Origin of the sequence: Enterobacter vonholyi, assembly GCF_040834095.1 — a bacterium.
GTDB lineage: Bacteria > Pseudomonadota > Gammaproteobacteria > Enterobacterales > Enterobacteriaceae > Enterobacter > Enterobacter vonholyi.
On sequence record NZ_CP162152.1, the window covers coordinates 3714475 to 4168942 of the forward strand.

Here is a 454468-nt window from a genome sequence, read left to right on the forward strand (position 1 = left end):
GAATGCTGATGGACGCTATCGAAAAACGTTTACAGAAATAACCTAACAATACTATTAGTGACAGCGCCTGTGTTTGTCCCCATACTGGGCGCTGTCGCTTTTTAAACCAGGAAACAGTACCTCTGACAATGAATTTACAGCATCACTTTCTTATTGCCATGCCTGCTCTCCAGGACCCGATTTTTCGCCGCGCCGTGGTTTATATTTGTGAATACAATGAAGACGGCGCGATGGGTATTATCATTAATAAACCGCTGGAAAATCTTCAGGTTGAAGGAATTCTGGACAAGCTGAAAATCTCGGCTGAAGAGCGCCTGCCGGAAATACGGCTTGATAAACCTGTGATGCTGGGCGGACCTCTTGCAGAAGATCGCGGTTTTATCCTGCATACGCCGCCGGTGTTCTCTTCCAGTATTCGAATTTCGGATAACACCGTCATCACCACCTCGCGTGACGTGCTCGAAACGCTGGGTACCGCAGAGCAGCCTTCTGAAGTGCTGGTGGCGTTGGGCTATTCGTCCTGGGAGAAAGGCCAGCTTGAGCAGGAGATCCTCGATAACGCATGGCTTACTGCGCCTGCGGACATGAATATCCTGTTTAAAACCCCCATCGCCGATCGCTGGCGTGACGCGGCGAAGCTGATTGGTATTGATATCCTGACCATGCCTGGCGTAGCGGGGCACGCCTGATGAGCGGAACGCTTCTGGCCTTCGATTTTGGCACCAAAAGCATTGGCGTCGCCGTGGGGCAGCGCATCACCGGTACCGCGCGTCCGCTTACTGCCCTGAAGGCCAACGACGGTACGCCGGACTGGAATCTTATTGAGCGTCTGCTCAAGGAGTGGCAGCCGGATGACGTTATTGTTGGGCTGCCGCTGAACATGGACGGTACCGAACAGCCGCTTACCGCACGGGCGCGAAAGTTCGCCAATAAAATCCATGGCCGCTTTGGCGTCTCCGTGAAGCTTCACGACGAGCGTCTTAGCACCGTCGAAGCGCGTGCGGGTCTGTTTGAGCACGGCGGCTTCCGGGCGCTCAACAAAGGCAGCGTGGACTCCGCTTCTGCCGTGATTATCCTCGAAAGCTATTTCGAACAGGGTTTTTAAGCACGGGGCCTACAGCCGCCCCTGCGCCCGTCTCTCCGCCAGGCTCTGGTCAAAGTTCTGCATTCCTGCCTGCAGACCGGTTTGGATGATGCCGGGCAGTTGCCACGTTTTCCCTTCACGAATAAGGTTTGCCGCCGCAGCGGTGTTCACCAGCAGTTCATACAGCGCGACGCGGCCGTCCTGCAGATCGGGAAGCAGCTTCTGCGCCAGCACTGCCCGGAGGCTGCCGGCCAGCTGGTTACGCACCGGATCTTTCTCCTGCGCCGGGAACGTATCGACCAGCCGTTCAATCGCCTGCGATGCCCCGCGCGTATGCAGCGTCGCCAGCACCAGATGTCCGGTTTCCGCCGCCGTTAGCGCCAGGCGGATCGTTTCGCTGTCGCGCAGCTCCCCCAGCAAAATAACGTCCGGATCCTGGCGTAAGGCGCTGCGCAGCGCGTCGGCAAATGACGGACTATGCTGGCCAATCTCCCGCTGCTGGATCAGGCAACGCTCGCTCTGGTAGATAAACTCCACCGGATCTTCAAGCGTGAGGATATGGCCGTCAGTATGGTGGTTGAGAAAATCGACCATCGCCGCCAGCGTCGTAGATTTGCCGCTGCCGGTCGCCCCCGTGACCAGAATCAGCCCGGCGTCATTGGATAACAGTTCCGGGATTGCCCGCGGCGCGCCCAGCGTAGCGAGCTGCGGACAGGTACGCGGCAACAGCCGCAGCGTCACAGAGACACCGCGCATCTGCTTAAAGGCACTCCCGCGCAGACGCTGGCCTCCCGTTACCGTCGCGGCAAAATCCACCTGTCCATTTGCCCACCATGTTCCCTGCTGCTCATCGTTGAGCCACGCTTTTAACAACGCCCCGACGTCAGGAGGAGGAAACGGTGCCGGTTCAAGGCGGCCCGTTCTGCGCCAGCGGGGTGGCGAATCACTGCACAGGTGTAGATCGGAGACGTTATGCTTTACACTAAGGGCCACAATTTCTTCCACATCCATAGACTACTCCTCGGAAAATGAACGACATTGCGCATAACCTGGCACAGGTCCGGGACAAAATCTCAGCCGCCGCAACGCGTTGCGGCCGGGCTTCAGAAGAAATTACGCTGCTTGCAGTCAGCAAAACCAAGCCTGCGAGCGCCATCGCAGAAGCTATTGACGCAGGCCAACGCGCGTTTGGTGAAAACTACGTCCAGGAAGGCGTGGATAAAATTCGTTCCTTCCAGGAACAGGGGAATACGGATCTGCAGTGGCACTTTATTGGTCCACTGCAGTCGAACAAAAGCCGTCTGGTGGCGGAGCACTTTGACTGGTGCCATACCGTTGACCGTCTGCGCATTGCGACACGCCTGAACGACCAGCGTCCGTCAGAGATGCAAGCGCTTAACGTGCTGATTCAAATCAACATCAGCGATGAAAACAGCAAGTCCGGCATTGCGCTGAGCGAGCTGGATGCGCTGGCAGCCGAAGTGGCCGCCCTGCCGCGCCTAACCCTGCGCGGGCTGATGGCAATTCCGGCGCCTGAGTCAAGTTATGAAAGGCAGTTTGCCGTGGCACAGCAAATGGCTGTAGCATTTGAGGCGCTTAAAGCGCGCTATAACACGGTAGACACGCTTTCTCTGGGCATGTCGGACGATATGGAAGCCGCCATCGCGGCAGGCAGCACTATGGTGCGCATCGGCACGGCAATTTTCGGTGCGCGCGACTACTCAAAATAATAAGGAAACCTGAGGAACGCCATGAAGACGTTGACTTTCCTGCTCTCAACTGTGCTTGAGCTGTATACGATGGCGCTTTTGCTGCGCGTCTGGATGCAGTGGGCCCGCTGTGATTTTTACAATCCGTTCTCGCAGTTTGTCGTGAAAATCACGCAGCCTGTTGTCGGACCGCTGCGTCGTATTATCCCGGCGATGGGCCCCATCGACAGTTCGTCTCTGCTGGTGGCGTTTATTCTGAGCGTTATCAAAGCGATCGTGCTGTTTATGGTCATCACCTTCCAGCCGATTATCTGGATTGCTGCGGTCCTGATTTTAATCAAGACCGTCGGTCTGCTGATTTTTTGGGTGCTGCTGGTCATGGCCATCATGAGCTGGGTAAGCCAGGGCCGTAGTCCGGTAGAATATGCGCTGATCCAACTGGCCGAACCGCTGCTGCGCCCGATTCGCAACCTGCTGCCTTCGATGGGCGGTATTGATTTCTCGCCGATGATCCTGGTACTGCTGCTCTATGTGGTCAACATGGGGATCGCTGAGCTGCTGCAGTCCACGGGCAATATGCTGCTGCCGGGGCTGTGGATGGCGCTATGAGTGCAGTAAGCACCTGCGCTGACGGGCTGGTTTTGCGGCTGTATATTCAGCCCAAAGCCAGCCGTGACGGTATTGTTGGGCTGCATGGCGACGAGTTAAAAGTCGCCATCACCGCCCCGCCGGTTGACGGCCAGGCGAACGCGCATCTGACCAAATATCTGGCAAAACAGTTTCGCGTCGCCAAAAGCCAGGTCATCATTGAAAAAGGCGAACTTGGGCGACATAAACAGGTAAAAATCCTTAATCCGCAATCTATCCCGACGGAAGTCGCGGCTCTGAAAGAACAGGACTAAACCATGCAGAAAGTTGTTCTCGCGACCGGCAACGCCGGTAAAGTGCGCGAGCTGGCCTCGCTATTAAATGATTTTGGTCTGGACGTGGTCGCCCAGACCGATCTTGGCGTGGATTCCGCCGAAGAGACGGGGCTGACGTTTATCGAAAACGCGATCCTCAAAGCACGCCATGCCGCGCAGATTACGGGCCTGCCCGCGATTGCCGACGACTCCGGCCTGGCCGTGGATTTTCTCGGCGGCGCACCGGGGATTTACTCCGCGCGCTATTCCGGCGTTGACGCCACCGACCAGCAGAATCTGGAAAAGCTGCTTGTCGCCCTTAAAGACGTACCGGACGAACAGCGCTCCGCGCAGTTCCACTGCGTACTGGTCTATATGCGTCACGCGGAAGACCCGACGCCGATCGTCTGCCACGGCAGCTGGCCGGGCGTGATTACTCGTGAAGCGGCTGGCAACGGCGGCTTTGGCTACGATCCGATTTTCTTTGTCCCGACCGAGGGCAAAACCGCTGCGGAACTGACCCGCGAAGAGAAAAGCGCGATATCCCACCGTGGACGCGCGCTGAAACTGTTACTGGAAGCACTGCGTAATGGCTAATTTGCCGCCTCTGAGTCTTTATATTCACATCCCGTGGTGCGTGCAGAAATGCCCGTATTGCGATTTCAACTCGCACGCGCTGAAGGGCGAAGTGCCGCACGATGACTATGTTGCGCATCTGCTGGCCGACCTGGACGCCGATGTACCTTACGCACAGGGACGTGAAGTTAAGACCATTTTCATAGGTGGCGGTACGCCGAGCCTGCTGTCAGGCCCGGCGATGCAAACGCTGCTGGACGGCGTGCGTGCGCGCCTGAACCTGGCAGCGGATGCTGAAATCACGATGGAAGCCAACCCCGGTACCGTTGAGGCCGACCGTTTTGTCGACTATCAGCGCGCGGGCGTGAACCGCATCTCCATCGGCGTGCAGAGCTTTAGCGAGCCGAAACTGAAGCGCCTGGGGCGTATTCACGGCCCGGAAGAGGCGAAGCGCGCGGCAAACCTGGCGACCGATCTTAATCTTCGCAGCTTTAACCTGGATTTGATGCACGGCCTGCCGGATCAATCGCTGGAAGAGGCGCTGGACGACCTGCGCCAGGCGATCGAACTGAACCCGCCGCACCTGTCGTGGTACCAGCTCACCATCGAGCCCAACACCCTGTTTGGCTCGCGTCCGCCGGTGCTGCCGGATGACGACGCGCTGTGGGATATCTTCGAGCAGGGTCACAGGCTTTTAACCGCTGCGGGCTATCAGCAGTACGAAACGTCGGCGTATGCAAAGCCGGGCTACCAGTGTCAGCACAACCTGAACTACTGGCGTTTTGGTGACTATCTCGGGATTGGCTGCGGCGCGCACGGCAAGGTGACCTTCCCGGACGGGCGGATTCTGCGTACTGCCAAAACCCGCCACCCGCGCGGGTATATGGAAGGCCGCTACCTGGAGCGCCAGCACGACGTCGAAGCGGCGGATAAGCCGTTTGAGTTCTTTATGAACCGCTTCCGTCTGCTGGAAGCCGCGCCGCGCGCGGAGTTTGCGCTGTACACAGGGCTGGCGGAATCGGTGATTCGCCCGCAGATTGACGAAGCGCTGGCGCAGGGGTATCTCACCGAGAGTGAGGAATACTGGCAGATCACCGAGCACGGCAAGCTGTTCTTAAACTCCCTTCTTGAGCTGTTCCTCGCCGAAGAAACCTGAAGGCGGATTCAGGATTTTGCATCCCGTTCTGCCGGCTGAGGGAAAGGTTGGCAGAGTGTGGGGATGATCGACCTGAAGAGATAGGCGATCACCATGGGTAAAGGATGTTAAAAATTGTTCGCCATGTCCCCGGGCCGTACACCCTGAAAGGGAGAGGTTAGGGTTAGGGGACCTTACTTCAGCGTCCCCACCAGCGCCTTCCGGCTGTCTTCCAGCGACACCACGCGTTTACACACGTCTTTGCCGAACTGCTGGAAATCATCTTCCTGGTTCTTCCACTCGTTCTGAATGGAGGTCTGCAGGCCGCCCAGACTGCCCAGCACGCCCTGCAGCGGGTTACCGCCGCCTTTCAGCACCGCTTTGGCGCCCATCTCGTTGATGCTGTCCTGCAGGATGCCGCCCATCGCCTGGTTCACCAGCTGCTGCCCGTCGGCACGGACCTGATCGATCGCCTTATAGTGGAACGTCAGGCCGTCGGAGCGCGTCTCGATAATACGGTTCATCTGCTCTTTAAGCTGCTTGTCCAGCTTCGTCAGGCGGGTGCGCATGTTGCTGCTCTCCCCCACCTCTTTGGTGATGATCTTATCCAGCGCCACGCGGCTCTTTTCGACGCGCGTCAGGGCACCTTCATTAATCCACGGCAGCGCGGTACGCAATTCGGACTGGTAGTCTTTCGCCTGCTCGCGCTGTGCGGCAGTCAGGTTGTACTGCTTGCCGTTATAGGTGACGTTCCCTTCTGGCGTAATCACCAGATTGCCGTTCTCGCCTTTGACCTGCACGGTTTGCGGGCTTAACACCACGTCATCACGCGGGGTGACGCTACATTGATAATCCGCATGGGCGGTGAATCCGGTTGCCATCAAAGCAACTGCCAGCAACGTTTTGCGCATCTTAAACACTCCCTCAGACAAAACGGGCCAGCTAATGCTGGCCCCTTACTGCTTAATTAGTCCCACCAAACGTCGAAAAGTTCGCTGACGCGGACATCTTCGAGCTTGTGGTCTTCAAGCCACTTACGTACCAGAGCCTGATGTTCTTCGGTGCATTTACCCACTTCCTGGGTGCAGATCAGACCTTCCCAGGCCAGATAGCCGCTACCGTCGAAGGCCAGTTTGTTTGGCTCGATCACCTCGTTGATGAACGCATCCACGTCCTGATCGATCTGCTCAACGCTGGTGCCTTCCGGGAAACGCCACGCAACGGAGAAGCCCACTTCCTGGAATTCTTCGATGTGCATCTTTTTACGCAGACGACGGCTACGATTCTTTGCCATTATTTCACCCTCTCGAACATTAAGTCCCATACACCGTGACCAAGACGATGGCCACGCTGTTCAAATTTCGTTACCGGACGCGATTCCGGACGCGGTACATAGTCGTTGCTCGCAGACTGGTTTTTGTAACCGTCCAGCGACGACATCACTTCCAGCATATGTTCCGCATACGGTTCCCAGTCGGTCGCCATATGGAAGACACCGCCCAGCTTAAGCTTACTTTTAACCAGCTCGGCAAACGGCGCCTGAACGATACGGCGTTTATTATGACGCGCTTTGTGCCACGGGTCAGGGAAAAAGAGCTGAACCATGGTTAAAGAATTGTCAGGAATCATTTTGTACAGCACTTCCACCGCGTCGTGACACATCACGCGCAGGTTCTCAACGCCCTCTTCATGGGCCGTTGCCAGACACGCACCGACGCCCGGGGAGTGGACTTCGATACCGAGGAAGTTCTGCTCCGGGCGAGCTTTCGCCATGGTCACCAGCGAGGCGCCCATACCGAAGCCGATCTCCAGCGTGACGGGTGCTTCGCGGCCGAACAGTTCAGTAAAGTCCAGAGGCTGCTCGCTGAACTCAACGCCCATCACCGGCCAGTAGTTGTCCAGCGCGTGTTGCTGACCTTTTGTCAGGCGGCCCTGACGACGGACAAAGCTGCGAATACGGCGCAGCGGGCGACCGTTTTCATCAAATTCCGGTGAAATGACGTCGTTTTTCATAAAAGAGTTGTCTGCTTGTGAGAATGTTCGGGAAACGGGCATTATCCAAAGTTAAGGCTTCTATGCAAGCATGGGAAAGATCCGGTTTACAGCAGATTGACGCTGTGCTGCAATCTGCGTCCCTGATTATGCGAATCGATGACCATGCAAGCCTCTCAATTTTCAGCCCAGGTGCTGGACTGGTACGACAAATACGGGCGTAAAACCCTGCCCTGGCAAATTGAAAAAACGCCTTACAAAGTATGGCTCTCCGAGGTGATGTTGCAACAAACGCAGGTCGCCACGGTGATCCCTTACTTCGAGCGTTTTATGGCGCGCTTCCCGACGGTGACCGATCTGGCCAACGCGCCGCTGGACGAGGTCCTGCACCTGTGGACCGGTCTTGGCTATTACGCCCGCGCGCGTAACCTTCACAAGGCCGCACAGCAGGTCGCCACGCGCCACAGCGGGAAGTTCCCGGAAACCTTCGATGAGGTGGCCGATCTCCCCGGCGTCGGACGTTCAACCGCAGGCGCTATTCTCTCCCTGTCTTTAGGCAAGCATTTCCCGATCCTCGACGGCAACGTGAAGCGCGTGCTGGCGCGCTGCTATGCCGTCGACGGCTGGCCGGGGAAGAAGGACGTTGAAAAACGTCTTTGGGAAATTAGTGAAGAGGTCACCCCGGCCAACGGCGTCGAGCGTTTCAACCAGGCGATGATGGATCTCGGCGCAATGGTCTGCACGCGCTCAAAACCAAAATGCGAACTCTGCCCGGTGAATAATCTCTGCGTGGCGTATGCCAACCATTCATGGGCGCAGTATCCGGGTAAGAAACCCAAGCAGACGCTGCCGGAGCGCACCGGCTATATGCTGCTGATGCAGCACGGTGACGAGGTCTTCCTCGCCCAGCGTCCGCCGAGCGGTCTGTGGGGTGGTCTATACTGCTTCCCACAGTTTGAAGATGAAGACTTGCTGCGTGAATGGCTTAAAAAGCGCGGGATTGCTGCCGATAACCTGACGCAGTTGACCGCGTTTCGCCACACCTTCAGCCATTTCCATCTGGATATTGTGCCGATGTGGCTTCCCGTGTCCTCCTTCGCCTCGTGCATGGATGAAGGCACCGCTCTCTGGTATAACTTAGCGCAACCGCCATCAGTCGGACTGGCGGCTCCCGTGGAGCGCCTGTTACAGCAATTACGTGCCGGTGCAATGGTTTAGCATCGACAAGAAAAAGAGGAATGAGTATGGCCAGAACGATTTTTTGTACTTTCCTGCAGCGTGACGCTGAAGGCCAGGATTTCCAGCTTTATCCGGGCGATCTGGGTAAACGCATCTACAATGAAATCTCCAAAGAAGCCTGGGGACAGTGGCAGAAAAAGCAGACCATGCTGATCAATGAGAAGAAACTCAGCATGATGAACCCGGAACACCGCAAGCTGCTTGAGCAGGAGATGGTGAGCTTCCTGTTCGAAGGTAAAGACGTGCACATCGAAGGCTATACGCCACCGGAAAAATAACAGCGTGCGGGGGAAACCCCGCCGTTAAAGCAAACACAACACGCACTCCCGGAATGATGAAAAAACTTTTAGCGCTAGCCCTTGTTGCGCCGTTGCTGGTCTCGTGTTCGTCGAAAAAAGGCGAAGATTACAACGAAGCCTGGATCAAGGACACCAACGGTTTTGACATTTTGATGGGGCAGTTTGCCCACAACATCGAGAACATTTGGGGATTTAACGAAGTTCTTATTGCCGGACCTAAGGACTACGTTAAGTACACCGACGCCTATCTGACCCGTAGCCACATCAACTTTGATGAGGGGACGATCACGATTGAGACCATCGCAGGCACGGACCCTGCGGCTCGGCTCCGTCAGGCGATAATCAAAACCCTGCTGATGGGTGACGATCCTGGCTCTATCGATCTCTACTCCGATGCCGACGATATCACCATCTCGAAAGAGCCGTTCCTGTACGGTCAGGTTGTCGATCAGACCGGTCAGCCGATCCGCTGGGAAGGTCGCGCCACGAAATTTGCCGACTACCTGCTGCAGACGCGCCTGAAGAGCCGCTCTAACGGTCTGAAGATTATCTACAGCATCACCATCAACCTCGTCCCGAACCACCTCGACAAGCGTGCGCATAAGTATCTGGGCATGGTTCGTCAGGCCTCGCGTAAATACGGCGTGGATGAGTCGCTGATCCTGGCCATTATGCAGACCGAATCCTCGTTTAACCCGTATGCGGTAAGCCGTTCCGATGCCCTGGGGCTGATGCAGGTTGTGCAGCACAGCGCCGGTAAAGACGTCTTCCGCGCGCAGGGTAAATCCGGCACGCCGAGCCGCAGCTATCTGTTCGACCCGCAGAGCAACATTGATACCGGCACGGCCTATCTGGCGATGCTGAACAATGTCTACCTCGGCGGCATAGACAACCCGACGTCACGCCGCTATGCGGTGATCACCGCCTATAACGGCGGCGCGGGCAGCGTGCTGCGCGTCTTCTCAAATGACAAAGTGCAGGCCGCGAACATCATCAACAGCATGGCGCCGGGGGATGTCTACTCTACCCTCACCACCCGCCACCCGTCTGCGGAATCCCGTCGCTATCTGTATAAGGTGAATACGGCGCAGAAGAACTACCGTCGTCGCTAAAAAACGGCCACTCACCCTGCCCTCTCCCCTTTGGGGTGAGGGCATCAGGCCGCCCCCATCTCCCACCCATACGAAAATGTTATTTGCATCACAATCCAAACTGCAAATTAATGTGGATTGCATTTTTTTGCGGGAGGTAACAAAACATATCGTTGCCAACTGATAGAATTGCATCAAATAACAACCCTGAATGTTCCCAAAACAACATATCTCCCGCTCACTTGTGAGGAAAGTAACATGAACCTTAAGCTGCAGCTTAAAATATTGTCGTTTCTGCAGTTCTGCCTGTGGGGTAGCTGGCTGACTACACTCGGCTCCTATATGTTTGTGACGCTCAAGTTTGATGGTGCGTCAATCGGTGCCGTCTACAGCTCGCTCGGTATTGCGGCTGTCTTCATGCCAACGCTGCTGGGCATCGTGGCGGATAAATGGCTAAGCGCCAAATGGCTGTACATGCTTTGCCATCTGGTGGGTGCGGGGACGCTGTTTATGGCAGCCCAGGTGACCACGCCGGGGGCAATGTTCATGGTGATCCTGCTTAACTCGCTGGCCTATATGCCAACGCTTGGGCTGATCAACACCATCTCCTACTACCGCCTGAAGTCTGCGGATATGGATATCGTGACCGATTTCCCGCCAATCCGTATCTGGGGCACCATCGGCTTTATCATGGCGATGTGGGGCGTGAGCTTCGCGGGCTTCGAACTGAGCCATATGCAGCTCTATATCGGTGCGGCGCTCTCCGTGGTGTTGGCGATCTTCACCCTGACGTTGCCGACCATTCCGGTTTCTAACCAGCAGAAAAACCAGAGCTGGAGCACCATGCTCGGCCTGGACGCCTTCGCGCTGTTCAAAAACAAACGCATGGCGATCTTCTTTATCTTCTCCATGCTGCTAGGCGCGGAGCTGCAGATCACCAACATGTTCGGCAACACCTTCCTGCACAGCTTCGATAACAACCCGCTGTTCTCCGGCAGTTTTATCGTTGAACATGCGTCGGTCATGATGTCCATCTCTCAGATCTCTGAGACGCTGTTCATCCTGACCATCCCGTTCTTCCTGAGCCGCTACGGCATCAAGAACGTCATGCTGATCAGTATCGCGGCGTGGATGTTGCGCTTCGGCCTGTTCGCCTACGGCGATCCAAGCCCATTCGGCACCGTGCTGCTGGTGCTGTCGATGATTGTCTACGGTTGCGCCTTCGATTTCTTCAACATCTCCGGTTCGGTGTTTGTGGAAAAAGAAGTGAAGCCTGAAATCCGCGCCAGCGCGCAGGGTATGTTCCTGATGATGACCAACGGCTTCGGCTGTATTCTGGGCGGCGTGGTGAGCGGTAAAGTGGTTGAGATGTACACCACTAACGGCATCACCAACTGGCAGCCGGTGTGGCTGATCTTCGCGGCGTACTCGCTGGTGCTGTTCTTCGCGTTCATCGCGCTGTTCAAGTACAAGCACGTGCGCGAGCCGCACGGTGCGCAGCCGATCGCGCATTGATTGTTGTGCCCGGTGGCGCTGCGCTTGCCGGGCCTACAAAACAAGACCGTAGGCCGGGTAAGGCGAAGCCGCCACCCGGCTATTTTATTCCAGACAGCACCCAACCCACCGACAGCAAATCCGCGCTACCGCCCGGGCTCAGGTTCCGTTCAATCAGTGCGTTATCCATCTTAAACAACGCCTCGCGGTCCCAGCCAGTGGCCAGTAATTCCCGCGCATAGCCCTGAACGTAGCGCAGCCCTTCCATGCCGCCGCGTGAAACCAGATTACTGTCCTGATTAACCGCCATCAGGCGTAACAGCAGGCCGTGAAGTGAATGTCCGTTCCACTGCGCCAGCGCCTTACGGACCGTCGCAAAGCCGCTCTCAGCCTCGCCGCGCGCCCCGGTTAAGCCGTACTGCTGAAACTGCCGCTCGCCCGCCGTCGCCTGCCCGCTGCGTGCGGCCAGCTCCCGCGACACCAGCCCGCGGCAGATGTTACTCACCTCACAGCAGAGGCTATCTGCGGAGATCTTTTTCATACGACCGGCGGCGAAGCACAGTAAACCCAGGGCAAAAATCCCGCCCTTGTGGGTATTCACTCCGTTCGTCGCGGCGTACATCGCCTGCTCGCAGGCCATCCCCATCGGGCGGAGAAGGCGTAGCTGTTCGCCAGCGGGTTTATCCGCATGCGCGCTGCCCAACTCGGCAAAGCGCGTAAACCACGGCGTAATCGCCATAATGCTGCGAACGAACAGCGCATGGTCCATATCGCGATGGGAACCGTTATTGAGCTTGTCCACCAGCCCCGGCTTGGGCGTCAGCTCCAGCTCCTGCCACAGCGCCGCTACGGCAAGCGCAGGCACGTCAACCGGGCGCGGTTTAGTCGCGAGCAAACCAGTCATCGATCATTTTCTCCACGCGGGAAACCACCCGCTCCACAGGATGAGCGCGCGAACGGGAACAGGCATGAGCGGGCTCGTCGCAGATCAGACAACGCCTTAGATTTGCGCCCAGCGACTGACGCCCGACGTGGCCGTGCTGAGGGCAGATCACGTCCAGGTCCCACAGTCTGCCGAGCGGGTGCGTCTGCTCCAGATCCGCACAGTGCGCTTTGATTTCCGCCGCCGGATGGGCCACGCACCACAGGGCTTCTGGCCCGGTCGGGAGCCATAGAACCTGGCGGTCCAGCACCTGCCAGCGGTTTTCCCACAGCAGCTGGTCGCACATCTGCAGCGCCACGCCCATGGTATTGCGATAGCGCAGGCTGTCCTTGATTTCCCCTGGCGTGACCAGCGTGAGGGAAATCACCGGTTGTTGATAGTGCTCGAGCATGTCAGCCTGGCGCGCTGCGCGGCGCTCTTTCGCCGCCAGCAGTTCGTCCAGGCTGACACCCGTCCGCACGGGTGTCGCTGAAATCATACTTACTCCTTCACCTGTCGCACGGTGTCGATCACGCTGCCGTCGCGGTAGCGGATCACCCCGACGATTTTGTCGGTAAACTCTATCGGTTTAGGGTCGCCGGTCAGGGAGATCGCCCGCTCGTACAGCGCGTTGATATCCACAACCTTCAGCCCGGCTTCCAGCAGCCGCTCGCGGATTTCCGGACGCGCCGGGTTAACCGCGATGCCGTGGTCGGTGACCAGCACGTCGATGCTTTCGCCCGGCGTGAGGCGCGTGGTAACCCGCTTCACGACCGTGGGAATGCGGCTGCGCAGCAGCGGCGCGACGACGATGGTCAGATTCGCCGCGGCGGCCACGTCGCAGTGCCCGCCGGACGCGCCTCGCATCACCCCGTCGGAGCCGGTGATGACGTTGACGTTGAAATCAACGTCGATTTCAAGCGCGCTGAGGATCACCACGTCGAGCTGGTCACAGCTTGCCGCCTTGCTGCCGGGGTTGGCGTAGACGTTGGTGGAGATCTCCACGTGGTTCGGGTTGCGCACCAGCGAAGCCGCAGCCTGACCGTCAAAGCACTGGGTATCGAGCAGCTTTTCGATCAGCCCCTTCTCGTGCAGGTCCACCAGGCTGCCGGTGATGCCGCCGAGCGCAAAGCGCGCCTTCACGCCGCTGCGCTCCATCTTCTCTTCCATAAAGCGGGTGCAGGCCGTGGCCGCCGCGCCGGAGCCGGTCTGCATCGAGAAGCCCGGTTTGAAATAGCCGGAGTGCTCGATCACATCCGCCGCATAGCGGGCGATCATCAGCTCGCGCGGGTTGCTGGTGACGCGCGCCGCGCCGACGCTGATTTTCGCCGGGTCACCCACGCTTTCAACCTGCACGATGTAGTCCACCTGGTCCTGCACCAGGCTGGCGGGCATATTGGGGAACGGCACCAGTTCTTCAGTCAGCAGCACCACCTTACGGGCAAAGTGCGCGTCCACCATGGCGTACCCCAGCGAGCCGCAGCACGATTTGCCGTGCGTGCCGTTGGCGTTGCCAAACTCATCGCTGCACGGCACGCCGAGAAACGCCACGTCGATATTAAGCTCGCCGTCCTGGAGCAGCTTCACGCGACCGCCGTGGGAGTGGATTTGCACCGGCTCGTCCATCAGCCCGTGGGAGATGGCATCTGCCAGCCTGCCGCGCATGCCCGAGGTGTAAATCCGGGTGATGACGCCGCTTTCGATATGCTCGATCAGCGCGTCGTTGCAGGTCATCAGCGAGCTGGAGGCCAGCGTCAGGTTTTTAAAGCCCATGCGCGCCAGCAGCGCCACAACGGTGTTGATCACCCGGTCGCCTTCGCGAAACGCGTGGTGGAAGGAGATGGTCATGCCGTCCTGCAGGCTGCAGCGCTTAACCGCCTCTTCAACAGAGGCGCAGAGCTTGCGGCTGTGTTTCGCGTCGCTGTCCGCCAGCCACGGCGTGGCGCTGTGGGCGGTATCAAACGGTTTTAGGTCCCGCAGATGGGGAAAATTCACGTGAAGAAGTTCTGTCTGATTCATTATTTCATCCTTACCGACGCACGCCGGAGGCCGCCGCGCGCTCCAGCACCACCTGCGCGTGGTTAATAATCGGTGCATCCACCATTTTGCCGTTAAGCGACACCACGCCCAGGCCGTTACGCTCGCCCTCTTCTGCCGCCTCAATCACCCTTCTGGCGTGATCCACCTCCTCCTGCGTCGGGGCGTAGGCGTTGTGCAGCAGGTCAATCTGGCGCGGGTTGATCAGCGATTTGCCGTTAAAGCCCATCTTGCGGATCAGATCGACCTCGCGCAGGAACCCGGCCTCGTCGTTTACGTCTGACCACACCACGTCGAAGGCGTCGATGCCCGCCGCGCGGGCGGCGTGCAGCACGGCGCAGCGGGCGTAGAACAGCTCGGTGCCGTCGCCGCGCTCGGTCTGCATGTCCATCACGTAGTCAAAGGCGGCCAGCGCAATGCCGATGAGGCGCGGAGAGCTGCGGGCAATCGCCACGGCGTTGATGACGCCAATGGCCGACTCAATCGCCGCCATTACGCGGGTGGAGCCGACCTCGCGGCCACACTCCTGCTCGATGCGCTCAAGGTGGCCCTCCAGCTCGTAGATGTCGTCCGGCGTGTCGGTTTTCGGCAGTCGGATCACGTCCACGCCTGCCCGCACGGCGGCTTCCAGATCCAGCAGGCCAAACGGCGTGCTCAGCGGGTTAATGCGCACCACGGTTTCGATATCCTGATACATCGGGTGCTGCAGGGCATGGAACACCAGCATGCGCGCGGTATCCTTCTCGCGCAGGGCAACGGCGTCCTCAAGGTCAAACATGATGGAGTCGGGACGGTAGATAAAGGCTGTGGAGAGCATGGCGGCATTAGCGCCCGGCAGGAACAGCATACTGCGGCGGAGTTTGCTCATTTCAGCGCCCCCCAGTTGATGGCCTGTTCATCGGCGGCACGCATCAGCGCGCTTTGCAGGCGGGCGCGGATCACACAGTCCAGCGCCCCTTTGTCTTCAATAATAATTAATCCCTGGTGCACGTTCATGGCGCGCAATGTGTCGTTGACCACCTGGCGAATTTGCTCGCCAAACTGCTTAATCACTTCACTGTGGATGACTATCTCCAGCTCGCCGTGAGCGGGAGCGATTTTCACCATCAGGTCGCTGGACTCCTGCGTTCCGGCCAGCGCCTCCCTTACAATTTTCATGATAAATTCCTGGTAGTTAAGCGACTTCCGCACTCGCACGGTAATGCGTTTCGAGATGCGCGAAGGTGGAGTCCGGGACAATCTCCCGGATCCTGGAAAACTGCTGTGTCTTCAGTAATCGACGCACTTCGGACGCCGATATGGCGTTACCGGTGGCCTTGATGCGCGGCATTTCCACCACCTCAATATGTGAGGCCAGCAGGTCGTGCAGCGTCTGGTTGTACTGGCGGGTGATATCGCAGAACGGCTCCGAGCCGATGAAGCGGTGCGTGATGCCCAGCGCCGGGGCGATAAAGTCCCGAAAGATCAGCACGTCGATCTCACTCCACGCCTGCTGCACTTTGCCGGTCTCCTTCAGGAAGTAGGCCGGAAAGGTGGCTCGAGAGATGATGTACTGCGAGCCTTCATGCACCACGACGTTCGGCAGATGCGCCACGCCCGCGCGCACCATCTCAAGACGGGCGCTGAACGGAAAGAACGAGGCGTCTTCACGCACCACGAACAGATGCAGGGCATCGCACCGCTGCGCCGCCTGCTCCACCAGATGGCGGTGGCCGAGGGTGAACGGATTGGCGTTCATCACGATGGCGCCAATGTTCTCCCCGCACTTGCGCTTCGCGCTCAGGGAACGGCAGTAGCGCTCGATCCCCTGCGGGGTGTTCTCCATCAGCACCGCGTTGTTCCCGCTCTGGGCAATCGGCCAGAAGCCGCTGCGGGCAAAGCGCTCCCGGTTGCACGGACGGGTGCAGAGGAAGAGGTGAAAATGGCCGCACTCCAGCGCCGCATTTTCCACCTCTGCCAGCAGCCGCGCGCTGAGGTTCTCGCCGCGAAGCTGCTCGTTGACCGCCACGCATTTGATGACGTTGGCAGCAAGCCCTGCGCAACCCACCAGCTGCGGGCCGGACCAGGCTTCGACGAACAGCGTGATGTCGTTGTCCAGGCCAAGGCCGCTGTCTGCCAGCAGGTAACGGATCTGGCTTAAGCGTTCCGGGTGTTTCGCCACGAGGGTGTGGCGAAAATCGATGGGTTGCGAGTGCATGCTGCCGCCTTACTTAATGTGCTGCCGCAAGCCCGACGGCTGGCGCTTCCACGATTACGTTGCTCAGATGACCGATATGCTCGATCTCCACCTCAATGCGATCGCCCTCTTTCATAAACAGCGGCGGATTGCGCTTTTTACCCACCCCGCCCGGGGATCCGGTGATGATCACGTCGCCCGGGCTGAGGCGGGTGAAGGTGCTGATGTACTCGATCAGCTCCGCAACTTTGTGGATCATGCTGCTGGTGTTGTCTTCCTGCACCATGCGGCCGTTCAGCCAGGTGCGGATTGCAAGCCTGTGCGGATCGGGGATCTCATCTGCCGTCGCCATCCACGGGCCAAACGCGCCGGTTTTGCGCCAGTTTTTACCGGCGGTAAACCAGGTGTGCTGCCAGTCGCGGGCGGAGCCGTCCATGTAGCAGCTGTAGCCCGCCACGTGACGCAGGGCGTCGTCACGGCTGATGTTCTCCCCGCCTTTACCGATGATCACCGCCAGCTCTCCTTCGTAGTCGAATTCGCTGGAGTGGCGCGGCTTCAGCACCGGTTCGTTGTGGCCGGTCTGTGAATCCGGAAAACGGACAAACAGGGTTGGGGCCGGGTTGTGCTGGTCAAACTCCTTGCGCTTGTCGGCGTAGTTCATGCCCACGCAGAGGATTTTTTCCGGCTGCTCAATCACCGGTAAGAAGGTGATGGCGCTCATCGGCACGTCCACGGCATCGTTCAGGTAGCGGGTGGCCTGTGCCAGCCCGTTACCCTGCAGCAGCGCTTTAAGATCGCTGTAGCGGTCGCCAAGACGGCGGCCTAAATCAATCACGCCGTCGGCCTGGACGATGCCGTAGCTGCGTTTTCCCTGGTATAAAAAGCTTGCGAGTTTCATTGTTCTTTCCTGAAAACTTAAACGAGGAAGTTGCCCAGAATCAGCAGTGAGACAGAGACGTTAATCGCCCCGCCGATACGGGTAGCAATCTGGGCGAATGGCATCAGGCTCATGCGGTTGCCTGCGGTCAGGATCGCCACGTCGCCGGTACCGCCCTGACCGCTCTGGCAGCAGGAGACGATGGCGACATCAATCGGGTGCATACCAATCTTTTTGCCGACGAAGAACCCGGTCGCCACGAGCGCGGAGACGGTGCTGATAATCACCAGCAGGTTGGTCAGCGTGAAGGCGGCCACCAGTTCATGCCACGGGGTGATAGCCACGCCAACGGCAAAGAGAATCGGATAGGTCACAGAGGTCTGGAAGAATTTGTACACCACCTGAGAGCCTTCCAGCAGGCGCGGAGAGGCACCGTTACAGAGCTTCACCAGAACCGCCATAAACAGCATGCCGACCGGAGCAGGCAGGCCAATCAGCTTGTGGCCGAGCATGCCCAGCATGTAGAGCAGCACCGCCAGCAGCGCGCCGGAGGCGATAGTGGTCACGTCCGCCTTGCCGGAGAATGCAGGCTGAGAGACGGTGGCATCGGCATTGGCGCGGTTAGGCATCAGCTGGCCTTCACCGGTCAGGTGTGGATAACGCTTGCCCAGCTGGTTCAGGCAGCCGGAGATGATGATCGCCGTCAGACCGCCGAGCATGACCATCGGCAGCACGCGACCGAGCGCCACGCCCTGGTCCATATGCAGCAGGGTGGCATAGCCGATGGAAAGCGGGATTGCCCCTTCGCCCACGCCGCCCGCCATAATCGGCAGAATGATAAAGAAGAAGATCTGGAATGGCTCAAGACCCAGCGCCAGGCCGACGCCCATCCCTACCAGCATGCCGACGATTTCGCCGCACAGCATCGGGAAGAAAATGCGCAAGAAGCCCTGGATCAGCACCGTGCGGTTCATGCTCATGATGCTGCCGACGATAATGCAGCAGATATAGAGGTAGAGGATGTTGGTGGATTTGTAGAACTTGGTGGTGGACTCGACCACCACGTCCGGCAGCAGGCCGTAATAGACCAGCGCGGAAGGGATAAAGGTGGCGCAAATCGCCGCCGCGCCGAGCTTGCCGACAATCGGCAGGCGTTTGCCAAACTCGCCGCAGGCAAAGCCGAAGAAGGCCAGCGTGGCCACCATGACCACGATATCGCTCGGCAGTTTTCCGCCCAGGCAATCAATGGCAATCAGCACGCCCGCCAGAACGAACAGCGGCAGAGGAATAATCCCGATTTTCCAGGTATCCATAATATGCCACCAGCGCTCTTTGAGCGAAGGTCGCTGAATTTCAATCGGGTCGTGGGTAACAGAGAAAGAATCGTCAGTTGTGCTCATAATAAGCCCCTTGGTTATTTTGTGCGTTCAGCTTAGAGTCACAAAGGCTTACTTTATGTGAGGGATGGCATATTAAAAGCGAAGTTTTAATGGCAGCTATGGTTTTAATGGTTTCTTTTATTTAATGTGATTTATACCTTATTTATTGCCGTGGTTTTTATGGTTTCTTTTCTAAATTGAACAAACAAATAACATTTGTTGATGCAGCCCAAAGCACGTTAGCCTTTTGGATAACGCTTTTACAGCGCCCGCTGTGCAAGGGATCACAAGTTTTCGGCAAAGCGGGCGTACGCGCAAAAAAAGATGATATATTGGCGATCTTTGTCGCTACCTTGCGTGATAGTTATGAAAGTCTCTTTCCAGATCAAGCTGTTTATTTCGCTGGTTGCCTTTTTCTCAGTGCTTTTTGCGTTACTGGGCGGATATTATTATGCCGACGTAGGGAAACAGCTTTATCAGGAAATGAGTACGCGAGCCAAAATACAGGCTGAAGAGATTGCGCTTATTCCGACATTGCGTAATGAAGTTGAACAAAAGAATATCAACGCCATCCATGATTTTATGCAGAAGATTTCTGCGCACAGCGACGCCAGCTTTATTGTGATTGGTGATAATAAAGGCCAGCATCTTTTTCACTCCGTCTTTGCCGACAGAGTGGGCACCACGCTGGTAGGCGGTGACAACGAAGCCGTATTGCAGGGTAAAAGCATCACCACCATCCGCAAAGGCGGGCTGGGCATTTCGCTGCGCAGTAAAGCCCCCATCTTCAACGCTGCAGGACAGGTGGTCGGCATCGTTTCGGTCGGCTATCTCACCAGCTACCTGGACACCATTACCGTCAGTAAGGTGGTCAACATTCTGATTGCCGCCGTGCTGCTGCTGATTGCTCTCTTTATCTTCTCCTGGTTCTTTACCCGCAGTATTAAGAAGCAGATCTTCTCCCTTGAGCCGCGCGAGATCGGCCTGCTGGTGCGTCAGCAGAAGGCCATGATGGAGTCTATTTATGAAGGGGTGATTGCCATTGACGATCAAAGGCGGATTGAAGTCATCAACCAGGCGGCGCGCAAGCTGCTGGGCCTGAGCCAGCCGGCCCGTGAACTGCGCGGACAGCTGATAAGCCAGGTAATCGATCCGGTCCCGTTCTTCGGCACGCAGACGATGCTGGCGAAAGATACCCATGACGAGATTTGCCGTTTTAACGATCTCACGGTGATTGCCAGCCGGGTACACATCATGCTTGAGGGATCGCTGCAGGGCTGGGTGATCACCTTCCGCGATCGCAACGAGATCGACTCTCTGAGCGCCCAGCTCAGCCAGGTCAAACGCTATGTCGATAACCTCCGCATTATGCGCCACGAGCAGTTAAACCGGATGACCACCCTCTCCGGCCTGCTGCATATGGGCCGCTATGAGGAGGCGATTGGCTACATTCAGGCGCAGTCTGAACACGCCCAGGAGCTGCTGGACTTTATCTCTTCGCGCTTCAGCTCACCGACCCTGTGCGGTCTGCTGCTGGGGAAAGCCGCCCGCGCGCGGGAGAAAGGCGTTGAATTGTGCTTCGATCCGGCCTGTCGGCTGGATAAATCATTCCTTCCCCTCGGGGAGCAGGAACTGATTTCGATTATTGGTAACCTGCTGGATAACGCCATCGAAGCGACGCAGCGGTCGCCGCTTCCCCACGCGCCGGTGGAGGTGCTGATAAAGCTCAGCGACCAGGAGCTGATTATTGAAGTCGCCGACCAGGGCGTTGGCATTACACCGGAGATCCGTGAGCGGATCTTTGAACGCGGCATCACCACCAAGACGCGCGGCGATCATGGGATTGGTCTGTATCTGATCGAAAGCTATGTCACACAGGCTGGCGGCGCAATAGAAGTTGCCGATAATACCCCGCGCGGCGCCATTTTCTCCCTGTTTATCCCGGCCACGGGAACCGCCCGGCAACTGGAAGACACCGACTATGCAACATGAACTTATCGACGTACTGATTGTTGAAGACGAGAACGAACTGGCGCAACTGCACGCGGAGCTGATAGGCAAACATCCGCGTCTGAGGCTGGTGGGCATTGCCTCGTCGCTGGCTGCGGCCCAGGCAGAACTTGCAAATAAACAGCCGCAGCTGGTGCTGCTGGATAACTACCTGCCGGACGGCAAAGGGATCTCGCTTATCAATAACCCCATGCTGGCCCGCGCCAACTGCTCGGTGATTTTTATTACTGCCGCCAGCGATATGGACACCTGCAGCCAGGCCATCCGCAACGGCGCGTTCGACTACATCCTCAAACCCGTCTCCTGGAAGCGGCTCAGCCAGTCGCTGGAGCGGTTTGTGCAGTTTGCCGAACAGCAGCGGGTCTGGAAGATTGTCGACCAGCAAAACGTCGATTCTCTGTATCAGCTGCAGGCGAAAAACTACCGCCAGGACAACGGCAGCAAAGGCATTGAGGAAAATACGCTGGCGCGGGTGCAGTCGCTGTTTAACGACAAGGCAACGCACTGCTTTACCGTGGATGAGGTGGTGAGCGAGACGGGGTTGAGTAAAACCACCACCCGTCGCTATCTGGAACACTGCGTCGAGTCGGGTTTTCTGACGGTGGAGATGCTGTACGGCAAGATCGGGCATCCGAGGAGGATGTACAAGCGTAGTGCGGTTTGATGAGACGTTCCCTCTCCCAGGGGGAGAGGGTTAGGGTGAGGGCAGCAGCCCGCACTATCTCAGCACATACCCATACAGCCGCTTAATCCCGTCGGCATCCTTCTCGCTGTAAACGCCCTGCAGTTCCGGCGAGAAGCCCGGCAGCAGGTTGATGCCCTCCTCCAGCGCCAGGAAGTAACGCTGTACCGCCCCGCCCCAGACTTCACCCGGCACCACGCACAGCACGCCTGGCGGATAGGGCAGCGCCCCTTCGGCAGCAATTCGCCCTTCGGCATCCCGTATGCGAACCAGCTCCACGTCGCCTCGAATATAGGCCCGGTTCGCATCCTGCGGGTTCATCACCACCTCAGGCAGGCTCTCCTTGCGGAACATCGCCTTCTGCAAATCCTTCACGTCGAAGCTGACGTAGAGATCGTGCATCTCCTGACACAGCTGGCGAAGGGTGTAATCCCGGTAGCGCACCGGGTATTTCTGAAAAATCGTCGGCAGCACGTCCGCCAGCGGCGTGTCGTCTTCAATATGCTGTTCAAACTGGCCCAGCATCGCCACAAGCTGTGCCAGCTTCTCGCTGCTTTCGGCAGGGGTCAGCAGGAACAGGATCGAGTTAAGGTCGCATTTCTCCGGCACGATGCCGTTTTCGCGCAGGTAGTGCGCCAGAATCGTCGCCGGGATCCCGAAATCCGTGTACTCGCCGGTTTCGGCATCGATGCCCGGCGTGGTCAGCAGGAGCTTGCACGGGTCGACAAAGTACTGCTCGCTTGCATAGCCCTCAAAGCCGTGCCATTTGGCCCCCGGCTCGAAGCTGAAGAAGCGCAGCTCGCTGGCAATGGCGTGCGTCGGATGATCCTGCCACGGCCGCCCCGCTACCACCGGTGGGATAAACGGTTTGATCATATGACAGTTGGCAATGATTGCCTTGCGCGCTTCAATCCCCAGCTCGACGCACTCCGCCCACAGCCTGCGTCCGCTTTCCCCTTCGTGGATCTTGGCATTCACATCCAGCGCTGCGAACAGCGGATAAAACGGGCTGGTGGAGGCATGCAGCATAAACGCGTTGTTCAGCCGCTTGTGAGGGCAAAAACGCGCCTGACCGCGAATGTGGTTATCCTTTTTATGGATCTGCGAGGTTTGCGAGAACCCGGCCTGCTGTTTGTGCACCGACTGGGTCACGAAAATCCCCGGATCGTTCTCGTTCAGCTCCAGCAACAGCGGGGACGTTTCCGCCATCATCGGAATAAACTGCTCGTAGCCCACCCAGGCGGAGTCAAAGAGAATGTAGTCGCACAGATGGCCGATCTTATCGATCACCTGACGGGCGTTGTAGATCGTCCCGTCGTAGGTGCCAAGCTGAATGATCGCCAGGCGGAACGGACGTGCCTCATCGGCCTTCTCCGGTGCCGCCTCGCGGATAAGATCCCGCAGATACGCATCGTCAAAGCAGTGGTCGTCAATTCCGCCAATAAAGCCAAACGGATTACGCGCGGCCTCAAGGTAAACCGGCGTCGCACCCGCCTGGATCAGCGCCCCGTGGTGGTTAGACTTATGGTTATTGCGGTCGAACAGCACCAGGTCGCCGCGGGTCAGCAGCGCGTTGGTCACTACCTTGTTGGCCGCTGACGTGCCGTTCAGCACGAAGTAGGTTTTATCCGCGTTAAACACTTTCGCCGCGAACTTTTGCGCGTGCTTAGCGGAGCCTTCGTGGATCAGCAGATCGCCCAGCTTCACGTCGGCGTTGCACATGTCGGCGCGAAACACGTTCTCACCGAAGAAATCATAGAACTGTCGCCCTGCCGGGTGCTTTTTGAAAAAGGCCCCGTGCTGGTGGCCCGGACAGGCGAAAGTGCTGTTGCCCATCTCCACATACTGGCTCAGGGTGTCGAAAAAAGGCGGCAGCAGATTCTCTTCATAACGGCTGGCAGCGCTCTCCAGTTCCAGAAACTCCTGAGCTTTGCCCGAGATGACCGCGGTGGCGCCGTCGGGCACCTCCATTGGCTCTGGAGAAAAAATAAACACCGGCAGCTGAAAGCCCGTGCGTTTCAGCAGTGCAAGGATACCGCTGCGGCTTTCAGCCGTTGTGATGACGACGGCCGCCACATCGGTAAAATCAGTGCTGTCCAGCGTCACCTTTTCGCGGTGCGTAGACACAGTGGAGAGCAGCTCGCGGCTGACGGCAATTTTCATGGTTTTCATAGGCGCAGTTACCCTCACCGGACGGTGAGACAGGGAGGAGAAAATTCGCGCAATAATGTCACCTTTTATTTTGAGGTGCAAGAAGGAATCAGTATGCACGAAATCAGCCAAAGCTAAGGCCCGCGAAGCCCTGCCGTGCCATAATAATGCAATATCAATGATTAAATAACAGGAGTTAACTTTGGTTATCGGGCCATTTATTAACGCAGGAGCCGTATTGCTGGGCGGCGTACTCGGCGCCGTGCTGAGCCAGCGGCTGCCGGAGCGGATTCGCACCTCCATGCCCTCAATATTCGGCCTGGCATCGTTAGGGATTGGTATTCTTCTGGTGATCAAATGCGCCAACCTGCCGGTGATGGTGTTGGCCACCCTGCTCGGCGCGCTGATTGGCGAATTTTGCTATCTGGAAAAAGGCATTAACAGCGCGGTGAGTAAAGCCAAAAACCTGATTGCCCGACCGGGCAAGGCGAAACACGGCACGCACGAGACGTTTATTCAGAACTATGTCGCCATCATTATTCTGTTTTGCGCCAGCGGCACCGGGATTTTCGGTTCGATGCAGGAAGGGATGACGGGCGACCCGAGCATTTTGATTGCAAAAGCGTTTCTTGATTTCTTCACCGCCACTATTTTTGCCACCACGCTCGGCATTGCCGTGGCGGCGATTTGCGTCCCGATGCTGCTTATCCAGCTGGCACTGGCTACCTGCGCCACGCTAATTCTCCCGCTAACCACGCCCGCAATGATGGCAGACTTTACCGCCGTCGGCGGCCTGCTGCTGCTGGCTACCGGGCTGCGCATCTGTGGGATCAAGATGTTTGCCGTGGTGAATATGCTGCCCGCACTGCTGCTCGCCATGCCGCTCTCCGCGCTCTGGACGCACTTTTTCGCTTAAGGATGCGGCGAAATGGTGAGAGATTGCGCAGTCTGTAACGAAAACAACATTTTTCGTTGACGCCACCGGGCAGATCGGGTTTAATGCGCCCCGTTGCCCGGATAGCTCAGTCGGTAGAGCAGGGGATTGAAAATCCCCGTGTCCTTGGTTCGATTCCGAGTCCGGGCACCACTATTTAAAGAACCCGCCCAAAAGGCGGGTTTTTGCTATATGGCTACGGCCGATTTCTGGGCGCTGATAAGCGTGGCTTTAATGCAGGCACGCTTACGATAATAGTCCGGTAAGTTAATACAGGCGGTGGCTCTTTTTTATCACTTAATTTTGCCGGATAAATTGCTGACCTGATTTGAAAGGTTGTCGTTGCTCCGCTTCATGTCATCAAGGCTTCTTTGCAATCGCTCGATCTTACTCTCCTGCTCAGAATTCTTTCTCTCAAGCTGTAAAACCTTCTGAGTTAGCTCATCGACTTTGCGGTTGTCGGACTTCATCTTCCTCAGGCTATCCTGCATCTCCTTTAGATCCTCCCCCCTGAAATTAGAAGGCTCGATTTCATCTGCACCATAAATTACCGGGATATATCCACTATTAAAGTTGCTGGGTTCGATACTAACCTGAACTTTATTTTGCCCCGTAGAGTGCGCGTAACATATTGAAGAAAAATAAAAAAAAGAAACAACACACAGACCAGACAGATATTTATTCATTTCTAACGTCCTTTTAAATTTTTCAATCACTTCCAGGAGTCTCCTTCTGGTATCACCCGCTCAGGATAAAACACTTGGCTTAGCCTCTGGCATTTCATAAACGGGGTTAAAGAGCAGAAGATACTTTTCGTTTTTCATTATAATACGCGTTTCCTCTCCCCCAAAATCCAACCGCCACCCGCTCATTTTCTGCCACCTTACATCCGCCGGCATCGAGAAAAGTGCGTTACCACGCACCTTATTAACGAACCCGCCCTCGTGGCGGTTTTTTGCTTTTGAATTCCTGACAACTTTAGGGATCGTTCCCACCTGTGCCCAGCAGTTTATTTTTGAAGATAAACAGACACGCCTCATTGAAGTTCTCCGCCCCCAGGCGTTCCGAGAGCGCCGTACGTTTGCGGTAGAGACTTTTCACTGACGTATTCAGTTCGCCTGCAATCTCCTCCATTGACATGCCTGCCCTCAGCAACCGCAACATGATCGTTTCATGCGTGCTCAGCCGTAAATTCAGCAGCCACTTCGTGGTCAGGCGCCTGCCCTTCATATTGAGCACCAGATTAAACAGCGAGGCCATGTCCGGCTCCGTCAGCGACGTATTCATAAACAGCTTCATACTGAGCAGATTCTCCTCGCGATGGCGCATATCAAGCATAACGCAGCAAATCGTTTTTCTCGTTCTGGCCGGATGGCGTATCAGGTAATCATATAAACGAAGCGGCGCACGACTATCAATCAATACAGAATATTCATCTGCACCGTTATCAAATATGTTTCTGTCAATCGAATCGAGCAGGATAATATCCGGAAAAAATATCCGCATGCCCCTGACAAGGTAGCGATCCTGAGTCACTAACACTATTGAAGTTGCCACTAACCATCCCTTTTAGATTAAAGCAAGAACGATCCTGCGAAAAGAAGACCGCCTTCGTTTTATAGCGCTGTTATATTAACGATAAATGTATTCTGGCTTTGGACATCCCTCAATACACACATTGATGAGTAAGACTTCCTGTAGACTATCATTCAATGTCTGCCTTTAATTATAAATAAAAAACAACCCCAGAAAAGTCACTTCTCTAAACATTAAGAATTTTTGTCATGAAACTTCCCAAACATGCACCAGAAAGTACTTTAATTGAGGCAAATATGCGTCATTTAAAATATATACAAAACTGTCACAATAAAAATAAAACCACTATATTTCAATGCATTACAATTAATGACTCAATTCAAAATAAACACAAAAAACTGCTCATTACAGAATTATCTCAAAACTACACAGCAGCTTTTCAGCATATTTATCCGGCAACATATCAGGTGTACATTACCTCCCATCAAGACCACTGAGATGAGGTTTCATAATTACCTTTAAGTAAGTACCCTATAACGTTACTGCATTCAGATTTAATGTTCCCATTTATGGCCTTTAACGCAGAGTTAAAAGGCGGCCGTGTTATGCAATGGATTCATGATAAACAAATGGCAAATAGATATGGAAAGATCGCTTCGCTTAAGTACATTATTCTTTTATCGCACCCCAACATTATTGTTTCTGTTATTACTCTTTCCTGTTCTGGTTCAGGGTTCGGAATCCGTTTATGAGCAACAGATTCAACAGGCGCGTAACGGTAATTACACGTCGTTTCTCGATTATCTTCAGCGTTATCAGCAGCAGCATGCCCTGACGCCTGAACACGTTGCGGACTGGTTACAGGTGGCGGCCTGGGCAGGTCATGATGACGAGGTTATTCAGGTCTGGCAGCGCTACAGCATTTATATGCCGCTGCCCGCCCGTGGCGTTGCGGCTGTCGCACAGGCCAGGAGAAATCAGAAAGCGTGGCAGCCAGCTCTGGCGCTCTGGAAAGAAGCGCTGAGCCTTGCGCCGGATAACGACGATTATCGTATCGGCTATATCAAAACCCTGGCCGATGCCCGTAAAGATACGCTTGCCCTCAAGGAAGCCCGACAGCTGGTGGCGGAGGATCCCTCTCAGGCGCATCTTCAGACGCTGGGGTATGTCTGGTTACGCCAGGGAAAAAGCTGGGATCGGCTTTTAGCAGACACGCGCGCGCTGAATATCGCGCCAGAAAATCACGCGCTTCTTCGCGAGCTGATCGACGCGCTAACGGATAACCGGGTCAATACTCCCGCTCTCCAGCTTTCAAAAAAGGTGGCGCTGTCCCCAGCGGAGCGTCGTCGTCTAGAGCTGAATGCCGCAGCCGAAAGCGTTCGCCTTGCAGATGTGCCTGGCAGAACAGAAAAGGAGCGCCTGCAGCTTGCGCAATCTGCGCTGAATCGTTACGACGCGCTGCTGTCTCGCTGGAAAAGCGAGCCGCAGGCGGCCGAAGACATTATCCTTGCGCGTATCGACCGACTCGGCGCGCTGTATGCCCATGCTGAGTACCCGCGGGTCATCAGTGAATATCAGGATCTGACGGCAGCCCGGCATCCGGTGCCGGGCTGGGCAATCGGCTGGGTGATCTCGTCCTACCTCCAGGAGAAAAATACCGCTGCCGCCTTCGCGCTTCTGCAGCGCTATCCGCAATACGCTTCCGATCCGCAGGACGAGGAACACGCGCTTTTCTACGCCTGGCTGGATACGGGAGAGTATCAGGCCGCCCGCCAGTACGTTGAGCGCCAGACCCGCTACGTTCCCTGGACCCGTTACGATTTCGGCTCCCCTACCCCTCAGCCGAACGATCGGTGGCTTGCCGGCCAGTCGCTCCGTTTTAACTATTTGCTGGCGACGAATGCACTGCCGGAAGCCGAAAAGCTGGCGCGACGTCTGGCGACAACCGCGCCGGGCAATCAGGGATTGCAGATTGACTACGCCACGCTGCTTCAGGCGCGAGGCCTGCCGCGCGCGGCCGAGCAAACGCTGAAAATGGCGGAGGCGCTGGAGCCCTCGAATCTGGAGCTTGAGCAGCAGCAGGCTTACGTCGCCATGGATCTGCAGGAATGGCGGCAGATGGATTTACTGGCTGACGACGTTATCGCCCGCGCGCCGCGCGATCGCAGCGCAAGGCGTCTGGACAGGCTCCGCACCGTCCACCATATGTCCGAGCTGCGCCTCAACGCGAGCAAGGGTTTGCACTCCGATAACCCCGTCAGCGGGACGCACGACCTCAACTGGGACGCCACGCTCTATGGCCCGCCCGTGGCGGATAGCTGGCGGCTGTTTGCCGGCACCCGCTATGCCGAAGGTAATTCCGATGAAGGCAAAGGCTCCAGCCGTCACCTGTTGGGCGGCGTCGAATGGCGGCCACGCAACCTCCAGCTCGAAGCCGAACTCTCCAGCAACCGCTATCACGGGGCAAACAAGCCGGGCGCTCGACTCTCAACTACGTACGTTCTGACAGATAACTGGCAGGTCAGCGGCAGCCTTGAACGCCTGTCGCGCACCACGCCCCTGCGGGCGTTACGCAACGGGATCAACGCCAACCGGGGGGAAGGCGGCGTGCGCTGGTATCAAAACGAGCGTCGTGAGTACCAGTTCAGCGCCGCCCTCAGCCGCTTCTCGGATCATAACCGCCGCCAGGAATACACCCTCACGGGCAAGGAGCGTCTCTGGCAGACCCCGTCACTGACGCTGGATCTCGAACCGGGGATCGCCGCCAGTAAAAATAGCCTGCGGGACACGCTCTACTACAACCCGGCGCGGGATCTCTCCGTGACGGCGGCCCTGGCCGTTGACCATGAGATGTACCGCCATTACGACACCCTCTGGAGCCAGCAGTTCGTGGCGGGAGGCGGCAGCTACTGGCAGAAAAATCAGTCCGCTGGCGCCATCGCCCTGCTGGGTTACGGACAGCGCGTTCAGTGGAACAACGTTATTGATACCGGCGTGATGCTGAACTGGGATAAACGCCCTTACGACGGCAAACGCGAGAGCAACCTCTCCGTCACGTTAGACGCGACTTTACGCTTTTAAGGATGATTATGCTTAACACACGTTTTTCCGCGAGCCTGATACTTCTCGGCTGGCTCTGCCTCAGCGCGAGCGTCTGCGCGCATGCATTTTCATTTATTGCGCCCAAAGCGCGGCCACAGCTGGAGGCGAGCAAACCCTGGCCGCAGAACCAGTTTCTGGTGCTGGCCTACCACGATGTAGAAGACGATGCCGCCGATCAGCGCTACCTCTCCGTGCGTACCAGCGCACTAAACGAGCAGATAAGCTGGCTGCTGCACAACGGTTATCACATCATCAGCGTGCAGGACATTCTGGATGCCCATGACGCAAAAAAAACGCTGCCGCCGAAAGCCGTTCTGCTCAGCTTTGACGACGGCTACAGCAGCTTTTACACCCGCGTCTGGCCGCTGCTTCAGGCGTGGAACGTCCCTGCGCTCTGGGCGCCGGTGGGCAGCTGGGTGGATACGCCGGAAAATCAAAAAGTTAACTTCGGCGGTTTGATGACGCCCCGCGATCGCTTCGCGACGTGGGACATGGTGCGCGAGCTCAGCCGGTCCCCGCTGATTGAGATCGGATCGCACACCTGGGCCTCGCATTACGGCATTCCGGCCAACCCGCAGGGCAGCCGCGAACCTGCCATCGCCAACCGCTTTTATGATAAAGCCACGGGCCGCTATGAAACCGATCGGCAGTTCAACCAGCGGATCGGAGATGACGTTCGTAAAGTGACTGAAAAAATCACGCAGGTAACGGGCAAGGCACCGCGCGCCTGGGTCTGGCCCTACGGCGCCGCCAACGGCACGTCGCTCGCGATCGCCAGACAGCAGGGTTATCAGCTGGCCTTTACCCTTGAGGACGGGCTGGGGAACGTGCAGGAGCTGGGGAACATCCCTCGTCTGCTGATCTCAGGAAACCCCTCGCTCAAGGCGTTTGCCAGTACGGTAAGCCAGGTTCAGGAGCACGATCCCGTTCGCGTCATGCACGTCGATCTCGACTACGTTTACGATCCCGATCCGGCCCAGCAGACCCAAAACATCAACAAGCTGATCCAGCGGGTCTACGACATGAAAATCAGCCATGTTTTTCTGCAGGCGTTTGCCGACCCGCAGGGCGACGGCAGGATCAAGGCGCTCTATTTCCCCAACCGTCGTCTGCCGGTCCGGGCCGATCTCTTTAATTTTGTCTCCTGGCAGCTGCAAACCCGCGCGGGGGTGAAAGTCTTCGCGTGGATGCCGGTGCTCTCGTTCGATCTCGATCCTGCCCTGCCGCGCGTGCAGCGCCGGGATCATCAAACCGGCCAGCTGCGCGAAGCCACCGAGCCCTATATCCGGCTCTCCCCGTGGGACCCGCAGGTGCGCCAGCAGATAACGGACATCTACGAAGATCTGGCCCGCTATGCCAGCTTCAACGGGATTTTGTTCCATGACGATGCGGTGCTGACGGACGTGGACGATGGCGCTCAGAGCACAACACGTCAGAAAAGCCAGCTGCTGATTGGGTTTACCCATGCCCTGAGCCTGGCGGTGAAGCATATCCGTGGCCCGCAGATAAAAACCGCGCGCAACATGTTCGCCTTACCCATTCTTCAGCCGGAAAGCGAAGCGTGGTTCGCGCAGAATCTTGACGATTTTCTGGCGGAGTATGACTGGACGGTGCCGATGGCCATGCCGCTGATGGAGTCCATTTCGGCTGACGAGAGCGATGACTGGCTGACGCGTCTGGTTAAAGCGGTCGCCACACGTCCCGGCGCGATCGATAAAACCATTTTTGAACTGCAGGCCAGGGACTGGGATAAGAAACCGCAGCGCGCCGTTTCTGATAGCCAGCTTGCGCAGTGGATGCGCGTGCTCCAGCTGAACGGCGTCAAAAACTACGGTTACTACCCCGATGATTTCATCAACAACCAACCTGATATCTCACGCATCAGGCCTGTATTTTCTTCGTACTGGTACCCTGACAATGACTGATCGCATTATCGCCTTTTCTATTTTATGTCTGGTATTCGGGTTGCCGTTAGGCGTGGCCGCCCTCTTTACCGGCGAGCTGATTCTGGATTTTGTGTTCTTCTGGCCGCTGTTCATGTCCGTGCTCTGGATAACCGGCGGGCTCTATTTCTGGTTTCAGCTTGAACGCCACTGGTCGTGGGATAAAGACACGCCCGCCCCGACGCTCGCCGGTGAGCCGCTCATCTCTATTCTGATCCCCTGCTTTAACGAGGGACGAAATGCCCGGGAGACCATCTGCGCCGCGCTGGATCAGCGGTATGAAAATATAGAAGTTATCGCCATCAACGACGGCTCGTCTGACAACACGGCGCAGGTGCTGCAGGCGCTGGCGATGGAACAGCCGCGCCTGCGGGTGATTAATCTCGCGGAAAATCAGGGGAAAGCGCTGGCGCTCAAAGCCGGCGCGGCGGCGGCCCGGGGCGATCTGCTGGTCTGCATTGACGGTGACGCCCTGCTCGATCGCGATACGGCAGCGTATCTGGTGGCACCGCTGATTCAGTATCCCCACGTCGGGGCGGTCACCGGGAACCCGCGTATTCGCACGCGCTCCACGCTGATCGGCCGCATTCAGGTGGGCGAGTTCTCATCGATTATCGGGCTCATCAAGCGGACGCAGCGGATCTATGGCCGGGTCTTTACCGTCTCGGGCGTCATCGCCGCCTTTCGTCGACAGGCGCTGGCGGACGTCGGGTACTGGAGCCCGGACATGATCACCGAAGACATCGACATCAGCTGGAAGCTCCAGCTGCGCCACTGGGATATCTTTTTCGAGCCGCGGGCGCTGTGCTGGATCCTGATGCCGGAGACGCTCAAGGGCCTGTGGAAACAGCGTTTGCGCTGGGCTCAGGGCGGCGCGGAGGTGTTTCTGGTCAACCTTCGCAGGATTGTGCGCTGGGAGCATCACCGCATGTGGCCCCTTTTTATCGAGTACGCCCTGTCAACGCTGTGGGCCTTCGCGTACGCCATGACGGTGCTGTTATTTATTCTCAGCCATATCGCCCCTGTTCCTGCCAGGCTGACAGTGGAGAGCCTCTTTCCACCGGAGTTTACCGGGCTACTGCTGGGCGTGATGTGCCTCCTGCAGTTCCTGGTCAGCCTGTTCATCGAGCGGCGCTATGAACGTAAGGTGGCCAGCTCGCTTTTCTGGGTGATCTGGTTCCCGATGGTGTACTGGATGATCGGCCTGTTCACCACCCTCGTCGCCTTTCCAAAAGTCATGCTTAAACGCCAGCGCGCCCGCGCGCGCTGGATCAGTCCGGACCGGGGAAAAGGAAGCCTTCAATGAACGAAAATACCTTAATACTGACCGAACATCGGCTGTTGCCACGTCTTTTCGATGCCGCGTTAACGCTGGTGGCGTGGGGAGGCTTTTTGTTTTTCCTGTATGCCCGGCTCTGGATGCAGCTAACAGAGGAGAGCGACCAAAGCTGGGGCGTGATTATTGCGTCCTTTAATACGGTGTTGCTCTACCTGCTGTTCGCCGCGCTCAACGGCTGGCTGCTGATTTTGTGGTATCAGTACAATCGCCGCCGCGCCCACGTCAGGCGGCGTCAGCCGGGTTATTTGCAGGAGGAGGAGCTGGCCCGCAGCTTTAATGTCTCACCGCAGATCATCTCCGAGATGAGCCAGTACAACCTGCTGACGGTCTATCATGACCAGATTGGCCGCATCATCGATCTGAAGATCAACGGGCAGGAAGAGGAAGAACAGTAACGAAAAGCCCCCGCAGGATGCCCTGCGGGGGCTTTTTTAAAGCGGCTAAGAACTACTTATCTTTAACCACGATCAGCGGCTCGATATCGCTCTCTTTCTTCACCACCAGCGAGTCATCGCCGCGCAGACAGGTCCCACCGTAGTTCCCGCCCACGGTAAAGGTACAGACCTGAATGTACTTCCCGTCGACCTTCGGCAGGCACCATAGCTGCTGGTAGATGTTTTTACGGTCGACAAACTTGCCGCTGGATTTATCCAGAAGCTCGTCCTGGGCGCTGATCAGGTCGATATTGCTGCCGCAGCGTCCGGCAATCGGCTTAACGGCGTATCCGGTCTGCTTCAGCAGATCGTTGACCTCAAAATCGGTGTCGAGCAGGTAACGGTGATTGGGGAACAGTTGCCACAGCACCGGAAGAATCGCCTTGTTGCCTGGAATAACGGTCCACAAAGGTTCAAAGACCAGCACCTCCGGGCGCAGCAGAACGTCAATCAGGCGCACTTCGCCTTCAGGATGCCCGGTGCGGATCGGCACGGCGGCATATTCGGTTTCGCTGACCTCGCGGATCTGCTCTATCGCCGTCTCCCACGCCCAGGTTTTCCACACGCAGTTGACGTGGCGACCCTCGTCGTCAATCAGCTGTCCGGCGGTATCCCAGCTGAGCGCCCCCAGCCCGTGGAGGATTTTGGTCTCAAACCCGGCCTGCATCAGCGAACGCTGAATAAAGAGCGCGTGATAGTCCTCTTCGACATCGTTGTCCTGCATGATGTGGACGAACGGCCGCGCGTGGCTGTGCTTCCAGGCGCCGGTCAGCTCTTCCAGCAGGCCTTCCGCCGGGTTATGCCCGTTGCCGCGATAGCCGTTTTTCACCCACTCTTCGAGAATCAGCCCGCCCTCGGTATGGCAGGAGGCGGAGTCGGCGTTGTACTCGTAGACCTTGATGCCGCGCTCATCCATGCAGAAATCCATACGACCGGTGATCATATGGTGACGACGCCACTGCCAGGAGAGGCGCAGGCGCGGCCAGAGGATTTTCGGGATGTCGAAAAGCGCCAGCAGGCTGTCGTCTTTCAGCACCTTGTCCGTGGCGTGCAGGTACATCAGATGCAGTTCGTTGGTGGCCTTGATCAGCTCCTGTTCGGCGCTTTCGGTAATGGTGAAGTACTGGCAGGGATCTTTGTTGATCACGTGGCCGTTGGCGCGGATATACGCCTGCTGCAGCGCGTCATTTTCGTTGAGCCACTTGCCGTCGAACTGACGTTTGTTTTTCAGCCGCGCGCCGCTGATTTTCAGCAGTTCACCGTCGATTTCCGGCTGGGGAATGCTGTGTTCCGTATCCTCGGTCTGGATCATCCAGCCGAGAATTTCCGTGTCGCTGAAGGTGTCGTGGAGGGTGTAACACCCGTTCTCCACGCTCAGGCGCAGCTCGCGCGTCCACTGCTGCCCGAGCGGCAGCGGGGAGTGAATCACGTTCTGCTCCGCAATACGCACCCTATCGTCCAGAAGCTGGGTGATCACCGCCACGTGGCCGGTCTCGTGAAACTCGCCGCCCTTTTGCCAGATCAGCAGCGCTCCGGCGCGCGGGGCGCGTTTTGAACCGTTGGCAAAGGCCTGAAGGGGCAGAATGTTATCGTTCACCACCTGACGCAAAAAGCGCAGAGAGAAGATCTCCCACGCCATACCGACGTCGGTAAACACAAAGCCATAGTTGAGGAACAGGAAACGGCGGGCAAACTCAACGCACTGCCACTTGTGGCCCATGTATTCGTTGCCGATGTAGCTGCGAAAATCCGCGTCTTCCGGGTATTTTCGCGGGTCCAGACTGCCGTAATTTGAAGAGTAAATCGCCACGCCACCGGGCGCATAGCCTAACAATGTCCCGAATGGCGCATCACTGCTTAACTTTCCTTTACGCATGTATCCAACCTAAAACAGGCAGGCGGCAATTTTTTATGGGTTGTCGTCGTCTGCACGTTGTAATTAACCTGACAGAGGGACATTTATCATACACCTGCGCGGCGCATTAACTACATGTTAAACAGCCAGCACGCCGCGAAATGCCCTGGCGCGATCTCCTGCATCGCAGGCTCCTGCGTCTGGCAAACCGGCATGGCGTGCGGGCATCGGCTGCAAAACTTACAGCCCGGCAGCGCGGACGTAGGGCCGGGCATTTCACCGCGCAGGGTAGCGTCTTCAAGGTTGCGAATCCGCGGGTCGGGCTGGGGAACCGCCGCCAGCAGCGCGCGGGTATAAGGGTGCGCCGGACGCTGATACAGCTCATTCGCCGGGGCCACCTCCACCAGCTTACCGAGATACATCACCCCAATGCGGCTGGAGATATGGCGCACCATGGAGAGATCGTGGGCGATAAACAGATAGGTTAGCCCCAGCTCCTGCTGTAGATCCTGCAGAATATTCACCACCTGCGCCTGCACCGAAACGTCCAGCGCCGAGAGCGGCTCATCGCACAGCACAAATTCGGGACGCACGGACAACGCGCGGGCAATACTGATGCGCTGACGCTGCCCGCCGCTAAACTCATGCGGGAACCGATCAAGGTGTTCCTGCTTCAGCCCCACTTTGTAGAGCAGCGTTTCCGTCCGTTCCCGCTGTTCTTCACGGCTGTAGCCGTGGATCTGCATCGGCTCGGCCACCAGCTGTCGCACCGTCATGCCTGGGTTAAGCGAGGAGTAAGGATCCTGAAAAATCGCCTGCATCCGCTTGCGCAGCGGCTTGAGTTCTTTTTCGCGGGCGTGGGCAATCGCCTGCCCGGCGAAGTGGATCTCGCCCGCGGTAATATCGAAAAGGCGCAGAATGGCGCGTCCGAGCGTCGATTTCCCGCAGCCGGACTCCCCCACCAGGCCAAACGTCTCGCCGGGCTGGATATCAAAGCTCACGCCATCAACCGCCTTCACGGCCGCGCCTTTACGCAGCAGACCGCCGTTAAGCTGATAGTGCTTGCGCAGATCGCGGACGCTCACTAATGGTGCCTGTTGTTCACTCATGCATGAGTCTCCTTATCGGCCCATAGCCAGCAGGCGGTGCGATGGCCCTCTCCGGCGGTGTAAAATGCGGGTTGCCGTTCACACTGGGGCATGCGTTTTGGGCAGCGTTCGGCGAACGGGCAGCCCGGCGGCGGGTTAAGCAGGCCGGGCGGCGAACCTTCGATCGGCGATAGACGCTGATTGACCTCATCCGGGCGCGGCAGCGAGGCCAGCAGCCCCTGGGTGTAAGGATGCGCGGGGCGATAAAAGATGTCCTCTACGCTGCCCTCCTCCATCACCAGCCCGCCGTACATCACCACTACGCGGCTGCAGACCTGCGCCACCACGCCGAGATCGTGGGTGATCAGCAGAATCGCGGTTTGGGTCTGCTGCTGCAGGCTTTTCAGCAAACGCAGGATCTGCGCCTGAATGGTGACGTCCAGCGCGGTGGTCGGCTCATCGGCAATAAGCAGCTTCGGGTTGCAGGAGAGCGCAATGGCGATCATCACCCGCTGGCGCATCCCACCGCTGAACTCGTGAGGATACTGGTCGTATCGCCGTTCCGCCTCGGCAATCCCCACCTGTTCCAGCATGGCGATCGCCACCGCTTTGGCCGCTTTTTTCGACAGCTTTTTATTTCGCACCAGGATCTCAGACATCTGCTTGCCGATAGTGAGCACCGGGTTCAGGGCGGTCATCGGATCCTGAAAAATCATCGCGATCTCGTTGCCGCGAATAGCGCGCATCTGCGCAGGGGTTTTCTGCGCCAGATCGTCATTCTGGAAGCGAATGCTGCCGCCGGTGATCCGTCCGTTGCTCCCCAGAAGCTGGATAATCGACTTACAGGTGACGCTTTTTCCGCAGCCCGACTCGCCAACAATGCCGACAAGTTCTCCCGGCTGCACCTGAAAGCTTACGCCGCGCACCGCGTGAACTTCACCCTCGCGGGTGCGGAAAGTAGTTTGCAGGTTATCAAGCGCTAATAAGCTACTCATCGCGATTCGCTCCCGGCTCAAAGGAGGTACGGAAGACATCGCCGAGCACGTTAAAGCTGAACACCGTCAGCAGGATCAGGATGCCGGGGAACATCGCCAGCCACGACGCTTCGCCAATATAAGACTGGGCGTTGTTGAGCATGCTTCCCCACGACGCCGCCGGCGCCTGCACACCCAGCCCTAAGAAGCTGAGCGTCGACTCCATCAGAATGGCCGAGGCGATATTGAGCGTGGCGGCCACGATAATGGTCGGCAGCACGCCGGGAATAATGTGGCGCACGATAATACGCAGCGGGTTTTCCCCCGATGCGCGGGCATAAAGCACGTACTCGCGCTCTTTCACCGACAGGGTTTCTGCGCGCACCAGCCGCGACATGTTCATCCACGTCAGCAGGCTGATGATCAGAATGATGTTATCCACGCCCGGCTTGAGGTAAGCATTCACCACCAGCAGCAGGAAGAAGGCCGGAATGGCCATCAGGATATCCACGGCGCGCATCATCAGGTTATCCAGCCAGCCGCCAAAATAGCCGCTCACCGTGCCCACCACCGTGCCGATAAGCGTGGAAAAGAGCATGGCGAGAAAACCGACCATCAGGGAGATCTGGCCGCCATAAAGCGCGCGGGTGAAGTAGTCGCGTCCGTACTCGTCGGTGCCGAACCAGTGTGCGGCATCCGGCGGTAACGTGCGTGCGCCGAGCGCCATCCGATCCGGATCGTACGGACTTAACCCCGCACAGAGCGCGGCGACAATGAAAATAAAAAGCACAAACAGGGAGAACTGCGCCGGACGGTTGCGGCGCAGCTGGTGACGAACCTGCTGCCAGCGTCTGCTCATCCGGGTTACCTCAGCGTACGAATGCGTGGATCGGCGAAGCGATAAAGCAGATCGGCGATCAGGTTACCGACGATCAGCATCATCGACGAGAGCATGACGATCGCCATGATCAGCGGGTAGTCCAGCGAGGCGATCGACTGGATCCCGAGCAGCCCCATCCCCGGCCAGGAGAAGACGCTTTCCGTCACGTAGGCCCCCACAATCAGCTCACCGAACGACAGCCCAAACAGGGTGATCACCGGCAGCAGCACGTTTTTCAGCACGTGCCTAAACAGAATGCTGGAACGCGTGGCGCCGTAGGCAAGCTGGGTTTGCACGTAGTCGGCCGAGAGCTGCGAGATGGTGTTGGAGCGGATGTAGCGCACATAGCTGGAGAGGTTGTAGAACGTGAGGGCAATACACGGCAGTACGCCGTGACGCAGCACGTCCAGCGCGTTATCTTGCATGCCGATGGTGCGCATCCCCATGCTGGGGAACCAGCTAAGCTGCACGGCAAAGACCGTAATGAGCAAGATGCCGAACCAGAAAATCGGCACCGAGATGCCGATATAGGCGAACAGGTTAAGCAGGTGATCCAACCAGCGATGCTTGAATGCCCCCGCCAGCAGGCCCAGCGGGATCGCCAGCACGATCGCCAGCAGCAGCGACGCGCCCATCAGCCCCAGCGTGGCCGGAATGCGTTCGCCGATCATCTCCAGCACCGGGCGGTGGTAAATCAGCGAATAGCCGAGATCGCCCTGCAGGACATTTTTCAGCCACAGGACGTACTGCGTGACCAGCGGCTTATCCAGCCCCAGGCTCTGGCGGATACGTTCGATATCTTCCGGAGCCATACGCGGCGTAATGTACGCCGCCACCGGATCGCCGGGCGCCAGTTTGACCAGCAAAAACGCCACCAGCGAAATAAAGAACAGCATCGGCAGCAGCTGCAGCAGCCGACGCGTGAGAAGTGTGTTCACGACGTGCCCTTACCAAGGCCCCGACCCGACGGCCGGGGCAATTACTTATTTCTGATAGATTTTTGACAGATCCTGGAACAGATAGACCGGTTTCGGCTCCGCTTCCTGGGTACCGCCGAAACGCTTGTCTACCGCGACGGTCGCATTGGTATAGGCGATTGGGTAGTACGTCATGTCGTTCGCCACGGTCTGCTGAATTTGCTTGTAGATATCAGCACGTTTTGCGGCGTCGGTTTCCACAGCGCCTTTATCCCACAGGGCATCAAACTGCGGATTTTTGTAGTGCGCGTAGTTATAGGCTTCGTTGCTCATGAACAGCGATTTGTAGCCGTCCGGCTCTGAGCCCATGATGTAGCCGCCCAGGTTCAGCTCCCACGCGGTGTTGTTCATATCGAGGCTGCGCTGGGACATGGCGTTGGAGTCCAGCGGCATCAGCTCCACGTTCACCCCAATGCCCTTCAGCGCCTGCTGAATGTAGAGCGCCATGCTCTCCTGGGTTTTGTTGGTATTCACATACGCCAGGCGCAGCTTGAGGTTGTCCGGCGCGCCGGACGCTTTAAGCAGCTCTTTGGCTTTTTGCACGTCGAATTTGTACTGCTCGACGTCATCCGTCTTGTAAAGCGTATCGGGCGTCAGGAAGGACGTCGCCGGTTTGGCGTAGTCCAGCGAGGTAAAGGCGGTCTGGGTCAGCTCGTCTTTGTTGATGGCGTAAGCAATGGCCTGACGCAATTCTTTGCTCTTCATTACCGGCACGTTCTGGTTGAACGTCATATAGGCCAGACGGCCTTCCGGATAGACCACGAAGTCAAACTTACCGGTATTTTTCAGGCGGTTTACGTCCTGCGGGTCAACCATCTTGAGGTTGATTTCACCGTTTTGCAGCGCCAGGTTGGCGGCGTTACTGTCTTTGGCGAAACGGTAGGTGACTGAATCAAGCTTCGCTTTGCCGTTCCAGTAATCGTCAAAACGGGTCAGGGCGTAATATTGTCCGGCGCGGTACTCTTTAAATTTGAACGGCCCGGAGCCGACCGGCGCATCGTTTTTGCTGCTCTTTTCCAGGTCGCCTTCGCCGGCGAACACGTGCTGCGGGATCGGGTAGATCTGTACCAGGGTGCCGGTAAAGGCCGCGCTAACCTGCGGTAAGGTGAACTTAACGGTGCGGTCGTCAACCTTGCTTACCTGTACCGGCTTATCGCCCCAGGTAAACATGCTGCGGAAGAAGCTGTGCTGTTTGGCATCGAGCAGCTTGTTGAACGTAAAGACCACGTCGTCCGCCGTCAGCGGCTGACCGTCCTGCCATTTCAGGTTCGGTTTTAACGTCAGGGTGTAGCTCAGGTTGTCGGCGGAGGGCGTGAGGCTTTCCGCCAGGCCCCACTCGATCTTGCCGTTATTAAAGCTGTACAGCGGGGCATACAACGCCTGCATGATGGTTAACGTTGTGCGGTCGCTGGCATAGAGTGGATTAACGGCTAACGGGTCGCCGGAGGTAATACCGATAATCAGCGAACCGCCCTCTTTTGGCGCGTCGCTTTTTGACGCCGCGGCCGTATTTGTCTCTTTATTTTTCGCATCATCACAGCCCGCCAGGCCTAACGCGAGCGAAACGACCACTGCCGATAACAGAAGCTTGCGCATCTCACTAACTCCTTGCCTAATAAAGTGTTTATGACTGCATCTTTTATTTATGTTGAAGCATCATATTCAGCTTTATCGTTTTACGCATTAATTATGAAAATGCGATTTTCGATTAAGCTTATGCCGGATTTGTTATATATAAGCGCCGGAAGGAATAGCGGTTAATTGATTGCGCTCGCAACGTTAAACGGTTCACAAATCTCCTGCTACACTGCCTCAACACATCACTCAAAAGGCAGGCCAACATGTCAGACAACACGTATCAGCCACCCAAAGTGTGGGAATGGAAAAAGAACAACGGCGGCGCGTTCGCCAACATTAACCGTCCGATTTCCGGCGCAACGCATGAGAAAGATCTGCCCGTGGGCTCCCACCCGCTGCAGCTTTACTCTCTCGGGACACCGAACGGCCAGAAAGTGACGATCATGCTCGAAGAGCTGCTGGCGCTGGGCGTGACGGGCGCGGAGTACGACGCGTGGTTGATCCGCATCGGCGAGGGAGATCAGTTCTCCAGCGGCTTCGTTGAGGTGAACCCGAACTCGAAAATACCGGCGCTGCGTGATCACTCTACGAACCCGCCAACCCGCGTATTTGAATCCGGCAATATCCTGCTCTATCTCGCAGAGAAATTCGGCCACTTCCTGCCGAAAGATCCGGCGGGGCGCACCGAGACGCTGAACTGGCTGTTCTGGCTGCAGGGCGCGGCGCCGTTCCTCGGCGGCGGTTTTGGCCACTTCTACAACTACGCGCCGGTAAAAATTGAGTACGCAATTGACCGCTTTACCATGGAAGCCAAACGCCTGTTCGACGTGCTGGATAAACAGCTGGCGCGCGGTCGCTACGTGGCGGGTGAGGAGTACACCATCGCGGATATGGCAATCTGGCCGTGGTTCGGCTGCGTGGCGCTGGGCAGCGTGTACAACGCCGCCGAGTTCCTGGATGCAGAGAAGTACACCAACGTCCAGCGCTGGGCGAAAGACGTGGCGAATCGCCATGCCGTTAAGCGCGGACGTATCGTTAACCGCACCAGCGGCGAGCTGAACGAGCAGCTCCACGAGCGCCATGCGGCAAGCGACTTCGAGACCAATACGGAAGATAAGCGTCAGGCGTAATGTTCTGCCGGGCGGATCCCCGCCCGGCAGCTGAGATCCTTGACCAGGGCATGATTAGCTTAAAGGTTGAACCGGTATTGCTGGCACTATCTGGACGTTTTTCTCGCGTCAGAGAGTGAGAAATGACGTATCAACCGACAGCAGTCACAAAGGATCTGTTATGAAACTTATTAAAACAACGCTGGTTATCAGCGCCCTCATTTTCTCCGCCTCGGGAATGGCCATCGACAAAACTGCAGCTGGCGCGGTAGCAGGCGCGGCGATTGGCGCAGCGACTGGCAAAGATCTGAAATCAACCGTTGGCGGCGCCGTTGTTGGCGCAGGCACGGGTGCTATGTTCAAAAACGGCGGCAAAGGTAAAGCCGCGCGTAAAGGCGGTGCGGTAGGTGCTGCCGTGGGCGCAGGTGCCGCGGCGGTGACCGGCAAGAGCGTGCTGAAAGGTGCAGCCGTTGGTGCGGGCACGGGTGCGCTGATTGGTGAGGCGACGCACTGATACATACAGCCGGGCAGCGCTGCGTTTGCCCGGTATTAATCACATCCCCGATGACGCTTTCCGCTTATTGTCCGTGTCTCATTCCTAATATTTTTCATTACCACATTAATACTTAATATCCCGCGCTTTTTGCCGTCCGGCCTGTTTCATCTGACGTTTATCCTGGCGGCAGTCGTGATTACTCTGGTTATTGTTCGCCACGCAGGTCTGCTTCACCTGCCGTGACGCGTCGCGGGTTTCCTGCCTGACATCACGCGCCACGCGCCGCTCCTGCGCCTGCTGGGTCGCACTGGCAGAAACCGAGAACAGCATCAGAAGAATGAAAGAAAGGACAGGAATGACAGATAACGATCTGTTCATAGCAACACCTCACAGAAGAGAGCCCAGAACGTCAGGGGGGTTAGCAAAAGAATAGCAGTTTCAACGCGAGCTGAATGGGGAAGGCGTTAATAATACAAGGCCGCATCCGGCGGCCTTGAAACGTTGCGTTATGCCGTCAGGCGGAACTTTTGCACCGAGCGCTGAAGCTCTTCGGTCTGACGCTCCAGCGCCGCCGCCGCCGCGGAAACTTCTTCAACCAGCGAGGCGTTTTGCTGGGTAACGCCGTCCATCTGGGTAATGGCAATTCCGACCTGCGAAATGCCCTTACTCTGCTCCTCTGAGGCCGAGGCAATTTGCTTCATAATGGTCGTCACTTCCGTTACGTCCCGCAAAATCGCATCCATGGTGGTGCCGGTGTCGCTCACCAGCTGCGCCCCCTGCTCTACGCGGGAAACGGAGTCGGTAATCAGCCCTTCAATCTCTTTTGCCGCGTTGGCGCTGCGGCTTGCCAGATTGCGAACTTCTCCTGCCACTACCGCGAAACCACGCCCCTGTTCGCCCGCGCGCGCTGCTTCAACCGCCGCATTGAGCGCCAGAATATTGGTCTGGAAGGCAATGCTGTTGATAACGTTAGTGATTTCAGCGATTTTCTTCGAGCTTTCCGAAATACCGCTCATGGTGGTCACCACCTCTTCCACCAGCGAACCGCCGCGGCTGGCGGTAGTTGAGGCCACATCGGCCAGCTGGCTGGCCTGACGCGCGCTTTCCGCATTTAGTTTCACCGTGGCGGTCAGCTGTTCCATGCTGGCTGCCGTCTCTTCCAGCGCAGCCGCCTGCTCTTCGGTACGGGAAGAGAGATCGTTGTTACCGCTGGAGATTTCCGTCGCGCCGCGCCAGATATTTTCACTGCCGGAGCGGATCGTGCTGACCGCTTCGCGCAGGCTGTCCTGCATGGCGCTCAGCAGCGGCACCAGCTGGCCCACGCAGTTGCGGCCGAACGGCTCAATGGGCTGGCTGAGATCGCCCTGGGCAATCTGGCGGAACTGCTGGCGAATTCGATCCAGCGGTTTGACCAGCATCGCCACCAGGTAACGGTCGGTGAAGAGCAGGATCAGCAGGCCGATAATCGTGGCAACGATAATCACCGTGCGGGTCATGCTTGTCAGGCCGTCCACCACCACGCGGGTGCTGTCGAGCGACTTCGCGGCGGCATTGTTGAACTCCTCAGCGGCCGCACCAAACGCGCGGCTCAGCGGCGGCGTGACGTTGTTGGCCTGCTGGCGATACCCCTCCAGAGCCCCCTGCTTCGCCTGCTGCATTTGCGGCGTTACGCCCTGTTCAAGCAGCGCCTGCCAGGTGCCAATCACCCTGGAAGAGATCTGCTCATCCATCGGGCCTGGGGAGATCGCCTTCATCTCGGCCAGTTTCTTGCCCATGTTATCCAGCGCCTGTTGGGCAGAGGACAGATCCGGCGTGCCGCCTGCGGCTTTGACTTCCATTGCGCGGCTCAGACGGGTCACAAAGCGAAAATATTGATCGTTACCCTGGCTGAGTACCGTCATCTGTTTAACCAGCTGGCGATCGACTTCGTTGCCATCTGAAACGCGAGAAAGGGACCAGGTGCTGTACAAGCCAACACCCGCCCACATTAAACAAAAGATCCCGAGAATCGTCAGCATGACGAAGCGGATCGTGAAATTACGGAGCATATTCATAAGTCTTCCTTGCCGTGAGGGTGAGTTCGCCCAGAGGCGAGTACTACTCTCGTTATCGGCAGGAAAGAGGGAAATTATAACGTTTTGTGATCATTTTTAATTAGCATGGCTTCACTGGTCACACAGCAGTTGTTAACCATCAGGCTCGAGCTTAGTGATGTAATTTGTGATGTGATAAGTTCAGGATGAAAACGTTGTTTCGAAAATTTCATCAATAAGAAAGGAGACATCATGTCCTGGCACCCTTACCCCGGCCGCTATGAGAATATGCAATACCGTTATTGCGGCAAAAGTGGCCTGCGCCTGCCCGCGCTGTCGCTGGGACTGTGGCATAGCTTCGGCCACGTCCAGCCTCTTGATGCCCAACGCGCGCTGCTGCGAAAAGCCTTCGACCTCGGCATCACTCATTTCGATCTTGCCAATAACTACGGACCACCGCCGGGTAGCGCGGAAGAAAATTTCGGCCGCCTGCTGCAGGAAGATTTTGCCGCATACCGCGACGAACTGATTATCTCCACCAAGGCGGGTTATGACATGTGGCCTGGGCCTTACGGTTCCGGCGGTTCACGCAAATATCTGCTCGCCAGCCTCGACCAGAGCCTGAAGCGTCTGGGCGTCGAGTACGTCGATATTTTCTACTCCCACCGCGTGGATGAAAACACCCCGATGGAAGAGACGGCATCCGCGCTGGCCCATGCCGTGCAGAGCGGAAAAGCGCTGTATGTGGGGATTTCCTCCTACTCGACAGATCGCACACAAAAAATGGCCGAGCTGCTGCGCGAGTGGAAGATCCCCCTGCTGATCCATCAGCCGTCCTATAACCTGCTTAACCGCTGGGTCGATAAGACCGGCTTGCTGGATGCGCTGGAAGCAAACGGTACGGGCTGTATTGCCTTCACCCCGCTGGCGCAGGGGCTGCTGACCGGGAAATACCTGAACGGTATCCCTGAAGGATCACGCATGCAGCGCGAAGGGAATAAAGTGCGCGGCCTGACGCAAAAGATGCTCACCGACGCCAACCTGAGCAGCCTTCGCCTGCTGAATGAGATGGCGCAGGCGCGCGGACAAACCATGGCGCAGATGGCGTTGAGCTGGCTGCTGAAAGATGCGCGCGTGACGTCCGTGCTGATTGGCGCAAGCCGCCCGGAACAGCTGGAAGAGAATGTACAGGCGCTGGAAAACCTGCGCTTTACGGAGGACGAACTCAAGCGGATTGACCAGCATGTTGCGGATGGGGAGTTGAATCTGTGGCAGGCGTCGTCTGATAAATAATGCCGCACCGAGCAGTCCCCTCTCCCCTTTGGGGAGAGGGTTAGGGTGAGGGGTAAGGCGTACTTTACTTCTTACTGATCTTATCCAGATACCCCATCACAAACGCAGACAGCACAAACGTCAGATGGATAATGACGTACCACATCAGTTTGTTATCCGGCACGTTCTTCGCGTCCATAAATACGCGTAGCAGGTGGATAGAAGAGATCGCCACAATCGACGCGGCCACTTTATTCTTCAGCGACGAGGCATCCATTTTGCCCAGCCAGCTGAGCTTCTCTTTACGCTCGTCGATATCAAGCTGGGAGACGAAATTCTCGTAGCCGGAGAACATCACCATCACCAGCAGCCCACCCACCAGGGTCATATCCACCAGCGAGAGCAGAACCAGAATCAAATCCGCTTCGGCAATGGAAAAGATATTCGGCAGAACGTGCAGGATTTCCTGAAAGAACTTAATCGTCAGCGCGATAAGCGCCAGCGAAAGGCCAAAATAGACGGGGGCCAGTATCCAGCGAGAGGCGTACATGGCATTTTCAAAAAAGCGTTCCATAGAGTCCTGTTTGCAAAAGAAACCAGCGCCCAGTATATCTCAACGGCGCTGACTGTTTGCAATAACTCAACGGTACGTCACTCAGACGTTGTCTGGATTAACTTCCGGACGTGCGTACTCCGGCCAGACAAGCGCCACCAGTTCAGGATAGGCTTCCAGACTGAACTCGCGAAAACACTGCCGCAAATTCAATACGTCCAGATCGGAATAAGATACCTTTTCTCCGTTAAGACAGCGCTTTTTGATATTGTCATAATATTTATAGACTGCTGAATTCAGATCGCTACAGCGACGCTGCGCCTCAAACAGTCCGGGCGTGTCATTAATTTCCGACATTTTCATGCGCTTAATTGTCGCATGTAAAAAGTCGATATATTCGTGGTTCACCCGCCAGTACCAGACAGGCGTAACGGAGTTCATCAATACAGAGAAATGGTCTTCACCTTCCTCTTTTGTCATCAGTTCAGGTTGTGGGGGCTCACTGGCGTCTTTCGACACTTTCGTTTTATTGAACTCTTGCATCAATAAAAGCACACCAGCGGTCAATAATAGTAATGTGATGACCGTAAAAAAGATGCTGTTCATGGGTAGGCTCCATTTTTTTTGATTTTAAATTTGCCTCATGATATTGTCAACGAATCTCACGCCTTTACCAACCCCACCCTGTTGAAATTAAAGGAAATTAAAAATGCTGCCCGACTATCTCGTCCCGGCTAAGTACCACATTACGCCTGTGGAACAGCAACCGACGGAAGCAGAAAAAGAGGCCAGTTTCACTCAGGGGAAAAGAAAGCTCTCTGATTTCGAGCCCGATATATTAATTGGTGTTTCCCGAACTGGCAAATCGCGAAATATGTTGCTGGAAGAGCACGATCGTCATATAAAAGACCGCTTATTTCGCGCTATAAAAATTGAAGCCTTTGTCCACCTGCTGAATGACCTGCAGGCCGAGGGAGAAATAGATGCCCAGAAACTAAGTCAAATAATAGCCGAGAAAACCGAAGAAATTAATGAAGCGGGCAATGAAATTTGGCTTAATTTAATTACGCGCGAAAAAAACAACCCAATTTTTTATAGCCTGGGGGAAGATTAACGTGAAAGAAGTTAAAAATAACGACGTTTATTTGACTTTAGATGATAAAAAAAGTGATGAATTTATCTTAAAGCAAAATCTCGACGCACTACGAAACACAAAAAATGACGAGATGACGCGCATTACACAAGACCTGGTATCGATCCCGGCGACGCTGGTGCGGCTTAAATGGCAGAATCGCCGTGAAATTTATCCGCTGCAGGTCAAAGAAGAAATTTACGGTGCCGTGATGAATGCCATCATTGAACAGCGGCCAGAGCTGAAAGAGAAGCTTCTGGGGCGCCTCGAGGCCAATTATCAGTATCTGCTCGCCAGAGAAATCGCCACCCTGCGTCTGACGCGCAAGCTGTCAGACGGTGAGTACCGTACCTCAAACGTCACCTGCGTTGCGCTTGATGAGGACGCGCTGGCAAATCCTTCTGCCGCACCAACGAATAACAAAAGCGCATAACCGACAGGCATAAAAAAAGCCGGCTTTCGCCAGCTTCTTTATCACTTCGAGGCCGCCTTTTCTTCGCCGACCAGTCCAATCTTCAGGTAACCCGCCTGATGCAGCGTGTCCATTACCTTCATCATGGTTTCATAATCCACGGTTTTATCCGCACGGAAGAAGACCGTAGTGTCTTTCTTTCCGCCCGTAAGCTGCTCCAGCGCCGGGATGACTGAGTCGGCCGTCACCGGGTCGTTCCCGAGGAACATGGATTTATCCGCTTTCACCGACAGGTAAATAGGCTTCTCCGGGCGCGGCTGGGGCTGGCTGGAAGATGCCGGCAGATTCACCTTCACATCCACCGTCGCCAGCGGTGCAGCTACCATGAAGATAATCAGCAGAACCAGCATGACGTCGATAAACGGCGTCACGTTGATTTCATGCATTTCGCCGTTATCGTCCAGATTTTCGTTTAGACGCATCGCCATACTATTAACCTGCGCGCAGTTTAGACGCCGCATGCACCGGCTTAACCGAGCTGGCATTCAGATCGAGATCGCGACTTTGCAGCAGCAGAACCTGCGCGGCAACGTCTCCGAGAGTCGCTTTATAGCTGCCAATCATACGCGCGAAGATATTGTAGATGACCACCGCCGGGATAGCGGCAACCAGACCGATTGCAGTCGCCAGCAGCGCTTCTGCGATACCCGGCGCCACGACCGCCAGGTTGGTAGTTTGGGTCTGCGCGATACCGATAAAGCTGTTCATGATGCCCCAGACCGTGCCGAAAAGACCGATGAACGGTGAGATCGCGCCGATGGTAGCCAGATAACCATTGCCGCGCCCCATGTGTCGGCCAACGGCCGCAACGCGACGCTCCAGGCGGAAACCGGTACGCTCTTTGATACCTTCGTTATCTTCACTGCCAGCGGAGAGTTCCAGCTCGTTCTGCGCTTCATTCACGAGCAGGGTGGTCAGGCTTTTCGCGTGGAAAGATGATGTCATATCTGAAGCCTGATCCAGAGAGCGGGCTTCAGCCAGCTGCTGCTGTTCCCGCTTCAGGCGACGCTTCTGCGAAAGCAACTCGGCACTTTTGCTGAAGAAGATAGCCCAGGTGACAACGGACGCCAGAATCAGGCCGATCATCACAATCTTAACCACGATGTCAGCATGCTGATACATGCCCCAAACGGAGAGATCCGTCTGCATCAAATTATTACCCACTCTGTATCTCCAGGACGCAAATCACAAAATCTGAGCGTAATAATATCAAAACGTCGTCGAATTGATAGTAGTTCTCATTAGTATTTGCATGGTGCCGTAATTTTCGCTCACTTTCCTTGCGCTTACGCAGTAAAAATTTCTTATGCGGTTTTTTGCTAATATTTTCTGCTTATTCGATAAGCCTCGGGGTGCAGTTTTTTCCAATCGTGGTAGTCTGGACGTCCAGACGTATAAAAACAGGGTTAGCGAACATGACAAAGAAGCATCTTGATACCACGCTGGTACAGGCAGGACGCAGCAAAAAATATACTCAGGGATCGGTCAACAGCGTGATTCAACGAGCCTCCTCGCTGGTGTTTGACACCGTTGAGGAGAAAAAAAACGCCACGCGTAACCGCGCGAAAGGCGGGCTGTTTTATGGCCGTCGCGGCACGCTAACCCATTTTTCTCTGCAGGAAGCGATGTGCGAGCTGGAAGGCGGCGCGGGCTGTGCGCTCTTCCCGTGCGGGGCGGCGGCGGTCGCCAACACCATTCTGGCGTTTGTGGAACAGGGCGACCATATCCTGATGACCAACACCGCCTATGAACCCAGCCAGGACTTCTGCACCAAAATCCTCAGCAAGCTCGGGGTAACGACCGGCTGGTTCGACCCGCTGATTGGTGAAGGCATTGCCGAACTTATTCAGCCAAACACGCGCATTGTGTTCCTGGAATCTCCGGGGTCGCTCACCATGGAAGTTCACGACGTGCCGGCTATCGTGAAGGCCGTACGCAACAAAGCGCCAGAGGCGATCGTTATGATCGACAACACCTGGGCGGCAGGCGTGCTGTTCAAAGCGCTGGAATTCGACATTGATATTTCGATTCAGGCGGCAACGAAATACCTGATAGGCCACTCTGACGGTATGATTGGTACTGCGGTCTCCAACGCGCGCTGCTGGGATCAGCTGCGTGAAAATGCCTACCTGATGGGCCAGATGGTGGATGCCGACACGGCCTACATGACCAGCCGCGGTATCCGCACGCTGGGCGTTCGTCTGCGTCAGCACCATGAAAGCAGCCTGAAGGTCGCCGAATGGCTGGCGCAGCATACGCTGGTTGAGCGCGTGAATCATCCCGCATTACCGGGTAGTAAAGGCCATGAGTTCTGGCAACGTGACTTTACGGGCAGCAGCGGGTTGTTCTCATTCGTACTGAAAAAGCGGCTGAATAACGACGAGCTGGCGAGCTATCTGGATAATTTTACCCTTTTCAGCATGGCCTACTCCTGGGGCGGTTTTGAATCCCTGATCCTGGCTAACCAGCCGGAACAGATCGCGGCCCTTCGCCCCGGGGGTGAAGTAGACTTCAGCGGTACCCTGATACGACTGCATATCGGTTTAGAAAATGTTGACGATCTGATTGCCGATTTAGCAGCAGGGTTCGAGCGTATCGTGTAGAGTGCTGGCTGAAAATGTACTCTCTGGACGCTTTTGTGGACACGGCAATGAGAAAAGTCTGCATGAGTTGCGCCCGGGATCAAACCCGACGGGCGAATAAGGGAGTACAATAGCGCTATATCTGCTGTTCCACAGGAAAGTCCATGGCTGTTATTCAAGATATTATCGCGGCGCTCTGGCACCACGATTTTGCCGCGCTGGCGGATCCTCACGTCGTCGGTATCGTCTATTTCGTGATGTTCGCAACTCTGTTTCTGGAAAATGGATTACTGCCAGCCTCGTTTTTACCCGGTGATAGCCTGCTTTTACTTGCCGGGGCGTTAATCGGGAAAGGCGTCATGGACTTCACGCCAACGATGGTTATTCTCACCTCCGCAGCCAGCCTGGGCTGCTGGCTGAGCTATCTTCAGGGCCGCTGGCTCGGGAATACCCGCGTCGTAAAAGGCTGGCTGGCGCAGTTACCGCATAAATATCATCAGCGTGCGACCTGCATGTTCGATCGCCACGGCCTGCTGGCATTGCTGGCGGGGCGTTTCCTGGCGTTTGTTCGCACCCTTCTGCCGACGATGGCGGGCATTTCCGGTCTGTCGAACCGCCGCTTCCAGTTCTTCAACTGGCTGAGCGCCCTGCTGTGGGTGGGTGTAGTCACCACGCTTGGCTATGCGCTGAATATGATCCCTTTTGTGAAACACCACGAAGATCAGGTGATGACCTTCCTGATGGTGCTGCCGATGTTCCTGCTGGTGGCGGGTCTGGTGGGAACCATCGCGGTGGTGATTAAGAAGAAGTACTGCAGCGCATAATTCAACAAAGCCGGGTGGCGCTGTCGCTTACCCGGCCTGTGTTTCACCTCAGGCTCCCTGCATCGTTCTGATACGTGACGCATCTTCTCCCGGCGTAACGCCGAAATAGCGCTTAAACTCCCGACTGAACTGCGACGCACTTTCATAGCCCACCCGCATCGCCGCCGCGCTGGCCTTCATGCCGTCGTGGATCATCAACATCCGCGCCTTATGCAGCCGGTAGGTTTTGAGGTACTGCAGCGGAGAGGTGCTGGTCACCGACTTAAAGTTATGGTGAAACGCCGAAACGCTCATATTGGCTTCCGCCGCCAGCTGGTCGACGCTGAGGTTTTCCGTGTACTGGCTTTCGATACGCTTGAGCACGCGGCTTATCAGGCTGAAGTGGGTCTGTCGGCTCACCAGGGCCAGTAACGCTCCGCCCCCCGGGCCCAGCAGCACGTGGTAGAGAATTTCGCGGACGATCTGCTTGCCCAGAATACGCGCGTCCAGCGGCCTCTCCATTACGTCCAGCAGACGCTCAATGGCGCAGAGGATCTCTTCAGACAGCGTCGCCGAATTAATCCCGCTCGAGGCCATCGAAGGCTGGAAGAGTTCATCTTCGCCAATCTCCATCAGCAGCTCCTGCAGCTGGAGGATGTCGACATTGACGCGGATCCCCGCCAGCGGAACCGCCTCTGTCGCGAAGGTTTCACATTCAAAGGGTAAAGGTACCGTCAGGAGAAGATATTCATTGGTGTCGTAGCGGAACACGCGCTCGTTGATATAGCCAATTTTATGGCCTGAAAAGAGAAAAACGATGCCCGGCTGGTACATGACCGGCGTGCGCGTCCCCGGCTGCGTGCCATAGAGCAGGCGAATATCCGGCAGCAGATCGCTGGCACGATTATCATTATCTATCAATCTCTTAATCTTCACAGTGAGCTGCTGGCAGATAGCCTCACGGTTCATCTTGCTTTACTCCGGGTACGGTTTTCGACGCTAACAGTGTGCGTCGTTTTCCGCGCTTTCTCCAGCGCTTTGTAGAAATGGGCAAGACATCGGCAGGAATGTGCATTGAGGGGATAGCCCCGGACGGCCACAATGTGCAGCATCAGGTCGCCCTCTGCGCACCACGGTTTTTCACCCACAAAGGGAACGAGCAATGAACAACTTTAATCTTCACACCCCAACCCGCATTCTGTTTGGTAAAGACGCTATCGCTGACCTGCGCGCGCAGATCCCTGCTGACGCCCGCGTACTGATCACCTACGGTGGCGGCAGCGTGAAAAAAACCGGCGTACTGGATCAGGTTTATAGCGCGCTGGACGGTCTGGACGTGCGTGAGTTCGGCGGTATCGAACCAAACCCGTCTTACGAAACGCTGATGAACGCGGTGAAAATCGCCCGCGAAGAAAACGTCACCTTCCTGCTGGCCGTCGGCGGCGGCTCCGTACTGGACGGCACCAAATTCATCGCTGCGGCAGCGCACTACGCTGACGGCATCGATCCGTGGCACATTCTGGAAACCCGCGGCAGCGACATTAAAAGCGCCATCCCGATGGGCTCCGTGCTGACCCTGCCAGCCACCGGTTCTGAATCCAACAAGGGCGCGGTGATCTCCCGTAAAACCACCGGTGACAAGCAGGCCTTCATGAACGAACACGTTCAGCCTGTGTTCGCTATCCTGGACCCGGTTTACACCTACACCCTGCCTGCGCGTCAGGTGGCGAACGGCGTGGTCGATGCCTTTGTTCATACCGTTGAGCAGTACGTCACGTACCCGGTGAATGCCAAAATTCAGGATCGCTTCGCGGAAGGCATTCTTCTGACGCTGATTGAAGAAGGTCCGAAAGCGCTGAAAGAGCCTGAAAACTACGACGTTCGTGCCAACGTGATGTGGGCCGCCACACAGGCGCTGAATGGCCTGATCGGCGCTGGCGTGCCGCAGGACTGGGCGACCCACATGCTGGGCCACGAGCTGACGGCGATGCACGGTCTGGATCATGCTCAGACGCTGGCCGTTGTGCTGCCTGCGCTGTGGAATGAAAAACGTGATACCAAACGCGCCAAACTGCTGCAGTACGCTGAGCGCGTGTGGAACATCACCGAGGGTTCTGACGACGCGCGCATTGATGCCGCCATCGAAGCGACCCGCAGCTTCTTTGAAGGTCTGGGCGTGCCAACGCGTCTGTCCGGCTACGGGCTGGACGGCAGCTCCATCCCTGCCCTGCTGGCGAAACTCGAAGAGCACGGCATGACCCATCTGGGCGAGCACGGCGATATTACCCTGGACGTCAGCCGTCGTATTTACGAGGCGGCACGCTAAGCGTTTTTGTCCCCCCGACTTTCGTTTTTTGACATTTCGTCCAGACTTAATGCACACCCCATCGCCGGAGTCTCCCTCCGGCGATGCGCACCTTAAGGAGGAAAAATGGCAAACCAAACCGTAATCAAGCTGCAGGACGGCAACGTGATGCCCCAGCTGGGGCTAGGTGTATGGAAAGCCGGTAACGACGAGGTCGTCTCCGCCATTCATAAAGCCCTGGAAGTCGGCTATCGGTCGATTGACACCGCCGCCGCGTACAAAAACGAGGACGGCGTGGGGACCGCACTGGCCAGCGCCGGTGTCCCCCGCGATGAGTTATTCATCACCACGAAACTGTGGAATGACGATCAAAAGCGTCCCCGCGAGGCCCTGCAGGAGAGCCTGGAGAAGCTCCAGCTCGACTTCGTCGATCTTTATCTGATGCACTGGCCGGTCCCGGCTATCGACCATTACGTTGATGCCTGGAAAGGAATGATTGAACTGCAGAAAGAGGGGCTGGTGAAAAGTATCGGCGTCTGCAACTTCCAGGTTCATCACCTGCAGCGGCTGATTGACGAGACGGGCGTCGCGCCTGTCATTAACCAGATCGAACTGCATCCGCTGCTGCAGCAGCGTCAGCTTCACGCCTGGAACGCCACGCATAAAATCCAGACCGAGTCCTGGAGCCCGCTGGCACAGGGTGGCGAAGGCGTGTTCGATCAGAAAATTATTCGCGACCTGGCGGATAAATACGGCAAAACCCCGGCGCAGATCGTCATTCGCTGGCATCTGGACAACGGCCTGGTGGTGATCCCGAAATCGGTCACGCCATCGCGCATCGCCGAGAACTTCGACGTCTGGGATTTCCGTCTGGACAAAGATGAGCTGGGGGAAATTGCGAAGCTGGATAAGGGCAAGCGGCTTGGGCCGGACCCGGATCAGTTTGGCGGGTAATTGCGTAAAAAAGCCGGGTGGCGGCTTCGCCTTACCCGGCCTGCGTTTCTACATAAAAACCCCGGCTTGCCGGGGTTTTTTATTTACGCTTTGCGCTTCACGGGCTTCTTAACACTCGAATTACCATTCGAACGCTGATGCACAATCGGTGTGTGCTTGGTCAGAGCCGGGCGCGTATTGCGGTTCTGGCGACGCGCTTCGCGCATCTCATCCAGCGTCGGGGCCGGTACCAGGCAGTCGCGGCGGGAGCCGATCAGGTGTTTTTTACCCATCTCTTCCAGCGCCTGGCGGATCAGCGACCAGTTTTTCGGATCGTGGTAACGCAGCAGCGCCTTGTGCAGACGACGCTGTTTGTCCCCTTTAGGCACCACCACCTCTTCACTCTTGTAGCCAATCTTACTCAGCGGGTTCTTGCCGGTGTAATACATGGTCGTCGAGTTGGCGAGCGGTGACGGATAGAAGTTCTGCACCTGATCCAGGCGGAAGCGGCGCTGCTTCAGCCACAGCGCCAGGTTCACCATGTCCTCATCACGCGTGCCCGGGTGCGCAGAGATGAAGTACGGGATCAGATACTGCTCTTTGCCCGCCTGCTTCGAGTAGGTGTCGAACAGCTCTTTAAAGCGATCGTAGCTACCCATGCCCGGCTTCATCATCTTCGACAGCGGACCTTCTTCGGTATGCTCCGGCGCAATCTTCAGATAGCCGCCGACGTGGTGCGTCGCCAGCTCTTTGATGTAGCGCGGATCTTCCACGGCGATGTCATAACGTACCCCGGACGCGATGAGGATCTTCTTGATGCCTTTCAGGTCACGCGCGCGTCGGTAGAGGTTAATCGTCGGCTCATGGTTAGTGTCCATGTGCTCGCAAATGCTTGGATAGACGCAGGAGAGGCGACGACAGGTTTGCTCTGCGCGCGGCGACTTGCAGCGCAGCATGTACATGTTCGCGGTTGGACCGCCGAGGTCGGAAATCACGCCGGTAAATCCAGGTACCGAGTCGCGAATCGCTTCGATCTCATTGATGATCGAATCTTCAGAGCGGCTCTGAATAATGCGCCCTTCGTGCTCGGTAATCGAGCAGAAAGAACAGCCGCCGAAGCAGCCGCGCATGATGTTGATCGAGAAGCGAATCATCTCATACGCCGGGATACGGGCGTTGCCGTAAGCAGGGTGCGGCACGCGCTTGTACGGCAGCGCAAAGACGCTGTCCATCTCTTCGGTGGAAAGCGGGATCGCCGGCGGGTTGATCCAGATAAAGCGCTCGCCGTGCTTCTGCATCAACGCGCGGGCGCAGCCAGGGTTGGTTTCATGGTGCAAAATACGGGACGCGTGCGCGTAGAGCACCTTGTCGGCTTTCACCTTCTCATAGGAGGGCAGCAGCACGTAGGTCTTTTCCCACGGCTTCGGGCGCGGAGGCTGCACGACGATAGCCTTCGCTTCCGCTTTCTTTGGCTCTACCGGCTTGTTATCGGCACACGGCAGATCTTCGCCGTACGGGTGCGGGATCGGGTCGATTTTGCCCGGCATATCAATGATGCGGGAATCCACCCCGCTCCAGCCCGGCAGCGCCTCTTTCACCATAATGGCGGTATTGCGCACGTCGCGGATGCTGCTCACCGGCTCACCCTGCGACAGACGGTGCGCCACTTCCACCAGCGGACGCTCGCCGTTACCGTAAATCAGCATATCGGCTTTGGAATCCACCAGCACCGAGCGGCGTACGGTATCTGACCAGTAGTCGTAGTGGGCGGTGCGGCGCAGGCTCGCCTCGATGCCGCCCAGGATCACCGGCACGTCTTTCCAGGCTTCTTTACAGCGCTGGGTATAGACCAGGGTTGCGCGGTCGGGGCGTTTGCCCGCCACGTTATCCGGCGTGTAGGCATCGTCATGGCGCAGCTTACGGTCGGCGGTGTAGCGGTTGATCATCGAATCCATGTTGCCTGCGGTCACGCCGAAGAACAGGTTCGGTTTACCCAGACGCATAAAGTCGTCTTTGCTGTTCCAGTCAGGCTGGGAGATGATCCCCACGCGGAAGCCCTGCGCCTCAAGCATACGGCCACAGATGGCCATGCCGAAGCTCGGATGGTCAACGTAGGCATCACCCGTGACCAGAATGATGTCGCAGCTGTCCCAGCCCAGTTGGTCCATCTCTTCCCGGGACATCGGCAGGAATGGCGCCGGTCCAAAGCAGGCCGCCCAGTACTGGGGCCAGGAGAAGAGGTCACGATCCGGCTGGATCAGGGAAATTGCGCTCATAATGCTTCCGAAGAAAAAATAAACAAAAGGAGCGGGATTATACGCTGTTCATCCGCCGGATTTGAAGAAAAGGATGCAGGAAGCAGGCAGATATTCACGGAACTCGTTAAAATACAGCGCTCTGATAATTTTGGATCATAATATTCACTATATTTTCCGGTGATTTGTCCCGGAATGCGTGTTTGTGCGGAGCTCAGTTGTGAAGCCCAACGATTCGTTACATGTCTCCCAACTGCGGGTTGTCCTTCACCTCTGCGGTTTTCTGGTTCTGCTGTACAGCCTTTCTATGCTGCCGCCGATGGTTATCGCCCTGCTGAATAAAGAGCGGACCTACTTTGCCTTTCTGACCACCTTTTTAACCTTTTTTACTCTCGGAGGGCTAACCTGGCGGGCAACCCGTCACGCGGGCATACAGCTGCGCACCCGCGACGGTTTCGTGATCATCGTGCTGTTCTGGCTGCTGTTTTCATTGATTAGCGCCATGCCGCTCTGGATGGATGACGGGCTACAGCTCTCTTTTGCCGACTCGCTCTTTGAAGGGGTTTCCGGGATCACCACCACCGGGGCAACGGTGATCGGGGACGTCAGCGCCCTGCCTAAATCGTACCTTTATTACCGCGCTCAGCTGAATTTCATTGGCGGGTTAGGCGTCATCGTGCTGGCCGTCGCGGTCCTGCCGCTGCTGGGCATTGGCGGCATGAAGCTCTATCAGTCAGAGATGCCGGGGCCGTTCAAGGAGGAGCGTCTGACTCCCCGCCTTGCCGATACCGCGCGCACGCTGTGGGTGACCTACTTCGCGCTGGGCGTGGCCTGCACCCTGGCCTACTGGCTGGCGGGAATGTCATTTTTTGACGCCCTCTGTCACGGGCTGTCGACCGTGTCGCTGGGCGGGTTCTCCACCCGCAGCGAGAGCATTGGGTTTTATGACAGCCACGCGATTGAGCTGGTCGCCGGGGCGTTTTCACTGCTCTCCGCGTTCAACTTCACCCTCTGGTACGTCGCCATTGTCAGACGCACCCTGAAACCGATTCGCCGCAGCCCGGAGGTTAAATTCTTTCTGAGCGCCGCCGCGGTGATTATCGTCATCACCGCCTGGCAGGTCTGGCATGCCGGGATGTACAACGCCACTGATAGCCTGGTGCATGCCTTCTTCCTTGCCAGTTCGATGATGACCGATAACGGCCTTTCGACAGCCGACTATGCCCAGTGGCCTGCACACACCATCTTCCTGCTGTTGAGCGCCAGCTTTTTTGGCGGCTGCGTAGGCTCGACCTGCGGCGGGATCAAAGCGCTGCGTTTTCTCATTATGTTCAAGCAGAGTATTCAGGAGATGAACCAGCTGGCGCATCCGAGAGCGCTGCTGAGCATTAAGGTGGGCAAAAGCGTGGTGAATGAACGCGTCCTGCGGTCGGTCTGGAGCTTCTTTTTTCTCTACGTGATGATTACGGGCTTTTTTGTCTGGTCGCTCAATCTGATGGGCTACGACCTGTTTACTTCATTCGCAACGGTTGCCGCCTGCATCAACAACATGGGGCTGGGGTTTGGCGAGACGGCGTCGACGTTCGGCACGTTAACAGAGGGGGCAAAACTGCTGATGTGCGCGGCGATGATCTTAGGGCGTCTGGAAATTTATCCGGTGCTGATACTGTTCTCGCGCTTTTTCTGGCGGGCATAAAACATTCCCGGCGAACCGGGAATGTCAGGATTATGGGGCAGGGTTGATCAGCATCTGCCCTACGGAGCCCCTGTCCATCATCTCCAGCGTCTGGCTGTGGAACAGGAACGGGAAGTGCGGCCACGAAGGCTGACCGTAGTAGACAAGCAGCTCAACCTGGCCGTCCACCCAGACGGTATCTTTCCAGCCGCGGTCTTCCGGGAACGGCATGGCACCGTTGACGTTGCGGATCAGGAACGACACCCCTTCAATATGGAACGACTGCGGCATATCTGAACGCACCGTCCAGCGCTCCCAGGTACCCTGCTGCGCGGTAATGTCGATGCGGTTGACGTCCCACAGCGCGCCGTTGATGCCCGGGTCGTCGCCGAGGCTGATATCACGGCTGCGCACCGGCGAGCCGCTCATGATCTCCTGCGGCAGCAGGCGCATGGGCAGGCTATCGGTCACCAGCGGCAGCAGACCGGTTGGACGCAGGGTCAGCACCAGGGTCGAGACCAGAATGCTCGACGGTTCAAAGAACCCGCGAATACGGTCGACAATGCTGGCCGCTTCACCGCAGGTGACAGATACTTCATCCCCATTGGTCATATCAATGAGAACTTCGCGACGTTCGCCCGGCGAGAGCGCAAGCTGTTTGACGGACACCGGCGCCGGTAAAAAGCCCTGATCGCCGGAGATCACGTGCAGCGGACGGCCATCGCTCATTTGCAGCTGATAGCGGCGCGAGTTAGACGCGTTGAGCAGGCGCAGGCGCACCCAGCCGCGAGAAACTTCGACATACGGGCTCTGCGCGCCGTTAACCAGCAGCGTATCGCCGACGAAGCCACCGCTGCCCGGCTCGCTGTATTCAGGCGTGCCGAAGTTATCCAGACGTTTGTCCTGGATGATAATCGGGAAGTCATCCACGCCGTAGTGATTCGGGATCGGCAGAGATTTGCTGACTTCATCTTCCACAAGCCACATGCCGGCCAGGCCGTTATAGACCTGCTGCGCCGTGCGGTTAGGCGTGTTGGCGTGATACCACAGGGTTGCCGCGCTCTGGCGAATCGGCAGAACGGGCGCCCAGTCTGCGCTGGGTGACATCATTCGCGCCGCGCCGCCAATCAGCGGGCCAGGCACCTGCAGGCCGCTGATGGTCATAGCGACATTTTCAGAGGTACGGTTACTGTAGATGAGCTTTACGTCATCGCCATTCCACACGCGTATTGTCGGCCCGAGGTAACGTCCGTTAATGCCCCAGACGGGCGCACGCGTCCCCTGGGTAAAGGACCAGTGGCTACGCTGCAGCGTCAGGAAAAGCGGCTGACCGCGACGGGATTCAATGAGTGGCGGTATAGGCAGCGGCTGTTGCTGCCCGGCGGCGCTGGCTGTCAGCGGCATCGCACCCGCACAAAGGGCGATCCCCGAAGCCTGAATAAACTGACGCCGACTGAGTGACATATAAGCTCCATCTGAAACGACTAACAACGCGGGAATTCGTTTTCCCTTCAACGCCGGGTTAAATCTTACCGGCGGCTTCTCTCTCTGCGACTTCTTTGTCGAGCTGCGCAATATGCTGAGCCATCAGCTCACGGCAGTGTGCTGCCAATTCGCGCACCTGATCTTTACCGTATTTGCTGGTATCGACAGGTGGCAGCATTTCGACAATCACCAGCCCGTTATTCAGGCGGTTAAGATTAATCTTATTCGAAGTATTGGAAACGCACACAGGAATAATTGGAACACCTGCCGCAATTGCAGCATGAAACGCACCGGTTTTAAACGGCAGCAGGCCGCGACCGCGGCTGCGCGTTCCTTCCGGGAACATCCAGATTGAGATTTTGCGCTTTTTAAAATGATTCACCACTTCCGCAATGGTGCTGTGCGCTTTTGCACGATTATTACGGTCAATCAGCAGGTTACCGGTAAGCCAGTACAGCTGACCAAAAAACGGGATCCACAGCAGGCTTTTTTTGCCCACCGTCACGGTCGGTGGAAGCACGATATTAGAGGCCGTCACCATATCGTAGTTGTTCTGATGGTTGGCAATATAGATGGCGTTACCGAAATTCTCCGCCCCTTCCGGCAGACGTTTTTCAACCTTCAGGCCAAACAGCGGAGCAAGGCGCCCGAACATATGGCCAAAGGTGGCGACATGCTTCGGATTACGCGGGCTGAACAGGCAATAAATAGAGCCGAAAATACAGACCAGAATACAGTAGATGACGGTAAGAATAAGACGAACAATATATAGCATAGCGACCTCTGAAGCCCCAACAGCTGACAATTATACTTCACCTGTGGCCAGGTAAGGACTTTATTACGAGCGCGTATTGTTAATCGCAACGCACGAATTAACAACGATTTTACGGGAAATTTTATTGAAATTCCCCCTCCGGACAGAGGGGGATATCACGACATTACTCTTCGCTGTCACCCGCCGCGCTGCGTGCAGGAGAGTCAATCTCCACGCGATCGATACGCTGCAGACCGCGCATCAGCGAGCCGCGGCGACCGCGCTCACCCACCACCTTCTGCAGCTCTTCCGGACGAAGCTTGATTTTGCGCTTGCCGACGTGAATGGTCAGCGTGCTCTGCGGCGGCAGAAGGAAGAGGTGCGCCAGGCCATCTTCGCCTTTCGCGGCCTCCGCCGACGGGATGTTGATGATCTTGTTGCCCTTGCCTTTTGACAGCTCCGGCAGATCGCTGACCGGGAACATCAGCATACGTCCGGCGGTAGTGATCGCCAGCAGCATGTCGCTTTCGTTCTCAATCACCAGCGGTGCCATCACGTGAGCGTTGTCCGGCAGGCTAATCAGCGCCTTACCGGCACGGTTGCGGGAAACCAGATCGTTGAAGGTACAGATAAAGCCGTAGCCCGCATCGGACGCCAGCAGCAGCTTCTGGTCATCGGCTTCCATCAGCATATGGTCAACCGTCGCGCCCGGCGGCAGCGTCAGCTTGCCGGTTAGCGGCTCGCCCTGCCCGCGCGCGGAAGGCAGCGTAATCGGGTCGATGGCGTAGCTGCGGCCGGTGGAGTCGATAAACGCCACCGGCTGGTTGCTCTTGCCTTTCACCGCCGCTTTGAAGCTGTCGCCCGCTTTGTAGCTCAGGCCCGGCGCGTCGATATCGTGGCCTTTGGCGCTGCGCACCCAGCCGCTCTGTGACAGGACAATGGTTACCGGCTCGGACGGCTGCATGTCGTGCTCGTTCATCGCCTTCGCTTCTTCGCGCTCGTGCAGCGGAGAACGACGGTCGTCGCCGAAGGCATCGGCATCGGCCTGCAGCTCTTTTTTCAGCAGGTTATTCATCTTGCGTTCGGACGCGAGGATCGCCTGCAGCTGATCGCGCTCTTTTTCAAGCTCGTTCTGCTCGCCGCGGATCTTCATCTCTTCCAGCTTGGCGAGATGGCGCAGCTTCAGCTCGAGGATCGCTTCGGCCTGGGTTTCGCTGATGCCAAAGCGCGACATCAGCGCCGGCTTCGGCTCGTCCTCGGTGCGGATGATCTCAATCACCTCGTCGATATTGAGGAACGCCACCAGCAAACCTTCAAGGATATGCAGGCGCTTAAGCACTTTCTCGAGACGATGGTTCAGACGACGGCGTACCGTATCGCGGCGGAACGTCAGCCATTCGGTGAGGATCTCCAGCAGGTTTTTCACCGCCGGGCGTCCGTCGAGGCCGATCATGTTCAGGTTGATGCGGTAGCTTTTTTCCAGATCGGTGGTGGCAAACAGGTGGTTCATCACCTGCTCCATGTCCACGCGGTTGGAGCGCGGCACGATCACCAGACGGGTCGGGTTCTCGTGGTCCGATTCATCGCGCAGGTCGTCGACCATCGGCAGCTTTTTATTGCGCATCTGGGAGGCGATCTGCTCCAGCACTTTGGCGCCGGAAACCTGATGCGGCAGCGCGGTGATCACCACGGCGCCGTCCTCTTTATTCCACACCGCGCGCATGCGCACGGAGCCGCGCCCGTTCTGGTAGATTTTGCGAATTTCCGCGCGCGAGGTGATGATCTCAGCTTCGGTTGGGAAATCTGGCCCCTGCACGATATCCAGCAGATCGTCGAGCGAGGCTTTAGGCTGCTCGATCAGGGTAATGGCGGCTTTCGCCACTTCACGCAGGTTGTGCGGCGGAATGTCCGTCGCCATACCGACCGCAATCCCGGTGGTGCCATTCAGCAGGATGTTCGGCAGACGCGCAGGCAGCATCTTCGGCTCCTGCAGCGTACCGTCGAAGTTCGGTACCCAGTCAACGGTCCCCTGCCCCAGCTCGCCCAGCAGCACTTCGGCATATTTAGAGAGGCGGGATTCGGTATAACGCATCGCCGCGAAGGATTTCGGATCGTCCGGCGCCCCCCAGTTCCCCTGACCATCCACCAGCGGGTAGCGGTAAGAGAACGGCTGGGCCATCAGCACCATCGCTTCATAACAGGCGCTGTCGCCGTGCGGATGGTATTTACCCAGTACGTCACCGACGGTACGGGCGGATTTCTTGAACTTGGCGGTGGCGTTCAGCCCCAGTTCGGACATCGCATACACGATGCGGCGCTGAACGGGCTTCAGGCCATCCCCGATAAACGGCAACGCCCTGTCCATGATGACGTACATGGAATAGTTCAGGTATGCGTTTTCCGTGAATTCATGTAGCGCGAGGCGCTCTGCCATATCGCTCATTACGTGTGATTCCTCAACTCAGAAACCGAAGGGTTTCAGGCAATATTGCCGCAGATACTACCCTATCTGACGAGTTGAGTCACAAAGAAAAAGGGCCGCTTATGCGGCCCTTTCCGGGTTATTTGTTCAGCTTAATGACCTGCTTCACGTCGATTTCAAAATCGTTCCACTCTTTATCGACCTTGCCCTGGATTTCCACTTTATCCTGAGGGGTGACGGTCACGCCGTTCCAGCGCTTGTGGTCAATCTCCACGTTGACCGTGCCGGTCTCATCACGGAAGGTGTAGCGGTCATCGGACAGGCGCTGGGTAATGTTCCCGCGCAGCTTCACCCAGCTGTCGTCCTTCATCTCTTTCACCTTCACCGCGGTGGTGAGGTTAGCGTCGTTATCAACAAAACCTCCCGTCTGCGTCTGGGTCTGGGTTTGGGTTTGCGTGGCCGACGGGCCGTTAAATCCGCCCTGCGCGGCAAAAACGGGGGCAGTGGTCATCATCATGATGGCGGCAATGGCAGCGAATTTTTTCATATTAACTCTCCCTTTAATCTGGTTTCGCAGTCCATTAAACAGGGTAATCCTTAACAACTTCTTAAGGGAAAAATTTATTTATTATTGCTGTACAGCAGGCGCTTACAGAGGGTTTACTGACGGCATCAAGGAGGGAATATGCGCATTTTACTGGTAGAAGACGACACGTTAATCGGCGACGGTATCAGGGCGGGTTTAAGCAAAATGGGCTTTAGCGTGGACTGGTTTACCGACGGTAAAACCGGTCAGGCCGCGCTTGCTTCTGCGCCCTATGATGCCGTGGTGCTGGATCTGACGCTGCCGGAAATCGACGGTCTGGACATCCTGCGCGCGTGGCGCGAAAGCGGGCGCAGCGAGCCGGTATTGATCCTGACCGCGCGGGATGCGCTCAACCAGCGCGTGGAAGGGCTACGTCTTGGCGCGGATGATTATCTCTGCAAGCCGTTCGCGCTGATTGAAGTGGGCGCCCGCCTCGAGGCGCTGGTCCGCCGCAGTCACGGCCAGACGCATAGCGAGCTACGCCACGGCAAGGTCACGCTCGATCCGACCCGTCTCGTCGCCACGCTGGACGGTGAACCGCTGACGCTGAAGCCGAAAGAGTTTGCGCTGCTGGAACTGCTGATGCGCAATGCAGGCCGCGTGCTCCCTCGTAAGACGATTGAGGAAAAACTGTATACCTGGGATGACGACGTCTCCAGCAACGCGGTAGAAGTCCACGTTCATCACCTGCGCCGCAAGCTTGGCAGCGAGTTTATCCGCACCGTGCACGGCATCGGCTATACCCTGGGTGACGCATGAAGCTGACGCAACGCCTGAGCCTGAAGCTGCGCCTGACGCTCCTCTTTTTAGCGCTCTCCCTGACGGCATGGTTTGCCGCCAGCCTGGTGGCCTGGCAGCAGACCACCCACAAGCTGGATAAGCTCTTCGACACGCAGCAGATGCTGTTTGCCAAACGGCTGCTGACGATGGATCTTGACGAGATCCGCGCCCCCGAACGGATGCGCGAGATCCCGAAAAAAGTGAAGCATGGCCGTCTCGATGACGACGCGCTGGCTTTCGCCATTTACGCCGTTGACGGCAAAATGCTGCTGAACGATGGCGAGAACGGGCGCGATATTCCGTACCACTATCGCCGCGACGGGTTTGCTAACGGGCAGCTCCAGGACGACAACGACGAATGGCGTTTCCTGTGGCTGACCTCACCCGACGGGAAGTACCGCGTGGTGGTCGGCCAGGAGTGGGAGTATCGCCAGGAGATGGCGCTGGACGTGGTCAGCTCGCAGCTCACGCCCTGGCTGGTGGCGCTGCCCGTCATGCTGCTGTTGCTGGTTCTGCTCCTGAGTCGGGAGCTAAAGCCGCTGAAAAAGCTGGCGCAGACCCTGCGCTCCCGCTCGCCGGATGCTACCGATAAACTGCCGACGGAGGGCGTCCCTACGGAAGTGCGCCCCCTTCTTGATTCGCTGAATCATCTCTTCGCGCGTACCCAGGAAATGATGACCCGCGAGCGGCGCTTTACGTCCGACGCCGCCCACGAGCTGCGCAGCCCGCTGGCGGCCCTGAAGGTGCAAACTGACGTGGCGCAGCTCTCGCAGGACGATCCGCAGGCGAGGGAAAAAGCGCTGGCGCAGCTGCATGCGGGCATCGACCGCGCTTCCCGGCTGGTGGACCAGCTCCTCACGCTCTCGCGTCTGGACTCGCTGGATAATCTTGACGACGTCGAACCGATAACGCTTGCCGATTTACTTCAGTCGGCGGTGCTGGATATCTGGCATCCGGCGCAGCAGGCAGGGATTGATATTCGCCTCAACAACCACGCCCCGCAGATCAAACGTCAGGGACAGCCCCTGCTGCTAGGCCTGCTGGTGCGCAACCTGCTGGACAACGCCATCCGCTACAGCCCGCGCGGCAGCGTGGTGGACGTCACCCTGGACGCGCGTAATTTTACCGTGCGCGACAACGGCCCAGGCATTTCACCTGACGCGCTGGCGCGCATCGGCGAGCGCTTTTATCGTCCGCCGGGTCAGGATGCCACGGGCAGCGGGCTGGGGTTATCCATCGTAAAACGCATCGCCGCGCTGCACGGTATGCGCGTCTCGTTGAGCAATGCGCCTGAAGGCGGTTTTGAAGTGAAGGTCAGCTGGTAGAGATTATTGCGTTTAATGCAAAAGACTTTGCACATTTTGCTCATTTTTCCGCTCCGTCCTCGCGCGTAGAATACTCGCCATACTCTCATCGTCGAGGACAAATAATGAGCAACATCCTGATTATCAACGGTGCAAAAGAATTTGCGCACTCTAAAGGCCAGCTGAATGACACCCTGACCGAGGTCGCGGACGGTTTCCTGCGCGACGCCGGGCATGATGTTAAGGTCGTACGCGCGGACAGCAACTACGACGTGAAAGCCGAAGTACAGAACTTCCTGTGGGCTGACGTGGTGATCTGGCAGATGCCAGGCTGGTGGATGGGCGCGCCGTGGACCGTAAAAAAATACATGGACGACGTGTTCACCGAAGGTCATGGCTCACTGTATGCCAGCGATGGCCGCACCCGCGCTGATGCGTCCAAAAAATACGGGTCAGGCGGTCTGATTCAGGGCAAAAAATATATGCTCTCTCTGACCTGGAACGCCCCGCTGGAAGCCTTCACCGAGAAAGATCAGTTCTTCGAAGGCGTGGGCGTTGACGGCGCGTACCTGCCGTTCCACAAGGCTAACCAGTTCCTGGGCATGGATCCTCTGCCGACGTTTATCGTCAACGACGTGATTAAAATGCCTGATGTCCCGAGCTATATCGCAGAATATCGCAAGCATCTCGCGGAAATTTTTGCTTAACTGGTAGCCTGGAATTAAAGGAGTAGTAAACATGCTTACCGTTATTGCAGAAATCCGTACTCGTCCAGGTCAACATCACCGTCAGGCGGTGCTGGATCAGTTCGCGAAAATTATCCCGACCGTACTGAAAGAAGAAGGCTGCCACGGCTACGCGCCGATGGTGGATGCCGCCACTGACGCCAGCTTCCAGGCGACCGCGCCGGACTCGATCATCATGGTTGAGCAGTGGGAAACCGTCGCGCACCTCGAAGCACACCTGCAGACCGCGCACATGAAAGCGTGGAGTGACGCGGTGAAGGGTGACGTGCTGGAAACCCACATCCGCATTCTGGAGCAAGGGGTTTAAGTTTTCCCTCACCCCAGCCCTCTCCTGACGGGAGAGGGAGAACAGGTCCAGGCCCGGTGAGCGTCAGCGCAACCGGGCTTTGTTGTTTTTAGCTGCTTTTCTTCCCCGGTTTTAACCCGCGATGTAGCTCGTTGATGCGCTTCATCGACTTGATAGTGCGCTGCGGCTCGGTGGAGGCTACGGATAAAATAATCATCTCCAGACACAGCAGCACCGTGCCGTGGAGCGGGATTTTGCCCTTTTCGCCGCCGCGCGGAACGTGGATCACCACGCTGGCCTCCTTGCTGAAGCGCGAATCAAGGGCATTGGTCAGCAGGATGGTGGGAATGCCCAGACGTTTTGCTTCACGCAGGGTGGTTTGTCCCTCCCGGTGCGCGGACTTCTGCGCCATCATCACCAGCACGTCGCCGCGCTGAAGCGCAATCAGCTGCTCGGCAAGTCCTATTCCGGTACGGTTAAGCGGCGTGGCGGGTAACCCCATGCGGCTGAACAGCCTGGCGGTATACTCGGCCAGAATGCCGGAGGCGCCAATGCCAAATATGGCGACCTGCCTCGCCTGCGCCAGCAGAGAGACCGCCTGGGCCATCGCGTATCGGTTGTGGGGCTCGGACAACACCTCGCAGGTGTGTTGATGCCCCTCCAGCACAAAATCAATGCTCGCGTTGACGTCGCTGGCAAGCGTGTTCACCGTAGTGGACATCTTTTCGCTGGAGGTGACCACCGGACCAAACCACTGCTCAAGCGTTTGCTTGAGATCGCGCAGCCCGGCGAAACCCAGCGCCTGGATGGCGCGGACCACCGTGGCATCGGAGGTTTTCACTACGGCAGCAATCTCCATGGCGGTCTGTTCCATCACCGCTTCGCGATTGTCATGAATATAGCGTGCAACCTGCAGCAGACGCGGCGTCAGCTGATGCGCCCGCGCGCGAAAACGGTCGCCATAGACATCCACGCGCCCTTTCTCTTTGCGGATCACCGTGACGCCTCCGGCAGCGGTCGCCCGGCAATCTGAGACTGCACCTGCGCGACCATCAGCCCTAAAGACGCGAACGAATTCGAGATCGCCTCTTCACGCGAGATCAGCACGTAATGCCCGGTTCGGCAGGCATTGAGGAACTGACACCAGCCCGGCATGACCGCATCCATCGCCGCCAGCTCGTCCTGCGGTTTACCGCCCGTATCCCCGCGCCAGGTGGCGAAGACGAAATCGCCATCCAGCTCCGGCAGGCGCTCGGCGCTGACGTCAATCCGTCCCCCTTCCGGGATGGACTCAATCAGCGGCGGGAACTTGAATCCTGCGTCGCGCAGCACGCGGCCCAGCGAGTGGTAGCTGTGCATAGCGTTGATTTTCCCCTGATTAGCCTGAATCACCGACACGGTGATTTTGCGCGTGTCGATGGTCGCCTTCAGCGCCTTGATTTGTTCCTGATAGCGGCGTTCCAGAATGTTTAGCCTTGCCTGCGTGCCCGTGAGCTGCGCCAGCTTGCGGTAGATTTCCGGCGCGCCGCCGTCGAGATGATCGATGCTCACCGTCGGGGCAATTTTCGCCAGCTGTTCCACCGGGGTGTTGCGGGTCGGCTCGGTAACGATCAGGTCAGGTTTTGCGGCGGCGATGGCTTCGATGTCGATATCGGCCGTGCCGATAAATTTGATATCGGAATTATCGAAGTCGACGCCGGTTAACATGCCGCTGGAGCGCAGAAAGTGGCTGTCGTCCGGCCGCGTGCGGCCATGGCTCGCCACCGGCGGCACGCCAAGCTCAATCAGCGGAATGGTGATATCCAGATCGTGTAAGGAAACAATCCGCTTCGGATGAACCGGCACAACCACCTTGCGTCCCAAATCGTCGGTAAAGACCTGCGTCGGCTCCGCCGCGCTCACCGCGAACCCCACCAGCAACAGCATCGAAAACAGTACGCGCATCATAGTCCCCTAAAATCTGTCCCGACGCTGCCAGAGCAGCAGCAGGAAAAACGGTCCGCCAATCAATGAAATCACAATTCCCGCCGGCAGCTGCAGCGGGAGGAATGCCAGACGGCCGACGTTATCCGCCAGCAGCACCAGCAGCGCCCCCAGCACGGCGCTTCCCGTCAGGAGCGCGGTTTGCCCGCCGCGCAGCAGCAGGCGCGCCATGTGCGGGGCAATCAGCCCCACGAAGCCAATGCTGCCCACGCAGGAGACGCAGGCCGCCGTCAGCACCACCGGAGCGAGAACCCGCAGCAGCGCCAGCCGGGTTGTGCGCACGCCAAGGCCCGTAGCGGCCTGATTGCCGAGCAACGCCACGTCCGCGGCCCGGGCGGTAAACAGCAGCAGCGCAAACGCGGGGGCGGCCCAGAGCGCAGCCAGGCCTACCAGCGTCCAGTTTGCCGCATGCAGGCTTCCCGCCAGCCACAGCATCGCCGTCTGTACGTCACGCACGTCGGCGGTGGTCATAAAGACGCCCATCGCCGCGGCAAACGCCCACGACACGCCGATGCCGATCAGGATGAACCGCGGGCGCGAGATATCGCGCGCCAGGACGATCACCAGCAGCGCGGTAAGCAGCCCACCGGCCATGCCGACCAGCGGACGCCAGGCCAGGCTCAGCGCCGGGAACTGAAAAATCAGCAGCAGTACCGCCGCGCTACAGCCCTCCTTCACGCCGATAAGCCCCGGGTCAGCCAGACCGTTGCGGGTGATGGACTGCATCGCCGCCCCCGCCATGCCGAGCATCGCGCCGCACAGCACCGCCATCATCAGGCGCGGCAGGCGGATATCCATCACGACGTAACGCGTCTCCGCCGTCAGACTTTCAGGCGAAAACAGCGCGCGCCCGATGGCGGAGGTTGGAATGGGCAGAGAACCGTGCGTCAGGCCAAAGCCCAGCAGGCTTAGCGCCGCCAGCACGAAAAGCGACAGGTACGCCAGCGCTTTCGGGCGAACCAGCGCCGATATACGGCCAATTCGGATCGCGCGGAATCCGGCCCGGTTCATTTGAACATCCTCGACGCCATAAAGATGAATACGGGCGCGCCGACCAGGGCCGTCATGATGCCGGTTGCCAGCTCCCAGGGGGTAAACAGCGTGCGGGCGGCGATATCCGCCAGCAGCAGCACCAGCGCGCCGCACAGGGCCGACAGCGGCACCATCACGCGCAAATCGACCGACACCAGACGGCGGATGAGCTGCGGCACGACCAGGCCGATAAAGCCAATCGGTCCGGCGATAGAGACGGCCGCGCCGCAGAGTAGCGCGATGGCCAGCAGGGCGAGCAGGCGGGTTTTCAGCAGGGACACGCCAAGCCCCTGCGCCATTCTGTCGCCCAGCGCCAGCATGTTGAGCGAGGGCGACAGCCCGATAGCAAGAACAAAACCAGCGGCTGCAGCCCACAGGGCACTCTGGAGCATCTGCGCGTTGACTCCGGCGATATCACCTGCCAGCCAGGTGCGCAGAGAGAGCAGCGTCTGTTCATCCAGGATTAACACCGCGGCGGTAATCGACGAGGCAAACGCCGACATCGCCACGCCGCACAGGGTGACCTTCATCGGCGTGAGCCCGGTACGACCGGACGAGGAGAACATCAGCACCAGCAGAAACAGCGCGGCGGCACCGACGGCGGCAATCAGCGGGCGACCAAACGGCAGCGAAAGCCCAAGCGCGCTGGCGATCACCACCGCCAGCGCTGCCCCGGCGTTGAGCCCCAGAATATGCGGCTCGCCGAGCGGGTTGCGGATCACGGACTGCAGCAGCACGCCCGCCACGCCGAGCGCGGCGCCCGTCACCATCGCGGCGCAGAGGCGCAGCAGTCGTAATTTGATAATGACGTTATGGTCGAAATTGCGCGGGTCGAAGTGGATGAACGCCTCCACTACCGTCTGCGGGGCGATAAAGCGTGCACCGATGCCAAGATGCGTAATCGCACCCAGCGCCAGCAGCAATATAAAAATCAGGAAGGCCAGAGAAGCGCGTATCATGGCTGTTCAAGGCTCTGGCGAAACGGCATAAAGAACGGTTTGCCGGTCAGGGGGTTGATGGACATATGCACGTCCACATCAAACACCGCTTTGATCAACTCCGGCGTGCAGGCGTCGCCTTCATGTAACACCCCCTCGACTTTTCCCTGGCGTAAAAAGACCAGTGAATCACCGTAGTTCACAGCAAAGTTGAGATCGTGCAGCACCACCACCACGGTACGCCCGTGCTGGCGGGTCAGGGCGTGCAGCAGTTCCAGGATCTCCACCTGATAGCGGAGATCGAGATACGTCGTCGGCTCGTCAAGCAGGATATACGGCGTTTGCTGCGCCAGCGCCATGGCGATCCAGCAGCGCTGACGCTGGCCGCCGGATAAGCTTTCCACCGGCATATGGGCAAACTCTGCCGTGCCGGTCAGCCGCAGGGCCTCTTCCACCGCCCGCTCGTCCTCGTCGCTCCACTGGCGCATAACGTTTTGCCAGGGAAAGCGCCCGCGCGAGACCAGCTCAAAAACGGTTAACCCTTCCGGCAGCAGCGGCGACTGAGGGAGAATGCCAAGCTGACGGGCGACCGCTTTGGTGGGCTGCTCATGAATGGCTTTACCGTCCAGCAGCGCGGTTCCCCCAAGCGGCTGCAGCAGCCGCGCGATAGTGCTCAACAGCGTGGATTTTCCACAGCCGTTCGCCCCGACCAGCACCGTCATTTTCTGCTGAGGGATCGCAAGGGAGATATCATCAACGATGATTTTTTTCTGATAGCCCGCAGAGAGGTTCTCCAGAACCAGACCCGGTTTGTGTGTGTTGTGAGCCACGTGAACGCCAACGTAATGAAAAAACAATAAATAAAAATAAAACTCATTCTCTTTTGAGAGTTTGACGCCGCGCCATGTAGTAGTCAAGCGAAGAAACACCCTGGAAAAACCAGGGGTAAGCCTGAGTAAAAGTGAAAACTGGACGGCTTGTAAAAACATCTATTTCAATGACTTAATTATTATCCCGCTGCGCTTGTACGCACGGTTAAACGCTGTAGTCGATTTTTTCTTTTTTCCATTTACTACTACATTCACGCATGATTGAATGATTCTCAATTACATGTCCGATGCCACTTCCGGCTAACGGACAGACCGTAAAGGGCAATGACTCACACAGTTTGCCGCGAAACGTCATTCGCGGGATATTTCGGGATAACAGATGTAATGGCTACGTTCACACCTTCACTCTCTGGGGTAAAAGGGCGCGCGCTCTTTTCCCTGCTGTTTATGGCGCCGCTGGTTCAGGCAGCAGACAACACCGCGGCTAAAGACGGCGAAACGCTTACCGTCACCGCCGATCCAACTACTGCGGCGGAGGCCACCAACGGCTATCAGCCGCTGAACACCTCCACCGCGACGTTAACCACCATGCCGATGCTGGATATACCGCAGGTGGTCAATACCGTCAGCGATAAAGTGCTGGAGGATCAGCACGCCACCACGCTGGATGAAGCGCTGTACAACGTCAGCAACGTGGTGCAAACCAACACCCTGGGCGGTACGCAGGATGCTTTCGTGCGCCGCGGGTTTGGCGCGAACCGCGACGGCTCGATCATGACTAACGGCCTGCGCACCGTCCTGCCGCGCAGCTTTAATGCCGCAACCGAGCGCGTGGAGGTGTTGAAAGGCCCGGCCTCCACGCTGTACGGCATTCTCGATCCGGGCGGCCTGATTAACGTCGTCACCAAACGCCCTGAGAAGACCTTCGGCGGTTCAATTTCTGCCACCTCTTCCAGCTTTGGCGGCGGTACCGGACAGATCGATGTTACTGGCCCAATTGACGGCACGCGTCTGGCGTATCGCCTCACGGGTGAGTATCAGGACGAGGATTACTGGCGTAATTTTGGCAACGAACGCAGCACCTTTATCGCCCCGTCCCTCACTTGGTTCGGCGACGACGCCACCGTGACCGTGCTCTATTCGCATCGCGACTATAAAACGCCGTTCGATCGCGGAACGATCTTCGATCTCAACACCAAAAAGGCCGTCGACGTCGATCGCAAAACCCGCTTTGATGAGCCGTTTAACGTGACCGACGGCCAGTCCGATCTCGCTCAGCTCAATGCGGAATATCGCCTCAACAGCCAGTGGACCGCGAAGTTTGACTACAGCTACAGCCAGGATAAATACAGCGATAACCAGGCACGCGTGATGGCCTACGATTCAAAAACCGGCAACCTGACCCGCCGAGTGGATGCGACCCAGGGCTCGACACAGCGTATGCACTCGACGCGCGCGGATCTGCAGGGGAACGTGGACATCGCGGGCTTTTACAATGAGATCCTGACCGGCGTGTCGTATGAGAATTACGATCTGCTGCGCACGGACATGATCCGCTGTAAGAACGTTAAGGATTTCAATATCTATCATCCGACGTATGGCAAACTCGGCAAATGCACCACCGTGTCGGCGTCCGACAGCGACCAGACGCTGAAGCAGGAAAGCTACTCTGCCTATGCGCAGGACGCGCTGTACCTGACCGATAAGTGGATCGCCGTCGCAGGCATGCGCTACCAGTATTACACCCAGTACGCGGGGAAAGGCCGCCCGTTCAACGTCAACACCGACAGCCGCGACGAACAGTGGACGCCGAAGCTGGGGCTGGTTTATAAGCTCACGCCAGCGGTCTCGCTGTTTGCCAACTACTCGCAAACGTTTATGCCGCAGTCGTCCATTGCGAGCTACATCGGCGATCTGCTGCCGGAAACGTCGAATGCTTACGAAGTGGGCGCAAAGTTCGACCTGTTCGACGGCGTTACCGCCAATATCGCGCTGTTTGATATCCACAAACGCAACGTGCTGTACAACGAAAGCGTGGGGGGGGAAACCATCGCCAAAACGGCGGGCCGCGTGCGCTCCCAGGGCGTGGAGGTGGATCTGGCCGGTTCACTGACCGAGAACACCAGTATTATCGCCAGCTATGGCTATACCGACGCGAAGGTGCTGGAAGATCCGGACTACGCGGGCAAACCGCTGCCGAACGTGCCGCGCCATACCGGCTCCCTGTTCCTGACCTACGATATTCACAATGCGTTTGCCGGGAATACCCTGACGCTGGGCGGCGGCGGGCACGGCGTAAGCCGTCGTTCAGCAACCAACGGTGCGGATTATTATCTGCCGGGGTATTTCGTGGCGGATGCGTTTGCGGCGTACAAGATGAAGCTACAGTATCCGGTGACGCTGCAGGTGAACGTGAAGAACCTGTTTGATAAAACCTACTACACCTCATCTATCGCCACCAACAATCTGGGTAATCAGATTGGCGACCCGCGCGAAGTGCAGTTTACGGTGAAGATGGAGTTTTGATGTAAAAAAGCCCGGTGGCGCTAACGCTTACCGGGCCTACGATCCATTCCCTCTCGCTGTGGGAGAGGGTTAGGGTGAGGGCATCAGGCCTCAATATCCGCCATATCGCCTTTCTCCTGCAGCCAGTTACGACGGTCTTCCGAACGTTTCTTGGCAAGGAGCATATCCATCATGGCGTTGGTCTGCTGTTCGTCTTCGTCGCTGATCGTCAGCTGCACCAGACGGCGCGTGTTCGGATCCAGCGTCGTTTCGCGCAGCTGCATCGGGTTCATCTCGCCCAGCCCTTTAAAGCGCTGAACGTTAGGTTTGCCCTTCTTGCGCTTCAGCTGTTCCAGCACGCCCGCTTTTTCTTCTTCCGTCAGCGCGTAGTAAACCTCTTTGCCGAGGTCGATACGATAAAGCGGCGGCAGCGCCACGTGGACGTGACCATTCTTAACCAGCGTGCGGAAGTGCTTCACAAACAGCGCGCACAGCAGAGTGGCGATGTGCAGACCATCGGAATCCGCATCCGCGAGGATACAGATCTTGCCGTAGCGCAGCTGGCTCAAATCGTCGCTATCCGGATCGATACCGATCGCCACCGAGATATCGTGGACTTCCTGCGAGGCCAGCACTTCATCTGAAGAGACCTCCCAGGTGTTCAGGATTTTCCCCTTGAGCGGCATGATCGCCTGATATTCACGGTCGCGCGCCTGCTTGGCCGATCCACCCGCCGAGTCCCCTTCCACGAGGAATAGCTCGGTACGGTTGAGATCCTGCGCGGTACAGTCCGCCAGCTTGCCCGGCAGCGCAGGGCCGCTGGTCAGCTTTTTACGCACCACTTTCTTCGCGGCACGCAGACGACGCTGGGCGCTGGAAATCGCCATTTCAGCCAGCATCTCTGCTGCCTGAACGTTCTGGTTCAGCCACAGGGTAAACGCATCTTTCACCACGCCGGAGACAAACGCCGCGCACTGGCGTGACGACAGACGCTCTTTGGTCTGACCGGCAAACTGCGGATCCTGCATCTTCACGGAGAGCACGTAGGCGCAGCGGTCCCAGATATCTTCCGCCGACAGCTTCACGCCGCGCGGCAGGATATTGCGGTATTCGCAAAATTCGCGCATCGCGTCCAGCAGTCCCTGACGCAGCCCGTTGACGTGGGTACCGCCGAGCATGGTTGGGATCAGGTTGACGTAGCTTTCGGTCAGCAGTTCGCCGCCTTCCGGCAGCCACAGCAGCGCCCAGTCGACCGCTTCGGTATCGCCGCTAAAGTTACCGACGAACGGTTTTTCCGGCAGCGTCGGCAGGCCGTTTACCGCTTCGCACAGGTAGTCGTTCAGGCCATCGGCGTAGCACCAGGTCTGCTCGGTATTGTTGACGTTATCCTTAAAGGTAATTTCCACACCCGGACACAGCACCGCTTTGGCTTTCAGCAGGTGCGTCAGGCGGGATACGGAAAAGCGCGGGCTGTCGAAGAAGCTTTCGTCAGGCCAGAAGTGGACGCTGGTGCCGGTGTTGCGTTTGCCGCACGTGCCGACAACCTGCAGATCCTGCACCTTCTCGCCGTTTTCAAACGCGATGTTATAAATCTGGCCGTCGCGACGGACGTTTACTTCCACGCGCTTGGACAGGGCGTTCACGACGGAAATCCCCACGCCATGCAGGCCGCCGGAGAACTGGTAGTTCTTGTTGGAGAACTTACCGCCCGCGTGCAGACGACAGAGGATCAGCTCAACGGCAGGCACGCCCTCTTCCGGATGGATATCCACCGGCATGCCGCGCCCGTCGTCGATGACTTCCAGCGACTGATCGGCATGCAGGATAACGTCAACGCGTTTGGCATGGCCCGCCAGCGCTTCGTCCACACTGTTATCAATAACTTCCTGGCCCAGATGGTTTGGGCGCGTTGTATCGGTGTACATCCCCGGGCGGCGGCGAACCGGCTCAAGCCCGGTGAGGACCTCAATGGCATCAGCGTTATAGGTTTGCGTCATGATTTAAACTAGCAATTCGCATTGATTGTCAGTGGCTGTGCAGTCCAAGAAAATCGACAATCTGGGTGAAATGATTCTCAAAGCCCGTGAAAGCATGGTTTCCGCCCTCTTCTATAGTCTGGCGGCAGGAGGCGTAATACGCCACTGCCTGGCGGTAATCCAGCACTTCATCACCCGTCTGCTGCAACAGCCAGATGAGATCCGGCGCCTCAAGCGGGTCGACCTGCATAACTTTGAGATCGTAAATATGGCGTGACTCTAGCACATATTGCTGCCCGGTGTAGGGGTTCTCGTTTTCGCCAAGAAAGTCCCTCAGCAACTCAAATGGCCGAACCGCCGGATTAACCACAACGGCAGGTAGCATGAAGCATTGTGAGAGCCAGGTGGCGTAATACCCGCCCAGCGAGGAACCGACCACACCGAAGGTTTCGCCGCCGTGCGCAAGCACAATCGATTCCAGCATCTCCGCGGCCTCTGCCGGGTAAGGCGGCAGCTGAGGGATAATCATCTCAACGTCGGGGTGATGCTCGCTCAGCCACTGGCGAAACAGTGTCGCTTTTGCGGAGCGCGGCGAGCTGTTGAATCCGTGCAGATAAAGGAGCGTAGACATCAATAGCCTTCTGAAGCGGTATCCGGGCGGAATTTTGCACCGGTCAAACGGCAGACTTCCGTGGTCAGCGTGCCGTCGGCATGCAGTTCCAGCCAGCGCCAGCCTGGCGCAATGGTATCCAGCGTAAAGTTGGCGCAGTGCGGCTTAAACTGAACGCAGGTCGACGGCGTCGCCAGCATGCGGCGCCCGTTCCAGTCGAGATCCTGTTCCTGGTGAATATGTCCACACAGCAGGTTTTTCACTCGCGGGAACTTCGCCAGCACGCGATCCAACGCTGCGGAGTTGCGCAGACTGTGCTGATCGAGCCAGCTACAGCCCGCCGGCAGAGGGTGATGATGAAGCAACAGCAGCGTGTGACGTTCAGGTTCAGCAGCCAGTTTGGTCTCCAGCCAGTCGAGCTGAAACTCGCTTAACTCACCGTGCGGGACGCCAAACACCTGGCTGTCCAGCAGCAGGATCTGCCACTGGTCACCCGCAAAAACACATTTCGCCGGAGAAATACCCGCATCCTGGAGAGAACTGTACATAGCGGGCTGGAAGTCATGATTTCCTGGCAGCCAGACGCAAGGCACGCTAAAGCTCGCGATGCCTTCAGCAAAATGCTGGTAGGCCGCGGAAGATTGGTCCTGCGCCAGATCGCCCGTTGCGACAATCAGATCGCATGCACGGTTTTCGGCGTGAATCGCGCTAAGTACCGCCTGATAACTCTCCCAGGTATTCACCCCCAGCAGCGTTTCATGCTTTTCGGCAAAAAGGTGGGTATCGGTGATTTGTAATATCCTGACTGGCGCCCCACCAGCAACAGTCAGGTTCAACAGGCTTTCCAAATGGTGTCCTTAGGTAGGTTTATGACGCTAACAAACCGGAATCGCCATTGCTCCATGTGCTAAACAATATCTTAGCCAGTCGGCTAAAAACTGGTTAATTTGATGCTTTTCGTCGCGTTGATGCAACTTTTTATTCGGGTAATCATACCGCGCCTTGAAGCGAAAGATCTGCTGGCTTGAACACACTTCAGCGACCATCGCGTCGTGATAGAGGCGTACCGTCATTGACGGCAGGCTCCAGTAGCTAATGCTGGGTGCCGTTTGCTCAATTTCCACCAGCGTAGTGTAGCGCGTTGATTCTGTTATCGTTAAACGATACTGCGCGTTGCTCACCTGATAGCTTACCGTTTCGCCGGGTGCGTCGTTTTTCGGCAGCAGGCGGCGCAATTGTGCGAAATTGGTTTCGCACAGGCGCATCATTTCTGGGAAGTCAGGCGTATAGCGCTTCATTTTTTCCACTCGTTTCGTAATGTCTGATAATGCAGCTGCAGCCATTGCAGGGCGATGACAGACGCTGCGTTGTCGATTTTCCCCTCTTCTACCCACTGATAAGCCTGTTCCCGGCTCACCACATGAACCCGAATATCTTCGTTTTCATCTGCCAGACCGTGGATCCCTTCCGCCGTCGTGGCGTCCACTTCACCCACCATAATGGACAAGCGCTCGCTGGTACCTCCCGGGCTTGCCAGATAGCTCAGCACCGGTTTTGTGCGGCCCACCACCAGCCCGGCCTCTTCCAGCGCCTCGCGTCGGGCGACGTCTTCAACCGTCTCACCCTCTTCGATCATCCCGGCCACCATTTCCAGCAGCCACGGGCTCTCACTGACGTCGTAAGCGGCGATGCGGATCTGCTCCACCAGCACAACTTCGTCACGCACTGGGTCAAAGGGTAGCAAGACTGCCGCATGCCCGCGCTCAAAAATTTCGCGTCTGATTTCGCCGCTCATTTCCCCGTTAAACAGACGATGCCTGAAACGGTAAAGATCCATTGAAAAAAAACCGCTATAAAGCGTTTCTCGTGCAATAATTTCTACATCGTTTTTGGCGAATGTCACGGGCAACTTTTCTGGTTTTTGCATGAGTCGAGTCCTGGTAGCAATGGTGATGAAATTGTGAATTTCAAGGCTGTTTGGCTGCCGTTTGTAAGGCTATATGGTAGATTGGTGCAAATTACCGCCAGATGGCACGTAACGCCAACCTTTTGGTGTGGATGATTCTGTTAGAATCGGCAATTATTTTTTAATTAGATCAGCGCTAATACTGCTTCACAACAAGGAATGCAAATGAAGAAATTGCTCCCCATCCTTATCGGCCTGAGCCTGACGGGCTTCAGTGCAATGAGCCAGGCGGAAAACCTGTTACAGGTCTACCAGCAGGCACGTCTGGGCAACCCTGATTTACGTAAATCAGCGGCCGATCGTGATGCTGCGTTTGAAAAGATTAACGAAGCTCGTAGCCCCTTGCTGCCACAGTTAGGTTTAGGTGCAGATTATACCTACAGCAACGGTTTCCGCGACGCTAACGGCGTAAACTCCAATGCTACCAGCGCCTCACTGCAATTAACACAGACGCTGTTTGATATGTCCAAATGGCGTGCCCTGACCCTGCAGGAAAAGAGCGCAGGCATCCAGGATGTGACCTATCAGACCGACCAGCAGACGCTGATCCTGAATACTGCCACGGCGTACTTCAACGTGCTGAGCGCGATTGACGCACTCTCCTACACCGAAGCGCAGAAACAGGCCATTTACCGTCAGTTAGATCAAACCACTCAGCGCTTCAACGTGGGTCTGGTCGCGATCACCGACGTGCAGAACGCCCGTTCACAGTACGACACCGTGCTGGCTAACGAAGTGACCGCGCGTAACAACCTCGACAACGCGCTGGAATCCCTGCGTCAGGTCACCGGCAATTACTATCCTGAGCTGGCCTCCCTGAACGTCGACAGCTTCAAAACGGATAAGCCGCAGGCTGTTAACGCCCTGCTGAAAGAGGCGGAAAACCGCAACCTGACGCTGCTGCAGGCGCGTTTGAGCCAGGACCTGGCCCGCGAGCAAATTCGTCAGGCGCAGGACGGCCATCTGCCAACCCTGAGCCTGAGCGCGTCTACCGGTGTCTCTGATACAACCTACAGCGGCTCTAAAACCAATACGTCCCAGTATGACGACAGCAATATGGGCCAGAACAAGGTGGGCCTGAGCTTCTCCCTGCCGCTGTATCAGGGCGGTCAGGTCAACTCCCAGGTGAAACAGGCGCAGTACAACTTTGTTGGCGCGAGCGAGCAGCTGGAAAGCGCCCACCGCAACGTGGTGCAGACCGTGCGTTCCTCCTTCAACAACGTGAACGCCTCAATCAGCAGCATCAACGCCTATAAACAGGCCGTTGTGTCTGCACAGAGCTCCCTGGACGCGATGGAAGCAGGTTACTCGGTCGGTACACGTACTATTGTGGACGTGCTCGATGCGACCACCACGCTGTACAACGCGAAACAGCAGCTCTCCAGCGCGCGTTACCAGTACCTGATTAACCAGCTGAACATCAAACAGGCTCTGGGTACGCTGAACGAGCAAGACCTGCAGATGCTGAACAGCGCGTTGGGCAAACCGGTCTCCACCTCTCCGGACAGCGTTGCACCGGAGAACCCGGAGCAGGTTGCCGCGGTTGATAACTTCAACGCTAACGGCACTACCCCTACTGCACAGCCTGCTGCCTCGCGAACCACAGCGCCTGCCAGCAAGAGCAATAATCCGTTCCGTAACTAAGAGTGTCATCAGGCCTACTGCGGCCTGATGCCTTCACTCCAGCCCTCTTCCACAGGGAGAGGGCGCATCTGAATCACATCCGAACGTAAGTCAACGTAAAGATCCCCCTGATTCCGCCCCTCTTCGCTTCATTTTCAACCACTCATCCTCTATCCTGAGCGTTATTACCACTGGGTCCTGGAAGACAAAGATGAAACGGACAAAAACGATCAATCACGCGTCGTTCCGCAAGAGCTGGAACGCACGTCACCTCACCCCTGTTGCGCTGGCGGTCACGGCTGTCTTTATGCTGGCAGGCTGTGAGAAAAATGACGAAACGGTTTCGCTGTATCAAAACGCGGACGACTGCTCTGCCGCAACCGGCAAAGCCGCCGAATGTAAAACGGCTTATACTAGCGCGCTGAAAGAAGCGGAACGTACCGCGCCGAAATATGCCTCACGCGAAGACTGCGTGGCGGAGTTTGGTGAAGGTCAGTGCCAACAGGCACCGGCTCAGGCAAGCACCGCACCTGAAAATCAGGCGCAGGCGCAGTCCAGCGGCAGCTTCTGGATGCCACTGATGGCAGGCTATATGATGGGCCGCCTTATGGGCGGTGGTGCAGGCTACCAGCAGCAGCCGCTGTTTAGCTCGAAAAACCCGGCCAGCCCGGCTTACGGTCAATATACCGATGCCAGCGGCAAAGGCTACGGCGCAGCGACCCCTGGCCGCACCATGACCGTACCGAAAACGGCGATGGCGCCGAAGCCTGCGACCACCAGCACCATCACCCGTGGCGGGTTCGGTGAGTCTGTGGCGAAGCAGACCAGCATGCAGCGCAGCGCGACAGGCACCTCATCTACTCGCTCTATGGGCGGCTGATCATGGAACGAGTCAGTATCACCGAGCGCCCGGACTGGCGCGAAAAAGCCACCGAGTACGGTTTTAACTTCCACACCATGTACGGCGAGCCGTACTGGTGTGAAGACGCCTATTACAAGCTCACGCTGGCCCAGGTTGAGAAGCTGGAAGAGGTAACGGCCGAGCTGCACCAGATGTGCCTGAAGGTGGTGGAAAAAGTCATCGACAGCGACGAGCTGATGGCAAAGTTCCGCATTCCAAAGCACACCTGGAGCTTTGTCCGCCAGTCGTGGAAAACGAATCAGCCTTCGCTTTACTCTCGCCTGGATCTGGCGTGGGACGGCAAAGGTGAACCGAAGCTGCTGGAAAACAACGCCGATACCCCAACGTCCCTGTACGAAGCGGCGTTCTTTCAGTGGATCTGGCTGGAAGACCAGGCCAATGCCGGAAACCTGCCGGAAGGCAGCGACCAGTTCAACAGCCTGCAGGAAAAGCTGATCGAGCGCTTCGCCGAGCTGCGCGAGCAGTTTGGCTTCAACCTGCTGCATCTCGCCTGCTGCCGCGACACGGAAGAAGACCGTGGCACGGTTCAGTATCTGCAGGATTGCGCCGCTGAAGCGGAGGTCGCGACCGAGTTCCTCTATATCGAGGATATCGGCCTGGGTGAAAAAGGTCAGTTCACGGACATGCAGGACCAGGTGATCAGCAACCTGTTCAAGCTCTACCCGTGGGAATACATGCTGCGCGAGATGTTCTCCACCAAGCTGGAAGATGCTGGCGTGCGCTGGCTTGAGCCGGCCTGGAAGAGCATTATCTCCAACAAAGCCCTGCTGCCGATGCTGTGGGAGATGTTCCCGAACCATCCGAACCTGCTGCCGGCGTACTTTGCAGAAGATGATTACCCGCAAATGGAGAAGTACGTCGTCAAGCCGATCTTCTCACGCGAAGGCGCAAACGTGTCGATTATCGAAAACGGCAAGACGCTGGAAGCGGTTGAAGGGCCGTACGGCGAAGAAGGGATGATCGTCCAGGAGTTCTATCAACTTCCAAAATTTGGCGACAGCTATACGCTGATTGGCAGCTGGCTCATCAACGATCAGCCTGCCGGAATTGGAATTCGCGAAGATCGCGCGCTGATCACGCAGGATCTGTCGCGGTTCTATCCGCACATTTTTGTGGAGTAAGACTGCGGCCTGATGCCCTCACCCCAGCCCTCTCCCACAGGGAGAGGGTGGAAAGACTAAAAACGGCAACCTGACGTTGCCGTTTTGCTTTTATTATCCCACCTGCACCGATAGCATACTCAAACTGCCCATCTCAATACCGTCGACCGGGATCGTAACCGGCTCCTGACCATCCCACGCGCCAAGTACGTACAGCAGCGGCAGGAAGTGCTCCGGCGTCGGGTTAGAAAGCGAACCGCCCTCATGATCCAGATAGTTCACCAGCGGATGCGCCTCAGCCGGCCCCTGCCAGGTCAGGTTCGCTTTAACGTAGTCGTTAAAGGCGGTCGCCCACGGGTACGGCGTGTTCTCACCGTGCCAGCGTGCGGTACGCAGGTTATGCACCACGTTGCCGCTCGCCACCAGCATGATGCCTTCATCACGCAGGGTCGCCAGCTTACGCCCCATCTCAAGATGCCAGGCGGCCGGTTTGGTGCTGTCGATGCTCAACTGCACCATCGGGATATCCGCATCAGGATACATTTTAATAAGCACGCCCCAGGAGCCGTGGTCAAAGCCCCAGGCTTCTTTATCCAGCGTCACAGGGACAGGTGCCAGCAAATCCACCAGCCTTTGTGCCAGCTCGGGCGAGCCGGGGGCCGGATAATGCGTGTCGTATAGCGCCTGCGGGAAGCCGCCAAAATCATGAATGGTTTTTGGCGCTTCCATGGCGGTCACGCCCGTCCCACGGGTAAACCAGTGCGCAGATACCACCACGATCGCTTTCGGACGCGGTAGCGTCTCGCCCAGATGACGCCAGGCGCGGGTATAGACGTTGTCTTCCAGAACGTTCATAGGGCTACCGTGGCCTAAAAACAGGGCTGGCATACGTGAAGAAGTCATGGTGATATCCTTACGGAAGGTGTCAATTTAATGGTGCTACATTACGCGCAATCCGGCAAAGATGAACGCAGATAAGCGTGAAGATCATCATCAGGAAATTTGAATGTAAGGAATGTGTAAAGCCGGGTTTTCCCCCTCGCTTTGCCAGAAATGAATCATTTATATTAATGAGAATCATTATCATAAGGAGCAATGCATGTCAGTCCCTCTGATCCTGACCATACTGGCGGGCGCCGCGACCTTCATCGGCGCGATCCTCGGCGTGCTCGGCCAAAAGCCCTCTAACCGCGTACTGGCCTTCTCACTGGGCTTTGCTGCCGGGATCATGTTGCTCATCTCCCTGATGGAAATGCTCCCTGCCGCGCTGGGCACGGAAGGCATGTCTCCGCTGCTGGGCTACGGCATGTTTGTCTTTGGCCTGCTGGGGTACTTTGCCCTCGATCGAATGCTGCCGCACGCCCATCCGCAGGATTTAATGCAGAAAAACGTGACGCCCATGCCGCGCAATATCAAGCGTACCGCCGTGCTGTTAACGCTTGGCATCAGCCTGCATAACTTCCCGGAAGGGGTCGCCACCTACGTGACGGCCAGCAGCAATCTTGAGATGGGCTTTGGCATCGCGCTGGCGGTCGCCTTACACAATATTCCTGAAGGACTGGCCGTCGCTGGACCCGTGTATGCCGCAACGGGATCGAAACGCACCGCTGTGTTCTGGGCGGGTATTTCCGGGATGGCCGAAATCCTTGGCGGCGTGCTGGCCTGGCTCATCCTCGGTAGCCTGGTCTCTCCGGTAGTGATGGCAGCGATTATGGCAGCGGTAGCCGGGATCATGGTTGCGCTTTCGGTGGATGAACTGATGCCGCTGGCGAAGGAGATCGATCCTAACAACAACCCCAGCTATGGCGTGCTGTGCGGAATGTCGGTGATGGGATTAAGTCTGGTTCTGCTGCAGACCGCAGGAATCGGGTAAAAAAACGCCGGGACATCCCGGCGTTTTTATTATCAGCTGGCTTTGCGCTCGTGCGCCTGGCGATACTCGACCAGATCTTCAATCGTGACCACCGGCATGTTGTGCAGACGGGCAAAGGTGATGCACTCCGGCGCGCGCGCCATGGTGCCGTCATCGTTAGTCAGCTCACACAGCACACCGGCAGGTTTGAAGCCCGCCAGCGTCACCAGGTCGATCGTCGCTTCGGTGTGACCGCCGCGGGTCAACACGCCGCCCGCCTGCGCGCGCAGCGGGAAGACGTGGCCTGGACGGTGCAGATCGGATGGCTTCGCATCATCAGCAATGGCGGCACGTACGGTAGTCAGACGGTCAGCCGCAGACACACCGGTGGTCACGCCATGCGCCGCTTCAATGGTCACGGTAAAACCGGTACCAAAGGCGCTGGTGTTGTTTTCGACCATCATCGGCAGCTCGAGCTGCTTACGACGATCTTCGGTAATACACAGGCATACGATGCCGCTGCCGTGACGGATGGTCAGCGCCATCTGTTCAACGGTCATGTTTTCGGCGGCGAAAATCATGTCGCCTTCGTTTTCACGGTTTTCATCGTCAAGCACCATCACACCGCGGCCTTCGCGCAGTGCATCCAGTGCATGTTCAACACGTTGAGTTGAAGTGCCAAAAGAGGAAAGTAGCGTCTGATTCATGGTAAAAAAACCTCATTAACATTATGGTTACCAGAATCAGGGCAGTCTTAGGAGCGCCGTATAAGCGGCAAAAAGATAACGTGAGCGGGCCCATGCCCGACTTGATCGTTACTCTCTCCCATCCGGACTCTAACCGTCGGCCCCGGAATTACACCGGATCTGCTGACCTTTGAGTTTTCACCCAAAGCGCTCGCGGGCTTTCAGCGTCACGCTGATTTACCGCCGGTGGGGAATTTCGCCCCGCCCTGAGAATAAGCGAGATAACTATAACGCTATTGATTATCCTGGGCAATGCATAAGCATCAAACAATTTTGTTTACCCCGGGCATGACGCGCTACAATGGACACTAACACCTTTCCATCAAGGGAAACGACAATGATTGACCCGAAAAAAATTGAGCAGATCGCGCGTCAGGTTCATGAATCTATGCCAAAAGGCATTCGTGAATTTGGTGATGACGTAGAAAAGAAAATCCGCCAGACGCTGCAGGCGCAGTTGGTTCGCCTTGATTTAGTCAGTCGCGAAGAGTTTGACGTGCAGACCCAGGTTCTGCTGCGCACCCGCGAGAAGCTGGCGCTGCTGGAACAGCGTCTGACCGAGCTGGAAAACCGCAATGCGCCGGAAGAAGTGAAGCCGGCACCGGCCATTCCGCCGGTGGATGACCAGGAGTAAGTGCGGCCTGATGCCCTCACCCACAGGGAGAGGGTGAAAAAAAACGGGCCAACTGGCCCGTTTTTTTACTGACTGTCTTTCTGGATCTTCTTGATGATGTTGGTGGTGGAACACCCGTCCTCAAAGTTGAGCACCATCACCTCGCCGCCGTTGGCCCAAACCTCTTCGCTGCCCGCGATTTGCTCCGGCTTGTAATCCCCGCCTTTTACCAGCAGGTCCGGCAGAATACCGGCAATCAGGCGCTGCGGGGTATCTTCTTCAAACGACACCACCCAGTCCACCGCTTCCAGCGCGCCGAGCACAATCATACGCTGCTCGAGCGGGTTCACCGGACGCGTTTCACCCTTCAGGCGTTTCGTCGAGGCATCGCTGTTGACCGCCACAATCAGGCGATCGCCCAGCTTGCGCGCATTCGCCAGATAAGAAACGTGCCCAGCGTGCAGAATGTCGAACACGCCGTTGGTCATCACCACCTTTTCCCCACGCTTGCGCGCGGCGGCGACGGCTACCTTCAGCTCGTCTTCGGTCATGACGCCAAAACCGGTATCCGCGCGACCACGCACCGCGTTTTCCAGCTCGATTGGCGAAACGGTTGAGGTCCCGAGTTTACCCACGACCACGCCCGCCGCGGCGTTAGCGAAGTAGCACGCCTCTTCCAGAGAATTACCCGCTGCCAGCGTCGCCGCCAGCACGCCGATCACCGTGTCGCCGGCACCGGTCACGTCGTACACTTCCTGCGCCTGGGTTGGCATATGCAGCGGCGCTTTGCCCGGCTGCAGCAGCGTCATCCCCTGCTCGGAGCGGGTCACCAGAAGCGCAGATAATTCGAAGTCAGCGATGATCTTCATGCCGCGCTCAACCAGCTCTTCCTCGGTTTTGCATTTGCCCGCCACCGCTTCAAATTCGGAGAGGTTTGGCGTCAGCAGGGTTGCGCCGCGATAGCGCTCAAAATCGGTCCCTTTCGGGTCGATCAGCACCGGTACGTTGGCTTTACGCGCCAGCTGAATCATCGTCTGCACGCTCGCCAGCGCGCCTTTGGCGTAATCGGACAGCACCAGCGCGCCGATATTGCCCAGCGCCTGGTTGATACGCTCGTGCAGCGGCTCGGGATCAACGCCTTCGAACCCTTCTTCAAAGTCGAGGCGGATCAGCTGCTGGTTGCGCGACAGCACGCGCAGTTTCGTAATCGTTGGGTGGGTCGGAACAGAAACGAAGTCGCACTTCACGTTCACGTCCGCCAGCGACTTGCTCAGGGCGCGCGCCGCATCGTCGATACCGGTCAGGCCAACCAGACGCGAGTGCGCGCCCAGAGAGGCTATGTTCATCGCCACGTTTGCCGCGCCGCCGGGACGCTCTTCAATGGTGTCGACCTTAACCACCGGTACCGGTGCTTCCGGAGAGATGCGGCTGGTCGGTCCATACCAGTAGCGATCCAGCATCACATCCCCAACAACCATAACTCCAGCACGTTCAAACTCTGGCAGTGTTACTTTCATTCCTGACTCCAGAAAGATTCACAATTTGCGCGCGATAATATCACACTTGATTTGTTACGCACGGTTCCACCAGCCACTTCTGCCAGCTGGCCGTTACCTGAGCGCGTTCTGCGACAAAACAGTCCAGCGCCACGTGCCCCGGCTGCTCCTGCAGCGCCAGGTGATGAAGCTCGTCGCGAAGCGTCGTGTAGGCGCGGGTTAAGGCCTGCGCCTCCTGCTCGTCCATGATGTCGTTTTGCGCCAGCAGTTCCAGAATGCGCACGTTATCCGACCAGCGGGTCAGCTTAGGCTTGTCGTGCGCGTGCAGCAGCACCAGATACTGGGTAATGAATTCAATATCGGTGATCCCGCCCTCGTCGGCTTTGATATCAAAGCGATCGCGATGTTTATTACCCAGATGCGCGCGCATTTTCTCGCGCATCTCGCGCACTTCGGTCTGCAGCGTACTGCCCTCGCGCACGGTGGTCATAACCTCCTTACGGATGGCATCGAACTGCGTTTTGAGCTGCGGATCGCCATATACCACGCGAGCGCGCACCAGCGCCTGATGCTCCCACGTCCAGGCTTCATTCTTCTGGTAATCGGCGAAGGATTCCGTTGAAGTGACCAGCATGCCCGCCGCGCCGGACGGACGCAGGCGCGCATCGACTTCATACAAAATGCCCGACGAGGTGCGGGTGCTGAACAGGTGCATGATGCGCTGCGCCAGGCGCAGGTAGAACTGACGCCCGTCAATCTCGCGCTCGCCGTCGGTCATCACGTCAACCGGGCAGTCGTGCAGGAAGATTAAATCCAGATCGGAGCTGTATCCCAGCTCCCAGCCGCCGAGCTTGCCGTAACCCACCACGGCAAACCCTCGCCCCTCACGGTCAGCAAGGTGCTTCGGCTGGCCGTAGCGGGCCACCATCTGCACCCACGCCTGCTGCACTACCGCGTCGATGATCGCCTCCGCGAGCCAGGTTAAGTGATCGCTCACTTTCATCACCGGCAGCGTTCCGGCGATATCCGCCGCCGCCACGCGCAGCATCTGCGCCTGCTTAAACTGGCGCAGCGCCTCCAGCTGTTGCTCTTCGTCTTCTTCCGGCACGCGCAGCAGATACTGACGCAGCTCGTCACGGTAGGCATCCGTCGCCGTGGGTTGATACAGGGTGTTCGGATCGAGCAGTTCATCCAGCAGCAGCGGGTAGCGCGCCAGCTTGTTGGCCACCATCGGCGACGCGGCGCAGAGCGTAATCAGGTGCTTCAGCGCGCCGGGGAACTCGCTCAGGAGTTCAAGATACGTGGTGCGCGTGATGATCCCGCTCAGCAGCGGCATCATGCGCGACAGCGGCACCGGCGCATCCGCTCGCGAGCAGACCTCGCTCAGCAGGTGCGGCATCAGGTGATCCAGCACCTGACGGCCGCGCGGGCCAATGGCACGCTTGTTCAGCTCAAGACGGAAATCGGCAATCAGCGCCACCACGCGATGGCGCGCGTCGTCGGTTAAATGCGTCAGCACCGGCGTGGTGTCATCTTCCTGGAGCGCGTCCTGCCACAGCTCGCGCCAGTGCTCGGAAAGCGCATCGTCCTGCGATTCGCTTTCGTCATCACCAATCAGTTCGTTAAAGATGCGGCGCACGCCTGCCATATGGGCATCGAGCCGTTCGGTTAGCGTTGACCAGTCATCCACGCGCATGCCCCAGGCCAGACGCGCCCGGTTAAGGTCATCCCCCGGCAGGGTCTGGGTCTGTTCGTCGTTGATGCTTTGCAGCAGGTTTTCCAGACGACGCAGGAAAAGATAGGCCTCGCGCAGGGTTTGCGCGTCGCCGTCCGGCAGCAGGTGAAGCTGCTCAATGGCGCTCAGCGCCGGCAATAGCGAGCGGGACTGTAACGACGGCTCACGCCCGCCGCGAATAAGCTGGAAGACCTGAACGATAAATTCGATTTCGCGAATGCCGCCCGCGCCGAGCTTGATGTTGTCCTTCAGCCCACGACGGCGAACCTCACGGGCAATCATCCCTTTCATATTGCGCAGGGACTGGATGACGCTGAAGTCGATATAGCGACGGAACACGAACGGGCGCAGCATGGCACGCAGCTCGTTGGCGTAGGCGTCATCGCTGTCGCCCATGATCCGCGCTTTGACCATCGCATAACGCTCCCAGTCGCGCCCCTGCTCCTGGTAGTAATCCTCCAGCGCGGCAAAGCTCAGCACCAGCGGCCCGCTGTCGCCGAACGGACGCAGGCGCATGTCCACGCGGTAGACAAAACCATCCTGCGTCGGCTGATCCAGCGCCTTAATCAGACGCTGACCGAGACGGGTAAAGAACTGGGCGTTGTCCAGCTCGCGACGGCCGCCGCGCGTGGAGCCGTTCTCAGGCCAGGCGAAAATCAGGTCGATATCGGAGGAAAAGTTCAGCTCGCAACCGCCCAGCTTGCCCATCCCCAGAATCAGCAGCGGCTGAGGAACCCCTTCCTCGCTGCACGGCGTGCCCCACTCTTTACAGCAGGCGGCGTAGAGCCAGTCGCGCGCCGCGACAATCAGCGTCTGCGCCAGTTCGCTTAACTGCTGCAGCGTGCTCTCTTCGCCCACCAGCTCCAGCGCCTGAGCCCAGGCAATGCGCACCATCACCCGACGGCGGAACTGACGAAGGACGCGCATCAGCGTCGCTTCATCCGCTACGTCTTTGAGTGCGGCCTGCAGCCAGCCGGCATAGTGCCGCCACTCGTCCGCCTGCGGCGGTGCGTTCTCAAGCTCCGCCAGCCAGTCCGGGTAGACGGCGATGCTTTCCTGCACAAAATCACTGAAGGCGAGCACGCTCTTCGCCTGCTCGCTTAACGATGACGCCGGTAATGACTCAGGCAGACGTTCGCAAACGGTCTGCCACTGCTGCTGTAACGCTGAAGAAAGCGGCATTATAGGGGTTCCTTGCCAGAGTTAACGTTTTCCGCTGTGCAGCCAGTACGGATCCTGCGAAATGGCCTCGTTACGGAAATGCTCTACCTCGATATGCTGACGGGTTTCAATGGCATGCTTCAGCCCCTGCCAGTTTTCCAGCCACGCCTGCGCCTGTGGCCCGTCGTAGGCTCCGGAAAGGAGCAGCATGCTGTCGATGTTGCGCGAAAGACGGGGAAGCTGATCGCCATACTTATCGCCGAGCGGATACGCAAAGGTGCTCTTCAGTTCAGCGGCATGACGGGAAAGATGAATGTCCGCGAAACGCTTAAAGTTTTCCGCGATTTTGGCCTCGGCTTTCGCATCCAGGAAGGCGCGCCAGCCGCGCGTCACCAGAAACTCGGTCAGCGCCAGTTTTGCCGAAGCGGCCTGCGGGCTGTAGATCGCCGTTTGCGCCGAGACGTCCGAGAGCATCAGCGTTTCGGTTTGCGTCAGCAGATCGCGTAAGTGAGCGCTCGCTTTGCGAGGCACGATGCCGCCGAACAGCGCCAGGGTATGGCGCACCAGGGCAATCGCCGCGAGCACGTGGGATTTGGCGTTTTTCACATTTCGCACCCACAGCTCTTCGTGGTACTGCCACTGAGAAAGCGCCAGCTCCAGCGCGGCTTCCAGACCCTGTTCAACGCTGGCTTTCGGCGCAACGTGCAAAATGGTCGTCTCTTTCAGCACGCGCGGCGCATTTCCGGCGGCCAGATGGTAACCCCGCGCGGCTTTACTCAGGCTTCCCTGACGCAGTCCGGACTGACTCACCAGCCTGCGCGCCAGCTTCAGCACGTCATTTGCGTCCCCATCCAGCAGCTCAAGCTCCAGTTCGCAAATCGGTTCCTGGAATTCCCCTGCCTTCACCTCACCCAGATCGAGGGCGATTTCGATGCGGCTTTTGCCTTCCGTCACCAGCCATTTCTCGCGCCAGAAATCGGTGCTGAACAGCGGCTGTACCTGTTCCGCCAGCGCGGAAGGCAGCTCGCCTTCCGGCCAGACTTCCGCCGGGAAACGTTCCAGCTCAAGTTCTGGCTTACTGATGTCGATATTGTATTCCGGGCGCTGATGTAAACCGCCGACCACGCGGCCGGCAATTTTCATCGTCATCTCGTAGCGCCCGCTCGCGCCACGGATGCGCAGCCCCATATCGTGGCGGCGCAGCCAGTTGTCTGGCGTTTCGTAATAAATATTAAGCAGTTGTACCGGTGCATGGTGTTCGCCGGAAAGCGTATGCAGATGCTGGCGGAGTGCGTCAACGCTGTCTTTTTCGACGATAAATTTTAATTCGATTTCCTGAGCCATAGCCTTGTACTTTTGCGGGCGTCACAGACGCGTCAATGAGGGCGAACTTCCTCGCCATTTGTTTGTCAGTACATAGTATTTTGCGCCAAATTGCCATGCAATGAGCAATTTGTCGGGCGTAAATGTGTAGAGTCGTGACACAGATGATTCTGATTGCTGACGAATGCTTTGCGTAGAGACACTGTTGCCACTACTATCGTTCCACTATTTATGAAAATAACGACTAATGATGCTTAAATTACGCCTGATTGGACTTACTTTACTCGCTTTTAGCGCCGCAACCGCAGTGCACGCTGAAGAAAAGCGTTACGTTTCTGACGAACTGAACACCTGGGTACGCAGTGGCCCCGGAGATAATTATCGCCTCGTGGGTACGGTAAATGCCGGCGAGGAAGTCACCCTGTTACAGACCAACGCGGACACCAATTACGGTCAGGTTCGCGACAGTACCGGCCGTACGTCCTGGATCCCGCTGAAAGAGCTGAGCACCGTGCCAAGCCTGCGCACGCGCGTTCCCGATCTGGAAAACCAGGTGAAGACCCTGACCGACAAGCTGAACAACATCGACGGCACCTGGAACCAGCGCACCGCTGAAATGCAGCAGAAAGTAGCGCAAAGCGACGGTGTGATTAACGGTCTGAAAGAAGAGAACCAGAAACTGAAAAACGAGCTGATTGTCGCGCAGAAGAAAGTGAATGCCGCCAATCTGCAGCTCGACGATAAACAGCGCACCATCATCATGCAGTGGTTTATGTATGGCGGCGGCGTACTGGGCGTCGGTCTGGTGCTGGGCCTGGTTCTGCCGCACCTGATCCCGAGCCGTAAGCGTAAAGACCGCTGGATGAACTAATTCGTCTTCTCTGCCAGACTTACGTATCATTCTGGAAAAGAGAAAACGGGAGAGTTGGGCGTGAAAAGTTATCTGGTCGGTGGTGCGGTACGTGATGCGTTGTTAGGTCTGCCGGTCAAAGATAAAGACTGGGTGGTGGTTGGCGCCACCCCGGAAGAGATGCTCGACGCGGGCTACCAGCAGGTAGGCCGCGATTTTCCCGTCTTCCTCCACCCGAAAAGTCGTGAAGAGTATGCCCTGGCGCGTACCGAGCGGAAATCAGGTTCGGGCTATACGGGCTTCACCTGCTATGCCGCGCCGGACGTGACGCTGGAGGAAGATCTTCTGCGCCGCGATCTCACCATCAACGCGCTGGCGCAGGACGAGAACGGCCAGATCGTTGACGCTTATGGCGGCCAGGACGATCTGCGCAACCGTCTTTTACGTCACGTCTCCCCGGCGTTTTCTGAAGATCCGCTCCGCGTCCTGCGCGTGGCGCGCTTTGCCGCACGCTACGCCCATCTCAGCTTCCGTATTGCCGATGAAACCATGGCGCTGATGACCGCCATGACCGAGGCGGGCGAGCTTGAACACCTGACGCCAGAGCGCGTCTGGAAAGAAACGGAAAATGCTCTCACAACGCGCAACCCGCAGGTCTTTTTCCAGGTCCTTCGCGACTGCGGCGCGCTGAAGGTGCTCTTCCCGGAAATAGACGCGCTGTTTGGCGTGCCTGCTCCGGCGAAATGGCACCCGGAAATTGATACCGGCGTGCACACGCTGATGACCCTGAGCATGGCGGCCATGCTCAGCCCTGACGTGGACGTGCGCTTTTCCACCCTGTGCCACGATCTCGGCAAAGGCCTAACGCCAAAAGAATTCTGGCCTCGCCACCACGGGCACGGCCCGGCAGGGGTGAAGCTAGTCGAGGGGCTGTGCCAGCGTCTGCGCGTGCCGAACGAAATCCGCGATCTGGCGAAACTGGTGGCGGAATTCCACGATTTGATCCACACCTTCCCCATCCTCAAACCGGCCACCATCGTTAAGCTTTTCGATAACATCGACGCCTGGCGTAAACCGCAGCGCGTGGAGCAAATCGCGCTGACCAGCGAAGCTGACGTGCGCGGGCGTACCGGGTTTGAGGCGTGCGATTATCCGCAGGGGCGTTTACTGCGTAAAGCCTGGGAGGTAGCAAAAGCGGTGCCGACGAAGGACGTTGTCGAGGCGGGATTCAAAGGTCCGGAAATTCGCGAAGAACTCACGAAACGGCGAATTCAGGCGGTGTCTGACTGGAAGGAAAAACACTGCCCTCAGCCAAAAGACTGAGGGCTATCGGTTAGAAGAAGACTACGTACACCGCAGCGGCAACGATAAAGCGATAGATCGCGAACGGAATGAACGAGATACGCTTAATCAACTGCAGGAAGGTTTTGATGGCAATCAGCGCCACGATAAACGCGGTGATGAAGCCAACGGCGAACATTGGAATATCGCCAGTCGTCAGGAAGTGATAGCTCTTATAGACGTCGAGTACAGTGGCGCCCATCATCATTGGCACCGCCAGCAGGAATGAGAACTCTGACGCGGCGTAACGGCTTACGCCCATCAGCATCCCGCCGGAGATGGTAGCGCCTGAACGCGAGAAGCCCGGCCACAGCGCCAGACACTGGAAGCAGCCAATGATAAACGCCTGACGATACGTCATATCGTCCAGCCCTTCCGCGCGCGGCGTTTTCGGCTTCAGCACTTCCGCGGCGATCAGCAGGAAGCCGCCCACCACCAGCGCGTACATCACGTTAATCGGGTTAAACAGCGATTTGATGGCGTCGTGGAAAACCAGACCCAGCACCACCGCCGGGATCATTCCGAGCAAAATATGGATCAGCGACAGGCGACCTTTACTCATCCCTTCGTGCTGCGGCGGACGGCCAAAATGGATACCGATCAGGCCAAACAGACGGCGCCAGAACATCACCACCACCGCCAGAATCGAACCCAGCTGGATAACCACTTCAAACGTTTTGGCGGTATCGCCTTCAAAGCCCAGCAGATGGCCAACGATAATCATATGGCCGGTACTGGAAACCGGTAAAAACTCCGTCAATCCTTCGACCACACCCAATATTGCCGCCACCAGCAGCGAGTGCATATCGCTCATCTATAAACCCCTAAAAAGATATAAAAAAACGGTCGCCCCAACGGCTACCGTGAAAGATACAGCTTTAAGACCGGTATAACCTAAATTGGTTTAGCAATTATGACGTTAATTCTTGCCTTTCAGATTTGTGCCACGCTCAATGATGACGCCAACGTTGGCGGCTCGCGCCACCGCGCCCGGCTTGCTCAGCTTGATGCGTACCCACGGTGAGTTGAATTTTTTCAGCAGCAATTCTGCGACTTCTTCCGCCACCCGTTCGACCAGCGCAAAACGTTGCCCTTCAACGTGGGCAATGACCGTTTCACTGATGTCGGCATAGCTGAGACAGTCGTTCACGTCATCGCTTTTTGCCGATTTGCGGTTATCCCATCCCATTTCGATATCGAACACCAGCTTCTGCTCGATGGTCTGTTCCCAGTCGTAAACACCAATTGTGGTGATTACCGAAAGTTGCTCTATAAATACAATATCCATCACGACCTGCCTGCTTTTTGGCTAAACCGGATACCACTTCCGGCGAATTATGCGTATTATCCACAGATGCTGAGAATACAGATACATTTTCAAAACGGAACAGCGTTATGAGTGCAATCGCGCCTGGAATGATCCTCCTCGCCTATCTTTGCGGCTCAATCTCCAGCGCCATTCTGGTCTGCCGCATTGCCGGGTTACCCGACCCGCGTGAAAATGGTTCCGGGAATCCGGGGGCGACCAACGTACTACGAATTGGTGGCAAGGGAGCAGCCGTAGCGGTTTTGATTTTTGATGTTCTGAAAGGGATGCTGCCCGTCTGGGGCGCGTATGCGCTGGGCGTCACGCCGTTCTGGCTGGGGCTTATTGCTATTGCGGCCTGTGTCGGCCACATCTGGCCCGTATTCTTCGGTTTTAAAGGTGGCAAAGGTGTGGCGACCGCCTTTGGTGCCATTGCGCCTATCGGCTGGGACCTAACCGGCGTGATGGCCGGGACCTGGCTACTGACCATTCTGCTGAGCGGCTATTCCTCGCTGGGCGCCATCGTCAGCGCGCTGATCGCCCCGTTCTACGTCTGGTGGTTTAAACCTCAGTTCACCTTCCCGGTGTCGATGCTCTCCTGCCTTATCCTGCTGCGTCATCACGATAATATTCAGCGCCTGTGGCGTCGTCAGGAGACCAAAATCTGGACGAAGCTCAAGAGGAAGAAAAAAGACGCGCCGTAAGGGTTAGTTATGCCTTATAGCCAAATGTGATTTTGGTCACCTTCTGCCTGTGGTAACTGTTAATGACACAACACAACCACATTAGAAGAAAATGGCTGAAATCACAGAAACAACTCCCCTTTCAACGGCAGAAAAACACCCCGATGGCGACATCAAGTGGGTGCGCAGCGCTTCGGATGTATCACGCCTCGTTAATGACGGCTCACAGGGCCGGGCCAATGCCCGCATCGTGGTCGGTATCGCGCTGGGCGGGATTTTCCTCGATGCTTACGATCTGGGCGCGCTGGCCTTCGGCATAAAAGATATCACCCGCGAATTTAACCTGACGCCCGCCGGGACCGGTATGGTGGCCTCGGCAATTACCTTTGGCGCGATTGTCGGAGCGCTGCTCGGCGGTTACCTCACGGATAAAATCGGGCGCTACCGCGTTTTTATGGCTGATATGGTGTTCTTCGTGGTGGCCGCCATCGCCTGTGCGCTGGCCCCGAACGAATATGTGCTGGCGGGTGCCCGCTTTGTGATGGGGCTTGGGGTCGGGATCGACCTTCCCGTGGCGATGGCGTTTTTAAGCGAGTTCGCCAGGCTGAAAGGTCCGGGAAACAAAGCCTCCAGCGTCGCGATGTGGTGCCCCACCTGGTATGCCGCCATCAGCGTCTCCTACCTGCTGGTGCTGTTCTTCTACGCCGTGCTGCCGGAAAGCCACAGCGACTGGCTGTGGCGTTTAATTCTCGGCTTTGGTGCAGTGCCAGCGCTGGTGATTATCGCCATCCGCAGCCGCTATATGAGCGAATCGCCGGTATGGGCGGCGAATCAGGGCAATCTGAAGGAGGCGGCGTCGATTTTGCGGCAGTCGTACAATATTAACGCCCACGTCCCGCAGGATGCGCTCGGCCAGCCTGCACCCGTCGTGAATAAAGCGAAATGGTCAAACTATCTGAATCTGTTTCGCGGCGTCTACTTACGCCGCACGACGCTCGCCACGCTGCTGTCCGTCGTCTCCTCGTTCGCCTACAACGCCGTGGCGTTTGGTCTGCCGGTGATCATCTCCAGCTTCTTTGTCCAGTCGATGCTCACCACCATTCTCATTTCTCTGGTGCTTAACCTGCTGTTTGCCTTCGTCGGCGGACTGCTGGCGGTACGCTACGTGCCGCGCTTCGGCGCATGGCGAATGTCGCTTGCGGGTTATGCCTGCCAGCTTGTCGCGCTGCTGGGCCTGGCGCTGATTGGCCGACCGGAAGGTGCCTCTGAAGGCGTGCTTGCCGTGGCGATGCTGGCGCTATTCCTTTTCGGTCAGGGCTTTGGCCCGGGCGCGCATACCATGACGTTTGCCTCGCTGAGCTACCCCACCTCGCTGCGCGGCGTAGGCGTGGGTCTCAACCAGACGCTGATGCGCAGTAGTTCCACGCTGTCGCTGTTCCTGTTCCCGCTGCTGGTGGCGTCGCTCGACACCGCCGTGTTCTGGGTGATTGCGCTGGCGCCGTTTATCGGCCTGGCATCGCTGCTGGCGATCCGCTGGGAGCCCTCCGGGTATGATGTGGATGCGGAGGACTATCGGTAACGACACATCGCTTCGGTGGGTTCCCCCCCACCGAAGGGTTCTTACAAATCGTCCAGCAGCGTTCGGGAGAGTTTTTTTAGCATATCAAGCTCATCATCGTTCATCCGCATGCTGCAGCGAATCTGGTCCGGCAATGCCATCACCCGTTTTTTCAGTTCTTTCGCCTTATCGGTCAGCACGACATTTTTCATCCTTTCATCCCCTACAACCGCGATACGGTTGAGGAATCCTTTTGCCTCAAGCTTTTGTACAAGCGGCGTCAATGTGCCCGAATCAAAAAACGTCTTATCGCTGAGATCGCGAAGTGGAATGTTGTCTTTCTCATAAAGCGCCATCAAAACAACGAATTGCGGGTAGGTCAAATCCATCTCTTGTAGTAGGGGACGATACTGGCGAACAAACGCATTGGTGACCGAGTACAGCGAGAAGCAAAGTAAATCATCTAGCGTTTTGTTTTCTTTCATTTTTCTATCAACTCCGAATCTGTTGCCTAAAAAAATTATAAATAATGTTTGACTAAAAGTATCTTGCGCGCAAGTATTATACCAGCAACTAAGTAGCACGCTATTTAGTTATCTCATCCGATCAAATGCGCTTAAAGAGGTACCACCATGAAAACACTAACCACCATCCTGGTTTCTTCCGTCTTCGCGTCAGCTGCTGCATCCGCTCAAACCACCAATACCCCAGCTCCGACCGCAGGCGTACAGGCGTTTCTTAATATTCTGAATTCCAGCAAGGGTAAGCCAATGGAACAGATGACCCCGCAGGAGGCCCGGCAGGTACTGATCGGCGCGCAGCAAGGCGCAAAACTGCCGCCCGCTCAAGTTTCAGAAAAAACGATCCAGGTAAATGGTCAGGCGATCAAACTGAAAATAGTGAAACCTGAAAACGCGACCGGCACGCTCCCGGCATTTATGTTCTTCCACGGCGGCGGTTGGGTGCTGGGCGATTACCCAACCCATGAACGCTTAATCCGCGATCTGGTTCGCGCATCAGGCGCCGCAGCGGTTTACGTTGATTACACGCCGTCACCTGAGGCCCATTTCCCGGTGGCCATCAATCAGGCCTATGAAGCGACAAAATGGGTAGCCGAACACGGTCAGGAAATTGGCGTGGACGGTAGCCGTCTGGGTCTGGTCGGTAACAGCGTGGGCGGCAATATGGTGGCTTCCGTGGCGCTGCAGGCAAAACAGTTCAATGGGCCAAAAATTCGCTACAACGTGATGCTCTGGCCTGTGACCGATGCGAATTTTGATACTGCCTCGTATAACCGGTTCGAGAACGGCTATTTCCTGTCGAAAAACATGATGAAATGGTTCTGGGATAACTACACCACCAGCGCTGCCGACCGCAACAATATCCTTGCCTCTCCGCTTCGCGCCAGCGCCGCGCAGTTGAAAGGTTTCCCCGAGACGCTGATTCAGACAGCAGAGCTGGACGTTCTGCGGGATGAAGGTGAAGCATTCGGGCGTAAGCTGGATGCGGCTGGCGTCCCGGTGACCGTCACGCGCTATAACGGCATGATCCACGATTACGGCCTGCTTAACCCGCTGAGCCAGGAGCCAACGGTTAAAGTTGCCCTGGAGCAGGCAGGCGCAGCGCTGCATGAGCACCTGAAATAACGGCATCGCGATGTTTGTCAGACAGCACGTCCCCCGGGGCGTGCTTTTTTGTTTCGTCTTAACCGCCATCCATAAGCGACTCATATGACAGCCTTCATTTCTGCCAGGGCATACTGAAACGACCCCGATGATGAGCAGATGGATGTAGTATGTTAGCAGCTCAGGTCACTGATAATTCGTACAAAGGCTGGCAGGCGTCGCTTGCCCTGCAGTTTTGTCACACCCCTGAGAAAACCCTCCTGCACTCCGCTCATCACGTCGGGCCGCTTACCGTTCAGCGTCCATTTTATCCCGAAGGGGAAACCTGCCACCTTTATCTGCTGCACCCGCCCGGCGGAATTGTGGGCGGCGATACGCTGGACATTTCCGTTCGGCTGGACGCCAAAAGCCATGTGCTAATCACGATGCCCGGCGCCAGCAAGTTCTATCGCAGCAGCGGCCCGCAGGCTCGCCTGAATCAGCACTTTTATCTCGATGATGAATCCACGCTGGAGTGGCTACCGCAGGACACTATTATCTTCCCGGGTGCGAACGCCGCGCTGCGCTCCGTCTTCCACCTGAAGACCTCCAGCACGCTGCTGGCGTGGGAGCTGTACTGCCTGGGGCGCCCGGTGATCAATGAGACCTTCAGCCACGGCACGCTGGAGAGCCGCCTTGAAGTCTGGGTTGAGGATGAACCGCGCCTGATTGAGCGTCAGCACCTTGCCGACGGCGATCTCACGCCCGTCGCCGGATATCCATGGCTCGGCACGCTGCTGTTCTATCCGGCCAAAGAAGAACATCTCGACACGGTACGCGAACGGCTCGCGCCGCTGGAACACTTTGCGGGCGCCACGCTCGCGGACGATCTCATGTCGGTGCGTTTTCTCTCCCACGATAACCTGATTTGTCAGCGGGTGATGCGCGACGTCTGGCAGTCGCTTCGCCCGCTTCTCACCACCAAAACCGCCTGTTCGCCGCGTATCTGGCAGACATAAGAGAAACGTTATGGAACTGACCCCCAGAGAAAAAGACAAGCTGTTGCTGTTCACCGCCGCGCTGGTTGCCGAACGCCGCCTTGCGCGCGGGGTAAAGCTTAATTACCCGGAATCGGTCGCGCTGATCAGCGCCTTCATCATGGAGGGCGCGCGCGATGGCGAAACCGTCGCCTCGCTGATGGAGGCGGGCCGCCACGTCCTGACGCGCGATCAGGTGATGGAGGGCGTACCGGAGATGATCCCGGACATTCAGGTGGAAGCCACCTTCCCGGACGGATCCAAGCTCGTCACCGTCCACAACCCGATCGTCTAAGGAGCGCATGATGATCCCAGGCGAATACCAGATCCAGCCCGGCACGATTGCGATCAACATCGGGCGCGAAACCCAAAGCGTGATTGTCGAAAATCACGGCGACAGGCCGATCCAGGTCGGATCGCACTATCACTTTTACGAGGTCAACCCGGCCCTGAAGTTCGAGCGGGAAGCCACCAAAGGCTACCGGCTAAATATCCCGGCGGGCACCGCCGTGCGCTTCGAGCCCGGCCAGAAGCGTGAGGTGACGCTGGTTCAGGTCACGGGCGCGCAGCGCATTTTCGGCTTTCGCGGCGAGGTGATGGGCGAGGTGAAACATGGCTGAGATTTCACGCCGGGCATATGCCGATATGTTCGGCCCCACCACCGGCGATAAAGTGCGGCTGGCCGACAGCGAGCTGTGGATCGAAGTGGAAGACGATCTCACGGTCTACGGCGAAGAGGTCAAATTCGGCGGCGGAAAGGTGATCCGCGACGGCATGGGTCAGGGGCAGATGACCGCAGACGACTGCGTGGATCTGGTTCTCACCAACGCGCTGATCGTCGATCACTGGGGGATCGTAAAAGCCGATATCGGCGTAAAGAACGGGCGGATCTTCGCCGTCGGCAAAGCCGGTAATCCGGACATTCAGCCCGGCGTGACGATCCCGATTGGCGCGGCAACGGAAGTGATTGCCGCCGAGGGGAAGATCGTCACCGCGGGCGGGATCGACACCCACATCCACTGGATCTGCCCGCAGCAGGCTGAAGAGGCGCTGGTCTCCGGCGTCACCACCATGATCGGCGGCGGCACCGGCCCCGCAGCGGGCACCAACGCCACCACCTGCACGCCGGGGCCGTGGTATATCGCCCGCATGCTGCAGGCTGCGGATACGCTGCCGGTGAATATCGGCCTGCTCGGCAAAGGTAACGGCTCCAACCCGGACGCCCTGCGCGAGCAGATTGCCGCCGGTGCTATCGGGCTGAAGATCCACGAAGACTGGGGCGCGACGCCTGCGGCGATCAACTGCTCGCTGGAGGTGGCGGAAGAGATGGATATTCAGGTGGCGCTGCACAGCGACACGCTGAACGAGTCCGGGTTTGTCGAAGACACGCTGGCGGCCATCGCAGGGCGCACCATCCACACTTTCCATACCGAAGGCGCAGGCGGCGGCCACGCGCCGGATATCATCACCGCCTGCGCGCACCCGAATATTCTGCCCTCCTCCACCAACCCGACGCTGCCCTACACGGTCAATACCATCGACGAGCATCTCGACATGCTGATGGTCTGCCACCACCTTGACCCGGATATCGCCGAGGACGTGGCGTTTGCGGAATCCCGCATTCGTCGTGAAACCATCGCCGCTGAAGACGTGCTGCACGACATCGGCGCATTCTCGCTCACCTCGTCAGATTCGCAGGCCATGGGCCGCGTCGGAGAAGTGATTATCCGCACCTGGCAGGTGGCGCACCGCATGAAGGTCCAGCGCGGCGCGCTGCCGGAAGAGACCGGCGATAACGACAACTTCCGCGTGAAGCGCTACGTCGCCAAATACACCATTAACCCGGCGCTCACCCACGGCATTGCCCACGAAGTCGGTTCGATTGAGGCGGGCAAGATGGCGGATCTGGTGGTCTGGTCCCCGGCGTTCTTCGGCGTCAAGCCCGCCACCATCGTCAAGGGCGGGATGATTGCCTGCGCGCCGATGGGCGATATCAACGCCTCGATCCCCACGCCGCAGCCGGTGCATTACCGCCCGATGTTTGGATCGCTGGGTGCCGCGCGCCACGCCACCCGGCTGACGTTTATCTCGCAGGCCGCCAGTGCCAACGGCATCCCGCAGCAGCTCAACCTGCAGAGCGCTACCGCGGTGGTGAAAGGCTGCCGGACGGTGAAAAAGGCGGACATGATCCACAACGGCCTGCAGCCGAATATCACCGTCGACTCACAAACCTACGAGGTGCGCGTCGACGGTGAACTGATAACCAGCGAACCGGCTGACGTTCTGCCGATGGCGCAACGCTATTTCCTGTTTTGAGGAGTGATGATGATCTATTTAACCCAACGCCTGGACCATGCCCACCCCGCCACCGCCAGCGTCACGCTGCCGATTGACGTACGGGTGAAAAGCCGCGCCCGCGTATCGCTGAACGACGGGCGCGAGGCCGGGCTAATGCTGCCGCGCGGCCTGCTGCTGCGCGGGGGCGACCTGCTGACTACCGACGACGGCAGCGAGGTTGTCGAGGTGATCGCCGCGCCGGAGTCGGTCTCCGTGGTGCGCTGTGCCGATCCGTTCCTGCTCGCCCGCGCCTGCTACCACCTGGGCAACCGCCACGTGCCGCTGCAGGTCATGCCCGGCGAGCTGCGCTATCACCACGATCACGTTCTCGACGACATGCTGCGCCAGTTCGGGCTGGACGTGACCTACGCCAGCCTGCCGTTTGAACCGGAAGCGGGCGCTTACACCAGCGATGCCCACAGCCATTCTCACGCTCATTCACATTAAGGATTAATCATGCGCAAGTTACTCCCACTGTTACTGCTGGCTTTTTCCGTTCCCGCGCTCGCGCATCCCGGCCACGGCGCCGACAGCTTCCAGGCCGGTTTTCTCCATCCGCTGACCGGACTCGATCACCTGCTGATGCTGGCGGGTGCAGGCGTGCTCTCGGCGCTGAGCGGCCGCAAGCTCCTGCTGCCGTTTGCCACCCTCGGCATGATGCTCGTTGGCGCTATTGCGGGCAGCCTGCTCGGCGGCTTTAGCGGCATGGAGATGCTGATTATCGCCTCGCTGGCGGTCTGCGGCGTGATGATGTTTAAAACTGAAAATCGCTTGCTGCTGGCAGTGCCTGTCCTGGCGATGTTCCACGGCTGGGCGCACGGCGTGGAGATGTCCGGCCACAGCTTCTGGCTCTTCACCAGCGGCTTTATGCTCGCCAGCGCCACGGTGCTGTGCGCCAGCTTTGCCGCAGGGCTGCTGCTGCGCCGTCACGACGGCCTGCGTAAAACCTTCGGCGGCGGGCTGATCGTCTCCGCCCTGCTGGCGCTGATGAGCTGATGGAGCACGCCCGCCAGAGGCTGCGCCTGATGCAGCTCTCCAGCAGCAGCCTGCCGGTCGGGTCGTTTACCTGGTCACAGGGGCTGGAGTGGGCCGTTGAGGCGGGCTGGGTCACGGACGCCAACGCCTTTAAACGCTGGCAAATCCAGCAGATGGAGCAGAGCTTTTTCTGCGTCGACCTGCCGCTGTTTATCCGTCTTTATCAGGCCTGTGAGCAACGCTCGCTTACAAATGCAAAACGCTGGACGGCATACCTGCTCGCCTGTCGGGAAACGCGCGAGCTACGAGAAGAAGAGCGCAACCGCGGGGCGGCCTTTACGCGGCTGATTAAGAGCTGGGAACCTGACTGTCTGCCCGAATGGCTGCCGCTGTTTATGCAAAGCCAGCTCTGCGGCATGGCGTGGCTCGGCGTTCGCTGGGGCATTAGCGCGCGCGAACTGGCGCTGAGTCTGGGCTACAGCTGGATGGAGAGCGCGGTCATGGCGGGCGTCAAGCTGGTGCCGTTTGGGCAACAGGCCGCGCAGCAGCTGATTATCGAACTGAGCGACCACTACGCCGCCGGGTTTGAACAGGCATTTTTACATAGCGACGACGCTCTGGGGGCAGCAACGCCGCTGTCCGCCATCGCCTCGGCGCGCCACGAAACCCAATATTCACGACTATTCCGTTCCTGAGGAGTCAACATGGCTGATTACAAACATCCCCTGCGCGTGGGCGTGGGCGGCCCGGTAGGGTCGGGCAAAACCGCGCTGCTGGAAGCGCTCTGCAAGGCGATGCGCGATACCTATCATCTTGCGGTGGTCACCAACGATATCTACACCAAAGAGGATCAGCGCATCCTGACCGAAGCGGGCGCGCTGGAGCCAGAGCGCATCGTGGGCGTGGAGACGGGCGGCTGCCCGCATACCGCTATCCGGGAAGATGCTTCGATGAACCTGGCGGCGGTGGAAGCGTTGAGCGAGAAGTTCGGCAATCTGGACCTGATCTTCGTTGAAAGCGGCGGAGACAACCTCAGCGCGACGTTCAGCCCTGAGCTGGCGGATCTGACCATTTACGTGATCGACGTGGCCGAAGGGGAAAAAATCCCGCGCAAGGGCGGGCCGGGGATCACCAAATCCGATTTTCTGGTCATCAACAAAACCGATCTCGCGCCGTACGTGGGTGCCTCGCTGGAGGTGATGGAGCGCGATACCAACCGCATGCGCGGCGAGCGTCCATGGACCTTTACCAACCTGAAGGCGGGTGACGGTCTTGCGACGATTATTGCATTTCTGGAAGAGAAAGGGATGTTGCGGGTGTAGTCAAACGATCCCCTCTCCCTGTGGGAGAGGGTTAGGGTGAGGGATTACGCCTCCGGCAGTTCCGCCAGCGGCCAGCGCGGACGCACGGACACGCTCAGGTCGGACGTTGCCCCCGCATTAAGGCGCACCATCCCGGCGTAGGCGATCATCGCCCCGTTATCGGTACAGAATTCCGGACGGGCATAGAACACTTCCCCGCGACGCTTTTGCATCATCTCGGCGAGCTTCGCGCGAAGCGTGCGGTTAGCGCTCACGCCGCCCGCCATCACCAGACGCTTAAAGCCGGTCTGTTCCAGCGCGCGCTTGCACTTGATCATCAGCGTGTCCACTACCGCATCTTCGAACGCGCGGGCGATATCGGCGCGGGTTTGCTCGCTGTCATCGTTATTACGGATCGTATTCGCCGCGAAGGTTTTCAGCCCGGAGAAGCTGAAGTCCAGCCCCGGACGGTCGGTCATTGGGCGCGGGAAGACAAAGCGCCCTTCCGTTCCCTGCGACGCCATTTTTGACAGCATCGGGCCGCCCGGGTAATCCAGACCCAGCAGCTTGGCGGTTTTATCGAACGCTTCACCGGCGGCGTCGTCGATCGACTCGCCCAGCAGCTCGTACTTGCCAATGCCCGTGACGCTAATCAGCTGCGTATGGCCGCCGGAGACCAGCAGCGCCACAAACGGGAATTCAGGCGGATTCTCTTCCAGCATCGGCGCCAGAAGATGCCCTTCCATATGGTGAACCGGGATGGCCGGCACGTCCCACGCGAAGGCCAGCGAACGACCAACGGTTGCGCCAACCAGAAGCGCACCGACCAGGCCCGGGCCTGCGGTATAGGCCACGGCATCAATATCGGTTGAGCTCAACCCGGCCTCTTTCAGCGCCGCCTGAATCAGGGGAACCGTTTTACGCACGTGGTCACGAGAGGCCAGTTCAGGGACGACGCCGCCGTAGTCAGCGTGCAATTTCACCTGACTATACAGCTGGTTGGCCAGAAGTCCTTTTTCGTCGTCGTAAATGGCGATGCCGGTTTCATCGCAGGATGTTTCAATACCCAGTACACGCATGACTTGTTTTACCTCGTTTCAATACCGCGCAGTGTAGAGCCTGGGCGGGTTGATGTAAAACTTTGTTCGCCCCAGGAAGAAGGCTCGTGTATACTCCTCACCCTTATTAAAGTCCCTTTCAAAATCGCATCGGTGCTTTACAAAGCAGCAGCATTTGCAGTAAAATTCCGCACCATTTTGAAATAAGCTGGCGTTGATGCCAGCGGCAAACCGAATTTATTAAAGGTGAGAGTTACATGCCGGTAATTAAAGTACGTGAAAACGAGCCGTTCGACGTAGCACTGCGTCGCTTCAAACGTTCATGCGAGAAAGCAGGTGTTCTGGCTGAAGTTCGTCGTCGTGAGTTTTATGAAAAACCAACGACTGAACGTAAGCGCGCTAAAGCTTCCGCTGTGAAACGTCACGCGAAGAAACTGGCTCGCGAAAACGCACGCCGTACTCGTCTGTACTAATTGGTTGAGGGCCTCAGCCCTCAATTGACAGACAGAGTAATAGTCGTAAGGCCGTGCTTCCGGAAGGAATGCGCGGCTTGTTTTCGTTTATAAGTCGCTTAAATTTTTGGGGCATATGGCCGGAAGAATCCCACGCGTTTTCATCAATGACCTGCTTGCCAGAACCGACATCGTCGATCTCATCGACGCGCGGGTAAAGCTGAAAAAACAGGGCAAGAATTACCATGCGTGCTGTCCGTTCCATAACGAAAAAACCCCCTCCTTCACCGTAAACGGTGAAAAGCAGTTTTACCATTGCTTCGGCTGTGGTGCTCACGGTAATGCCGTTGATTTTTTAATGAACTACGACAAGCTCGAGTTCGTTGAAACCGTCGAAGAGCTGGCGGCAATGCATAACCTTGAAGTGCCGTATGAAGCAGGCAGTGGGCCAAGTCAGATCGAGCGCCATCAACGGCAAACGCTGTATCAACTGATGGATGGCCTGAATTCGTTTTACCAACAGTCTCTTAAGCACTCTGCGGCTGAGCCTGCGCGTCAGTATCTGAACAAGCGCGGACTGAGCGACGATGTCATTGCGCGTTTCGCTATTGGTTACGCCCCGCCCGGCTGGGACAACGTGTTAAAGCGTTTTGGCGGCAATAGCGAAGATCGTAAATCTCTCATCGATGCAGGCATGCTGGTCACCAACGACCAGGGACGAAGCTACGACCGCTTCCGCGAACGGGTGATGTTTCCGATCCGCGACAAGCGAGGCCGGGTAATTGGTTTTGGTGGTCGCGTGCTGGGTGATGCCCTGCCGAAATACCTTAACTCCCCGGAAACCGATATTTTCCATAAGGGCCGCCAGCTTTACGGTCTTTATGAGGCGCAGCAGGATAACGCGGAACCTCCGCGTCTTCTGGTCGTCGAAGGCTATATGGACGTCGTTGCGCTGGCGCAGTACGACATTAACTACGCGGTTGCGTCGTTAGGTACGTCCACCACCGCCGATCATATTCAACTGCTGTTCAGGGTGACCAATAACGTCATCTGCTGTTACGACGGTGACCGTGCAGGACGCGACGCCGCCTGGCGTGCGCTGGAAACCGCGCTACCCTATATGACCGACGGGCGTCAGCTACGCTTTATGTTCCTGCCCGACGGTGAAGACCCGGATACGCTGGTGCGTAAAGAGGGCAAAGCGGCGTTTGAAGCGCGGATGGAGCAGGCTCAGCCGCTCTCCACGTTTTTGTTTAACAGCCTGATGCCGCAGGTCGATTTGAGTACCCCTGACGGGCGCGCGCAGCTCAGCACGCTGGCGCTGCCGTTAATCAGTCAGGTGCCCGGCGAAACGCTGCGCATCTACCTGCGTCAGGAGTTAGGCAACAAGCTCGGCATTCTGGATGACAGCCAGCTTGAACGTTTAATGCCTAAACAGGCTGAAAACGGCACGGTTCGCCCCGCGCCTCAGCTAAAACGCACAACCATGCGTATACTGATAGGGTTACTGGTCCAAAACCCCGAGCTTGCGCCGCAGGTGCCGTCGCTGGCGGGTTTGAACCACGAAAAATTGCCCGGACTTGGCTTATTTTCAGAACTGGTCAACACGTGTTTGTCTCAGCCAGGTCTGACCACCGGACAACTTTTAGAGCATTATCGCGGCACAAAAGAGGCCGCTACCCTTGAAAAATTGTCGATGTGGGACGATATAGCAGATAAGGACATTGCAGAAAAAACGTTCACCGACTCACTCAACCATATGTTTGATTCGATGCTTGAGCTGCGCCAGGAAGAGTTGATAGCTCGCGAGCGCACACACGGTTTGAGCAGCGAAGAACGCCGGGAGCTCTGGATGATTAACCAGGAACTGGCGAAGAAATAAGTCAAAGACAAAAGTATTTAACGGCTTAAGTGCCGAATATCGATCGGGAAGCCCCCGGCAGCCGCACTGAGAGGCAGCGGCAAAAATATAAGTACGCCCTCGCTTTAAAGGTTGGCAGCCCCATCGCCGACACCAATCAAACGAATTAAGTGTGGATACCGTCTTATGGAGCAAAACCCGCAGTCACAGCTGAAACTTCTTGTCCAACGTGGTAAGGAGCAAGGCTATCTGACCTATGCCGAGGTCAATGACCATCTGCCGGAAGATATCGTCGATTCAGATCAAATCGAAGACATCATCCAAATGATCAATGACATGGGCATTCAGGTGATGGAAGAAGCACCGGATGCCGATGATCTGTTGCTGGCTGAAACCTCCAACAACACTGACGAAGATGCGGAAGAAGCTGCTGCACAGGTACTGTCCAGCGTGGAATCTGAAATCGGGCGTACCACTGACCCGGTCCGCATGTACATGCGCGAAATGGGTACCGTTGAACTGTTGACCCGCGAAGGCGAAATTGACATCGCAAAACGCATCGAAGACGGGATCAACCAGGTTCAGTGCTCTGTCGCCGAGTACCCGGAAGCGATCACCTATCTGCTGGAGCAGTACGATCGCGTTGAAGCGGAAGAAGCGCGCCTGTCTGACCTGATCACCGGTTTTGTCGACCCGAACGCTGAAGAAGATATGGCGCCTACCGCCACTCACGTCGGCTCTGAACTGTCTCAGGAAGAGATGGATGATGACGAAGACGAAGATGAGGAAGAGAGCGACGACGACACCGCGGACGATGACAACAGCATCGACCCGGAGCTGGCACGCGAGAAGTTTGCCGAGCTGCGTACCCAGTACGAAGTGACGCGTGACACCATCAAAGCGAAAGGCCGCAGCCACGCTGCCGCTCAGGAAGAGATCCTGAAGCTGTCTGAAGTATTCAAACAGTTCCGCCTGGTGCCAAAACAGTTCGACTACCTGGTAAACAGCATGCGCGTGATGATGGATCGCGTACGCACCCAGGAACGCATCATCATGAAGCTGTGCGTTGAGCAGTGCAAAATGCCGAAGAAGAACTTCATCACCCTCTTCACCGGTAACGAAACCAGCGAAACCTGGTTCAACGCGGCTATCGCGATGAACAAGCCGTGGTCTGAAAAACTGCACGACGTGAAGGACGATGTGCATCGCGGCCTGCAGAAACTGCATCAGATTGAAGAAGAGACCGGCCTGACCATCGAGCAGGTAAAAGACATCAACCGTCGTATGTCCATCGGTGAAGCGAAAGCTCGCCGTGCGAAGAAAGAGATGGTTGAAGCGAACTTGCGTCTGGTTATCTCTATCGCCAAGAAATACACCAACCGTGGCCTGCAGTTCCTGGATCTGATTCAGGAAGGCAACATCGGTCTGATGAAAGCGGTAGATAAGTTTGAATACCGTCGTGGTTACAAGTTCTCCACCTATGCAACCTGGTGGATCCGTCAGGCGATCACCCGCTCTATCGCGGATCAGGCGCGCACCATTCGTATTCCGGTGCATATGATTGAGACCATCAACAAGCTCAACCGTATTTCCCGTCAGATGCTGCAGGAGATGGGCCGCGAGCCGACGCCGGAAGAGCTGGCCGAGCGCATGCTGATGCCGGAAGACAAGATCCGTAAAGTGCTGAAGATCGCCAAAGAGCCAATCTCCATGGAAACACCAATCGGTGATGATGAAGATTCACATCTGGGTGATTTCATCGAGGATACCACCCTCGAGCTGCCGCTGGACTCTGCCACCACCGAGAGCCTGCGTGCTGCGACACACGACGTTCTGGCTGGCCTGACCGCTCGTGAAGCGAAGGTCCTGCGTATGCGTTTCGGTATCGATATGAACACCGACCACACGCTGGAAGAAGTGGGTAAACAGTTCGACGTTACCCGCGAACGTATCCGTCAGATCGAAGCGAAGGCGTTGCGTAAGCTGCGTCATCCAAGCCGCTCTGAAGTGCTGCGTAGCTTCCTGGACGACTAATCTGTCCTGACAGTGAAAAAGCTCCCAATCGGGAGCTTTTTTTTGTTTATTCCCTCTCCCTGTGGAAGAAAGTCAGGGGTGAGAGCATCAGGCAGCAGGGGATTAAAGCCCCCGCACCATCAGCGCCTCATCAAGCTCCCTGTAGGCCTCCACCAGCTTATCCAGCGTCGCCCTGTTGAGCCCGCTCGGATTCGGCAGCACCCAGACCTGCGTCACACCGATAGTAATGTTCTGCTTACCCCACTTAGCGCCACGCTGGCTGAAAGCCTGCTCGTAGGCCTGCTTACCGAGGATCGCCAGCGCGGCCGGCTGATAGTCTTCTATTTTCTTCACCAGCTCACGCCCGCCGCTTCGCAGCTCATGGAGGTTGACCTCACTTGCCTGTACAGTCGGACGTTCGACCAGCATGGTAATTCCGCAGCGCGTGTCCAGCAGGTGCTGCTCCTCTTCGGGCTTGAGTAGCCTGTCGGTAAACCCGGCCTGGTAAATCACCTTCCAGAAGCGATTCCCCGGATGGGCGAAGTGAAAACCGGTGTGCGCCGAGGACTTGCCCGGGTTAATTCCGCAGAACACCACCCGCAGGCCAGGGGCCAGAATATCGTTGATCATCTTTACTCCCGCTGATACATCGTTATGGAAGTATAAAGGATTGATTATGCGTTGTTTATAAAAACAGCAGGCAGGTGCGAATGGCTGGATTGCTGCGGGGAGTTACTTTATAATTCACCGCCACGGCCCCTTAGCTCAGTGGTTAGAGCAGGCGACTCATAATCGCTTGGTCGCTGGTTCAAGTCCAGCAGGGGCCACCAAATTTTAGCTGTTGAATCATATGATTAAGCCACCTATTAAGGTGGCTTTTTTGTTAATTCACTGGCAGTGTCGCACAATTTTACGGAATATACCCGTGACGGGAGGCTAAAATGGCATATTCCGATGACGTTAATACTGATTATTGCCCTAACTGTAACGTTAGAATCGATGGGATAGGCGCTCAGGGGTACATCACAAATGACCAAAGATGCTCTTCATGTGGTGTTCCTCTGAAGAAAGTTACAATTAATGTGGCAAGTTTAAACGAAGCTCCCTGTACCATGGATGCGATTGAAATTTACTATAGCCGTATAAGGTACGGGGAATAAGTTCAGCGTCGGTTTAAAACCTACTACTTTCCATCCAATGGCTATATGCCGCTTGCCAAACATCGGACTCATCAGTAAAAAGTGAGTCTGAGATCGGTAGCCGTTCGACTCCTTTTGTACAGAACTCCAGATACCTCAAGTCTCCCCTTCCCCGGGCGGTCATAAAAAATATTTACTGTCCGGCAGTGAGTTGGAGGGGCAATACCCGGCGGGCAATCACAATGTACTTTTGATCCATAAACCGCTACGGGTACGCCGTGAAAACTTACACGCGTCTCATCGGTTCATTGACACGACCGCAGGGGATTTTTAAATAAATAATTATCTATCGACTATATTTCCCCTTGTCCCAGCCCTCGCCACGGGCCGTTAAGTCGATTGACGGCGCGGCCGCTATTCCCTCAGCATCATAAAAAAATGCGGACGTTGTAAAGCTGTACACGGTGCCATAAACAGTAAATGAGATATTGTTGCCTATGCCGTCAACTTTCGCACGGGCGGTGTTCGCTGTAAGCGTTGGGGCGATATGTTGTTTTTCGAGAGCCGCCAGCGGATCGCCGTCAATCTTGCTTGCTAAAAAATAACGATATACTTCCCCTGTGGTCATGTTCGAGCCGTCATATTCAGTTATATATAACCACGTACGGGGCGTGAGTTGGCGAACCTCATAAAGTTTGTCACTCACCGTTAAACGCTGGATATGCTGAAAATAACAGTATCCCGCAATCACGATAGCCATAGTGAATGTAGCCACCCAATGCAACGCCTTAAACGCCTTAATAGTGGTGCTGCTTAACATAGTCTATGCCTTGCTTTATCCAAAATTGGTCCATCGGATCATCACCAAACGGCGGGGCCCCCGTAAAATTGCCCCATTCCGGCCTTGATGTGCCGGCCTTCCACTGCGCCGCGCCAGCGGCAATAAGCAAAATCTTTTCAGGGATGCACGCTGCAAAACCCACAGCGCCGTAATGAAAATTTCCGAAGTCAGCGTAAGCCCGTTTTTGTTGTTTGTAATCCCACGTCCCGCCGTTCCTTACTCGCTCATAAAACCACGTATACGTAAGCGGGGTGGCCATGCCCTGAACGCCGTGACGCGCCCGCGCAAGCCTGATGTGTTCGCGCAATATCTCCAGCCCGCGGGGCGGGTAAATCGGTATACATGCCATCGTTATTCCCTTTTGCCTGGCAAACCAGCAACATAAGAGCAACAGCACGGTGCGATACTGTTTGAGATCAATCTATTAATTTTATTTGCAACATCAATAAGTAACCCGATTAAATAACACGAATCTATAACACAATTTGTATCACCTGCGATCGGTTTTTAGCCGTTAATGAGGGTTTATTCTCTTTACATAAAATGGACTTTTAAAAATGGCTATTCCTGCTTACCTGTGGCTTAAAGACGATGGCGGCAATCCGATTTATGGATCTGTGGATGTTCAAAACCGCGAGGGAAGCATTGAGGTGCTTTCTTTTAGTCACGGCCTGTTAGTTCCTACCGATAACAACACGGGCAAAATCACCGGTACACGCGTACATGCGCCGCTCGTAATAGAAAAGGAGTTTGATAGCTCCAGCCCATATCTTTATAAGGCCGTAGCTACCGGGCAGACGCTGAAAAGCGCGGAAATTAAGTGGTATAAAATCAACGATGCGGGGCAAGAGGTAGAGTATTTCAACATGCTGTTGGAAAACGTCCGGATAGCCAGCATTAACCCAGTTATGCATAACTGCAAAGAGCCAGGTTTACAGATGCATAATCATAATGAGGGCGTACAGCTGCGCTATGAGCGGATCACCTGGAAATATTGCGATGGGAACGTCCAATATTCAGACGCGTGGAACGAGCGTGTAACAGCTTAAAAAAGGGCGGTTAATCCGCCCTATATTGTTTTTAGTGCCAATTCTTTCGCACCTTGGGTCTGCCAGCACGTAGCCTCCCTCGATGGCAATACCTCGCGCGATCACCCGGTGCCGGCTCTCCGCACTTCTTATACGTTTGGGGTATTTTAATCATGCTTTATGCTGTTAAGCATTCTCTGGCAGTTATTGCCTCTGATTTTTTGCTGCACCCTATGCAAGCACATACGGAATCAATCACACGTAGCCCGGCCTGCCGCTCACCCTCACAAACTGCAAAACTAAAGAAATCCCCCATCGCGCCGATCATCATCCGTGTGTATTATTTCCTGTAGCTTTTACAACAACTAACCTTAACTCAAATACTTAAGCGCCAAAGCGAAAGGCATCATGAGCACACCGATCAAACGGCTAGAAATCATTAAAAATGCCATTGAGCTGGAAGATGACGACATCATCCAGAGCCAGCTGACACGCCTGAAAAATGAAGCGTTTGACGATGAGCTACAGGCAATCGTCGTGGCGCTTGAGGGAAAAAACTACACCGCGGCCATGGCGGCCATTACCGCCTGGCTGCAGGGCCAGCGCGCCGTGACCCAGTGGCGCGATCCGCAGGTGGCGGCCAGCAAGCTCGAGCTGAAGGCGCTGGAAGAGCGTCTGCGCGATCTGATTGACCGCCGCAACGCCCGCGTGCAGCAGCTTGATGAATTCAACGATCTCTATTTCTCTCGCCTCGGGCCGTTGATGCAGCAGATCCTCGCCCTGCGTAAAACCCTGGCCGAGCTTAACCTGCGTCGTCAGCAGGCGGAAGCGCGTCGTCGCGAGGAAGATTACCGTCGCTGCCAGTGCTATATGGCGCAGGCGGTGGAGGTGCTGACGACGCTCACCCAGCGCTGGCGCGATCTCCCGGCCGACTCCGTGCAGGCAGCCGAGGCGCGTAAACATCTGGAGCAGCAAAGCAATCTCATCGCCAACCTGCTGGCCGAAGCGCTGGAGCTGGAGAGCGGCTTAACGCGCGAAGAGGAACCTGCGCGTCAGGCGCGCGACGACGCTAATGAAGAGTACGAGAAATATCGCGAGCAGCATCACGATGCCGAAGTGCGGCTGCGCAAGGGCAAGGATCTTTCGGAAGAGGATCGGAGCGAGCTGAAGCGTCTCTGGCGGCAGGCGAGCAAGCTCTGCCACCCTGACCTGGTGGCGGACGACCTGAAAGAGGAAGCCAACGCGATGATGGTCCAGCTCAACCAGGCGAAGCAGCGTGGCGATGTGAAAGCCATTCGTTCGCTGGTGGCCCGCCTGCAGCAGGGCTTCGAGCCATTGATGGCAAGCGACAGGCTGAACGATCTGGAACGTATCCGCAAAAAAATGGCGCAGGTCCGAGAGCAGATCGACATTTTAGTGAATGAGCTGGCGGAGCTGGAGAAAGAGGAGTCCTGGCTTCTGGTCTCGTCGCTGAGCAATATGGAAGCGTACTTCGCTCAGCAGGAGAAAGCGCTGCACGAGGTCCGCGCCTCGCTCGAACATCAGGTGAGCGAAGCGCAGCTGGATTCCGCCGCGTGACTATTTGGCGTGCCAGTATGCGCTGGCACGCACCAGCTGAGGGTCAATCGCGTCGGTTTCAAACTGACGGCTCAGCGTTTTCACCACCTTCCCTTCCCCGGTCAGCCAGATAAAGTAATCGTCCCCCGGAACGGTCAGCGCAGCCAGATGATCTGCGACTGCCTGCTCGCTGTGGCCCACCACCCAGGTGATGTTGAACTCGCTCAGGTGCGCCAGATAGTCCTTATAGGATTCATCCCCAACCGTCACGACCGCGTGAACGTCCGGGCGAACCGGCAGTTGCGCAATGCTTTCCAAGCGTCGACGCAGCGCGGGCATGCCGGACTCATCGCACACGTACAGCTGCCAGGCGTAATCCTCCGGCACCACCAGCGAGCCGCGCGGGCCGCCGATGGTCAGCTTGTCTCCCGCTTTCGCCTCAATCGCCCAGCTGCTGGCAATACCGCCGTCATGAATGAAGAAATCGAGAACCAGCTCATGATTTGCCTCGTCGTAGAGCGGCGTATAGTCTCGCGCCTGCGGACGCACGCCGTCGCCCCAGTCGATGCCTTCTTCGGTAACCACCGGCGGCACGAACGTCGCCCCGGGTGCCGGGAAAAAGACTTTTGTATGGTCGTCAAAACCGCGGGAGCTAAAGCCCTCCAGCGCCTCGCCGCCTAAAAAAATGCGCTGGAAACCCGCGCTGGCGCGCTCAACGCGGAGTACCGTCAGCTCGCGAAAACGCAGGTCATTACGAACGCGCTGTGGGTAACGGGTAGTTGCCATTTTTAGCCCCTTCTCTGGTGAATACGATATATCTAAATCAATTTTCAAATGATAATGATTACTAATAAGTAAAAATGCAAGATCTTTTAGATTGCATCTGAATATATCTTAGATATAGTTTAGATATATCAAAATGAAGGGCATACTATGCGACACGAACATGAGGGCGGCGGGCGGCGGCCGCGCTTTTTCGGCCACGGCGATCTGCGGCTGGTGATTCTGGATATCCTGACCCGTAGCGCGAGCCACGGCTACGAGCTGATCAAAGAGATCGAGAACCTGACCCAAGGGAATTACACCCCGAGCCCAGGGGTCATCTATCCAACCCTGGATTATCTTCAGGATCAGACGTTTATCACCATTACGGAAGAAGAGAACGGTCGCAAGAAGATTGCGATTACCGCTGAAGGACAACGCTGGCTGGACGAAAACCGGGAACAGCTGGAACAGATCCAGGTGCGTATCAAAGCGCGTTCTGTCGGTTTTCAGCTACGCAAAAACCCGCAGATGAAGCGGGCGCTGGATAACTTCAAAGCGGTGTTAGACCTGAAGGTGAATCAGGGAGAGCTCAGCGACGCGCAGCTCAAGCAGATTATCGGCGTAATCGACCGCGCGGCGCTGGAGATCTCCCAGCTGGATTAAGCCGGTGCGTGCTCGCTCACGCGGAAGACGCGTACCAGCTCTTTCAGGTGCATCGCCTGTTCATTAAGCGATGCTGCCGCCGCGACGGACTCCTCCACCAGCGCGGAGTTCTGCTGGGTGGTGGCATCAATCAGGCCAATCGCGCTGTTAATCTGCGAGATACCTTCCGTCTGCTCGTGGCTAGCCTGGCGGATTTCCCTCAGAATCACGTCCATCTCTTCTACGTTGCCGACCATCCCGTTGATCAACGCACTCGCTTTTTCAACCAGGTTCATCCCGTCCTGGGTCTGGCTGGTAGAGCTCTCAATCAGCTCGCGGATTTCGCTGGCAGACGACGCGCTCTTCTGGGCAAGCTGACGCACTTCACCGGCCACCACCGCAAAACCGCGACCGTGCTCGCCGGCGCGCGCCGCTTCCACCGCCGCGTTCAGCGCCAGAATGTTGGTCTGGAACGCAATGGCGTCGATCAGGTCGATAATGTCGGACATCCGGTTGGACGTCTCGTTAATCAGGCGCATTTTGCTGGTCACCTGCTTCATCATCTCACCGTTGTTTTTGACCACCGTGGCGGCATCAGCCGAGAGGTTGGTCGCTTCCCCGGTATGCGAGGCGGTATTTTTCACCGTCGCGGTGATCTGCTCCATCGAGGCGGCGGTCTGTTCAACGGAGCTGGCCTGCTCTTCCGTGCGCGCGGCCAGATCCTGATTCCCGGCGACAATCTGCGCGGCTGCGCTGGAGATATTCTCCGAGCCGGTTTGCACCTGCTGCACAATGTCCAGTAGTCGCGTTTTCATCTCCATCAGCGCGTGCAGCAGCAGACCCGTTTCGTCTTTACCGTGTGGCGTGATGCTGCCCGTGAGGTCGCCCTCAGAAATGGCTTTTGCAAAATGCACCGCCTCGCCGAGCGGACGAGTAATAGCGCGCACGATAAACCAGCCGATCAGGCTGCCTGCCCCGACGCTAAAGAGCGTGAGCAGGATCAACAGCAGGCGGTTAGACCGGAAATCCCCTTCCACCTGCGCGCCAGCGCTCTGCATCTCGCTGTTTTGAATGGTAATCAGCTCCTTCACCTTCGCTTTATAAGCCTGCTGCACGGCGAGGGTGGTGGTCATCATCTCCTGAATAGCGCCCGCACGATTGTTGTTCTGCACCGCCTGCAAAATGCGGTAGCGCGAGTCCAGATACTGCTGGCGCACGCTGCGGATCTCCGCCAGCACCTGCTGAGACTTTTGATCCTGCAACGCGGTGTTCAGCTCTCCCAGGATCACCGTGATATGCTCGCTGATCTCTTTCAGGCGCTGCTGAGATTGCCCAGTGTAGGTGCCCTGCTCGTCCAGCAGCATCAGCTGTTGAGTGCTAATAAATTCCTGGAAGTTATCAATTAACTGGTTCGCTTTTACCGTGGTCGGATAATCACTGGTAATAATGGATTGCATCCCGTTATTAGCCCGGTTCAGACTCAGCAGAGACAGGCTCGCGCTTATCGCCATCAGGACAATAAAGAACCCAAACGCCAGAAATAATTTCGTGCCGATCTTTACGTCATGTAAGAACATATTTTCTCCATCGATGTGATTATTTCTCAGACGATCGCTGTTATCGGTAACGATTTCGCTAACTTTATGAGTTTGATCGTTTTTTTATTTCATAACCCACATAATGGATAGGTAGAGGCTATTAATATTGCCCCATTGATCGTTACCAGACCACCAGAGAGGCATTTTTCAAAATAGCCTTCTGGATAATTGACTTAGGCAGGGATAAATAACTGAGGTACTTTCTTTAGTTATTTAATATTAGATTAACAATAAAATACATTAATAGTCACAAACAGAAAATAAAAAGCCGTTTATTCCTTACGAAATAAACGGCTTTTTTTGGAACATTACTGGCTCAATGAAGCACAGTCACCGCATCCTTGAGACGTCCGGCGCGATGCTTCACCATCGCAGAAATGTGTGCGCTCTCCTCGACCAGGTCGGCGTTTTTCTGCGTAATGCTGTCGAGTTCAGCCACCGCGCGGGTCAGCTCAGAGAGTCCGGTTGCCTGCTCGGAGGTCGCGTGGCTGATCTGGGCGATAAGCTGCGTCACGTTTTTCACCTGTACAACAATATCATCCATAGTACGGCCTGCGGCATGCACCTGCTCAGAGCCGGACTGCACCTTGCTGGCACTGGCATCAATGAGTTTACGAATATCATTCGCGGCACTGGCGCTGCGGCTGGCGAGATGGCGGACTTCGCCCGCGACCACGGCAAAACCTTTGCCCTGCTCGCCTGCCCTAGCCGCTTCAACCGCCGCGTTCAGCGCCAGAATATTGGTCTGGAAAGCGATGTCGTTAATCAGGGAGGTAATTGAGCCAATTCGCTGCGTGCTGTCGGCAATATCATCCATCGTTTTAACGACGGTCTGCATCGCATTGCCTCCTTTTGTCGCCGCGCTGCTCGCGGCCACGGAGAGTTTGTCCACCTCGGCGGCGGTTTCGGAGTTACTCTGAACGGACACGGCCATCTGGTTCATTGTCGCGACGGTCTGCTGCACGTTCGCCACGGTCTGACGGGTCCGATCGTTCAAATCTTCATTTCCCTGCGCCAGCCTGTCGCTGCCGTCACGGACGCTAACCACCTGGCTCGACACGTCATTAATCAACCAGCGGCACATCAGGCCAAGCTGCCCTACCGCGCGCAGCGTCAGCCCCAGCTCGTCGCTGCGGTTCAGATGCTGCACGCTGTTGCGCTCACCGGTTGCGACCTTCAGCGCCTGTCGAGCCACATTCTCTACCGGGCGGACAATCTGTTGCTCAAAGAGCAGCGTCCCCAGCAGCATCACCACCGCAGCAGCAACGAGCGGCATCCACCCGGCGGAGGTCGCCGCCAGGGTGGAGGCGAGTAGGGCAAAGAGCACCGCCATCACGCTGCGCACGCGCCAGCGCAGCGGCATGGCAGGCAGTTTGCCCAGCCAGCCTTTTCCAACCACCAGCCCCTTGTGCACACGTTTCTTACAGCTCCCGTCGTTGAGCGCCCGGTAGAGCGGTTCCACGGTGGCAATTTCTTCCGCCGTGGCTTTGGTGCGAATGGACATATAGCCCGTGACCTGCCCGTGGCGCACCATCGGCACTGCGTTAGCACGCACCCAGTAGTGATCGCCGTTTTTGCGCCTGTTTTTGACAATCCCACTCCACGGTTCGCCCTGCTGCAGCGTGTACCACATATCGGCAAACGCGGCTTTTGGCATGTCGGGGTGGCGTACCAGGTTGTGCGGCTGGCCCGTCAGCTCATCAAGCTGGTAGCCGCTCACCTGCACAAAAGTGTCGTTGGCGTGAGTGATGTAGCTGTGGACGTCTGTGGTAGACATTAAGGTGGTGTCATCGTCCAGAGGATATTCATTCTGGGTGACATAGGTTGGAGAGGACATCGTGGGCATCCCTTGCAGGTTATTTGAATGTTAATTTTGTGGGTCAATGTTTTTTCGGCGGTAAACAATTTATCTTTAGTTGTTAAACTTGATGAAGATCGCAGATTTCACTTAAACCATACTTTTTGTACGAATTTATAATTCATTGATTTCAAATACTTTCGCAAAGAAATTACCTATAAAGCATGACCAGTTAACGCCCACTTAAGTTGCACCGAATGCACTTCTTTAGTGCAGTTGCGCTTTTTCGCCCCCATTTATCCTTATCTGTCCTGTACCGCTAAATCCCGTTTCGGTTGCTTCGGCATGATTAAATATTGTGCAACATTATTTTAACCTGGCGTTTATCCCGATTTTCGTTAAGGCATCTGAAGTGGCGTAATCCCTGCAATACTTAAACCAGTATCATGTGATACGCGATCCCCGGGAGCACATTTTGAACAGGTTACCTTCCAGCGCCTCGGCTCTTGCCTGTACCGCGCACGCACTGAATCTCATTGAGAAGCGAACGCTCGATCATGAGGAGATGAAACAACTTAACCGAGAGGTCATCGATTACTTTAAAGAGCACGTCAATCCAGGGTTTCTGGAGTATCGCAAATCTGTTACCGCCGGCGGGGATTACGGAGCCGTAGAGTGGCAAGCGGGGAGTCTTAACACGCTTGTCGACACCCAGGGACAGGAGTTTATCGATTGCCTTGGTGGTTTTGGTATCTTCAACGTGGGGCACCGTAATCCAGTTGTGGTTTCCGCCGTACAGAATCAACTTGCGAAACAACCTCTCCATAGCCAGGAACTGCTCGACCCGCTTCGCGCCATGCTCGCGAAAACGCTGGCGGCCTTAACGCCCGGCAAACTGAAATACAGCTTCTTTAGCAACAGCGGCACGGAATCGGTCGAAGCGGCGATAAAGCTCGCCAAAGCGTACCAGTCGCCGCGCGGGAAATTCACCTTTATCGCCACCAGCGGCGCGTTCCACGGTAAATCCCTGGGCGCACTGTCCGCTACCGCCAAATCCACCTTCCGCAAACCGTTTATGCCGCTGCTGCCGGGCTTCCGCCACGTGCCGTTCGGCGACATTAACGCCATGCGCACCGTGCTGAGTGAATGCCGTAAAACCGGCGATGACGTGGCGGCGGTGATCCTGGAGCCGATTCAGGGTGAAGGCGGCGTGATCCTCCCTCCGCAGGGCTATCTGCCTGCCGTGCGTCAGCTGTGCGATGAGTTTGGCGCGCTGCTGATCCTCGACGAAGTCCAGACCGGGATGGGGCGCACCGGCAAAATGTTTGCCTGCGAGCACGAGAACGTGCAGCCGGACATCCTGTGCCTGGCGAAGGCGCTCGGCGGCGGCGTGATGCCGATTGGCGCGACTGTGGCTACTGAAGAGGTGTTCTCGGTGCTGTTCGACAACCCGTTCCTGCATACCACCACCTTTGGCGGTAACCCGCTGGCCTGTGCAGCGGCGCTGGCGACCATCAACGTGCTGCTGGAGCAAAACCTGCCCGCGCAGGCGGAGCAGAAAGGCGACATGCTGCTGGACGGCTTCCGTCAGCTAGGCCGGGAGTATCCGGATCTGGTGCAGGATGCGCGTGGTAAAGGGATGCTGATGGCAATTGAGTTTGTCGACAACGAAATCGGCTACAGCTTTGCGAGCGAGATGTTCCGCCAGCGAGTGCTGGTGGCCGGCACGCTCAACAACTCGAAGACTATCCGCATTGAACCGCCGCTGACGCTGACGATTGAGCAGTGCGAGCAGGTGCTGAAAGCGGCGCGTAAAGCGCTGGCAGCGCTGCGGGTGAGCGTGGAAGAGGCGTAATCAACGCCGGGTGGCGCTACGCCTACCCGGCCTACAAAATAGTACATATGCAGGCCCGGTAGGCGTAGCGCCACCGGGCTGCTTTTTACCGGTGAAATTCCGCCACCGTCATGGTGAAGCGAAGCACGGTATCGCCCTCATTGGCGTAGCCGTGCGCCGCTTCCGTTTTCGCCACAGCCGATGCGCCAGCGTGAACCTGGGTCACCGTCTCATCCACCGTCAGCGTTAAAACGCCTTCGTTCACGTGCAGCAGCTCAAAGGTTCCCGCCGGGTGCCCCGGAGAGGTAAAACGCTCTCCCGGCTGCATCTCCCATTGCCATAACTCAATCATATCCGGGCCTGCCGTTCCCGCCAGCAGTCTGGCGCGTCCACCCTGTGCGCCCTGCCACAGCACCGGAATAGTCTCTTCTTCGATAACATGCACCAGCGGCTCGCTGGAGACGTTAACGATATCCGCCACTGAAATACCGAGCGCGGCAGCCAGTTTGCACAAGATGGCGATACTGGGGTTGGCTGCGCCCTTTTCGATCTCTACCAGCATGCCTTTACTGACGCTTGCGCGGCGGGACAGCTCGTCAAGAGACAGCTTTTTCTCTTTGCGCCAGTTGCGTATGCGGTTCGCGACGGCCAGGCTTACCTGGGCAACATCGGCCCCGTGCGCAGTCATTATATTGACTTTATCAGTCATTGGTCACTACCATGGTATAAAACAGTCAATACAGGATTATTTATGTCTCTCGTTACGCCGTCAATAGACTCACGTCTTGCCGGGATTGCCCCAGGCTTTCGGGCGCTGAGCATTCTGGTTGAAGCTGCGCCAATTACCCACCCGGAGGTGGCGGCTGCCGCGCTGGCGCTGGCCTGCCAGCAGATGCTTAATGATGAGGTGCCCTGGGCTGATGCACACCTTTCAGCCTGGGATGAAGTGTTTAAGGCCTTCGGCGCGAAACCGAAACGCACGCCCTGCTCGGCATCCGCCCTGCGTAAGCGGGTCCTGAAAGATGGTTCGCTGCCGCCGCTGGATCCGGTGGTGGATATCTATAACGCAGTGAGTATTCGCTACGCCATTCCGGTTGGCGGAGAAAATCTCGCGGCTTACTCGGGCGCGCCGCGTCTGACGCTGGCCGAAGGCAGCGAACCATTTGATACCTTCAAAGAGGGACAGCCGGTGGTGGAACATCCGGAACCGGGCGAGGTTATCTGGCGCGACGATACTGGCGTCACCTGCCGCCGCTGGAACTGGCGCCAGGGGATACGGACGCGCCTCGATAGCCAGGCGCAATCCATGTGGTTTATTCTTGAAAGCCTGCCGTCGATGCCGCTTGCGGCGCTGGAAGAGGCGGGAGAGGAGCTGGTCAACAACCTGCAGCGGCTGATGCCGGGGGCCACGGCTCAGGTGCAGATGCTGACGCTGTAAGAGGACAACACGATGTTTTACGGGTTAAGCGCTTTTCCGTTAACGCCCCTGAAAGGGGGGACGTTTGACGAGCAATCCTTCATCAATCTTCTGCGCCCCGTGGTCGACGCTGGCGTGGATTCTCTGGGCATTCTCGGCTCAACGGGAAGCTATGCCTATCTGACCGTAGAAGAGCGGGGTCGGATCGCACGCTGCGCGGTGGCGCATGCTGATGATATTCCGGTCATCGTCAGCATTGGCGCACTCCGGCTGGACGATATACTGCGTCTGGCTGACGACGCGCAGGCGGCAGGTGTCTCCGGCGTGCTGATGGCCCCCGTGTCCTACCAGCGATTAACGGAAGACGAAGTGTTTAATCTCTATGAAACGGTGACCCGCCAGCTCTCCATACCGTTGTGCATTTACGATAATCCGGCCACCACCGGGTTTGCGTTTAGCGATGAATTGTTATTTTCCGTCGCGGCCCTGCCGAATGTGGGATCCATTAAGCTTGGTCGCGTGCCGGAAGACCTGTCGCAGGTACGCGCCCGTCTTCCTGAGACAGTCACGCTGGGCATCGCCGGCGACTGGCGAGCGGCCTCTGCCCTGCAGGCCGGGTTTGACGTCTGGTACTCGGTGCTCGGCGGATTGTTACCGCAAACAGCGCTGGCGATTGCCCGTTCGAAAGAGACTGCCCAATCCGAGCGGTTAGAGCCACTGTGGGAATTGTTCCGTCACTACGGCAGCTTACGGGTTATCGCGGCGGCGGCAGAGATGATGGGAAAAGTGGCTGCACCTGCGTTGCCGTTCCCGTTGCAGGCGGTTCAGGGTGAGCCGCGTGAAGCGCTCGCGAGATTACTTGCCCATCTGGAGCTGGTTTGAAAAATGCCGGGTGGCGCTGCGCTTACCCGGCCTACAACACTTTTATAACGCCTGTTACTCCGGCAACAACCCAACAAAGCTGCGCTTTTTACGCGGCTCCGACATCAGCTCCTCAAGCTTCTCCACGCACGCCAGATAGTGCGGGGTTTGCTTATGCGCCAGCACCGCCTCTTCGTCTTTATAGGCTTCGTAGATAAAGAACCGGGTTTTTACCCTCGGGTCCTGCAATACGTCAAAACGCAGGTTCCCCGGCTCCTGGATTGCGCCCTCGTGGTTGGCGCGAAACACTTCCAGAAACTCGTCTACCCGCTCGGGCTTAATGTTGATCTCTACCAGCGTTACGTTCATTTTGCTTCTCCCTGTTTCTCTTCCTGCCAGAACTGGAACGCATCGCGGGCATTCCAGCTCTCGTGAACCACTTTTTTCACCGCCTTGAGCATGGCGAGCGGCGCGCTGGACTGGAAGATGTTGCGCCCCATGTCCACGCCGGACGCGCCCTGGTCTATCGCGCGCCAGCACATCTCCAGCGCCTCGTGCTCCGGCAGCTTTTTGCCCCCTGCGATAACGATCGGCACCGGGCAGCTGGCGGTCACTTTTTCAAAACCCTCATCCACGTAGTAGGTTTTGACGAACTGCGCCCCCATTTCGGCGGCGATGCGGCTGGCCAGCGAGAAATAGCGCGCGTCGCGCGCCATCTCTTTGCCGACGCCCGTCACCGCCAGCGTCGGCATGCCGTAGCGCGCCCCTGCATCGACAAGCTTGATGATGTTGTTGATCGACTGGTGCTCAAACTCGCTGCCGATGTACACCTGCGCCGCCACCGCGCAGACGTTCAGGCGCAGGGCATCTTCCATCGCCACCGCCACGCACTCGTTGGACAGTTCCCCCAGAATCGAGTTACCGCCGGAGGCGCGCAGCACCACCGGTTTGTTCGTCGCGGCGGGTACCTGGCTCCTGAGGATGCCGCGGGTACACATCAGCACGTCAGTTTCACCAAACAGCGGCGCAATGGAGAGATCGATACGCTCAAGGCCGGTGGTCGGCCCCTGAAAGTAGCCGTGGTCAAAGGCCAGCATCACCGTACGGTTGCTCTGCGGGTTGAAGATGCGTGCCAGGCGGGACTGCATGCCCCAGTCCAGCGAGCCGCAGCCCTTCAGCGTGAACGGCACATTCTGCTGCGGCGTGCCGATGCCAAAATCCTTACCGTCTTTGATGTCGTCTAAATCAGCCATTTGCTCCCCCGTCAGAAATCGTATTTGCTGATGTTCTCTTTGGTGAACACCACCCGCTCCGGCAGCAGCACGATGCCGTTGCCCTTCGCCTCATACTGGTAGCCCTGCACGCTGTTCGGCTCGACCTTCAGCGCCCCGATGTTTTTTACGTCCACGCTGTCGCCGACGTTAAGATCGCCTTTTTTAAGCAAACGATCGGCGACATTGACCGCAATTTTGCCCTGTTGCACCACGTCCCACAGGCCGAAGGCCTTCACCGTGCCGCGCTCAACGTACGGGCGCATCACGTTCGGCGTGCTGAAGCCGACAATCGCCACCCCTTCCCGCTTCAGGTTTTCCGCCGCCTGCGCCGCGGCCGGCAGCGCGTTGGCGTCCGGGGCGATAATCGCATCCAGATCCGGGTAGGCTTTTAAGATCCCTTCGGCGGTTTGCAATGATTTGGTGGCGTCGTTATAGCCAAACTGGGTCGTTACGATCTGCCACTGGGGGTGATCTTTCTCGATTTTGGCCTTCGCCTCTTTCACCCACTGGTTCTGGTCGGTGACGGTGGGGCTTGAGTAGAAGAACGCCACTTTGGCATTCGGTTTGGTGACCTGCTTGCCCGCCATCTCCACCAGCAGGCCGCCCAGCTGTTCCGGCGTCCCCTGGTTGATGTAGATGCTGCGGCACTCCGGCCTGGTGTCGGAATCCCAGGTCAGGACCTTGACGCCGCGCTGCATCGCGCGCTTAAGCGCCGGACACAGCCCGTCCGGCGACACGGCGGAGACGATAATGGCGTTATAGCCCTGGTTGACGAAGTTATTGATGAGCTGCACCTGGCCGGAGACGCTCGGCTCGGTCGGGCCGTCGTAGGTCACGTCCACGCCAAGATCTTTCCCCGCCTCTTTCGCGCCGTTGCCGCCGCTGGTGAAGAAGCCAACGCCCACCAGCTTCGGGATAAAGGCAATGCGGTCCGCCGCCTGCGCCGAAGCGAAGCTGAGGGTCATTGCCAGGACGAGCAGTTTTGTTTTCATCTTACGCTCCGGATAGTTTTCTAAAGAGAGATCGCACCCATTCGCGGTGCAGACTCAGCGAACGTCCCATCACCACCACAACCAGCAGCGCCCCTGACAGCGCGCTCGACACCTGATTGGGGATACCGACCATCTGTAAACCCTGCTGGAGATACCCCACCAGCAGCGCCGCCAGCGCCGTACCGACAACCGAACCTGAACCTCCGTAGATATTGGCTCCGCCGAGCACGGCGGCGGTGAGCGCAGGCATCAGTAAATCGCGCCCCAGATCCGAACGCGCGGAGCCGAAATAGGAGACCATGACCAGCGCGGCAATCGCGGAGGCAACGCCCACCAGGCCGTACAGCGCGTAGGGCATGCCGTTCACCGACAGCGCCGCATAGCGTGCCGCACGCGGATTTTGGCCAATCAGGAACAGATGACGGCCAAAGCGCCCGCGGTGGGTAATGAGCCAGAAGAAGACGGTGATTACCGCGAACAAGACCAATGGGATCGGCAGGCCCAACACCGTGAGGTTAGCGAAGGCGGTAAAGCCGTCCGGGAAGCCGCCGATGCCCTCGTAGCCCGTGGCCCCCGCCATGCCGGAGAGCAGCAGCGCGCCGCCACCGTAGAGGTAGAGCGTGCCGAGGGTGATAACCAAAGGGCTGATGCCGGTGTAGTGGATCAGCGCCGCATTCACCAGCCCGCACAGCAGGCCGAGCAGCAGCGTCAGCGGAACGGCGACCGCCATCGGCCAGCCCGCCTGCATCATCACCCCCAACGCAATCGCGCACAGGCCGATGGTCGAGCCGAGGGAGATGTCGATCCCACCGCTGACGATCACCAGCGTAAGCGGCAGCGCCACAATGCCGATGCAGATGAAGTCGCTGGTGCTGAACAGCAGCATGTTGATATCGAGCATGCGCGGGTTGATGGCGCCAAAGAGCAGGATCTCCAGCACCAGCAAAATCAGCAGCGCGCTTTCCCAGTTAAGCCTCATTTACGCCACCTCTTTTTTACGTTTGGGAAAGGGGGTGACGTGCTTTCCCCCTTTGTTACCCGGCTGGAAACGACCGTACTTCAGCGCCCGCTGATGCCGCGCCAGCGCCTGGCGCAGACGCCCGTCGAGCACCAGCACGCCCAGCAGCACCAGCCCGGCGATAAAGTCGTTCCACCAGGCAGGAAGCCTGAACAGCACCAGCACGGTGTCGATTTGCGTCAGGAAGAACGCACCGAGCAACGCGCCGATCAGCGTGCCCGTGCCGCCCAGCAGTGAAATGCCACCGAGCACGCAGGCGGCGATGGCCTTCATCTCCAGCCCGCTGCCGGTCTGGTTGGGCACAAAGCCAATCTGCGCGGCAAAGACGATCCCGGCGCAGGCCGCCAGCATGCCGTTGAGGGTGAAGGCGATCATACGGGTGCGGTTCACCGCCACGCCCAGCTGGCGCGCGGCGGCAAGGTTATCCCCCACCGCGTAGAAATCACGCCCGAACGCGGTGCGCGACAGCGTCCACGCGCCTGTGGCCGCGATGGTCAACACCACCATGCCAAGGGGCGACACGCCGACAGCGGCAGGCTCAGAGAGGGATTTCAACCCCGGCGGCAGCCCTTCAATCCACTTTCCGCCCGTCCAGAGCAGCATCGCCCCGCGGTACAGCCCCAGCGTGCCGAGGGTCGCGACAATCGCCGGAATGCGCAGCCCCACCACCAGAAAACCGTTGAACGCCCCGGCCAGCGCCCCGATCGACAGTGCGAAGAGAATGGAAACGGGCAGGCTGTAGCCGCCGTTCAGCGCCACGCCGACGGCGATGGCGGACAGCCCGACCGTTGAACCGACGGACACGTCGATATTGCGGGTCAGCATTACCAGCGCCGCGCCGATGGCCAGCAGGATCAGGATCTGCGAGCTGGCGAAGATCATCCCCAGCGTCTGCAGGCTGAAGTAAGAGGGATTCAGCGCCACCAGCACGGCGAACAGCGCCAGAATGGCGAGAAACGCGCTCAGCTCGCGGTTTTTCAGTAAGGTCTTCATGATTGCCCTCCGAACGCCAGCGCCATCATCCTGTCGAGGCTGACGGCGTGGCGCGGCAGTTCGCCGCTGAGCACGCCCTGGTGCATCACCAGCACCCGGTCCGCGAGGCCCGGAAACTCATCGAGATCGCTTGAGATCATCAGCACCGCCACGTTCTGCGCCGCCACGCTTTTGATAAGCTGGTAGATATCGGCGCGCGCCGAGACGTCCACGCCGCGCGTCGGCTCGTCGACGATCAGCAATAACGGGTTGGCTTCCAGACAGCGTGCAAGCAGCACCTTCTGCTGGTTGCCGCCGGAGAGCGTGCGCACGGTTTGATCCGCATGGTTGAGCTTGATCCCCAGCGCTCGGTGATAGCGCTCCACCACCGCGGACTCTCTTTTCCGCTGCTGCCAGAGCGACGGCTCGTTCAGCGCCACGGTGTTCCAGCGGATCGGCGCGTCGAGGAACAGGCCGGACACCTGCCTGTCTTCCGGCAGGTAGACTAGCCCTTTTTCCAGGCGTGAACTTACCGGATCGCCGGCGATCTCCTGATTTTCCAGCCAGATGCGGCCCCCGCGCACCGGCCGCAGGCCATAAAGGGTTTCGGCAAATTCGGTGCGCCCGGATCCGACCAGCCCGGCCAGGCCGACGATCTCCCCGGCGTAGATCTCAAGGCTCAGATCGATAAACCCTTCTCCGGTCAGGTCCTCTACTCGCAGCACCGGAAAATCCTGCGGCTGGGTGCGGCGGTTGCCCGGCAGTGCCAGCCACAGCTTTTGCGTATCGCTCAGGGATTTCTCGCGGCTCACCGGCGTCATGGCGGCGATCAGTGCGCTATCGTCAAACTGCGCGGTTTCGCCGCTCAGCACCACCGCGCCGTCGCGCATCACCGAGACGTGGCTCGACAGCATGCGAATTTCCGGCAGCTTATGGGAGATAAACACGATCCCGACGCCGAGTGCCTGCAGGGCGCGGATCTGGCGGAACAGCCGTTCGGTTTCGCCCGGCGTGAGGGAGGCCGTGGGCTCGTCGAGGATCAGGATCCTGGCGTTGCGCATTAATCCGCGCAGGATCTCCACCATCTGCTGATCCGCCACTTCCAGGGTGCTGGCGGCGGCGTCGAGGTTGAACTTGCACTGCAGTTGCTCAAGCTTCTCCTCCAGCCGCTTTTCCCGATCGCGTTCGCGCGGCAGGCGGAACAGGATGTTTTCCCGCACCGTAAGGTTGGGGAACAGCAGCGGCTCCTGCGGCACCAGGTAAATGCCGAGCCTGTGCGCCTGCACGGGCGTCAGCCGCGCATATGACTGCCCCTCGACGGAAAGTTCACCGCTGTCCGGCGTCTCGACCCCGGCGATGATCTTCATCAGCGTCGATTTTCCCGCGCCGTTTCCGCCCATCAGCGCATGCACCTGGCCCACAAGCAGCGTGAAATCAATGCCTTTCAGAACCGGCACGCCTGAGAACTGCTTGCTGATATTCTTCGCGTCGAGAAGTGAGGTCATCATCGCTCCGCTATTGAACAAATGATTTTTAGATTCAATAATGTTCAAAAGCGTAGACGGTGAACTATATTTACAACCGTGCAGGGATCACAGTTTTATCGATTGAGATTCAGATAAACCAGAAACGATCGAAATGATCCGTTTTGTCGCGTGGCTCACACTTTCCCTCCGCGTCATCACGAACATATGATCTAAATTTTTATAAGAGTTCAACTATGAGCGATAAACGTACTGCGGAAGAAGGACGGTTTGCCGGGCTGGCGCTGGCGGAAGAGGAGCTGGTGGCGCGCGTAGCCTGGTGCTACTACCACGACGGGCTGACCCAGAACGATATCGGCGAGCGGCTCGGGCTGCCGCGTTTGAAGATTTCTCGCCTGCTGGAAAAAGGCCGTCAGTCAGGGGTGATCCGCGTGCAGATTAACTCCCGCTACGAGGGCTGCCTGTCGCTGGAAACCGAGCTACAGCAGCGCTTTGGCCTGAAGCTGGTGCGCGTGATGCCCGCCCTGAATACGCCGCCGATGAACGTGCGGTTAGGCATTGGCGCGGCGCAGTCGCTGATGGGCGTGCTGGAACCCGGCCAGCTGCTGGCGGTGGGGTTCGGTGAAACCACCATGAGCAGCCTGCAGCACCTGAGCGGCTTTATCAGCTCGCAGCAGATCCGCCTCGTGACGCTCTCCGGCGGCGTCGGGCCATATATGACCGGTATCGGCCAGCTGGACGCGGCCTGCAGCGTCAGCATGATCCCCGCCCCGCTTCGCGTGTCATCCGCTGAAGTCGCTGGGATCTTAAAACGCGAAACCAGCGTGCGGGACGTGATCCTCGCCGCTACCGCCGCCGACGTCGCGGTGGTTGGCATTGGTTCGGTGAACCAGCGCCGCGACGCTACGATACTGCGCTCCGGCTATATCAGCGAAGGTGAACAGCTGATGTATGCCCGCAAAGGCGCGGTCGGCGACATTCTCGGCTATTTCCTCAATGCCGAAGGCGAATGCGTTGAGGAGCTGGAGATCCATAAAGAATTACTCGGCGTCTCGCTTGATGAGCTGGCGCAGCTGCCCACCATCGTTGGCGTGGCCGGAGGGGAAGAGAAAGCCGATGCGATTTATGCCGCACTGAAGGGTCGCCGTATCAATGGCCTGGTGACGGAGGAGACGACAGCCCGCGCGGTGCTGGCTCTGGCCAAATGAGAGCCCGCCCTGCGCTAACAGCGAGGCAAGCTCATGAGTTACCTTTTAGCGTTAGATGCAGGGACAGGCAGCGTTCGCGCCGTTATTTTCGATTTACAGGGCAACCAGATTGCCGTCGGTCAGGCCGAGTGGAAGCACCTGAGCGTTGAGAACGTGCCGGGGTCGATGGAGTTCGACCTCGAGACCAACTGGCAGCTGGCCTGCCGGTGCATTCATCAGGCGCTGTCGCGCGCGAATCTGACCGCGGCAGATATTCAGTCCGTCGCCTGCTGTTCAATGCGCGAAGGGATCGTGCTGTATGACCGCAACGGCGAGGCCATCTGGGCCTGCGCCAACGTCGACGCCCGCGCCAGCCGCGAAGTGGCCGAACTCAAAGAGATCCACGATGACCGTTTTGAATCCGAAGTGTATGAGGTATCCGGCCAGACGCTGGCGCTGAGCGCCATGCCGCGCCTGCTGTGGCTGGCGCACCATCGTCCGGATATTTACCGCAACGCCGCGACCATCACCATGATCAGCGACTGGCTGGCGGCGAAGCTCTCCGGCGAGCTGGCGGTCGACCCGTCTAACGCGGGCACCACCGGCATGCTGGATCTGTTTTCCCGCGACTGGCGTCCGGCGCTTCTCGACATGGCCGGGCTGCGCGCCGATATCCTCTCCCCGGTGAAAGAGACCGGTACCGTGCTGGGCGCGATTACCAAAGAGGCCGCGCAGCAGAGCGGCCTGCGCGAAGGCACGCCGGTAGTGATGGGCGGCGGCGACGTACAGCTGGGCTGTCTGGGGCTGGGCGTGGTTCGCGCCGGACAAACGGCGGTGCTGGGCGGTACCTTCTGGCAGCAGGTGGTCAACCTGCCGCAGGTGCGCACCGATCCTGAGATGAACATCCGCGTGAACCCGCACGTCATTCCCGGCATGGCGCAGGCGGAGTCGATCAGCTTCTTTACCGGGCTGACCATGCGCTGGTTCCGCGACGCCTTCTGCGCGGAGGAAAAGCTGATTGCCGAGCGGATGGGGATGGACACCTACTCCCTGCTGGAAGAGATGGCGAGCCGCGTGCCGGCGGGTTCCCACGGGGTGATGCCGATCTTCTCCGACGCGATGCATTTTAAGCAGTGGTACCACGCCGCGCCGTCGTTTATTAACCTCTCCATCGACCCGGAAAAATGCAACAAAGCGACGCTGTTCCGTGCCCTGGAGGAGAATGCGGCGATCGTCTCGGCCTGCAACCTGGCGCAGATTTCGCGCTTCTCCGGCGTAACGTTTGAAAGCCTGGTGTTTGCGGGCGGCGGTTCCAAAGGCGCCCTGTGGAGCCAAATCTTAAGCGACGTCACCGGCCTGCCGGTGCGCGTGCCGGAAGTGAAAGAGGCGACGGCGCTCGGCTGCGCGATTGCGGCAGGTGCTGGCGCGGGGCTGTTTGCCGATATGGCCTCGACGGGCGAACGGCTGGTGAAGTGGAGCCGCGAGTTCACACCGAACCCGCAACACCGGGAGCTGTACGACGGCATGATGCAGAAATGGCAGGCGGTGTACGCCGACCAGCTCGGGCTGGTGGACAGCGGGCTGACGACGTCGATGTGGCAGGCTCCGGGGCTGGTGCGGGCAGCGGCGCCGTAAATAACGCCGGATGGCGCTACGCTTATCTGTCCTGGGGTTTTGTAGCCCCGGTAAGCGCAGCGCCACTGGGGAAGTTCTTTGAGATCTATCACAATCATTCGATCCCGCTTTTACCTTTCCGCTGCCGCTGGCTAAATTAGTAACTCATCCGACCACATAACAATAATTTTACACTGGAAGAGACTATGTGCCGCTACCCGTCGTTATTCGCCCCCCTCGATCTGGGGTTTACCACCCTTAAAAACCGCGTGTTGATGGGCTCGATGCACACCGGGCTGGAGGAGCATCCGGACGGGGCCGAGCGTCTGGCGGCCTTCTATGCCGAACGCGCCCGCCACGGGGTGGCGCTGATTGTCACCGGCGGTGTAGCCCCTGCCCCTTCCGGCGTCGGCATGGAGGGCGGCGCGGTGCTGAACGATGCGTCGCAGCTCCCGCACCACCGCATTGTGACCGACGCGGTGCACAGCGAGGGCGGTAAAATCGCCCTGCAAATCCTGCACACCGGACGCTACAGCTACCAGCCTAACCTGGTCGCACCGTCGGCCATTCAGGCGCCGATCAACCGCTTTAAACCTCACGCCCTCACCCACGACGAGATCCTGGCGCTGATCGACGACTTTGCCCGCTGCGCGGCGCTGGCGCGTGAGGCGGGCTACGACGGCGTGGAGGTAATGGGCTCAGAAGGCTATCTGATTAACGAGTTCCTCGCGGCCCGCACCAACCAGCGCGACGACGAATGGGGCGGCGACTATGCCCGCCGGATGCGCTTTGCTGTAGAAGTCGTGCGCGCCGTGCGCGAACGTGCGGGCGCGGATTTTATTATCATCTTCCGCCTGTCGATGCTCGACCTGGTGGAGGGCGGCGGCACGTTTGACGAAACCGTGCAGCTGGCGCAGGCGATTGAAGCCGCAGGTGCGACGATTATCAACACAGGGATTGGCTGGCACGAGGCGCGCATTCCGACCATCGCCACGCCGGTGCCGCGCGCGGCGTTCAGCTGGGTAACGCGCAGGCTGAAAGGGAAAGTGTCTGTTCCGCTGGTCACCACCAACCGCATTAACGATCCGCAGGTGGCGGACGATGTGATTTCGCGCGGCGATGCCGACATGGTGTCGATGGCGCGCCCGTTCCTGGCCGATGCCGAGCTGCTGTCCAAAGCGCAAAGCGGCCGCGCGGATGAGATCAACACCTGCATCGGCTGTAATCAGGCATGCCTGGATCAGATCTTCGTCGGGAAAGTGACCTCCTGCCTCGTCAACCCGCGCGCCTGCCACGAAACCAAAATGCCGGTGATCCCGGCGACAGCGAAAAAACGCCTGGCGGTTGTCGGCGCAGGGCCTGCGGGCCTGGCGTTTGCGGTCAATGCCGCCTCGCGCGGGCACAGCGTGACGCTGTTTGATGCGCTGGGGGAGATTGGCGGGCAGTTTAATATCGCCAAACAGATCCCCGGCAAAGAGGAGTTCTACGAAACGCTGCGCTACTACCGCCGGATGATCGAGCTGACGGGCGTCGAGCTGCGGCTTAACCAGTTTGTCAGCGCGGCGGATCTGACTGATTTCGATGAGGTGATTCTGGCGAGCGGGATCGTACCGCGCACGCCTGCGATCGAGGGTATCGATCATCCAAAAGTGCTGAGCTATCTCGACGTGCTGCGTGACAAAGTACCGGTTGGCGAGAAGGTGGCGATTATCGGCTGCGGCGGGATCGGCTTTGATACCGCCATGTATTTGAGCCAGCCGGGCGAGGCGACCAGCCAGAACATTGCCGAGTTTTGCGTCGAATGGGGCATTGATACCAGCCTCAGCCAGTCCGGTGGCCTGCGCCCGGAAGGGCCGCAGCTGCCGAAAAGCCCGCGCCAGATCGTGATGCTGCAGCGTAAGGCCAGCAAGCCGGGTGAAGGGCTGGGCAAAACGACCGGCTGGATCCACCGCGCCACCCTGCTCTCACGCGGGGTGAAGATGATCCCGGCTGTCAGCTACCACAAGATCGACGACGAGGGGCTGCACGTCACGATCGGCGGCGAGCCGCAGCTGCTGCGCGTGGATCATGTCATTTTGTGCGCCGGGCAGGAGCCAAAGCGCGATCTGGCCGATCCGCTGCGCGAGGCCGGTAAAACAGTGCATCTGATTGGCGGGTGCGACGTGGCGATGGAGCTGGACGCGCGGCGCGCGATTGCGCAGGGGACGAAATTAGCTCTGGCGATCTAGGGCATTGCCCGGTGGCGCTGCGCTTACCGGGCCTACAAAACCGTAGGCCTGTGCAAGCGAAGCGCCGCCAGGCAAAACAATCTTAACGACGACGTCCCAGCTTCACCGACTTCAGCACCACGAACTTATTGTTCGTCGCAATGGTGACGCAGTTGCCGAAAATCTTCTTCAGCTTGTGGAAGTAATCCAGGTGGCGGTTGGCCACGATGTACAGCTCGCCGTTAATCTTCAGGCAGCGGCGCGCGTGGTGGAACATCTCCCACGCGACGTTATCCGTCAGGGCGTGCTTCTGGTGGAACGGCGGGTTGCAGAACACGGCGTTAAAGCGGAACGGCTCTACGCCGGACAGCGCGTTGTTGATCATAAACTCGCAGCGGTCCAGCGCGTCCGGCATGTTGGTTTCCACGTTCAGACGGCTGGAGGCCACCGCCATCGGCGATTCGTCGCTGAACACCACGCTGGCGTCCGGGTTCTTCGCCAGCAGCGTCAGGCCAATCACGCCGTTGCCGCAGCCCAGGTCGACAATCTCTCCTTCCAGATTTTCCGGCAGATGTTCCATAAAGAAGCGCGCGCCGATATCCAGACCGGTGCGGGAGAAGACGTTCGCGTGGTTGTGGATGGTCCAGTCGGTCCCTTCCAGCTTCCAGCTCAGGGTCTCTGGCGCGTCGGCCAGCTCCGGCGCGCTGAAGGTGCAGTTGATCAGGCGCGCTTTTTTCCACGCCAGCGTGGTGGTGGTTGGGCCGAGGACCTTCTCGAACAGCTCCAGCGTCGAGGTGTGAATATCGCGCGCTTTGGCACCCGCGATGATACGGGTTTCTGGCGTCACGACCTTACGCAGCGCGCGAAGCTGTTGCTCCAGCAGCGCCATAGTTTTTGGCACTTTGATCAGCACCACGCCCGGCGCCTGCGGGTAGTCCGCGGTGCTGTCGAGGAACTTCACGCTGGACTCGTCGATGTCGTTATGGCGCAGGTTTTCACGCGTCGCCAGCTCGCTTAAGTAGGAATCGCCGATGCTGTACGGCGTGTGCTCCGCCAGGGCGCAGCCCAGCGCGCCGAAGGCGTCATTCAGGATCAAAACCGGGCCGCGGATTTCAGTCTCATCCAACTGTTGCAGCAGATATTCATCCGCCGCTTCCCACGCCTGAAGCGGGTTAACGTCGTCCGTTTCCGGGAAACGTTTAAGGTTGAGTGAACGGAAACCGTTGTCTAAGTGGCTCATCGGCCCTCCTGAATGGTAAAATTTGGCGTATCCCTGAAAAGGGTGCGTGAGTATACCCGTTTTCGCATTAATTTGGGCTTTTGATGAACCAACTTACTTATCTCCAGGGCTATCCGGAGCATTTACTGACTCAGGTTCGCAGCCTGATTGCCGAGCAGAAGCTCGGCGCGGTGCTGGAAAAACGCTACCCCGGCACCCACGATTTCGCGACCGATAAGGCCCTCTGGCAGTATACGCAGGATCTGAAAAGCCGGTATCTGAAGAGCGCGCCGCCGATCAACAAGGTGATGTACGACAACAAGATCCACGTGCTGAAAAACGCGCTCGGCCTGCACACCGCCGTCTCCCGCGTTCAGGGCGGCAAGCTGAAGGCCAAGGCGGAGATCCGCGTCGCGACGGTTTTCCGTAACGCGCCGGAAGCCTTTCTGCGGATGATCGTGGTGCACGAGCTGGCGCACCTGAAAGAGAAAGAGCACGACAAAGCGTTCTATTCCCTGTGCTGCCACATGGAGCCGCAGTACCACCAGTTGGAGTTTGATACCCGTCTGTGGCTTACGCATTTATCGTTAAAAGGTAATGCGGAATAGCGCACGCGAATTGTCATGATGACGTGCTACAGTGGCTAAAGGTTCCCCGCTACGGAGTACGTAAACGTTTATGATACGTTTCGCAGTCATTGGTACGAACTGGATCACGCGCCAGTTCGTCGACGCCGCCCACGAAACCGGCAAACTGAAACTTACCGCAGTCTATTCCCGCAGCCTTGAGCAGGCGCAGAGTTTTGCCAACGATTACCTCGTTGAGCATCTCTTCACCTCGCTTGATGAGATGGCGCAAAGCGATGCCATTGACGCGGTCTATATCGCCAGCCCGAACTCCCTGCACTTTCCGCAAACGAAGCTGTTCCTCAGCCATAAAAAGCATGTGATTTGCGAGAAGCCGCTGGCATCAAATATTGAGGAAGTGGAGGCGGCCATTGCGCTTGCCCGCGAAAACCAGGTGGTTCTTTTCGAAGCGTTCAAAACCGCCAGCCTGCCGAATTTCCTGCTGCTGCAGCAGTCCCTGCCGAAAATCGGCAAGATACGCAAAGCCTTTATTAACTACTGCCAGTACTCGTCGCGCTACCAGCGCTATCTGGACGGCGAGAACCCGAACACCTTTAACCCGGCGTTCTCGAACGGCTCGATAATGGATATCGGATTTTACTGCCTGGCCTCTGCAGTGGCCCTGTTGGGCGAACCGCACGGCGTCACGGCTACCGCCAGCCTGCTGGAGAGCGGCGTGGATGCGCACGGTGTCGCGGTGCTGGACTACGGGGATTTCAGCGTCACGCTGCAGCACTCCAAGGTGAGCGACTCTGTCCTGCCGAGCGAAATTCAGGGCGAAGCGGGCTCGCTGGTCATCGAGAAAATCTCCGAGTGCCAGAAGGTGAGCTTCGTGCCGCGCGGCGGCAAAGCCCAGGAGCTGACGCAGCCTCAGCATATTAACACTATGCTCTATGAGGCAGAGGTCTTCGCCCGTCTGGTGGAAGACAACGAAGTGAATCACCCAGGCCTTGCGGTGAGCCGCACCACGGCGAAGCTGCAAACGGAGATCCGCCGCCAGACCGGCGTGGTATTCCCTGCAGACGGCGTGAGTGCGGAAGTTATCGCGTAAAGCTGTGTAATGAAACGGCGCAGACCATTGACGAAACCAATGGTCTGACATATTTTGTTACCTGCAAAGGGGAGTAACTTCTTCGTCGGTGGATCGTCATTACGATGCGTGCAATTCCGCATCCGGTCGCCGGGCAACCTTCGTGGTTGTAAGTGAGACCTTGCCGGAAGGCGAGGTCTATGCATAAAAAGCTAACGGCTATCGTCTTCTGACTATGGCCGTTTTTGTTTTTTATGTGTAAGGAAAATAGTATGCATTCTGTCGGCACTCCCATGTTGTGGGGCGGATTCGCGGTTGTCGTGCTCATCATGCTGGCGATCGACCTCTTTTTGCAGGGACGTCGCGGCGCGCACGGCATGACCATGAAACAGGCCGCCGCCTGGTCGCTGGTGTGGGTCACCCTCTCTCTGCTCTTCTGCGCTGCCTTCTGGTGGTACCTGGCCTCGACTGAAGGCCGCGCGGTGGCTGACCCTCAGGCGCTCGCCTTCCTCACCGGCTATCTGATTGAAAAAGCCCTGGCGGTCGATAACGTCTTCGTCTGGCTGATGCTGTTCAGCTACTTCGCCGTGCCTGCTGCCCTGCAGCGTCGCGTGCTGGTGTACGGCGTGCTGGGCGCGATTATCCTGCGTACCATCATGATCTTCGCTGGCAGCTGGCTGATTACCCAGTTCGAATGGCTGCTGTACGTCTTCGGCGCGTTCCTGCTGTTCACCGGGGTCAAAATGGCGCTGGCGAAAGAGGACGGCTCTGCGATTGGCGATCGCCCGCTGGTGAAGTGGATCCGCGGCCATCTGCGCATGACCGACAAGATCGAGAGCGAGCACTTCTTCGTGCGCAAGAACGGCCTGCTGTTTGCCACCCCGCTGCTGCTGGTGCTGATTCTGGTTGAGCTGAGCGACGTGATTTTCGCCGTGGACAGCATTCCGGCGATCTTCGCGGTAACCACCGACCCGTTCATCGTCCTGACCTCTAACCTTTTCGCCATTCTCGGCCTGCGTGCCATGTATTTCCTGCTGGCAGGCGCGGCGGAGCGTTTCTCCATGCTGAAGTACGGCCTGTCGGTGATTCTGGTGTTTATCGGTATCAAAATGCTAATCGTCGATTTCTACCATATCCCGATCGCTATTTCGCTCGGCGTGGTATTTGGCATTCTGATCGTGACGCTAATTATCAATACCTGGGTTAACCGCCAGCACGATAAGAAGCAGCAGGTGGAGTAATCCCCTCACCCCGGCCCTCTCCCACAGGGAGAGGGTGAACACACTTTTGTAACGCAGTAGTTAAAAAATATGATGCAACACGTAAAATCCAGCATTTTACGCTTCCCTCCTTTGGCACATTCCCTATACTCGACCAGGCAAACATTTACTTACATCCGGACATAAATGTGACTAAGAGCACATCCGGGATGGAACGCAATTTCACTCAGGAAATATGTATGAGCATACAATCAAGCGGTCTGTTCGCGCGCCTGGCGCAGGGCAGCCTCGTTAAACAAATTCTGGTCGGGCTGGTGCTGGGTATTCTGCTGGCGATGGTGTCAAAACCTGCCGCGGAAGCCACGGGGCTGCTCGGGACGCTGTTCGTAGGTGCACTGAAAGCCGTCGCGCCGGTACTGGTTCTGATGCTGGTCATGGCGTCAATTGCCAACCACCAGCACGGACAAAAAACCAACATTCGCCCCATTCTGTTCCTTTATCTGCTGGGAACCTTCTCGGCTGCCTTAACGGCCGTGGTGTTTAGCTTCCTGTTCCCGTCCACGCTGCACCTGACCAGCGCGGCCGGTGATATCACGCCGCCGTCCGGCATTGTCGAAGTCCTGCGGGGCCTGCTGATGAGCATGGTCTCTAACCCCATCACCGCGCTGATGAGCGGAAACTACATTGGCATCCTGGTCTGGGCGATTGGTCTGGGCTTCGCGCTGCGCCACGGCAACGAGACCACGAAAAACCTGGTCAACGATTTGTCCAACGCCGTGACCTTTATGGTGAAGCTGGTGATTCGCTTTGCGCCAGTCGGTATTTTCGGGCTGGTCTCCTCCACGCTGGCAACTACCGGTTTTGACGCACTGTGGGGTTACGCGCAGCTGCTGGTTGTGCTGGTCGGCTGTATGCTGCTGGTGGCGCTGGTGATCAACCCGCTGCTGGTGTTCTGGCAGATCCGCCGCAACCCGTATCCGCTCGTGCTGACCTGCCTGCGCGAAAGCGGCGTAACCGCCTTCTTCACCCGCAGCTCGGCGGCGAACATTCCGGTTAACATGGCGCTGGCGGAGAAGCTGAACCTGGACCGCGACACCTATTCCGTTTCGATCCCGCTGGGTGCAACCGTGAATATGGCGGGTGCGGCAATCACCATTACTGTGCTGACCCTGGCGGCGGTGCATACGCTGGGCATTCCAGTGGATCTGCCAACCGCGCTGCTGTTGAGCGTCGTGGCGTCGCTGTGTGCCTGTGGCGCATCGGGCGTGGCGGGAGGTTCCCTGCTGCTGATCCCGCTGGCGTGTAATATGTTCGGTATCCCGAACGAAATCGCCATGCAGGTGGTAGCCGTCGGCTTTATCATCGGCGTGCTGCAGGACTCCTGCGAAACCGCGCTGAACTCCTCTACCGACGTGCTGTTTACCGCAGCGGCCTGTCAGGCGGAAGACGCGCGTTTAGCGAAGAACGCCCTGCGAGGTTAACAGCAAAACGGCAACCCTGAGGTTGCCGTTTTTAGTGTTTGTACCCTCTCCCTGTGGGAGAGGGTCAGGGTGAGGGCACCAGCCCGCTCCCTATTTAAAGCGTCACACCACTCTTAAAGATCGCCAGCTCGCGGAAGTCGTTCTTCTCGTTACAGGTTTGCCTGCCGTTGGCAAATTCCACAATCGCGTCCACGAATTCCGTCAGCAGCTGCGGCATCGCCTTGCCGTGGATCAGCTGGCCCGCGTCAAAGTCGATCCAGTGCTTTTTTTTCGCCGCCAGCTCGCTGTTGGTGGCTATTTTCACCGTCGGTACAAAACCGCCGTACGGCGTACCGCGACCGGTGCTGAACAGCACCATATGGCAGCCGGCGCCCGCCAGCGCGCTGGTGGCAACCGCATCGTTCCCTGGCGCGCTCAGCAGGTTCAGACCGTGCGTTTTCAGGCGCTCGCCGTAGCGCAGAACGTCCACCACCTGGCTGGCGCCCGCTTTCTGGGTGCAGCCAAGGGATTTCTCTTCCAGCGTGGTGATCCCGCCCGCTTTGTTGCCCGGAGACGGGTTCTCGTAAATGGGCTGATTGTGGGCGATGAAATACTGTTTGAAGTCGTTCACCATGGTAACGGTCTTCTCAAACGTCTCTTCGTCGCGGCAGTGGCTCATCAGAATACGTTCCGCACCGAACATCTCCGGCACTTCGGTCAGCACCGTGGTGCCGCCGTTGGCAATGACGTAATCCGAGAAGCGACCCAGCATCGGGTTGGCGGTGATGCCGGACAGACCGTCAGACCCGCCGCACTCCAGACCAAACTTCAGCTCGCTCAGCTTGCCCGGCTCGCGCTTGTCGTGGCGCATCACGTTATACAGCTGATGAAGGTGCTCAACGCCCGCTTCCACTTCGTCGTCCTGATGCTGGCACACCATGAAGTGCACGCGCTCAGGGGCAAACTCACCGAGCGTCTCGCGGAAGACGTCCACCTGATTGTTCTCGCAGCCCAGGCCGATCACCAGCACCGCACCCGCATTCGGGTGGCGCACCATGTTTTGCAGCATGGTGCGGGTATTGATGTGGTCGTCACCCAGCTGGGAGCAGCCGTAGGTGTGGCTGAACAGATGTACCCCGTTAGTGCCTTCGGCACTGTTGGTCTCTTTCAGAAAACGCGTCTGGATCTGCCGCGCGATGCCGTTGACGCAGCCGACGGTCGGGAGGATCCACAGCTCGTTGCGGATCCCCACCTCACCGTTAGCGCGACGGTAGATCTGTACTTCACGATCTGCCGCCTGACGCTCTTCAGCGGGTAAATCAGGTTGATAGCTGTACTCGTCCAGATCGCTCAGATTGGTGCGGGTATTGTGAGAATGAATATGTTCACCCGGCTCGATACCCGCTAACGCATGCCCAATCGGAAGACCGTACTTAATGATGTTGTCCCCTTTGGCGAGAGGCTTCACGGCAAACTTGTGTCCGCGAGCAATCGCCTGACGCAGGGTGACGCTCTGGTTATCAACGGTCACCACGTCGCCTTCATCGAGATCCGTCAGCGCGACGGCCACGTTATCCAGCGAATGGATTTTGATGTATTGCATATCAACCTCAAACGGCCCTAGTTCAGTTCAATGGCGAAGTAGTCACGCGCATTGTTAAAGCAGATGTTTTTCACCATTTCGCCCAGCAGCTGGATATCCGCTGGCGCTTCGCCTGCGTGCACCCAGCGGCCAATCATCTGGCACAGAATGCGGCGGAAATATTCATGACGGGTATAGGACAGGAAGCTGCGGCTGTCGGTCAGCATGCCGACAAAGCGGCTTAGCAGGCCAAGCTGCGCCAGCTGCGTCATCTGACGTTCCATACCGTCTTTCTGATCGTTGAACCACCAGCCGGAGCCGAACTGCATCTTGCCCGGCATCCCTTCGCCCTGGAAGTTGCCGACCATGGTACCCAGCACTTCGTTATCGCGCGGATTCAGGCAGTACAGGATGGTTTTAGGCAGCAGATTTTGTTCATTCTGTTTGCTCAAAAGTTTGGACAGCTCTTCTGCCAGCGGACGGTCGTTGATGGAGTCGAAGCCTACATCCGCACCAAGCAGCTTAAACTGGCGCTGGTTGTTATTGCGCAGCGCACCGATATGGTACTGCTGTACCCAGCCGCGACGGGTATATTCCGCACCGAGGAACACCAGTACCGCCGTTTTGAACTGCGCCACTTCGTGCTCGCTAAGCGATTCACCGGAGAGACGACGTGCCAGAATGCTGTCCAGCTCGGCCTCGTTTGATTCTGCAAACAGCACCACGTCCAGCGCGTGGTCAGAGACTTTACAGCCGTGCGCCGCGAAGTGATCCAGACGTTTGGTCAGCGCGGTTTGCAGGTCGGTGAAACGACGGATGTCGGTATCGGACACTTCCGCCAGCTTCGCCATGTAGTCGGCGAAGGTAGCCTGCTCAATGTTGAAGGCTTTGTCCGGGCGCCAGCTTGGCAGCACTTTGATATCAAAAGAGGTGTCTTTGGCGATAACCGCATGATGCTCCAGAGAGTCAATCGGATCGTCGGTGGTGCCCACCATCTTCACGTTCATCTGCTTCATGATGCCGCGCGCGGAGAAGTTATCCTGCGCCAGCAGGGCGTTGCAGCGCTCCCAGATTTCATCGGCGGTCGTTGGGGAGAGAAGTTTGCCGGTGATGCCAAACGGACGGCGAAGCTCAAGGTGCGTCCAGTGGTAAAGCGGGTTGCCGATGGTGTGCGGAACAGTCGCCGCCCAGGCGTCAAACTTCTCGCGGTCGGTCGCATCGCCGGTACACAGGCGCTCAGCCACGCCGTTGGTGCGCATGGCGCGCCATTTGTAGTGGTCACCCTTCAGCCAGATGTCATACAGGTTTTTGAAGCGATAATTTTCGGCAACCTGCTGCGGCGGTAAATGGCAGTGGTAGTCGAAAATCGGCTGGTCTTTTGCGTAGTCGTGGTACAGGCGGCGAGCAAATTCGGTATCTAACAGAAAATCGTCGGTCATAAACGGCGTCATTATCGTCTTCCTCATTACGGGAGCGCAGAAAGCGTATGTTCATATGCTGCAAAGTTATCACACCAATTTCCACCAGCCGACGTTTTTTTCGTGAGTGAGATCAATAAACGTCAACAAATAAATTACCCTCAATGGAGTAAACCCTTCTACAAGCCGCATCATTACTGGCTTTGCGCTCAGCAATTAATGCCCCCACAAAGAATCATACATTTGTGATGTCACTCACCTTTTAAAGTTGTATGACAAGTTATCTTTTCGCCGTCGCAAACTATAAGCCGACGGAATGCATTCCTGGTGTCAGATACACCAGATTTAACGGTACGGATACCGACTTATGCACGCTTACTTATGGCAAGGTTCGGGCCGTTCCGGGACATGCTCCCGGCTGCGCCCCTCCCGTTACACAACTGCTCCCGGAAACGGTCGAGAGGTTGCCGCGTTCTGGCGCGGAAATAACATAACGATGAGGTTTTAGATGCGTAAAATTAAAGGGTTACGTTGGTATATGATCGCACTGGTGACGTTAGGCACCGTGCTGGGCTACCTGACGCGTAACACCGTGGCAGCAGCAGCGCCAACGTTGATGGAAGAGCTGCATATCTCCACGCAGCAATACTCCTACATCATTGCCGCCTATTCCGCGGCTTATACCATCATGCAGCCTGTTGCTGGCTATGTGCTGGACATTCTCGGTACCAAAATCGGTTATGCCTTCTTCGCCATCGCCTGGGCGGTGTTCTGCGGAGCCACCGCGCTGGCGGGAAGCTGGGGCGGCCTGGCGCTGGCGCGCGGCGCGGTAGGTGCAGCTGAAGCCGCCATGATCCCCGCAGGGCTGAAAGCCAGCTCCGAGTGGTTCCCGGCAAAAGAGCGTTCCATTGCGGTCGGTTACTTCAACGTCGGCTCGTCCATCGGGGCGATGATTGCACCACCGCTGGTGGTGTGGGCTATCGTGATGCACAGCTGGCAGATGGCGTTCATCATCTCTGGCGTGCTGAGCTTTGCGTGGGCCATGGCGTGGCTGATTTTCTATAAACATCCGCGCGATCAGAAAAAACTGTCTGAAGAAGAACGCGAGTACATCATTGGTGGTCAGGAAGCGCAGCATCAGACCAACAACGGCAAAAAAATGACCGTCTGGCAGATCCTGGGCACCCGTCAGTTCTGGGGTATCGCCCTGCCGCGTTTCCTGGCCGAGCCGGCATGGGGTACCTTCAACGCGTGGATCCCCCTGTTCATGTTTAAAGTCTACGGCTTTAACCTGAAAGAGATCGCGATGTTCGCCTGGATGCCGATGCTGTTCGCTGACCTGGGCTGTATCGTGGGCGGATACCTGCCACCGCTGTTCCAGCGCTGGTTTGGGGTGAACCTGATTGTTTCCCGTAAAATGGTAGTGACCATGGGCGCGCTGCTGATGATTGGCCCGGGCATGATCGGCCTGTTCACCAGCCCGTATGTGGCTATCGCCCTGCTGTGCATCGGCGGATTTGCTCACCAGTCCCTGTCCGGCGCGCTGATTACGCTCTCCTCTGACGTCTTTGGCCGTAACGAAGTGGCCACCGCCAACGGCCTGACAGGGATGGCCGCCTGGACCGCGAGTACGATGTTTGCGCTGGTGGTCGGCGCACTGGCGGATACCATCGGCTTCAGCCCGCTGTTCGCCGTGCTGGCTATTTTCGACCTGCTGGGCGCTGTGGTGATCTGGACGGTGCTGAAAAGCAAGTCGGCAGAGGAGCTGGCAAAAGAGTCCCTTGGGAAACCGGCTACGCAAAGTTAGCGAAAATGTGTTTCCCCTAAGCCGCCTCCAGGCGGCTTTTTTAATGGCAAAATCTGGAGAGTGGCACGCAAAAGTGGTATAACAAATCATCTGCCGTACCCTGCCTGGAGCGCATATGGAAATCACCGAACCACGTCGTTTATATCAACAACTTGCTGCCGAGCTGAAAGATCGCATCGAGCAAGGAGTCTATCTTGTCGGTGATAAACTTCCCGCCGAGCGCTTCATTGCGGATGAAAAAAGCGTCAGCCGCACCGTGGTGCGCGAAGCCATCATCATGCTGGAAGTGGAAGGCTACGTTGAGGTACGCAAAGGCTCCGGCATTCACGTGATTTCTAATCTGCCGAAACACTCTCCCGTCGCGGACGAAAGTCTGGAATTCGCCAGCTACGGTCCGTTTGAGCTGCTCCAGGCTCGCCAACTGATCGAAAGCAATATTGCTGAGTTTGCGGCGACGCAGGTGACCAAGCAGGACATCATGAAGCTGATGGAAATCCAGGAGAATGCCCGTAAGGAAAAATGTTTCCGCGATTCAGAGTGGGATCTGCAGTTTCACGTCCAGGTCGCCCTGGCAACCCAAAATACGGCGCTGGCGGCAATCGTTGAGAAAATGTGGACTCAGCGCGTTCATAACCCGTACTGGAAGAAACTGCACGACCATATCGATTCCCGTACCGTCGACAACTGGTGTGACGATCACGATCAAATCCTTAAGGCGCTGATTCGTAAAGATCCCCATGCCGCTAAGCTGGCGATGTGGCAGCATCTGGAAAACACCAAGCAGATGCTGTTCAATGAAACCAGCGACGACTTCGAATTTAACGCTGACCGCTATCTTTTCGCCGATAATCCCGTTGTTCATCTCGATACGGCCCCCAGTGCCGCAAAATAGATGACCTTCCCGCTGGCAGGCGCCTCGCTGCGCCTTCTGGCTCCAGTGGGTAAGCAAAACATATATAGTGTCAGCCTTTGTAAATCCCCTCGCTCACTTCCTGGGCTTACGCCAAAATCAACTCACGCCTGCAAATTCTGTGACGCAGAACGTTGGGCTTTGTTACAATTGGATTCACTTCGTTATTTTGTAAGTTAGTGCTTGCTAACCAGCCACTTAACAGGGAAACGTGTTGGCCACACCGCAATGTGTCCGCGAGCGACCATAATGAAATCACAACAATGTCGCCGTGCTGTTTGCCCCGGATAACAGGCGTGACGTTAACCGATTTCCAGGAACACTGAATGGAACTTTTGACCCAACTACTGCATGCCCTTTGGGCGCAGGATTTTGAAACGCTGGCCAACCCTTCCATGATTGGCATGCTCTATTTCGTCTTGTTTATGATCCTGTTCCTTGAGAACGGTTTGCTGCCTGCTGCCTTCCTGCCTGGTGACAGTTTGCTGGTGCTCGTCGGCGTGCTGTGTGCCAAAGGGGCGATGGCGTTTCCGCAAACTATTTTATTACTGACCGTCGCGGCCAGCCTCGGCTGCTGGGTGAGCTACATCCAGGGTAGATGGCTGGGCAATACCCGGATCGTCCAGAACTGGCTCTCGCACCTGCCTGCACATTATCATCAGCGGGCGCACCACCTTTTCCATAAGCACGGGCTTTCCGCGCTGCTGATTGGCCGCTTTATCGCGTTTGTACGTACGCTGTTGCCGACCATTGCCGGTCTGTCGGGGCTGAGCAGCGCCCGCTTCCAGTTCTTTAACTGGATGAGCGGTCTGTTATGGGTGCTTATTCTGACAACGCTCGGCTATGCGTTGGGTAAAACGCCGGTGTTTATGAAATATGAAGACCAGCTGATGTCCTGCCTGATGCTGCTGCCTGTGGTTCTGCTGGTCTTCGGCCTGATCGGCTCTCTGGTCGTGCTGTGGAAAAAGAAATACGGAGCCAGAGGCTAACGATGGCTATCTCACCGCTTGCCCTGCGCCGTTTTGCCTGTGCCGTGATTACACTGGTGGTGCTCAGCGCCATGCTGCTGGCATGGAGCGCGCTTTCGCACCAGGAATCCACGCTTGCCATTCGCCCGGTGAACCAGGGTGCCAGCGTGCCTGACGGTTTTTCTGTCTGGCACCATCTGGATGCGAACGGGATCCGCTTTAAAAGCATCACTCCGCAGGACGACGTTTTACTGATCAAGTTTGATTCCCGTGCGCAAAGTGCCGCCGCGAAAGTGGTTCTCGACCGTACGCTGCCGTACGGGTATATCATTGCCCAGCAGGAAGATGAGAGCCAGCCTGCAGCCTGGCTCTCGTTGATTCGCGATACGTCGCATCGGTTTGGATAACTTCCAAGATTCCGAATCTTTTCACTCACTTTGGTGAATCCCCCGTTTACTTACTATGCTTAAGTACGCGGAGCACCCCTCGACTGTACTCCGCATAACTTTGGATAGCGGCTTACGCCGCAACACAATGGAAGGTTTCGATAATGAAATTCCGCATGACTCTGGCTCTGGCCCTTTTTTCTTTAAGCACAGCATCCTTCGCAAACTCTCTTTGTCAGGAGAAAGAACAGGATATTCAGCGTGAGATCGGTTATGCCGAAAAGCATAACAATCAGCACCGTGTTGACGGTCTTAAAAAAGCGCTGAGCGAAGTGAAAGCGAACTGTTCAGACAGCAAGCTTCGTGCCGACCACAAGAAGAAAATCGCTGAACAGAAGGACGAGATAGCCGAGCGCCGTCGCGACCTGCAGGAAGCGAAAGAGAAAGGAGATGCGGATAAAATTGCTAAGCGCGAGAAGAAGTTGAAAGAAGCGCAGGACGACCTGAAAGCGCTGGAAGCTCGCGATTATTGAGTTAACGGAAATCTCAACAGGAGAAAGAATCATGTCAAAAGATACGACGTCTGAACATCTGCGCGCTGAACTGAAATCCCTGGCCGATACCCTTGAAGAGGTGCTGAACTCCTCTGCTGATAAGTCAAAAGAAGAGGTCAGTAAGCTGCGCAGCAAGGCGGAGCAGGCCCTGAAAGAGAGCCGCTACCGCCTGGGTGAAACCGGTGATGCACTGGCGAAACAGACCCGCGAAGCGGCTGCCCGCGCGGACGAATACGTTCGTGATAATCCATGGACGGGTGTAGGAATTGGTGCCGCAGTGGGTGTGGTACTGGGTGTCCTTCTGACGCGTCGTTGATATGGAAGATCCTCGTCACGCACAAGGGCCTGCTAACAACGTCCTCGGCATCGGCCAGCGTATTTTAACAACGCTGGTCGGGATTGCCGAAACGCGCGTCCGGCTGGCAGTGGTTGAGCTGGAAGAGGAGAAAGCCAACCTCTTCCAGATGCTGCTGATGCTCGGACTGACCATGCTCTTCGCCGCGTTTGGTCTGATGAGTCTGATGGTGTTAATCATCTGGGCCATTGACCCGCAGTATCGTCTTAACGCCATGATTGCCACCACCGTCGTTCTGCTGGTAGCAGCGTTGATTGGCGGTATCTGGACGCTGCGTAAAGCGCGTAAGTCCACGTTCCTGCGCCATACGCGTCAGGAGCTGGCTAACGACCGCGCCCTGCTGGAGGATGACAAGCCGTGAGTGGTAAAGCCGAACGTCAAAAGCGAAAAGCGTACCTGCTAAGCCAGATCCAGCAGCAACGGCTGGATCTGTCGGCCAGCCGTCGCGACTGGATTGACGCGACGCGACGGTTTGACCGAGGCTGGAACACCTTCCTGAGCCTGCGTTCATGGGCGCTGGTCGGCAGCAGCGTGATGGCTATCTGGACGGTTCGTCATCCAAATATGCTCATCCGCTGGGCGCGCCGTGGGTTTGGTGCCTGGAGCGCCTGGCGTCTGGTGAAAGCAACGTTGCGGCAGCAGCAATTACGCTAGCCTTATCGCCGGGTGGCGTAGCCGCCACCCGGCAAAATCCTCCCCCTCCCTTACTCAATATCTTTGAAGAAGATTGACAGTTTTCCTTGCTAACAATTGCCACCCGCCCCGTTTATTATCCTCTCCATCGACAGCAACGACGCGGTATCTACCCGGAATTGCAGACAAATAACGTTCAGCCGCTGATGTGGTTTCCTGGAGAGTAAAATGAAAAAATTAGAAGATGTTGGTGTACTGGTAGCGCGTATTCTGATGCCAATTCTGTTCATCGTGGCAGGTTGGGGAAAAATCACCGGTTATGCGGGTACCCAGCAGTATATGGAAGCCATGGGCGTTCCGGGATTCCTGTTGCCACTGACCATTCTTCTTGAGTTCGGCGGCGGCCTGGCAGTCCTGTTCGGCTTCCTGACCCGCACTACCGCGCTGTTTACCGCAGGCTTCACCGTGCTGACGGCTTTCATCTTCCACAGCAACTTTGCGGAAGGCGTGAACTCTCTGATGTTCATGAAAAACCTGACCATCGCGGGTGGCTTCCTGCTGCTGGCCGTCACTGGCCCGGGCGCATACAGCATCGACCGCGTTCTGAATAAGAAATGGTAAGCACGCTATACTGAATGAACTCAAAGCGAGGAGACATCTCCTCGCTTTTGCTATCTGACGGAGGAGAAAAAATGGGACAACTCGTAGACGGCGTATGGCAGGATGTCTGGTATGACACCAAATCCACCGGAGGTCGCTTCAAGCGCTCAGTTTCGGCCTTCCGTAACTGGCTGACCGCCGACGGTGCCCCCGGCCCGAGCGGCGAAGGCGGCTTCGCGGCTGAGAAAGACCGTTATCATCTTTATGTTTCCCTTGCCTGCCCGTGGGCGCACCGCACGCTAATTGTGCGCAAGCTCAAAGGTCTCGAATCCTTAATTCCGGTTTCAGTCGTCAACCCGTTGATGCTGGAAAACGGCTGGACGTTCGACAGTGATTTCCCTGCGGCAACCGGCGACGAACTGTATCACCACGATTTCCTGTACCAGCTCTATCTGCACGCCGATCCGCACTACACCGGGCGCGTGACCGTGCCTGTGCTGTGGGACAAGAAAAACCAGACGATTGTCAGCAATGAGTCTGCGGAAATCATCCGCATGTTCAATACCGCATTTGATGCGCACGGCGCTCGTGCCGGAGATTATTACCCGGTTGAATTGCGCGATAAGATTGACGAGCTGAACGGCTGGATTTACGACAACGTCAACAACGGTGTCTACAAGGCCGGTTTCGCCACCAGCCAGGAAGCGTATGACGAAGCGGTCGGGAAGGTGTTTGAATCACTGGAACGCCTGGAACAGATCCTGGGCCAGCATCGCTACCTGACGGGCGATCGCCTGACGGAAGCGGACATTCGCCTGTGGACCACGCTGGTTCGCTTTGATCCGGTCTATGTCACCCACTTTAAGTGCGATAAACACCGCATCAGCGACTACCTGAACCTGTATGGTTTCCTGCGCGACATCTACCAGATGCCGGGTATCGCCGAGACGGTCGACTTCGACCATATTCGCACCCACTATTTCCGCAGCCACAAGACCATCAACCCGACGGGTATTATCTCCATCGGCCCGTGGCAGAACCTGGATGAACCGCACGGGCGCGACGTCCGATTTGGATAAATATTAAGGGCATCAATAGATGCCCTTTTTTAATTCACAATCTCCATCTATCCTTACTTTGATTGCTTAGAAAACAAGTGATTGACCGATTATTGAGGCAAGGAAAATGGACTGGTATCTGAAAGTACTGCGCAACTACATTGGATTTGGTGGCCGCGCCCGCCGCAAAGAGTACTGGATGTTCGTTCTGGTGAACTTCATCCTCATCATGGTGCTGGGTATTGTGGATAAAATTCTTGGCTGGGAGCGGGCTGGCGGTGAAGGCGTGCTGACCACCATTTATGGCCTGTTAGTCCTGCTGCCATCGTGGGCGGTACTGTTCCGTCGGCTGCACGATACCGATCGTTCGGCGTGGTGGTTATTGCTGCTGTTAATCCCGATCGTGGGCTGGATCGTGATTTTGATTTTCAACTGTCAAAGCGGGACGCCGGGCGAAAACCGCTTTGGTCCCGATCCTAAGATCGGCGCGTAAATTACTGCCCGGTGGCGCTTACGTTTACCGGGCCTGTACGCTTATTTGTTGTGGTGCGCAAAGAGCTTTGGAATTTCTCGCAGGCACCACGATTTGGCTTCGCCCATGCTGTCGCGACGCCACGCCATAATGATATCCACTTCGCTGGTGTACTCCGGGCTCACAACCCGCAGTCGTCCTTCCGCAATATCTTTTTCCACAAACGGGTACGGCATCGTCGCCACGCCCAGACCGGCCAGCAGCGCCTGCCGTTTGTCCTCCAGCGAGGTCACCGTCAGACGAGGCTGTTTATCCAGCAGCTGCACCGTCAGCACCGGACGCTCGCGCGCGGTATCCGCTACCGCTACGCCGCGATACTTCACTCGTGTGACTTCAGAGAGCGGCTCGGGCTCCTGATGAATCGGATGGTTGGGGGCGGCAACATAAACGTTCATCACACTGTAGAGCTTGCGCGAGTTGATTTCTGAAGATGAGCGGAAGTGCATGTCCGGCGCAATAACGATATCTGCCCTGCCCGTCTCCAGACGTTCCCACGCCCCTGCCAGCACCTCGGTGATGATGGACAGCTGCGTATTGGCCTTCGCCGCCAGGCGGTCCACCAGCGGGAACAGCGCTTCGGTCGGCACCAGCGCTTCGGTCACGAGCGTGAGATGGGTTTCCCAGCCGCGCGCCAGCGCTTCGGCGTCTGTCGTCAGCTTGTCCGCTGCTTCCAGCAGTACGCGGCCGCGCTCCAGCAGCATTCGGCCCACGTTGGTGAATTTTGTTCGATGACCGGAGCGGTCAAAAAGCACCACGTCCAGCTCTTCTTCCAGCTTCTGCATGGTGTAGCTCAGCGCAGACGGAACGCGCCCCAGTTCATCGGCCGCCGCCGCAAAACTGCCGCGCCGGTCAATCGCGTCCATGACGCGAAGCGCCTCAAGCGTCAATGCTCTCTCTTTAGCCATCTCGTTCTCATTCAGGAAATTTGAACATACCGGGCAGAATATCTGGCTAACAATGAAGCGTCCATACCTTTACCATTGTTTTAGTGTAAAGAGAGGTCAAGTTTATGATTACGACAAGAACAGCTAAACAGTGCGGACAAGCCGATTTCGGTTGGCTGCAGGCCCGCTACACCTTTTCCTTTGGACACTACTTTGACCCTAAACTCCTCGGTTACGCTTCACTGCGCGTGCTGAACCAGGAAGTGCTCGCCCCGGGCGCCTCCTTCCAGCCGCGTACGTACCCGAAAGTCGATATCCTGAACCTGATCCTGGAAGGCGAGGCAGAATACCGCGATAGCGAGGGCAATCATGTCCAGGCAAAGGCTGGCGAAGCGTTGTTAATTTCCACGCAGCCGGGCATCAGCTACAGCGAGCATAACCTCAGCAAAGATAAAACGCTGACCCGCATGCAGCTGTGGCTCGACGCCTGCCCTGAGCGGGAAAATCCGCTGGTACAGAAGTTAGATTTAACGGGCGATAAGCAGCAGCTGATTGCATCGCCGGACGGCAGTACAGGTAGCCTGCAGCTGCGCCAGCAGGTGTGGCTGCATCATATCGAACTGAAGAAAGGTGAACAGGCGAGCTTCCAGCTTCACGGTCCGCGCGCCTATCTACAGTCTATTCACGGTACGGTGCATGCGGTGACGCACACGGAAGAAAAAGAAGCCCTCACCTGCGGCGACGGGGCGTTTATTCGTGATGAAGCGAATATCACGCTGGTGGCAGATACTCCGCTGCGCGCGCTGCTGATTGATTTGCCGGTTTAGAGAATGCCCTCACGTTAACCCTCTCCCAACGGGAGAGGGAACCGCTCGAGCCTCGGCAGAATTATCCGGCGCCGTACGCAACGACGAAATCACTCTGCCAGCGCGTTGGCCATATCAGTTCTAATCTGTTTACGCTGTTCCGGCGTTAATACCTGGCTGACGTCGAAGTAATATTTCACGCGGTAATAACGGGTCTGCTCTTCAATTTTGCTAAAGGCGGCAAGCTGGCTTTTGACCGTGCTTTCGTCCCATTTACCCGCCTGGAACATGTCGACCAGCGCGCCGTCCTTTACGCCCGTCATCGGGATCTTGCTGACATTTTGTTCCAGCTGCTTATGCAGATCTTCAATCTTCTTAACCTGCTCATTGCTGAGCTTCAGGTGCTGTACCAGCGGATCCTGCGATGGAGACGGAGCAGCCTCAACGTTCGCGGCCTGTGCCGTAAAACTGCACACTGCCAGCGAGGCGGCGATCAGCGCAATACGGGTCATTTTCATCATCTTACTGTCCTTACATGCTGTGATAGGAAAAGCGGGCATTGTTTTTCAAGAGCGGATGAATATGTGTGAGTAATTATATAAACAATTTTGTATGTTTCGCGGGCAAAAACATGCCCCCTGGGTTGAGGGGGCATGAGCACTCACATTTAGATTGACTGGGTAAACGTTCGAGAAATCACGTCCTGCTGCTGTTCCCGCGTCAGCGCATTAAACCGCACCGCATAGCCTGAAACGCGTATCGTCAGGTTCGGGTAATTCTCCGGATGCGCAATGGCATCGAGGAGCATCTCCCGGTTCATCACGTTAACGTTCAGGTGCTGCCCGCCCTCGATAGACGCTTCGTGATGGAAGTACCCGTCCAGCAGCCCCACCAGGTTGGTTTTGCGCACCAGCTCGTCCTTGCCCAGCGCCTGCGGCAAGATAGAGAAGGTGTAGGAGATCCCGTCTTTGGCATAGGTGAACGGCAGCTTGGCGACCGACGTTAACGAGGCCACCGCCCCTTTCCTGTCGCGCCCGTGCATCGGGTTTGCGCCTGGGGCAAACGGCGTGCCGCCGCGTCGTCCGTCCGGCGTGTTCCCGGTCTTCTGGCCGTAAACCACGTTAGAAGTGATGGTCAGGATCGACTGGGTCGGCACCGCGTTGCGGTAGGTTGGCAGCGCCTGAATTTTCTTCATAAAGCGCTCCACCAGGTCGCAGGCAATGCTGTCCACACGGTCGTCGTTGTTGCCGTACTGCGGATAGTCCCCTTCAATCACGAAATCGACCGCCAGGCCGGTATGGTCGCGCACCGGCTTCACCGTAGCGTATTTAATCGCCGACAGGGAATCCGCTGCCACCGACAGCCCGGCAATGCCGCAGGCCATGGTGCGATAGACATCCCGGTCGTGCAGCGCCATCAGCGAGGCTTCGTAGCTGTACTTATCATGCATGTAGTGAATGAGATTCAGGGCGCTGATGTACTGCACCGCCAGCCAGTCCATAAAGTGATCGAGACTCGCCATCACGGTGTCGTAATCCAGCACGTCGTCCAGCAGCGGCTCGGTTTTTGGCCCGACCTGGATCTTCAGCTTTTCGTCCACCCCACCGTTGATCGCGTACAGCAGCGTTTTGGCAAGGTTGGCGCGCGCGCCAAAGAACTGCATCTGCTTGCCGATCACCATCGGGCTGACGCAGCAGGCAATGGCATAATCGTCGCTGTTGAAGTCCGCACGCATCAGATCGTCGTTCTCATACTGCAGAGAAGAGGTGACGATCGATACCTGCGCGGCGTATTTCTTGAACGCGATCGGCAACTGTTCTGACCAGAGGATCGTCAGGTTAGGCTCCGGCGCGGGTCCCATGGTGTGCAGGGTATGCAGATAGCGGAAGCTGTTTTTGGTCACCAGCGTGCGTCCGTCCAGCCCCATGCCGGCGATCACTTCCGTCGCCCAGATCGGATCCCCGGAGAAGAGCGTGTCGAACTCCGGCGTGCGCAGGAAACGCACCATGCGGATCTTCATGATGAAGTGGTCGATCAGCTCCTGCGCCTGCACCTCGCTCAGCCGCCCCGCCTGCATGTCGCGTTCGATGTAGATATCGAGGAACGAGGCCGTGCGCCCCAGCGACATCGCCCCGCCGTTCTGGGATTTCACCGCTGCCAGGTAGGCAAAATAGACCCACTGCACCGCTTCCTGGGCGTTCATAGCCGGACGAGAGATATCAAAGCCATAGTTGGCCGCCATCTGCTGGATCTGCAGCAGCGCGCGCCTGTGCTCCGCCAGCTCTTCGCGCAGGCGGATCGTTGCCTCCAGATCTTCGCCGCGCTCCAACCTGCCCTGCAGATCGGCAAACTGAAGTTCACGTTCGCGTACCAGATAGCTGATGCCGTAGAGCGCCACGCGGCGGTAATCACCGATGATGCGTCCGCGCCCGTAGCCGTCCGGCAAACCGGTCAACACGCCGGATTTACGACAGCGCATCATCTCAGGGGAATAGACGTCAAACACCCCCTGGTTGTGGGTTTTGCGCAGCTCGGTAAAGAGATATTCAAACTGCGGATCCATCTCCCGCCCGTAGGCCTCAAACGAGCTGCGGATCATGTTGATCCCACCGTACGGGTGCAGCGCACGCTTGAGAGGCTTATCGGTTTGCAGGCCGACGATCGTCTCCAGATCCTGGTCGATATAGCCAGGCCCATGAGCCGTAATGGTGGTGGCAATGTTGGTGTCGAAATCCACCGGGGCGTGGGTGGCATTCTCCTGGCGAATGCCGACCATTACCTTCTGCCACAGCGCCGTCGTTGCTGGCGTCGCCTGCGCGAGGAAAGCTTCATCGCCTTCATAAGGGGTGTAGTTATGCTGAATAAAATCGCGGACGTTGACGGCGTTTTTCCATTCTTCACCGCGAAACGCGGCCCATGCGTCGCTGTAGGGCGCGACGCCCGTATCGATTGTTACTTTCATGTGTTTCTCGCTTTATCAGGCGTAAGCCGCGGCCGGGGTAACCTTTCCAAGACGGAGGGCGTCCAGCGCGATCATTTTTTCTTCGTTGGTAGGGATAACCGCGCAGGCCACGCGGGACGATTCGGTGGAAATCACGCGCTCTCCCGCGCTCCCCGGCAGGGCATTTTTGGCGTCGTCGAGGATGATGCCGAAGACTTTCAGATGTTCCGCCACCAGCGCGCGGACAAGCTTCGAATTTTCGCCAATGCCGCCGGTAAAGACCACCCCATCCAGGCGGTGCAGCGACGCCGCGTGCCCGGCGATATGCCGCGCAATGCGGTGCACGAAGGTATGGATAGCCAGCTGCGCCCGCTCGTTGCCTTCGTGCCAGGCTTTCTCCAGCGTACGTAAATCGGAGGAGATGCCGGAGATCCCCAGCAGCCCGGACTCTTTATTGACCACGCGCTCCAGATCCTCGAACGACTGGCCAGTCTGCTGGGCAATCCACGCCATCGCGCCGAAGTCCACGTCGCCGCAGCGCGTCCCCATTACCAGCCCTTCCAGCGGCGTCATCCCCATCGAGGTGTCGACGCTTTCGCCGTTGCGCACCGCGCAGATGGAGGCTCCGTTGCCGAGATGGGCAATCACCAGGCCGCTGTCATCGGGGGACAGCCCGAGAAGCGTATGCGCCTGCGCGGCTACGTAGCGGTGAGAGGTGCCGTGGAAGCCGTAGCGGCGCACGCCCAGCTCTTCAAAATAGCGGTACGGCAATCCGTACAGATACGCCTGCGGCGGCAGCGTCTGGTGGAAGCTGGTATCAAATACCGCCACCTGCTGCACGCCCGGGAACAGACGCTCTGCGGCTTCCACGCCGCTCAGGTTGGCGTAGTTATGCAGTGGCGCCAGCGGGGAAACCTGTCGGATCTGCGCGATCGCCTCTTCCGTGATCAGGGTCGACTCGCTGAAGAGATTTCCCCCGTGCGCAATGCGGTGGCCAATTAAGGCCACGCTGCTCATCAGGTTACGCTTCTCCAGCTCAAGGGCGATGGCAGCCAGCGCCCCTTCGTAGTCCTGGTGAGCCAGTCTGGCCGGCTCACCCCCGTTCACGGAAATAAAGGCCTTCTCGGTGTTGATCCCTTCTGCGATGCCCGTCATCAGGGCATCGCAGCTGTTGGCGTCGAGCACCGAAAACTTAACAGAGGACGACCCGCAGTTAATAACCAGTACAACCGGAAACTCAATCATCATGTGACTCCGCTCTTCCTGAGCAATGGTTTAGAACAGTTTGTAAACGATATTCAGAATGGTCAGCAGGCCGACCGCGGTAACGAAGACGTTCTCGGTACGCCCTTTGTATTTCGCCAGCGCCGGTGCCTTGCGGATGGCATACATCGGCAGCAGGCACAGCAGAGAGGCGATGATTGGTGCGCCCATGGCTTCAATAAGGTCGAGAATGTTCGGGTTGGCGTAGGCCACAACCCAGGTGGAGCCCATAATGAACACCATGCTGATGGTGTTCAGTTTGCCAACAGAGACTTTCTTCTTGTCGCCCTTGTAGCCGAACTTGAGTATCAGACCATTCAGACCTTCCAGCGTGCCCAGATAGTGCCCGAAGAAGGATTTGAAGATAGCAACCAGCGCGATGATGGAGGCACCGTATTCCAGCACCGTCGCGAACGTCGATTTTGTTCCGGACATTGACGCAAAGTGGTTCGCCAGGTAAGAGAGCACCGGAATGTTCTGTGCCTTGGCGTCCGCCATGTTCTGCGGAGAGAGCGTAAACAGGCAGCTAAAGGCGAAGAACATCACCACAGCCACCATCAGCAGGCTGGCGCGGCCGATGATTTTGGAACATTTCTGCTCGGTGAACTCTTTACCGAACTCCGGCTCGTACTCTTCGCGCTTGGAGACCACGAAAGAGGAGACGATAGGCGAGAAGTTGAAGGAGAAGACCATGATGGAGATACCCAGCCACACGGTGACCAGAATGCCGTCATGACCGGTAAAGGCGATATCGCTCAGGTTGACCTGGTCGATCACCGCCGAGTTCCAGTAAGGGATCAGCGACAGGGAAATCAGCACCAGGCTGGCAATAAACGGGAACACCAGGAAGCTCATTACCTTCACCATCAGGTCTTTACCAAACCAGATAACAAAGGCCATCAGCAGCAGCAGGAACAGCGCCACCACGCCGCGGTTCAGCGCAGGCAGCTGGAGCTGGTTTTCCCAGAAGGTCATAAAGGTGTTGGTAATGGTGACGCCGTAAATCCACAGCAGCGGGCAAATGGCGAAGAAGTAGAGGAACGTAATGACCACCCCACCCGTTTTACCAAAGTGCTCTTCCACCGTTTCGGTGATGTTGCCGGAGACATTGCTGCCGGACAGGCAGAGGCGCGCCAGCGCGCGGTGACAGTAAAACGCTATCGGGAACGCGAGAACCAGCATCAGCAGGATAGGGATTAATCCGCCAAAGCCCGCGCGGATGGGGAAGAACAGCACGCCTGCGCCAATGGCGGTACCAAACAGGCCAAGCGTCCAGGTGGTATCAGACTTACGCCAGGAGGACGTTTTTGTCTGGCCAACGATAATGCTTTCTGTGTTGCTCATAGGTCACCTTTATGCGTCAACGAAGCCGGTAATTTGGGAAACACGGGAGAGATCGATATTGCCGCCGGAAATAATGCAGACGGTTTTACGACCCTGAATATAGTGATCAAGCCTGCCGCTTAATAACGCGGCACAGGCCAGCGCGCCGGCACCTTCTGTCACTACTTTATTTCGCTGAATAAGCGCGATCATGCTGTCGCGAATGTTGTCTTCGCTCACCAGCACAATGTCATCGACCAGTTCACGAACGATCTCGAAGGTTAATTTCCCCGGGCGAGAGACATCGCAGCCGTCGGCTAACGTGCCGGTAACGCGATGGTTGGTTATTTCTCCGGCATGCCAGGAGGCAGCCATTCCGTGCACGTTTTCAGACTGTACGCCGATGATATTAATGGTGGGATTGATGGATTTAATTGCCGTTGCAATCCCGGCAATGAGTCCACCGCCGCCGATAGGCACAATGACGTTATCCACGTCATATAAATCTTCAAGAATTTCCAGACCGATGGTGCCCTGCCCGGCGATGACTTTTGCATCGTCGTAAGGGGGAATAAAAATACGCCCTTCCATCTCGACGATTTCGCTGACTTTGGCGATGGTGTCGTTGAAGTTCTCGCCGTGCAGCACGACTTCCGCCGAGTAGTCGCGCGTCGCGGCCACTTTAGACTTCGGCGCCCCCATCGGCATCACCACTTTGCCGTCGATGCCAAGCATGGCGCAGGAGAGAGACACCCCCTGCGCGTGGTTCCCCGCGGAGCAGGCGACAACGCCTTTGCGTTTTTCAGCGTCGGTCAGTGAGCTTAATTTGTTAAACGCGCCGCGGATCTTAAACGAGCCGGTACGCTGCATGTTCTCGAACTTCAGGAATATTTCGCCCTTGCAGCGTTCGCTGAGATAATTCGAGCGCGGCATACCGGTTTTATATATTTTTCCTGCCAGTCGTTTTCTGGCGTCCTGAATATCTTCAATGGTTACAGGGAGATCGTAGGTAATATGCATAATATCCTCGTTATAATAATTCATTCTTTTTCAGGCAAAGTCAGGGTGTCAGCGCGTTAACACGTTAACGCGCTGGGTGTTTTAAAATAAATACTAATTATTCATCGTCGTCTTTCGATATTCATCGACGAATACTGTTTTGCCAGCTCAACTAATACTGACGCCGATTTTTTAATCCTGTAATTTTTAGACCACACGGCGGCATAACGCGCCACGGGTAATTCATCTTCCACGGGCAGCACAATAAACTGGTCGGAACCGAATGGCGCAATCATGTCGCGGGGAATCACCGTCAGATAATCGGCATTCAGGACAAGGTTATAAATGGTGACGACCGAATCGGTCTGGACGATGTTTTCGATGCTGATGTGGTTGTCTTGCAGGGTGGTCAGAAGTTCTTTGTAGTAGCCCATATCGGTTTGCGGCATCACCCACTGCTCGTGCGTGAGCGATGCCAGTGTCGTCGGGCCGGTGCACGTTCGCGTTTTACTGGCGACCAGCACAAATTCGGACTCAAACAGCGGTTCGACATGCAGATCCTGTAGCAACATTTCATCGCTCAGGGTGCCGATAGCGAAATCCAGACGACCGTCGCGAATGGCCGGGAGGAAAGAGGAGAGCTGGGCTTCATACATCGAGACGCGTGCTTTCGGGAACACTTCCTTGAATTTTTTGATCATCTCAGACAGGAAGGTAAAGCCGATCAGCGACGGGTAGCCAAAGGAGACGTCCATAACGGTGCTGAAGCTCAGGCTGTTAATTTCACTCACCATGTTTTTCATTTCGCGGGTGATCGACTCTGAGTACGAGAGCAGAACCTGGCCCGCGGCAGTGAGTTTTACGCCTGTGTTTTTACGCACCATCACTTCCACGCCGAAGTAGGACTCAATATCGCTGATGATTTTGCTGACTGCAGGTTGCGTCAGGCCCAGCTGCCTTGCTGCAGAACCTATGGAGCCACTTTTAATGACTTCCTGAAATACCACGAGGTGCTGTGTTTTCGGTAGAATAATAGTGTTCATAATATTCTGCGCTTATTTCCCTATGACGGGGTGAATTCTACTCAATAATGTTTAAAGGGGTATGTGCTGTTACTCACAATTTGCTTTCCCGGCCCTTTATCCCACACACCAAAAACAAAATAAAATCGTTATACTTCATTAACATATAACGATATAAATATGCCACTACGCTGACATTGATCAATAAAAATAGCGGTAATAAATTAATTTTATGGCGATAACCCGGATAAATTTTACCGTCCGGAAAAAATCAATAAAGACGATATTTCAGGCAATTAAAGGACAATAAATAACCGCTATTTGTTTGAAACATTCTTTCAATTTATCAATTTTTTCTAACGCGAATTTTCAGGCTTGCGGAAAAGAGTGGAATACGTCACATATTCACGGGATAAATGTATTTAATTTCAATATATGCATATCAAACAAGAAAAATTTTGCGATCATTAAGATAACAATATTAACAAATTACCAATACTGTAAATCTTCTGTTTTTTAGCGTGAAATTTTGTGATGACGATCGTCAACAGATGCAGGAACGATACTGAAGGAGCAAAAACAGTGAAATGTGCTTAATGTCGCAAATATGAGAATTGATGTCGTTTGTTCGGTTGCCGGGCGGCGCAGCGCTTACCCGACCAGCAACATTCAGAAAGCAAAAACCCCGCCGAAGCGGGGTTTTTTAAGAAGTGAAACTGACCGATAAGCCGGGTTCTGTCGTGGACAGTCATTCATCTAGGCCAGCAATCGCTCACTGGCTCAAGCAGCCTACCCGGGTTCAGTACGGGCCGTACCATGTGAACCCCTATTTGGCCTTGCTCCGGGTGGAGTTTACCGTGCCACGGACTGTTACCAGCCGCGCGGTGCGCTCTTACCGCACCCTTTCACCCTTACCTGATCCCGCTTGCGCGGGCCATCGGCGGTTTGCTCTCTGTTGCACTGGTCGTGGGTTTCCCCCCCAGGCGTTACCTGGCACCCTGCCCTATGGAGCCCGGACTTTCCTCCCCTCCGCCCGTCTCCCCCGAAAGGGACGACGACGAAGCGGCGACTGTCTGGTCAGCTTCGGCGCGCAGTATAGAGGGTTTGCACGCCGCTGTCACCCTCAGGTATGGGAAAGCCGTGATTAACGCGCCACTTCCACCTTCGCCAGTTTTTCGTAATAGCATGCAATCGCGCTGTGATCTGCCGTGCCCAGGCCATCGGCACGCAGCGCCTGCATCATCTCCATGACCGCTGCGGTCAGCGGCAGCTGTGCGCCCACGCCGTGTGACGTATCCAGCGCGTTCGCCAGATCTTTGATATGCAGGTCGATGCGGAAACCGGGTTTGAAATTACGCTCCATGACCATCGGCGCTTTGGCATCCAGCACGGTGCTACCCGCCAGACCGCCGCGAATAGCCTGGTAGACCAGGTCCGGATTGACGCCCGCTTTGGTTGCCAGCGTCAGCGCTTCAGACATGGCGGCAATGTTGAGTGCCACAATCACCTGGTTTGCCAGCTTGGTCACGTTACCCGCCCCAATCTCTCCGGTGTGTACCACGGAGCCCGCCATCGCTTTCATCAGGTCGTAGTATCTATCGAAAACGGCTTTATCACCGCCGACCATCACCGACAACGTGCCGTCGATCGCTTTCGGCTCACCGCCGCTGACCGGCGCATCCAGCATATCGACACCCTTTGCCTTTAGCGCCTCGCTGATTTCACGGCTTGCAAGCGGTGCGATAGAGCTCATATCGATCAGCACCAGGCCAGGCTTCGCGCCCTCGATAATGCCGTTTTCACCCAGCGCGACCTCTTTTACATGCGGGGAGTTAGGCAGCATGGTGATGATGACATCGCACTGCTCGGCAATGGCTTTCGCGGTGGTGGCTGTTTCTGCGCCAGCCGCTATCACCTCAGCCACGGCCTGTGGATTATGATCGGAGACCACCAGCGAGTAACCTGCTTTGATGAGGTTCTTACTCATTGGTTTACCCATGATCCCCAGGCCAATAAAACCCACTTTCAGCGTCATAATCTGTTTCCTCAATGATGGTTATTTTTTAAAAGCGTCCGCTAATTTCTGCGTGGCCGAGCGGAATACGCCGAGGTCGCTGCCGACGGCAACAAACGTGGCTCCCCACTCCAGATAGCGACGGGCGTCAGCCTCAACCGGTGCCAGAATGCCGCACGGTTTGCCGTGTGCTTTAGCGCGGGCAAAAATGTGCTGGATCGCGCGCTGCACGTCAGGGTGGCTGGCATTACCCAGATGGCCAAAGGCGGCAGCCAGATCGCTTGGGCCAACGAAGATACCGTCCACGCCATTGGTGCCTGCAATCGCATCGACGTTATCAACGCCCTGCTGGCTCTCAATCTGAACCAGAATGGTGATGTTGCTGTTGGACTGCGCGAAGTAGTCCGGCACGGTGCCAAACATATTGGCGCGATGCGAAATGGAAACGCCGCGGATCCCTTCTGGCGGATAGCGCGTAGAGGCTACGGCCAGTGCCGCTTGTTCTTCCGTCTCCACAAACGGGATCAGGAAGTTATAGAAGCCGATATCCAGCAGGCGCTTGATAATCACCGGCTCGTTGGTGGGGACACGCACTACAGGGGCGCTGTGGCTGCCTTTAAGCGCCATCAGCTGCGGAATAAAGGTGCTGATATCGTTCGGCGCATGTTCGCCGTCCAGCACCAGCCAGTCGAAACCAGCCAGGCCCAGCACTTCGGTGCTGATAGGATTTGCCAGCGCGGACCAGCAGCCAATCTGAATCTGGTGTGCCGCGAGGGCCGCTTTAAATTTATTCGGGAAGATATCGTTACTCATCGTATTTACCTTTTTAATTCGCAGCCTATATCAGCATCATTTTATTTATTCAGACACCGCACCAGCATTATATTTATTATTCTGACGTATTTTGGCGTTATAAAATCGTCATTCAGTATAAGACGCAATCCACAACCACACATTGTTTTAATGCTCAAGTATTGCGTTACACTTCGATAAATTTTTTTTGCATATGCACAAGGCGCTGGGCGCTAATGCACAGAATCAGGCATTACTGGTTCTGGAGCGATCGAGATCACATTTTCATATCCCCTATGCTGACATGCTTTATTTCTGAAAGCCGCGTATTTATTTCTACTATTTTAAAATTGGCTGAATTTATTATCAGATACTTTGCTGGAGAATACTTAACAATGGCCGACATTGAAATTCGACAGTCATCGCCGACGGCGTTTTATATAAAAGTCAACGACACCGATAATGTGGCGATTATTGTAAACGATAATGGCTTAAAAGCGGGTACCCGCTTTCCGGACGGGCTGGAACTGATTGAGCATGTTCCGCAGGGACATAAAGTCGCCCTGGTGGATATCCCTGTTAACAGCGAAATCATACGTTACGGTGAAGTCATCGGCTATGCCGTTCGATCTATACCACAGGGGAGCTGGGTTGAGGAGTCGCTGGTGGCGCTGCCGGAAGCGCCGCCGCTAAACACGCTTCCGCTGGCGACTCGCGTACCGGAACCGCTTCCTCCGCTGGAGGGCTATACCTTCGAAGGCTACCGCAACGCGGACGACAGCGTCGGCACCAAGAATCTGCTCGGCATTACCACCAGCGTGCACTGCGTGGCGGGCGTAGTGGATTACGTGGTGAAAATCATCGAACGCGATCTGCTGCCGAAATACCCGAACGTCGACGGCGTGGTTGGCCTGAACCACCTCTACGGCTGCGGCGTGGCGATTAACGCCCCCGCTGCCGTAGTGCCTATCCGTACCATCCACAATATCGCCCTGAACCCCAACTTTGGCGGCGAGGTGATGGTCATTGGCCTCGGCTGTGAAAAATTGCAGCCAGAACGCCTGCTGCAGGGTACCGAGGATGTCAAAGCCATCCCGGCAGACGAGGCCAGCATCGTGCGTCTGCAGGACGAGCGCCACGTCGGTTTCCGCTCAATGGTCGACGATATTTTGCAGGTAGCAGAACGCCATCTGGACAAGCTCAACCGCCGCCAGCGCGAAACGTGCCCGGCCTCTGAGCTGGTTGTGGGCACCCAGTGCGGCGGCAGCGATGCCTTCTCCGGCGTGACGGCCAATCCGGCGGTGGGCTTTGCATCCGATCTGCTCGTTCGCTGCGGCGCAAAGGTGATGTTTTCCGAGGTAACCGAAGTGCGTGATGCCATCCATCTGCTCACACCACGCGCCGTTAATGAAGAGGTCGGCAAGCGCCTGCTCGAGGAAATGGCCTGGTACGATAGCTATCTCGATATGGGCAAAACCGACCGCAGCGCCAATCCCTCCCCCGGGAACAAAAAAGGCGGCTTGGCCAACGTAGTGGAAAAAGCCCTCGGGTCGATTGCCAAATCCGGCCAGAGCGCGATTGTGGAAGTGCTCTCTCCGGGCCAGCGCCCGACGAAACGCGGCCTGATCTACGCGGCAACGCCGGCCAGCGATTTCGTCTGCGGCACGCAGCAGGTGGCATCCGGCATTACGGTGCAGGTCTTTACCACCGGGCGCGGCACGCCGTACGGCCTGATGGCGGTACCGGTGATCAAGATGGCGACCCGCACCGAGCTGGCAAACCGCTGGTATGACTTAATGGATATCAACGCGGGCACTATCGCCACCGGGGAAGAGAGCATTGAGGACGTGGGCTGGAAACTGTTCCACTTCATTCTGGATGTCGCCAGCGGGCGGAAGAAAACCTTCTCGGATCAATGGGGATTACATAATCAGCTGGCGGTGTTCAACCCGGCACCGGTGACGTGATTCATATTCCCAACCGCACCGAACGGTCCCCTCTCCCCTATGGGGAGAGGGTTAGGAAGAGGGGAAGGCCCCCTTAAACCAGCACCACCTCAATCCCGCTTTTTCGGAGCCCTTCCAGACTCTCCGCCGGAATGCCTTCATCGACAATAATCATATCAATCCTTTGCGTATCAATGATTTTATGCAGACTTGAGCGGTTAAATTTGCTGGAGTCCGTGACAACGATAATACGCTCCGCCACCTCGCACATTTTGCGGTTAAGGCGGGCTTCGTCTTCGTTATGCGTACTTACGCCGCGGTCGAGATCGATGGCGTCAACGCCGAGGAACAGCAGGTCAAAATGGTAATTCTGTAGCGACTGTTCTGCCTGGTCACCGTAGAAGGATTGCGACTGACGGCGCAGGTGCCCGCCGGTCATCAGCAATTCCACCCCTTCCGCTTCCAGCAACGCATTCGCCACGTTCATCCCGTTGGTCATCGCAATCACGTCCGTGTGCTGGCGCAGCATGCGGGCGATTTCATACGTCGTGGTGCCGGAGTCCAGAATAATACGGTGCCCGGGTTTGACCAGCGCGGCAGCGGCCTGCGCGATACTGCGCTTCACCGCCGTATTCAGCGAGCTTTTATCCTCCACGGAAGGCTCAGCGCCCGGTACATTGCCTTCGCAAATCAAAGCCCCGCCGTAGGCGCGAACGGCAATACCCTGCTTCTCCAGAAACGCCAGGTCGTTGCGGATCGTCACCGTCGATACGCCGTACAGATGAGACAGATCGTTAACCTGCACGCTTCCCTGCGCCCGCAACCGCTGAATGATCTGCTCTCGCCTTTCACTGGTGCCGGTGATGCGCTTTTCCGCGGATGAATCGGTGCTGCTCATACGAGCTCCTTAATAAATAGCCTTTCGTTTCATTTCGTTTTGCCTATTAAGGCCTTTCTTTTTCGGGAATGCAAGTCCCGCCTTACGTACAGACGCAAGCCAACACTGCGCTGAAACCTTTCATTATGTTTCTTTTGTGAAACAGATCGGAAAACTATTATCTTTCGTTTTATTTTTATATCACCATGATGCAGGATTAAATGAAACAAAACGAAAGACAAGTATCATTGCCATCCGAAATGGAGAGGAAAGTGAAACATCTGACAGAAATGGTGGAACAACATAAACGAGGGAATTCGAACGGGATCTATGCCGTCTGCTCCGCACATCCGCTGGTACTTGAAGCTGCAATTCGTTACGCGCATTCGCATCAGACGCCGCTGCTGATCGAGGCGACCTCCAACCAGGTGGATCAATTTGGCGGCTATACCGGCATGACGCCTGCGGATTTTCACGCGTTTGTCTGCCGGCTGGCCGAGTCGCTCGGTTTTCCGACATCACAGCTGATACTCGGCGGCGATCATCTGGGCCCTAACCGCTGGCAAAATCTCCCTGCGGAACAGGCGATGGCAAATGCCGACGATCTGATCAAAAGCTATGTTTCCGCCGGATTCAAAAAGATCCACCTGGACTGCAGCATGTCCTGCGAGGACGACCCGGTTCCCCTGACCGACGCGATCGTCGCCGGACGCGCCGCACGCCTGGCGAATATTGCCGAAGCGACCTGTCGCGAGCAGTTTGGTGAATCCGATCTGGTCTACGTTATCGGCACGGAAGTGCCGGTTCCCGGTGGCGCGCACGAGACGCTCACCGAACTTGCCGTCACCACGCCGGACGCGGCCCGCGCCACGCTTGAAGCGCACCGCCACGCGTTCGAAAAGGAAGGCTTAAGCGACATCTGGCCGCGCATTATTGGCCTGGTGGTCCAGCCTGGCGTGGAGTTCGACCACGCGCACGTCTGCGACTATCAGCCGCAGAAAGCCGTTGCCCTGAGCAAAATGGTTGAAGCTTACGACACGCTGGTGTTTGAAGCGCACTCCACCGACTACCAGACGCCGCAGGCGCTGCGCCAGCTGGTTAACGATCACTTTGCCATTCTGAAAGTTGGCCCCGCCCTGACCTTCGCCCTGCGCGAGGCGCTGTTTTCGCTGGCCGCCATTGAAGAGGAGCTGCTGCCGGCAAAAGCCAGCTCCGGCCTGCGTCACGTGCTGGAAAACGTCATGCTCGACCGTCCGGAATACTGGCAAAGCCATTACCACGGTGACGGCAACGCGCGTCGCCTGGCGCGCGGCTACAGCTACTCAGACCGCGTGCGCTACTACTGGCCGGACAGCCAAATTGACGACGCCTTTGCACGGCTGGTGCGTAACCTGGCAGACGAGCCTGTTCCTCTGCCGCTGATCAGCCAGTACCTGCCGCTGCAGTACAGCAAAGTTCGCGAGGGCGCTCTCAAGTCAACGCCACGGGAACTCATCATCGACCACATTCAGGACATACTCCAGCAGTACCACGCCGCCTGCGAAGGCGTAACGACTCAAAACGCATAATTAAAAAAGAGGAAAACTCTATGCCAAACATTGTTTTATGCCGCATCGACGAACGCCTGATCCACGGTCAGGTGGGCGTGCAGTGGGTGGGGTTTGCGGGGGCAAACCTGGTGCTGGTCGCTAACGATGAGGTCGCTGAGGATCCGGTTCAACAGAACCTGATGGAAATGGTGCTCGCAGAAGGGATCGCCGTGCGCTTCTGGTCGCTGCAAAAGGTGATCGACAACATTCACCGCGCCGCTGACCGCCAGAAAATCCTGCTGGTCTGCAAATCACCCGCCGATTTTCTGAAGCTGGTCGAGGGCGGCGTGCCCATCACCCGTATCAACGTCGGAAACATGCACTACGCCAGTGGCAAACAACAAATTGCCAAAACGGTCTCTGTCGACGCGAACGATATTGACGCGTTCAACGGCCTGAAAGCGGCCGGTGTGGAATGCTTCGTTCAGGGCGTTCCAACAGAAACTGCTTTGGATCTCTTTAAACTGCTCTGAGGGATTCACAATGGAAATCAGTCTGTTGCAGGCGATTGGGTTGGGCATACTCGCCTTTATCGCCGGTCTGGATATGTTTAACGGGTTAACGCACATGCACCGCCCGGTGGTGCTCGGGCCGCTGGTCGGCCTGATTCTGGGCGATCTGCACACCGGCATTTTGACCGGCGGTACGTTAGAGCTGGTCTGGATGGGGCTGGCCCCGCTCGCCGGTGCCCAGCCGCCTAACGTCATTATCGGCACCATCGTGGGGACCGCGTTTGCCATCAGCACCGGCGTGAAGCCAGAAGTCGCGGTTGGCGTCGCCGTGCCGTTTGCCGTTGCGGTACAGATGGGGATTACGTTCCTCTTCTCGGTGATGTCCGGCGTCATGTCGCGCTGCGATCGCATGGCGGCCAATGCAGACACCAACGGCATTGAACGGGTTAACTATCTTGCGCTGCTGGCGCTCGGCATCTTCTATTTTCTGTGCGCGTTCCTGCCAATCTACTTCGGTGCGGAACATGCGAAAACCGCCATTGACGTTCTGCCAGCGCGTCTGATTGACGGCCTCGGCGTCGCGGGCGGCATCATGCCAGCCATCGGCTTCGCCGTGCTGCTGAAGATCATGATGAAAAACGTGTACATCCCTTACTTCATTATTGGTTTTGTCGCCGCCGCCTGGCTCAAGCTTCCGGTGCTGGCGATTGCGGCGGCCGCGCTGGCCATGGCGCTGATCGACCTGATGCGTAAATCACCTGAACCGACGGCTCCCGCCGCTCAGAAAGAGGAATTCGAAGATGGCATCTAACCACACCACCCTGCCGGGCGTGTCTGAAAGCGAAGAGACGCTGCTGACCGGCGTGAATGAAAACGTCTACGAAGACCAGAACATCGGTGCCGAGCTGACGAAAAAGGATATCAACCGCGTGGCCTGGCGTTCTATGCTGCTGCAGGCCTCGTTTAACTACGAACGTATGCAGGCCTCCGGCTGGCTGTACGGGCTGCTGCCCGCGTTGAAAAAGATCCACACCAACAAGCGGGACCTGGCGCGGGCGATGAAAGGCCATATGGGCTTCTTTAACACCCACCCGTTCCTGGTGACCTTTGTTATCGGCATCATTCTGGCGATGGAGCGATCCAAGCAGGATGTGAACAGCATCCAGAGCACCAAAATTGCCGTCGGCGCGCCGCTTGGCGGTATTGGCGACGCCATGTTCTGGCTGACCCTGCTGCCCATCTGCGGCGGTATTGGTGCCAGCCTGGCGCTGCAAGGGTCGATTCTGGGCGCGGTGGTCTTTATCGTGCTGTTTAACGTGGTACACCTCGGCCTGCGCTTTGGCCTGGCGCACTACGCTTACCGGATGGGCGTCGCGGCCATTCCGCTGATTAAAGCCAACACTAAAAAGGTCGGCCACGCGGCGTCTATCGTCGGGATGACGGTGATCGGCGCGCTGGTGGCAACCTACGTCCGCCTCAATACCACGCTCGAAATCAAGGCGGGTGATGCGGTCGTTAAACTGCAGGCCGACGTCATCGACAAGCTGATGCCCGCGTTCCTGCCGCTGGTCTACACCCTGACCATGTTCTGGCTGGTACGCCGCGGCTGGAGCCCGCTGCGGCTGATCGGTATCACCGTGCTGCTGGGCGTTGTCGGTAAATTCTGTCACTTCCTGTAAAAGCAAAGAGGTTGCGATGTTAGGCATTATTTTGACGGGTCACGGCGGTTTTGCCAGCGGACTTGAGCAGGCGATGAAGCAGATCCTGGGCGAACAGCCGCAGTTTATTGCCATCGATTTTCCGGAAACCTCCACCACCGCGCGGCTGACCGCTCAGCTTGAGCAGGCAGTGAGTGAACTCGATGCAGAGCACGATATTGTGTTTCTCACCGACCTGCTCGGCGGCACGCCTTTTCGCGTGGCATCGACGCTCGCCATGCAACGGCCGGGCAGTGAAGTCATCACCGGCACCAACCTGCAGCTGCTGCTGGAGATGGTGCTGGAGCGCGACGGATTAAGCAGCGAGGCGTTTCGTCTGCAGGCGCTGGAGTGCGGGCACCGCGGCCTGACGAGCCTGGTCGACGAGCTGGGGCGCTGCCGTGAGGAAGCTCCGGCTGAGGAAGGGATATGAGCCAGCTGCTGCGCGCGCGACGGATCCTGACCGAACAGGGCTGGCTGGACGACCACCAGCTACGCATAGAAAGCGGCGCGGTTGCGGCGATTGAACCCATCCCGGCGGGCGTTACGGCGCGCGATGCGGAGCTGCTTTGCCCGGCGTATATCGATACGCACGTCCACGGCGGCGCGGGCGTGGACGTCATGGATGATGCGCCTGACGTGCTGGACACTCTGGCGATGCATAAAGCGCGTGAAGGCGTGGGCGCATTTCTGCCCACCACCGTGACCGCGCCGATGGAAGCCATCCACAGCGCACTGATGCGTATCGCCCGGCGCAGTCAGTCCGGCGGACCCGGCGCGCAGATCCTGGGCAGTTATCTGGAAGGACCGTACTTTACGCCCCAGAACAAAGGGGCGCATCCGCCCGAGCTATTCCGGGAACTGGATATCGCCGAGCTGGACAGATTGATTGACGTTTCACAGAGCACGCTACGCGTGGTGGCGCTCGCGCCGGAAAAACCCGGCGCGCTGCAGGCGATTCATCATCTTAAACAGCGCGGTATCCGCGTCATGCTGGGCCACAGCGCTGCTACGTACCGGCAAACTCTCGCCGCGTTTGATGCGGGTGCCGACGGGCTGGTGCACTGCTACAACGGTATGACGGGTTTGCACCACAGAGAGCCCGGCATGGTCGGCGCAGGGCTGACGGACAAACGGGCGTGGCTGGAGCTGATTGCCGACGGCCACCACGTCCATCCGGGAGCGATGCGTTTATGCTGCTGCTGCGCTCAGGATCGCGTGGTGCTGATTACCGATGCCATGCAGGCGGCAGGTATGCCGGACGGTCGGTATACCCTGTGCGGTGAAGAGGTCACGATGCAAAACGGCGTGGTTCGAACCGGCTCCGGCGGGCTGGCGGGCAGCACGCTGTCGCTGGATGCCGCGGTCAGGAATATGGTGGAGTACGCGGGCGTCACCGCCGAAGACGCTATCCATATGGCCTCGCTGCACCCTGCCCGGCTGCTGGGCGTTGACGATCAGCTTGGATCCTTAGCCCCGGGCAAACGCGCCAATATTATTGCGTTGGACGGAGGTTTACACCTCCAGCGGATCTGGATTCAGGGCCAGGCTCTCCCCCTTTAGCCCTTTCATTGTGTCTCCTTTTGGCTTTACGGCCTGAAACCGTAAGGCCTTTCTTTTCCTTTCCTTAAATTTTCCCTTTCCTTTCACGATCACACTTTTCGTTTTATTTCTTTTCTTTCATTGAAGTTTCGATTTCTTTTCTATAGATTTTATTTAACTGCTTAAGTGAACAAGTGAAACGAAACGAAAGATAGCGACACGATTGCCAGCGTCTGATGTGGAATTCACACGACTAAGGACTGAGTTATGCAACAAACCACTACCGCCACCACAACCGGCACCTGGACCGAGGAAGAGATCCGCCAGCAGCCTGCCAGCTGGATCCGCTCGCTCAACAACATCGATAACCTGCGTGCTTCGATCGACAGTTTCCTGACGCCGCTGCTGCGCAAGCGCGATCTGCGGATCGTCCTGACCGGCGCGGGCACGTCCGCCTTTATCGGCGATATCATTGCGCCATGGCTTTCAAGCCACACCGGGAAAAACTTCACCGCCGTCCCGACAACCGATCTGGTCACGAACCCGATGGACTACTTCAGCCCTGGGCACCCGCTGCTGCTGGTTTCGTTTGCCCGCTCCGGCAACAGTCCGGAAAGCGTCGCGGCCGTTGAGCTGGCAAACCAGTTCGTGCCGGAGTGCTATCACCTGTCCATTACCTGCAACGAGGCGGGGAGCCTGTACCAGAACGCCGTCGACAGCGATAACGCCTTTGCCCTGCTGATGCCTGCCGAAACGCACGATCGCGGGTTCGCGATGACCAGCAGCATCACCACCATGATGGCGAGCTGTCTGGCCGTGTTCGCCCCGGAAACGATCAATACCCACACCTTCGGCGACGTCGCCGATCGCTGTCAGGCGATCCTCGCCTCGCTCGGGGATTTCAGCCACGGCGTCTTTGGCAGCGAACCGTGGAAACGGATAGTGTATCTGGGAAGCGGCGGCCTGCAGGGCGCGGCGCGCGAATCGGCGCTGAAGGTGCTGGAGCTGACGGCGGGCAAGCTGGCGGCATTTTACGACTCCCCTACGGGCTTCCGTCACGGGCCGAAGTCGCTGGTAGACAATGAAACGCTGGTGGTGGTGTTCATCTCCAGCCATCCATATACGCGTCAGTACGATCTGGATCTGCTGGCCGAGCTGCGCCGCGATCGCCAGGCCCTGCGCGTCGTCGCCATCGCCGCTGAAAACGATCCGGTCATTGAAGCGGGTCCGCACATTCTGCTGCCGCCTTCACGTCCGTTTATCGATATGGAACAGGCGTTCTGCTTCCTGATGTATGCCCAGGTCTTTGCGCTCACCCAGTCGCTTAGCGCAGGCATTACGCCCGATACGCCATCGGCCAGCGGGACGGTCAACCGCGTGGTGCAGGGCGTCGTTATTCATCCGTGGCAGGCTTAAGAGGATCTGATTATGAGTATTATCTCGACGAAATATCTTCTGCAGGACGCGCAGGCAAAAGGCTACGCCGTTCCGGCGTTCAACATCCACAACGCGGAGACGATCCAGGCGATCCTCGAAGCGTGCAGCGAAATGCGATCGCCGGTGATCCTAGCGGGCACGCCGGGCACCTTTAAGCATATTGCGCTGGAAGAGATCTACGCCCTGTGCAGCGCCTACTCCCACACCTACGACATGCCGCTGGCGCTGCACCTCGATCACCACGAATCACTGGACGATATTCGCCGCAAGGTCAACGCGGGCGTGCGCAGCGCGATGATCGACGGCAGCCACTACCCGTTTGAACAAAACGTGAAGCTGGTGAAGTCGGTGGTCGATTTCTGCCACCTCAACGACTGCAGCGTCGAGGCCGAGCTGGGCCGTCTGGGCGGCATGGAAGATGACATGAGCGTGGACGCGGAAAGCGCATTCCTCACCGATCCGCAGGAGGCGAAACGCTTCGTCGAACTGACCGGCGTAGACAGCCTCGCCGTCGCCATCGGCACCGCCCACGGCCTGTATACCAAGCGCCCGAAAATCGACTTCCAGCGGCTGGCAGAAATCCGCGAAGTGGTCACCGTGCCGCTGGTGCTGCACGGCGCGAGCGATGTGCCGGATGAGTTTGTTCGCCGCACCATCGAGCTGGGCGTGTGCAAAGTCAACGTGGCGACCGAGCTGAAAATTGCTTTCTCTGACGCGGTTAAGGCCTGGTTTGCCGAAAACCCGCAGGGCAACGATCCGCGCTTCTATATGCGGGTCGGCATGGACGCCATGAAAGAGGTGGTCAGAAGCAAGATCGCCGTTTGCGGATCGGCAAACCGATTGCTGCTTCCGGCAGAAGCCTGATTAAAAAGGAGCTTACGCTGATGAAAAAAATCCTCGCACTCTCAGTGCTGGCCATGTGCGTTTCCCATAGCGCGGTGGCCGCGAACTACGCGCTCGGTAACGACAATATTGCTCTGTCATTTGATGATGCAAACTCAACGGTAGTGGTTAAGGACACCAGGGCTAACCATCCGCTCACGCCGCAGGAGCTGTTCTTTCTGACGCTGCCGGACGAGACGAAAATCCACACCGCTGATTTTAAAATCAAGCATGTCGAAAAGCAGGACAGCGGCTTGGTCATCGATTTCACCCATCCGGACTTTAACGTAACGGTGAAGCTGAACCTGGTGAAGGGGAAATACGCCAGCATCGACTACACCGTTGCCGCCGTTGGTCAGCCGCGAGACGTGGCAAAAATTACCTTCTTCCCGACCAAAAAGCAGGCTCAGGCACCTTACGTAGACGGGGCGATTAACAGCTCGCCGATCGTCGCAGACTCGTTCTTCATTCTGCCGGACAAGCCCATCGTTAACACCTACGCCTATGAAGCGACAACCAATCTCAACGTAGAGCTGAAAACGCCGATTCAGCCAGAGTCGCCGGTCAGCTTTACCACCTGGTTCGGCACCTTCCCGGAGACCAGCCAGCTGCGCCGCAGCGTAAACCAGTTTATTGATGCCGTCCGCCCGCGTCCGTATAAGCCTTATTTACACTACAACAGCTGGATGGATATCGGCTTCTTTACCCCGTACTCCGAGCAGGACGTGCTGGGGCGGATGGATGAATGGAATAAGGAATTTATCACCGGGCGCGGCGTGGCGCTGGATGCGTTCCTGCTTGACGATGGCTGGGATGACCTGACCGGACGCTGGCTGTTTGGCCCGGCATTCAGCAACGGTTTTAGCAAAGTTCGGGAAAAAGCCGACAGCATGCACAGCTCCGTTGGACTGTGGCTCTCGCCGTGGGGTGGATATAACAAACCGCGCGACACTCGCGTCTCGCATGCAAAAGAGTACGGTTTCGAAACGGTAGACGGGAAGCTGGCGCTGTCAGGCCCAAACTATTTTAAAAACTTCAATGAGCAGATCGTTAAGCTAATTAAAAACGAGCACATTACCTCGTTCAAGCTGGACGGGATGGGTAATGCCAATTCGCATATTAAGGGCAGCCCGTTCGCCTCGGATTTTGACGCCTCTATCGCTCTGCTGCACAACATGCGCAGCGCCAACCCGAATCTGTTTATTAACCTGACGACAGGTACCAACGCCAGCCCGTCCTGGCTGTTCTACGCTGATTCCATCTGGCGCCAGGGCGATGACATCAACCTGTACGGTCCCGGCACGCCGGTGCAGCAGTGGATGACCTACCGCGATGCGGAAACGTACCGCTCCATTGTTCGCAAAGGGCCGCTGTTCCCGTTGAACTCGCTGATGTACCACGGGATCGTTAGCGCGGAAAACGCCTATTACGGGCTGGAGAAGGTGCAAACGGACAGCGACTTTGCCGACCAGGTCTGGAGCTACTTCGCCACCGGAACCCAGCTGCAGGAGCTGTATATCACCCCTTCAATGCTGAATAAGGCGAAGTGGGACACCCTGGCGCGGGCCGCGAAGTGGTCCCGGGATAACGCCAACGTGCTGGTAGATACGCACTGGATTGGTGGCGATCCGACCGCGCTGCAGGTTTACGGCTGGGCATCCTGGAGCAAGGACAAAGCGATTCTCGGCTTGCGTAACCCGTCGGATAAGCCGCAAAGCTACTACCTGGATTTAACAAAAGATTTTGAAATCCCGACAGGAAACGCGGCGCAGTTTCGTCTGAAAGCGGTGTACGGCAGTAATTCAACCGTACCGGAGGAGTATAAAAACGCGGTGGTGATTACGCTGCAGCCGCTGGAAACGCTGGTGTTTGAGGCGGTACCAGTTAGCTAAAAGACGCATAACGATCTGCAGGCCGGGTTAGGCGCAGCCGCCACCCGGCAAAACAGGCGGCAGGGGCTTACTCCCCCTGCTGCTCCAGCGCATGCTTATACAGCGCATTTTTCTTCACGCCGTGAATTTCCGCCGCCAGCGCAGCGGCCTTCTTCAGCGGCAGTTCCGCCTGCAGCAGCGCCAGCGTGCGCAGCGCGTCGGCTGGTAGCGCGTCTTCTTCCGCCTTGTGCCCTTCGACAATCAGCACCATTTCACCCTTGCGGCGGTTTTCGTCTTCCTTCACCCACGCCAGCAGCTCGCCCACCGGTGCGCCGTGGATGGTTTCCCAGGTTTTAGTCAGCTCGCGCGCCAGCACCACATAACGGCCTTCTCCCCAGACGGTCACCATATCTTCCAGGCTCTCCAGCAGGCGGTGCGTGGATTCGTAGAAAATCAGGGTGCGCGGTTCCGCTTCCAGGTCTTTTAAGACGTCGCGGCGGCCTTTGGATTTGGCAGGCAGGAAGCCTTCATAGCAGAAACGGTCAGACGGCAGACCTGCAGCGCTTAATGCAGCAATCGCGGCGCACGGGCCGGGCAGCGGCACAACGCGAATACCGGCTTCGCGACAGGTACGCACCAGGTGATAGCCGGGATCGTTGATCAGCGGCGTACCGGCGTCGGAGACCAGAGCAATGTTCTGCCCCTCTTTCAGCTTCGCCACCAGCGTTTCGGCTTTTTGTTGCTCATTGTGATCGTGCAAAGCAAACAAACGGGCGTTAATCGCGAAATGTTGCAGCAGCAGGCCGGTGTGGCGGGTATCTTCAGCAGCAATTAAATCAACAGCTTGCAGTACGGTGAGCGCACGTTGGGTAATATCAGACAAATTCCCGATAGGAGTAGGTACAATATAAAGCTGGCCTTGAGAATTATCTGCCGTTTCGTGTTGTTTCATTGTTTCGTCCGTATTGCCGATTTAATATTGAGCATTGCGTAAAAAAAATCACTGGATACAGTATGGTACCGTTAACGTTTCTTCGAAAAAAAGCCACGCGCAGCGTGCCGCTTCTGCTGGCAGCCCTGATCTTTGCAGGCTGTGGCACCCAGGCACCTGACCAGAGCACCGCCCATCTTCAGGGTTCTGCTCAGGCTGATTCTGGCTTTTATCTGCAGCAAATGTCGCAGAGTTCAAATGATACCAAGACCAACTGGCAATTACTCGCCATTCGTGCACTGCTGAAAGAGGGTAAAACCCAGCGGGCTGCCGAACTGTTTAACCAGTTGCCGAAAGATCTTAACGACGCCCAGCGTCGCGAGCAGAGCCTGCTCTCTGCCGAGCTGAAGGTCGCGCTGAAAGATTACGCCGCCGCGAAGAAGATCCTCGGGGACATTGACGTGAGCGCGCTGGATAAAAACCAGCAGGCTCGCTTCTGGCAGGCGGGCATTACCGCTGAGCAGGGGCGCCCTTCCCTGACGCTGCTCCGCGCCCTCATCGCGCAAGAGCCGCTGCTCGGCGGTGCCGAAAAGCAGAAAAATATTGATGCCACCTGGCAAGCGCTGGCTTCGATGACGCAGGAACAGGCGCAGGCTCTGGTCATCAACGCCGATGAAAACGTTCTTCAGGGCTGGCTGGATCTGCAGCAGATGTGGTTTAACAACCGCAGCGATCCAAAGATGCTGAAAGCCGGTATTACGGACTGGCAGACACGCTACCCGCAAAACCCGGGTGCGAAAATGCTGCCAACCCAGCTGGTGAACGTACAGAACTTTAAGCCAGCGTCCACCAGCAAAATCGCCCTGCTTCTGCCGCTCAACGGCCAGGCGGCGGTGTTTGGCCGTACCATTCAGCAGGGCTTTGAAGCAGCGAAAAACGGTACTACGTCGGTAACCGGCAGCGCAGTTCCCGCTCAGGCAGCCCAGGCGGCTAACGTGAGTGATGTTGTCAGCCCATCCGCCGCCGAGACCAGCGACCTGACCACAGCGCAAGCTCCGGCGCAGGGCACGATGCAAAACCCGGTGACGGCCCCGACGACGCCTCAGGCTACAGCTGCACCGGCTACAACAACACCAGCTACGGCAGCACCTGCGACCCAGGCTCCGGCCGAGACCCAAGCGGCACCAGCACCTGACGCAACGGCAGAACAGCCTCAGCAGCAGACTGCACAACCCGCGGCCCAGCCTGCCGATCAGCCGCAGGCCGTAGCAACCACCAGCGCCAACCCGGGCGCTGAGGTGAAAATTTACGACACCAGCTCGCAGCCGCTTGACCAGGTTCTGGCTCAGGTTCAACAGGATGGGGCGAGCATCGTTGTCGGTCCGCTGCTGAAAAACAACGTGGAAGAGCTGATGAAGAGCAATACCACGCTGAACGTGCTGGCGCTCAACCAGCCTGAGCAGGTTCAGAACCGGGCCAATATCTGCTACTTCGCGCTTTCCCCTGAAGATGAAGCCCGCGATGCGGCGCGTCATATTCACGAGCAGGGTAAGCAGGCTCCGCTGCTGCTCATCCCACGCAGCGCGCTGGGCGATCGCGTGGCCAATGCCTTTGCCGATGAGTGGCAGAAGCTGGGCGGCGGCGTCGTGCTGCAGCAGAAATTCGGCTCCGTCTCTGAACTGCGTGCGGGCGTAAACGGTGGAGCGGGTATAGCGCTTAACGGCGGTCCTGTCACCGCGAGCCTGCCGCAGCAACAGGGCGTGACGATTGGCGGCCTGACGATCCCGGCCCCGCCTACCGACGCGCAGATTAGCGGTGGCGGTAAAGTGGATGCGGCCTATATCGTTGCCACGCCGCAGGAGATCGCCTTTATCAAACCGATGATCGCGATGCGTAACGGCAGCCAGAGCGGCGCAACGCTCTACGCCAGCTCACGCAGCGCGCAGGGCACCGCCGGCCCGGATTTCCGTCTGGAAATGGACGGTCTGCAGTACAGCGAAATCCCGATGCTGGCTGGCAGCAATCCGGCGCTGATGCAGCAGGCGCTGAGTGCCGTACGTAACGATTATTCTCTGGCGCGTCTGTATGCGATGGGTGTCGATGCATGGGCGCTGGCGAACCACTTTACCCAGATGCGCCAGGTGCCGGGCTTTGAGCTTAACGGCAATACCGGCGATCTGACCGCCACCCAGGACTGCGTGATCAACAGGAAGTTATCATGGCTCAAATACCAGCAGGGGCAGATCGTCCCGGCCAGTTAAGCCGAAAAGAGACCGGCGATGCGTGGGAATTAAAGGCGCGTCGCTGGCTTGAAGGCAAAGGACTTCGTTTTATCGCCGCCAACGTCCGCGGGCGCGGCGGCGAAATCGACCTGATCATGAAAGACGGTCAGGTCACCGTGTTTGTAGAAGTCCGCTTTCGACAGTCCTCTCGTTTTGGCGGTGCTGCCGCCAGCGTGACGCTCGCCAAACAACATAAATTATTACAGACTGCCCACTTGTGGCTTGCCCGCCATAATGGGAGTTTTGATACTGTGGATTGCCGGTTCGATGTGATAGCCTTCACCGGAAATGAGATCGAATGGCTTAAAAACGCTTTTGGCGAAGACGCATAATTAAGATTTAAAAGGGATAACGTGCTCGAAAGAATTAAAGTGTGCTTCACAGAAAGCATCCAGACTCAGATTGCCGCGGCGGAAGCCCTTCCGGATGCTATCTCGCGTGCCGCAATGACGCTGGTGCAATCCCTGCTAAACGGCAACAAAATCCTCTGTTGTGGCAACGGCACGTCAGCCGCCAACGCACAGCATTTTGCTGCCAGCATGATCAATCGCTTTGAAACAGAACGCCCAAGTTTACCTGCCATTGCACTTAATACCGATAATGTGGTCTTAACGGCGATTGCTAACGATCGTCTGCATGACGAAATTTACGCAAAGCAGGTGCGAGCTCTGGGTCATGCCGGAGATGTGCTGCTGGCCATCTCCACGCGCGGCAATAGCCGGGATATTGTCAAAGCCGTTGAAGCCGCCGTCACCCGCGACATGACCATCGTGGCCTTAACCGGCTATGACGGGGGTGAGCTGGCGGGTCTGCTTGGGCCGCAGGATGTGGAAATCCGCATTCCTTCTCACCGGAGCGCACGTATTCAGGAGATGCATATGCTCACGGTGAACTGCTTATGTGACTTGATCGATAACACGCTTTTCCCTCACCAGGATGATTAAGGAGTTCTTATGAAGGCTTTATCGACCCTCGCAGTCCTTATGTCTGCATTACTGCTTCAGGGATGTATCGCTGCAGCCGTTGTGGGTACCGCCGCGGTAGGCACCAAAGCGGCAACCGATCCGCGCACCGTGGGAACGCAGGTGGATGACGGTACGCTGGAGCTGCGCGTCAACAGTGCGCTGTCGAAAGACGAACAAATCAAGAAAGAAGCGCGTATCAACGTGACGGCTTATCAGGGCAAAGTGCTGCTGGCAGGTCAGGCACCGAATCTGGAGCTCGCCTCTCGTGCGAAACAGATTGCGATGGGCGTAGAAGGCACCACTGAGGTGTTTAACGAAGTGCGTCAGGGCAAGCCAATTGGCCTGGGTGATGCCTCTTCCGATACCTGGATCACCACCAAAGTACGCTCCCAGCTGCTGGGCTCGGACCAGGTGAAATCCTCCAACGTGAAGGTGACGACAGAAAACGGTGAAGTGTTCCTGCTAGGTCTGGTGACCGAACGTGAAGGGAAAGCGGCGGCCGATATCGCCAGCCGGGTGAGCGGCGTGAAGCACGTCACTACTGCGTTTACTTACATCAAGTAAGCTACACCCGACTGTAAGCCCGGTGAGCGCTCGCGCCACCGGGCTTTTTTTCACATCAACGCAATACTCCCCACTATCACCCCGCTCAACGCCACCAGCCCTGCGGTCAGCCACAGCGCTTTCGCCGGGAATGACTTACGCAGCATAATCAGCGACGGCAGGCTGATGGCAGGCAGCGTGATGAGCAATGCCAGCGCCGGCGCGGTGCCCATACCGGCCAGCATCATGGTCTGAACAATGGGAATTTCTGCGGCTGTAGGGATCACAAACAGGCAGCCTGCAACGGCCATCGCAATGACCCACAACAGCGTGTTATCGATAGCGCCATCCGCATGCGGGAAGAGCCAGACGCGCGCCGCCCCGAGAACCAGTACCGCCAGGATATAGACCGGGATGGTGCTCCAGAAAAGCTGCCATAGCGCCTTGCCCCAGCGTGCGAAGAAACCGCCCTGCGGCTCGCTAACGTCCAGCTCAACAGACGCGGACTCTGGCGCCTTATCCTTCACCAGATTCTGCACCAGCGTCGCCACTACCAGCACGGTCAGCAGTCCGGCCACCAGACGAATGAACGCAAAATGCCAGCCCAGTACAAAGCCCATAAACACCAGCGTTGCCGGGTTGAGCAGCGGGTTGCCCATCCAGAACGCCAGCGCGCCGCCCATCGACACGCGCTGGCGACGCATTCCAGCAGCCACAGGCGCGGCGCAACAGGAGCACATCATCCCCGGCAGGGAGAAGATCGTTCCCAGCAGCGTACCCTGAAAGCGCGGCTGTCCAAGGGTTTTCACCAGCCAGTTGCGCGGGATCAGCACCTGAATCAGTGAACCCAGGATCACGCCTAAGACCGCGGCCTTCCAGACGGCAAGAAAGTAGACCATGGCATAGTCCCACGCCGCCTGAAGCGGGCTGGCATCAGCCTGAGCGAGAATAGATTTACCGATGCTGTGCGTTTCGGCGGCGGTGAAGGCTTTACCGTAGTACGGCTGCCATTTCACGTACCAGAGGCCAACAATGACCACGAGAAAGAAGAGTGCGGGCTTCCACCATTGAACAGGTGTTGCCGCCTGAGATGAAGACTGACCAGTCATAGCATTCCCCGGAGAGTATGAGTAATTAGCCGGGGGAGTTTACGCCTCGCCCTGCGCGATTTCACGCAGTTTTGCCGAAGGGATAATGTTTACGCCCGCTTTCGACGGGGCCAGTCCCTCTTTTAACAGGGCACGCGCGACGTCCCGCGCCTCGATGGCTTTCCAGTTGCCGGGAAGGATGCGAAACAGCGGGGCCATGATCGACTCGTTAAAGCGGCGCTCGTCCCGGTGGCCGATCAGCATTGAGGGGCGCACAATCGTCAGTTGCTCCCATTTCTGCGCAATCAGCGCATCCTCCATCTTGCCCTTCACCTTGTTGTAGAAGAAAGGCGATCCGGCACTGGCGCCCAGCGCGCTGACCACCAGAAAATGTCTGGCCCCCAGCTTTTTCGCCGTGAGCGCGGTGTCCACCACCAGCGTGTAGTCGGCGTGGATAAATGCCTCTTTGCTCCCCGCCTCCCGCCGCGTGGTGCCCAGACAGCAAAAGGCGATATCAATCGGGTCCTGCACCTGCGCCAGCGCATCCGTCAGCTGAGGATCGTGCGGGTTAAAGACGCCGGAGATGTCCGCCAGCGGTCGACGCGTCGGGGCGGCGATGTAGTTCACGCGGCGATCCTGAATCAGCAGCCGCAGCAGGTGATCGCCCACTAGCCCGGTAGCACCCGTAATCAATACCTGACTCATCTTATCCCCTTTACAGAATTGTCCGTTTGCGAACTCAGCGTCGTCGACCACACTTAGAAGTCTGTTACAGGTAAGTATTTACCACAAGCGGAGAAAAATCAGTCTGAAGCCAAAACAACGGAGGAAGCATGGGCAAGAAAATCGCAGTCTTGATTACCGACGAGTTTGAAGATTCAGAATTCACCTCTCCTGCAGAGGCGTTCCGCAAGGCGGGACATGAGGTCATCACCATTGAAAAAGAGGCGGGCAAAACGGTGACAGGCCATAAGGGCGAGGCCAGCGTGACCATCGACGAGACCATCGATAACGTTAGCCCCTCAGATTTCGACGCCCTGCTGTTACCCGGCGGCCATTCACCGGATTCCCTGCGCGGGGACGAGCGTTTCGTGACCTTTACCCGGGACTTTGTTTCTACCGGCAAACCGGTCTTTGCCATCTGCCACGGCCCGCAGTTGCTCATCAGCGCAGAAGTGGTCCGCGGGCGTAAGCTCACGGCGGTGAAACCGATCGTTATCGATCTCAAAAACGCGGGTGCTGAGTTTTACGATCAGGAGGTGGTCAACGACAAAGACCAGCTGATCACCAGCCGGACCCCGGACGATCTCCCGGCGTTTAACCGCGAAGCGCTACGCCTGCTCGGCGCGTAGCCAGTGCAGCTTCTTGCCAAAGCCCAGGGTGTTGTCGGTAAATTTCAGCTCATCGAGGCGGATTTCCCACACCGGGGCTTTTAGCGCAGCGGCAACCGGAAAGCGGCGCGTGTAGTGCTTACGACGCGCGTCGCTCTCTTCTCCGTCCAGACGACGGATCTCCCCTTTAAACTGCACGCCGCGGATCAGCGCGACCGTTTTCGGCTGGCCGTTCACCGTGCCCGCGACCTTAGCCTGCTGGCCGGTCATCTGCGCATGACGCGTTTTGTCTTCACTCATAACATAAAACGCGACGCGCTCCGGATCGTAGTAGTAAAACGCGTTTGCGCACCACATCTCACCCTCGCTGTAGACGCACCAGGTGACGACGTGCTGCTTCGCCAGCCAGCGGTTGATGGCTGCCAGTGTTTCCATTTTCGTTCTCTCTCATGCTATGGTGCGTTCACCTTAACATACTGAATCTGTTTACCGTGTGCTGGTTTCTCTATCTTGTCCGAACCGCTGATAACGCACTCTACACCGGGATCACCACCGATGTGGCGCGGCGTTTTTTACAACATCAAACGGGAAAAGGGGCAAAAGCGCTGCGGGGGAAAGGGGAATTACAGCTCGCCTTCTCAGCGGCCGTCGGCGACCGTTCGCTGGCGCTCAGGCTGGAATACCGCATCAAGCAGCTGACGAAGCGCCAGAAAGAGCGCCTCGTGACCGGAGACGGCTCCTTTGAGGCGCTACGCGAGAGCCTGATTAAAAGCGATTGAAATGGTCGTGATACTCGACCAGGCCGTTGACGCCGTTGAGCGCGTCGTCCGCCAGACGGTGGACCTGGAAAGCGGATTCCGTACCCGGCCAGCGACAGCGCAGATCGTAATGCGCGGCCTGCTCAAAGCCTAAACGGCCATAGAACGCCGGATCGCCCAGCGTGACAACGGCGGCATAGCCAAACTCATTGAGCGAATCCAGCCCTTCATAGACCAGCTGGCGCGCCAGACCCTGCCCGCGATAGCTTTCATCTACCGCCAGCGGCGCCATGCCGACCCACTGCAGCTCTTCGCCCTGAACGATGACCGGACTGAAGGCAACATAGCCCACCACCTGACCTTCGTCATCGGTGGCAACCAGCCCCAGCGTAATCAGGCCGTCTTCGCGAAGGTCGTGGACCAGTTGGGCTTCGGCATCGCTCGCAAAGGCACGGCGTAACAACGCATCGATCCCCGGCGCATCAATCCCAATTTCGACTCGAATCAGCATGGCTCACCTACTGAAGTGTGTTTACCGTCCGGCGGGGTTTTCAGCCCGGCCTCAACGAAATCTGCCATTTGCATTAACATCACGCGCAGCCCTTTCGGCATCTGCTCCAGCTCAATGGCATCCATTAAATTCTTCACGTACAGGCCCAGCTCCGTGTCGCCTTCAATCACCAGACGGCGCTGGAAGAAGAGCGTATCCGGATCCTGCTTGCGCGCGGCGATCATCAGCAGATCGCTGGCGTTGGCGCTAAAGCTCACATCCGCGTCGGCGGATTCGCGTACGATCAGCTGGTCATTCTCAACGGAGGTAAACCAGTGCAGCCCGATGTCACGCACCTCAATGCTTAACCAGCGGCCTTCCAGGAATTCCAGCTCGCCGTCCTGCAGCGCCTGGCGGAACTGCCAGCTCAGGACCTGCTCCAGCACCTGGCGTTTTAGCGCGAACGGCGCCAGCTTGACCGGCACGCTCAGCATTGATGGTCCAAATTGTACGAGACGTGAACGCAGTTTATCCAGCACGAGCTTTACTCCCTGATATCTATAGTCCTGCTATTTTGCCATATCCGAAGCGCAACATAGCGGCGTAAATCAACAAACCGTCGTCAGCCGTACCTCATTATTGGTGTCATCAATACGCCATTAGCTGCCTTAAATCAAAAATTGTCGCGTATGGGTTAATTAAAATCCCAGCTCGTTAACAATTTTGCGATCGACTACATCAGGATAAATTATGGAGCTGCTCTGCCCTGCCGGAAACCTTCCGGCGCTTAAGGCGGCCATCGAAAATGGGGCCGATGCGGTCTATATCGGGCTGAAAGATGATACCAACGCCCGCCATTTTGCTGGCCTCAACTTTACGGAGAAAAAGCTTCAGGAAGCCGTTAACTTCGTTCACCAGCACCGCCGCAAGCTGCATATCGCCATCAATACCTTTGCTCATCCTGACGGCTACGCCCGCTGGCAGCGCGCGGTGGATATGGCGGCACAGCTGGGTGCCGATGCGCTGATTCTGGCCGACCTCGCTATGCTTGAGTATGCGGCAGAACGCTATCCCCATATTGAGCGCCACGTCTCTGTTCAGGCATCTGCCACCAACGAAGAGGCCGTGCGTTTTTATCACCTAAACTTTGACGTGGCCCGCGTGGTGCTGCCGCGCGTGCTCTCTATTCATCAGGTTAAGCAACTCGCGCGCGTCACGCCAGTGCCGCTGGAAGTTTTTGCCTTTGGCAGCCTGTGCATTATGGCCGAAGGCCGTTGCTATCTTTCCTCGTATTTGACCGGCGAGTCGCCGAATACCGTCGGGGCCTGCTCCCCTGCCCGCTTCGTTCGCTGGCAACAAACGCCGCAGGGGCTGGAATCTCGTCTGAATGAGGTGCTGATTGACCGCTATCAGGATGGTGAAAACGCCGGTTATCCGACGCTGTGTAAAGGCCGCTATCTGGTCGACGGCGAGCGCTACCACGCGCTCGAAGAGCCTACCAGCCTTAATACGCTCGAGCTGCTGCCTGAACTGCTGGCGGCCAATATTGCCTCGGTGAAAATCGAAGGTCGTCAGCGCAGCCCGGCCTACGTGAGCCAGGTGGCGAAAGTGTGGCGTCAGGCCATCGACCGCTGCATGGCGGACCCGCAGAACTACGCCCCGCAGCAGGCCTGGATGGAAACGCTCGGATCGATGTCCGAAGGCACGCAAACCACGCTGGGCGCGTATCACCGTAAATGGCAGTGAGAAAATCATGAAATATTCATTAGGGCCGGTGCTTTATTACTGGCCAAAAGAGACGCTGGAAGATTTTTACCAACAGGCTGCCTCCAGCAGCGCCGATGTGATTTACCTCGGCGAAGCGGTGTGCAGCAAACGTCGCGCCACCAAAGTGGGCGACTGGCTTGATATGGCGAAAAACCTGGCCGGCAGCGGCAAACAGGTCGTGCTCTCCACGCTCGCGCTGGTGCAGGCCTCTTCTGAACTGGGCGAGCTGAAACGCTACGTAGAGAACGGCGAGTTCCTGCTGGAGGCGAGCGATCTCGGCGTGGTGAACATGTGCGCCGAACGCAGGCTGCCGTTTGTCGCGGGCCATGCCCTGAACTGTTATAACGCCGTGACCCTGCGCCTGCTGCTCAAACAGGGGATGACGCGCTGGTGTATGCCTGTTGAGCTCTCCCGCGACTGGCTGGCAAACCTGCTGACCCAGTGCGAAGAGTTGGGCATTCGTAACAAGTTTGAAGTGGAAGTGCTGAGCTACGGGCATCTGCCGCTGGCCTATTCCGCCCGCTGCTTTACCGCACGCTCGGAAGACCGTCCAAAAGACGAGTGCGAAACCTGCTGTATTAAGTACCCAAACGGACGCAGCATGTTGTCCCAGGAGAATCAGCAGGTGTTTGTTCTCAACGGCATTCAGACTATGAGCGGCTATGTCTATAACCTCGGCAACGAGCTGGCGTCTATGGACGGGCTGGTGGATATGGTGCGCCTGTCACCGCTTGATAACGGCGTGTTTGCGATGCTGGATGCCTTCCGCGCCAACGAAAACGGTGCTGCTCCGCTGCCGCTTACGGCAAACAGCGACTGTAACGGCTACTGGCGACGGCTCGCAGGACTGGAACTTCAGGCCTAAAAAAGGCTCACTTTGTTAACAACGGTTATCATTTTTTAATGCAGTATTAAAGATTCACCGTCGACAAAGTGAGCTGTTATGACTGACAAAACCATTCCGTTTTCGGTGCTGGATCTGGCGCCGATCCCACAAGGCTCCTCGGCAAGAGAAGCCTTTTCGCACTCTCTGGATCTGGCTCAGCTGGCCGAAAAGCGTGGCTATCACCGCTACTGGCTGGCCGAACACCACAACATGGTGGGCATCGCCAGCGCCGCCACCTCGGTACTGATTGGTTATCTGGCGGCAAACACCACCACGCTGCACCTGGGATCCGGCGGCGTGATGCTGCCAAACCACGCTCCTCTGGTGATCGCCGAGCAGTTTGGCACCCTGAATACCCTCTATCCGGGCCGTATCGATTTAGGGCTTGGCCGTGCGCCGGGCAGCGACCAGCCGACTATGCGTGCCCTGCGTCGCCATATGAGCGGCGATATCGACAACTTCCCACGCGATGTGGCCGAACTGGTGGACTGGTTCGACGCGCGCGATCCGAACCCGTACGTGCGTCCGGTACCGGGCTACGGCGAGAAGATCCCGGTGTGGCTGCTGGGCTCGAGCCTCTACAGCGCGCAGCTTGCCGCCCAACTGGGGCTACCGTTTGCATTTGCCTCGCACTTCGCGCCGGATATGCTGCATCAGGCGCTGCATCTCTACCGCACGAACTTCAAACCGTCCGAGCGTCTGGAGAAGCCGTACGCAATGGTGTGTATCAACATCGTTGCCGCCGACAGCAATCGCGACGCGGAATTCCTGTTTACCTCCATGCAGCAGGCGTTTGTGAAGCTGCGTCGCGGTGAAACGGGCCAGCTTCCGCCACCGGTGGAGAATATGCATCAGCTGTGGTCAGCCTCCGAACAGTATGGCGTGCAGCAGGCGCTGAGCATGTCGCTGGTAGGCGATAAAGCGAAAGTGCGTCACGAGCTGGAGGCTGTGCTGCGCGAAACGCAGGCGGATGAAATTATGGTTAACGGCCAGATTTTCGATCACCAGGCGCGTTTACACTCGTTTGAGCTGGCGATGCAGGTGAAAGAGGAGCTGGTGGGGTAGGTTTTTGCCGGATGGCGGCTTCGCCTTATCCGGCCTACGCGATCCCTGTAGGCCCGGTAAGCGTAGCGCCACCGGGCTTTGCGTTTACTGATACACAGGCAGCAGGTTAAAAGTCGACAGCACGTGGACCAGTGCGTTACCTACCCCAAACACCAGGATCAGTGCAATCATCGGCTTGCCGCCCCAGACGCGGAATTTCGGGCTGCCGAAGCGTTTACGTGATTTACGTGCCAGCAGCGCGGGCACAATTGCCGCCCAGATGGTTGCCGCCAGCCCTGCATAGCCGATGGCGTAAAGGAAACCGTTCGGCCACAGCAGGCCGCCCACAATCGGCGGCAGGAAGGTCAGCAGCGCGGTTTTGAAGCGCCCCATCGCAGAATCATCAAAGCCAAACAGATCCGCCAGGTAGTCAAACAGGCCCAGCGTCACGCCGAGGAAAGAGCTCGCCACCGCAAAGTTAGAGAAGATAACCAGCAGCAGATCCAGGCTGCGGCTGTTCAGCACGCCGCTCAGCGCCTGCACCAGCACGTCAATGTTACCGCCCTTCTGGGCAATGCCGATAAATTCCGGACGCGGGATGTTGCCCATCGTCCCCAGCAGCCAAATCACATACAGCCCCAGCGCCAGCAGCGTGCCGTAGACCAGACACTTCACAATGGTGCGCGGATCTTTGCCGTAGTACTTCATCAGGCTCGGCACGTTACCGTGGTAGCCGAACGACGCCAGACAGAACGGCAGGGTCATCAGCAGGTAAGGCGTGTAGGAGGTGTTCACTTCGGCGACGTTAAACAGCGTGGCAGGCGTCACATGCCCCAGCAGGCTGCCGAAGGTCAGGAAGAAGGTGATGACCTTCGCGCCCAGCACGATCGCCGTCATCCGACTCACCGCTTTGGTACTCATCCAGACAATAAACGCCACGCCCAGCGCAAAGCACAGCCCGGCCAGACGCGCCGGTACGTTCAGCGACATCTCCGAGAAGGTGTGATGCAGAATCGAACCGCTTGCCGAGATATACGCGTAGGTCAGGATATAGAGCACAAACGCGATGGACAGCCCGTTCACCAGATTCCAGCCTTTGCCCAGCAGATCTTTGGTGATGGTGTCGAAACTGGAGCCAATCCTGTAGTTCAGGTTCGCCTCGAGGATCATCAGCCCGGAATGGAGCATACAGAACCAGGTAAAGACCAGCGCGGCCAGCGACCAGAAGAACCACGCACCGGACATGACCACGGGCAGGGAAAACATCCCGGCACCTATAATGGTTCCGCCGATGATCACCACGCCGCCAAGCAGCGAAGGTGACGTTTGGGTGGTGGTTAGTGTCGCCATACAGCCTTTTCTCCAGTCAATCATACGGTTCTGCATTTTAATGTGACGCACTGTACCAGTACAGGAGTACAAAAGGAATAAAAAAAGCCCCGATCGCATGAATCGGGGCTGTATATTTTACTTTACGTCAGAAGCGTAAGGCTTACGCGTCACCGAAACGACGACGGCTGGAGCCTTCTTCACGACGCGGGCCACGGCTTTCGCGGCGCTCGCCGGAGAAACGACGACCTTCACCACCGCGACCTTCGCTGCGACCGCCTTCACGACGCTCGCCGCCGAAACCGCGACCACCGCCACGACGTTCGCCGCCACGGTCAGGACGTGGCTGTGCATCGCCCAGCAGCTGCATGTTCATCGGCTTGTTCAGGATGCGGGTACGCGTAAAGTGCTGCAGTACTTCACCCGGCATGCCTTTTGGCAGCTCGATGGTAGAGTGGGATGCGAACAGCTTGATGTTACCGATGTAACGGCTGCTGATGTCGCCTTCGTTAGCGATCGCGCCAACGATGTGACGAACTTCAACGCCATCATCACGGCCCACTTCAATGCGGTACAGTTCCATGTCACCTGCGTCGCGACGTTCACGACGTGGACGGTCTTCACCACCACGCTCTGGACGGTCACCACGTGGGCCACGATCGTTACGGTCGCCACGACGTTCGAAGCGATCGTCACGGTCACGGAATTCACGCTTAGGACGCATCGGCGCATCTGGTGGCACGATCAGGCTACGTTCGCCCTGAGCCATTTTCAGCAGTGCTGCGGCCAGGGTTTCCATGTCCAGCTCTTCGCCTTCAGCAACAGGCTGAATCTGCGACAGCAGCGCACGGTACTGATCCAGATCGCTGCTTTCCAGCTGCTGCTGTACTTTAGCGGCGAATTTTTCCAGACGGCGTTTGCCCAGCAGCTCTGCGTTTGGCAGGTCCGCTTCTGGAATGGTCAGCTTCATGGTGCGTTCGATGTTACGCAGCAGACGACGCTCGCGGTTCTCAACGAACAACAGCGCACGGCCAGCACGACCCGCACGACCGGTACGGCCGATACGGTGAACGTAAGACTCGGAATCCATCGGGATGTCATAGTTAACAACCAGGCTGATACGCTCAACGTCCAGACCACGTGCTGCCACGTCGGTTGCAATCAGGATATCCAGACGACCGTCTTTCAGACGCTCCAGAGTCTGCTCACGCAGAGCCTGGTTCATGTCGCCGTTCAGCGCTGCGCTGTTATAGCCGCTACGCTCCAGGGCTTCAGCCACTTCCAGGGTCGCGTTTTTGGTGCGAACGAAAATAATCGCCGCATCAAAATCTTCCGCTTCCAGGAAACGTACCAGCGCTTCGTTTTTACGCATGCCGTACACAGACCAGTAGCTCTGGCTGATGTCCGGGCGAGTGGTTACGCTGGACTGAATACGCACTTCCTGCGGATCTTTCATGAAGCGTTTGGTGATACGACGAATCGCTTCTGGCATGGTGGCAGAGAACAGCGCGGTCTGATGACCGTCCGGGATCTGCGCCATGATGGTTTCGACGTCTTCGATGAAGCCCATACGCAGCATTTCATCTGCTTCATCCAGCACCAGGCCGCTCAGTTTAGAGAGGTCCAGAGTACCGCGCTTCAGGTGATCCAGCAGACGGCCCGGCGTACCGACAACAATCTGTGGACCCTGGCGCAGGGCGCGTAACTGCACGTCATAACGCTGGCCGCCGTACAGGGCAACCACGTTTACGCCGCGCATATGTTTAGAGAATTCCGTCATTGCTTCTGCAACCTGAACAGCCAGTTCACGGGTTGGAGCCAGGACGAGGATCTGCGGTGCACGCAGTTCCGGATCAATGTTGTTCAGCAGCGGCAGCGAGAATGCTGCAGTTTTACCGCTACCAGTCTGGGCCATGCCCAGCACGTCACGACCAGAAAGCAGGTGTGGGATACACTCAGCCTGGATCGGAGATGGTTTTTCGTAACCCAGATCGTTAAGGGCTTCAAGGATAGGAGCCTTCAGGCCCAGATCTGCAAAAGTGGTTTCGAATTCAGCCATGTAGTACGAGTGCCTCAATGTCAATGGCGGCCAGTCTACTTAGCTCATCGTGAAAATGATTAGCAATTTTCATTGAAAAGTGTGAACCGGCTCAAAGTAGGTGTATTGACGAACAACAACGCCCTCACCAGTTAAGGTGATGGCAATCAAAAGATTACGGGCTGATGTTTATGTCGTCAGCTATTGCTGGTCCGATTCTGCCAGGTCGTCATGCTCCTGGCCCAAGAGCGATAATTCCAACAATGCATAACGGTGCTCAACGAAGTTGTGTACGTTGTTAGCAACCGCTAATTTGAACAGTGCCGTAGCGCTGTCCATATCCCCCAGACTTAGGTAGTACTTACCTAAATAGAAGTTGGTTTCACTGAGATGCTCAGCGAGCGAGGTGTTATCCGTTGCGTCCGCCTTGAGGCGTTCCATCAGCGTTGCTTCGCTAATGTTGCCCAGGTAGAACTCGACAATGTTCCATCCCCACTGTTCCTTGTCCGATTTATCGAAGCGCTGTTTCAGTGCCTCTTTTGCCTGCTTCTCATCGAGCTTCCGCTCAACGATGTAAAGCCACAGGCTACGGAAAGGATCATTAGGATCGTCTTGATAAAACGCCAGCAGATCATCTTGCGCTAACTTGTCACGACCGCCGTAATACAATGCGATACCGCGATTCAAGTGCGCGTAGTTGTAAGTTGGATCAAGCTCAAGTACAGAATCAAACGCTTCATAGGCAGCATCAAAATTGCCTGCCTGCGTTAAATAAATGCCTAAGTAATTGAATACTTCAGGCATATCAGGTCGGATAGCCAGCGCTTGTGAAAAATCATTTCGCGCCAATGCCCTCAGACCGAGACTATCATACAACACTCCGCGCTCATATAAAAGCTGTGCGCGTTCGTCATCGGTTAAAGCCCGACTGGCAAGTATTTGTTCCATGCGTGCCAGGATCACTTCCTGCTGCAAAGTCGGTTGCAATGGCACTGCGAGGACTTCGCTCTTACGCCAGGCAGAGTTGCTGCATCCTGCCAGCGTTAAAGCTGTCGCAACGAAACACCAGCGCAAAAAAGGCTTCATTTCCCACTCCCGAAGACAACTATTGGATGAACGTCCTGTCCCCCGGCGGCTTAACAAGGCGTCCTGCCTGATAATAGGCCCTCCGCAAAGCAGAGGGCAAATGGCAACTTACTCGCCTTGCTGTTCTGCTGCCTGTGCTTCTGGCGCAGCAGCTGGCTGAGACTGCTCGGTTGCTTCTTTAATGCTCAGACGGATACGGCCCTGGCGATCGACTTCCAGAACTTTAACCGGCACTTCCTGACCCATCTGCAGGTAATCGGTCACTTTCTCAACGCGCTTGTCAGCGATCTGAGAGATGTGAACCAGACCTTCTTTACCGCCACCGATGGCAACGAACGCGCCAAAGTCAACGATACGGGTCACTTTACCTGCATACACACGGCCCACTTCGATTTCTGCAGTGATTTCTTCGATGCGACGGATCGCGAATTTCGCTTTCTCGCCGTCGGTTGCTGCGATCTTCACAGTACCGTCATCTTCGATTTCGATGGTGGTGCCGGTCTCTTCGGTCAGCGCACGGATTACGGAACCGCCCTTACCGATAACATCTTTGATCTTGTCTGGATTGATCTTGATGGTGTGAATACGCGGTGCGAATTCAGAGATATCACCGCGTGGCGCGTTGATAGCCTGTTCCATCACGCCCAGGATGTGCAGACGTGCACCCTTAGCCTGGTTCAGCGCAACCTGCATGATCTCTTTGGTGATACCTTCAATTTTGATATCCATCTGCAGCGCAGAGATACCGTCGCGGGAACCCGCTACTTTGAAGTCCATATCGCCCAAGTGGTCTTCGTCGCCCAGAATGTCAGACAGAACAACATAGTTGTCGCCTTCTTTCACCAGGCCCATTGCGATACCCGCAACGGCGGCTTTGATTGGCACGCCTGCATCCATCAGCGCCAGAGAGGCACCACACACGGAAGCCATGGAAGAAGAACCGTTAGATTCTGTGATTTCAGACACCACACGTACGGTGTATGGGAATTTGTCTGCTTCTGGCATCACTGCCAGCACGCCGCGCTTCGCCAGACGACCGTGACCAATTTCACGACGCTTCGGTGAGCCAACCATGCCGGTTTCACCTACGGAGTACGGAGGGAAGTTGTAGTGGAACAGGAAGCTGTCAGTGCGCTCGCCCATCAGTTCGTCGATGATCTGCGCGTCACGGGCTGTACCCAGGGTCGCGGTAACCAGCGCCTGCGTTTCACCACGGGTGAACAGCGCAGAACCGTGAGTACGTGGCAGCACGCCAGTACGCACGTCCAGACCACGGATCATGTCTTTTTCACGGCCATCGATACGCGGCTCGCCAGCCAGCACGCGGCTACGAACAACGTTTTTCTCAATAGCGTGCAGGATTTCGCCAATTTCGTTAGCGTCCAGCGTTTCGTCTTCGGCAACCAGGGTCGCGGTTACTTCAGATTTGATCACGTCAACCTGAGCGTAACGCTCCTGTTTGTCGGTGATGCGGTATGCATCGCTCAGACGAGATTCTGCCAGTGCAGCAACACGTGCGTTCAGCGCGTCGTTGGCCGCTTCTGGCTGCCAGTCCCAACGTGGTTTACCGGCTTCTTTCACCAGGTCGTTGATGTTCTGGATAACAACCTGCTGCTGGTCATGGCCGAAGACCACAGCGCCCAGCATCTGGTCTTCGCTCAGCAGTTCAGCTTCGGATTCAACCATCAGCACAGCGGCTTCGGTACCCGCAACCACCAGGTCCAGCTTACTTTCTTTCAGCTCTTCCTGAGTTGGGTTCAGCACGTACTGGTCGTTGATGTAACCCACGCGCGCGGCACCGATTGGACCATTGAATGGAATACCAGAAAGTGACAGGGCTGCGGACGCACCGATCATCGCCACGATGTCCGGGTTAACCTGTGGGTTAACGGAAACAACGGTCGCGATAACCTGCACTTCGTTGACGAAGCCTTCAGGGAACAGCGGGCGAACCGGGCGGTCAATCAGACGCGCGATCAGGGTTTCGCCTTCGCTTGGACGGCCTTCACGACGGAAGAAACCACCCGGGATTTTACCGGCAGCGTAGGTACGCTCCTGGTAGTTAACGGTCAGCGGGAAGAAGTCCTGACCTGGTTTAGCTTTTTTCTGGCCCACAACGGTAACGAATACCGCAGTGTCATCCATGCTTACCATAACGGCAGCAGTCGCCTGACGTGCCATCATGCCGGTTTCCAGCGTGACAGTATGTTGACCATACTGGAATTTACGAACGATCGGATTCAGCAAAGTTCTGTCCTTTCTTAAATGTTTGACAGCACACCGCCGGTGTGCTGTCGATTTAACCCGACCTTCTTCGCATCCTCGCGACTAATGACAACCAACACCCCCATGGGTGAAGCCTCTCATTAGCCGCGCGAACCTCTGCAATGAAGATCATTTATAGCAACAATACAATAGTTTCCAGTGAATTGCTGCCGTCTGCTTGAAAAAAGGGGCCATCAGGCCCCCTTTTCTGAAACTCGCAAGAATTAGCGACGCAGACCCAGACGCTCGATCAGCGCGGTGTAGCGTGCAACATCTTTACGTTTCAGGTAGTCGAGCAGTTTACGACGCTGAGAAACCATACGCAGCAGACCACGACGGCTGTGGTGATCTTTTTTGTGCTCTGCAAAGTGACCCTGCAGGTGGTTAATCTGTGCAGTCAGCAGTGCAACCTGAACTTCGGTAGAACCGCTGTCGTTAGTACCACGACCAAACTCAGAAACGATTTTAGCTTTAGCTTCAACGCTTAGAGACATTTTCAAACTCCAAAGTATAAAGAATGTAAGGATGCCGATCTCTAATTCAGCGATCCCATGTACGCCCCGCAGATTGTTAAACAATTTACCAGGCGTTAAGCGGCGATATTCTACTCGTCTCCCCTGCTTATCGCAAGGTGAGCCGTTATCACCGTCACGCGTCGACCGGATATTCGACGACCAGACGACGCGGCGCAACGCGCCCTTCGCCATCCATTTCGCCCATGCCGATGAATTTCCCTTCGTCACCTTCAGTCACGCGTACCAGGCCTTCCAGCGGCGCATCTGACGTACGAACCGGGTTGCCGTTCTTAAAGTAAACGGACGATGTTAAAGGAAGATTAACAACCGGGAAGTCCGCAGCCGGACTGTCCATCGGCATCAGCAGTGGGTCGAGCAGCTCTGCCGGCGCGATCCCCTGAGATTCCGCCTGTTCAACCAGCTCGCGCAGATGTTCCAGGGTCACCATTCGCTCCACCGGGTACTTGCTCACCGCAAGGCGACGCAGGTAAATCACATGCGCGCCGCAGCCCAGCTTTTCACCGAGGTCATCAATGATGGTGCGAATATAGGTCCCTTTCGAACAGTGCACTTCCAGCTCCAGCTCATCACCTTCGTGGCGAATAAAGAGCAGCTCATACACGGTAATCGGACGGGCTTCACGCGGGACGTCAATACCCTGGCGCGCATATTCGTAGAGTTTTTTGCCCTGATACTTCAGCGCCGAATACATCGACGGCACCTGCATCGTATCCCCACGGAAGCTCTCCAGCGCCGCATCAAGCTGCTTCGCACTGAAGGTCACCGGACGCTCTTCCACGACCTGGCCATCCGCGTCGGAGGTATCCGTGCGCTGGCCCAGCTTAGCGATAACGCGGTAACGCTTATCGGAGTCGAGCAGGTACTGGGAAAACTTTGTCGCCTCTCCCAGGCAGATCGGCAGCATGCCAGTTGCCAGCGGATCGAGCGCGCCGGTGTGGCCCGCACGGTTGGCGTTAAAAATACGCTTCACTTTTTGCAGCACGTCGTTGCTGGAAGCGCCCTGGGGTTTATCCAGCAGCAGCACACCATGCACGTCGCGACCACGACGACGAGGACGACTCATCAGTCCTCCTTGCTGTCGTCCGCCGGGTTAACACGACGCTCATCGTCATGTTTAACCACGCTGGTCACCAGGTTGGACATACGCATACCTTCGACCAGCGAGTTGTCGTAGAAGAAAGTCAATTCAGGCACGATACGCAGGCGCATCGCCTTGCCGAGCAGAGAGCGGATGAAACCAGAAGCTTCCTGCAGCGCTTTAATGCCGTTCTTCACTGCGGCTTCGTCCTGATCGTTCAGGAAGGTGACGAACACTTTTGCATAGGCCAAATCGCGGGACATTTCTACACCGGAAACGGTGGTCATCATGCCGACGCGCGGGTCTTTGATTTCACGTTGCAGAATGAGTGCGATCTCTTTCTGCATTTCCTGCGCTACGCGCTGAGGGCGACCAAATTCTCTCGCCATAATAAATTCTCCAGACAAAAAAGGGGCTAAAGCCCCTTTTTGAAATTATTGCCGGGTGGCGCGAGGCGATCCCGGCTTACAATCGGAAATTAAGCGATGGTACGCTGAATTTCGATGATCTCGAACACTTCGATCATATCGCCAACGCGAACGTCGTTGTAGTTCTTCACGCCGATACCACATTCCATGCCGTTACGGACTTCGTTAACGTCATCTTTGAAGCGGCGCAGGGATTCCAGCTCGCCTTCGTAGATAACCACGTTGTCACGCAGTACACGGATTGGGTTGTGACGCTTGATGTTACCTTCGGTAACCATACAGCCCGCGATCGCACCGAATTTCGGTGATTTGAACACGTCACGTACTTCAGCCAGACCGATGATCTGCTGTTTCAGCTCAGGAGACAGCATGCCGCTCATCGCTGCTTTCACTTCGTCGATCAGGTTATAGATGACGGAGTAGTAACGCAGATCCAGGCTTTCGGATTCAATCACTTTACGCGCAGAGGCATCCGCACGAACGTTGAAGCCAACCAGGATAGCGTTGGAGGCAGCAGCCAGGGTCGCGTCGGTTTCGGTGATACCACCTACGCCAGAACCGATGATCTTCACTTTCACTTCGTCGGTAGACAGTTTCAGCAAGGAGTCGGAGATCGCTTCCACAGAACCCTGAACGTCGGCTTTCAGAACGATGTTCACTTCGTGAACTTCGCCATCGGTCATGTTGGCAAACATGTTCTCGAGTTTAGATTTCTGCTGACGAGCCAGTTTAACTTCACGGAATTTGCCCTGACGATACAGTGCCACTTCACGCGCTTTCTTCTCGTCACGCACCACGGTCACTTCGTCACCAGCAGCCGGAACACCGGACAGACCCAGGATTTCAACTGGAATGGACGGACCTGCTTCCAGCACTTCCTGACCCAGTTCGTTACGCATCGCACGAACGCGACCGTATTCGAAACCGCACAGAACGATATCGCCTTTATGCAGCGTACCTTCGCGAACCAGAACGGTAGCAACCGGGCCACGTCCTTTATCCAGGAAGGATTCGATAACCGCACCGCTCGCCATACCGTTACGGATGGCTTTCAGCTCCAGAACTTCGGCCTGCAGCAGGATCGCGTCCAGCAGTTCGTCGATACCGGTACCCGCTTTCGCAGACACGTGTACGAACTGGCTTTCGCCGCCCCACTCTTCCGGCAGGATACCGTACTGGGAAAGTTCGTTTTTAACACGATCGGGATCCGCTTCTGGCTTATCGATCTTGTTCACTGCAACCACAACCGGCACACCCGCTGCTTTCGCGTGCTGGATAGCTTCGATGGTCTGTGGCATCACGCCGTCGTCTGCAGCAACAACCAGAACAACGATATCCGTCGCCTGAGCACCACGAGCACGCATTGAGGTAAACGCGGCGTGGCCTGGGGTATCCAGGAAGGTGATCATACCGTTGTCAGTTTCTACGTGGTATGCACCGATGTGCTGAGTAATACCACCCGCTTCGCCAGAGGCAACCTTGGTAGAGCGAATGTAGTCAAGCAGCGAGGTTTTACCGTGGTCAACGTGACCCATGATGGTCACTACCGGTGCGCGCGGTTCTGCCGCAGCACCTGTGTCACGGTCGCTCATTACTGCTTCTTCCAGCTCGTTTTCACGACGCAGGATAACTTTGTGGCCCATCTCTTCCGCAACCAGCTGTGCGGTTTCCTGATCGATCACCTGGTTGATGGTTGCCATCGCGCCCAGCTTCATCATTGCTTTGATGACCTGAGAGCCTTTAACCGCCATCTTGTTCGCCAGTTCGCCAACGGTAATGGTTTCGCCGATCACAACGTCACGGTTAACGGCCTGAGCCGGCTTCTGGAAGCCCTGCTGCAGAGCGGAACCTTTACGCTTGCCGCCTTTACCACCGCGAACAGCCGCGCGTGCTTCTTCACGGTCAGCTTTGGATTCCGCGTGCTTGTTACCTTTTTTCGCCGGACGCGCTGCTTTTGCATTACGACCACGGCCACGGCCGCCTTCTACTTCACGGTCGTTATCATCTTCAGCCTGACGTGCGTGCTGAGAAGTGGTCACGTGATAGTCGCTGGTGTCTTCAGACTGCTCAGCGGTATCAACACCGTTCTTCTCATTTTCTTCTGCCATGCGACGCGCTTCTTCGGCGACGCGGCGAGCTTCTTCTTCCAGCTTACGGCGGGCTTCTTCTTCCGCTTTACGCTTCAGCTCGGCAGCTTCATTTTCACGGCGGGCTTTTTCAGCCTGGGCGGTTTTGGTCATTTCGTCTGTCTGTTGATTGCTCACTTTGTCTTTTTCCGCAGCGTCACGCTTCACTTTATCACTTGCGTCGCGTTTCGCTTTTTCTGCGGCCTCACGTTCAGCTTTTAATTCTGCTTCACGTTTGGCGGCTGCTTCCGCCTCACGCTGAGCTTGTTCTTCCGCTTCACGCTGTGCCTGCTCTTCCGCGGCAAGGCGTTCTGCCTCTTGCGGATCACGTTTTACAAAGGTGCGCGTCTTGCGGACTTCAATTTGTACCGATTTGCTTTTGCCACCGGTACCAGGGATGTTTAACGTGCTACGCGTTTTGCGCTGCAGCGTTAACTTGTCAGGCGTAGAGCCGTGTTCACGGTTCAGGTGCGTTAACAAGGTTTGTTTTTCTTGCGCGGTTACCGAGTCATCAGCGGACTTCGGGATCCCTGCATCAGCAAATTGCTGTACCAGGCGGTCCACGGAGGTCTGAATCTCAGCAGCCAGCGATTTTACAGTTACATCAGTCATGCTGTTCCTTCCTGCTACAGTTTATTACGCTTCGTCGCCGAACCAGCAAATATTACGTGCGGCCATGATGAGCTCGCCGGCTTTCTCGTCGGTTAAACCTTCGATATCAGCCAGGTCATCAACGCCTTGCTCAGCGAGATCTTCCAGCGTACAAACACCACGGGCAGCCAGCTTGAACGCAATCGCACGATCAAGACCTTCCAGATTCAGCAGGTCATCAGCCGGCTTCTTATCGCCAAGGCTTTCTTCCTGAGCCAGTGCCAGGGTGGTCAGTGCGTTTTTAGCGCGTTCACGCAGGGCTTCAACGGTTGGTTCATCCAGACCGTCAATTTCCAGCAGCTCTTTCATTGGCACATAGGCCAGTTCTTCCAGCGTAGAGAAACCTTCTTCAACCAGAACAGTGGCGAAATCTTCGTCAATATCCAGGTATTTGGTGAAGGTATCGATCGCCGCATGGGCTTCAGCCTGATGCTTAGCCTGCAGGTCATCAACGGTCATGACGTTGAGTTCCCAGCCGCTCAGCTGTGACGCCAGGCGTACGTTCTGACCGTTACGGCCGATTGCCTGCGCTAGGTTGCCCGCTTCAACAGCGATATCCATGGTGTGTTTGTCTTCGTCAACAACGATAGACGCCACATCAGCCGGAGCCATTGCGTTGATCACGAACTGCGCCGGGTTGTCATCCCACAGAACGATATCAATACGTTCGCCGCCCAGCTCAGTAGAAACTGCCTGGACACGCGCACCGCGCATACCGACGCAAGCACCGACCGGGTCGATACGCTTGTCGTTGGTTTTCACCGCAATTTTCGCACGGGAGCCCGGATCGCGAGCCGCCGCTTTAATTTCGATAACTTCTTCACCGATTTCCGGTACTTCGATACGGAACAGTTCTACCAGCATTTCTGGTTTAGAACGGGTCACGAACAGCTGCGCACCGCGAGCTTCTGGACGCACAGCGTACAGAACACCGCGAATACGGTCGCCCGGACGGAAGTTTTCACGCGGCAGCATATCTTCACGCAGGATCACGGCTTCAGCGTTACCCGGCAACCCTTCGGATTTGATCTCCAGGGAGATGTTGTCGCGGTTCACTTTCTTCACCACGCCGGTGATGATTTCGCCTTCCTGATCGCGGAACTGATCGACAACCAGCGCGCGCTCGGCTTCGCGCACTTTCTGCACGATAACCTGTTTAGCGGTCTGGGTAGTGATACGGTCGAAGGTCACAGATTCAATCTGATCTTCAACGTAGTCACCCACGTTCAGACTTTCGTCTTCAAAACGGGCGGCTTCCAGCGTGATCTCTTTAGTCGGCTGGGTCACTTCTTCAACGATTACCCAACGACGGAATGTATCGAAGTCACCGCTTTTACGATCGATTTCTACGCGAACATCGATCTCTTGTTCGTATTTTTTCTTGGTTGCTGTAGCCAGTGCACTTTCCAGCGCTTCAAAAATCTTCTCACGCGGCAGTGATTTCTCGTTGGAGACGGCTTCAACAACAGCCAAAATTTCTTTGTTCATCGCGGGCTTTTCACCTCAATCCAGACTGTTAAAAGTGGGGAACCAGGTTCGCCTTCTGGATATTACTCAGCGCGAACACTTCATCTTTGCCTTCGACTGTCACCGTGATCATTTCACCATCAACGGCTTTGATAATTCCCTGCCATTTACGGCGGTTCTGTACGGCCATACGCAGAACGAGAGCCACTTCTTCACCGGTAAAGCGCACATAGTGCTCGGCCGTGAACATCGGGCGATCGAGGCCAGGTGAGGAAACTTCCAGGTTGTACGCAACGGTAATTGGGTCTTCAACATCAAGAACCGCACTCACCTGGTGGCTGACATCAGCACAATCATCAACATTGATGCCATCTTCACTATCAATATAGATGCGCAGCGTCGATGTACGGCCGCGAACGAATTCGATGCCGACCAGTTCGTAGCCCAGTGCTTCGACCGGTGCAGTAATCATCTCTGTTAATTTTTGCTCTAATGTGGACAAGCCCACCCCCAAGACATAAAAAAAGGGCGTAAAGCCCAGTTATTCTGTAGTCAGATAACAAAAAACCCCGATAAATCGGGGCTTTAGATAACTGAACCCTGTAGCCACAACTGTGGCCTGGAGCACTCTCCGAAAGAATTTTTTCAAATCCAGCTACGAAGGCTCTAAGTCTTCACAGTATATTTGAAAAAGAACTTTATGGGAAAGTGGTTGCGGGGGCCGGATTTGAACCGACGACCTTCGGGTTATGAGCCCGACGAGCTACCAGGCTGCTCCACCCCGCGCCTGAAACGTGGCAAATTCTACGCGTTTTGGACAGAATTTGCAAATAATGCTGGGATTTGGTACCGAAGACGGGACGTAAAATCGGCGTTTAGTATATTGATAGTTGACCCCACCTGTCAAGGCGACTTCCGCCAGATCGATCAGACCAAAATTTTTACAAAAAACGCACGAGTCTCTTCCGGTCTTCGCCAAAAGATGATTAAATGAATACTCACTTATTTTGCATAAAAATGCACAAGAGAGCGAAAGCGGTCTCTAATCAGTCAATCAAGCAGGGTTTTATTCTATGACGACGATTCTCAAGCATCTTCCGGTAGGACAACGTATTGGCATCGCTTTCTCAGGTGGCCTGGATACCAGCGCTGCACTGCTGTGGATGCGCCAGAAGGGAGCGGTTCCGTATGCTTATACTGCGAACCTGGGTCAGCCGGATGAGGACGACTATGATGCTATTCCTCGTCGCGCGAAAGAGTATGGTGCAGAGAACGCGCGCCTGATTGACTGCCGTAAGCAACTGGTCGCGGAAGGTATCGCGGCTATTCAGTGTGGTGCATTCCATAACACCACCGGCGGCCTGACCTATTTCAACACCACTCCGCTGGGCCGTGCGGTGACCGGTACCATGCTGGTTGCGGCGATGAAAGAAGACGGCGTCAACATCTGGGGTGATGGCAGCACCTATAAAGGAAACGATATCGAACGTTTCTATCGTTATGGCCTGCTGACCAACGCCGAACTGCAGATCTACAAACCGTGGCTGGATACCGACTTCATCGACGAGCTGGGTGGTCGTCATGAGATGTCCGAGTTTATGATCGCCTGCGGCTTTGACTATAAGATGTCCGTCGAGAAAGCCTACTCCACCGACTCCAACATGCTGGGTGCGACGCACGAAGCGAAAGACCTGGAATTCCTGAACTCTAGCGTGAAGATCGTTAACCCAATCATGGGCGTGAAGTTCTGGGATGAGAACGTGAAGATCCCGGCAGAAGAAGTGACCGTGCGTTTCGAACGTGGTCATCCGGTTGCGCTGAACGGCAAAACCTTCTCTGATGACGTTGAGCTGATGCTGGAAGCTAACCGTATTGGTGGTCGTCACGGCCTGGGCATGAGCGATCAGATTGAAAACCGTATCATCGAAGCGAAAAGCCGTGGCATCTATGAAGCCCCGGGAATGGCGCTGCTGCATATTGCTTACGAGCGTCTGCTGACTGGTATTCACAACGAAGACACCATTGAGCAGTATCACTCTCATGGCCGTCAGCTGGGTAAACTGCTGTATCAGGGCCGCTGGTTCGATCCTCAGGCACTGATGCTGCGTGATGCCCTGCAGCGTTGGGTGGCAAGCGCGATCACCGGTGAGGTGACCCTGGAACTGCGTCGCGGTAACGACTACTCCATTCTGAATACGGTGTCTGACAACCTGACCTATAAAGCAGAGCGTCTGACCATGGAGAAAGGTGAATCCGTGTTCTCACCGGACGATCGTATTGGTCAGCTGACCATGCGTAATCTGGACATTACCGATACCCGCGAGAAGCTGTTCAACTATGTTGAGAATGGCCTGCTCTCCGCGAATTCCGGTAACGGCCTGCCTCAGGTTGAAAACCTGGAGCATAGCGATAAGAAGTAATCGCTGATGTAGCATGCAAAAGGCGTCCTGGGGACGCCTTTTTTATTTGGACTTTCGTAGGGCGGGTAAGCGCAGCGCCACCCGCCATTTTGCCCGGTGGCGCTGCGCTTACCGGGCCTACAAAACCACACCTCAGAATATGCAGACGAAAAAAAAAGACGTCTTTCGACGTCTTTTTTCTGGAATATTGGTACCGAGGATGGGACTCGAACCCACAAGCCCGTTAGGGCACTACCACCTCAAGGTAGCGTGTCTACCAATTCCACCACCTCGGTACAGAATACTTAGTGCGGGATATCGCTGGTTGGCTTAGCCGGTGCAGCTGGCTGAGTCTGCTCAGTTTTCGCTGGCGCGCTCAGATTTTCCCACTCGCTTCCTTTGCTGCTCTTGTTGCTGTTGATATTGCCAAGCACCAGGCTGATGATGAAGAACAGCGTAGCCAGAATCGCCGTAGTGCGGGTCATGAAGTTCGCAGAACCACTTGAACCGAACAGCGTACCGGAAGCGCCTGCTCCGAAGGAGGCTCCCATATCAGCGCCTTTACCTTGCTGCAGCATAATCAGCGCTACGAGAGCGATGGCTACAATAAGGAAAACAACTAAAAGAGCTTCGTACATAATCAACCTGTTCCTTGCGGATTTGCCGCATACCAATGCTTCGACCAATTAGCAGGATTTCTGTTTCCCACTGAAGCGGGTGTGAATACTAACCAAAGCGAATCACCTTCGCAAGGGCATTTTCGACGCATTGTATCAACTGCGGAAAAAAACAGCAAAAAGCCATTAATTGCTTAAAACAAAGGCGGCAAACGCCGCCTTTTTAAACATTTAGCGTGCAAGATTATGCAGCTTTTACAGCATCCGCAATACGGTGCGCGAATTCGGTTACCTGCGCTTCGTCTTCACCTTCCACCATCACGCGGATCAGCGGTTCAGTGCCGGATTTACGCAGCAGCACGCGTCCACGATTGCCAAGGGCCGCTTCAACGTCAGCCATCACCGCTTTGACGTTCTCATTTTCCAGCGGATCGCCTTTACCGGCAGTAAAGCGTACGTTTACCAGGATCTGTGGGAACATTTTCATGCCGCTGCAAAGGTCGTGCAGGCTCATATGGTTGCGCGCCATAGCGGCAACCACCTGCAGCGCGGCCACAATACCGTCACCGGTGGTGGTTTTGTCGAGCAGGATCACGTGACCTGAATTCTCAGCGCCGATACGCCAGCCCTTCTCCTGCAATTTTTCCAACACATAGCGGTCACCCACTTTTGCGCGAACGAACGGAATACCGAGCTGTTTCAGCGCCAGTTCCAGGCCCATGTTACTCATCAGCGTCCCGACCGCACCGCCGCGCAGCTGACCCTGACGCAGACCTTCACGCGCAATAATGTAGAGGATCTGGTCGCCATCGACCTTGTTACCTTCGTGATCAACCATGATCACGCGGTCACCGTCGCCGTCCAGCGCAATACCCAGATCGGCTTTTTCGGCCAGCACGCGCGCCTGCAGGGCACGAACGTCAGTTGCCCCCACCTGCTCATTAATGTTCAGACCATCCGGCTCGCAGCCAATGGTGATTACTTTCGCACCCAGTTCGCGGAAGACATTTGGGGCGATGTGATAGGTCGCGCCATTCGCACAGTCCACCACAATTTTCAGATGAGCCAGGCTCAGCTCATTCGGGAAGGTACCTTTACAGAATTCGATATAGCGACCCGCCGCATCGACGATACGGTTCGCTTTACCCAGCTCTGCGGAATCAACACAGGTGATCTCTTTTTCCATCTCAGCTTCAATAGCTTCTTCCACGTCATCAGGCAGCTTGGTGCCATCAATGGAGAAGAATTTAATGCCGTTGTCGTAGAACGGGTTGTGAGAAGCTGAAATGACAATCCCCGCTTCCGCACGGAAGGTGCGCGTCAGATACGCGACTGCAGGCGTTGGCATTGGGCCCGTAAAGGAGGCGGACAGTCCCGCAGCCGCCAGACCCGCTTCCAGGGCGGACTCCAGCATATAGCCCGAAATACGGGTGTCTTTACCGATGATAATTTTACGTGAGCCATGACGCGCAAGCACTTTACCAGCAGCCCAGCCGAGCTTCAGGACAAAATCAGGGGTGATGGGAGCATCGCCTACGCGCCCACGGATACCGTCGGTACCAAAATATTTACGATTACTCATAGCGTTTGTTTTCCTTCGCTGCCAGTGTGGCTTCCACCACACGCATGGCTTCTACTGTTTCTTTGACGTCATGGACACGAATAATGTGCGCGCCCTGCATCGCCGCAATCACCGCGCAGGCCAGACTGCCGCTCAGGCGTTCGCCCGGCCCCACGTTCAGCAACTGCCCAATCATCGACTTTCTTGACATCCCTACCAGTAACGGCAGGTCAAAATGATGGAATTCCGATAAGCGCGCAAGCAGCGCATAGTTGTGTGAGAGATTTTTACCGAAACCGAACCCCGGGTCGAGCAGCAATTTCTCTTTTGGGATACCGGCACGTTCACAACGTTCGATATGCTCAATAAAGAAGCGATTTACGTCGGCAAAGACATCGTCATACTTCGGCGCGTCCTGCATAGTTTTTGGTTGGCCCTGCATATGCATCAGGCAAACCGGCAGCCCCGTTTCCGCAGCCGCCTCAATCGCCCCCGGTTCGGTAAGTGAACGGATATCATTGATAATGTGAGCGCCTACTCTCGCCACTTCACGGATCACCTCCGGTTTGGAGGTGTCAACGGAGATCCACACTTCAAACCGCTGTGCGATTGCTTCAACGACCGGCACCACGCGCGCCAGCTCTTCTTCCACAGACACGTCCGCCGCGCCTGGACGCGTCGATTCGCCGCCAACGTCAATGATGGTGGCACCCGCATTAATCATTAAATTCGCGTGCTTAACCGCCTCGATAAGCGTGTTATGCGCACCGCCGTCAGAGAAGGAGTCAGGGGTAACATTCAGGATCCCCATCACGTGGGGATGTGAAAGATCGAGATGCGAGTCCTGAGCGAATAATTTCATGGCGAAATCCCTGGTATCTATATCGTTAAACAGAAATGAAAAACCCCGGAGCAAGCTCCAGGGTTTGAGGTACAGACAAACGCTTCAACAGCAGTGGCTTACTTATCGCCCAACTGTTCTGACATAGTGTTGCCCGGGTTTGGCGTACGCGGTTCATCAACCGGACGCGGCGCACGCGGGGTGCCATTGTTGTCAGAATTATTGGAAGCGCCTGGGTCTTCCCAGCCTGCTGGCGGACGCACTTCACGGCGCGCCATCAGGTCGTCAATCTGCGGTGCATCGATGGTCTCATATTTCATGAGCGCATCTTTCATCGAATGCAGGATGTCCATATTGTCGGTCAGGATCTGGCGTGCACGCGCATAGTTACGCTCTACCAGAGATTTTACTTCCTGGTCGATGATACGTGCCGTCTCATCGGACATATGTTTCGCTTTAGCCACAGAACGGCCCAGGAATACTTCGCCCTCTTCTTCTGCATACAGCAGCGGACCGAGTTTGTCGGAGAAGCCCCACTGAGTCACCATGTTACGCGCCAGGTTTGTCGCCACTTTAATGTCGTTGGACGCACCGGTAGAAACATGTTCCACACCGTAGATAATCTCTTCTGCCAGGCGACCACCGTAGAGGGTAGAAATCTGGCTTTCCAGTTTCTGACGGCTGGCGCTGATCGCATCGCCTTCAGGCAGGAAGAAGGTCACACCCAGCGCACGACCGCGCGGAATAATCGTCACTTTATGCACCGGATCGTGTTCCGGCACGAGGCGACCAATAATCGCATGACCCGCTTCGTGGTATGCCGTGGACTCTTTCTGCGCTTCCGTCATCACCATGGAGCGACGTTCCGCACCCATCATGATTTTGTCTTTCGCTTTCTCGAACTCAACCATCGATACGACGCGCTTGTTACCGCGAGCGGCAAACAGAGCAGCTTCGTTGACCAGGTTAGCCAGATCCGCACCGGAGAAGCCCGGGGTACCGCGCGCAATGATTGCCGCATCGATATCTGGCGCCAGCGGCACGCGACGCATGTGAACTTTCAGAATCTGTTCACGACCGCGAACGTCCGGCAGACCCACAACAACCTGACGGTCGAAACGGCCTGGACGCAGCAGCGCAGGGTCAAGTACGTCCGGACGGTTAGTCGCCGCGATAACGATGATACCTTCGTTACCTTCGAAGCCGTCCATCTCAACCAGCATCTGGTTCAGCGTCTGTTCACGTTCATCGTGACCACCGCCCAGACCTGCGCCACGCTGGCGGCCTACGGCGTCGATTTCATCGATGAAGATAATGCACGGTGCTGCCTTCTTGGCCTGCTCGAACATGTCACGCACACGAGATGCACCGACACCCACGAACATTTCTACGAAGTCAGAACCTGAAATAGTAAAGAACGGCACCTTCGCTTCACCCGCGATGGCTTTCGCCAGCAGGGTTTTACCGGTACCCGGAGGGCCAACCATCAGCACCCCTTTCGGGATCTTACCGCCCAGCTTCTGGAAACGGCTCGGTTCACGCAGGTATTCAACCAGTTCACCGACCTCTTCTTTCGCTTCGTCACAACCGGCGACGTCAGCGAACGTGGTCTTGATCTGGTCTTCCGTTAGCATACGTGCCTTGCTCTTACCGAACGACATGGCACCTTTGCCACCGCCGCCCTGCATCTGGCGCATAAAGAAGATCCAGACGCCGATAAGAAGCAGCATCGGGAACCAGGAAATGAAGATAGAAGCCAGCAGGCTTGGTTCTTCTGGCGGCTCACCTACCACCTTGACGTTTTTGGTCAGAAGGTTATCAAGCAGCTTAGGATCGTTCACCGGGATGTAAGTCGTGTAACGGTTACTATCTTTCTTGGTAACGTTGATCTCACGTCCGTTGATACGCGCTTCGCGAACCTGGTCCTGATTGACCTCCTGCAGGAAGGTAGAATAATCCACCTTGCGGCCATTCGACTCGCTGGGCCCAAAGCTCTGGAATACTGACATCAGCACAACGGCAATGACCAGCCAGAGTATTAGGTTTTTCGCCATGTCACTCAAGGGATTAACCTCATATTACAACTGTGTTAAAAACAGCGTCAGGATACTCTATATCCAGTTTCATTCAAACTTTCGCATGAAATCTACCGGTTATCATTTTCGCCCGGTCGCTACAATATACACTTCTCGGGAACGGGCCCGGGAAGAGTCCGGCTTACGAACTTTAACCTTCGCAAACAGGGAGCGAATTTCCTTAAGATACTCCTCGAAACCTTCGCCCTGAAACACCTTCACAACAAAACTACCACCAGGCGCTAGTACATCACGACACATTTCTAACGCTAGCTCCACCAGATACATGGCGCGGGGGATATCCACCGCCGGTGTTCCGCACATATTTGGTGCCATATCTGACATGACAACCTGGACCTTACTGTCACCTACACGATCAAGTAACGCTTTCAGCACTAATTCATCACGAAAGTCGCCCTGAAGGAAGTCGACACCGACGATGGGATCCATTGGTAAAAGATCGCACGCGATGATTCGGCCCGTTCCGCCGATCTGCGTTACCGCATACTGGGACCATCCGCCAGGTGCCGCACCGAGGTCTACAACCGTCATCCCCGGCTTAAAAAGTTTGTCACTTTGCTGTATTTCATCAAGTTTAAACCAGGCACGGGAACGCAACCCCTTTTTCTGTGCCTGTTGAACATATTTATCGCTAAAGTGTTCCTGAAGCCAGCGGCTGGAGCTGGCAGAACGCTTTTTACCTGTCATTTAACATTTCCGTCCTGGTTCATCGTTACCTGCCTGTGACGTAAATTTCTACGCAGCTATTTGGCGATATAAGGGAGATGGCGGTAGAATGAACCGTTTTCAATCCCAACGTAAGCAAAAATATACGATGAATCTGAGTACTAAACAAAAACAGCACCTTAAAGGTCTGGCACATCCGCTCAAGCCTGTAGTGATGCTTGGCAACAATGGTTTGACCGAAGGGGTGCTTGCCGAGATTGAACAAGCGCTGGAACACCACGAGCTGATCAAGGTGAAAATCGCCTCTGAAGACAGAGACACTAAAAACCTGATCGTGGAAGCCATCGTGCGCGAAACCGGCGCCTGTAATGTACAGGTCATCGGTAAAACGCTGGTGCTCTACCGCCCATCTAAAGAGCGTAAAATCTCGCTGCCACGCTAAGGATATCCTGAATTAAACACATTTTCTGTGTGAAACGAGGGATTTCTGTCAGCAGGCGAGCAAAATGCCATGCTCCTTGAGTTGATAAAAGGCCGCTACGCGGCCTTTTTCTTTTCTTTACAATGTATCAACATCTTAGTAGAGAAGCGAATTACAGGTATTCAACCTTAATAATTTCGTATTCCACTTCACCGCCAGGAGTGCGGATGGTGACAACATCGTCCTGCTCTTTGCCAATCAGGCCGCGAGCAATCGGAGAGTTCACTGAAATCAGGTTCTGTTTGAAGTCTGCTTCATCATCACCCACGATGCGATAGGTCTGCTCTTCGTCGTTGTCCAGGTTCAGCACGGTCACAGTTGAACCAAAGATCACACGCCCGTTGTTAGGCATTTTGGTGATATCGATAACCTGTGCATTGGACAGTTTTGCTTCGATATCTTTAATACGCCCTTCACAGAAGCCCTGCTGCTCACGCGCGGCGTGGTATTCAGCGTTCTCTTTCAGGTCGCCATGCTCGCGCGCATCCGCGATAGCGGCGATGATTTCAGGACGACGCACGGATTTCAGGAAATCCAGCTCTTCGCGCAGTTTTTCGGCACCACGTAAGGTCATCGGAATAGCTTGCATTTGTTATACCTCTTAAACATTCCTGTTGGGAGCAGTGTTCCCTGCTCCTGCCCACCTAAGCGGGCAAGAAGCAAAAAGAAAACCGACCCGGGAGCAATGCCCCAGGTCAGCAGCAATTTTTCAATTTGATATGCATTTTACCGCGAAGTTCACTATGGGTCATCGTTTACTTTGCAGTGCTATGCACCGTAGTATGACGGTTTGTTTTCGGGTTGTTAGCGCGAGATTATGCGATTTTCCAGATTTATCATCGGATTGACTACCAGTTTAACGTTCACTGCCCAGGCCGCGAATGTTGATGAGTACATTAATCAGCTCCCCGCAGGCGCGAACCTTGCCCTGATGGTGCAGAAGGTTGGCGCACAGGCTCCCGAGATTGACTATCACAGTCAACAGATGGCGCTGCCTGCCAGTACCCAAAAGGTGATCACTGCCCTCGCCGCCTTGCTCCAGCTCGGTCCTGACTTCCGTTTTACAACCACACTCGAGACCAAAGGTAACGTCGAGGGTGGCGAACTGAAAGGCGATCTTATCGCCCGTTTTGGCGGCGATCCGACCTTTAAGCGCCAGGATATCCGCAATATGGTTGCGGTACTGAAAAAATCTGGCGTGCAGAAAATTGATGGCAATGTGCTGATTGACACGTCCATCTTTGCCAGCCACGATAAAGCCCCTGGCTGGCCGTGGAACGACATGACCCAGTGCTTTAGCGCCCCACCCGCCGCCGCGATTGTTGATCGTAACTGCTTCTCGGTTTCACTTTACAGCGCGCCAAAGCCAGATGATTTAGCATTTATCCGCATAGCATCCTACTACCCGGTCACCATGTTTAGCCAGGTTCGCACGCTGGCGAAAGGTTCCCCGGATGCGCAATATTGTGAGCTGGACGTCGTGCCTGGCGATCTTAACCGCTTCACCCTTACCGGCTGCCTGACGCAGCGCGCCGATCCACTGCCCCTGGCCTTTGCGGTACAGGATGGGGCAAGCTATGCGGGTGCCATTCTGAAAGATGAACTGAAGCAAGCGGGCATAACTTATACCGGCACGCTGCTTCGTCAGACACAGGTCAACCAGCCCGGCACGGTCATCGCCAGCAAACAGTCTCCTCCGCTGCACGATTTACTGCGAATCATGCTGAAAAAGTCGGACAACATGATTGCCGATACGGTGTTTCGCATGATTGGTCACGCGCGTTTCGGCGTGCCGGGAACCTGGCGCGCGGGTTCAGACGCGGTTCGGCAGATCCTGCGCCAGCAGGCCGGGATCGATCTGGGTAATACCATCGCCGTGGATGGCTCCGGACTATCGCGTCATAATTTGATCTCTCCGGCCACGATGATGCAGGTGCTTCAGTACATTGCACAGCACGACACTGAGCTAAACTTTATTTCAATGCTGCCGCTGGCCGGGCATGACGGTTCTCTGCAGTACCGTGCCGGGCTTCACGCTGCCGGTGTGGATGGTAAAGTCTCCGCGAAAACAGGCTCACTGCAGGGGGTTTACAACCTTGCAGGCTTCATCACTACCGCCAGCGGACAACGCATGGCATTCGTGCAGTATCTTTCCGGCTATGCCGTCGAACCGACCGACCAGCGCAATCGTCGTATTCCGCTTGTTCGCTTCGAAAGCAGGCTTTATAAGGACATCTATCAGAATAACTAGCGATGAAACTACTCATAGTTGAAGACGATCTGTTATTGCAGGAGGGGCTGGCGCTAGGTCTGGCCAATGAAGGGTACGCCCTCGACTGTGCTGGCACCGCAGCGGAGGCGGACTCTCTGATTCAGAGCGGCGAATACAGTCTGGTGATCCTCGATTTGGGCTTGCCTGATAAAGACGGCGCCACGCTGCTCGGCCAGTGGCGACGTCGCGGCATCGCCAACCCGGTATTGATCCTGACGGCACGAGATGCCCTTGAAGACCGTATCGCTGGCCTCGATGCAGGCGCTGATGATTACCTGGTGAAGCCTTTTGCGCTCGCGGAGCTGCAGGCTCGGGTGCGAGCGTTGATTCGCCGCTATCAGGGCCATAGTGATAACTTACTGACCGACGGCGATATTACGCTGAATCTGCAAACCCAGCAGGTGCTGCGCCAGGATCAGGCCGTAGAGGTGACGCCAAAAGAGTTCGCCTTGCTTACGCGTCTGATCATGCGGAGCGGGCAAACGGTACACAGAGAAACGCTCCAGCAGGATATTTACTCCTGGCAGGACGATCCCGGCTCAAATACCCTTGAGGTCCACATCCATAACCTGCGGCGTAAACTCGGCAAAGACAGGATCAAAACCGTTCGCGGCGTCGGCTATCGTCTGGAGAGCCAGAAATGAACAGCATGCGTCGGCGTTTGATGGTGCTGCTGGCGGTGATTCTCCTGTTTTTCCAGCTGATAAGCGTTATCTGGCTATGGCATGAAAGCCGTGAACAGATTGGTTTTCTGGTCAACGAAACGCTGTCAGCAAAAGCGCGCAATAATCACGTTGAGAAAGAGATCCGTGAAGCGATTGCCTCGCTGCTGGTTCCTTCCCTGGTGATGGTCGGCTTTACCCTGCTCTTCTCCTTCTGGGCTGTCACCTGGATAACCCGACCGCTGAATAAACTCCGCGACAGTCTCGCTAACCGTTCGGCCGATAACTTAACCCCGCTTCCTATGTATTCCGACATGGAAGAAATTGGCGCGGTGACGACCTCCCTGAACCAGCTATTGGCACGACTGGATAGCACCATTCAGCAGGAGCGTCTCTTCACCGCAGACGCCGCACACGAGCTGAGAACGCCTCTGGCCGGCATCCGGCTCCATCTTGAGCTCATGGCGCAGTCAGGCGCGCCACAGGCCGCGACGTTAATTAGCCGTATCGATCAGCTCATGCATACCGTCGAACAGCTGCTAATGCTGGCCCGTGCCGGACAGGCAATGGCGAGCGGGCACTACGAAACCGTGAACTGGACGGAAAATATCATTGAACCTCTCGGCCTGGGGCATGAAGCCAAAGAGCATACGGTGATTTGGCCCGCTAAAAGCGCGCTCACGGTTCAGGGAGATGCCGTGCTCCTGCGCCTGATGCTGCGCAACCTGCTGGAGAATGCAGGGCGCTACAGCCCGCCGGGGACAACGATTATAGTGACATTAACCGAGGTCGACGGGGGGACGCAGATCAGCGTTATCGATCAGGGTCCAGGGATTGATGAAGCGCACCGAGTGTCAATCACCGAGCCATTCCGCCGTCTTGACCAGCGCTACGGAGGGAGCGGTCTGGGCCTGAGTATCGTGCAGCGCATCGTCCAGCTACACCACGGCAGGCTGACCCTTGAAAATGGCGCTGAAGGCGGTTTAATCGCCAGCTGCTGGCTGCCCACAACGCTTCAATAAAAAAGCCCCCATAATGGGGGCTTTGAACAGATATTAGTGCTTGTAGATGAACTCGACGCCTTCTTCGTCGTCTTCATCCCAGTCATCGTCCCAGTCTTCATCGTCTTCTTCCGCTTCCAGCTCTTCGAGCTGCTGACGGTGGTAGTCATCCCACATGAATTCGACTTTTTCAGGCTGTTTGACTTCTTCCGCCTGAACAATTGGGTTCTCAATGATGAATGTCATCACATCCCAGCATAGATCTTTCACGCCAACCTGGCTTGCCGCAGAGATCAGGTAGTACTTATCTTCCCAACCCATCGCTTCAGCAATGGCTTTCGCTTTTGCTTCCGCTTCGGTTTTGTCCATCAGGTCGATCTTGTTGAAGACCAGCCAGCGTGGTTTATTCGCCAGTTTTTCGCTGTATTTTTCCAGCTCGCCCACGATGATACGGGCGTTTTCAACCGGATCGGAACCGTCGATAGGATCGATATCGATAAGGTGCAGCAGTACGCGGCAGCGCTCAAGGTGCTTCAGGAAGCGAATCCCCAGACCGGCCCCTTCCGCGGCGCCTTCAATCAGACCCGGGATATCGGCAACCACGAAGCTCTTCTCGTTATCCATACGGACAACACCCAGGCTTGGTACCAGCGTGGTAAACGGATAGTCTGCCACTTTTGGCTTGGCCGCAGAGACGGCGCGAATGAACGTCGATTTACCGGCGTTTGGCATACCCAGCATGCCCACGTCAGCCAGAAGCATCAGCTCCAGCTGCAGGTCGCGCTTATCGCCCGGCGTACCCATCGTTTTCTGACGCGGCGTACGGTTAACGGAAGATTTGAAACGGCTGTTACCCAGACCGTGCCAGCCGCCTTTCGCCACCATCAGGCGCTGACCGTGTTTGGTCATGTCACCCATGGTTTCACCGGTCCCCTGGTCAATCACGCGCGTACCGACCGGAACTTTAATGGTGACGTCTTTACCGCGTTTCCCGGTACAGTCACGGCTCTGGCCGTTTTGGCCACGTTCAGCGCGGAAGGATTTTTCGAAACGGTAGTCGATCAGCGTGTTGAGGTTCTCATCCGCCTCCAGCCACACGTCACCACCATCCCCGCCGTCGCCGCCGTCAGGACCGCCACGTGGGATATACTTTTCACGGCGGAAGCTCACGCAACCGTTGCCGCCATCACCAGCCACGACCAGGATCGTCGCTTCATCAACAAACTTCATTTTACTCTCCGTAACTCATTCGCCTGAGCGGGGGACTACTACAACCGCTTCATTTTTGCGCCAACGTCCCCAAAGACGATGACCAATGGCGGAATACATCGCGCCCGCAACCACGACAAACGCACCGAGATAACCCAACAGGTTGAGCATCGGTCTGACGAAGACATCGGGCCAGGCCATTGATAACAAATCTGAAAATAACAGCGTAAACAGCGGAGTAAGCGTAATTAACGCGCTCACCTGTGCTGCCTGCCAGCGCGCCATCGCTTCGGCCAGCGCGCCATAGCCGACCAGCGTGTTCAGCCCACAAAAAATGAGGCACGCCAGTTGCCAGTCGCTAAGCTGAGAAATCACTCCCGGCTTTGCTAATGGCAGCAACGCTATTGTACACAAAGTGTACAGCAAAAAGAGGATCTGCTGTGAGGCAAGACGACGCAATAACACCTTTTGTGCGACGCCATAGCTCACCCAGACCGTTGCTGCCCCCACACCGAAAATTACACCCCATGTGTAATCCGTCAGGCGAGTGAAAATCTCAATCAGACTGGTGTTGAAGAACATCACCAGACCGCATAGCAGCATGCTCGCCCCGATAATCTGCGTACCACGCATCTTTTCCTTGAGGATAAAGACGCTGGCGATCATCATGCCAACCGGTGAAAGCTGACCTATCACCTGCGACGCCGTGGGGCTGAGATATTGCAGGGAAGAGCTGAACAGGATGAAGTTACCGAACAGACCGCCCGTCGCGATAGCCAGCAATACCAGCCAGCGCGGTTTACGGAAGAGCCGCAAGGGTGGAAGCTTACCTTTTATAGCCAGAATAGCCCCGAGGCCGATGCTTGCCATCAGAAAGCGATAAAAAACCACCGTAGGCGGCTCCATCACTTCCAGTACCTGCTTCATTGCAATTGGCAGCGCACCCCAGCACATTGCGGTAGTGAGCGCCAAAAGAATACCAATGCCGGCCTGCTGCTTCATGCCCGTTTTCCCTACAGAAAAAATTACCGGGTTTCCAATGTAAAAAGCCCCGCAACAGGTTGCGGGGCTTTAATCCGTTACCGGACCGAGAAAACCTTACTCAGCAACGATGCTGATGTATTTACGGTTGTTCGGGCCTTTAACTTCAAATTTCACTTTACCGTCTGCCTTAGCAAACAGAGTGTGGTCACGACCGCAACCTACGTTGTTGCCAGCGTGGAATTTGGTACCACGTTGACGAACGATGATGCTACCCGCCAGAACGGATTCGCCACCGAAACGCTTAACGCCCAGGCGTTTAGCTTCTGAATCGCGACCGTTACGTGTGGAGCCGCCAGCCTTTTTATGTGCCATTTAAATCTCTCCTCAGGTCTTAGGCGCTGATGCCAGTAATTTTCACATCAGTGAACCACTGACGGTGGCCCTGCTGCTTACGGTAGTGCTTACGACGACGAAACTTAACGATTTTAACTTTCTCGCCACGACCGTGTGCAACAACTTCAGCTTTGATAACGCCGCCATCAACGAAAGGAACGCCGATTTTGACTTCTTCACCGTTTGCGATCATCAGAACTTCAGCGAACTCAACAGATTCGCCAGTTGCGATGTCCAGCTTTTCCAGGCGAACGGTCTGACCTTCGCTTACTCGGTGTTGTTTACCACCACTTTGGAAAACCGCGTACATATAAACTCCGCTTCCGCGCACGTCCTCGTATGAATCAGAGTGCGCTATAAATATTCACAATAGGGCGCGAATATTACGCAAAACGCGAGCCTTTGACAAGTGCTACCGTCAATACATGAAGAAAAAAAACACAACACGTACGGTAACGTTTATCTGAGCCGTTTTTTCAGTACAATCAGCACTACTATTGATAAACCGAAACCCTTCGTTACCCCATTGAAGATGGGATCAACAGGATAAAAAGCCCGGCTTTTGCGATGAATTTAGAAAAAATCAACGAGTTAACCGCGCAAGATATGGCGGGTGTGAATGCAGCAATCCTGGAGCAACTCAACTCTGACGTTCAACTGATCAATCAGTTGGGTTATTACATCGTCAGCGGCGGCGGTAAACGCATTCGTCCGATGATTGCCATTCTGGCTGCCAGAGCCGTTGGCTATCAGGGAAATGCCCACATTACTATCGCAGCGCTCATCGAATTTATCCACACGGCGACGCTTCTGCATGACGATGTGGTGGATGAATCGGATATGCGTCGTGGCAAAGCCACGGCAAACGCCGCTTTCGGGAACGCAGCCAGCGTCCTGGTGGGGGATTTTATTTATACCCGCGCCTTCCAGATGATGACCAGTCTGGGCTCCCTTAAAGTGCTGGAAGTAATGTCCGAAGCCGTAAACGTCATTGCTGAAGGTGAAGTGCTGCAGCTTATGAACGTGAACGACCCTGACATCACCGAAGAAAACTACATGCGCGTCATCTACAGCAAAACCGCGCGCCTGTTTGAAGCGGCGGCCCAGTGTTCCGGCATTCTGGCTGACTGTACCGAAGCACAGGAAAAGGGCCTGCAGGACTATGGCCGCTATCTGGGTACGGCATTCCAGCTGATCGATGATTTACTGGACTACAGTGCGGACGGCGAGACGCTCGGCAAAAACGTGGGCGATGACCTGAACGAAGGCAAACCGACCCTGCCGCTGCTGCATGCAATGCGGAACGGAACAGCCGACCAGTCGAAAATGATCCGCGAAGCGATTGAGCAGGGAAATGGTCGCCATCTTCTGGAACCTGTACTGGAAACCATGGCTATCTGCGGATCGCTGGAATGGACGCGTCAGCGTGCGGAAGAAGAAGCCGACAAAGCCATCGAAGCGCTTCAGGTTATTCCAGACAGTCCGTGGCGCGAGGCACTGATTGGTCTTGCCCACATCGCCGTCCAGCGCGACCGTTAATCCCCTTGTATCTCCCCGCAGCGATAGCGGGGAGTTCCTGTACACGCCTGTAAATTCCGTGTTCATGTAAATTCATCGGTTTAGAGACCGCATGAATAAAGCCGTGTCTTATTCTGAATATCCCATCAAGTAACGCGAACTTTTTAGAACAAGAAGTTGAAATGGGTATAGTAAACCCCGTCGTTTCAGAAGAAACGGCGTAGGTGAATCCGAACTTAAGGACGGCGTTATGGATACGAAATTTATCGACTGGCACACGGCTGATATTATTGCCGCACTGCGCAAAAAAGGCACTTCACTGGCAGCAGAGTCCCGCCGCCATGGACTGAGTTCTTCAACTCTGGCAAACGCCCTCACCCGCCCCTGGCCCAAAGGAGAATTAATTATCGCAACGGCGCTGGATACGCATCCGTGGGTGATTTGGCCTTCACGCTACCACGATCCCATTACCCATGAATTTATCGACAGATCGCGCATGATTCGCCAGAGAAGAGTAAAAAGAGAACCGCAGGAATAACGCGTTTTTTGACAGGAACAGCAACCCCCCGGTCATTTCTGGCAGGGGGCTGCCGGAACGATTACTCGCCCTTCACACGCTCGATGTTGGCACCCAGCGCGCGCAGTTTATCTTCGATACGCTCATAGCCACGATCGATGTGATAGATACGATCCACAATCGTTGTACCTTCCGCGATACAACCCGCCAGCACCAGGCTTGCAGACGCACGCAGATCGGTTGCCATCACCTGAGCGCCGGACAGCGTCTCAACGCCATGGCAAATCACGGTATTACTTTCGATCTCAGCACGTGCACCCATACGGATCAGCTCCGGTACGTGCATAAAGCGGTTCTCGAAAATGGTTTCTGTGATGAAGCCAGTACCCTCGGCGACCAGGTTCAGCAGGGTGAACTGCGCCTGCATGTCAGTTGGGAAAGCCGGGTGTGGCGCCGTACGCACATTGACTGCTTTTGGACGCTGGCCATGCATATCGAGGCTGATCCAGTCTTCACCGACTTCAATATCCGCACCCGCATCGCGCAGTTTCGCCAGCACCGCATCCAGGGTATCTGGCTGCGCGTTGCGACAAACAATCTTACCGCCAGAAATCGCCGCTGCGACCAGGAATGTACCGGTTTCGATACGGTCAGGCAGAACGCGATAGACACCACCGCCCAGACGCTCAACGCCTTCGATGGTGATACGGTCGGTACCCTGGCCGGAGATCTTCGCACCCAGCGCCACGAGGAAGTTGGCGGTATCCACAATCTCCGGTTCACGCGCGGCGTTTTCGATGATGGTGGTGCCTTCTGCCAGCGTCGCCGCAGACATAATGGTGACCGTTGCGCCCACGCTCACTTTGTCCATGACAATGTGCGCGCCTTTCAGACGACCATTAACGGACGCTTTAACGTAACCTTCTTCCAGCTTGATCTCTGCGCCCAGTTTTTCCAGACCAAAGATGTGCAGGTCAACCGGACGCGCACCGATGGCGCAACCGCCCGGCAGAGAAACCTGACCCTGACCAAAACGCGCCACCAGCGGGCCAAGCGCCCAGATGGATGCACGCATGGTTTTCACCAGATCGTAAGGTGCTGAGAAGTTGTTCACCTTGCTGGCGTCGATCCAGACGGAACCGTTACGCTCAACTTTCGTGCCCAGCTGGGTGAGCAGCTTCATGGTGGTGTCGATATCTTTCAGCTTCGGTACGTTCTGAATTTCTACCGGCTCTTCAGCCAGCAGCGCAGCAAAGAGGATTGGCAGCGCGGCGTTTTTCGCGCCAGAAATTGTGACTTCGCCCTGGAGACGCGTTGGCCCCTGTACACGAAATTTATCCATTGTGTGCTCTCTTATAAATTCAACCGTGCTGCGGGCCTGTCGCCCTCAGCTCAAAAACCGTTTAGTTTGCGATCGCGTGCCCACTCTTGCGGGGTGAACGCTTTAATCGACAGGGCGTGGATGCGGTTATCCGCAATATATTCCATCAGCGGCGCGTACACAGCCTGCTGTTTCTTCACGCGGCTCATACCGTCGAACATCTCACCCACAGCAATAACCTGGAAGTGACTGCCATCGCCAGTGACGTGGGCTTCCTGAAGGGAGAGTGCATTCATCAGCACTGTCTGGATTTCATGATTTTCCATGGGTTCTTAATCATCTGATAGTGAAAACAAGCCCAACATCTTAGAGCAAAGTGGCGTTGTCTTAAACAAGCAAAAAGCCCTGACGATGAAACTGTCAGGGCTTTCGGAAGTAACGCACTGAAAATATTAACGAGGCAATACGTCCTGAGGAAGATTGTAGAGCTGAGCAAGGGTCACGACATTCTCGCTCGCGCCGCGAAGCGTGACGCTAGCCCCCAGCTTTTTCCCTACAGCAATCAGATGGGTAAGCAGCGCAACCCCGGCCGTATCCACCCGCGTGACCTCGGTTAAGTCGATAAGCGTCACGCCCTGCATCACTTCATGGCGTTTGTCCCACAGTGGGTTCAGCAGATCCTGATCCAGTTCACCGGACAGCTTTAACGTCTCGCCTTCACGCGACCAGCTGAGTTGCTGTGACATTACTTCTTCTCGTCCAGCGTGATTTTCTGACGAGCAATGGACTGCAGCTGAGCGGTCAGGCCATCAATGCCTTTGGTGCGCAGCAGATCGCTCCATTCGTTCTGTTTGGTGGTGATCATGCTTACGCCTTCGGCGATCATGTCATACGCCTGCCAGTGACCGGTCTGGCTGTTTTTACGCCACTGGAAATCCAGACGAACCGGCGGACGACCGTTAGGATCGTTGATCGTCACACGGATAGGGACGATGGTCGCATCGCCCAGCGGCTGCTCGGGCGCAATCTGATAGGTCTGACCGTGGTACATCGCCAGCGCCTGGCCATAGGCCTGTTTCAGGTATTCACGGAACGCGGCAAAGTAGGCCTCACGCTGCGCAGGAGTCGCGTCTTTGTAATAGCGGCCCAGCACCAGCGCACCCGCATATTTGATCTGCACGTACGGCAGCAGCTCCTGGTCAACCACGTCACGCAGGTAATCAGGATTAGAACGAATCTTAGGCTGTTCGTTTTTAAGACGGTCGAATGTCTTCTTCGCCGCTTCGTCCATCAGTTTGTACGGGTTACTCTGATCCGCCGCGTGCACCGCGGTGAGAGGGGCGATGACCAGCATGGCAACCATTAACAGTCGTTTAAACATGAATGACTTCTCCTGATATTAATTCGCAGCACCTGGGGTCGGCGCGGCATTGGTATGGTCTTCGCTCTGCGCAGGGGCAGCGTCAGATTTTTTGTCATCTCCTTTACTGTTGTAAAGGAACTGACCAATCATATCCTCCAGCACCATCGCGGATTTCGTATCCTGAATGACGCTACCGTCTTTAAGGATAGTCGTTCCCAGCTCGGGATCTTCAAAGCCAACGTTAAGCGCCAGATATTGTTCGCCCAGCAGACCGGAAGTCCGGATAGACAGGGAGCTGGTGTCCGGAATGTGGTTGTAACGCTCTTCGATATCCATCGCGACGCGAGGCAGATAGGTCTTCTCATCCAGCGTAATGTCGGATACGCGCCCGATCACCACGCCGCCGATACGGACCGGTGAACGCACCTTCAGCCCGCCGATGTTATCGAAGGTGGCATAGATGCGATACGTCGGTTCTGTGCGCACAGACGTGATATCCGCCGCTCTCAGGCAGATAAACAGTGCGGCTAGCAGCGCCAGCAGCAGGAATACACCGACCCAAATTTCATTTTTTCTCGTTTGCATGAACTCAATTCCCAAACATCAGTGCGGTGAGCACAAAATCCAGACCCAGTACGGCCAGCGACGAATGAACGACTGTACGTGTAGTTGCGCGGCTAATGCCCGCCGACGTCGGGATGGCATCGTAACCATTGAACAATGCAATCCAGGTGACCGTAATGGCAAATACCACGCTTTTAATCAGGCAGTTAACCAGATCCATTCGCAGGTCAATGGCGTCCTGCATCGCGGACCAGAAGAAACCGGCATCGATGCCTTTCCAGTGCACGCCAACCAGCGAGCCGCCCCAGATACCCACGGCGACAAACAGAATAGTCAGTAACGGTAAAGAGATCACCCCAGCCCAGAAACGCGGCGAGATCACGCGACGCAGCGGATCGACCGCCATCATCTCCATGCTGGAAAGCTGCTCGGTCGCGCGCATCAGGCCAATTTCAGCTGTTAATGCCGACCCCGCGCGCCCGGCGAAAAGCAGCGCCGCCACAACGGGCCCCAGCTCGCGCAGCAGCGAGAGCGCCACCAGCATCCCGAGGCTAGTTTCCGCACTGTAGGTTGTCAGAACAAGATAGCCCTGCAGCCCAAGCACCATACCGATAAACAGACCGGAGACAATGATGATGAGCATCGACAGCACTCCGACATTATAAAGCTGGCGCACCAATAGCGGCGCGTGCTTACGGAATTCCGGCCTGCCAACCAGGGCGTTGAATAACATCAATCCGGCACGCCCGAACGTCCTGATGGTTTTTATGCCACGGTGTCCGAGAGCGGCCAACGCATTTAACAGCATGAGTGGCTTAACTCCCTATTCCCAGTAAATCGTCACGATAGTCGCCTGCCGGGTAGCGGAACGGCACAGGGCCATCGGCAATACCGTCGAGGAACTGTCTAACACGCGGATCGCAATTTTCCTGCAGCGCCTGAGCGCTACCGTGTGCGACGATCTTTTTGTCCGCCACGATATAGGCGTAATCGGCAATGCTCAATACTTCCGGTACATCGTGAGACACCACAATGCAGGTGACGCCAAGCGCGCTGTTCAGTTCAGAGATGAGCTTCACCAGCACGCCCATCGTAATGGGATCCTGTCCAACAAACGGTTCGTCGAACATGATTAAATCAGGTTCTAATGCAATGGCTCTCGCCAGCGCGGCGCGGCGCGCCATGCCGCCGGACAGCTCCGAAGGCATCAGCTTCGCGGCCCCCCGCAAGCCAACGGCTTCGAGCTTCATCATCACCGTGCTTTTCAGCAGTTCAGGTGGCAGACTGGTATGCTCGCGCAGCGGATAAGCCACGTTATCAAAGACGTTCATGTCGGTGAACAAGGCGCCCGACTGAAAGAGCATGCTCATGCGTTTGCGGACAGTATACAGGCGCGAGCGCGACATCTCCGGGATGTTTTCGCCATCAAAGAGGATTTCACCGCTATCCGGTGGGATCTGCCCACCAATAAGGCGAAGCAGGGTCGTTTTACCGATCCCGGACGGCCCCATAATGGCAGTGATCTTGCCACGCGGAACGGTCAACGAAATATCATCAAATATCAATCTGCTGGAGCGAGAAAAACTCACCCCGCGGACATCGACTAAATTCGCCATGGTTTGGCTCATTTATAGTTCCTTTCTTATCCTGCTCACGTTAAGGCATGTAGCCTGAATCAGCCCTAAACTCAGCATTTTTACAGAATAATAACCGTAGAGGTTAGCGAAAGCTGGCATTTGTTTTACTTTTCCGGCGCATAAAGTCAAAATTAGGAATTCGTTACGCCTCAGACTGTATGCAGTCCAGCCGTGCACGCGCGATGGACCGACGAGTATACCTGAAGAAAGGACTTTTGATGCTTTTAGCAACAGCACTGTTAATAATTGGTTTACTTTTGGTCGTCTACAGTGCTGACCGTTTAGTATTTGCTGCATCTATCCTGTGTCGCCTGACGGGCGTACCGCCTGTCGTCATCGGGATGACCGTGGTCAGTGTGGGAACGTCACTTCCTGAAATCATCGTCTCTGTCTCGGCATCGCTGCATGGTCAGTTAGACCTTGCAGTAGGCACCGCGATTGGCTCTAACATCGTCAATATACTCTTGATTTTAGGCCTGGCCGCACTGCTCCATCCATTTCGCGTGCATTCTGATGTTCTGCGCCGTGAATTGCCGCTAATGTTAATCGTAAGCCTGTTGGCAGGCTGCGTATTTTACGATGGCGTACTGAGCTACAGCGACGGTATTTTCCTGCTGGCGCTGGCCGTCATTTGGTTGCTGTATAGTGTTAAAATCGCCCGTCAGGCGGAAAAACAGGGTCAGGATAGCCTCACGCGTGAGCAGGTCGCCGAACTTCCGCGAGAAGGTACACTGCCTGTTGCCCTGCTCTGGCTTGGCGTTGCGCTGATCATCATGCCGATGGCAACGCGTATGGTCGTGGATAACGCGACGGTACTGGCGAACTATTTCGCCATCAGTGAACTTACCATTGGTCTGACGGTGATTGCCATCGGTACCAGCCTGCCGGAACTGGCCACGGCCATTGCGGGGGCACGTAAAGGTGAAGATGACATTGCCATTGGTAATATCATCGGTTCCAACATATTTAATATCGCCATTGTGATGGGCCTTCCGGCCCTCATTACGCCAGGGCCCTTTAATCCCCTGGCATTCTCGCGTGACTACGGCGTGATGTTATTAGTCAGCGTGATATTTGCCCTGCTCTGCTGGCGGCGGCAACGACAGATCGGCAAAGGCGCAGGCGCGCTGCTGACGGGTGGATTTATCGTATGGATGGCGATGCTGTACTGGCTCTCGCCTCTTCTCTCTGGGTAATCGGAAACGCATTATGTCGCAAATAGAATTGCAGCCGGGTTTTGACTTTCAGAAAGCAGGCAAAGAGGTTCTGGAGATTGAACGTGAAGGTCTGGCGCAGTTAGATCGGTACATTAATCAGGATTTTAGTCTGGCATGTGAGAAGATGTTCTACTGTGCCGGCAAAGTCGTGGTGATGGGGATGGGTAAGTCCGGCCACATTGGACGTAAAATGGCGGCAACATTTGCCAGCACCGGAACCTCTTCCTTCTTTGTACACCCGGGGGAAGCCGCGCACGGCGACCTGGGTATGGTCACGCCGCAGGATATCGTCATCGCACTGTCTAACTCCGGTGAGTCCAATGAAATTCTGGCGCTGATCCCGGTACTGAAACGATTGCAGGTTCCGCTTATTTGCATGACCAGCCGTCCGGAAAGTAGCATGGCGCGTGCGGCCGATATTCACCTGTGCGTGAAGGTTCCCAAGGAGGCCTGTCCGCTCGGCCTGGCGCCAACGTCCAGCACCACCGCAGCGCTGGTCATGGGTGATGCGCTTGCCGTCGCACTGCTTGAAGCCCGCGGTTTTACGCCGGAAGATTTCGCGCTTTCCCATCCGGGCGGCGCGCTGGGGCGCAAGCTGCTGCTTCGGGTAAACGATATTATGCACACCGGGGATGAGATCCCTCACGTCAGCAAAGAAGCCTCCCTACGTGATGCGCTGCTGGAAATCACCCGTAAGAATCTGGGTATGACGGTCGTGTGCGACGATCTGTTGAAAATTCAGGGGATCTTCACCGATGGCGACCTGCGCCGCGTGTTCGACATGGGTGTTGATGTCCGTACCCTGGGCATTGCCGACGTGATGACGCCGGGCGGTATCCGCGTGCGTCCGGGTACGCTGGCCGTGGATGTGCTGAACCTGATGCAGTCCCGCCATATCACCTCCGTTATGGTTGCAGATGGCGACCAGTTGCTGGGTGTGGTACATATGCATGATCTGCTGCGCGCAGGCGTAGTGTAATGAAGGATAAGACAATGAGTAATGCGGGTGCATCCCTTGCAACCTGTTATGGCCCGGTCAGTACCCAGATGATGGCAAAGGCGAAAAACATTCGTCTGCTCATCCTGGATGTGGATGGCGTACTCTCCGATGGCCTGATTTACATGGGCAATAATGGTGAAGAGCTGAAAGCATTTAACGTCCGCGACGGCTATGGTATCCGCTGTGCGCTCACCTCGGGTATTGAGGTGGCTATCATCACCGGGCGAAAAGCTAAACTGGTAGAAGACCGCTGTGAAACCTTAGGAATTACCCATCTGTATCAGGGGCAGTCCGATAAGATGGCGGCGTTTAAGGATTTACTGGGTAAACTGGCTATCGCACCGGAAAACGTGGCCTACGTCGGGGACGATCTGATTGACTGGCCTGTGATGACTGAGGTCGGGCTGAGCATCGCCGTTGCCGATGCGCATCCGCTGCTGATCCCGCGCGCTGACTACGTTACCCACATCAACGGGGGCCGTGGTGCCGTCCGTGAAGTCTGCGATCTGCTCCTGCTGGCGCAGGGCAAGCTTGATGAGGCCAAAGGGCAATCGATATGAGTAAAACCAGACGCTGGATTATCATTTTGCTTTCGCTAGTCGCACTGGTATTGATTGGTGTGAACCTTGCCGATCGCGACGATACGCAAACAGAAGTGGTTAACAATAGCGATCCAACCTATAAAAGCGATCACAGCGAAACCGTGGTCTACAGCCCGGAAGGCGCGCTGAACTATCGCCTGATTGCCCAGCATGTTGAATATTTTTCAGATGACGGTATTTCGTGGTTTACCCAACCGGTGATGACCACATTCGATAAAGACAAAGTGCCGACGTGGTCAATTAAGTCAGATCGGGCCAAACTGACAAATGACCGTATGCTTTATCTGTACGGCCACGTTGAAGTCAACGCCCTGACCGCTGACTCGCAACTGCGAAAAATTACGACGGATAATGCCCAGATCAACCTGGTAACCCAGGACGTGACGTCGCAGGATCTGGTCACACTGTATGGCACAACATTTAATTCCAGCGGTTTGAGAATGCGCGGGAACTTACGCAGCAAGAACGCCGAGCTGATTGAAAAGGTTAGAACCTCCTATGAAATTCAAAACAAACAAACTCAGCCTTAAAGTAATTATCGCCAGCGCGATGCTGGTGACCAGTCTCCCCGCGCTTGCTGTAACGGGCGATACCGACCAGCCGATTCATATCGAGTCCGACACCCAGTCTCTCGATATGCAGGGTAACGTCGTCACCTTCACGGGTAACGTCGTCATGACCCAGGGCACCATCAAAATTAACGCTGACAAAGTGGTCGTGACCCGTCCGGGTGGCGAGCAGGGCAAAGAGATCATTGATGGTTACGGCAACCCGGCAACCTTCTACCAGATGCAGGACAATGGCAAGCCGGTAAAAGGCCGCGCCTCGCATATGCACTACGAGCTGGCGAAGGACCTGGTAATCCTGACCGGAAACGCGTATCTGGAACAGCTGGACAGCAACATTACCGGCGACCAAATCACCTATCTGGTGAAAGAGCAAAAAATGCAGGCCTCCAGCGAGAAAGGTAAACGCGTCACGACCGTACTGGTTCCGTCGCAGCTGCAGGACAAAGGCAAGGGCCAGGCCCCGGCACAGAAGAAGAGTAACTAATCCGTTATGGCAACATTAACTGCAAAAAACCTCGCGAAGGCCTATAAGGGCCGCCGTGTCGTAGAAGATGTCAGTTTGACCGTCAACTCTGGCGAAATCGTGGGGCTGCTTGGCCCTAACGGTGCGGGTAAAACGACAACCTTCTACATGGTCGTTGGCATTGTGCCGCGCGATGCCGGCAACATAATCATTGACGATGAAGACATCAGTCTTCTGCCGCTTCACGCGCGCGCGCGTCGCGGGATCGGCTATCTGCCGCAGGAAGCCTCCATTTTCCGTCGTCTTAGCGTTTACGACAACCTGATGGCGGTCCTGCAAATTCGTAACGATCTGACCAGCGAACAGCGTCAGGATCGTGCCAACGAGCTGATGGAAGAGTTCCACATTGAGCATCTGCGCGACAGCCTCGGTCAGGCACTCTCCGGGGGCGAACGTCGTCGCGTTGAGATCGCGCGTGCGCTGGCCGCAAACCCTAAATTTATCCTTCTGGATGAACCATTTGCGGGTGTTGACCCGATCTCGGTTATCGACATTAAACGTATCATTGAACACTTGCGCGACAGCGGGCTTGGCGTACTGATCACCGACCACAACGTCCGAGAAACGCTGGCCGTATGTGAACGCGCGTATATTGTGAGCCAGGGCAATCTGATCGCCCACGGTACGCCGCAGCAGATCCTCGAAGACGATCATGTTAAGCGCGTCTATCTTGGGGAAGACTTCAGACTCTGATAGGGTAGAGGTAACGTAACGCCGAACCGGAGAAAAATGCTCTGAACATGAAGCAAGGTTTGCAATTAAGGCTCAGCCAACAACTGGCGATGACGCCGCAGCTACAGCAGGCAATTCGCCTGTTGCAACTGTCCACGTTAGAACTTCAGCAGGAGCTCCAGCAGGCGCTGGACAGCAACCCCCTGCTGGAACAAACCGATCTTCATGACGAGGTAGATACTCAGCAGTCACAGGACACTGAAGCGCTTGATACCGCCGACGCACTCGAACAAAAAGAGATGCCCGACGAGCTTCCGCTGGATGCCAGCTGGGATGAAATCTACACCGCCGGAACGCCTTCCGGTACGCGTGCGGACTACCAGGATGATGAGCTACCGGTCTATCAGGGAGAAACCACTCAGTCGCTGCAGGATTACCTGATGTGGCAGGTGGAACTCACTCCCTTCTCCGATACCGACCGCGCGATTGCCACCTCAATTGTCGATGCCGTTGACGACACCGGCTATTTGACCGTCACGCTTGACGATATTCTGGAAAGCATGGGCGACGAAGAGATAGAGCTTGAGGAAGTTGAAGCCGTTCTGAAGCGCATCCAGCGTTTCGATCCGGTAGGCGTAGCCGCAAAAGATCTGCGCGACTGCCTGCTAATCCAGCTTTCTCAGTTCAGCAAAGAGACGCCATGGCTCGACGAGGCGCGCGTGATCATCAGCGATCACCTGGATCTGCTGGCGAACCACGATTTCCGCACCCTGATGCGCGTCACGCGCCTGAAAGAAGATGTGCTGAAAGAAGCGGTGAATCTGATCCAGTCACTCGATCCACGCCCGGGACAGTCAATCCAGACCAGCGAGCCTGAGTACGTTATTCCGGACGTGCTGGTCAGAAAACACAATGGCCGCTGGGTCGTTGAACTGAATTCAGACAGCATCCCTCGCCTGCAAATCAACCAGCAGTATGCCTCCATGTGCACCAGCGTGCGTAACGACTCCGACAATCAATATATTCGTAGCAATCTTCAGGAAGCGCGATGGCTGATCAAAAGTCTTGAGAGCCGAAATGATACGCTGCTACGCGTCAGCCGCTGTATTGTCGAACAGCAGCAGGCTTTCTTTGAGCAGGGCGAAGAGTATATGAAACCGATGGTGCTGGCGGATATCGCCCAGGCCGTCGAGATGCATGAATCAACCATTTCCCGTGTCACCACGCAGAAGTATCTGCACAGTCCACGCGGTATTTTTGAGCTTAAGTATTTCTTCTCCAGCCATGTGAATACCGAGGGCGGCGGTGAAGCGTCGTCAACGGCCATTCGTGCCCTGGTGAAGAAGTTGATCGCCGCGGAGAACCCCGCGAAGCCGCTAAGCGACAGTAAGTTAACCACCATGCTGTCCGATCAGGGTATTATGGTGGCACGTCGTACTGTTGCGAAGTATCGAGAGTCTTTATCCATTCCGCCGTCCAACCAGCGTAAACAGCTGGTCTGACACAACCGATAAGGAAGACACTATGCAGCTCAACATCACTGGACAAAACGTCGAAATTACTGAGGCTTTACGCGAATTCGTGAACGCGAAGTTTGCAAAACTCGAGCAGTATTTCGAAAGGATCAATCAGGTCTATATTGTGTTGAAAGTGGAGAAAGTGACTCATATCTCGGATGCCACCCTGCATGTTAACGGGGGTGAACTGCATGCCAGTGCGGAAGGGCAAGACATGTACGCTGCTATCGACGGCTTGATTGATAAGCTTGCGCGACAGCTCAATAAACATAAAGATAAACTGAAACAACACTAATTGTCCGGGCAGTTAACGGGTGCAGGACGGCCTGTTGTGAAACACAACAGGCCATTTGTACAGTTAGCGCTTAGGTGAAATTATGATGAACAACGATTCCGCTCTTCAACTGAGCAATGTCCTTAACCAGGAATGTACCCGCAGTGCGGTTCACTGCCAGAGCAAAAAACGTGCGCTGGAGATCATCAGTGAACTGGCTGCTAAACAGCTGGGCCTGCCGCCGCAGGTGGTGTTCGAAGCGATTCTGACCCGTGAAAAAATGGGCAGTACCGGTATCGGCAACGGCATCGCGATCCCGCACGGCAAACTGGAAGAGGATACCCTGCGTGCCGTTGGTGTGTTTGTGCAGCTTGAAACACCCATCGCCTTTGATGCCATTGATAACCAGCCCGTCGATCTCCTTTTCGCGCTGCTGGTGCCTGCCGATCAGACGAAAACCCACCTGCATACGCTGTCGCTGGTCGCAAAACGTCTGGCCGATAAAACTATTTGCCGTCGACTGCGCTCGGCCCAAAGTGATGAAGAGCTCTACCAAATTATCACTGAAGCAGAAGGCAATCAGGATGATGCATAACCAGGAGATGGCCTTCACATCTGTTGTCCTGAGGAGAAACGGAACATGGTGCTGATGATTGTCAGTGGCCGTTCAGGGTCGGGGAAATCCGTTGCTCTGCGGGCGCTGGAAGACATGGGTTTTTACTGCGTTGATAACCTGCCGGTCGTGTTGTTGCCCGATCTGGCGCGCACGCTTGCGGAGAGACAAACCTCTGCAGCCGTCAGTATCGACGTCCGTAACATGCCTGAATCGCCAGAGATCTTCGAACAGGCAATGAGCAACCTGCCTGACACGTTCTCGCCTCAGCTGCTGTTCCTTGATGCAGACCGCAATACGCTAATCCGTCGCTACAGCGATACCCGTCGCTTGCACCCGCTTTCCAGTAAGAACCTCTCTCTGGAGAGTGCTATCGATGAAGAGAGCGATCTGCTGGAGCCACTGCGTTCTCGTGCCGACCTGATTGTCGACACCTCTGAGATGTCCGTTCACGAGCTGGCAGAAATGCTGCGTACCCGGTTATTGGGTAAACGCGAGCGTGAACTGACGATGGTGTTCGAATCCTTTGGCTTCAAGCACGGTATCCCGATTGATGCGGATTATGTTTTCGACGTGCGCTTCCTGCCGAACCCGCACTGGGATCCGAAGCTGCGTCCCATGACAGGCCTGGACAAACCCGTCGCGGCCTTCCTCGACAGGCACACAGAAGTACACAATTTTATCTACCAGACGCGAAGCTACCTTGAGCTATGGTTACCTATGCTGGAGACAAACAATCGTAGCTACCTGACGGTAGCGATTGGCTGTACCGGTGGTAAACATCGTTCGGTTTATATCGCCGAACAGCTGGCCGACTATTTCCGCTCGCGCGGTAAGAACGTTCAGTCCCGTCATCGCACGCTGGAAAAACGTAAAACATGACCGTAAAACAGACCGTTGAGATCACCAATAAGCTGGGCATGCACGCCCGCCCGGCGATGAAGCTGTTTGAGCTGATGCAGGGTTTCGATGCAGAAGTTCTGCTGCGGAATGACGAAGGTACCGAAGCGGAAGCGAACAGCGTGATCGCCCTGCTGATGCTGGATTCCGCCAAAGGGCGCCAGATTGAAGTCGAAGCCACCGGACCTCAGGAAGAGGAAGCGTTGGCGGCTGTGATCGCGCTGTTTAATGCAGGGTTTGACGAAGATTAAGATCTGCTATTCAGGCGGGTAGCGCTGCGCTTACCCGCCCTACATTAATTTATTGCTCTCCATAAACCCGTCCCCTCCCAACTGACGCATCTGGCGCATGATCCACGCCTGACGGCTACGCACGTACCCTGACGGGGCACTGGCTTTAAAACGAATGGGATTAGGCAGAACAGCCGCGAGCAGCGCCGCTTCAGACATGCTCAGCTTGCTGGCGGGTTTATTAAAATAGCGTTGAGATGCAGCTTCAACACCAAATACCCCGTCACCAAACTCGGCAACGTTGAGATACACGGTCAGAATGCGTTTTTTGCTCCAGACCGTTTCCATCCCCAGGGTCAACCCCGCTTCCAGCCCCTTTCGCACCCAGCTGCGGCCGTCCCACAGAAACAGATTTTTGGCCGTCTGCTGCGACAAGGTTGACGCACCGCGCACGCGGTTTTCATGGCGTTCATTATGGGCTAGCGCTTTCTCAATGGCCGCAACGTCGAATCCCCAGTGCTCCGGGAATTTTTGATCCTCCGCCGCGATGACCGCGAGCCCCATGAGCGGTGAGATCTCGTCCATGCTCACCCAGTCAGAATGGGCAACATAGCCGAAATCACCGCTGAGCCACGCGCCGAGCTGACGCTCAACCATCACGGCAGAGAACGGGACCGGCATAATGCTGAACAGGGCGAGTCCACCGCCCCAAAACACCGCCAGCACCAGAACGATGCGCAACAGGATACGTTTTACCCACGCGCCAGCACCAGATTGACGACTCATTCAGCCAGCACCAGCACTCGGGCGACCAGCTTTTCGATCCCCATAGCCGCTTCTGCAATATTCTGCGCCAGCATATACGCAGGCGTGGTGACTATTTTGTTATCTTCATCAACCACAATGTCATCCACCGGGCAAGGAACGTGCTCTCCCCCCATTTCCTCGACGATTTCCGCGGTATCAATATCCGTCCCGATAGTCAGGCGCAGCGGGAAATCAAAAATCCTGGGCAGCATTGCCGGCGCGATGCAGATAAAGCCCAGCGGTTTCCCTGCCGCATGCATGGCCTGCGACAGCGCTTTGAGATGAGGATCGATCTGACACTCCGCCCCCTGTGCAGCAAAGGTACTGAGATTTTTGGCCGCGCCAAATCCTCCCGGCACAATGAGCGCATCAAGCTCTGCGGCGTCTGCCTGAATAAGAGGATGGATATCACCTCGCGCAATACGTGCGGCTTCAATCAGCACGTTACGGGTTTCCGCCATTGGTTCACCGGTCAGATGGTTAATCACATCCGACTGATTTTTGTCTGGCGCAAAACAAATAACCTCCGCTCCCTGCTTAGCCAGGGCCAGCAGCGTGATTACGGCTTCATGTATCTCAGAACCATCGTAAACACCGCATCCGCTCAGCACGACACCAATCTTTTTCATCATGACAATCCTTTTCTGCAACTTGCTGAAGCACATTAATAATTTTGATTAAAACGCTATGCTTCACACATTTCACTGATTCATGTAACAAATCATTTAAGATTTGCTATCTTATCTGCGTGCGGCCTAAATTTTTCAGGCAGCGCCCTTTCGAAAATAACTTTAAAAAAACAGGCGCAGCCACGATTTCCCTGGTGTTGGCGCAGTATTCGCGCACCCCGGTTAAGCCGGGGTCATTTTTTTCTGGCGTCGACCCAGGCTTTAAGCACCGCAACATCGTTTTGCCACTCTTGTTTCATCTCTTCAACCCAATCACCCACGTTATCTTCCCATGCAGGTAAATCAGGCGACTGAATCTGTTGACCCAGTTGCTGAAGATGGCGCAAACCGACCGAGCCGGCGGCACCTTTGATTTTATGTCCTTCTTCGACGATGCCTTTCTGGTCCCGGGCCGTCAGGTTTGATTCAAGAACGCTCAGATAGCCCGGCATCATTTTTTCGAAGACCGCCAGACCATCGGTAATAAGTTTCGGGCCTACCAGATCGATATACTGCTCCAGCATCGCGGTATCGAGTATCGTTTGGGCTTTTGCGCTATCAACAGACGTCATGGTGCTCTCCTCTTCATCACGAGTATCCCAGAACTTCTTAATCATGGCGGTCAGAGCAGGCACCGCCAGCGGCTTGCTGAGTACATCGTCCATACCGGCATCGAGATACTCTTTTTTATCTTTTAGCACGTTCGCCGTCAGCGCCACCAGCGGCGGCAGTTCGTCGGCCGCGTACTGACGCGTCAGCTCACGCGAGATATCCAGCCCGGTCATATCCGGCAGCTGGATATCAAGCAGCACAAGGTCGTATTCGCCCGGTTTAAACATCTCCAGTGCGGCCTTACCGGTCATCGCGACATCCACGCTGTTGCCCAGTTTTTCCAGCACCGAGCGAGCCACAATCACGTTCAGCTCAATATCCTCCACCAGCAGAACGTGCAGGGCAGGCAGCGGCATATCGTCATTTTCGAAGGTATCTTCTACCTCTTCCGCCACCGCCGGCGCATGGACCGTCAGCGTGAAGGTTGACCCTTTGCCCGGCTGGCTGGCAACGGTGATATCGCCGCCCATGCTCTTCGCCAGACGTTTAGAGACCGCCAGGCCAATACCTGTTCCGGTCGCCGGTTTTCCGCCGTTGCTGTCCTTCACCTGGTAGTACATGGCAAAGATTTTGTCCTGCTCCTCCTGCGGAATACCAATCCCGGAATCCTCCACCTCGAAGTGCAGCATATCTCCTTCGTCATAGCGTATGCGCACCGCCACCTGCCCCTTCTGGGTAAATTTCACCGCGTTGCTGATAAGGTTCCACAGGATCTGGCGCAGACGCGTGCCGTCAGTCACCACTTTATGCGGCAGCGGCAGGGTTGGCTCCATGACAAAACTCAGTCCCTTCTGCTGCGCCTGCAGGCCAGACAGGTTTTCGAGATCGGCAAGGAAGCTGGTGAAATCAACAGGCTGATTATCAAGCTGAACTTTACGGCGCTCCATCTTATCCATATCAATAATATCGTTGAAGATATTACCCAGCGTGACCGCTGAGACATGAATAGTCTTGAGGTATTTTTCCTGCTCTGCGGTCAGGTCGGTATCCAGCAGAATACGGCTCAGCCCGACAATGCCGTTAAGCGGCGTGCGCAGCTCGTGGCTGATGGTGGAGATAAAGGTGGTCTTGTCGCGACTGGCGCGCTCCAGGGCATCCTGATAGCGCTTACGCTCGGTGATATCGCGGCCAAAGCCCATCAGGCCGTGGCGTTTCCCCACGCGGTCATAGTACGGCACCTTACGAATCTCAAAACAGGCTTTGCGTCCGTCCGGGTAATCCAGCCACTGTTCATAGGTTAGCGAGACGTTATGACGGAAGACTTTTTCGTCGGTCTCCATGACCTTGGCCGCCGCCTCTTCAGAGTAAACGTCCTGCGGCTTCAGGTGAATCAGCTGCTTCTCGCTTTTCCCGGTGAGTAACTCCATCGCCCGGTTACAGCCGGAAAACTCTTTATCTTCATTGCGGTAAAACACCAGGTCCGGCGACGCATCGAGGAACGACCGCAGGAAAGAGGATTGCTGCTCAAGCTGGATCTGCGTGACCTCGCGCTCTTTCATTTCGATTTTCAGCTGCTCCAGCGTGGCCTGACGTTCGGCTTCCGCCTTCTCACGATCGGAGATCTCCTGATTCAGCTGCGCAATGTTGTCTTTGAGCTGGACGTTGAGCTTCAGGTCGCGCTCACGCATCTCTTCCAGTTTATCGACCAGCTTAGACAAACGCTGACGGGACTCTTCCAGCTGTTCAACCACCACGGAAAGGAAATAGACCGCCCAGGGGGTAATGAGCAAGCCAAAGAAGATGGAGCGGATGACGTCGATACTCTCGACCTGACCATGCAGAACCATAGTAACGGCCATTTGCACGACAATGGCCAGAACGACCAGCGCCAGCGCAAGCAGCATGGAGAAACGCACCAGCCCAAGCTTCATCATCAGGTCGACGTAATACTGGGCAAGCATTCGAATTTGCTTCATAGAGGATCCCTTCACGACGTTATCGCTCAATAATACTCAAATTCAGGGCGAGGCGTTGAAGGTTGTGAGAAAAAGTGCGGGATGAAACAGGAGATTAGCCTCGCTCCCGGGTAACCGGAAGCGAGGAGAGGTCATTCAGGAGCGTTTCAACATCAGCCACAGGCTGATCAGGAGGAAGCTGGCGCTTGGCAACAGCGCACCAATTATCGGCGGAATGCCATAAACCAGCGTCAGCGGACCGAAGATCTGATCGAGCACGTAGAACACAAAGCCGAAGCTGATGCCGGTCACGACGCGAACCCCCATCGGCACGCTGCGCAACGGACCGAAGATAAACGACAGCGCCATCAGCATCATTACCGCCACGGACATTGGCTGGAAGATTTTGCTCCACATGTTGAGCTGATAACGTCCCGCATCCTGTCCGCTCGACTTCAGATATTTCACATAGTTGTGCAGACCGCTGATAGAGAGCGCGTCAGGATCCAAGGCAACAACACCGAGCTTGTCAGGCGTCAGGTTGGTCTTCCACGTGCCGGTTACCGTCTGAGAACCCGTAATCTGTTTCGGATCGGTCAGGTCGGATTCATCAACCTGGGACAACCGCCACTGCTTATGTTCGGCGTCAAATTTCGCCGAAGAGGCGTGGCGAACGGACTGCAGACGGCGCTGGTCATCGAAAGCGTAGATGCTCACCCCGCCCAGTTCATCATTCCCCTTCACCCGTTCGATGTAGACGAAGTTTTTACCGTCTTTAGCCCATAAACCTTGCTGAGTCGAGAGCAGTGAACCACCGTACATGGCCTGAGCACGGTAGTTACGCGCCATCTGTTCACCCTGAGGCGCAACCCATTCGCCAATCGCCATGGTCAACAGCACCAGTGGGATTGCGGTTTTCATCACCGACAGCGCAACCTGCATGCGGGTAAAACCCGAGGCCTGCATTACGACCAGCTCGCTGCGCTGCGCCAGCATTCCCAGCCCCAGCAGCGCACCCAGCAGGGCCGCCATCGGGAAGAAGATCTGCACATCTTTCGGCACGCTGAGCAGGGTATACATCCCCGCGCCCAGCGCGTCATAGCTCCCCTGCCCGGCTTTTTTCAGCTGATCGACAAATTTGATAATGCCGGAGAGCGACACCAGCATGAACAACGTCATCATGATGGTGGTAAAAATGGTTTTACCGATATAGCGATCAAGAACGCCAAACGCCTGCATTAGATGGCTCCTTTACGCGAGAATCGGGCACGTATACGGCGCACAGGCACCGTATCCCACAGGTTTAACCCCAGCGCCAGTAAGATGTACAGGCTGTTGACGAACCATGTCCAGACCATAGGGTCCAGCTTACCCTTCGCGCCGTTGGAACGAATCGAGGTTTGCAGCAGGAAATAGATCAGGTAAAGCAGCATCGCCGGCAGCATAGATAGCACGCGTCCCTGACGCGGGTTCACCACGCTCAGCGGAACGACAATCAGCGCCATCATAAAAACGGTGAAGACGAGCGTGATACGCCAGTGGAACTCAGCGCGCGCCCGGTCAGTATCGGTATTCCAGAGGGTACGCATGTCCATTTGCTCGGTATCCGTTGGATCGAGCGCCACGGTCTGATGGCCGATAATGGCCTGATAGTTCTGGAAATCCGTAATACGGAAGTCGCGCAGCATCGCGGTGCCTTCAAAACGGGTACCTTTGTTCAGCGTCACGACCTGTGAACCATCTTTGCGCTGAGCCAGCTGACCGGAGTCTGCAACCACCACTGAAGGACGCGCATTTCCTTTGGGACGCAGCTGCGCAAGGAAGACGTCGTTGAATTTACTGCCGTCAACGCTCTCAATAAACAGCACGGAGTTTCCGTCGGTTGCCTGCTGGAACTGCCCCTGGGCTAACGCCGCCATGCCGGGGTTGGCTTTCGCTTCGGCCAGCACTTCGTCCTGATGGCGGGAAGACATGGGGCCCGCCCACATCACATTCACCGCCGCAACGATCCCCGTGAACAGCGCCAGTATCATGGCGGCTTTCACCAGCACCGCTTTGCTCAGGCCGCAGGCGTGCATCACCGTGATTTCACTCTCGGTGTAGAGTTTCCCAAGCGTCATGAGAAGGCCAAGGAAAAGACTTAGCGGCAGGATAAGCTGCGCCATTTCCGGGATCCCTAAACCAAGCAGGGAAAGTACCAGATTTGTTGGAATTTCGCCGTCAACGGCCGCACCGAGGATCTTAACCAGCTTCTGACAGAAAAAAATCAGCAGCAGGATGAAAAGGATCGCCAGTTGGCTTTTGAGCGTCTCCCGCACCAGATATCTTATGATTATCACTTTAAATACGCCCGTAAAAACCCGTCTCTTTGCTGGAAAATCGCTTGTTTCATGGCTTAAACGTCATTTATTCTCTTGAGTCGTCGAAATCATCGCTAAGATTAAAACATCCGGCGGATTCACGCTTCAGGATTGTTTCTGACGTGTCGAAACCGTAGTAACGTAAGATTAACACGAAGTCACCACAACAGCGGACATGAGTTACGAAAGGTTTCAATTCTATCCGTAGCTGCCGCCGTTGTCTTTAAGATTCAGGAGCGTAGTGCATGGAGTTCAGTGTAAAAAGCGGTAGCCCGGAGAAACAGCGGAGTGCCTGCATCGTTGTGGGCGTCTTTGAACCACGCCGACTCTCCCCGATCGCCGAGCAACTCGATAAAATCAGTGACGGCTATATTAGCGCCCTGCTGCGCCGTGGCGAACTGGAAGGCAAACCTGGGCAGACGCTGTTACTGCACCATGTTCCGAACGTACTGTCAGAGCGTATTCTGCTGATTGGCTGCGGCAAAGAACGCGAGCTGGATGAACGTCAGTATAAGCAGGTGATTCAGAAAACAATCAATACGCTGAATGATACTGGCTCAATGGAAGCCGTCTGCTTCCTGACCGAGCTGCACGTCAAAGGGCGTAACACCTACTGGAAAGTGCGTCAGGCGGTTGAAACGGCAAAAGAGAGCCTGTACAGCTTCGATCAGCTGAAAACCAATAAAAGCGAGCCGCGTCGTCCGCTGCGTAAAATGGTCTTTAACGTGCCAACCCGTCGTGAACTGACCAGCGGTGAACGCGCTATTCAACACGGTCTGGCCATTGCAGCCGGCATTAAAGCGGCTAAAGATCTCGGCAACATGCCGCCGAACATCTGTAACGCGGCGTACCTGGCTTCTCAGGCGCGTCAGCTGGCCGACGCCTACAGCAAAAACGTCATTACCCGCGTCATCGGCGAACAGCAGATGAAAGAGCTGGGGATGCACTCTTATCTGGCGGTCGGTAACGGCTCGCAAAACGAATCCCTGATGTCGGTCATTGAGTACAAAGGCAACCCGTCCGAAGACGCACGCCCGATTGTGCTCGTCGGTAAAGGCCTGACCTTCGACTCCGGCGGTATCTCCATCAAGCCTGCCGAAGGCATGGATGAGATGAAGTACGACATGTGCGGTGCGGCGGCGGTTTACGGCGTGATGCGGATGGTTGCGGAACTTCAGTTGCCTATCAACGTGATCGGCGTTCTGGCGGGTTGCGAAAATATGCCTGGCGGCCGCGCCTATCGTCCGGGGGACGTTCTGACCACCATGTCCGGCCAGACCGTTGAAGTGCTGAATACCGACGCCGAAGGCCGTCTGGTACTCTGTGACGTGTTGACCTACGTTGAGCGCTTCGAGCCGGAAGCGGTGATTGACGTCGCCACGCTCACCGGAGCCTGTGTGATTGCGCTGGGCCATCACATTACCGGCCTGATGTCGAACCACAATCCGCTGGCGCACGAGCTGATTGGTGCGTCAGAGCAGGCCGGGGACCGTGCATGGCGTCTGCCGCTGGGTGACGAATATCAGGATCAGCTTGAGTCTAACTTTGCGGATATGGCGAACATCGGCGGACGTCCTGGCGGGGCGATCACCGCGGGCTGCTTCCTGGCGCGCTTCACCCGCAAGTACAACTGGGCGCACCTGGATATCGCGGGCACCGCGTGGCGCTCCGGCAAGGCCAAAGGCGCAACCGGTCGCCCGGTAGCGCTGTTGTCGCAGTTCCTGCTCAATCGTGCGGGTTTTAACGGCGACGAGTAAGTCAAAACGGCAGTAAACCGTAGGCCGGGTAAGGCGAAGCCGCCGCCCGGCTTAAGCATTTAAAGTGAGCACAAGAAGCCCCATATATGAAGAATGCAACGTTCTACCTTCTGGACAACGACACCCATCAGGATGGCCTCAGCGCCGTCGAACAGCTGGTGTGTGAAATTGCCGCAGAACGTTGGCGCGCAGGCAAACGCGTGTTGATAGCCTGTGAAGATGAGCAGCAGGCGATTCGTCTCGATGAAGCGCTGTGGGCCCGCCCGCCGGAGAGTTTTGTTCCGCATAACCTGTCAGGCGAAGGTCCGCGCGGCGGGGCGCCGGTTGAAATTGCCTGGCCGCAAAAGCGCAACAGTAGCGCGCGCGATATTCTGATTAGCCTGCGGATAGATTTTGCAGATTTTGCCACCGCTTTCACAGAAGTGGTAGACTTTGTCCCTTACGAAGAATCTTTGAAACAACTGGCGCGCGAACGCTACAAAGCGTACCGCCTGGCTGGTTTTAACCTGAATACGGCAACCTGGAAATAATGGAAAAGACATATAACCCACGCGATATCGAACAGCCGCTTTACGAGCACTGGGAACAGCAGGGCTATTTCAAGCCTAACGGCGACGAAAGCAAAGAGTCCTTCTGCATCATGATCCCGCCGCCGAACGTCACCGGCAGTTTGCATATGGGTCATGCTTTCCAGCAGACCATCATGGACACCATGATCCGTTACCAGCGCATGCAGGGCAAAAACACCCTGTGGCAGGCGGGGACTGACCACGCGGGTATCGCGACCCAGATGGTGGTTGAGCGTAAAATTGCCGCTGAAGAAGGAAAAACCCGCCACGACTACGGTCGCGACGCTTTTATCGACAAAATCTGGCAGTGGAAAGCGGAATCTGGCGGCACCATTACCCGTCAGATGCGTCGTCTCGGCAACTCCGTAGACTGGGAGCGCGAGCGCTTCACCATGGATGAAGGCCTGTCCAATGCCGTTAAAGAAGTCTTCGTTCGCCTGTATAAAGAAGACCTGATTTACCGCGGCAAACGCCTGGTAAACTGGGATCCGAAACTGCGCACCGCAATTTCTGACCTGGAAGTGGAAAACCGCGAGTCTAAAGGCTCCATGTGGCACATCCGCTATCCGCTGGCCGACGGTGCAAAAACCGCCGACGGCAAAGATTACCTGGTGGTCGCGACCACCCGTCCGGAAACTCTGCTGGGCGATACCGGCGTGGCCGTTAACCCGGAAGATCCGCGTTATAAAGATTTGATCGGCAAATTCGTGGTGCTGCCGCTGGTAAACCGCCGTATTCCGATTGTGGGCGACGAACACGCCGACATGGAAAAAGGCACCGGCTGCGTGAAAATCACCCCGGCGCACGACTTCAACGACTATGAAGTGGGTCGTCGTCACGCCCTGCCGATGATCAACATCCTGACCTTCGACGGCGATATCCGCGAAAGCGCAGAAGTGTACGACACCAAAGGCAACGAATCCGACGTTTATTCCAGCGAGATCCCGGCTGAGTTCCAGAAGCTGGAACGTTTTGCCGCGCGTAAAGCTATCGTGGCAGCCGTTGACGCACTGGGCCTGCTGGAAGAGATCAAGCCTCACGACCTGACCGTGCCGTACGGCGACCGTGGTGGCGTGGTAATCGAGCCAATGCTGACCGACCAGTGGTACGTGCGTGCCGACGTGCTGGCGAAACCGGCTGTGGAAGCGGTTGAGAACGGCAGCATTCAGTTCGTGCCGAAGCAGTACGAAAACATGTACTTCTCCTGGATGCGCGATATTCAGGACTGGTGTATCTCTCGTCAGCTGTGGTGGGGTCACCGTATCCCGGCATGGTACGACAATGAAGGCAACGTCTACGTTGGCCGCAGCGAAGATGAAGTGCGTCAGGAAAACAACCTGAGTGCAGACGTTGCGCTGCGTCAGGACGAAGACGTGCTGGACACCTGGTTCTCCTCCGCGCTGTGGACCTTCTCCACCCTCGGCTGGCCAGAGAACACCGACGCGCTGCGTCAGTTCCATCCAACCAGCGTGATGGTGTCCGGTTTCGACATCATCTTCTTCTGGATTGCCCGCATGATCATGATGACCATGCACTTCATCAAAGACGAAGACGGCAAGCCACAGGTTCCGTTCCATACCGTCTACATGACCGGTCTGATCCGCGACGACGAAGGCCAGAAGATGTCCAAGTCCAAGGGGAACGTTATCGACCCGCTGGACATGGTTGACGGTATCTCTCTGGAAGATCTGCTGGAAAAACGTACCGGCAACATGATGCAGCCGCAGCTGGCGGAGAAAATCCGCAAGCGCACCGAGAAGCAGTTCCCGAACGGGATTGAGGCTCACGGTACCGACGCCCTGCGCTTCACCCTGGCGGCACTGGCCTCTACCGGCCGTGACATCAACTGGGACATGAAGCGTCTGGAAGGTTACCGTAACTTCTGTAACAAGCTGTGGAACGCCAGCCGCTTCGTGCTGATGAACACCGAAGATCAGGATTGTGGCTTCAACGGCGGCGAAATGACGCTGTCTCTGGCTGACCGCTGGATCCTGGCGGAATTCAACCAGACGGTGAAAGCGTTCCGCGAGGCGCTGGACAGCTACCGCTTCGACATCGCGGCGGGCATCCTGTATGAATTCACCTGGAACCAGTTCTGCGACTGGTATCTGGAGCTGGCGAAGCCGGTCATGAACGGCGGCACTGAAGCGGAACTGCGCGGCACGCGCAACACGCTGATTACCGTTCTGGAAGGCCTGCTGCGCCTGGCGCACCCGGTTATTCCATTCATCACCGAGACCATCTGGCAGCGCGTGAAGGTGATTGCTGGCATCAACGCAGATACCATCATGCTGCAGCCGTTCCCGGAATTCGATGCGGCGAAAGTGGATGAAGCGGCATCAGCGGATACCGAGTGGCTGAAGCAGGCGATCGTTGCAGTACGTAACATCCGTGCTGAAATGAACATTGCCCCTGGCAAACCGCTGGAGCTGCTGCTTCGTGGCTGCAGCGAAGCTGCCGTTCGTCGCGTCACAGAGAACAACACCTTCCTGAAAACCATGGCGCGTCTGGAAAGCATCACCGTGCTGCCTGCGGATGACAAAGGTCCGGTTTCCGTGACCAAAATCATCGACGGCGCCGAGCTGCTGATCCCGATGGCGGGTCTGATCGACAAAGACGCCGAGCTGGCTCGTCTGGCGAAAGAAGTGGCGAAAGTCGACGTGGAAATTGGCAAAATCGAAAGCAAGCTCGCTAACGAAGGCTTTGTCGCCCGCGCGCCGGAAGCGGTCATCGCGAAAGAGCGTGAGCGTCTGGTTGCCTTCGCCGATGCGAAGACCAAGCTGATTGAGCAGCAGGCGGTTATCGCTGCCCTGTAATGCTTTTACCCCTTACGCTTCAGAGCGTAAGGGGTAAACTTCCTGAAAACTCCTCGCTTGCACTCCCCTTTCTGCGGTGCTATTAACAGCAGTTATGTGTCAATTTTTGTAATGAGTAATGCTATGAGCGTGATTACCCCCGTCGCGACGACGATGCGCCGGATCGCTGAGCAGGATAACCCGGCTATCGCCGCCGTTATCCGCACCGTTTCTGCCGAATATGGCCTGACGGCTGACAAAGGCTACACGGTTGCCGACCCGAACCTGGACGCGCTTTACCAGCTCTACAGCCAGCCAGGGCACGCCTACTGGATAATCGAGCAGAACGGCCAGGTTGTCGGAGGCGGCGGCGTGGCGCCCCTCAGCTGCAGCGAGCCGGATATCTGCGAGCTGCAGAAAATGTATTTTCTGCCAACGGCGCGTGGGCAAGGACTGGCGAAAAAGCTGGCGCTGATTGCTCTGGATCATGCGCGCAAGCAGGGCTTCAACCGCTGCTACCTTGAAACGACCGCGTTCCTCAAAGAGGCCATCGGCCTGTATGAACATCTGGGCTTTGAGCATATCGATGCGCCCCTGGGCTGTACCGGTCACGTTGACTGCGAAGTCAGAATGCTGAAAAGTCTGTAACTTTCGTTCCTGCCCTCTTCTGTTAAGCGGCTGTAAACTGAATGCTCTACACTCTCAGTTCACACCACAACGAGGGAAACACGATGTCGAAGATAAAAAGCTACGCCGCACCGCAGGCGGGTGCAGAACTTGAGCTGTACGAGTACGATGCGGGCGAACTAAAAGCAGAAGACGTCGAAGTACAGGTTGATTACTGCGGGATCTGCCACTCGGATCTCTCGATGATCGACAACGAATGGGGCTTCTCCAGCTATCCGCTGGTTGCCGGACACGAAGTCATTGGCCGCGTCGTGGCGCTCGGTAGCGCCGCGCAGGACAAAGGGCTGAAAGTGGGCCAGCGTGTGGGCATTGGCTGGACGGCACGCAGCTGTGGTCACTGCGACGCCTGTATCAGCGGAAATCAGATCAACTGCCTCGAAGGCGCCGTTCCTACCATCCTGAACAAAGGCGGTTTTGCCGATAAGCTGCGCGCCGACTGGCAATGGGTGATCCCGCTGCCGGAGAGCATTGATATCGAATCCGCCGGTCCGCTGCTGTGCGGCGGTATCACCGTCTTCAAGCCCCTGCTGATGCACCATATCACCGCCACCAGCCGCGTGGGCGTCATCGGTATTGGCGGACTGGGCCATATCGCCATCAAGCTGCTGCACGCGATGGGCTGTGAAGTCACGGCGTTCAGCTCGAACCCGGCGAAAGAGAAAGAAGTACTGGCGATGGGGGCGGATAAAGTGGTGAATAGCCGCGATCCGCAGGCGCTGAACGCGCTGGCGGGCCAGTTTGATCTGATCATCAACACCGTTAACGTGGATCTCGACTGGCAGCCGTACTTTGAAGCGCTGGCCTACGGCGGTAACTTCCACACCGTGGGTGCGGTGATGAAGGCGCTGCCGGTTCCGGCGTTTACCCTGATCGGTGGGGATCGCAGCATATCCGGTTCTGCTACCGGTACGCCGTACGAGCTGCGCAAACTGATGAAATTCGCCGGACGCACCAAAGTGGCGCCGACCACCGAACTGTATCCAATGTCGAAAATCAACGAAGCGATCCAGCACGTGCGCGACGGTAAAGCCCGCTACCGCGTGGTGCTGAAAGCGGATTTCTGATGTGAGTTTGCCGGGTGGCGGCTTCGCCTTACCCGGCCTACCTTCACTGCTGCGCCAATACGTTAAATACTTCCGCTACCGCGACCGCTCCCGGATCCATTACCCCATCCAGGTTCTCTTTATTGACATACGACGAGCGTCCCGCGCCGGCTTTCGCCATTTTCGCCGTTGCTTCGGCACCGTGCTGTGCAGCCTTCGCCGCTGCCTCGATATCTCCCTTCAGCAACGCCTCCAGCGCCGGTTGCAGCGCATCGATCAGCGTGCGATCGCCGAGATCTGCCCCGCCGTACTGCTTCATCTGCGCCAGTCCGCTGAGCAAGGCCTCAGGGAGCGTCTGACCATCGTGAAGCTTTTGCCCGGCCGCGGTGAAGAAGATCGACATCAGCACCCCGCTCGACCCGCCCATCACCGTCGCCAGCCGCTCGCCAACCAGCAGCAGCAGCTTAGACACATCATTAAGCGGGAGCGTGTTCTCCTCCAGTCGCTGCGCAATATCCCGCGCCCCTTGCGCAAAGGTGGAGCCGGTATCGCCATCACCCACTTTCGCATCCAGCGCGTTCAGGCGGTTTTCCAGCTGGATCAGCGTTTTTGTCACTGAGAAGACACACGCTCCCACCTGCGGATTGTCCGATGAGGTATATTCCACTCGATCATGAATGGCGCTGTGCGCCACGGTACGCAGTGGCGCAAACGCCACGGGCTTCTGCCAGCCCAGCGTCTCGACATCGGCGTGAATCGCTTTTTCGAAGAAATCATTGAGCTTCAGCAGCGTCAGCGAAAAGCCTTTCATATCCAGCGCGCTGACCAGCGGCGCAGGGCCAATCAGGTACGCGATGTTCTCTTTCAGCGCCGAGTGCGCCAGCTCTTTGGTCAGCAGCGCCATCTCCAGCGCAGATACGCCGCCAAGATTGTTAATCAATACCGCAAAACGCCCCTCGCCCGCCTGCGCGCGTAACGGCGTCACCAGGGTGTCGATAATGGCTTTGCTGTTTTGCGTATCCACCACGGAAGCCCCGGGCTCTCCGTGAATGCCCAGGCCCAGCTCGACATGGCCTTGTTTAATCCGCCCCTCTTCATCGTCGCTGCCCGGCAGGTTGCACGTTTGCATCGCCACGCCCAGGCTCCAGAGGTTATCGCAGGCCTGTTGCGCAATATCCCGCACCTCGCTCAGCGATTTCCCCTGCTCCGCCGCATAGCCGGCAATCTTGTGCACCAGTGCCGTTCCGGCAATACCGCGCGGCTGCTTGTTATCCGGCAGCGCGATATCGTCCGCCACGATCACCATCTCCACCTTGAGGCCGTAGCGTTTGGCCTTTTCCGCCGCCAGACCAAAGTTCAGGCGATCGCCGGTGTAGTTTTTGACGATCAGCAGACAGCCGCGATCGCCCGTGACCGCCACAATGGCGTTCAGCACCGCATCCACGCTCGGCGAGGCGAACAGATCGCCACACACTACCGCCGTCAGCATTCCTTTGCCGACAAACCCGGCGTGCGCGGGTTCGTGGCCTGAGCCGCCGCCGGAGATCACCGCCACGCGGCTTTTGTCCCAGTCGCCGCGTGCGACGATCCTGATGGCCGGATCGATATCAAGCTTGACGAGATTGGCGTGTGGCGCAGAAAGCAGTATGCCTTCAATGGCATCGTTGACCAGCTGTTTACGATCGTTAAAGAAGAATCTGGACATAGTTTCCCACTATTTTGTGAACCGTATGCAAAAGCATAGCCCGCGCTGGATAATGCGCCGCAAAGTCAGGAATTTACTCAACCAAATTGCGGCCAGGTTGCCTATACTCCACCCAGGACTAAGAGAGGAAGCGCATCATGAGTACACCATTGTTAATTGCCAGGACGCTGGAAAAAGAGCTGTATTTACTACCCGCGATGGCGAACCGCCACGGTCTGATCACCGGAGCGACCGGGACGGGGAAAACCGTCACCCTGCAAAAGCTGGCGGAGTCGCTTTCGGAGATTGGCGTACCGGTCTTTATGGCTGACGTGAAAGGCGATTTAACCGGTGTGGCTCAGGATGGGACGGCATCTGAAAAACTGCTCGAGCGGCTGAAAAATATTGGCATCACGGACTGGACGCCGCACGGTAACCCGGTGGTGGTGTGGGATATCTTTGGTGAGAAAGGCCACCCGGTGCGCGCCACCGTCTCCGATCTCGGCCCGCTGCTGCTGGCCCGTCTGCTTAACCTCAACGACGTGCAGTCCGGCGTGCTGAATATTATCTTCCGCATTGCCGACGATCAGGGATTGCTGCTGCTTGATTTCAAAGATCTACGCGCCATTACGCAATACATCGGCGATAACGCCAAATCCTTCCAGAACCAGTACGGCAATATCAGCAGCGCCTCGGTGGGCGCTATTCAGCGCGGTCTACTGACGCTTGAGCAGCAGGGGGCCGAACACTTCTTCGGCGAGCCGATGCTGGATATCAAGGACTGGATGCACACCGACAGCAGCGGCAAAGGCATTATTAACATCCTGAGCTCAGAGAAGCTCTACCAGATGCCGAAACTCTACGCCGCTAGCCTGCTGTGGATGCTCTCCGAGCTCTATGAACAATTACCGGAAGCGGGCGATCTGGAAAAACCGAAGCTGGTGTTCTTCTTTGACGAAGCGCATCTGCTGTTTAACGACGCGCCGCAGGTATTGCTGGATAAGATCGAACAGGTTATCCGCCTGATCCGCTCCAAAGGAGTCGGCGTCTGGTTTGTCTCGCAAAACCCGTCGGATATCCCCGACAACGTGCTCGGGCAGCTCGGCAACCGCGTGCAGCATGCCCTGCGCGCCTTTACGCCAAAAGATCAGAAAGCGGTGAAAGCCGCCGCGCAAACCATGCGCGCCAATCCTGCCTTTGATACCGAAGCGGCGATTCAGGCGCTAGGCACCGGTGAAGCGCTGATCTCGTTCCTGGATGCGAAGGGCAGCCCGTCTGTGGTAGAACGCGCCATGGTGATCGCGCCTTGCTCGCGTATGGGGCCGGTGACCGACGATGAGCGCAACGGCCTGATTAACCACTCTCCGGTTTACGGGAAATACGAAGACGAGGAGGATCGCGAGTCCGCGTTCGAGATGCTGCAAAAAGGGGTCCAGGCGACAACAGAATCGCAGGCTGCGCCTGCCGCTAAAGGGCAATCTGTCGCCGTCGATGACGGCATTCTCGGTGGGCTCAAAGACATTCTTTTCGGCAGCACCGGGCCGCGCGGCGGCAAGCGCGACGGCGTGGTGCAGACCATGGCGAAAAGCGCAGCCCGACAGGTCACCAATCAGATCGTGCGCGGCATGCTGGGTAGTTTGTTAGGCGGCCGTCGCCGCTAGACGCGGAATCCAGGGGCGGCCCAGCGCCGAACCCTGTACGCCGTTCTCCTGAAGATAGCGGTCAATTTCCACCATCCCCGTCCAGCGGTTCTCACACCATAGCGGTGCCAGAAGCGTTGGACGGCGGGCGCTGGCCGAGATGCGGTGGTAGACAATATCCGGCGGCGTATGGCGAATCATCTCCCCCGCTGTCACCGTATAGTCTTCAAGCTCAATACCGCTTAACCGCCCAGCCTCCCAGGCTTTCGCCATAATACTGCCCTTCACGATATGCAGCGGGTGCAGCTTAATGCCGTCCACGCCGGTTTCAACCACCTTTTCCAGCGTTTCAAGACCATGCTGTTGACCCTCGCCGGGTAACCCAACAATCAGATGCGAGCAGACCTTCAGCCCGCGCTCGCGGGCCAGGCGCGTGGTGCGCTGGTAGCAGGCGAAATCATGGCCACGGTTAATACGGTGCAGCGTTTTGTCGTGCGCGGTCTGCAAGCCCAGCTCCAGCCAGATCTCGTAGCCTTGTTCTTTGTACTCGCTGAGCAGGTCCAGCACCGCGTCCGGTACGCAGTCCGGGCGTGTGCCCACGCAAAGCCCAACAATATTGGCCTGGCTGACGGCCTGCTGATACATCGAACGCAATACCTGCACCTCCGCCCACGTGCTGGTGTAGGCCTGGAAATAGGCCAGATATTGCTTCGCGCGGTTCACCAGGCTGGCCTGGTGGGCAAGCTGTTCAGCGATAGATTTATGCCGCTGGGCCTCGTCAGCAAAGGACGCAACGTTACAGAAGGTGCAGCCGCCGCGCCCGATGGTGCCATCGCGATTCGGGCAGCTAAACCCGCCGTGCAGCGTCAGCTTATGAACCTTTTGCCCGTACCGCTGCAAAAGATCCCCACCAAACATATTGACTAATTTCTGTAACTGCATAATCTGATAGACCGTCCCGGAGAAAGGGGACAAGCCTGCCACTTTTAGCCTCTGTCGGCGATGACCTGGATCAATCGCCCTGGACGGCCTTTATCCATATGAATAAATACTCACGATTACTGCAATTTCATTCACGCCGTCTGTGATTACTTTTCCTTATGTTCTGATTGTTTTTTTCATTTATAGCGCCACCACTGAAAAACAGTGAGTTTATGCGGGTTTGCATCCATTGCCAGATTATTGTTCTGCTATAAAACCGCTATTCAGCACGCTACATTGATAATACCGCTTTCATATAGTGAGTCAGATCACACTCCGCTGCTCGCTCTCAGGTCATTCAATCAATGTAAAAATAGTTAAATTCACTTATAATACAATCACATAGGCTCTCTTTAGCACATTTTTGTATAAATAAGATTGCCATTTGACCTGTGTACCAATTCCCGATAAGTTGGAAATCCGCTGGAAGCTTTCTGGTTGAGCGGCCTGCTCATCATATTTATGCAGTAATTGAGATTCCCTCTGAAGCAAGTCCTCAAACTTGTTTACCTGCGCGAAAGGATGAAAAAGAGGGCGAATGCGAGGTCCGCGTATGAAACGCAAACCCCGTCGCCATGCTCTTTCTGTGCCTGTGCGCCACGGTAAAGTTCAGTGGGAGCCCGACGAGCCTGGGGAGGTTCACTGATATGTTGTACGATAAATCCCTTGAGAAGGATAACTGTGGTTTCGGCCTGATCGCCCACATAGAAGGCGAACCTAGCCACAAGGTAGTGCGTACTGCTATTCACGCACTGGCCCGTATGCAGCACCGTGGCGCCATCCTTGCCGATGGTAAAACCGGCGACGGTTGCGGCCTGCTGCTGCAAAAACCCGATCGTTTCTTCCGCATCGTGGCGGAAGAGCGCGGCTGGCGTTTAGCCAAAAACTACGCTGTCGGCATGCTGTTCCTGAATCAGGATCCTGAAAAGGCTGCCGCCTCACGCCGCATCGTCGAAGAAGAACTTCAGCGTGAAACCCTGTCGATTGTCGGCTGGCGCGATGTGCCAACCAACGAAGGGGTGCTCGGTGAAATCGCCCTCTCCTCGCTGCCTCGTATTGAACAGATTTTCGTCAACGCGCCTGCGGGCTGGCGTCCACGTGATATGGAACGCCGTCTGTTTATCGCCCGCCGCCGCATTGAAAAACGTCTCCAGGACGATAAAGAGTTCTACGTCTGTAGCCTCTCTAACCTGGTGAATATCTATAAAGGTCTGTGTATGCCGGCTGACCTGCCGCGCTTCTACCTGGACCTGGCGGACCTGCGTCTGGAATCGGCCATTTGCCTGTTCCACCAGCGCTTCTCCACCAACACCGTTCCACGCTGGCCGCTGGCTCAGCCGTTCCGCTACCTGGCGCACAACGGCGAGATCAACACCATCACCGGTAACCGCCAGTGGGCCCGCGCCCGTACCTATAAGTTCCAGACGCCACTGATCCCCGATCTGCACGATGCCGCGCCGTTCGTGAACGAAACCGGCTCGGACTCCAGCTCGATGGATAATATGCTGGAACTTCTGCTGGCGGGCGGGATGGATATCGTGCGCGCCATGCGTCTGCTCGTGCCGCCGGCCTGGCAGAACAACCCGGATATGGATCCTGAGCTGCGCGCGTTCTTCGACTTCAACTCCATGCACATGGAGCCGTGGGACGGCCCAGCGGGCATCGTTATGTCCGACGGCCGTTTTGCTGCCTGTAACCTGGACCGTAACGGTCTGCGTCCGGCGCGCTACGTTATCACCAAAGACAAGCTCATCACCTGCGCCTCTGAAGTCGGCATCTGGGATTACCAGCCTGACGAAGTGGTCGAGAAAGGCCGCGTTGGTCCGGGCGAGCTGATGGTTATCGACACCCGCGGTGGGCGCATCCTGCACTCCGCCGAAACCGACAACGATCTGAAGAGCCGCCACCCGTACAAAGAGTGGATGGAGAAGAACGTGCGTCGCCTGGTGCCGTTCGAAGATCTTACGGACGAAGAAGTGGGCAGCCGCGAGCTGGACGACGATACTCTCGCGAGCTACCAGAAGCAGTTTAACTACAGCGCGGAAGAGCTGGACTCTGTCATCCGCGTGCTCGGTGAAAACGGCCAGGAAGCGGTCGGCTCGATGGGTGACGATACCCCGTTTGCCGTGCTCTCCAGCCAGCCGCGCATCATTTACGACTACTTCCGCCAGCAGTTCGCGCAGGTGACCAACCCGCCAATCGATCCGCTGCGTGAAGCACACGTGATGTCGCTGGCCACCAGCATCGGTCGTGAGATGAACGTCTTCTGCGAGGCCGAAGGCCAGGCGCATCGTCTGACCTTTAAATCGCCGATCCTGCTGTATTCAGATTTCAAACAGCTCACCACCATGAAAGAGGAGCACTACCGCGCCGACACGCTCGACATTACCTTCGACGTGAACGAAGCGAGCCTTGAAGAGACGGTGAATGCGCTGTGTGACAAAGCCGAACAGATGGTGCGTAACGGCACCGTGCTGCTGGTGTTGTCCGACCGTAATATCGCGAAAAACCGTCTGCCTGTACCTGCCCCGATGGCGGTCGGCGCTATCCAGACGCGTTTGGTCGATAAGAGCCTGCGCTGCGACGCGAACATCATTGTTGAAACCGCAAGCGCCCGCGACCCGCATCACTTTGCCGTGCTGTTGGGCTTCGGCGCGACGGCGATCTACCCGTACCTGGCCTACGAAACGCTGGCCCGTCTGGTGGATACCCGCGCGATCGACAAAGATTACCGCGCGGTGATGCTGAACTACCGTAACGGCATCAACAAAGGTCTGTACAAGATCATGTCCAAAATGGGCATCTCGACCATTGCCTCCTACCGCTGTTCTAAGCTGTTTGAAGCGGTCGGCCTGCATGACGAGGTTGCCAACCTCTGCTTCCAGGGCGTGGTCAGCCGCATCGGCGGCGCCGGTTTTGCGGACTTCCAGCAGGATCTGGTGAACCTGTCCAAGCGCGCCTGGCTGGCACGTAAGCCGCTGGATCAGGGCGGTCTGCTGAAATACGTTCACGGTGGCGAATACCACGCCTATAACCCGGACGTGGTGCGCACGCTGCAGCAGGCGGTTCAGAGCGGTGAATACAGCGATTATCAGCAGTACGCTGAGCTGGTGAATAACCGTCCGGCGGCGACGCTGCGCGACCTTATTGCCCTCAATCCGGGCGATGAAGCGGTCAGCATTGACGAAGTTGAACCGGCATCGGAACTGTTCAAACGCTTCGATACCGCGGCGATGTCCATCGGCGCGCTGAGCCCGGAAGCCCACGAAGCGCTGGCGGAAGCCATGAACAGCATCGGCGGCAACTCCAACTCCGGCGAAGGCGGTGAAGACCCTGCGCGTTACGGCACCAACAAAGTGTCCCGTATCAAGCAGGTGGCATCCGGTCGCTTTGGCGTAACGCCTGCGTACCTGGTCAACGCCGACGTGATTCAGATTAAAGTTGCTCAGGGTGCTAAACCGGGCGAAGGCGGTCAGCTGCCGGGTGATAAAGTCACCCCGTACATCGCCAAACTGCGCTATTCCGTGCCGGGCGTGACGCTGATCTCCCCGCCGCCGCACCACGATATCTACTCTATCGAGGACCTGGCGCAGCTTATTTTCGACCTGAAACAGGTCAACCCGAAGGCGATGATCTCCGTGAAGCTGGTTTCCGAACCGGGCGTTGGCACCATCGCGACCGGCGTGGCGAAGGCCTATGCGGATCTCATCACCATTGCCGGTTATGACGGCGGTACCGGCGCAAGCCCGCTCTCCTCCGTGAAATATGCGGGCTGTCCGTGGGAGCTTGGCCTGGTGGAAACCCAGCAGGCGCTGGTGGCTAACGGTCTGCGTCATAAGATCCGTCTGCAGGTGGATGGCGGTCTGAAAACTGGCCTCGACATCATCAAGGCGGCGATCCTCGGTGCGGAAAGCTTCGGTTTCGGTACGGGTCCAATGGTCGCGCTGGGCTGTAAATACCTGCGTATTTGCCACCTGAACAACTGCGCAACCGGCGTTGCAACCCAGGACGAGAAGCTGCGTAAGAACCACTATCACGGCCTGCCGTTCAAAGTGACAAACTACTTTGAGTTCATCGCCCGTGAAACCCGCGAGCTGATGGCGCAGCTGGGCGTGAAACGTCTGGTGGACCTGATTGGCCGTACCGACCTGCTGAAAGAGCTGGAAGGCTTCACCGCCAAGCAGCAAAAGCTGGAGCTGTCTAAGCTGCTGGAAACCGCGCAGCCGCATCCTGGCAAAGCGGTCTACTGCACCGAGAACAACCCGCCGTTTGATAACGGCGTGCTGAACGCACAGCTGCTGCAGCAGGCGAAGCCGTACGTGGACGACAAGCAGAGCAAAACGTTCTGGTTTGATATCCGTAACACCGACCGTTCCGTGGGTGCATCGCTCTCCGGCTACATCGCGCAGACGCACGGTGACCAGGGGCTGGCGTCGGATCCGATTACCGCGCACTTCAGCGGTACCGCGGGTCAGAGCTTCGGCGTGTGGAACGCAGGTGGTGTTGAGCTGTACCTGACCGGCGATGCCAACGACTACGTCGGTAAAGGCATGGCGGGCGGTCTGCTGGCGGTGCGTCCTCCGGTCGGCTCAGCCTTCCGCAGCCATGAGGCCAGCATCATCGGTAACACCTGCCTGTACGGCGCGACCGGCGGTCGTCTGTTTGCAGCAGGCCGTGCGGGCGAGCGTTTTGCGGTGCGTAACTCCGGTGCCATCACCGTGGTGGAAGGCATTGGCGATAACGGTTGTGAATACATGACGGGCGGGATTGTTTGCGTTCTGGGTAAAACCGGCGTGAACTTCGGCGCGGGCATGACGGGCGGTTTTGCGTACGTCCTGGACGAAGACGGCGAGTTCCGCAAACGCGTGAACCCGGAGCTGGTGGAAGTGCTGGACGTTGACACGCTGGCCATTCACGAAGAACACCTGCGCGGTTTAATTACCGAACACGTGCAGCATACCGGTTCTTCGCGCGGCGAAGAGATCCTGGCGAACTGGCCGGCGTTCTCTGCGAAATTCGCGCTGGTTAAGCCGAAGTCCAGCGATGTTAAAGCCCTGTTGGGTCACCGTAGTCGTAGCGCAGCAGAGCTGCGCGTGCAGGCGCAGTAAGGAATTCAGATGAGCCAGAACGTATACCAGTTTATCGACCTGCAGCGTGTTGATCCGCCAAAGAAACCGCTGAAGATCCGCAAAATTGAATTTGTTGAAATCTACGAGCCGTTTTCAGAAGGCCAGGCCAAAGCACAGGCAGACCGCTGCCTGTCCTGCGGTAACCCTTACTGCGAATGGAAATGTCCGGTACACAACTACATCCCTAACTGGCTGAAGCTGGCCAACGAAGGACGTATTTTTGAAGCCGCCGAGCTGTCTCACCAGACCAATACCCTGCCGGAAGTGTGCGGCCGCGTGTGTCCTCAGGACCGTCTGTGCGAAGGCTCCTGTACGTTGAACGACGAGTTCGGTGCGGTGACCATCGGCAACATTGAGCGTTATATCAACGATAAAGCGTTCGAGATGGGCTGGCGTCCGGACATGACCGGCGTGAAGCAAACCGACAAGCGCGTGGCGATCATCGGCGCGGGCCCGGCGGGCCTGGCCTGTGCGGACGTACTGACCCGCAACGGCGTGAAGGCGGTGGTCTTTGACCGTCATCCGGAAATCGGCGGTCTGCTGACCTTCGGTATCCCGGCCTTCAAGCTGGAAAAAGAGGTCATGACCCGTCGCCGGGAAATCTTCACCGGCATGGGCATTGAGTTCAAACTGAACGTGGAAGTGGGCCGCGACGTGCAGCTCGACGACCTGCTGAAGGATTACGACGCCGTATTCCTGGGCGTGGGCACCTATCAGTCCATGCGCGGCGGTCTGGAAAACGAAGACGCGCCAGGCGTGTACGACGCGCTGCCGTTCCTGATTGCCAACACCAAGCAGATCATGGGCTATGGCGAAACCGCCGATGAGCCGTTCGTCAGCATGGAAGGCAAACGCGTGGTGGTGCTGGGCGGCGGTGATACCGCGATGGACTGCGTGCGTACCTCCATTCGTCAGAATGCGGCACACGTGATCTGCGCCTACCGTCGTGACGAAGAGAACATGCCGGGCTCTAAGCGCGAAGTGAAAAACGCGCGTGAAGAGGGCGTGGAGTTCCAGTTCAACATCCAGCCTCTGGGTATTGAAGTGAATGCCAACGGCAAAGTGAGCGGCGTGAAGATGGCGCGTACCGAGATGGGCGCACCGGATGCGAAAGGTCGCCGTCGCGCCGAGATCGTCGCCGGTTCTGAACACGTGATCCCGGCCGATGCCGTGGTGATGGCGTTCGGTTTCCGCCCTCACAGCATGGAGTGGCTGGCGAAGCACAGCGTTGAGCTGGATTCGCAGGGCCGCGTAATCGCGCCAGAAGGCAGCGATAATGCGTTCCAGACCAGCAACCCGAAAATCTTCGCCGGTGGCGATATCGTTCGCGGTTCCGACCTGGTGGTGACGGCGATTGCCGAAGGCCGCAAGGCGGCTGACGGGATCCTGAACTACCTGGAAGTGTAAAAAAACAGGCCCGATTGGGCCTGTTTTTTTATTTCACGACGCGAAGAGCCGGACGACCACCGCGCGGAGGCGGATCGTCATCAGGGTCATTGTCATCGTGATGATCGGGTTTATCGCCATCGATAAGTGACATCACCGTGTCGCTTTCGCGCTCATCAGATGCATTCTCATCATTCAGGCTGGCAACCTCTTCATCATACGCCGCTTCCGGCTCGAACATAGTTCCCGCACCGTTTTCACGCGCGTAGATGGCCAGCACAGCGGCCAGCGGAACGGAAACCTGACGCGGCACGCCGCCAAAACGCGCGTTGAAGCGCACTTCATCGTTCGCCAGCTCCAGGTTACCCACCGCGCGCGGGGCGATGTTCAGTACGATCTGCCCGTCACGTGCGTATTCCATTGGAACCAGCACGCCCGGCAACGTCACATCCACAACCAGGTGCGGCGTGAGCTGGTTATCCAGCAGCCATTCATAGAAGGCGCGCAGCAGATAAGGACGGCGTGGGGTAAGTTGTGACATTTCCACAGTCATTAGCCTCGGCCGAGACGCATTTCACGTTCCGGTTCAGTTAAGGATGCCAGGAAAGAGTCGCGCTCAAAGACGCGAGTCATGTAGCCCTTCAGCTCTTTCGCGCCAGGACCGCTGAACTCTACGCCCAGGGTCGGCAGACGCCACAGCAGCGGTGCCAGGTAGCAATCCACCAGGCTGAACTCATCGCTCAGGAAGAACGGTTTCTGACCAAACACCGGGGCGATTGCCAGCAGCTCTTCACGCAGTTGCTTACGCGCAGCGTCAGCTTCAGAAGCGGAACCGCTGGTAATCACGTTCATCAGCGAGTACCAGTCTTTTTCGATACGCTGCATGTACAGGCGGCTTTCACCACGCGCGACAGGGTAAACAGGCATCAGCGGCGGATGCGGGAAACGCTCATCCAGATATTCCATAATGATACGGGATTCCCACAGGGTCAGCTCGCGATCCACCAGCGTCGGTACGCTTTGGCTCGGGTTGAGATCGATCAGATCCTGAGGCGGGTTATCCTTTTCCACATGCTCGATCTCAAAACTGACACCCTTCTCGGCCAGCACGATACGAACCTGATGGCTATAAATGTCAGTAGGACCAGAAAACAGCGTCATTACCGAACGTTTGTTGGCAGCGACAGCCATGAAAACCTCCAGGTATATTCAGAATTTTTACTGCTACCAGCCCAACAGGGGCCAGCCAGATGTTGTATCGCCCATCCCAGAGAAAACACATTGTTCAAGAATCGAACAAAAATCGAGTATTCACCGATATTTGGGCAGAAAATTGGATGATAGTTTACCAGATTTTGATGGCTTTGTGGTGAGGGGATTCTGGAAATGTGGAAAAAGAGAAGATATATGCATGGATATTGTGGATAACCTGCGCATTATCCATAAAAAAACCCGCCGAAGCGGGTTTTTCGCCAATCGTTCTGCGTAAGCAGAATGGATTAACGTTTGGAGAACTGTGGACGACGACGTGCTTTACGCAGACCCACTTTCTTACGTTCAACCTGACGCGCGTCACGAGTAACGAAGCCAGCTTTACGCAGTTCAGAACGCAGGGATTCGTCGTACTCCATCAGAGCGCGGGTGATACCGTGACGGATCGCACCTGCCTGACCGGAGATACCACCACCTTTAACGGTGATGTACAGATCCAGTTTTTCTACCATGTCAACCAGTTCCAGCGGCTGGCGAACTACCATGCGGGCAGTTTCGCGACCGAAGTATTGTTCCAGAGAACGCTGGTTGATTACGATTTTACCACTGCCCGGTTTGATGAAAACGCGAGCTGCGGAACTTTTGCGGCGACCAGTGCCGTAGTATTGATTTTCAGCCATTGCCTATAATCCCGATTAGATGTCAAGAACTTGCGGTTGCTGTGCCGCGTGGTTGTGCTCGTTGCCTGCGTAAACTTTCAGTTTACGGAACATAGCACGACCCAGCGGGCCTTTTGGCAGCATGCCTTTAACCGCGATTTCAATCACACGCTCAGGACGGCGGGCAATCATCTCTTCAAAGGTCGCTTCTTTGATACCACCGATGTGGCCGGTGTGGTGGTAGTACATTTTGTCAGTACGCTTGTTGCCGGTTACAGCAACTTTATCAGCGTTCAGAACGATGATGTAATCACCGGTATCAACGTGCGGAGTGTATTCCGCTTTATGCTTACCGCGCAGGCGACGAGCCAGTTCAGTAGCCAGACGGCCCAGAGTTTTACCGGTCGCGTCAACAACATACCAGTCGCGCTGTACGGTTTCTGGTTTAGCTGTAAAAGTTTTCATTAAAAGCTTACCCAAATAATAAGTTACACGTTGGTGAACACCCAAACGTTTAGTCAGTTGAGGTTCACACGACAAAGTCCGGCAAACCTACCCCTTCGAATAGCACATGCCGACACATAGAAAGTTTCGGGAAAAAAACCTTCTCGTAACGTGGGGTCGCAAGATTATAGAGAAGTTGAGGTCAAAGATCGACCCTTAAATGTGATTTGGAATGGGTTTTTCGGGGCCACGGAAAATGCCGGGTGGCGGCTGCGCCTTACCCGGCCTACAAGGCTCCCTTCTCAGGGAGAGGGTGGTATTTATTAAGGCATATGCTCCAGCTTCAGGTACTCCTCGCTCTGCATCTCCTGCAGGCGAGACAGGCAGCGCTGGAACTCAAACTTCAGTCGCTCTCCCTGGTAAATCTCATATAAAGGTACCTCGGCGCTGACCACCAGCTTGACGTGGCGCTCATAAAACTCGTCCACCAGCGCAATGAAGCGTCGCGCCTCGCTCTCCATCAGCCGCGTCATCACCGGCACATCCAGCACCATCACGGTGTGGAACAGACGTGAAAGCGCAATGTAGTCGTGCTGGCTACGGGCATCCACGCAAAGCGTCGTAAAGCAGACCGCCAGCGTTTGGTTTTCGACGCCAAGGGTGGGGAGCGGGCGATGGTTAATCTCGAGTTCCGGGGCATGCTCGCGTTTTGCTCCCGCCAGCGCCAGCCAAAGTTTATCCATCTCGCGGGTGGTATCGGCATTTAGCGGCGAAAGCCACAGGTGCGCCTGGGTCAGCGTGCGCAGACGATAATCGACACCGGCATCGACGTTCATAATGTCACAATGCTGTTTGATAGCGTCAATGGCGGGCAGGAAGCGTGCCCGCTGCAGGCCGTTGCGGTACAGATCGTCCGGCGGGATATTCGACGTGGCCACCAGCGTAATCCCGCGGGCAAATAGCGCCTTCATCAGGCCGCCTAACAGCATGGCATCGGTGATGTCAGACACAAAAAACTCATCGAAGCAGAGTACGTCCGTTTCCGCCTTGAACCGGTCGGCCACAATCACCAGCGGATCGCTTTTACCCTGCAGCGCAGTCAGCTCTTCATGCACCCGCAGCATAAAGCGGTGGAAGTGCAGACGCTGTTTACGTGTACCTGGCAGGCTCTGGTAGAACATGTCCATCAGCCAGGTTTTTCCGCGACCGACCCCGCCCCACATGTATAAACCGCGCGCCGGCGCGTGAGCCTGTGGCGCTTTTTTACCGAGCAACCGCCCAAACGCCGCCTTTAGCCCGCCATTCTGTTCGGTTTCAGCGGGTTTTGCCGTGAGCTCCTGGTAAATCATCTCCAGACGGTTTACCGCCTCACGTTGAACGTCGTCAGGCTGATGAGTGCCCTCGTTAAGGGCCAGTTGATATCGCGATGCAGGGGACAGGTTTTGCATAATCTTATTGTTATTCCTTCAATTAACGCTCATCAGCAGACGTGACTGATGAAAAAAAGGCCGTTCTACACTACGCGATGATACGTCAGGATTCCACTTCTGCAGAAATAGCGGTTATAGTGGCATTATCAGGCACAGGCAGGAGCCGAGCCAACACCCTACGGAACAACAAGACAACGGGAGAAGTTCATGACCTGGGAATATGCGCTAATCGGTTTAGTCGTCGGCATCGTCATCGGTGCTGTGGCCATGCGTTTCGGTAATCGCAAATTGCGTCAGCAGCAGTCACTGCAATACGAACTGGAAAAGAACAAAGCCGAGCTGGAAGAGTATCGTGAAGAGCTGGTCAGCCATTTTGCCCGCAGCGCCGAGCTGCTGGACAACATGGCGACCGACTATCGTCAGCTGTATCAACATATGGCAAAAAGCTCCAGCAGCCTGCTGCCGGAAATGACCGCTGAAACTAACCCATTCCGCAACCGTCTGGCTGACTCTGAGGCCGGTAACGATCAGGCGCCCGTTCAGATGCCTCGCGACTACTCCGATGGCGCGTCCGGCCTGCTGCGCGGCGGTGTAAAACGCGATTAATCGCACAACCTGAATTTATTTTACGGGCGCAGCGATTGCGCCCGTCCTTTCTTCATGACCCCAGCTATCATTTAGTTAAACACCTCATTGTTCAGCGGTTTAAAATTCAATAACATCAACGTGTTTTTGGGGCCGTTTTTCCTTTATTCCAGGTTACGAGAGTCAACATCGATGAAGAAAAAAAACCAGCTGTTGAGCGCTATCGCGTTAAGTGTCGGGTTATCTCTCTCGGCGTCCGTCCCTGTATTCGCTGCTCTCCCCTCCCAGGTGCCTGGCCAGGCGGCCATTCCAAGCCTCGCGCCCATGCTGGAAAAAGTGTTGCCTGCGGTCGTCAGCGTTCAGGTTGAAGGCACGGCGGTACAAAGCCAACGCGTCCCTGAAGAACTGAAAAAATATTTTGGCGATGAGTCTCCCGACCAGCAGGCGCAGCCTTTTGAAGGCCTGGGCTCTGGCGTCATTATTGATGCAGCTAAAGGCTATATTCTGACTAACAACCACGTCATCAGCCAGGCCGATAAAATCAGCGTCCAGCTAAACGATGGCCGCGAATTTGATGCCAAACTGATTGGCGGCGATGACCAGAGCGACATCGCGCTGCTGCAGGTGCAAAACCCGAGCAATCTGACCCAGATTGCCATCGCGGATTCTGACAAACTGCGCGTCGGCGACTTTGCCGTCGCCGTGGGCAACCCCTTTGGCTTAGGGCAAACCGCCACCTCCGGGATCGTCTCCGCGCTGGGGCGTAGCGGCCTGAATCTGGAGGGACTGGAAAACTTTATCCAGACCGATGCCTCAATCAACCGTGGAAACTCCGGAGGGGCATTGCTCAACCTTAACGGCGAGCTGATTGGGATTAACACGGCGATTCTGGCCCCAGGCGGCGGCAGCATCGGGATCGGTTTTGCTATCCCCAGCAATATGGCCAAAACCCTGGCGCAGCAGCTGATCCAGTTCGGTGAAATCAAACGCGGGCTGCTGGGCATTAAAGGTATGGAGATGAGCGCTGATATCGCAAAAGCGTTCAACATCAATGTACAGCGCGGGGCGTTTGTCAGTGAAGTGCTGCCAAACTCCGGCTCCGCAAAAGCGGGCGTGAAATCGGGGGATGTGATCGTCAGCCTGAACGACAAACCGCTGAACAGCTTTGCAGAACTGCGTTCGCGGATTGCCACAACCGAACCAGGCGCCAAAGTGAAGCTGGGCCTGATACGTGACGGTAAGCCGCTTGACGTTGAGGTGACGCTGGATAAGAGCACCTCTTCCTCGGCCAGCGCGGAGCTTATTGCCCCGGCGCTGCAAGGGGCTACGTTGAGCGACGGGCAGCTGAAAGACGGTACGAAAGGCATTAGCATCGACACCGTCGAGAAGAGCAGCCCTGCCGCGCAGGCCGGATTGCATCAGGATGACGTGATCATCGGTGTAAACCGCAATCGCGTGCAGTCTATTGCCGAACTGCGCAAAGTGCTGGAAAGCAAACCGGCGGTTATTGCCCTGCAGGTCATGCGTGGCAATGAGTCCATCTATATTCTGTTGCGCTAAGCATTTGCGATCCGGACATCACCGCTGCATGTGATGTCCGGATAACTCATGTTATGCTGCAAATCGTTCCTTTTTTAACGAAACGCGCATCATGCTTTCAAAGCTCTTACGTTCTATTGTCATCGGTTTGATTGTCGCTGGCCTGCTGCTGCTGGTGCTGCCGTCTTTACGTCAGTTCAATAAACTGTCTGCTCCCCAGTTTGATAGCACGGATGAAACGCCGGCCACCTATAACCAGGCCGTACGCCGAGCCGCCCCCGCCGTAGTTAACGTCTATAACCGTGGCCTGAATAGCTCAGCCCACAACCAGCTGGAGATCCGCACCCTCGGCTCCGGCGTGATCATGGACGAGCGCGGCTACATTATTACTAACAAGCACGTGATAAACGATGCTGACCAGATCATCGTCGCCCTGCAGGATGGCCGCGTGTTTGAGGCATTACTCGTTGGGTCTGACAGCCTGACCGATCTGGCCGTCCTGAAGATTAACGCCACGGGCGGTTTGCCGGTCATCCCGATCAACCGTAAACGTACCCCGCATATTGGTGATGTCGTCCTGGCGATTGGTAACCCTTACAACCTGGGCCAGACCATCACCCAGGGGATTATCAGCGCGACCGGTCGTATCGGCCTCAACCCATCCGGGCGGCAGAACTTCCTGCAAACCGATGCCTCCATCAACCACGGTAACTCCGGCGGGGCGCTGGTGAACTCGCTGGGCGAGCTGATGGGTATCAATACCCTCTCGTTCGATAAAAGTAACGACGGTGAGACGCCGGAAGGGATCGGCTTTGCCATTCCGTTCCAGCTGGCGACCAAAATTATGGATAAACTGATCCGCGACGGACGCGTGATCCGCGGCTATATCGGTATCGGCGGGCGCGAAATTGCACCGATGCATACCCAGGGCGGCGGTATCGATCAGATTCAGGGCATCGTGGTTAACGAGGTGGCACCGGGTGGTCCGGCGGCTAACGCGGGGATTCAGGTAAACGATGTGATTGTTTCGGTCAACGGCACGCCAGCGGTCTCTGCGCTGGAGACGATGGATCAGGTGGCAGAAATTCGCCCGGGTTCTATCATCCCTGTTGAGGTCATGCGCAACGATAAGAAACTGACGCTGCACGTGACGATTCAGGAATACCCGGCCACTAACTGACAGGCATAAAAAAACGGAGCGATAAGCTCCGTTTTTTTTACCGGGAGACGGTTCGTATTACTTGTTAACGAACTCTTCGCCCAGGGTAATATCTTTCTTCAGCGTATCCAGCATGCCTTCCATCGCGTGTTGTTCAAACGCGCTCAGCGTACCAATAGATTTACGCTCTTCGATACCGTTTTTACCCAGCAGCAGCGGTTGGGAGAAGAAGCGAGCGTGTTCGCCATCGCCTTCAACGTAAGCGCATTCAACAACGCCTTTCTCGCCCTGCAGAGCGCGAACCAGTGACAGACCAAAACGCGCAGCCGCCTGGCCCATAGACAGGGTTGCAGAACCGCCACCCGCCTTCGCTTCCACCACTTCGGTGCCCGCGTTCTGGATACGTTTAGTCAGATCAGCCACTTCCTGCTCGGTGAAGCTCACGCCTGGGATCTGCGACAGCAGAGGCAGGATGGTGACGCCAGAGTGACCGCCAATTACCGGTACTTCCACTTCTGTTGGCTGCTTGCCTTTCAGCTCAGCAACAAAGGTGTTGGAACGGATGATATCCAGCGTGGTTACGCCGAACAGTTTGTTTTTGTCGTAAACACCCGCTTTCTTCAGCACTTCTGCCGCGATAGCCACGGTGGTGTTCACCGGGTTAGTGATGATGCCGATGCATGCTTTCGGGCAGATTTCTGCAATCTGCTGCACCAGGTTTTTCACGATGCCCGCGTTGACATTGAACAGGTCTGAACGATCCATGCCTGGCTTACGCGCCACGCCTGCAGAAATCAGCACCACGTCGGCACCCTGCAGCGCAGGACGTGCATCTTCACCGGAGAAGCCTTTGATTTTTACAGCAGTCGGGATGTGGCTCAGGTCAACCGCCACGCCTGGGGTTACCGGAGCAATATCGTACAGGGAGAGTTCTGAGCCTGAAGGCAGTTGGGTTTTCAGTAGTAGGGCAAGCGCCTGGCCGATACCACCAGCAGCGCCGAGGACTGCGACTTTCATCCTAAACTCCTTATTATGGTTAACTTAAGTATCTGTAAATCCGTTGCGGCGACCATAATTCAGCAAGTAAATAATTACAATTTTCGTAGCTAAAGAATTTGAGGTCACGCGACTTTATCTCTCACCAGAAAACTATCTGACGACAGAGGGCAACGCATTAAGAGGTGGTTACAATACACCCTGCCCCGCCACCAAAACAACATCATTTTGATAACATTTAATTTACTTTTAAGCTTATTTGCGCGGCGTGACCCAGGCATGTTTTCTGATAACGAAATCTGATAAAATCACTCCCTTTCATAACATTATTTCAGCCTGGCGCTGAGTAGATAATTTGCATAAAAATTCATCCACATGCATAATAATGTTGTTTCTATCGTCATATTCCGGGTGACTTATGCGAAGCTCGTCTAAGCAAGAAGAATTAGTTAAGGCGTTTAAGGCGCTACTTAAAGAAGAGAAATTCAGTTCTCAGGGAGAAATTGTTCAGGCGCTGCAGGAACAAGGCTTCGATAATATCAATCAGTCGAAAGTCTCCCGCATGTTAACGAAATTTGGCGCGGTGCGTACCCGTAACGCCAAGATGGAGATGGTCTATTGCCTGCCAGCAGAACTTGGCGTGCCGACCACCTCCAGCCCGCTCAAAAATCTGGTTCTGGATATCGATCATAACGACGCCGTCGTGGTGATCCACACAAGCCCCGGCGCCGCACAGCTGATTGCCCGCATGCTGGACTCGCTGGGTAAAACGGAAGGTATCCTCGGGACTATCGCCGGTGATGACACCATCTTTACCACACCGGCTAGCGGTTTTTCCGTGAAAGATCTCCACGAAGCGATTCTGGTTCTGTTCGAACAGGAACTCTAATCCCCTCTCCCCGTAGCGCCGCTGCGGGGATCGTTCTGCTTCCGCTGCGTTCTCCCCTCTTTTCTACTGCCCTTCACTTTGACAAATAGTGCTTTTTACCACTCATTAACATTCACATGGTGAATGCTAAATCAAAGAATCGCACAAAAAATCAAAAGTTGATATCCATATGATTTCATTAGCTATCACCAACAAAAACGTGCAAAAAACACCCAATATTATGCAATTTGGTTATAAAAAAAGGGCTGGTTAACACGTAATAACAATAGAAACCATTAGCCTGATATTAATTTTTACTGTTATTAGTGTATACTTGATTTTGTGATGAGGGTCACGAAACAAGACCCCACTAAAAAATTCGACGAGGTAAGAATCATGAAAATCAAATCAACTGTAGCGGCTCTGAGCGTCCTGTCTGTCCTGTCATTCGGTGCTTTCGCGGCTGACTCTATTAATGCTGACCAGGCGCAATCCCGTCAGGCCATCGGTACGGTTTCTGTCGGCGCGGTCGGCACATCGCCAATGGACATGCATGAGATGCTGAACAAAAAAGCGGAAGAACAGGGTGCATCATCCTATCGCATCATCGAAGCGCGTTCTGGTGACCACTGGCACGCCACCGCTGAGCTGTACAAATAAGTTTTGTAATAGCTGAAAACGTAAATCTCCACTCAACGGCACCAGGCATAAAAATAGCGGTTCAACCCTTCTCGCCGTTGAGTAAAAACCCTATTCAGGAGTAAAGACTATGAAAACCAAATTGATCATCGCAACCCTCGGTCTGGCATCCGTTCTCTCTTTCGGCGCAAGTGCAGCCGTACAGCAGGTGAATGCCGACCAGGCACAAAATCTACAGCGTATGGGCAGCGTCTCCGTGACGTCTGTCACTGGCTCACCGATGGATATCCGTCACGAACTGGCCGCCAAAGCTGAAAAAGCAGGTGCCAGCAGCTATCGCGTCACCGAACTGAATCATGGTGACCACTGGCATGCAACTGCAGAACTGTATAAATAAACCCTCGTCGTATCTCATCATACGACTTGCCCCTGGCCTCATGGTCAGGGGCTTTTTTCATTCAGTGCCGCGCGTTAAAGCGCAACTGCCCTTCAAGCTCTTCTTCCGCTTCATCGAACAGCAATATCAGCGCGCCAAAACGTCTTCGCAGCTTATCGGGCAAATGGATAAACTCAATCTCCAGCGGGAGCGGCAACAGACTGCCGGTGACCACGTCCCAAAGCGTATCCAGATTCGTCACGCTTTCCCTTTCAAGATCAAACGCCCGGATAAATTCCCGATAGAAGTCTTCCTGACTGTCTATCTCGTCAAAATCAAACGTATAGGTTTTCATTGCCAGCCACCCAGTCCAGGCGAGCGGCAGCTGCCGCCCTGTCTATTATAATCCCCCAATATGCAGGGTTTTAACTTCCAGATACTCTTCCAGTCCCAGCACGGAGCCTTCTCGTCCAAGACCTGACTCTTTTACGCCGCCAAAAGGCCCGAGCTCCGTGGAGACGGCGCACTCGTTAATGCCAATCATCCCGCTCTCGATGGCCTGTGAAACGCGGAAGACCCGTGAGAGATTCTGGGTATAAAAGTAAGCCGCCAGCCCATAAGGCGTATTGTTGGCGCGCTGGATGACCTCATCCTCCGAGGTGAAACGAAAGCACGCCGCCACCGGGCCAAACGTCTCTTCTTCTGCCAGCTTCATGCCTTCATGGCAGTCGCCCAATACGGTTGGCATCCAGAAATTCCCGCCAAGCGGATGGGGCTTACCTCCTGCCAGTACGGTTGCGCCCCGGGCAACGGCGTCGTCGACATGCTCACGCACTTTGTTCACCGCAGAAGGTTCAATCAGCGGCCCGACGACCACCCCCTCCTCAAGACCATTACCCACCTTCAGCGCATTCACCGCATCGGCGAGTTTATTCACAAATTTGTCGTAGACGGTTTCCTGAATATAAAAACGGTTCACGCTGACGCAGACCTGCCCGGCATTGCGAAACTTGTTGGCGATCGCGCCCTTAACCGCTGCGTCGATGTCCGCATCCTCAAAAACGATATACGGGGCATTTCCGCCCAGCTCCATCGAGACTTTCTTCATGGTTTCGGCTGCGTTACGCACCAGCGTTTTGCCGACGGAGGTTGAGCCGGTAAAGGAGATCTTACGCACGTCGCGACTTGCCATAATCGCATCGCTGATTTCATGCGTATTCCCGGCAACGGCGTTGAGAACGCCATCGGGCACACCCGCCTGTTTAGCCAATGTAAGCAGCGCAAAGGCGCTGAGCGGCGTGTTATTGGCCGGTTTAATTACCCCGGTACATCCTGCCGCCAGCGCCGGGCCTAACTTGCGGGTAAGCATGGCCATCGGGAAGTTCCACGGCGTTATCGCCGCGACCACGCCTACAGGTTCACGGGTCGCCAGAATGCGCGATCCGGGTTTGATCGGTGGAATAATTTCACCGTTCGCGCGTTTAGCCTCTTCGGCAAACCACTGGATAAAGCTGGCGGCGTACTCCACTTCGCCCTCCGCTTCTTTCAGGGGTTTGCCCTGTTCGGTGGTCATTAACCGCCCGAGCCAGCTTTTATTCTCAATAATCAATTCATACCAGCGGTAGAGAATCGCCGAGCGTTCTTTCGCGGTTTTGGCACGCCATGCCGGGAAGGCTTTGGTAGCCGCTGCGATAGCCTCTTCGGTTTGTGATTTACCCGCTTTGGCAACTTTCGCGATGACTTCCCCGGTAGCGGGGTTAAACACATCGAAGGTCGTATCCAGCGTTTTCCAGATTCCGTTGACCAGATAGCCGGTCTGAAAAAGGATGTGGTCCTGAAGCGCCTGGGTCGTCATGTGTCCTCCCTTTCTGAAATGTAAGAACGTGCTGGAATAAGTATAGCCACAAAAAAACCGACGCTTTTGGCGTCGGTTTTTTTACTTCAGTCAGCTATCAGTGAGGGCATTCTGGTAACGATGCAGCATAAACACTAGCCTTCCTACCGGCTCGGTCACCTGAGGCGGCGCTTCCCAGTGCTTGAGCTTTTCCTGATAGACATCGAGCTCTTCAAGCAGCTGCGTAAAGTAACGACGCCGTTTGTCATCGCTGCTGGCGGAAAGCACATGATCGGCGGTACGACGTAACTGGCGGTGGAAGGCCGACAGATCGTCGTTAATCGGCACGGGCGCGTTACGCAGACGCTGGTGCGCGATGATCAGGGTTAACGCCAGGCGGAACTTCGCGATATCGCCCGGGAACTTGTTCAGCAGTAAAAACAGCTGCTGGTAGAGCGCGGGCAGATGGTTCTCTTTACGGCGCGCGGTGTTGGTTGTCAAAGACGACACGGCGGCCGACACGAACTGGTTCAGCAGCACGCGGCCCGTTCTTGCCTGCGAGTTATCCCGCACCAGCAGTATCACCATCATTGCCAGGAAACAGCCCACCAGCTGACCTAACGCGCTGTCCAGGAACTGGCTGAAATGGAAGGTCATCGGGTTATCGAGCACGATGATGTTAATCGTACTCGCCAGCGCACCCAGCGATCCCAGGCGCCGCTTTTGCACTTCAATGCCGATAAAGAACGCCATTACCGCCAGGCTAATACAGAGCAGCAGCATGCTCTGTTGCGTCGACGGGATAATGACCAGGAAATAGAGCGCGCCTATCGGCAGGGCGGCAATGGCGCCGTACAGGAAATCGATGGCGACCATACGCGGATTAGGCAGACGCATCGCCAGTGCGGTCACAACGGCAATCATCACCATCGCGCCGCTGCCGGACGTCCAGCCCGTCCACAGCCAGAACAGCGTGCCGAGCATGCAGGCAAGCGTCGTACGCCAGAAATTGACCATGGCATGATGGCGCTCGGCGGATTCCGCCTTGATCACCACTTCCCCCTGCAGCACCTCTTCTTCCGCCGCGCTGATTTTGGTGTTACCAATCACGCCGCGCTTCAGCAGCAGATAGCGCGTCGCGGCGCCGACCCAGGTGTAGATGGTCACCGGCGTGTCGCGCTCCCCGGTCCAGGCAATCACCCGGCGCATGCGCTTAAGCTGCTTATGCACGTCCTGTACGGTTTCCACCGGCTCGGCAAACAGTTCGCGGAACGTATCGGTGACTGCTTCCGGCCGGGTGTTCTGAATCAGATAGGTTTCACAGGCCTGGGTAATCAGCGTCAGAGAGACGGTGTTGAGGGCTTTAAGGCGTCGATTCGCGCGGGCCCAGCGCGAGGACTCCATGTTAAGGTTGCTGCGCATACCTTCCAGCGCCTGCGTACGGCGTACCAGCCCGCTCCAGGCTTTATCCACCTCTTCGCTATCGCCGTGCTTAATGCACAGCTGCATCAGCTGATACTGGGTAACAATCAGCGCGTCGAGCTCACGGTCGACCTCCTGCTTGATGGAGCGCGGGGAGAAAAGCAGATCAGCGACGATCGCGCTGACAATACCAATCACAATTTCGCTGCATCGCTCCACCGCAAACTGCGGGGCCAGCAGCGGTTCGCTTTGGATAGTGATGATAATAATCAGCGCGGTATAGCCCGCCAGTCCCCAGGCGTAGGAGTTTTCCACTTTCACCAGAGACGAGATCCAGGTGCAGAAACCCGCCCAGATGCAGCAGACCATCAGCATCAGCAGCGGGGTGCGGATCATGAGAATAATAATGGTCAGCGCCGCGAAACAGCCGATAAACGTCCCGATGATACGCAGCATCCCACGATAGCGGATCGCGCCTGAATAGGGTTCCCCACCCGCGGCAAAGGCCGGGCCCGCCGCGACAATCGCGGCCGTCAGCACTGCCCAGCGAGGGGTTTCAAGCTGGAAGTGAAAGCCAACAAACAGCGCCAGCACAATGGCACACGCCAGCTTCACGGCGAAGCGAATGTGCTGGCTGGCGATGGAAAAGATGCCCATAGCGATTAACCAAACTCGCGCAGACGGTGGGCGATTTTACGGAAGAACGAGTCCTGGCTGGCATCCCGATCTTTTTCACCGGTAATCACCACCGTCGCCGTGGTACCCGCAGGCCACAGGTTGCCCTGCTGTTCGTCCAGATGGATACGGACCGGCACGCGCTGGGCCAGACGCACCCACTCGAGGTTGGAATCGACCGTCGCCATCCCTTTGGCATCGTTAGAGCTGCTGGAGTTAGTCACCCCTGCGGCAACGCTGTCGACGGTGCCTTTAAAGACGCGATTGCTGCCGAGCGGCGTAATTTCCGCCCGATAACCTGGACGCACGCCTTCCAGCTTGGTCTCTTCCATATAGGCGAGCACGTAGAAGGAGTTCTGTTTAACCAGCGCCACGGCGGTTGAGCCACGGGTAATGAATTCCCCGGCATAGACGTTGAGGTTGGTGACCCAGCCATCGGACGGCGCGCGGATCACGGTGCGCTCGAGATCGAGCTTCGCCAGATCGCGCGTTGCCTGCGCTTTCGCCAGCTGGTGCAGCACGGTTTGCAGCACGTTGTTGGACTGGTCAATCTCTTCACGGGACATTGCCTGTACGCCCAGCTGATTACGGCGGCCTGCCTCGCGGCGTTTCTCCGCAGCGAGCGCCTGATAATAGGCCACGTCCGCTTCTGCCTCTTCCAGCGCTTTCTGGTAACGAGGCTGGTCGATGGTGAACAGAACCTGATCTTTTTTCACCAGCTGGTTATCGTGAACGTTGACCGCCGTGATAAGACCGGCCACGTCAGGAGCGATTGCCACCACATCGGCGCTGAAGCGTGCATCACGCGTCCACGGTGATTCAGTGTAATAGACCCAGGCGCGGAAAATAGCGATGAAGGCGAGGATAACCAGCGCCATAGTGATGGCAGTGCGGGAGATTTTTCTTGTTAGCGTTTTCACATCAACCTCAGACAAACATGCGCGATATCAGGTAAAACAGGCAGCAATACAGCGCGGTATTGAACAATGCAGGGTGCCAGACGAAATCGTAGATCCCGGTAGGGACCAGCACCTTGCGCACCAGCCAGAAGATCGCCAGTGATAAAAGAAGCTCGAAAAATATCGGTGGGAAGGACAGACCGAACACCACGATAACGGGAAACAGACTCATGTTGACCTTGATTAGAGAGAGTGCAGGCTTCAGAATTTTTTTAGCGCACGCCATCGCAGGAGAGCAAGAAACGCCGGGCGAGAATGGCGCAGCCGTTATGTAATAAATAATATATTAACGTAACTGTTATGCTGTAATCTATAATATGTGATCTAAATCACTTTTAAGCCAGAGTGAACAATGGAACGTTTAAAACGCATGTCGGTCTTCGCCAAAGTGGTTGAACTGGGCTCCTTTACCGCCGCTGCACGCCAGCTTCAGATGAGCGTCTCATCCATCAGCCAGACGGTGTCCAAACTGGAAGATGAGCTTCAGGTCAAGCTGCTCAACCGCAGCACCCGCAGCATTGGCCTGACGGAAGCGGGCAAAATTTACTATCAGGGCTGTCGCCGTATGCTGCTGGAAGTGCAGGATGTTCACGAACAGCTCTACGCCTTCAACAACACCCCCATCGGCACGCTGCGCATCGGGTGTTCTTCAACTATGGCACAAAATGTTCTCGCTGCCATGACGGCGGATATGCTGAAAGAGTATCCCGGGCTTACCGTTAATCTGGTGACGGGTATCCCGGCACCGGACCTGATTGCCGACGGTCTGGACGTGGTGATCCGCGTCGGCGCGCTGCAGGATTCCAGCCTGTTCTCGCGTCGGCTGGGCAGCATGCCGATGGTCGTCTGCGCTTCGAAGAGCTATCTGGCCCAGTACGGTGTTCCGGAGAAACCCGCCGATCTCACCAACCACTCGTGGCTGGAATACAGCGTGCGGCCCGACAATGAATTTGAGCTGATTGCCCCGGAAGGGATCTCCACCAAACTGCTGCCGGAAGGGCGATTTGTCACTAACGATCCGATGACCATTTCGCGCTGGCTGGTGGCTGGCGCCGGGATTGCCTACGTGCCGTTAATGTGGGTCATCAACGAGATCAACAGCGGCGTGCTTGAGATCCTCTTCCCGCGCTACCAGTCCGATCCTCGTCCGGTGTACGCCCTGTATACCGAAAAAGACAAACTCCCGCTCAAGGTGCAGGTGTGTATTAACTATCTGACCGAGTATTTTGTTGACGTAGCAGAGCTGTTTCAGGGGATGCGGGGAAGAAGGAAAGAATAGGTTTTGTAATTCAAGACACCTCTCCCGGTTTGGGAGAGGGTTAGAGTGACGGGAAAACTTACGCCGTGCCGCCCACCGTCAGGTTGTCCACTTTCAGCGTTGGCTGGCCCACGCCAACCGGCAGGCTCTGGCCCTCTTTACCGCAGACGCCCACGCCGTTATCCAGCTTCAGATCGTTACCGACCATCGAGATCTGCTGCATGGCTTCAATACCGGAGCCAATCAGCGTCGCACCTTTCACCGCTTTGGTCACTTTGCCCTTCTCGATCAGGTACGCTTCTGAAGTAGAGAAGACAAACTTACCGGAGGTGATGTCCACCTGGCCGCCGCCAAAGTTTGGCGCAAAGATACCGTAATCAACGGATTCGATAATCTCCTGCGGCGTGGATTTACCCGGCAGCATATACGTGTTGGTCATGCGCGGCATCGGCAGGTGCGCGTAAGATTCGCGACGTCCGTTGCCCGTCGGCGCGACGCCCATCAGGCGCGCGTTGAGTTTGTCCTGCATGTAGCCTTTCAGCACGCCATTTTCGATCAGCACGTTGTACTGGCCGGGCGTACCTTCATCGTCGATAGCCACCGAGCCGCGACGATCGCGTATCGTGCCGTCATCCACCACGGTGCACAGTTCAGAGGAGACAAGCTGCCCGATCTGACCGCTGAACACCGACGTCCCGCGACGATTAAAGTCGCCTTCCAGGCCGTGGCCTACCGCCTCGTGTAGCAGCACGCCCGGCCAGCCAGCACCCAGCACCACCGGGAATGAGCCCGCCGGCGCCGCGACGGCATTCAGATTCACCAGCGCCATGCGCACGGCTTCTTTTGCCCACGCGTCAGCGCGCGCTTCACCGTCAACGTCGCCCAGGAACCAGTCATAGCCGAAACGACCGCCGCCACCGCTTGAGCCGCGCTCGCGTTTGCCATCGTCGTCGACCTGCACGCTGATGGAGAGACGTACCAGCGGGCGAACGTCTGCCGCCAGAGTGCCGTCCGTTGCCGCCACCAGAATCAGTTCATACACACCGCTCAGGCTGGCTGAAACTTCCTGCACGCGTTTATCCGCCGCGCGGGCGACTTTGTCCACGCGACGCAGGATATCCAGCTTCTCTTCACGGCTCATGCTCTGCAGAGGATCGATGCTGGTATAGAGCGCAGAGTGCTGCACTTCTCCAAGGGTTTTCACGCGACCATCGCCGGTATCACGCACAATGGTGCGCGCGGCCTGCGCGCTCTGCTCAAGTGCAGCCAGGCTAATCTGATCGGCATAGGCAAAACCGGTTTTCTCGCCGCTGACGGCGCGGACGCCGACGCCCTGGTCGATGTTGTAAGAGCCATCTTTAATGATGCTGTCTTCTAAAACCCAGGATTCGTGATAGCTCGACTGGAAATAAAGGTCGCCGTAGTCGAGACGGCGTTCGGTCAGTTGACCAAGAATGGAGAACAGGTCCTGATGATTCAGGCCGTTCGCTGCGAGCAAATGTTCACTTACCAGGTTCAGACTCATCGTATTGCTACTCGTTCGTTGCCGCCCGTGGCGGTATAAAGATCGTATTTATTGAGAGTGAGGCAATTACCTGCCCACGTCAAATCATTGCTGTGCATCTTTGCGCGGCTGGCGCAGCACCTCGTTAATCTGCGGTTTATCGACCGGACCGGTAATGCGGTAGCGCAGAATGGAGACTTTGCTCCACAGCGGACCCAGCACTTTGCTGGCGGCAAACACCGCCGCACCGACAATCGGGTTCACCACAAAGGCCGCCGCCACGCCCACGCTCGCGGAAATTTCCGGTGCCACCACGGCTTCCATATCCAGTTCGCGGCGCACGAGGTTGACTGAGCCTTTCATGGCGATATCTGCTTCCAGGCCATCCACCAGCGTATCGTCCGTATGCAGAACGCCGTCCTTAATCCATGCCGTACTGCGGATGGAATCGTAGTAGAAACCTTCGCTGAACGTATCGCTGAAATCGAAGCGCAGCTTGCGCAGCAGCGCATCAAAACTCAGCAGGCGCAGGATCTGCCCGGCGCGCCCCGTGCTCACGTCGGCTATCTCACCTTTACCAAAGCGGGTTTTCAGAATGCCGTTCAGCGAGGCCTCATCGGGCTTCCACGGAGCGTCGCGCCAGTGAAGATCGTAATTAACATCAAATGACGAACCGCGCAGCGGCGTGCTGATACCAAAGAAATTGGCTGCCGCATCCAGCTTGTTGCCTTTGATGTCGCCCTTGAGGGACGTTCGCTGCTCGCCCGGGTTATTCACCCACTCCCCTGCGGCCGTCATGCGGCCAAAGCCGGTATCAACCAGGCCACCGGAGAGCGTAAGCGTGTTGGCCTGAATAGTGAAATCACCGTCAATACGGCCATATTTCTGCCCCCACAGCCAGCACTCAGCGCAGCGAAGCTGGAGATCGGGCCAGCCGCTAAAATCGACGCGGGAGGCATTACTCAGCGGAGACGCTTCCGCCGGTTTATCTTTCCCGCTCGAGGCGCTTGCCGGGTTGTAGTAGAGATAGCGAATCGCCGCCTGCCATGGCGCGTGATTGCGCATGGTCAAAGTACCGTTGATCTCTCTGCCCTGGGCCTCTACCTTCGTGCCGTTAGCGCCAGGCTGCGAGACGATGCTCAGGTTGTTCCACTGCTGCCCGCCCAGCATCAGCGAAGGCGTACGTACGGTAATGGTTTGCGGGAACTGGGCGGTTTCATCAACGTTTTGCCCAACGCCTTTCTGGAACAGCGCTAGCCACTCTGCACCGTCCATCGGTGGGAGATTCAGCTCAACGCCCGTCTGCTCCGGCAGCGGCGGCGTGGAGCGGCTATCCGTTGTCCAGATGGCTTTGTCGAGGGTGAGCTTGCGGTTAAGCAACCAGCGGCTGTTGAAGTGGTTTGTCCCGCCCGCGCTGCCGGTCAGCGCGAAGCTGTTCAGGTTGCCATCGACGTTCAGCTTTACCGGCAGCGGCTGTCCGGCCTGTTTATCCAGCGGCGCTGGCAGCTGGCTTCGAATATTCTTCAGGTCACCCGTGATGTCGACCTTATACTGGGCTCCCGCGTGATAAGGCAGGTCGATTGCCACTTTACCCTGCCAGGCGACCGCGCCATCCACTGACGCCTCAATGGGCTTCGGCAGGACGTCCATACGCCCTGGCTGCCAGTTGCCGTCCAGATTGACGGCCACCTGATACGCCTTTTCACCCTCTGTCGTCGTGAAGTCGATATTCACGGGCTGATTAAACCAGCTGGCAGTAAGCGGCTCGCTCTTCAGGTTACCGTTTTCAAAGCTGAACTGCCCGCTGAGATTTTTCAGCGTGCTCTCAAGGGGTTTGATGAACAGGCTGTTGTTCTTCAGGCGGACATCACCTTTGGCGGTGGTCATCTTTCCGTCCAGCGGGATATCAAGATGTAAGCGAGCATTCACATCGCCATCAAGCTGGAGCTGCTGAAGCGTCGCCGCCAGCGACTCTTTCAGCGGCGTCTCCTCAAAGTACGGTCCCACCGCCTTGCCGGGACCGTTGATCTCGGCATCAATCAGCAGCTTCTCTTTGGAGTAATCCGGGATGTTGGCCGTCAGGTTGCTGGCCGTCACGCCGCCCAGCGCCACGCTGTCGGACTTCATCCAGAGGCCGTCATTGAGGAAATTAAGTTCGATATCCAGGTTTTTCAGCGCGGGCCAGCCAGGCTGGAACGCAAAGGTGGCGTCATGCAGCGGGACCAGAACCTGGAACTGACCTTCATTGTGTTTGTACGGGAACAGATGGGGATTACCGCCGTAGACCAGCGTGGCATTATCCGCCTGACCGCCCTGAATCGCGCCGCTGAGATAGTCTACCAGCGCTTTCCCCATCAGGTTTTCCGGGAAATAGCGCCAGGCCTGGGAGCCATCATCGGTACTGATCCCGGCCAGAATCCCCAGCCATGGCTCATCGCCTTCAGGCTGCAGATAGCGGAAATCGCCGCGCGCGTGCACCGCTTTCGCTTTGACGTCGATATGCCGACCATCGAGCTGGAAACCCTTATCGTTACGGAGCCAGTTAAGCACTGCGTTGCCCTGTTCGATTTCCAGCGGCGCGCGGAAGACCGTCTCGTAAGGCATTTTGGCGTCGTGCATATCAACCGTCAGCCTGCCGTTCTCCACGCTGCCTTCCAGCTTGCCGCTAAAGTGCTCCGCACCCGGCAGCAGCTTCCACTGCTTCCAGGCAAGATCTTTCCATGTCGCCTGGAAACGGGTTTTTTCCGTCGCCTGAAGCGGAATATCCAGCGCCAGAGAATCAATCTTTCCGCTCGGCTGCGTAGCCAGCCAGATCTCGCCCAGGTCAGGAGAGAGCTTTGCCGCCATCGAGCGTAGCCCTTCAATGGCGGCCAAATCCAGGTTACTGGCACGGATGCGCAGCTCGTCGCTGCGTTTACTGGCCGTGCCGCCAACGTCCTGCTCCGGCATCCAGGCCAGCGTCAGCGCACCGCGCGGCCACGGCTTGCTGTCCATCGTGATGCGCGTATCGGGAATGGCAAACTGCCAGCCCTCTTTCTCCTGCGTCACGTGCGCGGTGAGGTTATCGACGGAAAGCTGATGCTGTTGTTTTTCGCCTTTCCAGCTCGCGCCCCCCTGCTTGAGCCAGATATCGCCGCTGGCAAATTCGCCTTTCGTCAGGGTCAACCAGCCCTCAAGGCTGAAGCGGGCCGTTTCCAGCTGCATGTTTTGCTGGAGCCAGTCGCCCAGCCACGGCTTGACGTCCACATCGTCGGCCTGCAGCCAGACTTTGCCGTTATTTAACAGGCCGTCATCGTCGCGCAGATCCATACGCACCTGCATCACGCCGTGCTGGCCGTTCAGGCTCGAGAGATTGACCTGCCCCTCGGCGCGGTGCCGATCCTTACCGTTAAGCCAGGTAAGCTGCGGGATCGCCAGCTCGGCGCGCTGCCCGGAAAGGGTAATAAAGCTCACTTCGCTGTCGCGCAGATCGAAATGATCGAACTGGCGGAGGAAAAGATCGCTGAAGCGGTTAGCTTCAAGACCCTGACCGCTATCGCCGCCAGACAGCGGCGTATTGGTCAGAAACTGGAGCTGATAAAAGGTGAGATCGCGAAACTGCCAGCGCAGATGCAGCAGGCTTTGCCAGACGTCCAGCGCCAGGGTCACGCGTTTGATTTTCAGGTAGCCGCCATCTTTCAGGCTGGCGTTGATATCCCGGACATCAAGCGTCGGGCCAAAATTCTGCCAGTTAGCGCTAACCTGGCTTACGTTCACCGGCACGCCGGTGGTGGATTCGATTTTCGCCAGCAGCTGCGGACGCCAGCTGTCCAGATGCGGTAAAACGAGGCGTAGCCCGCTCACGAGCAACGCGACAATCACGACCAGCGTTGCCCCTGTAAGCAATAAAATCCCCGGCAATCGCCTCACGCATCTCTCCTTGTCAGCTTCGTCACGCAGCGTACTGCGCTTACATCATCACGACGTCAAACTGCTCCTGGTTATAGAGCGGTTCAATTTGTACTTTTACCTGTTTGCCGACAAAGATTTCCACTTCCGCCAGCGCGTGTGACTCTTCGCCTTTCAGCGCTTCAGCCACCGCAGGGGAAGCATAGACCAGAAAACGATCGGAGTCGTAGGCATGATGAACACGGACGATTTCACGCATAATTTCGTAGCAGACGGTCTCAACCGTCTTTACTGTTCCGCGTCCATGGCAGGTTGGGCATTCATTGCACAGCACATGCTCCACGCTCTCGCGGGTACGCTTACGCGTCATTTCCACCAGCCCCAGCTGTGAGAAGCCGTTAATGCTGGTTTTCACGCGGTCTTTGCTCAGCGCCTGCTCAAGCGAGTGCAGCACGCGGCGACGGTGGTCTTCATTACTCATATCGATGAAGTCGATAATGATAATGCCGCCCAGATTGCGCAGACGAAGCTGGCGCGCAATGGCCTGAGTGGCTTCGATGTTGGTGTTGAAGATGGTGTCATCGAGATTGCGATGGCCGACAAAAGCGCCGGTGTTGATATCGACGGTAGTCATCGCTTCGGTCTGATCGATGATTAGATAGCCGCCTGACTTCAGCTCGACCTTACGCTCCAGGGCACGCTGGATCTCGTTTTCGACATCATAGAGATCGAAGATCGGCTGACGCCCGGTGTAGTGCTCCAGCAGGCCAGGCATCTCAGGGATATATTCGGCGGTAAACTCGAGCAGGGCCTCGTACGTCAGACGAGAGTCCACGCGAATGCGGTCGAGCTGCGCGTCGGCAAAATCACGCAGAACGCGCTGCGCCAGCGCCAGCTCACCATAAAGCTGATAGCGGGTCTGGTTGCGTTTTTTACGCTCCATCACTTTTGTCCAGACGCGCTTCAGGTAAGCCGCATCCGACGCCAGGTCTTCCTCGCTGATCCCTTCCGCGGCGGTACGGATGATAAATCCGCCCTGTTCATCGCAGTAGGCGCTGACCACTTTCTTCAGACGCTCGCGCTCGGTTTCGCTCTCAATACGCTGCGAAACGCCCACGTGCGACGCGCCGGGCATAAAGACCAGATAGCGGGAAGGTAAGGTGATGTCGGTGGTCAGACGGGCACCTTTGGTACCGAGGGGATCTTTCACCACCTGCACCATCAGATCCTGTCCCTGACGCACCAGTTCAGAAATGTCGCGTACGGCAAACTGCTTTTGCTCTTCGCCCGCGACGCACTCGGTGTGCGGCATGATATCGGAGGCATGTAAAAATGCCGCCTTATCGAGTCCAATATCTACAAAAGCCGCCTGCATACCCGGTAGTACACGACTGACACGACCTTTGTAGATATTGCCTACTATTCCGCGCCGCGCTTCACGCTCAATATGAATTTCCTGAAGAATGCCACCATCAATATAGGCCACACGGGTTTCCGAGGGCGTTACGTTTACCAACAATTCAGCCGTCATAATTATCCCTTCCCTCACGCAGTGAGTTAAAATTGCTCAGCAACTCATACGTTTCCACCAGCGGTAAGCCGACTACGGCGTGATAGCTGCCATGAATCTTCCTGACAAAACAGCCACCCAGCCCCTGAATACCGTATGCACCTGCTTTATCCATCGGTTCACCGCTGGCAATATAAGCGGCGATGTCGTCGTCGGTAAGTACTCTGAAGGTCACTTCCGTCACCACCAGGCAGTCCAGCACGTGCTGGCTGTCAGCCAGCGCGACGGCCGTCATCACCTGATGCGTTTGTCCGGACAGCTTGCGCAGCATGCGCGCTGCATGATCGGCGTCGTGCGGTTTCTCCAGCACTTCACCGTTCAGGATAACGATGGTATCTGCCCCCAGCACGGGAAGATCGCGTGGCACACTGGCCACGCCCGCCTGCGCTTTCTCCCGCGCCAGACGTGACACGTACTGTTGAGCACTTTCGCCCTCAGCACGTTTTTCTTCAATGCCGGTCACGATGCGTTCAAAAGAGACCCCTAGCTGCGTCAGGAGTTCCTGACGGCGCGGGGAGCCGGAAGCGAGATACAAAGACGTCATAGAAACCTTTTATTGCACAGCAAACTGCTGGCGAACCTTACGCATCAGCAGGAATAGCCATGGCCAGAGCACACCGTTTACTACACTACTCCAGAACACTTCCGGTCGGAAAGAGACGTTGATCACTAAAAACTCTGCCCAGAAAACAACGATATCCGCAGCGAGCGACAATAGCATCACAACCAGGGCCTGTTGCCAGAGCGCAAGGTTACGAAAGAGCTGGAATTTGAGTGCGACGAGGTACGCAATAATGCTCATGGACAAGGCGCGCACGCCAAGCGTAGAGCCGCTAATGAGATCCAGTATGGCACCCATCACGAAACCCGTGCCGACATTTACGCGATGCGGCAGGGCAAGGATCCAGTAGAGTAAAATGAGCAATACCCAGTTTGGCCGGAAAACGAGAATGTCATCCGGCCAGGGCATAACCTGCAGTAACAGTGCAATAAGAAACGAGAGCCAGATGACCCAGCGTCCCTGGCTACGATAGCTTGCCACTACTGCCCTCCCGAAGAGAGTTTAGGCGGTGGCGGCGCATCCGGCAGCGGCTGCGTTAACCCGGTTGCCGGCGCCGGGACTGGCGCAGGCGGCCCCATGGAATCCGCAGGCGGAAGAACCTGCGGCATCATCTGCATCAGGCGCTCGTTTGCTACGCGATGGACCTCTTCAGGCGTCATCGGGTTAGCCCCGTTACGATCGGCACCCCACAGCAGCAGCAGATAGCGCAGACGCTGCAAACCAGCAGTTGGACGCGCCTGAATCACGGTATAGGCACGCTGGGTATCCAGCTTGACCGAAGAGACCACCGCAACCGGATAACCTTCAGGGAAGCGTCCACCCAGACCAGACGTCACCAGCACGTCGCCTACGCGGATATCCGTGTTAGCCGGCAGGTGTTCCAGCTGCAGGTCGTCCGTACAGCCGTTACCGGCCGCGATCACGCGGATGTCGTTGCGCAGGACCTGGATCGGCAGCGCATGCGTGGCGTCGCAAATCAGCAGCACGCGGCTGGTCAGTTTAGCCACGGCAACAACCTGGCCTACTACGCCTTTATCACTGATAACTGGTTGGCCTTCATACACCCCGTTCACGCTCCCTTTGTCGATCACAACCTGATCGCTATAGGGGTCGTTCACGGTGGAGATCACCTGGGTAACCATCTTCTGCTCATCCTGACGCAGCGGCGAGCCGAGCAGTTCACGCAGGCGGGCGTTTTCCTGCTTGTATTGCTCCAGCATCAGCAGTTCGCTGTTTTTCAGCAACAGTTCCTGACGTAATGCCCGGTTTTCGAGTTCGAGTTGGTCGCGTGAAGACAGCGTTTGAGAAACGGAGTCGAGCAGTTCACGGGGACCATTTGAAACAAAGTAGAAAGGACTGACGGCGGTATCCATGTACGTTCTGATCTGGCTGAACGTACCGAGGCGGCTATCGGCAATAATGACCCCAAGCGCAACCAGAACCGCCAGAATGAGGCGAAACTGTAGCGATGGGCCACGGCTAAAAATTGGCTTCATAGGCTATGCGTATTCTCGCGTCAGAGAGAAAGGGTAGCAAATTGCTACCCTCTCAAACTCGACTACTCTTCGCTGAACAAATCGCCGCCGTGCATGTCGATCATTTCCAGCGCCTTGCCACCACCACGGGCGACGCAAGTCAGTGGATCTTCTGCAACTACGACAGGAATACCTGTCTCTTCCATTAACAGGCGGTCGAGGTTACGCAGCAGCGCACCACCACCGGTCAGAACCATACCGCGCTCGGAGATATCGGACGCCAGCTCTGGTGGACACTGTTCCAGCGCGACCATTACCGCGCTCACGATGCCCGTCAGTGGTTCCTGCAGTGCTTCCAGAATTTCGTTGGAGTTCAGGGTGAAACCGCGTGGAACACCCTCAGCCAGGTTACGGCCACGTACTTCGATCTCACGCACTTCATCGCCCGGATACGCAGAGCCGATTTCATGTTTGATACGCTCTGCGGTGGCTTCACCGATCAGAGAGCCGTAGTTACGGCGCACATAATTAATGATGGCTTCGTCGAAGCGGTCACCACCGATACGTACGGAAGAGGAGTACACCACGCCGTTCAGAGAGATAACGGCCACTTCAGTGGTACCACCACCGATATCCACCACCATGGAACCGGTCGCTTCAGACACAGGCAGACCTGCACCGATTGCCGCCGCCATTGGCTCTTCAATCAGGAACACTTCACGCGCACCTGCACCCTGGGCAGATTCACGGATTGCGCGACGTTCTACCTGGGTTGCGCCAACCGGTACACACACCAGAACACGCGGGCTTGGACGCATGAAGCTGTTGCTGTGAACCTGCTTGATGAAGTGCTGAAGCATTTTTTCAGTCACGAAGAAGTCGGCGATAACGCCGTCTTTCATTGGGCGGATAGCGGCGATGTTGCCAGGGGTACGACCCAGCATCTGCTTCGCGTCATGACCCACTGCGGCCACGCTTTTTGGCGAGCCAGCACGATCCTGACGAATGGCCACAACGGAAGGCTCATTCAATACGATGCCTTGTCCTTTTACATAAATAAGGGTATTCGCGGTACCCAGGTCAATGGACAGGTCATTGGAAAACATGCCACGAAATTTTTTCAACATACTAAGGGATAATCCTGAAAGCTGGGGCGGAAAACAAAATCCGCTTACTTTACCAACCACACGCAGCAGCGACAAGGCGCAAAAATCATCTGCAACGGTGAAAATTTATGCAGTACGTTTCCTGATGTTACAAAATCATCCCCTGACTCCTTCAGGGCTGAGTAAACAGTTGCGTTCCCCACTGACGTTTGTAACCCATTAAAGGTCGTTCACTGGCTTTTTGCTCGACATACTCAAAGCTACAGGCGCGATATTCTACGTGAAAACAGCGTAAACGGCAGGTCAAACAGAGTATCTTTGCAAATATTTTTTCACGTTGGTGTCAAGCGGTTGAGAGGCAGCAAAAAAATCCCCCTGACCACCCATCACGCCGCGCGCTGTTAACATCTGCCATTCGCTTCTGGAGCGCACGCCCGTGGCAAACACTTGTGTTCGCGTTCCCTTGCATGCTTCTACCAGACTCTGTACCAGAAGCTGGTTTTCCGTACGCTTCTCGATATTCCTTACCAGCCCCGGATGTAGCTTTAATAACTCCACATCCAGTTCCTTGATCCAGTTGGTACTGACCAGCGTTAAACCAGCCTGCGTCACCGCTACACGCGCACCGAGCGCATTGATCAAACGTACCACCGGACGTAACCGGCTGATGTGTTGACCTACATCGGCCTCAGCAAGTTCAAAAATAATGTGTTTGCGCTGTGATTTTTCGCATTGCATTAATGTATCACGTAGCCAGCGCTGAAAACGTGGGCGTATTAACGACTCAACGGTGACCTGTAACGCCAGGTTTTCTTCAGGCCAGAAGGATAAAAACGGAATCAGCCGGGTAATTTGCTGGCGGTCATACTCTTCGGACAGCCCAAATTGCAGCACCATCGGCAGATATTCCGCAGAGATGACCTCTTCGGTACCGTCAAAAATACGACACATCAGCTCTCGGTGATGAACATTGCCGTTTTTCATGACCGCGGGTTTTTGATAAATACGCGGTCCGCCGCGGCTCAGCATTTGCTCAATCAAAGTACGCCAGCGCACGTTACCGCGCCCTTTTTCCGGCAGCGAGTCATCATACACCGCCCATCCGTTCGCCCCCTGTAAGACAGCGTTGCGGGTAGCGGCTTCCGCATGTTCCATTACCTGTTCTGTCGATTGTCCGCCACGCCAGGCGCAGATCCCCATATGGACCATATCATCCCTGTCGAGCATTTTGCTCTGCGGCAGCGCATCCACCGCCTTCAGCAGCTGGCTGGCGATGCTTTCCGACTCCTTCAGCGTACGGTGCGGCAGCAACACGGCAAAGTCACTGCGGTGATAGCGGGCCAGTAATGCGCCCGGGTAGCGCATAATAAAGGTGGAGAGCAGGTTGATTAGCGTAAAGAGATTTTCTTCCGCGGCCCGCTGTCCCCAGGTGTCGCGCAGGAGATCGAAATCGGGCAGGCGAATCATCATCACTACCCCATGTGTCCCCACTTTTTCTGAATCGTCGAGCAGCGTGGCCAGCTGATTATCAAAGAAAAGACGATTGTTGAGGCCAGTTTTATTATCCTGCGCAGCATAAGAGCGGATCAGCGTATCCATACGGCTGCGCTGGTCGCTGGCAAACTGGACTTCGGAGAGCAAGGTATCCAGCGCGCTGCTGGCGCGTGACGGCCATTCATGAACCGAGCCGCGCACCTGCGGGCCGCGTTCACCGTTCAGGATACGTACGGAGCGCATCTCCAGCAGCTCCTGGCCGGAGAGCTGGCGGCGCAGCCAGCGGACCGCGAGAAAGATCAGCAGGACGATAAACGCCACCGCGACGGTGAGCGGCGCGGTGGTCATCATGGATCGGAAATAGCTGGCCATCGGATCGAGATAGACCATGCGTATGGTCATCCCTGGATTTTTGAGGGAATGCACCGTCACTTCCCGATACTGGCTCACCACGCCCGCAGGCCGATAACTCCCCGGCCGTTCATGGCTTAAAATACGATGCTTTCCCTGCTGAATGTCGATCTGAACAATATCAACAGGTACCATCAACTCATCAAGCTCACTGGTGAGCGCTGGTAGCGGCGTCGTTAGCAGACGCGTATCAATCACCGACGCGACAGACTGTACCCGGTTGACCAGTTTGTCCTGAATGGCGTTGTAAAAGCTCAGAGAGCAACCCAGAAGGGTGACAAAAATGGTAAGACCCGTCAGCAAGGTGATAAAAGCTGAGAACTTCGTCGTTAATCGCATCCTTGAGATTACTCCGTGGGTTGATGGGGGTAGCGAGTAAGCGCTAACTTGCATTTCAAATGCGGCATACTACCAAATCGGGTGTATCTGGCAATTTATTGCGTTAAATCGGCACTGCGTTTCCCTGAGCGAGTATAGTCTTCAGAAATTATTTTCCAATCATATGAGTTGAGAGGACCCCGTATGCAGGCTTTGATCTTAGAACAGCAGGACGGCAAAACGCTTGCCTCAGTGCAGCCGGTAGAAGAGAGCCGCCTGCCGGAAGGCGAAGTAACCGTCGACATCGACTGGTCCAGTTTAAATTATAAAGATGCGCTGGCTATTACAGGTAAGGGTAAAATCATCCGAAATTTCCCTATGGTGCCTGGTATTGATTTCGCGGGCCGGGTTCATACCAGCGAGGATCCGCGCTTCCATCCGGGCCAGCAGGTGCTGCTCACCGGTTGGGGTGTGGGTGAAAATCACTGGGGTGGGCTGGCCACGCAGGCGCGCGTGAAGGGCGACTGGCTGGTGCCGATGCCGAAAGGCATGGATGGCCGCAAGGCGATGATCGTCGGTACGGCAGGCTTTACCGCCATGCTGTGCGTGATGGCGCTGGAAGATGCGGGTATCCGCCCTGAGTCGGGTGACATTGTCGTCACCGGCGCCAGCGGCGGCGTGGGCAGCACGGCTGTCACGCTGCTCCACAAGCTGGGCTATCAGGTCGCTGCGGTTTCCGGCCGTGAAAGCACCCATGACTATCTGCGCCAGCTCGGCGCCAGCCGCATTCTCAGCCGCGACGAATTTGCCGAAACCCGTCCGCTGGAAAAACAGGTTTGGGCAGGGGCGGTGGATACCGTCGGCGATAAGGTGCTGGCAAAAGTCCTGGCGCAGATGAACTACGGCGGATGCGTTGCAGCCTGCGGTCTGGCCGGCGGATTTGCCCTGCCAACCACCGTGATGCCATTTATTCTGCGTAACGTACGCCTGCAGGGTGTGGATTCCGTGATGACCCCTGCGGCCCGTCGTCATGAAGCCTGGGAACGGCTGGTGCGCGATCTGCCGGAATCTTTCTATACCCAGAGCGCAACGGAGATAACCCTCAGCCAGGCACCGGAATACGCCAGTAAGATCATGGACAACCAGTTCCACGGCCGCGCGCTGGTGAAAATCGCCTAATCTTCAAATTTTCGTGACATATTCGCGCGAATCCCTCTCCTCCGTCATGCTTAGAAAAACGCATGACGGAGGATGCCATGAAAAACCGAAAACTGACGGAAGCCGACGTAACGTCTGAGTCTGTCTTTATGTTACAGCGCCGCCAGATCCTGAAAATGCTTGGCATCAGCGCCACTGCCCTGACGCTCTCTCCAGCGGCACACGCCGACCTGCTCGACTGGTTTAAAGGCAACGATCGGCCAAAGGCTCCTTCCGGCGCCCCGCTCACCTTTACGAAACCAGCTGAATGGCAAAACAAACTGACGCTTACGCCGGAAGATAAAGTCACCGGCTACAACAACTTCTACGAATTTGGTCTCGACAAGGCCGATCCTGCCGCCAACGCGGGAAGCCTCAAAACCGATCCGTGGACGCTGAAAATCGACGGTGAAGTGGCGAAACCCCTGACGCTGGACCACCACGATCTCACCACCCGTTTCCCGCTCGAAGAGCGTATCTATCGCATGCGCTGCGTGGAAGCCTGGTCGATGGTAGTGCCCTGGGTCGGCTTCCCGCTGCATAAATTGCTGGCGATGGTTGAGCCCACCAGCAATGCAAAATATGTCGCCTTCCAGACGCGGTATGCGCCGGACGAGATGCCCGGGCAGAAAGATCGGTTTATCGGCGGCGGGCTTGATTATCCGTATGTGGAAGGGTTACGTCTCGATGAAGCTATGCACCCCCTCACCCTGCTGACCGTCGGTGTGTACGGTAAAGCGCTTCCGCCGCAGAACGGTGCCCCCATCCGTTTAACCGTACCGTGGAAATATGGCTTCAAAGGGATTAAATCTATCGTCAGCATCAAGCTTACCCGTGAACGTCCACCAACCACGTGGAATCTGGCGGCCCCGGACGAATACGGTTTCTTCGCCAACGTGAACCCGCAGGTGGATCATCCACGCTGGTCGCAAGCGACCGAGCGGTTTATTGGTTCCGGCGGTGCGCTGGACGTTAAGCGCCAGCCGACGCTACTGTTTAACGGTTATGCGGATGAAGTGGCCTCGCTTTATCGTGGTCTCAACTTACGGGAGAACTTCTGAGTGCGTTTAACGGCAAAACAGATTACCTGGCTAAAAGTGCTTCTGCACCTGGCCGGGGTACTTCCTTTTATATGGCTGTTCTGGGCCGCCAGCCAGGGGCTCTTTAGCGCAGACCCGGCCAAGGATATCCAGCATTTTACCGGTCGGATGGCTCTGAAATTTTTGCTGGCCACCTTGCTCGTCTCGCCGCTGGCGCGCTACGCTAAACAGCCCTTATTGATACGCACCCGTCGGCTGTTAGGACTATGGTGTTTTGCCTGGGCAACGCTGCACCTTACCAGCTATGCCCTGCTGGAACTGGGAATTAACAATCTGGCGCTGCTTGGCCGCGAACTGGTGACACGCCCTTATCTGACCCTGGGCATCGTGAGCTGGGTGATTTTACTGGCGTTAGCGCTGACCTCCACGCAATATGCACAGCGAAAACTGGGCAGGCGCTGGCAGCTGCTGCACAACTTCGTCTATCTTGTCGCGATCCTCGCTCCCATTCATTACCTGTGGTCAGTGAAGATCCTCTCCCCGCAGCCGGTCCTGTACGCACTGGCCGCCGTGGCGCTTTTAGCATGGCGTTATAAGAAGTTCCGCCAGTGGTTGCGATAGTTCACGAAACTGTGCGTTTTCCCGCAGATTACCGGTCAACCGCAAATCTTTTTCGGATAGCGGTTGATAATCTTCCCTGATAAGACCAGTATTTAGCTGCTAAATGCTACGAAATCGTTATAATGTGCGACCTTGGTTCGCCTGACAGCGGTTTTAAGCCTCTGAAAAGGTGACATTTGCGTTTCGAAGGTATATTTTGTTTTTTACCCGAAAATCGCAGGAGATAGCGGCATAATGACTGATAAGTTCCATATCTTAGTTTTGAACGGACCGAACCTGAACATGCTCGGCACCCGTGAGCCAGAGAAGTACGGCACGCTGACATTGAGTGAAATTGTTAACCGTCTTGGAACGGAAGCAGCGTCGCTGAATGTGGATTTGGATCATTTTCAGTCGAATGCGGAGTACGCACTCATCGACCGTATTCATCAGGCTAAAGACAATGTGGACTATATCCTGATCAATCCGGCCGCGTTTACGCACACCAGTGTTGCTATCCGCGACGCACTTCTCGCGGTGAGTATCCCGTTTATCGAGATCCACCTGAGTAATGTGCACGCCCGAGAGCCGTTCCGCCACCATTCGTATCTGTCGGATATCGCTGCTGGCGTTATCTGTGGACTGGGCGCAGACGGCTATTCATACGCTTTACAGACAGCGGTAAAACGCTTGTCACAATCACACTAAACAAGAGTACGGAACCCACTCATGGATATTCGTAAGATTAAAAAACTGATCGAGCTGGTTGAAGAATCAGGCATCTCCGAACTGGAAATTTCTGAAGGCGAAGAGTCTGTACGCATCAGCCGTGCAGCCCCAGCCGCTAGCTTCCCGGTAATGCAGCAGGCTTATGCTGCGCCAGTGCAGCAGCCTGCGCTCTCCGCAGCCGTTGCACCAGCAGCTGAAGCCGCACCTGCCGCTGCAGCAGAAATCAGTGGTCACATCGTACGTTCCCCAATGGTTGGTACTTTCTACCGCACCCCGAGCCCTGACGCGAAGGCGTTCATCGAAGTGGGTCAGAAAGTCAACGTCGGCGATACCCTGTGCATCGTAGAAGCGATGAAAATGATGAACCAGATCGAAGCAGACAAATCAGGTACTGTGAAAGCGATTCTGGTCGAAAGTGGTCAGCCGGTTGAATTTGACGAGCCGCTGGTCGTCATCGAGTAACGAGGCGTACATGCTGGATAAAATTGTTATCGCCAACCGCGGCGAGATCGCACTGCGTATTCTTCGTGCCTGTAAAGAACTGGGCATCAAGACCGTCGCTGTGCACTCAAGCGCGGATCGCGATTTAAAACACGTATTGCTGGCGGATGAGACGGTCTGTATTGGCCCGGCTCCGTCCGTAAAAAGCTATCTGAACATCCCGGCTATCATCAGCGCCGCTGAAATCACCGGCGCGGTGGCAATTCATCCGGGTTATGGCTTCCTCTCTGAGAACGCCAACTTTGCTGAGCAGGTTGAACGCTCTGGCTTCATTTTCATCGGCCCGAAAGCCGACACCATCCGCCTGATGGGCGACAAAGTGTCTGCAATCACCGCGATGAAAAAAGCCGGTGTTCCAACCGTACCAGGCTCTGACGGCCCTCTGACCGACGACATGGATGCTAACCGTGCTCATGCTAAACGCATTGGCTACCCGGTTATCATCAAGGCGTCCGGCGGCGGCGGCGGTCGCGGTATGCGCGTTGTGCGTAGCGATGCTGAACTGGCGCAGTCCATCTCCATGACCAAAGCAGAAGCGAAAGCCGCTTTCAGCAATGACATGGTATACATGGAAAAATACCTGGAAAACCCACGCCACATCGAAATTCAGGTGCTGGCTGACGGTCAGGGCAACGCAATCTATCTGGCAGAACGTGACTGCTCCATGCAGCGTCGTCACCAGAAAGTGGTCGAAGAAGCACCAGCGCCGGGCATTACCCCGGAACTGCGTCGCTACATCGGCGAGCGTTGCGCTAAAGCGTGTGTCGATATCGGCTATCGTGGAGCGGGTACCTTTGAGTTCCTGTTCGAGAACGGCGAGTTCTATTTCATCGAAATGAACACCCGTATTCAGGTTGAGCACCCGGTTACCGAAATGATCACCGGCGTTGACCTGATCAAAGAGCAGCTGCGTATCGCTGCAGGCCAGCCGCTTTCCATCAAGCAGGAAGAAGTTGTGGTGAAAGGCCATGCGGTAGAATGCCGTATCAACGCCGAAGACCCGAACACCTTCCTGCCAAGCCCGGGCAAAATCACGCGTTTCCACGCGCCGGGTGGCTTTGGCGTGCGCTGGGAGTCTCATATCTACGCCGGTTACACCGTACCGCCGTACTATGACTCAATGATCGGCAAGCTCATCTGCTACGGCGAAAATCGTGACGTGGCGATTGCCCGCATGAAGAATGCCCTGCAGGAGCTGATCATCGACGGTATCAAAACCAACGTTGATCTGCAGATGCGCATCATGAGCGACGAGCACTTCCAGAATGGTGGAACTAACATCCACTATCTGGAGAAAAAACTCGGTCTGAACGAGAAGTAAGAGACCTGTGTTGCTAAAAGGCCGGATTATCCGGCTTTTTTTATTTCTGGGGCCAGGAAAGGCTCATCATGTACAATCCCCGCTTTCTTCATCCACAAGGGACAATAAATGGACAAACGTTTTGTTCAGGCCCATAAAGAAGCGCGCTGGGCGCTGTGGCTGACCCTTCTCTATCTCGCAGCATGGTTGGTAACTGCTTACTTACCTGACTCCGCTATTGGCTTCACCGGCCTGCCGCACTGGTTCGAAATGGCGTGCCTGCTGGTACCGCTGGTCTTCATCCTGCTGTGCTGGGCAATGGTGAAATTCATCTATCGCGATATCCCGCTGGAGGACGATGATGCAGCTTGAAGTCATTCTGCCGCTTATCGCTTACTTGTTAGTGGTGTTTGGTTTGTCCGTTTACGCCATGCGTAAAAGAACGACGGGCACCTTCCTGAACGAGTATTTTCTTGGTAGCCGCTCGATGGGCGGCGTCGTGCTGGCCATGACGCTTACCGCGACCTACATCAGTGCCAGTTCGTTTATCGGCGGACCCGGAGCAGCCTATAAATACGGGTTAGGCTGGGTGCTTCTGGCGATGATCCAGCTTCCAGCCGTCTGGCTCTCACTGGGCATACTGGGCAAAAAATTTGCCATTCTGGCGCGCCGTTATAATGCCGTGACGCTCAACGATATGCTTTTTGCCCGCTATCAGAGCCGTTTACTGGTGTGGCTGGCCAGCATAAGCCTGCTGGTGGCCTTTATTGGCGCAATGACGGTGCAGTTTATCGGCGGGGCACGCCTGCTGGAAACGGCGGCCGGGATCCCCTACGAGACAGGCTTGATCATCTTCGGAGTCAGCATTGCGCTGTATACCGCGTTCGGCGGATTCCGCGCCAGCGTGCTGAACGATACGATGCAGGGATTGGTGATGCTTGTTGGCACCATTGTTCTGCTGGTGGGCATTGTGCATGCTGCTGGTGGCCTGAGCCACGCAGTCGAAACGCTGGAAACCATCGACCCGAAACTGGTCTCTCCGCAGGGCGCAGATGACATCCTTTCGCCAACCTTTATGACCTCGTTCTGGGTGTTGGTGTGCTTTGGAGTGATTGGCCTGCCGCATACCGCCGTGCGCTGTATCTCTTACAAAGACAGCAAAGCTGTGCACAGAGGTATCATTATCGGCACTATCGTGGTTGCGATCCTGATGTTTGGTATGCACCTGGCGGGCGCGTTAGGTCGGGCAGTTATTCCTGACCTTACCGTACCCGATCTGGTTATCCCAACCCTGATGGTTAAAGTGCTGCCGCCATTTGCCGCCGGGATCTTCCTCGCAGCCCCGATGGCCGCCATTATGTCGACAATCAACGCTCAGCTGCTGCAAAGTTCCGCTACGATCATTAAAGATCTCTATCTGAACCTGCGTCCTGAGCAGGCAGAGAATGAACGGCGCCTGAAGCGCATGTCGGCCATTATTACTCTGACGTTAGGGGCATTGCTGCTGTTAGCCGCATGGCGCCCGCCTGAGATGATCATCTGGCTGAACCTGCTGGCGTTTGGTGGGCTTGAAGCGGTATTCCTGTGGCCGCTGGTGTTAGGGCTCTACTGGGAGCGTGCAAACGCTGCGGGCGCGCTGAGCGGCATGATTGTCGGCGGTGTGCTGTACGCCGTCCTTGCAACGTTTAAGATTCAGTACCTGGGCTTCCATCCGATTGTGCCTTCGTTACTGCTGAGTTTACTGGCGTTTGTGGTGGGAAACCGTTTCGGTCAGCCCGTCCCACAGCCCGCTGTGATTTCTACTGATAAATAAAGAGTTTTGCCATGCCGTGGATCCAACTAAAACTGAACACAACCGGCGCTAACGCCGAGGAACTGAGCGATGCGCTGATGGAGGCCGGTTCGGTCTCTATCACCTTCCAGGACACGCATGACACGCCGGTCTTTGAGCCGTTGCCGGGCGAAACCCGCCTGTGGGGTGATACCGACGTTATTGGCCTGTTTGATGCCGAAACCGACATGAAAGAGGTTGTCGCGATTCTGGAGAATCATCCTCTGCTGGGTGCGGGTTTTGCCCATAAAATCGAACAGCTGGAAGATAAAGACTGGGAACGCGAGTGGATGGATAACTTCCACCCGATGCAGTTCGGCAAACGCCTGTGGATCTGCCCGAGCTGGCGCGAGGTTCCTGATGAAAACGCGGTTAACGTCATGCTCGATCCGGGTCTGGCGTTTGGTACCGGCACCCATCCAACGACCTCCCTGTGTCTGCAGTGGCTGGATGGTCTCGATCTGGACGGTAAGACGGTAATCGACTTCGGCTGTGGATCCGGGATCCTCGCGATTGCCGCCCTGAAACTGGGCGCGGCAAAAGCTATCGGGATCGATATCGATCCGCAGGCGATTCAGGCCAGCCGTGACAACGCCGAGCGTAATGGCGTTTCCGATCGACTGGAGCTGTATTTGCCGGATGCGCAGCCAGAAGCGATGAAAGCCGACGTGGTGGTCGCAAACATTCTGGCGGGCCCACTGCGCGAGCTGGCCCCGCTAATCAGCGTGCTGCCCGTTGAGGGCGGTCTGCTGGGGCTTTCCGGTATCCTGGCAAGCCAGGCCGACAGCGTATGTGAAGCCTACGCCGATCTCTTTGCCCTCGATCCGGTCGTGGAAAAAGAAGAGTGGTGCCGCATCACCGGCCGTAAAAAATAAGAATCTGGCGTGGTCATCTGACCACGCCTTTCTCCCTTTGATAATCCTCTCTCCCCCGGTCATTCTTCGGTAAAATAACCACACAAATCACGTTGGTTTGTATTACAAAAATTCACCGGAAGAATATGATGAAACACATTACAGGCAAGGCAGCGCTGCTGGCGCTGAGCATGATCTCGGCTTCAGCATTTGCATCACACTGGAACTACGAAGGGGAAGGTTCACCGGAACATTGGGGCGAGCTGGACGAGGCCTACAAGACCTGTCAAAGCGGGATGAACCAGTCTCCGATTAATATTGATTCGACCGCTAACGCCCATCTTTCCCCGCTGCAAACCCACTACGTTGATGGCCCTGTTACACTGACAAACAATGGCCATACCATTCAGGCTGGTGAACAGGCTGACACCCGCGATACCCTTACTCTTGATAAGCAAACCTGGACGTTACAACAGTTCCATTTTCACGCGCCGAGCGAAAATACCGTGCATGGCAAAAGGTACGCGATGGAAATGCATCTGGTTCATAAAAATGCCGGCGGGGAACTGACGGTGGTGGCGGTCATGTTTGATAAAGGGGCCACAAACCCGGAGCTTGAAAAACTGTGGCGCGTTATGCCTCAGCAGGCCGAGCAGAACGTCTCCATCAAACAGGATCTCAACCTGAACAAACTGCTGCCGAAAGATAAAACGTACTGGCGCTTTAGCGGTTCACTGACCACCCCGCCGTGTTCAGAAGGCGTCACCTGGATTGTGCTCAAGCAACCCTTGACGGTTTCTGCAGAACAACTTGCCAGATTCACCGGGACAATGCATCACGATAATAACCGTCCGGTACAGTCTCTGCATGGGCGTGTTGTGGTCGAATAACGCCCATCCAGAGGCTAAAGATCATGTTCTAAAATGCGACGCAGATCGCAAAGAAGACGGGAAATCTGCTGCTAAAAACAGCAGATTATCCCGCTCAGGTAAGCCCTTTATTCAGAAATGATGAGAAGTTACGGGAAATTGTAAGCGCCCATAAAATAGTCATTCTCGCATAACACAATGATTTAAATAGTGAATAATTCTTAACGGAAAGATTGAGCGGCGATTCCTTGATCTACAACAGTGGATTGTTCAAAGTTTGGCCTTTCATCTCGTGCAAAAAATGCGTAATATACGCCGCCTTGCAGTCACAGTATGGTCATTTCTTAACTCATGCGCATCGGACACCACCAGCTTAGAAATCGCCTGATCGCAGCCCCAATGGCAGGTATTACAGACCGGCCGTTCAGGACGCTGTGCTATGAGATGGGAGCCGGTTTAACCGTATCCGAGATGATGTCGTCTAACCCGCAGGTTTGGGAAAGCGATAAATCCCGCCTTCGGATGGTGCACGTTGATGAACCAGGTATTCGCACCGTGCAAATTGCCGGAAGCGTGCCTGAAGAGATGGCAGATGCCGCGCGAATTAACGTGGAAAGTGGTGCCCAGATTATTGATATCAATATGGGGTGCCCGGCCAAAAAGGTGAATCGCAAGCTTGCAGGTTCAGCCCTTCTGCAATACCCCGACCAGGTGAAAGCTATCCTGACGGCGGTTGTCAGCGCGGTGGACGTTCCTGTTACGTTGAAGATTCGCACGGGTTGGTCGCCGGAACACCGTAACTGTGTAGAGATTGCCCAACTGGCCGAAGACTGTGGCATTCAGGCCCTGACCATTCATGGACGCACTCGCGCCTGTTTGTTCAACGGCGAAGCTGAATACGACAGCATTCGGGCAGTTAAGCAGAAAGTTTCCATTCCGATTATCGCGAATGGCGACATAACTGACCCGCTTAAAGCCAGGGCTGTACTCGACTATACGGGAGCTGATGCTCTGATGATAGGACGTGCAGCTCAGGGAAGACCCTGGATCTTCCGGGAAATCCAGCATTATCTGGACACTGGGGAGCTGCTTGCCCCGCTGCCTCTGGCAGAGGTTAAGCGCTTGCTTTGTTCGCATGTTCGGGAACTGCATGACCACTACGGTCATGCAAAAGGGTACCGAATTGCGCGTAAACACGTCTCCTGGTATCTCCAGGAGCACGCTCCAGATGACCAGTTTCGGCGCACATTCAACGCCATAGAGGATGCCAGCGTACAGCTGGAGGCGTTGGAGGCATACTTCGAAAATCTTGCGTAATGAAATAAAGAGCTGACAGAACTATGTTCGAACAACGCGTAAATTCTGACGTACTGACCGTTTCTACCGTTAACTCTCAGGACCAGGTAACTCAAAAACCCCTGCGTGACTCGGTTAAACAGGCACTGAAGAACTATTTTGCTCAACTGAATGGTCAGGATGTTAATGACCTGTATGAGCTGGTACTGGCTGAAGTTGAACAGCCACTGTTGGACATGGTGATGCAATACACCCGCGGTAACCAAACCCGCGCTGCGCTGATGATGGGTATCAACCGTGGTACTCTGCGTAAGAAACTGAAAAAATACGGCATGAACTGATACTAATCAGTTGAATGCTTGTTTAAAAAGGCGCTCTTCGGCATGGGGAAGCGCCTTTTTTATTCCCCTGCTTCAGTCCGTCAACGCTTTGTAAACCTTCACTTATCCCGCTTTAAAACCGCAGATTTTGGTGTATATTTCCCCCACCTTACTGGCGCTCTTCTCGCGGAATGACACAATGATTCGTAAATACTGGTGGCTGGTTGTCTTTGCAATCTCCGTTCTCATTTTCGATGCACTCCTGATGCAGTGGATTGAACTGATGAGCACCGAAACCGATAAGTGTCGCAATATGAACTCCGTGAATCCCCTTAAACTCGTGAACTGCTCAGAGCTCGACTAAGCGTCCGATTGCGCAAATCACCTGTTATTACCCACTAAAAACGGGGATTTAAATCCCTTTGAGCCATTACCTGACGGTGATAATGTCTCGCCCTTCTCAACCGCTCTAGCGTAACCCCACACTCGAGTAGAACCGTCCATGCTGGTCAGCCAATACAACCATATCCTTGTCGTCCTCTCCTTTGTTGTTGCCATCCTTGCTGCGTATACCGCATTGAATATGGCTGCACGCGTTGCCGGAAGCGAGGGCGTCGCTGCCCGCGTCTGGCTGGCTGGCGGCGGTATTGCTATGGGTATTGGCGTGTGGGCCATGCATTTTATCGGCATGCTGGCGACGGACCTCTCCATGAGCATGAGCTACAACGCCACCCTGACGGTCTTATCCATGGTCATCGCCGTGGGGTCGTCGCTATTTGCGCTATGGCTCGTTAGCTGCGAGCAATTACGCCTGCGCCGACTGCTGCCCGGAGCGTTGGTGATGGGAAGCGGTATAGTTGCAATGCATTACACCGGTATGGCGGCGCTGGAAGTGATGCCCGGGATTATCTGGGACAAGGTCTGGGTGGCCATTTCGGTCGCGATTGCGCTTGCCGCTTCACTCGCGGCGTTATGGCTGACCTTCCGCCTGCGCCACGAAGCAGCGCAGGTCGTGCTGATGCGCATGGGTGCCGCCATCACGATGGGAATTGCCATTGCCGGTATGCACTATGCCGGGATGAAAGCGGCGCAGTTTCCGATGTCCACAATGGGTCATCATGAGGGTATCAACGGGAGCTGGCTGGCGGTGCTGGTCAGCGTCGTCGCGCTCTCTATTCTTGGGATCACCCTGCTGGTCTCGATGCTGGATGCCCGCCTTCAGGCTCGTACCGCCCTTTTGGCCTCGTCGCTTGCAGAAGCTAACCGGGAACTCGCTCAACTGGCTCTACACGATACCCTCACGCGTCTGCCCAACCGTATCCTGCTGGAAGACAGACTCGATCAGGCCATCAGCAAAGCCGATCGTGAAAGAACCCATTTTGCCCTGATGTTCATGGATCTTGACGGTTTTAAAGCCATCAATGATGCCTACGGCCATGATGTCGGTGACAGGCTGCTGGTCGCCGTTACACAGCGTCTGCTGCTTCTCCTGAAAGGCCAGTTCACCCTTGCACGTATTGGCGGTGATGAGTTTGTTCTGCTGGCAGAGGGAGAAGGTCCGGACGACGCGGCGTCGCTGGCGAATTCGCTGGTACGCGCGATCGATAGTCCATTCAATCTCAGTCCCTATGAACTGGTGGTTACCCTCAGCATTGGTATTGCGCTGTACCCTCACGACGGCAAAACCGAGCGTGAGCTGATGTTTAACGCCGACGCGGCGATGTATCACACGAAGCATATGGGCCGTAACGGTTACCATTTTTTCCAGCCCTCCATGAACACCCTGGCGCAGACCCATCTCCAGTTAATGAACGATTTGTGGATGGCAATCGAGCGCAATGAGCTGCGCCTGCTTTATCAGCCAAAATTCAACGCCCCCGCGGGTCCTGTCCTCGGATTCGAGGCGTTATTACGCTGGCAGCATCCTAAGCAGGGGTTACTGACCCCTGACCTTTTCCTGCCGCTGGCGGAAAAAACGGGGCTGATCATCCCCATAGGCAACTGGGTGATTAATGAAGCCTGTCGCCAGCTGCGGGAATGGCATCTGCAGGGGCATCAAAGCTGGTCAATGGCGGTAAACCTGTCGACACTGCAGTTTGAACAACCTTCGCTGGTTAAAACGGTTCTCGACTGCCTGGCACTTCACCAGGTGCCACCGGAATTGTTGATCCTCGAAGTGACGGAAACCACGGCGATGAGCAACCCGAATGAGAGCGTACGAGTGCTGACAGAGCTGACGGATGCGGGGGTGAAAGCCTCCATTGATGATTTTGGCACCGGATATTCAAGCCTGCTGTACCTCAAACGCTTACCGGCCTGCGAACTAAAAATCGACAGGGCGTTTGTACAAGAGCTTAGCGGGGAGAGTGAGGATGCGACTATTGTCTCAGCGATTGTAGCCCTTGCAAAAACACTTAACCTGAAAGTCGTGGCTGAAGGTGTAGAAACCGAAGCGCAGCAGGCCTTTTTGACCGAGCTAGGCTGTAACACCCTTCAGGGTTATCTGTTAGGTAAACCCGTCAGCGCGGAAACCATCGAAGCACTTTGTGCCCGAGGGGAAATGTTACCTGCCGCTGAGTAGTAAGCATCATCAGGCGACACGCGAATGACAGGAAGTGTCGCCAGAATGCTATCAACCAGGGCGGGGGCCTGCTGATAAAGATTAAAACTGTCGGTATTCATTAGCCAGTTTTTAATTATGCCGCTAAAAAACCCGTGGAATACAATCAAGGTGAGATCAACATTCACCTTTGGCGAAATGATATTCCGCGAAATACAGGTCTCCAGCGTGGCACGGAGCGTATCATCATTAAATCCAATACGTTTTCTGATTTCATGCTCTGAAATCATATCACCGCTAAATTCACACTTATGATACAGGATTTGTAAAAGCGCACATTGCCGGGGTTCATGGGCAATATACTGCAGCGCAGTAATAAATTGCTCACGAAGTTTTAACAAGGGATCGTCACTATCGGAAAGGGAAAGCCTGTCGCGGATAATGTCGCGAAGGGGTAATTGCTGTTCCCAGATGGCATTAAATATTTCAGATTTACTGGTGAAGTGCCAGTAGATAGCGCCGCGCGTCACCTTAGCAGCATCAGCGATATCCGTCAGCGTCGTGCTGGCTACGCCACGCGTCGCAAACTGTCCGATAGCCGCCTCAATCAGTTTCTGCCGGGTTTGTTGAGCTTCGTCTTTCTTTTTACGCGCCATAGGCAACTACTCGTGACTCAGAAGGTTTAAAGGTAATATTGCGTTCATGCAAATGTAAGTATTCACTAAAATCCGTTTTAATTTTGCACAAAAAAAGTCACCTCTATTAATTTATAATTAATACAAATACATTAAATCAATTAAATTGGCGGCATGAATAACAAGAAGCATTAAACTCACTTACCTGATTAACATACATGAAGTATACCCCTGAATGGACATGGTCTGATTCTGATTTTTTCTGCAAGCATGGTCATTCGCACTTATAAATTAAAAAAGATTAAATACCCTCATTATTATACGCAGCTACATTTTATTTTTTTATCCCTCTGCCCCGCTACCGATTCGCGGCATATATCGGTTTATGGGTATTTAAAGGAACAGTAATGACGAATCATTTCAGACGCTTGCCCTTATCCGGTTTCATTGTCTGCGCGGTACTGCTCACTGGATGCGATGGTCAGGAAAATCAACAACACCTGCAGGCACCTCAGGTCAGCGTGCATATTGTGCAAAGTGCACCTCTGGCTGTCACCACTGAACTCCCGGGAAGAACAGATGCGTTCCGCGTTGCAGAGGTTCGTCCGCAGGTTAGCGGTATCATCCTGCGCCGCAACTTCACGGAAGGTAGCGATGTAAAAGCCGGGGATTCGCTTTATCAGATTGATCCTGCAACCTATCAGGCGGCATACGATAACGCGAAAGGCGAGCTGGCGAAGGCCCAGGCGGCGGCCAATATTGCGCACCTGACGGTGAAACGTTATCTCCCGCTGGTCGGCACACAGTATGTCAGCAAGCAAGAGTATGACCAGGCCGTCGCCACGGCCCAGCAGGCAGATGCCAGCGTCGTCGCCGCCAAAGCGGGCGTTGAAAGTGCACGAATCAATCTTGCTTATACCAAGGTGACGTCTCCCGTCGATGGTCGCATCGGCAAATCCAGCGTGACGGAAGGGGCGCTGGTGACGAACGGACAAACCGCTGCACTGGCAACGGTCCAGCAGCTCGATCCTATTTATGTCGATGTCACCCAGTCCAGCAATGATTTTATGCGCCTTAAACAAACGGGCCTGCAAAAAGGCGGTAACGCCAGCAGCGTTGAGCTACTGATGGAGAACGGACAGCCCTATCCGCTGAAAGGCACATTGCAGTTCTCTGACGTCACGGTGGACGAAAGTACCGGCTCGATTACCCTGCGCGCCATTTTCCCGAATCCTCAACATCTGCTGTTACCCGGCATGTTCGTTCGCGCCCGCATTGATGAAGGTACGCAGCCGGATGCGATTCTGGTTCCCCAGCAAGGCGTGACCCGCACGCCGCGAGGCGAAGCCACCGTGATGGTGGTGAACGATAAAAACCAGGTTGAGTCGCGTACCGTCGTTGCGCCTCAGGCGATTGGGGACCGCTGGCTGGTAACCGAAGGGCTGAAAAACGGTGACCGCGTGATCGTCAGCGGGCTACAGAAAATCAGACCGGGGGTAACCGTCGTCGCCACGCCGGATACCACAACGACTCCAGCCGGTTAAGGGACGACGACATGGCTAATTTCTTTATTCAGAGACCGGTTTTCGCCTGGGTACTTGCTATCATTTTGATGATTGCTGGCGGGCTGGCCATTCTCAAACTTCCCGTCGCACAGTATCCGACCATTGCACCTCCCGCCGTGGCGATATCCGCGACCTACCCGGGAGCAGATGCCCAGACAGTACAGGATACCGTGACCCAGGTTATCGAACAGAACATGAACGGTATCGATAACCTGATGTATATGTCCTCCACCAGCGATTCAGCGGGCAACGTCACCATCACTCTGACCTTCGAGTCAGGAACCGATCCGGATATCGCTCAGGTGCAGGTGCAGAACAAGCTGCAGCTCGCGATGCCGCTGCTGCCGCAAGAGGTGCAGCAGCAAGGAATGGGCGTGGAGAAATCCAGCAGCAGCTTCCTGCTGGTCGCCGGCTTTGTTTCAGACAACAAGAATCTTACACAGAACGACATCTCTGATTACGTCGCCTCAAACGTCAAAGATGCCATCAGCCGAACGTCTGGCGTCGGCGACGTGCAGCTGTTTGGTGCTCAGTATGCGATGCGCATCTGGCTTGACAGCAACGCGATGAACAAATACCAGTTGACGCCGCTGGATATTATCAGCCAGCTGAAAACGCAGAACGACCAGATAGCGGCAGGCCAGCTGGGCGGAACGCCGTCCATTCCCGGTCAGCAGCTGAATGCCTCGATCATCGCGCAAACTCGCCTGAAATCACCGGAGGAATTTGGCCGCGTGACGCTCAAGGTGAATCAGGACGGCTCGATGGTTCATCTGAAGGATGTGGCTCGCATTGAGCTCGGTGGCGAAAACTATAACATGGTCACTAAAATCAACGGGCAGGCAGCAACCGGTCTCGGGATCAAGCTGGCAACCGGAGCAAATGCGCTGGACACCGCGGCTGCCATTAAGAGCAAGCTGGCGCAACTGCAGCAGTTCTTCCCACAGGGTCTGAAAGTTGTCTATCCCTATGACACCACGCCTTTTGTAAAAATCTCTATTCACGAAGTGGTGAAGACCCTGTTTGAAGCAATCATTCTCGTCTTCCTGGTCATGTACCTGTTCCTGCAAAACCTGCGGGCGACACTCATCCCGACTATCGCGGTGCCGGTCGTTCTGCTGGGTACCTTCGCGGTTCTGGCGGCATTTGGTTTCTCCATCAATACCCTGACGATGTTCGGCATGGTGCTGGCGATAGGTCTGCTGGTCGATGACGCTATTGTGGTCGTTGAGAACGTTGAACGCGTCATGGTCGAGGATAACCTGCCGCCCAAAGAGGCCACGCAGAAGTCGATGGAGCAGATCCAGGGTGCGCTGGTAGGGATCGCCATGGTGCTCTCGGCGGTCTTTATTCCAATGGCCTTTTTTGGCGGCTCGACTGGAGCAATATATCGCCAGTTCTCACTGACTATCGTGTCCGCTATGGCGCTGTCGGTACTGGTTGCGCTAATCCTGACGCCCGCACTCTGCGCAACGTTGCTTAAGCCCGTATCCGACGACCATCGTCAGAAAAAAGGTGGCTTTTTCAGCTGGTTTAATGCGCTCTTTGATAAAAGCGTGGAGCACTACAGCAACAGCGTGAGCGGTATTTTGCGCAAGACAGGGCGCTATCTGGTGGTGTACGTCATCATCGTCGGTGGGATGGCGGTGCTCTTCCTGCGCTTACCTACCTCCTTTCTGCCCGAAGAGGATCAGGGGGTGTTCATGACGATGGTTCAACTCCCGGCAGGTGCAACTCAGACGCGTACTCAACAGGTGCTCGACCAGGTACAGGACTATTACCTGAACAAAGAGAAGGCGAACGTCCAATCCGTCTTTACCGTAAATGGCTTTAGCTTTAGCGGCCAGGGTCAGAACGCCGGCATTGCCTTCGTCAGCCTGAAGCCCTGGGAGGAACGCCCGGGACAGAAAAACGGCGTTGAGGCGATTGTCGGTCGCGCGACTAAAGCCTTCAGTCAGATTAAAGATGGCCTCGTGTTCCCGTTTAACCTGCCTGCAATTATCGAACTGGGTACCGCTACGGGCTTCGATTTTGAATTGATCGATCAGGCTAACCTGGGGCATACCCAGCTGACTCAGGCGCGTAACCAACTGCTTAACATGGTGAAAGAGCACTCTGATCTGCTGGTTAGCGTGCGTCCTAACGGTCTTGAAGATACGCCCCAGTTCAAGCTGGATGTCGACCAGGAGAAAGCACAGGCGCTGGGCGTCAGTCTTTCTGACGTCAACCAGACGATTTCAACGGCCTTAGGTGGCACCTATGTGAACGACTTTATCGATCATGGGCGCGTGAAAAAAGTCTACGTACAGGCCGACGCAAAATTCCGTATGTTGCCAGGAGATATTAACAACCTTTACGTGCGCAGCGCGAATGGAGAAATGGTCCCTTTCTCAGCCTTTAGCAACGCTCGCTGGGTCTATGGTTCACCCCGACTGGAGCGCTATAACGGGATGCCCTCTATGGAGATCCTCGGTGAGTCAGCCCCGGGTAAAAGTACCGGTGAGGCTATGGCTATGATGGAAAGCCTCGCGGCAAAACTGCCTTCCGGTATCGGATATGACTGGACGGGGATGTCTTATCAGGAGCGGCTTTCGGGTAACCAGGCACCTGCCCTGTACGCCATTTCACTGATCGTGGTGTTCCTGTGTCTGGCAGCGCTGTATGAAAGCTGGTCCATTCCGTTCTCCGTTATGCTGGTTGTGCCGCTGGGGGTCATTGGGGCGCTTCTCGCAGCGTCGCTGCGTGGATTAAACAATGACGTCTATTTCCAGGTCGGTCTGCTGACGACGATTGGTTTATCGGCGAAAAACGCCATTTTGATCGTCGAATTTGCTAAGGACCTGATGGAGAAAGAAGGTAAAGGCATCATTGAAGCCACACTGGAGGCGTCAAGGATGCGCCTTCGACCGATCCTGATGACTTCCCTGGCTTTTATCCTTGGCGTCATGCCGCTGGTGATCAGCTCAGGGGCCGGGAGCGGCGCGCAAAACGCCGTCGGTACGGGCGTGATGGGGGGGATGCTTTCCGCAACGCTTCTGGCGATTTTCTTCGTGCCCGTCTTCTTTGTGGTTGTCCGTCGACGCTTTACCCGTCATAAAGATTAACATGTCCCTAAAAAGGCACCTCGGGTGCCTTTTTTATTTTTAAGATAAACAATGAATTAGGCATTAAGCAAAAGTCACGTTAAAAATACGATGATTTGCATTAAGTAAAAACACTCTATTATCCCTTCATAATGTCTCCATTAATTCGTCCTGAAACCGACTTTTCTCCACGATTTTTACAAACTACATAATTTGAGATTATTCCTCGTGTAACGTGGACTTACCCCGGTGGTAAAATAACCTCCAGTTCGTTAATTGCCCTCCTGGCTTTATAGCGGACGAGAAATAATACTGAGGTAACATCATGAAAAGATTCATTTCCGTTGCACTCCTCGCTGCGCTGCTTGCTGGTTGCGCGCACGACTCTCCATGTGTACCGGTTTACGACGACCAGGGCCGACTGGTTCATACCAATACCTGTATGAAAGGCACCACCCAGGATAACTGGGAAACTGCGGGTGCTATCGCCGGCGGTGCTGCCGCAGTGGCGGGTTTGACGCTGGGTATTGTTGCCCTGACGAAGTAACTGCTGTTAAGAAAGCGCGGCTCTGACCGCGCTTTTGCTTTTAATCAGTGCACTATTTTCAAATAAGTAAAAAAATAGCCCCGTATTTATTCACGCTGTTCATTTCATGCTGAAGCCAGTCACATCTTTTTCGTATACTCATTTAAATTACCGGTTCTATTGTGATGATTTTCACACATTAATATTATTGAATATCCTGCCAATATTCACGCTAGAAACTATCTCGTCTTTTTCCTGACGCGACTCAAAACTTTTGCTCCAATTTGTGGCGCAGGTTGTAATTTCGCACCGTTTCAGGGCGCTCGTTTTATTTAAGCCTGTCTAAACTCAGCATTAAGCGTTCACTCATCTCTAATTTTGTCGGACGCAAAACTGGCATTACGTTTGCTTTATAAACGTTGGCCAACGCCACAGACAGGTAAAGCGTTTAAAAACGCCTCTATAACGATAAATTTCGCCACACAGGATGCATTATGAAAAAGACGATGATAGCCAGCCTGGCCGCTGCAGGCATGATGTTTGCCTTAGCCGGTCAAGCCCATGCGGGAACGACACTGGATGCCGTTAAAAAGAAAGGTTTTGTTCAATGCGGTATCAGTGACGGTTTGCCTGGCTTCTCTTATGCCGATGCGAACGGCAAATTTACCGGTATCGATGTGGACGTCTGCCGTGGCGTTGCTGCCGCCGTTTTTGGTGATGACAGCAAAGTAAAATATACCCCGCTGACGGCGAAAGAACGCTTTACGGCGCTGCAGTCCGGTGAGGTTGACATGCTCTCCCGTAATACCACCTGGACTTCCTCCCGCGACGCAGGGATGGGGATGTCATTCACGGGCGTGACCTATTATGACGGTATCGGCTTCCTGACCCACAATAAAGCGGGCCTGAAAAGCGCCAAAGAGCTGGATGGCGCTACCGTTTGTATTCAGGCGGGCACCGATACCGAGCTGAACGTCGCCGATTATTTCAAAGCAAATAACATGAAATACACGCCAGTGACATTCGACCGCTCGGATGAGTCGGCCAAAGCGCTGGAATCCGGCCGTTGCGACACGCTGGCCTCTGACCAGTCACAGCTGTATGCCTTACGCATTAAGCTGAGCAACCCGGCAGAATGGATTGTTCTGCCTGAAGTGATCTCCAAAGAACCTCTCGGGCCGGTGGTACGTCGTGGCGATGAAGACTGGTTCTCCATTGTTCGCTGGACGCTGTTTGCCATGCTGAACGCAGAAGAGATGGGCATCAACTCGAAAAACGTGGATGAGAAAGCGGCTAAACCATCCAACCCGGATATGGCACACCTGCTGGGTACAGAAGGTGATTTCGGCAAGGATCTGAAGCTGGATAACAAGTGGGCCTACAACATCATCAAACAGGTGGGCAACTACTCTGAGATCTTTGAACGCAACGTGGGATCGGAAAGCCCGCTGAAGATCAAACGCGGCCAGAACAATCTCTGGAACAACGGCGGTATTCAGTACGCACCACCAGTACGTTAAGTCATAGCTGTAACGGGCACTGCTCCGGCAGTGCCCACTCCAGAGTCATGGTTACTGAGGTTTCTTATGTCCCATCGCCGCTCAGCCGTAAAAGGATCGCTATCCTTTTCTCATCCCGCGGTCCGCGCCTGGCTATTCCAGATTATTGCTATTGTTGCGGTTGTTCTCATCGCCGTGTATCTCATCCATAACACCATCACCAACCTGAATAATCGCGGCATTACCTCCGGTTTCGCGTTTTTAGACCGCAGCGCGGGATTTGGCATTGTTCAGCATCTTATTGATTACCAGGAAGGTGACACGTATGGACGCGTGTTCGTGGTCGGTTTACTGAATACGCTGCTGGTATCGGCGCTTTGTATCGTCTTCGCGTCGATACTGGGCTTCTTTATCGGTCTGGCGCGTCTTTCTGAAAACTGGCTCCTGCGGAAGCTGTCGACTGTTTATATTGAAACGTTCCGCAATATCCCCCCGCTCCTGCAGATCTTCTTCTGGTATTTTGCCGTCTTGCGTAACCTACCCGGCCCCCGTCAGGCCGTCGACGCGTTTGAGCTTTTTTTCCTGAGCAACCGTGGGCTATCCATTCCTTCTCCTCTGCCAGGTGAAGGTCTGTACGCTTTTATCGGCGCGATTGCAATCGCGCTTGCTCTCACTGTTGGGGTATTCCGTTTTAACCGCACGCATCAGATCAAAACCGGTCAGCTTCGCAGAACCTGGCCCACGGCAGTCGTCCTGATCGTTAGCCTGCCGCTGGTGGCTCACTGGCTGTTTGGGGCCGCACTGCACTGGGACATTCCCCATCTGCGGGGCTTCAACTTTCAGGGCGGGATGGTATTAATTCCCGAGCTGGCAGCTCTGACATTGGCGCTGTCGATTTATACGTCCGCGTTTATTGCCGAGATTATCCGTGCCGGGATCCAGGCCGTACCTTACGGACAGCACGAGGCGGCACGCTCACTGGGATTACCGCATACCGTGACGCTTCGCCAGGTCATCATCCCGCAGGCTTTACGGGTCATCATTCCGCCGCTGACCAGCCAGTATCTTAATATTGTCAAAAACTCGTCGCTGGCCGCTGCCATTGGTTATCCCGATATGGTGTCGCTCTTCGCCGGAACCGTGCTTAACCAGACCGGACAAGCCATTGAAACCATCGCCATCACCATGTCTGTCTATCTCATCATCAGCCTGGTGATTTCATTGCTGATGAACCTTTATAACCGTCGTATAGCACTGGTCGAGCGCTAAGGATTTATGATGACAAAAGCGATACTGTCGCACTCCTCGCGCCCTGCCAACTCGACAGGTGGACGTTTCATTCTCTGGGCGCGCAAGAATCTGTTCTCCAGCTGGAGTAACAGCCTGCTGACGATTGTCTGCCTGTGGCTCATGTGGGAGTTGATTCCTCCCCTGCTGAACTGGGCGTTTTTACAGGCCAACTGGGTCGGTTCAACCCGGGCAGACTGTACAAAAGCCGGCGCCTGCTGGGTGTTTATCCATGAACGCTTTGGTCAGTTCATGTATGGGCTGTATCCGCATGAACAGCGCTGGCGGATTAATCTGGCGCTGGTTATCGGCCTGCTCTCTGTCGCAGTCATGTTCTGGAAAAAGCTGCCTCACCGTGGACGCTATATTGCCGTCTGGGCGGTGGTTTATCCGATTATTGTCTGGGTGCTGCTCTATGGCGGTTTTCTGGGGCTGGAACGCGTTGAAACACGCCAGTGGGGCGGGCTGACGCTGACGCTGATTATCGCATCAGTGGGGATAGCCGGTGCGCTACCGTGGGGGATTCTACTTGCTCTGGGGCGACGTTCAAAAATGCCGATCGTCCGCGTGCTCTCCGTTATCTTCATTGAGTTCTGGCGCGGCGTACCTCTTATTACCGTTCTCTTTATGTCGTCGGTCATGCTACCGCTGTTTATGGCAGAAGGTACAACGATCGACAAACTGATCCGTGCCCTGGTCGGGGTGATTCTCTTCCAGTCCGCCTATGTCGCTGAAGTTGTTCGTGGTGGTCTGCAGGCGTTGCCTAAAGGGCAGTACGAAGCGGCGGAGTCACTGGCTCTCGGTTACTGGAAAACGCAGGGGCTGGTCATTCTTCCCCAGGCACTCAAGCTGGTCATCCCGGGTCTGGTCAACACGATCATTGCCCTCTTCAAGGATACCAGCCTGGTGATCATCATCGGATTGTTCGATCTCTTTAGCAGCGTGCAGCAGGCAACCGTTGACCCAGTCTGGCTGGGTATGTCCACCGAAGGATATGTCTTTGCTGCCCTGATCTACTGGATCTTTTGTTTTAGCATGTCGCGCTACAGCCAGCATCTGGAAAAGCGCTTTAACACCGGGCGTACACCGCACTGAGGAAATTATGAGCCAAATAACTATGACACCTGCCGACGCGATGATTACGCTGGAAAATGTGAATAAATGGTACGGACAGTTTCATGTCCTGAAGGACATTAATCTCAAGGTCAAGCAGGGCGAACGCATCGTCCTTTGCGGCCCTTCTGGCTCCGGGAAATCCACAACCATTCGCTGTATTAATCATCTTGAAGAACATCAGCAAGGACGCATTGTGGTTGATGGTATCGAGCTGAATGAAGATATCCGCAATATCGAACGCGTGCGTCAGGAAGTGGGTATGGTCTTTCAGCACTTTAATCTGTTTCCGCACCTGACCGTTCTGCAGAACTGTACGCTTGCACCGATTTGGGTACGGAAGATGCCGAAAAAGGAAGCCGAGGCGTTGGCAATGCACTACCTGGAGCGAGTGCGCATCGCAGAGCATGCCAATAAGTTCCCTGGCCAGATATCGGGTGGCCAGCAGCAGCGTGTGGCTATCGCCCGTTCTCTGTGTATGAAACCGAAAATTATGCTGTTTGATGAACCGACATCTGCCCTCGATCCGGAAATGGTGAAAGAGGTTCTGGACACCATGATTGGGCTGGCACAATCCGGCATGACCATGCTGTGCGTGACGCATGAGATGGGTTTTGCACGAACCGTCGCCGATCGGGTGATCTTTATGGACCGTGGGGAGATTGTTGAGCAGGCGCCACCGGATGAGTTCTTTGCGCATCCGAAGTCAGAGCGTACGCGAGCATTCCTGTCGCAGGTGATTCATTAATCAGCAGTTTTTGCCCGGTAGCGCTGCGCTTACCGGGCTTACGGTTTTCACGAGAATCATAACGCAAAAAGGCCATCCTTTCGGATGGCCTTCTCACTTATTTGATGTCTGGCAGTTCCCTACTCTCACATGGGGAGACCCCACACTACCATCGGCGCTACGGCGTTTCACTTCTGAGTTCGGCATGGGGTCAGGTGGGACCACCGCGCTAAAGCCGCCAGGCAAATTCTGTTAAATCTGTATCAGGCTGAAATTGATTGTTCTGTCTCTTCGCCAAAACACCTTCGGCGTTGTAAGGTTAAGCCTCACGGTTCATTAGTATCGGTTAGCTCAACGCATCGCTGCGCTTACACACCCGACCTATCAACGTCGTCGTCTTCAACGTTCCTTCAGGAGACTTAAAGTCTCAGGGAGAACTCATCTCGGGGCAAGTTTCGTGCTTAGATGCTTTCAGCACTTATCTTTTCCGCATTTAGCTACCGGGCAGTGCCATTGGCATGACAACCCGAACACCAGTGATGCGTCCACTCCGGTCCTCTCGTACTAGGAGCAGCCCCCCTCAATTCTCCAGCGCCCACGGCAGATAGGGACCGAACTGTCTCACGACGTTCTAAACCCAGCTCGCGTACCACTTTAAATGGCGAACAGCCATACCCTTGGGACCTACTTCAGCCCCAGGATGTGATGAGCCGACATCGAGGTGCCAAACACCGCCGTCGATATGAACTCTTGGGCGGTATCAGCCTGTTATCCCCGGAGTACCTTTTATCCGTTGAGCGATGGCCCTTCCATTCAGAACCACCGGATCACTATGACCTGCTTTCGCACCTGCTCGAGCCGTCACTCTCGCAGTCAAGCTAGCTTATGCCATTGCACTAACCTCCTGATGTCCGACCAGGATTAGCTAACCTTCGTGCTCCTCCGTTACTCTTTGGGAGGAGACCGCCCCAGTCAAACTACCCACCAGACACTGTCCGCAACCCGGATCACGGGTCTACGTTAGAACACCAGCCATTAAAGGGTGGTATTTCAAGGACGGCTCCACGCAGACTGGCGTCCACGCTTCAAAGCCTCCCACCTATCCTACACATCAAGGACCAGTGTTCAGTGTCAAGCTATAGTAAAGGTTCACGGGGTCTTTCCGTCTTGCCGCGGGTACACTGCATCTTCACAGCGAGTTCAATTTCACTGAGTCTCGGGTGGAGACAGCCTGGCCATCATTACGCCATTCGTGCAGGTCGGAACTTACCCGACAAGGAATTTCGCTACCTTAGGACCGTTATAGTTACGGCCGCCGTTTACCGGGGCTTCGATCAAGAGCTTCGCGTTGCCGCTAACCCCATCAATTAACCTTCCGGCACCGGGCAGGCGTCACACCGTATACGTCCACTTTCGTGTTTGCACAGTGCTGTGTTTTTAATAAACAGTTGCAGCCAGCTGGTATCTTCGACTGATTTCAGCTCCACCCGCAGGGGCTTCACCTACATATCAGCGTGCCTTCTCCCGAAGTTACGGCACCATTTTGCCTAGTTCCTTCACCCGAGTTCTCTCAAGCGCCTTGGTATTCTCTACCTGACCACCTGTGTCGGTTTGGGGTACGATTTCGTGTTACCTGATGCTTAGAGGCTTTTCCTGGAAGCAGGGCATTTGTTACTTCAGCACCGTAGTGCCTCGTCATCACACCTCAGCGTTAATAAGGTACCGGATTTACCTGGAACCTCCGCCTACATGCTTAAACCGGGACAACCGTCGCCCGGCTAACATAGCCTTCTCCGTCCCCCCTTCGCAGTAACACCAAGTACAGGAATATTAACCTGTTTCCCATCGACTACGCCTTTCGGCCTCGCCTTAGGGGTCGACTCACCCTGCCCCGATTAACGTTGGACAGGAACCCTTGGTCTTCCGGCGAGCGGGCTTTTCACCCGCTTTATCGTTACTTATGTCAGCATTCGCACTTCTGATACCTCCAGCATGCCTCACAGCACACCTTCAACGGCTTACAGAACGCTCCCCTACCCAACAACACATAGTGTCGCTGCCGCAGCTTCGGTGCATGGTTTAGCCCCGTTACATCTTCCGCGCAGGCCGACTCGACCAGTGAGCTATTACGCTTTCTTTAAATGATGGCTGCTTCTAAGCCAACATCCTGGCTGTCTGTGCCTTCCCACATCGTTTCCCACTTAACCATGACTTTGGGACCTTAGCTGGCGGTCTGGGTTGTTTCCCTCTTCACGACGGACGTTAGCACCCGCCGTGTGTCTCCCGTGATAACATTCTTCGGTATTCGTAGTTTGCATCGGGTTGGTAAGCCGGGATGGCCCCCTAGCCGAAACAGTGCTCTACCCCCGAAGATGAGTTCACGAGGCGCTACCTAAATAGCTTTCGGGGAGAACCAGCTATCTCCCGGTTTGATTGGCCTTTCACCCCCAGCCACAAGTCATCCGCTAATTTTTCAACATTAGTCGGTTCGGTCCTCCAGTTAGTGTTACCCAACCTTCAACCTGCCCATGGCTAGATCACCGGGTTTCGGGTCTATACCCTGCAACTTAACGCCCAGTTAAGACTCGGTTTCCCTTCGGCTCCCCTATACGGTTAACCTTGCTACAGAATATAAGTCGCTGACCCATTATACAAAAGGTACGCAGTCACACCACGAAGGTGCTCCCACTGCTTGTACGTACACGGTTTCAGGTTCTTTTTCACTCCCCTCGCCGGGGTTCTTTTCGCCTTTCCCTCACGGTACTGGTTCACTATCGGTCAGTCAGGAGTATTTAGCCTTGGAGGATGGTCCCCCCATATTCAGACAGGATACCACGTGTCCCGCCCTACTCTTCGAGTTCACAGCCTGTGTGCTTTCGTGTACGGGACTGTCACCCTGTACCGTGCGACTTTCCAGACGCTTCCACTAACACACAAGCTGATTCAGACTCTGGGCTGCTCCCCGTTCGCTCGCCGCTACTGGGGGAATCTCGGTTGATTTCTTTTCCTCGGGGTACTTAGATGTTTCAGTTCCCCCGGTTCGCCTCGTTAACCTATGTATTCAGTTAACGATAGTGCAACGAATTGCACTGGGTTTCCCCATTCGGACATCGCCGGGTCAAAGGTTCATATCACCTCGCCGGCGCTTTTCGCAGATTAGCACGTCCTTCATCGCCTCTGACTGCCAGGGCATCCACCGTGTACGCTTAGTCGCTTAACCTCACAACCCGAAGATGTTTCACTTCTGATTGCGAAAATTTGAGAGACTCAAACACACCATTAAAGATGTGTCGTTTCAATTTTCAGCTTGATCCAGATTTTTAAAGAGCAAATATCTCAAACGTGACTCGTAAGTCAGTTTTGAGATATGACGGCAGGTGACTTTCACTCACGAACCAGCAAGTGGCGTCCCCTAGGGGATTCGAACCCCTGTTACCGCCGTGAAAGGGCGGTGTCCTGGGCCTCTAGACGAAGGGGACACTGAAGTCTCAATCGCAAGACGCCTTGCTATTTACTTTTCATCAGACAATCTGTGTGAGCACTACAAAGGCAGGTTCTTTAAGGTAAGGAGGTGATCCAACCGCAGGTTCCCCTACGGTTACCTTGTTACGACTTCACCCCAGTCATGAATCACAAAGTGGTAAGCGCCCTCCCGAAGGTTAAGCTACCTACTTCTTTTGCAACCCACTCCCATGGTGTGACGGGCGGTGTGTACAAGGCCCGGGAACGTATTCACCGTAGCATTCTGATCTACGATTACTAGCGATTCCGACTTCATGGAGTCGAGTTGCAGACTCCAATCCGGACTACGACGCACTTTATGAGGTCCGCTTGCTCTCGCGAGGTCGCTTCTCTTTGTATGCGCCATTGTAGCACGTGTGTAGCCCTACTCGTAAGGGCCATGATGACTTGACGTCATCCCCACCTTCCTCCAGTTTATCACTGGCAGTCTCCTTTGAGTTCCCGGCCGGACCGCTGGCAACAAAGGATAAGGGTTGCGCTCGTTGCGGGACTTAACCCAACATTTCACAACACGAGCTGACGACAGCCATGCAGCACCTGTCTCAGAGTTCCCGAAGGCACCAATCCATCTCTGGAAAGTTCTCTGGATGTCAAGAGTAGGTAAGGTTCTTCGCGTTGCATCGAATTAAACCACATGCTCCACCGCTTGTGCGGGCCCCCGTCAATTCATTTGAGTTTTAACCTTGCGGCCGTACTCCCCAGGCGGTCGACTTAACGCGTTAGCTCCGGAAGCCACGCCTCAAGGGCACAACCTCCAAGTCGACATCGTTTACGGCGTGGACTACCAGGGTATCTAATCCTGTTTGCTCCCCACGCTTTCGCACCTGAGCGTCAGTCTTTGTCCAGGGGGCCGCCTTCGCCACCGGTATTCCTCCAGATCTCTACGCATTTCACCGCTACACCTGGAATTCTACCCCCCTCTACAAGACTCTAGCCTGCCAGTTTCGAATGCAGTTCCCAGGTTGAGCCCGGGGATTTCACATCCGACTTGACAGACCGCCTGCGTGCGCTTTACGCCCAGTAATTCCGATTAACGCTTGCACCCTCCGTATTACCGCGGCTGCTGGCACGGAGTTAGCCGGTGCTTCTTCTGCGGGTAACGTCAATCGCTGAGGTTATTAACCTCAACGCCTTCCTCCCCGCTGAAAGTACTTTACAACCCGAAGGCCTTCTTCATACACGCGGCATGGCTGCATCAGGCTTGCGCCCATTGTGCAATATTCCCCACTGCTGCCTCCCGTAGGAGTCTGGACCGTGTCTCAGTTCCAGTGTGGCTGGTCATCCTCTCAGACCAGCTAGGGATCGTCGCCTAGGTGAGCCGTTACCCCACCTACTAGCTAATCCCATCTGGGCACATCTGATGGCAAGAGGCCCGAAGGTCCCCCTCTTTGGTCTTGCGACGTTATGCGGTATTAGCTACCGTTTCCAGTAGTTATCCCCCTCCATCAGGCAGTTTCCCAGACATTACTCACCCGTCCGCCGCTCGCCGGCAAAGTAGCAAGCTACTTTCCGCTGCCGCTCGACTTGCATGTGTTAGGCCTGCCGCCAGCGTTCAATCTGAGCCATGATCAAACTCTTCAATTTAAGTTTGATGCTCGTGAATTAAACTTCGTAATGAATTACGCATGTTCACTCAGAGACTTGGTATTCATTTATTGTCCGAAGACATTAAGAATCCATGTCACTTTGAGTGCCCACACAGATTGTCTGATAAATTGTTAAAGAGCAGTGCAACGCGGCTTTCGCTCACCGTTGCGAGGTGGCGTATATTACGCTTTCCTCTTTCAGAGTCAACCCGTTATTGCAGGATTTTTTCTCTTCAACCGACCGGGCTGTTTGTGAAGTGATTCACATCCGCCGTGTCGATGGAGGCGCATTATAGGGATCCCATTTTTTAGCACAAGTATTTTTTAGATCTTTTTTTCCGACTGCTGATTTTCCGCGCTTTTCGCTGAAATCCCGCCCGATCTGCTTAAATATTGACGTATGTTGCCTTGCCTCGATCCATTAATACGATCAAAGTCTTCTGTATAGCGCTCATTGTTAGAGGTAGATATGCCCGCAGTATTACGTCCTTATAAAGATCTGTTCCCCCAAAAAGGCGATCGCGTGATGATCGATGCCAACAGCGTGGTGATTGGTGATGTCCGAATGGCCGATGATGTCAGTATCTGGCCACTCGTCGCCATCAGGGGTGATGTTAACTATGTGTCGATTGGTGCACGTACCAATATTCAGGACGGTAGCGTCCTGCACGTCACGCACAAATCCTCCTATAACCCGGACGGTAATCCCCTCATCATTGGAGAAGAGGTTACCGTCGGCCATAAAGTGATGCTTCACGGCTGCACTATCGGAAATCGCGTACTTGTTGGCATGGGGTCGATTTTGCTGGATGGCGTCATAGTAGAAGATGACGTGATGATTGGAGCCGGTAGCCTGGTCCCGCAGAACAAACGGCTGGAGAGCGGCTATCTCTATCTGGGAAGTCCGGTAAAACAGATCCGCCCCCTTAAGGAGGCAGAGATCGAAGGATTAAAATACTCGGCGAACAACTACGTAAGATGGAAAAACGATTATTTGGATCAGGATAGCCAAACCCAACCCTGATCGTCTTCTTGCTGTTCGCGGATTAAATCGCTGGCTTCCTCTTCCAGATCCCAGCGATTTTCGCAAAATACCGCTATCGGATCTGAACCGCCAAAACGACGCAACAGCGTTTCCCCATGAATGGCACAGGTCAGTTGCATACCGTGCACCAGAACCGGGAAACAGACCGCTTGCTTACTTTCATCCCAGCTCTCTCTGTCCGGAAAATGAATAGCCTGATTCACGCCGAAAGCTCCTGCTTTAACTTTTCAATGACCGGCTCGACTGCAGGCAACACCCCGTGCCAGAGCAGCACCGCATGCGCAGCCTGCCCCACCAGCATGCCGAGTCCATCGGCTAACTGTTTCGCACCGTGTTGTTCACACCAGTTAAGGAAAGGCGTCTTCCCTTTCTGATAAAACATGTCATAGAAATACATATGCGCACTGACCAGCGAAGCGGGGATCGCCGGGATCTCACCACTAATGCCGCTGGATGTAGCATTAATGACAAGATCGAACTCACGATCGGCAAGATCGTCAAGAGCTACCGCGCTCACGCTGCCGGTATGCGCAAACAACGCCGCCAGCGCTTCTGCCCGGGAAAAGGTTCTGTTAGTAACGGTCACCGAACAGTCCAGTGAAAGCAGAGGCAACAGTACTCCCCGCGATGCGCCACCCGCACCAATCAGTAGGACCCGGAATCCGGGCTTAATAAACGAAAGTCGTTCCAGATCGCTAAGTAAACCAATCCCGTCGGTGTTGTCACCCAAAAGGCGTCCATCCTCAAGCCGTTTAAGGGTATTGACTGCACCAGCCAGTGAAGCACGCTCGGTCAGCTCATCCGCACGTTCGAAGGCTTCCTCTTTAAAAGGAACCGTCACATTCGCGCCTTTACCGCCCGCGGCGAAAAAAGCCTCCAGCGTTGGAATAAATGCATCCACCGGTGCCAGTACGCGACCATAGGGATGATTTATCTGCAGCTGCTTCGCAAATTGCTGATGAATCAACGGTGACTTGCTGTGTGCAATCGGATTACCAAAAACAGCATAGGTTTCCATGAGATTACCCCTGGCGAAAACGTTCGCCGGTCAAAGCGTCGCGAATTTCAGAAGGGTTCAGGCGCCCTCCCGTTTCACCGACAGCAACAGGGAAGTCATCCCCGAACTGCGCCAGCACTTCTTCGGTTGTCCTACAAGGCGGCAATCCGGTCAGGTTAGCACTTGTTGAGACTAGCGGTTTACCAAATGCCAGACAAAGCTCAACCACCAGCGGATGGTCAGTTACGCGAACGGCGAGGGAATCAAAGCGTCCGGTTAACCAACGCGGGGTTGTCGGCTGCGCCGGGAAGACGAAGGTCACTGGTCCCGGCCACGCGGAGAAGATAGTCTCGCGCTGCGCCGGCGTCAGCATAGAGTCATCGATATAAGGTTTAAGCTGCTCGTAATTCGCAGCGATCAAAATCAGCCCTTTCTCGACGGGTCTTTGTTTCAGGGCAAGCAGACGGCTCACAGCCGTCTCGCTGTCAGGATCGCAACCGACCCCAAAAACAGCTTCAGTTGGATAGGCGATGACTTCTTCATTTTTCAGTACGTCCACTGCATGCGCAATGGAGCCTAATGGCAGGTTATTATTCACTATTTTGATCCGCCGTAACCGGCTTTCCACATTGTTTACTGGCGCAGAAGCGTTTCATGCCTTGCGCGGTTTTCTTCTCTATCAGTAGCGGATAATTGCAATGAGGGCAGGTTCCCGCTACCGGTTTAAAATTGATGACGAACTGGCATTCAGGGTAGCGATCGCACGAATGGAAGGTCTTACCATAACGGGAACGGCGCTGTACCAGCTGACCGCGCTGACACTGAGGACACGCAATTGCCGTTTCATCAGGCTTATCAATTTGTTCCGTATGCTCACATTCTGGATAGCGGCTACATCCAATAAACATGCCGAAACGCCCCTGCCGCAGGGCTAATTCACCACCGCACACGGGACAATACTGACCCTCCAGAATTTTAACGATATGTCCATCCGCCTGGCTTTTCAGAGGACGAACATAATCACATTCCGGATAGTGTGAACAACCGAGAAACGGGCCGTGTTTCCCGGACCGAATAACAAGTTCAGCCCCGCACTGCGGGCAGGGCTCGTTTTTATGCACCGTGAATAGTGCTGATTTGGCCATAACAACTCTTGGTGCTGCACATTGAATTAGTGCAGCATACCTTCATTCACTTCAAAGAGTAATTCTTCCATTTGCTGATAGGCATTTTCACAGCCCGGAATATTAAACAGAACCATCAGGATCACCCACTTAAGATCTTCCAGTTCGAATTCTGCTGTATCCAGCGCCATGACGCGCTCTATCACCATTTCTCTCGTTTCGAGGTTCAGCACCTGAATCTGCTCAAGGAATAAGATGAATCCCCGACAGCTGGCGTCCAGCCTTTCACACTCTTCTGCGGTATAAATGCGTACTGACAATGGATCAGAAGCAAGCTGCATCGGTTCGGCCAGGCCTTCCTGATAATCAGCCAGTTTTTCCAACCACATCAACGCATTATAGATGTCTTCCCGCTCAAACCCCGCATCGGTAAGATCCTGTGTCAATTTGTCCTGATCCACTCGCATTTCTGCTTCGTTATGGATGTAAGTCTCAAACAAATACATCAGTACGTCGAACATGGCATGCCCTCCTCAATCGGACATAGCCGCCGGGTACAGCTGCGATCCACCCTGCTAACTCCAGTTCGAGTAGCTGTGCTACCGTTACTGGCACAGGTTGGCCGGCACGTTCAGCGACAACGTCAACAGGTGTTACCTCATCTCCTACGTTAGCCAGGAGCTTGGGAAATGGCAATGCCACCTTTCCCTGATCTGATGAATATTGTCGCTTTTCGGGATCTTCCTGCAGCCATTGCAGCCCATATTGCAAATTTTCAAGAATATCCCCTACTTCCGTTACCGGTGTGGCCCCTTGTTTAATCAGCCAGTGGGGCCCCTCGCATCCGGGGTTACCTATCGGGCCGGGCAAGGCAAAGACCTCTCTACCCTGTTCAAGCGCGCATCGTGCCGTGACCAGCGAACCGCTTCGCCGCGCAGCTTCAACTACCAGCACGCCTTTGCTAAGCCCGCTGATAATTCGATTACGACGCGGAAAGTTTGCCGGCCTGGGCTGCGCGGAAAGCGGAAACTCAGAGACTATCGCGCCGTCAGATTCAATAAGCCGCATCGCCAATGCCTGATGTCGGCGTGGATAAATGCTAAAAAGACCGTTCCCCAGGACCGCGACACTTTGTCCTTTAGCTGACAGTGCCGCGCTGTGGGCAACGCCGTCAATACCGCAGGCCAGCCCGCTGGTAATCGTGAAACCACTTTGTGTAAGCTGTTCGCACAGGATTTTCCCCCATCGCTCGCCGTACCATGACGGCGCACGACTGCCTACCACCGCCAGCTGAACGGTATTAAGCGTCTCTGGGTTACCTTTTATGAATAATGCACCGGGATAATCAGGGATCGTGCGGAGCAAAGGGGGATAAAGGGGATGGTTGGCCGTTAATAAATGATGCCCCGGCTGCTCAAGCCATAGCAGGCTACGTTCCAGCTCACTCTCATTGAACGCAAAGAATCGTTCAGCCTGCTTTGCTGTCAGTCCAGCATTTCTTAAGACAAGCGTGTCGATGCCTTCCTGCTTCTGCAGTCGTGCAGCCGCTTCCAGCATTACATCACCACACAGAGACCCTGTGTGTATTAGCCGTAGCCATATCTCGGTCAACGTCATCCTTTCCCCTGCCATAAGCGGCCTCCGCAATCATTGCGATTGGTCACTGATGCTGTCAATCGATGGGGGATTTGTCTAGAATAGAGGTAGTATTCTTATCAACTCCTGAACACGACTCTGGAAATTTATGGCAGTTTTGCAAGTGTTACATATTCCGGACGAGCGCCTTCGCATCGTCGCTGAACCGGTCAAAGAAGTGAATGCAGAAATCCAGCGTATCGTTGATGATATGTTCGATACCATGTACGCCGAAGAAGGCATTGGCCTGGCGGCGACGCAGGTAGACATTCATAAGCGTATTATCGTGATTGATGTTTCTGAAAATCGCGATGGCCGCCTGGTGCTGATCAACCCTGAGCTGCTCGAAAAGAGTGGCGAAACCGGTATTGAGGAAGGCTGTCTGTCTATTCCTGAACAGCGTGCGTTAGTGCCGCGAGCTGAAAAGGTGAAAATTCGCGCCCTGGATCGTGACGGTAATCCGTTCGAACTGGAAGCAGATGACCTGCTGGCGATTTGTATTCAGCATGAGATGGATCACCTTGTCGGTAAACTGTTTATCGATTACCTCTCACCGCTGAAACAGCAGCGTATTCGTCAGAAAGTAGAAAAACTGGATCGTTTGCGTTCTCGCGCATAACGCCCCCCGGATACAAGGATCATCGTGTCTAAAACACTACGAATTATCTTCGCGGGAACCCCTGATTTTGCAGCGCGTCATCTTGACGCGCTGTTATCTTCCGGTCACAAGGTTGTTGGCGTCTTTACCCAGCCGGACCGTCCTGCTGGTCGCGGCAAAAAAATGATGCCCAGCCCGGTAAAAGTGCTGGCAGAAGAGCATGGGCTACCCGTTTTCCAGCCCGCATCGTTACGCCCCCAGGAAAATCAGCAGCTGGTCGCTGACCTGAAAGCCGACGTAATGGTGGTGGTGGCTTACGGTTTAATCCTGCCAAAAGCTGTGCTCGATATGCCTCGCCTGGGTTGCATCAACGTGCATGGGTCTTTGCTCCCGCGCTGGCGTGGTGCTGCACCTATTCAGCGATCGCTGTGGGCAGGCGATGCCGAAACGGGCGTTACCATTATGAAGATGGACGTAGGTTTAGACACCGGCGATATGCTGTATAAACTGGCCTGCCCCATTACGTCAGACGATACCAGCGCCACGCTGTATGACAAACTGGCAGACCTCGGTCCACAAGGGCTTATCGAGACGCTCCAGCAGCTTGCTGACAATACGGCGAAACCGGAAGTTCAGGATGACGCGCTGGTGACTTATGCCGAAAAGCTGAGCAAAGAAGAAGCGCGGATCGACTGGTCGCTGTCGGCCGCTCAGCTTGAACGCTGCATTCGCGCTTTCAATCCATGGCCGATGAGCTGGATGGAGATTGATGAGCAGCCAGTGAAAGTGTGGAAAGCCTCCGTCATTAGCGGTACTACTACGGCCAAACCCGGTACGATTGTTGACGCCAACAAGAACGGTATCCAGGTGGCGACTGGGCAAGGGATATTGAATCTTGAATCGCTCCAACCGGCCGGTAAGAAAGCCATGAGCGCTCAAGATCTGTTAAATTCCCGTCGCGAATGGTTTATCCCGGGCAACCGTCTTGCCTGAGCAAATTTATTCTTAAGGCCCGGTGTTTCCGGGCATTTTTATTTTTACGGTTATGAAAAAACAAAATCTACGCAGTATGGCGGCTCAGGCCGTCGAGCAGGTTATTGAGCAGGGCCAGTCATTGAGCAATGTCCTGCCTCCCCTGCAGCAAAAAGTCTCTGATAAGGATAAAGCCCTGCTTCAGGAGCTCTGCTTTGGCGTCCTGCGCACGCTTTCTCAACTTGAGTGGTTGATTAACAAGCTGATGTCACGCCCAATGACAGGCAAACAGCGCACCGTACACTATTTGATTATGGTGGGTTTTTATCAGCTTCTTCATACCCGCATCCCACCCCATGCCGCGCTGGCAGAGACGGTGGAAGGTGCCGTTGCGATTAAACGTCCTCAGCTGAAAGGGCTGATCAACGGCGTATTGCGTCAGTTCCAGCGACAGCAGGATGAGCTTCTGGCTGAATTTGCCCAAAGCGAAGCGCGCTTCCTGCATCCGGACTGGCTGTTGAAGCGCCTGAAAAAAGCTTATCCGCAGCAGTGGCAGGACATTGCCGATGCTAACAACCAGCGTCCACCAATGTGGTTACGCGTGAATCGTAATCACCACACCCGTGACGCATGGCTGGCATTACTTGAAGAAGCTGGAATGAGCGGCTTCACCCATGACGCATACCCTGATGCCGTGCGCTTAGCATCGCCTGCACCGGTACATGCATTGCCCGGCTTTGAAGACGGTTGGGTAACGGTACAGGATGCCTCGGCTCAGGGTTGCATGACCTGGCTTGAACCCCAAAACGGTGAGCAGATCCTCGATCTCTGCGCAGCGCCTGGGGGCAAAACGACGCATATTCTTGAAGTGGCTCCGCAGGCCAGCGTGATGGCGGTGGATGTTGATGAGCAGCGTCTTTCACGCGTCTATGACAACCTCAAGCGTCTGGGCATGAAGGCACAGGTTAAGCAAGGCGATGGGCGCAAACCCGCGGAATGGTGTGGTGAAACCCAGTTTGACCGCATTTTGCTGGATGCCCCCTGCTCAGCAACCGGCGTGATTCGTCGTCATCCGGATATCAAGTGGCTGCGTCGCGATCGTGATATTAACGAGCTTGCCCAACTGCAATCCGACATTCTCGACGCCATCTGGCCTCGTCTCAAACCCGGCGGCACGCTGGTCTATGCGACCTGCTCAGTGCTGCCGGAAGAAAACAGTCAGCAAATCTCGGCCTTCCTTAAACGTACCCCGGACGCGGCGCTGCGAGATACGGGAACGCCTGAATGCCCGGGTCAGCAGAATCTGCCGGGTACAGAAGAGGGTGATGGCTTCTTTTACGCTAAGCTAATCAAAGAGTGATGTTGAGAACAGGTCACGAGATATGAAGATTATCATTCTGGGCGCAGGACAGGTTGGCGGAACGCTGGCGGAAAACCTGGTTGGGGAAAACAACGACATCACCATAGTTGATACCAACGGCGATCGCCTGCGTGTTTTACAGGACAAATTTGACCTGCGGGTGGTGCAGGGTCATGGTTCGCACCCACGTGTTCTTCGTGAGGCAGGCGCCGACGATGCCGACATGCTGGTTGCGGTAACCAGTTCTGATGAAACCAATATGGTTGCCTGTCAGGTGGCCTACTCGCTTTTCAACACGCCAAACCGAATTGCGCGTATTCGCTCTCCGGACTATGTTCGCGATGCTGAAAAACTGTTTAATTCCGAAGCGGTCCCCATCGACCACCTTATCGCGCCAGAACAGCTGGTTATCGACAATATCTACCGCCTGATCGAATATCCGGGTGCCCTGCAGGTGGTAAACTTTGCCGAGGGCAAAGTGAGTCTGGCAGTGGTTAAGGCCTATTACGGCGGACCATTGATCGGCAATGCGCTTTCCACCATGCGCGAGCACATGCCGCATATCGATACGCGCGTCGCAGCCATTTTCCGTCACGACAGACCCATTCGCCCGCAGGGCTCCACGATTGTCGAAGCCGGTGATGAGGTCTTCTTTATTGCGGCCTCACAGCATATTCGTGCGGTGATGAGTGAACTACAGCGTCTCGAAAAACCCTATAAACGCATTATGCTGGTCGGCGGCGGCAATATCGGTGCAGGTCTGGCACATCGGTTAGAAAAAGATTACAGCGTGAAGTTGATCGAGCGCGATCAACAGCGTGCTGCTGAACTGGCGGAAAAACTGCAAAATACGATCGTATTTTATGGTGATGCGTCCGATCAGGAGCTACTGGCTGAAGAGCATATTGATCAAGTCGATCTCTTTATTGCCGTCACCAACGATGACGAGGCAAATATAATGTCCGCCATGCTCGCGAAGCGCATGGGGGCAAAAAAAGTCATGGTGCTTATCCAGCGCAAGGCGTATGTCGATCTGGTTCAGGGCAGCGTTATTGATATTGCCATTTCGCCTCAGCAGGCAACAATTTCAGCGCTTCTGAGCCATGTTCGTAAAGCGGATATTGTCGGTGTGTCATCGCTCCGCCGTGGCGTGGCGGAAGCCATTGAAGCTGTTGCTCACGGAGATGAAACCACGTCACGCGTAGTGGGTCGGTCAATCGATGAAATTAAGCTTCCGCCAGGCACGATCATCGGCGCCGTTGTGCGCGGAAATGATGTCATGATTGCCAATGATAATTTACGAATTGAGCAAGGCGATCACGTTATTATGTTCCTTACCGATAAAAAGTTTATTACCGACGTCGAACGTTTATTCCAGCCAAGTCCATTCTTCCTTTAAAGAATTGGGTGCTCCAGAAAGAGCACCCTTACTTTATCCTTTTCATTTCTGTGCCTTTTATTTTTTATAATGTTTAATTATCCCGAATGGCAATTGGCTAATCATTTGTTAAACTTAAACTCGTCAGCTGGCACAAGGAGAGAACAATGAGTTTTATTAAAGAATTTCGCGAATTTGCGATGCGCGGGAACGTGGTGGATTTAGCTGTGGGTGTCATTATTGGTGCGGCATTCGGCAAGATTGTTTCATCATTAGTGGCCGACATTATCATGCCACCTTTAGGGTTGTTAATCGGGGGCATAGATTTCAAACAGTTCGCTTTCACGCTGCGTGAAGCACAGGGTGATGTGCCGGCGGTCGTGATGCACTACGGCGTATTTATTCAGAACGTATTTGATTTTGTGATTGTTGCGTTTGCCATTTTTATGGCTATCAAGCTGATCAACAGGCTCAATCGTAAGAAAGAAGAGCCGGCTGCAGCACCTGCACCAACGAAAGAAGAAGTGCTGCTGAGTGAGATCCGCGATCTGTTAAAAGAGCAGAACAACCGCGTTTAATCAAGAGCTTAAAGCAGGAAGGCCAGTGGTAAATAAGCGATTCGCTTGCTTGCCACTGGCCTCCCAGTTACTCCGTTTTTCATGCTTGTCTTTACGCAGATAACTTCCTTTCCCTTTTTTATTCTTCTCAACGCGCTGTCTGAATAGCGGGTCGTGAAGTAGTGCCTCAATGGCATTGTCTTTGATCTGACCTTTCGTGTGCTGATAGCGGCTCATAATGTCTCCAGAGCAGGGTTTATGACGACGGGAGTCTAGATCCGGTTTGACTAAAAATCAACAGCCCTGCGTTTCTCCACTGGCCCCCTGTTCAAGGGCTTCGAGAATGGAACAATAAATACTGCTGTGGGCCGTACCGCAGCAGGCATCATTCAGCCTTTGCAGAGAGCGCTGCATGGTTTGCAGCTCCTGAATGCGTGCTTCCACTTCATCCAGCCGAGCCTGCACAATGCTTTTAGACTCCTGGCAGGTGTGATGTGCCGGATCGATGCGGATCGATAATAACTCGCGGATCGAGTCTAATGTGAAGCCGAGCTGGCGCGCATAACGAATAAACCGCAGGCGCTGCAGATCGTTATCGGTATAAAGTCGAAAGCCACCTTCAGTACGAACTTCATGATCGATCATCTGCTGCTTTTCGTAATATCGGATAGTATCCGGCGTCACGTTCGCGAGCTTCGCAAGTTCACCGATACGGTACATAGCTACTCCTCGTTTATTCTTCGCAACAAGCGTTTACCGTATTCACCGTGCAGAAAGTCAGTGTTCATTCCTGCCTGGCGAAGCTTGAGTTCAATCAGGACGAGACGACGGCTAAGTTCAGAATGTCGCGGATCGTCCTGACGGATGCCTTTAAGCAGATCGGCCAGTTCAACAGCCTCTCTGCGCTGTTCAAGCTCCGGAGGGAGACAGCCTGCATTTTTCAGTAAACGGTAGCCCGCCCGTAGTTCAGGCGCAATGTGCGAGTCATCGTCAAGCACAAGGGGTTCACCGCGTCCCGGAAGATCGTCGAATTCACCTTTTTTTTGGGCATCACGAATATGGCGTTCTGCCCACTGGTCAAGCAACCACATTACCCGCTCCAGGAGATGAACAGAATTGATACAGATATTGTAGAGAAGTGGGGATATCGCGGATATAAAAAAACCCGCCGAAGCGGGTTTTTTTACGTTACTGCAGATTACTCTGCAGCAGCTTCTGCTTTCTCTGAACGATCAACCAGCTCGATGTAAGCCATCGGCGCGTTGTCGCCTGCACGGAAACCACACTTCAGAATGCGAGTGTAACCACCTGCACGGCTCGCGAAACGCGGGCCCAGTTCGTTAAACAGTTTTGCCACGATCTCGTTATCACGAGTACGGGCGAATGCCAGACGACGATTAGCAACGCTGTCAGTCTTGGCAAGAGTAATCAGCGGCTCAACTACGCGACGCAGCTCTTTCGCTTTAGGCAGGGTCGTCTTGATGATCTCATGACGAACCAGTGAACCTGCCATGTTGCGGAACATAGCCTGGCGATGGCTGCTGTTGCGGTTCAGTTGACGACCACTCTTACGATGGCGCATGACCTTATCCTTCTCAGTAAAACCTTAACCTGTGATCCGGTTACTCGTCAGCAATGCTTGCCGGTGGCCAGTTTTCCAGGCGCATGCCCAGAGACAGACCACGAGAAGCCAGCACGTCTTTAATCTCAGTAAGAGATTTTTTACCCAGGTTCGGCGTTTTCAGCAACTCAACCTCGGTACGCTGTACCAGATCACCGATATAGTGGATAGCTTCTGCCTTGAGGCAGTTAGCAGAGCGGACAGTCAACTCGAGATCGTCAACAGGGCGCAGCAGGATCGGATCGAATTCTGGTTTCTCTTCTTTCACTTCCGGCTGACGTACATCACGTAAGTCAACGAAAGCTTCCAGTTGTTCTGCCAGGATGGTTGCCGCACGACGAATCGCCTCTTCAGGATCGATTGTGCCGTTGGTTTCCATTTCGATGACCAGCTTGTCCAGGTCGGTACGCTGTTCTACACGCGCTGCTTCAACATTGTAGGCAATACGCTCTACAGGGCTGTAGCATGCGTCGACCAGCAGACGGCCGATTGGGCGCTCATCTTCTTCCGAATGAATTCGGGCAGAAGCCGGCACATAACCACGACCGCGCTGAACTTTGATACGCATGCTAATCGCTGCGTTCTCATCGGTCAGGTGGCAGATCACGTGCTGCGGCTTGACGATTTCAACATCACCGTCGTGGGTGATGTCGGCTGCAGTCACAGGGCCAATGCCAGATTTATTCAGAGTAAGAATAACTTCATCTTTACCCTGAACTCTCACCGCCAGCCCTTTCAGGTTGAGCAGGATTTCAAGGATATCTTCCTGAACGCCTTCTTTGGTGCTGTACTCATGAAGTACACCATCAATCTCAACCTCGGTCACCGCGCAACCCGGCATCGATGAGAGCAGAATACGGCGCAGTGCGTTACCCAGAGTATGGCCAAAGCCACGCTCTAAAGGCTCAAGGGTCACCTTGGCGTGCGTCGAACTCACTTGCTCGATATCTACCAGGCGCGGTTTTAGAAACTCTGTCACAGAACCCTGCATTGTGTCCTCTCTTTGGTACTAAGCTTTACTTGGAGTAAAGCTCGACGATCAGGTGTTCGTTAATGTCCGCAGACAGATCAGAACGTTCTGGCTGACGCTTGAACGTACCTTCCATCTTGCCAGCATCAACTTCCAGCCAGGTTGGCTTTTCACGCTGCTCAGCCAGCTCCAGAGCGGCCTTCACGCGAGATTGCTTTTTCGCTTTCTCACGAATGCTAACAACGTCATTCGCTTTAACCTGATAAGAAGCGATGTTAACAACACGACCGTTTACCATGATTGCTTTGTGGCTAACCAGCTGACGTGATTCAGCACGAGTAGCGCCGAAGCCCATACGGTATACAACGTTGTCCAGACGACCTTCCAGCAGAGCCAGCAGGTTTTCACCTGTGTTGCCTTTCAGACGTGCTGCTTCTTTATAGTAGTTACGGAACTGACGCTCCAGCACACCGTACATACGGCGAACTTTTTGCTTTTCACGCAACTGCACACCATAGTCAGACAGACGCGGTTTACGCGCACCGTGCTGGCCAGGAGCTTGTTCAATTTTACACTTGGTATCGATCGCGCGAACGCCAGACTTAAGGAATAAGTCGGTGCCCTCACGACGGCTCAGCTTGAGCTTAGGACCCAAATATCTTGCCATTTTCTATCTCCAACTAACCTAAAAAACGGAGCGTTATACGCGACGTTTTTTCGGCGGACGACAACCGTTATGAGGGATCGGAGTCACATCAGTAATATTCGTGATGCGGAAACCAGCGGCGTTCAGAGCGCGAACAGTAGATTCACGACCCGGACCCGGACCTTTAACCATAACTTCCAGATTCTTGATACCGTATTCTTTTACGGCTTCAGCGCAACGCTCTGCTGCAACCTGAGCTGCGAACGGAGTGGATTTGCGAGAACCACGGAAACCGGAACCACCGGCTGTTGCCCAACCCAATGCGTTACCCTGACGATCAGTAATAGTAACGATGGTGTTGTTGAAAGAAGCATGGATATGAGCCACGCCGTCAGAGACTTGTTTTCTTACACGTTTACGTGCACGAACTGGTGCCTTTGCCATTATTCAATCACCCCGATTATTTCTTGATCGGTTTGCGCGGACCCTTACGGGTACGTGCGTTGGTCTTAGTACGCTGACCGCGCACTGGCAGACCACGACGATGACGCAAACCGCGATAGCAACCAAGATCCATCAGGCGCTTGATGCTCATGCTGATTTCACGGCGCAGATCACCTTCAACGACAAATTTGGCAACTTCGTCACGCAGCGTGTCGATTTGTTCTTCAGACAGCTCACTGATCTTAACATCTTCAGCGATACCCGCTGCAGCCAGAATGGCTTTAGAACGGGTCTTGCCGACGCCGTAGATCGAAGTTAATGCGATCACAGCATGTTTCTGATCAGGAATGTTAATGCCTGCTATACGGGCCACTATGCACTCCTACTATTTAATATGTACGCACCATGCTGAAAAGCCCGTTTTCAGGATACTCAAATGGAAACGTACAGACATACAAAAGATTGGCTGGCTAATCTAGCCAGCTCAACCCAACTTTGCAAGAAAAATATGCGAAATAATCAGCCTTGGCGCTGTTTATGCTTCGGCTCGGCACTGCAAATCACACGGATGACACCATCACGCTTAACGATTTTGCAGTTACGGCATAATTTCTTGACGGAAGCACGAACTTTCATTTTTACTCTCCGTAACTTCTCAGGCGACCAATTAGCGGCCGTAGCCTTTCAGGTTCGCCTTCTTCAATGCAGACTCATACTGACTGGACATCATCAGAGTTTGCACTTGAGCCATAAAGTCCATAATCACGACAACAACGATAAGCAGTGAGGTCCCACCGAAGTAGAACGGTACTTTCATTGCATCACGCATGAACTCCGGGATCAGGCAGATAAAAGTAATATAGAGCGCACCAACCAAAGTCAGGCGGGTCATTACTTTATCGATATACTTCGCCGTTTGCTCTCCCGGACGAATTCCTGGTACAAATGCACCGGACTTCTTCAGGTTATCTGCTGTTTCACGCGGGTTGAAGACCAACGCCGTGTAGAAGAAACAGAAGAAGATGATCGCAGACGCATAGAGTAACACATAAAGTGGTTGCCCAGGCTGCAAATACAGCGAAATTGTTGTCAGCCAGTTCCAACCAGTACCGCCCCCGAACCATGACGCGATGGTCGCCGGGAACAGAATAATACTGGAAGCGAAGATAGCCGGGATAACCCCCGCCATGTTCACTTTCAGCGGTAAATGTGTGCTCTGTGCAGCATAGACACGACGACCTTGCTGACGTTTAGCGTAGTTCACCACAATGCGGCGTTGACCACGTTCAACGAAGACAACAAAGAACGTCACTGCAAATACTAATACTGCAACCAACAGCAACAGGAGGAAGTGCAGGTCGCCTTGACGCGCTTGCTCGATAGTATGGGCGATGGCTGGCGGGAGGCCCGCAACAATACCGGCGAAGATGATGATTGAGATACCGTTACCGATACCACGCTCAGTAATCTGTTCGCCGAGCCACATCAGGAACATTGTCCCTGTGACCAGACTTACAACAGCGGTGAAGTAGAATGCAAAGCCCGGGTTTAACACCAGGCCCTGCATACCAGGCATATTCGGCAGACCGGTAGCAATACCGATCGACTGGAATATTGCCAGCACCAGAGTACCGTAACGGGTGTACTGACTAATCTTACGACGTCCAGACTCCCCTTCTTTCTTCAACTCTGCCAGGGCCGGATGAACGACCGTCAGCAGCTGGATAATAATAGATGCCGAAATGTACGGCATAATACCCAATGCAAAGATAGAAGCACGGCTGAGAGCACCACCAGAGAACATGTTGAACATTTCAATGATGGTGCCTCGCTGTTGCTCAAGCAGTTTGGCAAGTACAGCGGCATCGATACCAGGGATCGGAATAAAAGAGCCAATACGGAACACAATCAGCGCGCCGATAACAAACAGCAGTCTGCGTTTCAGCTCGCCAAATCCACCTTTGGCACTTTGAAAATCTAATCCCGGTTGCTTAGCCATCTGCTACTTATTCCTCAATTTTACCGCCAGCAGCTTCGATAGCAGCACGAGCACCTTTAGTAACACGCAGGCCACGAACAGTTACCGGAGTAGAAACTTCACCAGCCAGGATCACTTTCGCGAACTCGATCTGGATACCGATAATGTTTGCTGCTTTCAGCGTGTTCAGGTCTACAACGCCGCCTTCAACTTTCGCCAGGTCAGACAGACGGATTTCCGCTGTGATCGCTGCTTTGCGAGAGGTGAAGCCGAACTTCGGCAGACGACGGTACAGTGGCATCTGGCCACCCTCGAAACCGCGACGTACGCCACCGCCAGAACGAGAGTTCTGACCTTTGTGACCACGACCACCGGTTTTACCGAGGCCAGAACCGATACCACGACCCAGGCGTTTACCCGCCTTTTTAGAGCCTTCGGCCGGAGACAGAGTATTTAAACGCATCTCTTACTCCTCAACTTTAACCATGAAGTAAACCGCGTTGACCATACCACGAACAGCAGGAGTATCCTCGCGCTCAACGGTATGACCAATACGACGCAGACCCAGGCCAAGCAGCGTTGCCTTGTGTTTCGGCAGACGACCGATTGCACTGCGGGTTTGAGTGATTTTAATAGTCTTTGCCATGGTCAATTACCCCAGAATTTCTTCAACGGATTTACCACGCTTGGCAGCGACCATTTCTGGAGAATTCATATTTTCCAGGCCATCAATAGTTGCACGAACCACGTTGATCGGGTTGGTGGAACCATATGCTTTAGCCAGAACGTTATGAACCCCAGCAACTTCCAGAACGGCGCGCATTGCACCACCGGCGATGATACCGGTACCTTCTGAAGCTGGCTGCATGAATACACGAGAACCCGTGTGAACACCTTTAACTGGGTGCTGCAGGGTGCCGTTGTTCAGCGCGACGTTAATCATGTTGCGACGGGCTTTTTCCATCGCTTTCTGGATCGCTGCTGGAACTTCACGCGCTTTACCGTAACCAAAACCAACGCGACCGTTACCATCGCCTACTACAGTCAGAGCTGTGAAGGAGAAAATACGACCACCTTTAACGGTTTTAGATACGCGGTTTACCGCGATCAGCTTTTCCTGCAGTTCGCCAGCCTGTTTTTCGATGTGAGCCATCTTACACCTCTACCTTAGAACTGAAGGCCAGCTTCACGGGCAGCATCTGCCAGTGCCTGGACACGACCATGATATTGGAACCCGGAACGGTCAAAGGAAACATTGCTGATGCCTTTTTCCAGAGCGCGTTCAGCAACAGCTTTACCTACAGCTGCAGCGGCGTCTTTGTTACCGGTGTACTTCAATTGTTCTGAGATAGCTTTTTCTACAGTAGAAGCAGCTACCAGAACTTCAGAACCGTTCGGTGCAATTACCTGTGCGTAAATATGACGCGGGGTACGATGTACCACCAGGCGAGTTGCACCCAGCTCTTTGAGCTTGCGGCGTGCGCGGGTCGCACGACGGATACGAGCAGATTTCTTATCCATAGTGTTACCTTACTTCTTCTTAGCCTCTTTGGTACGCACGACTTCGTCGGCGTAACGAACACCCTTGCCTTTGTAAGGCTCAGGACGACGGTAGGCGCGCAGATCTGCTGCAACCTGACCGATCAGCTGTTTATCAGCGCCTTTCAGCACGATTTCAGTCTGAGTCGGGCATTCTGCAGTGATACCGGCCGGCAGCGGATGCTCAACAGGGTGTGAGAAGCCCAGAGACAGGCCTACTGCATTCCCTTTGATAGCTGCACGATAACCTACACCAACCAGCTGAAGCTTTTTAGTGAAGCCTTCGGTAACACCAACAACCATTGAGTTCAGCAGGGCACGCGCGGTACCAGCCTGAGCCCATCCATCCACGAAACCATCACGTGGACCGAAGGTCAGAGCGTTATCTGCATGTTTAACTTCAACAGCTTTGTTGAGGGTACGAGTCAGCTCGCCGTTTTTACCTTTGATCGTAATAACCTGACCGTCGATTTTTACATCAACGCCGGCAGGAATAACGACCGGTGCTTTAGCAACACGAGACATTCTTTCCTCCGATTAGGCTACGTAGCAGATAATTTCGCCACCAAGACCAGCCTGGCGCGCTGCACGATCAGTCATAACACCTTTAGAGGTAGAAACAACTGCGATACCAAGACCAGCCATAACTTTTGGCAGCTCATCTTTTTTCTTATAGATGCGCAGGCCTGGGCGGCTGACACGCTGAATGCTTTCTACAACAGCTTTACCCTGGAAATACTTGAGAGTAAGTTCCAGTTCCGGCTTGGTGTCGCCTTCAACTTTAAAATCTTCGATAAAACCTTCTTCCTTCAGCACGTTGGCAATTGCCACTTTCAGCTTGGCGGAAGGCATGGTGACCGCAACTTTGTTCGCGGCCTGACCGTTACGGATACGGGTCAGCATATCCGCGATCGGATCTTGCATGCTCATCTGTCTTTACTCCCGTGATTCAATTGGTAATTACCAGCTAGCCTTTTTCAAGCCTGGCACTTCACCGCGCATGGCGGCTTCACGCAGTTTGATACGGCTCAACCCAAACTTGCCCACATAACCATGTGGACGACCTGTTTGACGACAGCGGTTACGCTGACGAGACGGGCTGGAATCACGCGGCAGAGACTGCAGCTTGAGAACCGCATTCCAACGATCTTCGTCGGAAGCGTTCACATCAGAAATGATCGCTTTCAGTTCAGCGCGTTTAGCGAAGAATTTATCAGCTAAAGCTACGCGCTTTACTTCGCGTGCTTTCATTGATTGCTTAGCCATTCAGTAACCCTACCTTACTTGCGGAACGGGAAGTCAAAGGCAGCCAGCAGAGCACGGCCTTCTTCGTCAGATTTCGCAGTAGTGGTAATGGTAATATCCAAACCACGCACGCGGTCGACTTTATCGTAGTCGATTTCTGGGAAGATGATCTGCTCACGGACACCCATGCTGTAGTTACCACGACCGTCGAAAGACTTAGCGGACAAGCCACGGAAGTCACGGATACGTGGAACAGCAATAGTGATCAGGCGCTCAAAGAACTCCCACATGCGTTCGCCACGCAGAGTTACTTTACAGCCGATCGGATAGCCCTGACGGATTTTGAAGCCTGCAACAGATTTGCGTGCTTTGGTGATCAGCGGTTTTTGACCGGAGATTGCTGTCAGGTCAGCTGCTGCGTTATCCAGCAGTTTCTTGTCAGCGATCGCTTCACCAACACCCATGTTCAGGGTGATCTTCTCGACCCGAGGGACTTGCATGACAGAATTGTAGTTAAACTCGGTCATGAGTTTTTTAACTACTTCGTCTTTGTAGTAATCATGCAGTTTCGCCATCGTACTACTCCAAATTACTTGATAGTTTCGCTGTTAGACTTGAAGAAACGGACTTTTTTGCCGTCTTCGAATCTAAAGCCTACACGGTCAGCCTTGCCGGTAGCCGCATTGAAGATTGCAACGTTAGAAACCTGAATAGCAGCTTCTTTTTCAACGATGCCACCTGGTTGGTTCAGGGCCGGAACCGGCTTCTGATGTTTCTTAACCAGGTTGATACCTTCAACGACAAGTTTGCCGGAAGACAGAACATTTTTTACTTTACCGCGTTTACCTTTATCTTTACCGGTTAACACGATAACTTCGTCATCACGACGGATTTTCGCTGCCATGATTCGCTCCTTAGAGTACTTCTGGTGCCAGAGAGATAATTTTCATGAACTTCTCAGTACGAAGTTCACGAGTTACCGGCCCAAAGATACGCGTGCCGATAGGCTGCTCGCTGTTATTGTTTAAAATAACGCATGCATTACCATCGAAGCGAATGACAGAACCGTCAGGGCGACGAACACCCTTCTTGGTGCGCACCACTACCGCCTTCAGCACATCACCTTTTTTGACCTTACCACGTGGAATTGCTTCCTTGATGGTGATCTTGATGATGTCGCCTACGCCTGCGTAGCGACGGTGCGAGCCACCCAGAACCTTGATACACATTACGCGACGTGCACCGGAGTTGTCGGCGACGTTCAGCATAGTCTGTTCTTGGATCATTTTAGTGCTCCGCTAATGTCAACTACTACCTGAGACTCTAAAATCAGAGCCGTTAAAAAGCCCCATATCGAGGGCGCGGCATTATAACACCGCTTCTGCAATATGGGTAGAAAAAATAAACGGCTCATCGCTGAGCCGTTTATTCGTATTGAGAAGGCGTACTGTATTACAGAACCGCTTTCTCTACAACGCGAACCAGCGTCCAGGACTTAGTCTTGGACAGTGGGCGGCATTCACGGATTTCAACCTTGTCGCCGATACCACATTCGTTGTTCTCGTCATGTACGTGCAGTTTGGTCGTACGCTTGATGAATTTACCGTAGATCGGGTGTTTCACAATACGTTCGATAGCTACAACAATGGATTTCTCCATTTTGTCGCTAACAACACGACCTTGCAGAGTACGGATTTTATCGGTCATTACGCACCCGCCTTCTGAGTCAGTAAAGTCTTAACGCGTGCAACATTGCGACGCACTTGCTTCAGCAGGTGAGTCTGTTGCAGCTGGCCACTTGCAGCCTGCATACGCAGGTTGAACTGCTCACGCAGCAGGTTCAGCAGCTCAGCGTTCAGCTCTTCAACGCTTTTTTCACGCAGCTCTTTTGCTTTCATTACATCACCGTCTTAGTTACAAAGGTGGTTTTGATAGGCAGTTTCGCTGCTGCCAGGCCGAAGGCTTCACGGGCCAGCTCTTCCGGAACACCGTCCATTTCATAAAGGACTTTGCCCGGTTGGATCAAGGCAACCCAGTACTCCACGTTACCTTTACCTTTACCCATACGAACTTCCAGCGGCTTCTCGGTGATCGGTTTGTCCGGGAATACACGGATCCAGATCTTACCTTGACGCTTAACTGCACGGGTCATTGCACGACGTGCTGCTTCGATCTGACGTGCAGTCAGACGACCACGGCCAACAGCTTTCAGACCGAAAGTGCCGAAGCTAACATCCGTACCCTGCGCCAGACCACGGTTGCGGCCTTTGTGCACTTTACGGAATTTTGTACGCTTTGGTTGTAACATCAGCGACGCTCCTTATTTACGGCCTTTACGCTGCTGCTTTTTAGGTTGAGCAGCCGGTTTTTCCGGTTGTTCAACAGCAGCCATACCACCCAGGATCTCACCTTTGAAGATCCATACCTTAACGCCGATTACACCGTAAGTGGTGTGCGCTTCAGAGGTGTTGTAGTCGATGTCAGCACGCAGAGTGTGCAGCGGTACGCGACCTTCACGGTACCATTCGGTACGTGCGATTTCCGCGCCGCCCAGACGGCCGCTAACTTCAACTTTGATACCTTTAGCGCCCAGACGCATTGCGTTCTGTACAGCACGCTTCATAGCACGACGGAACATTACACGACGTTCCAGCTGTGAAGTGATGCTGTCAGCAACCAATTTAGCGTCCAGTTCAGGCTTACGAACTTCAGCGATATTGATCTGTGCAGGAACGCCAGCGATATCCGCTACGACCTTGCGCAGTTTTTCTACGTCTTCGCCTTTCTTACCGATAACGATGCCAGGACGAGCAGTGTGAATAGTCACACGGATGCTCTTCGCTGGACGCTCGATAACGATACGAGATACAGACGCTTTAGCCAGTTCCTTAGTCAGGTACTGACGTACTTTAAAATCGCTGTCCAGGTTGTCAGCGAATTCTTTGGTGTTCGCAAACCAGGTAGAGTTCCATGGTTTTACAATACCCAGGCGAATACCATTAGGATGTACTTTCTGACCCATTGCTAGTCTCCAGAGTCTCAGCGATCGGACACAACCACAGTAATGTGGCTGGTGCGCTTCAGGATGCGATCTGCACGACCTTTCGCACGCGGCATAATGCGCTTCATGCTTGGGCCTTCATCTACGAAAATTTTCGCGACTTTCAGATCGTCGATGTCAGCGCCATCGTTGTGTTCAGCGTTAGCAATGGCAGATTCCAGTACTTTCTTGACCAATACCGCAGCTTTCTTGTTGGTATAGGTCAGGATGTCCAGGGCCTGCGACACTTTCTTACCGCGAATCAGGTCAGCAACAAGGCGAACCTTCTGAGCAGAAGAACGAGCATGGCGATGTTGAGCTAAAGTTTCCATCTCTTCCTCCTACCTTATTTCTTCTTCGCTTTTTTATCAGCAGCGTGGCCGCGATAAGTACGAGTCGGTGCGAATTCACCCAGTTTGTGACCAACCATTTCGTCGGTAACAAAGACTGGAACGTGCTGACGACCATTATGGACAGCGATGGTCAAACCGATCATGTTAGGAAAGATCGTTGAACGACGGGACCAAGTGCGCAGGGGCTTCTTGTCTCCGCTTTCCACCGCTTTCTCTACCTTCTTCAGCAAGTGCAGGTCAATAAAAGGACCTTTCTTGAGAGAACGTGGCATGGCTTATCCTCTAAAATTATTTGCTACGGCGACGTACGATAAATTTATCAGTACGCTTGTTGCTGCGGGTCTTCTTACCTTTGGTCTGAACGCCCCACGGAGATACCGGGTGCTTACCAAAGTTACGACCTTCACCACCACCATGTGGGTGGTCGACTGGGTTCATCGCAGTACCGCGAACGGTAGGACGAACACCACGCCAGCGTGCAGCACCTGCTTTACCCAGAACGCGCAGCATATGCTCAGCATTGCCAACTTCGCCCAGAGTAGCGCGGCAGTCTGCTTCGACTTTACGCATTTCACCAGAACGCAGACGCAGGGTGACATAAGCACCATCACGAGCAACGATCTGAACGTAAGTACCAGCGGAACGTGCCAGCTGACCGCCTTTACCTGGTTTCATTTCTACGTTATGAACGGTAGAACCAACCGGGATATTGCGCATCGGCAGGGTGTTGCCTGCTTTGATTGCAGCATCAACGCCAGACTGAATCTGGTCGCCAGCTTTCAGGCCTTTAGGGGCCAGGATGTAACGGCGTTCGCCGTCTTTGTACAGAACCAGCGCGATGTTCGCGGAACGGTTCGGATCGTACTCAAGACGTTCAACAACTGCTGGGATACCGTCTTTGTTGCGTTTGAAGTCAACAATACGATAAGCCTGCTTGTGGCCACCACCGATGTGACGAGTGGTGATACGGCCATTGTTGTTACGACCACCGGATTTGCTGTTTTTTTCCAGCAACGGAGCAAAAGGTTTGCCCTTGTGCAGCTCAGGGTTAACCACTTTAACTACGTGGCGACGACCCGGAGATGTCGGTTTACATTTAACAACTGCCATTGTATTACTCCTCCGACTTACTCAGCGCCGCCAACGAAGTCCAGATTCTGGCCTTCTTTCAGGGTGACGTAAGCTTTTTTCCAGTCGCTACGACGACCGATACGCTGTCCGTGACGTTTAACTTTCCCTTTAACAACCAGGGTGTTAACGACTTCGACTTCGACTTCAAACAGTTTCTGCACAGCAGCTTTGATCTCTGCTTTGGTCGCGTCTTTAGCAACTTTGAGAACGATGGTGTTTGTTTTTTCCATCGCAGTAGACGCTTTTTCAGAAACGTGCGGTGCGCGAAGCACCTTCAGCAGACGTTCTTCACGAATCATGCCAGCATCTCCTCAACTTGCTTAACAGCATCAGCAGTCATTACGACTTTGTCGAAGGCGATCAGGCTAACCGGGTCGATACCAGTCGCATCGCGTACGTCAACCTTATGCAGGTTACGTGCGGCCAGGAACAGGTTCTCGTCCAGCTCACCGGTGATGATCAGCACATCTTCCAGAGCCATGTCTTTCAGTTTCTGTGCTAGCAGCTTAGTTTTAGGCGCTTCAACAGAGAACTTCTCGACAACGATCAGACGATCCTGACGTACCAGTTCGGACAGGATGCTTTTCAGCGCGCCGCGGTACATCTTTTTGTTAACTTTTTGACTGTGGTCCTGTGGACGCGCAGCGAAGGTCACGCCACCTGAACGCCAGATCGGGCTCTTGATAGAACCTGAACGCGCACGGCCGGTACCTTTCTGGCGCCATGGCTTTTTGCCAGAACCAGTTACTTCAGCACGAGTCTTCTGAGCACGAGTACCCTGACGAGCACCAGCTGCATAAGCAACAACAACCTGGTGAACCAGCGCTTCGTTGAAATCACGACCGAAGGTAGTTTCGGAAACAGTCAGCGCGCTCTGCGCGTCTTTCAATACTAATTCCATTGCTATCCCCTTACGCCTTCACAGCTGGTTTAACGATCAGGTCGCTACCGGTTGCACCCGGAACTGCACCTTTAACCAGCAGCAGGTTGCGCTCAGCGTCAACACGTACTACGTCCAGGCTCTGAACGGTTACACGTTCGTTACCCAGCTGACCTGCCATTTTCTTGCCTTTGAACACTTTGCCCGGAGTCTGGTTCTGACCGATAGAACCCGGAACGCGGTGAGACAAGGAGTTACCGTGAGTAGCGTCCTGGGTACGGAAGTTCCAGCGCTTAACGGTACCAGCAAAACCTTTACCTTTAGAGGTACCGGTTACGTCAACTTTTTTAACGTCAGCAAACAACTCAACGCTAATGTCCTGACCTACGGTGAACTCTTCGCCTTCAGCAAGACGGAATTCCCACAGACCACGGCCAGCTTCTACGCCAGCTTTAGCGAAGTGACCCGCTTCTGGTTTGGTTACACGGTTAGCTTTTTTAGCACCAGTGGTAACCTGAATAGCGCGGTAGCCATCGTTAGCCAGATCTTTAACCTGAGTAACGCGGTTTGCTTCAACTTCGATTACGGTTACTGGGATAGAAACGCCATCTTCAGTGAAGATGCGGGTCATACCCACTTTTTTACCGACTAAACCAATCATTGTTTCAACCTCTCAATCGCTCGATGACCTGATTAACCCAGGCTGATCTGCACGTCTACACCGGCAGCCAGATCCAGACGCATCAGAGCATCAACGGTTTTCTCAGTTGGCTCAACGATGTCAACCAGACGCTTGTGAGTGCGGATTTCGTACTGATCGCGCGCGTCTTTGTTAACGTGCGGAGAGATCAGAACGGTGAAGCGCTCTTTGCGGGTCGGCAGCGGGATCGGACCACGGACTTGCGCACCAGTGCGCTTAGCAGTCTCGACGATTTCCGCGGTTGATTGATCGATCAGACGATGATCAAACGCTTTAAGGCGGATACGGATTCTTTGGTTCTGCATGAGACCAGAGCTCCAATTATTTTATAAACGAAAATGATTACTCCTCAAACCCATTACGATTGATGGGAGAGTGTAACCGTTCTTACGTAGCTCCCCAATTGGGAGCATTGTTGAGTAACAAAATGAGCTACTCTGGTTCTGATTGAACCCGCCGTCAATTACGACAAGCCCGCGCATTATACGTAAATCTGGGCAAGACGCAAGTGCCGTTTAGAAATTAAGCGCCAGAGGCGCAGTATTCATAAGAGCGCGCAACATTTTATGCAATGTAATCTGCGTCGATGCTTTGTTTCGAGCCGCTACGCATCTCCGTTTTTTATGCGTTGCCGGCAAGGCCGATTATAACGAGTATGCGCGCAAACCCGCTTGAGGCCTTTTTCATGCTAACCACCCTCCCCTTTCTGCTGATCTATCTTTCGCTGACTGCCTTACTTGTACATGCCGATATTCGCTACGGTCTGCTTCCCGATAAATTTCTCTGCCCGCTGTTATGGTCGGGACTGCTCTTTCAACTCTGTATCCAACCTGATTTTCTGCCGAGCGCGGTGGCGGGTGCGATGGCCGGATATATTGCCTTTGCCATTATTTACTGGGGCTACTGGTTTATCTGCCGGCGTGAAGGTATGGGATATGGCGATGTAAAATACCTGGCTGCGCTTGGTGCATGGCATGGCTGGTGCATACTGCCCGCGCTGGTGTTGCTTGCAGCACTGATGGCGCTCCTTTGCATTCTTGTTTTTTCGTTAATCCACCCTGATAAGAAGGCAATAAAAAACCCGCTGCCTTTTGGGCCATTTCTGGCAGCAGCGGGTTTATGCGTTGGCTGGAAGACGTTGCTTATTCTTCCACTTTAATCTGTGACTGAAGATAGTTTTGCAGGCCGATTTTAGCAATCAGATCCAGCTCCGTTTCCAGCCAGTCAATATGGCCTTCTTCATCGGCCAGGATCTGGATCATCATATCGCGACTGACGTAGTCATGTACGCTGTCAGCATAGGCAATGGCTTCACGGAGATCTTTGGCGCCTTCAAGCTCCAGCCTGAGGTCGGAACGCAGCATCTCTTCGACATCTTCTCCGATGCCCAGCTTGCCGAGATCCTGCAGGTTTGGAATGCCTTCAAGGAATAAAATACGCTCGATATATTTATCAGCGTGTTTCATCTCATCTATAGATTCATGGTACTCAACGTCGTTTAAACGTTTGAGTCCCCAGTTTTTGAACATTCTCGCGTGAAGAAAGTACTGGTTGATTGCGACAAGCTCATTTCCCAATAATTTATTGAGATAACTTATGATTTTAACATCACCTTTCATTATATAGTCCCTCCGCTTCCACTCATTGAAGCGTAGATCGGGCTACAGGGATGTCAAAAAAAAGATGGGCGCTTACGCGATCTCTTTGTATTCCGGGATCTGCATCAGTTCGTCCTGCATGATCTCTCGCGCAGCACGTACACATTTACCGCATTGATTTCCCACCGGAACAAATTTGCGAAGCTGCTGGAATGACTGGGGCTGGAACTGGCGAACGGCCTGACGTATTTTTTTGTCGCTTACACCATTACATAAACAAACGTACATATAAACTCCCGTTCAAATTATGCGCAAAGTGTAAGTGAGAATGGTTATGATTACAATAGCACAAACGCCAGAATGCGGGGAGGGAGCAGGCAAAAAATGCGAAATTTTGTGACAAATACCTGAGCGGCAGAAAACAAAAAAGGACGCCGAAGCGTCCTTTTTTATTCGGGGATAATTAATTAGCCCAGAACTTTAGCAACAACGCCCGCGCCAACGGTACGGCCGCCTTCACGGATTGCGAAACGCAGACCGTCGTCCATCGCGATTGGGTGGATCAGAGTCACAACCATCTTGATGTTGTCGCCTGGCATTACCATCTCAACGCCTTCTGGCAGTTCGATGGTACCGGTCACGTCAGTTGTACGGAAGTAGAACTGTGGACGGTAGCCTTTGAAGAACGGAGTATGACGGCCGCCTTCGTCTTTGGACAGAATGTACACTTCAGATTCGAACTTGGTGTGTGGCTTGATTGAGCCTGGCTTCGCCAGAACCTGACCACGTTCGATTTCTTCACGTTTGATACCACGCAGCAGAACACCAACGTTCTCACCAGCACGGCCTTCGTCCAGCAGTTTGCGGAACATTTCAACGCCAGTACAGGTAGACTTCGCAGTCTCTTTGATACCAACGATTTCAACTTCTTCACCAACTTTGATGATACCGCGCTCTACACGACCGGTAACAACGGTACCACGACCGGAGATGGAGAATACGTCTTCGATTGGCAGCAGGAATGGCTTGTCAATCGCACGCTCTGGTTCTGGGATGTAAGAATCCAGGAAGCCAGCCAGTTCGATGATTTTCGCTTCCCACTCAGCTTCGCCTTCCAGCGCTTTCAGAGCAGAACCACGAACGATTGGAGTATCGTCGCCTGGGAAATCGTACTGAGACAGCAGTTCACGAACTTCCATCTCTACCAGTTCCAGCAGCTCTTCGTCATCAACCATGTCGCACTTGTTCAGGAACACGATGATGAAAGGAACGCCTACCTGACGACCCAGCAGGATGTGCTCACGAGTCTGAGGCATTGGGCCGTCAGTCGCAGCAACAACCAGGATCGCGCCGTCCATCTGCGCAGCACCGGTGATCATGTTTTTAACATAGTCGGCGTGGCCTGGGCAGTCTACGTGTGCGTAGTGGCGAGTCGGGGTGTCGTACTCAACGTGAGAGGTGTTGATGGTGATACCACGAGCTTTTTCTTCTGGTGCGTTATCGATCTGGTCGAATGCACGAGCAGAACCACCGTAGGTTTTAGCCAGAACGGTAGTGATTGCAGCAGTCAGGGTAGTTTTACCATGGTCAACGTGGCCGATAGTACCAACGTTGACGTGGGGTTTTGTACGTTCAAATTTTTCTTTAGACACGGCTATATTCCTTACTATAGTGCTCTCCCCTCTGGAGAGAGCACGGGACTTAGGTTTTAATCCTGTGGATTACTTACCACGGGCTTCAATAACGGCCTGAGCAACGTTGTTAGGCGCATCATCATACTTCAGGAATTCCATGGTGTATGATGCACGACCTTTGGTCAGAGAACGCAGCTGAGTCGCATATCCGAACATTTCAGACAGCGGAACTTCAGCGTGGATCTTAACGCCAGTTACTTCGGATTCCTGACCACGCAGCATACCGCGACGACGGCTCAAGTCACCGATAACGTCACCGGTGTTCTCTTCAGGAGTTTCTACTTCAACCTTCATGATTGGCTCAAGCAGAACTGGTTTTGCTTTCTTAAAGCCTTCTTTAAAGGCAATAGACGCAGCCAGTTTAAACGCCAGTTCAGAGGAGTCAACGTCGTGGTAAGAACCGAAGTGCAGACGAACACCCATGTCAACAACCGGATAGCCAGCCAGAGGGCCCGCTTTCAGCTGTTCCTGGATGCCTTTATCAACGGCAGGGATGTATTCGCCAGGAATTACACCACCTTTGATGTCGTTGATGAACTCGTAACCTTTCGGGTTAGAGCCCGGCTCCAGTGGGTACATGTCGATCACAACGTGACCGTACTGACCGCGACCACCAGACTGCTTAGCGTGTTTACCTTCAATGTCGGTAACTTTCGCGCGAATCGCTTCGCGGTAAGCAACCTGAGGTTTACCCACGTTCGCTTCAACGTTGAATTCACGCTTCATACGGTCAACGATGATGTCCAGGTGCAGTTCACCCATACCAGCGATGATGGTCTGGTTAGATTCTTCATCAGTCCATACGCGGAATGATGGGTCTTCTTTCGCCAGACGGCCCAGAGCCAGACCCATTTTTTCCTGGTCAGCTTTGGTTTTTGGTTCAACTGCGATGGAGATTACCGGCTCTGGGAATTCCATACGCTCCAGAATGATCGGGTGATCCGGGTCACACAGGGTGTCACCAGTGGTCACGTCTTTCAGACCGATAGCTGCAGCGATGTCGCCCGCACGAACTTCTTTGATCTCTTCACGTTTGTTAGCGTGCATCTGTACGATACGGCCAAAACGCTCACGCGCCGCTTTCACGGAGTTCAGGATGGTGTCACCGGAGTTAACCACACCAGAATAAACGCGGAAGAAGGTCAGGTTACCCACGAATGGGTCGGTAGCAATTTTGAACGCCAGTGCAGAGAATGGCTCTTCGTCGCTTGCGTGACGCTCAGCCGGAGTATCTTTACCGTCGTCCAGGATGCCGTTGATCGCAGGAACGTCAACCGGGGATGGCAGGTAGTCAACTACCGCATCCAGCATCGCCTGAACACCTTTGTTCTTGAACGCAGAACCACAGGTTACCAGGATGATTTCGTTGTTCAGAACGCGCTGACGCAGAGCTTTTTTGATCTCTTCTTCAGTCAGTTCTTCACCACCCAGGTATTTCTCCATCAGCTCTTCAGAAGCTTCAGCAGCGGATTCGATCAGGTTCTGGTGCCATTCGTCAGCCAGGTCCTGCATTGCAGCTGGGATATCTTCGTATTCGAAGGTAACGCCCTGGTCTGCATCGTTCCAGTTGATGGCTTTCATTTTCACCAGGTCGATAACGCCGGTGAAGCCTTCTTCAGCACCAATTGCCAGCTGCAGCGGAACAGGGTTCGCGCCCAGACGGGTTTTGATCTGACCAACAACTTTCAGGAAGTTAGCACCCATACGGTCCATTTTGTTAACGAACGCGATGCGTGGAACTTTATATTTGTTCGCCTGACGCCATACGGTTTCAGACTGTGGCTGAACACCACCAACTGCGCAATAAACCATTACCGCGCCGTCAAGAACACGCATGGAACGTTCTACTTCGATGGTGAAGTCAACGTGCCCTGGGGTGTCGATGATGTTTACGCGATGCGGTTCGTACTGCTTAGCCATACCTGACCAGAATGCAGTAGTCGCTGCGGAGGTGATAGTGATACCACGCTCCTGCTCCTGTTCCATCCAGTCCATGGTGGCTGCGCCGTCATGAACTTCACCGATTTTGTGGTTTACACCGGTGTAGAACAGAATACGTTCGGTAGTAGTGGTTTTACCGGCGTCGATGTGCGCACTGATACCGATGTTACGGTAGCGTGCGATGGGTGTTGTACGAGCCATTTGATTCCTCGTTTATATCTTTAGGCGTTCAGTTAAGTTACCCAGAGCGGGCGGCTTCTCTGAAGCGCCCGCCTGGTGACTAAGACTCCGAAGGGATTACCAACGGTAGTGTGCGAACGCCTTGTTGGCTTCTGCCATACGGTGAACGTCTTCACGTTTCTTAACTGCAGTACCTTTGTTGTCTGCAGCATCAGAAAGTTCGTTCGCCAGACGCAGAGCCATGGATTTATCACCGCGTTTACGAGCAGCTTCAACGATCCAACGCATTGCCAGGGCATTACGACGGACCGGACGAACTTCAACTGGAACCTGATAAGTAGAACCACCAACGCGGCGGGACTTAACTTCTACAGTTGGGCGAACGTTGTCGAGAGCGACTTCGAAAGCTTCCAGTTCATTTTTACCAGAACGCTGAGCCAGGGTCTCAAGCGCGCTGTATACGATTGCTTCTGCAGTAGATTTTTTACCATCTACCATCAGGATATTTACAAATTTTGCCAGCAGTTCTGATCCGAATTTCGGATCTGGAAGAATTTTACGCTGACCAATGACGCGACGACGTGGCATGGGAATACTCCGTTGTTAATTCAGGATTGTCCAAAACTCAAAGAGTTTAGTGTGACATTAAGATAAATCAGTTTGGCCTTACTTAACGGAGAACCATTAAGCCTTAGGACGCTTCACGCCGTACTTGGAGCGAGCCTGCTTACGGTCTTTAACACCTGAGCAGTCCAGCGCACCACGAACGGTGTGGTAACGAACACCCGGAAGGTCTTTAACACGACCGCCACGGATCAGGATCACGGAGTGCTCCTGCAGGTTGTGACCTTCACCACCGATGTAGGAAGTCACTTCGAAACCGTTAGTCAAACGCACACGGCATACTTTACGCAGTGCGGAGTTTGGTTTTTTAGGAGTGGTGGTATATACACGAGTACATACGCCACGTTTCTGCGGGCAGGCTTCCAGCGCAGGCACGTTGCTTTTCGCAACTTTGCGTGCACGTGGTTTGCGTACCAGCTGGTTAACTGTTGCCATTAAATAGCTCCTGGTTTTAGCTTTTGCTTCGTAAACACGTAATAAAACGACCTCATACAATATGAGGACGCGAAATTTTAGGGCTACGTCGAAAAGGTGTCAAGAAATATACAGCGATCTCAAATCACCAGTTCATTTGACTGGCGTGCGTCACAGTAAGATTGACGAAATCAGTATAGCCAACCACGTCAATTTTGGCTGAAATTTGACCAGAAAGACCCCGCGCATCCAGATCGTCCTTCAGCGCAGAGACTGTTATGGGGGCATTCGTGAGAATTTCAACGAAACGACTGCCTTCCAGTGCAGCAAGTACGCCATCCTGAATCAGCAGCAGGTCATCACCGTCGCGCAGCATACTCAGTAACGCGTCGATATCACATTGCCACGGTGAATGGCTCAGAGTATGGAGCATGTTAGCCTCAGAAAGTCAGAACGGTGTCGTAGTGGGAAAGGTGTTCGCGCAATGCAGCAGAAGACAGGACTGTCACATCCAGCACGAAAGGCGTCTTATCATCCAAACCGCGAGCGGCCAGCGAATCGGCGCAGACATAAAGGGTTTCGATGTCGTACAGCGGCAGCACTTTAAAGGTAGCGATGTAATCCCGCGCCAGAATGGCCTGAGGCTGTTGCCCAGCCAGAAGCTGAAACACCCCGTCCCCCAAAAAGAAGACGCCGATATCTTCGGTCAGCGCGGACGTTGCAAGTAACGCATCCAGCCCTTCGCGGCCAGAAGCGCTGCCGTGCGGCGCAGACTTAAAAACAAATGCCACACGCTTCATCAGAATTGCACCACTCTGTCGCAGGTTAACGCCGCCTGTGCCAGCGCGCCCAGACCACTTAACGAAAAACCGGGCTGCAGGTTAGAACCCGATAAACCAAGACGCGCAGCTTCGGTTGCATCGGTTACGCCGCGGCGCAGTGCCGCCGCCACGCAGATGTGCAGTTCTACGCCCTGCTTTTCGTTTAATGCCTGCCAGCCGCGCACCACATCAAACTCATCGTTCGCCGGCGACGTAAACTGGTTTGCGTTGTACACCCCTTCCCGATAGAAGAAGACGCTCGCCAGCTCATGTCCGGCCGCCAGCAGCGCATGCGCAAACTGTAGCGCGCTGCTGGCCTGCTGAGTCCCGTACGCCGGGCCTGTCACCATTAACGCAAAACGCATTACTTATCTTGTCCCAGGAAATCACCGCTTTTGAACTGGCGAATATAGAGGTAGACCGTGTGCTTGGAGATGTTCAGACGATCGGCCACCTGGTTGATGGCGTCTTTAATATCAAAAATCCCTTTTTCATAGAGATTGAGCACGATCTGGCGATTCTTGGCGTTGTTCGAGACGTTGCGATCGGCATTCACTTCTTCAATGGTGAACTCAAGCGTCTGAGTGACGAGATCTTCGACGGAAGAGGCAAAGTTAACAGAAGAGCCAACATCCGGCGTTTCTGGTGGAATAAAGGTGCTCATGATCTGCGAGAAAGGCACATCAAGGTTCATGTTGATGCACAGCAGCCCAATCACACGATGCTCGCGGTTTCGAATCGCGATAGTTTCTGATTTCATCAACACGCCGCTTTTGGCGCGGGTGAAATAGCATTTGGAGACGCTGCTGTCCGCGCCGGTCATGTCATGCAACATACGCAATGCAAGGTCGGTGATTGGCGAACCAATTTTACGGCCAGTATGCTCACCATTCGCAATGCGGATGGCGGAACACTTCAGATCTTGCAGGGAGTGCAATACGATTTCGCAGTGGGAGCCAATGAGCATCGCTAACCCGTCCACTACCGCTTCATAGGATTTCAGAATATCGAAGTCGGTCTGATCGAAAGGACGTTGATCCAGCAAATCAAGTTCACTGGTTTCGTTGGTTAAAAGCGACCTGGACATGAAAAAAACACTCCTTTTCAGGAGCCTGTCGTTAGGTTTTCAGGGCAGGCTCATTATCTACACGGACAACTAAATTAATACAGCGTGTATAGCGCTTTCCAGTGTTAATTATATCTGCCCCACAATAAAAAAACCGCCGCCTGAAAGGCGGCGGTTTTTATCACATTACTTCTTAGCGTCTGTCGCTGCTTTTTCTTCAGCAGGTGCGTCCGCTTTAGCATCCGCTTTCGGTGCCGGTTTGATGTCCAGCAGCTCTACGTCAAAGACCAGCGTAGAGTTGGCTGGGATTCCCGGAACGCCGGTTTTGCCATAGGCCAGATCCGGTGGGATGACCATCTTGATCTTGCCGCCTTTCTTGATGTTTTTCAGGCCTTCAGTCCAGCCAGGGATCACACCATCCAGACGGAAGGAGAGCGGCTCACCACGGGTGTAAGAGTTATCGAACTCTTTACCGTCGATCAGCGTACCTTTGTAGTTCACAACAACGGTGTCGCTGTCTTTAGGCGCATCGCCGGTGCCTTCTTTCTCAACTTTGTACACCAGGCCAGTAGAAGAGGTTTTCACACCCTTCTCTTTAGCAAAGGTATCGCGGTAGGCTTTGCCTTTCGCTTCGTTGTCTTTCGCGTCCGCGTCCATCTTGGTCTGCGCGGCACCCTTCACACGCGCTTCGAACGCCTGCAGAGTCTGTTCAATTTCCTGGTCAGACAGCTTGCTCTTATCTGCAAATGCGTCCTGAACGCCCGCGATCAGCTGAGCTTTATCCAGTTTGATGCCCAGCTTCTCTTGTTCTTTCAGAGAGTTTTCCATGTAACGACCCAGAGATGCGCCCAGTGCGTAGGCGGATTTCTGGTCGTCATTTTTGAACGCCGCTTTGCTGTCTGCAGTGGCAGCAGGCTTCGCAGCAGTATCAGCAGCGAATGACAGCGGCGCGTTCAGCGCAACAGCCATCGTCGTCGCCAGCAGCGTTACTTTAAACAGTGATTTCATCCATATCTCCAGGGCCTGGGGACTCTCACCCCAGCATTAAACGTAAATGAGTGACGTACTATAAAACGTTGCGGAAGAAATCTACAGACAGACACTTCCAATTCTCGCCACTTTTCAGACTATTTTTGTTTAAATAAGTTTCCTGCCAAGGGGATGCAGACTGTACTTAAGGATAAACTCAGTTAAACTGCGCCGCCGCAGTGCCATTATGGTGAATCTGAAACAAACGAGGTGAATGATGAAGGATACAACGATAGAAGCGAGAATGGCTGAGCTGGAAAGCCGCCTGGCTTTTCAGGACATCACCATCGAAGAGCTAAACCAGACCGTAACCGCACATGAGCTCGAAATGGCGAAACTGCGGGATCATATGCGCCTGCTGACGGAAAAGCTGAAGGCTACGCAGCCGTCGAACATTGCCTCTCAGTCAGAAGAGACGCCACCTCCTCATTATTGAGGCGTAAAAAAAGCGGGATAATCCCGCTTTTTTATTTTCCGCATGACGGAATTAGTGGCAGCCGCAGCCGCCGTTACCGCAACCACCTTTACCGTGGCCGTGATCATGACCATGGTCGTGGCCGTGACCACCGCAGCAGCCATCGTGGCCGTGATCGTGGTCATGGTCGTGACCGTGCGCACCGTGAACGTGGCCATGAGCCAGCTCTTCTTCGGTCGCTTCGCGGATCGCAACAACTTCGACGTTGAACTTCAGGTTCTGGCCAGCCAGCATGTGGTTACCGTCAACCACGACGTGGTCATCTTCCACTTCGGTGATTTCAACAGGAACTGGACCCTGGTCAGTTTCAGCCAGGAAGCGCATGCCAACCTGCAGTTCGTCAACGCCCATGAACACGTCTTTAGGAACGCGCTGAACCAGGTTGTCGTCATACTGACCGTAAGCGTCGTTCGCGCCTACAGCAACGTCAAATTTGTCGCCAACTTCATGACCTTCCAGCGCGTTTTCCAGGCCGGAAATCAGGGAACCGTGACCATGCAGGTAGTCAAGCGGCGCACTCACCGGAGACTCATCAACCAACACACCGTCTTCTGTACGTACCTGATAGGCCAGGCTGACCACCAGGTCTTTTGCTACTTTCATGATATCTCCTGAGCGTGGGAAAATTGCTGGCGCAGATTGTAGCGGAAATCTGCACCCGTGTACCCTTAAGCTTAAAAAAACTCAGAGCATATCGCTAGTCTGGATGAAAAATGCCGATCACTTGCTCTTCTTTGCGAACGTGATCGCGGGCTTCTTTGTCGGCCTCACGCATCTGGTGACCGCACTTAACACACTCAACAACATCAATATTATTTTCCCGCCACATCGCCAGGGTATCTTGCGCCTGGCAGGTCGGGCATTTTGCACCCGCGATAAAGCGTTTACGTACAGCCATCTTTCGTTACCCTTTATTCAAATTCATCCCAGCCATCGAGCTGGCGTCTTTCCTGCTGCATCTCGCGCTGGAAGATCTCCTCCAGCTCGCGACGCGCTTCCCGCACGCGGGAGATCTGCGCCGTATCGGTATGTACCGGCATCAGCTCGCGCAGCATCCGCATATCCAGCCGGCGGAAGTGCATCTGGGCGCGCTGCGCCTGATGCGGATGCATGCCGAGCGAGATCAACGCCTTGCGCCCCAGCTCCAGCGCACTGGAGAATGTCTCACGGGAGAAGTGTTTCACACCCGCCTGCAATAATTCGTGAGCTTCAACACGTCCCCGCGCACGCGCCAGAATATGCAGATGCGGGAAATGCTGCTGACACATATCCACCAGCTTCATCGTGTCTTCCGGGTCGTTACAGGTAATCACGATGGACTCTGCAGCTTCTGCCCCCGCCGAGCGCAGCAGCTCGAGCTGGGTCGCATCGCCGTAGTAAACCTTATAGCCATATTTGCGCATCAGGTTGACCGCGCTGATATCACGCTCCAGCACCGTAATGCGCATTTTGTTCGCCATCAGCAAACGTCCGATCACCTGTCCGAAGCGGCCAAAGCCCACCACGATAACCTGAGGCTTATCATCTTCCACCCACGGCGCTTCGTCTTCATCGTCTGACGGGTTCAGGCGGCGCGACAGGAGTTTATCCACCAGCTTCATCAGCAGCGGCGTGGTCATCATTGACAGCGTGACCGTCACCAGCAAAAGCGCCATCTGCTCGTCTTTAAACAGCTTCTGGGAGGAGGCGGTAGAGAACAGCACAAACGCAAACTCACCTCCCTGGCTTAACACGCTGGCAAACTGCATGCGTTCCGAACTGCGCAAGCCGTAAATGCGCGCCAAGGCGTACAGCACCAGCGTTTTCACCGCTACCAGGATGGCTACGCTCACCACAACCCACAGCAGATGGGTATAGAGCACGCCAAGGTTGAGCGCCATCCCCACCGAAATAAAGAACAGGCCTAACAGCAGTCCTTTGAAGGGATCGATGGCAATTTCCAGCTCGTGCCGATACTCGCTCTCCGCCAGCAGCACCCCGGCGATAAAGGTCCCGAGCGCCATCGACAGCCCCAGCGCATCCATAAACAATGCCGACCCCAGGACCAGCAGCAGCGTCGCGGCCGTAAAGACCTCGCGCACGCCCGACGCGGCAATAAAGCGGAACACGGGACGTAAAAGAAAACGTCCGCCAATCAGCATGCCCGCGAAGGCCAGCACCTTCATGGCAATTTTTGCCCAGTCGAAGTGATCGTCCCCGGAGCCCGCCAGCAGCGGCACCAGCGCCAGCGCCGGGATGACCGCCAAATCCTGGAACAGCAGCACCGAAAAACCCAGCTGACCGGCTTCGTTGCGGTTCATCCCCTTGTCGCGCATCAGCTGCAGGGCCATCGCCGTCGACGACATCGCAAGGCCTATCCCGCCTATCACCGCCGCCTGCCAGGAGAAATTCGTCAGCATTAACAGGCCACCCAGAATCGCGGCGCTGAGCAACACCTGCGCGGCACCCACGCCAAAGATGGAGCGTCGGAGCTGCCACAATTTAGAAGGGTTCAGCTCAAGGCCGATGATGAACATCAGGAACACCACGCCCAGCTCGGAGAAATGGAGAATTTCATCCACATCGCTGATGAATCCCAGCCCCCAGGGGCCAATCGCGATCCCAGCCAGCAGATAACCCAACACCGCACCTATCCCAATACGTGCAGCAAGCGGCACCGCGACGACGGCCGCAAACAAAAAAAGCACCCCGGCGAGGAGCAAATTCGATCCTTCCATTAACGACCTCCTGCCGGAATCGGTGACGCCAGCCATTCACCGTAGGCTCTGGCGTGGCTGGCCAGTTCTTTAGGATCCTGACGACGGGCCCAGTAGACAATAATCGGGCTCATCCAGTGCATACGGCACATGGCCGCCGTCAGCTCAAAAGGCCGCAGAATGTCGCTCATCGGATAGCGGTTCAGCCCGTCGTGGCGGTAAGCGCTTTCGGGTTCACCGGTCGTAATCACGCTACGCCAGTACTTTCCCGCCAGCTGATTGCCCCCTACCCCGCTGGAGAAACCCCGGCTCAGCACGCGGTCCAGCCACTCTTTGAGCAGCGCCGGACAGCTGTAGGTATAAAGCGGATGCTGGAACACAATCACGTCATGCTGACGCAGCAGTTCCTGCTCGTAAGGGATATCAATAAAGAAATCAGGATAGTGCGCGTAGAGATCGTGCACCGTCACGTTACTGAGCTGTGTGGCCGGCTTAAGCAGCACCCGGTTTGCCACCGAGTCCTGAGATTCCGGATGGGCATACAGCAGCAGCACTTTTGCTGTCTGAGACATCATTCCCCTCCCGGTCTTGTTTCTGTTTTTGTGTATCGTTGTTGTTTTGGGCTACCATGGCGGCCCGGTGCGGAAAATGGCCCACACCTTACATTATCATAATGACAAATTAACATAGTCGGAACATACGGCGCTTCTATGATTGTTTTCTCCTCGTTACAAATTCGTCGCGGCGTGCGCGTCCTGCTGGATAACGCCACTGCTACCATCAACCCAGGCCAAAAAGTGGGTCTGGTCGGCAAAAACGGCTGTGGTAAATCCACCCTGCTGGCGCTGCTGAAAAACGAGATTAGCGCGGATGGCGGTAACTTTACCTTCCCGGGAAACTGGCAGCTCGCCTGGGTAAACCAGGAGACTCCGGCGCTGAGCGAACCGGCACTCGACTATGTTATCGACGGTGACCGTGAGTACCGTAAGCTCGAGGCGGAACTTAACGCCGCTAACGAGCGCAACGACGGCCACGCCATTGCCACGGTTCACGGCAAGCTGGACGCTATTGACGCGTGGACCATTCGCTCCCGCGCCTCCAGCCTGCTGCACGGCCTGGGCTTCAGCAATGAACAGCTGGAACGCCCGGTCAGCGACTTCTCCGGCGGCTGGCGTATGCGCCTCAACCTGGCGCAGGCGCTGATCTGCCGCTCTGACCTGCTTCTGCTCGATGAACCGACTAACCACCTCGATCTCGATGCGGTTATTTGGCTGGAGAAGTGGCTCAAGAGCTATCAGGGCACTCTGATTCTGATCTCCCACGACCGCGACTTCCTCGACCCGGTGGTGGATAAAATCATTCATATCGAACAGCAAACGATGTTCGAGTACACCGGCAACTACAGCTCCTTCGAGCGCCAGCGCGCGACGCGTCTTGCCCAGCAGCAGTCCATGTACGAAAGCCAGCAGCAGCGCGTGGCACACCTGCAGAGCTTCGTGGATCGCTTCAAGGCCAAAGCCTCAAAAGCGAAGCAGGCCCAGAGCCGCATCAAGATGCTGGAACGCATGGAGATGATCGCCCCGGCGCACGTGGATAACCCGTTCCACTTCAGCTTCCGCGCCCCGGAAAGCCTGCCGAACCCGCTGCTGAAGATGGAAAAAGTCAGCGCGGGCTATGCCGACCGCATTATTCTCGACTCCATCAAGCTCAACCTGGTGCCGGGTTCACGTATTGGCCTGCTGGGACGCAACGGCGCCGGTAAATCGACGCTGATCAAACTGCTGGCGGGTGAGCTTAACCCGGTCAAGGGTGAAATCGGCCTGGCGAAGGGCATCAAGCTGGGCTATTTCGCCCAGCATCAGCTGGAATTTTTACGCGCGGATGAATCCCCGATTCAGCACCTGGCGCGTCTGGCGCCGCAGGAGATGGAGCAGAAGCTGCGCGACTACCTCGGCGGCTTCGGCTTCCAGGGCGATAAGGTGACTGAAAACACCGAGCGCTTCTCCGGGGGCGAAAAAGCCCGTCTGGTGCTGGCGCTGATCGTCTGGCAGCGTCCGAACCTGCTGCTGCTCGATGAACCGACCAACCACCTGGATCTCGATATGCGTCAGGCGCTGACCGAAGCGCTGATTGAGTTCGAAGGCGCGCTGGTGGTGGTTTCGCACGACCGCCACCTGATCCGCTCCACCACGGACGATCTGTATTTAGTGCACGATGGCAAAGTGGAACCGTTCGATGGCGATCTGGAAGACTATCAGCAGTGGCTGACGGACGTGCAGAAGCAGGAGAACCAGCCGGAAGAGTCAGCGAAAGACAACGCCAACAGCGCGCAGGCACGTAAAGACCAGAAACGCCGTGAAGCGGAGCTGCGCACCCAGACGCAGCCGCTGCGTAAAGAGATTGCCCGTCTCGAAAAAGAGATGGAAAAGCTCAACGCCACGCTTGCCGCTGTTGAAGAGAAGCTCGGCGACAGCGGTCTGTATGACCAGAGCCGTAAAGCCGAACTGACGGACTGCCTGCAAACGCAGGCGAAGACCAAATCCAGCCTGGAAGAGTGCGAGATGGCGTGGCTGGATGCGCAGGAGCAGCTGGAAGGGATGCTGCAGGCTGACTGACCTGTTTACCCCGTTTTAAGAACAGAATCCGTACCGGGTTCGGAAATCCAGCTTAAACGGGGTACAATTCGGAAAGTATCGTAAATTTCCGACAAGAATCAGCATCGCGCTTATGACCCAAATCATCCCATCAGACTTCGACATTGCGGTCGAAGACAGCACTGAGTTCGTGCCTATGCGCGGCGTGGCCAATCCCCATTTGCAGACCATGCTGCCGCGACTGATCCGCCGCAAGGTTCAGTTCACCCCGCACTGGCAACGGCTTGACCTGCCAGACGGTGATTTTCTGGATCTCGCCTGGAGCGAAGCGCCGGAACAGGCTCGCCATAAGCCGCGTCTGGTGGTCTTTCACGGTCTGGAAGGCAGCCTGCACAGCCCGTATGCCCATGGGCTAATTGAAGCGGCAAAAGCGCGCGGCTGGCTCGGCGTGGTGATGCATTTTCGCGGCTGTAGCGGCGAACCGAATCGTCAGAAACGCATTTATCACTCGGGTGAAACAGAAGACGGGACGTGGTTTTTACACTGGCTGCGTGAAAATTATGGCACCGTGCCAACGGCCGCCGTGGGCTACTCGCTGGGCGGCAATATGCTGGCCTGCTTGCTGGCCAAAGAGGGCGAAAGCGTGCCGCTGGAGGCCGCCGTCATTGTCTCCGCGCCGTTTATGCTCGAGCAGTGCAGCTACCATATGGATAAAGGCTTCTCCCGCGTCTACCAGCGTTACCTCCTCAACCTCCTGAAGGCCAATGCGGCACGTAAACTGAAGGCCTACCCGGATACCCTGCCGGTCAGCCTGCGCCAGCTGAAAAAGGTACGCCGTATTCGCGAGTTCGACGACCTGATCACCGCGAAAATTCACGGCTTCGCCGATGCGATTGACTATTATCGTCAGTGCAGCGCCATGCCGCTGCTCAGCAAGATCACGCAGCCAACGCTGATTATTCATGCCAAAGATGACCCGTTTATGGATCATCACTCGATCCCCGCGCAGGAATTCCTGCCCGACAACGTTCACTATCAGTTGACCGAGCACGGCGGCCACGTCGGGTTTATCGGCGGCACGCTGCGCCGCCCGAAAATGTGGCTTGAGGCGCGTATTCCTGACTGGCTAACCCCTTATCTGGACGGTGCAAAATGATTATTCCCTGGCAGGATCTGGCTCCCGAAACGCTCGATAATCTGATTGAAAGCTTTGTATTACGCGAAGGCACCGATTATGGTGAACAGGAACGCTCGCTTGAGCAAAAGGTCAACGATGTAAAGCGCCAGCTGAAAAGCGGCGACGTGGTGCTGGTGTGGTCAGAACTGCATGAGACGGTCAATATCATGCCCCGCAACGCGTTTCACGGCTGATCTTCCACCCTTTTCAGTCAGGGAGTTGCTATGTCTGCCAGACATCCGGTTATAGCCGTTACGGGGTCGAGTGGTGCGGGAACCACCACCACAAGCCTCGCATTTCGCAAGATTTTCGCCCAGCTGAATCTCCGTGCGGCGGAGGTCGAGGGCGACAGCTTTCACCGCTACACGCGTCCGGAAATGGACATGGCCATCCGTAAGGCGCGCGATCTGGGTAAACACATCAGCTACTTCGGTCCGGAAGCCAATGACTTCGGCCTGCTGGAACAAACCTTTATTGAGTACGGCCAGAGCGGTAAAGGGCAGTCCCGCAAGTATCTGCATACCTATGATGAAGCCGTTCCCTGGAATCAGGTGCCGGGAACCTTTACCCCATGGCAACCGCTGCCGGAACCCACTGACGTCCTGTTTTACGAAGGATTACACGGCGGCGTGGTCACCCCGCAACACGACGTGGCGCGCCACGTGGACCTGCTGGTCGGTGTGGTCCCTATCGTGAACCTGGAGTGGATCCAGAAGCTGACGCGCGACATGAGCGAACGTGGCCATTCGCGAGAGGCGGTAATGGACTCGGTGGTACGCTCCATGGAAGATTACATCAACTTCCTGACGCCGCAGTTCTCCCGCACCCATATCAACTTCCAGCGCGTGCCGACGGTGGATACCTCCAACCCGTTTGCCGCCAAAAGTATCCCATCCCTGGATGAGAGCTTTGTGGTGATCCATTTCCGCAATCTCGAAGGCATTGATTACCCCTGGCTACTGGCCATGCTGCAGGGCTCGTTTATTTCGCACATGAATACATTGGTCGTGCCGGGCGGAAAAATGGGGCTGGCGATGGAGCTCATCATGACGCCGCTGGTGGAGCGACTGATGGAAGGGAAGCAGATTGCGTGAGCATGTTCCCTCTCCCTGTGGGAGAGGGTTAGGGTGAGGGCATCAACACGCACGATGCCCCATCAATCACGCCTCGATCACTTCATACGAATGCGTGATTTTTACCGCTTTCTCCAGCATTAATGCCACAGAGCAGTACTTCTCCGCAGACAGATCCACCGCACGCGAGACCGCCGCGTCTTTTAGTTCTTTACCTGTGACCACAAAGTGCAGGTTAATATGGGTGAACAGACGTGGCGCCTCTTCACGCCGTTCTGAGGTGAGTTTAACCTCACAATCCGTCACGTCATGACGACCTTTTTGCAGAATCGACACCACGTCAATGGCGCTGCATCCGCCTGCCGCCATCAGCACCATTTCCATTGGGCTTGGCGCTTTATCGCCGGAGTTACCGTCCATTAAAATCTGGTGCCCTGACGCGGATTCGCCCAGGAACGTTAAACCTTCAACCCATTTCACGCGCGCTTGCATATTCTTAAACTCCAACGTTGCATTTTTGGTGACAGATTACGCGTGCGTTACATTTCTCGCAATGGAAGGCGACCTGCATCATGCTGAAGCGAGACACCAGGAGACACGCGGCGAAAGCTATGCTAAAACACTCTGGATGCTACAGTAATACATTGACGTTACACATGTATGCAGAGGACATCAAACTTTACTGGCTGCGAAACGTTACGGTAGCCGACTTCCCAGGGTATGGGTAAGAATTCGATTGCAACCCCAGAGTCCGGATGCATTTGATGACTCTGGTGACAGCTTATAACAGAGGATAACAGCGCATGGTGCTTGGCAAACCGCAAACAGACCCGACTCTCGAATGGTTCTTGTCTCATTGCCACATTCATAAGTACCCATCAAAGAGCACGCTGATTCACCAGGGTGAAAAAGCGGAAACGTTGTATTACATCGTTAAAGGCTCGGTGGCAGTGCTGATCAAAGATGAAGAAGGGAAAGAGATGATCCTTTCTTATCTGAACCAGGGCGATTTCATCGGTGAACTGGGCCTGTTTGAAGAGGGCCAGGAACGTAGCGCCTGGGTTCGTGCAAAGACAGCATGTGAAGTGGCTGAAATTTCTTACAAGAAGTTCCGTCAGCTGATTCAGGTTAACCCTGACATTCTGATGCGTCTTTCTTCCCAGATGGCGCGCCGTCTGCAGGTCACGTCAGAGAAAGTGGGTAACCTCGCCTTCCTGGACGTTACCGGCCGTATCGCGCAGACCCTGCTGAACCTGGCGAAACAGCCAGACGCCATGACCCACCCGGACGGCATGCAAATTAAAATTACCCGTCAGGAAATTGGTCAGATCGTCGGTTGCTCCCGTGAAACAGTAGGCCGTATCCTGAAAATGCTGGAAGATCAAAACCTGATCTCCGCCCACGGTAAAACCATCGTGGTCTACGGAACGCGTTAATTCCGCTTAAACGGCGTGCCATCGCAAGGTGTCACGCCGTTTTTGTCTCTACTCCCCATGTGGCGCAGGCTGATCTATCACCCGGAAGTTAACTACGCACTGCGACAAACGCTGGTGTTGTGTCTACCCGTGGCCATAGGCCTGATCCTCGGACATCTTCAGCAGGGCCTGCTGTTTTCTCTCGTACCCGCCTGCTGCAACATCGCCGGTCTGGACACGCCGCATAAGCGCTTTTTCAAACGCCTGATCGTTGGCGGCTGCCTGTTTGCGGGCTGTAGCCTCGCCGTACAGCTGTTACTGGCTCGTGATATCCCGCTGCCGCTGATCCTGACCGTGCTGGCGATGACGCTCGGCGTCACCGCCGAAATCAGCTCGCTGCACGCCCGCCTGCTTCCCGCCTCGCTGATTGCGGCCATCTTCACGCTGAGCCTCGCCGGGAATATGCCTGTGTGGGAGCCGCTGCTGATCTACGCTCTGGGGACGCTGTGGTACGGGCTGTTTAACTGGTTCTGGTTCTGGCTGTGGCGCGAACAGCCGCTGCGCGAATCCCTGAGCCTGCTCTATGTGCAGTTGGCGGATTACTGCGAGGCCAAATACACCCTGCTCACCCAGCATACCGATCCGGAAAAATCCTTACCGCCGCTGCTGACGCGCCAGCAGAAGGTGGTGGATCTCATAAGCCAGTGCTATCAGCAGCTACACATGCTCGCCGCCAACAAGAACCACGAGTATAAACGCCTGCTGCGCACCTTCCAGGTCGGGCTGGATCTACAGGAACATATCTCCGTGAGCCTGCACCACCCGCAGGAGGTACAAAAGCTGGTCGAGCGCAGCCATGCCGAAGCGGTGATCCGCTGGAACGCGCAGACCGTCTCCGCACGCCTGCGGGTGCTGGCCGATGATATTCTCTATCACCGCTACCCCACGCGCTTTAACATGGATAAACAGCTCGGCGCGCTGGAGAAAATCGCCCGCCAGCATCCGGATAACCCGGTCGGACAGTTTGCCGCCTGGCACTTCAGCCGCATCGCCCGGGTATTGCGCACCCAGCGTCCGCTTTATCCCCGCGACCTGATGGCGGATAAGCAAAAACGGCTGCCGTTATTGCCCGCGCTCAAAAGCTATCTTTCTTTTAAATCGTCCGCCCTGCGCAACGCCGCAAGGATTAGCGTGATGCTCAGTACCGCCAGCCTGATGGGCATGGCGCTGCATCTGCCGAAGCCCTACTGGATCTTAATGACCGTGCTGTTTGTCACCCAGAACGGCTACGGTGCCACGCGGGTGCGTATTCTGCACCGGGCGGGCGGAACGATGGCCGGGCTGATCATTGCGGGAGTAACGCTGCACTTCCACGTGCCGGAAGGCTATACCCTGGCAGGGATGCTGGCGATCACGCTGGTGAGCTATCTAATTATCCGCAAAAACTATGGCTGGGCGATGGTGGGCTTTACGGTGACGGCGGTATATACCCTGCAGCTGCTTACGCTCAATGGCGAACAGTTTATTGTCGCCAGGCTGATTGATACTCTGATCGGCTGCCTGATTGCCTTTGGCGGCATGGTCTGGCTCTGGCCGCAGTGGCAGAGCGGGCTGCTGAGACAGAACGCCCACGACGCGCTGGAGGCCGACCAGCAGGCCATTCGCCTGATCCTGAGCGATGACCCGCAGCCGTCCCCGCTGGCCTATCAGCGCATGAAAGTCAACCAGGCGCACAACGCCCTGTTCAACTCGCTTAACCAGGCGATGCAGGAGCCGGGCTTTAATTCGCACTATCTGGCCGATATGAAGCTCTGGGTGACGCATAGCCAGTTTATCGTCGAGCACATTAACGCCATGACCACGCTGGCGCGCGAGCACACGATGCTGACGCCGGACCTGGCGCAGCGCTATCTGCAGTCATGTGAAATTGCGTTGCAGAGGTGTCAGCAGCGTCTGGAGTATGACGCGCCGGGCGAGTCGGGAGACTCAAACATTCTGGAAGCGCCGGAGACGTTGACCCACGGGCCAATGAGCACCCTGGAGCAGCACTTGCAGCGCGTTCTGGGGCATCTGAACACCATGCACACCATTTCGTCGGTGGCATGGCGTCAGCGTCCGCATCACGGCATTTGGTTAACGCGCCGGTTGAAACGAACCGAATATTAGCCTTTAACGATCTTCGCAACCGCCGCGGCAAACCGGGTCAACCCGTCTTCAATATCCTTATCCTCCACCACCAGCGACGGCGCAAAGCGCATGACGTCCGGTCCGGCGTTGAGCACCATCACCCCTTCGCGAGCGGCGGCGTGCAGAAAGTCGCGAGCGCGGCCCTTGTACTGCGGCTTAAGCTCGGCGCCAATCAGCAGCCCCATCCCGCGGATCTCGCTGAACACGTCGTACTGCTCATCAACCTTTTTCAGGTGTTTCACAAACAGCTCGCGCTTCGCGCTAACGCCGTTCAACACCTCTGGCGTGTTGATAATGTCGAACGCGGCACCCGCCACGGCGCTCGCCAGCGGGTTACCGCCGTAGGTGGAGCCGTGAGAACCGACGTGGAACGCAGAGGCGATCTCCTGTGTCGTCAGTACCGCACTCACCGGGAAACCACCGCCAAGCGCTTTGGCGCTGGTCAGAATATCCGGCGTCACGCCGTAGTGCATATAAGCGAACAGATCGCCGGTACGCCCCATCCCGCACTGCACTTCATCAAAGACCAGCAGCGCCTGATGCTCGTCGCACAGCGCGCGCAGCCCTTTCAGGAATTCCGGGGTTGCCGCGGTCACGCCGCCTTCACCCTGGATCGGTTCGACAACAACTGCGCAGGTGTGGTCGTCCATCACCGCTTTCACCGCGTGCAGATCGTTAAACGGCACGTGGACGATATCGGCCGGTTTTGGGCCAAACCCGTCGGAATACTTCGGCTGGCCGCCAACGGAAACGGTAAAGAAGGAGCGTCCGTGGAAGGCGTTGTGGAAGGCGATAATTTTGGTTTTGTACGGGCTGTGGCGCGTTGTCGCGTAGTAGCGCGCCAGCTTAAAGGCAGTTTCGTTGGCTTCAGTGCCGGAGTTCATAAACAGCACGCGTTCCGCAAAGGTAGCATCAATGATCTTGCGGCCCAGGCGCAGCGCCGGTTCGTTGGTGAACACGTTGCTGGTGTGCCACAGGGTTTCGCCCTGGGTTTTCAGCGCCTCCACCAGCGCGGGATGGCAATGACCCAGCGCCGTGACCGCAATACCACCCGCGAAATCCACATACTCTTTACCCTGCTGATCCCAGACGCGGCTGCCTTTTCCCTTCACCGGGATAAATTCAGCCGGTGCATAAATCGGCAGGATCACTTCATCAAATGTCGCGCGGGTAATTGCTGGTTGTTCAGTTGCCATGTCATGACCATCCATTTTATGTCACAGTGAATGTGAAAATATAATCACAAAATATGCATAAAAAATCACAGCAAGGCAACAGATTTTCAGCGATTGAGGAAATTTGCCAGCAGCGCGTGCCCCTGCTCGCTGAGGATACTTTCCGGGTGGAACTGCACGCCTTCGAGATCCCATTCGAGGTGGCGAATCCCCATGATCTCCTGCGTATCGCTCCAGGCGGTCACCTCAAAACAGTCGGGCAGCGTCGACGGGTCAATGACCAGGGAATGGTAGCGCGTCACGGTTAAAGGATTATTGAGCCCCGTGAACACCCCGGTGCCGGCGTGGGTGACCGGAGAGGTTTTACCGTGCATCACTTTCGCGGCGCGCACGATGGTGGCACCAAACGCCTGGGCAATTGCCTGATGGCCCAGGCAGACGCCCAGGATTGGCAGCTTGCCGGCATAGTGCTGGATAACCTCCAGCGAAATACCCGATTCCGACGGAGTGCAGGGGCCGGGTGAAATCACTATTTTCTGCGGCGCCAGCGTCTCGATATCGGCGAGAGCGATCTCGTCGTTACGGCGGACAACCACCTCTGCACCCAGTTCACAAAAATACTGGTAAAGGTTCCAGGTGAAGGAATCGTAGTTATCAATCAGCAGAATCATGGCGGCTCCCGAAAAAAATGCCGCCCTATTCTACTCAGATTCCCGCGCTTCGCTCACTACTTTGGCAAAGATAGCGTTTAACGCGGTTAAATCTCCCGTTGCGCCACTTCGGTTAGCCGCAACCCACTGCTCGGGGTCGATATCACGCCAGTCCAGCGAGTAGCCCGCGTGGAGCGCCAGCTGCTCGAAGAAAACGCGTTGGGCAATGCCGTTGCCGCCCATAAACGGATGCAGCATGTTGATTTCGCAGTAGTAGTGGCTAACTCTGTCAACAAACGCCGCTTTCTCAAGACCCACAAGATATTTTTCGCTTTCCAGCGCCGCCATCAGCTCGTTCCCCATCTTTTCGATGTACTCAAAATGGCAGAAGGGAATGTCACCTTTAAAAATATCCTCGGTACGGAGCTCACCTGCCCGCTTCATCTCACTGCGGTACAAATGACGATGAATAAGGCACAGATGGGGTAGCCCGGGCGCGGAAGGCCCAAGCTCCAGCGTCTCAATATGAGGTTCTGAGGGACCATTACCTTTTTCAAGGAGACAACTGGCCTGTAAATTGACGTTACGCTGCTGTTCCCAGAGACGGGATTTTTGCTTGTCGGTGAGTTTTTTCACTTAACGCCTCCCTGAATAGTCCGTTTGCCACAAGTATAAGCAGCAAAACGCGCTTTCGCAGGGAGGGCTACATAACGCGGGCTGGAGAAGCCCGCGCTCAGAAGAGTTACGGCAGAACTTTGGCGGAGAGGATAACCACTGGTTTTGACGGGACATTCTGATACGGACCGACGTCGTGAGTAGGCACCTGAGAAATCTTGTCAGCCACGTCCATCCCTTTCACGATTTTACCAAAGACCGCATAGCCAAAGTCGCGCTGACCGTGGTCGAGGAAGGCGTTATCCGCTACGTTGAGGAAGAACTGGCTGGTCGCGCTATCTTTGTCCGCGGTACGCGCCATTGAGATGGTACCGCGTTTGTTCAGCAGGCCATTGTCCGCTTCGTTTTTGATAGGCGGGTTCGGCTGTTTCTGCTGCATTTGCTCGTTGAAACCGCCCCCCTGAATCATGAAGCCCGGGATCACGCGGTGGAAAGTGGTGTTGTTGTAGAAACCGCTGTTCACATAGTCGAGGAAGTTTTTCACGGAAACAGGGGCTTTCTGGCTATTCAGTTCCAGCTCAATATTCCCGGCGGAGGTGGTCAGCAGAACGTGAGGGTCCCCTTTTGCTGCCAGCGCAGCAGGGGAAACGGCAGAAAGAGCAAACACAGCTGCGACAGCCGCCAGTGTTGATTTGAGCATGAGAATTCCTTAACAAAGCGCAGTATAAAAAGCGAATGGCTTGATTCTAAAGAGCAGTATGAACGGAGACCAGCCTTTTACCTAATTTTACGAAGTTGAAACAATTATTACTACGCAAACGATTGGCTATGCCGCCAATTAATGTGATTTAGATCACACTAAAACCTGCAATGACACATTCATTGCCCTTAAAAGATAGGAATAGATCACTTTAACGACTAAAATCTGCCCGCTCTCAGCGCCCCCTGGGCGCTTTTCTTTTTCTGAACAGGCCAGACATGACTAACAGCAATCGCATCAAGCTCACATGGATCAGCTTCTTCTCCTACGCCCTGACCGGCGCGTTGGTGATCGTCACCGGGATGGTGATGGGGAATATCGCAGACTACTTCCATCTGCCCGTTTCCAGCATGAGTAACACCTTCACCTTCCTCAACGCGGGGATCCTGATCTCTATCTTCCTGAATGCCTGGCTGATGGAAATCGTCCCGCTGAAAACCCAGTTACGCTTTGGCTTTGTACTGATGGTCGCCGCCGTGGCGGGTCTGATGCTAAGCCACAGCATCGCCCTGTTCTCCGCCGCCATGTTCGTGCTCGGTCTGGTCAGCGGGATCACCATGTCGATTGGTACGTTCCTGATTACCCATATGTATGAAGGCCGCCAGCGCGGCGCGCGTCTGCTGTTTACCGACTCCTTCTTCAGCATGGCCGGGATGATTTTCCCAATGGTCGCGGCCGTTCTGCTGGCCCGCAGCATTGAGTGGTACTGGGTCTATGCCTGCATTGGTCTGGTCTACGTGGCGATCTTTATTCTGACCTTCGGCTGCGAGTTCCCGGTGCTGGGCAAAAAAGCGCAAACCACTGCAGAACCCGTCGCTAAAGAGAAATGGGGTATCGGGGTGCTGTTCCTCTCCATCGCCGCCCTGTGCTACATCCTGGGCCAGCTGGGCTTTATCTCCTGGGTACCGGAATACGGCAAAGGTCTGGGCATGAGCCTGAACGATGCGGGTAAACTGGTGAGCGATTTCTGGATGTCTTACATGTTCGGCATGTGGGCGTTTAGCTTCATCCTGCGCTTCTTCGACCTGCAGCGCATTCTGACCGTGCTGGCGGGCCTGGCGACCGTGCTGATGTATCTGTTCATCAACGGCTCCCCGGAACATATGCCGTGGTTCATTATGACCCTGGGGTTCTTCTCCAGCGCCATTTATACCTCGATCATTACCCTGGGCTCCCTGCAGACCAAAGTGGCCTCGCCGAAGCTGGTTAACTTCGTTCTGACCTGCGGCACCATCGGCACCATGCTGACCTTCGTGGTGACGGGTCCGATCGTTGCCCACAGCGGCCCGCTGGCCGCGCTGCACACCGCGAACGGTCTGTACGCCGTGGTGTTCATCATGTGCTTCGTTCTGGGCTTCGTGACCCGCCACCGCCAGCACAACGCGGCGGCAGCGTCTCACTAACCCCTGCGCCCCTTTGCATCACGCAGAGGGGCTGTTTCTGGCAAAACTCACCTCTTCTCCTCCGGTATCCATCTGGATCCAGGTTTGCGCCAGCTGCGTGGTGGCGATAATCCGCCCCTGACGAATCGACCAGCGCACCGGCACCTGACAGCGCACCGCTTCAAACCCGCTCTCCGCAGGCAGAATAATCAGGTTTGCCGGATTTCCCGTTTCAATACCGTAATCGCTCAGGCCGAAGGTACGGGCGCTGTTGTGGGTGATCAGGTTCAGGCCATTGTCGATTTGCGGATACCCCATCATCTGACAGACGTGCAGCCCCATATGCAGCACCTGCAGCATGTTGCCGGTGCCGAGCGGGTACCACGGGTCGAAGACGTCGTCGTGACCAAAGCAGACGTTAATGCCCGCTTCCTGCAGCTCTTTTACCCGGGTGATACCGCGGCGCTTCGGATAGTCATCAAAGCGCCCCTGCAGGTGGATATTGACCAGCGGGTTTGCGACGAAGTTAATCCCCGACATCTTCAGCAGACGGAAGAGCCGCGAGGTGTAAGCGCCGTTGTAGGAGTGCATGGCGGTGGTATGGCTGGCCGTCACGCGCGGGCCGATGCCGGCCTCATACGCCAGCGCTGCCACCGTCTCGACAAACCGCGACTGCTCGTCGTCGATTTCATCGCAGTGGATATCCAGCGGACGGTCATACTTCTTCGCCAGTTCAAAAGCGATGTGCAGCGACTGCACGCCATACTCGCGGGTGAACTCGAAGTGTGGGATCGCCCCCACCACGTCGGCGCCCAGCTTTAACGCCTCTTCCAGCAGCGCCGCGCCGTTCGGGTAAGAGAGAATCCCTTCCTGCGGAAACGCAACGATTTGCAGCGTTACCCACGGGGCCACCTCCTGCTTCACCTCGAGCATCGCCTTCAGGGCGGTAAGCGTCGGGTCGGAGACATCCACATGGGTGCGGACAAACTGGATGCCGTTAGCGATTTGCCACTTCAGCGTTTTCCAGGCGCGCGCTTTCACGTCGTCATGGCTGAGCAACGCCTTGCGCTCCGCCCAGCGCTCAATGCCCTCAAACAGCGTGCCGGACTGGTTCCAGTTCGGTTCGCCCGCCGTCTGGGTCGTATCAAGATGGATATGCGGCTCAATGAACGGCGGGATAGCCAGCCCACCGCGCGCATTCAATACTTCATAACTTTCGGCGTGGGTGTCGTCCATCGGGGTGATGTCACCAAATCGCCCGTTCTCAATGGCGAGCTGCCACAGCCCTTCCCGACCCGGTAAACGAACATTCTGAACAAGCCATAACGGTGTTGTAGACATACCCTTCCCCTAAAAAACGCCGCTGATTTTCAGGCGTATCGATTTTGGCAAAACCATCTCCTGATTTGTACACAAATTCAACGAGCACGAAAAGCCTGCGATTTCCGCCACTTATAAAAATCCTGACAAATCAGTCGCATACCACCTAAGGAGTAGGCTAAGACGTATTTGATTTGCATCAATAAGCGCTCCTGCTGAATCGTTAAGGTAGGCAATAATAGAAAAGAAATCGAGGCAATAATGAGCAAACTCAGACTCGCTATCATCGGTAACGGCATGGTCGGCCACCGCTTTATTGAGGATCTTCTCGATAAGGCCGATGCTGAGCAGTTCGATATTACCGTGTTCTGTGAAGAACCCCGCAAGGCGTACGACCGTGTGCACCTGTCTTCCTACTTCTCCCATCATACCGCCGAAGAGCTCTCTCTGGTGCGTGAAGGTTTCTACGAGAAGCATGGCATAAAAGTGCTGGTGGGCGAACGCGCTATCACCATCAACCGTCAGGAAAAAGTGATCCACTCCAGCGCCGGGCGTACGGTTTTTTACGACAAGCTGATCATGGCGACGGGCTCCTATCCGTGGATCCCGCCAATTAAAGGCTCGGAAACGCAGGATTGCTTCGTCTACCGTACCATTGAAGACCTTAACGCCATCGAATCCTGCGCGCGTCGAAGCAAACGCGGCGCGGTGGTGGGCGGCGGCCTGCTGGGCCTGGAAGCGGCAGGCGCGCTGAAAAACCTCGGCGTTGAAACCCACGTCATCGAATTTGCCCCGATGCTGATGGCAGAACAGCTCGACCACATGGGCGGTGACCAGCTGCGTCGTAAAATCGAAAGCATGGGCGTGAAGGTTCACACCAGCAAGAACACCAAAGAGATCGTTCAGGAAGGGACTGAAGCGCGAAAAACCATGCGCTTTGCCGACGGCAGCGAGCTGGAAGTGGACTTCATCGTCTTCTCCACCGGTATTCGTCCGCGCGACAAGCTGGCGACCCAGTGCGGTCTTGCCGTGGCGCAGCGCGGCGGGATCATGATTAACGACACCTGCCAGACCTCCGATCCGGATATCTACGCGATTGGCGAATGCGCCAGCTGGAACAACCGCGTATACGGTCTGGTGGCGCCCGGCTACAAAATGGCACAGGTCGCAGTGGACCATATCCTCGGCAGCGAAAACGCCTTCACCGGCGCAGACTTGAGCGCCAAGCTGAAGCTGCTGGGCGTAGATGTCGGCGGTATTGGCGATGCGCACGGCCGCACCCCGAATTCCCGCAGCTATGTCTATCTCGACGAAAGCAAAGAGGTCTACAAACGACTCATCGTCAGCCAGGACAACAAAACCCTGCTCGGCGCAGTGCTGGTGGGCGACACCAGCGACTTCGGCAATCTGCTCCAGCTGGTGCTCAACGCCATCGAACTGCCGGAAAACCCGGACGCGCTGATCCTTCCGGCTCATGCCTCCAGCGGCAAGCCGTCAATCGGCGTGGATAAACTGCCGGACAGCGCGCAGATTTGCTCCTGCTTCGACGTCACCAAAGGCATGCTGATCTCCGCCATCAACAAAGGCTGCCACACCGTTGCGGCCCTGAAAGCCGAAACCAAAGCCGGTACCGGCTGCGGTGGCTGTATTCCGCTGGTCACTCAGGTGCTGAACGCCGAACTGGCGAAACAGGGCATCGAGGTGAACAACAACCTGTGCGAGCACTTCGCGTATTCTCGCCAGGAGCTGTATCACCTGATCCGCGTGGAGGGCATCAAATCCTTCGACGAACTGCTGGCGAAGCACGGCCAGGGCTACGGCTGCGAAGTCTGTAAACCGACCGTCGGCTCCCTGCTAGCCTCCTGCTGGAACGAGTACGTGCTCAAGCCCGAGCATACGCCGCTGCAGGACACCAACGACAATTTCCTGGCCAACATCCAGAAAGACGGCACCTACTCCGTGATTCCACGCTCGGCCGGCGGCGAAATCACGCCGGAAGGGCTGGTCGCGGTGGGCCGTATCGCACGTGAATTTAACCTCTACACCAAAATTACCGGCTCCCAGCGTATCGGCCTGTTTGGCGCGCAGAAGGACGATCTGCCGGAAATCTGGCGTCAGCTGATTGAAGCCGGTTTCGAAACCGGTCACGCGTACGCCAAAGCGCTGCGTATGGCGAAAACCTGTGTGGGCAGCACCTGGTGCCGCTACGGCGTCGGCGACAGCGTGGGCTTCGGCGTGGAGCTGGAAAACCGCTACAAAGGCATCCGTACCCCGCACAAAATGAAGTTCGGCGTCTCCGGCTGCACCCGCGAATGTGCGGAAGCGCAGGGTAAAGACGTGGGGATCATCGCCACCGAAACAGGCTGGAACCTCTATGTGTGCGGCAACGGCGGCATGAAACCGCGTCATGCGGACCTGCTGGCTGCGGATCTCGATCGCGACACGCTGATTCAGTATCTCGACCGCTTCATGATGTTCTATATCCGCACCGCCGATAAGCTGACCCGTACCGCTTCCTGGCTCGATAACCTGGAAGGCGGCATCGACTACCTTAAATCAGTCATTATCGACGACAAGCTGGGCCTGAACGAGCATCTGGAAGCCGAGATGGCCCGCCTGCGCGAGGCGGTGATCTGCGAATGGACGGAAACCGTCAACACCCCGGCGGCGCAGACGCGCTTCAAACACTTCATAAATAGCACCCAGCGCGACCCGAACGTGCAGGTAGTGCCGGAGCGCGAACAGCATCGTCCGGCCACGCCGTATGAACGTATTCCGGTCACGCTGGTGGAGGAAAACGCATGAGCCAGTGGGTAAACATCTGCAATATTAACGACATTCTCCCCGCCACCGGCGTCTGTGCGCTGCTGGGCAACGAGCAGGTGGCGATTTTCCGCCCTCGCCACGATGAACAGGTTTTTGCCATCAGCAATATCGACCCGTTCTTCGAGGCCAGCGTGCTCTCCCGCGGACTGATTGCCGAGCATCAGGATGAACTGTGGGTCGCCAGCCCGTTGAAAAAGCAGCGTTTCCGCTTAACCGACGGACTCTGCATGGAAGATGAAAGCTTCTCGGTCAAACACTACGACGTCCGCGTGAAGGACGGCGAGGTGCAGCTGAAAGCGTAACCCCTCGCCTTTTCAATAGGAAAGGCTTATGACCCCTTATGGGTAACGGCAGGAAAAACCGTATGTTCTGTACGATTCCTGCTGTTATCCTGACGTCAATTCTTCCCCCGCCATGAATGCTGTGAGGTAACGTCGTGGATCACCTGCCGATTTTTTGTCAATTACGCAACCGCGACTGCCTGCTCGTGGGCGGCGGCGACGTAGCTGAACGTAAAGCGCGCCTGCTGTTAGAGGCTGGCGCCCGACTGACCGTTAACGCCATTGCCTTCGCCCCACAGTTTGAGGTCTGGGCTCAGGAAGGGATGCTCACGCTGGAACAGGGAGAGTTTGATGAGTCCCTGCTGGATACCTGCTGGCTGACTATTGCAGCGACGGATGACGATGAAGTGAACCAGCGCGTGAGCGATGCCTGCGAAGCGCGCAGAATTTTCTGCAACGTGGTGGATGCGCCGAAAGAGGCCAGCTTCATCATGCCGTCGATTATCGACCGCTCGCCGCTGATGATAGCCGTATCGTCCGGCGGACGCTCCCCGGTTCTCGCCCGCCTGCTGCGGGAAAAGCTGGAAGCCCTGTTGCCCCAGCATCTTGGTCAGATTGCGCATTACGCCGGGCAGCTCCGCTCCCGCGTGAAGCAAACCTTTTCGACCGTGGGCGAGCGTCGTCGCTTCTGGGAAAAATTCTTTGTGAACGACAGGCTGGCGCAGTCGCTGGCGAATCAGGACACCAAAGCCGTTGAAGAGACCACCGAACAGCTGCTGAGCGAGCCGTTGGATCACCGCGGTGAAGTGGTGCTGGTGGGCGCAGGCCCCGGCGATGCGGGCTTGCTGACGCTAAAAGGGCTACAGCAGATCCAGCAGGCCGATACCGTGGTTTACGATCGCCTGGTCTCCGATGACATTATGAACCTGGTGCGCCGCGATGCCGACCGCGTCTTCGTGGGCAAACGGGCGGGCTACCACTGCGTGCCGCAGGAGGAGATTAACCAGATCCTTCTGCGCGAGGCGCAGAAAGGTAAACGCGTAGTGCGCCTTAAGGGTGGCGATCCGTTTATCTTTGGTCGCGGCGGCGAGGAGCTGGAAACTCTCTGTGACGCGGGTATTCCCTTCTCCGTCGTGCCGGGCATTACGGCGGCATCCGGCTGTTCAGCGTACTCTGGCATTCCGCTGACCCACCGCGACTACGCCCAAAGCGTGCGTCTGGTGACGGGGCATCTTAAAACCGGCAGCGAGCTGGACTGGCATAACCTGGCCGCTGAAAGGCAGACGCTGGTGTTCTACATGGGGCTAAACCAGGCCGCCACGATTCAGGCGAAGCTGCTGGAGCACGGTATGAATGCGGATATGCCCGTCGCGCTGGTCGAAAACGGCACCGCCATTACGCAGCGCGTGGTGGATGGCGTGCTGACGCAGCTGGGCGAGCTGGCGCAGCAGGTCGAAAGCCCGGCGCTGATCGTGGTGGGCCGCGTGGTTGAGCTGCGCGATAAGCTGAACTGGTTCTCGAATCACTAACGCATATTCTTCCTTTCCGGAGTAGTCCCTATACGGACTACTCCCCTCTTAGCGCTGTCGATAACATACTGCCCCGAAGTGGAACTTTCCCCTTTATTCCCTTGATATACATCTAACTTTCGTTTTTAAGACAAGGAATGCGTATGTTCAAACTGGCAAAGGCCGCCGTTCTGGTTGGCCTGTTATCGACTCTGACTGCCTGTACCGGTCATGTACAGAACACCAAAAATAACTGCAGCTACGATTACCTGCTGCACCCGGCGATCTCCATTTCGAAGATCATCGGTGGTTGCGGTCCGGCGGCACAGCAGTAAGCGTTTTACAGGCGTAAAAAAACCGGGATGTCCCGGTTTTTTAGTTTTGGAGAGTGTGTTTTTTGTCGGGTGGCGGCTTTGCCTTACCCGACCTACACGATCCTGTAGGCCGGGTAAGCGTTAGCGACACCCGGCAAGCAGACTCAAGGCTTCGCAACAAACCCAATCGCGTTGTACACCGCTTTCAGGGTTTCGGACGCGCGCGCGCTGGCTTTTTCCGCGCCCTCTTTCATCACTTTCTGCAGGAAAGCTTCGTCGTTACGGTAGCGGTGATAACGCTCCTGCAGCTCAGTAAGCATGCCGGAAACGGCATCTGCCACTTCGCCTTTCAGGTGGCCGTACATCTTGCCTTCGAAGTGTTTTTCCAGCTCAGGGATGCTCTGACCGGTAACACCGGAGAGGATATCCAGCAGGTTGGAGACGCCCGCTTTGTTCTGCACGTCGTAGCGCACTACAGGCGGCTCGTCGGAATCGGTCACCGCGCGCTTGAGTTTTTTCACTACCGATTTCGGATCTTCCAGCAGGCCGATAACGTTATTGCGGTTATCGTCAGACTTGGACATCTTCTTGGTCGGCTCAAGCAGCGACATGACGCGCGCGCCGGACTTCGGAATAAATGGCTCAGGCACTTTAAACACATCGCCATAGATCGCGTTAAAGCGCTGGGCGATATCGCGGCTCAGCTCCAGGTGCTGCTTCTGGTCTTCACCCACCGGCACCTGGTTGGTTTGATACAGCAGGATGTCTGCCGCCATCAGCACCGGATAGTCAAACAGACCGGCGTTGATGTTTTCAGAGTATCGGGCAGATTTATCCTTGAACTGGGTCATGCGGCTCAGCTCGCCGAAATAGGTGTAGCAGTTCAGCGCCCAGCCCAGCTGCGCGTGCTCCGGCACGTGAGACTGAACGAAGATGGTGCTCTTCTCTGGATCAATACCGCAGGCCAGGTACAGCGCCAGGGTGTCCAGCGTGGCTTTGCGCAGCTTCTCAGGATCCTGACGCGCGGTGATCGCATGGAGATCGACGATGCAGTAAATGCAATGGTAGTCATCCTGCATGCTGACCCACTGACGTAACGCACCCATGTAGTTACCAATGGTCAATTCACCTGAAGGCTGTGCGCCACTAAAAACGATGGGCTTAGTCATTATTCAATTCCTGATGTTCACTGTGCGAAAGCCCGAGTGCGGGCAACAAATCTTTGAAGTGGTCGAAAACGACGTCCGGCTCACTCAGCGTGATGGCTTCACCGTAGTTGTAGCCATAGGTTAACCCCACGGAAGGACACCCGGCCGCGCGGGCAGCCAGAATATCATTGCGTGAATCGCCGACAAAGAGCAGCTCCGCAGGCGTTAAGGATAATTTTCCTGCCACCAGCAGCAGCGGTTCCGGATGGGGCTTTTTGTTTTGCACATCGTCGCCGCCCACAATGACGGAGAAATACTTCGCGATATCGAGCGCTTCCAGCAGAGGTGCGACAAAAGGTGTCGGTTTGTTGGTCACCAGTCCCAGCGGAATGCCCTTCGCGGACAGCGCGCTCAGCGTTTCCTGAACGTCCGGGAACAGGAAGCTGCCCTCTTCGACCGTCTCTTCATAGAAACGATCGAACAGTTTGCGCAGAATACGCAGCTGCTCTTCCTGCGGGATATCCGCGTGATCGACGCTCGGTTTACCTTGGGCGGAACGCTGTGACGCACGCTCCTGACGCGCCCACGTCAACGCGCGCTCCATCAGAACATCGGCCCCGTTGCCAATCCACGTGACGACACGCTCTTCACCCGCAACGGGGAGTTCAAGCGCGTACAGCGCCTGGTCTACGGCGCTCGTTAAGCCCGGCGCGCTGTCGACCAGCGTGCCGTCGAGGTCAAATGCGATACCCCGAATTGCCTGCAATTTATCCATGACTTACCTTCGACAGCTCGCGGCGCATTTCATCAATGACTTTTTTGTAATCCGGTTGGTCGAAAATGGCTGAACCGGCAACGAACATATCCGCACCTGCCGCCGCAATTTCACCAATGTTATTCACTTTCACACCGCCGTCCACTTCCAGACGAATATCGTAACCTGACTCATCAATGCGACGGCGTACTTCACGCAGCTTATCCAGCGTGTGGGGGATAAACGACTGACCGCCAAAGCCCGGGTTAACGGACATCAGCAAAATCACGTCCAGTTTATCCATGACATAATCGAGATAGCTCAGCGGCGTGGCCGGGTTAAACACCAGGCCCGCTTTACAACCGTTCTCTTTGATCAGCTGCAGCGTGCGGTCTACGTGTTCAGAGGCTTCCGGATGGAAAGTGATGATGCTGGCACCCGCTGCGGCGAAGTCAGGCACGATGCGATCAACAGGCTTCACCATAAGATGAACGTCGATCGGGGCGGTAATGCCGTAGTTACGTAATGCTTTGAGCACCATTGGGCCAATGGTCAGATTAGGGACGTAGTGGTTGTCCATCACGTCGAAATGGACAACATCTGCACCAGCCGCGAGAGCTTTGGCAGTGTCTTCACCCAGGCGGGCAAAATCGGCCGACAGAATTGAGGGGGCAATCAAAAACTGTTTCATCCGCTTCTCCTTGAAATGTGTTTACCGGCGGGCAAAACGGCTCAGGGGCGATAAAGAGCCAGAAGTTCGTCCACCTTTTTACGCGTGCCGCCGTTGCTGCTAATGCTACGCCGCACCTTAACCTGAAAATGCTTCGCGGCTTTGTACCATTCGCGCGTATCAGGCGTGTCGTGATTCGAAATTAACACCGGAATTCTTTTGCTGACCAGCTTTTCCGCCATCTCAGCCAGACGAGCCTGTTCGGCCGGGCTGAAGCTGTTGGTGTGATAAGCGGTGAAATTCGCCGTTGCAGACAATGGTGCGTAAGGCGGATCACAGTAAACCACCGAGTTTACGCCTGCCAGCTCCATACACTCTTCATAGGAGAGGCAATGAAACTCAGCGTTCTGCGCTTTTTCGGCAAAGTGATACAGCTCGTCCTGCGGGAAATACGGGCGCTTATAGCGACCAAACGGCACGTTAAATTCCCCACGAAGATTATACCGGCACAGGCCGTTGTAACCATGACGGTTGAGATAGAGAAATAGCAGCGCTCTGCGGAACGGATCCTGGCTCTGATTAAACTCCGCGCGGAACTGATAGTAGACGTCAGGGGTGTTGTTCTCTGGCGTAAACAGCTTGCGCGCCTCTGCGACATACTCTTCGGTACGCAGCTTAACGATGTTATAGAGGCTGATAAGATCGTTGTTGATATCCGCCAGGATATAACGAGAAAAATCGGTGTTGAGGAACACCGATCCTGCACCCACGAAAGGCTCGATTAGACACTCGCCTTCAGGCAGGTGCTTTTTAATATCATCGAGCAGGGGGTATTTCCCCCCTGCCCATTTCAGAAAAGCGCGATTTTTTTTCATGCTGACTAACTAATTACACCTTCTCCGGCTGTGGAGAAAGCTCCGACAGCATCCTGCGCTTTAAACATTACTTCAGATCGGCCTGAACCTGATGAATCGGCTTCGCCCAGGGGTTTTTCGCCTGAACATCCGCTGGCAGTGCCGCAACGGCACGTTTCGCTTCATCTTTGGACGAATACACGCCGCTGACCAGCACGTACCACGGTTGACCGTTACGGGTCGTCTGATAAACAACATAGTTTTTCAGATTTGATTTCTTCGCCCAGCTGTTGAGGTTGTCATAGTTAGACGAACTGCTCAGCTGCAGCGTGTAGTTGCTGGATGGCGCAGACTTCAGCGAACCAACGTTACCTGCAGTTTTGCCTGCGGCGCTGCTGGAGGCTGTTGCCGTGGCTGCTGGAGTCGTTGCTGCAGGCGCAGCTGTGGCAGCCGGTGCTGTTGTGGTCGCCGTTGCTTTCGGCGCCGTCTGCGTGACTGGCGCTTTCGCAGGCTCGCTCACCGCCGCCGTTTCAGTATGTTTCGGCTGTGCCGGTACGGCTTTCACTTCAGGCGCTTTGACTACTGACTGAGGTTTGGTTTCACGCTTAGGCTCAATCACCGCCTGCTTACGTTCAGGACGTGTCGCAGTTTGCGTCTGGCGCGGTTTGGTTTCCGTCGCAGCCGTTTGTGGCTGGGCGTTACCACCGCGAATCGGGGCAACGGTTGCAGGTTCAGTTGGCAGCGTAGAGTTAACCACGACGTTATCAACCTGCTGCTGGTTCTGCGGCTGAGTCAGCGCATTGTTCAGGTCTCCCTGAACTTCCACACGCTGCTGACCTTCAGGCGCAGCAGGTGCCTGACCCTGAGCTGGGGTTGAAGAAACGGGCGGCAGAGAAACATCCTGCTGCGCTGTGGTGTTGCCTGCGGTCTGCTCTGCGGAAGTCGCTCCCGGCGCTGGCTGTGCGCCATTCGCCTGATTGGACGCATCGTTACCGGACAGGTTGATGCTCTTCTCAGCGGAAGCCGTTTGCTCGGTTGAGTTCGTTGACGGTGCTTTAAGCGCGGAGCCAATGCCGACAATCAACAGCACAAGCACCAGAACGCCAAGGCCCATCATAATGTACTGGCGGGAAGCCGGTTTCGGCGCAGCGGCTTTTTTACGTTTACGCGGGCGACGCTCTACAGGCTGTTCGTCCATTGAATCTTCTTCGGACTCATAATCCTCTTCTGCTCGCTCTTCGTGCGCGTTGCGGCTGCGCGAAGGGCGACGATCGTCTGCATCCAGATCAACATCGTCAAAGTTGATCTGCGGCTCGTTATCACGTTCTGAAGATTGACGAGAACGACCAGTACGACGATCGCTGGGATCGGGTTTCAGCTCGTCTTCTGGTTTGAATTCATCCATTTAACACCCCACTCAAAGGCTTATGCCAACGACTTTGCATTTCACCTGAAGCTAAACGACCACCTGCGACAGTGGCCTGACCTTTCTAGTTGTTACGCCTGCTGACAATCAGCGATAGCGCCAAGAACGACATCGTGCGGCACTCCGCCGCGCACTTCACTCTTCCCTATTGCAAGCGGGAGTACAAGACGCATCTCACCTGCCAATACTTTTTTATCGCGCATCATGTGGGGTAAATACGCTTGCGCCGACATCTCCTGCGGCCCGGTCACCGGCAAACCTGCACGTTCAAGCAGCGCAATGATACGTGCCGTCTCTTCCGGTTTGAACTGTCCGAGGCGTTCAGAGGTGCGGGCTGCCATGACCATTCCGGCCGCGACGGCTTCACCGTGCAGCCAGTTGCCGTAACCCATTTCGGCTTCAATCGCGTGACCAAACGTATGCCCAAGATTCAGTAAAGCACGTAAGCCCGTTTCACGCTCGTCTGCAGCGACAACTTCTGCTTTCAGCTCACAGCAACGACGAATGCAGTATGCCAGTGTAGCCTCATTCAGGCACAGCAGCGCATCCATATTCTCTTCAAGCCAGCTAAAGAACTCGCCATCCAGAATAATGCCGTATTTGATCACTTCCGCCAGACCCGAAGCCAGTTCGCGCTTCGGCAGGGTTTTCAGACAGTCGAGATCCACCACCACCGATGCAGGCTGGTAGAACGCGCCAATCATGTTTTTGCCGAGCGGATGGTTGACTGCCGTTTTGCCACCCACAGAGGAGTCGACCTGGGACAGCAACGTGGTTGGGATTTGAATAAAACGGACGCCGCGCTGATAGCTTGCGGCCGCAAAGCCGGTCAGATCGCCCACAACACCGCCGCCCAGGGCAAGCAGTGTTGTATCGCGACCGTGCGGTTTTTGCAGCAATGCGGTAAAGACGGTATCCAGTACCGTCAGGCTTTTATACTGCTCGCCATCGGGGAGAATCACACTGTCGACTTTTACGCCCGCCTGCTCAAGCAGATGGCGTACGCGGTCGAGATAAAGCGGAGCCAGCGTCTCATTGGTGACCAGCATCGCCTGATCACCCGCTTTCAGTGGTAAAAAGGAAGCTGGGTCGTTAAACAAACCAGCCGCGATGGTGATAGGGTAACTACGTTCCCCGAGAGTAACTGTAATCCTCTCCATGACGCGACATCCACCTTTAATGCTTTTACCCGCAGGCGAGTGTATATAAAGCCAGAATCAGTTGCTTTCCAGCATATGAATAATCTGGTTTGCAACCACTTTAGCGCTCTGGTCGTCAGTACGAATGGTCACATCGGCAATCTCTTCATACAGCGGATTGCGTTCATCGGCCAATGCTTCCAGAACTTCGCGTGGTGGCGTTTCAACCTGCAGCAGCGGGCGCTTTTTATCGCGCTGCGTACGTGCCAGCTGTTTCTCGATAGTCGTCTCAAGATAGACCACTACGCCACGGGCGGAGAGACGGTTACGGGTTTCGCGAGATTTCACAGAACCGCCGCCTGTTGCCAGAACGATGCCCTGTTTTTCCGTGAGTTCGTTGATCACTTTTTCTTCTCGGTCACGGAAACCTTCTTCGCCTTCTACATCGAAAACCCAGCCCACATCAGCTCCGGTTCGTTTCTCAATCTCTTGATCAGAATCGTAAAATTCCATATTGAGTTGTTGAGCTAACTGACGCCCAATAGTGCTTTTGCCGGCACCCATAGGCCCAACCAGAAAGATATTGCGTTTCTCTGCCATTTTATCGGTACTACTAAGACTATTCGTTAATGGTAATCCCCGCTTCGCAGACACCCAGCGTAGCAGGACATGAACTGAAACCTCATATGCAATAGAGCGAGAGTCAGACTAAAAATTATCTCAATACTCCGGCTTGTTTGGCAACTGATTAAATCACCGCGTCGGGCGCATAAGGTAATAAGACGTAAGTCCAACTCAAATCGGTACTCCTTGTATGCTAATTCATGCCCCACGTCAAACATCTGCAACAAACTGAATGCAAAATCATTGCGGGGATCGTTACCCGTCAGCGAATACCGACCAGACGTGGCGTAATAAACACCACTAACTCGCGCCGTTCATTATCCTTACCATCGTGACGAAAAAGCTGCCCAAGCCAGGGGATTTTCCCGAGCCCGGGCACGCTGTCACTGCCGGTTTTGTTTTTCTGCGAAAAAATTCCGCCCAACGCCAGCGTTTCTCCACTTTTTACCTCCACCTGGGTTTCAATCTCCTGTTTGTCGATCGCCAGCGTTTCGCCGTCAGCCTGCTGCAGAACCTGCCCCGGCATATTTTCACTAATATGCAATTTCAGGCGCACGCGCCCCCCCGGCAATACCACCGGCGTGACCTCCATGCCTAATACCGCCTCCTTAAACTCAACTGAGGTCGCCCCACTTTCACCGCTTGAGACCTGATACGGGATCTCACTCCCCTGCTTGATGCTGGCTGGTTGCATATGCGAGGCCAGAAGCCTCGGGCTGGCGATAATATCGACCTGCTGTTTTTGCTCCAGCGCAGAGAGTTCCAGATCAAGCAGCCGACCATTGATCCGTCCGATGTTAAAACCCACGTGGCTGGTGGCGCTGGCAACGGAAAGATCGCTGCCAAGCGTGGTGAGCTGTCCAACTTTGCCCGCGTCGGTGGCGTCGGCGAGATTCCACTTCACCCCTAGCTCGCGCAGGCTTTTTTCATTAATGGTCACAATGTGCGCCGCCAGCTCGACCTGTTCGACGGGAATATCCATCTGGGCGGCCCAGCGCTGTAGAGTCTCCACCACCGTCTGGTTATCCCGAATCAGCAGCCGGTTGGTACGCGTGTCAACGGATAAACTCCCCTTTGGACTCAGGAGTTTTTCCGCGGCTTTCTGCAGCTCTCCGGCATCGGCATAGGAAAAAGCGATGCTGTGAGACACCAGCGGCGCATCAAGCTGTCTTCGGGCCCGCTCCTGTTCCGAGCGTTCCTGCTGTTCACGCTGCCAGGCCGAGGTATACACATAAAAAATGCCGCCCTCCTCTCGCAAAACGAGGCCAGCGCTGGCGACAACCGTCTGTAATGCCTGTCGCCAGGGGACGCGCTTCAGATTGAGCGAAAGCGTGCCGCCGACATCAGGCGATATCACCAGATTTCTATTCTCCTGGGCAACCAGACTCTGTAGTACCTGGGCTACAGGAACGTCATCCACCACCAGCGTGACCGGTTTTGGCGCGGCGGCCCACAGCGGATGGCTGAACGCCAGCAGCCACAGCATTATCCGTAAATTCATTCTTATCCGTTCCTTCTCGTTGCCACGTCCATTTTCCTAGTTCACATGTGTCACCCACATCAACAACCAGTTCCGTTTCATTGATGGTTGTTATCGTCCAGCCTTCCGGAAAGCGCTCATGCGTTTTCAGCCGATACCAGCGCTTTTGTCCATCCTGTAAAATGCCGATAGCCTGCTGCCCTCCCACCATGCCGCGATAGTGCCACTGCGCCAGCTCGCCAATGGCGCAGGGATCGTCCGGCGGGTGAAAGGGATCGCGCATACCGGTCAGTAGCAGCGCAGAGCAAACCAGCAAACATCGCGTGCTATTTCGCATGTTCTAGCTCCAGCCGCAGGCGCAACGCTGTGCCATGTGGTGTAATCGCGAAAGCGGCGATCTGCACATCCCGCTGTGCCAGCCGGGAAAAAAGCGCCGGGATAGCCTGCCACTCTACCTCCAGCATCAGTTCTCCTCCGTTCTGTAGCGGCTTCCAGTGAACGAGCGTCGCGTCATCGCCCTGAAAATCGAGCGGGGAGAACGGCGTCTTCTCCAGTGCTTCCGTTATTTTCGGACGAAACGGCGTCTTTCTGACGGCAGACCATAACGCTGCATTCGTCCTCACGTCCTGAATCAGCTGGCGTTGTCGTTCGGCACTCTGCCCGTCTACCGGTCTGAGCATGGTGCCCCACGCTGCCAGTCCAGCCAGGAGGCTCGCCAGAAACCAGAAGAGCACCCGATTCCAGGGACGGCTTTCGCACCAGCGTTCTAACAGGGTATCCACGCGTTACCCCTCGCTTTTAAGATGGAGGGTGAACATCCAGCGCCCCTGGCTGTCCTGCCGAAGCTCACCTGTCGTCCCGGGCGTAAAATCCGCTATTAGGCCAAGCGCATCGCGCAGAGCAGACAGGGCCGGCAGGGTTATGGCATACCCGCTCAGCATCAGAGCAGGGGGCTGATAGCGCAAATCCGTCAGCCATACCTGTGCCGGAACGGCGCGGGAAAGGGATTCCAGCACCGGTTGCCATGCCCGTTGTTGCAGGGTCTGCACGGGCATCTGCGCCTGTGCGGTCAGTCTTTGCCGGGCGACAAGCGCGTGCTGCACGGCCTGCATTCCCGTCAGATCCGTTTGCAGCGCGCGCAGCTTCACGAGATGGTTGATCCGCAGACAGAAAATGGTCACGAACAGCAACAGCACTGTGCCGACACACATTGCGCCCCAGAAGCGCAGGCATCGCGAGCGCCGCTGCTGTCGCCACGGCAGAAAGTTCATGATGCTCATGCGGGCACCTCGCTCATGGCCAAAGCCAGCGCAACGGTATAATCAGCGCCGCAGTCCGGTAATGGAGCATGGTAACGTTCCAGGATTTCCCACGGGTCACGTCGGCTATCAAACAGCGCGATGTCATCTGGACCAAGAGCCAGCAGCGCCGCCAGCTCAGCCACGCTTTCTGCTTCGGTAGTTAAGCGGCGTCCCCACTGGTGGCGCATAGCCCAGAGCCACTGCCGATCGTCCCGCCAGGCGATGCATTTCGCTGGTGCCACCGCAGGAAGAAGATTCGCCAGCACGCTGGCATCCGGAGTAATGGTTACCAGCCGCAAACGCAGCGTTTTCGCCAGCGCCAGTAGGGTGTCGACCTCGTTATTTTGCGCGGCAGTCACGTGAAAGGTATTGCTGAAGGTATCCTGCGCGTAATCGAAACAGAGCGTTTCGGCAGACATCTCCAGTTCTCGCGCGAGCGCCGCACCGAGCCATGTGAGCTGCTCGCTGTCGCGCAGCGCAGCGGCCGGAAGGGGAAGCGACCGCTGCAGGGTGCGTGCTGCCGGGAAAGAGAGGAACACGCGGTGGTAGTGGGGCAGCGTTTTTCGCCAGTCGCGTAATGCCTCAACCAGCTGTTCTGGCTGACAAATTTTGCCGTCACGAATGATACCTTCGGCCAGAGGTATCGCCCACCAGCGGCGTAAGCACCAGCCAGACCTCTCCCGGGCCAACGAGACGATTCGCACCCTATCCTGTTGAATATGAACGCCCGTTTGCCATATTTTGAAAGCCATGCTTCACGATCTCCTTATCGCCCGTCACCCTGACGGCTATATCAATGAATCAGGCTTGCCTTTATACTACCGCGCGATTGTTTAGAAACTGCCCAAGTGAAACCAAATGGGAAATCTCCGGTGAAGTTCGTAAAGTATTTATTCATCCTTGCAGTCTGTTGCATTCTGCTGGGAGCAGGCTCGATTTACGGTTTGTACAAATATATTGAGCCACAGCTACCTGATGTCGCCACGCTTCGCGATGTGCGACTCCAGATCCCGATGCAAGTCTATAGCGCCGATGGCGAGCTGATGGCGCAGTATGGCGAGAAGCGTCGTATTCCGCTGACCTTAAACCAAATTCCCCCCGTGATGGTGAAAGCCTTTATCGCCACGGAGGACAGCCGTTTTTACGAGCACCACGGTGTCGATCCGGTGGGAATTTTCCGTGCCGCGAGCATTGCGTTGTTCTCTGGTCACGCCTCTCAGGGGGCGAGCACCATTACGCAGCAGCTGGCGCGTAACTTCTTCCTCAGCCCTGAAAAGACGCTGATACGTAAGATCAAAGAGGTATTCCTTGCGATCCGTATTGAGCAGCTGCTGAGCAAAGACGAAATCCTTGAGCTGTACCTCAACAAAATCTACCTGGGCTACCGCGCCTATGGCGTGGGGGCTGCCGCACAGGTGTACTTCGGCAAGCCTGTTGAGCAACTCACCTTAAGCGAAATGGCCACCATAGCAGGTCTGCCAAAAGCGCCATCCACGTTTAACCCGCTCTACTCGCTCGATCGCGCCACCGCGCGTCGCAACGTCGTCCTGTCACGTATGCTGAGCGAAGGCTACATCAGCCAGAGCGAATACGACCAGGCGCGTAACGATGTCATTGACGCTAACTACCACGCCCCTGAGATCGCCTTTGCATCTCCTTATCTGACCGAAATGGTTCGCCAGGAGATGGTGAATCGCTATGGTGACAAGGCCTATGAAGATGGCTATCGCGTGTACACCACCGTCACCCGCAAAGTCCAACAGGCGGCTCAGGAAGCGGTACGGAACAACGTGATGGACTACGATATGCGTCACGGCTATCGCGGCCCGTCAAACGTGCTCTGGAAAGTGGGCGAAAGCGCGTGGGACAGCAAAAAAATCACCAGTACGCTGAAGGCGCTGCCAACCTATGGTCCGCTCCTGCCTGCCGTGGTGACGCAGGCCGATCCTCAGGAAGCCGTTGCGACGCTCGCGGACGGCACCTCCGTCTCTCTGCGCATGGACGGTGTCCGCTGGGCGCGTCCGTACCGCTCGGATACCCTACAGGGCGCAACGCCGCGTAAAGTGACCGATGCCGTCCAGACAGGGCAGCAAATCTGGGTGCGCAAAGTAGGCGAAGCCTGGTGGCTGGCACAGGTGCCGGACGTCAACTCGGCCCTGGTCTCTATCAATCCACAGAACGGTGCGATCCTGGCCCTGGTCGGCGGGTTTGATTTCAACCAGAGCAAATTTAACCGCGCCACGCAGGCGCTGCGTCAGGTCGGTTCCAATATCAAACCGTTCCTCTACACGGCCGCGATGGATAAGGGACTGACCCTCGCCAGCATCCTCAACGACGTGCCAATCTCCCGCTGGGATGCCGGTGCGGGTTCCGACTGGCAGCCGAAGAACTCCCCTGCGGAGTATGCCGGTCCTATTCGTCTCCGTCAGGGTCTGGGGCAGTCGAAAAACGTGGTGATGGTGCGCGCCATGCGCGCGATGGGCGTCGACTATGCCGCAGAGTATCTGCAGCGCTTCGGTTTCCCGGCACAGAACATCGTTCGCACCGAGTCGCTGGCGTTAGGCTCAGCCTCCTTTACGCCGCTTCAGGTCGCCCGCGGGTACTCGGTGATGGCTAACGGCGGCTTCCTGGTTGACCCGTACTTCATCAGTAAAATCGAGAACGATCAGGGCGGCGTACTGTTCGAAGCGAAGCCGAAAATTGCCTGCCCTGACTGCGATATTCCGGTCATTTACGGCAATACGCCGAAATCCGAGGTGCTTGAGAATAAGGACATGGAAGACCCTGCCGTGTCGCAGGAGCAGCAGAACGGCGTTGTGCCACAGCCGCAGCTCGAGCAGGCGAACCAGGCGCTGGTGGCGCAGACCGGCGCGCAGGAATACGCACCGCATGTGATCAACACGCCGCTGTCGTTCCTGATTAAGAGCGCGCTGAACACCAACATCTTCGGTGAACCGGGCTGGCAGGGTACCGGCTGGCGCGCAGGTCGTGATTTGCAGCGCCATGATATCGGCGGTAAAACGGGGACAACCAACAGCTCGAAAGATGCGTGGTTCTCCGGCTACGGCCCGGGCGTGGTGACATCAGTCTGGATCGGCTTCGACGATCACCGCCGTGATTTAGGTCGTACCACGGCATCCGGCGCGATTAAGGATCAGATTTCCGGCTACGAAGGCGGAGCGAAGAGCGCGCAGCCGGCCTGGGATGCCTACATGAAGTCCGTTCTTGAAGGTGTGCCGGAGCAGCCGTTAACGCCGCCGCCAGGCGTGGTGACGGTCAATATCGACCGCAGCACTGGTCAGCTTGCTAACGGCGGTAATAGTCGCGAAGAGTATTTCATTGAGGGCACCCAGCCAACCACACAGGCGGTGCACGAGGTGGGTACAGAGATTATCGATAACGGCGAAACGCACGAGCTGTTCTAAAAATAAGAATGCCCGGTAAAAACCGGGCAAAGCATCGTAGGCCGGGTAAGGCGAAGTCGCCACCCGGCTTTTTTTATGGCCTACAGTCGCCCCTGCCCCTTCAACCACTCCCGTACCAGGAACAGCGCGCTCACGTTGCGGGCCTCATTAAAGTCAGGGTCTTCCAGCAGATCCATCAGGTGGGCTAACGGCCAGCGAACCTGCGGCAACGGCTCCGGCTCATCCCCTTCCAGCGATTCAGGATAGAGATCTTCAGCCACCACAATATTCATTTTGCTGGAAAAATAGGACGGTGCCATGCTCAGCTTTTTCAGGAATGAAAGCTCATTAGCCCCGAACCCCACCTCTTCTTTCAGCTCGCGGTTTGCCGCTTCAAAGACGGTTTCACCCGGGTCGATAAGCCCTTTCGAGAACCCGAGCTCGTAAGATTCCGTTCCCACAGCGTATTCGCGGATCAAAATCAGATGATCGTCGACAATGGGAACAATCATCACCGCTTCGCGCGAAGAAGGGCGCATACGTTCATAAACGCGACGCACACCGTTGCTGAACTCCAGATCCACACTTTCGACATTAAACAGGCGCGATTTGGCGACAGTTTCAACATTCAGAATGGTGGGTTTTTGTAGTGGTTTGCTCATCTTGATGGGTCTTAGCAGTGAGAACTGGCGTTATTGTGCGATACGCTGCACGGTTTCGGCAATGTCAATTGTTCTTTATTTACATTTATGCAACGTATTTGAGATCAATCCTCAATTCAAAACAAATGTCAAGAGGTTGAAATGTTTCCAGGAATTTGCTGATATCGCGCCATAACAGGCTTTGCTATCATCACCGGTCACTGGGATGCGCTTCAGAATGCTCAAGTTCGACTCCATACTTGCCGATAGCCAACCACAGACTCTCATTCAATGTAAAGGTGCTACTGACTACACCTGTAAGAAGATAAGTAAGATGGGGAAAGCATGAGCACCATTTTGATTGTTCTCGCTGCTATGCTGGCCGGTGCGTTGGTTGCAGGGTGGTTTTACAGGCGCCGCGTACAGCGCCGTTATCGCCTGCCCTTTTTAAATGCATTTGCGGGTGCAAGCACGCGTAAACTTACGCAAGACGAGCGCGATGCGGTTGAAAACTATCTCGAAATCCTGAACCGTACTCAATTAACGCCTGGGCCAACGGGAGCCACCGCTGCGCCCGTCGCGCTAAATCTTAATGCACAAAGTGATACCGTGCTCTGCGTGACGCGCTCCATCACGCGCTATGGCATCACTACTGATGACCCTAACAAATGGCGCTATTACCTTGATTCCGTCGAAGTGCATCTGCCCCCGTCCTGGGAGCAATACATTAACGACGAAAACAGCGTTGAGCTGATTCACACCGACTCGTTGCCCCTGGTTATCTCGCTTAACGGCCATACGCTGAATGAATACCTTCAGGAAGCCCCTCGTTTTGCGCTGGAACGCGCCAGTTCATCGCAGGCCTCCATTCGTGGCGAAGAGACTGAGCAGATTGAACTGCTGAATATTCGCCAGGAAACCCATGAAGAGTACGCTCTGAGCCGCCCGGACGGCATCCGCGAAGCCATTCTGATCGTTGCTGCCTTCCTGCTCTTTTTTATCTGCCTCCTCACGCCGGATGTGTTTGTCCCCTGGCTGGCTGGAGGTGCGGTTCTGCTGCTGGCGGGCGGGCTTTGGGGGCTCTTTGCCCCACCGGCCAGAACCTCGTTGCGCGAAATCCACTGCCTGCGCGGAACGCCAAAGCGCTGGGGCCTCTTCGGTGAAAACGATCAGGAACATCTCAACAATATCTCGCTCGGTATTATCGACCTGATCTACCCGCGCCACTGGCAACCGTGGATCGCGCAGGACCTGGGGCAGAAAACCGATATTGATATCTACCTTGACCGCCACGTTGTGCGTCAGGGGCGCTTCTTATCCCTGCATGATGAAGTGAAAAATTTCCCGCTTCAGCACTGGCTTCGCAGCACGGTCATTGCCGGCGGCGCGGCGCTGGTCTTAGTCATGCTGCTGCTTTTCGTGCCGCTGGATATGCCCATCAAATTCACCCTGTCGTGGATCAAAGGGGCGCAAACCATTGAAGCGACCAGCGTCAACAAACTGGATGAAGCCGGTGTGCGCGTGGGGGACACGCTGCGCCTGAAGGGAACCGGGATGTGTAATATTCACACCCCGGGGGCGTGGAACACGCGCCAGAACTCACCGTTTATGCCGTTCGATTGCTCACAAATTATCTGGAACGATGCACCGCCGCTGCCGCTGCCGGAATCCGAAGTCGTGAATAAAGCCACGGCTCTTACCCAGACGGTTAACCGCCAGCTGCACCCGAAACCGGACGATGATTCACGCGTTAGTCCCGCACTGCGTTCGGCCATTCAAAAATCAGGCATGGTTCTGCTGGATGATTTTGGTGACATCGTTCTGAAAACGCAGGATCTTTGTTCCTCTCAGGATGAGTGCATACGTCTTAAAAATGCCCTGGTAAACCTCGGGAACAGTAAAGACTGGGACTCGCTGGTGAAACGCGCCGAAGCGGGACGACTGGATGGCGTTAACGTGCTGCTGCGGCCGGTTAGCGCTGAATCTCTGGATAACCTGGTCGCTACCTCGACGTCACCGTTCATGATGCGCGAGACCACCCGTGCGGCTCAGGCGCTGAACAGCCCGGCACCGGGCGGCTTTGTAATTGCAAGCGATGAGGGCAGCGACCTGGTCGATCAGCCTTATCCGCAGGTGGCGCTTTATGATTATCCGGCGCAGGAGCAGTGGAGCCAATTCCAGCGCCTGGCGCAGATGCTGATGCAAACGCCGTTCAGCGCAGAAGGGATTGTCACGAGTATTTATACCGACGCCAACGGCACTCGCCATATCGGCCTGCACCGGATGCCGGATAGCGCTGGGCTGTGGCGCTACATCGGCACCTCGCTGCTGATGACCGCGATGCTGATCGCCATTTTCTGGAACGGTTTTATGGCCCTGCGCCGCTACCAGCGCTCGCGCACGCGGCTTGCCGACATCCAGCAATATTACGAAAACTGCCTCAATCCTAAGCTGATCCCCTCGTCTGAGAGCCTGATCTGATAACGTCGTTGCGCGACAAGATGTGCTACCCTGTCGCGCACGTTTCATCTGGCTGGAGTTCCCCTAATGCATCTTGATATCGCCTGGCAGGAGGTTGATACCGTTCTGCTGGATATGGACGGCACGCTGCTCGATCTCGCCTTTGATAACTATTTCTGGCAAACGCTGGTTCCAGAAACCTATGGCGAGCAGCAGGGGATCTCCCCGGCAGAAGCGCAGGCATTCATTCGTTCGCAATATAGCGCCGTGCAACATACGCTAAACTGGTACTGTCTTGACTACTGGAGCGAGCGCCTCGGTCTGGATATTTGTGCCATGACTACCGCCCAGGGCCCGCGCGCCGTTCTGCGCGAAGATACAGTGCCCTTTCTGGATGCGCTGAAAGCAAGCGGCAAGCGCCGTATCTTGCTGACCAACGCGCATCCACATAATCTGGCGGTGAAGCTGGAACATACGGGTCTGGCGTCGCACCTTGATTTATTTCTTTCCACCCACACATTTGGTTATCCGAAAGAGGATCAGCGGTTGTGGCATGCGGTTAAGGAAGAGACGGGTTTGCAGCCGGAACGTACGTTGTTCATTGATGACAGCGAGCCCATTCTGGATTCTGCCGCAAGGTTTGGCATTCGCTACTGTCTGGGCGTCACCAATCCTGACTCTGGCCTGGCTGAAAAAAGCTATCTGCGCCACCCGGGACTGAACGACTATCGCCAGATGATCCCCTCACTGACCGTGAAGGAGACGCCATGAAAGAAAAACCCTCAGACGGGGTAAGACTGGATAAATGGCTGTGGGCAGCGCGTTTTTATAAAACGCGCGCCCTTGCCCGCGAGATGGTTGACGGCGGAAAAGTGCATTACAACGGCCAGCGCAGCAAACCGAGCAAGATGGTTGAGCTGAATGCCACCTTAACGCTGCGTCAGGGCAACGATGAACGTACGGTGGTGGTTAAAGCCATTACCGAACAACGTCGACCCGCAGCGGAAGCCGTAATGCTTTATGAAGAGACGGCGGAGAGCATTGAAAAGCGCGAGAAGACCGCGCTGGCGCGCAAAATGAACGCGCTGACGATGCCTCACCCGGACCGGCGGCCGGACAAAAAAGAGCGCCGCGATCTGATGAAATTTAAACACGGTGAGACTGATTAACCTCACCCGCACGAGAGATGAAAATGGCCCAACACGACCAATTACACCGCTATCTGTTTGAACAATTCGCCGTGCGCGGCGAGCTGGTCACCGTATCCGAAACCTGGAAACAGATTCTGGAAAACCACAATTACCCGCTGCCGGTGAAGACCCTGTTGGGCGAACTGCTGGTTGCCACCAGCCTGCTTACCGCAACGCTGAAGTTTGCCGGGGATATCACCGTGCAGCTGCAGGGCGACGGCCCGATGACGCTGGCGGTCATCAACGGCAATAACCAGCAGCAGATGCGCGGCGTGGCGCGCGTTCAGGGCGACGTGCCCGAGAATGCTGACCTCAAAACGCTGGTAGGTAATGGCTACCTGGTGATCACCATCTCCCCAGAGGAAGGTGAGCGCTATCAGGGCGTGGTCGGTCTGGAAGGCGATACCCTGGCAGCCTGCCTGGAAGATTACTTCATGCGCTCCGAGCAGCTGCCGACGCGTCTGTTCATCCGCACCGGTGAAGTGGACGGCCAGCCTGCTGCGGGCGGTATGCTGCTGCAGGTTCTGCCTGCCCAGGACGCTCAGACCAATGATTTTGAGCACCTGGCGACGCTGACCGAAACCATCAAGGCGGAAGAGCTGTTCAACCTGTCGGCGACAGACGTGCTGTGGCGTCTGTACCACGAAGAAGAAGTGACCGTCTACGACCCGCAGTCCGTGGAGTTTAAGTGCACCTGCTCCCGCGAGCGCTGCGCTGGCGCACTGAAAACCCTGCCGGATGAAGAGATCGACAGCATCATGGCGGAAGACGGCGAAATTGATATGCACTGTGACTACTGCGGTACGCACTATGTATTCAATTCGATGGATATCGCTGAGATCCGCAACAACGCCTCCCCGGCGGATCCGCAGGTTCATTAAACCTCTCTTCCCCTCACCTTAACCTTCTCCCCAAAGGGGAGAGGGCTGGGCTGAGGGGCAAAAAACTCCACCCAAGCTGAATCGTTTTCCCAATGTAACTCTTACGTAATTTTCTTACGTGTATGCGATTACATTCACATTCTTTCCGATAAAATCACCAGCCTTTAACCTTTTCGGAACATTTTCCCCACCCAAAAAGCGATTCCTGCGATAATCCGCCTGCGCCGTGACTGGAGTCGCAGCGTTTTCCGTTAGTAAGGGTTTTGTCCAGATGCGTGAATCTATGAGCCCCGTCGCGGTAAACAACCTCAGAAAAACCCTACAATTTCAGGCAGTACATATTGGCTAAGGAGCAGTGATATGCGTGTTACTGGTTTAACCCCGCAAGATCTCAAGGCTTATGGTATTCACGACGTCCAGGAAATCGTCTACAACCCCGACTACGATACGCTGTATCAGGAAGAGCTCAATCCAGCACTGGAAGGATACGAGCGTGGTGTGTTGACGAATCTTGGTGCTATCGCCGTCGATACCGGTATCTTTACCGGTCGTTCGCCGAAAGATAAGTATATCGTCCGAGACGAAACCACCCGCGATACGCTGTGGTGGGCTGACAAGGGCAAAGGGAAGAACGACAACAAACCGCTCTCCCCGGAAACCTGGCAGCACCTGAAAGGGCTCGTCACCCATCAACTTTCCGGCAAGCGTTTGTTTATTGTCGACGCTTTCTGCGGCGCTAACGCCGATACCCGTCTCTCCGTGCGTTTTATCACCGAAGTGGCCTGGCAGGCGCATTTCGTGAAAAACATGTTTATCCGTCCAACCGACGAAGAGCTGCAGGACTTCACCCCTGATTTCATCGTGATGAACGGCGCGAAATGCACCAACCCACAGTGGAAAGAGCAGGGTCTGAACTCCGAAAACTTTGTGGCCTTCAACCTGACCGAGCGTATCCAGCTGATCGGCGGTACCTGGTACGGCGGCGAAATGAAGAAAGGGATGTTCTCCGTCATGAACTACCTGCTGCCGCTACGGGGCATTGCCTCCATGCACTGCTCTGCTAACGTCGGTGAAAAAGGCGACGTGGCGGTCTTCTTCGGCCTGTCCGGCACCGGTAAAACCACCCTGTCCACCGATCCAAAACGTCGCCTGATTGGCGATGACGAACACGGCTGGGATGACGATGGCGTATTCAACTTTGAAGGCGGCTGCTACGCGAAGACCATTCGCCTGTCTGAAGAGGCCGAGCCGGATATCTTCCACGCGATCCGTCGCGATGCGCTGCTGGAAAACGTCACCGTGCGTGCCGACGGCTCCATCGACTTCGACGATGCGTCGAAAACGGAAAACACCCGCGTCTCTTATCCGATCTACCACATCGACAATATCGTGAAGCCGGTGTCAAAAGCGGGTCATGCCACGAAGGTTATTTTCCTGACGGCGGATGCGTTCGGCGTTCTGCCTCCGGTGTCTCGCCTGACGGCCAGCCAAACGCAGTACCACTTCCTTTCCGGTTTCACCGCCAAGCTGGCGGGTACCGAGCGCGGCGTGACGGAGCCAACCCCAACCTTCTCCGCCTGCTTCGGCGCAGCCTTCCTGTCGCTGCACCCGACGCAGTATGCTGAAGTGCTGGTGAAACGCATGCAGGCATCCGGCGCGCAGGCATACCTGGTGAACACCGGCTGGAACGGCACCGGCAAACGTATCTCTATCAAAGATACCCGCGCCATTATCGACGCCATTCTGGATGGTTCTCTGGACGACGCCGAAACCTTCACGCTGCCGATGTTTGACCTGGCGATCCCAACGTCGCTGCCGGGTGTGGATACGCATATCCTCGACCCGCGCAATACGTACGGTTCTCCGGAGCAGTGGCGTGAGAAGGCGGAATCGCTGGCGAAGCTGTTTATCGAGAACTTCGAGAAGTATACCGATACCCCGGCGGGTGCTGCGCTAGTGAGTGCGGGTCCAAAACTGTAGTCCATGTCGGGTGGCGGCTTCGCCTTACCCGACCTACAAAAAAGGGTGGCTCGTGCCACCCTTTTTTCAACTCTCTTTCACCTGCCCCCGCGTCACCGGTACCGGCAGCCAGGCGCGAATGCTCAACCCACCGCGCTCGCTGGTTCCAATCTCCAGCAGCCCGTTATGGTTATCAATAATACGCTGCACTATCGCCAGGCCTAAGCCCGTACCGCTGGTGCTGCGCGCGCTGTCGCCGCGCACAAACGGCTGGAACAGATGCTTACGCTGCTCGGGCTTGATGCCTGGACCGTCGTCTTCCACCTGGAACCAGGCGCGGTTGAGCTCAGACCCACTGCTGACCTTAATCCAGCCGTTGCCGTAGCGCGCCGCGTTGACCACCATGTTGGCGACCGCACGTTTAATGGAGAGCGGGTGCATACGAACCTGAATTTCACCGGCCTGAAGGTCGGTATCAATCTCGCGCTCGTAGCCGCTTTCCGCCGCCACGACTTCGCCCAGCACCGCGTTCAGATCCGCCATCTCCATTGGCATCTCCTGCCCGGTGCGCAGGTAGTCGATGAACTGCTCAATGATGGCGTTACACTCTTCAATGTCCTTATTGATGGACTCGGCAAGGTAACCGTCCTCTTCTCCCATCATCTCCGTCGCCAGACGAATACGCGTTAGCGGCGTGCGCAGGTCGTGGCTGACGCCCGCCATCAGCAGCGTACGGTCATCCGCCAGCTGCTTCACGCCTGCCGCCATATGGTTAAAGGCACGCGTCACTGAACGGACTTCCGAGGCGCCATACTCGCGCAGCGGAGGAGGAATAATCCCTTTACCGACCTGCAGCGCAGCGTGCTCCAGGTCGACCAGAGGTCGGTTCTGTATACGGATAAATAGCCACGCGCCGCCTATCGCCAGCAGCATAATCGCCAGGGTATAGCGGAACAGCGGTGAGAAATCGCCCTGATGGATTTCGGTCAGCGGAACGCGAACCCAAATATTGGGTGACAGCCAGGTTTTCAGCCAGACGACGGGCGAGCTTTTGTTGACCTCAACGCGCACTTCCGTTGGACCGCCCAGCTGCTGCGCCATCTGCTGGCTGAGGAATTCGTAGTGCTGCGCCCAGCGCAGGCCAGCGTCTTCCGCCGCTTCGTTGGAATAGAGCGAAATGCCCAGTTCACGGTAGATTTCACGGCGAAACGCCGGAGGAACGACGAGCTGCGTGCCGTCCTCCAGCTGCAGCTTATCGGTCATCAGCATACGGACTTCGTAGGCCAGGACCTTATTGAACTGCTGGAGGCTCGGCAGGATCGCAAAGTTCAACACCACCAGGTAGGTCGTCACCAGGCTGACGAACAGCAGGGTGACGATCAGTAACAGGGTGCGGGCAAACGAGCTTCGCGGCGAGAAGCGCATTCGCCTCATGCTTTAGAGCCGTCCGGGACGAACACGTAGCCCAGACCCCATACGGTCTGAATATAACGAGGATGCGCCGGATCTTCTTCCACCATGCGGCGCAGACGGGAGATCTGCACGTCGATAGAGCGTTCCATTGCGGAGTATTCGCGACCGCGCGCCAGGTTCATCAGCTTGTCACGGGAAAGCGGTTCACGCGGGTGGCTGACCAGCGCTTTCAGTACCGCAAACTCGCCGCTGGTGAGCGGCATTGGCTCATCTTCACGGAACATCTCGCGCGTGCCGAGGTTCAGCTTGAACTTGCCGAAGGCAATAACGGCTTCTTCCTGCGACGGCGCGCCCGGCAGCTCGTTCGCCTGACGTCGCAGCACGGCGCGAATACGTGCCAGCAGTTCACGCGGGTTAAACGGTTTTGGAATGTAGTCGTCCGCGCCGATTTCGAGGCCCACGATACGGTCAACTTCCTCGCCCTTCGCCGTCACCATGATAATCGGCATCGGGTTGCTCTGGCTGCGCAGACGGCGGCAAATAGAAAGCCCGTCTTCGCCAGGCAGCATCAGGTCGAGAACCATCAGGTGGAAAGATTCACGGGTCAGCAGACGGTCCATCTGCTCAGCGTTCGCGACGCTACGAACCTGGAAGCCCTGCTCGGTCAGATAACGCTCCAGCAGCGCACGCAGGCGCATGTCGTCATCCACGACCAGAATTTTGTAGTTCTCTTGCATTGTGTGTACTCCCAAAGGTTCGGATAGTCTTTGTAACAGCGTATTCTAAAAAAGTGCACGTATTCGACCAGTTAATTCTGGTATAAATTCTAGTCGAAATTGTTACAAAGCATATTTAACAGCAGCTTATCTGCTCATTTCATCACATAAATCATTATTAATCCTGTCTGTTACACTGTGTGGTACGTATTGTGCGCAAGACAGTTAACCGGCAGGCAGCAAAGGCTTTACCATGAAAACGCCCCTGATCACCCGCGAAGGGTACGAAAAGCTCAAAAAAGAGATGGATTACCTCTGGCGCGAAGAGCGTCCTGAAGTAACCAAAAAGGTGACCTGGGCGGCAAGCCTGGGCGATCGCAGCGAAAACGCTGACTACCAGTACAACAAAAAGCGGCTACGCGAAATTGACCGCCGGGTTCGCTATCTGACGAAGTGCCTCGAGAATCTTAAAATTGTCGATTACTCTCCGCAGCAGGAGGGCAAAGTGTTCTTCGGCGCGTGGGTGGAGATTGAAAACGACGATGGTGACACCCTGCGTTTTCGCATTGTCGGCTACGATGAAATTTTTGGTCGTAAGGATTACATCTCCATCGACTCCCCGATGGCCCGCGCGCTGCTGAAAAAGGAAGTGGGCGATCTGGCCATCGTTCAGACTCCAGCTGGTGAAGCCAGCTGGTACGTCAATGAGATCATCTACGTAAAATAGTCCGAGAGCGCCCTCCCCGGCTGGCATTTTGCCGTGTCAGCCCGTATAACTATCCCCTGATTTTTTCGACTCAACAGATGATAAAGCCATGATGAATGATTCGCTCTGCCGCATTATTGCGGGTGATATTCAGGCCAGAGCCGAACAGGTAGAAGCTGCCGTTCGCCTGCTTGATGAAGGGAACACCGTGCCGTTTATTGCACGCTATCGTAAGGAAGTCACCGGCGGTCTGGATGACACGCAGCTGCGTAACCTGGAGACCCGTCTCGGTTATCTGCGCGAACTGGAAGAACGTCGTCAGGCGATCCTCAAATCCATCGGCGAACAGGGCAAACTGACCAGCGATCTGGAAAGCGCCATTAACGGCACCCTGAGCAAAACCGAATTAGAAGATCTCTATCTGCCGTACAAACCGAAGCGCCGCACGCGCGGGCAGATTGCGATTGAAGCGGGCCTTGAGCCGCTGGCCGACCTGCTGTGGAACGAGCCATCGCACGATCCGGAAACCGAAGCGGCGAAATTTATCGACGCTGACAAAGGCGTGGCGGACACCAAGGCCGCCCTCGACGGCGCACGCTACATTCTGATGGAGCGCTTCGCCGAAGACGCCGCGCTGCTCGCTAAAGTGCGTGATTACCTGTGGAAGAATGCCCACATCGTCTCTACCGTCGTCGCGGGTAAAGAGGAAGAAGGCGCGAAATTCCGCGACTATTTCGATCACCACGAACCGATTTCCACCACCCCTTCCCACCGCGCGCTGGCAATGTTCCGCGGCCGCAACGAAGGCGTGCTCCAGCTCTCCCTGAACGCCGATCCGCAGTTTGACGAGCCGCCGAAAGAGAGCCACTGCGAGCAGATCATTATCGACCATCTCGGCCTGCGCCTGAACAACGCCCCGGCGGACAGCTGGCGTAAAGGCGTAGTAAGCTGGACCTGGCGCATCAAGGTGCTGATGCACCTCGAAACCGAGCTGATGGGCACCGTGCGCGAACGCGCCGAAGATGAAGCGATTAACGTCTTCGCCCGTAACCTGCACGACCTGCTGATGGCCGCCCCTGCCGGCCTGCGCGCGACAATGGGTCTCGACCCGGGTCTGCGTACCGGCGTGAAGGTCGCTGTGGTTGACGGCACCGGCAAGCTGGTGGCGACCGATACCATTTATCCGCACACCGGCCAGGCAGCGAAAGCGGCCGTCGTGGTGGCGGCGCTTTGCGAAAAATACAACGTCGAGCTGGTTGCCATCGGCAACGGTACGGCCTCTCGTGAAACCGAGCGTTTTTACCTCGACGTGCAGAAGCAGTTCCCGAAAGTGACGGCACAGAAAGTGATCGTCAGCGAGGCCGGGGCATCCGTCTATTCCGCGTCCGAGCTGGCGGCCCAGGAATTCCCGGACCTGGACGTTTCCCTGCGCGGGGCAGTTTCTATCGCTCGCCGCCTGCAGGATCCGCTGGCGGAGCTGGTGAAGATCGATCCGAAATCCATCGGCGTGGGCCAGTATCAGCATGACGTGAGCCAGACTCAGCTGGCGCGCAAGCTGGATGCGGTGGTGGAAGACTGCGTAAACGCCGTCGGCGTTGACCTGAACACCGCCTCCGTTCCCCTGCTGACCCGCGTGGCGGGCTTAACCCGCATGATGGCGCAGAACATCGTCGCCTGGCGTGATGAGAACGGCCAGTTCCAGAACCGTCAGCAGCTGCTGAAGGTGAGCCGTCTGGGGCCAAAAGCCTTTGAGCAGTGTGCGGGCTTCCTGCGCATCAACCACGGCGATAACCCGCTGGATGCCTCCACCGTGCACCCGGAGGCGTACCCTGTGGTGGAACGCATCCTGGCCGCCACCCAGCAGGCGCTGAAAGATCTCATGGGTGACAGCAGCGCCCTGCGCAACCTGCAAGCCGTTGATTTCACCGACGACAAATTTGGTGTGCCAACCGTCACCGACATTATTAAAGAGCTGGAAAAGCCGGGCCGCGATCCGCGTCCTGAGTTCAAAACGGCGACCTTTGCCGACGGCGTGGAAACCATGAACGACCTGCTGCCCGGCATGGTGCTGGAAGGCGCGGTGACCAACGTCACCAACTTTGGCGCGTTCGTGGATATCGGCGTGCATCAGGATGGTCTGGTGCATATCTCATCCCTTGCCGACAAGTTCGTTGAAGACCCGCACACCGTGGTCAAAGCGGGCGACATCGTGAAGGTCAAAGTGCTGGAAGTGGATCTGCAGCGCAAGCGTATCGCGCTGACCATGCGTCTGGACGAGCAGCCGGGCGACACCAACGCGCGCCGCGGCGGCAATGGCGGAGGCCGCGAACAGCAGCGTCCCGCCGCGAAAGCGGCAAAACCGCGCGGACGTGATACTCAGCCTGCAGGCAACAGCGCGATGATGGATGCGCTGGCGGCTGCGATGGGTAAAAAACGCTAAGGTTGTAAATGCCCCTCACCCTAACCCTCTCCCCAGAAGGGAGAGGGCCGGGATGAGGGGAATAATCATATCGAAATATATGAAACCGATTGCATAGCCATATTTAAACCACTAATTATCACCCCGTTAACAAATACTCCCCTTTTCGTTTTCCAGGCAATTCAGCAAATATTGAGCAAGGTCAAACAGGCCGTAAATTAATACCGCAAACAACATTCCGTCACAGTTTTAATATTGCTGATAAAAACTATTCTCATTATCATCCCATAGTAGATAATTTAACCTTTCGTGGAATCAGGCGTTATGCAATTCACTCCAGACAGTGCATGGAAGATTACCGGTTTTACCCGCGAAATTAGCCCTGCCTATCGGCAAAAGCTGCTGTCGCTGGGCATGCTGCCCGGCTCGTCATTCCAGGTCGTGCGCGTGGCGCCGCTGGGCGATCCGGTTCATATCGAAACCCGCCGCGTAAATCTGGTGCTGCGTAAGAAAGACCTCGCGTTAATAGAAGTCGAAGCCTTATCCCGATAACAAGCCAGCGGTTTCAGTGAGTCTAAAAAAATGAAAAAGTTAACTATTGGCTTAATTGGCAATCCTAATTCCGGCAAGACCACCCTTTTTAACCAGCTGACCGGGGCTCGCCAGCGCGTGGGCAACTGGGCGGGCGTGACGGTTGAGCGTAAAGAGGGCCAGTTCACGACGACAGACAACCAGGTGACGCTGGTTGACCTTCCCGGCACCTACTCCTTAACCACCATTTCGTCGCAAACCTCGCTCGATGAGCAAATCGCCTGTCACTATATTCTTGGCGGCGACGCGGACCTGCTGATCAACGTGGTCGACGCCTCAAACCTCGAGCGTAACCTCTATCTGACGCTGCAGCTGCTTGAGCTGGGTATCCCCTGCATCGTGGCGCTCAACATGCTCGACATCGCAGAGAAACAAAAGCTGCGCATCGACGTCGATGCCCTCTCCTCGCGCCTGGGGTGCCCGGTCGTTCCGCTGGTCTCGACGCGCGCTCGCGGTATTGATGCGCTGAAGCTGGCCATTGACCGTCACGCGGGAAATCGCGACGTTGAGCTTGTGCATTACGCGCAGCCTCTCCTGCGTGAAGCCAACGTGCTGGCGCAGGAGATGGACAACAGTATGCCTGCGAAACAGCGGCTGTGGCTTGGACTGCAGATGCTGGAAGGCGATATCTACAGCCGCGCCTACGCCGGACATGCGGCCGATAAGCTGGACGCGACGGTGGCTCGTCTTAGCGACGAGCTGGACGACCCGGCGCTGCATATCGCCGATGCGCGTTACCAGGCCATAGCCTCGATTTGCGACGTTGTCAGTAACGCCCTGACGGCAGAGCCCAGCCGCTTTACGGCGGCGGTGGATAAGGTCGTGCTTAACCGCTTCCTCGGTTTGCCCATCTTCCTGCTGGTCATGTACGTGATGTTCCTGCTCGCCATTAACATCGGCGGCGCACTCCAGCCTATTTTCGACGCCGGTTCCGTCGCGGTCTTCGTGCACGGCATTCAGTGGGTGGGATACACCCTTCACTTCCCGGAATGGTTAACCATCTTCCTCGCGCAGGGGATCGGCGGCGGTATCAACACCGTTCTGCCTCTGGTGCCGCAGATCGGCATGATGTATCTGTTCCTCTCGTTCCTGGAAGATTCCGGCTACATGGCGCGCGCCGCGTTCGTGATGGATCGTCTGATGCAGGCGCTGGGTCTGCCGGGTAAATCCTTCGTCCCGCTGATTGTCGGCTTCGGCTGTAACGTACCGTCGGTGATGGGCGCACGCACCCTGGATGCGCCGCGTGAACGTCTGATGACCATCATGATGGCGCCGTTTATGTCCTGCGGTGCCCGTCTGGCCATCTTTGCGGTCTTTGCCGCAGCCTTCTTTGGTCAGCAGGGCGCGCTGGCGGTCTTCTCGCTGTATGTGCTGGGCATCGTGATGGCGATCCTCACCGGTCTGATGCTGAAGCACACCATCATGCGCGGTGAAGCGTCACCGTTTGTAATGGAGCTGCCGGTGTATCACGTGCCGCATCTGAAAAGCCTGGCGATCCAGACCTGGCAGCGCCTGAAGGGCTTTGTGCTGCGCGCCGGTAAGGTGATTGTCATCGTCAGCATTTTCCTGAGCGCGCTGAACAGCTTCACCCTCAGCGGACAGGCGGCAGATAACATTAACGACTCTGCCCTCGCCTCCGTCAGCCGCGTCATCACGCCGGTCTTCAAACCGATTGGCGTGCATGAGGATAACTGGCAGGCAACCGTCGGGCTGTTTACCGGCGCAATGGCAAAAGAGGTGGTTGTCGGTACCCTGAACACGCTCTACACCGCCGAGAACATTCAGGAGCAGGAATTTAATCCGGCAGAGTTTCATCTCGGTGATGAACTGCTGGGTGCCGTAGAGGAGACCTGGCAGAGCCTGAAGGACACCTTCAGCCTGAGCGTGCTGGCGAACCCGATTGAAGCGAGCAAAGGCGACGGTGAAATGGCGACGGGTGCCATGGGGGTGATGAGCGAGAAATTTGGCAGCGCGTCCGCCGCCTATAGCTACCTCATCTTTGTTCTGCTCTACATTCCGTGCATCTCCGTGATGGGGGCGATTGCTCGCGAGTCCAGCCGCGGCTGGATGGGCTTCTCCATCCTGTGGGGGTTAAACATTGCGTACTCGCTTTCGACGCTCTTTTATCAAACCGTTAATTTCAGCCAGCATCCGCGCTACAGCCTGGTCTGCATTCTCGCGGTTGTGCTGTTTAACGTGATAGTGCTCGGTTTGCTGCGGCGTGCGCGCAGCCGCGTCGACATCGACCTGCTGGCAAACCGTAAAACCGCCGCGACCTGCTGCAGCAGCCCGGCGGGCGACTGTCACTAAGGAGTAAACCATGGCATCGTTGATTCAGGTTCGTGACCTGCTGGCACTGCAGGGGCGAATGGAGGCGAAACAGCTGAGCCTCAGCCTGCATACGCCGCAGCCGATGATCGATGCCATGCTGGAAAGACTGGAAGCCATGGGGAAAGCCGTGCGGATTCAGGAAGAAGCGGACGGTTGTCTCTCCGGCAGTTGTAAAAGCTGTCCGGAAGGAAAGGCCTGCCTCAGGGAGTGGTGGACGCTGCGTTAACAAAGCCGGGCATCGCTGCCCGGCTTTATCGTATTACTTGTAGACGTCCGCCGTTGCGCGTACGTTTTTGGTCTGTTTTTCTGCACTGGTGACGACGTAGTACGTTCCGCCCAGCTCATCCGCTTTCTTCGACAGCTCTCTGCGAGCATCCATCGGCGCGGTGGTGTCAGACGTAGAAATCTCACCAATTTTCGTCAGATTCATGCTGGCAACTTTATCTTTTTCCAGCTCTTTTGCCGCAAAGACGCCAAATGACAGTGACCCAATAACCAGAGAAGTGACAATACCTGTAACAAGTTTCATAGCCTGACTCTCCATAGGATTGTTGTTTTGATTATCGAAGGCAGAACAACCGCAACGACATCTGGAGTATGGTTGCGGTGTGTTACTTTTTCCAGGCAGGATAGAAAATAATCAGTCGAAACGTTGACTTAACGCAATCAGCGCTGAACAAAATTCCGTCGGATGAGAGATAAACGGGGCATGTGCGGCTTTGGCAACGATCTGCGATTCGCTGTCCGGCCAAAGCGAATCCAGCAGCGGAACCACTTTGCGCGGCACAATCCCATCGAGATAACCGTAGATACGCAGGTGCGGCACCGTCAGCGCGGCCAGCGGCTCGCGCAGGTCAACCGTTTTCAGGAGCTCAAGTCCGCCGTTTAGCACCTCAACCTCCGGCATCGGCAGCGAAAGCACGGTCTGCTTCAGCGTACGGGCATCCTTACGCGCGGTTTCGGTACCCATCGTCTGCAGCGCGAGGAACCGCTCTACGGTCCGCTGGAAATCGTCGCTCAGCTGCTGCTGAAAGCCCGCCAGTACCTCGGGTTTTATCCCTGGCCACGCGTCCTGCGCGCTAAAACAGGGCGACGACGCCACGGTCACTAGCGCTTTTACGCGGTCAGGTCTCGACAGCGCAATCTGGCTCGCCACCAGCCCGCCCAGGCTCCAGCCCAGCCAGATGGCATTTTGCGGAGCAGCGTTCAGAACCTGCTCCGCCATCTCATCAAGCGACATGGCCCCAAAACCGCGGCTGCGGCCATAACCCGGCAAATCCACCAGATGCAGCGTGAAATGCGAGGCGAGTTCCTCGCTTACGCAACGCCATACTTCAGCATTCAGTCCCCATCCGTGCAGCAGCACAAGATGGCAATTTCCTGTCCCGACGGTCTGCCACCACAGCGTCTTCATCAGTTACTGTTCTCTTTTTCACATGGAGGTTGCACATGCTAACAGTACCTGGGTTGTGCTGGCTATGCCGAATGCCGCTGGCACTAGGCGGGTGGGGCATCTGCTCCGTCTGTACGCGATCGCTGCAATGGCGTATCGGGATCTGCCCACAATGTGGTTTACCGGCCACGAATCCCGCTTTGCCCTGTGGCCGTTGCCTGAAAAAGTCCCCGCCGTGGAGCGCGATGGTGGCGGTGGATGATTATGTTCCACCGCTGAACAGGCTGATCCACGCGCTGAAGTTTTCCGGGCAGAGCTCGCTGGCACAGCCCCTTGCTCGCCTGCTGTTGCTGGCGGTTTTGCAGGCGCGACGTCAGCGGGCACTGCCGAAAATCGACATGGTGGTGAGTGTCCCCCTTTACCGACGTCGTCACTGGCGGCGCGGCTATAACCAGAGTGACCTGCTCTGCCGTCCCCTCGCACGGTGGCTCGGCTGTCGGTATGATGCCCGCGCGCTGACACGTGTTCATGCCACCGCCATCCAGCATCAGCTCAGCGCCCGGCTTCGCAAAAGAAACCTCAAAAACGCCTTTCGCCTTGAATTGCCGGTCGACGGGCTCCATATCGCGATTGTGGATGATGTTGTCACCACAGGCAGTACCGTTGCTGAACTTTCCCGACTGCTTTTGCAAAGCGGCGCCGCGTCGGTTCAGGTATGGTGTCTGTGCCGTACCTTGTAGCCCTTCTTCAATGGGCGTATGATTATACCCAGGTAATTTAGTCAACTATTAGGCCAAAGCTATGATCCGTATTTCCGATTCTGCACAAGCGCACTTTGCCAAACTGCTGGCAAATCAGGAAGAAGGGACGCAGATCCGTGTGTTTGTGATCAATCCAGGCACGCCGAATGCAGAATGTGGTGTTTCTTATTGTCCTCCGGACGCTGTGGAAGCTACTGACACTGCCCTTAAGTTTGAACAGCTCACCGCCTATGTTGATGAGCTGAGCGCACCGTATCTTGAAGATGCGGAGATCGACTTCGTCACCGATCAGTTGGGTTCTCAGCTAACCCTGAAAGCGCCGAACGCGAAAATGCGTAAAGTGTCTGACGATGCCCCTCTGATGGAGCGCGTTGAGTATCTGCTGCAATCCCAGATCAACCCACAGCTGGCGGGCCACGGCGGCCGTGTTTCCCTGATGGAAATCACCGACGAAGGTTTTGCCATTCTGCAGTTTGGCGGCGGCTGTAACGGCTGTTCAATGGTCGATGTCACCCTGAAAGAAGGGATCGAGAAGCAGCTGCTGAACGAGTTCCCGGAACTGAAAGGCGTGCGTGACCTGACCGAACACCAGCGCGGCGAGCACTCTTACTACTAATTCAGCGCCCGTCTGTATTGCCCGGTGGCGCTGCGCTTACCGGGCCTACAAAACCCTGCTCCCCCTCTTCGCTCCCCTCTATATGTTGACCTGCGTCTCATAATTCACATTTTGCCTGCCAGGGTGATTCTCAATCACGTCATGTTACCCGTATCATTCTCATGGGCACTAAGCACACCCATAACAGCCGACTAAACTTAATCGTTTAAAAGGCATCAGTATTAGTGCCGTTACTTCTCTGTTCCCAGTTGGGACAATCGGAATTTGTCGTTGAAACAATGACGTTACCCATAACAATTCAAAGGCCAGGTAAATCATGCCATTAGTCATCGTTGCTATCGGTGTTGTGTTATTACTGCTCTTGATGATCCGTTTCAAAATGAACGGATTTATCGCTCTGGTTCTGGTGGCACTTGCAGTCGGTCTGATGCAGGGGATGCCGCTGGTGAAAGTTATCAGCTCGATTAAAGCCGGTGTCGGCGGCACGCTCGGCAGCCTGGCATTGATCATGGGCTTCGGCGCCATGCTCGGTAAAATGCTGGCGGACTGCGGGGGCGCGCAGCGTATTGCCACCACGCTTATCGACAAATTCGGTAAGAAGAACATTCAGTGGGCAGTGGTGTTAACCGGCTTTACCGTTGGTTTCGCGCTGTTCTATGAAGTGGGCTTCGTATTGATGCTGCCGCTGGTGTTCACCATTGCGGCTGCCGCGAGCATCCCGCTGCTGTATGTCGGCGTGCCAATGGCTGCGGCGCTGTCCGTGACCCACGGCTTCCTGCCGCCGCACCCGGGTCCAACCGCTATCGCGACCATCTTCCACGCGGATATGGGTAAAACTCTGCTGTTCGGTACGATTCTGGCGATCCCGACGGTGATTCTGGCCGGCCCGGTTTATGCCCGCTTCCTGAAAGGCATTGATAAGCCGATTCCGGAAGGTCTGTACAGCGCCAAAACCTTCACCGAAGAAGAGATGCCGGGCTTTGGCGTCAGCGTCTGGACCTCCCTGGTACCGGTGATCCTGATGGCGATGCGCGCCGTGGCGGAGATGATCCTGCCTAAAGGTCATGCGTTCCTGTCCGTGGCGGAATTCCTGGGTGACCCGGTGATGGCAACGCTGATTGCCGTGCTGATCGCGATGTTCACCTTCGGTTTGAACCGTGGCCGCTCCATGGATCAGATCAACGACACGCTGACCTCTTCAATCAAAATCATTGCCATGATGCTCCTGATCATCGGCGGTGGCGGTGCATTCAAGCAGGTTCTGGTCGACAGCGGCGTGGACAAATACATCGCCGCCATGATGCATGAAACCAACGTATCACCGCTCCTGATGGCCTGGTCTATTGCCGCGGTTCTGCGTATTGCGCTGGGTTCAGCGACCGTTGCGGCGATCACCGCAGGCGGTATCGTTGCCCCGCTGATTGCGACCACGGGCGTAAGCCCTGAGCTGATGGTTATCGCCGTCGGTTCCGGTAGCGTGATTTTCTCTCACGTTAACGACCCTGGCTTCTGGCTGTTCAAGGAGTACTTCAACCTGACGATCGGTGAAACCATCAAGTCCTGGTCCGCGCTGGAAACCATTATTTCGGTGTGTGGTCTGGTCGGGGTGCTGCTGCTCAACATAGTGGTCTGATGCCCTAAGTCGGGTGGCGGCTACGCCTTACCCGACCTGCATGAGCACCGCCTGATAATAAAAAACCCGCCACTGGCGGGTTTTTTATTACTTCTTACCAGCAGCTTTTCGCCGCTTATCCAAATCCTTGATCAGCCTGTTCACCCCATCATCGGCAAACATCGCCTCAAGCGTGGTGGACAGCTTTCGACGCCAGTTCTTGTACTGATAGCTGGTGCCTGGGATGTTCACCGGCTCCGCCATATCAATCCAGTCTTCCGGCTGCAGCCCCAGCAGAGCGCTGTTGCTGTCGGCAATATAGCGCTGCAAACCGCGGTTGAGGGTCGCGGTCATCGACATCAATGACGCTTTATGTCCCGCACGTTTCGGCAGACAGCCCTGCTTGTGCAGCGCATCCAGTAGCCCCTGTTTGGAAAGCTCGCGATCCTGATACAGGCCGCGTAACACCTCCTCATCAGGATACAGGCCCAGCGTTTTGCCAAGGGTCAGATCGCCGCTTTCCCAATAGCCACGAAGCGTAGGAAGGTCATGCGTCGTCGCGACTGCCATTGACTGTTCAGGGTACGCTTGCGGCGCGCGGAAGGTTTTCTCATGGTCGTTTTCAAAATAGAGCACTTTATAGGAGTAGACGCCGCTGTCGCGGAGCTTGCTGACAATTTCCACCGGCACGGTACCGAGATCTTCACCGATCACCATGCACTGATGGCGCTTGCTTTCCAGGGCCAGGATCGACAGCAGATCGTCAACCGGATACTGCACATACGCCCCGTGATCGGCCGTTTCACCGTACGGGATCCACCACAGACGCAGCACGGACATTACGTGGTCAATACGCAGCGCGCCGCAGTTTTGCATGTTAGCGCGCAGCAGGTCGATAAACGGCTCGTAGGCGCGCTCCGCCATGACGTGCGGATCCATCGGCGGCAATCCCCAGTTCTGGCCCAGCGGGCCAAGGATATCCGGCGGCGCGCCGACAGAGGCTTTCAGACAGTAAAGCTCACGGTCACACCAGGTCTCCGCGCCGCCTTCCGCCACGCCCACGGCCAGATCGCGGTACAGGCCAATCGGCATTTTATAGCCCTGGCTCACCTGCCAGCAGGCGGCAAACTGGCTGTAAGCCAGCCACTGCAGCCACAGGTAGAAGTCCACTTCATCGGCATTTTTTTTACAGAACGCTTTCACTTCAGGCGTGTCGACGCTCTGATACGCTTCGGGCCAGACCGGCCAGCCCCAGCGCATTTCGTCCTCTTTTACCTGATATGCGTGCAGCGCATCGAACGCCGCCTGCCAGTACAGGCTCTCGCCCTCCTGCGTCACGAACTGGCGGAACGCCGCCATCTGCTCGTCATCGCGCTGCGAAAAGCCTTTCCACGCCAGACGCAGCGCGGCCATTTTCAGCGCCGTGACGGTGGAATAGTCTACCCAGTCGGCTTCGCGCGCCTGCTTCAGCGCCTGCTGTGTGGTGCTGAGTTTCCACCACGCCTGCGCCTCTTTGCTGTTTTTGAAATCATCTAAGGCGTTAACGTCGATATAAATAACGTTCAGCCAGCGACGGGACGACGGACTATACGGGCTGGCGCTCTCCGGGTTGGCCGGATAGAGCGCGTGGATCGGGTTGAGACCGATAAACGCGCCGCCGCGCTCGCCCACGGATGCCAGCATCTTTTTCAGATCGCCAAAATCACCGATGCCCCAGTTGCTGTCGGAACGCAGAGTGTAGAGCTGCACGCAGGCGCCCCACAGCTTTTTGCCTTCAAGCAGCGCCTGCGGCTCGTAGCAGCGTTTTGGCGCGACGATCACCCGGCAGTGGAAACGCAGATCGTCCTGGGTGAGCGTTAAGGTGTGATACCCCTCCGGCAGCTTTGCCGGAAGGTTTAACGTTTTGCCGCCGGTGGCGTGGCCTTTATGCTGATGCCCCTCTTCGGTGGTAAGAAGCCAGCTAAACTCGCCGCGCCCCTCCACCGCCAGCGGCATCTTTTTGCCTGCGGTGAATACCTTCACGTTCGGCACCGGAGCAGCCGACGCTTTCGCGTCGGTTTTGTGCATGGCATCCAGCAAACGTCTTTTGGTGTCCGCACCAATAGACTGCGGTTTGCCGTGCGCATTGATGTAACTGAGGCTAATTCCCGCCGCCTGCGCGGCACTGTCCAGACGTTTACTCTCCATCGCGCTTCCTTAGCGTTTTGCCTGCCAGATACGGGCCTGATAATCACGGATTGAGCGGTCAGAGCTGAACATACCGCAGCGGGCGGTATTCAGGATGCACGCGCGGGTCCACGCTTCCTGGTCGCGATACAGCACGTCGACCTGCTTTTGCGCTTCAACGTAGGCCGTGAAGTCCGCCATTACCAGATACGGGTCACCGCCGTGTTTGTCCATGCTGTGCAGCATCTGGTCAAACGCGTGCTTATCGCCGTCGCTGTATTTACCGCTCTCCAGCTCCTTCAGCACCGCATCGAGGACTTTGTCTTTCTTACGCCATTTCACCGGGTCATAGCCTTTGGCCTTGATGGCTTTCACCTCTTCCACGGTATGGCCGAAGATAAAGATGTTCTCTTCGCCCACCTTCTCGGCGATTTCGACGTTCGCCCCGTCGAGCGTGCCGACGGTCAGCGCGCCGTTCAGCGCTAGCTTCATGTTGCCGGTACCGGAGGCTTCTTTTCCTGCGGTTGAGATCTGCTCGGAGATATCCGCCGCCGGGATCAGCATTTCCGCCGCCGAGACGCAGTAGTCCGGCAGGAACACTACCTTCAGCTTGTCGCCCACTTTCGGATCGCTGTTGATCGCCGCCGCCACTTTATTGATGGCGAGGATAATGTTTTTCGCCAGGTAGTAGCCCGGCGCCGCTTTCGCACCGAACAGGAACACGCGCGGCACGCGGTCGGCCTGCGGGTTCTCGCGGATCTCTTTGTACAGCGCCAGAATGTGCAGCAGGTTCAGATGCTGGCGTTTGTACTCGTGCAGACGTTTGATCTGGATATCGAATATGGCGTTCGGGTTGATCTCAATCCCGGTACGCACTTTCACAAACTCCGCCAGGCGAACCTTGTTCTCAAGCTTGATCGTCCGGTACTGCTCGCGGAATTTCGCGTCGTCAGCGTATTTTTCCAGGTTGATGAGCTGGTCCAGATCGTTGGCCCACTCTTTCTTCAGGGTCTTATCCAGCAGGCCGGCCAGCAGCGGGTTGCACTGCTTGATCCAGCGACGCGGCGTGATGCCGTTGGTCACGTTGTGGAATTTGGTTGGCCACAGCTGGTGGTATTCCGGGAAGAGATCTTTGACCACCAGATCCGAGTGCAGCGCCGCCACGCCATTCACCGCAAACCCGCTGACAACGCACATATTCGCCATGCGCACCTGCTTGTCGTGAACCACCGCCAGCTTCGCCCAGACCGACTTGTTGCCCGGCCAGGTTTTATCCACGAGCTTTTTAAACTGGTCGTTAATCTTGTTGATGATCTGCATGTGGCGCGGCAGCAGCGTTTTCACCAGCTTCTCATCCCAGCACTCAAGCGCTTCTGGCATCAGGGTGTGGTTGGTGTAGGCAAAGGTACGGCTGGTGATGGCCCAGGCGTCATCCCAGCTCAGCTGGTGCTCGTCGATCAGCACGCGCAGTAGCTCCGGGATGGCAATGGTCGGGTGCGTGTCGTTGAGCTGAATCACTTCAAAGTCCGGCAGCTGCGCCAGCTTGCGGCCCGCCAGGTGATGACGACGCAGAATGTCCGCCACGGAGCAGGCGCACTGGAAGTACTGTTGCATCAGGCGCAGCTTTTTACCGGCCAGGTGGTTGTCGTTCGGGTAGAGGACTTTGGTCAGCTTCTCGGCATCGATGCCCTGCTGCTCGGCGCGCAGGAAATCGCCGTCGTTGAATTTGGTCAGGTTAAACGGATGCGCGTGCTTCGCCTGCCACAGACGCAGCGGCTGCGCCACGCCGTTACGGTAGCCAAGCACCGGCAGATCCCAGGCTTCGCCAGTGATAGTGAATGCCGGTTCCCAGAAACCCTGCTTTGTCACTTTTCCGCCAATGCCAACCTGTACGTCCAGCTGCGCGTTGTGGCGGAACCACGGATAGGTATTGCGATGCCAGTCGTCCGGCGCTTCCATCTGATGCCCGTCGGCAAACGACTGACGGAACAGGCCGTACTGGTAGTTCAGACCGTAGCCAATCGCCGACTGGCCAACGGTCGCCATGGAGTCAAGGAAGCAGGCCGCCAGGCGTCCCAGGCCGCCGTTGCCCAGCGCCGGGTCAATCTCTTCTTCCAGCAGGTCGGTCAGGTTAATGTCGTGTTCTTTAAGAACGTCACCGACCTCCTGATACCAGCCGAGGTTCAACAGGTTGTTGCCCGTCAGACGGCCAATCAGGAATTCCATTGAAATGTAGTTTACATGGCGCTGGCCTTTTACCGGGTTTGCCAGGGGTTGAGCATCCAGCTGCTCTGCGAGCGCACCGCTCACTGCCTGCCACCACTGGTGAGGCGTCATCTCGTTTGCAGCATGAAGGCCAAAACGCTGCCACTGACGCGTCAGGGCAGCCTGGAATTGAGCTTTGTTGAAAGTAGGCTGTGACATAGGGGATCGGCATCCTTTAGAAAGAAAACACAAGTTGGCGCTAGTGTGCCTGGCTCATTTCCCCTCTTCCTCCTCCTGTGGGGGATTAGACAGGGAGGAGTAGCGGGGATGAGCATAAAAGTGTGATCGAGGCCACTCTCAGAGCATAGTTCGAGTGTGCCCGGAAGATAAAAAAGTAACCGAGGAGAATGTCAAAGAAATGAAATGCGGTTTCGGGTGAAATTAAACCCCGCCGAAATAATTACTTACGTAGAATAATATTTCTGCAATCGGGTAATCGCTAAGGAGGTTATTAATCTCCCTTAACTTTACCAGGAGTATATTAAATTTGACGACACTATCCCTTTCTGAAACCAGTTTCAGCGCAGCCGCAGCACAGCCATACAAGCCAGCATTGACGGGGCATCAAAGACCTTTTCAGAAAGTTCCCTCCTCTGCCTGAATGTTTTGTGACAGAGTGCAAATTCACAGCCACCAAATCCAGACATAACTTGCAATAGTTAACTTATTGGCCGACCTTATATCCATTAATTACGAAGCGCAAAAAAAATAAAATCTCTCGTTCCCCACAGTGAAGTGAAACCTATGTTGATTCCGTCTAAATTAAGTCGCCCGGTTCGCCTTGACCATACAGTGGTCCGCGAGCGTCTGTTGGCTAAACTTTCCGGCGCGCATAATTTCCGACTGGCGCTGGTTACGAGCCCTGCAGGTTATGGAAAAACAACGCTCATTTCGCAATGGGCCGCGGGTAAGAGCGATCTTGGCTGGTACTCTCTCGACGAGGGCGATAACCAGCAGGAGCGTTTTGCCAGCTATCTGATTGCCGCCATACAGCAAGCAACCCATGGACACTGTGTCGCCAGTGAGGTGATGGTGCAAAAGCGCCAGTACGCAAGCCTGTCCTCCCTTTTCTCTCAGCTGTTTATCGAACTGGCCGAATGGCATCGCCCGCTATACGTGGTGATTGATGATTACCATCTCATCACTAACCCGGTAATTCATGAATCGATGCGTTTCTTCCTGCGCCATCAGCCGGAAAACCTGACCTTAGTAGTGCTGTCACGCAACCTGCCGCAGCTGGGTATTGCCAACCTGCGCGTGCGCGATCAGCTCCTGGAAGTGGGCAGCCAGCAGCTGGCCTTTACCCATCAGGAAGCGAAACAGTTCTTTGACTGCCGCCTGAACTCACCGATTGAGGCCGCCGAAAGCAGCCGCCTGTGTGATGACGTTGCCGGCTGGGCCACGGCGCTGCAGCTCATCGCGCTCTCTGCCCGGCAAAATAACAGTCCGGCACATCAGTCTGCGCGGCGCCTGGCGGGCATCAACGCCAGCCACCTTTCTGACTATCTCGTGGATGAGGTGCTGGACAGCGTCGATCCCTCAACGCGTAATTTCCTGCTGAAAAGCTCTCTGCTGCGCTCCATGAACGATGCGCTCATCGTACGGGTGACGGGCTGTGAAAATGGCCAGCTGCAGCTCGAAGAAATTGAACGTCAAGGCCTTTTCCTGACGCGCATGGACGATCCGGGCGAGTGGTTTAGCTATCATCCGCTGTTTGGCAGCTTCCTGCGCCAGCGCTGTCAGTGGGAGCTGGCGGTTGAACTGCCGGAGATCCACCGCGCCGCTGCCGAAAGCTGGATGGCGCAAGGCTTCCCAAGCGAAGCCATCCACCACGCGCTGGCCGCCGGTGATGCCAGCATGCTGCGCGATATCCTCCTCAATCATGCGTGGGGCCTGTTTAACCACAGCGAGTTGACGCTGCTGGAAGAATCCCTCAAAGCGCTGCCGTGGGAAAGCCTGCTTGAGAATCCGCGTCTGGTGCTGCTGCAGGCCTGGCTGATGCAGAGCCAGCATCGCTACAGCGAAGTGAACACCCTGCTGGCGCGCGCCGAGCAGGAGATGGAAAGCGAAATGGATACCACCCTGCACGGCGAGTTCAACGCGCTGCGCGCTCAGGTGGCGATTAACGATGGCGACCCGGACGAAGCTGAACGGCTGGCGATGGTCGCGCTGGATGAACTGCCGCTTGCCAACTTCTACAGCCGTATCGTGGCGACCTCCGTGCACGGCGAAGTGCTGCACTGCAAAGGCGATCTCACGCGATCGCTTTCACTGATGCAGCAAACCGAACAGATGGCGCGTCGTCATGATGTCTGGCATTACGCCCTGTGGAGCCTGATCCAACAGAGCGAGATTTTATTCGCGCAGGGGTTCCTGCAGGCTGCCTGGGAAAACCAGGAAAAAGCGTTCCAGTTGATTCGTGAACAGCATCTGGAACAGCTGCCGATGCACGAGTTCCTGTTGCGTATTCGCGCCCAGCTGCTGTGGGCATGGTCGCGTCTGGATGAAGCGGAAAGCTGCGCCCGTCAGGGTGTGGATGTTCTTTCCAGCTTCCAGCCTCAGCAGCAGCTGCAGTGCCTGGCGCTGCTGGTGCAGTGCTCGCTGGCGCGCGGCGATCTCGACAACGCCCGCAACCATCTTAACCGCCTGGAAAACCTGCTCGGCAACGGCCAGTATCATAGCGACTGGGTGTCAAACGCCGACAAGGTCCGGGTGATTTACTGGCAGATGACCGGCGATAAAAAATCTGCCGCCAACTGGCTGCGCCAGACGCCAAAACCGGAATTTGCCAACAACCACTTCCTGCAGAGCCAGTGGCGCAACATTGCCCGCGCGCAGATCCTGCTCGGTGAATTAGAGCCCGCTGAGATTGTGCTGGAGGAGCTGAACGAGAACGCGCGCAGCCTGCGCCTGATGAGCGACCTGAACCGCAACCTGCTGCTGCAAAACCAGCTCTACTGGCAGGCGGGTCGTAAAAACGATGCCCAGCGCGTGCTGCTGGAGGCGCTGCAGCTGGCAAACCGCACCGGGTTTATCAGCCACTTTGTAATTGAAGGGGAAGTGATGGCGCAGCAGCTGCGCCAGCTGATTCAGCTCAACACGCTGCCGGAACTGGATCAGCATCGCGCCCAGCGCATTCTGCGCGAGATTAACCAGCATCATCGGCACAAGTTCGCGCATTTCGATGAGAACTTTGTTGAACGTCTGCTGAACCACCCGGAAGTGCCGGAACTTATCCGCACCAGCCCGCTCACCCAGCGCGAATGGCAGGTTCTGGGGCTGATTTATTCAGGCTACAGCAACGAGCAGATTGCCGGTGAGCTTGCGGTGGCGGCGACCACCATCAAAACGCATATCCGCAATCTGTACCAGAAGCTGGGCGTGGCGCATCGTCAGGATGCAGTACAGCATGCACAGCAGCTGTTGAAGATGATGGGGTACGGCGTTTAGATTTGTGCGGCCTGACGCCCTCACCCCGGCCCTCTCCCACAGGGAGAGGGAGAACGGCTTTTCAACACAACTCTAACTGCAAATTATTATCTTTAATTACCTGCATCACGCCCGCCGGCGGCATCACGTCGGTATAGACCGCATCCACCATGCTGATGCTGCCCATGTTCACCATCGCGTTACGGCCAAACTTGGAATGATCCACCACCAGCATCACGTGGCGTGAATTTTCAATAATCGCGCGCTTGGTGCGCACCTCGTGGTAATCAAACTCCAGCAGCGAGCCGTCGCTGTCGATACCGCTGATCCCCAGAATGCCGAAGTCGAGGCGGAACTGCGAGATAAAGTCGAGGGTCGCTTCGCCGATAATCCCGCCGTCGCGGCTGCGCAGCTCGCCGCCCGCGAGGATGATGCGGAAGTCGTCTTTCTGCATCAGGGTATTGGCCACGTTCAGGTTGTTGGTGACCACGCGCAGGTTCTCGTGATCCAGCAGCGCATGGGCGACCGCTTCCGGCGTGGTGCCGATATCAATAAACAGCGTCGCGCCGTTCGGGATCTGGCTGGCGACCTTGCGGGCAATGCGCTCTTTCTCTGCCGTCTGCGTCGCCTTACGGTCGTGCCAGGAGGTGTTGACCGAGCTGGACGGCAGCGCCGCGCCGCCGTGGTGGCGAAGAATACGGTTCTGATCGGCCAGGTCGTTCAGGTCACGACGGATGGTTTGTGGGCTGACGGCAAACTGCTCCACCAGCTCTTCGGTGCTGACGTATCCCTGTTTTTTTACCAGTTCGATAATGGCGTCATGACGTTGTGTTTGTTTCATCAATTATCCCTGAGAATTATGTTCGTTTTCGCGCATGGAGCGTGTCGGCAAAGGCCATCGCCAGCCCCACGGCCAGCCCGGCGACGTGCGCACCGTTGGCGATAGACATACCAAACAGATCAAACCATCCGGCAATTAGCCATATTAATGCAAAGGTTATTAATCCGCGTTGCAGATAGATGCCACTTTCCGGGTCGCGCTCCCCGCGAAGCCAGACGTAGCCCATCAGGGCATACACGACACCCGACAGCCCGCCGAACCATGGCCCGCTGAACTTGTGCTGCACGTAGCCACTTAACAGGGCGCTGATGATGGTGATAACGATCAGCTTGCCGCTGCCCAGACGCTTTTCAACGGCACCGCCGAGATACCACCACCAGAGCAGGTTAAAGAGGATATGCATCACCGAGAAATGCATCATCACGTGGCTAAAGTAGCGCCAGACGTCAAACTCAAGAGACGAGTCATAGGGCCACGCCAGGGCAATCATTACGCTCTGGTCGCCGACCACGTTCATGATAATGAAGACGATGATACAGGCCGCCATCAGCAGCAGCGTAAACGGGCCCGCGCGCTCGCGAATAGTGGCGAGGAAAGGAAAGCGGCTGTAGTGCAATCCGCTGCCGGTCTGGCCGGACTGCCAGCTGGCCGCCAGATAGCGCGGGTCGCCAGGGTTCTCAAGAAAACGCGCCAGCTCCTCGTTTACCCGTCCGGCCTGGCTCTCATCGGCCAGCCAGACGTCTGTCTGCGTATGTTGTTGAATAGTCAGAATAACGCCCTGCGTCGCCATATAGTCGACAAACGCCTGGGCGACACGCGGGTTAGTAAAAGAGGTGATCATCAACATGGGCAGCGGTCGCTTATTTCCACACAAAAGAGGACAGTATAGCGGGATCAGCGCTCAAAAGCGTATTCCACTTCCGCCGGGAAATGACGATGCCAGGCATCGAAACCACCGTCGACGCTGTAAACTGCGTCGTAACCCTGCTGAAGCAGATACTGCGCCGCGCCTTTGCTGCTGTTGCCGTGGTAACACATGACCATCACCGGCGTGTCGAAGTCGTTATCGCGCATAAACGCGCTCAGCGTGTCGTTGGTGAGATGGAACGCGCCCGGCGTATGGCCCATCGCAAAACTCTGCGGATCGCGGATGTCCACCAGCACCGCTTTTCCCTGGTGCATCTTCTGGTGGGCTTCTTCTACGTTAATACATTCAAACTGATCCATGGTGTTCTCTTTACAGTGGTCAACGACAAGATTTTACCCCGTAGTGTACGTCCTGGCGGCGGGTAAACGCCATTATGTTATCCATATCACTCTAAATTGTTTTTTTGATGTTACCAAAAGCGCGTTCCTTTGCTATTATGAGCGATATCGAACATTTCTGAGCTTTAACGAAAGTGCATGAGGGTGTTATGGAAACCAAAGATCTGATTGTGATAGGCGGTGGCATCAACGGTGCCGGTATTGCGGTCGATGCCGCAGGACGCGGTTTGTCCGTACTGATGCTGGAAGCTAACGATCTCGCCTGCGCGACGTCGTCCGCCAGCTCCAAACTGATTCACGGTGGCCTGCGCTACCTGGAACACTACGAATTCCGCCTGGTCAGTGAAGCGCTGGCCGAACGTGAAGTGCTGCTGAAAATGGCCCCGCATCTGGCGATTCCGATGCGCTTCCGCCTGCCCCATCGCCCGCATCTGCGTCCGGCGTGGATGATTCGCATCGGTCTGTTTATGTACGATCATCTGGGTAAACGCACCAGCCTCCCGGGTTCGAAAGGGTTGCGTTTTGGCTCAGAATCGGTCCTTAAGCCGGAAATCGTGCGCGGATTCGAATATTCCGACTGCTGGGTGGATGATGCCCGCCTGGTACTGGCGAATGCGCAGATGGTTGAGAAGAAAGGTGGCGAGGTGAAAACCCGCACCCGCGCAACCGCTGCCCGTCGTGAAAATGGCCTGTGGATTGTGGAAGCGGAAGACATTGATACCGGCGAGAAATTCAGCTGGAAAGCGCGCGGCCTGGTGAACGCTACCGGCCCGTGGGTGAAGCAGTTCTTCGACGACGGCATGCATCTGCCTTCTCCATACGGCATTCGCCTAATCAAAGGCAGCCACATTGTGGTGCCGCGCGTGCATACCCAGAAGCAGGCTTACATCCTGCAGAACGAAGACAAGCGCATCGTGTTTGTGATCCCGTGGATGGACGAATTCTCGATCATCGGTACTACCGACGTGGAGTACAAAGGCGATCCGAAGAACGTCGAGATCGACGAGAGCGAAGTGAACTACCTGCTCAAAGTGTATAACGCGCACTTTAAGAAACAGCTGTCGCGCGACGACGTTGTCTGGACCTACTCCGGCGTGCGTCCGCTGTGCGATGACGAATCTGACTCACCGCAGGCCATTACCCGCGACTATACGCTCGATATTCACGACGTTGACGGTCAGGCGCCGCTGCTTTCCGTGTTTGGCGGTAAGCTCACTACCTACCGCAAGCTGGCCGAGCACGCGCTGGAAAAACTGGCGCCGTACTATAAAGGCATTGGCCCGGCATGGACCAAGGGCGCGGTACTGCCCGGCGGTGATATCGGCGATAACCGCGATGATTACGCCGCGAAGCTGCGCCGTCGGTTCCCGTTCATCACCGAAGGAATGGCGCGCCACTATGCCCGCACTTACGGCAGCAATACCGAGCTGATTCTGGGCGATGCGAAGGACATGGCGGATCTGGGCGAGCATTTCGGCCACGAGCTGTACGAAGCCGAACTGCGTTACCTGGTTGAGCACGAGTGGGTGCGTCGTCTGGACGATGCTATCTGGCGCCGTACCAAGGAAGGGATGTGGCTCAACGCCGAGCAGCAGTCTCGCGTGGCGCAGTGGTTACTGCAAAATGCGGGGAAGCGTGAGCTGTCGCTGGCGTCGTAATACGACCGGTGCGGACTGATGCCCTCACCCTGCCCCTCTCCCACAGGGAGAGGGAACAAACACTAAAAACGGCAACCGAGGTTGCCGTTTTGCTTTTACAATCTCACCGGATCAATATGCCAGATCGTCTCGGCATACTCCTTGATGGTCCGGTCTGACGAGAAATAGCCCATATTGGCGATGTTGTACATCGCGGCGCTGGTCCACTTCTCCTGCTGACGGTACAGCTCGTCAACCTTATCCTGACAGTCCACGTAGCTGCGATAATCCGCCAGCACCTGGTAGTGATCGCCAAAGTTAATCAGCGAATCCACCAGATCGCGATAGCGGCTCGGTTCATCCGGGCTAAACACGCCGGTCGCGATCTGCGTCAGCACCTGACGCAACTCTTCATCCTCTTCGTAATATTGACGCGGCGAGTAGCCTTTCCTGCGAAGCGCCTCCACCTCTTCCGTCGTGTTACCGAAGATGAAGATATTTTCTTCGCCCACGTGCTCCAGCATCTCGACGTTCGCCCCGTCCAGCGTGCCGATGGTCAGCGCGCCGTTGAGGGCAAACTTCATATTACTGGTACCCGATGCTTCAGTACCCGCCGTCGAAATCTGTTCAGAGAGATCCGCCGCCGGGATGATCAGCTGCGCAAGGCTGACGCTGTAGTTCGGAATGAACACCACCTTCAGCTTGTCGCCAATGTCCGGATCCTGGTTAACCACCTTCGCCACGTCGTTGATGAGATGAATAATGTGCTTCGCCATGTAGTAGGCGGAAGCCGCCTTACCGGCGAAGATCTTCACGCGCGGCACCCATTCGGCCGTTGGATCGGCCTTGATGCGGTTGTAATGGGTGATCACGTGCAGCACGTTCATCAGCTGACGCTTGTATTCGTGGATGCGTTTGATCTGCACGTCGAACAGCGCTTTCGGGTTAGCGACCACGTTGAGGTGCATCGCCAGCCAGACCGCCAGACGCTTTTTGTTCAGCAGCTTGGCTTCGCGTACGGCTTTGTTCACCGTCGGGAAATCAATATGCTGTTCCAGCTCGCTCAGCTGGCTCAAATCGGTACGCCAGGTGCGGCCGATATTCTCGTCCAGCACCTCAGAGAGCGGCTGGTTGGCCAGCGCCAGCCAGCGGCGCGGCGTGACGCCGTTGGTCACGTTGCAGAACCGCGTCGGGAAGATCTTCGCGAAGTCCGCAAACAGAGACTGCACCATCAGGTTCGAGTGGAGCTCGGACACGCCGTTGACCTTGTGGCTGATGACAACCGCCAGCCAGGCCATGCGCACGCGACGACCGTTCGACTCATCAATGATGGACGCACGGCTCAGCAGGCCGGTATCGTTCGGATACTGCTCCTGCAGCGTCTTGAGGAAGTAGTCGTTAATCTCAAAGATAATCTGCAGGTGGCGCGGCAGGATTTTACCGAGCATGTCCACCGGCCACGTCTCCAGCGCTTCGCTCATCAGCGTGTGGTTGGTGTACGAGAACACCTGGCAGGTCACCTCAAAGGCGTCATCCCAGCTGAACTTATGCTCGTCGATCAGCAGGCGCATCAGTTCCGGAATAGAGAGCACCGGGTGGGTGTCGTTAAGGTGGATCGCGGTTTTCTCCGCCAGGTTGGCGTAGGTTTTGTGCAGCTGATGGTGGCGGCTGAGGATGTCCTGAATGGTAGCCGAAACGAGGAAATACTCCTGACGCAGGCGCAGCTCGCGACCCGAGTAGGTCGAGTCATCCGGGTACAGCACGCGGGACACGTTCTCGGAGTGGTTTTTATCCTCCACCGCCGCGAAGTAGTCACCCTGGTTAAATTTACCGAGGTTAATTTCGCTACTGGCCTGGGCACTCCACAGGCGCAGCGTGTTGGTGGCGTCGGTATCGTAGCCGGGGATAATCTGGTCGTAGGCCACGGCCAGGATCTCTTCCGTTTCCACCCAGCGGGATTTTTTCCCTTCCTGCTGGATACGCCCGCCAAAGCGCACCTTGTAACGCGTGTTGTGGCGCTTGAATTCCCACGGGTTGCCGTACTCCAGCCAGTAGTCCGGCGACTCTTTCTGACGCCCGTCGACGATGTTCTGTTTGAACATACCGTAGTCGTAGCGAATACCGTAGCCGCGGCCCGGCAGCGCCAGCGTCGCCAGCGAGTCGAGGAAGCAGGCGGCGAGACGCCCCAGACCGCCGTTGCCGAGGCCCGGGTCGTTCTCTTCGTCGATCAGTTCTTCTAAATCTAACCCCATCTCTTCGAGTGCGGTTTTGACATCGTCATAAATACCGAGCGACAGCAGCGCGTTGGACAGCGTGCGGCCAATCAAAAATTCCATCGACAGGTAGTAAACCTGACGCGTCTCCTGCGAAAGCTGGGCGCGGTTTGAGCGCAGCCAGCGTTCAACCAGGCGGTCACGCACCGCAAACAGGGTGGCGTTCAGCCACTCGTGCTTGTTGGCTATAACCGGATCTTTCCCGATGGTGAACATCAGCTTGTAGGCGATGGAGTGCTTTAACGCCTCAACGCTGAGCGTGGGTGAAGAGTAGCTAAATGGAGCGTTCATATCAGTAACTTCGCCTCGTTACATCAAGCGTTGATAGAGATCGCGGTATGACTGCGCCGCGACGTGCCAGCTAAAGTCCATGGACATCGCCTGACGCTGAACGTAACGCCAGAGTGATGGACGGGACCACAAGACGAAAGCACGCCGAATCGCCCGAAGCAGCGACCAGGCATTACTGTCCTCAAAGACAAACCCGCTGGCGATACCGTCCGCCAGATTTTCCAGAGAGCTGTCGGATACGGTATCCGCCAGTCCGCCCGTGCGGCGCACCAGCGGCAGCGTGCCGTATTTCAGACCATAAAGCTGCGTCAGGCCGCAGGGTTCGAAACGGCTTGGCACCAGAATGACGTCCGCGCCGCCCATAATTCGGTGCGAGAACGCCTCGTGGTAGCCAATCTGCACGCCCACCTGCCCCGGGTGTTCCGCAGCGGCGGCAAGGAAACCTTCCTGCAGCACCGGATCGCCCGCGCCGAGCAGCGCCAGCTGTCCGCCCTGCTCCAGTAAACCGGGCAGCGCCTCCAGCACCAGATCCAGCCCTTTCTGGCTGGTCAGGCGGCTCACGACGGCGAACAGCGGCACTTTGTCGTTCACCTTCAGGCCCATCGCAATCTGCAGCTGGCGTTTGTTTTCCGCTTTGTCTTCCACGGAATCACGGCCATAGCGCGCCGCCAGCAGGAGATCGGTTTCCGGGCTCCAGATCTGTTCATCCACGCCGTTCAGAATACCCGACAGGCGGCCTTCGCGATGGCGCTGCTGCAGCAACCCTTCCATGCCGTAGCCAAACGCCGGCTGGGTGATCTCACGCGCGTAGGTCGGGCTCACCGCCGTGATGTGATCGGCGTAGTACAGCCCCGCCTTCAGGAACGAGATCTGCCCGTTAAACTCCAGACCGTGCATGTTAAAGAACGACCATGGCAGATCGATGTCATTCATGTGATGGGCGTAGTACATCCCCTGATAGGCAAGGTTATGCACGGTAAAGACCGATTTCGCCGGGTGGCCGCGCGCGGCGAGATACGCCGGGGCAAGCCCGGCGTGCCAGTCGTGCGCGTGCACCACATCCGGACGCCAGAACGGATCCAGCCCCGTCGCCATTTCTGCTCCAACCCAGCCGAGCAGCGCAAAGCGCAGCACGTTGTCGGTGTAGGCGAACAGGTTCGTATCGTGATACGGGCTGCCCGGGCGATCGTATAAGTGCGGCGCGTCGATCAGGTAAATCCCTACGCCATTGTAATGTCCAAACAGCAGGGTAATGCGTCCGGCAAACGTTTCACGGCGGGTCACCACTTTTGCATCGGGTATACCGCGCCGGATATCCGGAAAGGCGGGCAGCAGGACTCGGGTATCCACGCCTCCGGCGATTTGCGCCGCCGGTAATGCGCCAAGCACATCTGCCAGTCCGCCCGTTTTTAATAACGGGAACATCTCAGAACATACGTGTAAAACCTGCATCATCGCTCCTGTTTGATCTGCAGCTTCCGCAACATTTCCCGTGTGACTAACACGATCCCCTCTTCCGAACGGTAGAAACGACGCGCGTCTTCTTCCGCATTCTCCCCAATGACCATCCCTTCAGGGATGACGCAGGCACGGTCGATCACGCAACGACGCAGACGACACGAGCGCCCTACCCAGACATCCGGCAACAAGACTGCCGAATCGATATTACAGAATGAATTTATCCGCACGCGCGGGAACAACACCGACTGCACCACGACCGAACCGGAGATAATGCACCCGCCGGACACCAGCGAGTTCAGCGTCATACCGTGGCTGCCGGAGCGGTCCTGCACGAATTTGGCCGGCGGTAGCGACTCCATATGGGTACGAATCGGCCAGTTCTGGTCATACATATCCAGTTCAGGCGTGACCGATGCCAGATCGAGGTTCGCTTTCCAGTAAGCTTCCAGCGTTCCCACATCGCGCCAGTAGGGTTCCGCATTCGGATCGGACTGTACGCAGGACAGCGGGAATGGATGTGCATACGCCATGCCAGCTTTCGTGATTTTCGGAATGATGTCTTTACCGAAGTCGTGGCTGGAGTTTTCGTCTTTGTCGTCTTCTTCCAGCAGCTCATAAAGATAATCTGCGTCAAAGACATAGATCCCCATGCTGGCGAGCGATTTGGTGTCATCGCCCGGCATCGTTGGCGGGTTCGCCGGTTTTTCAACGAAGTCGATAATTTTGTCGTCGGCATCCACGTGCATGACGCCAAACGCCGTCGCTTCGGCAACGGGCACAGGCAGACACGCCACGGTGCAGCGCGCCCCTTTTTCGACGTGGTCGATCAGCATGTGGGAGTAATCTTGCTTGTAGATGTGGTCCCCGGCGAGGATCACGATGTATTCCGCGTTATAGCGACGAATAATGTCGAGGTTCTGGGTCACCGCATCCGCCGTACCGCGGTACCAGTTCTCGCCGTGAACGCGCTGCTGAGCAGGAAGGAGATCGACAAACTCGTTCATCTCTTCGCTGAAGAATGACCAGCCGCGCTGGATATGCTGAACCAGCGTGTGCGACTGATACTGCGTAATGACGCCGATGCGGCGAATGCCCGAGTTCAGACAGTTGGAGAGCGCAAAGTCGATGATGCGGAACTTACCACCAAAGTGAACAGCCGGTTTGGCGCGCTTGATGGTCAAATCTTTCAGACGGGTACCACGCCCACCCGCAAGGATCAGGGCAACCGTTTTTAATGGTAGCTGGCGTGCCAACATTAAGGGATCGTTCTTCTCTAATCTAACCATGACTAACTCCTTTTTTATCATCTTTGGAATACGCACACTCCGTGCGCAGGCCCGTGCCAGACAGCCATTACTACCGGATTATCCGCTCCGGCAAAGGGGGGAACGGCGCGCCACTCCCCGTCAGGTAAAACAATCTCTGCGACGTCATCCGTCGCGTTCAGCGTGACCAGCCATTTATCCGACAGCAGGATTTGCAGGCGTGGTACGCCGTGTTGCCACTCTTGCGCGCTTAACGGTTGCGCGTCTTTATTCAGCCAGCGAACGTTGCCGTCACCCTCTTCCCACCAGCTGTTGGCGGTCAGCGCGGGGATCTGCTGGCGAAGATGGATCAGCGCAGCGGTGAAATGAATCAGCCCGCTGTTGGCTTCCCCCCAGTCGAGCCAGGTTAAGGTGTTGTCCTGGCAATACGCATTGTTATTACCGTGCTGGCTGTGACCATGCTCATCGCCTGCCAGCAGCATCGGCGTGCCCTGCGACAGTAAAAGCGTTGTCAGCAGCGCATGAACGCTGGCGCGTCGCCGCTCGATGACGTCGAGGCTTCCGCCTAACCCTTCTATACCATGATTAAAGCTATGGTTATTGTTAGTGCCATCGCGATTCTCTTCGCCGTTTGCCTCATTGTGTTTCTGATTGAAACAAACGCAGTCCCTGAGCGTAAAACCGTCGTGCGCCGTCAACAGGTTGACGGTAGCCGACGGGCGTTTGCCGTCGCGCTTAAAGAGATCGCTCGACGCGGCAAAGCGCCCGGCAAATTCCCCCAGCGACAGATTGCGTTCCAGCCAGAAGCGGCGCACGGCGTCGCGGTAGTGATCGTTCCACTCGGCAAACAGCGGCGGGAAATTCCCGACCTGATAACCGCCTTCGCCAATGTCCCACGGCTCGGCAATGAGCTTCACCTGCGAGAGCACCGGACAGTTTTTTATCGCCTCGAACAGCGGCGCCTGCCGGCTGAACGCCGGCGTGCGCCCCATCACGGGCGCCAGGTCGAAACGAAAACCGTCGACGTGGAACGTCTCCACCCAGTATTTCAGGCATTCATACGCAAAATGCGTGACCGCCGGATGGCTGAGGTTGAGCGTGTTACCGCAGCCGGTCCAGTTCTCATAATCGCCATCCTGCCTGATCCAATAATAGCTACGGTTATCAATTCCGCGCATGGAGAGCGTCGGACCGTCGAGATCGCTTTCTGCACTGTGGTTGAGCACCACGTCCAGAATGACCTCAATGCCCGCCGCGTGGAGAGCCTTCACCGCATCGCGGAACTCGTCCCGCGCTTTTTCCGGATGGACGGCATAGCGCGGCTCGAGCGCGAACATCGCCAGCGGGTTGTAGCCCCAGTAGTTGCTGAGCCCCAGCCGCTGCAGGCGCGGCTCGCTGGCAAAATGGGCAACGGGAAGCAGTTCCAGGGCGGTGATACCGAGATGTTTCAGGTAGGCGATCATGGTGGGATGCCCGAGCGCCTTATAGGTGCCGCGCATCTCTTTGGGGATCGACGGGTGCAGGTACGTCAGCCCTTTAACGTGGGCTTCATAAATGACGGTATTGCCCCACGGCGTGTGCGGCGGGGCATCGTCTTCCCAGTCATAAAGATCGTTCACCACCACGCTTTTTGGCGCGACGGGCGCGCTGTCGCGGTGGTCGGGCTCGCCGTAGCCCACGTGGAAGAGCGGGTCATCTTTAAATTCGCCGTCCACGCGGTGCGCGCACGGGTCAATCAGCAGCTTCGCCGGGTTAAACCAGTGACCCTGCGCCGGATCCCACGGACCATGTACGCGAAAGCCATAGTGCATGCCTGGCCGTCCTCCGGCCAGGTAGCCGTGCCAGGTATCCCCCGTGCGCGCGGGTAAATCGTAACGGTGCTCGTTACCTTCCCCGTCAAACACGCACAGTTCAACCCGCTCGGCGTGAGCGGAAAAGAGGGTGAAATTGACACCCTTTCCGTCAAAACGCGCCCCGAGCGGTTCGGGTTTACCTGCCGTAAGCTGCGTCATTCGCCCTCCCGCATCAGCCAGATGGTGCCAAGCGGCGGCAGCGTCAGGCTCAGGGAGTTGGGTCGCCCGTGGCTTTCTATGGCGTCACTCTGTACCAGCCCGCCGTTACCGGCGTTGCTGCCGTGGTAGTGCATCGAATCGGTATTCAGAATTTCACGCCATTTGCCCGGCTGGTTAATGCCGAAGCGGTAGTGTTCGCGCGGCACCGGGGTGAAGTTGCTGGCGACGATGATCTCGTTACCGGCCTTGTCACGACGCACAAAGACAAACACCGAGCGCTCATGGTCGTCCACCACCAGCCACTCAAAGCCGTACGGATCGAAGTCCAGCTCGTGCAGCGCTTTGTGGTGGCGATAGGTCAGGTTCAGATCGCGCACCAGACGCTGCACCCCGTGGTGCCAGTTGTCGCCGCCTTCCAGCAGATGCCAGTCGAGGCTGGCGTCGTGGTTCCACTCGCGACCCTGAGCGAACTCATTGCCCATGAACAGCAGTTTCTTACCCGGGAAGGCAAACATCCAGCCGTAATAGGCGCGCAGGTTGGCAAACTTCTGCCACGCGTCGCCCGGCATGCGGTCGAGAATGGATTTTTTGCCGTGCACCACCTCATCGTGCGACAGCGGCAGCATGAAGTTTTCGGTGTAGTTGTAGAGCATCCCGAACGTCAGCTTATCGTGATGATACTTACGGTGAACCGGATCCAGCTTCATATAGTCGAGCGTGTCGTGCATCCAGCCCAGGTTCCACTTATACCAGAACCCCAGGCCGCCCAATGACGGCGGACGGGAGACGCCCGCAAAGTCGGTCGACTCTTCCGCCATGGTCACGGCACCGTCCACCTGCTCGCCGATAATGCGGTTGGTATTGCGCAGGAACTCAATGGCTTCCAGGTTTTCGCGGCCGCCAAACTCGTTCGGGATCCACTCCCCCTCTTTGCGGCTGTAGTCGCGGTAGATCATCGACGCCACCGCATCGACGCGCAGGGCATCAATGCCAAACCGCTCGATCCAGTACAGGGCATTCCCGACCAGGTAGTTTGAGACCTCACGGCGACCGTAGTTGTAGATCAGCGTATTCCAGTCCTGGTGATAGCCTTCGCGCGGATCGCTGTGCTCGTACAGCTTCGTACCGTCAAATTCTGCCAGCGCGAAATCATCCGCAGGGAAATGGCCCGGCACCCAGTCGAGGATGACGTTCAGCCCGGCGGCGTGCGCGGCATCAATGAAATAGCGGAAGTCGTCGCGCGTGCCGAAGCGGCGCGTTGGCGCATACAGCCCGGTGGGCTGATAGCCCCAGCTGCCGTCGAACGGGTGTTCATTGACCGGGAGCAGCTCAAGGTGAGTAAAGCCCATCCATTTGGCGTACGGCACCAGCTGGTCGGCAAGCTCCCGGTAGCTCAGCCAGAAGTTGTTATCGGTGTGGCGGCGCCAGGAGCCGAGATGAACTTCATAGACGGAGATCGGCGCATCAAAGCGGTTGGCCTGTTTACGCTCTTCCGTCTGGACGACCTTCTCAGGCAGGCCGCAAATCAACGACGCGGTATCCGGGCGCATCTGCGCTTCGAAGGCATACGGGTCGGCTTTAATGCGTAGCTTGCCGTTGGCGTCGATCATCTCGAATTTATAAAGCTGCCCGGGGTGCGCCCCGGGGATAAACAGCTCCCAGATGCCGGTTTCCCGGCGCAGGCGCATCGGGTGTCGGCGACCGTCCCAGTAGTTGAACTGGCCTACAACGGAGACGCGCTGGGCGTTAGGCGCCCACACGGCGAACCGCGTGCCGGTAATGCCATCCATGGTATCGGCATGGGCACCCAGCGTTTCATAAGGGCGAAGATGCGTTCCTTCGGAGAGCAGCCAGGCGTCCATCTCTTTTAAGAGCGGACCAAAGCTGTAAGGATCGTCAATCAGGTTTTGCTGACCGTGCCAGAGAACGGCGAGCTGATAGCGAAAAGGGTTTTTACGACGGGGCATTACGCCCGAGAAGAAGCCACGCGAATCGAGGCATTCAAGATTACCAACCTTGCGGCCAGTTTTGGGTTCAATCACCCAGACTTCTGTGGCATCCGGTAATAGCGCCCGAACTTCCAGACCCGCCTCAGTACGATGCATCCCAAGCACAGAAAAGGGGTCAGCGAAATGACCCGCAATAAGCGCATTAATCACGTCTCTATCCACACGATCGGACATGGTATTCATCCTGTTTTTTATGTCGTCCTTTTTAAGCGCTCCGGGACGACTTTTAATGTGACCTGAACGGGACAGCACAAAAATGTGCATCCATTCTGCTCCGTTCGAACCTCAGGTAAGAAATGACTCTTCCTTAAAGCATAGCCAACGCTCTAGATGACTCCTGATAAAAAATAAGACATACGCGTGTTACTCCGTGTAGTACGCAAAAAAAAGGGGTGAAAATCACCCCCGGTAGTTAACAAATTATTACGCCAGCTGGCGCAGCATGCGGCGCAGCGGCTCGGCGGCGCCCCAAAGGAGCTGGTCACCGACGGTGAACGCGGAGAGATACTCCGGCCCCATGTTCAGCTTGCGCAGACGGCCAACCGGCGTGGTCAGCGTGCCGGTAACGGCAGCCGGGGTCAGCTCGCGCATGGTGATATCACGATCGTTTGGCACCACTTTCGCCCATGGGTTATGCGCGGCCAGCAGTTCTTCCACGGTCGGAATAGACACATCTTTTTTTAGTTTAATGGTGAAGGCCTGGCTGTGGCAGCGCAGCGCGCCGATACGCACGCACAGACCGTCAACCGGAATGGTGTTCGCGGTCGCGAGGATTTTGTTGGTCTCTGCCTGGCCCTTCCACTCTTCGCGGGTCTGGCCGTTATCAAGCTGTTTGTCGATCCACGGGATCAGACCGCCGGCCAGCGGTACGCCAAAGTTATCCACCGGCAGCTCGCCGCTGCGGGTCAGCTGGGTGACCTTACGCTCGATATCCAGAATAGCGGATGCCGGGTTTGCCAGCTCGGTCGCAACGCTCTGGTGCAGCTGGCCCATCTGGGTCAGCAGCTCGCGCATATGGCGCGCGCCGCCGCCGGACGCGGCCTGGTAGGTCGCCACGGAGACCCACTCCACCAGATCCTGAGCGAACAGGCCACCGAGGGACATCAGCATCAGGCTGACGGTGCAGTTGCCGCCAACAAAAGTTTTTACGCCGTTGTTCAGGCCATCGGTGATCACGCCCTGGTTCACCGGGTCGAGAATAATGATGGCATCATCTTTCATGCGCAGCGAAGAAGCCGCGTCAATCCAGTAGCCCTGCCAGCCGCTTTCACGCAGCTTTGGATAGATTTCGTTGGTATAATCGCCGCCCTGGCACGTCACAATAATGTCGAGTGCCTTCAGCGCTTCCAGATCGTAAGCATCCTGCAACGTGCCTGTGGTACCACCAAAGGACGGAGCAGCCTGGCCGAGCTGGGAAGTGGAGAAGAAGACCGGGCGGATAGCGTCGAAATCGCGCTCTTCAACCATGCGTTGCATGAGTACAGAGCCGACCATACCGCGCCAGCCGATAAAACCAACGTTTTTCATAGCATTTTTTTCCTGCTGAGGGTGTGTGCTGATTGTGCAAGCCAGTATTGAACTGGGATATGCTTCACATTACAAAATGCTGCCAAAGTCGCAAGCGAAATTAATCGATGATTGCCCGGCAATCAGAAAAAGCGCTAATCATCGAAATAACACTACTAAGTATCAGGGATAATTTAAAGATGAGTGAAATCATTTCCGCGGCGGTTTTATTGATCCTGATTATGGATCCACTGGGTAACTTGCCGATCTTCATGTCGGTGCTGAAGCACACCGAACCGAAGCGCCGCCGGGCGATCATGATCCGCGAGCTGCTCATCGCCCTGCTGGTGATGTTTATCTTCCTGTTTGCGGGTGAAAAAATCCTCGCATTCCTGAACCTGCGCGCCGAAACCGTGTCGATTTCCGGCGGGATTATTCTTTTCCTGATTGCGATTAAGATGATTTTCCCGAGCGCGGAAGGCAGCAGCAGCGGCCTGCCTGCGGGTGAAGAGCCGTTTATTGTGCCGCTGGCGATTCCCCTCGTTGCCGGGCCGACCATTCTGGCCACGCTGATGCTGCTGTCGCACCAGTATCCGAACCAGATGAGCCATCTGGTGATTGCCCTGCTGATTGCCTGGGGCGGAACGTTTATTATCCTGCTGCAGTCATCCCTGTTCCTGCGCCTGCTGGGTGAGAAAGGGGTAAACGCGCTGGAGCGCCTGATGGGGCTGATTCTGGTAATGATGGCAACGCAGATGTTCCTGGACGGCATTCGGGCGTGGATGAAGGGATGACTTTCTCCCTCTCCCTGTGGGAGAGGGCCGGGGTGAGGGCATCAGGCAGCAGAGGCGCCCACTCAACCCTTACGAATCAAATACCGGTACGGCAGCGTTTCCGTCTGCTGCGCCACCAGCTCATGCTCCATAAAGGTACAAAAACCGGGAATATCGCGCGTGGTGGCCGGGTCGTCGGCAACGATCAGCAGCGTTTCACCGGTCTGCATGTTGCGCACGGTTTTACGTACCATCATTACCGGTTCCGGGCAGCGAAGGCCCTGGGCATCAAGAGTGTGGTCTGGGCTGGAAAACAGGTCGGTCATGATCTTCTCGGTCTGATAAAAACGGCTGTAGTTTACGCCCGGTTGCGATCAATGCAAACCAGGTTAACGATTGCGTAAAAACTAACCATTGCAATGTCCTGACAAAGCAGTATCATGCTGCGGTTTTTATTGGGTTCCCTCACCCCAACGTATAAAAAGGTCACAATATGACGCAGTTTTCTGAATCTCAGCGCGTAAAAGCGTTGTTCTGGCTTTCGCTTTTCCATTTGCTGGTGATCACCTCCAGCAACTATCTGGTGCAGCTCCCGATCTCCATCTTTGGTTTCCATACCACCTGGGGCGCGTTTAGTTTCCCGTTTATTTTCCTCGCGACGGATTTGACCGTGCGTATTTTTGGCGCACCGCTGGCTCGCCGTATTATTTTTTCGGTCATGCTCCCGGCGCTGTTCATCTCGTACGTGATTTCGTCTCTGTTTTATATGGGAAGCTGGCAGGGCTTTGAGGCGTTAACCCACTTAAACCTGTTCGTTGCCCGTATCGCCGCGGCAAGCTTTATGGCCTACGCGCTGGGGCAGATCCTCGACGTGCATGTGTTTAACCGCCTGCGTCAGAATCATCGCTGGTGGATGGCGCCAACCGCCTCCACGCTGTTCGGTAACGTGAGCGATACGCTGGCCTTCTTCTTCATCGCCTTCTGGCGCAGCCCGGATGCGTTCATGGCCGAGCACTGGATGGAAATCGCGCTGGTGGACTACTGCTTTAAGGTTCTCATCAGCATTGTTTTCTTCCTGCCGATGTACGGCGTGCTGCTCAATATGCTGCTGAAAAGGCTGGCAGATAAATCTGAAATCACAGCATTGCAGGCTGGTTAAGGGTTCGCTTTATCAGTTGTGATAAGATGAGCGAATGAGCCGTTATGGCCGTTTATCGAAAGGAAGAAGTCAATGCGCAATCTGGTTAAATATGTCGGGATTGGCCTGCTGGTTGTGGGTCTTGCAGCCTGTGATAACAGCGACACGAAAACGCCTGCTCAGGGCGCATCCGCAGAAAGCAATGCGACCGGCCAGCCGGTGAATCTGATGGATGGCAAACTCAGTTTCTCTCTGCCAGCCGATATGACTGACCAGAGCGGCAAGCTGGGCACCCAGGCGAACAACATGCACGTTTACTCCGACGCAACCGGGCAGAAAGCGGTCATTGTGATTGTGGGCGACGACACCAGCGAAGACCTGGCCGTCCTGTCCAAACGTCTTGAAGATCAGCAGCGCGGCCGCGACCCGCAGCTGCAGGTCGTGACCAATAAATCCATCGAGCTGAAAGGCCATAAGCTGCAGCAGCTCGACAGCATCATCTCCGCAAAAGGCCAGACCGCTTACTCCTCTGTCGTGCTGGGCAAGGTCGATAACAAACTGCTGACCCTGCAGATCACCCTGCCAGCGGAAGATCAGCAGAAAGCGCAGACGGCCGCTGAAAACATCATTAACACCATCGTGATCCAGTAACGCTTCACGACGATGACGTGGCCTCCGGTGCCTGCACCGGGGGCCATTTTTTTAGCCGCCACGTCAGCAGCAGCGCAATAACAACCAGACCCGCCGCGGCAAGATAGATCACCGGCACGCCTGCCCAGGCCATCACCAGCCCCGCCAGCGGGCCGGTAATGCCTAAAGACATATCCATGAATACCGTATAGGTCGCCAGCGCCGCCCCCTGATTCTGCTGCGGCACGGCTTTTACCGCCACCACGCCCAGCGCCGGGAAGACCAGGGAAAAGCCAGCCCCCGCGAGGAACACGCCCACTTTGGCGACCCACGGCACCATCGCAATTCCGGTCAGCAGCAGCCCGACAATCTCTATCGCAAAGCAGATCATCGCCACATTCAGCCCGCCGAGACGGTTGATGCCGTTAGGGAAAAGCAGGCGGGCACCTACAAACGCACAGCTAAACAGGGTTAACGCAAAGGCCGCGCCGTCCCAGCCTTTGGCGTCGTAGAACAGGGTGATGAAGGTCGCAATTACGCCAAAGCCGGTGGTTGCCAGCGCCAGCGCCATGCCGTACGGCCAGACGCGCCCCAGCACCGCACGAAACGGCAGCGGCTTGCCTTTGCTGGCCTTTACTTTCGGACGCGGCAGCGCAAAGAGAATTGCCAGCAGCGCGACCGCCATAATAGCGATAGACAGCCCATACAGCCCGCCAAGCGCATAGCAGGCCACGCCGAGCGGCGCCCCGAGCGCCATTGCACCGTAGGTGACAATCCCGTTCCAGGAGATCACCCGGCCAATGTGCGGCGCACCTACCACCCCCACGCCCCAGAGCGTCGAGCCGGTTCCCGCCAGGCTTTGTCCGATGCCGAGAATGACGCGGCCCAGGCAGAGCAGCGCCAGGCTGACCAGCGGCCAGTGGCTGGTTGCGGCAGCCAGCAGGTAGCTCAGGCCACTGAGGAAACAGCCGCATAAACCCACCACCACAATGCTTTTTGGACCGAACAGGTCCGCGTAGCGCCCGGCATGGGGGCGACTCAGGAGCGTGGCGAAATATTGCAGGCTGATGACCAGCCCCGCCCAGAAGGCGCTGAAGCCCATCACGTCATGGACATAGCTCGGCAGGACCGCCAGCGGCAGGCCAATGGTCAGATAGCTGGCAAAGTTGAAAATCACAACGGAAACGATGCGCAGATTGAGGCGCAATCCGCTCAGTGCCGGTTCAGCGGCAGGTTCGGGCATGGGGTTTTACCTGGATTTTTTACAACCGTGTTTCACTATTACCACGGCGCAATAAGAAAATCAGCACCGACTTTCAGATTAACGGCTCCAGACGAAGCGAAGCCCGGGCACTACACTTACCGGGTCATCATATTAAGGAACACGCATGATCGCTAACCCGTCCGACAAAGCAGGACTTCACATCTTATTAAAACTCGCCTGTCTGGTGGTTATCCTTGCGGGTATTCATGCTGCCGCCGACATTATTGTTCAGCTCCTGCTGGCGCTCTTTTTTGCCATTGTGCTTAATCCTCTGGTCACCTGGTTTTTACGTCGGGGAGTCAGCCGCCCGGTAGCCATCACCATTGTGGTTATTGTTATGCTGATTGGCCTGACGGCGCTCTTCGGCGTACTGGCGGCATCGCTGAGCGAATTCTCCACCATGCTGCCGCAGTACAACAAAGAGCTGACGCGTAAAATTGTCGCGCTGCAGGAGATGGTACCCTTTCTTAATCTGCATATTTCACCCGAACGGATGCTGCGCAGAATGGACTCCGAGAAGGTCATGACCTACGCCACCACCTTGATGACGGGGCTTTCCGGCGCGATGGCCAGCATTCTGCTGCTGGTCATGACGGTAGTGTTTATGCTGTTCGAAGTCCGCCACGTTCCCTATAAGCTGCGCTTTGCACTGAACAACCCACAAATTCACATTGCCGGATTACACCGGGCACTGAAGGGCGTCTCAAAATATCTGGCGCTGAAAACGCTTCTGAGCGTCTGGACCGGGGTCATTGTCTGGCTGGGCCTGATGCTGATGGACGTGCAGTTCGCGCTGATGTGGGGCGTGCTGGCATTTCTGCTGAACTACGTGCCGAATATTGGCGCGGTGCTTTCCGCCGTGCCGCCGATGATTCAGGCGTTTCTGTTCAACGGTTTCTACGAATGCATGCTGGTCGGCGCGCTGTTCCTCGTCGTGCATATGGTGCTGGGCAATATTCTTGAACCGCGCATGATGGGACACCGTCTGGGCATGTCGACGCTGGTGGTATTTTTATCCTTACTGATTTGGGGATGGCTGCTGGGCCCGGTCGGTATGCTGCTGTCGGTTCCCCTGACCAGCGTATGTAAAATCTGGATGGAAACCACCAAAGGCGGCAGCAAGCTGGCGATCCTGCTCGGTCCGGGGAGGCCGAAAAGCCGATTACCCGGATAACCGACCTACCTGTACAGGTAGGTTTAAACCATCAGTAATACACCGTAAATTACCGCGTCCTTAATCCGTCGCGGTATTTTATTTGCGTTAAGGCGATATTCATCCTGTTTTTATTTACGTCGTGCGCATTACGCTAAAACGCAATTTATGATTTAACGCAAATTATAAAAAATGAAATGGTTACTTATTTTTCCATGTTATTATTCCCGTCTTCGCTTCAACGTAATGCAAACATTAATATTGATTAAAAATACGCCTGGCGCCAACGGAAAGCCGGATGAATATTATTTGTAAATACCACTACCTTTAATTGTTAATATTGATATGGAGTTGTTGATGAAAAAGATCGTTAAATGGTGTGCTGCTGCCGTATTCGTTGGCGCACTGGCAGGCTGTGCGCGTACCGCCCCAATCGCTCAGGTTCACTCTATTGTAAGCGCGGGTCATACTGCCGATCAGGTAAAAACGGCAATTTTGAAAGCAGGCCAAAAACGTGACTGGATCATGACGGAAGCGGGCCCGGGAATGATTAAGGGGCGTCTGCAGTCGCGCGATCACTCGGTCCAGGTGAGTATTCCGTATACGGCAACAAGCTATTCAATCAACTATGAAAACAGCCTTAATCTGAAAGCGGCAGACGGTAAAATTCACAAAAATTATAACCGCTGGGTGAATAACCTCGACCACGATATTCAGCTGAACCTCTCCGCAGGCGCCACGCTGTAATATTTTTCTAAAGTCGGGCCGCGTATGGCCCGATAACCTCTCTTTATTATCCTCAAAGGTTACGTAGTAATGTACGAAAAGGACACACTCAGCGCACTGGATGCCATTACCGAAGCGCAACGCATCGCTTTTGCCCCGATGTTATTCCAGACTGCGCTTTGTCTGCGTAACTCAGGCGTTCTCGCCTGGCTAGATAAACAAGGGAAAGAAGGTGCCAGCCTTGAGGAAATAACAGAACACAGCACGCTAGGTAGCTATGGTGTCAGCGTACTGCTGGATATGGGATTAAGCGGTCGAATCGTAACCCAACAGCATGGACGTTATTTCCTGGCGAAAGTGGGCCATTTTTTACTGCACGACGAAATGACCCGCGTAAATATGGATTTCACCCAGGACGTTTGTTACCAGGGGCTATTTCACCTGGCGGACGCCCTGCAGGAAGAAAAACCTGCCGGATTAGCCGTGTTTGGCAACTGGCCAACCATCTACCCGGCTTTATCCCAATTACCTGCTCCGGCGAAGGATAGCTGGTTCGCCTTTGATCATTACTATTCCGACGCCGCTTTTGACGCGGCTTTGCCATATATATTCGCAAGCTCGCCGACAAAATTGTACGATGTGGGCGGAAATACGGGTAAATGGTCGTTACGCTGCTGCCGCTATGACGAAAATGTTGCCGTGACGATCCTCGATCTGCCGCAGCAGATAGCGCTGGCGCAGGAAAACATCGCAAAAGCAGGTTTTTCTCATCGTATTGCATTCCATGCTGTCGATATGCTTAGCCCAGCAACATTGCCGGGTGACGCCGACGTCTGGTGGATGAGCCAGTTCCTGGATTGTTTCTCTCCGGATCAGATTGTCGCCATGCTGACGCGCGTCGCACAGGCCATGAAGCCAGGCGCACGTTTGTGCATCATGGAGCTTTTCTGGGATGCTCAGAAATTTGAAGCAGCCTCTTTCAGCCTGAATGCCACCTCGCTCTATTTCACCTGTATGGCGAATGGCAATAGCCGGTTTTACAGCGTAGAAAAGTTTTATCGCTACCTGGAGAGCGCAGGTTTCAGCGTTGAACAGCGGCTGGACAACCTTGGGGTCGGTCATACCCTGCTGATATGCACCAAACGTGAACAATAGAGCAGCTTAGCTGCCGGGGTGGCCCAGTCTGCCTTTTGAATACGGTTTTTTTCGCGGACGCGCGTAGATGAAATTTTCACTGAACATTATCGACTGGCAGGCCAGAGCGCCAGGACTCAGCGATGCCACAGAGTGGCAGGCGTGGTCTCGCCTGCAGCTGGCCGTCGATCCAGCTGCCCCGCTTCCCCGGTTGACCGCTTTACCCATGATGACCGCGCGCCGCCTCAATTCAGGCAGCAAGCTGGCGGTGGATATTGGTCTTGCCATGCTGCAAAACCACGCCATTGATGCCGTCGTCTATTCCAGTCGCCACGGTGAGCTGGAGCGCAACTACCGTATTCTGCATGCTCTGGCAACCGGCCAGTCCGTATCGCCCACCGACTTCGCCATGTCCGTGCACAACTCGGCGGTGGGCAATCTCACGATTACCGCACGCCAGCCCATCGTCTCGTCATCCATTTCTGCCGGGCTGGACACCTTCCAGCAGGCTTTATGTGAAGTGCTGAGCCTGCTGCATGCCGGCTACTCCCGCGTCTTGCTGGTCGATTTTGACGGCGCGCTGCCGGAATTTTACCATCCGGCGTTACCGCAGCAGATGCCCACCTGGCCCTACGCACTGGCGCTGGTCATTGAATCCGGCCAGGAATTGCAGTGTGAAACCCACAGCGGCAGCGCGGGTGAAGAACCCGCCCTGCCGCAAAGCCTGATGTTCCTGCAGCGCTATCTCAGCGAGGAACGCCAGTTTGTAGTGCCCGGCGAACGTTTGCTGTGGCAATGGACGCGCGCATGAACCACCTGGCTGCCCGTATCAACTGGTTATGGCGTCTGGTAATGACCGGATTCTGCTTCGCGCTGTTTGGCGTGGGCGGACTGCTGCTGTCGCTGGTCTGGTTCAACCTGCTGCTGATCGTCCAGCGCGACCGCGCCAACCGTCGACGTCTGGCGCGTCGCAGCATTGCGGCCAGCTTCCGTTTCTTCCTGACCGTTGCGCGCGGACTCGGGGTACTGGACTATCGCATTCACAATCTTGACGCGCTGCGCAGCGATCGGGGTTGTCTGGTGGTAGCTAACCACCCCACGTTAATTGACTACGTGATTCTGGCGTCGGTGATGCCAGAAACCGACTGTCTGGTGAAGAGCGCGCTGCTGCGTAATCCCTTTGTCAGCGGCGTCATCCGCGCGGCGGATTACCTGATTAACAGCGAAGCCGAGCCCCTGCTCGCGGCCAGCCAGCAGCGTCTGGCTCAGGGCGACACGCTTTTGATCTTCCCGGAAGGCACGCGAACCCGGTTTGGCGAGGCTATCTCCCTCCAGCGCGGCGCGGCTAATATCGCCGTGCGCTGTAACAGCGATCTGCGGGTGGTGCTGATCCACTGTAGCGAACATCTGCTGGATAAAAAAAGTCACTGGTATGATGTACCGCCAGAAAAACCTGTTTTCACCGTGGATGTCCGCGACCGCGTGAACATCGACGAATTTTACGATGCAAATGAACAAGAACCGGCGCTGGCGGCAAGGCAGTTAAACCGGCATCTGGAGCATCGATTAACATCAGGCCTTCAATCTTTGTCAGGAATTAATGATGCAAGCGCTTTATCTTGAAATTAAGAATCTCATTATCACCACGCTGAATCTGGACGAGCTTACCGCAGAGGATATTGATACCGATGCCGCGCTGTTTGGCGATGGACTGGGTCTGGACTCCATTGACGCGCTGGAACTGGGTCTGGCCGTGAAAAACCAGTATGGCGTGGTGCTTTCTGCCGAAAGCGAAGAGATGCGCCAGCACTTCTTTTCCGTCGCCACGCTGGCGTCCTTTATCAACGCTCAACGCGCCTGAGATGTGAACGATGACTGAACAAGAAACCATTTATCAGGAAGTCTGCGGCCTTCTGACCAAGCTCTTTGAAATCGACCCGCAGGACATTACGCCCGAAGCCCGTCTTTATGAAGACCTGGAGCTGGACAGCATTGACGCGGTGGACATGATCGTTCATCTGCAGAAGAAAACCGGTAAGAAAATCAAGCCGGAAACCTTCAAATCGGTTCGTACCGTTCAGGATGTGGTAGACGCCGTCGAACAGCTTCTGCGCGAAGAGTAAGACGTCGTGCGTGGTGGACGGACGTTCCCGCTCATCCCACTGCTGACGGGTCTGATGCTGCTGGCGTGGCCTTTTCTGATTGGATTTGGGCTGACGCACAACAGCCTGCAGTGGCTGTTACCGGTGATGGCGCTGATGTTGCTGCTGCGGCTGCGTCAGGCACAGCGGAACCGTGGCCCGATGCGGTATGTGGTGCAGTGCGTGGCGCTCGCGGGCATTGCGCTCTGCGCGGCAAGCTACCTGCTGAAAACCCACCAGTGGCTGCTGTTCTACCCGGTGGTCGTCAACCTTGTGATGCTGGCCGTGTTTGGCGGTTCGCTGTGGACCGCGATGCCGCTGGTCGAACGGCTGGCGCGCTTGCGCGAGCCGGATTTGCCCCCGGAGGGCGTGCGCTATACCCGCAGGGTGACCCTCGTCTGGTGCGGCTTTTTCATCGGAAACGGCGCGATGGCGCTGTTCACCGTTCTCCACGGCGACCTGCATCTGTGGACGCTGTGGAACGGTATGGTGGCTTATATCCTGATGGGAACGCTGATGGCGACCGAGTGGCTGGTCCGCCAGCGGGTGATAAAAAAAGAGATGCACAATGACTAACCCCCTTCCGCTGGGCCAGTGGTTGAACGCCCCGCGCCCTGACGACATGCCCGTTGCCTGGCTTGACGATCGTACCTGGACGCTGGGCCAGCTGCGCCACGACGTGACCTTGCTGGTTGACACCCTGCGTCAGCAGGAAGGCGAGCGCTGGGCGCTGTGCTTTGAAAACAGCTATCTGTTTATCGTTGCGCTGCTGGCCTCGCTGCATGCCGGTAAAACGCCGGTCATTCCCGGCCATAGCCGCGTCTCGCAGCTTGAAGAACAGCAGTCGTTGTTTAGCGGCGTCCTGAGCGACAGGACTCTCGATTTCCATGGCAAGCTGGTTGTGGTGGCCTCCAGCCATCAGACTGCTCGCCACTGGGCGCCCCTGCCGGACATTGACGAAAGCCGCTTTGTTGAACTGTTCACCTCCGGCTCCACGGGAACGCCGCGTCGGGTGATTAAGCACATCGTCAGTCTGGATCGCGAAGCCCGTCTGCTGGCTGACCGCTTCGGCGAGCGTCTGACCGGCTGTAGCGTTGTCGCCTCGGTCGTACCGCAACATCTGTACGGTCTGACCTTCCGCATCGTCTTGCCGATGGCGCTGGGCCTGCCGCTGCATGCTGCGATGCTCTACTATGCAGAGCAGCTGGCCGCCCTTCCTCATGACAGGCATTACCTGTTCATCAGCAGCCCGGCGTTCCTGAAGCGCCTGGATACGGAGCTGCCCGCGCCGCCCGTCAGAATGCTGATTTCAGCAGGCGGAATGCTGCCCTGGTGTGACGTCGCCACCACCGCGGGCTGGCTTAACATCTGCCCGGATGAAATTTATGGCAGCACCGAAACCGGGATCCTCGCCTGGCGCCATCGCCAGCAGGATAACGTGCCGTGGCTCGCGTTCCCCGGCGTTATCTTCCATCAGGAAGATGACGCCTGTCGCGTCACGTCGCCACTGATCCACGAGGCTGAAGGACTCCAGCTGGACGATATCCTCCACTTCGACAGCGAGGGGCTTTTCAGCATCGCCGGGCGTCGCGGGCGGGTGGTCAAAATTGAAGAAAAGCGCATCTCGCTTAACGAGATCGAACGTCGCCTGCTGGAGCTCGACGGCATTTGCGAAGCGGCGGCCCTGCCGGTCACGCGCGGGGGCCGTCAGGGTATTGGCGCCCTGCTGGTCCTGGACGAAGCGGTTCGTCAGCGCGGCTATATGCAGGATAAAAAAGCGCAGGAGTTCGCCTGGCGTCGCGCCCTGCTGCCGTGGCTTGAGCCGGTCGCCGTTCCACGCTACTGGCGTATTGTCGATGAAATGCCGGTAAACAGTATGAACAAGCGTGTCTATGCGCAGTTAGAGGAGTTATTTCATGAAAATTCATGAAATTGAGCGCCACCAGACACAGCCGGAGAAGCTGGAGATCGTTTTGCATCTCGACGCGGCGCTGTTCTGGTTTCAGGGCCATTTTGCCGTACAGCCGCTGCTGCCCGGCGTTGCGCAGCTTGACTGGGTGATGCACTACGCCACGACGTTACTGGCACCGGGCTACCGCTTTCACAGCATTCAAAACGTGAAGTTCCAGGCACCTCTGCTGCCGGAAACCACGGTGACGCTGATGCTTGAGTGGCATGCTGAACGTCAGATGCTGACCTTCAGCTACCAGCGTCACGCAGGGGCTGAGCGCCATACCGCCAGCAGCGGGAAAATTCGGCTATGTCAGTAACCTTCCGCCCCTGCGTGCTGATCCCGTGCTACAACCACGGCGCCATGATCGCCAGCGTGCTCTCACGTCTCGCGCCGTTCGGCCTGCCGTGCCTGGTGGTGGATGACGGCAGCGACGCAGTCACCCGTCAGGAGCTTGAGCGCCTGGCGGCTGAGCAGCCGCAGATGACGCTGGTCCGTCTGGCGCAAAACGCCGGAAAAGGTGCCGCGGTCATCAGGGGGCTGGAAGAGTGCGCGCGCGCGGGCTATACCCACGCCGTGCAGGTGGACGCGGACGGCCAACACGCCATCGAAGATATCCCCAAACTGCTGGCGCTGGCGGAGCGCCACCCGGACGCGCTGATTTCCGGCCAGCCCATTTACGATGATTCCATTCCGCGCTCGCGACTCTACGGGCGCTGGATAACCCACGTCTGGGTCTGGATTGAGACCTTATCCCTGCAGCTTAAAGACAGCATGTGCGGCTTTCGGGTCTACCCGGTCTCGCCCACGCTGCGGCTGGCAGCGCGTGAAACGCTCGGTAAACGGATGGACTTTGACACCGAAGTGATGGTCCGTCTTTACTGGCAGGGCAACACCAGCGTCTTTTTGCCCACCCGTGTCACCTACCCGCAGGACGGCTTGTCCCACTTCGATGCGTTAAAAGATAACGTGCGGATCTCCCTGATGCATACCCGACTCTTCTTCGGCATGCTGCCCCGCATGCCCGGCCTGCTTTTCCGTCGACGCCGCCAGCACTGGGCGCAGCAGGACGAGGTCAAGGGTCTGTGGGGGATGCGCCTGATGCTGCGCGTCTGGAAACTGCTGGGTCGGCGGGCCTTTACCGTGCTGCTGTGGCCGGTGATCGGCGTGTACTGGCTTATAGCACGTCCTGCACGGCAGGCCTCGCGGCAGTGGATTGGAAGGGTCAAGCAAGAACTGCATAAGCGGAACATGCCCGTTCCCCCGCGGCTCAACAGCTTTTTCCATTTTATGCGCTTCGGCAACGCGATGCTGGATAAGGTCGCCAGCTGGCGCGGCGAGCTGAAGTTTGATCGCGACGTGGTCTTTGCCGCCGGCGCGAGCGAAACGCTTAATATCGCGGCGCCGCAGGGCAAGCTGCTGCTGGCCTCGCATCTTGGCGACGTAGAAGCCTGCCGGGCTCTGGCCCAGCTGGACGGCAGCAAAATTATCACCGCCCTGGTCTTCAGCGAGAACGCCCAGCGCTTTAAGCAGATCATGAGCGAAATGGCGCCCGAGGCCAGCGTGAATTTGATGTCGGTCACCGACATCGGCCCGGACACCGCGATCGCCATCAAAGAGAAGCTTGAGCGGGGAGAATGGGTCGCGATTGTGGGCGATCGCATCGCGGTGAATCCGCAGCGTGGCGGCGAGTGGCGGGTGATCTGGAGTAAGTTTATGGGGCAGCCAGCGCCGTTCCCACAGGGGCCGTTTATCCTGGCCTCCATCCTGCGCTGCCCGGTGGTGCTGATTTTTGCCCTGCGCCAGCAGGGTAAGCTCGTCCTGCACTGTGAACCGTTTGCAGATCCGCTGCACCTGCCGCGCGGTGAACGCCAGCAGGCGCTGCAGAATACCGTCGATCGCTACGCGCAGCGGCTGGAGCATTACGCCCTCATGTCGCCGCTCGACTGGTTTAATTTTTTCGATTTCTGGCATCTGCCAGAGCCCAGTGAAAAGGAGTAAAGGGTGCTGACCGATCCCCGCTTTACGACTGAAGTCGAGATCACCGTTCCGTTCCACGACGTCGATATGATGGGCGTGGTCTGGCACGGTAACTATTTCCGCTACTTTGAGATCGCCCGCGAGGCGCTGCTCAATCAGTTTGACTATGGCTATCGCCAGATGAAGGCCTCCGGCTACGTCTGGCCCGTCGTCGACACGCGGGTGAAATACCGCGATGCGGTGACCTTTGAGCAGCGTATTCGCGTCCGCGCGCACATTGAAGAGTATGAAAACCGCCTGCGCATTGCCTATCAAATTTTCGATGCGCAGACCGGCAAACGCACGACCACCGGTTACACCATCCAGGTGGCGGTGGAAGAAGCCACCCGCGAAATGTGCTTTGTGAGCCCGGCAATACTGTTTGAACGTATGGGAGTAACGCCATGAAATGGTTGCCTTTACTGGCGCTAATCCTCAGCCCGCTGGTCAGCGCCGTGACGCTGGATGAGCTGCAGCAGCGCTTCACCGAGCAGCCCGTGGTGCGCGCGCACTTCGAACAGGTTCGCACGATAAAAGATATGCCGCAGCCGCTGCGCTCGCAGGGCGAAATGCTGATCGCCCGCGACAGCGGCCTGCTGTGGGATCAAAAAGCGCCGTTTCCGATGACGCTGCTGCTGGACGACAAGCGGATGGTTCAGGCAATCAACGGCCAGCCGCCGCAGACCATCACTGCCGACAATAATCCGCAGATGTTCCAGTTCAATCATCTTCTGCGCGCCCTGTTCCAGGCCGACCGCAAGGTGCTGGAAGAGAACTTCCGCATCGATTTTAAAGACCTGGGAGCGGGCCGCTGGTCGCTGGTGCTTACGCCAAAAACGACGCCGCTGGACAAGATTTTCGCCACCCTCGATCTGGGCGGCGCGACCTATCTGGAGACGATTCGACTCAACGACAAACAGGGCGACCGTACCGATATCGCCCTTTCACGCCACCAACTGACGCCCGCCAGCCTGACCGATGACGAACGCCAACGCTTTGCCGCACCGTAAATCCCTGGGCCCGGCGCTGCTGTGGGCCACGCTATGCCTGATTCTGCTGGGCGTGCTGATGTCGCTGCTGCCCGGCGCGCGTCTGAACAGCAGCGTGCTGGCCATGCTGCCGAAACAGACGCTGGGGGCGATCCCGCCGGCGCTCAACGACGGGTTTATGCAGCGTCTCGACCGCCAGTTGGTCTGGCTGGTCAGCCCCGGCAAAGAGCCCGATCCGCGCGTGGCGCAGCAGTGGCTGGCGCTGCTGCAAAGCACTGATTCGCTTAGCGAGGTCAAAGGCCAGATGGACGCCGCCGGGCAAAAAGCCTGGGGAGAGTTCTTCTGGCAGCACCGAAATGGCCTTATCGATCCCGCCACCCGCGCCCGCCTGCAAAACGGCGGAGAAGCACAGGCGCAGTGGATTTTATCTCAGCTCTATTCGGCCTTTTCCGGCGTCAGCGGCAAAGAGCTGCAAAACGATCCCCTGATGCTGATGCGCGGCTCCCAGCTCGCTCTGGCGCAAAACGGCCAGAAGCTGCGGCTGATGGACGGCTGGCTGGTCACAAAAGATGAGGCGGGAAACTACTGGTATCTGCTTCACGGTGAACTGGCGGGCTCGTCGTTTGATATGCAGCAGACCCACCGGCTCGTGACGACGCTTAACGCGCTGCAGGAGACGCTCAAAGCCCGTTACCCGCAGGCACAGCTGCTTTCCCGCGGAACCGTGTTTTACAGCGATTACGCCAGCCAGCAGGCCAAACGCGACGTCTCAACGCTGGGCATCGCCACCCTGCTTGGCGTGTTCCTGCTCATCGTGGCGGTGTTCCGCTCTTTGCGTCCGCTGCTGCTGAGCGTGCTCTCGATTGCCATCGGCGCGCTGGCGGGCACGGTGGTGACGCTGCTGCTCTTTGGCGAGCTGCATCTGATGACGCTAGTGATGAGCATGAGCATCATCGGTATTTCAGCCGACTACACGCTCTACTACCTGACCGAACGGATGGTGCACGGCGCGGAGCTTTCCCCCTGGCAAAGCCTGGACAAAGTTCGCAATGCGCTGCTGATGGCGCTGCTGACGACGGTCGCCGCCTACCTGATTATGATGCTGGCCCCCTTCCCCGGGATCCGCCAGATGGCGGTGTTCGCCGCCGTGGGGCTGAGCGCCTCCTGCCTGACGGTGATTTTCTGGCATCCGTGGCTGTGCCGCGGGTTACCGGTGCGCCCGGTTCCATTTATGGTCCTGATGCTGCGCTGGCTGGCCGCCTGGCGGCGCAGTAAAAAATTGTCCGTTGGTTTGCCCGTCGCGCTGGCGCTGCTCTCCGCCGTGGGGATGAGTACGCTGAGGGTGGACGACGACATCGCCCAGCTGCAGGCGCTGCCGAAAGATATTCTGGCGCAGGAGAAGGCCATTACCGCCCTGACCGGACAGAGCGTCGATCAGAAATGGTTTGTGGTTCACGGCGCCTCGCCTCAGCAAACGCTGGAGCGGCTGGAAGCCTTTACCCCGGCGCTGGCGGAGGCGCAAAAAGCGGGAGAAATTGCCCGCTGGCGCACCCTGCCGCTGAACTCGCTGGCCCGCCAGAAAAGCGATCTTACGCTTCTACAGAACGCCGCGCCTGCGGTAATGAACGTGCTGAAAAACGCCGGGCTCAACGCCGTCTCCCCGAATCTCGACGCCATGCCGGTCAGCGTGGACGCGTGGCTTAAAAGCCCGGCGAGCGAAGGCTGGCGTCTGCTCTGGCTGACCCTGCCCGAAGGGGAAAGCGGCGTGCTTGTGCCGGTGGACGGTGCGAAAAACAGCGCTTACCTCGGTGAGCTGGCCGTGCGCCATGACGGCGTCGTCTGGGTCGATCGCAAAGCCAGCTTTGACAGCCTGTTTGCCCTCTACCGCACGCTGCTGACGGGGCTACTGTTTGCGGCGCTGGCGGTGATTGCCTGCGGGGCGATGCTGCGCCTCGGCTGGCGTAAAGGGCTGATAAGCCTGGTGCCGTCCTTGCTGTCGCTGACCTGCGGGCTGTCGGTCCTGGCCGCAACGGGCCACCCGGTGAATCTGTTTTCACTTCTGGCGCTGGTACTGGTGCTCGGCATTGGCATTAACTACACGCTGTTTTTCAGCAACCCGCGCGGTACGCCGCTGACCTCCATGCTGGCGATTACGCTGGCCATGATGACCACGCTGCTGACGCTGGGCATGCTCGTCTTTAGCGCCACCCAGGCCATCAGCAGCTTTGGTATCGTGCTGGTGAGCGGTATTTTTACCGCCTTCCTGCTGGCGCCGCTGGCGATGCCGGATAAGAAAGAGAGAAAACGTAAATGAACGCTTTTTATCGCGCCGTCGCGCTAACCGCAGCGCTGCTGCTGGCGGGCTGCAGCCATTCGACCGATACCAAAGAGACGCGGCCTCAGGCCTGGCTCCAGCCGGGAACCAGAGTGACGCTCCCGCCGCCCGGCATCAGCCCGGCGGTAAGCTCCCAGCAGCTGCTGACCGGCAGCTTTAACGGACAAACGCAATCTCTGCTGGTGATGCTCAACGCGGATGCGCATAAGGTGACGCTGGCCGGGCTCTCTTCCGTGGGCATTCGTCTGTTCCTGGCGACGTACGATGAGACCGGTATTCATACCGAACAGTCGATCGTTGTGCCGCAGCTGCCGCCCGCAAGCCAGGTGCTGGCGGACGTGATGCTAAGCCACTGGCCAATTAGCGCCTGGCAGCCGCAGTTGCCGAAGGGCTGGACGCTAACGGACAATGGCGATCGACGCGAGCTGCGTAACGCCAGCGGCAAGCTGGTGACGGAGATTGTCTACCTGCAGCGTAAAGGCAAACGCGAGCCGATCAGCATCGAGCAACACGTATTCAAATACCACATCACCATTCAATATCTGGGTGACTGAGATGATTTATATTTCCGCTGTTGGCATGGTCAACGCGCTGGGCAACTCGCCTGATATGATTGCCGCGAACCTGGTGGCAGGCGTGGCGCCGGGTATGCACGCCCGGACCGGCTGGTTGCAGGACTCACCCGAAGCCGTTCTGGGCGGCGTGGAAGGCGAATTGCCGCCCATCCCGGACACCTTCTCCGCACACCGCACACGCAATAACCAGCTGCTGCTGGCCGCGCTGGCGCAGATTCAGCCAGCCGTCGACGAGGCTATCGCCCGCGTCGGTCGCGATCGCGTGGCCGTGGTGCTGGGGACCAGCACCTCCGGGCTGGATGAAGGCGATGAGCACGTACAGCGCATGACCCATGGCGAAGCAAGCACGCGCTGGCAGTATCCGCAGCAGGAGCTTGGCGATCCGTCCCGCTTCCTCGCCAGCTGGCTTCAGCTCGAAGGCCCGGCCTATACGATTTCAACAGCCTGCTCTTCCAGCGCGCGGGCGATGATCGGCGGCAAACGTCTGATCGAAGCCGGGCTGGTTGACATCGCCATCGTCGGCGGAGCAGATACCCTGAGCCGGATGCCCGTCAACGGCTTTAATAGCCTTGAATCCTTCTCCCCTACGCTCTGCGAACCGTTTGGTCGCGACCGCAAGGGGATCACCATCGGAGAAGCCGCCGCGCTGATGGTATTGAGCCGCGAGCCCGCCGACGTGGCGCTGCTCGGGACGGGTGAATCCAGTGATGCGTACCATATTTCCGCCCCGCATCCGCAGGGCGAAGGAGCGATAAGGGCGATTACTCAGGCGCTTAACGAAGCGGGCATGCAGCCGGAGGATATCGGCTACATCAACCTGCACGGCACGGCCACGCCGCTTAACGATCAGATTGAATCGCAGGTGGTACACGATCTCTTCGGGGAAAGCGTGCCGTGCAGCTCAACCAAACACCTTACCGGCCATACGCTGGGCGCTGCCGGTATTACCGAAGCGGCCCTGAGCTGGCTGATTCTTTCGCGCGATCTACCGTTGCCGCCGCAGGACTTCGCCCGCTACGCGCCCGACGACACGCTGGCGCCGTGCGGCCTGCTGCACCGGCACATCGCGCTGAAAAAGCCGGTTATTCTGTCTAACTCGTTCGCGTTTGGCGGCAACAACGCCAGCATTCTGCTGGGGAGAGCCTCATGAGCTACTTATCACCCGAAGCCTATCTGCCGCACGAGGCGCCGATGATGCTGCTGGGGTCCGTAGAGAAAGTTACGGACGAGATGGCGGTCTGCCGCGTGGCAGTCAACGGGCAAAGCGTGCTGGCGCCGTTTCTCAATGCCGATGGCGACCTGCCGGGCTGGTACGCGCTTGAGCTAATGGCGCAGACCGTTGGCGCCTGGTCAGGCTGGCATCGTCAGCAGCAGGGGCAGGAACATATCGCGCTGGGCATGGTGCTCGGCGCGCGTGAGCTGGTCTGCGCCAGCGGGCATTTCGCCGCAGGCCTGACGCTGGACATTACCGTTAAGCTGCTGATGCAGGACGAACGCTTCGGCAGTTTTGAATGCGCAATTTCCGCTAATGAAGAGACGCTGGCCACGGGCCGGGTCAATACCTTCCAGCCGAGCGCAGAAGAATTAACATCGCTATTTAATCAGGGATCTAACGCATGAGTCGTTCCGTACTGGTCACAGGGGCCAGCAAAGGCATAGGGCGCGCCATTGCCCGCCAGCTTGCCGCCGACGGGTTTACCGTAGGCGTGCATTACCATCGTGATGCCGCAGGCGCGCAGGAGACGCTGGACGCCATCACGCAGGCGGGTGGGAACGGTCGTCTACTCGCCTTTGATGTGGGCAACCGCGAACAGTGCCGCGAGGTGCTGGAGCAGGAGATTGAAACCCATGGCGCATGGTATGGCGTTGTCAGCAACGCCGGAATTACCCGCGACGGAGCCTTTCCGGCGCTGAGCGAAGACGACTGGGACAGCGTGATCCACACTAATCTCGACAGTTTTTATAACGTCATTCACCCCTGCATTATGCCGATGATTGGCACCCGTAAAGGAGGACGCATTATCACCTTATCGTCCGTGTCCGGCGTGATGGGTAACCGCGGGCAGGTGAACTACAGCGCGGCAAAAGCGGGCATTATCGGCGCCACCAAAGCGCTGGCGATTGAGCTGGCAAAACGCAAAATCACCGTGAACTGCATTGCCCCGGGGCTGATTGATACCGGCATGATTGAGATGGAAGAGGCCGCGCTGAAGGAAGCGATGTCCATCATTCCAATGAAACGTATGGGCCAGGCTGAAGAAGTCGCCGGGCTGGCAAGCTATCTGATGTCGGATATCGCGGGCTACGTTACCCGCCAGGTCATTTCCATTAATGGAGGAATGCTATGACGCGTCGCGTGGTGATTACGGGCATGGGCGGCGTGACCGCCTTTGGCGAAAACTGGCAATCCGTTTCCAGCAGGCTGCTGGCGTATGAAAACGCGGTGCGTAAAATGCCGGAATGGCAGGTCTATGATGGCCTGCATACCCTGCTCGGCGCGCCGATCGATGATTTCACGCTGCCGGAACACTATACCCGCAAGCGTATTCGCGCCATGGGCCGGGTGTCGCTGATGTCGACACGCGCCACCGAGCTGGCGCTGGAGCAGGCGGGGCTGATTGGCGAAGCGGTGCTCACCAATGGTCAAACGGGTATCGCCTACGGTTCTTCGACAGGCAGCACCGGCCCGGTCAGCGAATTCGCCACCATGCTTACAGAGAAGCACACCAATAACATCACCGGGACAACCTACGTCCAGATGATGCCGCACACGACCGCGGTGAATACCGGCCTGTTCTTTGGATTGCGCGGCCGCGTGATCCCGACGTCGAGCGCCTGTACCTCCGGCAGCCAGGCGATTGGCTATGCCTGGGAGGCGATTCGCCACGGGTATCAGACCGTGATGGTCGCGGGTGGCGCGGAGGAGCTGTGTCCGTCTGAAGCAGCGGTGTTTGACACGCTGTTTGCCACCAGCCAGCGTAACGACGAACCCAAAACCACCCCTTCACCGTTCGATACGCAGCGCGATGGTCTGGTCATTGGGGAAGGCGCTGGCACCCTGATTCTGGAAGAGCTGGAGCACGCCAGAGCGCGCGGGGCCACAATCTATGGCGAGATCGTGGGCTTTGCCACCAACTGTGACGCGGCCCATATCACCCAGCCTCAGCGTGACACCATGCAGATTTGCATGGAGCAGTCGCTGGCCATGGCGGGATTAAGCGCCCGGGATATGGGGTATATTTCCGCGCACGGTACCGCCACCGATCGCGGCGATATCGCCGAAAGCCAGGCCACTGCCGCTATCTACGGTGATAACGTGCCGGTTTCCTCGCTGAAGAGCTATTTTGGCCATACGCTTGGGGCCTGTGGCGCGCTGGAAGCGTGGATGAGCCTGCAGATGATGCGTGAAGGCTGGTTTGCCCCGACGCTCAATTTAACGCAGCCGGATGAGCAATGCGGTGCTTTAGATTATATTATGGGAGAAGCCCGTCAGATTGACTGCGAGTATTTGCAGAGCAATAACTTCGCGTTTGGCGGCATCAACACCTCGATTATCATTAAACGCTGGGCGTAACTATGTACCAGTTTGTACTGGGAAAAATCTCCACCCTTTGCGCGGACCCGCTGGCGTCAACGCTCGCAGACAGGGCACCTCAGGGTGCCCAACAGGCCTCCTGGCTGGCCGGGAGGACGCTGCTCGCGAGAACGTTATCCCCTCACCCACTCCCCGACATTATTTACGGCGAGCAGGGGAAACCGGCCTTTGCGAAGGGTCATCCGCTGTGGTTTAACCTGAGCCACAGCGGTGACGATATCGCCCTGCTGATGAGCGATGAAGGCGAAGTCGGCTGTGATATCGAAGTGATTCGTCCCAGGAAAAACTGGCAGGCGCTGGCGAATGCGGTCTTCAGCATGACGGAACATGATGAGCTTGAGCGCGAAGCGCCAGAGCAACGGCTTGCCGCCTTCTGGCGCATCTGGACGCGAAAAGAGGCGATCATAAAGCAGCGCGGCGGCAGCGCCTGGCAGATTGTCAGCATCGACAGCACGGCTCAGACGCACGCGGTCAGCCAGCTACAGGTCGGCTCGCTGAGCCTTGCCGTCTGTACATCGACCCCTTACACCCTGACCACCGAGTCGATTATTCACGTCGGGACGTTCCTGGCAGGAAAATAACCAGTACCCCCAGAATAATAAACCCGACCCCCACCAGCCCGTGCCAGGAGAAGCGTTCTCCCCAGCCGGGCAGCAGGATCGCCGCGGCCCACACCAGGATGTAGCTAAGACTCAGCAAGGCATACGCTTTGCTGAGCGCCATACGATGCAGCGCCAGATACCAGCAGCCCATGGAGGCCACATACCCCATCAACCCCAGCAGCAGCGCCCCCGTGCCGGATGAGAAGTGCCACAGCGCGGAAATAAGCGCCAGAACATCGCTGACCGGCGGCAGTGCCTGCATGGCATCGCGCAGCAACAGCTGCGCTGCGCTGACTAACAGCACGCTGCATAAGGCCCAGAAAGTCCCTTTCACAGGCTCCCTCCCAGGATAACAATCCCCATGATGATGAACCCCACCCCCAGCCAGTGATGCGACGCGACGTTTTCACGCCAGAATACCTTCGCCGCCAGCGTCACCCAGACAAAATTGAGGCTCAGCATAGGGTACGCGATGCCGACAGGCAGGCGTTGCAGCACCACCAGCCAGACCAGCATCCCGCTGCCCAGCGCCAGCAGTGCCAGACCAAGCCACAGCGCGATGTGCGTCCCGCGCCGCCCGGCTTTCGCCGGACGGGTGGCCTGTTTCTGGCACAGCTGCCCAGCGCAGCTGAGCAGGCTTGCCAGTATCAGCCAGATCCAGGTCATCACTTCGGCAGGTACTCCAGCAAGGCCAGACGCCCCTGGATATAGAGATTGTCCGGCTGCGGTAAATTCGCCCGTGAAATATCGTCGCGTTTTGAGAGCAGCATGACCAGCGACACGCGCCCCTGCTGACGATGCGTTGCCAGCCACTGCGCGAAGTCGTCTTCACTGACAAAACGATCTTTCACATCGGGATAATCCAGCCCGTAGCGCAGTTCGCCGCTCTGACCAAACAGCGTGATGTCATTGCGCTTCAGCTCCCACGCAAGGCCAGCCGCCACGCCTACGTTATTGGCGAGCACGAATCGGCTCTCCTGCAGCGGCTCGCGCACGGTATCGACCAGCGACTGCGGCTGTTTGGAATCCACCACCAGGTTAGGAATAGCAAAACCAATCAGCAGCGCCAGGCCTGCTGGACACAGAGCCGCCAGCCACCAGCGCTGCTGGCTCTGCCGGAACGTAAACCAGCCTACCGCGGCCCAGATGAGGAACGCGACCACCGCGCAGAACACTTTATACAGTTCGACCGAGGTCCAGACCGGATGCTTAGACAGTCCCCACGGGGAGACCACCAGCGCGGCCACCACGCCGATAACGCCAAACGCCAGGTTAATTCCGCCGTTAATGCGTAACGCTCTGGCGCCTTTCTCCGCTGCGAGGCAGGCATAACGCGCCATCAGGATCGCCAGCGGGGCAAAGCACGGCAGGATATAGGTCGGCAGCTTGCCTTTGGCGATGCTGAAGAACAGCAGCGGCATCACCACCCAACCCAGCAGATAGAACCCACCGCCCGCGTTTTGTCTGTCATTCCAGCCGAGACGAAACGCGCCGGGTAAAAGCGCCAGCCACGGCAGGCTACCCGCGATCAGGAACGGCACGTAGTACCAGAACGGGGCTTTGTGCTGCGCGTTGCTCTGGGCGAAACGCTGAATATGTTCCACCCAGAAGAAGTAACGCCAGAAGTCAGGCTCACGCTGCGCAATGGCCAGCCCCCATGGCAGAACAATCAGCACGCAGCTCAGGATCGCGAGCCAGCCAAAAATCAGCACCTCTTTCCAGCGCTTCTGGGCGATCGCCCACGGCAGCACGCCAATCACCGGAACGGCCAGCGCCAGGAAGCCTTTGGTCATCACCCCCATCCCGCAGGCCAGCCCAAGCAGCACATAGCCACCCGCTTTTCCGGCAACGGTTTGGGCCTGTGACGCCAGCCAGAAGCTGCACATCGCCGCCACCAGCCACAGGGTGATGATAGGATCCAGCACCGCATACGTGCCGATGCCATACACCAGGAAGAGGGTCAGGAAGATAAGACCGGAGAAAATGGCGGTCCGCTTATCCCGCCAGAGACGCCAGGCCATCCAGATGACCAGCAGCGCGGCTAAGCCGGTAGAGAAGATAGACCCGGCGCGCACGGCGAGGTTCGTGTGCCCGAACAGCATCTGTCCGATGCTGTTGATCCAGTAGCCGGCAATCGGCTTTTCAAAGTAACGCAGCCCCAGAAAATGCGGGACTACCCAGTCTCCGGAGGCCAGCATTTCACGGCTGATTTCCGCATAGCGCGTTTCATCAGGCTGCCAGAGCAGGCGGATATCGACCGGAATGAGGTAGTAAACGATAAACAGTGCGAGAAGCGCTAAGCCATAACGGGCTGTTTTCATGGGGCCGGACTCACGGTTTGTTGATAGCCAAGCCAGCCTTCCCGGCCAGCCATTTCATTACGGACAACTTTGCCTACGGGCAGGGTGCTGAGGTCGTCTGGCAGCAGCTCGCTCAACGGGCAGAATTCGATGCCCTCCTGAGCGGCCATGGTCAGCAGTTCGTCGAAATCATGCTGATACGCAATCCCTTCCACTTCGGCATGGATGGTATACACCGGCGTACCGGCGTCACGATGAATGCGGTCCAGAATGTAGCGATTGAACTCATCCGCCTTAACCTCGCGTCCGACCACTTCATCCCAGGTGGGAAGCGTGACCGGAATTTGCACCGTACCGTAGCGATTTTCGCCTAACAGCGGTAAAAAGGGCCCGGTTCCGCGGCAATCGCTGTTGTAGCGAAACGCGAAGGCCTCTTTAGCTTTCACCACGCGCTGATCCGCACGCCATCCCGCCACGGCGGAGCAGCGCACGGGCTGACCGATAATGGCCTCCAGCTCCAGCATTCCACGCTCGACCTCACGGGACAGGCGCGGGATATCCCAGACGCCCGCCCAGGCTTGCCAGGCATGGTGATCCCAGGCGTGCAGACCCACCTCATGATGCTGCGCCGCCTCGCGGATAACCGCTTCATTACCCGCGCCGATGCGTCTGCCGGGCCAGGCGGTGCCTGCCAGCAAAATATCCCAGCCGTAGAGGGATGCTGCGCGCGAGCGCAGCATTTTGAACAGAAATGCCGGTTTAATCAGACGCCATAAATGGCGCCCCATGTTGTCAGGCCCCACGCTGAAGAAAATGCTGGAGCGCACGCCGTGCTTGCTCAGCAGCTCCAGCAGTTTGGGTACGCCGTCACGCGTTCCCCTGAAGGTGTCGACATCAATGCGTAAACCGACTTTTTTCATGAGACCTGTTCCGACAGCTCCACGGTGCGCAGGAAGAAATCGAGCGTTTCATCAATGGTCTGCTCCATCTTCACCGTCGGCGTCCAGTTAAGGCAGCGCTTCGCGTTGCGAATGCTTGGCTTACGGTGCTCAACGTCCTGGTAGCCCTTACCATAGTAGCTGCTGCTTTCCACTTCGCGGAAACCAGCAAACGGCGGGAATTTATCGCGCAGAGGATGGCGCTCAAAGCTGGCCAGCAGCATCTCGGCCAGCTCGCGAATGCTCGCTTCGTTGTCCGGGTTACCGATGTTAATGATTTCACCGTTGCAGCGGTTATCTTTGTTTTCGATGATGCGGAACAGCGCTTCGATACCGTCGCTGATATCCGTAAAGCAGCGTTTCTGTTTCCCGCCTTCGATAAGCTTGATTGGCGAGCCTTCCACCAGGTTCAGGATCAGCTGGGTGATTGCACGGGAGCTGCCGATACGCGCCGCGTTCAGGTTATCCAGACGTGGCCCCATCCAGTTAAACGGACGGAACAGGGTAAAGCGCAGGCCCTCTTTCTCACCGTAGGCCCAAATCACGCGGTCCAGCAGCTGTTTGGAGACGGAGTAAATCCAGCGCTGTTTGTTGATCGGCCCGACCACCAGGTTAGAGGTGTCTTCATCGAAGTTCTTATCGGTACACATGCCGTACACTTCAGAGGTGGACGGGAAGATGATGCGCTTGTCGTATTTCACGCAGTCGCGGATGATCTTCAGGTTCTCTTCGAAGTCCAGCTCGAACACGCGAAGCGGGTTACGGGTGTACTCGATTGGTGTGGCAATAGCGACCAGCGGCAGCACCACGTCGCATTTCTTAATATGGTATTCAATCCACTCGGAATGGATGCTGATGTCCCCTTCCACGAAGTGGAAGCGCGGGTTGTCCAGGAAGCGGCTGATCGCGTCCGCGCCGATATCCAGACCGTAAATCTCGTAGTTATCGTCCTTAAGCAGACGTTCGGTCAGGTGGTTACCGATAAAACCGTTCACGCCGAGGATCAGCACGCGGGTGCGGCGTTTGATGGCAACAACCGGGGCGCTGGTGATCAGCGCCCCGGCCACCAGGCCCAGAGACTGCGCCAGCTGGGTGCCCTGAACGTACAGGCCGTTGTCGGTTTGTCCGGTGACGATCTCCAGCGCCTGCTCGCCGCAGCTCACAATCAGCGGGGAGACGGAGACGACGGTGCCCGGTTTAGCGGCCGGGATGTCGTCACGCACGCGGGATTTCCAGACAATGAATTTGCTTACGCCCGCAAAGCTGTAGGCGCCCGGCCACGGATCGGTTACGGCGCGTACCAGGTTGTGCAGCTGGCGGGCCGGTTTATTCCAGTCCAGACGACCATCTTCCGGCGCGCGGCGGCCAAAGCAGCTTGCCTTGCTCTCGTCCTGTGCGGTTTCGCTGAAGTTACCGTTAAGGATGCCCGGCAGCGCATCACGCAGCAGCGTCTGTGCCGTCGCGTTCAGCTTTTGATGCAGCTGCAGCGCGGTATCGTCCGCATCAATAGCGACCTTCTGCTGTGCCACGATAGCGCCCGCATCCGCACGGCGTACCATGCGGTGCAGCGTCACGCCCGTTTCCGTTTCACCGTTCACCAGCACCCAGTTCAGCGGGGCGCGGCCACGGTAGGCGGGCAGCAGAGAACCATGAAGATTAAAGGCGCCTTTTGCGGCCAGGCCTAAGATCTCGTCGCAGATCAGGTTGCGATAGTAGAACGAGAAGATGACGTCAGGCGCGAGGGCGCGAATGCGCTCCACCCACAGCGGGTGGTTGACGTCGTCCGGCGCATAAACCGGAATTCCACGCTCGGCGGCGATACGCGCCACGGAGCCGAAAAAGTTGTTCTCTCCGGCCGTGTCCGGATGGGTAAAGATTGCCGCAATGTCATAGCCCGCTTCCAGCAGGGCCAGCGTGCCCGTGCACCCCATATCGTGATAGGCAAATACAACAGCTTTCATGGGTGAATTTCCTCTTGAGATGCTTTGTGTTCCTGACGGACAACACGTTGAATAAAGTAGCGCGGACGTGCGCGAACGTCGTTATAGATACGGCCAATGTATTCACCGAGGAGCCCCATCCCGACAAACTGGGCGCCGATGAACATAAACAGCACGGCAAAGAGCATGAAGACCCCTTCCGCCGCCCACTGCGGGCCAAAGACCAGTCGCAGTACCACCAGCAGAACGGACAGCCCAAAACCGGCCACGGCGATGATGCTGCCGAAAACGCTCAGCAGACGCAGCGGCGTGGTGGTCAGGCAGGTGATGAGGTCGTACATCAGGTTGATGAGACGCATAAAGCTGTACTTCGATTCCCCGTGCTCGCGCTCGGCGTGCAGGACCGGGATTTCCGTTGCCTTACGGGCAAAGGTATTCGCCAGAATCGGAATGAAGGTGCTGCGCTCATGGCAATGCAGCATGGCGTCGACAATGTGGCGGCGGTAGGCGCGCAGCATGCAGCCGTAATCGCCCATCGCTTTACCGGTCGTGCGCTGGATCAAACGGTTGATGGTACGCGAGGCGAGCTTACGGAACAGGCTGTCCTGGCGGTTCTGACGTACCGTGCCGACCACGTCATAGCCTTCGTCGGCTTTGGCCACCAGGCGCGGGATCTCTTCCGGCGGGTTTTGCAGGTCCGCGTCCAGGGTGATGATTAGATCGCCCGTGACGTGGCTAAACCCCGCCATAATCGCCGAGTGCTGGCCGTAGTTACGGTTGAGCAGCACGGCCACAATGTGGCTGCCTTCAGCCTGTGCGGCTTCGGTCAGCATCAGCGCGGAATTGTCGCTACTGCCATCATCCACCAGCAGAATTTCGTAGGCCTTGCCCATCGTGTCGCAGGCGGCCGTTGTACGGCGGATCAGTTCGGGCAGGCTCTCCTGCTCGTTGTAAACCGGGATTACCACGGAAACTTTTTGTACAGGCGGTACACTGAACATATCAATGTCCTGCAAGCTGATGGAGTGCGGTAATGACGCGGGTTGTGTCGTCATGAGTCATGTCCGGGAAAAGAGGGAGAGAACAAATACGCGCGCTATTCCATTCAGAATTCGGGAGCGATACATCAGGAAAACGCTCGCGGTAGTATTTTTGCGTGTGGGCCGCGCGGAAATGGAGGCCGGTACCGATGCCTTTCTCTTTCAGCGCCGCCATCAGGTTGTCGCGTGAGATCCCGCAGCGCGCTTCATCAACGCGAATAATAAACAGGTGCCAGGCGTGCACGTGCGGCCATGACGGGATGGTGAGCGGCTGGAACGGCGTATCGGCAAGCTCCCGCAGGTAGCGTTCAGCGATTTCCTGGCGGCGCCTGTTGGCCTCTTTAAGTTTGCCTAACTGCACCATCGCCAGCGCGGCGTTGATGTCCGCCAGGTTGTATTTATAGCCCGGTGCAATCACTTCCGCCTGCGGCGCGCGGCCGTGCGTCTGACGATCATAGGCGTCTACGCCGAGGCCATGGAATTTCAGACTGCGGATCCGCTGTGCCAGCTGGGCATTATCGGTGACCACCAGGCCGCCTTCCGCGCAGGTCATGTTTTTAATGGCATGGAAGGAGAAAATTGCCGTCCCCTTCCAGCCAACGTGACGGTTTTTGTAGTACGTTCCGGCGGCATGGGCCGCATCTTCAATCACCGGAATACCGTGACGTTCACCGATGGCGTGAATGGCGTCGATTTCACACGGCGCGCCGGCATAGTGAACGGGAATAATGGCTTTGGTACGCGGGGTAATGGCAGCTTCAATGGCTTCTGGCGTCACCATTAATGTGTCTTTATCCACATCAATCATGACCGGCGTGGCGCCCAGCAGTACGATCATATTCAGCGTGGAGACCCAGGTCTGGGAGGGGGTAATGACTTCATCGCCCGGGCCAATATCCAGCGCCATCAGCGTGACGTGCATTCCCGCGGTGGCGGAACAGACGGCAATTGCGTGTTGATTCCCGGTAAGCTGACAGAATGCCTCTTCGAGTTCCTGATTCTTAGGCCCAGTGGTGATCCAGCCCGACATCAAAACGTCCTGAAGCGCCGCAATTTCCTCAGCGCCCATCGACGGTCGCGAAAAAGGCAGAAAATCACTCATTATTAATTTCCTTGCAATCAAAATGGCACGTTTTTGATATTAACCAAATGCTGGCCCGTTTATTTCAACGAACCATAAACTTATATCAAAGTATCTCTCTTTCCTTAGGGAAAAATTAAGACGGCGTTTACAACGCTATAAGACAACAAGCAGCCAATTGAAAAACAACAAGTTAATTTAATATTAAATATTTTTGATGTGATCTTCCGCAACATTTTGAAATAGGTTCATTTAAACCATACATCAACAAACAAAAAAAATCCCGGCCATTTCAAAATAATATGAAATAGCCGGGAACTTTTCTTTTTAGTTAATTGTCGCGCTTATTACAGGTTATCTGGAAAGTTTTTCGGTAATTCACTGGCCGCGCAGGCGATCACACTTTCATTATTGGCACCGCAGTCGCGTACAAAGGTGATTGTGGCAAATTCATCAATCACTTCGGTTGGATACGCCGGACCCGCATCGCGATAGCTGTTCATCAGCGGAATATGATCGTTCTGGAAGCAGACTGTTTTTTCCGGGTTGTTCATGACCCAGCGCGGGAAGAAGATGGTGCCGTGGAACAGTTTGTCGCCCAGGTTCACAATCAGGCTGACGTCGGTGCCGGTTGGCTCGGTCCAGGAAATTTTATAGATGCTCTCCCCTACCCGCACGATGTAAGCCTGCTGATCTTTCACCCAACGGTTGGCTACCAGACCGCTGTGAATACGGTAATCAAGCGTGGTCTCATTTTTGACGTAAATCTCGTAGTTCCAGCCGTTGTCGTAGGTATAAACAAGGTGTTTACCAACGAAGCCGCTTAAGTCGTGTTTGTCGAAAGTGTTCATAAGATGTCTCCTTTGTTTTGATGAGACGATCGTACCCCTTCAAAAAATGAATGAATAACGCTATGTTTTAATCAAATTCATCCAAAATTTAGATAAATTATGCACAAGACGACGCTGGAACAATGGTCTTTACTGGCGAAAGTGGTGGAAGCGGGCAGCTTTGCCAAAGCCGCGGAAGAAACCCACCGCAGCCAGTCCTCGGTGAGCTATAACCTGTCGCTGCTGCAGGAGCGACTCGGCGTGGCGCTGCTGGTGCCGGAAGGACGACGGGCGGTGTTAACGCCGGCAGGAGAACTGCTGCTCAACCAGGTTAAACCGCTGCTGAAAGCCTTTTCGTACGTTGAGACGCGCGCAGCGACCCTTCGCAACGGAATGCGCACGCGGCTGGATCTGGTGGTGGACTCCATTTTCCCGCGCCGCCGCCTGTTCGCTATTCTACGTGAGTTCCAGCAGCAGTATCCGCAGACCCAGGTACGTCTGACCGAGGTGCTGGAAAATACCCGCGCCGATGCCATTAACGACGAAGCCGATGTGATGGTCTTAACCCGCCGCCAGGATATTACCGGGCTCGGCGAATGGCTGATGAATATCGACTTTGTTGCCGTGGCCCATCATCAGCATCCCCTCTTTCACCTCGACGCGCCGCTTAACGACGACATGCTACGCCCGTGGCCGCTTATCCAGATTGCCGACAGCCAGCCCGCCGCGCGCGCGGCCGGCGAGTCGTGGACCTTCTCCACCATTGATGCCGCCATTGAGGCCGTGGTCTCTCAGGTCGGCTACGGCTGGCTGCCGGAGGAACGTATCCAGACCCAGCTGGATCAGGGCGTACTGAAACGCCTGCCGCTGAGCCACGGCGCACGCAGGGCAACGCCGCTACACCTGATTATAAAGCGCTCTCTCGCCCCGCTTGATGAGCAGGTTGAGACGCTATTGCGCCTTTTTAGCCAGGAGCCGCCATCCTCACCTGCTACGCTTTAAGGTCCGAACGTTAAAACGATAAGGAGCAGATGATGAAAATCGACTTTGCGGGGAAAGTGGCGCTGGTAACCGCCTCAACCGGCGGGATCGGATTCGCCATTGCCAGAGGTTTGGCAGAAAGCGGTGCGGAAGTGATCGTCAATGGCCGGAGCACGGAATCGGTGAATAGAGGCATTCAGCAGCTGCAGCAGGTAGTGCCAGGCGTACAGGTGCGCGCCGCGATTGCCGATCTCAGCACGGCGGAAGGGGTAGAATCGCTGCTGAAGGTGGCGAATAACGTCGATATTCTGGTCAACAACGCCGGGATTTACGGTCCGCAGGATTTCTATGCCACCGACGATGAGACCTGGGAGCGTTACTGGCAGACCAACGTGATGTCCGGCGTGCGTCTGTCCCGCGCCCTTCTGCCGGGCATGGTGCAGAAAGGCTGGGGACGTGTGGTGTTTATCTCCTCCGAGTCGGCCTGCAATATTCCGGCAGATATGATCCACTACGGCGTGACCAAAACGGCGCAGCTCTCGCTGGCGCGCGGGCTGGCGAAGTTCGTGGCGGGAAGCGGCGTGACGGTCAACAGCGTCTTGCCGGGGCCAACGATGTCTGACGGTTTCGCAGAGATGATGAAAGATGAAATCGAAAAAACCGGCAAATCGCTGGAGCAGCTGGCGAAAGAGTTTGTGATGGCCAACCGCCCCAGCTCGGTTATCCAGCGCGCGGCCACGGTTGAAGAGGTGGCCAATATGGTGATTTATGTCTGTTCGCCCCAGGCCTCCGCCACCTCGGGCGCGGCGCTGCGCGTCGATGGTGGCGTCGTGGATGACATCATCTGATGCTGTCAGGCCGCGCTGCCTGCGACCCGACGAGCGGTAATATAGTGTGCTTGCCAGTAATCATCCGTCAGGGTTGAAACCGTTACGCCCTGGCTGCTTGAGGCATGAATAAACTGGTTTTCGCCAATATAAACGCCAACGTGCTTGCGGTTCGGACCCGTCTGGAAGAATACCAGGTCTCCGGGCCTCAGGCGGTATTGCGCCACCTGCACGCCGCGATGAATTTGCTCGCGCGTCGTGCGGGGTAAATTAAGGTGTGCCGCATCGCTAAACAGGTGCTGCATCAGCGCGGAGCAATCCACCCCGCGATGCGTGGTTCCGCCCCACCGGTACTGGGTGCCTTTCCATTTCTGGTATTGTTCGAGAATACGCGAGCGCAGCGGGCCTGTTTCCTGATGCACCAGCGCAGATTTCGCCGGTGAAACTGCCAGCTCACTGTTCATCGAGACCATCGACGCTGGAAGTTGAAAGCTAAACGCAGAAAACGAAGCAAAACTTAACGTGAGGATTGAAATAAGCGATCTAAGAGTCATATCAAGAAAGAAGTAGTGAGTGAGTGAGTTTTTCCTTACCTGTGGGGTTCAATGGGTTCCCCTAAATATCTTGCGATGTGGCGATAATATAGACAGGTCGTTTTTTCGCCAATCCTTATCGAGGCCAAAAATAGACTGACTTTGAGATCGCAAGATTGAGAAAAAAATGGTGGGGATATAAGGACTGTCCTGCTAAAGCAGGTAAACTGATCCGCAGAATGTGTATTTCAGCTAAGACGTATTTATGACCAATATGATTGCCGACGAGACGGTGGCAAAATCTAACGTGCTCTCTGTCTTTGACTTTGACGGGACGTTAACGCACCACGACAGCTTTATTCCTTTCCTGCGTTTTGCCTTCGGTAAACGTTACTTCGCGGGCCGCCTGGTGCGCATGGCGCTGCCCACGCTCCACTGCGTGCGTCGCAAGCTGACGCGCGATGAGCTGAAGGAAGTGCTGATTAAAACGTTCCTGACGGGCGTGGATGAACACTGGCTGCGCCAGCAGGCGGAAGCGTTTTGCGAAAAATACTGGAACAAGCTGATGCGTCCCGAAGGGGTTCTGGCGGTGGCGGCTGAGGTGAATTCCGGTGCGGAAGTGACCATCTGTTCCGCATCCCCGGCGCTGGTGCTCCAGCCGTGGGCTGACAAACTGGGCATTAAGCTGATTGGCACGCAGCTGGAAGTGAAAGACGGCAAGCTGACGGGGCGCATCACGGGCAATAACTGCCGCTGCGCCCAGAAGGTGGCCAGGCTGGAAAAAGTGTATGGCGATCTCAACGCCTATCACCTGCGCGCCTGGGGAGACACCCGCGGCGACCACGAGCTGCTGGCGGCGGCGCAGGATCCGCACTGGCGGCACTTCCATCACCCGCGCAAGCGTCGGAATTCACCGATTAAGGGTTAGGAGCGGTCTGGTGCCCTCACCCCAGCCCTCTCCCACAGGGAGAGGGAGAAAAGCGGTACATCAAGCCTCACGTTTCCCCGGGAACATCACGCTCGCAATAATCCCCAGCGCCAGCACGCCCAATACCACAAACAGGCTGGCCGTTGCGCCAATGCTGTAACCGTGATGCCAGAAGTGATCGGTGGCATTTAACCCCAGCTTGAACGCCACGAAGAACAGCAGCAGCACCACCGCCTTCTCGAGATGCACCAGATACTGCTTCAGCGCTTCCAGCACGAAGTAAAGCGTACGCAGGCCAAGAATGGCGAACATCATGGCGCTGTAGATAATCAGCGGTTCGCGGCTCACGGCAATAATGGCCGGCACGGAGTCAAACGCGAACATCACGTCAGAGAGTTCGACGACGGCCACGCAAAGTAATAGCGGCGTCGCATAGCGCTTCGCCTTCTTCACGCGTCCGACCATCACGTCCTGGTTTTCCGGCTTTTCAAGCTCCGCATCCACCTCTTTCTGCGTCAGAATAAAGGCATTGCTGCTGATTTTTGGCCAGACCGGATAGAAGCGCTTCACCAGACGATAGGCGAGATGACCCGAGTAATCTTCCACTTCGTCACTCTCTTCATTGCGTCGGAGCATCATCACCGCCGTCCAGCCGACGACCAGCGCGAAAATCAC

At 56.1% G+C, this 454468-nt stretch carries 451 protein-coding genes, 5 tRNA genes, 3 rRNA genes, 1 other RNA gene, 1 pseudogene and 1 riboswitch (2 of these 462 running past the window's edge); of the genes and pseudogenes, 217 read left to right on the top strand and 244 right to left on the bottom strand.

Annotated elements, in window-relative coordinates:
- The 3 genes from gshB to ruvX all read left to right on the top strand — a co-directional run.
- Positions 1-41: the 3' end of a glutathione synthase gene (gshB, locus tag AB3N39_RS17345; protein WP_047173570.1), read on the top strand. Its footprint begins 907 nt before the window's first position; 41 of the gene's 948 nt are visible here — the last part of the coding sequence; the start codon falls outside the window, past its left edge; its stop codon occupies positions 39-41.
- An 87-nt stretch (positions 42-128) separates the two neighbouring features.
- Complete coding sequence (locus AB3N39_RS17350) at positions 129-689, top strand: YqgE/AlgH family protein (protein ID WP_020883695.1); 561 nt, start codon at positions 129-131, stop codon at positions 687-689.
- Positions 689-1105 carry a Holliday junction resolvase RuvX gene (gene ruvX / locus AB3N39_RS17355; protein WP_021242076.1) on the top strand — a complete coding sequence of 139 codons (417 nt, stop codon included), beginning with the start codon at positions 689-691 and terminating at the stop codon, positions 1103-1105. Before AB3N39_RS17350 ends, ruvX begins: the two co-directional genes overlap by 1 nt.
- 9 nt (positions 1106-1114) lie before the next feature.
- On the opposite strand, the gene AB3N39_RS17360 is transcribed toward ruvX, so the two are convergent.
- Positions 1115-2095, bottom strand: a complete 981-nt coding sequence (locus tag AB3N39_RS17360; protein ID WP_111963224.1) for a type IV pilus twitching motility protein PilT — start codon at positions 2093-2095, stop codon at positions 1115-1117.
- Positions 2096-2112: 17 nt separating this feature from the next.
- On the opposite strand from AB3N39_RS17360, the gene AB3N39_RS17365 reads away from it, so the two are divergent.
- Genes AB3N39_RS17365 through hemW form a run of 5 tightly spaced genes read left to right on the top strand, consistent with a single transcriptional unit; the run spans position 2113 to position 5427 of the window.
- Complete coding sequence (locus AB3N39_RS17365; RefSeq protein ID WP_115876245.1) at positions 2113-2814, top strand: YggS family pyridoxal phosphate-dependent enzyme; 702 nt, start codon at positions 2113-2115, stop codon at positions 2812-2814.
- 21 nt (positions 2815-2835) lie between these two features.
- Positions 2836-3402, top strand: coding sequence for a YggT family protein (locus AB3N39_RS17370; RefSeq protein WP_111963226.1), 567 nt, complete (start codon positions 2836-2838; stop codon positions 3400-3402).
- Positions 3399-3695, top strand: coding sequence for a DUF167 family protein YggU (gene yggU, locus AB3N39_RS17375; protein ID WP_023309131.1), 297 nt, complete (start codon positions 3399-3401; stop codon positions 3693-3695). The genes AB3N39_RS17370 and yggU overlap by 4 nt, the downstream gene beginning before the upstream one ends.
- Before the next feature lie 3 nt (positions 3696-3698).
- Positions 3699-4292 (top strand): XTP/dITP diphosphatase, encoded by a 594-nt coding sequence (locus AB3N39_RS17380; protein WP_136195092.1) that lies wholly within the window; start codon positions 3699-3701, stop codon positions 4290-4292.
- On the top strand, positions 4285-5427 hold the full coding sequence (gene hemW / locus AB3N39_RS17385) for a radical SAM family heme chaperone HemW (protein ID WP_136195091.1): 1143 nt from the start codon (positions 4285-4287) through the stop codon (positions 5425-5427). The genes AB3N39_RS17380 and hemW overlap by 8 nt, the downstream gene beginning before the upstream one ends.
- Positions 5428-5600: 173 nt before the next feature.
- Here the strand turns inward: hemW and AB3N39_RS17390 are convergent, their stop codons facing one another.
- From AB3N39_RS17390 to trmB, 3 genes are read right to left on the bottom strand one after another with little or no spacing between them, the layout of a single operon-like run.
- Positions 5601-6317, bottom strand: coding sequence for a DUF2884 domain-containing protein (locus tag AB3N39_RS17390; protein ID WP_008499762.1), 717 nt, complete (start codon positions 6315-6317; stop codon positions 5601-5603).
- Between the two features lie 56 nt (positions 6318-6373).
- On the bottom strand, positions 6374-6700 hold the full coding sequence (locus tag AB3N39_RS17395) for a YggL family protein (protein WP_003862421.1): 327 nt from the start codon (positions 6698-6700) through the stop codon (positions 6374-6376).
- Positions 6700-7419: a tRNA (guanosine(46)-N7)-methyltransferase TrmB gene (gene trmB, locus AB3N39_RS17400; protein WP_109844589.1), complete on the bottom strand. Its 720-nt coding sequence runs from the start codon at positions 7417-7419 to the stop codon at positions 6700-6702. The genes AB3N39_RS17395 and trmB overlap by 1 nt, the downstream gene beginning before the upstream one ends.
- Positions 7420-7557: 138 nt before the next feature.
- Between trmB and mutY the strand changes: the two genes are divergently transcribed.
- From mutY to AB3N39_RS17420, 4 genes are all read left to right on the top strand, one after another.
- Positions 7558-8616 carry an A/G-specific adenine glycosylase gene (mutY, locus tag AB3N39_RS17405; protein WP_133295122.1) on the top strand — a complete coding sequence of 353 codons (1059 nt, stop codon included), beginning with the start codon at positions 7558-7560 and terminating at the stop codon, positions 8614-8616.
- Between the two features lie 26 nt (positions 8617-8642).
- Positions 8643-8915 (top strand): oxidative damage protection protein, encoded by a 273-nt coding sequence (locus AB3N39_RS17410; protein WP_023309138.1) that lies wholly within the window; start codon positions 8643-8645, stop codon positions 8913-8915.
- A 56-nt stretch (positions 8916-8971) separates the two neighbouring features.
- Positions 8972-10048 carry a membrane-bound lytic murein transglycosylase MltC gene (gene mltC / locus AB3N39_RS17415; protein ID WP_325814205.1) on the top strand — a complete coding sequence of 359 codons (1077 nt, stop codon included), beginning with the start codon at positions 8972-8974 and terminating at the stop codon, positions 10046-10048.
- A gap of 237 nt (positions 10049-10285) precedes the next feature.
- Positions 10286-11542 carry a nucleoside permease gene (locus tag AB3N39_RS17420; RefSeq protein ID WP_115876247.1) on the top strand — a complete coding sequence of 419 codons (1257 nt, stop codon included), beginning with the start codon at positions 10286-10288 and terminating at the stop codon, positions 11540-11542.
- Between the two features lie 79 nt (positions 11543-11621).
- Here AB3N39_RS17420 and citG read toward each other — a convergent pair whose 3' ends face one another.
- The 8 genes from citG to AB3N39_RS17460 are packed head-to-tail and all read right to left on the bottom strand — an operon-like array spanning position 11622 to position 18933.
- A complete protein-coding gene (citG, locus tag AB3N39_RS17425) occupies positions 11622-12425 on the bottom strand; it encodes a triphosphoribosyl-dephospho-CoA synthase CitG (RefSeq protein WP_325814120.1) in 804 nt (267 codons plus the stop codon).
- Positions 12403-12942, bottom strand: a complete 540-nt coding sequence (gene citX, locus AB3N39_RS17430) for a citrate lyase holo-[acyl-carrier protein] synthase (protein WP_248175069.1) — start codon at positions 12940-12942, stop codon at positions 12403-12405. Before citX ends, citG begins: the two co-directional genes overlap by 23 nt.
- 2 nt (positions 12943-12944) lie before the next feature.
- Positions 12945-14462, bottom strand: a complete 1518-nt coding sequence (gene citF, locus AB3N39_RS17435; RefSeq protein ID WP_136195088.1) for a citrate lyase subunit alpha — start codon at positions 14460-14462, stop codon at positions 12945-12947.
- Between the two features lie 10 nt (positions 14463-14472).
- On the bottom strand, positions 14473-15348 hold the full coding sequence (gene citE, locus AB3N39_RS17440) for a citrate (pro-3S)-lyase subunit beta (protein ID WP_039269783.1): 876 nt from the start codon (positions 15346-15348) through the stop codon (positions 14473-14475).
- Positions 15345-15638 carry a citrate lyase acyl carrier protein gene (gene citD / locus AB3N39_RS17445; protein ID WP_008499773.1) on the bottom strand — a complete coding sequence of 98 codons (294 nt, stop codon included), beginning with the start codon at positions 15636-15638 and terminating at the stop codon, positions 15345-15347. The genes citE and citD overlap by 4 nt, the downstream gene beginning before the upstream one ends.
- Positions 15639-15654: 16 nt before the next feature.
- A complete protein-coding gene (citC, locus tag AB3N39_RS17450; RefSeq protein WP_288459334.1) occupies positions 15655-16677 on the bottom strand; it encodes a [citrate (pro-3S)-lyase] ligase in 1023 nt (340 codons plus the stop codon).
- Positions 16678-16690: 13 nt separating this feature from the next.
- On the bottom strand, positions 16691-17554 hold the full coding sequence (locus tag AB3N39_RS17455) for a fumarylacetoacetate hydrolase family protein (RefSeq protein WP_047173579.1): 864 nt from the start codon (positions 17552-17554) through the stop codon (positions 16691-16693).
- Positions 17555-17571: 17 nt separating this feature from the next.
- Positions 17572-18933 (bottom strand): 2-hydroxycarboxylate transporter family protein, encoded by a 1362-nt coding sequence (locus AB3N39_RS17460; protein WP_047173580.1) that lies wholly within the window; start codon positions 18931-18933, stop codon positions 17572-17574.
- Positions 18934-19278: 345 nt separating this feature from the next.
- On the opposite strand from AB3N39_RS17460, the gene AB3N39_RS17465 reads away from it, so the two are divergent.
- Positions 19279-20904 carry an ATP-binding protein gene (locus AB3N39_RS17465; protein ID WP_367896916.1) on the top strand — a complete coding sequence of 542 codons (1626 nt, stop codon included), beginning with the start codon at positions 19279-19281 and terminating at the stop codon, positions 20902-20904.
- Entirely contained in the window at positions 20894-21586 is a 693-nt protein-coding gene (locus AB3N39_RS17470; RefSeq protein ID WP_367896917.1) for a response regulator, read from the top strand. The genes AB3N39_RS17465 and AB3N39_RS17470 overlap by 11 nt, the downstream gene beginning before the upstream one ends.
- A 54-nt stretch (positions 21587-21640) precedes the next feature.
- Here the strand turns inward: AB3N39_RS17470 and AB3N39_RS17475 are convergent, their stop codons facing one another.
- Positions 21641-23776 (bottom strand): ornithine decarboxylase, encoded by a 2136-nt coding sequence (locus AB3N39_RS17475; protein ID WP_367896918.1) that lies wholly within the window; start codon positions 23774-23776, stop codon positions 21641-21643.
- A gap of 181 nt (positions 23777-23957) precedes the next feature.
- On the opposite strand from AB3N39_RS17475, the gene AB3N39_RS17480 reads away from it, so the two are divergent.
- Positions 23958-24671, top strand: coding sequence for a DUF554 domain-containing protein (locus AB3N39_RS17480; RefSeq protein ID WP_047173584.1), 714 nt, complete (start codon positions 23958-23960; stop codon positions 24669-24671).
- A 95-nt stretch (positions 24672-24766) separates the two neighbouring features.
- Positions 24767-24842: transfer RNA gene (locus AB3N39_RS17485), tRNA-Phe, on the top strand.
- Positions 24843-24982: 140 nt separating this feature from the next.
- On the opposite strand, the gene AB3N39_RS17490 is transcribed toward AB3N39_RS17485, so the two are convergent.
- Both AB3N39_RS17490 and AB3N39_RS17495 read right to left on the bottom strand, forming a co-directional pair.
- Positions 24983-25405: a hypothetical protein gene (locus AB3N39_RS17490; RefSeq protein WP_367896919.1), complete on the bottom strand. Its 423-nt coding sequence runs from the start codon at positions 25403-25405 to the stop codon at positions 24983-24985.
- 262 nt (positions 25406-25667) lie between these two features.
- Entirely contained in the window at positions 25668-26195 is a 528-nt protein-coding gene (locus AB3N39_RS17495; RefSeq protein ID WP_172621941.1) for a LuxR C-terminal-related transcriptional regulator, read from the bottom strand.
- A gap of 278 nt (positions 26196-26473) precedes the next feature.
- Between AB3N39_RS17495 and AB3N39_RS17500 the strand changes: the two genes are divergently transcribed.
- The 5 genes from AB3N39_RS17500 (at position 26474) to pgaD (ending at position 33004) form a co-directional block, all read left to right on the top strand.
- The gene (locus AB3N39_RS17500; RefSeq protein ID WP_127732290.1) at positions 26474-26722 is read left to right on the top strand and encodes a hypothetical protein; all 249 of its coding nucleotides are present in this window, start codon (positions 26474-26476) and stop codon (positions 26720-26722) included.
- Between the two features lie 145 nt (positions 26723-26867).
- Positions 26868-29306 (top strand): poly-beta-1,6 N-acetyl-D-glucosamine export porin PgaA, encoded by a 2439-nt coding sequence (gene pgaA / locus AB3N39_RS17505; RefSeq protein WP_367896920.1) that lies wholly within the window; start codon positions 26868-26870, stop codon positions 29304-29306.
- A gap of 8 nt (positions 29307-29314) precedes the next feature.
- Positions 29315-31252 (top strand): poly-beta-1,6-N-acetyl-D-glucosamine N-deacetylase PgaB, encoded by a 1938-nt coding sequence (gene pgaB, locus AB3N39_RS17510; RefSeq protein WP_325814123.1) that lies wholly within the window; start codon positions 29315-29317, stop codon positions 31250-31252.
- Complete coding sequence (gene pgaC, locus AB3N39_RS17515) at positions 31245-32576, top strand: poly-beta-1,6-N-acetyl-D-glucosamine synthase (protein WP_367896921.1); 1332 nt, start codon at positions 31245-31247, stop codon at positions 32574-32576. The genes pgaB and pgaC overlap by 8 nt, the downstream gene beginning before the upstream one ends.
- Positions 32573-33004 (top strand): poly-beta-1,6-N-acetyl-D-glucosamine biosynthesis protein PgaD, encoded by a 432-nt coding sequence (gene pgaD, locus AB3N39_RS17520; protein WP_133295134.1) that lies wholly within the window; start codon positions 32573-32575, stop codon positions 33002-33004. The genes pgaC and pgaD overlap by 4 nt, the downstream gene beginning before the upstream one ends.
- A 52-nt stretch (positions 33005-33056) precedes the next feature.
- On the opposite strand, the gene gss is transcribed toward pgaD, so the two are convergent.
- From gss to AB3N39_RS17550, 6 genes are all read right to left on the bottom strand, one after another.
- Positions 33057-34919 carry a bifunctional glutathionylspermidine amidase/synthase gene (gene gss, locus AB3N39_RS17525; protein ID WP_325848635.1) on the bottom strand — a complete coding sequence of 621 codons (1863 nt, stop codon included), beginning with the start codon at positions 34917-34919 and terminating at the stop codon, positions 33057-33059.
- Between the two features lie 110 nt (positions 34920-35029).
- Positions 35030-36007: an ABC transporter ATP-binding protein gene (locus AB3N39_RS17530; protein WP_115876265.1), complete on the bottom strand. Its 978-nt coding sequence runs from the start codon at positions 36005-36007 to the stop codon at positions 35030-35032.
- The gene (locus AB3N39_RS17535; protein WP_115876266.1) at positions 36004-36981 is read right to left on the bottom strand and encodes an ABC transporter ATP-binding protein; all 978 of its coding nucleotides are present in this window, start codon (positions 36979-36981) and stop codon (positions 36004-36006) included. The genes AB3N39_RS17530 and AB3N39_RS17535 overlap by 4 nt, the downstream gene beginning before the upstream one ends.
- On the bottom strand, positions 36974-37819 hold the full coding sequence (locus tag AB3N39_RS17540; RefSeq protein WP_367896922.1) for an ABC transporter permease: 846 nt from the start codon (positions 37817-37819) through the stop codon (positions 36974-36976). Before AB3N39_RS17540 ends, AB3N39_RS17535 begins: the two co-directional genes overlap by 8 nt.
- A gap of 5 nt (positions 37820-37824) precedes the next feature.
- The gene (locus AB3N39_RS17545; protein ID WP_133295136.1) at positions 37825-38778 is read right to left on the bottom strand and encodes an ABC transporter permease; all 954 of its coding nucleotides are present in this window, start codon (positions 38776-38778) and stop codon (positions 37825-37827) included.
- 45 nt (positions 38779-38823) lie between these two features.
- The gene (locus AB3N39_RS17550) at positions 38824-40413 is read right to left on the bottom strand and encodes an ABC transporter substrate-binding protein (protein WP_133295137.1); all 1590 of its coding nucleotides are present in this window, start codon (positions 40411-40413) and stop codon (positions 38824-38826) included.
- Positions 40414-40658: 245 nt separating this feature from the next.
- On the opposite strand from AB3N39_RS17550, the gene yghU reads away from it, so the two are divergent.
- Together yghU and AB3N39_RS17560 are read left to right on the top strand one after the other, a co-directional pair.
- On the top strand, positions 40659-41525 hold the full coding sequence (gene yghU / locus AB3N39_RS17555) for a glutathione-dependent disulfide-bond oxidoreductase (protein ID WP_115876270.1): 867 nt from the start codon (positions 40659-40661) through the stop codon (positions 41523-41525).
- Between the two features lie 160 nt (positions 41526-41685).
- The gene (locus tag AB3N39_RS17560; RefSeq protein WP_133295139.1) at positions 41686-42018 is read left to right on the top strand and encodes a glycine zipper family protein; all 333 of its coding nucleotides are present in this window, start codon (positions 41686-41688) and stop codon (positions 42016-42018) included.
- A gap of 105 nt (positions 42019-42123) precedes the next feature.
- Here the strand turns inward: AB3N39_RS17560 and AB3N39_RS17565 are convergent, their stop codons facing one another.
- Positions 42124-42378: a hypothetical protein gene (locus AB3N39_RS17565; protein ID WP_133295140.1), complete on the bottom strand. Its 255-nt coding sequence runs from the start codon at positions 42376-42378 to the stop codon at positions 42124-42126.
- Positions 42379-42506: 128 nt separating this feature from the next.
- Positions 42507-44054, bottom strand: coding sequence for a methyl-accepting chemotaxis protein (locus tag AB3N39_RS17570; protein WP_045403971.1), 1548 nt, complete (start codon positions 44052-44054; stop codon positions 42507-42509).
- Between the two features lie 231 nt (positions 44055-44285).
- Between AB3N39_RS17570 and AB3N39_RS17575 the strand changes: the two genes are divergently transcribed.
- On the top strand, positions 44286-45326 hold the full coding sequence (locus AB3N39_RS17575; protein WP_133295141.1) for an aldo/keto reductase: 1041 nt from the start codon (positions 44286-44288) through the stop codon (positions 45324-45326).
- 64 nt (positions 45327-45390) lie between these two features.
- Here AB3N39_RS17575 and AB3N39_RS17580 read toward each other — a convergent pair whose 3' ends face one another.
- Both AB3N39_RS17580 and AB3N39_RS17585 read right to left on the bottom strand, forming a co-directional pair.
- The gene (locus AB3N39_RS17580) at positions 45391-45879 is read right to left on the bottom strand and encodes a TIGR00645 family protein (RefSeq protein WP_008499805.1); all 489 of its coding nucleotides are present in this window, start codon (positions 45877-45879) and stop codon (positions 45391-45393) included.
- An 81-nt stretch (positions 45880-45960) separates the two neighbouring features.
- A complete protein-coding gene (locus AB3N39_RS17585) occupies positions 45961-46464 on the bottom strand; it encodes an ESA_00282 family adhesion-associated protein (protein WP_111963268.1) in 504 nt (167 codons plus the stop codon).
- A gap of 103 nt (positions 46465-46567) precedes the next feature.
- Between AB3N39_RS17585 and AB3N39_RS17590 the strand changes: the two genes are divergently transcribed.
- Positions 46568-46972: a hypothetical protein gene (locus AB3N39_RS17590; protein WP_032659974.1), complete on the top strand. Its 405-nt coding sequence runs from the start codon at positions 46568-46570 to the stop codon at positions 46970-46972.
- Between the two features lies 1 nt (position 46973).
- The gene (locus AB3N39_RS17595; RefSeq protein ID WP_143345546.1) at positions 46974-47423 is read left to right on the top strand and encodes a cytoplasmic protein; all 450 of its coding nucleotides are present in this window, start codon (positions 46974-46976) and stop codon (positions 47421-47423) included.
- 41 nt (positions 47424-47464) lie between these two features.
- Here AB3N39_RS17595 and exbD read toward each other — a convergent pair whose 3' ends face one another.
- Both exbD and exbB read right to left on the bottom strand, forming a co-directional pair.
- Complete coding sequence (gene exbD, locus AB3N39_RS17600) at positions 47465-47890, bottom strand: TonB system transport protein ExbD (RefSeq protein ID WP_023309173.1); 426 nt, start codon at positions 47888-47890, stop codon at positions 47465-47467.
- A gap of 4 nt (positions 47891-47894) precedes the next feature.
- Positions 47895-48626: a tol-pal system-associated acyl-CoA thioesterase gene (exbB, locus tag AB3N39_RS17605; RefSeq protein ID WP_023333405.1), complete on the bottom strand. Its 732-nt coding sequence runs from the start codon at positions 48624-48626 to the stop codon at positions 47895-47897.
- A 251-nt stretch (positions 48627-48877) separates the two neighbouring features.
- Here exbB and metC point away from each other — a divergent pair, with 251 nt between their 5' ends.
- Both metC and yghB read left to right on the top strand, forming a co-directional pair.
- Positions 48878-50065: a cystathionine beta-lyase gene (gene metC, locus AB3N39_RS17610; protein ID WP_143345548.1), complete on the top strand. Its 1188-nt coding sequence runs from the start codon at positions 48878-48880 to the stop codon at positions 50063-50065.
- A gap of 143 nt (positions 50066-50208) precedes the next feature.
- On the top strand, positions 50209-50868 hold the full coding sequence (yghB, locus tag AB3N39_RS17615) for a DedA family general envelope maintenance protein YghB (RefSeq protein WP_143345549.1): 660 nt from the start codon (positions 50209-50211) through the stop codon (positions 50866-50868).
- Between the two features lie 48 nt (positions 50869-50916).
- On the opposite strand, the gene AB3N39_RS17620 is transcribed toward yghB, so the two are convergent.
- A complete protein-coding gene (locus AB3N39_RS17620; RefSeq protein WP_248175044.1) occupies positions 50917-51816 on the bottom strand; it encodes an AraC family transcriptional regulator in 900 nt (299 codons plus the stop codon).
- A gap of 193 nt (positions 51817-52009) precedes the next feature.
- Here AB3N39_RS17620 and yqhD point away from each other — a divergent pair, with 193 nt between their 5' ends.
- Together yqhD and dkgA are read left to right on the top strand one after the other, a co-directional pair.
- Positions 52010-53173 carry an alcohol dehydrogenase gene (gene yqhD, locus AB3N39_RS17625; protein WP_115876280.1) on the top strand — a complete coding sequence of 388 codons (1164 nt, stop codon included), beginning with the start codon at positions 52010-52012 and terminating at the stop codon, positions 53171-53173.
- A gap of 105 nt (positions 53174-53278) precedes the next feature.
- Positions 53279-54106, top strand: a complete 828-nt coding sequence (gene dkgA, locus AB3N39_RS17630; RefSeq protein ID WP_021242117.1) for a 2,5-didehydrogluconate reductase DkgA — start codon at positions 53279-53281, stop codon at positions 54104-54106.
- Positions 54107-54189: 83 nt separating this feature from the next.
- Here the strand turns inward: dkgA and AB3N39_RS17635 are convergent, their stop codons facing one another.
- A complete protein-coding gene (locus AB3N39_RS17635; RefSeq protein WP_367896923.1) occupies positions 54190-56361 on the bottom strand; it encodes a YgiQ family radical SAM protein in 2172 nt (723 codons plus the stop codon).
- Positions 56362-56560: 199 nt separating this feature from the next.
- On the opposite strand from AB3N39_RS17635, the gene AB3N39_RS17640 reads away from it, so the two are divergent.
- The gene (locus AB3N39_RS17640) at positions 56561-58036 is read left to right on the top strand and encodes a TrkH family potassium uptake protein (RefSeq protein ID WP_111963275.1); all 1476 of its coding nucleotides are present in this window, start codon (positions 56561-56563) and stop codon (positions 58034-58036) included.
- Positions 58037-58066: 30 nt separating this feature from the next.
- Here the strand turns inward: AB3N39_RS17640 and ftsP are convergent, their stop codons facing one another.
- From ftsP to AB3N39_RS17660, 4 genes are all read right to left on the bottom strand, one after another.
- Positions 58067-59479 (bottom strand): cell division protein FtsP, encoded by a 1413-nt coding sequence (gene ftsP / locus AB3N39_RS17645; RefSeq protein WP_252093442.1) that lies wholly within the window; start codon positions 59477-59479, stop codon positions 58067-58069.
- 58 nt (positions 59480-59537) lie between these two features.
- Positions 59538-60275 carry a 1-acylglycerol-3-phosphate O-acyltransferase gene (gene plsC, locus AB3N39_RS17650; RefSeq protein ID WP_045404006.1) on the bottom strand — a complete coding sequence of 246 codons (738 nt, stop codon included), beginning with the start codon at positions 60273-60275 and terminating at the stop codon, positions 59538-59540.
- 163 nt (positions 60276-60438) lie between these two features.
- A complete protein-coding gene (gene parC / locus AB3N39_RS17655; RefSeq protein WP_045415164.1) occupies positions 60439-62697 on the bottom strand; it encodes a DNA topoisomerase IV subunit A in 2259 nt (752 codons plus the stop codon).
- A 118-nt stretch (positions 62698-62815) separates the two neighbouring features.
- A complete protein-coding gene (locus tag AB3N39_RS17660) occupies positions 62816-63223 on the bottom strand; it encodes a NirD/YgiW/YdeI family stress tolerance protein (protein WP_325848640.1) in 408 nt (135 codons plus the stop codon).
- A gap of 138 nt (positions 63224-63361) precedes the next feature.
- Here AB3N39_RS17660 and qseB point away from each other — a divergent pair, with 138 nt between their 5' ends.
- The 4 genes from qseB to AB3N39_RS17680 all read left to right on the top strand — a co-directional run bounded on the left by qseB (position 63362) and on the right by AB3N39_RS17680 (position 66399).
- A complete protein-coding gene (qseB, locus tag AB3N39_RS17665) occupies positions 63362-64021 on the top strand; it encodes a quorum sensing response regulator transcription factor QseB (RefSeq protein ID WP_023326078.1) in 660 nt (219 codons plus the stop codon).
- Positions 64018-65367: a quorum sensing histidine kinase QseC gene (gene qseC, locus AB3N39_RS17670; RefSeq protein WP_288462694.1), complete on the top strand. Its 1350-nt coding sequence runs from the start codon at positions 64018-64020 to the stop codon at positions 65365-65367. The genes qseB and qseC overlap by 4 nt, the downstream gene beginning before the upstream one ends.
- Before the next feature lie 104 nt (positions 65368-65471).
- Positions 65472-66053 (top strand): NAD(P)H-dependent oxidoreductase, encoded by a 582-nt coding sequence (locus AB3N39_RS17675; RefSeq protein WP_127732322.1) that lies wholly within the window; start codon positions 65472-65474, stop codon positions 66051-66053.
- A gap of 31 nt (positions 66054-66084) precedes the next feature.
- Entirely contained in the window at positions 66085-66399 is a 315-nt protein-coding gene (locus tag AB3N39_RS17680) for a putative quinol monooxygenase (protein ID WP_008502984.1), read from the top strand.
- 88 nt (positions 66400-66487) lie between these two features.
- Here AB3N39_RS17680 and AB3N39_RS17685 read toward each other — a convergent pair whose 3' ends face one another.
- Genes AB3N39_RS17685 through AB3N39_RS17705 form a run of 5 tightly spaced genes read right to left on the bottom strand, consistent with a single transcriptional unit; the run spans position 66488 to position 71161 of the window.
- Positions 66488-67375, bottom strand: a complete 888-nt coding sequence (locus tag AB3N39_RS17685; RefSeq protein ID WP_039025548.1) for a MurR/RpiR family transcriptional regulator — start codon at positions 67373-67375, stop codon at positions 66488-66490.
- The gene (locus AB3N39_RS17690) at positions 67372-68322 is read right to left on the bottom strand and encodes an iron-siderophore ABC transporter substrate-binding protein (protein ID WP_136195214.1); all 951 of its coding nucleotides are present in this window, start codon (positions 68320-68322) and stop codon (positions 67372-67374) included. Before AB3N39_RS17690 ends, AB3N39_RS17685 begins: the two co-directional genes overlap by 4 nt.
- A 9-nt stretch (positions 68323-68331) precedes the next feature.
- Positions 68332-69372, bottom strand: coding sequence for an iron ABC transporter permease (locus AB3N39_RS17695; RefSeq protein ID WP_136195076.1), 1041 nt, complete (start codon positions 69370-69372; stop codon positions 68332-68334).
- The gene (locus tag AB3N39_RS17700; RefSeq protein ID WP_367896924.1) at positions 69369-70352 is read right to left on the bottom strand and encodes a FecCD family ABC transporter permease; all 984 of its coding nucleotides are present in this window, start codon (positions 70350-70352) and stop codon (positions 69369-69371) included. Before AB3N39_RS17700 ends, AB3N39_RS17695 begins: the two co-directional genes overlap by 4 nt.
- The gene (locus tag AB3N39_RS17705) at positions 70349-71161 is read right to left on the bottom strand and encodes an ABC transporter ATP-binding protein (protein ID WP_045910158.1); all 813 of its coding nucleotides are present in this window, start codon (positions 71159-71161) and stop codon (positions 70349-70351) included. The genes AB3N39_RS17700 and AB3N39_RS17705 overlap by 4 nt, the downstream gene beginning before the upstream one ends.
- A gap of 384 nt (positions 71162-71545) precedes the next feature.
- On the opposite strand from AB3N39_RS17705, the gene AB3N39_RS17710 reads away from it, so the two are divergent.
- Complete coding sequence (locus tag AB3N39_RS17710) at positions 71546-73687, top strand: TonB-dependent siderophore receptor (RefSeq protein WP_325814133.1); 2142 nt, start codon at positions 71546-71548, stop codon at positions 73685-73687.
- Between the two features lie 83 nt (positions 73688-73770).
- Here the strand turns inward: AB3N39_RS17710 and parE are convergent, their stop codons facing one another.
- The 5 genes from parE to nudF are packed head-to-tail and all read right to left on the bottom strand — an operon-like array spanning position 73771 to position 78179.
- Complete coding sequence (gene parE, locus AB3N39_RS17715) at positions 73771-75663, bottom strand: DNA topoisomerase IV subunit B (protein WP_111963285.1); 1893 nt, start codon at positions 75661-75663, stop codon at positions 73771-73773.
- 28 nt (positions 75664-75691) lie between these two features.
- The gene (gene yqiA, locus AB3N39_RS17720) at positions 75692-76273 is read right to left on the bottom strand and encodes an esterase YqiA (RefSeq protein ID WP_047173609.1); all 582 of its coding nucleotides are present in this window, start codon (positions 76271-76273) and stop codon (positions 75692-75694) included.
- Positions 76273-77100, bottom strand: coding sequence for a 3',5'-cyclic-AMP phosphodiesterase (gene cpdA, locus AB3N39_RS17725; RefSeq protein WP_111963286.1), 828 nt, complete (start codon positions 77098-77100; stop codon positions 76273-76275). The genes yqiA and cpdA overlap by 1 nt, the downstream gene beginning before the upstream one ends.
- A 27-nt stretch (positions 77101-77127) precedes the next feature.
- Positions 77128-77550, bottom strand: coding sequence for a DUF1249 family protein (locus AB3N39_RS17730; protein WP_014833293.1), 423 nt, complete (start codon positions 77548-77550; stop codon positions 77128-77130).
- Positions 77547-78179 (bottom strand): ADP-ribose diphosphatase, encoded by a 633-nt coding sequence (nudF, locus tag AB3N39_RS17735; RefSeq protein WP_008502974.1) that lies wholly within the window; start codon positions 78177-78179, stop codon positions 77547-77549. Before nudF ends, AB3N39_RS17730 begins: the two co-directional genes overlap by 4 nt.
- Positions 78180-78383: 204 nt before the next feature.
- Between nudF and tolC the strand changes: the two genes are divergently transcribed.
- The 3 genes from tolC to AB3N39_RS17750 all read left to right on the top strand — a co-directional run bounded on the left by tolC (position 78384) and on the right by AB3N39_RS17750 (position 81884).
- Entirely contained in the window at positions 78384-79862 is a 1479-nt protein-coding gene (tolC, locus tag AB3N39_RS17740; protein WP_252093447.1) for an outer membrane channel protein TolC, read from the top strand.
- Between the two features lie 190 nt (positions 79863-80052).
- Positions 80053-80721: a DUF1190 family protein gene (locus AB3N39_RS17745; protein ID WP_111963288.1), complete on the top strand. Its 669-nt coding sequence runs from the start codon at positions 80053-80055 to the stop codon at positions 80719-80721.
- Positions 80722-80723: 2 nt separating this feature from the next.
- Positions 80724-81884 (top strand): glutathionylspermidine synthase family protein, encoded by a 1161-nt coding sequence (locus AB3N39_RS17750; protein ID WP_136195072.1) that lies wholly within the window; start codon positions 80724-80726, stop codon positions 81882-81884.
- 93 nt (positions 81885-81977) lie between these two features.
- Here the strand turns inward: AB3N39_RS17750 and ygiD are convergent, their stop codons facing one another.
- Positions 81978-82766 (bottom strand): 4,5-DOPA dioxygenase extradiol, encoded by a 789-nt coding sequence (gene ygiD / locus AB3N39_RS17755; RefSeq protein WP_115876291.1) that lies wholly within the window; start codon positions 82764-82766, stop codon positions 81978-81980.
- Positions 82767-82962: 196 nt separating this feature from the next.
- Here ygiD and zupT point away from each other — a divergent pair, with 196 nt between their 5' ends.
- A complete protein-coding gene (gene zupT / locus AB3N39_RS17760) occupies positions 82963-83736 on the top strand; it encodes a zinc transporter ZupT (RefSeq protein WP_024906487.1) in 774 nt (257 codons plus the stop codon).
- Positions 83737-83768: 32 nt separating this feature from the next.
- Here the strand turns inward: zupT and ribB are convergent, their stop codons facing one another.
- Complete coding sequence (gene ribB / locus AB3N39_RS17765; protein ID WP_028017147.1) at positions 83769-84422, bottom strand: 3,4-dihydroxy-2-butanone-4-phosphate synthase; 654 nt, start codon at positions 84420-84422, stop codon at positions 83769-83771.
- Positions 84423-84528: 106 nt separating this feature from the next.
- Positions 84529-84679: riboswitch (FMN riboswitch) on the bottom strand.
- Positions 84680-84798: 119 nt separating this feature from the next.
- Between ribB and ubiK the strand changes: the two genes are divergently transcribed.
- Positions 84799-85095 carry a ubiquinone biosynthesis accessory factor UbiK gene (ubiK, locus tag AB3N39_RS17770; RefSeq protein WP_014071796.1) on the top strand — a complete coding sequence of 99 codons (297 nt, stop codon included), beginning with the start codon at positions 84799-84801 and terminating at the stop codon, positions 85093-85095.
- Between the two features lie 65 nt (positions 85096-85160).
- Here the strand turns inward: ubiK and hldE are convergent, their stop codons facing one another.
- The 3 genes from hldE to AB3N39_RS17785 are packed head-to-tail and all read right to left on the bottom strand — an operon-like array spanning position 85161 to position 90810.
- Entirely contained in the window at positions 85161-86591 is a 1431-nt protein-coding gene (gene hldE / locus AB3N39_RS17775; RefSeq protein WP_221551818.1) for a bifunctional D-glycero-beta-D-manno-heptose-7-phosphate kinase/D-glycero-beta-D-manno-heptose 1-phosphate adenylyltransferase HldE, read from the bottom strand.
- A gap of 40 nt (positions 86592-86631) precedes the next feature.
- Entirely contained in the window at positions 86632-89487 is a 2856-nt protein-coding gene (glnE, locus tag AB3N39_RS17780) for a bifunctional [glutamate--ammonia ligase]-adenylyl-L-tyrosine phosphorylase/[glutamate--ammonia-ligase] adenylyltransferase (protein WP_252093449.1), read from the bottom strand.
- A gap of 21 nt (positions 89488-89508) precedes the next feature.
- On the bottom strand, positions 89509-90810 hold the full coding sequence (locus AB3N39_RS17785) for an inorganic triphosphatase (RefSeq protein WP_288462719.1): 1302 nt from the start codon (positions 90808-90810) through the stop codon (positions 89509-89511).
- Between the two features lie 229 nt (positions 90811-91039).
- On the opposite strand from AB3N39_RS17785, the gene AB3N39_RS17790 reads away from it, so the two are divergent.
- Together AB3N39_RS17790 and AB3N39_RS17795 are read left to right on the top strand one after the other, a co-directional pair.
- A complete protein-coding gene (locus tag AB3N39_RS17790; RefSeq protein ID WP_024906484.1) occupies positions 91040-91660 on the top strand; it encodes a TIGR04211 family SH3 domain-containing protein in 621 nt (206 codons plus the stop codon).
- Between the two features lie 60 nt (positions 91661-91720).
- A complete protein-coding gene (locus AB3N39_RS17795; RefSeq protein ID WP_127732337.1) occupies positions 91721-92962 on the top strand; it encodes a multifunctional CCA addition/repair protein in 1242 nt (413 codons plus the stop codon).
- A 10-nt stretch (positions 92963-92972) separates the two neighbouring features.
- Here the strand turns inward: AB3N39_RS17795 and bacA are convergent, their stop codons facing one another.
- Both bacA and folB read right to left on the bottom strand, forming a co-directional pair.
- Positions 92973-93794: an undecaprenyl-diphosphate phosphatase gene (gene bacA / locus AB3N39_RS17800; protein ID WP_115876294.1), complete on the bottom strand. Its 822-nt coding sequence runs from the start codon at positions 93792-93794 to the stop codon at positions 92973-92975.
- A 105-nt stretch (positions 93795-93899) separates the two neighbouring features.
- The gene (folB, locus tag AB3N39_RS17805; RefSeq protein ID WP_023333447.1) at positions 93900-94268 is read right to left on the bottom strand and encodes a bifunctional dihydroneopterin aldolase/7,8-dihydroneopterin epimerase; all 369 of its coding nucleotides are present in this window, start codon (positions 94266-94268) and stop codon (positions 93900-93902) included.
- Positions 94269-94375: 107 nt separating this feature from the next.
- Between folB and plsY the strand changes: the two genes are divergently transcribed.
- Positions 94376-94990, top strand: coding sequence for a glycerol-3-phosphate 1-O-acyltransferase PlsY (gene plsY, locus AB3N39_RS17810; RefSeq protein ID WP_111963295.1), 615 nt, complete (start codon positions 94376-94378; stop codon positions 94988-94990).
- 91 nt (positions 94991-95081) lie between these two features.
- Positions 95082-96548, top strand: a complete 1467-nt coding sequence (locus AB3N39_RS17815; RefSeq protein WP_133295155.1) for an MFS transporter — start codon at positions 95082-95084, stop codon at positions 96546-96548.
- A gap of 41 nt (positions 96549-96589) precedes the next feature.
- Here the strand turns inward: AB3N39_RS17815 and AB3N39_RS17820 are convergent, their stop codons facing one another.
- A complete protein-coding gene (locus AB3N39_RS17820; protein ID WP_111963297.1) occupies positions 96590-97012 on the bottom strand; it encodes a MarR family winged helix-turn-helix transcriptional regulator in 423 nt (140 codons plus the stop codon).
- A gap of 147 nt (positions 97013-97159) precedes the next feature.
- On the opposite strand from AB3N39_RS17820, the gene AB3N39_RS17825 reads away from it, so the two are divergent.
- The 9 genes from AB3N39_RS17825 to ureG all read left to right on the top strand — a co-directional run bounded on the left by AB3N39_RS17825 (position 97160) and on the right by ureG (position 103802).
- A complete protein-coding gene (locus AB3N39_RS17825) occupies positions 97160-98173 on the top strand; it encodes an alpha/beta hydrolase (RefSeq protein ID WP_133295156.1) in 1014 nt (337 codons plus the stop codon).
- 149 nt (positions 98174-98322) lie between these two features.
- Entirely contained in the window at positions 98323-99150 is an 828-nt protein-coding gene (locus AB3N39_RS17830) for an urease accessory protein UreD (RefSeq protein WP_133295157.1), read from the top strand.
- A gap of 10 nt (positions 99151-99160) precedes the next feature.
- Positions 99161-99463, top strand: coding sequence for an urease subunit gamma (locus AB3N39_RS17835; protein ID WP_003862556.1), 303 nt, complete (start codon positions 99161-99163; stop codon positions 99461-99463).
- Between the two features lie 10 nt (positions 99464-99473).
- Positions 99474-99788 carry an urease subunit beta gene (locus AB3N39_RS17840; RefSeq protein WP_288462730.1) on the top strand — a complete coding sequence of 105 codons (315 nt, stop codon included), beginning with the start codon at positions 99474-99476 and terminating at the stop codon, positions 99786-99788.
- Complete coding sequence (ureC, locus tag AB3N39_RS17845) at positions 99781-101484, top strand: urease subunit alpha (RefSeq protein WP_367896925.1); 1704 nt, start codon at positions 99781-99783, stop codon at positions 101482-101484. The genes AB3N39_RS17840 and ureC overlap by 8 nt, the downstream gene beginning before the upstream one ends.
- 9 nt (positions 101485-101493) lie before the next feature.
- Complete coding sequence (ureE, locus tag AB3N39_RS17850) at positions 101494-101952, top strand: urease accessory protein UreE (RefSeq protein WP_133295467.1); 459 nt, start codon at positions 101494-101496, stop codon at positions 101950-101952.
- A gap of 9 nt (positions 101953-101961) precedes the next feature.
- On the top strand, positions 101962-102501 hold the full coding sequence (locus AB3N39_RS17855; protein WP_133295160.1) for a HupE/UreJ family protein: 540 nt from the start codon (positions 101962-101964) through the stop codon (positions 102499-102501).
- A complete protein-coding gene (locus AB3N39_RS17860; protein WP_288462732.1) occupies positions 102501-103175 on the top strand; it encodes an urease accessory protein UreF in 675 nt (224 codons plus the stop codon). Before AB3N39_RS17855 ends, AB3N39_RS17860 begins: the two co-directional genes overlap by 1 nt.
- A gap of 9 nt (positions 103176-103184) precedes the next feature.
- Positions 103185-103802 (top strand): urease accessory protein UreG, encoded by a 618-nt coding sequence (gene ureG, locus AB3N39_RS17865; protein ID WP_014071813.1) that lies wholly within the window; start codon positions 103185-103187, stop codon positions 103800-103802.
- Between the two features lie 44 nt (positions 103803-103846).
- Here the strand turns inward: ureG and tsaD are convergent, their stop codons facing one another.
- Positions 103847-104860, bottom strand: coding sequence for a tRNA (adenosine(37)-N6)-threonylcarbamoyltransferase complex transferase subunit TsaD (tsaD, locus tag AB3N39_RS17870; RefSeq protein WP_136195065.1), 1014 nt, complete (start codon positions 104858-104860; stop codon positions 103847-103849).
- 236 nt (positions 104861-105096) lie between these two features.
- On the opposite strand from tsaD, the gene rpsU reads away from it, so the two are divergent.
- The 3 genes from rpsU to rpoD all read left to right on the top strand — a co-directional run bounded on the left by rpsU (position 105097) and on the right by rpoD (position 109186).
- Complete coding sequence (gene rpsU, locus AB3N39_RS17875; RefSeq protein WP_001144069.1) at positions 105097-105312, top strand: 30S ribosomal protein S21; 216 nt, start codon at positions 105097-105099, stop codon at positions 105310-105312.
- 115 nt (positions 105313-105427) lie between these two features.
- Positions 105428-107173 carry a DNA primase gene (gene dnaG, locus AB3N39_RS17880; RefSeq protein WP_003862574.1) on the top strand — a complete coding sequence of 582 codons (1746 nt, stop codon included), beginning with the start codon at positions 105428-105430 and terminating at the stop codon, positions 107171-107173.
- A gap of 165 nt (positions 107174-107338) precedes the next feature.
- Complete coding sequence (gene rpoD / locus AB3N39_RS17885) at positions 107339-109186, top strand: RNA polymerase sigma factor RpoD (RefSeq protein WP_023309228.1); 1848 nt, start codon at positions 107339-107341, stop codon at positions 109184-109186.
- A 102-nt stretch (positions 109187-109288) separates the two neighbouring features.
- Here the strand turns inward: rpoD and mug are convergent, their stop codons facing one another.
- On the bottom strand, positions 109289-109795 hold the full coding sequence (mug, locus tag AB3N39_RS17890; protein ID WP_006812011.1) for a G/U mismatch-specific DNA glycosylase: 507 nt from the start codon (positions 109793-109795) through the stop codon (positions 109289-109291).
- Between the two features lie 124 nt (positions 109796-109919).
- Here mug and AB3N39_RS17895 point away from each other — a divergent pair.
- Positions 109920-109995: transfer RNA gene (locus AB3N39_RS17895), tRNA-Ile, on the top strand.
- A 655-nt stretch (positions 109996-110650) separates the two neighbouring features.
- Here AB3N39_RS17895 and AB3N39_RS17900 read toward each other — a convergent pair.
- Together AB3N39_RS17900 and AB3N39_RS17905 are read right to left on the bottom strand one after the other, a co-directional pair.
- Complete coding sequence (locus AB3N39_RS17900; RefSeq protein WP_133295162.1) at positions 110651-111124, bottom strand: hypothetical protein; 474 nt, start codon at positions 111122-111124, stop codon at positions 110651-110653.
- Positions 111102-111494, bottom strand: coding sequence for a polymorphic toxin type 44 domain-containing protein (locus AB3N39_RS17905; RefSeq protein ID WP_127732359.1), 393 nt, complete (start codon positions 111492-111494; stop codon positions 111102-111104). Before AB3N39_RS17905 ends, AB3N39_RS17900 begins: the two co-directional genes overlap by 23 nt.
- Positions 111495-111702: 208 nt before the next feature.
- Between AB3N39_RS17905 and AB3N39_RS17910 the strand changes: the two genes are divergently transcribed.
- A complete protein-coding gene (locus AB3N39_RS17910; RefSeq protein WP_127732361.1) occupies positions 111703-112194 on the top strand; it encodes an Hcp family type VI secretion system effector in 492 nt (163 codons plus the stop codon).
- Between the two features lie 387 nt (positions 112195-112581).
- Positions 112582-113751, top strand: coding sequence for a DNA repair protein (locus AB3N39_RS17915; RefSeq protein ID WP_143345563.1), 1170 nt, complete (start codon positions 112582-112584; stop codon positions 113749-113751).
- Here the strand turns inward: AB3N39_RS17915 and AB3N39_RS17920 are convergent, their stop codons facing one another.
- The gene (locus AB3N39_RS17920) at positions 113752-114516 is read right to left on the bottom strand and encodes a siderophore-interacting protein (RefSeq protein WP_136195061.1); all 765 of its coding nucleotides are present in this window, start codon (positions 114514-114516) and stop codon (positions 113752-113754) included.
- A 147-nt stretch (positions 114517-114663) separates the two neighbouring features.
- Here AB3N39_RS17920 and AB3N39_RS17925 point away from each other — a divergent pair, with 147 nt between their 5' ends.
- Positions 114664-115158 carry a PadR family transcriptional regulator gene (locus tag AB3N39_RS17925; RefSeq protein ID WP_136195060.1) on the top strand — a complete coding sequence of 165 codons (495 nt, stop codon included), beginning with the start codon at positions 114664-114666 and terminating at the stop codon, positions 115156-115158.
- On the opposite strand, the gene AB3N39_RS17930 is transcribed toward AB3N39_RS17925, so the two are convergent.
- Together AB3N39_RS17930 and AB3N39_RS17935 are read right to left on the bottom strand one after the other, a co-directional pair.
- Positions 115155-116714, bottom strand: coding sequence for a methyl-accepting chemotaxis protein (locus tag AB3N39_RS17930; protein WP_136195059.1), 1560 nt, complete (start codon positions 116712-116714; stop codon positions 115155-115157). The genes AB3N39_RS17925 and AB3N39_RS17930 overlap by 4 nt on opposite strands.
- A 337-nt stretch (positions 116715-117051) precedes the next feature.
- Positions 117052-118572, bottom strand: coding sequence for a methyl-accepting chemotaxis protein (locus AB3N39_RS17935; protein WP_367896926.1), 1521 nt, complete (start codon positions 118570-118572; stop codon positions 117052-117054).
- Positions 118573-119008: 436 nt separating this feature from the next.
- Here AB3N39_RS17935 and ygjG point away from each other — a divergent pair, with 436 nt between their 5' ends.
- Positions 119009-120388, top strand: coding sequence for a putrescine aminotransferase (gene ygjG / locus AB3N39_RS17940; protein ID WP_168708009.1), 1380 nt, complete (start codon positions 119009-119011; stop codon positions 120386-120388).
- Positions 120389-120473: 85 nt separating this feature from the next.
- On the opposite strand, the gene AB3N39_RS17945 is transcribed toward ygjG, so the two are convergent.
- Positions 120474-121076: a helix-turn-helix domain-containing protein gene (locus AB3N39_RS17945; protein WP_367896927.1), complete on the bottom strand. Its 603-nt coding sequence runs from the start codon at positions 121074-121076 to the stop codon at positions 120474-120476.
- A 42-nt stretch (positions 121077-121118) separates the two neighbouring features.
- Here AB3N39_RS17945 and AB3N39_RS17950 point away from each other — a divergent pair, with 42 nt between their 5' ends.
- Both AB3N39_RS17950 and AB3N39_RS17955 read left to right on the top strand, forming a co-directional pair.
- A complete protein-coding gene (locus AB3N39_RS17950; RefSeq protein ID WP_367896928.1) occupies positions 121119-121805 on the top strand; it encodes a B3/4 domain-containing protein in 687 nt (228 codons plus the stop codon).
- 12 nt (positions 121806-121817) lie between these two features.
- Positions 121818-122666, top strand: coding sequence for a dihydrodipicolinate synthase family protein (locus AB3N39_RS17955; protein ID WP_367896929.1), 849 nt, complete (start codon positions 121818-121820; stop codon positions 122664-122666).
- A gap of 54 nt (positions 122667-122720) precedes the next feature.
- Here the strand turns inward: AB3N39_RS17955 and lsrG are convergent, their stop codons facing one another.
- From lsrG to lsrA, 6 genes are read right to left on the bottom strand one after another with little or no spacing between them, the layout of a single operon-like run.
- Entirely contained in the window at positions 122721-123014 is a 294-nt protein-coding gene (gene lsrG / locus AB3N39_RS17960) for a (4S)-4-hydroxy-5-phosphonooxypentane-2,3-dione isomerase (protein WP_111964924.1), read from the bottom strand.
- Complete coding sequence (gene lsrF, locus AB3N39_RS17965; RefSeq protein ID WP_044597613.1) at positions 123011-123898, bottom strand: 3-hydroxy-5-phosphonooxypentane-2,4-dione thiolase; 888 nt, start codon at positions 123896-123898, stop codon at positions 123011-123013. Before lsrF ends, lsrG begins: the two co-directional genes overlap by 4 nt.
- An 11-nt stretch (positions 123899-123909) precedes the next feature.
- Positions 123910-124911, bottom strand: coding sequence for an autoinducer 2 ABC transporter substrate-binding protein LsrB (lsrB, locus tag AB3N39_RS17970; RefSeq protein ID WP_367896930.1), 1002 nt, complete (start codon positions 124909-124911; stop codon positions 123910-123912).
- Between the two features lies 1 nt (position 124912).
- Entirely contained in the window at positions 124913-125890 is a 978-nt protein-coding gene (gene lsrD / locus AB3N39_RS17975; RefSeq protein WP_133295170.1) for an autoinducer 2 ABC transporter permease LsrD, read from the bottom strand.
- Positions 125891-126922 (bottom strand): autoinducer 2 ABC transporter permease LsrC, encoded by a 1032-nt coding sequence (lsrC, locus tag AB3N39_RS17980; RefSeq protein WP_367896931.1) that lies wholly within the window; start codon positions 126920-126922, stop codon positions 125891-125893.
- Positions 126919-128406 (bottom strand): autoinducer 2 ABC transporter ATP-binding protein LsrA, encoded by a 1488-nt coding sequence (lsrA, locus tag AB3N39_RS17985; protein WP_367897315.1) that lies wholly within the window; start codon positions 128404-128406, stop codon positions 126919-126921. The genes lsrC and lsrA overlap by 4 nt, the downstream gene beginning before the upstream one ends.
- Before the next feature lie 215 nt (positions 128407-128621).
- Here lsrA and lsrR point away from each other — a divergent pair, with 215 nt between their 5' ends.
- The 3 genes from lsrR (at position 128622) to AB3N39_RS18000 (ending at position 133414) form a co-directional block, all read left to right on the top strand.
- Entirely contained in the window at positions 128622-129593 is a 972-nt protein-coding gene (gene lsrR / locus AB3N39_RS17990) for a transcriptional regulator LsrR (protein WP_008503156.1), read from the top strand.
- Between the two features lie 33 nt (positions 129594-129626).
- Positions 129627-131207 (top strand): autoinducer-2 kinase, encoded by a 1581-nt coding sequence (gene lsrK / locus AB3N39_RS17995; RefSeq protein ID WP_248174992.1) that lies wholly within the window; start codon positions 129627-129629, stop codon positions 131205-131207.
- Between the two features lie 185 nt (positions 131208-131392).
- On the top strand, positions 131393-133414 hold the full coding sequence (locus AB3N39_RS18000; RefSeq protein WP_367896932.1) for an FAD-dependent oxidoreductase: 2022 nt from the start codon (positions 131393-131395) through the stop codon (positions 133412-133414).
- Between the two features lie 82 nt (positions 133415-133496).
- On the opposite strand, the gene rlmG is transcribed toward AB3N39_RS18000, so the two are convergent.
- Entirely contained in the window at positions 133497-134633 is a 1137-nt protein-coding gene (rlmG, locus tag AB3N39_RS18005; RefSeq protein ID WP_133295174.1) for a 23S rRNA (guanine(1835)-N(2))-methyltransferase RlmG, read from the bottom strand.
- Between the two features lie 83 nt (positions 134634-134716).
- Between rlmG and AB3N39_RS18010 the strand changes: the two genes are divergently transcribed.
- From AB3N39_RS18010 to sstT, 4 genes are all read left to right on the top strand, one after another.
- Positions 134717-135220 carry a YgjP-like metallopeptidase domain-containing protein gene (locus AB3N39_RS18010; protein ID WP_048225025.1) on the top strand — a complete coding sequence of 168 codons (504 nt, stop codon included), beginning with the start codon at positions 134717-134719 and terminating at the stop codon, positions 135218-135220.
- A gap of 70 nt (positions 135221-135290) precedes the next feature.
- Positions 135291-136289, top strand: coding sequence for a Gfo/Idh/MocA family protein (locus AB3N39_RS18015; protein WP_367896933.1), 999 nt, complete (start codon positions 135291-135293; stop codon positions 136287-136289).
- Positions 136290-136540: 251 nt separating this feature from the next.
- Entirely contained in the window at positions 136541-137509 is a 969-nt protein-coding gene (locus AB3N39_RS18020; RefSeq protein WP_023309283.1) for a TerC family protein, read from the top strand.
- Between the two features lie 218 nt (positions 137510-137727).
- A complete protein-coding gene (gene sstT / locus AB3N39_RS18025) occupies positions 137728-138969 on the top strand; it encodes a serine/threonine transporter SstT (protein WP_115876320.1) in 1242 nt (413 codons plus the stop codon).
- 94 nt (positions 138970-139063) lie between these two features.
- Here sstT and AB3N39_RS18030 read toward each other — a convergent pair whose 3' ends face one another.
- Both AB3N39_RS18030 and uxaC read right to left on the bottom strand, forming a co-directional pair.
- Positions 139064-140551 carry a UxaA family hydrolase gene (locus AB3N39_RS18030; protein ID WP_367896934.1) on the bottom strand — a complete coding sequence of 496 codons (1488 nt, stop codon included), beginning with the start codon at positions 140549-140551 and terminating at the stop codon, positions 139064-139066.
- Positions 140552-140568: 17 nt separating this feature from the next.
- Complete coding sequence (gene uxaC, locus AB3N39_RS18035) at positions 140569-141981, bottom strand: glucuronate isomerase (protein WP_367896935.1); 1413 nt, start codon at positions 141979-141981, stop codon at positions 140569-140571.
- A gap of 475 nt (positions 141982-142456) precedes the next feature.
- Here uxaC and AB3N39_RS18040 point away from each other — a divergent pair, with 475 nt between their 5' ends.
- The 11 genes from AB3N39_RS18040 to AB3N39_RS18090 all read left to right on the top strand — a co-directional run bounded on the left by AB3N39_RS18040 (position 142457) and on the right by AB3N39_RS18090 (position 149712).
- Complete coding sequence (locus AB3N39_RS18040; RefSeq protein ID WP_024906406.1) at positions 142457-143755, top strand: MFS transporter; 1299 nt, start codon at positions 142457-142459, stop codon at positions 143753-143755.
- Between the two features lie 115 nt (positions 143756-143870).
- Positions 143871-144647: a transcriptional regulator ExuR gene (gene exuR / locus AB3N39_RS18045; RefSeq protein WP_023615584.1), complete on the top strand. Its 777-nt coding sequence runs from the start codon at positions 143871-143873 to the stop codon at positions 144645-144647.
- A gap of 344 nt (positions 144648-144991) precedes the next feature.
- Positions 144992-145654, top strand: a complete 663-nt coding sequence (gene yqjA, locus AB3N39_RS18050; protein WP_008503144.1) for a DedA family general envelope maintenance protein YqjA — start codon at positions 144992-144994, stop codon at positions 145652-145654.
- A gap of 2 nt (positions 145655-145656) precedes the next feature.
- Positions 145657-146040, top strand: coding sequence for an EnvZ/OmpR regulon moderator MzrA (mzrA, locus tag AB3N39_RS18055; protein WP_367896936.1), 384 nt, complete (start codon positions 145657-145659; stop codon positions 146038-146040).
- Between the two features lie 143 nt (positions 146041-146183).
- Positions 146184-146552 (top strand): DUF1090 domain-containing protein, encoded by a 369-nt coding sequence (locus AB3N39_RS18060; protein WP_149367590.1) that lies wholly within the window; start codon positions 146184-146186, stop codon positions 146550-146552.
- Positions 146553-146583: 31 nt separating this feature from the next.
- The gene (locus AB3N39_RS18065) at positions 146584-146889 is read left to right on the top strand and encodes a YqjD family protein (RefSeq protein WP_008503141.1); all 306 of its coding nucleotides are present in this window, start codon (positions 146584-146586) and stop codon (positions 146887-146889) included.
- Position 146890: 1 nt separating this feature from the next.
- Positions 146891-147289 (top strand): phage holin family protein, encoded by a 399-nt coding sequence (locus tag AB3N39_RS18070; RefSeq protein ID WP_014885329.1) that lies wholly within the window; start codon positions 146891-146893, stop codon positions 147287-147289.
- Positions 147286-147582: a YqjK-like family protein gene (locus AB3N39_RS18075; RefSeq protein WP_111964937.1), complete on the top strand. Its 297-nt coding sequence runs from the start codon at positions 147286-147288 to the stop codon at positions 147580-147582. The genes AB3N39_RS18070 and AB3N39_RS18075 overlap by 4 nt, the downstream gene beginning before the upstream one ends.
- A 207-nt stretch (positions 147583-147789) precedes the next feature.
- Complete coding sequence (locus tag AB3N39_RS18080; RefSeq protein ID WP_023309292.1) at positions 147790-148182, top strand: DoxX family protein; 393 nt, start codon at positions 147790-147792, stop codon at positions 148180-148182.
- Between the two features lie 71 nt (positions 148183-148253).
- Positions 148254-149240 (top strand): glutathione S-transferase family protein, encoded by a 987-nt coding sequence (locus AB3N39_RS18085; RefSeq protein ID WP_136195046.1) that lies wholly within the window; start codon positions 148254-148256, stop codon positions 149238-149240.
- A 106-nt stretch (positions 149241-149346) separates the two neighbouring features.
- Positions 149347-149712 (top strand): DUF805 domain-containing protein, encoded by a 366-nt coding sequence (locus tag AB3N39_RS18090; protein ID WP_023294635.1) that lies wholly within the window; start codon positions 149347-149349, stop codon positions 149710-149712.
- Between the two features lie 41 nt (positions 149713-149753).
- Here AB3N39_RS18090 and yhaJ read toward each other — a convergent pair whose 3' ends face one another.
- Positions 149754-150656 carry a DNA-binding transcriptional regulator YhaJ gene (gene yhaJ, locus AB3N39_RS18095; RefSeq protein ID WP_008503135.1) on the bottom strand — a complete coding sequence of 301 codons (903 nt, stop codon included), beginning with the start codon at positions 150654-150656 and terminating at the stop codon, positions 149754-149756.
- 104 nt (positions 150657-150760) lie between these two features.
- On the opposite strand from yhaJ, the gene AB3N39_RS18100 reads away from it, so the two are divergent.
- On the top strand, positions 150761-151462 hold the full coding sequence (locus AB3N39_RS18100) for a pirin family protein (protein ID WP_115876325.1): 702 nt from the start codon (positions 150761-150763) through the stop codon (positions 151460-151462).
- An 89-nt stretch (positions 151463-151551) separates the two neighbouring features.
- Here AB3N39_RS18100 and AB3N39_RS18105 read toward each other — a convergent pair whose 3' ends face one another.
- The 9 genes from AB3N39_RS18105 to garL all read right to left on the bottom strand — a co-directional run bounded on the left by AB3N39_RS18105 (position 151552) and on the right by garL (position 161816).
- The gene (locus tag AB3N39_RS18105; RefSeq protein WP_133295180.1) at positions 151552-151962 is read right to left on the bottom strand and encodes a Spy/CpxP family protein refolding chaperone; all 411 of its coding nucleotides are present in this window, start codon (positions 151960-151962) and stop codon (positions 151552-151554) included.
- Positions 151963-152108: 146 nt separating this feature from the next.
- A complete protein-coding gene (gene pflB / locus AB3N39_RS18110) occupies positions 152109-154403 on the bottom strand; it encodes a formate C-acetyltransferase (protein ID WP_367896937.1) in 2295 nt (764 codons plus the stop codon).
- A 15-nt stretch (positions 154404-154418) separates the two neighbouring features.
- A complete protein-coding gene (gene tdcD, locus AB3N39_RS18115; protein WP_367897316.1) occupies positions 154419-155627 on the bottom strand; it encodes a propionate kinase in 1209 nt (402 codons plus the stop codon).
- A 30-nt stretch (positions 155628-155657) separates the two neighbouring features.
- The gene (gene tdcC / locus AB3N39_RS18120; protein WP_127732383.1) at positions 155658-156989 is read right to left on the bottom strand and encodes a threonine/serine transporter TdcC; all 1332 of its coding nucleotides are present in this window, start codon (positions 156987-156989) and stop codon (positions 155658-155660) included.
- Positions 156990-156998: 9 nt separating this feature from the next.
- Positions 156999-157988, bottom strand: coding sequence for a bifunctional threonine ammonia-lyase/L-serine ammonia-lyase TdcB (tdcB, locus tag AB3N39_RS18125; protein ID WP_111965010.1), 990 nt, complete (start codon positions 157986-157988; stop codon positions 156999-157001).
- 101 nt (positions 157989-158089) lie between these two features.
- On the bottom strand, positions 158090-159010 hold the full coding sequence (tdcA, locus tag AB3N39_RS18130; protein WP_008501504.1) for a transcriptional regulator TdcA: 921 nt from the start codon (positions 159008-159010) through the stop codon (positions 158090-158092).
- Between the two features lie 687 nt (positions 159011-159697).
- Positions 159698-160074, bottom strand: an RNA gene (gene rnpB / locus AB3N39_RS18135) — RNase P RNA component class A.
- Between the two features lie 59 nt (positions 160075-160133).
- Entirely contained in the window at positions 160134-161024 is an 891-nt protein-coding gene (gene garR / locus AB3N39_RS18140) for a 2-hydroxy-3-oxopropionate reductase (protein ID WP_136195044.1), read from the bottom strand.
- A gap of 21 nt (positions 161025-161045) precedes the next feature.
- The gene (garL, locus tag AB3N39_RS18145; protein WP_136195043.1) at positions 161046-161816 is read right to left on the bottom strand and encodes a 2-dehydro-3-deoxyglucarate aldolase; all 771 of its coding nucleotides are present in this window, start codon (positions 161814-161816) and stop codon (positions 161046-161048) included.
- A gap of 374 nt (positions 161817-162190) precedes the next feature.
- Here garL and garD point away from each other — a divergent pair, with 374 nt between their 5' ends.
- Positions 162191-163762, top strand: coding sequence for a galactarate dehydratase (gene garD / locus AB3N39_RS18150; protein ID WP_136195042.1), 1572 nt, complete (start codon positions 162191-162193; stop codon positions 163760-163762).
- Positions 163763-163835: 73 nt separating this feature from the next.
- On the opposite strand, the gene AB3N39_RS18155 is transcribed toward garD, so the two are convergent.
- Positions 163836-164639: a DeoR family transcriptional regulator gene (locus AB3N39_RS18155; RefSeq protein WP_133295187.1), complete on the bottom strand. Its 804-nt coding sequence runs from the start codon at positions 164637-164639 to the stop codon at positions 163836-163838.
- Positions 164640-164890: 251 nt separating this feature from the next.
- On the opposite strand from AB3N39_RS18155, the gene kbaZ reads away from it, so the two are divergent.
- The 9 genes from kbaZ (at position 164891) to AB3N39_RS18200 (ending at position 174109) form a co-directional block, all read left to right on the top strand.
- A complete protein-coding gene (gene kbaZ / locus AB3N39_RS18160; protein ID WP_172621925.1) occupies positions 164891-166186 on the top strand; it encodes a tagatose-bisphosphate aldolase subunit KbaZ in 1296 nt (431 codons plus the stop codon).
- Positions 166187-166206: 20 nt separating this feature from the next.
- The gene (gene agaV / locus AB3N39_RS18165; RefSeq protein ID WP_023309307.1) at positions 166207-166680 is read left to right on the top strand and encodes a PTS N-acetylgalactosamine transporter subunit IIB; all 474 of its coding nucleotides are present in this window, start codon (positions 166207-166209) and stop codon (positions 166678-166680) included.
- 10 nt (positions 166681-166690) lie between these two features.
- A complete protein-coding gene (gene agaW / locus AB3N39_RS18170; protein ID WP_136195041.1) occupies positions 166691-167470 on the top strand; it encodes a PTS N-acetylgalactosamine transporter subunit IIC in 780 nt (259 codons plus the stop codon).
- A complete protein-coding gene (gene agaE / locus AB3N39_RS18175) occupies positions 167460-168338 on the top strand; it encodes a PTS N-acetylgalactosamine transporter subunit IID (RefSeq protein WP_045355422.1) in 879 nt (292 codons plus the stop codon). The genes agaW and agaE overlap by 11 nt, the downstream gene beginning before the upstream one ends.
- 16 nt (positions 168339-168354) lie before the next feature.
- The gene (gene agaF, locus AB3N39_RS18180) at positions 168355-168789 is read left to right on the top strand and encodes a PTS galactosamine/N-acetylgalactosamine transporter subunit IIA (protein ID WP_045355421.1); all 435 of its coding nucleotides are present in this window, start codon (positions 168355-168357) and stop codon (positions 168787-168789) included.
- Positions 168786-169919 carry an N-acetylglucosamine-6-phosphate deacetylase gene (gene nagA, locus AB3N39_RS18185; RefSeq protein ID WP_133295188.1) on the top strand — a complete coding sequence of 378 codons (1134 nt, stop codon included), beginning with the start codon at positions 168786-168788 and terminating at the stop codon, positions 169917-169919. Before agaF ends, nagA begins: the two co-directional genes overlap by 4 nt.
- A 246-nt stretch (positions 169920-170165) precedes the next feature.
- The gene (locus tag AB3N39_RS18190) at positions 170166-171314 is read left to right on the top strand and encodes an SIS domain-containing protein (protein WP_133295189.1); all 1149 of its coding nucleotides are present in this window, start codon (positions 170166-170168) and stop codon (positions 171312-171314) included.
- 12 nt (positions 171315-171326) lie between these two features.
- Positions 171327-172199 (top strand): tagatose-bisphosphate aldolase subunit KbaY, encoded by an 873-nt coding sequence (gene kbaY / locus AB3N39_RS18195; RefSeq protein WP_023309313.1) that lies wholly within the window; start codon positions 171327-171329, stop codon positions 172197-172199.
- 20 nt (positions 172200-172219) lie between these two features.
- The gene (locus AB3N39_RS18200; protein WP_143345578.1) at positions 172220-174109 is read left to right on the top strand and encodes an enterotoxin; all 1890 of its coding nucleotides are present in this window, start codon (positions 172220-172222) and stop codon (positions 174107-174109) included.
- A gap of 67 nt (positions 174110-174176) precedes the next feature.
- Here the strand turns inward: AB3N39_RS18200 and rsmI are convergent, their stop codons facing one another.
- On the bottom strand, positions 174177-175040 hold the full coding sequence (gene rsmI, locus AB3N39_RS18205; RefSeq protein WP_325814175.1) for a 16S rRNA (cytidine(1402)-2'-O)-methyltransferase: 864 nt from the start codon (positions 175038-175040) through the stop codon (positions 174177-174179).
- 62 nt (positions 175041-175102) lie between these two features.
- Between rsmI and AB3N39_RS18210 the strand changes: the two genes are divergently transcribed.
- From AB3N39_RS18210 to dolP, 4 genes are read left to right on the top strand one after another with little or no spacing between them, the layout of a single operon-like run.
- Entirely contained in the window at positions 175103-177280 is a 2178-nt protein-coding gene (locus AB3N39_RS18210) for a penicillin-binding protein activator (RefSeq protein WP_367896938.1), read from the top strand.
- Positions 177238-177633, top strand: a complete 396-nt coding sequence (locus AB3N39_RS18215; RefSeq protein ID WP_111964949.1) for a YraN family protein — start codon at positions 177238-177240, stop codon at positions 177631-177633. The genes AB3N39_RS18210 and AB3N39_RS18215 overlap by 43 nt, the downstream gene beginning before the upstream one ends.
- A 21-nt stretch (positions 177634-177654) precedes the next feature.
- Entirely contained in the window at positions 177655-178245 is a 591-nt protein-coding gene (diaA, locus tag AB3N39_RS18220; RefSeq protein WP_003861754.1) for a DnaA initiator-associating protein DiaA, read from the top strand.
- A gap of 9 nt (positions 178246-178254) precedes the next feature.
- The gene (gene dolP, locus AB3N39_RS18225) at positions 178255-178830 is read left to right on the top strand and encodes a division/outer membrane stress-associated lipid-binding lipoprotein (RefSeq protein ID WP_111964950.1); all 576 of its coding nucleotides are present in this window, start codon (positions 178255-178257) and stop codon (positions 178828-178830) included.
- Positions 178831-178880: 50 nt separating this feature from the next.
- On the opposite strand, the gene AB3N39_RS18230 is transcribed toward dolP, so the two are convergent.
- Positions 178881-179918 carry a permease gene (locus tag AB3N39_RS18230; RefSeq protein WP_115876339.1) on the bottom strand — a complete coding sequence of 346 codons (1038 nt, stop codon included), beginning with the start codon at positions 179916-179918 and terminating at the stop codon, positions 178881-178883.
- Positions 179919-179957: 39 nt separating this feature from the next.
- Positions 179958-180602, bottom strand: coding sequence for an NAD(P)H-binding protein (locus tag AB3N39_RS18235; protein WP_111964952.1), 645 nt, complete (start codon positions 180600-180602; stop codon positions 179958-179960).
- 128 nt (positions 180603-180730) lie between these two features.
- Between AB3N39_RS18235 and AB3N39_RS18240 the strand changes: the two genes are divergently transcribed.
- Positions 180731-181249, top strand: coding sequence for a type 1 glutamine amidotransferase domain-containing protein (locus AB3N39_RS18240; protein ID WP_115876340.1), 519 nt, complete (start codon positions 180731-180733; stop codon positions 181247-181249).
- Here the strand turns inward: AB3N39_RS18240 and AB3N39_RS18245 are convergent.
- Positions 181229-181663 (bottom strand): YhbP family protein, encoded by a 435-nt coding sequence (locus AB3N39_RS18245; protein WP_008501485.1) that lies wholly within the window; start codon positions 181661-181663, stop codon positions 181229-181231. The two genes, AB3N39_RS18240 and AB3N39_RS18245, sit on opposite strands and share 21 nt — an antisense overlap.
- A 14-nt stretch (positions 181664-181677) precedes the next feature.
- Between AB3N39_RS18245 and AB3N39_RS18250 the strand changes: the two genes are divergently transcribed.
- Entirely contained in the window at positions 181678-182007 is a 330-nt protein-coding gene (locus tag AB3N39_RS18250) for a GIY-YIG nuclease family protein (protein ID WP_045260079.1), read from the top strand.
- Here AB3N39_RS18250 and AB3N39_RS18255 read toward each other — a convergent pair.
- Positions 181994-182497, bottom strand: a complete 504-nt coding sequence (locus tag AB3N39_RS18255; protein ID WP_023309324.1) for a GNAT family N-acetyltransferase — start codon at positions 182495-182497, stop codon at positions 181994-181996. The genes AB3N39_RS18250 and AB3N39_RS18255 overlap by 14 nt on opposite strands.
- A complete protein-coding gene (locus tag AB3N39_RS18260; protein ID WP_325814181.1) occupies positions 182491-183015 on the bottom strand; it encodes an SCP2 domain-containing protein in 525 nt (174 codons plus the stop codon). The genes AB3N39_RS18255 and AB3N39_RS18260 overlap by 7 nt, the downstream gene beginning before the upstream one ends.
- A gap of 211 nt (positions 183016-183226) precedes the next feature.
- On the opposite strand from AB3N39_RS18260, the gene AB3N39_RS18265 reads away from it, so the two are divergent.
- The 3 genes from AB3N39_RS18265 to AB3N39_RS18275 all read left to right on the top strand — a co-directional run bounded on the left by AB3N39_RS18265 (position 183227) and on the right by AB3N39_RS18275 (position 186194).
- Positions 183227-184222, top strand: a complete 996-nt coding sequence (locus AB3N39_RS18265; protein ID WP_133295196.1) for a peptidase U32 family protein — start codon at positions 183227-183229, stop codon at positions 184220-184222.
- A gap of 7 nt (positions 184223-184229) precedes the next feature.
- Positions 184230-185108 carry a U32 family peptidase gene (locus AB3N39_RS18270; protein ID WP_111964957.1) on the top strand — a complete coding sequence of 293 codons (879 nt, stop codon included), beginning with the start codon at positions 184230-184232 and terminating at the stop codon, positions 185106-185108.
- A 78-nt stretch (positions 185109-185186) separates the two neighbouring features.
- A complete protein-coding gene (locus AB3N39_RS18275; RefSeq protein ID WP_367896939.1) occupies positions 185187-186194 on the top strand; it encodes a luciferase-like monooxygenase in 1008 nt (335 codons plus the stop codon).
- Between the two features lie 84 nt (positions 186195-186278).
- Here the strand turns inward: AB3N39_RS18275 and mtr are convergent, their stop codons facing one another.
- From mtr to AB3N39_RS18335, 12 genes and pseudogenes are all read right to left on the bottom strand, one after another.
- Complete coding sequence (mtr, locus tag AB3N39_RS18280; protein ID WP_133295199.1) at positions 186279-187523, bottom strand: tryptophan permease; 1245 nt, start codon at positions 187521-187523, stop codon at positions 186279-186281.
- Between the two features lie 142 nt (positions 187524-187665).
- Positions 187666-189561, bottom strand: a complete 1896-nt coding sequence (locus AB3N39_RS18285) for a DEAD/DEAH family ATP-dependent RNA helicase (RefSeq protein ID WP_252093498.1) — start codon at positions 189559-189561, stop codon at positions 187666-187668.
- On the bottom strand, positions 189554-189634 hold the full coding sequence (gene yrbN, locus AB3N39_RS18290) for a protein YrbN (RefSeq protein ID WP_100122156.1): 81 nt from the start codon (positions 189632-189634) through the stop codon (positions 189554-189556). The genes AB3N39_RS18285 and yrbN overlap by 8 nt, the downstream gene beginning before the upstream one ends.
- A gap of 107 nt (positions 189635-189741) precedes the next feature.
- Positions 189742-190626, bottom strand: a complete 885-nt coding sequence (gene nlpI / locus AB3N39_RS18295) for a lipoprotein NlpI (RefSeq protein ID WP_032642338.1) — start codon at positions 190624-190626, stop codon at positions 189742-189744.
- Between the two features lie 50 nt (positions 190627-190676).
- Positions 190677-192873 (bottom strand): annotated as a pseudogene (gene pnp / locus AB3N39_RS18300) (polyribonucleotide nucleotidyltransferase).
- A gap of 242 nt (positions 192874-193115) precedes the next feature.
- Positions 193116-193385, bottom strand: a complete 270-nt coding sequence (rpsO, locus tag AB3N39_RS18305) for a 30S ribosomal protein S15 (RefSeq protein WP_003861789.1) — start codon at positions 193383-193385, stop codon at positions 193116-193118.
- Between the two features lie 154 nt (positions 193386-193539).
- Positions 193540-194490: a tRNA pseudouridine(55) synthase TruB gene (gene truB, locus AB3N39_RS18310; protein WP_133295202.1), complete on the bottom strand. Its 951-nt coding sequence runs from the start codon at positions 194488-194490 to the stop codon at positions 193540-193542.
- The gene (gene rbfA, locus AB3N39_RS18315) at positions 194490-194894 is read right to left on the bottom strand and encodes a 30S ribosome-binding factor RbfA (protein ID WP_136195033.1); all 405 of its coding nucleotides are present in this window, start codon (positions 194892-194894) and stop codon (positions 194490-194492) included. The genes truB and rbfA overlap by 1 nt, the downstream gene beginning before the upstream one ends.
- An 89-nt stretch (positions 194895-194983) precedes the next feature.
- Positions 194984-197671 carry a translation initiation factor IF-2 gene (infB, locus tag AB3N39_RS18320; protein ID WP_008501472.1) on the bottom strand — a complete coding sequence of 896 codons (2688 nt, stop codon included), beginning with the start codon at positions 197669-197671 and terminating at the stop codon, positions 194984-194986.
- Between the two features lie 24 nt (positions 197672-197695).
- Complete coding sequence (gene nusA / locus AB3N39_RS18325) at positions 197696-199198, bottom strand: transcription termination factor NusA (protein WP_003861798.1); 1503 nt, start codon at positions 199196-199198, stop codon at positions 197696-197698.
- 28 nt (positions 199199-199226) lie between these two features.
- The gene (gene rimP, locus AB3N39_RS18330; RefSeq protein ID WP_014833432.1) at positions 199227-199679 is read right to left on the bottom strand and encodes a ribosome maturation factor RimP; all 453 of its coding nucleotides are present in this window, start codon (positions 199677-199679) and stop codon (positions 199227-199229) included.
- A gap of 207 nt (positions 199680-199886) precedes the next feature.
- Positions 199887-199963 (bottom strand) — tRNA-Met (locus tag AB3N39_RS18335).
- 287 nt (positions 199964-200250) lie between these two features.
- Between AB3N39_RS18335 and argG the strand changes: the two genes are divergently transcribed.
- Complete coding sequence (gene argG / locus AB3N39_RS18340; protein ID WP_023294661.1) at positions 200251-201597, top strand: argininosuccinate synthase; 1347 nt, start codon at positions 200251-200253, stop codon at positions 201595-201597.
- 188 nt (positions 201598-201785) lie between these two features.
- Here the strand turns inward: argG and AB3N39_RS18345 are convergent.
- The 6 genes from AB3N39_RS18345 to rlmE form a co-directional block, all read right to left on the bottom strand.
- Positions 201786-201872 (bottom strand) — tRNA-Leu (locus AB3N39_RS18345).
- Positions 201873-201881: 9 nt separating this feature from the next.
- A complete protein-coding gene (gene secG / locus AB3N39_RS18350; protein ID WP_316942769.1) occupies positions 201882-202214 on the bottom strand; it encodes a preprotein translocase subunit SecG in 333 nt (110 codons plus the stop codon).
- Between the two features lie 223 nt (positions 202215-202437).
- Positions 202438-203775: a phosphoglucosamine mutase gene (gene glmM / locus AB3N39_RS18355; protein WP_023309339.1), complete on the bottom strand. Its 1338-nt coding sequence runs from the start codon at positions 203773-203775 to the stop codon at positions 202438-202440.
- Positions 203768-204616 carry a dihydropteroate synthase gene (gene folP / locus AB3N39_RS18360; RefSeq protein WP_133295205.1) on the bottom strand — a complete coding sequence of 283 codons (849 nt, stop codon included), beginning with the start codon at positions 204614-204616 and terminating at the stop codon, positions 203768-203770. The genes glmM and folP overlap by 8 nt, the downstream gene beginning before the upstream one ends.
- 98 nt (positions 204617-204714) lie before the next feature.
- Positions 204715-206649, bottom strand: coding sequence for an ATP-dependent zinc metalloprotease FtsH (ftsH, locus tag AB3N39_RS18365; protein WP_029739626.1), 1935 nt, complete (start codon positions 206647-206649; stop codon positions 204715-204717).
- Between the two features lie 102 nt (positions 206650-206751).
- Positions 206752-207378 (bottom strand): 23S rRNA (uridine(2552)-2'-O)-methyltransferase RlmE, encoded by a 627-nt coding sequence (gene rlmE, locus AB3N39_RS18370; RefSeq protein WP_003861812.1) that lies wholly within the window; start codon positions 207376-207378, stop codon positions 206752-206754.
- A gap of 127 nt (positions 207379-207505) precedes the next feature.
- Here rlmE and yhbY point away from each other — a divergent pair, with 127 nt between their 5' ends.
- Positions 207506-207799: a ribosome assembly RNA-binding protein YhbY gene (yhbY, locus tag AB3N39_RS18375; protein WP_003861814.1), complete on the top strand. Its 294-nt coding sequence runs from the start codon at positions 207506-207508 to the stop codon at positions 207797-207799.
- Positions 207800-207950: 151 nt separating this feature from the next.
- Here yhbY and greA read toward each other — a convergent pair whose 3' ends face one another.
- Positions 207951-208427, bottom strand: coding sequence for a transcription elongation factor GreA (gene greA, locus AB3N39_RS18380; protein ID WP_014171793.1), 477 nt, complete (start codon positions 208425-208427; stop codon positions 207951-207953).
- A gap of 228 nt (positions 208428-208655) precedes the next feature.
- On the opposite strand from greA, the gene dacB reads away from it, so the two are divergent.
- The 3 genes from dacB to pmrB are packed head-to-tail and all read left to right on the top strand — an operon-like array spanning position 208656 to position 211794.
- Positions 208656-210089 carry a serine-type D-Ala-D-Ala carboxypeptidase gene (gene dacB / locus AB3N39_RS18385; RefSeq protein ID WP_133295206.1) on the top strand — a complete coding sequence of 478 codons (1434 nt, stop codon included), beginning with the start codon at positions 208656-208658 and terminating at the stop codon, positions 210087-210089.
- Positions 210090-210091: 2 nt separating this feature from the next.
- Positions 210092-210754 carry a two-component system response regulator PmrA gene (pmrA, locus tag AB3N39_RS18390; RefSeq protein WP_115876349.1) on the top strand — a complete coding sequence of 221 codons (663 nt, stop codon included), beginning with the start codon at positions 210092-210094 and terminating at the stop codon, positions 210752-210754.
- Entirely contained in the window at positions 210751-211794 is a 1044-nt protein-coding gene (pmrB, locus tag AB3N39_RS18395) for a two-component system sensor histidine kinase PmrB (protein ID WP_133295207.1), read from the top strand. The genes pmrA and pmrB overlap by 4 nt, the downstream gene beginning before the upstream one ends.
- A 33-nt stretch (positions 211795-211827) precedes the next feature.
- On the opposite strand, the gene cgtA is transcribed toward pmrB, so the two are convergent.
- The 4 genes from cgtA to rplU all read right to left on the bottom strand — a co-directional run bounded on the left by cgtA (position 211828) and on the right by rplU (position 214669).
- Positions 211828-213003: an Obg family GTPase CgtA gene (gene cgtA, locus AB3N39_RS18400; RefSeq protein ID WP_115876351.1), complete on the bottom strand. Its 1176-nt coding sequence runs from the start codon at positions 213001-213003 to the stop codon at positions 211828-211830.
- Positions 213004-213018: 15 nt separating this feature from the next.
- The gene (locus AB3N39_RS18405; protein WP_111964967.1) at positions 213019-213984 is read right to left on the bottom strand and encodes a DMT family transporter; all 966 of its coding nucleotides are present in this window, start codon (positions 213982-213984) and stop codon (positions 213019-213021) included.
- A gap of 96 nt (positions 213985-214080) precedes the next feature.
- Positions 214081-214338, bottom strand: a complete 258-nt coding sequence (rpmA, locus tag AB3N39_RS18410; RefSeq protein WP_004385076.1) for a 50S ribosomal protein L27 — start codon at positions 214336-214338, stop codon at positions 214081-214083.
- A 19-nt stretch (positions 214339-214357) separates the two neighbouring features.
- Entirely contained in the window at positions 214358-214669 is a 312-nt protein-coding gene (gene rplU / locus AB3N39_RS18415) for a 50S ribosomal protein L21 (RefSeq protein ID WP_003025032.1), read from the bottom strand.
- A gap of 257 nt (positions 214670-214926) precedes the next feature.
- On the opposite strand from rplU, the gene ispB reads away from it, so the two are divergent.
- Entirely contained in the window at positions 214927-215898 is a 972-nt protein-coding gene (ispB, locus tag AB3N39_RS18420) for an octaprenyl diphosphate synthase (protein ID WP_136195031.1), read from the top strand.
- Positions 215899-216127: 229 nt separating this feature from the next.
- Complete coding sequence (gene sfsB, locus AB3N39_RS18425) at positions 216128-216415, top strand: DNA-binding transcriptional regulator SfsB (RefSeq protein ID WP_111964968.1); 288 nt, start codon at positions 216128-216130, stop codon at positions 216413-216415.
- A gap of 61 nt (positions 216416-216476) precedes the next feature.
- On the opposite strand, the gene murA is transcribed toward sfsB, so the two are convergent.
- The 7 genes from murA to mlaF form a co-directional block, all read right to left on the bottom strand.
- A complete protein-coding gene (gene murA / locus AB3N39_RS18430; protein WP_115876352.1) occupies positions 216477-217736 on the bottom strand; it encodes a UDP-N-acetylglucosamine 1-carboxyvinyltransferase in 1260 nt (419 codons plus the stop codon).
- Between the two features lie 50 nt (positions 217737-217786).
- Complete coding sequence (ibaG, locus tag AB3N39_RS18435) at positions 217787-218041, bottom strand: BolA family iron metabolism protein IbaG (protein WP_008501458.1); 255 nt, start codon at positions 218039-218041, stop codon at positions 217787-217789.
- Between the two features lie 126 nt (positions 218042-218167).
- On the bottom strand, positions 218168-218461 hold the full coding sequence (mlaB, locus tag AB3N39_RS18440) for a lipid asymmetry maintenance protein MlaB (RefSeq protein ID WP_133295208.1): 294 nt from the start codon (positions 218459-218461) through the stop codon (positions 218168-218170).
- The gene (gene mlaC / locus AB3N39_RS18445) at positions 218461-219096 is read right to left on the bottom strand and encodes a phospholipid-binding protein MlaC (protein WP_133295209.1); all 636 of its coding nucleotides are present in this window, start codon (positions 219094-219096) and stop codon (positions 218461-218463) included. The genes mlaB and mlaC overlap by 1 nt, the downstream gene beginning before the upstream one ends.
- Before the next feature lie 18 nt (positions 219097-219114).
- Complete coding sequence (gene mlaD, locus AB3N39_RS18450) at positions 219115-219663, bottom strand: outer membrane lipid asymmetry maintenance protein MlaD (protein ID WP_367896940.1); 549 nt, start codon at positions 219661-219663, stop codon at positions 219115-219117.
- Between the two features lie 4 nt (positions 219664-219667).
- Positions 219668-220450, bottom strand: a complete 783-nt coding sequence (mlaE, locus tag AB3N39_RS18455) for a lipid asymmetry maintenance ABC transporter permease subunit MlaE (RefSeq protein WP_115876354.1) — start codon at positions 220448-220450, stop codon at positions 219668-219670.
- Between the two features lie 7 nt (positions 220451-220457).
- Positions 220458-221270 carry a phospholipid ABC transporter ATP-binding protein MlaF gene (gene mlaF / locus AB3N39_RS18460; protein WP_133295210.1) on the bottom strand — a complete coding sequence of 271 codons (813 nt, stop codon included), beginning with the start codon at positions 221268-221270 and terminating at the stop codon, positions 220458-220460.
- A gap of 227 nt (positions 221271-221497) precedes the next feature.
- On the opposite strand from mlaF, the gene AB3N39_RS18465 reads away from it, so the two are divergent.
- From AB3N39_RS18465 to npr, 11 genes are all read left to right on the top strand, one after another.
- The gene (locus AB3N39_RS18465) at positions 221498-222475 is read left to right on the top strand and encodes a calcium/sodium antiporter (RefSeq protein ID WP_039260412.1); all 978 of its coding nucleotides are present in this window, start codon (positions 221498-221500) and stop codon (positions 222473-222475) included.
- 13 nt (positions 222476-222488) lie between these two features.
- Positions 222489-223475 carry an arabinose-5-phosphate isomerase KdsD gene (kdsD, locus tag AB3N39_RS18470; RefSeq protein WP_133295211.1) on the top strand — a complete coding sequence of 329 codons (987 nt, stop codon included), beginning with the start codon at positions 222489-222491 and terminating at the stop codon, positions 223473-223475.
- A gap of 14 nt (positions 223476-223489) precedes the next feature.
- Entirely contained in the window at positions 223490-224056 is a 567-nt protein-coding gene (gene kdsC / locus AB3N39_RS18475) for a 3-deoxy-manno-octulosonate-8-phosphatase KdsC (protein WP_136195212.1), read from the top strand.
- Positions 224053-224628: an LPS export ABC transporter periplasmic protein LptC gene (lptC, locus tag AB3N39_RS18480; protein WP_115876356.1), complete on the top strand. Its 576-nt coding sequence runs from the start codon at positions 224053-224055 to the stop codon at positions 224626-224628. Before kdsC ends, lptC begins: the two co-directional genes overlap by 4 nt.
- Positions 224597-225151: a lipopolysaccharide ABC transporter substrate-binding protein LptA gene (gene lptA, locus AB3N39_RS18485; protein ID WP_133295212.1), complete on the top strand. Its 555-nt coding sequence runs from the start codon at positions 224597-224599 to the stop codon at positions 225149-225151. The genes lptC and lptA overlap by 32 nt, the downstream gene beginning before the upstream one ends.
- A 6-nt stretch (positions 225152-225157) precedes the next feature.
- Positions 225158-225883 (top strand): LPS export ABC transporter ATP-binding protein, encoded by a 726-nt coding sequence (gene lptB, locus AB3N39_RS18490; RefSeq protein WP_023309359.1) that lies wholly within the window; start codon positions 225158-225160, stop codon positions 225881-225883.
- A gap of 47 nt (positions 225884-225930) precedes the next feature.
- Positions 225931-227364, top strand: coding sequence for an RNA polymerase factor sigma-54 (rpoN, locus tag AB3N39_RS18495; RefSeq protein ID WP_111964974.1), 1434 nt, complete (start codon positions 225931-225933; stop codon positions 227362-227364).
- A 22-nt stretch (positions 227365-227386) separates the two neighbouring features.
- Complete coding sequence (gene hpf, locus AB3N39_RS18500; RefSeq protein WP_111964975.1) at positions 227387-227674, top strand: ribosome hibernation promoting factor; 288 nt, start codon at positions 227387-227389, stop codon at positions 227672-227674.
- An 82-nt stretch (positions 227675-227756) separates the two neighbouring features.
- Positions 227757-228248, top strand: a complete 492-nt coding sequence (ptsN, locus tag AB3N39_RS18505; RefSeq protein ID WP_008501443.1) for a PTS IIA-like nitrogen regulatory protein PtsN — start codon at positions 227757-227759, stop codon at positions 228246-228248.
- Positions 228249-228293: 45 nt separating this feature from the next.
- A complete protein-coding gene (rapZ, locus tag AB3N39_RS18510; protein ID WP_008501442.1) occupies positions 228294-229148 on the top strand; it encodes an RNase adapter RapZ in 855 nt (284 codons plus the stop codon).
- Positions 229145-229417, top strand: coding sequence for a PTS phosphocarrier protein NPr (gene npr, locus AB3N39_RS18515; RefSeq protein ID WP_003861872.1), 273 nt, complete (start codon positions 229145-229147; stop codon positions 229415-229417). Before rapZ ends, npr begins: the two co-directional genes overlap by 4 nt.
- A 39-nt stretch (positions 229418-229456) precedes the next feature.
- On the opposite strand, the gene mtgA is transcribed toward npr, so the two are convergent.
- The 5 genes from mtgA to lptF form a co-directional block, all read right to left on the bottom strand.
- Positions 229457-230182, bottom strand: a complete 726-nt coding sequence (gene mtgA / locus AB3N39_RS18520; RefSeq protein WP_133295213.1) for a monofunctional biosynthetic peptidoglycan transglycosylase — start codon at positions 230180-230182, stop codon at positions 229457-229459.
- Positions 230179-230832: an isoprenoid biosynthesis glyoxalase ElbB gene (gene elbB / locus AB3N39_RS18525; protein ID WP_111964977.1), complete on the bottom strand. Its 654-nt coding sequence runs from the start codon at positions 230830-230832 to the stop codon at positions 230179-230181. Before elbB ends, mtgA begins: the two co-directional genes overlap by 4 nt.
- A gap of 233 nt (positions 230833-231065) precedes the next feature.
- The gene (gene arcB / locus AB3N39_RS18530) at positions 231066-233399 is read right to left on the bottom strand and encodes an aerobic respiration two-component sensor histidine kinase ArcB (protein ID WP_111964978.1); all 2334 of its coding nucleotides are present in this window, start codon (positions 233397-233399) and stop codon (positions 231066-231068) included.
- 135 nt (positions 233400-233534) lie between these two features.
- The gene (gene lptG / locus AB3N39_RS18535; protein WP_115876359.1) at positions 233535-234617 is read right to left on the bottom strand and encodes an LPS export ABC transporter permease LptG; all 1083 of its coding nucleotides are present in this window, start codon (positions 234615-234617) and stop codon (positions 233535-233537) included.
- Positions 234617-235717, bottom strand: a complete 1101-nt coding sequence (gene lptF, locus AB3N39_RS18540; RefSeq protein ID WP_047650945.1) for an LPS export ABC transporter permease LptF — start codon at positions 235715-235717, stop codon at positions 234617-234619. Before lptF ends, lptG begins: the two co-directional genes overlap by 1 nt.
- 266 nt (positions 235718-235983) lie before the next feature.
- Between lptF and pepA the strand changes: the two genes are divergently transcribed.
- The 5 genes from pepA to AB3N39_RS18565 all read left to right on the top strand — a co-directional run bounded on the left by pepA (position 235984) and on the right by AB3N39_RS18565 (position 242610).
- On the top strand, positions 235984-237495 hold the full coding sequence (pepA, locus tag AB3N39_RS18545) for a leucyl aminopeptidase (RefSeq protein WP_023309366.1): 1512 nt from the start codon (positions 235984-235986) through the stop codon (positions 237493-237495).
- A gap of 86 nt (positions 237496-237581) precedes the next feature.
- Positions 237582-238025, top strand: a complete 444-nt coding sequence (holC, locus tag AB3N39_RS18550) for a DNA polymerase III subunit chi (protein ID WP_008502815.1) — start codon at positions 237582-237584, stop codon at positions 238023-238025.
- A complete protein-coding gene (locus AB3N39_RS18555) occupies positions 238025-240880 on the top strand; it encodes a valine--tRNA ligase (RefSeq protein ID WP_143345586.1) in 2856 nt (951 codons plus the stop codon). Before holC ends, AB3N39_RS18555 begins: the two co-directional genes overlap by 1 nt.
- Positions 240881-241003: 123 nt before the next feature.
- Positions 241004-241507 (top strand): GNAT family N-acetyltransferase, encoded by a 504-nt coding sequence (locus AB3N39_RS18560; RefSeq protein ID WP_143345587.1) that lies wholly within the window; start codon positions 241004-241006, stop codon positions 241505-241507.
- A gap of 83 nt (positions 241508-241590) precedes the next feature.
- On the top strand, positions 241591-242610 hold the full coding sequence (locus AB3N39_RS18565) for an NAD(P)-dependent alcohol dehydrogenase (RefSeq protein ID WP_143345588.1): 1020 nt from the start codon (positions 241591-241593) through the stop codon (positions 242608-242610).
- Between the two features lie 43 nt (positions 242611-242653).
- Here AB3N39_RS18565 and AB3N39_RS18570 read toward each other — a convergent pair whose 3' ends face one another.
- Complete coding sequence (locus AB3N39_RS18570) at positions 242654-244294, bottom strand: dihydroxyacetone kinase subunit DhaK (protein WP_367896941.1); 1641 nt, start codon at positions 244292-244294, stop codon at positions 242654-242656.
- A 137-nt stretch (positions 244295-244431) separates the two neighbouring features.
- Between AB3N39_RS18570 and AB3N39_RS18575 the strand changes: the two genes are divergently transcribed.
- The gene (locus tag AB3N39_RS18575) at positions 244432-245934 is read left to right on the top strand and encodes a helicase HerA-like C-terminal domain-containing protein (RefSeq protein ID WP_367896942.1); all 1503 of its coding nucleotides are present in this window, start codon (positions 244432-244434) and stop codon (positions 245932-245934) included.
- On the opposite strand, the gene AB3N39_RS18580 is transcribed toward AB3N39_RS18575, so the two are convergent.
- Positions 245914-246855, bottom strand: a complete 942-nt coding sequence (locus AB3N39_RS18580) for a TIGR01212 family radical SAM protein (RefSeq protein WP_133295472.1) — start codon at positions 246853-246855, stop codon at positions 245914-245916. The two genes, AB3N39_RS18575 and AB3N39_RS18580, sit on opposite strands and share 21 nt — an antisense overlap.
- Positions 246856-247541: 686 nt before the next feature.
- On the opposite strand from AB3N39_RS18580, the gene gltB reads away from it, so the two are divergent.
- Together gltB and gltD are read left to right on the top strand one after the other, a co-directional pair.
- Entirely contained in the window at positions 247542-252002 is a 4461-nt protein-coding gene (gltB, locus tag AB3N39_RS18585; protein WP_115876363.1) for a glutamate synthase large subunit, read from the top strand.
- A gap of 9 nt (positions 252003-252011) precedes the next feature.
- Positions 252012-253430 (top strand): glutamate synthase subunit GltD, encoded by a 1419-nt coding sequence (gltD, locus tag AB3N39_RS18590; protein WP_023309377.1) that lies wholly within the window; start codon positions 252012-252014, stop codon positions 253428-253430.
- A 28-nt stretch (positions 253431-253458) separates the two neighbouring features.
- Here gltD and sspB read toward each other — a convergent pair whose 3' ends face one another.
- From sspB to zapE, 5 genes are all read right to left on the bottom strand, one after another.
- Positions 253459-253956, bottom strand: a complete 498-nt coding sequence (sspB, locus tag AB3N39_RS18595) for a ClpXP protease specificity-enhancing factor (RefSeq protein ID WP_115876392.1) — start codon at positions 253954-253956, stop codon at positions 253459-253461.
- Between the two features lie 5 nt (positions 253957-253961).
- Positions 253962-254600 carry a stringent starvation protein SspA gene (gene sspA / locus AB3N39_RS18600; protein ID WP_014885418.1) on the bottom strand — a complete coding sequence of 213 codons (639 nt, stop codon included), beginning with the start codon at positions 254598-254600 and terminating at the stop codon, positions 253962-253964.
- A 308-nt stretch (positions 254601-254908) separates the two neighbouring features.
- On the bottom strand, positions 254909-255301 hold the full coding sequence (rpsI, locus tag AB3N39_RS18605; RefSeq protein WP_003860436.1) for a 30S ribosomal protein S9: 393 nt from the start codon (positions 255299-255301) through the stop codon (positions 254909-254911).
- A gap of 15 nt (positions 255302-255316) precedes the next feature.
- Positions 255317-255745: a 50S ribosomal protein L13 gene (gene rplM / locus AB3N39_RS18610; protein WP_003860434.1), complete on the bottom strand. Its 429-nt coding sequence runs from the start codon at positions 255743-255745 to the stop codon at positions 255317-255319.
- A gap of 302 nt (positions 255746-256047) precedes the next feature.
- A complete protein-coding gene (gene zapE / locus AB3N39_RS18615; RefSeq protein ID WP_367896943.1) occupies positions 256048-257172 on the bottom strand; it encodes a cell division protein ZapE in 1125 nt (374 codons plus the stop codon).
- A gap of 189 nt (positions 257173-257361) precedes the next feature.
- On the opposite strand from zapE, the gene zapG reads away from it, so the two are divergent.
- The 3 genes from zapG (at position 257362) to degS (ending at position 260458) form a co-directional block, all read left to right on the top strand.
- A complete protein-coding gene (gene zapG, locus AB3N39_RS18620) occupies positions 257362-257760 on the top strand; it encodes a Z-ring associated protein ZapG (protein WP_008502832.1) in 399 nt (132 codons plus the stop codon).
- Between the two features lie 171 nt (positions 257761-257931).
- On the top strand, positions 257932-259299 hold the full coding sequence (degQ, locus tag AB3N39_RS18625) for a serine endoprotease DegQ (protein ID WP_149367563.1): 1368 nt from the start codon (positions 257932-257934) through the stop codon (positions 259297-259299).
- Between the two features lie 91 nt (positions 259300-259390).
- On the top strand, positions 259391-260458 hold the full coding sequence (degS, locus tag AB3N39_RS18630; protein ID WP_248174954.1) for an outer membrane-stress sensor serine endopeptidase DegS: 1068 nt from the start codon (positions 259391-259393) through the stop codon (positions 260456-260458).
- A 57-nt stretch (positions 260459-260515) separates the two neighbouring features.
- On the opposite strand, the gene mdh is transcribed toward degS, so the two are convergent.
- The gene (gene mdh / locus AB3N39_RS18635; protein ID WP_023309387.1) at positions 260516-261454 is read right to left on the bottom strand and encodes a malate dehydrogenase; all 939 of its coding nucleotides are present in this window, start codon (positions 261452-261454) and stop codon (positions 260516-260518) included.
- Between the two features lie 397 nt (positions 261455-261851).
- Between mdh and argR the strand changes: the two genes are divergently transcribed.
- The 3 genes from argR (at position 261852) to yhcN (AB3N39_RS18650) (ending at position 263337) form a co-directional block, all read left to right on the top strand.
- Positions 261852-262322 carry a transcriptional regulator ArgR gene (argR, locus tag AB3N39_RS18640; RefSeq protein WP_023309388.1) on the top strand — a complete coding sequence of 157 codons (471 nt, stop codon included), beginning with the start codon at positions 261852-261854 and terminating at the stop codon, positions 262320-262322.
- Between the two features lie 375 nt (positions 262323-262697).
- Complete coding sequence (gene yhcN, locus AB3N39_RS18645) at positions 262698-262961, top strand: peroxide/acid stress response protein YhcN (RefSeq protein ID WP_023309389.1); 264 nt, start codon at positions 262698-262700, stop codon at positions 262959-262961.
- 109 nt (positions 262962-263070) lie between these two features.
- Positions 263071-263337, top strand: a complete 267-nt coding sequence (yhcN, locus tag AB3N39_RS18650; protein WP_367896944.1) for a peroxide/acid stress response protein YhcN — start codon at positions 263071-263073, stop codon at positions 263335-263337.
- Between the two features lie 61 nt (positions 263338-263398).
- Here yhcN (AB3N39_RS18650) and AB3N39_RS18655 read toward each other — a convergent pair whose 3' ends face one another.
- From AB3N39_RS18655 to aaeX, 5 genes are all read right to left on the bottom strand, one after another.
- The gene (locus AB3N39_RS18655) at positions 263399-263671 is read right to left on the bottom strand and encodes a barstar family protein (RefSeq protein ID WP_063143598.1); all 273 of its coding nucleotides are present in this window, start codon (positions 263669-263671) and stop codon (positions 263399-263401) included.
- Between the two features lie 45 nt (positions 263672-263716).
- Positions 263717-265171, bottom strand: coding sequence for an NAD-dependent succinate-semialdehyde dehydrogenase (locus AB3N39_RS18660; RefSeq protein WP_133295220.1), 1455 nt, complete (start codon positions 265169-265171; stop codon positions 263717-263719).
- Positions 265172-265261: 90 nt separating this feature from the next.
- Complete coding sequence (gene aaeB, locus AB3N39_RS18665; RefSeq protein WP_367896945.1) at positions 265262-267229, bottom strand: p-hydroxybenzoic acid efflux pump subunit AaeB; 1968 nt, start codon at positions 267227-267229, stop codon at positions 265262-265264.
- A 5-nt stretch (positions 267230-267234) separates the two neighbouring features.
- Positions 267235-268167 (bottom strand): p-hydroxybenzoic acid efflux pump subunit AaeA, encoded by a 933-nt coding sequence (aaeA, locus tag AB3N39_RS18670; protein ID WP_023309394.1) that lies wholly within the window; start codon positions 268165-268167, stop codon positions 267235-267237.
- Between the two features lie 7 nt (positions 268168-268174).
- Positions 268175-268378 carry a p-hydroxybenzoic acid efflux pump operon protein AaeX gene (gene aaeX, locus AB3N39_RS18675; RefSeq protein ID WP_003860416.1) on the bottom strand — a complete coding sequence of 68 codons (204 nt, stop codon included), beginning with the start codon at positions 268376-268378 and terminating at the stop codon, positions 268175-268177.
- A 180-nt stretch (positions 268379-268558) separates the two neighbouring features.
- On the opposite strand from aaeX, the gene aaeR reads away from it, so the two are divergent.
- Positions 268559-269485, top strand: coding sequence for an HTH-type transcriptional activator AaeR (aaeR, locus tag AB3N39_RS18680; RefSeq protein ID WP_023616809.1), 927 nt, complete (start codon positions 268559-268561; stop codon positions 269483-269485).
- A 58-nt stretch (positions 269486-269543) separates the two neighbouring features.
- Here the strand turns inward: aaeR and tldD are convergent, their stop codons facing one another.
- The 8 genes from tldD to csrD form a co-directional block, all read right to left on the bottom strand.
- Positions 269544-270989, bottom strand: coding sequence for a metalloprotease TldD (gene tldD / locus AB3N39_RS18685; protein WP_127732430.1), 1446 nt, complete (start codon positions 270987-270989; stop codon positions 269544-269546).
- 84 nt (positions 270990-271073) lie between these two features.
- Positions 271074-274877 (bottom strand): AsmA2 domain-containing protein YhdP, encoded by a 3804-nt coding sequence (yhdP, locus tag AB3N39_RS18690; RefSeq protein ID WP_367896946.1) that lies wholly within the window; start codon positions 274875-274877, stop codon positions 271074-271076.
- A gap of 40 nt (positions 274878-274917) precedes the next feature.
- Positions 274918-276387 carry a ribonuclease G gene (gene rng / locus AB3N39_RS18695; protein WP_111964993.1) on the bottom strand — a complete coding sequence of 490 codons (1470 nt, stop codon included), beginning with the start codon at positions 276385-276387 and terminating at the stop codon, positions 274918-274920.
- Positions 276377-276970 (bottom strand): nucleoside triphosphate pyrophosphatase, encoded by a 594-nt coding sequence (locus AB3N39_RS18700; RefSeq protein ID WP_111964994.1) that lies wholly within the window; start codon positions 276968-276970, stop codon positions 276377-276379. Before AB3N39_RS18700 ends, rng begins: the two co-directional genes overlap by 11 nt.
- Before the next feature lie 9 nt (positions 276971-276979).
- Complete coding sequence (gene mreD / locus AB3N39_RS18705; protein WP_023309399.1) at positions 276980-277468, bottom strand: rod shape-determining protein MreD; 489 nt, start codon at positions 277466-277468, stop codon at positions 276980-276982.
- Entirely contained in the window at positions 277468-278484 is a 1017-nt protein-coding gene (mreC, locus tag AB3N39_RS18710) for a rod shape-determining protein MreC (RefSeq protein WP_367896947.1), read from the bottom strand. The genes mreD and mreC overlap by 1 nt, the downstream gene beginning before the upstream one ends.
- A gap of 62 nt (positions 278485-278546) precedes the next feature.
- On the bottom strand, positions 278547-279590 hold the full coding sequence (mreB, locus tag AB3N39_RS18715) for a rod shape-determining protein MreB (RefSeq protein WP_000913396.1): 1044 nt from the start codon (positions 279588-279590) through the stop codon (positions 278547-278549).
- Between the two features lie 282 nt (positions 279591-279872).
- Positions 279873-281813: an RNase E specificity factor CsrD gene (gene csrD / locus AB3N39_RS18720; RefSeq protein WP_143345593.1), complete on the bottom strand. Its 1941-nt coding sequence runs from the start codon at positions 281811-281813 to the stop codon at positions 279873-279875.
- Between the two features lie 183 nt (positions 281814-281996).
- On the opposite strand from csrD, the gene AB3N39_RS18725 reads away from it, so the two are divergent.
- The 14 genes from AB3N39_RS18725 (at position 281997) to AB3N39_RS18790 (ending at position 294910) form a co-directional block, all read left to right on the top strand.
- The gene (locus AB3N39_RS18725; protein ID WP_133295224.1) at positions 281997-282971 is read left to right on the top strand and encodes an MDR family oxidoreductase; all 975 of its coding nucleotides are present in this window, start codon (positions 281997-281999) and stop codon (positions 282969-282971) included.
- Between the two features lie 77 nt (positions 282972-283048).
- The gene (gene msrP / locus AB3N39_RS18730; RefSeq protein WP_367896948.1) at positions 283049-284050 is read left to right on the top strand and encodes a protein-methionine-sulfoxide reductase catalytic subunit MsrP; all 1002 of its coding nucleotides are present in this window, start codon (positions 283049-283051) and stop codon (positions 284048-284050) included.
- Entirely contained in the window at positions 284051-284650 is a 600-nt protein-coding gene (gene msrQ, locus AB3N39_RS18735) for a protein-methionine-sulfoxide reductase heme-binding subunit MsrQ (RefSeq protein ID WP_115876373.1), read from the top strand.
- A gap of 234 nt (positions 284651-284884) precedes the next feature.
- The gene (gene aroQ / locus AB3N39_RS18740; protein ID WP_023309405.1) at positions 284885-285337 is read left to right on the top strand and encodes a type II 3-dehydroquinate dehydratase; all 453 of its coding nucleotides are present in this window, start codon (positions 284885-284887) and stop codon (positions 285335-285337) included.
- Positions 285338-285358: 21 nt separating this feature from the next.
- A complete protein-coding gene (gene accB, locus AB3N39_RS18745) occupies positions 285359-285820 on the top strand; it encodes an acetyl-CoA carboxylase biotin carboxyl carrier protein (RefSeq protein WP_010436174.1) in 462 nt (153 codons plus the stop codon).
- A 10-nt stretch (positions 285821-285830) separates the two neighbouring features.
- Entirely contained in the window at positions 285831-287180 is a 1350-nt protein-coding gene (accC, locus tag AB3N39_RS18750) for an acetyl-CoA carboxylase biotin carboxylase subunit (RefSeq protein ID WP_003860388.1), read from the top strand.
- A gap of 108 nt (positions 287181-287288) precedes the next feature.
- Positions 287289-287531, top strand: a complete 243-nt coding sequence (locus tag AB3N39_RS18755; protein ID WP_111964999.1) for a YhdT family protein — start codon at positions 287289-287291, stop codon at positions 287529-287531.
- A complete protein-coding gene (gene panF, locus AB3N39_RS18760) occupies positions 287521-288972 on the top strand; it encodes a sodium/pantothenate symporter (RefSeq protein WP_252093511.1) in 1452 nt (483 codons plus the stop codon). The genes AB3N39_RS18755 and panF overlap by 11 nt, the downstream gene beginning before the upstream one ends.
- A gap of 11 nt (positions 288973-288983) precedes the next feature.
- Positions 288984-289865, top strand: a complete 882-nt coding sequence (prmA, locus tag AB3N39_RS18765) for a 50S ribosomal protein L11 methyltransferase (RefSeq protein WP_008502859.1) — start codon at positions 288984-288986, stop codon at positions 289863-289865.
- Between the two features lie 128 nt (positions 289866-289993).
- The gene (locus AB3N39_RS18770; protein ID WP_136195210.1) at positions 289994-290734 is read left to right on the top strand and encodes a carbonic anhydrase; all 741 of its coding nucleotides are present in this window, start codon (positions 289994-289996) and stop codon (positions 290732-290734) included.
- A 330-nt stretch (positions 290735-291064) separates the two neighbouring features.
- Positions 291065-292030: a tRNA dihydrouridine synthase DusB gene (dusB, locus tag AB3N39_RS18775; RefSeq protein WP_136195022.1), complete on the top strand. Its 966-nt coding sequence runs from the start codon at positions 291065-291067 to the stop codon at positions 292028-292030.
- Positions 292031-292053: 23 nt separating this feature from the next.
- The gene (gene fis / locus AB3N39_RS18780) at positions 292054-292350 is read left to right on the top strand and encodes a DNA-binding transcriptional regulator Fis (protein WP_000462905.1); all 297 of its coding nucleotides are present in this window, start codon (positions 292054-292056) and stop codon (positions 292348-292350) included.
- 178 nt (positions 292351-292528) lie between these two features.
- Positions 292529-292693, top strand: coding sequence for a DUF2556 family protein (locus AB3N39_RS18785; protein ID WP_008502862.1), 165 nt, complete (start codon positions 292529-292531; stop codon positions 292691-292693).
- Positions 292694-292831: 138 nt separating this feature from the next.
- On the top strand, positions 292832-294910 hold the full coding sequence (locus AB3N39_RS18790; protein WP_367896949.1) for a putative bifunctional diguanylate cyclase/phosphodiesterase: 2079 nt from the start codon (positions 292832-292834) through the stop codon (positions 294908-294910).
- On the opposite strand, the gene envR is transcribed toward AB3N39_RS18790, so the two are convergent.
- Positions 294829-295545: an acrEF/envCD operon transcriptional regulator gene (gene envR, locus AB3N39_RS18795; RefSeq protein ID WP_136195021.1), complete on the bottom strand. Its 717-nt coding sequence runs from the start codon at positions 295543-295545 to the stop codon at positions 294829-294831. The two genes, AB3N39_RS18790 and envR, sit on opposite strands and share 82 nt — an antisense overlap.
- Before the next feature lie 386 nt (positions 295546-295931).
- Here envR and AB3N39_RS18800 point away from each other — a divergent pair, with 386 nt between their 5' ends.
- From AB3N39_RS18800 to AB3N39_RS18830, 7 genes are all read left to right on the top strand, one after another.
- The gene (locus tag AB3N39_RS18800; RefSeq protein WP_367896950.1) at positions 295932-297068 is read left to right on the top strand and encodes an efflux RND transporter periplasmic adaptor subunit; all 1137 of its coding nucleotides are present in this window, start codon (positions 295932-295934) and stop codon (positions 297066-297068) included.
- An 11-nt stretch (positions 297069-297079) separates the two neighbouring features.
- Positions 297080-300193 carry an efflux RND transporter permease subunit gene (locus AB3N39_RS18805; protein ID WP_136195019.1) on the top strand — a complete coding sequence of 1038 codons (3114 nt, stop codon included), beginning with the start codon at positions 297080-297082 and terminating at the stop codon, positions 300191-300193.
- Between the two features lie 304 nt (positions 300194-300497).
- Positions 300498-300719 carry a lipoprotein gene (locus tag AB3N39_RS18810; protein ID WP_008502867.1) on the top strand — a complete coding sequence of 74 codons (222 nt, stop codon included), beginning with the start codon at positions 300498-300500 and terminating at the stop codon, positions 300717-300719.
- A gap of 473 nt (positions 300720-301192) precedes the next feature.
- Positions 301193-302218 carry an amino acid ABC transporter substrate-binding protein gene (locus AB3N39_RS18815; protein WP_143345598.1) on the top strand — a complete coding sequence of 342 codons (1026 nt, stop codon included), beginning with the start codon at positions 301193-301195 and terminating at the stop codon, positions 302216-302218.
- A gap of 66 nt (positions 302219-302284) precedes the next feature.
- A complete protein-coding gene (locus AB3N39_RS18820) occupies positions 302285-303466 on the top strand; it encodes an amino acid ABC transporter permease (RefSeq protein ID WP_143345599.1) in 1182 nt (393 codons plus the stop codon).
- Positions 303467-303475: 9 nt separating this feature from the next.
- A complete protein-coding gene (locus AB3N39_RS18825; RefSeq protein ID WP_023309439.1) occupies positions 303476-304579 on the top strand; it encodes an amino acid ABC transporter permease in 1104 nt (367 codons plus the stop codon).
- 7 nt (positions 304580-304586) lie between these two features.
- Complete coding sequence (locus tag AB3N39_RS18830) at positions 304587-305345, top strand: amino acid ABC transporter ATP-binding protein (protein WP_014171880.1); 759 nt, start codon at positions 304587-304589, stop codon at positions 305343-305345.
- Between the two features lie 106 nt (positions 305346-305451).
- On the opposite strand, the gene rrf is transcribed toward AB3N39_RS18830, so the two are convergent.
- The 4 genes from rrf to AB3N39_RS18850 all read right to left on the bottom strand — a co-directional run bounded on the left by rrf (position 305452) and on the right by AB3N39_RS18850 (position 310430).
- Positions 305452-305567, bottom strand: a 5S ribosomal RNA gene (rrf, locus tag AB3N39_RS18835).
- Between the two features lie 72 nt (positions 305568-305639).
- Positions 305640-308544 (bottom strand): 23S ribosomal RNA (locus AB3N39_RS18840).
- Between the two features lie 183 nt (positions 308545-308727).
- Positions 308728-308803: transfer RNA gene (locus tag AB3N39_RS18845), tRNA-Glu, on the bottom strand.
- Positions 308804-308888: 85 nt separating this feature from the next.
- Positions 308889-310430 (bottom strand): 16S ribosomal RNA (locus AB3N39_RS18850).
- The 16S, 23S and 5S rRNA genes sit together here with 1 tRNA gene alongside, the layout of an rRNA operon.
- 471 nt (positions 310431-310901) lie before the next feature.
- Between AB3N39_RS18850 and AB3N39_RS18855 the strand changes: the two genes are divergently transcribed.
- On the top strand, positions 310902-311456 hold the full coding sequence (locus tag AB3N39_RS18855) for a gamma carbonic anhydrase family protein (protein WP_143345600.1): 555 nt from the start codon (positions 310902-310904) through the stop codon (positions 311454-311456).
- Here the strand turns inward: AB3N39_RS18855 and AB3N39_RS18860 are convergent.
- Genes AB3N39_RS18860 through dprA form a run of 6 tightly spaced genes read right to left on the bottom strand, consistent with a single transcriptional unit; the run spans position 311432 to position 315215 of the window.
- On the bottom strand, positions 311432-311680 hold the full coding sequence (locus AB3N39_RS18860; protein WP_143345601.1) for a DUF1488 domain-containing protein: 249 nt from the start codon (positions 311678-311680) through the stop codon (positions 311432-311434). The genes AB3N39_RS18855 and AB3N39_RS18860 overlap by 25 nt on opposite strands.
- A complete protein-coding gene (gene aroE / locus AB3N39_RS18865) occupies positions 311677-312495 on the bottom strand; it encodes a shikimate dehydrogenase (RefSeq protein WP_143345602.1) in 819 nt (272 codons plus the stop codon). The genes AB3N39_RS18860 and aroE overlap by 4 nt, the downstream gene beginning before the upstream one ends.
- A 4-nt stretch (positions 312496-312499) precedes the next feature.
- Positions 312500-313072 carry an L-threonylcarbamoyladenylate synthase type 1 TsaC gene (gene tsaC / locus AB3N39_RS18870; protein WP_115874277.1) on the bottom strand — a complete coding sequence of 191 codons (573 nt, stop codon included), beginning with the start codon at positions 313070-313072 and terminating at the stop codon, positions 312500-312502.
- Entirely contained in the window at positions 313065-313619 is a 555-nt protein-coding gene (locus AB3N39_RS18875; protein WP_047652855.1) for a type I DNA topoisomerase, read from the bottom strand. The genes tsaC and AB3N39_RS18875 overlap by 8 nt, the downstream gene beginning before the upstream one ends.
- Before the next feature lie 26 nt (positions 313620-313645).
- Positions 313646-314119: a DUF494 family protein Smg gene (gene smg / locus AB3N39_RS18880; protein WP_008503477.1), complete on the bottom strand. Its 474-nt coding sequence runs from the start codon at positions 314117-314119 to the stop codon at positions 313646-313648.
- Positions 314091-315215, bottom strand: a complete 1125-nt coding sequence (gene dprA, locus AB3N39_RS18885) for a DNA-protecting protein DprA (RefSeq protein ID WP_111966072.1) — start codon at positions 315213-315215, stop codon at positions 314091-314093. Before dprA ends, smg begins: the two co-directional genes overlap by 29 nt.
- Positions 315216-315342: 127 nt before the next feature.
- Here dprA and def point away from each other — a divergent pair, with 127 nt between their 5' ends.
- The 5 genes from def to mscL all read left to right on the top strand — a co-directional run bounded on the left by def (position 315343) and on the right by mscL (position 320119).
- Positions 315343-315852 carry a peptide deformylase gene (def, locus tag AB3N39_RS18890; protein WP_008503479.1) on the top strand — a complete coding sequence of 170 codons (510 nt, stop codon included), beginning with the start codon at positions 315343-315345 and terminating at the stop codon, positions 315850-315852.
- A gap of 24 nt (positions 315853-315876) precedes the next feature.
- Positions 315877-316824 carry a methionyl-tRNA formyltransferase gene (gene fmt / locus AB3N39_RS18895; RefSeq protein ID WP_248175619.1) on the top strand — a complete coding sequence of 316 codons (948 nt, stop codon included), beginning with the start codon at positions 315877-315879 and terminating at the stop codon, positions 316822-316824.
- A gap of 52 nt (positions 316825-316876) precedes the next feature.
- The gene (gene rsmB / locus AB3N39_RS18900; protein ID WP_143345605.1) at positions 316877-318163 is read left to right on the top strand and encodes a 16S rRNA (cytosine(967)-C(5))-methyltransferase RsmB; all 1287 of its coding nucleotides are present in this window, start codon (positions 316877-316879) and stop codon (positions 318161-318163) included.
- 22 nt (positions 318164-318185) lie between these two features.
- Positions 318186-319562, top strand: coding sequence for a Trk system potassium transporter TrkA (gene trkA, locus AB3N39_RS18905; RefSeq protein WP_008503482.1), 1377 nt, complete (start codon positions 318186-318188; stop codon positions 319560-319562).
- Between the two features lie 146 nt (positions 319563-319708).
- Positions 319709-320119 (top strand): large-conductance mechanosensitive channel protein MscL, encoded by a 411-nt coding sequence (gene mscL, locus AB3N39_RS18910; protein ID WP_023309449.1) that lies wholly within the window; start codon positions 319709-319711, stop codon positions 320117-320119.
- Here mscL and AB3N39_RS18915 read toward each other — a convergent pair whose 3' ends face one another.
- The 31 genes from AB3N39_RS18915 to rpsJ all read right to left on the bottom strand — a co-directional run bounded on the left by AB3N39_RS18915 (position 320120) and on the right by rpsJ (position 334950).
- Positions 320120-320335 (bottom strand): alternative ribosome-rescue factor A, encoded by a 216-nt coding sequence (locus tag AB3N39_RS18915; protein ID WP_133295235.1) that lies wholly within the window; start codon positions 320333-320335, stop codon positions 320120-320122.
- Between the two features lie 57 nt (positions 320336-320392).
- The gene (gene zntR, locus AB3N39_RS18920; protein WP_014833516.1) at positions 320393-320818 is read right to left on the bottom strand and encodes a Zn(2+)-responsive transcriptional regulator; all 426 of its coding nucleotides are present in this window, start codon (positions 320816-320818) and stop codon (positions 320393-320395) included.
- Positions 320819-320820: 2 nt separating this feature from the next.
- Positions 320821-321189, bottom strand: a complete 369-nt coding sequence (locus tag AB3N39_RS18925; RefSeq protein ID WP_133295236.1) for a DUF1992 domain-containing protein — start codon at positions 321187-321189, stop codon at positions 320821-320823.
- 107 nt (positions 321190-321296) lie between these two features.
- Entirely contained in the window at positions 321297-321680 is a 384-nt protein-coding gene (gene rplQ / locus AB3N39_RS18930; RefSeq protein WP_001216368.1) for a 50S ribosomal protein L17, read from the bottom strand.
- Positions 321681-321720: 40 nt separating this feature from the next.
- Complete coding sequence (gene rpoA / locus AB3N39_RS18935; protein ID WP_002919219.1) at positions 321721-322710, bottom strand: DNA-directed RNA polymerase subunit alpha; 990 nt, start codon at positions 322708-322710, stop codon at positions 321721-321723.
- A 25-nt stretch (positions 322711-322735) separates the two neighbouring features.
- A complete protein-coding gene (rpsD, locus tag AB3N39_RS18940) occupies positions 322736-323356 on the bottom strand; it encodes a 30S ribosomal protein S4 (RefSeq protein ID WP_004868345.1) in 621 nt (206 codons plus the stop codon).
- A 33-nt stretch (positions 323357-323389) separates the two neighbouring features.
- Entirely contained in the window at positions 323390-323779 is a 390-nt protein-coding gene (rpsK, locus tag AB3N39_RS18945; RefSeq protein WP_003863312.1) for a 30S ribosomal protein S11, read from the bottom strand.
- Positions 323780-323795: 16 nt separating this feature from the next.
- On the bottom strand, positions 323796-324152 hold the full coding sequence (gene rpsM / locus AB3N39_RS18950) for a 30S ribosomal protein S13 (protein WP_003863308.1): 357 nt from the start codon (positions 324150-324152) through the stop codon (positions 323796-323798).
- 146 nt (positions 324153-324298) lie between these two features.
- Positions 324299-324415 carry a 50S ribosomal protein L36 gene (rpmJ, locus tag AB3N39_RS18955; protein WP_000868187.1) on the bottom strand — a complete coding sequence of 39 codons (117 nt, stop codon included), beginning with the start codon at positions 324413-324415 and terminating at the stop codon, positions 324299-324301.
- 31 nt (positions 324416-324446) lie between these two features.
- Entirely contained in the window at positions 324447-325778 is a 1332-nt protein-coding gene (secY, locus tag AB3N39_RS18960; protein WP_003863305.1) for a preprotein translocase subunit SecY, read from the bottom strand.
- Positions 325779-325785: 7 nt separating this feature from the next.
- Positions 325786-326220, bottom strand: a complete 435-nt coding sequence (rplO, locus tag AB3N39_RS18965) for a 50S ribosomal protein L15 (protein WP_003863304.1) — start codon at positions 326218-326220, stop codon at positions 325786-325788.
- A 3-nt stretch (positions 326221-326223) separates the two neighbouring features.
- Positions 326224-326403: a 50S ribosomal protein L30 gene (gene rpmD, locus AB3N39_RS18970; RefSeq protein WP_003863301.1), complete on the bottom strand. Its 180-nt coding sequence runs from the start codon at positions 326401-326403 to the stop codon at positions 326224-326226.
- A 6-nt stretch (positions 326404-326409) separates the two neighbouring features.
- Complete coding sequence (gene rpsE / locus AB3N39_RS18975) at positions 326410-326910, bottom strand: 30S ribosomal protein S5 (RefSeq protein WP_003863299.1); 501 nt, start codon at positions 326908-326910, stop codon at positions 326410-326412.
- Between the two features lie 14 nt (positions 326911-326924).
- Complete coding sequence (gene rplR / locus AB3N39_RS18980) at positions 326925-327278, bottom strand: 50S ribosomal protein L18 (protein ID WP_003863297.1); 354 nt, start codon at positions 327276-327278, stop codon at positions 326925-326927.
- 9 nt (positions 327279-327287) lie between these two features.
- Positions 327288-327821, bottom strand: a complete 534-nt coding sequence (gene rplF, locus AB3N39_RS18985) for a 50S ribosomal protein L6 (protein WP_003863296.1) — start codon at positions 327819-327821, stop codon at positions 327288-327290.
- A 12-nt stretch (positions 327822-327833) separates the two neighbouring features.
- Positions 327834-328226, bottom strand: coding sequence for a 30S ribosomal protein S8 (rpsH, locus tag AB3N39_RS18990; RefSeq protein ID WP_006178918.1), 393 nt, complete (start codon positions 328224-328226; stop codon positions 327834-327836).
- 30 nt (positions 328227-328256) lie between these two features.
- Positions 328257-328562: a 30S ribosomal protein S14 gene (rpsN, locus tag AB3N39_RS18995; RefSeq protein ID WP_003863291.1), complete on the bottom strand. Its 306-nt coding sequence runs from the start codon at positions 328560-328562 to the stop codon at positions 328257-328259.
- A gap of 14 nt (positions 328563-328576) precedes the next feature.
- Entirely contained in the window at positions 328577-329116 is a 540-nt protein-coding gene (rplE, locus tag AB3N39_RS19000; RefSeq protein WP_001096202.1) for a 50S ribosomal protein L5, read from the bottom strand.
- Positions 329117-329130: 14 nt separating this feature from the next.
- A complete protein-coding gene (gene rplX / locus AB3N39_RS19005; RefSeq protein WP_003863287.1) occupies positions 329131-329445 on the bottom strand; it encodes a 50S ribosomal protein L24 in 315 nt (104 codons plus the stop codon).
- A gap of 10 nt (positions 329446-329455) precedes the next feature.
- Positions 329456-329827 carry a 50S ribosomal protein L14 gene (gene rplN, locus AB3N39_RS19010; RefSeq protein WP_002919748.1) on the bottom strand — a complete coding sequence of 124 codons (372 nt, stop codon included), beginning with the start codon at positions 329825-329827 and terminating at the stop codon, positions 329456-329458.
- Positions 329828-329993: 166 nt separating this feature from the next.
- A complete protein-coding gene (rpsQ, locus tag AB3N39_RS19015; RefSeq protein WP_008503489.1) occupies positions 329994-330248 on the bottom strand; it encodes a 30S ribosomal protein S17 in 255 nt (84 codons plus the stop codon).
- Positions 330248-330439 carry a 50S ribosomal protein L29 gene (gene rpmC, locus AB3N39_RS19020; RefSeq protein WP_003863282.1) on the bottom strand — a complete coding sequence of 64 codons (192 nt, stop codon included), beginning with the start codon at positions 330437-330439 and terminating at the stop codon, positions 330248-330250. Before rpmC ends, rpsQ begins: the two co-directional genes overlap by 1 nt.
- On the bottom strand, positions 330439-330849 hold the full coding sequence (rplP, locus tag AB3N39_RS19025; protein ID WP_002919759.1) for a 50S ribosomal protein L16: 411 nt from the start codon (positions 330847-330849) through the stop codon (positions 330439-330441). Before rplP ends, rpmC begins: the two co-directional genes overlap by 1 nt.
- A gap of 12 nt (positions 330850-330861) precedes the next feature.
- A complete protein-coding gene (rpsC, locus tag AB3N39_RS19030) occupies positions 330862-331563 on the bottom strand; it encodes a 30S ribosomal protein S3 (protein WP_000529945.1) in 702 nt (233 codons plus the stop codon).
- A gap of 17 nt (positions 331564-331580) precedes the next feature.
- Positions 331581-331913, bottom strand: a complete 333-nt coding sequence (rplV, locus tag AB3N39_RS19035; protein WP_002919773.1) for a 50S ribosomal protein L22 — start codon at positions 331911-331913, stop codon at positions 331581-331583.
- A 14-nt stretch (positions 331914-331927) separates the two neighbouring features.
- Entirely contained in the window at positions 331928-332206 is a 279-nt protein-coding gene (gene rpsS, locus AB3N39_RS19040; protein WP_001138117.1) for a 30S ribosomal protein S19, read from the bottom strand.
- Positions 332207-332222: 16 nt separating this feature from the next.
- On the bottom strand, positions 332223-333044 hold the full coding sequence (gene rplB / locus AB3N39_RS19045) for a 50S ribosomal protein L2 (protein ID WP_008457150.1): 822 nt from the start codon (positions 333042-333044) through the stop codon (positions 332223-332225).
- A gap of 17 nt (positions 333045-333061) precedes the next feature.
- Positions 333062-333364 (bottom strand): 50S ribosomal protein L23, encoded by a 303-nt coding sequence (gene rplW, locus AB3N39_RS19050; RefSeq protein WP_000617546.1) that lies wholly within the window; start codon positions 333362-333364, stop codon positions 333062-333064.
- Entirely contained in the window at positions 333361-333966 is a 606-nt protein-coding gene (rplD, locus tag AB3N39_RS19055; RefSeq protein WP_000424395.1) for a 50S ribosomal protein L4, read from the bottom strand. The genes rplW and rplD overlap by 4 nt, the downstream gene beginning before the upstream one ends.
- Positions 333967-333976: 10 nt before the next feature.
- Positions 333977-334606, bottom strand: a complete 630-nt coding sequence (rplC, locus tag AB3N39_RS19060) for a 50S ribosomal protein L3 (RefSeq protein WP_003863274.1) — start codon at positions 334604-334606, stop codon at positions 333977-333979.
- A 32-nt stretch (positions 334607-334638) separates the two neighbouring features.
- Positions 334639-334950 carry a 30S ribosomal protein S10 gene (gene rpsJ / locus AB3N39_RS19065; protein ID WP_001181005.1) on the bottom strand — a complete coding sequence of 104 codons (312 nt, stop codon included), beginning with the start codon at positions 334948-334950 and terminating at the stop codon, positions 334639-334641.
- 380 nt (positions 334951-335330) lie between these two features.
- Here rpsJ and AB3N39_RS19070 point away from each other — a divergent pair, with 380 nt between their 5' ends.
- On the top strand, positions 335331-335804 hold the full coding sequence (locus tag AB3N39_RS19070; RefSeq protein ID WP_367896951.1) for an A24 family peptidase: 474 nt from the start codon (positions 335331-335333) through the stop codon (positions 335802-335804).
- Here the strand turns inward: AB3N39_RS19070 and bfr are convergent.
- The 11 genes from bfr to fkpA all read right to left on the bottom strand — a co-directional run bounded on the left by bfr (position 335788) and on the right by fkpA (position 343991).
- Positions 335788-336264 (bottom strand): bacterioferritin, encoded by a 477-nt coding sequence (gene bfr / locus AB3N39_RS19075; RefSeq protein WP_008503492.1) that lies wholly within the window; start codon positions 336262-336264, stop codon positions 335788-335790. The genes AB3N39_RS19070 and bfr overlap by 17 nt on opposite strands.
- Positions 336265-336336: 72 nt before the next feature.
- Entirely contained in the window at positions 336337-336531 is a 195-nt protein-coding gene (gene bfd / locus AB3N39_RS19080) for a bacterioferritin-associated ferredoxin (protein ID WP_008503493.1), read from the bottom strand.
- Positions 336532-336710: 179 nt separating this feature from the next.
- On the bottom strand, positions 336711-337895 hold the full coding sequence (tuf, locus tag AB3N39_RS19085) for an elongation factor Tu (protein ID WP_014068448.1): 1185 nt from the start codon (positions 337893-337895) through the stop codon (positions 336711-336713).
- Between the two features lie 69 nt (positions 337896-337964).
- A complete protein-coding gene (gene fusA, locus AB3N39_RS19090; RefSeq protein WP_008503004.1) occupies positions 337965-340079 on the bottom strand; it encodes an elongation factor G in 2115 nt (704 codons plus the stop codon).
- A gap of 96 nt (positions 340080-340175) precedes the next feature.
- Positions 340176-340646: a 30S ribosomal protein S7 gene (rpsG, locus tag AB3N39_RS19095; RefSeq protein WP_004106370.1), complete on the bottom strand. Its 471-nt coding sequence runs from the start codon at positions 340644-340646 to the stop codon at positions 340176-340178.
- Between the two features lie 96 nt (positions 340647-340742).
- Positions 340743-341117, bottom strand: coding sequence for a 30S ribosomal protein S12 (gene rpsL / locus AB3N39_RS19100; RefSeq protein ID WP_000246815.1), 375 nt, complete (start codon positions 341115-341117; stop codon positions 340743-340745).
- 124 nt (positions 341118-341241) lie between these two features.
- The gene (tusB, locus tag AB3N39_RS19105) at positions 341242-341529 is read right to left on the bottom strand and encodes a sulfurtransferase complex subunit TusB (protein ID WP_045909310.1); all 288 of its coding nucleotides are present in this window, start codon (positions 341527-341529) and stop codon (positions 341242-341244) included.
- Positions 341530-341536: 7 nt separating this feature from the next.
- Positions 341537-341896 (bottom strand): sulfurtransferase complex subunit TusC, encoded by a 360-nt coding sequence (gene tusC / locus AB3N39_RS19110; RefSeq protein WP_111963791.1) that lies wholly within the window; start codon positions 341894-341896, stop codon positions 341537-341539.
- Complete coding sequence (gene tusD / locus AB3N39_RS19115) at positions 341896-342282, bottom strand: sulfurtransferase complex subunit TusD (protein ID WP_115876878.1); 387 nt, start codon at positions 342280-342282, stop codon at positions 341896-341898. The genes tusC and tusD overlap by 1 nt, the downstream gene beginning before the upstream one ends.
- Positions 342282-343004: a transcriptional regulator gene (locus tag AB3N39_RS19120; protein WP_003861697.1), complete on the bottom strand. Its 723-nt coding sequence runs from the start codon at positions 343002-343004 to the stop codon at positions 342282-342284. Before AB3N39_RS19120 ends, tusD begins: the two co-directional genes overlap by 1 nt.
- A 165-nt stretch (positions 343005-343169) precedes the next feature.
- Positions 343170-343991, bottom strand: a complete 822-nt coding sequence (gene fkpA, locus AB3N39_RS19125; RefSeq protein WP_111963789.1) for an FKBP-type peptidyl-prolyl cis-trans isomerase — start codon at positions 343989-343991, stop codon at positions 343170-343172.
- A 238-nt stretch (positions 343992-344229) separates the two neighbouring features.
- On the opposite strand from fkpA, the gene AB3N39_RS19130 reads away from it, so the two are divergent.
- Positions 344230-344448: a protein SlyX gene (locus AB3N39_RS19130; RefSeq protein ID WP_008503009.1), complete on the top strand. Its 219-nt coding sequence runs from the start codon at positions 344230-344232 to the stop codon at positions 344446-344448.
- Between the two features lie 51 nt (positions 344449-344499).
- Here AB3N39_RS19130 and slyD read toward each other — a convergent pair whose 3' ends face one another.
- The 4 genes from slyD to kefG all read right to left on the bottom strand — a co-directional run bounded on the left by slyD (position 344500) and on the right by kefG (position 347758).
- Positions 344500-345090 carry a peptidylprolyl isomerase gene (gene slyD / locus AB3N39_RS19135; protein WP_008503010.1) on the bottom strand — a complete coding sequence of 197 codons (591 nt, stop codon included), beginning with the start codon at positions 345088-345090 and terminating at the stop codon, positions 344500-344502.
- Positions 345091-345184: 94 nt separating this feature from the next.
- Positions 345185-345385 carry a YheV family putative zinc ribbon protein gene (locus AB3N39_RS19140; protein WP_010436300.1) on the bottom strand — a complete coding sequence of 67 codons (201 nt, stop codon included), beginning with the start codon at positions 345383-345385 and terminating at the stop codon, positions 345185-345187.
- Positions 345386-345398: 13 nt separating this feature from the next.
- Complete coding sequence (gene kefB / locus AB3N39_RS19145) at positions 345399-347204, bottom strand: glutathione-regulated potassium-efflux system protein KefB (protein WP_136195928.1); 1806 nt, start codon at positions 347202-347204, stop codon at positions 345399-345401.
- Complete coding sequence (kefG, locus tag AB3N39_RS19150; RefSeq protein WP_021242220.1) at positions 347204-347758, bottom strand: glutathione-regulated potassium-efflux system ancillary protein KefG; 555 nt, start codon at positions 347756-347758, stop codon at positions 347204-347206. Before kefG ends, kefB begins: the two co-directional genes overlap by 1 nt.
- A gap of 135 nt (positions 347759-347893) precedes the next feature.
- Between kefG and AB3N39_RS19155 the strand changes: the two genes are divergently transcribed.
- The 4 genes from AB3N39_RS19155 to AB3N39_RS19170 all read left to right on the top strand — a co-directional run bounded on the left by AB3N39_RS19155 (position 347894) and on the right by AB3N39_RS19170 (position 352048).
- Positions 347894-349798 (top strand): ABC transporter ATP-binding protein, encoded by a 1905-nt coding sequence (locus AB3N39_RS19155; protein ID WP_367896952.1) that lies wholly within the window; start codon positions 347894-347896, stop codon positions 349796-349798.
- A 112-nt stretch (positions 349799-349910) separates the two neighbouring features.
- The gene (locus AB3N39_RS19160; protein WP_115876875.1) at positions 349911-350933 is read left to right on the top strand and encodes a hydrolase; all 1023 of its coding nucleotides are present in this window, start codon (positions 349911-349913) and stop codon (positions 350931-350933) included.
- On the top strand, positions 350930-351148 hold the full coding sequence (locus AB3N39_RS19165; protein WP_008503016.1) for a YheU family protein: 219 nt from the start codon (positions 350930-350932) through the stop codon (positions 351146-351148). The genes AB3N39_RS19160 and AB3N39_RS19165 overlap by 4 nt, the downstream gene beginning before the upstream one ends.
- Positions 351149-351178: 30 nt before the next feature.
- Complete coding sequence (locus AB3N39_RS19170) at positions 351179-352048, top strand: phosphoribulokinase (RefSeq protein ID WP_008503017.1); 870 nt, start codon at positions 351179-351181, stop codon at positions 352046-352048.
- A gap of 66 nt (positions 352049-352114) precedes the next feature.
- On the opposite strand, the gene AB3N39_RS19175 is transcribed toward AB3N39_RS19170, so the two are convergent.
- A complete protein-coding gene (locus tag AB3N39_RS19175) occupies positions 352115-352519 on the bottom strand; it encodes an OsmC family protein (RefSeq protein ID WP_008503018.1) in 405 nt (134 codons plus the stop codon).
- A gap of 311 nt (positions 352520-352830) precedes the next feature.
- On the opposite strand from AB3N39_RS19175, the gene crp reads away from it, so the two are divergent.
- Entirely contained in the window at positions 352831-353463 is a 633-nt protein-coding gene (crp, locus tag AB3N39_RS19180) for a cAMP-activated global transcriptional regulator CRP (protein WP_000242758.1), read from the top strand.
- A gap of 57 nt (positions 353464-353520) precedes the next feature.
- On the top strand, positions 353521-355608 hold the full coding sequence (locus tag AB3N39_RS19185) for a YccS/YhfK family putative transporter (protein WP_127732848.1): 2088 nt from the start codon (positions 353521-353523) through the stop codon (positions 355606-355608).
- Here the strand turns inward: AB3N39_RS19185 and AB3N39_RS19190 are convergent.
- From AB3N39_RS19190 to ppiA, 4 genes are all read right to left on the bottom strand, one after another.
- Positions 355605-356825, bottom strand: a complete 1221-nt coding sequence (locus tag AB3N39_RS19190; RefSeq protein ID WP_172621926.1) for an aspartate aminotransferase family protein — start codon at positions 356823-356825, stop codon at positions 355605-355607. The two genes, AB3N39_RS19185 and AB3N39_RS19190, sit on opposite strands and share 4 nt — an antisense overlap.
- Positions 356826-356911: 86 nt before the next feature.
- Entirely contained in the window at positions 356912-357475 is a 564-nt protein-coding gene (gene pabA, locus AB3N39_RS19195; RefSeq protein ID WP_133295244.1) for an aminodeoxychorismate synthase component 2, read from the bottom strand.
- Between the two features lie 30 nt (positions 357476-357505).
- The gene (locus AB3N39_RS19200) at positions 357506-358090 is read right to left on the bottom strand and encodes a putative adenosine monophosphate-protein transferase Fic (RefSeq protein WP_115876871.1); all 585 of its coding nucleotides are present in this window, start codon (positions 358088-358090) and stop codon (positions 357506-357508) included.
- Positions 358091-358196: 106 nt separating this feature from the next.
- The gene (gene ppiA / locus AB3N39_RS19205) at positions 358197-358769 is read right to left on the bottom strand and encodes a peptidylprolyl isomerase A (RefSeq protein WP_014885514.1); all 573 of its coding nucleotides are present in this window, start codon (positions 358767-358769) and stop codon (positions 358197-358199) included.
- A gap of 278 nt (positions 358770-359047) precedes the next feature.
- Between ppiA and tsgA the strand changes: the two genes are divergently transcribed.
- Positions 359048-360232 carry an MFS transporter TsgA gene (gene tsgA, locus AB3N39_RS19210; protein ID WP_367896953.1) on the top strand — a complete coding sequence of 395 codons (1185 nt, stop codon included), beginning with the start codon at positions 359048-359050 and terminating at the stop codon, positions 360230-360232.
- 18 nt (positions 360233-360250) lie between these two features.
- On the opposite strand, the gene AB3N39_RS19215 is transcribed toward tsgA, so the two are convergent.
- The gene (locus AB3N39_RS19215; RefSeq protein WP_367896954.1) at positions 360251-361552 is read right to left on the bottom strand and encodes a cytosine deaminase; all 1302 of its coding nucleotides are present in this window, start codon (positions 361550-361552) and stop codon (positions 360251-360253) included.
- 240 nt (positions 361553-361792) lie between these two features.
- Between AB3N39_RS19215 and nirB the strand changes: the two genes are divergently transcribed.
- From nirB to AB3N39_RS19235, 4 genes are all read left to right on the top strand, one after another.
- A complete protein-coding gene (gene nirB, locus AB3N39_RS19220) occupies positions 361793-364336 on the top strand; it encodes a nitrite reductase large subunit NirB (protein WP_367896955.1) in 2544 nt (847 codons plus the stop codon).
- Positions 364333-364659: a nitrite reductase small subunit NirD gene (nirD, locus tag AB3N39_RS19225; protein ID WP_136195936.1), complete on the top strand. Its 327-nt coding sequence runs from the start codon at positions 364333-364335 to the stop codon at positions 364657-364659. The genes nirB and nirD overlap by 4 nt, the downstream gene beginning before the upstream one ends.
- Before the next feature lie 134 nt (positions 364660-364793).
- On the top strand, positions 364794-366167 hold the full coding sequence (gene cysG, locus AB3N39_RS19230) for a siroheme synthase CysG (RefSeq protein ID WP_252093611.1): 1374 nt from the start codon (positions 364794-364796) through the stop codon (positions 366165-366167).
- A gap of 143 nt (positions 366168-366310) precedes the next feature.
- A complete protein-coding gene (locus AB3N39_RS19235) occupies positions 366311-366481 on the top strand; it encodes a YhfL family protein (protein WP_008503029.1) in 171 nt (56 codons plus the stop codon).
- A gap of 143 nt (positions 366482-366624) precedes the next feature.
- Here AB3N39_RS19235 and trpS read toward each other — a convergent pair whose 3' ends face one another.
- The 12 genes from trpS to pilM all read right to left on the bottom strand — a co-directional run bounded on the left by trpS (position 366625) and on the right by pilM (position 376608).
- Positions 366625-367629: a tryptophan--tRNA ligase gene (gene trpS, locus AB3N39_RS19240; protein ID WP_045909329.1), complete on the bottom strand. Its 1005-nt coding sequence runs from the start codon at positions 367627-367629 to the stop codon at positions 366625-366627.
- The gene (gene gph / locus AB3N39_RS19245; protein WP_127732478.1) at positions 367622-368383 is read right to left on the bottom strand and encodes a phosphoglycolate phosphatase; all 762 of its coding nucleotides are present in this window, start codon (positions 368381-368383) and stop codon (positions 367622-367624) included. Before gph ends, trpS begins: the two co-directional genes overlap by 8 nt.
- Complete coding sequence (gene rpe, locus AB3N39_RS19250) at positions 368376-369053, bottom strand: ribulose-phosphate 3-epimerase (RefSeq protein ID WP_133295249.1); 678 nt, start codon at positions 369051-369053, stop codon at positions 368376-368378. The genes gph and rpe overlap by 8 nt, the downstream gene beginning before the upstream one ends.
- A gap of 41 nt (positions 369054-369094) precedes the next feature.
- A complete protein-coding gene (gene dam / locus AB3N39_RS19255; RefSeq protein ID WP_111963774.1) occupies positions 369095-369907 on the bottom strand; it encodes an adenine-specific DNA-methyltransferase in 813 nt (270 codons plus the stop codon).
- A gap of 67 nt (positions 369908-369974) precedes the next feature.
- The gene (gene damX, locus AB3N39_RS19260; RefSeq protein ID WP_133295250.1) at positions 369975-371291 is read right to left on the bottom strand and encodes a cell division protein DamX; all 1317 of its coding nucleotides are present in this window, start codon (positions 371289-371291) and stop codon (positions 369975-369977) included.
- A 92-nt stretch (positions 371292-371383) separates the two neighbouring features.
- On the bottom strand, positions 371384-372472 hold the full coding sequence (gene aroB / locus AB3N39_RS19265; protein WP_133295251.1) for a 3-dehydroquinate synthase: 1089 nt from the start codon (positions 372470-372472) through the stop codon (positions 371384-371386).
- Positions 372473-372529: 57 nt separating this feature from the next.
- Positions 372530-373051: a shikimate kinase AroK gene (aroK, locus tag AB3N39_RS19270; protein ID WP_003861630.1), complete on the bottom strand. Its 522-nt coding sequence runs from the start codon at positions 373049-373051 to the stop codon at positions 372530-372532.
- Positions 373052-373337: 286 nt separating this feature from the next.
- Positions 373338-374576 (bottom strand): DNA uptake porin HofQ, encoded by a 1239-nt coding sequence (gene hofQ / locus AB3N39_RS19275; RefSeq protein ID WP_133295252.1) that lies wholly within the window; start codon positions 374574-374576, stop codon positions 373338-373340.
- On the bottom strand, positions 374488-374892 hold the full coding sequence (locus AB3N39_RS19280; protein WP_367896956.1) for a HofP DNA utilization family protein: 405 nt from the start codon (positions 374890-374892) through the stop codon (positions 374488-374490). Before AB3N39_RS19280 ends, hofQ begins: the two co-directional genes overlap by 89 nt.
- Positions 374882-375337: a HofO gene (locus AB3N39_RS19285; protein WP_111963769.1), complete on the bottom strand. Its 456-nt coding sequence runs from the start codon at positions 375335-375337 to the stop codon at positions 374882-374884. Before AB3N39_RS19285 ends, AB3N39_RS19280 begins: the two co-directional genes overlap by 11 nt.
- A gap of 3 nt (positions 375338-375340) precedes the next feature.
- The gene (locus AB3N39_RS19290) at positions 375341-375835 is read right to left on the bottom strand and encodes a PilN domain-containing protein (protein ID WP_143345616.1); all 495 of its coding nucleotides are present in this window, start codon (positions 375833-375835) and stop codon (positions 375341-375343) included.
- Positions 375832-376608, bottom strand: coding sequence for a pilus assembly protein PilM (gene pilM, locus AB3N39_RS19295; protein ID WP_133295255.1), 777 nt, complete (start codon positions 376606-376608; stop codon positions 375832-375834). Before pilM ends, AB3N39_RS19290 begins: the two co-directional genes overlap by 4 nt.
- A gap of 120 nt (positions 376609-376728) precedes the next feature.
- Between pilM and mrcA the strand changes: the two genes are divergently transcribed.
- Positions 376729-379281, top strand: a complete 2553-nt coding sequence (mrcA, locus tag AB3N39_RS19300) for a peptidoglycan glycosyltransferase/peptidoglycan DD-transpeptidase MrcA (protein ID WP_111963766.1) — start codon at positions 376729-376731, stop codon at positions 379279-379281.
- A gap of 80 nt (positions 379282-379361) precedes the next feature.
- On the opposite strand, the gene nudE is transcribed toward mrcA, so the two are convergent.
- Positions 379362-379922, bottom strand: a complete 561-nt coding sequence (nudE, locus tag AB3N39_RS19305; protein ID WP_008503041.1) for an ADP compounds hydrolase NudE — start codon at positions 379920-379922, stop codon at positions 379362-379364.
- A 324-nt stretch (positions 379923-380246) separates the two neighbouring features.
- On the opposite strand from nudE, the gene AB3N39_RS19310 reads away from it, so the two are divergent.
- The 5 genes from AB3N39_RS19310 to pckA all read left to right on the top strand — a co-directional run bounded on the left by AB3N39_RS19310 (position 380247) and on the right by pckA (position 386412).
- Complete coding sequence (locus AB3N39_RS19310) at positions 380247-382382, top strand: intracellular growth attenuator family protein (protein ID WP_325814307.1); 2136 nt, start codon at positions 380247-380249, stop codon at positions 382380-382382.
- Between the two features lie 66 nt (positions 382383-382448).
- Entirely contained in the window at positions 382449-383132 is a 684-nt protein-coding gene (gene yrfG, locus AB3N39_RS19315; protein ID WP_143345619.1) for a GMP/IMP nucleotidase, read from the top strand.
- Positions 383129-383530, top strand: coding sequence for a ribosome-associated heat shock protein Hsp15 (gene hslR / locus AB3N39_RS19320; RefSeq protein WP_115876852.1), 402 nt, complete (start codon positions 383129-383131; stop codon positions 383528-383530). The genes yrfG and hslR overlap by 4 nt, the downstream gene beginning before the upstream one ends.
- Before the next feature lie 17 nt (positions 383531-383547).
- Positions 383548-384432 carry an Hsp33 family molecular chaperone HslO gene (hslO, locus tag AB3N39_RS19325; RefSeq protein WP_161495995.1) on the top strand — a complete coding sequence of 295 codons (885 nt, stop codon included), beginning with the start codon at positions 383548-383550 and terminating at the stop codon, positions 384430-384432.
- Between the two features lie 360 nt (positions 384433-384792).
- The gene (gene pckA / locus AB3N39_RS19330; protein WP_023309493.1) at positions 384793-386412 is read left to right on the top strand and encodes a phosphoenolpyruvate carboxykinase (ATP); all 1620 of its coding nucleotides are present in this window, start codon (positions 384793-384795) and stop codon (positions 386410-386412) included.
- A 66-nt stretch (positions 386413-386478) separates the two neighbouring features.
- Here pckA and envZ read toward each other — a convergent pair whose 3' ends face one another.
- Complete coding sequence (gene envZ, locus AB3N39_RS19335; RefSeq protein ID WP_023309494.1) at positions 386479-387825, bottom strand: two-component system sensor histidine kinase EnvZ; 1347 nt, start codon at positions 387823-387825, stop codon at positions 386479-386481.
- Positions 387822-388541 carry a two-component system response regulator OmpR gene (ompR, locus tag AB3N39_RS19340; protein WP_001157751.1) on the bottom strand — a complete coding sequence of 240 codons (720 nt, stop codon included), beginning with the start codon at positions 388539-388541 and terminating at the stop codon, positions 387822-387824. The genes envZ and ompR overlap by 4 nt, the downstream gene beginning before the upstream one ends.
- Before the next feature lie 232 nt (positions 388542-388773).
- Between ompR and greB the strand changes: the two genes are divergently transcribed.
- From greB to feoC, 5 genes are all read left to right on the top strand, one after another.
- The gene (gene greB / locus AB3N39_RS19345; protein ID WP_133295259.1) at positions 388774-389247 is read left to right on the top strand and encodes a transcription elongation factor GreB; all 474 of its coding nucleotides are present in this window, start codon (positions 388774-388776) and stop codon (positions 389245-389247) included.
- An 88-nt stretch (positions 389248-389335) separates the two neighbouring features.
- Complete coding sequence (locus tag AB3N39_RS19350; protein ID WP_115876851.1) at positions 389336-391666, top strand: Tex family protein; 2331 nt, start codon at positions 389336-389338, stop codon at positions 391664-391666.
- 303 nt (positions 391667-391969) lie between these two features.
- The gene (feoA, locus tag AB3N39_RS19355) at positions 391970-392197 is read left to right on the top strand and encodes a ferrous iron transporter A (protein WP_008503050.1); all 228 of its coding nucleotides are present in this window, start codon (positions 391970-391972) and stop codon (positions 392195-392197) included.
- A gap of 30 nt (positions 392198-392227) precedes the next feature.
- The gene (gene feoB, locus AB3N39_RS19360) at positions 392228-394546 is read left to right on the top strand and encodes a Fe(2+) transporter permease subunit FeoB (RefSeq protein WP_367896957.1); all 2319 of its coding nucleotides are present in this window, start codon (positions 392228-392230) and stop codon (positions 394544-394546) included.
- A gap of 10 nt (positions 394547-394556) precedes the next feature.
- On the top strand, positions 394557-394793 hold the full coding sequence (gene feoC, locus AB3N39_RS19365) for a [Fe-S]-dependent transcriptional repressor FeoC (RefSeq protein WP_048976275.1): 237 nt from the start codon (positions 394557-394559) through the stop codon (positions 394791-394793).
- 33 nt (positions 394794-394826) lie between these two features.
- On the opposite strand, the gene AB3N39_RS19370 is transcribed toward feoC, so the two are convergent.
- Both AB3N39_RS19370 and bioH read right to left on the bottom strand, forming a co-directional pair.
- On the bottom strand, positions 394827-395096 hold the full coding sequence (locus tag AB3N39_RS19370) for a YdgH/BhsA/McbA-like domain containing protein (RefSeq protein WP_048976276.1): 270 nt from the start codon (positions 395094-395096) through the stop codon (positions 394827-394829).
- A gap of 111 nt (positions 395097-395207) precedes the next feature.
- Entirely contained in the window at positions 395208-395981 is a 774-nt protein-coding gene (gene bioH, locus AB3N39_RS19375; protein ID WP_367896958.1) for a pimeloyl-ACP methyl ester esterase BioH, read from the bottom strand.
- Positions 395982-396016: 35 nt separating this feature from the next.
- Between bioH and gntX the strand changes: the two genes are divergently transcribed.
- From gntX to gntT, 3 genes are all read left to right on the top strand, one after another.
- Complete coding sequence (gene gntX, locus AB3N39_RS19380) at positions 396017-396700, top strand: DNA utilization protein GntX (RefSeq protein WP_127732505.1); 684 nt, start codon at positions 396017-396019, stop codon at positions 396698-396700.
- 61 nt (positions 396701-396761) lie between these two features.
- Positions 396762-397337 carry a Fe-S biogenesis protein NfuA gene (gene nfuA / locus AB3N39_RS19385; protein WP_008503055.1) on the top strand — a complete coding sequence of 192 codons (576 nt, stop codon included), beginning with the start codon at positions 396762-396764 and terminating at the stop codon, positions 397335-397337.
- 316 nt (positions 397338-397653) lie between these two features.
- Entirely contained in the window at positions 397654-398970 is a 1317-nt protein-coding gene (gntT, locus tag AB3N39_RS19390; RefSeq protein WP_367896959.1) for a gluconate transporter, read from the top strand.
- Between the two features lie 87 nt (positions 398971-399057).
- Here gntT and malQ read toward each other — a convergent pair whose 3' ends face one another.
- Both malQ and malP read right to left on the bottom strand, forming a co-directional pair.
- Positions 399058-401136 carry a 4-alpha-glucanotransferase gene (malQ, locus tag AB3N39_RS19395; RefSeq protein WP_223580651.1) on the bottom strand — a complete coding sequence of 693 codons (2079 nt, stop codon included), beginning with the start codon at positions 401134-401136 and terminating at the stop codon, positions 399058-399060.
- A 9-nt stretch (positions 401137-401145) separates the two neighbouring features.
- The gene (malP, locus tag AB3N39_RS19400) at positions 401146-403539 is read right to left on the bottom strand and encodes a maltodextrin phosphorylase (protein WP_367896960.1); all 2394 of its coding nucleotides are present in this window, start codon (positions 403537-403539) and stop codon (positions 401146-401148) included.
- Between the two features lie 585 nt (positions 403540-404124).
- Between malP and malT the strand changes: the two genes are divergently transcribed.
- Positions 404125-406830, top strand: a complete 2706-nt coding sequence (gene malT / locus AB3N39_RS19405) for an HTH-type transcriptional regulator MalT (protein ID WP_008503059.1) — start codon at positions 404125-404127, stop codon at positions 406828-406830.
- Between the two features lie 61 nt (positions 406831-406891).
- Here malT and AB3N39_RS19410 read toward each other — a convergent pair whose 3' ends face one another.
- Genes AB3N39_RS19410 through glpE form a run of 3 tightly spaced genes read right to left on the bottom strand, consistent with a single transcriptional unit; the run spans position 406892 to position 408877 of the window.
- The gene (locus tag AB3N39_RS19410; protein WP_008503060.1) at positions 406892-407650 is read right to left on the bottom strand and encodes a DeoR/GlpR family transcriptional regulator; all 759 of its coding nucleotides are present in this window, start codon (positions 407648-407650) and stop codon (positions 406892-406894) included.
- A gap of 16 nt (positions 407651-407666) precedes the next feature.
- Positions 407667-408497 carry a rhomboid family intramembrane serine protease GlpG gene (gene glpG / locus AB3N39_RS19415; protein ID WP_133295266.1) on the bottom strand — a complete coding sequence of 277 codons (831 nt, stop codon included), beginning with the start codon at positions 408495-408497 and terminating at the stop codon, positions 407667-407669.
- 47 nt (positions 408498-408544) lie between these two features.
- Positions 408545-408877 carry a thiosulfate sulfurtransferase GlpE gene (gene glpE / locus AB3N39_RS19420; RefSeq protein WP_115876843.1) on the bottom strand — a complete coding sequence of 111 codons (333 nt, stop codon included), beginning with the start codon at positions 408875-408877 and terminating at the stop codon, positions 408545-408547.
- 188 nt (positions 408878-409065) lie between these two features.
- Here glpE and glpD point away from each other — a divergent pair, with 188 nt between their 5' ends.
- Positions 409066-410574: a glycerol-3-phosphate dehydrogenase gene (glpD, locus tag AB3N39_RS19425; protein ID WP_136195950.1), complete on the top strand. Its 1509-nt coding sequence runs from the start codon at positions 409066-409068 to the stop codon at positions 410572-410574.
- A gap of 95 nt (positions 410575-410669) precedes the next feature.
- Here glpD and glgP read toward each other — a convergent pair whose 3' ends face one another.
- The 6 genes from glgP to asd all read right to left on the bottom strand — a co-directional run bounded on the left by glgP (position 410670) and on the right by asd (position 421391).
- Positions 410670-413117 (bottom strand): glycogen phosphorylase, encoded by a 2448-nt coding sequence (gene glgP, locus AB3N39_RS19430; RefSeq protein WP_133295268.1) that lies wholly within the window; start codon positions 413115-413117, stop codon positions 410670-410672.
- A gap of 18 nt (positions 413118-413135) precedes the next feature.
- Positions 413136-414569: a glycogen synthase GlgA gene (gene glgA / locus AB3N39_RS19435; protein WP_008503065.1), complete on the bottom strand. Its 1434-nt coding sequence runs from the start codon at positions 414567-414569 to the stop codon at positions 413136-413138.
- On the bottom strand, positions 414569-415864 hold the full coding sequence (glgC, locus tag AB3N39_RS19440) for a glucose-1-phosphate adenylyltransferase (RefSeq protein WP_008503066.1): 1296 nt from the start codon (positions 415862-415864) through the stop codon (positions 414569-414571). Before glgC ends, glgA begins: the two co-directional genes overlap by 1 nt.
- A 17-nt stretch (positions 415865-415881) precedes the next feature.
- A complete protein-coding gene (gene glgX, locus AB3N39_RS19445; protein ID WP_115876841.1) occupies positions 415882-417855 on the bottom strand; it encodes a glycogen debranching protein GlgX in 1974 nt (657 codons plus the stop codon).
- The gene (gene glgB, locus AB3N39_RS19450; RefSeq protein WP_133295269.1) at positions 417852-420038 is read right to left on the bottom strand and encodes a 1,4-alpha-glucan branching enzyme; all 2187 of its coding nucleotides are present in this window, start codon (positions 420036-420038) and stop codon (positions 417852-417854) included. The genes glgX and glgB overlap by 4 nt, the downstream gene beginning before the upstream one ends.
- Positions 420039-420287: 249 nt before the next feature.
- On the bottom strand, positions 420288-421391 hold the full coding sequence (asd, locus tag AB3N39_RS19455) for an aspartate-semialdehyde dehydrogenase (RefSeq protein ID WP_033146834.1): 1104 nt from the start codon (positions 421389-421391) through the stop codon (positions 420288-420290).
- A 179-nt stretch (positions 421392-421570) separates the two neighbouring features.
- On the opposite strand from asd, the gene yhgN reads away from it, so the two are divergent.
- Positions 421571-422164 (top strand): NAAT family transporter YhgN, encoded by a 594-nt coding sequence (gene yhgN / locus AB3N39_RS19460; protein WP_003861574.1) that lies wholly within the window; start codon positions 421571-421573, stop codon positions 422162-422164.
- A 62-nt stretch (positions 422165-422226) separates the two neighbouring features.
- Here yhgN and tusA read toward each other — a convergent pair whose 3' ends face one another.
- Positions 422227-422469: a sulfurtransferase TusA gene (gene tusA, locus AB3N39_RS19465; protein ID WP_017693840.1), complete on the bottom strand. Its 243-nt coding sequence runs from the start codon at positions 422467-422469 to the stop codon at positions 422227-422229.
- Positions 422470-422636: 167 nt separating this feature from the next.
- Between tusA and AB3N39_RS19470 the strand changes: the two genes are divergently transcribed.
- Positions 422637-423302: a 7-cyano-7-deazaguanine/7-aminomethyl-7-deazaguanine transporter gene (locus tag AB3N39_RS19470; protein WP_367896961.1), complete on the top strand. Its 666-nt coding sequence runs from the start codon at positions 422637-422639 to the stop codon at positions 423300-423302.
- 72 nt (positions 423303-423374) lie between these two features.
- Positions 423375-423932: a DcrB family lipoprotein gene (locus AB3N39_RS19475; protein ID WP_008503073.1), complete on the top strand. Its 558-nt coding sequence runs from the start codon at positions 423375-423377 to the stop codon at positions 423930-423932.
- Positions 423933-423936: 4 nt separating this feature from the next.
- Here AB3N39_RS19475 and AB3N39_RS19480 read toward each other — a convergent pair whose 3' ends face one another.
- Positions 423937-425154 (bottom strand): MFS transporter, encoded by a 1218-nt coding sequence (locus AB3N39_RS19480; RefSeq protein ID WP_133295270.1) that lies wholly within the window; start codon positions 425152-425154, stop codon positions 423937-423939.
- 145 nt (positions 425155-425299) lie between these two features.
- On the opposite strand from AB3N39_RS19480, the gene AB3N39_RS19485 reads away from it, so the two are divergent.
- The 20 genes from AB3N39_RS19485 to acpT all read left to right on the top strand — a co-directional run bounded on the left by AB3N39_RS19485 (position 425300) and on the right by acpT (position 442374).
- Complete coding sequence (locus AB3N39_RS19485) at positions 425300-426349, top strand: AI-2E family transporter (protein WP_023309517.1); 1050 nt, start codon at positions 425300-425302, stop codon at positions 426347-426349.
- Positions 426350-426685: 336 nt separating this feature from the next.
- Entirely contained in the window at positions 426686-427075 is a 390-nt protein-coding gene (locus AB3N39_RS19490) for a hypothetical protein (protein WP_111963747.1), read from the top strand.
- Between the two features lie 69 nt (positions 427076-427144).
- Positions 427145-428209, top strand: coding sequence for a methyltransferase (locus tag AB3N39_RS19495; RefSeq protein WP_111963746.1), 1065 nt, complete (start codon positions 427145-427147; stop codon positions 428207-428209).
- Positions 428210-428276: 67 nt separating this feature from the next.
- Entirely contained in the window at positions 428277-428999 is a 723-nt protein-coding gene (locus AB3N39_RS19500; RefSeq protein ID WP_133295271.1) for a beta-ketoacyl synthase chain length factor, read from the top strand.
- The gene (locus AB3N39_RS19505; protein WP_133295272.1) at positions 428996-429811 is read left to right on the top strand and encodes a 1-acyl-sn-glycerol-3-phosphate acyltransferase; all 816 of its coding nucleotides are present in this window, start codon (positions 428996-428998) and stop codon (positions 429809-429811) included. Before AB3N39_RS19500 ends, AB3N39_RS19505 begins: the two co-directional genes overlap by 4 nt.
- Positions 429792-430049 (top strand): phosphopantetheine-binding protein, encoded by a 258-nt coding sequence (locus AB3N39_RS19510; protein WP_008503081.1) that lies wholly within the window; start codon positions 429792-429794, stop codon positions 430047-430049. Before AB3N39_RS19505 ends, AB3N39_RS19510 begins: the two co-directional genes overlap by 20 nt.
- A gap of 10 nt (positions 430050-430059) precedes the next feature.
- Positions 430060-430311: an acyl carrier protein gene (locus AB3N39_RS19515; RefSeq protein WP_024908875.1), complete on the top strand. Its 252-nt coding sequence runs from the start codon at positions 430060-430062 to the stop codon at positions 430309-430311.
- Between the two features lie 6 nt (positions 430312-430317).
- Positions 430318-430905, top strand: coding sequence for a hypothetical protein (locus AB3N39_RS19520; protein ID WP_133295273.1), 588 nt, complete (start codon positions 430318-430320; stop codon positions 430903-430905).
- Positions 430898-432259 (top strand): AMP-binding protein, encoded by a 1362-nt coding sequence (locus AB3N39_RS19525; RefSeq protein WP_133295274.1) that lies wholly within the window; start codon positions 430898-430900, stop codon positions 432257-432259. Before AB3N39_RS19520 ends, AB3N39_RS19525 begins: the two co-directional genes overlap by 8 nt.
- Positions 432246-432599 carry a hydroxymyristoyl-ACP dehydratase gene (locus tag AB3N39_RS19530; RefSeq protein ID WP_111963741.1) on the top strand — a complete coding sequence of 118 codons (354 nt, stop codon included), beginning with the start codon at positions 432246-432248 and terminating at the stop codon, positions 432597-432599. The genes AB3N39_RS19525 and AB3N39_RS19530 overlap by 14 nt, the downstream gene beginning before the upstream one ends.
- The gene (locus AB3N39_RS19535; RefSeq protein WP_136195954.1) at positions 432590-434281 is read left to right on the top strand and encodes a glycosyltransferase; all 1692 of its coding nucleotides are present in this window, start codon (positions 432590-432592) and stop codon (positions 434279-434281) included. The genes AB3N39_RS19530 and AB3N39_RS19535 overlap by 10 nt, the downstream gene beginning before the upstream one ends.
- A 3-nt stretch (positions 434282-434284) precedes the next feature.
- Entirely contained in the window at positions 434285-434707 is a 423-nt protein-coding gene (locus AB3N39_RS19540) for a thioesterase family protein (RefSeq protein ID WP_008503087.1), read from the top strand.
- Entirely contained in the window at positions 434704-435309 is a 606-nt protein-coding gene (locus AB3N39_RS19545; protein ID WP_115876834.1) for an outer membrane lipoprotein carrier protein LolA, read from the top strand. The genes AB3N39_RS19540 and AB3N39_RS19545 overlap by 4 nt, the downstream gene beginning before the upstream one ends.
- Complete coding sequence (locus tag AB3N39_RS19550; RefSeq protein WP_367896962.1) at positions 435278-437602, top strand: MMPL family transporter; 2325 nt, start codon at positions 435278-435280, stop codon at positions 437600-437602. Before AB3N39_RS19545 ends, AB3N39_RS19550 begins: the two co-directional genes overlap by 32 nt.
- Positions 437599-438177, top strand: a complete 579-nt coding sequence (locus AB3N39_RS19555) for a DUF3261 domain-containing protein (RefSeq protein ID WP_115876832.1) — start codon at positions 437599-437601, stop codon at positions 438175-438177. The genes AB3N39_RS19550 and AB3N39_RS19555 overlap by 4 nt, the downstream gene beginning before the upstream one ends.
- Before the next feature lies 1 nt (position 438178).
- A complete protein-coding gene (locus AB3N39_RS19560; RefSeq protein ID WP_127732530.1) occupies positions 438179-439348 on the top strand; it encodes a beta-ketoacyl-[acyl-carrier-protein] synthase family protein in 1170 nt (389 codons plus the stop codon).
- Entirely contained in the window at positions 439345-439818 is a 474-nt protein-coding gene (locus AB3N39_RS19565) for a 3-hydroxy-fatty acyl-ACP dehydratase (RefSeq protein ID WP_248175418.1), read from the top strand. Before AB3N39_RS19560 ends, AB3N39_RS19565 begins: the two co-directional genes overlap by 4 nt.
- On the top strand, positions 439815-440546 hold the full coding sequence (locus AB3N39_RS19570) for a 3-ketoacyl-ACP reductase FabG2 (RefSeq protein ID WP_111963734.1): 732 nt from the start codon (positions 439815-439817) through the stop codon (positions 440544-440546). Before AB3N39_RS19565 ends, AB3N39_RS19570 begins: the two co-directional genes overlap by 4 nt.
- Entirely contained in the window at positions 440543-441772 is a 1230-nt protein-coding gene (locus AB3N39_RS19575; protein WP_115876829.1) for a beta-ketoacyl-ACP synthase, read from the top strand. The genes AB3N39_RS19570 and AB3N39_RS19575 overlap by 4 nt, the downstream gene beginning before the upstream one ends.
- Positions 441773-441774: 2 nt before the next feature.
- Positions 441775-442374 carry a 4'-phosphopantetheinyl transferase AcpT gene (gene acpT, locus AB3N39_RS19580; protein WP_325849608.1) on the top strand — a complete coding sequence of 200 codons (600 nt, stop codon included), beginning with the start codon at positions 441775-441777 and terminating at the stop codon, positions 442372-442374.
- Here acpT and arnF read toward each other — a convergent pair.
- The 8 genes from arnF to AB3N39_RS19620 all read right to left on the bottom strand — a co-directional run bounded on the left by arnF (position 442340) and on the right by AB3N39_RS19620 (position 450545).
- The gene (gene arnF / locus AB3N39_RS19585) at positions 442340-442729 is read right to left on the bottom strand and encodes a 4-amino-4-deoxy-L-arabinose-phosphoundecaprenol flippase subunit ArnF (RefSeq protein WP_367896963.1); all 390 of its coding nucleotides are present in this window, start codon (positions 442727-442729) and stop codon (positions 442340-442342) included. The two genes, acpT and arnF, sit on opposite strands and share 35 nt — an antisense overlap.
- Positions 442726-443061: a 4-amino-4-deoxy-L-arabinose-phosphoundecaprenol flippase subunit ArnE gene (gene arnE / locus AB3N39_RS19590; protein WP_232057400.1), complete on the bottom strand. Its 336-nt coding sequence runs from the start codon at positions 443059-443061 to the stop codon at positions 442726-442728. The genes arnF and arnE overlap by 4 nt, the downstream gene beginning before the upstream one ends.
- Positions 443061-444716, bottom strand: a complete 1656-nt coding sequence (gene arnT / locus AB3N39_RS19595; protein WP_325849605.1) for a lipid IV(A) 4-amino-4-deoxy-L-arabinosyltransferase — start codon at positions 444714-444716, stop codon at positions 443061-443063. The genes arnE and arnT overlap by 1 nt, the downstream gene beginning before the upstream one ends.
- Positions 444713-445615 (bottom strand): 4-deoxy-4-formamido-L-arabinose-phosphoundecaprenol deformylase, encoded by a 903-nt coding sequence (gene arnD / locus AB3N39_RS19600; RefSeq protein WP_143345630.1) that lies wholly within the window; start codon positions 445613-445615, stop codon positions 444713-444715. The genes arnT and arnD overlap by 4 nt, the downstream gene beginning before the upstream one ends.
- Entirely contained in the window at positions 445612-447594 is a 1983-nt protein-coding gene (arnA, locus tag AB3N39_RS19605; RefSeq protein ID WP_133295281.1) for a bifunctional UDP-4-amino-4-deoxy-L-arabinose formyltransferase/UDP-glucuronic acid oxidase ArnA, read from the bottom strand. The genes arnD and arnA overlap by 4 nt, the downstream gene beginning before the upstream one ends.
- Complete coding sequence (arnC, locus tag AB3N39_RS19610) at positions 447591-448574, bottom strand: undecaprenyl-phosphate 4-deoxy-4-formamido-L-arabinose transferase (protein ID WP_325848830.1); 984 nt, start codon at positions 448572-448574, stop codon at positions 447591-447593. The genes arnA and arnC overlap by 4 nt, the downstream gene beginning before the upstream one ends.
- A 1-nt stretch (position 448575) precedes the next feature.
- Positions 448576-449715, bottom strand: a complete 1140-nt coding sequence (gene arnB / locus AB3N39_RS19615) for a UDP-4-amino-4-deoxy-L-arabinose aminotransferase (protein WP_367896964.1) — start codon at positions 449713-449715, stop codon at positions 448576-448578.
- 326 nt (positions 449716-450041) lie between these two features.
- Complete coding sequence (locus tag AB3N39_RS19620) at positions 450042-450545, bottom strand: phenolic acid decarboxylase (RefSeq protein ID WP_008503103.1); 504 nt, start codon at positions 450543-450545, stop codon at positions 450042-450044.
- A gap of 99 nt (positions 450546-450644) precedes the next feature.
- Here AB3N39_RS19620 and AB3N39_RS19625 point away from each other — a divergent pair, with 99 nt between their 5' ends.
- On the top strand, positions 450645-451526 hold the full coding sequence (locus AB3N39_RS19625) for a LysR family transcriptional regulator (RefSeq protein ID WP_115876821.1): 882 nt from the start codon (positions 450645-450647) through the stop codon (positions 451524-451526).
- 32 nt (positions 451527-451558) lie between these two features.
- A complete protein-coding gene (locus tag AB3N39_RS19630; protein WP_133295477.1) occupies positions 451559-452353 on the top strand; it encodes an SDR family NAD(P)-dependent oxidoreductase in 795 nt (264 codons plus the stop codon).
- A 5-nt stretch (positions 452354-452358) separates the two neighbouring features.
- Here the strand turns inward: AB3N39_RS19630 and AB3N39_RS19635 are convergent, their stop codons facing one another.
- Positions 452359-452805 (bottom strand): NlpC/P60 family protein, encoded by a 447-nt coding sequence (locus AB3N39_RS19635; RefSeq protein ID WP_248175421.1) that lies wholly within the window; start codon positions 452803-452805, stop codon positions 452359-452361.
- 325 nt (positions 452806-453130) lie between these two features.
- Between AB3N39_RS19635 and AB3N39_RS19640 the strand changes: the two genes are divergently transcribed.
- Entirely contained in the window at positions 453131-453793 is a 663-nt protein-coding gene (locus AB3N39_RS19640) for an HAD family hydrolase (RefSeq protein ID WP_111963721.1), read from the top strand.
- 60 nt (positions 453794-453853) lie between these two features.
- Here AB3N39_RS19640 and AB3N39_RS19645 read toward each other — a convergent pair whose 3' ends face one another.
- Positions 453854-454468: the 3' portion of a TerC/Alx family metal homeostasis membrane protein gene (locus tag AB3N39_RS19645; RefSeq protein ID WP_367896965.1), read on the bottom strand. The gene runs 411 nt beyond the window's last position; 615 of the gene's 1026 nt are visible here — the last part of the coding sequence; the start codon falls outside the window, past its right edge; its stop codon occupies positions 453854-453856.

Excerpts from the sequence above, each read along its gene's own strand:
- AB3N39_RS17580 (WP_008499805.1), bottom strand. The coding sequence starts at position 45,879 with ATGGAACGCTTTTTTGAAAATGCCATGTACGCCTCTCGCTGGATACTG.
- garR (WP_136195044.1), bottom strand. The coding sequence starts at position 161,024 with ATGACGCTGAAAGTGGGTTTTATTGGCCTGGGGATCATGGGTAAACCA.
- argR (WP_023309388.1), top strand. The coding sequence starts at position 261,852 with ATGCGAAGCTCGTCTAAGCAAGAAGAATTAGTTAAGGCGTTTAAGGCG.
- AB3N39_RS19215 (WP_367896954.1), bottom strand. The coding sequence starts at position 361,552 with ATGTCTACAACACCGTTATGGCTTGTTCAGAATGTTCGTTTACCGGGT.
- pgaA (WP_367896920.1), top strand. The coding sequence starts at position 26,868 with ATGGAAAGATCGCTTCGCTTAAGTACATTATTCTTTTATCGCACCCCA.
- ppiA (WP_014885514.1), bottom strand. The coding sequence starts at position 358,769 with ATGCTCAAATCAACACTGGCGGCTGTCGCAGCTGTGTTTGCTCTTTCT.
- aaeX (WP_003860416.1), bottom strand. The coding sequence starts at position 268,378 with ATGAGTCTGTTTCCCGTTATCGTGGTGTTCGGTCTGTCCTTCCCACCG.
- AB3N39_RS17365 (WP_115876245.1), top strand. The coding sequence starts at position 2,113 with ATGAACGACATTGCGCATAACCTGGCACAGGTCCGGGACAAAATCTCA.
- AB3N39_RS18830 (WP_014171880.1), top strand. The coding sequence starts at position 304,587 with ATGAGCCAAATAACTATGACACCTGCCGACGCGATGATTACGCTGGAA.
- dolP (WP_111964950.1), top strand. The coding sequence starts at position 178,255 with ATGAAGGCTTTATCGACCCTCGCAGTCCTTATGTCTGCATTACTGCTT.
- rpe (WP_133295249.1), bottom strand. The coding sequence starts at position 369,053 with ATGAAACAGTTTTTGATTGCCCCCTCAATTCTGTCGGCCGATTTTGCC.
- malP (WP_367896960.1), bottom strand. The coding sequence starts at position 403,539 with ATGTCACAGCCTACTTTCAACAAAGCTCAATTCCAGGCTGCCCTGACG.
- exbD (WP_023309173.1), bottom strand. The coding sequence starts at position 47,890 with ATGGCGATGCGTCTAAACGAAAATCTGGACGATAACGGCGAAATGCAT.
- gntX (WP_127732505.1), top strand. The coding sequence starts at position 396,017 with ATGCTAACAGTACCTGGGTTGTGCTGGCTATGCCGAATGCCGCTGGCA.
- AB3N39_RS17550 (WP_133295137.1), bottom strand. The coding sequence starts at position 40,413 with ATGCGCAAGCTTCTGTTATCGGCAGTGGTCGTTTCGCTCGCGTTAGGC.
- kdsD (WP_133295211.1), top strand. The coding sequence starts at position 222,489 with ATGTCGCAAATAGAATTGCAGCCGGGTTTTGACTTTCAGAAAGCAGGC.
- AB3N39_RS17820 (WP_111963297.1), bottom strand. The coding sequence starts at position 97,012 with ATGAAAGAAAACAAAACGCTAGATGATTTACTTTGCTTCTCGCTGTAC.
- AB3N39_RS19570 (WP_111963734.1), top strand. The coding sequence starts at position 439,815 with ATGAGTCGTTCCGTACTGGTCACAGGGGCCAGCAAAGGCATAGGGCGC.
- tdcC (WP_127732383.1), bottom strand. The coding sequence starts at position 156,989 with ATGAGCAACACAGAAAGCATTATCGTTGGCCAGACAAAAACGTCCTCC.
- degS (WP_248174954.1), top strand. The coding sequence starts at position 259,391 with ATGCTTTCAAAGCTCTTACGTTCTATTGTCATCGGTTTGATTGTCGCT.
- fis (WP_000462905.1), top strand. The coding sequence starts at position 292,054 with ATGTTCGAACAACGCGTAAATTCTGACGTACTGACCGTTTCTACCGTT.
- AB3N39_RS18825 (WP_023309439.1), top strand. The coding sequence starts at position 303,476 with ATGACAAAAGCGATACTGTCGCACTCCTCGCGCCCTGCCAACTCGACA.
- panF (WP_252093511.1), top strand. The coding sequence starts at position 287,521 with ATGCAGCTTGAAGTCATTCTGCCGCTTATCGCTTACTTGTTAGTGGTG.
- tusD (WP_115876878.1), bottom strand. The coding sequence starts at position 342,282 with ATGCGTTTTGCGTTAATGGTGACAGGCCCGGCGTACGGGACTCAGCAG.
- metC (WP_143345548.1), top strand. The coding sequence starts at position 48,878 with ATGACAAAGAAGCATCTTGATACCACGCTGGTACAGGCAGGACGCAGC.
- mreB (WP_000913396.1), bottom strand. The coding sequence starts at position 279,590 with ATGTTGAAAAAATTTCGTGGCATGTTTTCCAATGACCTGTCCATTGAC.
- AB3N39_RS18080 (WP_023309292.1), top strand. The coding sequence starts at position 147,790 with ATGAAAAAATTAGAAGATGTTGGTGTACTGGTAGCGCGTATTCTGATG.
- malT (WP_008503059.1), top strand. The coding sequence starts at position 404,125 with ATGTTGATTCCGTCTAAATTAAGTCGCCCGGTTCGCCTTGACCATACA.
- AB3N39_RS17950 (WP_367896928.1), top strand. The coding sequence starts at position 121,119 with ATGTCTCTCGTTACGCCGTCAATAGACTCACGTCTTGCCGGGATTGCC.
- rbfA (WP_136195033.1), bottom strand. The coding sequence starts at position 194,894 with ATGGCGAGAGAATTTGGTCGCCCTCAGCGCGTAGCGCAGGAAATGCAG.
- AB3N39_RS18275 (WP_367896939.1), top strand. The coding sequence starts at position 185,187 with ATGACTGACAAAACCATTCCGTTTTCGGTGCTGGATCTGGCGCCGATC.
- AB3N39_RS17910 (WP_127732361.1), top strand. The coding sequence starts at position 111,703 with ATGGCTATTCCTGCTTACCTGTGGCTTAAAGACGATGGCGGCAATCCG.
- msrP (WP_367896948.1), top strand. The coding sequence starts at position 283,049 with ATGAAAAACCGAAAACTGACGGAAGCCGACGTAACGTCTGAGTCTGTC.
- parC (WP_045415164.1), bottom strand. The coding sequence starts at position 62,697 with ATGAGCGATATGGCAGAGCGCCTCGCGCTACATGAATTCACGGAAAAC.
- AB3N39_RS17370 (WP_111963226.1), top strand. The coding sequence starts at position 2,836 with ATGAAGACGTTGACTTTCCTGCTCTCAACTGTGCTTGAGCTGTATACG.
- AB3N39_RS18030 (WP_367896934.1), bottom strand. The coding sequence starts at position 140,551 with ATGCAATACATCAAAATCCATTCGCTGGATAACGTGGCCGTCGCGCTG.
- citD (WP_008499773.1), bottom strand. The coding sequence starts at position 15,638 with ATGAAAATTGTAAGGGAGGCGCTGGCCGGAACGCAGGAGTCCAGCGAC.
- mlaE (WP_115876354.1), bottom strand. The coding sequence starts at position 220,450 with ATGCTGTTAAATGCGTTGGCCGCTCTCGGACACCGTGGCATAAAAACC.
- AB3N39_RS17390 (WP_008499762.1), bottom strand. The coding sequence starts at position 6,317 with ATGCGCAAAACGTTGCTGGCAGTTGCTTTGATGGCAACCGGATTCACC.
- mdh (WP_023309387.1), bottom strand. The coding sequence starts at position 261,454 with ATGAAAGTCGCAGTCCTCGGCGCTGCTGGTGGTATCGGCCAGGCGCTT.
- mlaD (WP_367896940.1), bottom strand. The coding sequence starts at position 219,663 with ATGCAAACGAGAAAAAATGAAATTTGGGTCGGTGTATTCCTGCTGCTG.
- pabA (WP_133295244.1), bottom strand. The coding sequence starts at position 357,475 with ATGATTCTGCTGATTGATAACTACGATTCCTTCACCTGGAACCTTTAC.
- AB3N39_RS19490 (WP_111963747.1), top strand. The coding sequence starts at position 426,686 with ATGAAAAAGATCGTTAAATGGTGTGCTGCTGCCGTATTCGTTGGCGCA.
- yhcN (WP_023309389.1), top strand. The coding sequence starts at position 262,698 with ATGAAAATCAAATCAACTGTAGCGGCTCTGAGCGTCCTGTCTGTCCTG.
- bioH (WP_367896958.1), bottom strand. The coding sequence starts at position 395,981 with ATGAAGACGCTGTGGTGGCAGACCGTCGGGACAGGAAATTGCCATCTT.
- garL (WP_136195043.1), bottom strand. The coding sequence starts at position 161,816 with ATGAGTAACGATATCTTCCCGAATAAATTTAAAGCGGCCCTCGCGGCA.
- rplO (WP_003863304.1), bottom strand. The coding sequence starts at position 326,220 with ATGCGTTTAAATACTCTGTCTCCGGCCGAAGGCTCTAAAAAGGCGGGT.
- AB3N39_RS18000 (WP_367896932.1), top strand. The coding sequence starts at position 131,393 with ATGTGCCGCTACCCGTCGTTATTCGCCCCCCTCGATCTGGGGTTTACC.
- AB3N39_RS19625 (WP_115876821.1), top strand. The coding sequence starts at position 450,645 with ATGCACAAGACGACGCTGGAACAATGGTCTTTACTGGCGAAAGTGGTG.
- uxaC (WP_367896935.1), bottom strand. The coding sequence starts at position 141,981 with ATGACGCCGTTTATGACCGACGATTTTCTGTTAGATACCGAATTTGCT.
- AB3N39_RS17570 (WP_045403971.1), bottom strand. The coding sequence starts at position 44,054 with ATGAATATGCTCCGTAATTTCACGATCCGCTTCGTCATGCTGACGATT.
- ibaG (WP_008501458.1), bottom strand. The coding sequence starts at position 218,041 with ATGGAAAATCATGAAATCCAGACAGTGCTGATGAATGCACTCTCCCTT.
- AB3N39_RS17955 (WP_367896929.1), top strand. The coding sequence starts at position 121,818 with ATGTTTTACGGGTTAAGCGCTTTTCCGTTAACGCCCCTGAAAGGGGGG.
- sspA (WP_014885418.1), bottom strand. The coding sequence starts at position 254,600 with ATGGCTGTCGCTGCCAACAAACGTTCGGTAATGACGCTGTTTTCTGGT.
- trpS (WP_045909329.1), bottom strand. The coding sequence starts at position 367,629 with ATGACTAAGCCCATCGTTTTTAGTGGCGCACAGCCTTCAGGTGAATTG.
- tusC (WP_111963791.1), bottom strand. The coding sequence starts at position 341,896 with ATGAAGCGTGTGGCATTTGTTTTTAAGTCTGCGCCGCACGGCAGCGCT.
- ureC (WP_367896925.1), top strand. The coding sequence starts at position 99,781 with ATGGCTGAGATTTCACGCCGGGCATATGCCGATATGTTCGGCCCCACC.
- AB3N39_RS17860 (WP_288462732.1), top strand. The coding sequence starts at position 102,501 with ATGGAGCACGCCCGCCAGAGGCTGCGCCTGATGCAGCTCTCCAGCAGC.
- nudF (WP_008502974.1), bottom strand. The coding sequence starts at position 78,179 with ATGCAAAAACCAGAAAAGTTGCCCGTGACATTCGCCAAAAACGATGTA.
- AB3N39_RS17750 (WP_136195072.1), top strand. The coding sequence starts at position 80,724 with ATGGAACGAGTCAGTATCACCGAGCGCCCGGACTGGCGCGAAAAAGCC.
- murA (WP_115876352.1), bottom strand. The coding sequence starts at position 217,736 with ATGGATAAATTTCGTGTACAGGGGCCAACGCGTCTCCAGGGCGAAGTC.
- rlmE (WP_003861812.1), bottom strand. The coding sequence starts at position 207,378 with ATGACAGGTAAAAAGCGTTCTGCCAGCTCCAGCCGCTGGCTTCAGGAA.
- AB3N39_RS19525 (WP_133295274.1), top strand. The coding sequence starts at position 430,898 with ATGACTAACCCCCTTCCGCTGGGCCAGTGGTTGAACGCCCCGCGCCCT.
- elbB (WP_111964977.1), bottom strand. The coding sequence starts at position 230,832 with ATGAAAAAGATTGGTGTCGTGCTGAGCGGATGCGGTGTTTACGATGGT.
- rplM (WP_003860434.1), bottom strand. The coding sequence starts at position 255,745 with ATGAAAACTTTTACAGCTAAACCAGAAACCGTACAGCGCGACTGGTAT.
- AB3N39_RS18555 (WP_143345586.1), top strand. The coding sequence starts at position 238,025 with ATGGAAAAGACATATAACCCACGCGATATCGAACAGCCGCTTTACGAG.
- yhbY (WP_003861814.1), top strand. The coding sequence starts at position 207,506 with ATGAATCTGAGTACTAAACAAAAACAGCACCTTAAAGGTCTGGCACAT.
- AB3N39_RS18015 (WP_367896933.1), top strand. The coding sequence starts at position 135,291 with ATGATACGTTTCGCAGTCATTGGTACGAACTGGATCACGCGCCAGTTC.
- AB3N39_RS18755 (WP_111964999.1), top strand. The coding sequence starts at position 287,289 with ATGGACAAACGTTTTGTTCAGGCCCATAAAGAAGCGCGCTGGGCGCTG.
- rpsD (WP_004868345.1), bottom strand. The coding sequence starts at position 323,356 with ATGGCAAGATATTTGGGTCCTAAGCTCAAGCTGAGCCGTCGTGAGGGC.
- AB3N39_RS17470 (WP_367896917.1), top strand. The coding sequence starts at position 20,894 with ATGCAACATGAACTTATCGACGTACTGATTGTTGAAGACGAGAACGAA.
- AB3N39_RS17790 (WP_024906484.1), top strand. The coding sequence starts at position 91,040 with ATGCTTAAATTACGCCTGATTGGACTTACTTTACTCGCTTTTAGCGCC.
- rng (WP_111964993.1), bottom strand. The coding sequence starts at position 276,387 with ATGACGGCTGAATTGTTGGTAAACGTAACGCCCTCGGAAACCCGTGTG.
- pgaB (WP_325814123.1), top strand. The coding sequence starts at position 29,315 with ATGCTTAACACACGTTTTTCCGCGAGCCTGATACTTCTCGGCTGGCTC.
- AB3N39_RS19530 (WP_111963741.1), top strand. The coding sequence starts at position 432,246 with ATGAAAATTCATGAAATTGAGCGCCACCAGACACAGCCGGAGAAGCTG.
- AB3N39_RS19560 (WP_127732530.1), top strand. The coding sequence starts at position 438,179 with ATGATTTATATTTCCGCTGTTGGCATGGTCAACGCGCTGGGCAACTCG.
- folP (WP_133295205.1), bottom strand. The coding sequence starts at position 204,616 with ATGAAATTATTCGCTCAGGACTCGCATCTCGATCTTTCACATCCCCAC.
- bfr (WP_008503492.1), bottom strand. The coding sequence starts at position 336,264 with ATGAAAGGTGATGTTAAAATCATAAGTTATCTCAATAAATTATTGGGA.
- AB3N39_RS19410 (WP_008503060.1), bottom strand. The coding sequence starts at position 407,650 with ATGAAACAAACACAACGTCATGACGCCATTATCGAACTGGTAAAAAAA.
- AB3N39_RS18240 (WP_115876340.1), top strand. The coding sequence starts at position 180,731 with ATGGGCAAGAAAATCGCAGTCTTGATTACCGACGAGTTTGAAGATTCA.
- rpsI (WP_003860436.1), bottom strand. The coding sequence starts at position 255,301 with ATGGCTGAAAATCAATACTACGGCACTGGTCGCCGCAAAAGTTCCGCA.
- npr (WP_003861872.1), top strand. The coding sequence starts at position 229,145 with ATGACCGTAAAACAGACCGTTGAGATCACCAATAAGCTGGGCATGCAC.
- AB3N39_RS18560 (WP_143345587.1), top strand. The coding sequence starts at position 241,004 with ATGAGCGTGATTACCCCCGTCGCGACGACGATGCGCCGGATCGCTGAG.
- lptC (WP_115876356.1), top strand. The coding sequence starts at position 224,053 with ATGAGTAAAACCAGACGCTGGATTATCATTTTGCTTTCGCTAGTCGCA.
- yrbN (WP_100122156.1), bottom strand. The coding sequence starts at position 189,634 with ATGAAAATTGCTAATCATTTTCACGATGAGCTAAGTAGACTGGCCGCC.
- AB3N39_RS17730 (WP_014833293.1), bottom strand. The coding sequence starts at position 77,550 with ATGAAGCGCTATACGCCTGACTTCCCAGAAATGATGCGCCTGTGCGAA.
- AB3N39_RS17635 (WP_367896923.1), bottom strand. The coding sequence starts at position 56,361 with ATGAGCGCAATTTCCCTGATCCAGCCGGATCGTGACCTCTTCTCCTGG.
- AB3N39_RS17465 (WP_367896916.1), top strand. The coding sequence starts at position 19,279 with ATGAAAGTCTCTTTCCAGATCAAGCTGTTTATTTCGCTGGTTGCCTTT.
- rapZ (WP_008501442.1), top strand. The coding sequence starts at position 228,294 with ATGGTGCTGATGATTGTCAGTGGCCGTTCAGGGTCGGGGAAATCCGTT.
- lsrF (WP_044597613.1), bottom strand. The coding sequence starts at position 123,898 with ATGGCTGATTTAGACGACATCAAAGACGGTAAGGATTTTGGCATCGGC.
- pflB (WP_367896937.1), bottom strand. The coding sequence starts at position 154,403 with ATGAAAGTAACAATCGATACGGGCGTCGCGCCCTACAGCGACGCATGG.
- zupT (WP_024906487.1), top strand. The coding sequence starts at position 82,963 with ATGTCAGTCCCTCTGATCCTGACCATACTGGCGGGCGCCGCGACCTTC.
- gltB (WP_115876363.1), top strand. The coding sequence starts at position 247,542 with ATGTTGTACGATAAATCCCTTGAGAAGGATAACTGTGGTTTCGGCCTG.
- AB3N39_RS17660 (WP_325848640.1), bottom strand. The coding sequence starts at position 63,223 with ATGAAAAAATTCGCTGCCATTGCCGCCATCATGATGATGACCACTGCC.
- lsrG (WP_111964924.1), bottom strand. The coding sequence starts at position 123,014 with ATGAACGTAACGCTGGTAGAGATCAACATTAAGCCCGAGCGGGTAGAC.
- rpsJ (WP_001181005.1), bottom strand. The coding sequence starts at position 334,950 with ATGCAGAACCAAAGAATCCGTATCCGCCTTAAAGCGTTTGATCATCGT.
- AB3N39_RS19170 (WP_008503017.1), top strand. The coding sequence starts at position 351,179 with ATGTCTGCCAGACATCCGGTTATAGCCGTTACGGGGTCGAGTGGTGCG.
- citF (WP_136195088.1), bottom strand. The coding sequence starts at position 14,462 with ATGAATCAGACAGAACTTCTTCACGTGAATTTTCCCCATCTGCGGGAC.
- qseC (WP_288462694.1), top strand. The coding sequence starts at position 64,018 with ATGAAGCTGACGCAACGCCTGAGCCTGAAGCTGCGCCTGACGCTCCTC.
- AB3N39_RS17690 (WP_136195214.1), bottom strand. The coding sequence starts at position 68,322 with ATGCGCGTACTGTTTTCGATGCTGTTGCTGGTGGGGTTCGCGGTGAGC.
- gntT (WP_367896959.1), top strand. The coding sequence starts at position 397,654 with ATGCCATTAGTCATCGTTGCTATCGGTGTTGTGTTATTACTGCTCTTG.
- AB3N39_RS18190 (WP_133295189.1), top strand. The coding sequence starts at position 170,166 with ATGCAACAAACCACTACCGCCACCACAACCGGCACCTGGACCGAGGAA.
- AB3N39_RS19280 (WP_367896956.1), bottom strand. The coding sequence starts at position 374,892 with ATGCGAAATAGCACGCGATGTTTGCTGGTTTGCTCTGCGCTGCTACTG.
- AB3N39_RS17930 (WP_136195059.1), bottom strand. The coding sequence starts at position 116,714 with ATGTTCTTACATGACGTAAAGATCGGCACGAAATTATTTCTGGCGTTT.
- AB3N39_RS17825 (WP_133295156.1), top strand. The coding sequence starts at position 97,160 with ATGAAAACACTAACCACCATCCTGGTTTCTTCCGTCTTCGCGTCAGCT.
- yqhD (WP_115876280.1), top strand. The coding sequence starts at position 52,010 with ATGAACAACTTTAATCTTCACACCCCAACCCGCATTCTGTTTGGTAAA.
- dam (WP_111963774.1), bottom strand. The coding sequence starts at position 369,907 with ATGAAAAAAAATCGCGCTTTTCTGAAATGGGCAGGGGGGAAATACCCC.
- AB3N39_RS18815 (WP_143345598.1), top strand. The coding sequence starts at position 301,193 with ATGAAAAAGACGATGATAGCCAGCCTGGCCGCTGCAGGCATGATGTTT.
- AB3N39_RS18810 (WP_008502867.1), top strand. The coding sequence starts at position 300,498 with ATGAAAAGATTCATTTCCGTTGCACTCCTCGCTGCGCTGCTTGCTGGT.
- pmrA (WP_115876349.1), top strand. The coding sequence starts at position 210,092 with ATGAAACTACTCATAGTTGAAGACGATCTGTTATTGCAGGAGGGGCTG.
- AB3N39_RS17855 (WP_133295160.1), top strand. The coding sequence starts at position 101,962 with ATGCGCAAGTTACTCCCACTGTTACTGCTGGCTTTTTCCGTTCCCGCG.
- aroQ (WP_023309405.1), top strand. The coding sequence starts at position 284,885 with ATGACTGATAAGTTCCATATCTTAGTTTTGAACGGACCGAACCTGAAC.
- AB3N39_RS19475 (WP_008503073.1), top strand. The coding sequence starts at position 423,375 with ATGCGCAATCTGGTTAAATATGTCGGGATTGGCCTGCTGGTTGTGGGT.
- hslR (WP_115876852.1), top strand. The coding sequence starts at position 383,129 with ATGAAAGAAAAACCCTCAGACGGGGTAAGACTGGATAAATGGCTGTGG.
- rplW (WP_000617546.1), bottom strand. The coding sequence starts at position 333,364 with ATGATTCGTGAAGAACGTCTGCTGAAGGTGCTTCGCGCACCGCACGTT.
- citC (WP_288459334.1), bottom strand. The coding sequence starts at position 16,677 with ATGCACTCGCAACCCATCGATTTTCGCCACACCCTCGTGGCGAAACAC.
- mug (WP_006812011.1), bottom strand. The coding sequence starts at position 109,795 with ATGATCAACGATATTCTGGCCCCTGGCCTGCGGGTGGTGTTCTGCGGA.
- secG (WP_316942769.1), bottom strand. The coding sequence starts at position 202,214 with ATGTACGAAGCTCTTTTAGTTGTTTTCCTTATTGTAGCCATCGCTCTC.
- AB3N39_RS18465 (WP_039260412.1), top strand. The coding sequence starts at position 221,498 with ATGCTTTTAGCAACAGCACTGTTAATAATTGGTTTACTTTTGGTCGTC.
- AB3N39_RS19515 (WP_024908875.1), top strand. The coding sequence starts at position 430,060 with ATGACTGAACAAGAAACCATTTATCAGGAAGTCTGCGGCCTTCTGACC.
- plsC (WP_045404006.1), bottom strand. The coding sequence starts at position 60,275 with ATGCTATATATTGTTCGTCTTATTCTTACCGTCATCTACTGTATTCTG.
- mutY (WP_133295122.1), top strand. The coding sequence starts at position 7,558 with ATGACCATGCAAGCCTCTCAATTTTCAGCCCAGGTGCTGGACTGGTAC.
- gltD (WP_023309377.1), top strand. The coding sequence starts at position 252,012 with ATGAGCCAGAACGTATACCAGTTTATCGACCTGCAGCGTGTTGATCCG.
- pepA (WP_023309366.1), top strand. The coding sequence starts at position 235,984 with ATGGAGTTCAGTGTAAAAAGCGGTAGCCCGGAGAAACAGCGGAGTGCC.
- cgtA (WP_115876351.1), bottom strand. The coding sequence starts at position 213,003 with ATGAAGTTTGTTGATGAAGCGACGATCCTGGTCGTGGCTGGTGATGGC.
- zapG (WP_008502832.1), top strand. The coding sequence starts at position 257,362 with ATGACCTGGGAATATGCGCTAATCGGTTTAGTCGTCGGCATCGTCATC.
- AB3N39_RS18250 (WP_045260079.1), top strand. The coding sequence starts at position 181,678 with ATGCTATGGTGCGTTCACCTTAACATACTGAATCTGTTTACCGTGTGC.
- rplD (WP_000424395.1), bottom strand. The coding sequence starts at position 333,966 with ATGGAATTAGTATTGAAAGACGCGCAGAGCGCGCTGACTGTTTCCGAA.
- sfsB (WP_111964968.1), top strand. The coding sequence starts at position 216,128 with ATGGATACGAAATTTATCGACTGGCACACGGCTGATATTATTGCCGCA.
- rplE (WP_001096202.1), bottom strand. The coding sequence starts at position 329,116 with ATGGCGAAACTGCATGATTACTACAAAGACGAAGTAGTTAAAAAACTC.
- nlpI (WP_032642338.1), bottom strand. The coding sequence starts at position 190,626 with ATGAAGCCTTTTTTGCGCTGGTGTTTCGTTGCGACAGCTTTAACGCTG.
- AB3N39_RS17500 (WP_127732290.1), top strand. The coding sequence starts at position 26,474 with ATGAAACTTCCCAAACATGCACCAGAAAGTACTTTAATTGAGGCAAAT.
- rpmJ (WP_000868187.1), bottom strand. The coding sequence starts at position 324,415 with ATGAAAGTTCGTGCTTCCGTCAAGAAATTATGCCGTAACTGCAAAATC.
- AB3N39_RS18820 (WP_143345599.1), top strand. The coding sequence starts at position 302,285 with ATGTCCCATCGCCGCTCAGCCGTAAAAGGATCGCTATCCTTTTCTCAT.
- greA (WP_014171793.1), bottom strand. The coding sequence starts at position 208,427 with ATGCAAGCTATTCCGATGACCTTACGTGGTGCCGAAAAACTGCGCGAA.
- hpf (WP_111964975.1), top strand. The coding sequence starts at position 227,387 with ATGCAGCTCAACATCACTGGACAAAACGTCGAAATTACTGAGGCTTTA.
- AB3N39_RS17710 (WP_325814133.1), top strand. The coding sequence starts at position 71,546 with ATGGCTACGTTCACACCTTCACTCTCTGGGGTAAAAGGGCGCGCGCTC.
- AB3N39_RS19470 (WP_367896961.1), top strand. The coding sequence starts at position 422,637 with ATGACGCAGTTTTCTGAATCTCAGCGCGTAAAAGCGTTGTTCTGGCTT.
- AB3N39_RS19565 (WP_248175418.1), top strand. The coding sequence starts at position 439,345 with ATGAGCTACTTATCACCCGAAGCCTATCTGCCGCACGAGGCGCCGATG.
- AB3N39_RS17560 (WP_133295139.1), top strand. The coding sequence starts at position 41,686 with ATGAAACTTATTAAAACAACGCTGGTTATCAGCGCCCTCATTTTCTCC.
- rpsS (WP_001138117.1), bottom strand. The coding sequence starts at position 332,206 with ATGCCACGTTCTCTCAAGAAAGGTCCTTTTATTGACCTGCACTTGCTG.
- yggU (WP_023309131.1), top strand. The coding sequence starts at position 3,399 with ATGAGTGCAGTAAGCACCTGCGCTGACGGGCTGGTTTTGCGGCTGTAT.
- rsmI (WP_325814175.1), bottom strand. The coding sequence starts at position 175,040 with ATGAAACAACACGAAACGGCAGATAATTCTCAAGGCCAGCTTTATATT.
- AB3N39_RS17495 (WP_172621941.1), bottom strand. The coding sequence starts at position 26,195 with ATGCGGATATTTTTTCCGGATATTATCCTGCTCGATTCGATTGACAGA.
- AB3N39_RS17785 (WP_288462719.1), bottom strand. The coding sequence starts at position 90,810 with ATGGCTCAGGAAATCGAATTAAAATTTATCGTCGAAAAAGACAGCGTT.
- crp (WP_000242758.1), top strand. The coding sequence starts at position 352,831 with ATGGTGCTTGGCAAACCGCAAACAGACCCGACTCTCGAATGGTTCTTG.
- infB (WP_008501472.1), bottom strand. The coding sequence starts at position 197,671 with ATGACTGATGTAACTGTAAAATCGCTGGCTGCTGAGATTCAGACCTCC.
- bacA (WP_115876294.1), bottom strand. The coding sequence starts at position 93,794 with ATGAGCGATATGCACTCGCTGCTGGTGGCGGCAATATTGGGTGTGGTC.
- mltC (WP_325814205.1), top strand. The coding sequence starts at position 8,972 with ATGAAAAAACTTTTAGCGCTAGCCCTTGTTGCGCCGTTGCTGGTCTCG.
- AB3N39_RS18660 (WP_133295220.1), bottom strand. The coding sequence starts at position 265,171 with ATGACGACCCAGGCGCTTCAGGACCACATCCTTTTTCAGACCGGCTAT.
- AB3N39_RS19505 (WP_133295272.1), top strand. The coding sequence starts at position 428,996 with ATGAACCACCTGGCTGCCCGTATCAACTGGTTATGGCGTCTGGTAATG.
- AB3N39_RS18065 (WP_008503141.1), top strand. The coding sequence starts at position 146,584 with ATGTCAAAAGATACGACGTCTGAACATCTGCGCGCTGAACTGAAATCC.
- AB3N39_RS18575 (WP_367896942.1), top strand. The coding sequence starts at position 244,432 with ATGAGTACACCATTGTTAATTGCCAGGACGCTGGAAAAAGAGCTGTAT.
- hemW (WP_136195091.1), top strand. The coding sequence starts at position 4,285 with ATGGCTAATTTGCCGCCTCTGAGTCTTTATATTCACATCCCGTGGTGC.
- AB3N39_RS19155 (WP_367896952.1), top strand. The coding sequence starts at position 347,894 with ATGATTGTTTTCTCCTCGTTACAAATTCGTCGCGGCGTGCGCGTCCTG.
- AB3N39_RS19550 (WP_367896962.1), top strand. The coding sequence starts at position 435,278 with ATGACGAACGCCAACGCTTTGCCGCACCGTAAATCCCTGGGCCCGGCG.
- glpD (WP_136195950.1), top strand. The coding sequence starts at position 409,066 with ATGGAAACCAAAGATCTGATTGTGATAGGCGGTGGCATCAACGGTGCC.
- yhaJ (WP_008503135.1), bottom strand. The coding sequence starts at position 150,656 with ATGGCTAAAGAGAGAGCATTGACGCTTGAGGCGCTTCGCGTCATGGAC.
- rplX (WP_003863287.1), bottom strand. The coding sequence starts at position 329,445 with ATGGCAGCGAAAATCCGTCGTGATGACGAAGTTATCGTGTTAACCGGT.
- qseB (WP_023326078.1), top strand. The coding sequence starts at position 63,362 with ATGCGCATTTTACTGGTAGAAGACGACACGTTAATCGGCGACGGTATC.
- ureG (WP_014071813.1), top strand. The coding sequence starts at position 103,185 with ATGGCTGATTACAAACATCCCCTGCGCGTGGGCGTGGGCGGCCCGGTA.
- csrD (WP_143345593.1), bottom strand. The coding sequence starts at position 281,813 with ATGCGATTAACGACGAAGTTCTCAGCTTTTATCACCTTGCTGACGGGT.
- AB3N39_RS19070 (WP_367896951.1), top strand. The coding sequence starts at position 335,331 with ATGCTAACCACCCTCCCCTTTCTGCTGATCTATCTTTCGCTGACTGCC.
- arnD (WP_143345630.1), bottom strand. The coding sequence starts at position 445,615 with ATGAAAAAAGTCGGTTTACGCATTGATGTCGACACCTTCAGGGGAACG.
- acpT (WP_325849608.1), top strand. The coding sequence starts at position 441,775 with ATGTACCAGTTTGTACTGGGAAAAATCTCCACCCTTTGCGCGGACCCG.
- AB3N39_RS18245 (WP_008501485.1), bottom strand. The coding sequence starts at position 181,663 with ATGGAAACACTGGCAGCCATCAACCGCTGGCTGGCGAAGCAGCACGTC.
- AB3N39_RS18725 (WP_133295224.1), top strand. The coding sequence starts at position 281,997 with ATGCAGGCTTTGATCTTAGAACAGCAGGACGGCAAAACGCTTGCCTCA.
- arnE (WP_232057400.1), bottom strand. The coding sequence starts at position 443,061 with ATGACCTGGATCTGGCTGATACTGGCAAGCCTGCTCAGCTGCGCTGGG.
- AB3N39_RS17380 (WP_136195092.1), top strand. The coding sequence starts at position 3,699 with ATGCAGAAAGTTGTTCTCGCGACCGGCAACGCCGGTAAAGTGCGCGAG.
- nudE (WP_008503041.1), bottom strand. The coding sequence starts at position 379,922 with ATGAGCAAACCACTACAAAAACCCACCATTCTGAATGTTGAAACTGTC.
- AB3N39_RS17745 (WP_111963288.1), top strand. The coding sequence starts at position 80,053 with ATGAAACGGACAAAAACGATCAATCACGCGTCGTTCCGCAAGAGCTGG.
- dacB (WP_133295206.1), top strand. The coding sequence starts at position 208,656 with ATGCGATTTTCCAGATTTATCATCGGATTGACTACCAGTTTAACGTTC.
- dprA (WP_111966072.1), bottom strand. The coding sequence starts at position 315,215 with ATGACGTTGACCGAGATATGGCTACGGCTAATACACACAGGGTCTCTG.
- AB3N39_RS19545 (WP_115876834.1), top strand. The coding sequence starts at position 434,704 with ATGAAATGGTTGCCTTTACTGGCGCTAATCCTCAGCCCGCTGGTCAGC.
- AB3N39_RS18285 (WP_252093498.1), bottom strand. The coding sequence starts at position 189,561 with ATGGCTGAATTCGAAACCACTTTTGCAGATCTGGGCCTGAAGGCTCCT.
- AB3N39_RS19495 (WP_111963746.1), top strand. The coding sequence starts at position 427,145 with ATGTACGAAAAGGACACACTCAGCGCACTGGATGCCATTACCGAAGCG.
- lsrD (WP_133295170.1), bottom strand. The coding sequence starts at position 125,890 with ATGAGGCTTAACTGGGAAAGCGCGCTGCTGATTTTGCTGGTGCTGGAG.
- yghU (WP_115876270.1), top strand. The coding sequence starts at position 40,659 with ATGTCAGACAACACGTATCAGCCACCCAAAGTGTGGGAATGGAAAAAG.
- AB3N39_RS18255 (WP_023309324.1), bottom strand. The coding sequence starts at position 182,497 with ATGCTGATTCGAGTCGAAATTGGGATTGATGCGCCGGGGATCGATGCG.
- AB3N39_RS18100 (WP_115876325.1), top strand. The coding sequence starts at position 150,761 with ATGATTACGACAAGAACAGCTAAACAGTGCGGACAAGCCGATTTCGGT.
- mlaF (WP_133295210.1), bottom strand. The coding sequence starts at position 221,270 with ATGAGCCAAACCATGGCGAATTTAGTCGATGTCCGCGGGGTGAGTTTT.
- lsrA (WP_367897315.1), bottom strand. The coding sequence starts at position 128,406 with ATGACCTCACTTCTCGACGCGAAGAATATCAGCAAGCAGTTCTCAGGC.
- rpsO (WP_003861789.1), bottom strand. The coding sequence starts at position 193,385 with ATGTCTCTAAGCGTTGAAGCTAAAGCTAAAATCGTTTCTGAGTTTGGT.
- rpsU (WP_001144069.1), top strand. The coding sequence starts at position 105,097 with ATGCCGGTAATTAAAGTACGTGAAAACGAGCCGTTCGACGTAGCACTG.
- def (WP_008503479.1), top strand. The coding sequence starts at position 315,343 with ATGGCAGTTTTGCAAGTGTTACATATTCCGGACGAGCGCCTTCGCATC.
- AB3N39_RS18570 (WP_367896941.1), bottom strand. The coding sequence starts at position 244,294 with ATGTCCAGATTCTTCTTTAACGATCGTAAACAGCTGGTCAACGATGCC.
- citX (WP_248175069.1), bottom strand. The coding sequence starts at position 12,942 with ATGATTTCAGCGACACCCGTGCGGACGGGTGTCAGCCTGGACGAACTG.
- agaW (WP_136195041.1), top strand. The coding sequence starts at position 166,691 with ATGGAAATCAGTCTGTTGCAGGCGATTGGGTTGGGCATACTCGCCTTT.
- ribB (WP_028017147.1), bottom strand. The coding sequence starts at position 84,422 with ATGAATCAGACGCTACTTTCCTCTTTTGGCACTTCAACTCAACGTGTT.
- lptG (WP_115876359.1), bottom strand. The coding sequence starts at position 234,617 with ATGCAGGCGTTTGGCGTTCTTGATCGCTATATCGGTAAAACCATTTTT.
- AB3N39_RS17530 (WP_115876265.1), bottom strand. The coding sequence starts at position 36,007 with ATGAGTGAACAACAGGCACCATTAGTGAGCGTCCGCGATCTGCGCAAG.
- dkgA (WP_021242117.1), top strand. The coding sequence starts at position 53,279 with ATGGCAAACCAAACCGTAATCAAGCTGCAGGACGGCAACGTGATGCCC.
- slyD (WP_008503010.1), bottom strand. The coding sequence starts at position 345,090 with ATGAAAGTAGCAAAAGACCTGGTGGTCAGCCTGGCCTATCAGGTACGT.
- rpoD (WP_023309228.1), top strand. The coding sequence starts at position 107,339 with ATGGAGCAAAACCCGCAGTCACAGCTGAAACTTCTTGTCCAACGTGGT.
- AB3N39_RS18770 (WP_136195210.1), top strand. The coding sequence starts at position 289,994 with ATGAAACACATTACAGGCAAGGCAGCGCTGCTGGCGCTGAGCATGATC.
- nagA (WP_133295188.1), top strand. The coding sequence starts at position 168,786 with ATGAGCCAGCTGCTGCGCGCGCGACGGATCCTGACCGAACAGGGCTGG.
- AB3N39_RS17840 (WP_288462730.1), top strand. The coding sequence starts at position 99,474 with ATGATCCCAGGCGAATACCAGATCCAGCCCGGCACGATTGCGATCAAC.
- AB3N39_RS17395 (WP_003862421.1), bottom strand. The coding sequence starts at position 6,700 with ATGGCAAAGAATCGTAGCCGTCGTCTGCGTAAAAAGATGCACATCGAA.
- fkpA (WP_111963789.1), bottom strand. The coding sequence starts at position 343,991 with ATGAAATCACTGTTTAAAGTAACGCTGCTGGCGACGACGATGGCTGTT.
- AB3N39_RS19175 (WP_008503018.1), bottom strand. The coding sequence starts at position 352,519 with ATGCAAGCGCGCGTGAAATGGGTTGAAGGTTTAACGTTCCTGGGCGAA.
- AB3N39_RS18580 (WP_133295472.1), bottom strand. The coding sequence starts at position 246,855 with ATGCAGTTACAGAAATTAGTCAATATGTTTGGTGGGGATCTTTTGCAG.
- ftsP (WP_252093442.1), bottom strand. The coding sequence starts at position 59,479 with ATGTCACTCAGTCGGCGTCAGTTTATTCAGGCTTCGGGGATCGCCCTT.
- yqiA (WP_047173609.1), bottom strand. The coding sequence starts at position 76,273 with ATGTCTACGCTCCTTTATCTGCACGGATTCAACAGCTCGCCGCGCTCC.
- AB3N39_RS19160 (WP_115876875.1), top strand. The coding sequence starts at position 349,911 with ATGACCCAAATCATCCCATCAGACTTCGACATTGCGGTCGAAGACAGC.
- rpsK (WP_003863312.1), bottom strand. The coding sequence starts at position 323,779 with ATGGCAAAGGCACCAGTTCGTGCACGTAAACGTGTAAGAAAACAAGTC.
- AB3N39_RS17535 (WP_115876266.1), bottom strand. The coding sequence starts at position 36,981 with ATGAGTAGCTTATTAGCGCTTGATAACCTGCAAACTACTTTCCGCACC.
- citG (WP_325814120.1), bottom strand. The coding sequence starts at position 12,425 with ATGACTGGTTTGCTCGCGACTAAACCGCGCCCGGTTGACGTGCCTGCG.
- rpsE (WP_003863299.1), bottom strand. The coding sequence starts at position 326,910 with ATGGCTCACATCGAAAAACAGGCTGGCGAACTGCAGGAAAAGCTGATC.
- AB3N39_RS18105 (WP_133295180.1), bottom strand. The coding sequence starts at position 151,962 with ATGATGAAAATGACCCGTATTGCGCTGATCGCCGCCTCGCTGGCAGTG.
- mreC (WP_367896947.1), bottom strand. The coding sequence starts at position 278,484 with ATGAAGCCAATTTTTAGCCGTGGCCCATCGCTACAGTTTCGCCTCATT.
- mtr (WP_133295199.1), bottom strand. The coding sequence starts at position 187,523 with ATGGCGACACTAACCACCACCCAAACGTCACCTTCGCTGCTTGGCGGC.
- AB3N39_RS18200 (WP_143345578.1), top strand. The coding sequence starts at position 172,220 with ATGAAAAAAATCCTCGCACTCTCAGTGCTGGCCATGTGCGTTTCCCAT.
- AB3N39_RS19630 (WP_133295477.1), top strand. The coding sequence starts at position 451,559 with ATGAAAATCGACTTTGCGGGGAAAGTGGCGCTGGTAACCGCCTCAACC.
- tdcD (WP_367897316.1), bottom strand. The coding sequence starts at position 155,627 with ATGATTGAGTTTCCGGTTGTACTGGTTATTAACTGCGGGTCGTCCTCT.
- AB3N39_RS18270 (WP_111964957.1), top strand. The coding sequence starts at position 184,230 with ATGAAATATTCATTAGGGCCGGTGCTTTATTACTGGCCAAAAGAGACG.
- rplP (WP_002919759.1), bottom strand. The coding sequence starts at position 330,849 with ATGTTACAACCAAAGCGTACAAAATTCCGTAAAGTGCACAAAGGCCGC.
- feoC (WP_048976275.1), top strand. The coding sequence starts at position 394,557 with ATGGCATCGTTGATTCAGGTTCGTGACCTGCTGGCACTGCAGGGGCGA.
- aaeR (WP_023616809.1), top strand. The coding sequence starts at position 268,559 with ATGGAACGTTTAAAACGCATGTCGGTCTTCGCCAAAGTGGTTGAACTG.
- AB3N39_RS18060 (WP_149367590.1), top strand. The coding sequence starts at position 146,184 with ATGAAATTCCGCATGACTCTGGCTCTGGCCCTTTTTTCTTTAAGCACA.
- tolC (WP_252093447.1), top strand. The coding sequence starts at position 78,384 with ATGAAGAAATTGCTCCCCATCCTTATCGGCCTGAGCCTGACGGGCTTC.
- lsrB (WP_367896930.1), bottom strand. The coding sequence starts at position 124,911 with ATGAAAACAAAACTGCTCGTCCTGGCAATGACCCTCAGCTTCGCTTCG.
- rpoN (WP_111964974.1), top strand. The coding sequence starts at position 225,931 with ATGAAGCAAGGTTTGCAATTAAGGCTCAGCCAACAACTGGCGATGACG.
- zntR (WP_014833516.1), bottom strand. The coding sequence starts at position 320,818 with ATGTACCGTATCGGTGAACTTGCGAAGCTCGCGAACGTGACGCCGGAT.
- AB3N39_RS17590 (WP_032659974.1), top strand. The coding sequence starts at position 46,568 with ATGCTGCCCGACTATCTCGTCCCGGCTAAGTACCACATTACGCCTGTG.
- glgC (WP_008503066.1), bottom strand. The coding sequence starts at position 415,864 with ATGGTTAGATTAGAGAAGAACGATCCCTTAATGTTGGCACGCCAGCTA.
- glnE (WP_252093449.1), bottom strand. The coding sequence starts at position 89,487 with ATGCCGCTTTCTTCAGCGTTACAGCAGCAGTGGCAGACCGTTTGCGAA.
- AB3N39_RS17420 (WP_115876247.1), top strand. The coding sequence starts at position 10,286 with ATGAACCTTAAGCTGCAGCTTAAAATATTGTCGTTTCTGCAGTTCTGC.
- mtgA (WP_133295213.1), bottom strand. The coding sequence starts at position 230,182 with ATGAGTCGTCAATCTGGTGCTGGCGCGTGGGTAAAACGTATCCTGTTG.
- sstT (WP_115876320.1), top strand. The coding sequence starts at position 137,728 with ATGAGCATACAATCAAGCGGTCTGTTCGCGCGCCTGGCGCAGGGCAGC.
- AB3N39_RS18800 (WP_367896950.1), top strand. The coding sequence starts at position 295,932 with ATGACGAATCATTTCAGACGCTTGCCCTTATCCGGTTTCATTGTCTGC.
- lsrC (WP_367896931.1), bottom strand. The coding sequence starts at position 126,922 with ATGAAGACCTTACTGAAAAACCGCGAGCTGAGCGCGTTTCTCGCCATT.
- aroK (WP_003861630.1), bottom strand. The coding sequence starts at position 373,051 with ATGGCAGAGAAACGCAATATCTTTCTGGTTGGGCCTATGGGTGCCGGC.
- AB3N39_RS17460 (WP_047173580.1), bottom strand. The coding sequence starts at position 18,933 with ATGAGCACAACTGACGATTCTTTCTCTGTTACCCACGACCCGATTGAA.
- AB3N39_RS18405 (WP_111964967.1), bottom strand. The coding sequence starts at position 213,984 with ATGAAGCAGCAGGCCGGCATTGGTATTCTTTTGGCGCTCACTACCGCA.
- hldE (WP_221551818.1), bottom strand. The coding sequence starts at position 86,591 with ATGAAAGTAACACTGCCAGAGTTTGAACGTGCTGGAGTTATGGTTGTT.
- AB3N39_RS17900 (WP_133295162.1), bottom strand. The coding sequence starts at position 111,124 with ATGTTAAGCAGCACCACTATTAAGGCGTTTAAGGCGTTGCATTGGGTG.
- AB3N39_RS19235 (WP_008503029.1), top strand. The coding sequence starts at position 366,311 with ATGTTCAAACTGGCAAAGGCCGCCGTTCTGGTTGGCCTGTTATCGACT.
- holC (WP_008502815.1), top strand. The coding sequence starts at position 237,582 with ATGAAGAATGCAACGTTCTACCTTCTGGACAACGACACCCATCAGGAT.
- AB3N39_RS17830 (WP_133295157.1), top strand. The coding sequence starts at position 98,323 with ATGTTAGCAGCTCAGGTCACTGATAATTCGTACAAAGGCTGGCAGGCG.
- smg (WP_008503477.1), bottom strand. The coding sequence starts at position 314,119 with ATGTTCGACGTACTGATGTATTTGTTTGAGACTTACATCCATAACGAA.
- kdsC (WP_136195212.1), top strand. The coding sequence starts at position 223,490 with ATGAGTAATGCGGGTGCATCCCTTGCAACCTGTTATGGCCCGGTCAGT.
- AB3N39_RS19140 (WP_010436300.1), bottom strand. The coding sequence starts at position 345,385 with ATGGCTGTACGTAAACGCTTTATCGCGGGTGCAAAATGCCCGACCTGC.
- AB3N39_RS19535 (WP_136195954.1), top strand. The coding sequence starts at position 432,590 with ATGTCAGTAACCTTCCGCCCCTGCGTGCTGATCCCGTGCTACAACCAC.
- kefB (WP_136195928.1), bottom strand. The coding sequence starts at position 347,204 with ATGGAAGGATCGAATTTGCTCCTCGCCGGGGTGCTTTTTTTGTTTGCG.
- AB3N39_RS17350 (WP_020883695.1), top strand. The coding sequence starts at position 129 with ATGAATTTACAGCATCACTTTCTTATTGCCATGCCTGCTCTCCAGGAC.
- AB3N39_RS18085 (WP_136195046.1), top strand. The coding sequence starts at position 148,254 with ATGGGACAACTCGTAGACGGCGTATGGCAGGATGTCTGGTATGACACC.
- accC (WP_003860388.1), top strand. The coding sequence starts at position 285,831 with ATGCTGGATAAAATTGTTATCGCCAACCGCGGCGAGATCGCACTGCGT.
- nusA (WP_003861798.1), bottom strand. The coding sequence starts at position 199,198 with ATGAACAAAGAAATTTTGGCTGTTGTTGAAGCCGTCTCCAACGAGAAA.
- AB3N39_RS17455 (WP_047173579.1), bottom strand. The coding sequence starts at position 17,554 with ATGAAACTCGCAAGCTTTTTATACCAGGGAAAACGCAGCTACGGCATC.
- rpsN (WP_003863291.1), bottom strand. The coding sequence starts at position 328,562 with ATGGCTAAGCAATCAATGAAAGCACGCGAAGTAAAGCGCGTAGCTTTA.
- AB3N39_RS17920 (WP_136195061.1), bottom strand. The coding sequence starts at position 114,516 with ATGGCAACTACCCGTTACCCACAGCGCGTTCGTAATGACCTGCGTTTT.
- folB (WP_023333447.1), bottom strand. The coding sequence starts at position 94,268 with ATGGATATTGTATTTATAGAGCAACTTTCGGTAATCACCACAATTGGT.
- plsY (WP_111963295.1), top strand. The coding sequence starts at position 94,376 with ATGAGTGCAATCGCGCCTGGAATGATCCTCCTCGCCTATCTTTGCGGC.
- AB3N39_RS18040 (WP_024906406.1), top strand. The coding sequence starts at position 142,457 with ATGCGTAAAATTAAAGGGTTACGTTGGTATATGATCGCACTGGTGACG.
- AB3N39_RS18265 (WP_133295196.1), top strand. The coding sequence starts at position 183,227 with ATGGAGCTGCTCTGCCCTGCCGGAAACCTTCCGGCGCTTAAGGCGGCC.
- AB3N39_RS17620 (WP_248175044.1), bottom strand. The coding sequence starts at position 51,816 with ATGAACCGTGAGGCTATCTGCCAGCAGCTCACTGTGAAGATTAAGAGA.
- AB3N39_RS19555 (WP_115876832.1), top strand. The coding sequence starts at position 437,599 with ATGAACGCTTTTTATCGCGCCGTCGCGCTAACCGCAGCGCTGCTGCTG.
- AB3N39_RS17915 (WP_143345563.1), top strand. The coding sequence starts at position 112,582 with ATGAGCACACCGATCAAACGGCTAGAAATCATTAAAAATGCCATTGAG.
- bfd (WP_008503493.1), bottom strand. The coding sequence starts at position 336,531 with ATGTACGTTTGTTTATGTAATGGTGTAAGCGACAAAAAAATACGTCAG.
- AB3N39_RS19350 (WP_115876851.1), top strand. The coding sequence starts at position 389,336 with ATGATGAATGATTCGCTCTGCCGCATTATTGCGGGTGATATTCAGGCC.
- ubiK (WP_014071796.1), top strand. The coding sequence starts at position 84,799 with ATGATTGACCCGAAAAAAATTGAGCAGATCGCGCGTCAGGTTCATGAA.
- pilM (WP_133295255.1), bottom strand. The coding sequence starts at position 376,608 with ATGGCTTTCAAAATATGGCAAACGGGCGTTCATATTCAACAGGATAGG.
- rplQ (WP_001216368.1), bottom strand. The coding sequence starts at position 321,680 with ATGCGCCATCGTAAGAGTGGTCGTCAACTGAACCGCAACAGCAGCCAT.
- AB3N39_RS17360 (WP_111963224.1), bottom strand. The coding sequence starts at position 2,095 with ATGGATGTGGAAGAAATTGTGGCCCTTAGTGTAAAGCATAACGTCTCC.
- fusA (WP_008503004.1), bottom strand. The coding sequence starts at position 340,079 with ATGGCTCGTACAACACCCATCGCACGCTACCGTAACATCGGTATCAGT.
- yqjA (WP_008503144.1), top strand. The coding sequence starts at position 144,992 with ATGGAACTTTTGACCCAACTACTGCATGCCCTTTGGGCGCAGGATTTT.
- AB3N39_RS17565 (WP_133295140.1), bottom strand. The coding sequence starts at position 42,378 with ATGAACAGATCGTTATCTGTCATTCCTGTCCTTTCTTTCATTCTTCTG.
- ispB (WP_136195031.1), top strand. The coding sequence starts at position 214,927 with ATGAATTTAGAAAAAATCAACGAGTTAACCGCGCAAGATATGGCGGGT.
- AB3N39_RS18915 (WP_133295235.1), bottom strand. The coding sequence starts at position 320,335 with ATGAGCCGCTATCAGCACACGAAAGGTCAGATCAAAGACAATGCCATT.
- glgA (WP_008503065.1), bottom strand. The coding sequence starts at position 414,569 with ATGCAGGTTTTACACGTATGTTCTGAGATGTTCCCGTTATTAAAAACG.
- rplR (WP_003863297.1), bottom strand. The coding sequence starts at position 327,278 with ATGGATAAGAAATCTGCTCGTATCCGTCGTGCGACCCGCGCACGCCGC.
- agaV (WP_023309307.1), top strand. The coding sequence starts at position 166,207 with ATGCCAAACATTGTTTTATGCCGCATCGACGAACGCCTGATCCACGGT.
- rplU (WP_003025032.1), bottom strand. The coding sequence starts at position 214,669 with ATGTACGCGGTTTTCCAAAGTGGTGGTAAACAACACCGAGTAAGCGAA.
- AB3N39_RS19480 (WP_133295270.1), bottom strand. The coding sequence starts at position 425,154 with ATGCCCGAACCTGCCGCTGAACCGGCACTGAGCGGATTGCGCCTCAAT.
- AB3N39_RS18875 (WP_047652855.1), bottom strand. The coding sequence starts at position 313,619 with ATGGCCAAATCAGCACTATTCACGGTGCATAAAAACGAGCCCTGCCCG.
- AB3N39_RS18655 (WP_063143598.1), bottom strand. The coding sequence starts at position 263,671 with ATGAAAACCTATACGTTTGATTTTGACGAGATAGACAGTCAGGAAGAC.
- rplV (WP_002919773.1), bottom strand. The coding sequence starts at position 331,913 with ATGGAAACTTTAGCTCAACATCGCCATGCTCGTTCTTCTGCTCAGAAG.
- AB3N39_RS17675 (WP_127732322.1), top strand. The coding sequence starts at position 65,472 with ATGAGCAACATCCTGATTATCAACGGTGCAAAAGAATTTGCGCACTCT.
- rpsG (WP_004106370.1), bottom strand. The coding sequence starts at position 340,646 with ATGCCACGTCGTCGCGTCATTGGTCAGCGTAAAATTCTTCCAGATCCG.
- aroE (WP_143345602.1), bottom strand. The coding sequence starts at position 312,495 with ATGGAAACCTATGCTGTTTTTGGTAATCCGATTGCACACAGCAAGTCA.
- rplC (WP_003863274.1), bottom strand. The coding sequence starts at position 334,606 with ATGATTGGTTTAGTCGGTAAAAAAGTGGGTATGACCCGCATCTTCACT.
- AB3N39_RS18565 (WP_143345588.1), top strand. The coding sequence starts at position 241,591 with ATGTCGAAGATAAAAAGCTACGCCGCACCGCAGGCGGGTGCAGAACTT.
- lptA (WP_133295212.1), top strand. The coding sequence starts at position 224,597 with ATGAAATTCAAAACAAACAAACTCAGCCTTAAAGTAATTATCGCCAGC.
- argG (WP_023294661.1), top strand. The coding sequence starts at position 200,251 with ATGACGACGATTCTCAAGCATCTTCCGGTAGGACAACGTATTGGCATC.
- ompR (WP_001157751.1), bottom strand. The coding sequence starts at position 388,541 with ATGCAAGAGAACTACAAAATTCTGGTCGTGGATGACGACATGCGCCTG.
- secY (WP_003863305.1), bottom strand. The coding sequence starts at position 325,778 with ATGGCTAAGCAACCGGGATTAGATTTTCAAAGTGCCAAAGGTGGATTT.
- damX (WP_133295250.1), bottom strand. The coding sequence starts at position 371,291 with ATGGATGAATTCAAACCAGAAGACGAGCTGAAACCCGATCCCAGCGAT.
- garD (WP_136195042.1), top strand. The coding sequence starts at position 162,191 with ATGGCCGACATTGAAATTCGACAGTCATCGCCGACGGCGTTTTATATA.
- yhgN (WP_003861574.1), top strand. The coding sequence starts at position 421,571 with ATGAGTGAAATCATTTCCGCGGCGGTTTTATTGATCCTGATTATGGAT.
- rpmD (WP_003863301.1), bottom strand. The coding sequence starts at position 326,403 with ATGGCAAAGACTATTAAAATCACTCAAACCCGCAGTGCAATCGGTCGT.
- AB3N39_RS17475 (WP_367896918.1), bottom strand. The coding sequence starts at position 23,776 with ATGAAAACCATGAAAATTGCCGTCAGCCGCGAGCTGCTCTCCACTGTG.
- envR (WP_136195021.1), bottom strand. The coding sequence starts at position 295,545 with ATGGCGCGTAAAAAGAAAGACGAAGCTCAACAAACCCGGCAGAAACTG.
- AB3N39_RS19190 (WP_172621926.1), bottom strand. The coding sequence starts at position 356,825 with ATGGCAACTGAACAACCAGCAATTACCCGCGCGACATTTGATGAAGTG.
- citE (WP_039269783.1), bottom strand. The coding sequence starts at position 15,348 with ATGAGCAAACTCCGCCGCAGTATGCTGTTCCTGCCGGGCGCTAATGCC.
- kefG (WP_021242220.1), bottom strand. The coding sequence starts at position 347,758 with ATGATGTCTCAGACAGCAAAAGTGCTGCTGCTGTATGCCCATCCGGAA.
- AB3N39_RS18090 (WP_023294635.1), top strand. The coding sequence starts at position 149,347 with ATGGACTGGTATCTGAAAGTACTGCGCAACTACATTGGATTTGGTGGC.
- tdcB (WP_111965010.1), bottom strand. The coding sequence starts at position 157,988 with ATGCATATTACCTACGATCTCCCTGTAACCATTGAAGATATTCAGGAC.
- AB3N39_RS17540 (WP_367896922.1), bottom strand. The coding sequence starts at position 37,819 with ATGAGCAGACGCTGGCAGCAGGTTCGTCACCAGCTGCGCCGCAACCGT.
- nfuA (WP_008503055.1), top strand. The coding sequence starts at position 396,762 with ATGATCCGTATTTCCGATTCTGCACAAGCGCACTTTGCCAAACTGCTG.
- yghB (WP_143345549.1), top strand. The coding sequence starts at position 50,209 with ATGGCTGTTATTCAAGATATTATCGCGGCGCTCTGGCACCACGATTTT.
- AB3N39_RS19485 (WP_023309517.1), top strand. The coding sequence starts at position 425,300 with ATGATCGCTAACCCGTCCGACAAAGCAGGACTTCACATCTTATTAAAA.
- degQ (WP_149367563.1), top strand. The coding sequence starts at position 257,932 with ATGAAGAAAAAAAACCAGCTGTTGAGCGCTATCGCGTTAAGTGTCGGG.
- mlaC (WP_133295209.1), bottom strand. The coding sequence starts at position 219,096 with ATGTTTAAACGACTGTTAATGGTTGCCATGCTGGTCATCGCCCCTCTC.
- gss (WP_325848635.1), bottom strand. The coding sequence starts at position 34,919 with ATGCGTAAAGGAAAGTTAAGCAGTGATGCGCCATTCGGGACATTGTTA.
- rpsH (WP_006178918.1), bottom strand. The coding sequence starts at position 328,226 with ATGAGCATGCAAGATCCGATCGCGGATATGCTGACCCGTATCCGTAAC.
- AB3N39_RS17575 (WP_133295141.1), top strand. The coding sequence starts at position 44,286 with ATGTCCTGGCACCCTTACCCCGGCCGCTATGAGAATATGCAATACCGT.
- AB3N39_RS18855 (WP_143345600.1), top strand. The coding sequence starts at position 310,902 with ATGCCCGCAGTATTACGTCCTTATAAAGATCTGTTCCCCCAAAAAGGC.
- AB3N39_RS18215 (WP_111964949.1), top strand. The coding sequence starts at position 177,238 with ATGGCTCAAATACCAGCAGGGGCAGATCGTCCCGGCCAGTTAAGCCGA.
- AB3N39_RS18010 (WP_048225025.1), top strand. The coding sequence starts at position 134,717 with ATGAACCAACTTACTTATCTCCAGGGCTATCCGGAGCATTTACTGACT.
- tsaD (WP_136195065.1), bottom strand. The coding sequence starts at position 104,860 with ATGCGTGTACTGGGTATTGAAACATCCTGCGATGAAACCGGCATCGCC.
- glmM (WP_023309339.1), bottom strand. The coding sequence starts at position 203,775 with ATGAGTAATCGTAAATATTTTGGTACCGACGGTATCCGTGGGCGCGTA.
- rplB (WP_008457150.1), bottom strand. The coding sequence starts at position 333,044 with ATGGCAGTTGTTAAATGTAAACCGACATCTCCGGGTCGTCGCCACGTA.
- AB3N39_RS19120 (WP_003861697.1), bottom strand. The coding sequence starts at position 343,004 with ATGTCCAGGTCGCTTTTAACCAACGAAACCAGTGAACTTGATTTGCTG.
- AB3N39_RS19165 (WP_008503016.1), top strand. The coding sequence starts at position 350,930 with ATGATTATTCCCTGGCAGGATCTGGCTCCCGAAACGCTCGATAATCTG.
- exuR (WP_023615584.1), top strand. The coding sequence starts at position 143,871 with ATGGAAATCACCGAACCACGTCGTTTATATCAACAACTTGCTGCCGAG.
- AB3N39_RS17700 (WP_367896924.1), bottom strand. The coding sequence starts at position 70,352 with ATGATACGCGCTTCTCTGGCCTTCCTGATTTTTATATTGCTGCTGGCG.
- lsrR (WP_008503156.1), top strand. The coding sequence starts at position 128,622 with ATGAGCGATAAACGTACTGCGGAAGAAGGACGGTTTGCCGGGCTGGCG.
- tusB (WP_045909310.1), bottom strand. The coding sequence starts at position 341,529 with ATGCTCCATACTCTGAGCCATTCACCGTGGCAATGTGATATCGACGCG.
- glpG (WP_133295266.1), bottom strand. The coding sequence starts at position 408,497 with ATGTTGATGATCACCTCTTTTACTAACCCGCGTGTCGCCCAGGCGTTT.
- AB3N39_RS18790 (WP_367896949.1), top strand. The coding sequence starts at position 292,832 with ATGCTGGTCAGCCAATACAACCATATCCTTGTCGTCCTCTCCTTTGTT.
- glgX (WP_115876841.1), bottom strand. The coding sequence starts at position 417,855 with ATGACGCAGCTTACGGCAGGTAAACCCGAACCGCTCGGGGCGCGTTTT.
- AB3N39_RS17935 (WP_367896926.1), bottom strand. The coding sequence starts at position 118,572 with ATGTCCTCTCCAACCTATGTCACCCAGAATGAATATCCTCTGGACGAT.
- agaF (WP_045355421.1), top strand. The coding sequence starts at position 168,355 with ATGTTAGGCATTATTTTGACGGGTCACGGCGGTTTTGCCAGCGGACTT.
- AB3N39_RS17585 (WP_111963268.1), bottom strand. The coding sequence starts at position 46,464 with ATGAACAGCATCTTTTTTACGGTCATCACATTACTATTATTGACCGCT.
- glgB (WP_133295269.1), bottom strand. The coding sequence starts at position 420,038 with ATGTCCGATCGTGTGGATAGAGACGTGATTAATGCGCTTATTGCGGGT.
- pgaD (WP_133295134.1), top strand. The coding sequence starts at position 32,573 with ATGAACGAAAATACCTTAATACTGACCGAACATCGGCTGTTGCCACGT.
- AB3N39_RS18155 (WP_133295187.1), bottom strand. The coding sequence starts at position 164,639 with ATGAGCAGCACCGATTCATCCGCGGAAAAGCGCATCACCGGCACCAGT.
- pmrB (WP_133295207.1), top strand. The coding sequence starts at position 210,751 with ATGAACAGCATGCGTCGGCGTTTGATGGTGCTGCTGGCGGTGATTCTC.
- AB3N39_RS19130 (WP_008503009.1), top strand. The coding sequence starts at position 344,230 with ATGAAGGATACAACGATAGAAGCGAGAATGGCTGAGCTGGAAAGCCGC.
- arnB (WP_367896964.1), bottom strand. The coding sequence starts at position 449,715 with ATGAGTGATTTTCTGCCTTTTTCGCGACCGTCGATGGGCGCTGAGGAA.
- kbaY (WP_023309313.1), top strand. The coding sequence starts at position 171,327 with ATGAGTATTATCTCGACGAAATATCTTCTGCAGGACGCGCAGGCAAAA.
- AB3N39_RS17695 (WP_136195076.1), bottom strand. The coding sequence starts at position 69,372 with ATGAACCGGGCCGGATTCCGCGCGATCCGAATTGGCCGTATATCGGCG.
- arnA (WP_133295281.1), bottom strand. The coding sequence starts at position 447,594 with ATGAAAGCTGTTGTATTTGCCTATCACGATATGGGGTGCACGGGCACG.
- rplF (WP_003863296.1), bottom strand. The coding sequence starts at position 327,821 with ATGTCTCGTGTTGCTAAAGCACCGGTCGTTATTCCTGCCGGCGTTGAT.
- AB3N39_RS18020 (WP_023309283.1), top strand. The coding sequence starts at position 136,541 with ATGCATTCTGTCGGCACTCCCATGTTGTGGGGCGGATTCGCGGTTGTC.
- truB (WP_133295202.1), bottom strand. The coding sequence starts at position 194,490 with ATGAGTCGTCCTCGTCGTCGTGGTCGCGACGTGCATGGTGTGCTGCTG.
- AB3N39_RS19370 (WP_048976276.1), bottom strand. The coding sequence starts at position 395,096 with ATGAAACTTGTTACAGGTATTGTCACTTCTCTGGTTATTGGGTCACTG.
- malQ (WP_223580651.1), bottom strand. The coding sequence starts at position 401,136 with ATGGAGAGTAAACGTCTGGACAGTGCCGCGCAGGCGGCGGGAATTAGC.
- arcB (WP_111964978.1), bottom strand. The coding sequence starts at position 233,399 with ATGAAGCAAATTCGAATGCTTGCCCAGTATTACGTCGACCTGATGATG.
- dusB (WP_136195022.1), top strand. The coding sequence starts at position 291,065 with ATGCGCATCGGACACCACCAGCTTAGAAATCGCCTGATCGCAGCCCCA.
- ftsH (WP_029739626.1), bottom strand. The coding sequence starts at position 206,649 with ATGGCGAAAAACCTAATACTCTGGCTGGTCATTGCCGTTGTGCTGATG.
- ruvX (WP_021242076.1), top strand. The coding sequence starts at position 689 with ATGAGCGGAACGCTTCTGGCCTTCGATTTTGGCACCAAAAGCATTGGC.
- gph (WP_127732478.1), bottom strand. The coding sequence starts at position 368,383 with ATGGATAAATTGCAGGCAATTCGGGGTATCGCATTTGACCTCGACGGC.
- mzrA (WP_367896936.1), top strand. The coding sequence starts at position 145,657 with ATGGCTATCTCACCGCTTGCCCTGCGCCGTTTTGCCTGTGCCGTGATT.
- AB3N39_RS19635 (WP_248175421.1), bottom strand. The coding sequence starts at position 452,805 with ATGGTCTCGATGAACAGTGAGCTGGCAGTTTCACCGGCGAAATCTGCG.
- AB3N39_RS19620 (WP_008503103.1), bottom strand. The coding sequence starts at position 450,545 with ATGAACACTTTCGACAAACACGACTTAAGCGGCTTCGTTGGTAAACAC.
- feoA (WP_008503050.1), top strand. The coding sequence starts at position 391,970 with ATGCAATTCACTCCAGACAGTGCATGGAAGATTACCGGTTTTACCCGC.
- accB (WP_010436174.1), top strand. The coding sequence starts at position 285,359 with ATGGATATTCGTAAGATTAAAAAACTGATCGAGCTGGTTGAAGAATCA.
- lptB (WP_023309359.1), top strand. The coding sequence starts at position 225,158 with ATGGCAACATTAACTGCAAAAAACCTCGCGAAGGCCTATAAGGGCCGC.
- nirD (WP_136195936.1), top strand. The coding sequence starts at position 364,333 with ATGAGCCAGTGGGTAAACATCTGCAATATTAACGACATTCTCCCCGCC.
- greB (WP_133295259.1), top strand. The coding sequence starts at position 388,774 with ATGAAAACGCCCCTGATCACCCGCGAAGGGTACGAAAAGCTCAAAAAA.
- AB3N39_RS17945 (WP_367896927.1), bottom strand. The coding sequence starts at position 121,076 with ATGACTGATAAAGTCAATATAATGACTGCGCACGGGGCCGATGTTGCC.
- AB3N39_RS17815 (WP_133295155.1), top strand. The coding sequence starts at position 95,082 with ATGGCTGAAATCACAGAAACAACTCCCCTTTCAACGGCAGAAAAACAC.
- trkA (WP_008503482.1), top strand. The coding sequence starts at position 318,186 with ATGAAGATTATCATTCTGGGCGCAGGACAGGTTGGCGGAACGCTGGCG.
- AB3N39_RS18700 (WP_111964994.1), bottom strand. The coding sequence starts at position 276,970 with ATGACGTCTTTGTATCTCGCTTCCGGCTCCCCGCGCCGTCAGGAACTC.
- yhcN (WP_367896944.1), top strand. The coding sequence starts at position 263,071 with ATGAAAACCAAATTGATCATCGCAACCCTCGGTCTGGCATCCGTTCTC.
- rsmB (WP_143345605.1), top strand. The coding sequence starts at position 316,877 with ATGAAAAAACAAAATCTACGCAGTATGGCGGCTCAGGCCGTCGAGCAG.
- AB3N39_RS17410 (WP_023309138.1), top strand. The coding sequence starts at position 8,643 with ATGGCCAGAACGATTTTTTGTACTTTCCTGCAGCGTGACGCTGAAGGC.
- AB3N39_RS18210 (WP_367896938.1), top strand. The coding sequence starts at position 175,103 with ATGGTACCGTTAACGTTTCTTCGAAAAAAAGCCACGCGCAGCGTGCCG.
- arnC (WP_325848830.1), bottom strand. The coding sequence starts at position 448,574 with ATGTTCAGTGTACCGCCTGTACAAAAAGTTTCCGTGGTAATCCCGGTT.
- nirB (WP_367896955.1), top strand. The coding sequence starts at position 361,793 with ATGAGCAAACTCAGACTCGCTATCATCGGTAACGGCATGGTCGGCCAC.
- tdcA (WP_008501504.1), bottom strand. The coding sequence starts at position 159,010 with ATGAACACTATTATTCTACCGAAAACACAGCACCTCGTGGTATTTCAG.
- ygiD (WP_115876291.1), bottom strand. The coding sequence starts at position 82,766 with ATGACTTCTTCACGTATGCCAGCCCTGTTTTTAGGCCACGGTAGCCCT.
- tusA (WP_017693840.1), bottom strand. The coding sequence starts at position 422,469 with ATGACCGACCTGTTTTCCAGCCCAGACCACACTCTTGATGCCCAGGGC.
- AB3N39_RS19290 (WP_143345616.1), bottom strand. The coding sequence starts at position 375,835 with ATGAGCATCATGAACTTTCTGCCGTGGCGACAGCAGCGGCGCTCGCGA.
- rlmG (WP_133295174.1), bottom strand. The coding sequence starts at position 134,633 with ATGAGCCACTTAGACAACGGTTTCCGTTCACTCAACCTTAAACGTTTC.
- hslO (WP_161495995.1), top strand. The coding sequence starts at position 383,548 with ATGAAAATGGCCCAACACGACCAATTACACCGCTATCTGTTTGAACAA.
- prmA (WP_008502859.1), top strand. The coding sequence starts at position 288,984 with ATGCCGTGGATCCAACTAAAACTGAACACAACCGGCGCTAACGCCGAG.
- feoB (WP_367896957.1), top strand. The coding sequence starts at position 392,228 with ATGAAAAAGTTAACTATTGGCTTAATTGGCAATCCTAATTCCGGCAAG.
- glpE (WP_115876843.1), bottom strand. The coding sequence starts at position 408,877 with ATGGATCAGTTTGAATGTATTAACGTAGAAGAAGCCCACCAGAAGATG.
- ureE (WP_133295467.1), top strand. The coding sequence starts at position 101,494 with ATGATCTATTTAACCCAACGCCTGGACCATGCCCACCCCGCCACCGCC.
- trmB (WP_109844589.1), bottom strand. The coding sequence starts at position 7,419 with ATGAAAAACGACGTCATTTCACCGGAATTTGATGAAAACGGTCGCCCG.
- glgP (WP_133295268.1), bottom strand. The coding sequence starts at position 413,117 with ATGAACGCTCCATTTAGCTACTCTTCACCCACGCTCAGCGTTGAGGCG.
- AB3N39_RS18925 (WP_133295236.1), bottom strand. The coding sequence starts at position 321,189 with ATGTGGTTGCTTGACCAGTGGGCAGAACGCCATATTCGTGATGCCCAA.
- pgaC (WP_367896921.1), top strand. The coding sequence starts at position 31,245 with ATGACTGATCGCATTATCGCCTTTTCTATTTTATGTCTGGTATTCGGG.
- lsrK (WP_248174992.1), top strand. The coding sequence starts at position 129,627 with ATGAGTTACCTTTTAGCGTTAGATGCAGGGACAGGCAGCGTTCGCGCC.
- asd (WP_033146834.1), bottom strand. The coding sequence starts at position 421,391 with ATGAAAAACGTTGGTTTTATCGGCTGGCGCGGTATGGTCGGCTCTGTA.
- AB3N39_RS18785 (WP_008502862.1), top strand. The coding sequence starts at position 292,529 with ATGATTCGTAAATACTGGTGGCTGGTTGTCTTTGCAATCTCCGTTCTC.
- dnaG (WP_003862574.1), top strand. The coding sequence starts at position 105,428 with ATGGCCGGAAGAATCCCACGCGTTTTCATCAATGACCTGCTTGCCAGA.
- tldD (WP_127732430.1), bottom strand. The coding sequence starts at position 270,989 with ATGAGTCTGAACCTGGTAAGTGAACATTTGCTCGCAGCGAACGGCCTG.
- AB3N39_RS17680 (WP_008502984.1), top strand. The coding sequence starts at position 66,085 with ATGCTTACCGTTATTGCAGAAATCCGTACTCGTCCAGGTCAACATCAC.
- AB3N39_RS18235 (WP_111964952.1), bottom strand. The coding sequence starts at position 180,602 with ATGAGTCAGGTATTGATTACGGGTGCTACCGGGCTAGTGGGCGATCAC.
- yrfG (WP_143345619.1), top strand. The coding sequence starts at position 382,449 with ATGCATCTTGATATCGCCTGGCAGGAGGTTGATACCGTTCTGCTGGAT.
- AB3N39_RS19185 (WP_127732848.1), top strand. The coding sequence starts at position 353,521 with ATGTGGCGCAGGCTGATCTATCACCCGGAAGTTAACTACGCACTGCGA.
- hofQ (WP_133295252.1), bottom strand. The coding sequence starts at position 374,576 with ATGAATTTACGGATAATGCTGTGGCTGCTGGCGTTCAGCCATCCGCTG.
- aroB (WP_133295251.1), bottom strand. The coding sequence starts at position 372,472 with ATGGAGAGGATTACAGTTACTCTCGGGGAACGTAGTTACCCTATCACC.
- parE (WP_111963285.1), bottom strand. The coding sequence starts at position 75,663 with ATGACGCAAACCTATAACGCTGATGCCATTGAGGTCCTCACCGGGCTT.
- tsgA (WP_367896953.1), top strand. The coding sequence starts at position 359,048 with ATGACTAACAGCAATCGCATCAAGCTCACATGGATCAGCTTCTTCTCC.
- pckA (WP_023309493.1), top strand. The coding sequence starts at position 384,793 with ATGCGTGTTACTGGTTTAACCCCGCAAGATCTCAAGGCTTATGGTATT.
- rplN (WP_002919748.1), bottom strand. The coding sequence starts at position 329,827 with ATGATCCAAGAACAGACTATGCTGAACGTCGCCGACAACTCCGGTGCA.
- AB3N39_RS18805 (WP_136195019.1), top strand. The coding sequence starts at position 297,080 with ATGGCTAATTTCTTTATTCAGAGACCGGTTTTCGCCTGGGTACTTGCT.
- rpmA (WP_004385076.1), bottom strand. The coding sequence starts at position 214,338 with ATGGCACATAAAAAGGCTGGCGGCTCCACACGTAACGGTCGCGATTCA.
- mlaB (WP_133295208.1), bottom strand. The coding sequence starts at position 218,461 with ATGTCACAGCAACTCAGCTGGTCGCGTGAAGGCGAGACGTTAAAGCTG.
- AB3N39_RS17905 (WP_127732359.1), bottom strand. The coding sequence starts at position 111,494 with ATGGCATGTATACCGATTTACCCGCCCCGCGGGCTGGAGATATTGCGC.
- aaeB (WP_367896945.1), bottom strand. The coding sequence starts at position 267,229 with ATGGGCATCTTTTCCATCGCCAGCCAGCACATTCGCTTCGCCGTGAAG.
- AB3N39_RS19510 (WP_008503081.1), top strand. The coding sequence starts at position 429,792 with ATGCAAGCGCTTTATCTTGAAATTAAGAATCTCATTATCACCACGCTG.
- rpoA (WP_002919219.1), bottom strand. The coding sequence starts at position 322,710 with ATGCAGGGTTCTGTGACAGAGTTTCTAAAACCGCGCCTGGTAGATATC.
- arnT (WP_325849605.1), bottom strand. The coding sequence starts at position 444,716 with ATGAAAACAGCCCGTTATGGCTTAGCGCTTCTCGCACTGTTTATCGTT.
- rpmC (WP_003863282.1), bottom strand. The coding sequence starts at position 330,439 with ATGAAAGCAAAAGAGCTGCGTGAAAAAAGCGTTGAAGAGCTGAACGCT.
- AB3N39_RS17925 (WP_136195060.1), top strand. The coding sequence starts at position 114,664 with ATGCGACACGAACATGAGGGCGGCGGGCGGCGGCCGCGCTTTTTCGGC.
- AB3N39_RS18230 (WP_115876339.1), bottom strand. The coding sequence starts at position 179,918 with ATGACTGGTCAGTCTTCATCTCAGGCGGCAACACCTGTTCAATGGTGG.
- AB3N39_RS19500 (WP_133295271.1), top strand. The coding sequence starts at position 428,277 with ATGAAATTTTCACTGAACATTATCGACTGGCAGGCCAGAGCGCCAGGA.
- AB3N39_RS19310 (WP_325814307.1), top strand. The coding sequence starts at position 380,247 with ATGAGCACCATTTTGATTGTTCTCGCTGCTATGCTGGCCGGTGCGTTG.
- AB3N39_RS17835 (WP_003862556.1), top strand. The coding sequence starts at position 99,161 with ATGGAACTGACCCCCAGAGAAAAAGACAAGCTGTTGCTGTTCACCGCC.
- AB3N39_RS19640 (WP_111963721.1), top strand. The coding sequence starts at position 453,131 with ATGACCAATATGATTGCCGACGAGACGGTGGCAAAATCTAACGTGCTC.
- ptsN (WP_008501443.1), top strand. The coding sequence starts at position 227,757 with ATGATGAACAACGATTCCGCTCTTCAACTGAGCAATGTCCTTAACCAG.
- envZ (WP_023309494.1), bottom strand. The coding sequence starts at position 387,825 with ATGAGGCGAATGCGCTTCTCGCCGCGAAGCTCGTTTGCCCGCACCCTG.
- zapE (WP_367896943.1), bottom strand. The coding sequence starts at position 257,172 with ATGCAAAACCTGTCCCCTGCATCGCGATATCAACTGGCCCTTAACGAG.
- rpsC (WP_000529945.1), bottom strand. The coding sequence starts at position 331,563 with ATGGGTCAGAAAGTACATCCTAATGGTATTCGCCTGGGTATTGTAAAA.
- agaE (WP_045355422.1), top strand. The coding sequence starts at position 167,460 with ATGGCATCTAACCACACCACCCTGCCGGGCGTGTCTGAAAGCGAAGAG.
- rpsQ (WP_008503489.1), bottom strand. The coding sequence starts at position 330,248 with ATGACCGATAAAATCCGTACTCTGCAAGGTCGTGTTGTTAGCGACAAA.
- AB3N39_RS18070 (WP_014885329.1), top strand. The coding sequence starts at position 146,891 with ATGGAAGATCCTCGTCACGCACAAGGGCCTGCTAACAACGTCCTCGGC.
- rpsL (WP_000246815.1), bottom strand. The coding sequence starts at position 341,117 with ATGGCAACAGTTAACCAGCTGGTACGCAAACCACGTGCACGCAAAGTT.
- mscL (WP_023309449.1), top strand. The coding sequence starts at position 319,709 with ATGAGTTTTATTAAAGAATTTCGCGAATTTGCGATGCGCGGGAACGTG.
- AB3N39_RS19575 (WP_115876829.1), top strand. The coding sequence starts at position 440,543 with ATGACGCGTCGCGTGGTGATTACGGGCATGGGCGGCGTGACCGCCTTT.